Below are 461,373 nucleotides of genomic sequence, written 5' to 3'. Positions count from 1 at the left end.
GTTGCGGGAATGAGGGGCGTCCAGATCGGGCCGGGGGCGACGGCGTTCACGCGGACCCCCTGCGGCCCCAGCTGTTCGGCGAGCGCCTTGACGAATGCCACCTGAGCGGCCTTCGTCATGGCGTAATCGATGAGCCCGGGTGACGGGTTGAAGGCCTGGATGGACGATGTCACGATGATGGACGCGCCCGGCCGCAGATGCGGGATGGCGGCGCGCGCGGTGAACATCAGCCCGTAGAGGTTCGTCCGGAACACCCGATCGAGTTCCTCGGTGGACAGCTCCTCCAGGCCTGCGCGGTCCTTCTGGTACGCGGCGTTGAGGACCAGGACGTCCAGGCCGCCGAAGGCGGCGACGGTGTCATCGACGATGGATGACGCGAAGCTCTCCTCGCGCACGTCACCCGCCAGCGTCAGGCTCCGCCGTCCCTCCGCTTCGACCAGGGATGCCGTGTCCGCAGCATCCTGTTCCTCCACGGGAAGATGCGCGATGGCGACATCCGCGCCCTCCCTGGCGAACGCGATCGCCACGGCGCGTCCGATGCCGGAGTCCCCGCCGGTGATCAGCGCGCGACGATCGGTCAGACGGCCGGAGCCGACGTAGGATTGCTCGCCGTGATCCGGCGCGGGGCGCATCTGGTCGATGAGGCCGGGCTGCTGCTGTTCCTGCTCGGGGAAGCCTTCGGTGGAATACTTCGATCGGGGATCGACGCGTTCGTCTGTCATGAGCTCCACTTTCACTCGGCTGCGGGTGAGAGCGAGCGGGAACCGGCAGAGCCGTCTGCGCGGTCGCCCGCCCGAGGAGAACCTAGACCGCGCGACGGCGCCGGAACCGGGGGTTGACCGTCCGCGGTGGGACGGCTAGCAGCACCGGCGTCGGCCGCCGCGCCGATCAGAGCAGTGCGCGGGCCCGCTCGACGAACCGGAGGTAGGCGCTCAGCGTGTCTTCCGCGGTGATGGCGCGCAGGATGACCTCGTCCGCACCGGTCCGGTAATCATCGAGGCGGCCGCGGTCCGGTTCGCTGCCGGCATCCCACACGGTGCGAGCCGGATCGACCCCCTGGCGCGCGAAATTGGCGGCGTATGCCGGGACGGCCGCGTAGCGCTCTGTCTCGACCTGGAGCCGACCGCGCGCGTCGGGATCCAGGGCGGTCCGCACATACAGCGCCACGTGGGTCAGGGGGGCGAGGGAGCGCGCCTCCGCGGCTTGGGCGCGCGCGGTGGCGGGGGTGAGCCAGCTCAGCAGGACGCCGTCCGAAGCCTCCACCGCGAGCCGCCGCATCTTCGGGCCCAGGGCACCGACGACGACGCGCGCGGAGACGGCGTCGCGCAGCTCGGAGGCGGCCGCTCCCACTCGGGTCAGCGCGCCGCGCGTGATCTGGCCTGAGCCGATCCCGAGCACGAGTCGCTCCTGCGGCAGCGCCCGCGCCTCCGTCTCGGCGACGATGGCGCCGGCGGGGCGCCGGTCGATCGGGAGGATCCCGGTGGCCAGGATCAGCCGCGAGGTGGCGCGTGCGGCTGCCTGCAGAACCGGGAAGGCATCGCCCGCGGGTGTGTCGTTGACCCACAGCCCGGAGAAGCCCGCCTCCTCGACCGCCGGTGCCAGCCGTCCGGCCAGTTCAGGTCCGACGGATGCGGCGACCCCCAGGGAAACGGTGGCGCGTTCGGTCATGACGCCAGCCTACGGACCCCCGGGCCCGCTGACAGGTCCGTGCGTAGGCGTGAGCCGCCTCGCCTACAGTGCGGCCAGCGCGTTCGCAAGGTCCTCGACCAGGTCCTGGACGCTCTCGATCCCCACCGAGAGTCGGACGACGTCCTCGGGTACCGCCAGTTCCGTGCCGCGCACCGACGCGTGGGTCATCTCGTCCGGATAGTTCACGAGCGACTCGACCCCGCCGAGCGACTCCGCGAGCTGGAACAGGCGGGTGGATTCCGCGAACCGCCGGGCCGAGGCGGCATCACCCAGCGCGAGGGAGACGATGCCGCCGAAGCGGGACATCTGCCGTGCGGCCAGTTCGTGCCCGGGGTGCGCGGGCAGGCCCGGGTAGTAGACCCGGGCGACCCGATCGTGCCCGTCCAGGAAGTCGGCCACTGCCGCGGCGTTCTCACTGTGCTTGTGCATGCGGACGCTGAGCGTCTTGATGCCGCGCGTGGTCAGCCACGCGTCCAGAGGGCCCGACACTGCGCCCGCCGCGAACTGGAGGAAGCGCACGCTTTCGGCGATGGCGTCGTCGTCGATCACGACCGCACCGCCGACGACGTCCGAGTGGCCGCCGAGATACTTCGTCGCCGAGTGCACCACGACGTCCGCGCCCAGCCGCAGGGGCTGCTGCAGGGCCGGCGACGCGAAGGTGTTGTCGACCACGACCAGCGCGCCGGCGTCGTGACCCAGCCGCGCGAGTCCGGCGATGTCGGTGATCCGCAGCAGCGGGTTGCTGGGGGTCTCCACCCACAGAACACGTGCCGGTCGCTCCTCGAGGGCCGCGGCGACGGCATCCAGATCGCTCATGTCGACGATCCGCAGACCGATCCCCCAGGGGCCGAGGATGCGTGCGATGAGGCGATAGGTCCCGCCGTAGACGTCATTGCCGAGCAGAACCTCGTCGCCGGGCTTGAGCACGGCGCGCAGCAGGGCGTCCTCGGCGGCGAGCCCGGACGAGAACGACAGGCCGTGTCGGCCTCCCTCGATCGCGGCGAGCTGGGTCTGCAGCGCGGTTCGGGTGGGGTTGCCGCTGCGCCCGTACTCGTACCCCTGACGCAGGCCGCCGATCCCGTCCTGCGCGTAGGTGGTGGAGAAGTGCACGGGCGGGATGACAGCACCTGTGGTCGGATCGAACGCCTGACCGGCGTGCACGGCAAGGCTGTCGAAACCGCGGGTCGAGCTGTCGGTCTGATCGGTCATGGGTTGCTCCTGATGGTGGGGGTGGAATCGTCCGTCGTCGGATACCCGTGGGCATGCATCCAGTCGTCGTCGAAGAGCTTGCTGAGGTATCCGCGGCCGTGATCCGGCAGCAGCACGACCACGACCGCATCCTCGGGCAGGTCCTTGGCGGTGCGGAGGGCCGCGACGACGGCCATCCCGCTCGAACCGCCGACGAGCAGGCCCTCCTCGCGCGCCAGACGCCGGGTCATCGCGAAGGACTCTGCGTCGCTGACGCGGTGGATCTCATCGACGACGCCCGGGTCGTACGCGGCCGGCCAGAAGTCCTCGCCCACGCCCTCGACGTCGTAGGTGTGCACAGGTCCGCCGGAGTAGATGGACCCCTCCGGGTCGGCGCCGACGATGCGCACGGCGCCGCCCGATGCCTCCGTCAGGTAGCGTCCTGCGCCGGTGATCGTCCCCCCGGTGCCGATCCCGGCGACGAAGTGGGTGACCCGGCCATCGGTATCGCGCCAGATCTCCGGGCCGGTCGAGGCGAAGTGGCTGCGCGGACCGTTGGGGTTGGCGTACTGGTTGGGCATGTACGCGCCCGCGGTGTCGGCGACCAGGCGCGCAGAGACGCTGTAGTAGGACCGCGGATCGTCGGGCTCGACCGCGGTCGGGGCGACCACGACCTCGGCGCCGTACGCCCGCAGGACCGCCCGCTTGTCTTCGGCGACCTTGTCCGGAACGACGAAGACGCACCGGTATCCGCGCTGTTGCGCGACCAGCGCCAGGCCCACCCCGGTGTTGCCGCTGGTGGGCTCCACGATCGTCCCGCCGGGGCGCAGCAGGCCGTCGCGTTCGGCGGCGTCGACGATGTCAGCGGCGATCCGGTCCTTGGACGAGCCGCCCGGGTTGAAGTACTCGACCTTGGCCAGGACAGTGGCGCGGATGCCGCCGGTCACGTGGTTGAGGCGGACGAGGGGGGTGTTGCCGACCAGGTCGGTCACGCTCTTGGCGTATCGCACGGTGGTGTCCTGAGGGAGAGGCCGCGCGTCAGAGGCGCGGGGGATCGTCGGGGGTCGTCGAGGTGAGCGCGGAGCGCTCAGCGACAACAACGACAGGTCAGCACGTGTACACAGTAGCCGCTGCGGCCGGGGTCCGCGACGGGAATCCGTCCCGCGGCTGCGTGCACGCCGACCGGATGCCGCGGCTCAGCTCGCGAGCGCGCGGTGCACCGATGCCACCGCACTGGAGCCTTCGCCGACGGCCGCCGCCACGCGTTTCATGGACCCGCGACGCACGTCTCCGGCGGCGAACACCCGCGGCGTGGAGGTCTCGAACGGCAGGGGTTCCCGGCCCAGGTGCTGCCACTGTTGCAGCGTCTGGGCGGCGACGTCGGTGCCGGTGCGGATGAACCCGTCCTGATCGCGGTCCAGCGTCGTCAGCCATGAGGTCGCCGGCTCCGCGCCGATGAAGCAGAACAGTCCGCGGGCATCGACATCGCCGACGGTGTCGATGGTGACCCGCTCGAGGGCCTCCAGCCCGTCCAGTGCGACCACCCGGGATCCGGTGTGGATCTCCACCCGGGGGTCCTCCATGAGGCGTTCGACCAGGTAGGACGACATCCGGGCGCCGAGATCCCGACCGCGCACGACCAGCCGCACCGGACAGCCGTTGGCTGCAAGGTACAGGGCGGCCTGGCCCGCGGAGTTGGCCCCGCCGACCACCACGACCGGTGCTTCGATGACCTGGCGCAGCTCCAGCTGCGTTGCCGCGTAGTAGATCCCGGCCCGCTCGAAATCCGACCAGCGATCCAGCTCCAGGCGCCGGTAGGCGGCACCGGATGTCACGATCGCGCTGCGGGTGCGGATGATTCGGCCGTCGGTGAGGGTGACATCGAGCAGGTCGCCCGCGGGTTCCAGCTTGACGGCCTCGCACGGCGCGTAGACGCGGACGCCGAACTTGAGGGCCTGCAGCGAGGCCTGACCGATCAGGTCACGGCCGCTGACGCCGAAGGGGAAGCCCAGGAAGTTCTCGATGCGGGATGTCGCCGCGGCCTGACCGCCGGGGGCGACAGCATCCAGCAGGACTGTGCTGAGCCCCTCCGAGGCGCCGTAGATGGCGGCGGCCAGCCCGGCAGGACCGCCGCCGACCACCACGAGGTCCACGATCTCGTCACCGTCGGCCTGGTAGCTCAGCCCCAGGCGCTCGGCGACCATCCCGGGTGTCGCGCGCGTGATCGGCTCGCCCTGGATGAACGCGACCGGAAGGTCGTCGGCGGTCATGCTGTGGCCGGCGAGCGATCCCAGCTCACCCGGCTGCAGCTCGATCGCGGAGTGCACCAGATCGAGCCGCTCCGCGAACCTGCGCAGCGCGAGGAAGTCGCGCGAGGACGTCGGGCCGACCAGCTTGAGGGTCAGTGCCGCCGGCCCCTTGCGCAGCGACTCGCGACGCGCCCAGAGAGCGTGCAGGATCAGGTCGCACAGCTCGTCGTCCTCGTTCATGAGCCTGCGCAGGTCGGTCCGGGTGACTCTCCGGACGCGTCCCGGCTCCGTCATCCGCGCCGAGAGGAACGCTCCCTGACCGTTGAGCAGGCCCAGTTCGCCGACGAACGAGCGCGGGCCGGGCGTGGCCACCACGGCTTCCTCGAGCCACCACAGCGAGTCGCGCACGACCTCCATCCGGCCGGATTCGACCAGGATCATGTCGTATCCGCGGTCGCCCGAGCGGAAGAGGTACTCGCCGGCGCCGGCATCCTCGGGTGTCCCGAAATCCAGCAGTCGGTTCCACTGGGCGTCGGTGAGTTCGGGGCGCTGGAGCGGATCCGGGCTGTCGTCGTCTTCCATGGTCACCAGAATGTCTCGGCCGTACCCGCGCTAGCGGGAAGGGGTGGTGGGCTGTGGTTCCTGCTCGGACTGCTCGAGAGCGCGGATGAGGGACTGGGCGTCGTAGGGACCGGTGTGGCGGCGACCGTTGATGAACAGAGTGGGGACCGAGCTGATGCCCATCGCCTCGGCATCCAGCATGTCGTCGCGCACGCGGCCCGTGACTTCGGGGGAGGTGAGGTCGCGCTCGAACTTCGGCATGTCCAGCCCGAGTCGCCGCGCGAGGCGGATGATGTCGGACGGGCGCTGGTTCTCCTGGTCGGCGAACAGCCCCCGCTCGAAATCGAAGAACTTGCCCTGCAGGGATGCCGCTTCAGCCGCCTCCGCCCCGGCCAGGGCGTTCGGATGCACGGACGTGAGCGGAGCGTGGCGCCAGACGTAACGGAGCCGGTCGCCGAGCTGGCCGTGCACCTCCTGGATGGAACCTGAGGCCTTGAGGCAGAAGCCGCACTGGAAATCGCCGTACTCCACGATCGTGTACGGCGCATCCGCGACGCCGAACACGTGGTCGCGCTGCGGGTCGACGGGTCGCAGCAGGGTCTGGCCCGACTGTGTGTCGGGGTGGATGGCGTCGGAGAGGCGGAAGATGAGGGTCGCGATGATGAAGGCGAGCACGGATGCCGCCAGCACGCCCACGCGCGCCTCGTTCTGCGCTGCGTCGTCGTCGATGGCCAGGTCGACGATGAACAGCGAGATGGTGAACCCGATGCCGCACAGTGCCGCTCCGCCCGCGATGCGGTCGAGGGTCAGGCCCGGGCCGAATTCGCCCAGGCGGAGCAGGCGCAGGATGGCGGTGGAGCCGAACACGCCCAGGAACTTGCCCGCCACCAGGCCGATGACGATGCCCCACGTCAGCGGGGAGTTCATCGCGCCGGCGAGGATCTCGGGGCTGAGCAGGACCCCCGCGTTCGCCAGGGCGAACAGGGGGAGGATGACGTACGCGACGTACGGAGCGTACGCGGACTGCAGCCGCTCATTGATGGAGATCGACTCGCGCAGGCTGTTCGCCGCCGCCCGCGCGTACTGGGTGTTGGGCGACTGGCGGAAGGTGCGCGCCAGATCCAGCGCATGCTCCACGTCGCGGCGGTCGGGGCGGTAGACCGGCACCAGAAGGGCGATGGCGACACCGGCCAGGGTGGGGTGCACGCCGGATGCCAGGAAGGCCAGCCACACGATGACGGCCAGGGTCGCGTAGACCGGCCCGCGCCCGCCACGCAGGTACCGCGTGAAGTAGACCCCGGTCAGTCCTGCCGCGGCGATCAGCAGCGGCACCGGGTTGAAGTTCTCGGTGTAGACGAGGGCGATGATGCTCAGGGCGCCGATGTCATCCACCACGGCGAGGGTCAGCAGGAATACCCTCAGCCGGCCGGGAACGCGCGGTCCGATCAGCGCGAGAGCGCCGACGAGGAACGCCGTGTCGGTCGAGATGACGATGCCCCAGGCGCTCTCGTAGCCGGATCCGGCCGCGATGAACAGGAACAGCAGCGCGGGCACCACGAGGCCGGCGACGGCGGCGATGACCGGCACCAGAGCCCGGGACCAGCTGGTCAGCTCGCCGATCGCGAACTCCCGCCGCACCTCGAGTCCCACCGTGAAGAAGAAGATGGCCATGAGGGCGTCGTTCACCATCGCATGCAGCGTGAAATCGAGTTGCAGGTCAGCCACTCCGACGGTCAGGTGCGTCTCCCAGAGCGTCTCGTACGAGCCCGAGGCGACGTTGGCCCAGACCACCGCGGCCACCGTCGCGATCAGGAGCAGCAGCGCTCCGATGCGGGTCTGCCCCAGCGCCCCGACCTTCTCCGCGATCGAGCGCCGAGTGCGCGAGCGCTGCTCGGCGGGTTCGGGATTCGGAGTCGACTGGGTGCGGGTCACGTCGGACATTTGTGTGCATTCTCCTCGGCTGCCACTACTGCGACAAGTCGAATTCGGTGATCCGAATTCCCGCCCTCGGGTCCGTGGCAACTCACGGCCCGCTCCCAGCTTTGCGGGACCAAAACCGCCCCGACGTCTGTTCTTCTCTACGACGCTGCAGCCAGCCGCGTCACACGAGGAGGAAACGTGTCACAGGACTACCGTGCGACTGCGGATGCTCTCAGTCGCCTCACACCCGCTCAGTACCGGGTCACCCAGGACGACGGCACCGAGCCGCCGTTCCGCAACGAGTACTGGAACAACCACGAGGCGGGCATCTACGTGGACGTCGTCTCGGGTCAGCCGCTGTTCTCATCGACGGACAAGTACGACAGCGGCACCGGATGGCCCAGCTTCACGCGTCCGATCGACGCGCACGCCGTCACCGAGAAGGTCGACCGGACGCTGTGGATGAAGCGCACCGAGGTGCGTTCAGCCGGCGCCGACAGCCACCTCGGTCACCTCTTCGACGACGGACCGAGGGATGCCGGGGGCATGCGCTACTGCATGAACTCCGCGGCGCTGCGGTTCGTGCCCGTCGCAGACCTGGACGAGCAGGGCTACGGTGACTACCGGAGGCTCTTCGAGGACACCACCAATCAGGAGAACGCATCATGACCGATTCAGGCACCATCACCCGGACCCCCGGCACCGAGACGGCCGTACTCGCCGGCGGCTGTTTCTGGGGTGTCGAGGACCTCATCCGCAAGCAGCCCGGCGTGCTGGACACGCGCGTGGGCTACACCGGCGGCAGCAACGACCACGCGACGTACCGCAACCATCCCGGTCACGCCGAGGCGGTGGAGATCGTCTTCGACCCCAGCCAGACCTCGTACCGCGACATCCTGGCGTTCTTCTTCCAGATCCACGACCCGTCGACATTGAACCGGCAGGGCAATGACATCGGATCCAGCTATCGCTCGGCCATCTTCCCGCTCACACCCGAGCAGGAGGAGATCGCCCGCGAGACGATCGCCGACGTGGACGCCTCCGGGCTCTGGCCCGCCAAGGCCGTCACCACCATCGAGCCGGCCGGCCCGTTCTGGGAGGCCGAGCCCGAGCACCAGGACTACCTGCAGCGGATCCCGCACGGCTACACGTGCCACTTCGTGCGGCCCGGTTGGGTGCTGCCCAAGCGCGACGCGGCCACGACCGTCTAGTCGCAGTGTGCAAGGCAGGGCCGGAGCATCCGATGCTCCGACCCTGCCGTCGTCGTGGTGCGCCCAGGGCGCATGCGTCGCGCTGCCGGACGCCGTGGACCGGAGCCGAAAACGCATTGCCTTGTCGCCGGAGGCGCACATAGACTCGTGCCGCTGCCTGGCAGCCGCGACTCGGACGAGGCCGTTCGATTCGGGTCGTCACGACCTCAACCCCCGGGAGTGTCATGAACCGTCGCCTCCGCACGCTCGTCACCGGTCTCGTCGCCGCGGTCGCCGTCCCCGCCCTCGTCTTCGGCTCCTCCGCGGCGTGGGCAGACGACCCGATATCGCCACCCACTCTGCCGGACGCGGTCACCGACGACGGATCGACCTCCCCAGGTCCGCGCGGGCTCGCGGACTCGCTGCGCAGGGCCAGCGGAACGGTCCAGGTCAGCGTGCGGCTCGCGGAGCCCGCGATCGCCGAGTCGCTCCCTGAGGGCGCCCTCGCGGAGGGCAATGTGCCGGGCCAGGCCGATCAGCTCGCCCAGAAAGACAAGGTCGCCGCCCAGCAGGACCAGTTCCTCGCCGAAGCGAGCGGCCTCGGCGTCACCGAACTGGGCCGCACCGACCTGGCGGCCAACCTGGTGGTGCTGTCGGTGGACGCGGCCGCGCTCGCGGACATCGCGGCGCTGCCCAACGTGCTGTCGGTCAGGCCGATCCGCACCTATGAGACCCACGCCACCCCGGCGGAGGATGCCCAGTCCGGCAGCCTCGCCCAGGCGATCGACTACGTGCAGGCGCGGCCGCTGCATGAGGCCGGTTTCGACGGAACCGGCGTGAAGGTCGCCGTGCTGGACTCCGGCATCGACTACACGCACGCGAACCTCGGCGGCCCGGGTGATCTGGCGATCACCGACGAGTGCTTCGCAGGCGCGGCGGCCGCCCCGGTCGGCGTATGCGCGACGCTGTTCGGACCGGACGCGCCGAAGGTCAAGGGTGGAATCGACTTCGTCGGCGGGGAGTGGCCGAACGGCCCCGCGGTCACCGACCCGAACCCGATCGACGCGGGTTCGGACGCCGGCCACGGAACGCACGTCGCCGACATCATCGGCGGCCGCAGTGCCGACGGGAGCCACCTGGGCATCGCGCCGGGCACGGATCTCTACGCCGTCAAGGTCTGCTCATCCGTGTCCACCTCGTGCGACGGCGTGGCGATGCTGCTCGGGATGGACTGGTCGCTGGATCCCAATGGCGACGGCGACATCTCGGACGCCGTCGACGTGGTCAACATGTCGCTGGGCTCCTCGTACGGGCAGGAGCAGGATGATTCCACGACGACCGCCGACAACCTGGTGAACGCCGGCGTGGTGGTCGTGGTCTCGGCCGGCAACTCCGCGGACCGGCCGTTCATCGTCGGGTCACCGTCTTCGGCAGCCGGCGTGATCAGTGTCGCGCAGACTGCTCTTCCGGATGATCGGCAGTGGGTGATCAAGCCGGACGCCGGTCCGGCGATCACCAACGCGGTCCTGCAGACCTGGTCGCCGGCGCCGACGTCCGTGGTCACCGGGCCGCTGGCCCGGCCGACCGATGAGGGCGGCGTCGGCTGCTCGGCCGAGGCGTTCGCGTCCTTCCCCGGCGGGGCTGTCGCGCTGGTCCAGCGCGGAGGGTGCAACGTGTCGGACAAGGCGGTGTTCGCTCAGGATGCCGGCGCCAGCGCGGTCATCATCTACAACAACGCCCCCGGCGACCCGCCCAGCTTCAGCTTCGGCAGCGCCGTCCCGGTCGTCGTTCCGACCTTCAGCATCTCGCAGGCGACCGGCCTGCGGCTCATCCAGGACGGCGCCGCGAGCGTGACCATCGACCCGGCGGACGCGGTCGCTCTGACCAACACGATCGTCGGCACCTCCAGCCGTGGCACCACGATCGACGGTCAGCGCGCGAAGCCCGACATCGGGGCGCCAGGCGCGTGGCTGTCGGCCGAGACTGGCACCGCCACTGAGGAGACCAACTTCGGCGGCACCTCCGGCGCGGCACCGGTCGTGTCCGGTGCGGCTGCACTGCTGCTCGACAAGTTCGAGGGTGCGACCCCCGCGGTCATCAAGGCACGTCTGCTCAACGGTGCGGACAACACGAACCGCACTCCCACCGCAGACGGCTTCATCACCACTCCGATCTCGCGGGTCGGTGCCGGCGAGGTCCGAGTTGCGCCCTCCGCCGACGCGGTCGGCGTGCTGGCCACCGCCGGAACGGGCGGCAACGTCGGGCTGGGCATCCCGTCCGTGACGAAGGTGTACAAGACCGACGTCGAGCTCACGCTCACCAACACCTCGGACGAGAATCTCAGGTACGCGTTCGCGGTCAGCTACCGCGACGAGGCGGATCGGGCCACCGGCGCGGTCACCATCCGCACCGCTCCGGAGAACGTGATCGTTCCGAAGGGCAAGACGCAGACGGTCAAGGTGCTGGTCAGCATCGACGCCTCGAAACTGCCGGACTGGCCGTTCGACAGCGTCGGCGCGACTGGCGGGGACGGCTCGCTGCTGAACGGCCCGGAGTTCGACGGCTGGATCACCGCCACCTCCGACGTGGACAGCGTGAAGGTCGGCTGGACCGTGCTGCCGAAGAAGGCCGCCGAGGTGAGCGCGGATTCGACGGTCAAGCTCAAGAAGTCCGGCGACGGTTCGCTCAAGCTGAAGAACAGCTCGCTGGTCGCGGCCGGCGACGTGGAGCTGTTCGCCCTGACCGGCACCAGCCCGGAGTACCCCGACCCCGCTCCGGGGGAGCCCGGTTCGCCCGGCAGCAACGCCGCCGTCATCGACCTGGCCGCGGTCGGTGTGCGCGACGGCGGGGGCGGGACGGTTCAGTTCGCCGTCGCGACCTACGATCGCCGCACCGTCCTGCCGTACCCGGCGGAGTTCGACATCTATGTGGATGCGGACAACGATGGGGCCGACGACTACGTCCTGTACAACGCCGAGGTCGGCGGGTTCGGTGTCACGGGGCAGACGGCCGTCTACGTCGCGGACCTGAACACCGGTGGGTCATCCGCGTACTTCTACGTGGATGGCGGGTTCGACTCGGCGACGCAGATCTTCACTGCGCCGCTGGAGGCGCTCGGCATCGCACCCGGACAGACGTTCGGATACAGCGTCTACGCGTACGACAACTACTTCAGCGGCGCACAGACGGACGCCATCGAGGATCAGACGTACACGTGGGGCGAGGCGAAGTACACCCCGACCGGAACCGTCACCGTCCCGGCGAAGGGGCGGGCCACCGTCGCCGTCCAGGCGACCGGTTCCACGGCGCCTTCCACGCAGACCGGGCTGTTGCTGCTCTACCGCACCGCCGCCGAGAACGACTTCGGCGTCGTGCAGATCACCCCGTAACCCGCGCACGGGCCGGGCGTCGTACGGCGCCCGGCCCGTCCGCTCGCGCATCCGGCGCGCAGGTGCCCGACCTGCGGGCTCCTGCTCAGCCCGCCCGCCTGCGGGCTCATGCTCAGCGCACCGCCTGCGGGCTCCTGCTCAGCTCGCCGGCCCGCCGTCGACCACGTCGTAGCGGTCCGGCTCCGGCGAACGGGCGAAGAGGCGTCCGCTGACCCGCGTCGGGACGACGCGCACCCAGCGGTACTTGAGGGTCGGGATCCACGGTTGCAGCGGCAGCTGGTCGGCGGCATCGATGTCCCGTTGCAGCTCGAGGCGCTCGGCCACTCCCTTCACGACCACGCTTGCCGCTGCAGCGTCGTCGTAGCGGTCCGCCTCCAGCGCAACGCGCGGGTTCGCGGTCAACGCGGCGAGCTTCGACCCCGGCGAGGTCCGGAAATAGAGGGCACCCTCGGACACCACGAAATTCAGCGGGAAGATGTCGACCTCCTCGCCGACGCACAGCGCCAGCCTGCCCACCTGCGCATGCTCGAGCAGGTGCCAGCACTCGTCTTCGGTCATCTCTGTCACGGCTTCGTCTGAGAATTCCGGCATGTGAGTCCTCCGATCGGTCAGGTGGCGCCCGCGCCACACACGTCGCGGGCACTCCAGCCAACCCCACCGGCGGTCCCCGCGCCAGGTGTCCGGTCGCTCACCGGCTGGACTTCAGGGTCCGGGCGGGAAGAGGATGGGCCGATGAGGCCCGTCGTCCTGGAGCTTCCCTTCCGCGGCACGTGGCGGGCCGAGATGAGCCCGGCCCGCAGGGTGCCCAGTCACGGAACGCACCTGTTCGGCGTCACCTACGCGATCGACTTCGTCGCCGTGGATGCGCGCGGCAGGTCCGCGCCGCCCGGGTGGCGGGCGGTGCTGGGCTCCGAGGAGCCGGCGACCTTCCGCGGCTTCGGGCAACCGGTCCTCGCCCCCGCGGCGGGGACGGTCGTCTCCGTCCACGACGGCGAACCCGACCACGTCGGGAGGCGATCGCCGCTGACGCTGCTGCCGTACCTGCTCGGGCAGGCCGCGCGGGTCCGGGCGGGGATCGGGGCGATCGCCGGCAACCACGTGGTCATCGCGCTCGGCCCGGCCGGACCGTTCGTGACCCTCGTGCACCTGAGGCTGGGCAGCCCGCAGGTGGAGGTCGGCGACGTCGTCGCGGTCGGCGACTCGCTCGCGGAATGCGGCAACTCCGGCAACAGCACTCAGCCGTGCGTACACGTGCAGGTCACCGACTCAACGGACTGGAACCGAGCGCGCGGCCTGCCCATCGTGTTCCGGGGCTACCGCAGCCTGACCTCAGGCGAGGTCGTCGGGCACGGCATCCCCGGGGAGTCGGAGATCGTCGAAGCCCTGTGACCGACAGGCGACACCCGGCGCGGACAGCGGGCATGGGCACGCGGAACCGCGCACGCCCGACTAGGCTCGTGGTCATGGGCAGGTTCATTTACGACACGATGGCAAACTCGGTCGACATCGATGATCGGACGCTTGCGCATCTTCGCATCGTGGTGATGAACAAGCTGCGCCGCACCGAGGCTTTCATGTTCGATGTCGAGGTGGGCGACGGCAGCGGCCGGCGCAGCTTCTGGATGCACCCGTCGGTCCCGATTCAGTTCCACTTCTTCGGTAGCCGCAATCCGCGCATCAACCGCGCCTGGATCGAGGACCTGATGCAGGTCGCGAGCGGACCGAACGGGCTGACGATCACGCCGGAGCCGTCGGAGGAATCACTCCCCGAGGAGTGAGCGCGCTCGCGCCGTGGGAGCGGTCAGTTCTTCTCGGGTGCCGCGAGCTCGGAGGTCTGCAGCACGTCGTGGCCAGTGGTCAGACTCGACCCGCCGACCTCGTTGCCGCCGACCGTGAGCTTGTCGATCGACAGCTCCTCGACCTCGACCTTGGCCACCGCCAGCGCGGGATCGCTCGGCTCGATGACCTCGACCGGCCCGGTGTCGAAGTGCTCGGCGATCAGCGTGATGCCGCCCGATGAGTTCGCCGAGCTCGCGAGCTCTTCGATCCATTCCCGACTGAGAGTCGCGGGCTCGGGGTCGTCGAACACGAAGCGCATCGGGATCGACGGGTGCAGCCAGATGGTGCTGCGACCGCGCGGCTGGCCGTCGGGATGCCGCCACGTCACGGTGAAGCTCTCGCTGCGCCGGAGCTTGGTGGCGATGACGACCTTGAGGTGCGCCAGCGCGCGATCCTCGATGTGAATCGGGGTGGCCGATCCGCCGTAGTAAATGGTGCCCACCGAGATACCCTAAGCCCTACGGGGCGCGCCGCGAACTCCACAGGGCGATCCTGTGGCGAATCTCCCTTTCAGAACAGCGCGATTCGGCGTCAGCGGGTCGCCCGCGCCAGGTTCTGCACCATCTCGTCGCGCGTCTGGACCGCCCCATACGCGGGCTGGTCGCGCTCGACGCGCCAGCTTTCCGCGAGCGGGCCGATGCTCACTGCGTCGAACCCGAATTCTCCGTACAGCTCGGCGACGAGGGCGGCCGCATCCGGAAAGTCGCTGGCCGTGGCCAGCGCGCGGCGGCCGGGCGTGCCGGCAGGTGAACCGGTCGTGCGGATGTCGCCCGCGGTGATGTGGTTGAACCCCTTCGCGACCTTCGATTCGGCCAGATGCTCCTGCAGCAGGCCGCTGGAGGTCGCCTTCTTCTCGTCGAGGGCGGCGATACGGCCATCGCGCTCCCAGTAGTAGTTGTTCGTGTCCACCACGATCTTTCCCGCGAGTGGGGCGACCGGAAGGTCCCGGTACGCCGTGAACGGGACGGCGACGATGACGAACTCGCCCTGGGTGGCGGCATCCGTCGCCGTGCCGGCGGTGGCATGATCGCCCAGTTCGGCAACCAAGGGAGCCAGCGATTCGGGCTCCCGGGAGTTGCTGATCACCACGTCATAGCCGCGGTCGATGAGCCCACGAGCCAGCGTCGAGCCGATGTGTCCTGCGCCGATGATGCCCACACGTGTCATGCGGAGAGCAACGCCGCACGATCGGGTTCATTCCCGCGCGGTCATCCCGCTGCTGCGCCGAGGACACCGGGATCGGCGAGCAGGTCGGCGAACGCGGCCTCGGCCGCGCCGATCAGCAGGCGGTTCTCGGCGAGGACCGCGACGCGGATCGCGAGGCCCTCCATGCTCGCCGGCATCGCATGGGCTCCCACCGCGGCGGTGAGCCCGTCCAGGTCGCGCTCGGCGATGGTGGCGAGGAATCCGCCGAGCACCACCACCGACGGGTTCAGGACGTTGACGGCGTTGGCCAGGGCTGTGGCCAGGATGCCGCGTTGACGCGCGAGTTCGGCGATCGCGTCCGGCAGCGTGGTGGCTTCCAGCAGCGCGGCCAGGGTGGGCTCGTCGGCGGACGGGCGGCCGACGACGGCGAGCAGACGTGCGCGGCTCACTTCGTCCTCGAGGGCGCCGTCGCGAGCGCGCCGGTCGCGGTCGGACGCGATCCCGGGTCTGTTCTGGCCGAACTCACCGGCGTAGCCGCCGGCGCCGGCCACCGGCATCCCGTGCACGATCAGCCCGCCGCCGATGCCGCTGGCACCGCCGTTGAGGTAGACGATGTTGTCGATACCGCGTGCCGCGCCGTACAGGTGCTCGGCGATGGCACCGAGGCTCGCGTCGTTGCCCACGACGGTGGGCAGGCCGGTCGCCTCCGCGACCAGGTCGCGGATCGGGGCGTCGGTCCACCCCAGGTGCGGCGCGTTGCGCACGAGCCCGTCGGCGGCGCGGACCAGCCCGGGAACGGCCAGGGCCACCGCCACGATGCGCGCGTCGGCCAGTTCCGCCGCGCGCCAGGCCGAGATGCGCTCGGCGACGAGCGCAGCGGTCTCTTCGGGACCGATCAGGTGGTCCAGATCGATGCGCTCACGGATCGGGATGCCTCGGTCCAGCCCGACCGCGGCGATCGTGAGCGCGTCGACCTCGGGGTTGACCGCGATCGTCAGCACGCGGGGATCGACCGCGACGACGGGGGAGGGGCGCCCGACGCGTCGGGATCTGTCCGGTGCGTGCTCCTGGACCAGCCCCTGCTGCGCGAGCTGCGATACCAGGTCGGCGATGGTCGAGCGGTTCAGCCCGGTCGTCTCGGTCAGCACCGCGCGGGAGAGGGGGCCTTCCAGGTGCACCAGCCGAAGGATGCGCGCGAGGTTGCGTTGGCGCACGCCGTCCGCCGTCTGTTCGCTCACTCGTCCCACTGTAGGAGATCGAATCGTGATCATCTCCACATTTGTTGGCCTTGACCACGAATACGTCACGCCATATATTGAGCGAATCAGATCACTTTCGACCACGACGTCGAAACTTTCGGAAGGTTCAAGGATGAACGTACGCAGCAAGACGCGGCTTGCCGCGGGCCTGGCCGCCGTCGGCCTGGCCGTCGGCACGCTGGCCGGGTGTTCCGCCGGGGGCGGCGGAGACGAGGGCGGGGGCGGCGACGGCGAGCAGATCACGCTCACGTGGTGGCACAACGCCACCAACGGGCCGCTTCCGGACGTGTGGGAGGCGGTGGCCACCGAGTTCGAGGAGGCCAACCCCGGCGTCACGGTGGAGCAGACCGGCTATCAGAACGAGGAGCTGCAGCGCACCCTCATCCCCAACGCATTGGCCGCGGGCGACCCGCCGGACCTGTTCCAGGTGTGGCCGGGCGGCGAGCTGCGCGACCAGGTCGACAACGAGTACCTCATGCCGCTGGATGACCTCATCCCGGAGACCATCGAGAGCGTCGGCGCGACGGCCTACCCGTGGCAGGTGGATGGGGTCACCTACGCCGTCCCGTTCACGTTCGGCATCGAGGGCTTCTGGTACAACAAGGACCAGTTCGAGGAGGCAGGTGTGGAGGTGCCCGAGACCTTCGATGACCTCGTCACCGCCGTCGGCACCCTCCGCGAGGCCGGGTTCACCCCCATCGCGGTCGGCGCCGGAGCGGGCTGGCCGGCGGCGCACTGGTGGTACCAGTTCGCCATGAAGTCCTGCTCGCCGGAGACCCTGGAGGCTGCGGTGAGCGAGTTCGACTTCAGTGACCCGTGCTGGGTCGAAGCGGGCGAGCAGCTCCAGGAGTTCATCGGCATCGAGCCGTTCCAGGAGGGCTACCTCGGCACCGTTCCGCAGGAGGGTGCCGGCAGTTCGGCGGGCATGATCGCCAACGGCCAGGCGGCCATGGAGCTGATGGGCCACTGGAACGTCGGCACCATCGGCGGCCTCGCCCCCAACGAAGAGGTTCCGGAGTTCCTGGGCTGGTTCCCGTTCCCGGCGATCGAGGGTGCGGCGGGCGACCCGTCGGCCGCGCTGGGCGGCGGCGACGGCTTCGGCTGTTCTGCGACCGCTCCGCCGGAGTGCGCCGATCTGCTGGCCTACATCATGAGCGAGGACGTGCAGAAGCGCTTCGCCGAAAGCGGCTCCGGCATCCCGACCGTGCCCGGCGCGATCTCTGCGGTGGAGGACCCGAACCTCAGCCTGGTCGCCGAGGGCCTGGCGGACTCGTCGCTCGTGCAGATCTGGCTCGACACGGCGCTCGGCACGACCGTCGGGAACGCGATGAACGAGGGGATCGTCAACCTCTTCGCCGGCAACGGCACCCCGCAGGACATCGTCACGCGCATGCAGGATGCGGCGGCAACACTGTAATGACCGCCGTCAGCACGCCCGGGTCCGCGGTCTCCGCGGGCCCGGGCCGCGCATCGCGCACGCGTCCCCGTTCGGGGGCGGTGCGCAAGCGCGTCGAGATCACCCTCTTCCTGACCCCCGCGCTGGTGCTGTTCCTGGGGTTCGTCATCCTGCCCGTGGTGCTGGCCGCGGTGTACAGCCTGTTCAACCTGCCGCCGGCGTTCCGCTGGGACCACCTGGCCGACCCGGACCGGTTCGTCGGCCTGGCCAACTACACCCGGGCGCTGAATACCCCGGAGTTCCAGCGCGCGATCGCCAACACCTTCTTCATCCTGTTCATGTCACTGCTGGTGCAGGGTCCGGTCGCGATCGCCGTCGCGCTGATGCTGAACCGGCGGATGAAGGGACGCGGCGTCTTCCGCCTGCTCATCTTCGTGCCGTACGTGCTGGCAGAGGTCATCGCAGGCCTTTCCTGGCGGCTTCTGCTGCAGCCCGGTGGGGGCGTGAACGCCATGCTGGAAGGCCTCGGACTGGGATTCCTCCGCCAGAACTGGCTGGCCGATCCTGCCATCGCGCTGTGGACCATCTTCTTCATCCTGACCTGGAAGTACATCGGCTTCGCCATCCTGCTGATGCTGGCCGGGCTCCAGGGCGTCCCCGAGGAGCTGGCCGAGGCGGCACAGATCGACGGCGCCACGTGGTGGCAGACGCAGCGCTACATCACCCTCCCTCTGCTGGCCCCCACGATCCGCATCTGGGCGTTCCTGTCCATCATCGGCTCGCTTCAGGTGTTCGACATGATCTGGGTCACCGTCGCTCCGGCCGTGCGCCGCATCGCCACCGAGAGCATGGCCACCTACATGGTCCAGCAGGGCCAGTTCGCCGGCCAGCCCGGCTACGGCAGCGCCATCGCCGTCATCCTCTTCGTCATCTCACTCGTCGTCGCGCTGGTCTACCAGCGCTTCGCGCTCCGCCGAGACCTCGCCGGATCCATCACTCGGGGGGTTCACTAGATGTCCGCCACCACCACCGCGCCGGCCGAGACCGAGTCCGGGGAGCAGCCGACGCCGCCCCGCTCGCCGCGTGTGTTCGACCGGGGACAGCCGTTCGTCTATCTCGTGGCGCTCGTGGTCGCCGCCGTTGCCGTCGGTCCCGTCCTGTACGTCTTCATCGGCGGCTTCCGCACCACCGTCGACATCAATGCCAACCCCGCCGGACTGCCGGATCCGTGGGTCTTCGAGAACTGGGCCGCCGTGCTGAGCGCCCCCCGCTTCTGGGGCAACGTCGCCGCGAGCGTCATCCTGGCCACCGCCACCACCGCCGGTGCGGTGGTGGCGGGGCTCATGGCGGCGTTCGTCATCGCCCGCTACAACTTCCGCGGCCGGCAGGGACTGTACACGCTCTTCGCCGCCGGACTGATGTTCCCGCTGACCGTCGCGGCGCTGCCGCTGACGCTGCTGCTGCGCACGCTCGGACTGCACGGGACCTACCTGGGCGTCATCATCCCCGGCATCGCGTTCGCGCTGCCGACGACCATCATCATCCTCGTGCCCTTCCTGCGTGCGATCCCCGAAGAGCTGGAGGAGGCGGCCGTGATCGACGGCGCCTCGCGGCTGGTCTTCTTCTGGCGCATCCTCCTGCCGCTGTCCAAACCCGGCCTGGTCACCGTCGGGGTCCTCGCCTTCGTGGCGAGCTGGAACGGGTATCTGCTGCCGCTGCTGGTGATCAGCACCGGGTCGCTGCCGCAGGAGTGGTGGCCGCTTCCCCTGGGGGTCACCCAGTTCTCCAGCCAGTACTCGCAGAACACCGGCGCGGTGCTGGCCTACACCTCGCTGGCGATGATCCCGGCACTGGTGTTCTTCCTGCTCGCCGAGAAGCGCATCGTCGGCGGACTGACCGGGGCGGTGAAGGGATGACCCTTTCAGACCAGACCGGCCCCCAGGCGGTGCGGGGCTCGGACGCGGTGATGCCGCCCTGGCGTGACGTGACGCGTTCGATCGAAGACCGCGTCGACGCGCTGATGGCCGAGATGACGGTCCGCGAGAAGGTTGCGCAGCTGTACGGGGTCTGGGTCGGCGCATCGGCCGACGGGGAAGATGTCGCGCCGCACCAGCACGAGATGAGCGAGCCCATCGACCTGGACGCGCTGCTGCCGTCCGGCCTCGGCCAGCTCACGCGCCCCTTCGGCACCGCACCGGTGGATCCGGCGCTGGGCGCGCTGTCGCTGATGCGCGCACAGCAGCGGATCGCCGCGGCGAACCGCTTCGGCATCCCCGCGATCGCGCACGAGGAGTGCCTCGCCGGCTTCGCGACCTGGGGAGCGACCGCGTACCCGGTGCCGCTCAGCTGGGGTGCGACCTTCGACCCCGCCCTGATCCAGGAGATCGGCGCGCGGATCGGCGCCGATATGCGCGCGCTGGGGGTGCACCAGGGACTCGCCCCCGTCCTGGACGTCGTGCGCGATGCGCGGTGGGGTCGCGTCGAGGAGACCATCGGCGAGGACCCGTACCTGGTCGGGACGGTCGCCACGGCGTACATCCGCGGACTCGAGTCCGCCGATGTCGTGGCCACGCTCAAGCACTTCGTGGGCTACTCCGCCTCCCGGGCGGGCCGCAACCTCGCGCCCGTCTCAGTCGGTCCGCGAGAACTCGCGGACGTGCTGCTGCCCCCGTTCGAGATGGCCGTGCGCGAAAGCGGCGTGCGCTCGGTGATGAACGCCTACACGGACATCGACGGGGTCGCCACTGCGGCCGACCCGGCGCTGCTGACCCGGCTCCTCCGCGACACGTGGGGCTTCGACGGGACCGTGGTCGCCGACTACTTCGCGATCGGATTCCTCACCCAGCTGCACGGCGTGGCCGAGGACTGGGTGGACGCCGGGCGGCTCGCCCTGACCGCCGGCATCGACGTGGAGCTGCCGACGGTCAAGGCTCTGTCCGAGCCGTTCGTCGCCGCGGTGCAGGAGGGCCGCGTCGACGGCGCGCTCGTGGACCGGGCGTCGCGTCGAGTGCTTCGGCAGAAGGCCGAATTCGGGATGCTCGACCCCGAGTGGAGCGCAGCGCCCGACGCGCTCCTCGGGGTCGAGTCCGACTCGCCCGCCGCCCTGCGCGGACGCGTGGACCTGGACTCCGCCGACAATCGGGCGCTCGCGCGGCGGGTCGCCGAGAGCGCGGTCGTGCTGCTCAGCAACGACGGCACGCTTCCGCTCGCGCCGTCGCGTCGCATCGCCGTCGTCGGACCCACCGCCGAGGACCCGTACGCGGTCCTCGGCTGCTACTCGTTCCCGTCGCACGTGGGCGTGCATCACCCTGAGGTGCCGATCGGCATCGAGCTGTCCACCCTGCGCGAGGCGATCGCGGCGGAGTTCCCCGACGCCGATGTGACGTACGAGCCGGGCACCACCGTGGACGGCGGCGAGACCGACGGGTTCGACGCGGCGGTGGCCGCGGCATCCGTCGCCGACATCGTCGTCCTCGCGCTCGGCGACCGTGCCGGCCTGTTCGGGCGCGGCACCAGCGGCGAGGGATGCGATGCGGAGAGTCTGGCGCTGCCGGGCGCGCAGGGTGCTCTGCTGGAGGCGATCCTCGCCGCCGGAACGCCGACCGTCGTGACGCTGCTGGCCGGCCGGCCCTACGCGCTCGGCACCGGTGTGGAGTCCGCCGCCGCGATCATCCAGACCTTCTTTCCGGGAGAGGAGGGCACCGGTGCGATCGCGGGCGTGCTCAGCGGGCGGGTCAATCCGTCCGGGCGGCTGCCCGTCAGCGTTCCGGCCACCCCCGGCGCACAGCCGTCCACGTACCTTGCGGCCCCCTTGGCCCGCCGCAGCGGGGTGTCGAACATCGACCCCAGCCCGGCGTTCCCGTTCGGCCACGGCATCGGCTACTCGTCGTTCGTCTGGTCGGATGCCGCGGCATCCGCCGACGCCGTCGGAACCGACGGCCGTGTCACGGTCTCGCTCCGGGTCGGCAACGCCGGCGACCGCGACGGCACCGAGGTCGTGCAGCTGTACCTGCGCGACCCTGTGGCCAGCGTCGTGCGTCCCGTGCAGCGGCTGATCGCCTTCGCGCGGCTGGACCTCGCCGCGGGCGCGGCCGCCCGGGTGCGCTTCACCGTGCCCGCCGACCTGGCGAGCTTCACCGGAGTGGACGGGGTGCGCATCGTCGAGCCGGGCGAGATCGTCCTCGGGTTCGGCCGCTCGAGCGGTGACATCGTCCAGGAGCTGTCGGTGCGGCTCAGCGGACCTGTCCGCCCGGTCGATCACACCCGGGCGCTGCACGCCGACGTCGTGGTCGAGGAGCTCTGACGCGGGTCCGTCGGATCAGCCGAGGTGGCGGGCGGTGCTGCCGCGCACCACCAGGTGGGTGGCAAGATCCATGCGCAGCGTCTCCACCTCGGCGCCGTCGGCCAGGCGGAGGACGAGGCGCGTGGCCTCTTCGCCCATGCGCTTCAGAGGCTGATGCACGGTGGTCAGCTGCGGGCTCATCCAGCGGGCCAGCGCGATGTCGTCGTAACCCACCACCGACAGGTCGCCCGGCACGCTGAGCCCGGCCGCGGTCCCCGCGGCGATGACGCCCAGCGCCTGCAGGTCGCTGCCGGCGAAGATCGCCGTCGGGGGGTCGGGCAGGGCCAGCAGGTCCCGCCCATGGGCTTCGCCGCCGCCCGGATGGAAGTCGCCGAAGCGGATCCAGGTCGGATCGATCGGCAGCCCGGCCGCGTTCATCGCCGACCGGTAGCCGTCGACGCGGGCCAGCGAGCACATCATGTCCTCCGGCCCGGTGATCGCCGCGATGCGGCGATGGCCGAGCTCGATCAGGTGGCGCGTGGCCATCAGGCCTCCCGACCAGTTCGCCGAGCCGACCGAGGGGACCTCCGGTGAGGGGTCGCCGGCGGGATCGACGATCACGAACGGGATGCCGCGGGAGCGCAGCTTGTCGCGGTGCGGGGCCGCGATGTCCGAGAACACCAGCACCACGCCGGTCGGGCGGCGTCGCAGGACGCCGTCGATCCACTCCGGCGCCGGCGAGTGCCGATCCCCGCTCACGGTCAGCACCACCGACAGCCCGGCGGCATGGGCGACCTCTTCGACGCCCTCGATGACCTCCATCGACCAGCTGCTCTCCAGCTCGTGGAAGACCAGTTCGAGGATGTCGGTGCGCTGGCTCACCCGGCGCCGCGTGTAGCCGTGGCGGGCGAGGTGCTCCTCCAGACGGGCGCGCGTGCCCGCGGCGACGTCGGCGCGGCCGTTGAGGACTTTCGACATCGTGGCCAGGGACACGCCCGCTTCCGCCGCGATCTCGGCGAGCGTGACGCGCGTCGGAGCTTTCATATCTCGATCCTACGTTCCGCGGGCCGAGAGTTTCGAAGTCGTTCACGCAAGATTCCGTCGATTCACCGCCGATGTCGGTGGACGCGGCATCCGATCTGCGATAGGTTGTCGTACGCAACAATTTCCGCGAAGGAGCGTCATGCCCACCCCCACACCCGCCGACAAATTCTCGTTCGGACTCTGGACAGTCGGTTACAACGGCACCGACCCGTTCGGTGGCCCGACCCGGCCCGCCCTCGATGTCGTCCACGCCGTGGAGAAGCTCACCGAGCTGGGCGCCTACGGCCTCACCTTCCACGACGACGACCTGTTCGCCTTCGGCTCGACCGAGGCCGAACGCCAGAAGCAGATCGACCGCCTCAAGGCTGCACTGGCCGACACCGGCATGATCGTGCCGATGGTGACCACCAACCTCTTCAGCGCCCCCGTGTTCAAGGACGGCGGATTCACCTCCAACGACCGCGACGTGCGGCGTTTCGCGCTGCGCAAGGTCTTCCGCCAGCTCGATCTCGGTGCCGAGCTCGGGGCGAAGACCTTCGTGATGTGGGGCGGCCGCGAGGGCGCCGAGTACGACGCCGCCAAGGACATCCGCCAGGCGCTGGAGCGCTACCGCGAGGCCGTCAATCTGCTCGGGGACTACGTCACCGACAAGGGCTACGACATCCGCTTCGCCATCGAGCCGAAGCCGAACGAGCCCCGCGGCGACATCCTGCTGCCCACGCTGGGTCACGCGATCGCGTTCATCGACTCGCTCGAGCGCCCGGAACTGGTGGGGCTGAACCCCGAGGTCGGGCACGAGCAGATGGCGGGTCTGAACTTCGCCGCCGGCATCGCGCAGGCGCTCTACCACGGCAAGCTCTTCCACATCGACCTGAACGGTCAGCGCGGCATCAAGTACGACCAGGACCTCGTGTTCGGTCACGGCGACCTGCACAATGCGTTCGCGCTCGTCGACCTGCTCGAAAACGGCGGTCCCGGCGGCGTGCCCGCCTACGACGGGCCGCGTCACTTCGACTACAAGCCCAGCCGGACCGAGGACGAGCAGGGGGTATGGGATTCGGCATCCGCCAACATGCGCACCTACCTGCTGCTGAAGGAGCGCGCCGCGGCATTCCGCGCCGACCCGGAGGTGCAGGAGGCGCTCGAGGCCTCGAAGGTCGCCGAGCTGTCGATCCCGACGCTGAACGAGGGCGAGACCTACCAGGACTTCCTCGCCGACCGCTCCGCGTACGAGGACTTCGATCCGTCGGCGTACCTGGGCGGCAAGGGCTTCGGCTTCGTCCGTCTGCAGCAGCTGGCCACCGAGCATCTGCTCGGCGCGCGCGGCTGAGGGCGGTTCACCCGCGTGACAGGATCGGTGTCCCACTCCTGCATGCCCGGCACGGCGTGTCGCATGCACAAGTGGGACACCGTCGAAGGGGAGGGTGAGCGATGACGCTGGTCATGGGGGTCGACTCGTCGACGCAGTCCTGCAAGGTCGTGGTCACGGATGCCGAGACCGGTGCCGTGGTGCGCGCAGGCCGCGGCATGCACCCGAACGGCACCGAGGTGGACCCGGCCGCCTGGTGGAGCGCTCTGGAGTCGGCCATCGGCGCCGCCGGCGGACTCGCCGATGTCGCGGCGTGGGCGATCGGCGGACAGCAGCACGGCATGGTGGCCCTGGATGCCGCGGGACGCGTGATCCGCCCGGCGCTGCTGTGGAACGACACCCGCTCGGCGGCGGCAGCCTCGGATCTGATCGCGCAATTCGGAGCCGAGGCGCTCGCCGAGCGCACCGGACTGGTGCCGGTCGCGTCCTTCACGATCACCAAGCTGCGCTGGCTGCGCGATTCGGAGCCCGAGAACGCCGCACGCGTGGCCGCCGTCGCGCTGCCGCACGACTGGTTGACCTGGCGGCTGCGCGGGTTCGGCCCCGCGGGGGAGTCCCCGCGCGGGCCGGTGCTCGATGAGCTCGTCACCGATCGCTCGGATGCCTCGGGCACGGGCTACTGGAACCCGGCGACCGGCGGCTACGACCGTGAGCTGCTCATCGCGGCACTCGGACATGACGCGATCCTGCCGCGCGTGCTCGGCCCCGCGGAATGGGTGCTCGATGACGCCGGCCGCAGGGTCGGCCCTGGCGCCGGTGACAACGCCGGTGCCGCGCTCGGCCTCGGCGCCGGGCCCGGCGACGTGGTGGTCTCGATCGGCACGAGCGGGACGGTCTTCGCCGTCAGCGACCAGCGCACCGTCGACCCGAGCGGCACGGTCGCGGGATTCGCGGACTGCACAGGCCGGTTCCTGCCGCTGGTCGCGACGCTGAACGCCGCGCGGGTGCTCGACGTGGTCGCCGGCCTCCTGGCCGTCGACCACGCCGAGCTCAGCCGCCTCGCCTTGGCCGCCGAACCGGGCGCGCACGGGCTGCGCCTGGTCCCGTTTTTCGAGGGGGAGCGCACGCCGAATCTTCCGGATGCCACGGCATCCCTCACCGGCATGACCCTCGCGTCGACCACCCGCGAGAACCTCGCTCGGGCCGCGGTCGAGGGGATGCTGGGTGGCCTCGCCGCCGGCTTGTCCGCGCTGCGCGGGCTGGGCGTCCCGCTGGAGCGTGCGCTGCTGGTCGGCGGCGGCGCCCAGTCGGAGGCGGTGCGGACGATCGCTCCGCAGGTGTTCGGCATCCCCGTCGACGTCCCCGCACCGGGCGAGTACGTCGCCCTGGGCGCCGCGCGCCAGGCGGCGCTCGTCGTCCGGGGCTGAGCCGGCGTCCGCAGCCCGGCCAGCTCCTGCCGGCGAGTGGCCCTGCGCGGAGGGTCCTGTCGGCTCGCCTGTCGCAGCGTGCGGGGCGCGCCGGCGTGTTGTGACAGGCGAGTGGCCCTGCGCGGAGGGTCCTGCCGGCTCGCCTGTCGCAAAGTGCAGGGCGCACCGGCGTGTTGTGACAGGGGAGCAGCGGGGGGAGCGGGGCGTCCGGGGACGGCGACGGGGCGGGGGAGCAGGGATTCTCGCGCTCGGCGGGGCTGCCCGACAGAATGGTCCCGTGTCCCCCTCCGCCGACGACCCTGCCGCCGACCATGCGCAACTGGACGCGATCGCCGCGGAGCTGTTCACCCTGCCCCCCGAGGAGTTCACCGCGGCGCGGAACGCGCGCGCCGCGGCATCCGATCGGGCCCTCGCCGCCCGGGTGAAGGCGCTGCGCAAGCCGACCGCGTCGGCGTGGGCCGTCGATCTGCTGGCGCGCGACGGGCAGCTCGGCGAGGCACTGGAGCTGGCCGGTGCGCTACGCGAGGCGCAGGACGACCTGGACGCTGCCGAGCTCGGGCGACTGAGCCGCCAGCGTCGCGCGCTGGTGACGGCGCTGGCCACGCGCGCGGTCGAACTGGCGCGCGATCGGGGCGTCGCGGTCAGCGCCTCGGCCCGCACGGACGTGGAGAAGACTCTCAACGCGGCGGTGATGGATGCCGCGGCCGCCGCGGCCGTCATGACGGGGCGCCTCGTCCGTCCGCTGGAGGCCGGCGGCTTCGAGGCCGTCGACGTATCCGACGCCGTCGGGGGGAGCCTGCCCGGCGTCCCGGATGCTCCCGCTCCCACCCGAGACGACCTCGCCGAGCGCCGGGCGCGCAAGGCCGCCGAGCGCGCCCTGCGCGAGGCCGAGCGTGCATCGGGGGAGGCCGAGCGTGAGCTCGCGCGGGTGGAGGCCAAGCTCGCGAAGGTCCGCGAGCGCGGCGACCTGCTGCGGGAGCGGATCCAGGATCTGCGCACCGAGCTGGCTCGGCTCGAGACGGATGCGGACAAGGCCGACGACGAGGCGGCGCGCTTGGATCAGAAGCGCTCCGACGCCGCGTCCACAGCGCGCGCGGCGGCTCGGCAGGCCGACCGGGCACGTGAGTCGCTGGAATGAGCGCGCGTGCGACGAGCGCCGACCGGAACCCGGAGGCGACGGCGCGCACCGGCCTCGACCGCGCTCGTCGCGGTCGAGGCACGACCCCGCGCCGCGCTGACGGCGGCACCGCCGAGTCGGTACGGTGAAGCGTGGACCAGCTCGAGCCGACCCTTCTCGTCATCCCGCTGCTCGCCGTGCTGGCGCCGCTGTTCGCGCGCAGCCTGAGCAGATGGGTGCGGATCCCGATCGTCGTGTTCGAGCTCGTCCTCGGGATCCTGGTGGGTCCGTCTCTGCTGGGCTGGGCCGTGCCGTCGGACTTCGTGGCAGCGCTGTCCGAATTCGGGTTGGCGATGCTGTTCTTCGTCGCCGGATCCGAGATCGAATTCGCGGCCTTCCGGGGCCGCAGCGGGCGCGCCGCGGCGGGAGGCTGGCTGATCAGCCTCGCCGCCGGCGTCGCACTGACCTGGCTCCTCTTCCCCGGTGAGATCGCCATCGTCATCGGCATCGCCCTGGCCTCCACGGCACTGGGGACCATCCTCCCCATCCTGCGCGACGCCGGTGAGCTGCGCACCCCGTTCGGTCGCGCGATCGGCGCGATCGGCGCAGTGGGCGAATTCGGGCCGCTGATCGCGATCTCGCTGTTCCTGGGCAGCCGCGATCCGGGGATCGAGTCGGTCGTCCTGCTGGTCTTCGGCCTGGTGGCGGGTCTGGCGATCTGGATGGCGTTCCGGATGCCGACAGGCGCGATGCACCGCGCCGTCAACGCGACGCTGCACACGTCCGGTCAGTTCGCGATCCGCGTCGTGTTCCTGATCCTCTCCGCCCTGGTCGCGCTGAGCGTGGTGCTGGATCTGGATCTGCTGCTGGGCGCGTTCGCCGCAGGCATCGTGTGGCGCCTGCTGATGCGCGACGCGAAGGAAAGCGACCGCAGGGCCGTCGAGAGCAAGGTCGAGGCGGTCGCCTTCGGGTTCCTGGTGCCCGTCTTCTTCATCTACACGGGCGTCACCTTCGATCTGGCCTCGCTCATGGAAACCCCCGTGCTGCTGGCGGCCGTGCCGCTCGTGGTCGTCGCGCTGTTCCTGGTGCGCGGGCTTCCGTCGATGCTCGCCGCACCGGCCGGCTCGACGCGGCGCGACCGCTTCGCCGTCGCGTTCCTCGGCGCGACCGGGCTGCCGATCATCGTCGCGGTCACCGGAATCGGTGTGGACGAGGGCATCCTGCCCAGCGCCGCGGCGGCCGTGCTGGTCGGTGCCGGGATGCTGTCGGTGCTGCTGTTCCCGCTCATCGCGATGAGCCTGCGCGGCGAGCGGGCCGTCCCCGCAGCTGCCGAGCTGGAGGACGATCGCGTGTGAGTACGGGCGCGCTCATCCAGGACGCACGGTCCCGTCTGGCCGGTGCGCCGCAGGAAGCCCTCGGTGAGCTCATCTCGCCCCGGCGGCTGTTCGGGGTGGGCAGGTCGGCGCGCATCGTCCGCCGTGGCGCCGCCTGGCACCTCGGGGTGCTGCTGGTCACAGACGACGCGGTGCTGGCCACCGGTGACATTCTGCGCGCACGGCGGGAGGTGCGGCGCGGCTTCACCGCCGAATCGCAGCGCCGCCGTGCCGAACTGGCCGCGGCGGCCGCGCTCGGCGGCATCGCGGAGGGGGAGACCGTGCACATCGGGTGGCAGCTGCTCGATGCCGACGCGGTCGATCGGGGCGAGGCATCCGGTCCGCTCCAGCTGCGCGACGGCACGCCGAGTGTGCGCTGGAGCGCCGCGGGCGGTTTCATGCCGCTGGCTGCATACCTCGACGAGCGGGTCGACCTTCTGCTGCACCCGCCAGGGGGCGCGTAGGTCAGGCCGGGCCGAACGCACCGGCGAAGGCGCGCAGCAGCCGTGTCGGTTCGGTGACGGATGCCGCCAGCACACGGCCGGCGACGGTCTCATAGTCGTTGGCCGGGAAGTAGCCGTCGTCGCGATAGACGGCCATGCGCTCGGTGAACGCCCGGGTGGTGGGCTCCGGGTGGAACTGGGTCGCGTAGAGGCGGTCGCCGACCCGGTACGCCTGAACCGGGGACGCCTTGTTCGTGGCCAGCAGCGTGGCGCCGGGCGGGACCTGCCCCGACCCCTCCTTGTGTGCGGCCAGGGCGGTGAACCGGCGGGCGAGCGATCCCAGCAGCGGATCGCTCTCCCCCTCGACGGTGAGGTCGACGAGGACCGGTCCGGTGTCCTCGCGGTAGGCGCGGGTGACCTCGCCGCCCAGCAACCGCGTCACGATGCCGATGCCGTAGCACGTGAACAGGGCTGCCGGACCTGAGGAATCCATGGTCGCGGCTGCGATGCGCTCCAGATCGGCTTCGAGCCGGCGCTGCACGTCCGTCTTCGAGGACTCCGGATCCGTCACGTTGAACGGACTGCCGCCGACGAAGAACCCGCTGTACCGCTCGAACGTGTCGGCCGGGAGCGGGTCCCGGACCAGGTCGAGCGGGACCAGCTGCGATGCGTCGAGCCGCGCACCCACGCGGAAGGACTCATACTCCGCCGCCGCCGCCCCCTGCTGCGGACGCACGCACACGTACAGAAGCGGCGCCGTCGTCATGGCGTGAGTCTAGACGCGGGTCGGGCCGATGCGGCAAAAGCGCCGTCGCGGTACGCAATCCGGAGCGCACGGCGGCGCGATGTATCAGGAATGCTCCTTTCGCGCTCCCCCCGGAGTGGACACAATGGGCGCTATGACGCACGAGAGCGCCGAAGCCTCGGTCGATTCCGCCGAGCCGACGCGGTGGGAGCGCGCCGCCGCGCTGTTTCTGAGATGGCGCAGCGGTGACACGCGTGCGATGGACGAGCTGGTCCGGCTGATGACCCCGATGCTGTGGCACGTGGTCCGCGCCTATGGGCTGGACCGCGCGCTGGCTGAGGACGTGGTGCAGACGACGTGGCTCACCTTGGTGCGCCGGCACGCATCCATCACCGAGCCCCAGGCCGTTTCGGGATGGCTGACCATGGTCGCCCGTCGTGAGGCGTGGCGGGTCGGCAAGCTTCATCGCCGAGCGGACCCGACCGAGATGGAGAGCCTGGAGCCGCACCTGCCCGCCCGCGAATCCGCCGAGCAGACCGCCGCCACCGACGACGAGTCCCGTCGCCTGTGGCTGAGCGTGGGCCGGCTGAACGAACGGTGCCAGCGCCTGCTGCGCATCGTGGCCTTCGAGGAGCGCCCCGACTACACGCGCATCGCGCAGGACCTGGCGATGCCGATCGGCTCGATCGGACCGACACGGCAGCGGTGCCTTGCGAAGCTTCGCGCCGTTCTGCACAGCGCCGGATGGGAGGAGGATTCCGATGCAGACTGAGGACTTCGCCGCGGATGCCGCACTGTTCGCGCGCATGCGCGCGATGTGGCAGGACGTCGATCCGGTTCCGGCCGACCTGGTCGATCGGATGGTCGCGACCGTGGCGGTCGAGGACCTGTCGCGCGAGTACGCTCTGCTGACGCTCGTGGAGGCATCCCAGCTGGCGGCGGTGCGGGGCGAGGCAGACACCGCGACACTGCAGTTCAGCGACGGCACCACCAGTGTCCTCGTGCACGTCACCGTGGCCGAGGACGGCGCACGGCGCATCGACGGCTGGGTGGATGCCGCGGCCCTGGCGATCCGTCTGCGACAGGGTGAGCGCGAGTGGAGCACCGAGGCCGGGGAGCACGGCCGGTTCGCGTTCGAGAACGTGCCGCCGGGCGTCTGCCGGCTGCGGCTCGTCGTCCGTGCCGCGGATGACGAGCTCCGGGAATTCCAAACCCCCCAGTTCGAAGTGTGACCCAGCGGATGCCGAGGCCGGGCGCCCCGGCATCCCTTCTGTGAAAGGCGTGACGTATGGCTGATGAGCCCCGGATCCGACCATGGCGAGAGCGGGAGGCCGCCGGCGAGCCGCGGGGGCTCGTCCTGGACCCGAAACGCGAGCCGGTTCCCGGGCTGCAGGCCTTCGCCACCGCCTACGTGCCCGGTCACCTGCTGATCTCCGGTGATGCGCAGGAGGCGGGAGAGCTGCTGGCCGAGGCGGGAGCGGAGCTGGGCTGGGAGATCGAGTCCGAGCCGATCCGCCGTCAAGATCAGGCCGGCGGCCGGTTGACGCGCGCTCGCATCGTGCAGGCGCCCAAGGTCGTGCGCGACGACGAGCCGGTCCCTCCGGTCGATGCCTGGCGTCTGCTGCAGCAGGCGCGTCGCAAGGCGATCGAGCAGCAGCGCGCGGCGGAGGGCGGGACCAAGCGACCCCCGTCGCGAGGGCGGTCGCGGGAATCGGGCGAACGGCCACCGTCGGAGGAGCGCGCTCGGATCAAGAAGGAGATCTCCTCGGATGCCTCCAGGGATCTGGAGAGGCGCCGCGAGATCGCCGCCCGCGGCGAGGTGGATGGGGGGGATGACCCGCGGCTGCGTGGGGTGGGGTTGGATCACGTGCTGACCATCGACCCGATCGGGGTCAACCCGCACGGCAGGACCAACCCGCACGGTCGGACGAATCCGCACGGTCGGACCAACCCCCACGGGCAGACGAACCCGGCCGGCATCGACGGATACGCCTATCCGGGCACGGGCGGGCTCGAAGTCGTCACCTATCTGGGCCCCCAGCCCGCCCGCCTGCAGCCGGTCGCGAAGAACGGGCGACGGCCTGTCATCGCGTTCGTCGACACCGGCTGCGGCACGATCGCCGGCTGGCTTCCGGCCGGCGCAGAGACCCCGGATGACATCGTGCGCCGCGCGCTGAAGTGGCCGGACAGCAAAGGCGGGGTGATCGGCATCGACGATCCGGACACCGACCCGGAGGTGTACGGCGACCAGTCCGGCCCGCTGGACGGGTTCCTGGATCCGGCTGCGGGGCACGGCACCTTCGTGGCGGGCATCCTCCGCCAGGTGGCACCGGAAGCGAACCTCATCTCGATCCGAGTCGCCGACAGCAACGGCACCGTGATCGAGAGCGAGCTGATCGATGCCATCGAGGATCTCGCGGAATGGGCCGCGGCGGGAACGAAGTCCGACCCGCACCACATCGACGTGCTGAACCTGTCGCTGGGGTATTACCACGAGACACCTGAGGACGGCCGATTCAGTGTGCGTCTGCACGAAGCACTCTGCCGCCTGCGCGCCCGGGGGTGCGTCGTGGTGTGCTCGGCAGGCAACGACGCGACCGACCGGCCCACCTTTCCGGCCGCGCTGTGGGCGGGAAGCGACGCCGAGCTCAACCTCCGCGAAGCCGGCGGGCTGGCACGCCACCTCGCGGTGGGCGCGCTGAACCCGCAGAACACGTCCGTGGCGCTGTACAGCAACATCGGCGAGTGGGTCACCACGTATGCGCCGGGAACCTCGGTGGTCAGCGTGTTCCCCCACCTGGAGGGGGGCGTGCAGTCCGGTTCGAAGAACGACCGCCTGCAGCGGCGCAGGCAGAGCCTGGACCCGGATGACTACACCGGCGGCTTCGCGATCTGGAGCGGGACCTCGTTCGCGTCCCCGTTCGTCGCCGCCACGATCGCCAGGGAGCTGGGGGAATCGCTGATGGCCGGCGGCAAGCTCGGAACGGGCGCCGCGTCGCCCGTCCAGAAGGCGCTGGTCGAGGTCGACGCGATCGACAAGTCGCGCAAGACCGGGTAGCCCGCGAGCGCCTCCCGATCACCGGCCCGGTCGCGCGCACGCGCGCGGCACGCCATCATGGCTGAGTGGGCCCGACGGCGGGGGATCTGTACGAGCGCGGCGTGCTGCAGGCGAACAGGGGTCGCTATGCGCTTGCACGTCGCACGCTCGCCGGCGCCGCGCAGAAGGCGACCGCCGCGGGCGATGTCGAGCTGGAGGCACGGATCGCCGGCACGTCGGCGTACGTTCTGGCTCGACTGGGCGACGTGGACGCCGGCGAGAAGCTGTGTCTGGACATCCTCGCGCGCGGCGGACTGTCCCCGTCGACCGTCGCGCAGCTCCATGGACAGCTGGGGGCCCTCTCCCTCGAGCGCGGACGGCTGGATGACGCCGCCGACTGGCTGGGCAAGAGCATTCGCGGACTGGCCGATTCCCCGGTGCGTCAGGCCAACATGCGGCTCAACCGTACCCTCGTGGACATGCAGCGGGGCCGCCTCGGCCCGGTCATGGCCGACCTCGAACTGGCCGAGACCGCGTACCGCGACGCCGGGTTGCGCGACGAGGTCAATCTCACCATCCACAATCGCGGATATGCGCTGATGCTGGCCGGCGACCTGGTCGCCGCGCTGCAGACCATGCAGTCGGTGCGGGAACCGCTCGACGGGGAATCCGAGCTGTGGGCGGCCATCAACGAACTCGATCGCGCCGAGGTCCTGCGCGAGGCCGGCCTGGTGACCGAGGCCGAGCGCAGCCTGGAGAGCGTGTCTCAGGCATTCGGACGCCATCGTGCTCCTCGTGAGCGCGCCACCGCCGAATACCATCTGGCCCGATCGCTGCTCAGCCACGATCCGGAGCGGGCGGCCGTGGCCGCATCGGCGGCGGCGCGCCGTTTCGCCGCTCTGGGCAGCACGGGCTGGGCGGTGCGAGCGGAGGCGCTCCTGCTGCGCGCCCGACTCGCCGTCGGGCGCATCGACCGTGCCGGCACCCCGGTGCGGGTGCCCCGCCGCCTGCCCACCCCCACGGTCGTGGCCGAGGTCGTCGGCGAGCTCCGCGCGCAGGGCTTCCACTCCGAGGCGGAGGCGTTGCGTCTCACGGATGCGCTCGCTCGCATCCGACGCGATCAGACTGCGCCGCTTCCCGGCGTGCGCATCGACCGGAGGACCCCGCTGGAGGCGGCGCTGCTGGCATACGAGGTGCGTGCGGCGCGCGCGGCGGCCGCCCGGCAGGAGTCGGACGCGCGCCGCCACGCCGCGCGCGGTCTGGACCTGCTCGATCGAACCCAGCAGGCTGTCGGCAGCCTCGATCTTCAGGTCTCGGCGGCGATGCGCGGTGCCGGGCTGATCACGACCGGGCTGTCCTCCGCGCTCCGCTCCGGGCGGCACGATGTGATCTTCGACTGGGCGGAGCGCGCGCGCCTGCTGAGTCACCCGATCATCCCGGTGCGCCCGCCGCCGGATCCGGGAGTCGCGGCGGACCTTGCGGAGCTGCGCATCCTGCGCAGCGCCTCGCCGGACGGCGAGTGGCCGGCAGGCCCGCGTGCGGCGCTGCTTCGGGACCGTGCGCGGGAACGGCAGTGGTCGCGCACCGGCGCCGGTGAAGCACGCACCCGCGCATCGCTGGCGGAGGTGCGCGAGAGCCTCGCCGACGATGTGCTCCTGTCGTATGTGTTCGACGGCGTGCGCCTGGGGGTGCTCGTCGCCTCGCGCGCGCGCGTGCGGTTCGTCGCGCTGGACTGGCCAGGTGTGCGCTCTGCCCTCAGCGGCCTGCGCGCCGACCTGGACGTGTCGGCCACCGTCACGGCCGGGCCGATGGCCGCGGTGGTCCGCGCCGGGCTGGAAGCGCGGCTGTCCAGCCTGTCGGCACTTCTGGTCGACCCGGTCGTGTCGATGCCGGGTGGCGACAGCCGCATCGTGCTGACCGCGCCGGGCGTTCTGGCCGGAGTGCCGTGGATGATGCTGCCGGGCCTGCGCTCCCGCGTCCTGACCATCGCCCCGTCGGCATCCCGGTGGGTGCGGGACCGCTCTCGTGGGTGGCACGTGCCCTCGTCCGCGGGTTTCGCAGCCGGCCCGCGGGTGGCTCGGGGGGAGGAGGAGGTCACGGCGGCCGCATCCGCCTGGTCGGATCCGCGGCTGCTTCGCGGGGAGCGGGCGGTGGTGGCGGAGGTCGTCGACCTGGCATCCCGCGTGGACGTGCTGCACATCGCCGCGCACGGTCGGCACACCGCCGACAACCCGCTGTTCTCCGGTCTGGAACTGGCGGACGGAACGCTGTTCGGCTACGACATCGACCTCGTGCCGGAGCTGCCCGCCACTGTGGTGCTCTCGGCGTGCGAGGTAGGCCGATCCTCGGTGCTGTGGGGTGAAGAGGCGATCGGGATGACCCGCGTCTGGCTGCACGCGGGAACCCGCTGCGTGATCGCCGCGCCGGTCATCGTCGCGGATGACGTCGCGTGCGAGCTTCTCGGGGCGATGCACGAGGGCCTCGCGGCCGGTGAGCCGCCGAGTGCGGCGCTGGCCGCGGCATCCGAGCGCACCGGGATCATCGCGCCGTTTCAGGCCCACGGGTCGGGTTTCTGAATCTGCGGCGCGACGTTCCACTCCGATGCATCAGGCCACTCCGATGCATCAGGCCACTCCGATCTATCGGGCCACTCCGATGTATCAGGGCGGTGGATGCCGGCTCTTGATGGGTAGAACGGCACACGCAGGGCGATATCGGGGGGCATCGCCTGCTGGGGGCACGAAGACCAGTGGGGCGCGATCGGGACGCGTCGGTCTTGGTCGGCCGTTCTGCGGGGGATGTCGCAGAGACCCAGGTCGGCGACATCCCCCGACTCGGCGTGCCGGTGTGCGGCGTCCCGTCCTCAGCCGCGTGACGAGTTCGGCGTGCGTCCGCGGACGATGCCGATGAAGGCCTCGACCTCGGGGCTGGTGCGGTCGGTGGGCCAGGCCAGCGCGACGGTGGAGGTCGGCCCGTCCCGCAGCGGCCGGTAGGCGGCATCCTTGCGACGGTGCAGACGCGCCAGCGACATGGGCACGATGACGATGCCCACACCCGCGGCGACGGTCGCGATGGCCTGTTCGGTGTCCTCCGGCGCGGCGAAAGCGGCCGGCACGGCCCCGGGCACCACCGTGCCGAGCACATCGTCGCGCGGCACGATCAGGATCTCGCCGGCAAGGTCGGCGAGCTCCAGCTCGTCGACCGCGGTCAGGTGGGAGTCGGCCGACGTGACAACGACCGCGGTCTCCTCGTAGAGCGCGATCACGGACAGCCCGTCGGGCGCGATCGGCAGACGCACCAGCGCGGCATCCAGCCCGCGTTCCAGCAGCGCGGTGCGCTGGCTCGCGACGTCGAGGGGCAGCAGCTGCAGCTCGGTCCGCGGCATCCGCTCGCGCCAGGCGTCGACCCACCCGCCGGCGGTCGCCCCGGGAATCACTCCGAGCACGAACCGGGTCGCGGGGGGCGGCGCCGGTGCAGCGGGGGCGGCAGCGCTGGGCTTGGCGGTCTTTCCCTTCGCGGTCGTGCGAGGTGCGGCAGTCCGATTGAGGCGCGCCGGGCGCGCGGATCCCGTCCGTCGACCCGAACGGCCGCGCGCACCACCACCGCTCTTGGCCATGCGGCAAGCGTAGTCCGGCGGTAGGGTCCTGCCATGATCGCGATCATCGCGACGGTCGTCGCCGCTCTCGCCGCGCTCCTGCACGTGTACATCTTCGTGATGGAGAGCGTGCAGTGGACGCAGCCGCGGGTGTGGCGCCGCTTCCGGGTCGCGGACCAGGCAGCTGCCGAGACGACCAAGCCGATGGCCTACAACCAGGGCTTCTACAACCTGTTCCTGGCGATCGGGGCGATTCTGGGGCTCGTGCTGTTCTGGACGGGCGGCGACGGTTCTGCCCTGCGGGTGGCGGGACTGACCCTGGTGCTGTTCAGCCTCGGGTCGATGCTGGCCGCCTCGCTGGTCCTGCTGACCAGCGGGCGCGCCTACCTGCGGCCGGCCGTGACCCAGGGCACGCTACCGCTGATCGGCGTCGTGCTGTTCCTGTTCGCCTGACCCGTCCGGGCTCGGCCGCGCGTGGGATCAGGCCGCCAGGCGCAGTCCGCGGCGGTCGGTCGCGACGCGCTCGCCGTCTTGGATCGTCTCATCGTCGCCGATGAGGGAGCCGACGGCGACACGGGCGCCGGTGCCGACATGGGTGCGCACGCCGATCTTCGCTCCCGCTCCGATCGCGGCGCCGGAGCCGATGTGCGCGTGCGGCGCGATGTCCGCCTCCGGGCCGATGACCGCATCCTGCTCCACCCAGACGCCCCGGCCCACGTGTGCGCCGGCAGCGATGTGAACCCCCGGTTCGACGTACGCGCCGATCTCCACGATCGCGCTCGGGTGCACCTTCGCGCCGTGCGCGATCAGGCCCCGTCCGTTCGAGTGCTTGCGGTAGCGCAGCATCTCACCACGGTCGTTCTCGATGTCGACGTAATTCTTACCCACGGTCCCCTCCAACGGCGCATTCCTGCCGAGTACAGGGATAACCTGACCCGCCGCGATTTCATTCCCTCGCATCGGCTTGTCCGCACCCACCCGTCGGCAGGGGTTATTCGGTCTCGAGCGGGGATCGGATTCCCCCGTGCGCCCGCGTGCGCGGCGTGCTTCCATGCGGGCCGTGCCCCGCGTGCAGGGCGCTAGGACTCGAAGCCCAGACCCAGCGCGTCCAGGGTTCGCAGCAGCACGTTCCGGCGCCCCTCCTGGTGGTCTGCGCGGTCCAGAGACCACCGCGTCGCGTTGATGCCGATGGCGGCGGCCGGTTCCGGGGGAAACGGCAGTGGGCGCTCGCGCACCATCCGCAGCGACGTCCGCTCGGTCGGGACGCCGTCGAGCAGGTCGAGCATGACCTCGCCGGCGAATCGGGTGGCGGCGACCCCCAGACCGGTGAAGCCGGCGGCGTACGCGACTCTGCCCGCACGCGCGGTGCCGAAGAACGCGCAGAACCGCGAGCAGGTGTCGATCGCGCCCGCCCACCGGTGCGTGAACTGCAGCCCCTCCAGCTGGGGGAACATCGTGAAGAAGTGGCTCGCGAGCGTGCGGAAGGACTCCGCACGCTCCTCGTACGCCGCCTGCACCCTGCCGCCGTAGTGGTACACCGCGTCGTAGCCGCCGAACAGGATCCTCCCGTCGGCGCTCTGACGGAAGTAGTGGAACTGGTTCGCCACGTCGCTGAGGCCCTGCCGCTCGTGCCAGCCGATCGCGGAGCGCTGCGCGGCCGTCAGCGGCTCGGTCATGAGCACGTAGTCGTAGACCGGCACGGTCATCAGCGCATTCCGCTTCAGCAGCGACGGGAAGACGTTCGTGGCCAGCACCGCCCGGCCGGCGGAGATGCGGCCGGTCTCGGTGATCACATCGACACCGCGGGCGGTCGTCTCGAGGCGCCGCACGGGGGAGCGCTCGAAGATCTCGACGCTCCGCTCCTCCGCCGCCCGGGCGAGACCGGCTGCCAGCTTCCCCGGATGCACGAGGGCGTTCGAACGCGTCTCGAACACGGCGCCCAGATAGGTCGGCGACGCCACGGATGCCTGGACCTGGGCGGCGTCCAGCCGCAGGACGCCGCCCTCGCCACGCGCCGCGGCATCCTGAGCCCATTCGTCCAGCCAGGCGAGCTGGTGCGGCTCGGTCGCCACCGAGAGCGCGCCCACCCGCTCCCACTCCGCGTCGATCCCCCACTCGGCCAGATCCGCCCCCATCGCGTCCAGGTTCCGCATCCCGAGTCGGTCGAGCGTGTCGATCTCCTCCGGCCACCGGGCCACGCCGTTGTCCCGACCGTGGGTCAGGCTGGCCTCGCAGAAGCCGCCGTTGCGGCCGGATGCCGCCCATCCCACCGTGCGCGCCTCCACGATCGCGATGCGCGCATCCGGCTCACGGCGTCGGGCCAGCAACGCCGTCCACAGGCCGGTGTATCCGCCGCCGACGATCACGAGGTCCGCGACCCGGTCGCCCGTGAGCGGCGGACGGGCCGGCCGGTCCGGCAGATCGTCGAGCCAGAAGATGCTCCGGCGGGTGGCGGCCAGGCTGCGGTCGAGGACGGATGCGGCCGGTCGCCGTCGCTCGAAGACGGTCGTGCCCACGGCCATCACCTCCTCATCCCTCGGTGATTCCATCCTGTCGGGTCGGGCCGCTGCGATCGAGGGCGGGTGCGAGCCGGACCGCCCTCAGATCTGGCACCGCGGGCACCAGAACACGTTCCGCTCGCTGGTCGGTCTCGCCCCGAGACTCGCCTCCCGGATCACGGCGCCGCAGCGGCGACAGGGCTTGCCGGCGCGGCTGTAGACCCAGAACCGCCGCCCCGGGCGGTCCTCGCCGGTGAAGGTGCGCGCCGCGCGATGCACGTTGGCGCGGATCATCCGGGTGCCCAGATCCAGCAGGGCCGCGGCATCCACCTCGGTGGCCGGCGTGGTCGGCAGGATGCCGCGCAGGAACAGCATCTCGTTGGCGTACACGTTGCCGAATCCTGCGACGTTGCGCTGGTCGAGCACCGCGACGTGGACCGCCCGGGTGTCGGCGGCCAGTCTGCGGGTCGCCTCCGCCGCGTCCCAGTCCGGGCCCAGGGGATCGGGACCCAGATAGTCGACGAGGCTGCCTTCGGCGTCGGTGGGAACCAGGTCGATCTCGGCGAGATCGAACCCCACGGTGTCCCACTGCTGGGTGCCGACGATCGCGCGCGCCTGGAATGCGGGCTTGCGCCACGGCTCACCAGGGCGGTACACGCGCCACTCGCCCTCCATCTTCAGGTGCGAGTGCAGTGTCCATTCGCCGATCCGGTGCAGCAGGTGCTTGCCGCGGGCCACGACGGCGTGCACGGGCATGCCCCGCAGGTCGGCCGTGGCCAGCTGTGGCACCCGCAGGTCGAATCGGGTGACGTCGTTGCCGGCCAGCGCGTCGTGGAGCCGCTGCGCCGCCCGGTGGACGGTGTCGCCCTCAGGCACGCGCGGCCTCGCGCAGCGCGTCACCGGCCGTCGCGCGGCGCAGCGTGAGGCCGCGCGGCGACTCGACGAAGCCGGCATCGCGCAGAGCGCGTCCGACCGGGGTGCCGTAGACGAAAGCGCCGTTGACCTGCTCGATGGTCAGTGTCGCCAGGCGCCGGCCGCGCGCGGTGGCGGCCAGATCGCGGGTCGCGGCTGCGAGCACGGCCTCATCGTCGGTGAACGCGAGCGCCGTCTTGCCTCCACGTTCCAGGTACAGCACCAGCGCGCCGTCCACGATCGCGACCAGCCCGCCCGCCTTGCGGCCCGGGCGGTGCGAGATCCCTTCCAGCGCGGGCCAGGCCAGCGCCGCGCCGTAGGGGTTGGCCGGGTCGGTGGCGGCCAGGGTGACCGCCCGCAGCGGCGGCGGGTCCTGCAGACCCGCGAACTCGCGGAGACGATCGACCGTGGCCGAGGCGGCGAACTGCGCGGCGCCCAGCTTCTCGATGACGTAGCCGCGGCGGCAGTGCCCGGCCTGCTCGAACCCGGCGAGCACGCGGTACGCCTGCGCGAAGCCGCCGGGCAGCCCTTCGGCCTGCACGGAGCCGCGGGTGACCACCCCGTAGCGATCTAGCAAAAGGCTCGCTGCCGCCGTCGCGCGCAGCGTCGGCTCCGGCTCCGGCCCGGGCAGGAGCGACCAGCGACCGCCGATCGCGGGAGGCCGCGGCGGCGTGCTGGTCCGCGGGATCGTCGCGCCCCGATACAGCCGAGCGCGAGGTGCCTTGCGCGCGGTGCGGTGCGCCTGCGACCCCCCGCCGATGAGCATCCGGATGGGGGCGAAGGTGTCGTTGGTGACCCGGCCGGACCACGTCAGGTTCCACAGCGCCTCGACGACCGACTGCTCGTTCTCGGCGCCGGCGAGCTGCCGCAGCTGGGCGGCGAAGTAGGCGCCGCCCGAGGCGAGCGCGTCCACGAGCCGCTCCTCCAGCGACCCGGCGACCAGCTCGTCCTCCGGGGACGGCAGGGTCAGCGCAGCGGTGTCGGCCGGATGCAGGGCGATCCACCCGTCCCGGCCGGGCAGCGCGCCATGCCCGGACCAGATCACCTCACCCGTGGCGGTGAGCTCGTCCAGCATCGCCGGGGCGTAGTCGGCCACCCGGGACGGCAGCACCAGGGACTCCCATGCGCTGGCCGGGATGGGAACGCCGGCCAGCTGCTCGATGACCGCGGCGACCCCATCGATCCCCTCCAGCGGCCGCGCTACGTGCTGCCAGACCGGCAGGAATCGCGCGAAGGCCTCGGGCGAGACCGGTTCGACGGTTCCCCGGATCGCGGCGAGCGAGCGCATCCGCAGCCGTCGCAGCACCTCCGCGTCGCACCACTCGTTCTCGTCTCCGGTCGCGTCCGTCTGCGGCAGGAAGAACCCGCTCGCGATGCGACCCTGGCTCTCCAGCCGCTGCAGGGTGAGCCGCGCGACCGCGACGCCGACCCCGAGTCGGGTGGCCACGGCGCTCGTGGGGAAGGGCCCGTGCGTGCGCGCGAAGCGGGCGACCAGGTCGCCGAGCGGATCGGCGACCGGTTCCAGGAATGCGTTCGGGATGCCGACGGGCAGGGCGGCGCCGAGGGCATCGCGCAGGCGCCCCGCGTCCTCGATGGCCGCCACCCGGGGCACCCCCGCGATCGTCACCGGAATCGCCCGGCGGGTGAGGATCAGCTCGTCCAGATGAGCGGATGCCGCGGTCACCGCATCGGTTCCCGGCTCGGCGCCCTCCAGTCGTGCCGCCACCTCCGCGGCATCAAGCGGGCCCAGCATCCGCAGGAGGTCGGCCACGCCTTCCAGGCCCCGGGCATGGCGGTCCGGATCGAGCCGCTGCGCCTCGCGTTCGAACTGCGCCATGATCTCGGGATCGAGCAGCTCGCGCATCTCGACCTTGCCGAGCAGTTCGCTCAGCAGCGCAGGATCGACCGACAGCGCTGCGGCCCGGCGTTCCGCCAGCGGCGAGTCGCCCTCGTACATGAACGCACCGACATACCCGAAGAGCAGGTCGCGGGCGAACGGCGAGGGCTGGGTCGTCGTCGTCTCGACCAGCCGGATGCTGCGATCGCCGATCCGGCGGGCGATCCGCAGCAGCGCGGGAACGTCGTAGACGTCCTGCAGCACCTCGCGCAGCGTCTCCAGGATGATCGGGAACGTGGGGTAGCGGCGTGCCACCTCGAGCAGTTGCGCCGAGCGCTGGCGCTGCTGCCACAGCGGAGAGCGGCGGTTGGGGTTCATCCGCGGCATCAGCAGAGCGCGCGCCGCGCATTCCCGGAACCGGGACGCGAACATCGCAGAGCCGCCGACCTCGTCGATCACGATCTGCTCGAGCTCATCGGGTTCGAACACGAACAGCTCCGCACCGGGCGGTTCGGCCGCGGCATCCGGAACCCGGGCGATGATGCCGTCGTCGCTGGCCACCGCCGATCCTTCGACCCCGAGGCGTTCGCGGATCCGGGCGTTCACCGCGAGCGCCCACGGCCCGTGCACCTTCATGCCGTACGGGGAATGCAGGATGATCCGCCAGTCGCCCACCTCGTCGCGTCCGCGCTCGACGGTGAGCGACTTGTCGGTCGGGAGGGTGCCGGTGGCTTCGCGCTGCTCGGCGAGGTAGGCGAGCAGGTTCGTGGACGCGTTCTGGTCGAGACCGGCCTCGGTGAGGCGATCGCGCGCCTTGGCGGGAGTGGCCGCGGACACCTCGCGCGAGAACTTTCCGAGCGCCTCCCCGAGTTCAGCCGGACGTCCCAGGCCGTCCCCGTGCCAGAACGGGAGCTTTCCGGGTTGCCCATAGGCCGGCAGCACGTTGACCCGGTCGTGCGTGATCTCCACGATCCGCCAGCTCGTGGTGCCCAGCGTGAACACGTCGTTCACGCGCGACTCGTAGACCATCTCCTCGTCCAGTTCGCCGACCCGCGCGTTCTGCGACTCACCCGCTACGAAGACGCCGAACAGTCCGCGGTCGGGGATGGTGCCGCCGCTGGCGACCGCGATGCGCTGTGCCCCGGGCCGGCCGGTCAGCGTGCCCTGGTCGCGGTCCCACACCAGCCGGGGCCGCAGCTCGGCGAACTCGTCGGACGGGAACCGGCCGGCCAGCAGATCCAGCGTCGCCTCGTACGCCGACCGCGGAAGTGTGCGGAACGGGGCGCTGCGCTTGACCGTCTCGAACCAGCCCTCCACATCGATCGGGCCGAGGGCGGATGCCGCCACCGTCTGCTGCGCGAGGATGTCCAGGGGATTCTGCGGGATCGAGATCGCCTCGATCTGCCCGGCCAGCATCCGCTCGGTCACGATCGCGGTGTGCAGCACGTCACCGCGATGCTTCGGGAAGAGTGCGGCCCGGCTCACCTCGCCGACCTGGTGACCGGCGCGCCCGATGCGCTGCAGACCCGACGCCGCGCTGGGCGGGGCCTCCACCTGGATGACGAGATCGACCGCGCCCATGTCGATGCCCAGCTCCAGGCTGCTGGTCGCCACGACGCAGCGCAGGATGCCGGCCTTCAGCTCCTCCTCCACCTGCGCGCGCTGCTCCTTGGACACCGACCCGTGGTGCGCTTTGGCCAGTACCGGGTCCGCCCCTGAGCTGATGCCGGACTGAGCCATCATCGCGGCCGGGATCGCGGCATCCGGAAGCTCCAGGCCGAGCCGCTCCGTGTAGATCTCGTTCAGTCGCCCGGTCAGCCGTTCCGCGAGCCGGCGCGAGTTGGAGAACACGATGGTGGAGCGGTGCTGCAGGATGCGGTCGACGATCGCCTCCTCGACGTGCGGCCACAGCGAACCGGTCATCTCGGTCGCTTCGGGGCGCGTGCCGGATCCGTCCGAGAACCAGTCCTGGTCGGCCGAACCGTCGGGCGCGGCATCCGGTGTCTCCGCCCCCGGCGGGGGAGGCGGGTTGAGCATGTCGTCCACGGGGACCACGACCGTCAGGTCGAACGTCTTCGTCGCCCGCGGCGCGACGATCTCGACCGGCGCCGAGCCGCCCAGGAAGCGGGCGACCTCGTCGATGGGGCGGACGGTCGCGGACAGGCCGATGCGCTGGGCGGGCGCCGCGGCCGGATCGTCGGCCCGTCGCAGGTCGTCGAGGCGCTCCAGACTGACCGCGAGGTGGGCGCCGCGCTTGGTGGCTGCCACCGCGTGCACCTCGTCGATGATCACGGTGTGCACGCCGCGCAGGGTCTCGCCGGCCTGGCTGGTCAGCATCAGGTACAGCGACTCCGGTGTCGTGATGAGGATGTCCGGGGGTGCGGTGACGAGTTTGCGACGGTCCGATGAGGTGGTATCGCCCGAGCGCACCCCCACCGTCACTGCCGGAACGGTGATTCCGAGGCGCCGCGCCGACTGGCCGATTCCGACCAGCGGCGAGCGGAGGTTGCGCTCCACGTCGACCCCGAGAGCCTTCAGCGGCGAGATGTAGAGAACGCGGGTGGGGGATGCCGGAGGCGGTGCCGCGCGACCCCGGCGTCTGGCGGGCGCGACCGGAGCGGCATCCTTCTCGTGGAAGATCCGGTCGATGGCCCACAAGAACGCCGACAGCGTCTTGCCCGATCCCGTGGGCGCGACCACGAGCGCGTGCTTGCCGTGCGAGATCGCATCCCAGGCACCGAGCTGCGCGGGAGTGGGTGCCGCGAACGCGCCGCGGAACCAGTCCTGCGTGGCAGGACCGAACCGCTCGAGCACGTTGGGCACCTTCCCATCCTCCCTGGTGGAGGCGACATTCGGGCCGTGTCGCCATCGCGCGTGCCGGGAGCCGCGAGAGACGGATCGATCCGCGCCGGGCAGAAGGTTCGGCGCGCTACTGTCACGTAAGCCCACGGATTGGACAGACGATGCGCCGCCCCCTCACCGTCGTCCCGCTGCTGGTGCTCGCCCTGCTCGCGGGCTGCGCGGCGACGCCCGTCCCGCCGCCGACACCGACCTCGACGCCGGCGCCGGTAACCCCGTCGTCACCCGCACCGCAGGCGCTCGTGGTCGCTCCCGGTGAGCGGCCTCCGACCGTGATGGACGGCGACTGCCTGGCGGCCCTCACCCCCGAAGAGCTGTCGCAGACCATCGGCGAACCCGTCACGCGGGTCTTCCGTCGCGACGAGCGCTGGACGCGATCCCTCAATGGAGTGGGCGGGCTCAGCTGCGAGTGGGAGGGCGAAGCGGTCAGGGGCGGCTTCGAGATCCTGCCCAGGGCCGGATTGGGAAGCGCGGAGTTCACGCCCGACCAGGATGAGCTGTACTTCCAGGAGTGCAATCCCGACTGGGTCTGCGCGTGGCAGTGGGAGACGGAGGGGTTGCGGATCGTCGGGTCGTTCCAGGGCCTGCGCGCCATGACCCGAGAGCGAGTGGACTCCCTGGGCGATCAGCTGGGAAGCAAGATCGCCGCGCGCGCGGACGCGTACGGGCAGCCGACGTGGCAGCTGGACCGGAGCCGGTGGTGGAGCGCGCCGGACTGTGCGCAGCTGGCAGCATCGGTCGGCACGCTCCTCGGTGCCGAATTGACCGGAACGTGGCTGGGCCACCATGACACGCCTTCCGCCGGGACAGCGCTCGCCGACACCGCCGTCGCGTATCGGATGTGCCTGCTGGACGATGCCGCGACGGCGGCCAACCGTCTCATCCTGTCCTCGACGGCGGGACTGGGGTGGGACGTTCCGTGGGCGGGTGAAGGGGCGCCGGTGGACACCGGCGCGCACGCCGTGGAGGCCTATGCGCGGCCGGGCGGCGGATACATCGCCGGCACGATGTTCGAACTCACCGATGGCGTGAACGTGCTCTCGGCCGAAGTCGCCGGCGACGCACCGTGGAGCAGCGCGGAGGTCCTCGGCGCACTGGGGTCGCTGGTCGCGAACGGGCTCTGAGCCCCCCGCCGGTGCACGTCGGTACCGTCACCGCTGCTGCGTGATCCGACCGTCGGTGCTCAGTTCGAGGGTCAGATCGATGCCGAGCCGGTCCAGGAACGCGTCGTCGTGGCTGACGATCAGCACCGCACCGCGGTACACCGTGAGCGCCTGGACGAACTGGTCCACGGTGTCCTGGTCGAGGTTGTTCGTCGGCTCGTCCAGCACGAGCAGCTGCGGGGGAGGATCGGCCAGCAGCAAACGGGCGAGGGCGACCCGGAAGCGCTCACCGCCGGACAGGGTGCCCACCTGCCGTTCGACCGCGTCGCCGCGCAGCAGGAAGCGCGCGAGCCGGTTGCGCAGTTCGCGATCCGGCACCGCCGGTGCCGCGGAGCGCACGTTCGCCAGGACGGACGCCGCCTCGTCGAGCGTGTCGACACGCTGCGGCAGGTAGCCGATGCGGTCTGTCTGCGCGGCGGCGCGCTCGCACCCGCCGCCGACCAGACACTCGAGAAGGGTCGTCTTGCCCACGCCGTTCGCGCCGACCAGCGCGACCCGCTCCGGTCCCCGGATGTACCAGGAGCGTTCGCCGTCGCCGATGCTCGCGATGCGTCTGCCGGCCGGAACCCCCGGATCGGGCAGATCGATGCGGACGGCATCGTCGTCGCGGACACGGCGCTCAGCGGTCTCCAACGCAGCGCGCGCCGTCGCCTCCCGCTCCGCCTTCTCGCCGCGCAGCCTGCCGGCCGAGACCTGCGCCTCCCGCTTGCGCGCGTTCATGACGATCTTCGGCAGCCGCTTCTCCGCGGAGGCCTTGCGACCGGTCCGCTCACGCCGCGCGATCGTCGTCTCCGCCTCGATCCGCTCCCGCTTCTCTCGGCGCACGACCTGCACAGCCGCTCGCTCCGCCTGCCGGGCGGCGTCCTGTTCGGCATCCAGCCAGGCACGCCACTGCGAGTACGGCCCGCCGAAAGTCGACAGCGCACTGTCGTACAGCTCCGCGGTGTCGTCCATGAGCTCCAGCAATGACAGGTCGTGGCTGACCACGATCAGCGCGCCCGGCCAGCCGCGGACCATGGCCGCCAGGCGTGCGCGGGCGTCGCGGTCGAGGTTGTTCGTCGGCTCGTCCAGCAGCGTGATCGACGGCGTGCCGAGCCGGATGCCCGCGATCGCGGCGAGCACCGACTCCCCGCCGGAGAGTTCCCCGACGCTGCGGTCGAGCATGTCCGGCTGGAGGCCGGCATCGGCCAGGGCGGCGTGCGCGCGTGATTCGATGTCCCAGTCGTCGCCGACCACGTCGAAGTGACGCTGGTCGACGTCGCCGGACTCGATCGCCCGCAGCGCGGTCAGCGTCGGGGCCACACCCAGAAGCTCGGCGACGGTCCGTCCGACGTCCAGGGTGAGTCGCTGCGGCAGGTACGCGGCGTCCGCCGTCGTCCAGACGTGCCCGGCCGAGGGGGTGAGCTCGCCCGCGATCAGGCGCAGCAGCGTGGACTTGCCGGAGCCGTTGCGGCCGACCAGTCCGGTGCGGCCGGTTCCGAACGCGCCGGAGACGTCGCGAAGCGCCGGCGTGCCGTCCGGCCAGCGGAACGACACGTGGTCCAGGACGATGCTGTGCCGAACGGAGGCGGTGGGGGAGTGCATGGGCATGAAGCCTCCCGGGTTGTCAGGCCTGATCTCTCAGGGATGCGCTGACACCGGTCGCCCGGCCTCGATCGGATCGAAGGGGCGATGCTCGCTGGAGGAAGCCCCAGACGGTGAGCGTCGACGGGTCAGCGCGCGGATGCGGGCGCGGAGGCGTCGATCAGTCTCACCGGAGGTTCCTCACGTCGGGGGCAGGAACGATCATGATACCCGGATGCCGCAGGCGCGGCATCCGGTCGGCGTTCAGGATTGCGGGTCCGGCTCGAGGATCTCGAGTTGCTTGTGCAGGAAGACCCGCACGTCGTCCAATTCCGGCTCCGAGACGCTGTGGGTCAGCCCCTGGTAGACGCGACCGCTGAGGTCGGCGTGCTCAGGCAGCCAGGTCACCGTGTGCTCGACCAGGAACTGCGGGATCACGTCGTCGTGTGTTCCCCGTCCCCAGAAGACGGGCGGGCGTCGCTCGGCGAGCGCCGCATCTCCCGGCAGCTCGCCCGGCGTGGCGTAGCCGCTGAGGTTCACCGCGAACGCGAATCGCTCCGGCTGCAGTCGCAGCGCCTGCAGGGCGACGGCGGCGCCCTGAGAGAAGCCGAGCAGTCCGACGGGGGCGTCGGCGGTGACCGCGTCCACCCAGTCGACCACCAGGGACGCGGCATCGGTCACGTGCCGGGCATCGCGTCCCTCCATGCCCTCGATGGGATACCAGGAATAGCCCGGGGCGGGGAAGGGCGGTGCGAGCGGCGCACGCAGGGCCGCAACGACGAACTGCGGCGGAAGGTGCGGGACCAACCCGAACAGGTCGCGTTCATCGGCGCCGTACCCGTGCAGCAGGACCAGCAGCGGTCGACCGGCTCGCTCCGCAGTCTGGGCGGACCACAGGGCGGCGGAATCGTCGAGGGCGGGGGGCACGGCCATGCGCCTATCATTCCAGTCGGCGCCGCCGTGCGGCACGCACGGGACTGCTGGGGTATACAGGAGACATGGCAGTGCGAACTCCCGATCCCGACCCGGACGACCGCGACGACGCGGGCGGCGCGGACGACCCGCTCCGCGGCCAGGGGTTCGGCGGCGATCCCCGCTCGCTCGGCAACGGGTCGTTCGGATCGCCGACTCCGAGCAGCGCCGCCAACCCGGGCTGGCTGTCCGAGATCGAGCTCGCCGAGGCGCGGCGTCGACTTCCGATCCTCTACGTCGAGGCGATCCCGGTGCGCACCGACGGTCTCGGCGCGGTCACCGAGGTCGGGATCCTGCTGCGCGCCACGCCACTGGGAGAGATGACCCGGACGATCGTCAGCGGGCGCGTCCGCTACGGCGAGACCGTGCGGGACGCGCTGTTCCGGCACCTGGAGAACGATCTGGGGCCGATGGCGTTTCCGCTCCTGCCGCTGCAGCCGGTGCCGTTCACCGTTGCGGAGTACTTCCCGATGCCCGGCATCTCCGCCTTCCACGACGACCGGCAGCACGCGGTGTCGCTGGCGTTCGTCGTTCCGGTCACGGGCACCTGCGAGCCGCGCCAGGATGCGCTCGAGGTGACCTGGATGCCGCCCAGCGAGGCGGCCTCGGACAGCCTGGCCGCCGAGATGGAGGGCGGCCGGGGCACCCTCATCCGGCTCGGTCTGGCCAGCGTCGGCGCGCTGCGCTGACCCGGCATCCTGAGTGTTCACTGTGACCGGGGACGGGATGCCGCGACCGGCGTAGCCTGGGGCGCATGAGCTCCGCAGGCCGTGTCCGGGACCGCCGAGCCCTCGCGTGGACCGGTGTGCTGGCCGTCCCGATCCTGGTGGGTGCCGGCATCCTGGTGCCGATCGCGGCCAGCGGCGCGGTCGACCTGCCGGACAAGAGCGTCCAGGAACTGATCGAGTTCGCCGGTGCGAGCGAGGTCGACATGCTCACCGGCACGATCGAGCAGGCATCCGAGCTCGGGCTTCCCGACCTGGACGCACTGACCGGCGCGTCCGGCGCGGACGACTCCGCAGCTGCCGCGGCCGGTCTCGACGACGTCCTCGGGCTGATCGCCGGAACCCACACGGCGAACGTCTACCTCGACGGGGAACGCGCCCGTCTGCAGGTTCTGGATCGGCTTGCCGAACGCAACGTGTACGTCGACGGTGACGCCGGCATCGCCTGGTACGTCGACAGCGAGTCCCAGACCGCCACGCGCCTGACTCTGCCGTCCGATTCCGACCTCGAGCGGTGGCGCAGCCGGCTGCCGGGCCCGCCGGAGGACGCTGCGGTGCCGACTCCGCAGCGGCTGCTGGAAGAGGCTCTGGCGCGACTCGACGAGAGCACCGAGGTCACCGTCGGAACGGACGCCCGCGTTGCCGGCCGCGACGTGTACGAGCTGATCCTCACCCCGCGCGCCGAGGACACGCTCATCGGGGACATCCGCTTCGCCATCGACGGCCAGAACGGCGCCGCGCTGGCAGCCTCGATCACCGCTCGGGGCTCGGACGAGCCCGCGTTCCAGATCGCCTTCACGCGCGTCGGCTTCGAGGCGCCGGATCCTGCGGCGCTCGCCTTCACCCCGGCCGATGGCATCGCCGTCGTGGATGAGGGGCTCGCGCTGCCCTCGCCCGAGGACTGGGCTGCGCGGCACGGCAGGGGCGACCCGGACGCGCCGACGGTGTACGGCCAGGGCTGGTCGGCCGTGGTCCAGCTGCCGGAGACGGCGGCGGGGGGTGGGCTCAGCTCCGGGCAGCGCGCGCAGCTGGAGGCCGTCACCACTGCAGTGGAGGGCGGACGGGTGCTGCAGACATCGCTGATCAGCGTGCTCATCACCGACGACGGCCGGATGCTGGCCGGGGCTGTTCCCGCATCGCGTCTGGTCGAAGCCGCCCAGACCGGCCGTTGACCCGGTGGCGAGCGCGAACCCCGCCGCCCAGCCGGCGATCGAGACGTCCGGCCTGACCAAGCGGTTCGGAGCGCAGACAGCCGTCGACGCGGTCGATCTGATCGTGCCGCGCGGCGCCGTCTTCGGCTTCCTGGGGCCGAACGGCTCGGGCAAGACCACCACGATCCGCATGCTGCTCGGTCTGCTGCGGGCCACCAGCGGCAACGCGCGTGTGCTGGGCTCGTCGATGCCACGGGCGCTGGATGACGTGCTCCCGCGCGTGGGCGCGCTCGTGGAGGGACCCGCGTTCTCGCCGTTCCTGACCGGTGAGCAGAATCTGCGGCGCTTCGATGCGGCCGACCGGCACTCGTCGCCGCGCACCCGGCCGGCCCGGGTGGCCGCCGCACTGGATCGGGTGGGGCTCTCGCACGCCGCGCGGAAGAAGGCCCACGCCTATTCCCTCGGCATGAAGCAGCGGCTGGGACTGGCCAACGCCCTGCTCATGCCGCGGGAGCTGCTCGTGCTGGACGAGCCCACCAACGGCCTGGACCCGCAGGGGACCCGCGAGGTGCGGGCGCTGATCCGCTCGTTCGCCGCGGAAGGCACCACCGTCTTCGTCTCCAGCCACCTCCTCGCCGAGGTCGAGCAGCTGTGCACGCACGTCGGCGTCATGAGCGCCGGGCGCCTGATCGCGCAGGGCACGCTGGAGGATTTCCGCCGCTCCGGCGGACCCGGCCGCGTGCACGTCCGCACGCCCGACCTGGAGCGAGCGCGCGGCGTGCTCGCCGGCCTCGGAGTGCAGACCGACCCGGCCGGATCGGCATCCGATCGCGAGCGTGTCTCCGGCACGATCCCCGACGGCGTGGAGCCGGAGGAGGTCGTCCGCGCCCTCGTCACGGCGGGCGTGCGCGTGCGGGGCTTCGAGGTCGCCGGTGCGAGCCTCGAGCAGCGTTTCGTGGAACTGACCGGCGAGGGATTCGATGTCCTCCCCTGAGCGGGCCGACGCGGGCGTGCGCGCGGGCGGGGTCGCTGCCCGGCGCCCGGTGGGGGGCACCCTGCAGCTGCTCGGGAACGAGATGGCCACCCAGTTCGGCCGCCGGCGCACGTGGGCGATGCTCGGTGCGCTCGCGCTGATCCCCGTTCTCGTCGCGGTCGCCATCCGTCTGGTGGGCGGCTCCCGACCGGGACGCGGGCCGGCGTTCCTCGATCAGATCGCCGGCAACGGCCTGTTCGTCGGACTTGCTGCGCTGACGGTGGCCATCCCGCTGTTCCTGCCGCTCACCGTCAGCATCGCCGCCGGCGACGCGATCGCCGGTGAGGCCGCTCACGGAACGCTGCGCTACCTCCTGGTCGCGCCGGCCGGGCGGGTGCGGCTGCTGGTCGTGAAGTATCTGTTCGCGGCGGCGTTCTGCGTCGCCGGCACGCTCACGCTCGTCGTCGTCGGCACGCTCGCCGGCTGGCTGCTGTTCCCGGTGGGACCGGTGACGCTGCTGTCCGGCGTGCAGGTCTCGGTCGTGGAGGGCGAGATCCGGCTGCTCGCGATCGCCGCGTACGCGTCCGTGTCGCTGCTCGGGCTGTCCGCGATCGGTCTGTTCTTCTCCACGCTGACCACCGTCCCGGTCGGGGCGATGGCGGCCACGGCGATCCTCGCGGTCACCGCGCAGATCGTCGGGGCGATCCCGCAGCTGGAGGCGCTGCATCCGCTGCTGTTCACCGACCGCTGGCTGGACTTCGCAGATCTGCTGCGCGCGCCGGTGGTGTGGGACTCGTTCGCGGCGAATGCTCTGCTGCAGGCCGGTTACGTGCTGGTCTTCGGTGCGGCCGCGATCGCACGGTTCGTCACCCGGGACGTGCTGTCCTGACGGTTCCCCGGCCTGCCGCGCGGGCGGTGTCGTGGGCCGAGAGGCGACTATCCGGCCAGGCGGGCCAGCTCGGCGACGAACGCGTCGACGTCGGCTTCGTCGGTGTCGAACGAGCACATCCAGCGCACTTCGCGCGTGGCCGCATCCCAGTCGTAGAAGCGGAACGCCTCGCGCAGCCGGTCGGCCACGCCGGCGGGGAGGGTCGCGAACACCCCGTTGGCCTGAGTCGGCTGGGTGAAGGCCACTCCGCGGAGGGAGCCGTCGGCCACCCCGGCCTCGACGGCGGCGCGCAGGCGAGCCGCCATGGCATTCGCGTGGGAGGCGTTGCGCAGCCAGAGGTCGCCCTCCAGCAGCGCGATCAGCTGAGCGGAGACGAACCGCATCTTCGAGGAGAGCTGCATGTTCAGTTTGCGCAGGAAGGTCAGACCGGCGGAGGCCTCGGGATCCAGGACGACGATCGCCTCGCCCAGCATCGCGCCGTTCTTCGTGCCGCCGAAGCTCAGGACGTCCACGCCCACGTCCCGCGTGAAGGCGCGCAACGGCAGGCCCAGCGAGGCTGCCGCGTTCGAGACGCGTGCGCCGTCCATGTGCAGTCGCATCCCCAGCGCGTGGGTGTGATCGGCGATCGCCCGCAGCTCGTCGACGGAGTACACCGTGCCCAGCTCGGTGGACTGGGTGACCGAGACCACCAGCGGCTGCGCGCGGTGCTCGTCGCCCCATCCCCACGCCTCACGGTCGATCAGCTCGGGAGTGAGCTTGCCGTCGTCCGTGGGGACGGTGAGGAGCTTGATGCCGGCGACCCGTTCCGGCGCACCCCCCTCGTCGACGTTGATGTGCGCGGTGGATGCCGCGATGACCGCGCCCCATCGCGGCAGCATCGACTGCAGGCCCACGACGTTCGCGCCGGTGCCGTTGAAGACGGGGAAGGCCTCGACGCCGTCGCCGAAGTGGTGGGTGAAGACCTGTTGCAGCCGCGCGGTGTATTCGTCCTCGCCGTAGGCGATCTGGTGGCCGTCGTTCGCAGCGGCGATGGCCGCGAGCACCTCGGGGTGGATGCCGGAGTAGTTGTCCGAGGCGAAGCCGCGCACGGCGGTGTCATGGAGCGGAGTCACATCCTCAAGCCTACGGCCGCCGTCACGTGCTGCCCCGTCGCGCAGGAAGGTGCTGACGGCGGCGTCGGCGGCATCCTCATGTCCCTCGGCGGACTGGACCAGTGCCTGGACAAGAGGGCTGCACTCGTAGGGGGCGATCGCACCCAGGTGCGGGGCGCGCGAGCGGGGTTCCGGATGTCCGGGGCCCTCGGTATCCTCGCGAAATGACCTCCCCAGGCGACTCGGGCGCGATGGCGGCCCCGGCGAGCGGCACCGCGGAGCAGGGCGGCACCGCGGAGTACCGCGGCACGACGGCGCCGCCCGGGGGCATGCGCACATTCATCCAGGTGCTGGTGAACACGGCGATCGCGAACATCACGACCAGCTTCCTGTGGTTCGCCCTCACGTTCTGGGTCTACATCGAGACGCAGTCGGTGCTGGCCACGGGCATCATCGGCGGCGCGTACATGCTGTTCGTCGCGATCTTCTCCATGGTGTTCGGCACGATCGTCGACCGGTATCGCAAGCATGTCGTGATGGTGCTCTCCAGCCTGGTCACGCTGGCCTCGTTCCTCATCGCCGGCGCGCTCTACCTCGCCCAGCCGGAATCGGCGCTCCTGGACATCGGCGGGCCGTGGTTCTGGCTGTTCTCGGGCATCATCCTGTTCGGCGGAGTGATCGAGAACATGCGCAACATCGCGCTGTCCACCACGGTCACGCTGCTGGTCCCGGTCGAGCGGCACGCCAACGCCAACGGCATGGTCGGCACCGTGCAGGGGATCGCCTTCACGGTCACGAGCGTGTTCAGCGGGTTGGCGATCGGCCTGCTCGGCATGGGCTGGACACTGGTCATCGCGATCGCCTTCACCCTGCTCGCGCTGCTTCACGTCGCTTTCCTGCGGATCCCCGAGGACAAGCCCGCTCGGGAGGGCGAGCGGCAGCCGGTCATGGACGTGCGGGGCAGCATCCGCGCCATCCGCTCTGCACCGGGCCTGTTCGCCCTGATCATCTTCGCCACCTTCAACAACCTCATCGGCGGTGTCTACATGGCGCTGATGGACCCGTACGGACTGACACTGTTCCCCGTCGAGTGGTGGGGCGTGGTGCTCGGGGTCGCCTCGACCGGATTCATCATCGGGGGGATCGTGATCTCCGCGCGGGGGCTCGGCCGCAACCCCATCCGCACGATGCTGCTCGTCGTCCTGGCGATGGGGGTGCTGGGCGCGATCTTCACGATCCGCGAGTGGTGGTGGCTGTACGCCGTGGGCATCTGGGTGTACATGGCGCTGGTGCCGGCGGTCGAGGCATCCGAGCAGACCGTCATCCAGAAGGTCGTGCCGTTCCGGACGCAGGGACGGGTCTTCGGCTTCGCGGCGGCGTTCGAGTCCGCCGCCGCTCCGATCACCGCGTTCCTGATCGCGCCGATCGCGCAGTTCTGGATCATCCCGTACATGAACTCGGATGCCGGCCTGCAGGCGTGGGGGTGGCTCCTCGGCGACGGGGAGGCGCGCGGAATCGCGCTGGTGTTCCTGGTCAGCGGCCTGGTGATGGTCGCCGTCGCGCTGCTCGCGTTCACGACCCGCAGCTACCGCACGCTGTCCAAGGAGTACGAGCGGGCGCCGGACCCGGTCCAGGCCGACCAGGTGTCCTGATCGCTCGATCCGCTCAGCTCTCGTCGGCGAGCGTGACGACGGTGTCGTTGACGGATGCCGCCTCGACACGCCACAGGCCGACCACGTGCTCGGCGAGCGCGTCCTCCCGGCCCTCCAGCACCTTCACCCGGAAGATCACCGCCGCAGCGGACAGGTCGTCACCGGCATCCCGCGCGCCCTTACTGAAGCCCTGTGCGACGGCACGGGTCCAAGCCTCGCTCGCGGCCTTGACGGCGGCGTAGTTCGCCCCGCCCGCCAGCGGCCGGGCCACCGCGGTCGAGGACACGATCGCGAGGCGTCCGGCCGCGGATGCGCGCAGATCCGCGTCGAAGGCGCGGCTCACGTGGCGCAGGGCCGTGAACGAGCGTTCCAGGAACCGGTAGTCCTCGTCGCTCTGGCCGGCCAGTCCGCCGCCGCCGCGCCAGCCCCCGACCAGGTGCACGACACCGTCCACGCGCCCGTCCGTGCGGTGCACCCCTTCGGCCAGCGCTCGGACCGCCGACTCGTCGGTGAGGTCGCAGGCGCGCACCGCGATGCCGGGCACCTCGCCGGCCAGCGCCTCGAGCTTTCCGGGATCCCGCCCCACCGCGACGACCCGGGCGCCGGCCGATGCCAGGGCGCGGGCGCAGACCAGTCCGCTCGTGCTGGTCGCACCCGCGATCAGCACGAGGCGTCCGCTGACATCAGGCATCATCCCCACCTTCCCCGGCGCCGCTACCCGGCGCGCGGAGCCTCCGGGTCATCGGCTCCGCCACGGATTCCGGCCGTGGAGTCGATCACCGGACGCATCTTCTTCTCCAGCGCTTCGAAGAACATCGACAGCGGGAACTCGTCGTCCAGCACCGCGTCCGTGTACGCCTTCGCCGGCCCGGCCAGCACCTCGTCGGGCAGACCGCGCGCCCACCGCGACGCGGGGCTGGGGGTGAGCGTGCCCCGCACCAGCTCATACGCGGCCAGCCAGTGCGCGGTCTTGGGCCGGTCGATCGAACGCCAGTACAGCTCGTCGATCGCGTCCCCGAGCGCCATGACCGCGGCGGGTACTCCGGACCACTCGAACGCGAGCGAGGTGTCGGTCCAGTGCAGGACGCCGCGCTGGTGCAGCCAGGCGAACAGCAGCTGACCGCCCACGGCGTCGTAGTTGCGCACGCGCGTTCCGGTGATCGCGAACCGGAAGATCCGGTCGAAGATCACCGCGTACTGCACCAGCCGCGCGTGCTCGAGCATCTCGGACTCCGCCGGCGACAGCGCCGCACCCGATCCGACGCGTTCGCTCAGACGCTTCTGGATGGCGACGACCTCCCGGAACGCGGTGAGGTCGCAGCGCAGTTCCTCGAGCGAGTACAGGAAGAACGGCATCCGCTGCTTGATCATGAACGGGTCGAAGGGCAGGTCGCCGCGCATGTGGGTGCGGTCGTGGATGATGTCCCACATCACGAACGTCTTCTCGGTCAGCGCCTGATCCTCCAGCATCCGCTCCGCCTCGGCAGGCAGATCGAGCTTGGTGATCCGGGATGCCGCGCGCACGACGCGACGGTAGCGTGCCGCTTCGCGGTCCTGGAAGATCGCGCCCCACGTGAACGTCGGAATCTCGCGCATCGCCACGGTCTCGGGGAACAGCACCGCCGAGTTCGTGTCGTATCCGGGCGTGAAATCCACCAGCCGCAGCGAGACGAACAGCCGGTTGCTGTACTCGGTCTCCAGCTGGGCGATGAACTCGGGCCAGATCACCTCGACGATCATCGCCTCGACGTGACGCCGCGACGAGCCGTTCTGCGTGTACATGGGGAACACGACCAGGTGACGGATGCCGTCCACGCGGTGTTCCTGCGGCTGGAACGCGATGAGCGAATCGTAGAAGTCGGGAACGCCGAAGCCCTCGTCGGCCCAGCGCCGGAAATCCGTCACCGATGCCGTCAGGTACGAGTGGTCGTGCGGGAATCGCGGCGTGAGGTCGACGATCGCGGCGATGATCGCCTCGACGTGGGCGCGGGCGGATGCGTGGTGCGCGGCATCCGGAACACAGCCGTCCCGGGCCTGCAGGGATTGCAGCGCCGTGGCCGACGCCTTCAGGCTCAGCCAGGCGGCCGAGCCCTCCACGTCGCCGGCCAGGTCGCGGTCGTCGGCGACGCGGTGGGCGGGCAGCCGGAAAGGCGCGTCCTCGAGGACCTCGGGTTCGCCGACGACGGCCTGGATCACACCGGTGTGGTGGGTCTGGCTGAGGGACACGGAAACCTCCGATCCGAGGAGAGGCGGAAACATTCCGGCAGATCGCGGGATGTGCCGATATTGTTTCATCCCATGACCGATCCTGTCGACTTGTTGATCCTCGCTGAGGTCTCACGGGACCCGCGGGCGACGCTCGCTCAGTTGTCCGAGCACGTCGGCCTGGGCGTGTCCGCGGTGCAGGCGCGGCTGCGGCGCCTGGAGAGCACCGGTGTCATCGTCGGGTACCGGGCGCTCCTGAACCCCGAGGCGGTCGGCAAATCCCTGTCGGCCTTCATCGAGATCACCCCGCTGGATCCGTCCCAGCCGGACAACGCGCCCGAGATGCTCGAGCACCTCGCCGCGATCGAGGCGTGCCATTCGATCGCGGGCGACGCGGCGTACCTGCTGTTCGTCCGGGTCGCGACGCCCCGGGATCTGGAGACCCTGATCCGCGACATCCGCCTGGCGGCATCGGTGAGCACACGCACGACCGTGGTCCTGCAGACGTTCTACGAGAACCGGCCGATCTCCCTCTAACCGCGAACAGGATGGGCGCCACGAGACGGAGGTCGCCGGACCCCGTCTCGTGACACCCATCCGGATTCGCGGGCAGCGCGGCGCGCGCGGTCAGTCGTGCTGAGGGAAGCCGAGGTTCAGGCCGCCGTGCGACGGGTCCAGCCACCGGCTCGTCACGGCCTTCTCCTGCGTGTAGAAGTCGAACCCGTGCGGGCCGTACGCCTTCGCGTCGCCGAACAGCGACGCCTTCCAGCCGCCGAACGAGTGGTAGGCGACCGGAACGGGGATCGGGACGTTGATGCCGATCATGCCGACGTGCACCTCGCGCTGGAAGCGGCGCGCGGCGCCGCCGTCGTTCGTGAAGATCGCCGTGCCGTTGCCGTACTGGCTGCCGTTGATGATGCCCAGGCCCTCTTCGTAGCCGTCGATGCGCACGACCGACAGCACCGGACCGAAGATCTCGTCCAGGTAGACCGACGAGTCGGTCGGCACGTTGTCGATCAGGGTCGGTCCGAGCCAGAAGCCGTCCGGGTCGCCGTCGGGCTCGACATCGCGCCCGTCCACGACCACCGACGCGCCGTCGGTGGTGGCGACGTCGATGTAGGAGGCGACCTTGTCGCGGTGCACCCCCGTGATCAGCGGTCCCATGTCGCATCCGCGAGTGCCGTCGCCGGTGCGCAGCGTGGCCATCCGCTCGGAGACCTTCGCGACGAACTCGTCGGCGATCGTGTCCACGGCCAGAACCACCGAGATCGCCATGCAGCGTTCACCGGCCGAGCCGAAGCCCGCGTTGACGGCGGCGTCCGCGGCCAGGTCGAGGTCGGCATCCGGCAGGACGAGCATGTGGTTCTTCGCGCCGCCCAGCGCCTGCACGCGCTTGCCGTGCCCGGTAGCGGTCTCGTAGACGTACTTCGCGATCGGCGTGGAGCCGACGAACGAGATCGCGCGCACATCCGGGTGCTCCAGCAGCGCGTCGACGGCCTCCTTGTCGCCGTGCACGACGTTCAGGACGCCGTCGGGCAGCCCTGCTTCCTTCAGCAGCGCGGCCATCCAGTTCGCGGCGCTCGGGTCCTTCTCCGAGGGCTTGAGGATCACGGCGTTGCCCGCGGCCAGGGCGACGGAGAAGAACCACAGCGGCACCATCGCCGGGAAGTTGAACGGGCTGATGATCCCGACGACCCCGATCGGCTGGCGCAGCGTGTAGACGTCGATGCCCGTCGAGACGTTCTCGGAATACGCGCCCTTGGTGAGGTGGCCCAGCCCGCACGCGAACTCCACGACCTCCATGCCGCGCGCGATCTCGCCGAGCGCGTCCGAGAGCACCTTGCCGTGCTCGGACGTGAGGATCTCAGCGAGCTCCTGCTTGCGTGCGTTCAGCAGCTCGCGGAACGCGAACAGCACAGTCTGCCGCTTGGAGATCGAGGCGTCGCGCCACTGCTCCCATGCCGCGGCCGCCGAGGCGACGGCATGGTCGACGTCCGCGGTCGAGGCCAGGCGCACCTCGCGCTGCGCCGTGCCCAACGCGGGGTTGAACACCGGTGCGGTGCGGCTGGAGGCGCCCGTCCACGTCTTTCCGTCGACCCAGTGGTCGAGGATCGTGGTGGCGGACCGCGTCGTCTGCTCGAGCGTCGTGGTGTCGGTCATGGTGTGTTCCTTCTCTTCCTGGCCCGATGGGCCACGGGTGCACGACCAGCGTAGGTCGCGGTCGGTGGTCTCGGTAGTTTCGCCCGCTCCGCGGGCGCGGGTCAGGCGCTCTCGAGGACGGTCAGCGCTTCATCGTAGATGGACATCGCCTGCCCGACCTCGTCGTCGGTCACCACGCACGGCGGCACGACGTGGATGCGGTTCTCGGCCGAGAACGGCAGCAGACCCCGCGACACCAGCTCCTTCTTCAGCCGCCCGATCACGTCGGCCCCGACCGGCTCGCGCGTCGCGCGGTCGGCCACCAGCTCGATCGCCCAGAACACGCCCTCGCCGCGGACCTCGCCGATGAGCGGATGCCGCTCCTGCAGCTGCGCGAGGGCCGGCCCGATCGCGTCCGCACCCACCCGCCGGGCGTTCTCGACGATGCCCTCGTCCTCCATCGCGTCGAGAGCTCCGATGATGGATGCCGCGGCGAGGGGGTGCCCGCTGTAAGTCAGCCCCCCGGGGAAGACCCGTTCATCGAAGGTCGCCGCGATCTCCGCCGAGATCGCGACGCCGCCGACCGGCACATACCCCGAGTTGACGCCCTTCGCGAAGGCGATCAGGTCGGGCACGACGTCGTGGCCCTGGAACGCGAACCACCGGCCGGTGCGCCCGAAGCCGGCCATCACCTCGTCCAGGATCAGCACGATCCCGTACTTGTCGGCGAGGGCGCGCACGCCGGCCAGGTAGCCCGGCGGCGGGATCAGGATGCCCGCGGTGCCGGGCACGGATTCCAGCAGGATGGCGGCGATCCCGGCCGCGCCCTCGGACTGGATCACCCGCTCGAGGTGGTGCAGGGCGCGCACGCTCTCCTGCTCGGGGCTGTCGGACCAGAACTCGCTCCGGTACAGGTACGGCCCGAAGAAGTGGACGTGGCCGCGCGCGTACTCGTTGGGGATGCGACGCCAGTCGCCGGTCGAGACGATCGCCGCCCCGGTGTTGCCGTGGTAGGACCGGTAGGTGGACAGCACCTTGTCGCGACCGGTGTGCAGCCTGGCCATCCGGATCGCGTTCTCGATCGCGTCCGCACCGCCGTTGGTGAAGAAGACCTTCGAGAAGGGCGCACCGGCGCGCGCCAGGATGCGCTGAGCGGCCTGGCCGCGGGTGAGGTTGGCGGTGGCCGGCCCGATCGTGGACAGGACAGCCGCCTGCTCCTGGATGGCCCGGACCACCGCCGGATGCTGGTGCCCGATGTTGACGTTGACCAGCTGGCTGGAGAAGTCCAGGTACCGGTTGCCGGCGTGGTCCCACACGACAGTTCCCTCGCCGCCGGCGATGACCATCGGGTCGAGGGCGGCCTGGGCCGACCAGGAGTGGAAGACGTGCTCGCGGTCAAGACGCTTGGTCGTCTCGTCCAGGTCGGTGGCGGATGTCGTCGTCATCGTCGTGTCCTTCGTTCTACCGGTGATCTTCCCGGTTCCCGCGATGCGGGTCCTCTTCCGGTCTGCGGGTCGGGGGTGCGCCGGCCTGCCGCTAGGCTCCTCGCTCGGCGGGCGGATGGCAACTCGGATGCCGGCCGTCGGGCGCAGCGCACGCGCCCAGCGGCCGGCATCCGGCTTCGGTCGGGCTAGTTGCCGCCCGCCTGCAGCTCGACCTCGATGGGCGTGAAACCTTCGCCGGTCAAGTCGATGCCGCCTTCGGCCTCGAGCTCATCCAGCGCCTTCTGGATGTACTCGTTGCTCCACGCGCTGGCAGGCGGCTCCTTGGTGATCAGGTGCGCGCCGGTCTCGTTGACGGCGGCGAGGGCTCCCTCCACGGTCTGCGTCCACGCGGACTCGTCGATGATGCCGATGCCCTCGGCGGCCGGCCAGATGAGCTTGTTCGTCTCGTTCATCATCCACAGCTCGTGGCTCGGGCCCCAGGCCGAGCCCGAGGCGATCGTGATCGCCGCGGCCTCTTCGGCGTTGTCGCGCGCGTACACCCAGCCCTTGATCACGGCCTTGAGGAACTTCACGGCCGTGTCGGCGTACTCCTGGTCCGATTCGAGCCGTTCGGTGTCGGCCCAGATGGCGTCCTGCAGCATCGCGCCCACGGTGTCCTGGTAGCTGATGACGTTGAAGTCATCCGGCTGGTACAGCTCGCCGGTCTCCGGGTCCTCCGTCTCGAGCAGCTGCGCGTACTCGTTGTAGGTCATCGCCTGCGCCGCGTCGATGTCGTTCTGCAGGAACGCGTTCATGTTGAAGTCCTGCGTGATGATCTCGACGGTGCTCGCGTCCAGTCCCTCCGCTGCCATGGCTGCGAAGATCTCCCACTCGTTGCCGAAGCCCCACGATCCGATCTTCTTGCCCTCGAAGTCGGCCACCGAGTCGATGCCCGAGTCCGCCCAGGACACCTGGAGCGTGCCGGAGCGCTGGAAGATCTGTGCGATGTCGGTGAGGTTGGCGCCGGCCTCGATCGATCCGAGCACCTTCGGCACCCACGCGATGGCGAAGTCGACGTCGCCGTTGGCGAGGGCGTCCTGCGGGACGATGTCGCCGCCGGAGGGGATGATCTCCACCTCGAGGCCCTCGTCCTTGAAGAAGCCCTGGTCGGCGGCGGCGAAGTAGCCGGCGAACTGAGCCTGCGGCAGCCACTGGAGCTGAAGCTTGACCTGGGTGAGCTCTCCGCCGTCGTCGGAGGTCGGCGACGTGCCGCCCCCGCCCGAGCACGCGGTCAGGATGAGTGCGGCCGACAGGGCGAACGCGCCCGCGGTTGCTGCGCGCCTGGTGAGGCCGCGACGTGTGCTGTGTCTCATGTCGTTCCTTTCGGGTTCTCTTGGGAGGTGCTGCGGTGGTGCGGAACCGACCTCGCCGGGCGAGGACGACGGGGCGCGGCATCCCGCGGACGGTGCGTCATCGGACTCCTCCGACGGGGATGCGGCGCAGCACGATGCGCTCGGCGAGCGCGGTTGCCAGGTAGAAGAACAGACCGACCACGATCGCTGCCACCACGTACGCCCAGGCCCGCGCGTACGCGCTGGTGGCCGCCGAGGTGGAGATCGCACTGCCCAGCCCGCCGCGCGGGCCGCCGAAGTACTCCGCGACCAGCGCGGAGATCACCGCGAGCGAGCTGGCGATCCGGACGCCGGTGAGCAGGTACGGCAGCGCGGTCGGGAGGGTGACGGTGCGGAACGCCTGCGCGCCGGTGGCGGCGTAGCTGCGCATCAGGTCGCGGTGCACGGGCCGGGTCTGGCGCAGTCCGCGGAGGGTGTTCAAGAAGACCGGGACGAACGATGCCAGAGCCGCGATGGCCTGCCGACCGAACTGGCTGTCGGCACCGAACATCGAGTTCAGCACTGGTGCGAGCGCCACGATGGGCACCACCGCCAGGGATGCCACGATCGGCGCGGACATCCCGTCGACGGCCCGCCAGCGGGATGCGAGGGCGGCGAGCAGGATCGCCAGGACCGTCCCGACCACCAGGCCGAGCAGCGCGTTCGTCCCGGTGATCAGCGCCGCCTGCCAGATGGCGCCGCCGAACTCGGCGAACTGCTGGGCGATCGCGGCCGGGCTGGGCAGCAGGTAGTCGGAGACCCCGACGACGCTGACCAGGAACTGCCAGGTGACCAATCCGATCAGCCCGACCGTGATGGGGGCGATCACCCGCAGGCGGCGCTCGGTCGCCGTGCTCCAGCCCGCCGGGCTCTGCCGGGTGGGCTGCGGCTGACGCACGGTGGTCATCGCTGCTCCCGGCCGCCGGTGGGCACCGAGGTGCCGTGCAGGGCTTCGCGTACCGCCGTCACCCGGGAGAAGAACGCGGGCGACTCGCGCAACGACTCGTCGCGCGCGGCATCCTTGCCGAATCCGGTCTCGATGATGTGCGTGATCCGGCCGGGACGGGGGGACATCACCACGACACGGTCGGAGAGGAAGACCGCCTCGGGGATGGAGTGCGTCACGAACACGACGGCCGCTCCGGTCTCGGCGGCGATGCGCGACAGTTCGGTCTGCATGTGCTCGCGGGTCATCTCATCCAGCGCCCCGAACGGCTCGTCCATCAGCAGCAGCTTCGGCCGCGCGGCGAGCGATCGCGCGATCGCCACCCGCTGCTGCATGCCGCCGGAGAGCTGGTCGGGATGCCGGTCGGCGAAGTCGGTCAGCCCCACTAGCTCGGCAAGCTCCGCCACGCGGGCCTTGCGCTCCGCGGCGCCGACGCCGTGCAGCTCGAGCGGGAGCGAGATGTTGGCCGCCACCGTCCGCCAGGGCAGCAGGCCGGCCTGCTGGAACGCGATGCCGTAGTCCTGATCCCGGCGTGCCCGGTTCGCGGGCTTGCCGAAGACCTCGATCGTGCCGGCCGTGGGCGGATCGAGGTCGGCGATCAGGCGCAGCAGTGTGGACTTGCCGCATCCGGAGGGGCCGATCAGCGCCACGAACTCGCCGTCCGCGACGGTCAGGTCGATGCCCTGCAGCGCGCTGACGTCGCCGGTCTTGGTGGCGAACGTCTTGGCGACGTCGCGGACGACGACGGAGTCGCTGCCGGGGGCGTCGTTCGAGCCGTGCTGCGCGTGTCCAACGGCCATCAGGTCGCTTCTCCTCGTCGGTAGTCCTTCAACAGCAGTCCGAGCATCGCCACCGCACCGGCCGCGACGAGCCCGAGGGCGATGGAACCGAAGATCGGCCCCCACGCCTTGGACGGGTCTCCGGAGGCCTGGCCGGCGAACTGGATCAGCAGCCGCCCGATCCCGCCCTGCAGGCCGGTGGAGACCTCCGCGACGACCGCGCCGATCACGGCGTTGGCGGCGCCCAGGCGGAGGGCGGGCAGCAGGTAGGGGACGGATGCCGGCAGCCGTAGTCGCAGCAGCGTCTGCCAGTAGCCGGCGGCGTAGGTGCGCATCAGCTCGGTGTGGATGCGGTCGGGTGACTGCAGTCCGCGCAGCGCGCCGACCGCGACCGGGAAGAAGGCCAGGTATGACGCGATCAGCGCGACGGACATCCAGTCCTGCCATTCGATCGGGCCGATCTGCACCCGCGAGCCCCAGCTCTTCACGATCGGCGCGAACGCGATCAGCGGCACGGTCTGGCTGAGGATGATCCACGGCAGCAGGCCCCACTCCACCAGGCGCCAGCGCTGCATGACCAGAGCCAGACCGATGCCCACGACGACCCCGACGACCCAGCCGACCGCCGCGATTCCCAGGGTGGTCAGCGCGGCGATCGCGATGACGCCCCACAGCGGCGGCGAGCCCTCCGCGCGGGTGACCGGCGCGATCAGACGCGCGATCATGTCCCAGATGTGCGGCATGGCCAGATCCGTGGTGCGGGGGAGCACCCGCATGCCGAACAGCACCACGCCATCCGCCGGCCCCAGCAGCTTGTAGAGCTCCCAGACGACGGCGACGAACAGGATCCCGACGGCGCCCCAGCCCCACGCGGACAGCGCGCGCGCTCGACCGGTGCGCGCCGCACGCGCCGGCGTCGGCGGCACCGGCTGTTCGCGGAGGGGCTCGAGGGTCGTGGTCATGTCACTGCTTGGCGATCAGGTGCTCGGACAGAGCCGGGATGACGGTCTCGCCGTAGACGCGGAGCGTCTCCTCCTTGTTGTCGTGCTGCAGGTAGCCCGCGAACTGCGTCACTCCGATCGCTCGCAGCGCCTCGAGCTTGGCGATGTGCTCCTCGGCCGTGCCGAGGATGCAGAAGCGGTCGATGATCTCGTCCGGCACGAAGTCGACGTGGTCGTTGTCCGCCTTGCCGTGGGTGTTGTAGTCGTAGCCGACGCGTCCCTCGATGTAGTCGATCAGCTCGGCCGGCACGCCGCTCTCGTCGGCGTGGTGACCGTACTTGGCGACGATGTCGGCAACGTGGTTGCCGACCATCCCGCCGAACCACCGGCACTGATCGCGCATGTACGGCCGGTCCTGGCCGATGTACATCGGGGCGGCGACGCAGAACGCGATCGAGTCGGGGTCGCGGCCGACATTGGCCGCGGCATCCCGGACCGTCTTGATCATCCATGCCGCGACGTCCAGGTCGGCGAGCTGCAGGATGAAGCCGTCGCCGACCTCGCCGGTCAGGGTGAGGGCGAGCGGGCCGTACGCCGCGACCCACACGTCCAGCGTGGAGCCGTGGCTCCACGGGAACCGCAGCGTCGAGCCGTTGTACTCGACCGCCCGCGAGTTGCCGAGCTCGCGGATCACGTGGATCGATTCGCGCAGCTCGCGCATCGACACCGGCTTGCCGTTGGTGACGCGCACCGCCGAGTCGCCGCGCCCGATGCCGCAGATGGTGCGGTTGCCGTACATCTCGTTCAGGGTGGCGAAGACGGATGCCGTGACCGTCCAGTCGCGCGTGGCGGGATTGGTCACGAACGGTCCGACGGTGACCCGTTTGGTCTCGGCGAGGATCGCCGAGTGGATGACGTACGGCTCCTCCCACAGCAGGTGCGAGTCGAAGGTCCACACGTGGCTGAACCCGTGCGCCTCGGCCAGCTTGGCGAGCTGGATGGTGCGGGCCGCGGGCGGGTTGGTCTGCAGAACGACGCCGAAGTCCATGTCAGTGGTTCCTGTCAGTTGATCAGAGCGTGTCCCACTTGGTGTTGCCTGAGGAGGTCTTAGCCGACCAGAAGTGGGACATGAAAGGGGTGCGGATCAGGTCAGGTACTGGCTGAGACCCCGCTTGAGGAATCGCCCGTCTCCCTTGGCTCCGATGTACTCGTTGCCGTCCACGACGACCTTGCCCCGGGACAGGACGGTGTCGACGTGGCCGTCGATCTCGAACCCCTCCCACGCGGAGTGGTCCATGTTCATGTGGTGGGTCTTGTCCACCCCGATCGAGGTGTGCCCGTTCGGGTCGTAGATCACGATGTCGGCGTCGGCGCCGGGTTGGAGCACACCCTTGCGGCCGTGCAGGCCGAACATGCGCGCCGGCGTGGTCGAGGTCAGCTCCACCCACCGTTCCAAAGTGATCTGGCCGGTCACGACGCCCTGGTACATCAGGTCCATCCGGTGCTCGACGGACCCGATGCCGTTCGGGATCGCGCGGAAGTCGTTCCGCCCGAGCTCCTTCTGGTCCTTCATGCAGAACGGGCAGTGGTCGGTGGAGACCATCTGCAGGTCGTTCGTGCGCAGGGCCTGCCACATGTGATCCTGGTGGCCTTCGGCGCGGGAGCGCAGCGGCGTCGAGCACACCCACTTCGCGCCCTCGAACCGCCCCCACTCCGGGCTGGACGCGCCCAGCTGCTCCTCGAGGGAGAGGTACAGGTACTGCGGGCACGTCTCGCCGAACACGTTCTGTCCGCGATCGCGCGCAGTGGCGATCTGGGCGACGGCCTGCTTGGCGCTCACGTGCACCACGTACAGCGGTGCGCCGGTGAGGTTCGCGATCATGATCGAGCGGTGCGTGGCCTCCTCCTCCATCTGCCACGCGCGGGCGATGCCGTGGAAGTACGGGTCGGTCTTGCCCTCGGCGACCAGCTGCGCGGCGAGCACGTCGATCACCGGTCCGTTCTCGGCGTGCATCATGGTCAGCAGCCCGGTCTCGCGCGAGACCTGCATCGCGCGCAGCACCTGCGCGTCATCCGAATAGAACACGCCCGGGTAGGCCATGAACAGCTTGAAGCTGGTGATGCCCTCGTCGATCAGACCCGGCATCGCGGCGAGGGCGTCCTCGTCCACGCCGCCGATGATCTGGTGGAACCCGTAGTCGATGGCGCAGTTGCCTGCGGCCTTCGCGTGCCACGCGGCCAGGCCGTCCTGGATGCGCTCGCCGTAGCGCTGCACCGCGAAGTCGATGATGCTCGTGGTCCCGCCCCACGCGGCCGCCCGGGTGCCGGTCTCGAACGTGTCGATCGCGGCGGTGCCGCCGAACGGCAGCTCCATGTGCGTGTGCGCGTCGATGCCGCCGGGGATCACGTACTTGCCGGTGGCGTCCAGGACGGTATCCACGGATGCCGCGACATCCGTCCCGAGCAGCTCGGAGCCGGGACGCAGGAGGGCGACGATCGTCTCGCCGTCGATGAGGACGTCGGCCTGGGACCGCCCGGTCGCCGAGACCACGGTCCCGCCGGTGATCAGTGTGGTTCCCACGGTCACGGCTTCGCGATCATCGTGTACGAGTCGGGCCGGCGGTCCCGGTAGAACTGCCAGTCGTCGCGCATCTCCTGGACCATGTTCAGTTCGAGGTCGCGGATGAGGACCTCTTCGGAGGTTCCCGAGCCGCGTTCGCCGATGAAATCGCCGCGCGGGTCGATCGCCTGGCTGGTGCCGTAGAAGTCGACCGCGAGCTCGCCGTACTCGTTGTCCTCGCGTCCCACCCGGTTCGGCTGTAGGACGAAGTAGCCGTTCGCGACGGCCGCGGCCGGTCCCTCCACCTCCCAGAGCCGGTTGGACAGCCCCGGCTTGGTGGCGTTGGGGTTGAAGACCATGTGCGCGCCGTTCAGACCGAGCTCGCGCCAGCCTTCGGGGAAGTGGCGGTCGTAGCAGATGTAGACGCCGACCTTGCCGACCGCGGTGTCGAACACGGGATACCCGAGATTGCCGGGACGGAAGTAGAACTTCTCCCAGAAGCGGTCCAGATGAGGCAGGTGGTGCTTGCGGTACTTGCCGAGGATCGTGCCGTCGGCATCGACGACGACCGCGGTGTTGTAGTACACGCCGGTGATGTCCTCCTCGTAGATCGGGAGGATCATGACCATGTTCAGCTCGGCGGCCAGGGCGGCGAACCGCTGCACGATCGGCCCGTCCGCGGGCTCGGCGTAGCGGTAGTACTTCTTGTCCTCGGTGATCCCGAAGTAGGGCCCGTAGAACAGCTCCTGGAAGCAGATGACCTGCGCCCCCTGGGCTGCGGCCTCCCGCGCGAACTGCTCGTGCTTGTCGAGCATCGACTCCTTGTCGCCCGTCCAGGTGGTCTGGGTGATCGCCGCGCGTACCGTCGTCATGCCGGTCTCCGTCCGTCCGTGACTGATTCACTTCGCACTGATGCCCTCGGGTCCGGTTCGGGTGCCGGTGGGATCTGCCCGCTGTTCGATCTTGGTGCCCGCACATTTCCCGTCGGTTTCAGCCTGTGTCCGGACAGTAAAGCCTGTGGACGATCCCGGCAAGGGTTTTGCGGATACATCTGCAGGCGGATGCCGCGGCACTGCGTCTCCCGTAGCGTGAAACCGTGTTCCGCCCGCTCAAGACATATCAGGTCGTGGTCGATCTCGTCGTCTCAGCGGCGTTTCTGTCCGTCGCGTTGCCGGTGGAGATCGTCTTGGCCCTCGGATCGGGCACCGCGCCGGAGAACGCGGCCGTGCTCGTGTCCGGGGCCGTGGCGATCGGTCTGATCTTCAGCGCAGCCCTCGCCGTCCGTCGCTGGTCGCCGGCCCTCGCCCTCGGGCTGGCGTGGGCGGGCGCGGTGGTGCAGATGTCCCTGGCCCGGCCGCCGTCGGTGGCGGATGTGGCCATCTTCGGCGTCCTGTACGCCACCGCGGCATACGGCACGCAGCGGGTGTACTGGGCCGGTTTCGCGTCGGCGCTGTCCGGTGCCCTGGTCATCACGGTGTATCTGTTCGCGTCCGCCCTGAGTACAGAGGGCCTGTCGGTGCGCACGATCTCGGCGGCGGTCGCGGTGCTGGTCGCCGCCGCTTTCGCGCTGCTGCTGGCCTGGACGGTGGGCGCGCTGGTGCGCATGGCCATCCGTGCCCGCGAGAATCGCGTCGCGCAGGAGCGGGCCGAGGCGGAGGCCGCCGTCGAACAGGAGCGGCTGCAGATCGCGCGCGACATGCACGACGTGGTCGCGCACTCGCTCGCCGTGGTGATCGCCCAGGCCGACGGGGCGCGCTACGCGGCGCCAGCGGATCCTACGGCGGCCACCCAAGCGCTGGGCACCATATCGACGACCGCTCGCGCGGCGCTGGCGGATGTGCGGCTGCTGCTGACCCGGCTGCGGCACAGCGAGACCGGCGGGCCGCAGCCGACCCTCGCCGACCTCGAGGAACTGTATGCCCAGGTCCGGGCGACGGGCGTCACGCTGCGCGTGGAGGTCGATCCCGCACCGGTGGAGCAGCCGTCCGCGGCGGTGCAGCTGGCGGTGTATCGGATCCTGCAGGAAGCCCTGACCAACGGGCTGCGGCACGGCGGCGGGAGCCCGGTGGATGTCACGCTGGGATGGCACCCCGACCATGTCGCCCTCGAGGTGCGCAACCGGCTCAAGACGGGAGAGCGGCCGAAGGAGTCCGGGCACGGGCTGATCGGTATGGGCGAGCGTGCGAGTCTGGTCGGAGGCCGGCTGAACGCCGCCGACCGGGACGGCTGGTTCGTCGTCGAGGCCACCCTGCCGATCCGGGCCGGTGCGGCCCGATGAGGACCGCGTCGATGGGGCGATGCCGAGCGAGGGGAGAGCGATGACGCCGATCACGGTGGTCCTGGTGGATGATCAGGCGCTGTTCCGCGCCGGCATCCGCATGCTGGTGGACTCGCAACCGGACCTGGAGGTGGTCGGCGAAGCGGCCAACGGACGTGAGGCGCTCGCTGTCGTGCGCGCCACCCGGCCGGATGTCGTGCTGATGGATATCCGGATGCCGGTCATGGACGGTCTGGAGGCGACTGCCGAGCTGCTGCGCGACGACTCGTTCGGCGCCGCGGCGCCCCGAGTGGTGATGCTGACCACGTTCGATTTGGATGAGGCCGCGGCGCGCGCGATCCGTCAGGGTGCCAGCGGCTTCCTGCTCAAGGATGCCGACCCCGAGTTCCTCCTCGCCGCGATCCGCACGGTGCACTCCGGATCGGCCGTGATCGCGGCATCCGCCACCCGCGAGCTGTTCGCCCACTTCGCCAGCGCCGCGCCCCGGCCCGTTCCGCAGGCCTACGCCACCCTGACCGACCGGGAGCGCGAGATCTTCGCCCTCGCCGCGCGTGGGCTCTCCAACGCCGAGATCGCCGGCCGCGAGTTCCTGTCCGAGGCCACCGTCAAGACGCACATCAGCCGCATCCTCGCCAAGCTCGCGCTGCGCGACCGCGTGCAGCTGGTCGTCTTCGCCTTCGAGCACGGGCTGGCGTAGCAGTCAGCGCCCCTCCAGCCGTGCTCGGTGCTGCGCGTACCTGCGTCTGCCGATCCACCGCCACGCCAGCCGGGCCGGCGGCGGCATGTGCGTGTGCAGCCACTCGTCGCCGCCGTCGGGCTGCGATGCGAGGATCTCCCCGAGCTGCTGCCAGGTCTGCCCCTTGGGGATCGACCGGCGCCCGTGGTCGGAGAACCACTGCACCTCCGCTTCGGTGATCGTGTGCTCCATCACCGGCACGATGTTCGCCTCCTCGTCGGGGAGGTGCACGGCGATCGCGGCGTTGACCCCCTGGAGCGCGGCCAGCACGGGCTCGGCATCCGCTCTCCCGGCCGATGTCCGCCACGCGGGCAGCGATCCGTCCAGAGCCCTCAGGTGTTCCAGAAGCGCAGCGTGCTGCGCCTTCATCCGCTCCACGTGCACGGCGCACGAGGGTGCGCGCTCATCGAGCGCGTCCCAGAGCCTGGCGTCCTCTCCTTCGTGGTGGGCATGCAGACCCAGCGACAGCGTCTCCAGCTGCGTGGCCACAGCCGCGGCGTGGCCGGTGTCGCCATCGGCGACGAGCCGCACCAGCGCGGGCCCCTCGCCGAAACCGCGCCGGAACATCCGATGGATGTCGATCATCCCGCTCGCATCGCACGTCTTCGGAGCCGGTACGTCGCCGCTGGGCGGCAGGGGGGTCGCGGACATCGCGCCTCCTGTCTCTGTGGTTGTCTCTCGGTGTCGCTGGCGACGATAGACCCGCCGAGCCGACACGCGGAAGACCCCGGGGCGCGTTCGGTTCGGCGGGCGCCCCGGGGCGCGTTCGGTTCGGGTTCGCTTCGCTTCCGGTTGCCTGCCGCCGTACTGAAGTAGCCTCGGCACCATGCCGACGACCGACCCGCTCTCCGCCGACACGACGGACGGCGACCAAGAGGTCCCGGACGTCGTCGAGCGCATCGCACTGCCGGCATCGCCCGACGGCGCGGGTGTGCTCATCGTGATGAACAAGGATGCCGGGACCGCCGTGGTGCGCGCCGACCCGCGGCCCCTGATCGCGGAGCGACTGCCGCGAGCCGTCGTGCGCGAACTCGAGCAGGACGAGACGGTGGCCGACGCTGTGGCGGAGGCGATGGCGGGGCAGGATCCGCCGCGCGTGATCGGCGCGTACGGCGGCGACGGGACCATCGCGCAGACGGCGCACGTCGCGCTCGAGCGGGACCTTCCGGTCCTCGCGCTTCCCGGGGGGACCTTCAACCACTTCGCCCGCGCAGCGGGAATCGACAGCGTCGAGATCGCCATCGATGCGCTGCAGGCCGGTGAGGGCGTGGCGGCGACCGTGGGCGAGCTGGCCGCCGGTGGCCGCACGTCGACCGTTCTGAACGCGGCATCCATCGGCATCTATCCGGACTTCGTCGCCGAGCGCAGCCGCCGGAGGCGACGCCTGGGCAAGTGGGTCGCGGGTGCCGTCGCGATCTGGCGCGAACTGCGGCGCGGCGAGGCGATCGACATCGTCATCGCCGGCAAACGGGCCCGCGTCTGGTCGGTCTTCGCCAGCATCGGACGCAACACCCCCGGGCAGGTCGCGACGATGCAGCGGCGCACGCTGTCGGACGACGTCCTGGACGTGCGGGTGCTGCACGCCCGCGGATCGCGCGTGCAGGCCGTCGCGGCGCTCTCGTTCGGCCGGCGGACGCGGGCCGTGCTGCGTGCGCTGCGCCTGCTGCCACCGGCATCCGACATCGAGCACATCACCGCCACCGAGATCACCGTCTCGGTGCAGGCGCGCGCCGGTTCGGCGACGTTCTACGTGCACGACGGCGAGCTGGAACGGCGCCCCGCCGTCGGTCCCGATGGTCGCTACACGCTGAGCTGCCGGATCCTTCCGCGAGCGCTGCGGGTGTACGCCCCGCGGGAGGTTCCGCCGCCCGAACACGGGTGACCGCACGGGTCATCCCAGCGATGTATGCGGATGCCCCTCCGGGCCGACGCGGTGCCGACCGCCGATTCGTAGCGTGGAGGCATGAACCTCTCCTCGACAGATCTCGGGCTGGCCGCCCGGGTGCAGAACCTCACCAAGACCTTCGGACACGGGGAGAGCGCCGTGCGCGCGCTCGACGACGTCAGCGTCGGCATCCGGCAGGGCGAATTCACGGCGATCATGGGACCCTCCGGCTCCGGCAAGTCCACGCTGATGCACATCATGGCGGGACTGGATGCGGCGACCTCGGGTCGCGCCTGGATCGGCGACACCGACATCACCGCCCTCAACGACCTGGAGCTCACGATCCTGCGGCGGCGACGGGTCGGGTTCGTCTTCCAGGCCTTCAACCTCGTGCCCACCCTCGATGCGGTGAGCAACATCCTTCTGCCGTTCGATCTGGACGGGCGGCGCCCGAGCGCGCCCGAGAAGGCTCGCATCGATGGGCTGATCGAGACGCTCGGTCTCGGTCCGCGGCTCCGGCACCGGCCGCACCAGCTGAGTGGCGGTCAGCAGCAGCGCGTCGCGATCGCCCGGGCGCTGGCCACGGCGCCGGATCTCGTGTTCGCCGACGAGCCGACGGGCAACCTGGACTCGCGCAGCGGCCGTGAGGTGCTCGGCCTGCTCGCCGCGGCCAGCCGTGAGCACGGGCAGTCGATCGCCATGGTCACGCACGACCCGATCGCCGCGGCGCACGCCGACCGCGTCATCTTCCTCGCCGACGGCCGAGTCGTCGCGGACAAGCCGCGCCAGAGCGCCGAGGAGATCTCCGCCTACATGCTGGCCACCGAGCTCGGCGGCGCGGCGGTCGCATCATGACCGCAGTACTGGCGAAAACCGCGAGCGAGCGGATGCCGGCCCCTGCCGGCCCCGGCACGCTCGACTGGCTGCGCGAGCGGGGGATGGGTGCCAGCATCCTGGTCGCCGCCATCTCCAGCGCATTCGGGGTGGTGCTGCTCACCGCCACCGGCTACATCGCGGAACTGCTGCGCGCATCTGCCTTCCTCGAGGAGAGCGAGACACTCGCGATCGTGATCTCGATCCTCAGCGTCCTGCTGATCGGGGTCGCGGTGTACGTCGCCGCGATCGTGACGTCGAACACGTTCGCCACGGTCATCGCGGGGCGCACCCGCCGCATCGCGCTGCTGCGGCTCATCGGCGCCTCGGCCCGGTCGCAGCGCACGGAGGTCGCACGCCAGGGACTGGTCGTCGGAGCCATCGGCGCGCTGCTCGGCCTCGTGGGCGGGACGGCACTGTCCGCCGGCGGCGTCGCGCTCGCGCAGGCTCTGCTCGAGCCCGACGGTGTGCGCTACGACCTGGTGCACGGCGCCCTGCTCATCCCCGCCGCGGTCGTGACCCTGACGACGTGGGCGGGGGCATGGGTCGGTTCGCGGGGCGTGCTGACGGTCACCCCGCTGCAGGCGCTGGGCGGGTCGGTGGAGGAATCGCGGGACCAGATCGCGGCGCGCACCCGCCGCAACGCCGGTGCGATCGTCCTGTTCGTCGCCGGTGGCGCACTCCTGGCCGCCGGCATCCTGCTCGGACTGCTCACACCGCTCGGGGTGGTCGTCGCCTTCGTCGGCGGCATCCTGTCCTTCTCCGGCCTCGCCCTCGGTGCCACCCTGGTCATGCCACCGGTGCTGCGGCTGGTGGGCCGGCTGTTCGGTCCTTCGGCGACCGCCCGGCTGGCGGCGGAGAACGCGCTGCGGAATCCGGAGCGATCCAGCCGGATGGCGATCGGCGTGGTGATCGGAGTCACGCTGGTGACGATGTTCGCGGTCGCGCTGGAGAGCGTGAAAGCGGTCATCGCGGCATCCGCCGGTGGTGCGCTCGATCCGGAGTTCGCCGCCATCATCGACACGTTCTCTGCGGTCATGATGGGGCTGGTCGCGGTCTCCGCGGTGATCGCCGGGGTGGGGCTGGTGAATCTGCTGACCATCGGCATCGTGCAGCGGCGGCGCGAGCTGGGGCTGCTGCGCGCGCTCGGCGTCTCCACAGGCCAGGTGCGCCTGATGGTGCTCCTGGAGGCGGCACACATCACCATCGCCGCCGTCGCCACCGGTCTCGTCCTGGGAACCGCGTACGGCTGGGCGGGCGCGCAGTCGCTGCTCGGATCGGTCGCGATGCCCCCGGCCTGGCAGGCGCCGACGTTCGTCGCCCCGGCGATCCCGTGGGCGCCGGTGGCGATCATCGTGGTCGCGACGGCGGTGCTGACGCTCGTCGCCGCAGTGGTCCCCACCCGCCTGGCCACGCGGGTCGCGCCGGTGGAGGCGCTCGCCGAGTAGCCCGGCTGCCGGGAGTGCGTGTTGGTGCTGCCGAGAGTGCGTGTTGGTGCTGCCGAGAGTGCGTGTTGGTGCTGCCGAGGGTGCGTGTTGCGGCTGCCGAGAGTGCGTGTTGCTCGGCGGGTGCACTCTCGTGGGCGGGGACGTGCACTCTCGCGGTCCGCGACGTGCACTCTCGCGGGGAGGTGCACTCTCGCGGGCGGGGACGTGCACTCTCGGGGGCGGGGACGTGCACTCTTGGGGGAGTGGCGGGCGGGGCGAGCCGCGCCGCGGGCTTCGGAGTCAGCCCGCGTCGCGGGACTCCGGGTCGTGCGCCCAGGTCGGCGCCATCGCCCGGATGCGGGCGGCCCGCCACTGCCACGTCGTCCACAGCACCGGCCACAGGGCCAGGGCGGTCGGCCCGCCGATCACCAGCCGCTCGCGCCACAGCGTCTTGGTCGGGTCTCCGGGCGCCGGCGCGATCGCCATCTGGTGGTCCCATACGTCCAGGCTCGCCAGCGGGCCGCTGAGCGGGATGCCGCTGTCCCGGAAGATCCGCACCGACCCGTTCGCGTCCTCGACGTACCGGTCGCTGACCTGGATGAGCTGCCGGCCCAGCGGCACGACGCCGCCGAACGACAACTGGACGGGCACGTCGCCGCCCGGTTCCCAGACCGTCGGCAGCCCGGCCGGAAGGACCGGATCGAGCTCCATCAGCGGGCCGTAGAGCTCCGCCACCGCGCGCGGGGAGTGCACGGCGCGCCACGCGGCATCCGCATCGCAGTCGATCACGATCTTCAGCAGGATGCGCATCGCCCCAGTCTCGCACCCGCCGCTCTACGCTGGACCGATGCCCCCTTTCGACCAGTCGACGTACCAGGTGCGCCTGGACTGGGGCCTCGAGGGCCTTGCGCGCCTTGCGCCCGCCGACATCGTCGTGGTCGTGGACGTGCTGCGCTTCTCGACCACGGTCATCCGGACCCTCGAGACCGAGGCGGCTTTCCGGCTGGATGCCGCGACCACCGCCACCTCGATCAACGGCGCCGCGGTCGCTGCGGCCGCCGCGCCCAGCGGCGCGGTCGTGCTGCTCGGCGCCCTGCGCAACGCCTCCGCGGTGGCCGCTGCCGTGTACGCGGACCAGCAGCGGCGCGGCGGACGCACGAGCGTCAACATCCTCGCCGCCGGCGAGCGGACCGGACGCGGGGCCGGGTCGACGGTGCGGTTCGCCGTCGAGGATCACCTCGGTGCGGGCGCCGTCATCGACGCGCTCGCAGCCCTTGGCCTGGACCACTCGTCGCCGGAGGCTGCGGTCGCGGGCGAGGCGTTCCACGCGCTCCGGCGCGCGACCCGGCACCTGCTCACCGCGAGCGGTTCCGGCCGTGAACTGACCGGGCGCGGTCGCGGCGACGAGGTGGATGCCGCGGCCGCGGTGGATGCGGCATCCGTCGTTCCGATTCTGCGTGCGGGGGAGTTCCGCGCGGTCTGACGCGATGCCCGCGGCGGGTCAGGCGGGCTCGGCAGCCGAGTGCCCGGCTCCGGCAGGCGACGGCCGGGCGACGCGCAGCCGAATGCCCGGCGACGCGCACGCCGCACGACGCAGCCCGCACGCCGCAGGCCGCGCGACGCAGCCCGCACGCCACGCGCCGCGCGCCGCACGCCGCAGGACGCGCCCTACGAGCGCGGTGTCATCGCAGCCAGGCGGGCGGCGGGACTGATCTCGCGCCGCGTCCAGGAGAAGACGAAGCGCTCGTCGAAGCGCGGTGCGCATTTCGCGCACGACGTCGGCCGCGTCACCCTGCGGTGCCGATAGGCCAGGTGCCCCGAGGGGCAGACTCCGATCCACGGCGCCAGTTCGACCGCCGTCTCGCCGTGGTGGGTGGTGCCCCCGACGTAGCCGAGATCGCGCGCGACGGCCTTCCACTTCGGGCCGTGCCCCGCCGCGGCGCCGGCGAGGGCATGCGCGACCTCGTGCAGCAGCGTCTGGTGATTGGTGTCGTCGTCGTACCGCGCGGCAAGGTAGCGCGACACGCTGATGCGCTGACGCGTGAAGTCGCACAGACCCGCCCGGCGCTTGGCGTTGTCGAACCCGAAGGACCACGAGGGGTCCAGGTGGCGGACGATCAGCGCGTCGGCCCAGACGCGCACACGGGACAGTTCCGACATGGGGGGAAGAGTAGAACGGGCTTACGACACGTGCGGGGAAGCGGGCTCAGCTCGCGACGGACGCGCTGGAACGGCGGCGGTCGGCGGCATCGATCGCGAGCAGGGTCGACTCGAGCTGGTCGTCGGTGGCGCCGGACTCCTGGCGCAGGAACAGCGCGCGCTTGAAGTCCGAGCGGGCGGCCGCGAAGTCGCCGGCGTCGTAGTGGACCTTGCCGCGGTGCTGGTAGGCGAACGCGGCGATCGCGTTCCACTCCTTGCCCTCGGCTTCGTAGGCGCAGGAGGTCAGTTCCTGCTCGGCCGCGGCATACGCGCCACGGAAGTGCAGCACCGACGCGTGCAGGACGCGCGCGCGCAGCAGATCCTTGCGGGTGCCGGCCATGCGCGCCACGCGCACCGACTGCTCCGAGAGCACGAGGGAGTCTTCGAGGCGGTCCAGGACCTTCAGCAGCCAGACCCGTTCCAGCAGCGCGGGAAGGCTCCGCTGCTCGCCGATCTCGTCCAGCCGCTCCTTGCATTCGCGCGGATCGACCCGCTCACGCAGGGTGTCGGGGTCATACCCGTGGATGTAGCTCACTTCGACTCCTCTCCGCGCGACCAGGCTCGCTCCTCCAGTGTGCCCCGGGTCCGCGGACTCGGGCCGGGGGCACGCCGTTGATGACCGCGACACGCCGCGTTCCGGACTCGCGCAGGGCGGCGGCCGAGCCGATCAGCGCTGGAAGACCGAGTCCGCGGGTTTCGGTGACGGCGTGGAATCGGCATCCGTCGCCACGCGCGAGCTGCGCACCAGCTCGTCCAGCTCCGCGCCCTGTGCGACCTTCGCCGGGTGCGGACCGGCCGCCATCAGCCGCGGCAGCCACTGGTCCGGCAGGGGCGAGCGGGATGCCGCGACCACCAGGTTGCCGAAACGCCGGCCCTTCAGCACCTGCACCTCGGCCAGGACCAGCACGTGCGGGAACACCGCCCGCACCGTCGCGATCTGCCGACGCGCGAAGGCCAGTCCGGCGCCGTCGGCGACGTTGACCAGGAGCACTCCCTCGGGGGCGAGCAGCCGCTCGGCGGCGGTGTAGAACTCGACCGTCGTCAAGTGCGCGGGCGTCTGCGCTCCGGCGAACACGTCGGAGATGAGCAGGTCGACGTTGCCCAGCAGGCCGGCGGGCAGGCGGGCGAGCCCCTCGCGAGCGTCCCCGATCCGCACCCGGATCGACGCGCCGCGCGGCAGGGGCAGTTCGCTGCGCACCAGCTCCACCAGCGCCGGCTCCAACTCGAGAACCTGCTGGCGCGATCCAGGCCGGGTCGCCTCGACATACCGCGGCAGAGTCATGGCACCGGCGCCGAGGTGCACGGCCGTGAGCGGCTGCCCCGGCATCCGGAGCTGGTCGATCACCGCCCCCATGCGCGCCACGTACTCGAAGTGCAGGTGCGTCGGGTCGTCCAGGTCGACGTGGGACTGCGGGGTGCCGTCGACGGCCAGCTCCCAGCCGCCGGCGTACGCCGAGCGGACCACGTGCGCGAGGGTGCCGTTCGACAGCCGCACGGACGCGGGAGGTTCCTCGAACCGGGCGCGGGCCATGACCCAACGGTATCCCGCGCACGGCCCGGTGCGCAGGAAAAGCCCGTCCGCGGGGCGAACCCGGCCCCGCCGAGCCGAAACACAATCGAGACCCAGGCGTAATGGCCGCCGGAGTCCCGCCCGGGTAGCGTCGTAGCATCACACCCCTTGCGGGCGAAGCCGCGCGAAATCCCGCGCTCCCGCCGCCCGCAGATTCATGGAAGGTGCACAACAGATGCTCCACAGTTCGAGAAAGCGCTGGATGACCGGCGCCGCGGTCGTCGCCCTGGGCGCGCTGGTGCTCACGGCGTGCGCGAGCGAGCGTGATGGCGGCAGTGCGGACGATTCCTCCGACGTCGACAGCACGTTCGTCTTCGCCGCGTCCAACGACCCGTCCGGCCTGGACCCCGCATTCGCCAGCGACGGCGAGACCTTCCGCGTCTCGCGTCAGATCTTCGAGGGTCTGGTCGGGGTGGAGCCCGGAACCGCCGATCCCGCGCCCCTGCTCGCCGAGAGCTGGGAGCAGTCCGAGGACGGCCTGTCCTACACCTTCACGCTGAAGGAGGGTGTCACGTTCCAGGACGGCACCGACTTCAACGCCGAGGCGGTGTGCACCAACTTCGACCGCTGGTACAACTGGACCGGTCTGGCACAGTCGGAGAGCCTCTCGTACTACTACGGGTCGCTTTTCAAGGGCTTCGCCGACACCCCCGAGACCGCGGTCTACGACTCGTGCTCCGTCGATGACGACGCGCACGCGACCGTCACGCTGACGCAGCCGTTCGCCGGCTTCATCGCGGCGCTGTCGCTGCCGGCCTTCTCGATGCAGAGCCCGACCGCTCTGGCCGAGTTCGACGCCGATGCCGTCGGCGGCACCGAAGAGGCTCCCACCCTGAGCGAATACGCGAACGGCCACCCGGTCGGCACCGGACCGTTCATGTTCGACTCGTGGGAGCCCGGCGAGCAGGTCACCCTCGAGGCCTACCCGGACTACTGGGGCGAGCAGGGTCAGGTGCAGGAGATCATCTTCCGCACCATCGGCGACCCGACCGCCCGCCGTCAGGCCCTCGAAGCCGGCGACATCGACGGCTACGACCTCGTGGCTCCGGCCGACACCGCCGCCCTCGAAGAGGCCGGTTACAACGTGATGCAGCGTGACCCGTTCACGATCCTGTACCTCGGCATGAACCAGGCCGTCCCCGAGCTGGCGAACCCGCTGGTGCGCGAGGCGATCGCGCACGCGATCGACAAGGAGGCCCTGGTCACGCAGGTGCTGCCCGAAGGCACCGAGGTGGCTTCGCAGTTCATCCCGCCGGTGGTCACCGGCTGGAACGAGGATGTCACCACGTACGACTACGACCCCGACCTGGCCAAGCAGCTGCTCGCCCAAGCGGGGTACCCGAACGGCCTGACGCTGATGTTCAACTACCCGACGAACGTGTCGCGGCCGTACATGCCCAACCCGGAGCAGATCTTCACGAACCTGGCCTCGCAGCTGGAGGCGGTCGGGATCACCGTCACCCCGACGGGCAACGAGTGGAACCCGGCGTACCTGGACCGCATCCAGGGTGGCGCGGATCACGGTCTGCACCTGCTGGGCTGGACCGGTGACTACAACGACACGGACAACTTCGTGGGCGTGTTCTTCGGCCAGGCCTCCAACGAATGGGGCTTCGACAACCAGGAGCTGTTCACCGCGCTCACCGAGGCCCGCGGCATCGCGGACATCGACGAGCAGACCGAGCTGTACAAGCAGATCAACGAGATGATCGCCGAGTTCAACCCCGGCATCCCGCTCGCGCACCCGGCGCCTTCGCTGGCGTTCGACCCGCGCGTGACGTCGTACCCGGCCAGCCCGGTCAACGACGAGGTGTTCAACACGATCGAGCTCAGCGAGTAGCAACGATCGAGCGGATGCCGCGGACCGGCCACACAGCCTGCCCGCGGCATCCGCGTCATCCCTTCTCGCCGGGCTTGGTCGCACCGCCTGCACCCGCCCCCTGATCCTCCGGAGTTCCCCTCAGTGCTGCGCGTCATCGGCAAACGTCTTCTGTACCTGATCCCCACGCTCCTGGGTCTGTCGATCCTGCTGTTCCTGTGGGTCCGGTCCCTGCCCGGCGGGCCGGCCGTGGCACTGCTCGGAGAGAAGGCGACGCCGGAGGCGATCGAGCGGATCAACGAGCTGTACGGGTTCAACCGGCCCATCATCGAGCAGTACTTCGTCTGGATCGGCAGGCTGCTGCAGGGCGATTTCGGCGCCTCGATCATGACCAGCCGGCTCGTGCTGGAGGAGTTCGGCCGCCGTTTCCCGGCGACGCTGGAACTGTCCATCGCGGCGCTCATCTTCGCCGTCGGCATCGGCATCCCGCTGGGATACTGGGCCGCCCGCCGTCACGGCAAGGCCACCGACCACGTCGCCGTCGCCTCGAGCCTCATCGGCATCACGATCCCGGTGTTCTTCCTCGCGTTCATCCTCAAGTACGTCTTCGCGGTCCAGCTCGGCTGGCTGCCCTCCGACGGGCGACAGGACCCGCGGATCGATGCGACCCACCCCACCGGCTTCTACGTGCTGGACGGACTGCTGACCGGCGAGTTCGATGCCGCGTGGGATGCCATCCTGCACCTGATCCTGCCGGCGATCGCCCTCGGCACCATCCCGCTGGCGATCATCGTGCGCATCACCCGCGCATCCGTGCTGGAGGTGCAGAATGCCGACTATGTGCGCACCGGCCGCGCCAAGGGCGTCTCGCTGGGCACCATCCGCAACCGCTTCATCCTGCGCAACGCGATGCTCCCGGTCGTCACCACGGTGGGCCTGCAGACCGGTCTGCTGATCTCGGGGGCGGTGCTGACCGAGAAGGTCTTCGCCTATCCCGGCATCGGGCAGTTCATGGCCGACGCCATCTTCGAGCGCGACTACGCCGTCCTGCAGGGATTCATCATCTTCATCGCCATCGGCTACGCGCTGATCAACCTCGCCGTGGATGTCTCCTACGGCTTCATCGACCCGAGAGTGAGGGTCTCATGATCGTTCTGATCGGACAGCTCCCCGGCGACCGCGCGGTCGCCACGGCTGCGGGAGGTGCCCCGTGACCTCTGCGATCCTGCCACCGGCGCCCGCGGGCGGACCGGTCGATGACACCGCCGTCGTCGATCACGAGCTGCTTGCGGCGCAGACCCGCGGAGGATTCTGGCGCGACGTCTGGAACCGGCTGCGACACAACCCGTCCGCCTGGATCGGCGCGGTCATCGTCGGGCTGTTCGTGCTCGTCTCGATCCTCGCGCCGTGGCTCGCGCCCTACCCGCCCAACGCGCTGCCGGGACAGGCCTACATCACCCCGACGCACATCCCCGGCCCCGGCGAGCTGCCGCAGTTCCCGCTCGGCCTGGACCGCTTCGGCGGCGACGTCCTGTCCAAGCTGATCTGGGGTGCACAGGCATCGTTGCTCATCGGTGTCATCTCGACCGCGTTCGGCCTGGCCGGTGGCATGCTCATCGGCCTCATCGCCGGCATGTTCGGCGGCCAAGTCGACAACGTGCTGATGCGATTCATCGACATCCTGCTCTCCGTGCCGAGCCTGCTGCTGGCCGTCTCGATCGCCGCCCTGCTCGGCCAGACGCCGTTCGCGGTGATGATCGCGATCGGAGTCTCGCAGGTGCCGATCTTCGCGCGCCTGCTGCGATCGTCGATGCTGCAGCAGCGCAGCGCGGACTACGTCCTGTCCGCGCAGACGCTCGGCCTGGGCCGCGGCAAGATCACGATGAGCCACGTGCTGCCGAACTCGGTCGGTCCGGTCATCGTGCAGGGCACCCTGAGCCTCGCCACGGCCGTCATCGATGCCGCGGCCCTGTCGTTCCTGGGACTCGGCGGTGGGCGCCCCGAGACGGCGGAGTGGGGTCGGATGCTCACCTACGCGCAGTCCGAGCTGGCGATCGCCCCGTATCTGGCGTTCCTGCCCGGCATCTGCATCATGATCACCGCGCTGGGCTTCACGCTGCTCGGTGAGGCGCTGCGCGAGGCGATGGACCCCCGGACCCGCATGCGCTGAACCGACGCCGAGTGCCGTCGCGACCGGGTGCCGCTGCCCCGGCATCCGGTGCCGTCGCGACCGGGTGCCGCTGCCCCGGCATCCGGTGTTCGCCTGTCACGAACTGCGGCCCCACGCGGCGTGTTGTGACAGGTGAGCGGGGAGGGCGAGAGGGGTGAGGTGCCCGGTCGCGAAGTGCGACCTGGCTCGGCGGTTGGTCGCTGCTCGCCTGTCGCGAAGTGCGGCCGTGCTCGGCGTGTTGTGACAGGTGAGCGGGGGAGGGCGTGAGCGGGGGATGAGGCGAGCGGGGGATGCCGCGGCATCCGTGGCTCAGACGGCGATGTCCAGCTCGTTGCCGGGGATCGACGCGAGCAGCCGGCGTGTATACGCGTCGCGGGGATTGGTGAAGATCTCCTCGGACGTCGCCGCTTCGACCAGCACACCGTCCTTCATGACGCACACGTAGTCGCTGATCAGACGGACCACCGCCAGGTCGTGCGAGATGAACAGGTAGCTCAGGCCGTACTCGCTCTGCAGGTCGCTGAGCAGCCGGAGGATCTGGTCCTGCACGAGCACGTCCAGGGCGGACACGGGCTCATCGCACACGATCAGGTCGGGGGAGAGGGCGAGGGCGCGCGCGATCGCGACGCGCTGACGCTGACCGCCGGACAGCTCGGACGGATACCGGCGCAGCATCGACTGCGGCAGCGCGACGTCGTCGAGGAGCTGCCGGACGCGCGCGGAGCGCTCCTTGGCGGACCCGCGCTTGTAGAAGTCCAACGGCTCCATGATCAGCCGCTCGATGGAGAACATCGGATTCAGTGACGAGTACGGGTCCTGGAAGATCGGCTGCACCCGCTGGCGGAAGGAGTTCAGCTGCTTGCCCTTGAGGCTCGCGACGTCCTGCCCGTCGAAGCGGATGACGCCGCTGGTCGGGTCGACGACCTTCAGCACCATCCGTGCGGTGGTCGTCTTGCCCGATCCGGACTCGCCGACGATCGCCACGGTCTCACCGCGGGGGATCGCGAACGAGACGCCGTCGACCGCCGTGAACTCCTCCTTGCGGCCGCGGATCTTGAACACCTTCGTGAGGTTCTCGACTTCCACGATGTAGTCGGGCGCGGCCGGCTGGGTCCCGCCGGGCGTGCGGTCCGACACCGCAGCGGGCTCGGACACCGCAGCGGGCTCGGACACCGCAGCGGACTCCGACACCGCGATCGGTTCCGCCGGTACGGTCGAATCCGGCGCGGACGCCGCGGCATCCGTCGCCCGGTTCTCCGACGTCGGCTTGCGGAAGGCCTCCGGGCGCAGTCGCACCGCCGCCACCGAGGGCGCGGCGCGGACCAGCGCCTGCGTGTATGGCTCCTGGGGGTCCTCGAGGATCTGCCGGGCAGGACCCTGCTCGACGATCCGGCCCCGGTGCATCACGACCACGCGCGACGCGCGCTCGGCAGCGAGGCCGAGGTCGTGGGTGATCAGCATCAGCGCGGTGCCCAGTTCGCCGGTCATCCGCTCGAGCTGGTCGAGGATCGTCCGCTGCACGGTCACATCCAGCGCGCTGGTGGGCTCGTCGGCGATCAGCAGGCGAGGGTTGCAGGCCAGCCCGATGGCGATCAGGGCTCGCTGGCGCATGCCGCCGGAGAACTCGTGCGGATACTGCTTGGCGCGCTCCGCGGCGTCGGGCAGTCCGGCGGCGGCGAGCGTCTCGACGACCTTGCGGTCGACGTCCCGGCGGGTGGCCAGTCCGTGCGCGAGCAGCGTCTCGGCAACCTGGCTGCCGATCTTGGCGACCGGGTTGAGGTTCGACATCGGATCCTGCGGCACCAGCCCGATGGCCGCGCCGCGGATGCCGCGCATCACGGTCTCCGAGGCGCCGACCAGGTCTTCGCCCTCGAAGAGGATGCTGCCCTTGGTCACCCGGCCGTTGCCGGGCAGCAGGCCGATCACGGCCATCGCGGTCGTGGACTTGCCTGAGCCGGACTCGCCGACGATGGCGAGTGTCTCGCCCGCGGCCAGGTCGAGGTCCACGCCTTCCACGGCGTGGACGGTGCCATCGACCGTCCGGAACTCGACCGCGACATCGCGGACCTGGAGCAGCTGCGTGCCGGCGGCGACGCGCTCGGAGGATCGGGCCATGCGTCCATCCTGCCTGGCGCGGGGGCGCGCCGCACCCGCGGCGGTCGAGCCTTTACGCAGTCGTAACCCGTGCCTCGTGGCCTTTCGGCGCATAACTCCTGCATTCGTCGAGGCGGGCGGCGGTCACGCCGCATACTGGCGCGAGTATGGGCGCGCATCGGGTCAGGATTGCAGGAGTTATGCGCTGCCGCCCGGCGATACCGTGGAGCATGGCCTGGATCGACCTCAACGCGGACCTCGGCGAGACGGTCGCGGGCATTCCGACGGCGGACGACGAGGCGATGTTCGCGGTGATCTCCAGCGCGAGCATCGCATGCGGCGGCCACGCCGGGGATGCCGCGTCCCTGACCGTGGCGGTCGACCGCGCGGCGCGGTTCGGCGTCGCCATCGGCGCACACCCCTCGTACCCGGATCCGGCGAACTTCGGCCGGGTCCCTCTGGCGATGCGGCCCGCCGAGCTGACTTCCGCCGTGGCCGCGCAGCTGGCTGCGCTCGTCGACGCCGGGGCCGACGTCCGCTACGTCAAGCCCCACGGCGCGCTGTACCACGCGGTCACCGCGGACGCCGCGCACGCGGACGCGGTCGTCGTGGCGGTCGCCGACCTCGCCGCCCGGCTCGGCCGGCCGGTCGCGGTGCTGGGGCTCGCCGGGCGGATCGAGCACGCGGCGCGCACCGCGGGGCTGCCCTTCGTCCGCGAAGCTTTCCTGGACCGCGGCTACCGTCCGGACGGCTCCCTGGTCCCGCGCGGGGAGCCCGGGGCGCTGCTGCACGATCCCGCCGAGGTGGCCGCCCGCGCGGTGCGCCTGGTCCGCGAGGGAGTGGTCGAGACACGGGACGGGATGCCGGTGCCCGCCGACGCGGCATCCCTGTGCCTGCATGGCGACTCGCCCGCGGCGGTCGCCATGGCCCGCGCGGTGCGCGCAGCGCTGGATGCCGAGGGCATCGGGGTGCGGGCGCCGTGGTGAATCCGCTGCCCGTGCGAATTCTCCCGATGGGCGAGCACGCCGTGCTGGTCGAGGTCGATTCCCTCGACGCGGCCGTCGCGCTGCGGGCTCGGCTCGAAGCGACGCGACCCCCCGGTGTCGTGGACCTCGTCCCGGCCGCCCGCACGGTGCTGGTGCGTGTCGATCCCGCCCGCCTCCCGCTCGCAGCGGTGCGGTCGTGGGTCGCCGGAGCGACGACGGATGCCGCCGCCGCCGCGACCGCGGATGCACCTCTCGTCGAGCTGGAGGTCGGGTACGACGGCGCGGACCTGGCCGAGACGGCAGAGCTGCTCGGGCTGAGCGCCGACGAACTCGTGCGCGCTCACGCGGCCGCGGAGTGGACGGTCGCCTTCACCGGGTTCGCCCCCGGATTCGGATACCTCATCAGCCCGGACTGGACCTTCGACGTGCCCCGCCTGCCCAGCCCGCGCACGCGCGTGCCGCGTGGTGCGGTCGGCCTGGCCGCGGGTTTCACCGGCGCGTATCCGCGGGACACCCCGGGCGGGTGGCGGCTGATCGGCACCACGTCCGCTGCGCTGTTCGACCCGGATGCCGCCTCGCCGGTGCTGCTGTCACCCGGCACGCGGGTGCGGTTCCGTCCGGTCGCGCCGGGCGGCCGGAGGGCAGCGGCGCCATCAGGCGGCCACACGGCAGCGGCGCCGTCAGGCAGCCGGAGCTCAGCGGCGCCGTCAGGCAGCCACGCGGCAGCGGCGCCGCCGGGCGGCCGGAGGGCAGCGGCGCCATCAGGCGGCCGGGCGGCAGCGGCACCATCAGGCGGCCGGAGGGCAGCGGCGCCATCGGACAGCCGGACGGCAACGGCGCCATCGGACAACGAGACCGCAGCGGCCCCGTCAGGCAGTGCGCGAGCCCCGCGGCCGGGCGCTCCGGGGCTGCAGGTCCTCGAGTCGGGACTGCTGGCCACCGTGCAGGACCTGGGGCGTGCCGGGTCGGCCTCGTGGGGGGTCGCCCGCTCCGGAGCGCTGGACCGCGGCGCGCTGCGCACCGCCAACCGGCTGCTGGGCAACCCCGAGGACGCGGCGGCGGTCGAGGTGACGATGGGCGCTTTCCGTGCGGTCGCGCTGCGCGACCTGTGGTTCGCGGTGACCGGCGCGTGGGGACCGATCCGCCTGGACGGACGCGAGCGGGACCCCTACGAGGCGCACCCGTGGCCCGCGGGAGCGCAGCTGCAGCTGGACTGGTTCGACGCCGGCGCACGCGCGTACCTGGCGGTGCGGGGCGGGATCGACGCCGCACCGGTGCTCGGGTCGCGCGCGAGCGATGTGCTGGCCGGCATCGGGCGGCCTCCGCTGCGGGCCGGCGACGCGCTGCCGGTCGACGCCGAACCGGCGGATGCCATCCCGGTCGCCGTGGTGGCGCCGTGGGGTGCGCCGCACGACGACGAGATCGAGGTCGCTCTGGCTCCGGGTCCGCGCGCGGACTGGTTCGCGGCATCCGCGCTGTCCGTCCTGTACGAGGCGGTCTGGACGGTCACCACCGACGCGGACCGGGTCGGGATGCGCCTGGACGGACCGGCGCTCGCCCGCACCCGCACGGACGAGCTGCCGAGCGAGGGCATGGTGCCTGGTGCGCTGCAGGTGCCGCCCAGCGGACGGCCGACCATCCTGCTCGCCGACGGGCCGGTCACCGGCGGGTATCCGGTCCTCGCGGTGGCGACGGATGCCGCGCTCGACCTGCTCGCGCAAGCGCGGCCCGGCACGCGGGTGCGCTTCCGGCATGCACGGCCGGCCTGAGCCGGACGCCGCCGCGGTCGCAGCCTCGGATCTTCGCAGCGGAATCGGGCCACGAGCGCGCCGGCATCCGAATCCGACGTCAGCTCCCGTGAAGACACGGCTTCGGAACGGACGAGGATGCCGGGGCCGGTGCCCTACCAGTGCGACAGCGCCTCGGTGGCCAGCGCACGCTCGGGCTCCGGGAGGGCGAGGGCGACGGCTTCGGCCATCGTCAGCTGCACGCCCTCGCGTTCGCCGGCGGCCACCGCATCCGGGTCGCTGCGGCGGACGGCATCCAGCGACAGCTCGTGCACGGTGAAGGCCTCCACGTCGAAGACGCCGATCCGGTGACGGATAGCGGCCGCCGCGGCCGACAGGGCACCGGCGCGGCGCGCGTCCCCGTGCGCCGCCGCGATGGCGCAGATGCCCTCCAATCCGTAGGCCACGCCCTCCTCGTGATGCAGCGTGACCGAGTCCACCAGGGTCCGCCGGAACACCTCCTCGGCCTCGGCGACCTGGCCGCCGACCAGCAGCAGTCGTCCGATCTGGTTGCCGGCCACCGAGCGGGTGAACAGATCCCCGCCGGCGTCGGCGACCGCGCTGGCTCGCTGGAAGTGCGTGAGCGCATCCTCGCGTGACCCGCGCAGCCACGCGACCCGGCCCAGCGACACCTGCGTGATCGCCTCGCCCCAGCTGTTGCCCAGGCGGTGCAGCCGCTCCACCGCGTCATCGAGCTCCCGCGACGCGGTCTCGATGTCCGGCTGCGGCAGCTGCACGCGCGCGGTCGCGCGGGCCGCCAGCGCCATCGCCGCGGCATCCTCGTCCCCGCTGTCGGTGAACAGCCGGACGCACTCGGCCAGCCCGGCCACGACCTCCTCGGACGGGCGCTGCCACATCTCGCCCCACAGTGCGAAGAACCAGGCGATCGCGCGCGAGCGGGACCGGATGGGTTGCTCCTTGCCGAGCAGTTCCAGCATCCACACCCGGACGCCCCCGAACAGGCCCATGATCCACCAGTAGATGAGCAGACCCCAGGCGAACTCGGCCGCGTCGTCGAGCCGGTCGGTGTAGACCAGATGCCGGATGGCGGCACGCAGGTTCGCCAGCTCCACGGTCAGGGCCGCCAGCGTGGCCGCTTGACTCGTGCTGCGCAGATCCCCGCCATCCCGACGCACCAGCGCGGTGTAGTAATCGGCATGTGCGGCGCGCATCACGTCCGCCTCGCCGCGCTCCTTGAGCCTGCCCAGGGCGTACTCGCGGACGATGGCCAGCAGCGACAGCACCGGCCGGCCCTGCACCTCGCTCTGCGTGACCAGCGAGCCGTCGATCAGGGCGGTGATCGCGTCGATGGCGTGGCCGTCCCACGAGCGCCCGACGCCGATCGCTTCCACCGCCTCGAGCGAGAAGCGCTCGGCGAACACCCCGAGGTCCTCCAGCAGTGCGCGGTCCTGCGCCGCAAGCAGGCCGACGCTCCAGTCCAGGGTGGCGCGCATCGTCCGGTGCCGGTCCGGCAGATCGCGGACGGCCGCCGTCAGCAGGGGCAGGCTCTGCTTGAGCCGCTCGGCGATGCCGGCGGGGGTGAGTATCCGCAGCTTCGCGGCCGCCAGCTCGATCGCGAGCGGGAGCCCCTCGAGCCGCCGGCAGATGTCCATGACGGCACCGGCGTTGTCCTCCGTGAGCGCGAAGGACGGCTTGGCGGCCTGGGCGCGATCGACGAACAGCTGAACCGCCGTGGACTGCCGCGCGCGCTCCAGGGTGCCCGGGGCGTTCGGGCCGGGCGTGCCCAGCGCGCGCACGTCGTACACCTGCTCGCCCCGGATGCGCAGCACGATGCGGCTGGTCACGAGGAAGCTCGCGGTCGGGGCCACCGTGTACAGCCGCACCAGCACGGGGGCCGCATCGACGATCTGCTCGAAGTTGTCCAGCACGAGCAGCACGTTGCGCTCGGCGAGCGCGCGGGAGATGCGCTCCTCGAGTACCGCTTCTCCGTTGTCCCGGATCCCCAGCGTGTACGCGATGGTGGGCAGCAGCAGGCCCGGCTCCAGGACGTTCTCGAGCCCGACGAAGTACACGCCGTCCGGGAACAGCCCGCGGGCGGCGAGTGCGACCTCGATGGCCAGGCGGCTCTTGCCGATGCCGCCCGGGCCGATCAGGCTGATCACGCGGTCGGTGCCGCGGGAGAGCAGCTCGCGGACCTCGGCGATCTCACGCTCGCGGCCGATCGTCGTGGTGTACGGGGCAGGCACCCGGGCGATCAGCGAGGTCGCGGCATCCGACTCCAGCGGCGCCGCGAGCGCGCGGGACTCGTCGAACCGTTCCGCCAGCAGCGTGGCCAGATCGGCGCTGACCTGGGTGCCGAGCTGTTCCGGGGAGTCGAAGGGGAGGTAGGCGGCGGTGTCGTCGATCTGGATGCGGGTGATGAGGTCGCGCAGACGCGGCTCGCGGCGATCGCTCCTTTTGATGTAGATGAGTTTGGGCATCTGGCGGGGGGCCAGGGTGTATTCGTCTTCGAGTCCGGAGATCTGCTCGTCGGGGGCGATCCAGCCGTAGCTGTCGGCGTAGATGCCGATGAAGACGTCGCTCTGGGCCAGGTAGGAGCGGTAGAGCTCTCGGGGCGGGTGCGGGCGGGCGCCGAGCTCGAACATGACCGGAGCCAGCTGCATGCGTTCGATCGCGGCGCGGACGGCGCGGCGTTCCTCGGCGAGTTCGCGCAGGGTCGAACTCACGAACACCCGGATCCGCTGGTCGGGCGTGCGGATCACGGGCTCTCGAGCCCCAGTCATGACGCCATCATCGCCTGTATTCGGCCGTATGCACCAGAGGGGATGCCGTGCCGATCCTCGGGCTGCGCGGGGCGGAACGGGGTGGGATCCGCGGCATCCGTCCCGCCGGGCACGCGTCCCGTCCGACGCGTGCGTGCCCGCTGTCGTGGTACGGGAAGACCTGCCGATCGGGGAATGCGGGGCCTCAGGTCGCGTTATACCGTACGAGAGCGATCTTTTCAAGAACTCGACTGGACACGGCGTGGCATACCGGGTATAGTTGTTCCTTGCGCTCTTGGATTCCCCCTGCCCTCATATGGTGGTCGGCTGTGCCTGCGTGCCCCCGCTTCTCGAACTCACCTTTCTGAAGCGGAGTGTGGCGCCCAGGTTTCGGGGACAAATGAGCACTCCACCCTGACGACAAGGAAACGAGCCCCGCCCCGGGCCCACGGAGGTAATCCCCTTGGCTGCTGCGCGCAACGCATCTACCACCCCCACCATCAAGAACGGCCGCGGAGCATCCCGCCTCTCGTTCGCCAAGATCACAGACACGCTGACGGTCCCTGACCTTCTCGCGCTGCAGACGGAGTCCTTCGACTGGCTCGTCGGCAACGAGCAGTGGAAGGCGCGCGTGGCCGAGGCCAAGAGCACCGGCCGCACCGACGTGCCTGAGATCAGCGGCCTCGAGGAGATCTTCGAGGAGATCTCGCCGATCGAGGATCTGAGCGAGACCATGCAGCTCTCGTTCACCAACCCGTACCTCGAGCCGGAGAAGTACTCCATCGACGAGTGCAAGGAGCGCGGCAAGACCTACGCCGCCCCGCTGTACGTCGAGGCCGAGTTCATGAACCACCAGACCGGTGAGATCAAGACCCAGACGGTCTTCATGGGCGACTTCCCGCTCCAGACCGGCAAGGGCACGTTCATCATCAACGGCACCGAGCGTGTCGTGGTCTCGCAGCTGGTCCGCTCGCCCGGTGTGTACTTCGACCGGACCCCGGACAAGACCTCCGACAAGGACATCGTCTCGGCGCGCATCATCCCCAGCCGTGGCGCATGGCTCGAGTTCGAGATCGACAAGCGCGACCAGGTCGGCGTGCGCATCGACCGCAAGCGCAAGCAGTCGGTCACCGTGTTCCTCAAGGCGCTGGGTCTGACCAGCGAGGAGATCCTCGAGGAGTTCGCCGGATTCGACTCGATCGAGGAGACCCTCGCGAAGGACACCATCCTCTCCAAGGAGGATGCGCTCCGCGACATCTACCGCAAGCTGCGCCCGGGCGAGCAGGTCGCCGCCGAGGCTGCCCGTGCGCTGCTGGACAACTTCTACTTCAACTCCAAGCGCTACGACCTGGCGAAGGTCGGTCGTTACAAGATCAACCAGAAGCTCGGCCTGGACGCGCCCCTGTCGGACTCGGTCCTGACCGTCGCCGACATCGTCGCGACGATCAAGTACCTCGTCCGCCTGCACCGCGGCGACACGACGTTCAACGGTCTCCGCGGCGGCAAGCCGGCCGAGATCCGCATGGACATCGACGACATCGACAACTTCGGCAACCGTCGCATCCGCGCGGTCGGCGAGCTGATCCAGAACCAGGTCCGCACCGGCCTGTCGCGCATGGAGCGCGTCGTCCGCGAGCGCATGACCACGCAGGACATCGAGGCGATCACGCCGCAGACCCTGATCAACGTGCGCCCCGTCGTCGCCGCGATCAAGGAGTTCTTCGGAACGTCTCAGCTGTCGCAGTTCATGGACCAGAACAACCCGCTCGCGGGTCTGACCCACAAGCGTCGCCTCTCCGCGCTCGGCCCCGGTGGTCTGTCGCGTGAGCGCGCCGGCGTCGAGGTCCGTGACGTCCACCCGTCGCACTACGGTCGCATGTGCCCGATCGAGACCCCGGAAGGCCCGAACATCGGCCTGATCGGATCGCTCGCATCGTTCGCGCGCATCAACTCGTTCGGCTTCATCGAGACGCCGTACCGCAAGGTGGTCGACGGCCGGGTCACCGACCAGATCGACTACCTCACGGCCAGCGTCGAAGAGGACTACATCGTCGCCCAGGCCAACGCGCCTCTGAAGGCGGACGGTCACTTCACGGAGGACCGCGTCCTGGCCCGCAAGAAGGGCGGAGAGGTCGACCTCTTCCACGCGGACGAGATCGGCTACATGGATGTCTCGCCGCGCCAGATGGTGTCGGTCGCGACCTCGCTGATCCCGTTCCTCGAGCACGACGACGCGAACCGCGCCCTCATGGGTGCGAACATGCAGCGCCAGGCCGTTCCGCTCCTGCGTTCCGAGTCGCCCGTGGTGGGCACCGGCATGGAGGGCTTCGCGGCCATCGACGCCGGCGATGTCGTCACCACCGAGAAGGCGGGCGTCGTCCTCGAGGTGTCTGCGGACGTCGTGACCGTGCAGCTGGACGAGGGCGGCACGCAGCAGTACTTCCTGCGCAAGTTCGACCGCTCCAACCAGGGCACCAGCTACAACCAGCGCGTCGTGGTCTCGGCCGGAGAGCGCGTCGAGGCCGGTCAGGTCATCGCGGATGGTCCCGCGACGGAGAACGGCGAGCTCGCGCTCGGCAAGAACCTCCTCGTGGCGTTCATGACCTGGGAGGGTCACAACTTCGAAGACGCGATCATCCTCAGCCAGGACCTGGTCAAGGACGACACCCTCTCCTCGATCCACATCGAGGAGTACGAAGTGGACTCCCGCGACACCAAGCTCGGCAAGGAGGAGATCACCCGTGATCTCCCCAACGTGAGCCCGGATCTGCTGAAGGACCTCGACGAGCGCGGCATCATCCGCATCGGCGCCGAGGTTCGGCCCGGTGACATCCTCGTCGGCAAGGTCACGCCCAAGGGCGAGACCGAGCTCTCGGCCGAGGAGCGCCTGCTGCGCGCGATCTTCAACGAGAAGAGCCGCGAGGTCCGCGACACGTCCCTGAAGGTGCCTCACGGCGAGCAGGGCACGATCATCGCGGTCAAGGAGTTCAACGCCGAGGACGGCGACGACGAGCTCGGCTCCGGCGTCAACCGCCGGGTCGTGGTCTACATCGCCCAGAAGCGCAAGATCACCGAGGGCGACAAGCTCGCCGGACGCCACGGCAACAAGGGTGTCATCGCGAAGATCCTGCCCGTCGAGGACATGCCGTTCCTCGCGGACGGCACGCCGGTCCAGGTCATCCTGAACCCGCTCGGCATCCCCGGTCGAATGAACTTCGGCCAGGTGCTGGAGCTTCACCTCGGCTGGATCGCCCAGCAGGGCTGGAAGGTCGAAGGCAAGCCGACGTGGGCCAAGCACCTGCCGGCGCAGGCCTTCGAAGCCGCGCCCGGCACCAAGGTCGCCACTCCGGTGTTCGACGGTGCCGCCGAGGAGGAGATCGCCGGTCTGCTGGACTCGACGAACCCCACCCGCGACGGCGACCGCCTGATCGATTCGACCGGCAAGACCCTGCTGTTCGACGGTCGTTCGGGTGAGCCGTTCCCGGCGCCGGTCTCGGTCGGCTACATGTACATCCTGAAGCTGCACCACCTCGTTGACGACAAGATCCACGCGCGCTCGACGGGTCCGTACTCGATGATCACCCAGCAGCCGCTGGGTGGAAAGGCGCAGTTCGGCGGACAGCGCTTCGGTGAGATGGAGGTGTGGGCCCTCGAGGCCTACGGTGCGGCATACGCGCTCCAGGAGCTCCTCACGATCAAGTCCGACGACATCCTCGGCCGCGTCAAGGTGTACGAGGCGATCGTCAAGGGCGAGAACATCCAGGAGCCCGGCATCCCCGAGTCGTTCAAGGTGCTCATGAAGGAGATGCAGTCGCTCTGCCTGAACGTCGAGGTCCTCTCGGCCGACGGCACTGCGGTCAACCTCCGCGACACCGACGACGACGCCTTCCGTGCTGCTGAAGAGCTCGGCATCAACATCTCCAGCCGCTTCGAATCCTCGTCCATCGACGAGATCTGATTCCGGCACCGATTTCGATACGGCGGCGCAGCCGCCTACTCAATCACCGAAGTTTTTAAAGCACACAGGAGAACCAGTGCTCGAATCAAACACTTTCGATCAGCTTCGCATCGGCCTAGCCACTGCTGACGACATCCGTCGTTGGTCGTTCGGCGAGGTCAAGAAGCCCGAGACAATCAACTACCGCACGCTCAAGCCCGAGAAGGACGGCCTCTTCGGAGAGCAGATCTTCGGGCCCTCCCGCGACTGGGAGTGCGCGTGCGGAAAGTACAAGCGCGTCCGGTTCAAGGGCATCGTCTGCGAGCGCTGCGGCGTGGAGGTCACCAAGTCCTCCGTCCGTCGTGAGCGCATGGGCCACATCGAGCTCGCCGCTCCGGTCACCCACATCTGGTACTTCAAGGGCGTCCCCTCGCGCCTCGGATACCTGCTGGACATGGCGCCGAAGGACCTCGAGAAGGTCATCTACTTCGCCGCGTACATGGTGATCTCCGTCGATGAGGAGGCGCGTCACCGCGACCTCGCGACGCAGGAGAACAACATCCGTCTCGAGCTGAAGACGCTCGGCGACCGGCGCGACTCGCGCATCGCCACGCGCCTGCACAAGCTGGAGGAGGAGCTGGCAGCCCTGGAGGAAGAGGGCGCCAAGGCAGACCAGAAGAAGAAGGTCAAGGATGCCGCCGAGAAGGACATGGCGGGAATCCGCAAGTCCTTCGATGACCAGATCGTCCGTCTGGAGAAGGTGTGGGAGGACTTCCGCACCCTGTCCGTTGGCGATCTGAAGGGCGAGGACGAGATCTTCCACGAGCTCCAGGACCGCTTCGGTCAGTACTTCGAGGCCCACATGGGCGCCGAGTCGATCAAGCGTCGCCTGGAGGCGTTCGACCTGCAGGCCGAGTCCGAGAACCTGCGCCTGCAGATCTCCGAGGGCAAGGGCCAGCGCAAGATCCGCGCGATCAAGCGTCTCAAGGTCGTCAGCGCGTTCCTGCAGACCGGCATGAGCCCGGCATCGATGGTCCTGGACGTCGTCCCGGTCATCCCGCCGGAGCTGCGTCCGATGGTGCAGCTGGACGGTGGCCGTTTCGCGACCTCCGACCTGAACGACCTGTACCGCCGTGTGATCAACCGCAACAACCGCCTCCGTCGCCTGATCGATCTGGGTGCACCCGAGATCATCGTCAACAACGAGAAGCGGATGCTGCAGGAGGCCGTCGACGCGCTGTTCGACAACGGCCGCCGCGGACGCCCCGTCACCGGTACCGGCAACCGTGCACTGAAGTCCCTGAGCGACATGCTCAAGGGCAAGCAGGGCCGCTTCCGCCAGAACCTGCTCGGAAAGCGTGTCGACTACTCCGGCCGTTCGGTCATCGTCGTCGGTCCGCAGCTCAAGCTGCACCAGTGCGGCCTGCCCAAGCAGATGGCGCTCGAGCTGTTCAAGCCGTTCGTCATCAAGCGCCTGATCGACCTCGGTCACTCGCAGAACATCAAGGCCGCCAAGCGCGCCGTGGAGCGCACGCGCCCCGAGGTGTGGGACGTGCTCGAGGAGATCATCCGCGAGCGCCCCGTGCTGCTGAACCGCGCGCCCACGCTGCACCGTCTCGGCATCCAGGCGTTCGAGCCCCAGCTCGTGGAGGGCAAGGCGATCCAGCTGCACCCGCTCGTGTGTGCCGCGTTCAACGCGGACTTCGACGGCGACCAGATGGCCGTCCACCTGCCGCTCTCGGTCGAGGCCCAGGCCGAGGCCCGCATCCTGATGCTCGCCTCGAACAACATCCTGAAGCCCTCGGACGGTCGTCCGGTGACCCTGCCCTCGCAGGACATGATCATCGGTCTGCACCACCTCACGACGGTCAAGCAGGGCGCGAAGGGCGAAGGCCGCGCGTTCGGCTCGGTCGGCGAGGCCATCCTGGCCAAGGACGAGGGCACGCTGGATCTGCAGGCCAAGGTGCGCATGCGCATCCCCGGTCTGACGTTCCTCGAGGCCGAAGGCGACACGCCGGAGTCCATCGCGGCGTACGAGCGCAACGGGCTCGTGGAGACCTCGCTGGGTCAGGCGATCTTCAACGACACGCTCCCCAAGGGCTACCCGTTCGTGCGCACGCAGGCCGACAAGGGCAAGCTCTCCGAGATCGTGAACAAGCTCGCCGAGGAATACCCCAAGGTCGAGGTCGCCGCGACGCTGGACCGCATCAAGGACGCCGGCTTCTACTGGGCCACCCGTTCGGGCGTGACGGTCGCGCTGAGCGACATCCTCACCCCGCCGGACAAGCCCGCCATCGTGGCACGCCACGAGAAGGCCGCCGCCAAGGTGCAGTCGCAGTACGAGAAGGGTCTGACCACCGACTCGGAGCGTCGCCAGGAGCTCATCAAGATCTGGACCGAGGCGACCGAGGAAGTGCAGACCGCGATGCGGGCGAACTTCCCCGAGGACAACACCATCAACCGCATGGTCTCGTCCGGTGCTCGTGGTAACTGGCTGCAGATCCGCAACATCGCGGGTATGCGTGGCCTGGTGAACAACCCCAAGGGTGAGATCATCCCCCGTCCGATCATCTCCTCGTACCGCGAGGGTCTGTCGGTGGCGGAGTACTTCATCGCGACGCACGGTGCCCGCAAGGGTCTGGCCGACACGGCCCTCCGTACGGCCGACTCGGGATACCTCACCCGTCGTCTCGTGGACGTCTCGCAGGATGTCATCATCCGCGAGGACGACTGCGGCACGTCGAAGGGCCTCGAGCTGCCGATCGCAGCTGCCGGTGCCGACGGCGTCCTCGTCAAGGACCCGAACGTGGAGAACTCCGTGTTCTCCCGGACGCTGGCCTCTGACGCGGTCGACGCGCAGGGCAACGTGCTCGCCGCCGCCGGCGACGACGTGGGCGACGTGCTGCTGAACACGCTGATCGAGGCGGGTGTGGAGACCATCAAGGTGCGCTCCGTGCTCACCTGCGACTCGGCTGTCGGCGTCTGCGCGCAGTGCTACGGCCGTTCGCTCGCGACCGGAAAGCTCGTCGACATCGGAGAGGCCGTCGGCATCATCGCGGCCCAGTCGATCGGTGAGCCCGGAACGCAGCTCACGATGCGCACCTTCCACACGGGTGGTTCGGCCTCGGCTGATGACATCACCCAGGGTCTGCCCCGTGTGCAGGAGCTCTTCGAGGCGCGTACCCCCAAGGGTGCGTCGCCGATCGCCGAGTCGGACGGTCGGATCACGATCGAAGAGAGCGATCGCGCCAAGAAGGTCATCCTGACGCCGGACAACGGCGAGGAGCCGCACGTCTACCCGGTGCTGCGCCGCGCGACGCTGCTGGTCGAGGACGGCCAGCACGTCACGGTCGGTCAGCCGATCCTGGTGGGCACGCTGGACCCCAAGGAGGTCATGCGCGTCATGGGCGCCCGCGAGGTGCAGCGTTACCTCGTCAACGGCGTTCAGGGCGTGTACCGCTCGCAGGGTGTGCCGATCCACGACAAGCACATCGAGGTCATCGTGCGCCAGATGCTGCGCAAGGTCACCGTCGTGGACCACGGCGAGACCACGCTGCTGCCGGGTGAGCTGGTCGACTTCAAGAAGTACCAGAGCATGAACCGTGCCGCCGTGGCCGAGGGCAAGCGCCCCGCGTCCGGTCGCCCGGAGCTCATGGGTATCACGAAGGCGTCGCTTGCGACCGAGTCGTGGCTGTCGGCGGCGTCGTTCCAGGAGACGACGCGCGTGCTGACGCAGGCCGCGATGGAGGGCAAGAGCGACCCGCTCCTGGGCCTCAAGGAGAACGTCATCATCGGAAAGCTCATCCCCGCCGGAACCGGACTTGCGAAGTACCGCAACGTCGTGGTCGAGGCGACGGAGGAGGCGAAGAGCGAGCGGTACCCCAACCGCATCTTCGCGTCGGACGGCGCCTACAGCGACGCCGACCTGAGCTACGTCGACTTCGACAGCTTCTCGACGGACGACTTCACGCCCGGCACCTACAACTAGACACGAGAGGGCTCAATGCTGCGAAGCAGCGTTGAGCCCTCTTCGTGTCTAGATCGAGTAGGCCGCGAAGCGGCCGTATCGAGATCTCACGGAACAGGGCTCAATGCTGCGAAGCGGCGTTGAGCCCTCTCGTGCCTGGATCCACACGGAAGGCCCCGGTTCGCCGGGGCCTTCCGTGCGTCCGGCCGCGATCGCGATGCCGGCGCCGTCGCGCGCCGGAGCGGGGTGGTCGCGCCGCGCCCCATACCGTTGAGGGGGAGGTGGAAGGTGGCGCGCACCGGTGGACGCAATTCGTGGATCGCATGGCCCGCTGGGCTGCTGTGCGCCGCCGTCGTGGTCGCCCTCGCGTGGCTGGCGCACCCCATGCTCCCGGTCGCCGTCACCTGGACGGGGGACATGCTGCGCGCCTCCACATCGCAGCCGGCGGCCGCTCCGGTCTCGGAATCCGTCGCCACCCGCGCCATCGCCGACGCGGACATCGACTGCCGCGCGCTGTACTCCGACCGGCTCTGGGCGGAGCTGACCTGGACTCCGAGTGCACTGCTCTCGCAGAGCACCGCGGCGCCGGCGACGGCGGTGACCGCGCTGACCGACGCGCTGGCGCCCGCGGTGCGGGTGTCCTGCTCGTGGCGCACCGACGACGGCCGCTCGATCGTGTCGACGCTGGCGGGCGTCGGAGCGGATGCTGCGGCGATCGCGCAGCCGGCGCTGCGCGGGCAGGGCTTCGCCTGCACGGACGAGGGGGCGCTGGTCTGCTCGCGCACGAGCGGGGACGTCGTGGAGGAGCACACTCTCCGCGACGGGCTGTGGCTCTCCAGCGTCGAGAACGCGTGGCACCTCGAGGCGTACGGCGCGCGGCTGGCCGCGCACGTCTGGGGCTGACCGGGCGGCGGGAGGAATCTCAGCCGAAGATGCTCGCCACGATCGCCGAGGTGTAGCCGGTGGGTGCGAGGTTCGAGTAGGTCGATTCGATGAGGATCTCGTCACGCCAGAACAGCGTGTGGCCGTCGATGACATCGGAGAAGACCTCGCTCGGCCAGGTCTTCTCGCAGCGAGTCCCCCCGTCGGGCGTGTAGCAGGTGTACCCCTCGTCGTCCGCGAATGTGTTGAGCGTCTCCATGGCCTGACCGCGGGGGGTGGGCCGGATCTGCGTCATCATGTACGTCGTGCCGGCTGACGGGTTCCCCCACACGCAGCTGAGGGTCCCGTCGGCCAGGGTCCCGGTCGGCAAGCCGGCGGCCGGGTCGTTCAGCGCAACGTCGGCCAGCTGGGAGAGGACGTCGGCCGTGAGGATCGCGCGGCAGTCGGTCGGCAGCGCCACCGCGCCCGCTTCGGGTGAGGGCGTCGCGGTCGGCGGCGAGGCGGTGGGCGTGACGTCGGATGCGGACGCATCGGATGCAGCCACGTCCTCCGTCGGCGTCTTGCCGGGCTCGGCGACGCATCCGGACAGCGCGGCGATCAGCACAGCGGATGCTGCGGCCAGCGTCAGCGCCGCACGTCGGGGTCTCATGGGCTCACGATATCGCCAGGTAGTGGGCGCGAGTCGGGCACGCCACGCCCGCAATCTGCCGCCAGGCCCGCAATCGCACGGCACGCCTGCGCGGACGTGCCCGTGCCGCAGGTTACTCTCGCAATGCGGGGACGGGCCCCGCGTGAGGAGTACATCCGATGAGTGACTCGAAGTCGTCCTACGGCGAGCCGGTCGAGGAGCCTCGTGCGGTCGACGATGTCGTCGGCAGCGCCAATGAGGGGATCGCCGACGCGGAGGCCGCCCGTCGCGCCGCGGCTGCTTCGGACGAGTCGCAGACGGATGCCGCGACCGGGTCCGCCGCGCAGTCTGCGCCCGCCACACCGGTCGAGCCCGCACCCTCCGCCTACGACGACGATTCGACGTTCGACAGCGCACTGTACGAAGCGCACGCCGATGACACCGCCACCGACTGGCAGCCGCCGGCCGAGACGGTCGTGGTCGCCGCGAGTGAGCCCGTCGCTCCCGCTGAGGCCTACACGGAGCGCTACGCCGAGCCCGCAGCCGAGCCCAGGACCGAGCGCTACGCCGAGCCGTACGCCGAGACCACGGTCGTGGCACCTGCCGCCACCGGATACGCCACACCGCAGCCGATCTTCGTCCAGGCCCCGGAGGCTCCGCGCCTGCGCGGGAACCGCGGCGCAGCCGGAGCCATCGGACTGCTGGCCGCCCTCGCCTTCGGCGTGCTGTACCTCGCGCTCTGGCTCGGCGTCGGAATGCTGGACGGCGACGTCACTGGCGAGACCCTCGGCTCGACCGCGCTCACGGCCCTGGGCACCTGGGCGCTGTGGGTGCCTGTGGTGGTGTTCTTCCTGGCGTTCTGGCTCCTCGGCGCGATCATCAACCGCGGCCGGTGGGGCGCCTGGGTCATCTTCGGCCTGCTCGTGGGCGCCGCCGCCTACCTCGGACACATTCTCGGCGCGCTGTTCCAGGCGCCGTTCTGGATGCTCACTGCGCGTGAGGGCGCCGCTCTGGTCGAGGAGCAGCTGCTCACGCCGCTGGCCATCGGCGCGTTCATCATCGGGCGCGAACTGACCATCTGGTTCGGCGCGTGGGTGGCGGCACGCGGCGCACGGGTCACCGAGCTCAACGTCGAGGCGCAGCGCGAGTACGAGCGCACGCTCGAGGCGGGGCCCCAGCTGACGCGCGTGTAGTCATGGCAGGGACGCCGGAATCCACGGGCGGCCCGGTCCGCCCCGCCGTCGCCCTCGGGCTGGCGACGGTGACCTTCGTCGCCCTCCTGATCTTCGGCCTGGGGATGGTGAGCCTGGCGCTCAGCGCCGACATCATCGAGGCGCCCGGGCTCGGCCAGGTCCCCGGCATCGTCGCGACCGCGCTGACCACCGGCGCTTTCGCGCTCGTCCTGTGGCTGTCGCTGCGGCGCCGGCGTCCTTCGTACTGGCCCGCGGTGTGGACCGCGCTGGCCTGCTACGCGGTGTACAACGCCACGATGTGGCTCGCGGTGGCGACGGCGGCCGACCTTGCGACTGCCACGGCAGTGGCCGGCCGGATCGCGACGACCGGGTTCGGCGTCGCCATCGCCGCTGCGGCCGCGCTGGCCGCGGCCGGCGGGATCAGTCTCGTCCGCACACGCTCCCAGCGGCCGCGCTGGCCGTGGGAGGACGAGTTCGACGAGTGACGAGCAGGCCCCGGCCGCACGCGCGCACGGGTCGCGTGCGTGCATCCTCGTCGCAGAGACACCGAAAACCCGCTGCGGCGCACTACCGTTGAGTCGTGGAGCGCTCGCTCGAAACCCAGGTCAGCCAGGCAGTGGACGCCTGGCTGCGGTGGCTGCCGCGCTGGGAGCCCGCCACGCACCGCGGGCGCGTGGCGCCGTGCCGTCGCTGCTTCGGGTCGCCGGTGCTGTCGGCCGCAGGGCTCGGCGCCGATGTCCCGCACGGCGTGCAGCACGGCCTGTCCACGCGGATCAAGACCATCGTCGACCACGCGGTGGCCGAGTACACCGCGCTGAACCTGCCGATGCTGCAGGCCGAGCTCGATCACCAGGCGGCGCGCAACCGGGCGCGCAGCTACCGGCCTGCGGAGGGCCTCGAGCCGGAGTACGAAGGGCTGCCGCTGGATCCGGAACCGCAGCCCGGAGCGCCTTTCCTGTTCACGATCTCGGGTCTGGCCGCGGAGGCGGACGCGAGCGTGCCGGCGCTTCCGCCGCTCACCGACGAAGCCAAGGCGGCGCTGCGCCAGGAGGTCGGTCTCGCCGACGACTACGCGAACATGATCGGACGCGAAGTGTGCGCGGTGCTGCTGCACCACCGGCTGCGCATCCAGGCGGCGATCGGACAGTACGTGGAGCCGCAGATCGAGGCGATGCTCGAAGAGCTCACCCGCTCGCTGGATGCCCCGTTCGATCCGAACGACCCGCCGCTGTGAGCGACCGCCCGCGACGGGGTGCACGGTACGATCCGCTCACGGTGATCTCGGTCCGGCCTTGTTAGCATGATCGGGTTCGTACTGCCCTGTCCTCGATGATCGGACGGCGCGCTGCGCCCCGCCGGAACTGAGCGGGCTTACTCCGGGGAGGCTTCGGTGGCCACACGTCTGCCGTCCGCGCCTCCGATACTGCCGGGGCTGGCCTACATCCGGCCGCTGGGATCCGGCGGCTTCGCCGACGTGTTCCTGTACGAGCAGGACATGCCGCGGCGCGATGTCGCGGTCAAGGTGCTGCCCAGCGACGTGCGCGATCCCGACCTGCGGCGCATGTTCAACGCCGAGGCGGATGTCCTCGCGCACCTGTCCGCGCACCCGTCGATCGTCACGGTCTACCAGGCCGGGATCTCCGCGGACGGGCGCCCGTACATCGTCATGGAGTACTGCCCCGGTTCCCTCTCGCAGCGCTACCGCATCGAGCGCATCCCGGTCCCGGAGGTGCTCACGATCGGCGTGAAGATGGCCAGCGCTCTGCAGTCCGCGCACCGGGCAGGGCTGGTGCACCGCGACGTCAAACCCAGCAACATCCTGGTGACCACCTTCGGCGCGCCGGTCCTGGCCGACTTCGGCATCTCGTCCTCGCTCTCGCGTGAGACCGCCGACGAGGTGCTCGCCATGTCGATCCCGTGGAGCGCCCCCGAGGTCATCGCCGAGGAGACCGCCGGCACCGTCGCGAGCGAGGTGTGGAGCCTCGGGGCCACCGTGTACTCGCTGCTGGCCGGCCACAGTCCGTTCGAACGCCGTGAGCGCGGGCAGAACACCAAAGAGCAGCTGCGTCGCCGCATCGCCCGCGCGAGCTACACCGACGTCTCCCGTGCCGACGTGCCGGCATCCCTGCAGGTCGTCCTGGCCCGCGCGATGAGCCGCGATGCGCGTCAGCGGTACGCCTCAGCGCGCGAGTTCGCCGAGGCGCTGCGGTCCGTACAGACCGAGCTGGGCATCTCGCCGACGCAACTCGAGATCGCCACCGAGGCGTGGTCCCCGGCATCCGCCCCCGTCGATTTCTCCGATTCGACGCTGCGCGGCCCCGCACGCAGCCGCATCGACCGCGATGAGCAGCGCAAGACGCGGCCGGGCGCCGGAATGGCCCAGCTCGCGCGAGACGAGGACACCGGCTTCTCCGCACCGGATCGGCCGCGGCGCACGATGCCGTGGGTGGCGGCCGCCGTGGGCGGCGCGGCGCTCGTGGGCGGCGCGATCGTGGCTGCGCTGGTGCTTGCGGGAGTCCTGTGATGAAGCGCCGGACTGCAGCGGGACTCATGGCCGCGGCGGTCGCTCTCGCGCTCGTGGCCGGGGTCAGTGTCGTGTGGCCCGGCCTGGACGCGCGGCAGACCGAGAAGACCGACACCTCGGTCTGGGCGCTGCAGACCGGCGAAGGCCGCAGGTACGCCCGGGTCAACACCAGCGTCGGCGAGCTGGATACGGTGCGCACCGTCAGCAACCCCAGTCAGGTCACCCAGACCGCGGAGGGCGCCTACCTGTTCTCGGACAGCTTCAGCAAGCTGACCAGGATCGATTCCGCGCTGCCCGCGGACCTCGACGAGGACGCGGTGCGGGCCTCGCCGTCCACGCCTCCCGGTACCGTGGACGTCGCGATCGCCGACGACTTCGTCGCCTATCTGACCGACTCGGGCGCCGTCCATGTGGGGAGGCTCTCGACCGGCAGCGCGACGCAGGTCGATCTCCCGGCCGAGGGGGAGAGCGGGCAGCAGTACACCTCGGACGCGATCGCCATCGACACGCGCGGCGTGCTGTTCAGCTATTCGCTGGCCGACGGCACCGTGCTGGAGTACGACACCGTCACCGGGCAGGTCCGGGCGCGGAACGCGCTGGACCCGGACGGCATCGCCTCCCCGGCCATCACGGCCGCGGGCGACGCATGGGTGGTCGTGGACACCAGCGACGGCGAGGTGTGGGTCGACGGGGCCGATGCCGCGGTCCCCGCTCCGGTGGGCAGTTCGGTCGTCCTCGGCCAGCCCGATCCAGCCGGCACCGCCGTCTATCTCGCCGACGACGCGGTGCTGCTGCGCGTCCCGGTGGACGGGTCGGCGATCAGCACCGAGATGGGAGGCGGGGGGAGCGTCCTGGGCACTCCGGCGCGGCCCGTGGTGCACGACGGGGAGGTGTTCGCCGCGTGGCTGCCGCAGACCGGCGCGGGCGCGCTGTGGGGCTCCCGCAGCGGGGACACGGTCCTCGATTACGGTGGCCAGCCGCTGTCCGACTCCCGACGCCCGGCCTTCGTCGCGAGCGACGACGCGATCATCCTCAACGAGACGCGGTCCGGGTGGGTCTGGACGGTCCCCGACGGCGAACTGGTCGCATCCAGTCAGGACTGGACGTTGGACGAGCAGACGGACCCGGATGCCGCGCCCAGCGACGAGCAGCTCGCCATCGTCCTCGATCCGCAACCGCCCGTTGCGGTCCCCGACGCGTTCGGCGTGCGCGCCGGGAGCCTGGCCACCCTCCCCGTGCTGATGAACGACCATGATCCGAACGAGGACGTGCTGAGCATCGAGGCGACCCTGGTCACCGGGCTGGATCCCGGGTTCGGCACGGTGTCGATCACCGACGACTCGCAGCGCCTGACGGTCAGCGTGGCACCGGGGGCGACCGGCACCGCGCAGTTCACCTACGCCGTGTCCGACGGAACCGCCGAGACCGGACTGCTCTCATCGCCCGCCACCGTCGTGCTCACGGTGTCGGACGGGGATGCGGCGCCGCAGTGGTGCGGAGTCGAAAGCTGCCTGGTGCCGTGGCCGACCCCGGAGGTGGCGGTGGGAGGCACGGTCACGGTCCCGGTCCTGCCGGGCTGGGTGGACCCGGACGGGGATCCGCTCCTGCTGCTGTCGGTGGAGAACCGGTCCGGTGTCGGGATGGTCGCCGCCACGCCCGGCGGCGACCTGGTCTACCAGCACAGCGACGCGGGCGGAGTCGGCGAGGAGGTCATCGAACTGGGCGTCACGGTGGCCGACACCACCGGGCAGGCGACCACGATGCCGCTGTCGGTGCGGGTCTCGACGGAACCGGCGCTGACCGTGCAGTCCTTCGCGGTCGTGGACACGATCGACGCGGGCCTCACCGTGGATGTCGCGCCCCACGTGACCGGCACCGCCGGGCAGATCTCGCTGGACTCGGTGCGGGTGCTGGATGACGCCGCAGCGACGGCCACCGTCGTGGGCGGCTCGGCATCCTTCGATTTCACCGCCAGCACCCCCGGTACGTTCCTGGTCGGATTCACCGTCACCGACGGCACGACGCTGGAGACCGGCACAGCGCGGATCACGCTGCTGCCCTCCGACGCGCCCGCTCAGCTGGCGACCTCCCCGGTGGTGGCGTTCGTGCACCCACAGGAGGACGCGACGCTCGATGTGCTCCTTGCGGTGTCCAACCCGACCCGACGGGTGCTGCTGCTCAGCGACGTGGAGGGCCGAGCCGATGACGGCGCCACGCTGTCGGTGGATGCGGTGGGCCAGAACTTTCTGCGCGTATCCGGGTCGACCGCCTCCGGGGCACCCGGCCGGCTCGGCACCGTGACCTACACGGTCAGCGACGGGACCGAGGATCAGGGAGCGCAGGTGACGGGCCAGGCCACCGTGTACCTTCTGCCCCCGGCGCCGGCGCTGGCGCCGATCGCTGTGGATGACACCGTGGTCGTGCGGGCCGGTGCGCAGATCGACATCCCGGTCCTGGAGAATGACATCGCCCCGGCCGGCGGACGCCCCACGCTGGATCCCGCCTCGATCGCCTCGTCCACCCCGCAGGCCCTCGCCTTCTCGAGTGGGGACGTGCTGCGCTACCTCGCTCCGCCCGTGCGGGGCGACTACACGGTCTCCTACCGCGTCTCGGCGACCGGGGCGCCGGGCCTGGCGGACGAGGCCACGGTACGGGTCAGGGTGCTGCCGGACGAGGCCAACCGGGCGCCCCTGCCGAAGACCCTCGAGGGACGGGTCCTCAGCGGTGAATCCACGGTCATCGACTTCGACGACTTCGGGATGGATCCCGACGGCGACGTCGTGAGCCTCGACCGCATCCTCACTCAGCCCGACAGCGGTTCGGCCACGATCTCGGCGGACGGCGAGTCCATCGTCTACGCGAGCGTCCCGGGCGACAGCGGCCAGGTCTCCTTCCGCTATCGCGTCGTGGACGCCTTCGGGGGAACCGGCGAGGGTGTCGTGCGGCTCGGCGTGCTGGACAGCACGGCCAACCCCAGTCCGATCACCTTCACCGACTACGTCCAGGTGCAGGCCGGTGCGACCAGCACCATCCGGGTCAGCCCGCTGGCCAACGACGTCGACCCGACCATGGGCGCGCTCGAGGTGACCGGCGTCCGCCCGGACGTCCCCGCGACGCTTGGCGACGGCGACCCCAACCCGGAGTACGACCGTCTTGCCGAACGGCTCAAGACGGTGGGGGAGTCGACGGTGGTGATCGCGGCAGGCACTCAGCCCGGCACCATGTCGTTCCTCTACGACGTCGAATCCAGCTCCGGAAACACCGGCCGCGGGCTCATCGTCGTGCAGGTCGTGCGCGAGAGCGTGCCGAACTACCCGCGAGTGGATGACACGGTGCTCACCGCCGAGACCCGCGAGGACTTCCGCTCCGGGGTGGACGTGCTCTCCGGCCGGGCCGCCTGGTCCGGCGGGGACGTGGAGGAGCTCACCGTGAGCCTGTGGGGTTCCCCGTCCGATGTGACCGTCGACGGCTGGGAGCTCAGCGGCGCGCTGCCCGAGACCACCCGGGTCATCCCGTTCGCCGTGACCGGCGAGGGTCCGGACGGAGAGGTGACGACATACGCCTTCCTGCGCGTTCCCGGCGACGAGGACCTGTCGCTCGCGCTGCGCGCCAACGCGGCATCCCCCGAGGTGGACGAACTGGGTTCGGTCGCCTTCGACATGGCTGCGCTGGTGGCCGCCCCGCGGGGCAGCGACCTGGAGGTCGGCGGGGACCTGCGCCCCTCGGGTGCGCGAGCGGCGGCCACCTGCACGGTCGAGTCGGGAACCACCGTGCGTTACGACGCGGGCGCCGGGGCGCCGTGGACGGACGCGTGCCGGGTGCCGGTGCGGCTTTCCGGACAGACCGACTGGACATATCTGTCGGTCCCCATCATCGTCCGCCCGCTGGATCCGCAGCCCGAGCTGCGCGCCGGGTCGATGAGCGTCGGCCCGGGCGAGACGGCCACCTTCGACCTGCGCAACATGACCACCTGGCAGCTGCGCGAGGACTGGAGCGGCATCCGGTACGCCGTGGACTACACCGGCTCCACGTTCGAGGTGTCGTTGAGCGGCTCGATCGTCACGGTCGTCGGGGCCGACCGGGCCGTGCCCGGAGCCGAGGAAGCAGCGGTCGTCTCGGTCAGCAGTCACGCCGCGGTGCTCCCGGTCCGGCTCATCCTCCGAGTCGGTGCCGCACCGTCCGCGCTGCCGCAGGGCGGCGCGGTGACCCAGCAGTGCTCGCAGGCCGCCGGCTCGTCCTGCACGATCCCGGTGATCGGCGCCAGCGGCGAGGTGAACCCGCTGCCGCGCACGCCGCTGACGGTCATCGACGCGCGGACCACCGGTGCGTGCGCGGGGATCAGCTTCCGGGTGGCCTCGCCCACCGCGGTGGTGGCCTCGTGGTCGCCCGATGCGCCGGGAACCACCTGCTCCGCGTCGTTCTCGGTGCAGGACGCCCAGGGCCGGCGCACCAACGGCGAGCGCGACGGTCAGATCCTGCTCGATCTGCAGGGATACCCGAAGGCGCCGGCGAGCGTCCGCCAGATCGGATTCTCGGACGGCGCGCTGACGCTGCGGGTCGACCCCGGCGAGGCGCGCCAGGCGTACCCGGGTCTGAACGGCTTCGTGATCCGCTGGAACGGCGCCGAGGTGGCCCAGTGCAGCGCCGACGGCACCTGTCCGTCCATCGCGGCACCCAACGGCGAGCGGCGCGAGTACGAGGCGTATGCACGCAACAGCGTGGGCGCCTCGCGTGCCGGCGTCCGGGTGATCGCGTGGGCCTACGACTCGCCCGTCCCGCCCGGCCGGATCGAGGTGCGGCCGGTGGTCACGAACGGCGACGGGGGCGTGGTCTCCCTGCTGATCGACGGGATCGATCCGGACAAGACCGCGGCGCTGCAGATCACCAGCCCGGCCGGCGAGACCACCCAGGTCTCCATCGGCCGCCGTGACACGAGCGTGCAGATCCGGCAGTACCGTGTCGGCTCGAACACTCTGAGCCCGATCACGGTCACGCCGTATTCGCGGTTCGACGTGCCGCCGGGACTGGGCGGCACGCCCTCCGGCGCGTCCACGACAGCGTGGGGGAATGGGATCGGCGCCCCGACCGGGCCGACCCTGACCCTGAGCTCCACCGCACAGAGCGACGGGACCTCCACCGTGACCGCGCAGGCGGGCGCCGGATCCGGCGGCGACGGGTCCACGCTGCGCTACGGCATCGTCCGCGAGGGGCAGCCGTGCACGGCGACCGCCGACGGCGGGACCGCATCGTTCCCCGGCCTGACCGACGGCGAGGAGTACTCCTTCACGATGTGCGCCGAGTCGTGGTTCGAGGGTGACCGCTACGGACGCGCCACGACCACAGCGACCGCGCGCGCAGAGCAGAGCGGCGCCGCCCCCACCGGCTACACCTTCGCGGTGGATGCCGCCCCCGACGTCTCGGACGGCCGCGCGGTCTGGCTGATCCGCAGCCAGCCCACGTCGGACGAGCGCATCCCCAACCGCAACGTCGTGGAGTTCTCCGGCCTGCCCAGTTCCGCGATCGGCAGCGACCCCGGCATCCAGGTCAGATACGTCCACGAACGATGGGGCACGGCCACACCGTGGGCGCCGGTGACCCCTCGAGCAGGCAGCGCCCCCTACCAGGTGCAGGCGACCTGGAGCCTGCAGACGTGCGTCGGCGGATCGGACCTCGTCGTGACCGGCGACTCGTCCGCGGATGCCGCGGGGGGCAAGGCCGCGATCTCCTTCAGCACCGCGGGACTGCGCTACCTCGACGCACTCGGCGCGGTGCTGCCGCACCCGATCGACACGTGGTCGGTTCCGCTCGGCGCGGTGCGCGTCGAGGGCATCGCGGTCACGGTGGACTGGAGTGCGCAGGGATGGGGTCTGGCACCCGCGACGGCGACGCTGTCGGCATCCTGCGCTCCGAATCTCCCCCTGCCGCCGCTGCCCACGCCCTGATCCATTCGAACCCGTCACCCGCAGAGGACCCCGTCACATGAGCATCACGCAGGAGCAGGCGACCTGGTTCGCGCAGACCTTCACGCAGATCGCCGACAACGTCGAGCGTGCTGTCCTGGGCAAGCGCCGCGTCGTCGAACTGGTCCTGACCGCGATGCTCAGCGACGGGCACGTGCTGCTCGAGGACGTCCCGGGCACCGGCAAGACCTCGCTCGCGCGCGCGATGGCCCAGTCCGTGCAGGGCACCAACACCCGCATCCAGTTCACCCCCGACCTGCTGCCCGGCGACATCACGGGCATCACGGTGTACGACCAGAAATCCGGCACCTTCGAATTCCATGCCGGTCCGGTCTTCGCCAACATCGTCCTGGCGGACGAGATCAACCGGGCGAGCCCGAAGACGCAGTCGGCGCTGCTGGAGGTCATGGAGGAGGGCAAGGTCACGATCGACGGCATCTCGCGGCAGGTCGGCGTGCCGTTCCTGGTGCTGGCCACGCAGAACCCGATCGAACAGGCGGGCACCTACCGGCTGCCCGAGGCGCAGCTGGACCGGTTCATGATGCGCACATCGCTCGGGTACCCCGATCACGCTGCGACCGTCCGCATCCTCGACGGGGCGGCCGTGCCCACCGCGGAGCTGGCGCCGGTCCTGACCCCGCAGGCGCTGGCCGGCATGGCCGACCTCGCCGCGGCGGTGTACGTGGACGCGCTGGTGCTGGATTACATCGCCCGGCTGGTGGACGGCACGCGCGCGGCCGACGAGGTGCGACTGGGCGTCAGCATCCGCGGGGCTCTGGCGCTGACGAAGGCGTCGCGCTCGCGGGCCATTTCACAGGGGCGCACCTACGTCACCCCCGACGACGTGAAGGCGCTCGCCGTCTCCGTCCTCTCGCACCGGCTGATCCTGCAGGCCGAGGCCGAATTCGACGGCGTCACGCAGGAGGCCGTGATCGGCCAGGTCCTGCTCGATGTCGCACCACCCAGTCGCCGCGAGGCCGTATGAGCCTGACCGACCCCCGCGTGACCCGCGCTCCGGCCTCCTCCGGGCCGGCGGCCTTCACCGGCGCGCCGAGCGGGACCACCAGCACACAGCTCACCTCCGCCGCCGGCGGGCGCCGGGTGGTGCGCGTGGTGGTGTGGTGGACGCGGTTCTCCCGCGCAGCCGCGACCGCGCTGCGGACCGCGGCGCAGTGGTCCGGGCGCACCGTGCGACCGGCGGGCGCGCTCCTGGCCGTGGCCGCCACGGCGGGACTGGGCGTCGGGATCCTCTTCGGGTGGGTGGAATGGATGGTCGCCGGAACGATCGGGCTGGTCCTGATCGCGATGGCCGTCCCCTTCCTGTTCGGCGCCCGCGCGTATGACGTCGACCTCGTCCTCGCGCACCAGCGCGTGGTCGCCGGCGACACCGTCACCGGCGAGATCGTGGTGCGCAACGACGGCCCGCGCTCGGCGCTGCCCGGACGCCTCGACATCCCGGTGGGGGCAGGACTGGTCGAGTTCGGCGTTCCTCTGCTGCGGCCCGGTCATGCGGTGTCGCAGCCGCTGCAGATCCCCGCGGTGCGGCGCGGAATCGTCACCGTCGGCCCGGCCACGACCGTCCGCACCGACCCGCTCGGACTGCTGCGGCGCGAGCACGCGTTCCGGGACATCCACGAGCTGTACGTCCACCCCCGCACCACGAGCGTCCCTGCCGCCAGCGCCGGGCTGATCCGCGACCTCGAGGGCAACCCGACGCGGCGTCTGGTGGACGCGGACATCTCCTTCCACGCGATCCGGGAGTACGTGCCCGGGGATTCGCGCCGCCAGATCCACTGGAAATCCACCGCCAAGACCGGGCAGCTCATGGTGCGCCAGTACGAGGAGTCGCGACGCTCGCGGATGGCGGTGGTGCTCTCGGCCGCCGAGGCGGAGTTCGCCGATGCCGACGAATTCGAGCTGGCCGTCAGCTGCGCCGCCTCGCTCGGGCTGCGCGCCGTCCATGACGCGCGCGACGTGGACATCGTCACCGGCACCGAGATCCCGCGCGTGGTCCGCGGGCGGCTGCGCGCGATCCGGCACATCCCGGCAGGGTCGCCGCGCATCCTGCTGGACGGCTTCACCACGGTGGCGATGATCGAGAACACCATGACGATCGCCGAGGTGTGCCGGCTCGCGGCCGAAGCCAACGAGCGGCTCTCCATCGCATTCGTGGTGGTCGGATCCCCGGTGCCGCTCGAGCGCCTGCGCCAGGCGGCGCTGGGCTTCCCGGCCGACACATCGGTGGTGGCGGTGATCTGCGACGAGCGCGCGCATCCGCGGATGCGGTCCCTCTCCGGGCTGACCGTCCTGACGGTGGGGACCCTCAACGACCTGTCCGGGCTCCTGCTGCGGGGGGCCGGATCGTGACCGGCATCGCCACGGCATCCGCGCGACCGGCGCAGAACAGTCCGCACCCCGTGCCGAGGATCGTCGCCGGGTCGCTGTTCGTGGGTGTCGTGGTCGCGCTGGCGGCTGTCGCGGCCTGGCCGATCTACCGCGACGCTCCGTTCCTTCTGCTCGCGGGGGTCGGCGCGACGGTCGGCGCCGGGATCGCCGCTGTCGCGTGGCGATACTCCTGGCGAGGGTGGCCGGTGACCGGCGCCCTCCTGATCGCCCTCTTCGTGCTGGGTGTCCCCCTGGCCGTACCGTCCCGGCTGGGCGATCCGTTGTCCGTGCTGCGCGGGCTCGGCGAGGTGGCCTCCGGCGCGCTGCTCGGGTGGAAGGACCTGGTCACGGTCGATCTGCCGGTCGGCGCCTACCGCAACCTCCTGGTGCCCGCACTGCTGGTATTCCTGGTCGGCACGTGCGTCGCTCTCCTGCTGGCCTGGCAGTCGGGGCGGGTGGCGTACGCCGCTGTTCCGGCGGCGGTTGTCATGATCTCGTTCGGCCTGTTCTTCGGCCGCACGACGGTCAGCGCCCCGCTCCGGCTCGGTCCGCTGACGCTCGTTGCTCCGGTGGAGACGGCGGTCGGTGTGGGCGGGCTGCTGACCTGCCTGCTGTGGTTGGGCTGGCGCAGTCGCGACGAACGGCTCCGGGCGCTGCGCCGTGCCGCGGCATCCAGCGGCGTCCGCATCCCCCGGCGGCCTTCCGCTGCGGACCAGCGGCGGATCGCGCTCGGGGCGGGGATGGTGGCGGTGGCAGTGCTGACCGCGGCGATCGTGGTGCCCTACGCCGCGCGCGGCAGCGAGCGCGAGGTGCTCCGCTCCGGCGTCGGACCGGAGATCGCCATCTCATCCGCGACCAGCCCGCTCGCCGAGTACCGCGCACTGTTCTCCGACGCGCGGGCCCAGGAGGTGCTGTTCACCGTCACCGCCGAGGGTGCACTGCCCGAGCGCGTGCGGCTGGCCACGCTGGACAGCTACGACGGGGAGATCTACCGCAGCGGAGGCTCGGGCCAGGACCGGACCCGTTTCGTGCGCGTCCCCGCCAGCCGCGATGCGGGTGCCGGGCCGGCGGTCGAGGCCGAGGTCGCCATCCAGGCGCTGGACGGAATCTGGATGCCGACCCTCGGCCTGCTGCGGTCCGTGCAGTTCGCCGGGCCGCGGGCGAGCGCCCTGGCCGATCGGTTCTACTACCGTGCCGAGGCCGCGGCCGGCGTGCAGACGGCAGGCGGCGGCCTGGCCGTGGGCGACGCCTACCGGATCAGCGCGGTGGAGCCGGCGACGATCAACCTGACCTCGATCCAGGCGCCCGGCCGGGTCGGCGAGGGGGTCGATGCCCCGCAGAACCTGCGCACCTGGGTGGACCGCCACGTGAGCGGTTCGGACGGGGCGGCCCTGGCCGGGCTGGTGTCGCTGCTGCGCGAACGCGGGTACCTCAGTCACGCCCTCACACCGGGGGTGGAGCCGCCGGTGTGGATGCAGGCGCTGCCCGGGTACACGTTCCAGCCCAGCGCTTCGGGGCACTCGCTCGCCCGTGTCGACACGCTGTTCGAGCGCCTCCTGGAGCGGGAGAGCGACCGGCGGGTGGCGGCATCCGGGAATCTCGTGGCCGCGGTCGGCGACGACGAGCAGTTCGCCACCGCGGTGGCGCTGATCGCCCGCGAACTGGGTTTCCCGTCGCGCGTGGTGGTCGGTGCACGGCTGTCCTCCGCCGATCCGAGCCTGCCCACGTGCGCGGCCGGGGTCTGCCGCGCGCAGGACCTCGCCGCGTGGACCGAGGTGCAGTCCGCCGGCGGAGACTGGGTGCCGGTGGATGTCACACCTCAGTTCGCGCAGTCCCCGAGTCTGGATGTGACCGAACAGCGCAATCCCGAGAACGTCACCGAGGTGCGACCCGACGCCGTCGAGGACGTCGTGCCGCCCGATCCCGTCCACGAGGACTCGGGCGCCGACAACCGCAGCGAGGAGCCTGCGGCCCTGGACCTGGCCTGGCTGTGGCCGGCGACGCGGATAGCCGCGATCGCGCTGCTGCTGCTGGCACTGGTCGTCGGCCCCTTCGTCGTGATCGCCGCGGCCAAGGCGGCTCGCCGCCGGACCCGGCGCACCCAGGGCGATCCGGCGACCCGGATCGCCGGCGGGTGGGAGGAGTACGTCGATGCCGCGGTCGACTCCGGTCGCGACTCGACGGCGGTGCTGACCCGCACCGAGCTGGCCGACGTGTTCCGCACACCCGCCGGAAGCCGACTGGCGGTGGATGCCGATCACGCTGTCTTCTCCGGTGCCGCCACCACCGCGGAGGACGCGGAGGTGTTCTGGCGAACGGTCGAGGAGGAGCGCAGAGCGCTTCTGCGCGGGCGCGGAGTCTGGCGCAGCATCCTCGCGACCGTATCGTTGAGATCGTTCGTCCGTGGTCTGGCGCCCTCCGGTGCCCGGCCGCGCTTCGCAGAGAGGGGAAGCGCGGGGTTTCGCCGCCCGCGCACATCGCCATGACTCCCATCGATGACTCCACCGGCGTCGCCCTCGGGGTGATGACGTTCCTCCTCCTGGTCGTGCTGTACCTGTGGACCGGGCTGGCACTGTCGGCGGTGTTCCGCAAATCCGGCGAGGAGGCCTGGAAGGGCTGGATGCCGATCCTCAACCTCGTGGTGCTGCTTCGGCTCGGCGGGCTCTCCGGCTGGCTGCTGCTGCTCGCGCTGGTCCCGATCGCCGGCTGGCTGCTGCTGTGGGCGCTGCTGATCGTGGCTTGCTTCCGTATCAACGTCGCGTTCGGGCACGGCGCCGGGATGACGGTGCTCGCGGCGCTGCTGCTGCCGCTGTGGGCGTCGATCCTCGGGTTCGGCCCGGACCGGTGGCTGGGGGCGGCGGCGCCCGGGCCGATGCGGGCCGGCGTCCCGGTCTCCTCGGCGGGGCGTGCGGCGCGAGCCTTCGCGACGAACGGAAACGAGTACGGCGCCGATCCCGCGCCGAGCCCCTTCGGTCCAGCGCTGGTGCCGGCCGGCGGCTGGTCGCCGCCCGCGCGGGTGCCACCGACACCCCCGCCCGGCGCGACCGAGTCTTCCGCCCCGGGGCCGCTCCCTGCCCAGGACGCGCCGCCCGCGCGACCTCTGGTGCAGCCGCCGGCACGAACGGAGGCGCCCGCCGCCGAGCCGCCGGTCTTCGAGACCGAGCCGATCCTCGGACGCGGCGGCCCCGGCCCGCACTCGGCGGACGGCGGACGCTGGGGCGGCTTCGACTTCGGCGCGATGAGCGAGCTGACCGACGGTGTCACCGCCGCCGAACCGGCGGCACCGGCGCCGATCTCGGCCGTGCCGCTGCGTTCCGCGGCGGACGGCGCAGAGCCGCCCCCGTCGTCGCCGCCGGTGCCGCCGGTCATGCGGTTGCCCGCGACGCCCGCGGCCTCGGCAGACGAGGAGCCGTGGGCGCCGGCGCGGTCCCCGCTGAGCGACCCCGACACGATCTCGGAGACCTCCGGCGCGGTCTCCGCGGTCGCGGGCGCGCCGGACGCCGGCACTCCCCGGTCAGCGACGGCCGCCGTGTCCGCACAGCACTCGGTCACCGAGACCGCGGGCGACATGGAAGACGGAATGGATGCGATGGACGCCATGGATCATACGATCCTGACCCGCCGTCGGCGCACGGCCTGGTCGCTGATTCCGCCTTCGGGGGCGCCCATCGCCCTGACCGCGGAGGTGATCATCGTCGGCCGCAAGCCGGTCCGCGACGACGGATACCCCACCGCGCAGCTGATCGCGATCGACGACGGCACGGTATCCAAGACCCACGCGCGCCTCGAACTGCGCGCGGACCGCTGGTACATCACCGACCTGGGGTCCACCAACGGCGTCCTGTTCGCCACGTTGATGGGCACCGAAGTCGAGGCCACCCCCGGCGTGGAGACCGAGGCGGGTGAGCGGTTCTACCTCGGCGATGCCGAGGTGCGTCTGCAGCGGAACGAGCGATGACGGACCTGCCGGACGAGGACACCATCCGCGTGCGCCGCCCTGCGGGCGGCGTCCGTCGCCCAGCTCCGGGGGACGCGCGGCAATCCGCGGCGGCTCCGGTCCAGGACGCGGCGGCGCCCGATGCACGCACCGGCGATCCGGTGCCGGGCGCCACCGAGCCCGCCGAGCCCGGCGGCGAGGCGATCCGCCCGCGGCGCCACCGCACGACCTACGTCGACCCCGACGCCGACATCGACCAGACCGACGGCTCGACCATCGTGGCGCGGCGCGAGTCCCGCCGCCGTGCCGCGCGAGAACAGGCGGCGACGCAGCCGCAGGCTCCCGTCCCGCAGCCGGATCCCACACCCGCTGCGTCCGACCCGCCGGTCGCACGCACCCGGACGACCCGACCCGCCCCCGGGATCGTCGCCGCCGACGCCGTCTACGGCGCGCGAGCGGCCGACCCCGTCATCGCGGCGCGCACAACGCCGGCCGGGCATGCCCCGCAGGTCCCCGCAGACGGCGATGCCGCCGCGCGGAGGCACCGCCACCGGGTGCGCCGGACCGCGCTGATCGTGGTGGTCTCGGCATCCGCTGTCGGCCTGGGCGCGGTCGCGTCGCTGATCGTGGTCGCGCTCACGCCCTGAACCTGCGTCCGTTTGACCACCCGCCCATAAAGCGCGTATCATTGGATGGGTGTGCGCTCGTGCGCTCCTTGTGCTGTGCCTCGGCGGGGGACGAGGGAGCCGGTGCCACATCTCAGGGAAATGCCTGCGAACAGGCGGCCCCCACGGCATACCCACCACCCAATCGTGTCAGTCATTCTGCCGCGCCGGTGGGTCCGCGTGAGCCTCGCATGACACGGATCGCAATGATCGGTGGAAGGCGGGGGGAGACCACGACGCTGTCACCGTGCAGCACAACAAGGAGAGAACGTGCCAACCATTCAGCAGTTGGTTCGCAAGGGACGGACGCCCAAGGTCGTAAAGACCAAGGCTCCCGCCCTGAAGTCGAACCCCCAGCAGGCCGGCGTCTGCACCCGCGTGTACACCACCACGCCCAAGAAGCCGAACTCGGCGATGCGCAAGGTCGCCCGTGTCAAGCTCCGCAACGGCACCGAGGTCACCGCCTACATCCCCGGCGAAGGCCACAACCTGCAGGAGCACTCGCTCGTTCTCGTGCGCGGCGGTCGCGTCAAGGACCTGCCCGGTGTCCGCTACAAGATCGTCCGCGGCGCCCTGGACACCCAGGCCGTCAAGAACCGTAAGCAGGCTCGCAGCCGCTACGGCGCGAAGAAGGGTTAAGCACCATGCCTCGCAAGGGACCAGCCCAGAAGCGCCCCGTCGTCAACGACCCGGTATACGGCGCACCCATCGTCAGCCAGCTCGTCAACAAGATCCTCGTTGACGGCAAGAAGTCACTCGCCGAGTCGATCGTCTACACCGCCCTGAAGGGCGTCGAGGACAAGAACGGCCAGGACGCCGTCGCCACGCTCAAGAAGGCGCTGGACAACGTCCGCCCGACCCTCGAGGTCAAGAGCCGCCGCGTCGGTGGCTCCACGTACCAGGTGCCGGTCGAGGTCAAGCCTCACCGCGCCAACACGCTCGCGCTGCGCTGGCTCGTCAGCTACGCCAAGGGTCGTCGTGAGAAGACGATGACCGAGCGTCTCCAGAACGAGATCCTGGACGCCTCGAACGGCCTGGGTGCCGCGGTCAAGCGCCGCGAAGACACCCACAAGATGGCCGAGTCGAACCGCGCCTTCGCGCACTACCGCTGGTAAGCACCAGCTGGAGTCGGGCGAGGCGGAACCCGCCTCGCCCGACACCTCGCGACATTCACACACCACAAGTAAGGAATCACCCGTGGCACAAGACGTGCTCACCGACCTGACGAAGGTCCGCAACATCGGCATCATGGCGCACATCGATGCCGGCAAGACGACGACGACCGAGCGCATCCTGTTCTACACGGGAACCAACCACAAGATCGGCGAGACCCACGACGGCGCCTCGACGACCGACTGGATGGAGCAGGAGCAGGAGCGTGGCATCACGATCACCTCCGCCGCCGTCACCTGCTTCTGGGACAAGAACCAGATCAACATCATCGACACGCCCGGTCACGTCGACTTCACCGTCGAGGTGGAGCGCTCGCTCCGCGTCCTCGACGGCGCCGTCGCCGTCTTCGACGGCAAGGAGGGCGTCGAGCCCCAGTCCGAGACGGTGTGGCGTCAGGCCGACAAGTACGACGTGCCGCGCATCTGCTTCGTCAACAAGATGGACAAGCTGGGCGCCGACTTCTACTTCACGGTCGACACCATCGTCAACAAGCTCAAGGCCCGCCCGCTGGTCATCCAGCTGCCGATCGGCGCTGAGAACGACTTCATCGGCGTCGTGGACCTGGTCGAGATGCGTGCCCTGGTCTGGGCAGGCGACGCCAAGGGCGACGTCACCATGGGTGCCAAGTACGACGTCCGCGAGATCCCGGCCGACATGGCCGAGATCGTCGCCAAGTATCGCGAAGAGCTGCTCGAGACGGTCGCCGAGACCGACGAAGAGCTTCTCGAGAAGCACTTCGGTGGCGAACCGCTCACGGTTCCCGAGATCAAGGCTGCAATCCGCAAGCTGACCGTCAACTCCGAGATCTACCCCGTGCTCTGCGGCTCGGCGTTCAAGAACCGCGGCGTGCAGCCGATGCTCGACGCGGTCGTGGACTACCTCCCGTCGCCGCTGGACGTGCCCGCCATCGAGGCGCACGACCCCAAGAACGAAGAGATCGTCATCGAGCGCCACGCCGACCGCGACGAGCCCTTCACGGCTCTCGCGTTCAAGATCGTGACGCACCCCTTCTTCGGGCGTCTGACCTACATCCGCGTGTACTCCGGTCACCTGGACTCGGGTGGACAGATCGTCAACTCGACGAAGTCCAAGAAGGAGCGCATCGGGAAGATCTTCCAGATGTACGCGAACAAGGAGAACCCGGTCGACTCCGTCACCGCCGGGCACATCTACGCCGTCATCGGTCTGAAGGACACCACCACGGGCGACACGCTCTCCGATTCGCAGCACCAGGTCGTGCTGGAGTCGATGACGTTCCCCGAGCCGGTCATCGAGGTCGCGATCGAGCCCAAGACCAAGGCCGACCAGGAGAAGCTGGGTCTCGCGATCCAGAAGCTCGCGGAGGAGGACCCGACGTTCCGCGTCGAGCAGAACTCCGACACCGGTCAGACCGTCATCAAGGGCATGGGCGAGCTGCACCTGGACATCCTGGTCGACCGCATGAAGCGCGAATTCCGCGTCGAGGCGAACGTCGGCAAGCCCCAGGTCGCATACCGCGAGACGATCAAGAAGGCCGTCGAGCGTCACGACTACACCCACAAGAAGCAGACCGGTGGATCCGGCCAGTTCGCGAAGATCCAGTTCGCGCTCGAGCCGCTCGATCTGGCTGCCGAGGAGACCTACGAGTTCGACAACAAGGTCACCGGTGGGCGCATCCCGCGCGAGTACATCCCCTCGATCAACCAGGGCTTCCAGGACGCCATGAACGTCGGAGTCCTCGCGGGCTACCCGATGGTCGGTGTCAAGGCGATCCTGCTCGACGGCGCGGCGCACGACGTCGACTCGTCCGAGATGGCGTTCAAGATCGCCGGATCGATGGGCTTCAAGGAGGCTGCCCGCAAGGCGCACCCCGTGATCCTCGAGCCCATCATGGGTGTCGAGGTGCGAACCCCCGAGGAGTACATGGGCGACGTCATCGGCGACCTGAACTCGCGTCGCGGTCAGATCCAGTCGATGGAGGACGCTCAGGGCGTCAAGGTCGTCCGCGCTCTGGTGCCGCTGTCCGAGATGTTCGGCTACATCGGTGACCTGCGCTCGAAGACCTCGGGTCGCGCGGTCTACTCGATGGAGTTCGACAGCTACGCCGAGGTCCCCAAGGCCGTCGCCGAAGAGATCGTCCAGAAGAACAAGGGCGAATAGCCCTCAGGATGCCGGGGACGCACGTTCCCGGCATCCGCACCACAACTGCATATCGATCAACGTGTCTCGATTCGCGGCGTCGCCGCTGTAGCGAGATACACAGTTTCACCCCCTACGTCTCTACTAATGTAGGAAGCAATCCCCGTAGAGCACCGGTCGCAAACCAGCGCCCGGACCCTCTACATGACCGTCCTGAGGAGGACCTAGTGGCTAAGGCCAAGTTCGAGCGGACCAAGCCGCACGTGAACATCGGAACGATCGGTCACGTCGACCACGGCAAGACCACGCTCACCGCAGCGATCTCGAAGGTGCTCGCCGACAAGTACCCGTCGGCCACCAACGTGCAGCGTGACTTCGCGTCCATTGACTCTGCTCCCGAGGAGCGTCAGCGCGGCATCACGATCAACATCTCGCACGTCGAGTACGAGACGCCGAAGCGCCACTACGCGCACGTCGACGCCCCGGGTCACGCTGACTACATCAAGAACATGATCACCGGTGCCGCTCAGATGGACGGCGCGATCCTCGTGGTCGCGGCGACCGACGGCCCGATGGCGCAGACCCGCGAGCACGTGCTGCTGGCCAAGCAGGTCGGCGTGCCGTACCTGCTCGTCGCTCTGAACAAGTCCGACATGGTCGATGACGAAGAGATCCTTGAGCTCGTCGAGCTCGAGGTCCGCGAGCTGCTCTCGAGCCAGGACTTCGACGGCGACAACGCCCCCGTGGTCCGCGTTTCGGGTCTGAAGGCCCTCGAGGGTGACCCCGAGTGGACCGAGAAGATCGTCGAGCTCATGGAAGCCGTCGACGCCTCCATCCCCGACCCGGTGCGTGACAAGGACAAGCCGTTCCTGATGCCCATCGAGGACGTCTTCACCATCACCGGCCGTGGCACGGTTGTGACGGGTCGCGCCGAGCGCGGCACGCTCGCGATCAACTCCGAGGTCGAGATCGTGGGTCTGCGCCCGACGCAGAAGACGATCGTCACCGGTATCGAGATGTTCCACAAGCAGCTCGACGAGGCGTGGGCCGGCGAGAACTGTGGTCTGCTTCTTCGTGGCACCAAGCGCGACGATGTCGAGCGCGGCCAGGTCGTCGTCAAGCCCGGTTCGGTCACCCCGCACACCAACTTCGAGGGCACGGCGTACATCCTGTCCAAGGAGGAGGGCGGCCGTCACAACCCGTTCTTCACGAACTACCGCCCGCAGTTCTACTTCCGCACCACCGACGTCACCGGCGTCATCACGCTGCCCGAGGGCACCGAGATGGTCATGCCCGGCGACACCACCGACATGACGGTCGAGCTGATCCAGCCCATCGCCATGGAAGAGGGCCTCGGCTACGCGATCCGTGAGGGTGGCCGCACCGTCGGCGCCGGCACGGTCACGAAGATCCTGAAGTAACCTTCGTCGCACGTCACGAAACCCCCCGGAGCAATCCGGGGGGTTTCGTGCGTCTCCACGGTGGTGCAGACGGAGCGCGAGAGAGCGCGACGGTGACCCCGACTCACGGGACCTAGGGCCCTTCTCGCTGCCCGCACCGCGAAATAGCTTGTGCACAGCGCACGCTGCAGGGTCCGGGGAGGGACCACACCTGCGGACGAACGCACGGTTCGGGCGGTGTCCGGACGTGGACCGTACGTGACGAAGGTGTGGATATGAGCTGCGCACGCGCAAGTGAAGTGACGTCATGACACGGCCGGGCAGGTTTCCCGCCGGGCGCTTGGAGGCAGCCCGGCGGGGATCGTCCGCGGGACTCACCGCGCTGCTGGTCGTGGGGCTGATGTTCTCGGGAACCGCCACCGCCGGTGCCGCACCCCTTCCGCCGGCGGCTGGGGCCACGGCGACCGCCGCGCCGCCCAGCGACGCCGCCGCTGAGCCCGACGCGTCGGCCCCCGACGTGGCGCCGACCACCGATCCGGCCGCACCGCCGACCGATCCCCCCGCACCGCCGGATCCTGCGGTGGACACACCGCAGCCGCAGGATCCGGTTCCGGAACCCACCGCCTCGGTCGATCCCGCCGAGCCGGTCACACCCGAAGCCCCGGTCGATCCCGAGGCGCCCACGGACGACACCGATGCCGCCACTGAGGATCCCGGCATCATCACGCCCTTCGCGAACGTCCAGGACTGCGTGGGCGGAAACGGACCCTGCGGCACCCTGAGCATCACCAGCGTGGTGCAGGGCGGACCGGCGACGCCCAGCGACTGGGCGCTGCGAGCCACCGTCGTCGGTTCCGACGACTGGTACGACTTCGCCAGCGGTCAGTCGCGCCGCGTTCCCAAGCCCGGCACCTACACGCTCGAAGCGACCGGCACGCCCGGAGTCACCGATGACTACACCACGACCGTCAGCTGCGTCCTCAACGACACCAGCGGGGGGACGCGTCTGGAGTTCACCGCCGCAACGGCGCTTCTGCGGTACATCGGCACCACGAACTCCTCCCTGGTGGCCTCGTGCACCTTCACGCACACATATACGGCCCCCGGCACCCTCACCCTGAGCAAGGGCGGCGAGCGCACCGGCCCGCAGAGCGTCGGTCCCCTCGCCGGGGCGACGTTCTCCGTGTACAGCGGCGGCACCGACACGGCGCCCGACACAGCGCCGGCGAACCTCGTCGGCACCTGCGTGACCGAAGCGAGCGGCCAGTGCGATGTCCCGGTGCCCTCCGGCGCGCAGTACTGGGTCATCGAGACGGCCCCGGCGCCGGGGTACCGCATCATCGAGAGCTTCGACGTGGGAACGTCAACCAATGTGTCTGCGCAGCCCTATCGCCTGCGCACGGCCGTGGTCCCCGCGGGCGAGACGGTGAACTACCCGCAGCAGACAGGCGGCAGCACGAACCTCCAGGCGCGCGGCAGCCAGTGGGCGAACGCCGCGATCAACCCGTCGCTGGCGCAGACGTGCGGATTGCGCGTGGGGCTGCTGGTGGACCTGTCCAACTCCCTGGCGAGTTCGCAGCAGGACCTGCGCAATGCGGCCGCCGGGTTCGTCGACGTCCTGGAGGGGACGCCGTCCTCCATCGGCGTATGGACATTCGCGGGCAGCGCGCCGGCGGTCGGTGCCGCGAACACCAACCTGGCCCTCACCCCTGTGTCCACCCCCGCCGGCGCCGCGACCGTGCGCGACAAGGTGACCGCGCTGACGGTGGTCAACACCGGCGGGTGGGAGCAGGGCACGAACTGGGATCAAGGGCTGTGGCAGGTCTCACAGGCCAGCGGCGCTGACACGCTCGACGTACTGCTGGTGCTCACCGACGGCAGCCCGACCTACTACGGTCCTCCCGGAACCGGCAGCGGAGACGCTCCCGCCGGACCCGGCAATCGCACGCGCTTCGTCGAGATGGAGAACGCCGTCTTCTCGGCCAACACGCTCAAGATCGAACGGGGCACGACCGTGGTCGGGGTTGGCATCGGGCCTGCCTCAGCCGGAGAAGTGCAGAATCTTCAGGCGATCTCCGGTCCAACTTCCGGCCAGGACTACTTCCTGGTCGAGGATTATCAGCAACTCCAGGAATTCCTGGTCCAGCGCGCACTCGGCGAATGCGCCGGAACGGTCAACGTCACCAAGCTGGTGATTCCGGCCGAGGGCGAGATCGCCGACGCGGCCCCGTCCGCCGGGTGGAACTTCGACGCGACCACCGACGCACCGGGCGTCACCATCGACCCGGCATCCGCTCAGACGAACGACACCGGCGCGGTCAGCTTCGCTGCCCGGGGGATCGAGGTGGGCGGCACTGCGCCCGTGACCGTCACTGAGACGCTGCAGGAAGGATACGAGCTGGTTCCTCAGGGGGATGCCAACGCCTCGTGTCAGGACAACACCGGCGCCGCGGTGCCGGTCACCGACAGCGGAGCGCTCGGCTTCACGACCACCGCGCAACAGGGCGGTGTCGTCACGTGCACCGTCTACAACCAGGCGCCGGATCCGACGGTCTCGCTGCGTGTGGACAAGCAGTGGATCGTCGACGGCGTGCCCTACGACGACGGGGCGCAGCCGGTGGGCACCGCTGATCTGTTCCTCGACGGGGATCCCAGAAACTTCGGCACCACCTACCCGCAGTACACCGTCGGCGACACCGTCGCGATCACCGAAGAGGTGACCGACCTTCCATCCGGCTGCGCAAACACCTCCACCGGTGCGGGTGAGTACGAGATCACCGCCGATGACCCCAACGTCGTGACCGTCACCAACACCGTCACCTGCGTGAGCACCCTGACCCTGGTCAAGTCGGTCGCCAACGGCGACGCGACTCCCGACGAGTTCACACTCACCGCATCACCGATCGGGGGCACGGGTCTGCCCGGCCCGACCGGTGTCAGCGGGACGTCCGCCCCGGTGACACCCGGCGTGCGGTACCTGCTCACCGAGACCGGCCCCGGCACCTACGTGCAGACCGTCGAGGAGGGCGCAACGCTGATCGAGGGGGCCACCGGCAGCTGGGACTGCGTTGCGGCGGGAAGCGATTACGACGGCAGCGACGGCGGGGTGACACTGTCGCTGGGTCAGCAGGTCACCTGTACGGCGACCAACCAGACGGCCACGATCGCGCTGCTCAAGCAAGTGGTCAACGATGAGGGCGGAACCCTCGACGCCGACGCGTGGGAACTGACCGCCGATCCCGGGCAAACCGAGTTCGGGCTCATCCCGACCACCGTCACGGGGGCGCCGAGTGCGACCACCGCCAACACATTCTCGGTGAGGCCAGATCAGACCTACACCCTCACCGAAGCCGGCGGTGGGCCGGGATACCGCCCGTTCGCGCTCGAACAACTGGTGGACGGCGCGTGGGTGTCGGTGGATCCTGCTGTCAGTGTGCCTGCGTTGGGGACCAGTACGTACCGCTTCGTCAACGTCGACGTGGCACCCCGGTTGACGCTCGTCAAGACGGTGACCAGGGATAACGGCGGCACCGCCGATGCCGGGGAGTGGACCCTCTCGGCGACGAGCCCCGGTGAGCCTGGCCTGTCCGGCGTCACCGGCACTCCCGAGGTGACCGACGTGGCCGTGACCGGCGGCGTCGCATACACGCTCGCCGAGACCGGACCCGGCGGGTACACCTGGGAGTCGCTCACGTGCGACAACGGCGCGAGCGCATCTCCCTCGAGCCCCACACTCACGCTCGCGGTGGGGGAGGTCGTCACGTGCACGTTCGTCAACAACGACGTCGCCCCGACGCTGACCCTGGTCAAGACCGTCACCAACGAGCGGGGCGGCACCGCAGAGCCAACGGACTGGACGCTCTCTGCCACCTCGGCCGTCGGACCGAACCTCTCCGGAGTCACCGGCACGCCCGCCGTCACGGGCGTCGCCGTGACGGCGGGAGCGACCTACACCCTCGCCGAGACGGGCGGACCCTCCGGGTACGACTGGGTCCTGCTGTCCTGCGACAACGGCGCGGACATCTCGCCGGAGAATCCGAGCCTGACCCTGGGCCTGGCTGAGGACGTCACCTGCACCTTCGGCAACACCGATCTGGCCGGCAGTCTGACCATGGTCAAGCAGGTGGTCAACGACGACGGCGGTACCGCCGCTTCCGAGGACTGGGACCAGGGCCTCACGGCCGAGCCGAGCGCCGGCGAGACCCTGGCCTTCGACCACAACGAGACCATCGCGGTGCCCGGGGGCACCTACACGCTCGCCGAGATCGACCAGGTCCCCGGCTACACCGGGACGGACCTCTCCTGCACGACGGACGAGACGTCTCTGGACGAGCCGACGGTGACGGTGCCCAACGGCGAGAACGTCACCTGCACCTTCGTCAACGACGACACCGCCCCCACGCTCACGCTCGTGAAGTCCGTCGTCAATGACGCCGGCGGCGCCGCGGCTCCGACCGACTGGACGCTCTCGGCGACCACTCCCGGAGGCCCGGACCTGTCCGGTGCGACGGGGTCGGATGCCGTCACCTCGGTCACCGTCCCGGCGAACACCGAATACACCCTCAGCGAGGGCGACGGTCCGGCCGGATACGACTGGGAGTCCCTCTCGTGCGACAACGGCTCGGCAGCTTCAGTGGCGGACCCGACGCTCACCCTGGCCCTGGACGAGGATGTCACCTGCACCTTCGTCAACGGCGATGTGCCCGGCACCCTCACCCTGCTCAAGCAGGTCGTCAACGACGCGGGCGGCACGGCCGTGCCGGCAGACTGGAACCAGGCTCTGACCGCCCAGCCCGCCGGCGGCGCGGCGATCCCGTTCGACCACGACGTCTCGCAGCAGGTCTCCGCCGGCGAATACACGCTCGGCGAAACCGGGGGGCCGGAGGGCTACGAGTGGACGGCGCTGTCGTGCAGCACCGGCGACACCACCCTGTCTGTACCCACCGTCACGGTGCCCAACGGCGGCGCGGTGGTCTGCACCTTCACCAACGAGGACGTCGCGCCCACGCTGACCCTGGTCAAGACCGTCGCCAACGCCAGCGGCGGCACCGCGGAGCCGACCGACTGGACCCTGTCCGCGACCACCCCGGGCGGTCCCGACCTCAGCGGCGTCACCGGAACCCCCGCCGTCACCGGGGTGACCGTCCCCGCGGGCGTCGAGTACACGCTCGCCGAATCCGGCGGCCCCGGCGGCTACGAGTGGACCACGCTCACCTGCGACAACGGCGCCACCGTCTCGCCCGACGCGCCCACGCTCACCCTCGAACTCGCCGAGGACGTCACCTGCACGTTCGGCAACACCGACCTGCCCGGCAGCCTCACCCTGGTGAAGGAGGTCGACAACTCGCTGGGTGGCAGCGCCGTGCCCACCGACTGGAACCAGCGCCTCACCGCTCAGCCGCAGACCGGCGACGCCATCGTCTTCGACCACGCGCAGACCCAGGACGTCCCGGCCGGCAGCTACACGCTGGCCGAGGTGGACCAGCTGGCGAACTACGAATGGACGGACCTGTCCTGCAGCACCGGCGAAGCAACGCTCGAGGCGCCCACGGTGACGGTCGCCAACGGTCAAGCCGTCACCTGCACGTTCACCAACGCGTCGATCGCCCCCATCCTGCGGCTCGTGAAGAACGTCGACAATCGGGACGGCGTCGGCACCGCCACCGCGGACCTGTGGACGCTCAATGCTGTGGCGGGTGAGACCGATCCGCGACTGTCCGGAACCGGGACGCGGACGAGTGCGACCAGGGCCGTGCTGTTCGGGCCGGCCGCCGCAGACGTCGACTACACCCTGTCCGAGACCTTCGGTCCGTCCGGCTACACAGCCGGCGACTGGGCCTGCGCGGACACCGCCACCGGCACCACCTACCCGCTCGTCGCGGAGGGCGTGGTCCGGCTCGAGCTCGGCGGCGATGTCACCTGCGAGATCACGAACACGGCGATTCGTGCCGAAGGCACCATCGACAAGCAGGTCTCGGCGGGCTCGCCGGTGCAGAACGCCGACGGCACGTGGAGCATTGCGTACGACATCGTGGTGACGAACAACTCCGACACCTCGACATTCATCTACAGCCTCTCCGACCTTCTGCAGTATGGCGACGGGATCACCCCGACCGCGGCGAGCTGGACGGGCCCGGACGGCACATCCGGTACCTTCACCCTCCCCGCCGGCACTGCCACGTTGGCCACCGGGGCGTCCCTGCCGACATCAGGTGATCCGGCGGCGCCCGCGACGCACACCTACACCGTGACCGTGACGGCCTCCATCGCCGACGGCTCGCAGGACGGCGAGACGTGGCGGTGCGACACCGCACCGGGCGTGCCCACCGCGGGCGGGTTCCTCAACGGCGCGACGCTGTCGGCGACCGATGAGGACGACCAGACCGTGTTCGACTGCGCCGAACCGGCCTTCCCCGCGCTGGTGAAGACCGGTGCGGACCCGGCAACGCAGAACCCCGATGCCTCGTGGAACGTGTCCTACACACTGACCGTGAGCAACCCGGGCACCGTGGCGCTGCAGGCGGCGCTGACCGACACCCTGCCGGACGTGCCCGAGGGCTGGGTGCTCGACGGAGGAGCGTGGACGATCGCGGCCGTCGGGGACGCGCCCGCCCCGACCGCGACCACCGCAGAGCCGGGCGAGACCGCGGACATCTGGACGGGGGCGCTGCAGCCCGCGGCATCCCTGTCATACACCGTGAGCGGGGTGCTGATCCCGACCGTCGAGGCCGTGGCACCCGGTGAGTGCGCGGCGGGCGGCGGCATCATCAATACGGCGGGCGTCACCTCCGGCGACATCGTGGTGGATGCCGAGGGCTGCGTGACGGTGCAGCTCGCCGGCGTCACGGTGGACAAGACAGACGGGTCCGCGCAGCAGCTTCCCGACGGCGACTGGCAGATCGACTACGTCGTGACCGTGACCAACACCAGTGCGACCGTGGCGACCGTGTACACCCTCACCGACGTCCCCGACTTGGGCAGCGGCATCGACCTCGTCTCCGGAACGTGGGTCGGTGCGGCGCCCGTGCCGAACAGTCCTCTGGCGGCAGGCGGCACGGCCGAGTACACCTACCGCATCGTCGCATCCATCGACCCGGAGGCCGGCGATCCGTCGCTGGTGTGCGAGCCCGGCGAAGGCGGCGCCTTCTTCAACACCGTGGAAGTGGTCTTCCCCGGCGGCAGCGACGCCGACGACGGCTGCGCCGAGCCCGGCGGACCCTCGGTGACCAAGACGGCGCAGTCGCCGACCCCGCTCGGCGGCGGTGTCTGGATCGTGTCGTACGAGGTCGCGGTGTCCAACAGTAGCGGTGTCACGGTCGCCTACACCCTGGAGGACCGGCCCCAGCCGTTGCCGACCGGCGTGACGCTGCTGGCGCCGTGGAGCGTGGAAGGCCCCGCGGTGGAACCCGCCGGCGCCGGCACCGGCACTCTCACGGCGGGCTGGGACGGCGCGGAGCAGCCCGAGGCGGCGACCGGCCTGCTGCCCGACGGAGCCACCCACACGTACATCGTCACCGGCCAGGTCAGCGTCGCCGGCGCCGACCCGGACGACCTGATCTGCAGCGACTCGCCCGAAGAGGGCGGTGGCGTGTGGAACCTGGTGCGCGTCGACAACGGGGCGTTCGAGGCGACCGATGAGGAGTGCAGCGAACTGGTCGTGGCGCCGGTGGAGATCGAGAAGTCCGACGGCACGGTGACCGAGCTCGGCGCGGGGCGGTGGCGCATCGAGTACGTGGTGACCGTCACCAACACCGGGCTGGTGCCGACGACCTACACCCTCACGGACGCACCGGAGTTCGACACCGCGTTCACGATCATCGCGCAGGGCTGGGTCGGATCCCCGAACGTCGCCGACGTGGAGATCGGGGCCGGGGCCGTGGACACGTACACCTATCGGGTGGACGCCGCGTCCGCGCAGAGTCCGCTGCCGCCCAGCGCGCTCGTGTGCACCGATGAGGGCGGCGGGTTCTTCAACACGGCGACCGTCACGCACCCGGGCGGCGTCTCGTCCGACACCGGCTGCGCCGTGCCGCCCGTGACACCGCCCCCGGCTCCCGCGCACCGACCCGGGCTGCCGGCCACTGGGGCAGCCCTGCCGACCGAACTGGCCGGGCTCGGTGCCGCGGCGCTGCTGAGCGGGCTGCTGATCCTGCTGGTCAGGCGGCGTCGCTCGCGGGCCTGAGCACGTGGACTTGTGGATGGTGCAAGAGCGCCCGGCCGGGCGGCGACGGAGTGGCACGTGGGTATCGACGACGTGGTGAACCAGGGCAAGAAGTTCCTCGAGGGGAACAAGGACAAGATCGAAGCGGCGCTCAAGTCCGACAAGTCGGAGGAGATCAGCGACAACGCGCTGAACGCCGCGGCGGGCTTCGTCAAGAAGGTCGCCCCGGACAGCGTCGACACGCACGTCGACAGCGTCCGCGAGAACGTCGACAAACCCGTCGGCAACGACACGTAGCGGCTCTGAGGGCCGCGCCGCCGAGGGTGCATGTCCCCGCTGCCGAGGGTGCGTGACCCCGCTGGCGAGGGTGCATGACCGCGCTGGCGAGGGTGCATGACCCCGCTGCCGAGGGTGCGTGTCCCCGCTGGCGAGGGTGCGTGAACCCCAGCCGGGCGTCCATTCCTCCCCAGCCGCCGCGATCCGCAGGCTATGCCGCGATTGCCCCGCGCCGACATCGTTCGGAGACCGTCGCATTCACCCTGGACGGATGGAATCCTTCGACGACGCTCTCGTCAGGTCGACGCAGCGCGACCCCGCGCCCACTCTGGGATTCACGCGGCTGCGCCGCGGCATCCATGTGAACGCCGAGGAATGGGCGGCGCAGCACGTGGACGGCCGCCAGCGGCTGCGCGCGCACGCGGTGGCGGCCAGTGCGCGGCGGCCACCGGTGTACTCGCACCTCACGGCCGCGGCGCTCTGGCACGTCCCCGTCTTCGGCAGCCGCGACACCCGCGCGCACGTCATCGAGCCCGGCGAGAACCCGCCCAAGTCCCGCGGGGACGTCGTGCGTCACAGCATCCCGCTGCCCGACGATGACGTCGTGATGCTCGACGGCCTCCTGGTCACGGTCCTGGACCGCACCGTGTACGACGTCATCCGCACGCTCCCTCCCGAGGGCGGGCTCGCCGCGTTCGATGCGGCGCTGCGTCGCGTCGCCTGGGACGACGCTGCGCACACGATCGATGCGGCTGCGAGCGATGGCTTCCGCGCCCTGGTGTGGCGCCGCATCTTCGCGAATCCCGGAGCGCGCGGCATCCGGCGCGCGCGGCTGCTGGCCGAACTTGCCGACGGACGGGCGCAGCTGCCGGGCGAGAGCGTCAGCCGCTACCGCATGTGGGAGCTCGGGATGCCGGCGCCCGACTTGCAGCGCCAGGTCATGACCGACCTCGGCTGGGCGTACCTCGACTTCGCGTGGCCGCGTCTGCGCCGGTTCGGGGAGTTCGACGGCGCGGTCAAGCTGGTGAACCCGGAGTTCACCCGCGGTCGCACTCCCGCGCAGGTCGTGCGCGACCAGCTTGCGCGACGCGCGGCGATCGAGAACGCGACCGGGTGGACCGGCATGAACTGGGGGATGCCGCAGCTCGACGATTGCGCGGCGTTCCTATCCGCCCTCACCGAACAGGGCTGGCCACGCGGGTACCGTCCGTAGCGGGGAGGTGCACTCTCGCGAGCGGGGGCATGCACTCTCGGCCGGCGGACATGCACCGGCGGTAGCCTGGGCAGGCACTCTCGGCAGCCGCAACAGGCACTCTCGGCAGCCGCAACAGGCACTCTCGGCAGCCGCAACAGGCACTCTCGGCGGCGCGCGGGAGCGCGACACACCGCGCGACACGCCCGAGTTTGCGACACGCCCGGGCTGCACGTAGAATAGTGAGGTTCCACATTCCGGCGGCCGTTCGCGTGCCCCGGATCACTGCCAGGGCAGTGCATAGGCGGCGCACACGCGCAGGGTCCTAGGCCGCAGGCAGCAGAGCAACACTTCCAACACCAGCATCCCGGCAACGGGGCGTGCCTCGCGTGCGCAGCGCCGGTGGGGGAGCCGGGGACGAAAGCCTCCGGTTTGACAGCAGAACAGTGGTGCAGCCTTACCGCGGAAACGCGGTGAGCGAAGTGCCAAGGACGAGGGATGACCCATCCCACGTCCCCGTGCGTCCAATGCGGCCCGGATCCCGGGAACGTAAGACGCGGAAAGAGAGAGAGCAGACAATGGCGGGACAGAAGATCCGCATTCGCCTGAAGTCGTACGACCACGCCGGCCTCGATTCGTCGGCCCGCAAGATCGTCGACACCGTGACCCGTGCTGGCGCGACCGTCGTGGGCCCCGTGCCCCTTCCGACCGAGAAGAACGTCATCGCGGTCATCCGGTCGCCGCACAAGTACAAGGACAGCCGCGAGCACTTCGAGATGCGCACCCACAAGCGTCTGATCGACATCATCGACCCGACGCCCAAGGCCGTCGACTCGCTGATGCGCCTTGACCTGCCGGCTGACGTCAACATCGAGATCAAGCTCTAGGACTCGCCATGGCAGACATCAACTCAAAGATTTCCAAGGGGATGCTGGGCACCAAGCTCGGCATGACCCAGGTGTGGAACGAGAATGGCAAGCTCATTCCCGTCACCGTCATCGAGCTCGCCCCGAACGTGGTCACCCAGGTTCGCACCCCCGAGCGTGACGGCTACAACGCGATCCAGATCGCCTACGGCCAGATCGACCCGCGCAAGGTCAACCAGCCGCAGACCGCCCACTTCGAGGCTGCCGGCGTCACGCCGCGCCGTCACCTGACCGAGGTGCGCACCGCCGACGCCGGCGACTACACGCTCGGCCAGGAGATCACCGCTGACGGCACGTTCGAGGCCGGCCAGCTGGTCGACGTCGTCGGCACCAGCAAGGGCAAAGGCTTCGCCGGTGTCATGAAGCGTCACAACTTCAAGGGCGTCTCGGCATCGCACGGTTCGCACCGCAACCACCGCAAGCCCGGCTCGATCGGCGCATCGTCGACCCCGAGCCGCGTCTTCAAGGGCATGCGCATGGCCGGCCGTATGGGTGGCGAGCGCGTGACCGTCCTGAACCTCACGGTGCACGCCGTCGACGCCGAGAAGGGTCTGCTGCTCGTCAAGGGCGCCGTCCCCGGCGCGCGCGGCCGCATCGTCTACGTCCGCAACGCAGTGAAGGGCTGAGACCATGGCTGACCAGAATCTCGCGCTCGACGTGCGAAGCGCCGACGGCAAGAAGGCCGGCTCGGTCGAGCTGCCCGCCGCGCTCTTCGACGTCAAGACCAACATCCCGCTGATCCACCAGGTCGTCGTCGCACAGCGTGCGGCGGCTCGCCAGGGCACCCACTCGACCAAGCGTCGCGGTGAGGTCTCCGGTGCCGGTCGCAAGCCGTTCAAGCAGAAGGGCACCGGTAACGCCCGTCAGGGCTCGATCCGCGCGCCGCACATGACCGGTGGTGGCGTCGTCCACGGACCCAAGCCGCGCGACTACTCGCAGCGCACCCCCAAGAAGATGATCGCCGCCGCCCTCCTGGGTGCGCTCAGCGATCGTGCCCGCGGGGAGCGTCTGCACGTCATCGAGTCCTTCGGCATCGAGGGCGCGCCCTCGACCAAGGCCGCTGCCGCGTACCTGGCCGACGTCGCGCAGACCAAGCGCGTCCTCGTCGTGATCGACCGCAACGATGAGATCACCGTCAAGAGCGTCCGCAACCTCGCGTACGTCCACGTGCTGCCGGTCGACCAGCTCAACGCCTACGACGTGCTCGTCTCCGACGACATCGTCTTCACCAAGGCTGCCTACGACGCGTTCATCGCGGCGAAGGCTCCCGCGACCGAGGAGGTCTCGGCATGACCGACCTGCAGACGTCCCTGAACAAGGACCCGCGCGACATCATCCTCAAGCCGGTCGTGTCGGAGAAGAGCTACGGGCTCATCGACGAGGGCAAGTACACGTTCCTCGTGGACCCCCGTGCGACCAAGACGGAGATCAAGCTCGCCATCGAGAAGATCTTCGGCGTCAAGGTCGCCGCGGTGAACACGATCAACCGCGTCGGCAAGGTCCGCCGCACCCGCTTCGGCGCCGGCAAGCGCAAGGACACCAAGCGCGCGATCGTCACGCTCAAGTCGGGAACCATCGACATCTTCACGGCAGTCGGCTGACGGTCGGGACGAAGGACACATAACCATGGCAATTCGCAAGTACAAGCCCACGACCCCCGGTCGCCGCGGCTCGTCGGTGGCGGACTTCGCTGAGATCACCCGATCGACGCCCGAGAAGTCCCTCCTCCGCCCGCTGTCCAAGACCGGTGGCCGCAACAACCAGGGCCGCATCACCACCCGCCACATCGGCGGTGGCCACAAGCGCCAGTACCGCGTGATCGACTTCCGTCGCAACGACAAGGACGGCATCGACGCGAAGGTCGCTCACATCGAGTACGACCCGAACCGCACCGCCCGCATCGCGCTGCTGCACTACGCGGACGGCGAGAAGCGGTACATCATCGCGCCGAACAAGCTGTCGCAGGGCGACGTGGTCGAGTCGGGTCCGTCCGCGGACATCAAGCCCGGCAACAACCTGCCGCTGCGCAACATCCCGACCGGTACGGTCATCCACGCCATCGAGCTCCGCCCCGGCGGCGGCGCGAAGATGGCACGCTCGGCCGGCGTCGGAGTGCGTCTGGTCGCCAAGGACGGCCCGTACGCCCAGCTGCGCCTGCCCTCCGGCGAGATCCGCAACGTCGATGCGCGCTGCCGCGCGACCATCGGCGAGGTCGGCAACGCCGAGCAGTCGAACATCAACTGGGGCAAGGCCGGCCGCAACCGCTGGAAGGGCATCCGCCCGACCGTCCGCGGTGTGGCAATGAACCCGGTCGACCACCCGCATGGTGGTGGTGAGGGTAAGACGTCCGGTGGACGTCACCCCGTGACTCCGTGGGGCCAGAAAGAGGGCCGCACACGTCACGCCAACAAGGAAAGCGACAAGTACATCGTCCGTCGTCGCAACGCCGGCAAGAAGCGCAAGTAGGAGTAGAGGAAGATGCCACGCAGTCTTAAGAAGGGCCCCTTCGTCGACGAGCACCTGCTTCGCAAGGTCGTCGTCCAGAACGAAGCGGGAACCAAGAACGTCATCAAGACCTGGTCACGCCGGTCGATGATCGTGCCGGCCATGCTCGGCCACACGATTGCCGTCCACGACGGTCGCAAGCACATCCCTGTGTTCGTGACCGAGACCATGGTCGGCCACAAGCTGGGCGAATTCGCGCCCACCCGCACCTTCCGCGGGCACGAGAAGGACGACAAGAAAGGCCGTCGCCGCTAGGCGACTGAGGAGGTAGAGAAATGGTGGAGTCAATCGCACGTGTGCGACACATCCGCGTGACCCCTCAGAAGGCTCGTCGTGTCGTCGCCCTCATCAAGGGCAAGCAGGCCCAGGAGGCACTTGCCATCCTGAAGTTCGCGCCGCAGAGCGCGAGCGAGCCGATCGCCAAGCTGGTAGCAGCCGCGATCGCGAACGCTCGGGTCAAGGCCGACAAGGATGCCGAATACCTGGACGAGCAGGACCTGTACGTGGCCAACGCGTACGTGGACGAGGGGACGACGCTCAAGCGTTTCCGGCCCCGCGCCCAGGGTCGCGCGTTCCAGATCAAGAAGCGCACGAGCCACATCACGGTCGTGCTCTCTACCCCGGAGGTCGCCGACACGGCTGCTGCTCCGGCTAAGACCAAGAAGGCGAGCAAGTAATGGGCCAGAAGGTAAACCCGTACGGCTTCCGCCTCGGCATCACCACCGACCACGTGTCGCGCTGGTTCTCCGACTCGACGAAGCCTGGACAGCGCTACGCCGACTACGTGGCCGAGGACATCAAGATCCGCAAGCTGCTGCAGTCGAACCTCGATCGGGCCGGCGTCAGCAGCATCGAGATCGAGCGCACGCGTGATCGCGTTCGCGTCGACATCCACACCGCCCGCCCGGGCATCGTGATCGGCCGCCGCGGCGCCGAGGCCGAGCGCATCCGCACCGACCTCGAGAAGCTCACCGGCAAGCAGATCCAGCTGAACATCCTCGAGGTCAAGAACCCCGAGGCTGACGCTCAGCTGGTCGCGCAGGGCATCGCCGAGCAGCTCTCCGCTCGCGTGGCGTTCCGCCGCGCGATGCGCAAGGGCCTGCAGGGTGCTCAGCGTGCCGGTGCCAAGGGTGTCCGCATCCAGGTCTCCGGCCGCCTCGGCGGCGCCGAGATGAGCCGTTCGGAGTTCTACCGCGAGGGTCGTGTGCCCCTGCACACGCTGCGCGCGAACATCGACTACGGCTTCTACGAGGCCAAGACCACCTTCGGCCGCATCGGCGTGAAGGTCTGGATCTACAAGGGCGACCTCACCAACAAGGAACTCGCTCGCGAGCAGGCCAACGCACCCAAGGCGCCCCGTGGTCGGGACGACCGTGGCGGCGACCGTCGGCGTGCCCCGCGCAACGATGCCCCCGTCGCAGAAGGAGCGTCAGCCTGATGCTTATCCCCCGCAAGGTCAAGTTCCGCAAGCAGCACCACCCGGGCCGCTCCGGTCAGGCGACCGGTGGCACCAAGGTGTCCTTCGGTGAGTACGGCATCCAGGCCATCACGCCCGCTTACGTGACCAACCGTCAGATCGAGTCCGCTCGTATCGCCATGACGCGTCACATCAAGCGCGGCGGAAAGGTGTGGATCAACATCTACCCCGACCGTCCGCTCACCAAGAAGCCGGCCGAAACCCGCATGGGTTCCGGTAAGGGTTCGCCCGAGTGGTGGGTCGCGAACGTCAAGCCGGGTCGCGTCCTCTTCGAGGTCGCCGGTGTGAGCGAGGAACTCGCTCGCGAGGCACTGACCCGTGCCATTCACAAGCTGCCCCTGAAGGCACGCATCATCAAGCGCGAGGAGGGCGACGCGTAATGGCGATCGGCACCAAGCAGCTCGCTCCGAGCGAGCTCGACACGTACGAAGACCAGCGCCTCGTCGAGGAGCTGCGCAAGGCCAAGGAAGAGCTGTTCAACCTGCGCTTCCAGTCGGCCACCGGCCAGCTCGACAGCCACGGCCGCATCCGTGCGGTCAAGCGCGACATTGCGCGGCTTTACACCGTCATCCGTGAGCGCGAGCTCGGCATCCGTGCCACTCCCGCTCCCGTGGAGGCGGCGACGAAGGCTAAGAAGACGAAGGCCAAGAAGGCGGACTCCGCCGACGCGGCCGTGAAGGAAGAGGCCGAGTAATGGCTGAGCCCACGAAAACCCCCGCGGCCCCCAAGAAGGCCGCGCCCAAGAAGACCGCTGCCGCGGCAGAGGTCGCGGCGCCCGTGGAGCCTGCCGAAGCGCAGGTCAAGGGTCACGAGTCCTCCGAGCGTGACGTTCGCGACTCCGAAGCCCGTGGCTACCGCAAGGCCCGCCGCGGTTACGTCGTCAGCGACAAGATGGACAAGACGATCGTCGTAGAGGTCGAGGACCGCGTCAAGCACCCGCTCTACGGCAAGATCATCCGTCGCACCTCGAAGGTCAAGGCCCACGACGAGGCGAACGCCGCCGGAATCGGCGACTTGGTCGTCATCAACGAGACCCGTCCGCTGAGCGCCACGAAGCGCTGGCGCCTGGTCGAGATCCTCGAGAAGGCCAAGTAGGCCTCGGCCTGCTTGGAACCCAAGGAGTAACAAGTGATTCAGCAGGAATCCCGCATCAAGGTCGCCGACAACACCGGCGCGAAAGAGCTGCTCACCATCCGTGTGCTCGGCGGCTCGAAGCGCCGCTACGCCGGACTGGGTGACACCATCGTCGCAACGGTCAAGGACGCGATCCCCGGCGGCAACGTCAAGAAGGGCGATGTGGTCAAGGCCGTCATCGTCCGCACCAAGAAGGAAACGCGCCGTCCCGACGGCTCGTACATCAAGTTCGACGAGAACGCCGCCGTCATCCTGAAGAACGACGGGGAGCCCCGCGGCACCCGCATCTTCGGACCGGTCGGCCGCGAACTTCGTGACAAGAAGTTCATGAAGATCGTCTCGCTGGCCCCGGAGGTCATTTAGTCATGGCGAAGATCAAGAAGGGTGACCTGGTTCAGGTCATCACGGGCGCCAAGCCCGAGCGTGGCGGAGACCGCGGCAAGCAGGGCAAGGTCCTCGAGGTCCTGGCCGAGCAGAACCGCATCATCGTCCAGGGCGTGAACTACGTCACCAAGCACACCCGCGTGGGCCAGACCCAGCGCGGGACCAAGACGGGCGGCATCGAGACCTTCGAGGCGCCCATCCACATCTCCAACGTCGCCGTCGTCGACCCCTCGACCAAGAAGCCGACCCGTGTCGGCCACCGTGTCGAGGAGCAGACGAAGGATGGCGTGAAGCGCACCGTCCGGGTGCGCTACGCGAAGAAGTCAGGCAAGGACCTCTGATGAGCACCAACACTGCCGCGCCGGCTGGCAAGATCCAGCCGCGCCTGAAGCAGAAGTACCGCAGCGAGATCGCGCCTTCCCTGCAGAAGGAATTCGGCTACGTCAACGTCAACCAGATCCCCCGGATCGTCAAGGTCGTCGTGAACACCGGTGTCGGCGAGGCAGCTCGCGACAGCAAGGTGATCGATGGCGCCGTCGACGATCTGACCAAGATCACCGGTCAGAAGCCCGTGGTGACCAAGGCCCGCAAGTCCATCGCACAGTTCAAGCTGCGCGAGGGTCAGGCCATCGGCGCTCACGTCACCCTGCGCGGAGACCGCGCCTGGGAGTTCCTGGACCGTCTCGTGTCGCTCGCGCTGCCCCGCATCCGCGACTTCCGCGGCCTGTCGCCGAAGCAGTTCGACGGCACCGGCAACTACACGTTCGGTCTGCAGGAGCAGTCGGTCTTCCACGAGATCGACCAGGACAAGATCGATCGCGTGCGGGGCTTCGACATCACCGTCGTCACCACCGCGAAATCGGATGCCGAGGGTCGCGAGCTTCTGCGCGGACTGGGCTTCCCGTTCCGCACCGAGGACGCACAGGCATAACCCATCCACCTCGAGCTCGACGGCCCCGGTCGTGGAGTAGCCCGCACAGCGGGCGCGTCGAGACACCACAGGTCGGCCGCCGCGTAACGGCGTACGAAACCTGGTGAACGAAGGAAACACACACATGACAATGACAGACCCGGTCGCAGACATGCTGACCCGTCTGCGCAACGCGAACTCGGCGCACCACGACTCCGTGTCGCTGCCGAGCTCCAAGCTCAAGACCCACATCGCGGAGATCCTCAAGCGCGAGGGCTACATCGCCGAGTGGAGCGTCGAAGACGCTCGCGTCGGACAGACCCTCACGCTGACGCTCAAGTACGGCCCGAACCGCGAGCGGTCGATCGCCGGCATCAAGCGCGTCTCCAAGCCCGGCCTGCGTGTCTACGCGCGCTCGACCGAGATCCCCACGGTTCTCGGTGGCCTCGGCGTCGCGATCCTGTCCACCTCCTCCGGTCTTCTCACCGACCGTCAGGCCGAGCAGAAGGGCGTGGGTGGGGAAGTCCTCGCCTACGTGTGGTGATCTGACATGTCGCGTATTGGACGTCTGCCGATCGACATCCCCGCCGAAGTGACCATCACGGTCGACGGTCGGAATGTCGCAGTCAAGGGGCCGAAGGGCGAGCTGGCGCTTGCCGTCGCGTCCCCCATCGAGGTCAAGGTCGAGGAGGGTCAGGTGCTGGTCACCCGTCCCGACGACGAGCGCGAGTCGCGTTCGCTGCACGGCCTGACCCGCACGCTGATCAACAACAACATCATCGGGGTGACCCAGGGCTACACCAAGGGCCTCGAGGTGGTCGGCACCGGTTACCGCGTTGCGCAGAAGGGCGGCTCGATCGAGTTCGCGCTCGGCTTCTCGCACCCCGTGCTCGTGGAACCCCCCGCCGGGATCACGTTCACGGTCGAGGGCAACAACAAGGTCACCGTGAGCGGCATCGACAAGCAGGCCGTCGGCGAGGCGGCTGCGAACATCCGCAAGATCCGCAAGCCTGAGCCCTACAAGGGCAAGGGTGTGCGCTACGCCGGCGAAGTTGTGCGGCGCAAGGCCGGAAAGAGTGGTAAGTAACCATGGCTGTTAAGACGAAGTCCGACGCGCGCGCGCGTCGTCACGCCCGCCTTCGCAAGAAGGTCGTCGGCACCGAGGCGCGCCCGCGCATGGTCGTGACCCGTTCGGCACGCCACGTGTTCGTGCAGGTCGTCGACGATGCCAAGGGTCACACCGTGGCCTCGGCATCCACCCTCGAAGCGGACCTGCGTGCGTTCGATGGTGACAAGACCGCCAAGGCTCGCAAGGTCGGCGAGCTCCTCGCCGAGCGCGCGAAGGCCGCCGGCGTCGAGGATGTCGTGTTCGACCGCGGTGGCAACCGCTACGCGGGCCGTGTCGCGGCGATCGCCGATGGCGCCCGTGAAGGGGGACTGAACCTGTGAGTGATAACAAGGAGACCGAAGTGGCAGTTTCTGCCGATCAGACGGCGCCTGCTGCCGCCGCGACCGACGCACCTGCGGCGGCCGAGGCTGTCGCTGCTGCCCCCGAGCGTGAGCGCGAGCCCCGCCGTGGCGGCCGCGAGCGCAACGCCAACCAGCGTGACCGCGGGTCGCGGGATGCCGACAAGAGCCAGTTCCTGGAGCGCGTCGTCACCATCAACCGCGTCTCGAAGGTCGTCAAGGGCGGTCGTCGGTTCAGCTTCACGGCTCTGGTGGTCGTGGGCGACGGAAACGGCGTCGTCGGCGTCGGCTACGGGAAGGCTCGCGAGGTTCCCCTCGCGATCTCGAAGGGTGTCGAAGAGGCCAAGCGCAACTTCTTCCGCGTTCCCCGCGTCGGCCTGACCATCCCGCACCCCGTCCAGGGTGAGGCTGCCGCCGGTGTGGTGCTGCTGCGTCCCGCCGCGGCCGGTACCGGTGTCATCGCCGGTGGTCCCGTGCGTGCCGTGCTCGAGTGCGCCGGCATCCACGACGTCCTGTCGAAGTCGCTCGGTTCGTCGAACACGATCAACATCGTGCACGCGACCGTCGCGGCCCTGAAGATGCTCGAAGAGCCCCGCGCGGTCGCCGCGCGTCGCGGACTCGAGTTCGACCAGGTCGCCCCCGCCCGTCTCGTCCGCGCGGAGGCAGACGCCGCCGCCGCAGCGAAGGTAGGTGCATGATGGCCGCCCGGCTGAAGGTCACGCAGACAAAGTCCAAGGTGAGCGAGAAGCAGAACCAGCGTGACACGCTGCGCAGCCTCGGTCTGAAGCGGATCGGCGACTCCGTCGTCCGTCCCGACGACGCGCAGACGCGCGGTTACGTCAAGACCGTCGCTCACCTCGTGAAGGTTGAGGAGATCGATTAATGGCTGACAAGGCTGAGAAGAAGGACGCCGTCGAGGCGGAGGCGAAAGCCACCAAGGCGACTGCTCCCAAGAAGGCTGCGGCAGCCAAGGCCGACAAGCCCGCTGCCGAGAAGAAGGCGCCCGCGAAGTCGGCCGCCTCCGACAAGGCGGACACGGCTGAGAAGGCCGCGCCCAAGGCGAAGGCCGCGCCCAAGAGCACGCCGAAGGCGGATGCTGCGGCATCCCGCCCCGGTGTGCTCAAGGTGCACCACCTGCGTCCGGTCCCCGGAGCCAACACCGCCAAGACCCGCGTGGGTCGCGGTGAGGGCTCCAAGGGCAAGACCGCCGGTCGCGGCACCAAGGGCACCAGGGCGCGCAACAGCGTCCGGGTCGGCTTCGAGGGTGGGCAGATGCCCCTCCACATGCGCACTCCCAAGCTGCGCGGGTTCAAGAACCCGTTCCGCGTGGAGTACCAGGTGGTCAACCTCGAGAAGCTGGCCGAGCTCTACCCCTCGGGTGGCGACGTCACCATCAGCGACCTCGTCGCCAAGGGCGCGGTTCGCAAGAACGAGAAGGTCAAGGTGCTCGGCGCCGGCGACATCGACGTGAAGCTGAACGTTTCCGTCGACAAGGTCTCCGGCTCTGCGGAGCAGAAGATCGTCGCGGCGGGCGGATCCGTCAAGTAGTCATACCCGGTGGGGGTCGGAGCGAGCTCCGACCCCCACTGCGTTACCCTGGGAGTTGATGCGCCCTGTCGCGTGTCGGCATCCCCTCTGGAGGCATCCTCTTGTTCAGCGCCATAGCGCGGGTCTTCCGTACACCCGACCTTCGTCGGAAGATCGCATTCACCCTGGCGATCATCGCCATCTATCGCTTCGGCGCGCACATCCCGGCGCCGTTCGTGGACTTCCCGAACGTGCAGTCCTGCCTCCGCCAGAGTGCGGGCACCGAGGGCCTGCTCTCGCTGGTCAACCTGTTCTCGGGTGGCGCGCTGCTGCAGCTGTCGATCTTCGCTCTCGGCGTCATGCCGTACATCACGGCGACGATCATCGTGCAGCTGCTGCGCGTGGTGATCCCGCACTTCGAGACCCTCTACAAGGAGGGCGCGGCCGGTCAGTCCCGTCTGACCCAGTACACGCGCTACCTGACCATCGCCCTGGCGCTGCTGCAGTCCACGACGCTGGTCACGGTCGCCCGCAGCGGGCAGCTGTTCGGCTCCACCGGCGTTCCCGAGTGCGAGCAGCTCCTCACCAACGACGTGTGGTGGGCGCAGCTGCTGATGATCATCACGATGACCGCCGGCACCGGCCTGATCATGTGGTTCGCCGAGCTCGTCACCGAGCGGGGCATCGGCAACGGCATGTCGCTGCTGATCTTCGTCTCGATCGCCGCGGCCTTCCCCGCGTCGATGTGGGGCATCGCCCAGTCGCGCGGCTTCGAGGTGTTCCTGCTCGTCCTGGCCGTCGGCATCCTGGTCGTCGCGCTGGTGGTGTTCGTCGAACAATCCCAGCGCCGCATCCCGGTGCAGTACGCCAAGCGCATGGTGGGCCGGCGCACCTACGGCGGAACGAACACGTACATCCCGATCAAGGTGAACATGGCCGGCGTCGTGCCCGTCATCTTCGCCTCGTCGCTGCTGTACATTCCTGCGCTGATCGCGCAGTTCAACCAGCCGCAGGCGGGCCAGGAGGCCCCCGCGTGGGTGGCGTGGATCGCGCAGTACCTCACCACCGGTGACAGCCCGCTGTACATGCTCGTGTACTTCCTGCTCATCGTCGGCTTCACCTACTTCTACGTCGCGATCACGTTCAACCCGGTCGAGGTCGCCGACAACATGAAGAAGTACGGCGGCTTCATCCCCGGCATCCGTGCCGGTCGTCCGACCGCCGAGTACCTGGACTACGTGCTGACCCGCATCACGCTCCCCGGCTCGCTGTACCTCGGCTTCATCGCCCTGCTGCCCCTGATCGCCCTCGCGGCGGTCGGCGCCAACCAGAACTTCCCGTTCGGCGGCGCCTCGATCCTGATCATCGTCGGCGTGGGCCTGGAGACGGTCAAGCAGATCGACGCCCAGCTGCAGCAGCGCCACTACGAAGGGCTCCTCCGATGACCGCGGCCGGATCGGCTCAGCAGCCCGGAGGCGCACGCCTCCTGATCGTCGGACCCCAGGGCTCCGGCAAGGGGACCCAGGGTGTGCGCATCGCGCAGGCGTTCGGCATCCCGGCCATCTCGACCGGCGACATGTTCCGCGCCGCGATCGCGAGCGGGTCGGAGCTGGGCACGCAGGTCACCGAGATCATCCAGGCGGGAAACCTCGTGCCGGACGAGCTGACCACCGCCGTGGTGCGCGACCGGCTCTCCCAGGCCGACGCGGCGCACGGGTTCCTGTTGGACGGCTACCCGCGCAACATCGGCCAGGTCGGCGACCTGGACGAGTTCCTCGGCGGTCGCGGTGAAGAGCTCGACGCCGTCATCGAGCTCGCCGTGCCCCGCGCGGAGAGCATCGAGCGGCTCACCCTGCGCGCGCAGGAGCAGGGACGCGACGACGACACCGAGCAGGTGATCGCCAACCGCCTGGCCATCTACGAGCGCGAGACCGCACCCATCCTCGAGGTCTACCGCGAGCGGGGCATCGTCGACCGGATCGACGGCGTCGGCTCGCTCGATGAGATCAGCGCCCGGATCATCGCCGCGCTCGAGCAGCGCGGACTGATCCGGACCGCCGCGGCCTGACGTGCGTCTCCCGTGACCCCGTCTCTGCCCGGCCGCCGCTCGATCTACAAATCGACCGCTCAGCTGCAGGCGATGATCGAGCCCGGCCTGATCACCGCGGCCGCGCTGGAGGCCATCCGGGCGCTGGTGGCCCCCGGGGTGACCACGCTGGAACTGGATGCCGCGGCATCCGCGGTCATCACCGCGCGCGGTGCGAAATCCAACTTCCAGATGGTGCGCGGCTATCGGCACACGATCTGCGCGTCGATCAACGAGCAGGTGGTGCACGGCATCCCGTCCGCGCGCGCCCTCGAGCCCGGTGACATCGTCTCGATCGACGCGGGTGCCGAGTACCGGGGCTGGAACGGCGACTCGGCCATCACGTTCGTCGTGCCGGACCCGACACGTCCGGAGCTGGTCGCGGAGCGCGAAGAGCTCTCCCGCGTGACCGAGGGCTCCCTGTGGGCCGGCATCGCCGCGCTGGCCACCGCACGCCACCTCGGCGAGGTCGGCGGCGCGGTGCAGGATTACATCGACGCGTCCGGCCACGGCTACGGCATCCTGCGCGAGTACGTCGGGCACGGGATCGGCCGCAAGATGCATGAGGCGCCGTCCGTGTTCAACTACCGTGTCGCCGACCCCGGCCCCGAGGTGAGACCCGGCCTGGCGGTCGCGATCGAGCCGATGGTCGTCATCGGCGATCAGGCGACCTTCGTCGAGGACGACGACTGGACCGTCTCGACTCTGGACGGCACAGCCGGTTCCCACTGGGAACATAGCGTCGCAGTGCATGATGGAGGCATCTGGGTGCTGACGGCACCCGACGGCGGTGCCGCCGGGCTGGCGCCGTTCGGGGTGACTCCCCGCGAGATCGGATAGGACACGCAAATGGCTGCTCCCGCGCGCAAGATGAACTGGTTCGCAATCGGGGTGACCGCGGTCGTCGTGGTGGTCCTGGTCGTCGTCGCGGTGATCGTCGTCCAGCTGAACAACAGCTCCGCCCCGGATGCCGGCCCCACCGTCACCCCGCAGGCGCCCAGCGTGGACGCCGAGACCGGCGCCATCGCCGTCGGCAGCGGAGAGCAGACGATGGACACCTACATCGACTTCATGTGCCCGGTCTGCAACCAGTTCGAGCAGCTCTACGGTGAGGCGATCCAGGGACTGGTCGCGGACGGCACGATCACCCTCAACATCCACCCGATCTCCATCCTGGACCGCCAGTCGCAGGGCACCCAGTACTCGACGCGGGCGGCGAACGCGATGTACTGCGTCGCGCTGACCCAGCCGGAGCTGTCGGTGCCGTTCATGCAGGCGATGTTCGCGAACCAGCCGGCCGAGGGGACGCCCGGGCTCACCGACGCGCAGATCCTGGAGGTCGCCTCCGGGGTGGGCGCATCCGGGATCGACGCCTGCGTGACCGAGGGCGAGTTCGCGACCTACGTCGCGGCGATGACCGAGAAGACCCCGGTCGCCCCGGGCGCGGCCGGCGTCGGCACGCCCACCATCGCGATCAACGGCGCGGTCATCGCGAACTCGACCCTGCCCGACCCGGCTCAGCTGGGCACGCTGTTCGAGTGAGCCCCGCGGCATCCGGTGCCCCAAGTTGCCGATAGGTCCTTTTATCACGTATGATTGACCCTTGGTGCGTTGCGCCTTCATCGGCGTGTCTCGACACCAAATCCCACCCAAACGCAGACCGACCAGTCTGCCAGGCGTTAGCGAGTGTATGGCGAAGAAAGACGGTGTCATCGAGATCGAGGGCGTGATCTCCGAGGCGCTTCCCAATGCGATGTTCCGCGTTGAGTTGAGCAACGGACACAAGGTGCTCGCCACGATTTCGGGCAAGATGCGGCAGAACTACATCCGCATCATTCCGGAGGACCGCGTGGTCGTGGAGCTCAGCCCCTACGACCTGACCCGCGGCCGTATTGTCTACCGCTACCGCTAGACCGGTCGAGAAGTAACGGCCCGAACGCCGGCGCTCCGCGCCGCGCGCGACGGTACGAAGACAGCGAACAGGAAAAAACATGAAGGTCAATCCCAGCGTCAAGCCCATCTGCGATCACTGCAAGGTGATCCGCCGTCACGGCGTCGTCATGGTCATCTGCAAGTCCAACCCGCGCCACAAGCAGCGCCAGGGTTGAGTCGAGTCGGATCACCGCCGTGAAACGGCGTTGATGCGACTCGGGTCAAGATCCAGTAGCGCGCGCAGCGCGCGTATCGAGATCTCGGCCACAGACACAACTCCATAAAGACTTCTCCTCCGTCTCGCTACGCGGCCGCGCCGCTGCCCGATGACCGGGGGAGGACCACAAGCAGATTCAGAACCTCCTCGGAGGGGACACCTCGGGCTGGAGGCCCGGGCACCGATTCTGCTCCACACCTCCATCACACTCCAGGAGAACCGCATGGCACGTCTTGCCGGCGTTGACATCCCGCGCGACAAGCGCGTGGTGATCGCCCTCACCTACATCTACGGCGTAGGCCCCAACCGCTCGAAGGACATCCTCGCAGCGACCGGGATCAGCCCTGACGTCCGCGTCAAGGACCTCACGGACGAGCAGCTGATCCAGCTGCGCGACCACATCGAGGGCAACTACAAGGTGGAGGGTGACCTCCGTCGCGAGGTCGCCGCCGACATCCGCCGCAAGGTCGAGATCGGCTCGTACCAGGGCATCCGCCACCGTCGCGGCCTGCCCGTCCACGGTCAGCGGACCAAGACCAACGCACGTACCCGCAAGGGCCCCAAGCGCACCGTCGCCGGCAAGAAGAAGGCGCGCTAGGCCGCCGCCTGCGCATCAGGATTCAGGAGAATCGCACATGGCTGCACCTAAGACCGCCGCGCGCAAGCCGCGTCGCAAGGAAAAGAAGAACATCGCACTGGGCCACGCCCACATCAAGTCGACGTTCAACAACACGATCGTCTCGATCACCGACCCGTCCGGCGCTGTCATCAGCTGGGCGTCCTCGGGCGGCGTGGGCTTCAAGGGCTCGCGCAAGTCGACTCCGTATGCCGCTGGCATGGCCGCCGAATCGGCCGCCCGCCAGGCGCAGGAGCACGGCGTCAAGAAGGTCGACGTCTTCGTGAAGGGTCCCGGCTCCGGCCGCGAGACCGCCATCCGTTCGCTTCAGGCCGCCGGCCTCGAGGTGGGTTCGATCAACGATGTGACGCCGCAGGCGCACAACGGCTGCCGCCCGCCCAAGCGCCGCCGCGTCTGAGACCCCTTCGCGCCGCGCGCGGTCTGCTCCACAGCCCCAGACGGTTGTCGAGCAGGCCGCGCAGCGGCCGTATCAGGTCACGGATGCCGCGGCACGTGGTTCACGGCATCCTCGAGAAAAACTCAACACAACTCATCACTGCAAGTGTCAAATAGCGGGCACTTAGCCGAAAGGAACACATAGTGCTTATTGCACAGCGTCCGACACTGACCGAGGAGAAGATCGGGGAGTTCCGCAGCCGGTTCATCATCGAACCCCTGGAACCCGGTTTCGGTTACACGATCGGCAACGCGCTGCGTCGCAGCCTGCTCTCTTCGATCCCCGGCGCAGCTGTCACCAGCATCCGTCTGGACGGCGTCCAGCACGAGTTCAGCACGATCCCCGGCGTGAAGGAAGACGTCACCGAGATCATCCTGAACATCAAGCAGCTCGTCGTCTCGAGCGAGCGCGACGAGCCCATCACCGCGTACCTGCGCAAGACGGGTGCCGGCGAGGTCACTGCCGCTGACATCTCGGCTCCGGCCGGCGTCGAGGTGCACAACCCCGAGCTGGTCATCGCCACCCTGAACGACACGGCGAAGTTCGAGCTCGAGCTGACGATCGAGCGTGGCCGCGGCTACGTCTCGGCCACCCAGAACCGCAACGAGTACGCCGAGTCGGGCCAGATCCCCATCGACTCGATCTACTCGCCCGTGCTCAAGGTCAGCTACCGCGTCGAGGCCACCCGTGCCGGCGAGCGCACCGACTTCGACAAGCTCGTGCTGGACGTCGAGACGAAGAACTCGATGGCACCGCGTGACGCCGTCGCTTCGGCCGGTCGCACCCTGACCGAGCTGTTCGGCCTGGCACGCGAGCTGAACGTCGAGGCCGAGGGCATCGAGATCGGCCCCGCGCCGGTCGAGACCGTCCTGTCCAACGAGCTGTCGATGCCGATCGAGGACCTCGACCTGTCCGTCCGGTCGTACAACTGCCTCAAGCGTGAAGGCATCAACACGGTCAGCGAACTGGTCGCCCTGTCGGAGACGCAGCTGATGAACATCCGCAACTTCGGTCAGAAGTCGGTCGACGAGGTGCGCGACAAGCTCGTCTCGCTCGGTCTGTCGCTGAAGGACTCGGTCCCCGGGTTCGACGGTGCACACTTCTACGGCGGCTACGACGACGAAACCGTCTGAGTCCCGGTTCCCCCGAATTCTGATCCTGGAGTAATGAAGAATGCCTAAGCCCACGAAGGGACCCCGCCTCGGAGGCGGACCCGCACACGAGCGCCTCATGCTGGCGAACCTCGCCGCGGCCCTGTTCACGCACAAGTCGATCAAGACGACCGAGACCAAGGCCAAGCGCCTGCGTCCCCTCGCCGAGCGACTGGTCACGTTCGCCAAGCGCGGCGACCTGCACGCGCGTCGTCGCGTGCTGTCGATCATCGGTGACAAGGAAGTCGTGCACGTCCTGTTCACCGAGATCGCGCCGCTGGTCGCCGACCGTGAGGGTGGCTACACCCGTATCACGAAGGTCGGAAACCGCAAGGGCGACAACGCCCCCATGGCCGTCATCGAGCTCGTCCTCGAGCCGGTGAACCCGAAGCCGAAGAGCGCGAAGAAGGCCGCTGCCGCCGCAGCTGCCGCGCCCGCTGCCGAATCGGCTCCCGCCGACGAGGTCGAGGCTGACGAGACCGTCACCGAGGCCGACGAGGCCGCCGAAGCCGCGGTCGAGATCGCCGCGGACGACGAAGCCGCCGAAGAAGCCGCGGTCACCGCCGAGGCTGCCGAGAAGGCCTAGCACTTCAGCTCTGCCAGCGAGACCCGCGTGCCTGCCGGCACGCGGGTCTCGCTGCGTTGCGGGGGGCGGGTGTGGTTGGCGCCGGCAGGTCGCGGGCGTGGGCGCATAACTCCTGCACTTTGGGTGTCTGTGGGGCGGCGGACGCGGAAGTTCCGGAACGGGCGCCGCGGCGGAGCAGGGGATGCAGGAGCTATGCGCCGCAGCCCGGTGGGGCGGCGCCGCCGGCAGGTCGCGGCCGGCGACGCATAACTCCTGCACTTTGGCTGTCTGAGGGGCGGCGGACGCGGAAGTTCCGGCCCGGCCGCCGCGGCGCAGCGGGGTGTGCAGGAGCTGTGCGCCGCGCAGCCCGGAGGCCCGGTGGCGTGTGCGCCGAACCACGCCTCCCCAGTCCCGCCTGAGCGGGAGTTCACCACAGGTGTCGGCACGGAACCCCCGCGGGACCGCGGCGGACTCCATTCTGCTGCTGTGGAAGCGGCTGCGATGGACGTCCTGCGGACGACGGTGTTCTCTCGCCTGGATCTGCTCCAGCTCGGCTACCGGCCGAAGCAGATCACCCGCGCGGTTCGCGACGGCACGCTGATCAGACTGCGACGCGATCACTACGTCGTCGCCGACGCGAACCGCGCGGTTGCGAGAGCCGTGCGGATCGGGGGACGGCTCACCTGCATCAGCGCCATCGCGCTGGCCGCACCCGAGGTCTTCGTGTTCGCCGCGCACCGCACGCACGTGCAGGTGCCTCGTGCCATGTCCCGATTGCGCATGCCTGACGACAGTCGGACGCGCTGGATGAGGGGGCAGGCGTCGGAAATCCGGCTGCACTGGTCGGACGCCACCGACCCTTCTTCGCCCGCGCACATGGTGTCTCTGCACGATGCCGTGCGCGAGATGGCGCGATGCTTGCCCACGCGCGAAGTCATCGCGACGATCGACAGCCTGCTGCACGTGCAGGTCATGACCATGCCGCAGGTGCGAGAGGCGTTCTCCGGGCTGCCCGCGCGCTGCATCGCCCTTCTGGAACAGGTCGACGGGAGGGCGGAATCCGGTCCAGAGACCTTGCAGCGGCTGATACTCCGGGAGCTGCCGATCTCGTTCGAGCCTCAGGTCTGGATACCCGGCGTAGGGCGCGTGGACTTCGTGGTCGACGGCTTCCTGATCCTCGAGTGCGACAGCAAGGCCCATCACGAGGGATGGGTGAAGCAGCGCGACGACCGGCGGCGGGATCTCGCCGCGGCGGAGCAGGGCTATGTCACACTCCGCGTACTTGCCGAGGACCTGCTGCACCACCCCGACCGCGTCGCATCCGCAATCCGCGGCCTTCTCGCCGCACGATCGGCCTGGTCATACCGCTGAGCCGCCTCCCGTGGCGGGCAGTGTGACCATCGGCGGCGCACAACTCCTGCAGACTCAGCGGCGCGCTGCGCGCCAGGGCTTGCGCGCCTGCGCGGGATGCACACGCGCAGCGACATTTGCAGGAGTTGTGGCCCTCGCGCGCCTCCGGCCGGATCGAAGACGCCCGCGCCGCCGAGTACGCTTGCGGGCGTGAGTGAGCCAGCGACCCGTCGACCCCTGTCCGAGCGGTTGGATGCCGGACCGCCCGCTCTGCCGCAGCATCCGGACGTCGTGTTCCGACCCGCCACCGTCGAGGACATCGATGCGGTGCATGCGGCGGTGGTGGCATCCGATCGGCTGGACCACCCCACGTGGGTGACCCCGCGCGAGGACATCGCCGACATCTTCGAGCTATCGCACGTCGATGTCGCCCGGGACACGCTGCTGGCCATCGCGCCCGACGGCACGGTGGTGGCCATGGGGTGGGCGATGGTGCATCCCACGCAGGATGCCGAGCTGCACGCGTACCTGCAGGGCACGGTGCACCCGGACTGGCGCAGGCGGGGGATCGGCACGCAGCTCATCGGGTGGCTCTACGCGCGGGCGAGCGAGATCCTCGCCAGCACGGGGCCCACTGCGGACGCGGCGATCTTCCAGTACGTCGATGAGGGCAACACGGATGCTGTGACCCTGGGCGAGCGGCTCGGCCTGCGCACCGAGCGGTGGTTCACGTCCATGCAGCGCGACCTGTCGGCGCAGGTCGATGCGCCGGCTGCCGCTGAGGGTATCGAGCTGGTCCCGTACACGGCCGATCGCTCCGCGGATGTGCTCGCGGCTCGCAACGATGCCTTCCGCGACCACTGGGGAAGCCTGCCCAGCACGCCGGAGCGGTGGGAGCAGTTCGTGGGCGGGCCGTTCCTGCGTCCGGACCTGTCCACGCTCGCCCTCGCCGAGGGACAGGTGGTGGCGTTCTGCCTGGCGTCGGTGAACGAGGAGGACTGGGCGGCGCTCGGCGCCCCGAACACCTACATCGACCTCATCGGGGTCGTGCGGGACTACCGGGGCCGCGGGCTGGCGCCGGCGGTGATCGCGCGGACGCTCGAGGCGGCGAAGGCCGCCGGGCTCGAGCAGGCCGTGCTGGACGTGGACACCGCGAGCAAGACCGGCGCGCACCGGCTGTACGAACGCCTCGGCTTCCGGCCGACGCAGCGGCAGGCGGCGCTGGTCCGGCGCTTCTAGCGCGGGGGCCGGGTCTCTCGGGCCGCCGCGGCGCGGACCGCGGGCCGCGCGAGGATCCGGGCTACTCCGGCACCCGCACCTCGCTGTGATGCAGCCGCCGGTATGCGCGCATCTCGACCTGGTACGCGGCATCGGCGCGCGCCTGCTCAGCCTCGGCGACCGCGGTGGCGACGGTGTCGGCGAAGACCCGGGCGCCGGCATCCCCCGGGTGGATCTCGTCCCCGGCGAGCAGGTCGGTGTGACCGGCGATCGCGGCCGACCAGTCCGCGACGAACACGCCGGGGTGGGAGGCGGCGAAGGCGGCGAGGTCCGCGTTGACGCCGGGGATCCAGTCGCGCGGCGCGAACGCGTTCACGAGCACGAGCGTGCGGTCGGGACCGACGATCTGCGCCATCTGCTCCATCGCCTCCGCGTTCAGCGGTCCGTTGGTCCCGAGTGCGACGACCACGTACGAGCGCAGCTGACCACTGTCGGACAGCGCCTGCAGGATGCCGGGACCCGCCCACGTGGACCGCGACACCGCGGCGTCCACGGTGATCCCCGCGAACCGCTCGAGCAGCCCGGCGGCGGAGGCCAGCATCACCGAGTCGCCGACCGCGGTGATCTCGTCGCCGGCGACCGGGGTGGGGGAGGGCGTCGGCAGCACGCGTTGCCCGGAGGTCGCGGCAGGCGGCGCCTGCGGCTGCGCAGGCACAGCGGACGCGGCAGGCGCCGGGTTCACGGCGGCATCGAGCGCCTCGCGACCGGCCTGGACCGCGGACTGCGCGGAGGACACGTCCGGCGCTGCGGCGATCGCGGCGGAGGTCCCGCCGACCAGCAGCACGGTCACCGCGACGCTCGCGATGGCGCGTACGCGCGCTGTGGGCGATCCGAGCAGGCGGGCGCTCCTGCGCGCGAGTGACCCCCGGAACCCGTACCGCCGCACCGGCGTCTCCAGAACGCGGTACGACAGCTCGGCGGTGGCCAGGGTCAGACCGAGCGCGACGCCGCCGATCCATTCCGGGACGCCGGCGTCCGGGCTGGTGCGCTGGATGCCGGCGACCAGCAGCACGAGCAGCGGCCAGTGCCACAGGTAGATGCCGTACGAACGGTCGCCGATCCAGCGCAGCGGCTGCCCGTCGATCACGGGCCCGAAGGTCGAGCCCGGCCACACCCCCGCGACGATGGCGATCCCGCTCAGGATGCTGGCAGCGGCGATCGTGCCCGGAAACGTCACGGCGGTGAACGTCGGAGGCAGCAGCGCGAGGGCGACGAGTCCGGCCAGGGCTACGCTGCCGGTCAGTCCGGTCGCGACCCGCACTCGGCGGGAGCCGGTCGCAGCGGGGGTCGAGTCGGCCTGGCGCGCCCGTGCCAGCATCCGCTGGAGCAGGAACGCCAGCGCGATGCCCAGCAGGACGCCGAACGCGTGTGTGTCGGTGCCGAAGTACGCGCGGGTCACGTCCGTTCCCGAGGACACCACGACCCCCATCCAGACAGCGGATGCCGCGGCCAGGGCCAGCACGGCCGCCGCACGCCCCCACGCCCGGGGCAGCAGCAGGAACAGCGGGAGCAGCAGCGGCCACAGCAGGTAGAACTGCTCCTCGACGGCGAGGGACCAGAAGTTGCGGAACAGCTCGGGCGTCGCGGCCGAGAAGTATCCGGTCCCCTCGGCGATGGAGACCCAGTTGTAGCTGAAGGTCGCCGCGCCCAGCACCTGCTCGCCGAGGCGCACCAGGACATCGCCGCCGACGAGCCAGGCCGCGGTGGCGCACACCGTGACCACGGCCGCCAGCGCCGGAATCAGGCGCCGCGCCCGGCGCTGCCAGAACGCGCGCAATCCGATGCGTCCGGTGGCGGTCTGCTCGCGCAGCAGGAGCGTCGTGATCAGGAAGCCGCTGATCACGAAGAACACATCGACGCCGATGAAGCCGCCCTGCACCACCGACGCGGGGAACAGATGGTAGATGACGACGAGGGTCACCGCGATGGCGCGCATGCCGTCGAGGCCTGCGTATCGGGCGGGGGAGCGAGGGAGGGTGTGCGAGGTCATCAACTTCCAGGGATGGCAGCCCTCAGTCTAAAAGGCGGGTGCGACACCGCCGGGCCGCCGCGCGCTGCGGTCGGCGCGTCCGCGGAGTTGCTGTCCTCGGGCAGGCCGGGGGTTGCCAGAGCCTTCGGCAGGCCGGGGCCTGCGGCGGAGGCGCTGTCCTCCGGCAGCCGGGCGATGCCGGTGCCTTCGGCAGCCGGGCGATGCCGGTGCCTCCGGCAGGCCGGGCGATGCCGGTGCCTTCGGCAGCCGGGCGATGCCGGAGGCACCGGTGGTCAGCTCCGCTCCACTGCGCCCAGCCGGGTCCGGTAAGCTCTGGCCCACGCATCAGCGTTGCGGCGTCCGACTGAAAGGCCCGCATGACCACCGCTGAATCATCCCCCCGGAAGCTGCCCGCCACCCGCCGCGCCCGCGCGCGACTCGTGCTCGCGGTGTACGCCGTCACCCTCGCGCTCATCGCGCTCTGGCCGGTCCCGGTCGACGGCGGCGCCGGTCCGCTGCTGCGCACGATCACCCGGGTGTTCCCGGCTCTGACCTACGCGCGCATCGAGTTCTCCGCGAACATCCTGCTGTTCGTCCCGCTCGGCGTGCTCCTCATGCTCATCCTGCGCCGCCGCTACCTGATCCTCCCGATCGCGATCGTCGTCACCGTCGCGATCGAGTGCGCTCAGGGGCTGCTCCTGGACAAGCGCACGCCGAGCACCCTCGACATCATCGCCAACACCGCCGGTGCGTGCATCGGGATGCTGATCGTGGCGTTCGTGGAATACCGCCGAGCGCTTCCCCCGCGTCGTCCGGCCGCTCGGATGCCGCAACCCGACAGCGCGACGGATGCCTGGGCCACCGTGGGCTTCGTCCCCCCGCACGTCCCGCCGCTGCCGCTCGTGCCCCCGCGGCCTCCGCGGCCGTCGGGGAGCGCGGCGCTCGCCGCATCGCAGCGGGGCCAGGGCGACGGCATCCGGTCGGTCGGGACCGCTAGTGCGTCGGCGGCCGGGGCGTTGGAGTCGGGGGAGGGCGTCGGTGCGACTGCTGCTGCGTCGGAGTCGGCGGGGGGTGTCGGGCCGAGCGCTGGTGCATCGGAGTCGGCGAGGGGTGTCGGGCCGAGCGCTGGTGCCTCGGCGTCGGCGTCGGACGTCGGCACGAGCGCTGCTGCATCGGAGTCGGCGGGGGTCGGCATCCCGTCCGTGGGCATTCCGCCGAAGCCGCCGCTGCCCAGCGACGTCCCGCGATAGCCGGTCGTCGATTCCGGGGCGCTCTCCTCCCCGACTCCGGCCCTCCCTCCCATGCCCACCCTCCCGTTTCGTGTCCCACTGGTTGTTGCTTGGAAGGCCGCTGGGCAACAACTTTCGGGACACGGGTGAGGGGGCACTGCCTTATCGGGACACGGGTGAGGAAGCTCTCCGGCCCCTTTCGGGACACGGGTGAGGGAGCTCTGCCTTATCGGGACACGGGTGCCGGGCTCTGGGGATCGGCGCGGGAAAGAGGGCATGCGCCCCCGCGGAGGTCATGCGTCCCGGGCAGCGCCGCAGGGGGGACCCACCGCGGGCCGCAACTACACTGAGCGGGTGCGCATCCGTCTCGACATCGCCTACGACGGGACGCACTTTCGCGGCTGGGCGCGCCAGCCCGGCCTCCGCACGGTGCAGGGGACGGTCGAGGGCGCGCTGGAGCGCATCCTCGGCGGCACCGCGTCGCTCGTCGTCGCGGGTCGGACCGATGCCGGAGTGCACGCCACGGGACAGGTCGCCCACGTCGACCTCGCCGCGAACCAGGTGGCGCGGCTGCGGCGGAGCCGAGTCGGCGTCGCCGGGGCGGCCGACCGCCATCCCGGGGCGCCCACCGCAGCTCCCAATGCCACCGTCCCCGCTTCCGCGCCCGATCCGACCGCTGCCACCCTGCCGCCCGACCGGACGGTCCCCGCTTCCGCGCCCGATCCGACCGCTGCCACCCCGCCGCCCGATCTGACCGTCCCCGCTTCCGCGCCCGATCCCGGCCTCGCCGCGGCGGCCGCCCGACTCGCGGCGCGCGTGCGCGGCGTCGTCGGGTCGTACTCCGACGTCGCGGTGCATCACTCATCCGTCGCGCCCGAAGGCTTCGACGCCCGTTTCTCGGCGGTGTGGCGGCGCTACTCCTATCGGATCTCCGACACCGTCACCGGCTACGACCCCCTCGAGCGTCACCGCACCACCACCGTGCGGGCGGCGCTGGACGAGCAGGCGATGGATGCCGCGGCGCGATCGCTGATCGGCCTGCACGACTTCGCGGCGTACTGCAAACCCCGCGAGATGGCCACGACCATCAGAACCCTGCTCGAGTTCGACTGGCGACGGGATGCCGAGGGCGTCCTGGTCGCGAACGTGAAAGCGGACGCGTTCTGCCACAGCATGGTCCGCGCGCTCGTCGGCGCGTGTGTGGCGGTGGGTCAGGGCCGGCTGGATGTCGATGACGTGCGGGACATCCGAGACGAAGGCCTGCGCACGAGCGACTTCACCGTGATCGCCGCGCGCGGACTGACCCTCACCGAGGTCGGCTATCCCTCCGATGAACTCCTCGCCCGGCGTGCCGAGCAGACTCGAGCCCGGCGCGACCTCGAGTGAACGCGAGCGTTTGCCCGCCTGTTTCGCAGCGGCAGTGAGCGGGATCCGGTGCGGCGGACGGAGGTGGCCGGCGAGTGCGGCCGTGGCATCCGATCGTCCTCCGAAGCGCGCCGAGCCGGTCGCCCCCGCCCGCCGGCGCGCCCTTCCGGCGTAGGTTGGAGGAAGAGGGGGACAACGTGACCAACAGGATTGTCGTAGGAATCACCGATGCGCCGGTGTCGCGCCGCGCCCTGGACTGGGCCGTGCAGCGGGCGGCCGATCGGCGGCAGACCGTCGAACTCATCTCCGTGGTCGGCGGAGCGGTCGGCGCGGTGGGAGAGCGCGCGGTCATCGAGGAGGCCATGGAAACGAGCCGTCAGCGCCTCGAGGACGAGGTGCGGCGGATCGAGGAGCGCGGCGTCGTCGCGACCGTGCGGGTCGAGCGGGGCAACCCGGTCAAGCGTCTGATCGATGCCGCAGCGGATGCCGCCCTTCTGGTGATCGGCAGCGACTACCGCGGTCCGGACTCCGGGCCCGCGCGCGGTGCCCATGGTGTGCGGATCGTGTCCGGAGCGCGCTGCCCGGTGGTCGTGGTTCCGGATCTGGACGTGTCCGGGCGGTCGGGTGTGCTGGTCGGCGCGGACGGGTCGGATGTGTCGGAGCGGGCGATCGCCTTCGCCGCGGCTGAGGCCGACCGGATGCGCGAGCCGCTCACCGTCGTCACCGTGTGGACGCCGGTCGTCACTCCGCACAACCCGGGCGTGTATCCCGAGGAGTATCTGCGCAACATGCAGTCGCTGGCCGAGGAGGCGCTCGCGCTGTCGGTTGCCGGACTGCGGCAGGACTATCCGGATCTGGAGATCGTCAAGCACGTCGAGGAAGGGTACCCGTCCGAGATCCTGAACCGAATGGCCGGATCCGCGCGACTCGCGGTGCTGGGCTCGCACGGTCGTGGCGCCGTCGCGCGCCTCCTGCTCGGTTCGATCAGCGAAGAGGTGCTGGCTCGGCTGGCGACGATCACGTCGATCGTGCGCTGAGCGGGGCGGAGGTCGAGTCGGCCCCGGCTCCTGCGGCGCGCCGGGACTCGAGGAACCGCAGCAGACTCCGTGCGAGGTCCTGGCTCAGACGGCTCCCGTCGTCGTCGGCGTTGTCGCGGATCGCGGTCGCGGCATCCTCGACGGCGCGCGCCCGATCGACCGCTGCTCGTGCCTCGCGGACGGCGGCGGCGGCATCCGAGTGGACGGCGCGCAGCCGGGTACGTTCGGTCTCATCGATCCGCGGCGGGAGGGTCAGCTCGAGCGCGCGTCCGGCGCGATCACGTTCGATCTCGCTTCGGCGCAGCGCGCGCTCGGCCGCGATCCGCGCCTGACGGGCGATCCGGACCGCCTCGGCGAGGGAGCCCCCGGAGTCGTCGGGGGATGCCGGGCTGGCGGTGCTGGCGGTATCGAGCCGCCGCGGGCGCACGCGCGCGGCGCGCTTCGGGTGCATCATTCTCGTGGTCATGCGGGGTCCCTGTCCTCGGTCCTGTCCCCGTGCAGGAGTGGCCGGGCGCAGGTTTTCGTACATCGCGGGCCCATCCTCGCCGCCGGGGGTGCATGTCCCCGCCCGCGCGAGTGCATGTCCCTGCTGTCGAGAGTGCACGTCCCTGCTGCCGAGAGTGCACGTCCCTGCTGCCGAGAGTGCATCTCGCCGCCCGCGCGAGTGCATGTCGTCGTTGCGGAGGGTGCGTCCCCCTGCTGCCGAGGGTGCGTGTTGGGGGACGCAGAGCGCCTGACCGGGTTGCACACGGAGGCGCACCTGCTGCAGGCGTGCACTCTCGGGGGCCGAAAGCCGCACCGCGAGCGCCGGGGACACGCACTCTCGCGGGCAGCAACGCGCACTCTGGGCAGTGGTGACGTGTACTCTCGCGGGCAGTAACGCGCACTGTGGGCAGTGGTGACGTGCACTCTCACGGGCAGCAACGTGCACCTCGCGGGCGGCGACGCGCACTGGCGGCGGGGCGGGGCCGGCGCCCGGGAACCCGGGCGAGGGCTGGGAAATCGGCATGTCATTGTCAAGGGTGCATGCCCCGGAAAGCGGGGCGTCATAGGCTGGGATCGCTATGAAGGTGATCTCCTACAACTTGCGCAAGCATCGCGCCGCGGGCGAGCTCGCGGCACTCGTCTCCCGTCACAGCGCGGACGTGCTCTGCCTCCAGGAGTGCGACACCACGAGCATGCCCGACACGATCGGCGGGCTCCGCCTGGCCAACGCCACCTCGCGCAACCGCCTCGGCCTGGCCGTCTACTATCGCGAGAACACGTTCCGCCTCGTGGATGTCCGCTCCATGGCTCTGAAGAAGTCCATGCACGACCGCGTGCTCAAGCCCGCTGAAGAGCGGATGCTGGGCGTCCGGCTGCACGACATCGACCAGAACCGCGACGTGATCGTCGGATCCTTCCACGCCGCGCCGCTCACCGCGCTGAACTCACTCCGTCGCCACCAGATCCGCACCGCGCTGACCGAACTGCAGCAGTTGGGCGAAGGCATTCCGGTGCTGATGGTGGGAGACTACAACTATCCGGTGTTCAAGGAGAACCTGGGGCAGAAGATCCGCGAGCACGGGTACGAGCTGAACCTCAGCGACGCGCGCACATACACGCGCTACCGGTTCTTCCGCGGACACTATGACTTCGCAACCTCCGTCGGGTTCACGATCGACCGCGTCCGGACACTGCCGCAGGGCCTCAGCGACCACCTGCCGATCCTGGTGACCGCGCACATCACCAGCCAGTCCGCGGCGAACGCCGCCTGACCCGGACCGCGAACGCCGCCTGACCCGGACGGCGAACGCCGCCTGACCCGGACCGCGGCGCAGCGACCGAACCGGTCGCCGCCCGACGCGAGGTCGCTCAGTCCGCGTTGTTGCGTGAGCGGCGTACCATCGCCGTCACACCGAGGGCGGCGCCGGCGAGCACGAGCGCGCCTCCGCCGATCCACAGACCGGTCAGCGACGCGCTGTCCATGCCGGTGGTGGGCAGTCCGCCGCTGGCGTTGCTGACTGTCGCGGCGGCCGTGCTGCCGGCGGAGGTCGGCGAGACGGCGGCGATGATGTACGTGCCGCTCGCGTTCGAGGGCAGCGTGATCGGCACCGCGGGAAGCGAGCCGATCTCCGTGGACCGCGCGGTACCGCTGGCGGTGCTGATCGCGAACTTGATCATGCCGATCGAGGCTCCCGAGCCGTTCTCACCCGTCACCGTGATCGTGACCGGCTCGTCCGGCGAGAATGTCTCGGCCGCGCACTGGAACCGCAGCGTCTCACCGGCAGAAGCCGTGGCGGGCGAGACGGTGCACGACCCCGACGGAGGGTAGATCGCATTGGCGGATGCCGCGGAGGGCAGTGCCAGGGCAACCAAGGCGGCGAAGGCCGAGGCCGTCAGAAGTGTGCGAACGGGGTGCTTCATGGATCTCTCTCGCGGTGCGGGGGGCGGCATCGAGTGCGGAGGGTCGGCATCAAGACGGAGGCACCGCCAGCAGAAGCTGCGGTGCCAGTCTCTCCAGACTACGGGCCGCCGCAGGTATCGGCAAGCATCGTGGTCGCTGATCGCGCGTCGATCCGGCGGCCGGACCAGCGCAGAGCGCCGAAGCTACCCGACGCCCTCGCCCATGAGCAGCCGCCGGACCACGGCCGCGCTCATCCGCTCCCAGCGGTCGCCGCCGTTCTGGCTGGCCAGGATCGCCGCCTCGCGGCTCATCAGGATCAGCGTATTCAGGTCGTACCCGAGCGTCGAGGTCGCCGCCCATCCCGCACTCGCCGAGGGGTGAACGGGCAGCTGGCCGGGTACTTCGAGCTGACCGACCTGCTCGAGGCACGAACTCAGGAGTGCGCGCACGGTGGCGTCCGGGTGGGGGATCAGCACGAAGGTGCCGGTCGCGTCCGGGCACACGCTGCAGTCGGGCGGAAATGCGGACCGGATCAGCCGGGTGAGGCTTTTCGCACTCTCCAGCTGCGCCACGGTGCCCGCCGCCTGGCGGATTTCAGCGGCGTCGTCCATCCGCAGGTACACGATCGAGCACTGTTCGGCGGTGCGCTGCGCGCTGGCGAGGCGATCGCTCGCCCCGAGCTCGAACGCCTCCCAGTCACACGGTGCGGCGGCCGGGCTGCGCAGGCTTCTCTCTCGCCATGACAGGCCGAGGATGGCCACGAGCGCGGATGCCACGTACAGGAGCAGGCCGATCGATGAGATCGAGCGCACGACGATGAGATCGTCCCCGGTGGTCGGCGGATAGATCAGGCCGGCGACCGCGTTCCCGATCCCCACCACACCGAACGCGACCGAGATCACCATGAGGGGCTGCAGCAGGCGGTTGCCGCGATCGCCGAAGCGCAGCCAATCCACGAACAGCAGGATCGCGAAGGCCGACGCGACCAGGAACACCACGCGGTAGGCGACGCTGAATCCCCCGCCGTCGCCGGTGGCGACGAGTGCGATCGCCGACAGCACGCCGACGACGGGTCCCACCCAGACGAACGGGCGCACCGCCCAATAGGCGCGGAAGCCCGACCACAGCAGTGCCGAGCCCCCCATCAGCGCGCCCAGGCAGATGCGCCGGATGAGCTCGGAGCCGTTGGCCTCGCTTGCGGCCACACCGAAGGTGGCGACCATGGCGAGAGTGAAGGCGCACGACCAGTACAGCGTCGCCTTGCCCGGTCTGCTCAGGAACGCGACGCCGACGGTGAGCAGCGTCGCCAGTGTGGCGAGCGCGGCGTGCGCGAGCTGGAAGGACCACCCCGATGCGGCGTCGATGTCGATCACGCTGTCTCCCCTGCGCCGGCTCGGGACGCGATCGCCGCGGAGGTGGGCAGCCGCACCGTCACGGTCGTGCCGACGCCGGTCTCGCTCTCGATCGAGAGCGTCCCGTTGTGCGAGGTGACGATCTCGTGCGTGATGCCCAGCCCCAGGCCGGTTCCGGTCGCCGTCTCCTTCGCGGCCGGCGCCCGGTAGTACGGGTCGAACAGCTTCGGCAGCTCCTCCGCGGACACCCCGATGCCGGTGTCGGCCACGACGAACTCCGCGGTCGTCCCGTCGCGCCGGGTCCGGATCTGGATGCGTCCGCCCGAGGGCGTGTACTTGATCGCGTTGCTGAGCAGGTTGTCGATCACCTGCCGAAGCCGGAAGGCATCGCCGACGATGAGCAGCGGGTTGGCGACCGGAGTGTCGATCGTGACGTTGTGTGCGCGTGCGGTCGGGCTGAACGAGGCGACGGAGTCGGCGACGATCTCGGACAGGTCGATCTCGTCGTGGGTGTAATTTCCTGTGGTCCGCGAAGAGGTGAGCATGCTCGCCGTCATCTCCACCATCCGATTGCTCGCCCCCAGCATGGTTTCGATGCGCTGTCGCGTCTTGGGGGTCAGGTCATCGCTCTCGAGGGCGAGTTCGGCGTTTCCGATCAGGACGGTCAGCGGATGCTTGAGCTCGTGCGACGCGATCGCCGCCAGCCTCGCGCGCTCGCGTTCGGCATGGGTGATGTCCGTGATGTCGTTGACGACGAGGAGGTGGCTGGGCTCCTCGCGCGCGGAAGCCTGCACTCGCTTGGTGCTGACCGACAGCGCGTGCCATTCGCCCTTCGGGGTGAACAGCCAGACGCGGACGTCGGAGAAGGTCTCACCGCGCGCGGCCCGCGCGAACGGACGGTCCATCGCGGGGATGGGCATCTCGCGAAGGCCGGTGTACTCGACCGACCGCGCCGGAAGACTGGGGTCCAGCGGATCGAGCGCGTACAGCCGGGTGTAGGAGTCGTTCACGGCGAGCACGGCACCGGCCTTGGAGATCCGTGCGATCCCGGTGTCGACGCCGTTCAGGATCTCGCGGGCGCTGCGCTCCTGGTCCTTGCGGCGGTCGGCCGTCGCGTTCAGGCGCCCGGCCTGGCGGATCAGCAGCCGCCGCAGTGAGCGCGTCCGGCGGATCGCCAGGTGGGTGGTGATGCCGATGAAGGTCAGCGACAGCATGACGATGAAGATCGTCAGCGTCGGTCCGGTTCCCCATGGCGCCGTCGCGTCGATCAGCAGGATGGCGCCGATCACGCCGAGCATCGCCCCGATCGTCTCGGCGCGGAAGTTCATCGACACCCACATCACCGGGAACACCCACAGAAAGCTGAATGCCTGTTCGGTGGTGATGCCGATGAATCCGATCGCGAGCGCGTCCAAGAAGGGGACGGTCAGCACAGCGACCTTCGGCAGGCGCGACCAGGGCACGATCAACGTGGCCAGCGTGAACAGGATGATCGCGGTGAGGCCGGCGGTGAACGTCCACACCGCGAACAGCTGCGGCTGCACGGCGAGGACGAGCAGACCGATCACGACGACACTGGCGGCCAGGACCAACTGCGTCATCCAGATCGAGCGCGTGCGGACGTCGGGCGCCCCCATCGGGAGCGCCCGACGTCTACCCCCGGTGGTCACATTCGCGAGTCTATCCGGGGCGGTCCCGGGAGTGGTGGCTGGCATCGCGGAGTCGCACGTGATACCGCATCACGACGTCGGCGAACGCGCGCGCGGGCGGGCGGGCGCAAGGTTGGCTGAAGATCTCGGCATCCCACCTCAATATTTCCGCGAACGCATGAAGATCCGCCCTGCCGATACGGATGCGGGACCGCGGCGCCCTAGTGTCGGTAACGAGCGGCCGAGACGGTCTGCCGGGTCAGTTTCAGCGGGGGAAGTGAGTCCGATCGCCATGATCGAGGTGCAGGCAGCCGAGCGCGAGGCTCCGTCCATGCGGCGCAAGAGGCAATGGGGAACCGAGCGTTCCCAGGCGTCCCTGCCGGCCGTCCACGACCGCCCGTCCAACGCGAAGCTGATCTGGGGCCGTGTCGCGATCTGGGTGACGATCGCCGTCTGGGCGCTCTACGTCCTCACCGTCGTCGTCACGCTCCTGATGGCCGGGGCGTTCGACACGGCGTGGCGCGTCATCGAGGCGGTGTCGTATCTTCTGGTCGTCACGTTCCTGACCTTCTCGGCGCTGATGTATCTGGTCGCCCGCCAGGGCGCCTACCAGCGGTTCCGCGAGCACCGGCGCGCGCCGCGCGCCGAGCTGGACCGGCATTTCTCCAGCCCGCACGAGACCCTGACCGTACTGGTGCCGTCCTATGCCGAAGAGCCCGCGATCGTCCGCAAGACGCTCTGGTCCGCGGCCCTGCAGGAGTACCCCTCGCTGCGTGTCGTGCTGCTGGTCGACGACAACCCCAACCCGAGCGACCCCGCCGACCTCGACCGGCTGAACGAGACCCGCGGGATCGCAGCGGAGATCATGGCGGCGATGGACGCGCCGGCGGAGCGATTCAGCCTCGCCCTGATCGCCTGCGAACACGAGTCGCTGCTCGCCGAGGGTCTGACCGAGCACTCGATGGTGCGCCTGTTCGAGGAGTACCTGTGGGCGGTGGAGTGGCTTCGCGAGATGGCCGCCGCGCAGCCGCGCGAAGACCACGTCGACGACTTCTTCGTCGAGCAGGTGCTGCTCGGCCTGGCCGATGACCTGGAGACGACCGCGACCGCGGTGGGCGCGGCGATCGACGCCTCCGAGATGATCCCGCCCGCCCGCGTGCACGAGCTGTTCCGCCGGTTGGTCTGGATCTTCACCGTCGAGGTCGCCTGGTTCGAGCGCAAGCGATACGTGTCGCTGTCGCACGAGGCGAACAAGGCGATGAACCTGAACTCCTACATCGGCTTGCTCGGCGGGCGCTTCCACGAGGAGCAGACGCCGGACGGGCTGCTGCTGCGCCCCGTCACCGGTGCCCAGCCGGCGGATCTGGACGTGCCGTACTCGGAGTTCGTCCTGACCCTGGATGCCGACTCGGTGCTGCTGCGCGACTACTGCCTGCGCCTCGTGCACTTCCTCGAGCAGCCGCAGAACGCCCGCGTGGCCGTGACGCAGACCCCGTACTCGTCGTTCCGCGAGGCGCCGACGCGCATCGAGCGGCTCGCGGGCGCCACCACCGACGTGCAGCACATCCTGCATCAGGGCATGACCGCGCACAACGCGACCTTCTGGGTCGGCGCGAACGCGGTCATCCGCATGGAAGCGCTCGATGACATCCTCGAGATCGACATGGTCGACGGGTTCGAGGTCCGCCGATACGTGCAGGACCGCACCGTCATCGAGGACACCGAGTCCAGTGTCGATCTCGGTGAGCACGGCTGGACTCTGATCAACTACCCCGAGCGGCTCAGCTACAGCGCCACGCCCCCCGACTTCGGCTCGCTCGTCGTGCAGCGGCGCCGGTGGGCGAACGGCGGCCTGCTCATCCTCCCCAAGCTGTGGAAGCAGATGCGCGAGCGCCGCCAGATGCTCAAGCCGCTGGCGCTGGGCGAGGTCATGCTGCGCGTCAACTACATGGCCTCTATCGCCTGGGCCAGCTTCGGGCTGCTCTTCCTGCTCGCCTATCCGTACGACAGCCGGCTCGTGAGCCCACTGGTGCTGGTGGGTGCGCTGCCGTACTTCCTCGCGATGGCCAGCGACCTGCACTACACCGGTTACAAGCGCACCGACGTGCTGCGCATCTACGGGTTCAACCTGATCATGCTGCCGGTCAACCTGGCCGGCGTCTTCAAGTCGATCCAGCAGGGCCTGACGGGTATGAAGATCCCGTTCGCGCGCACGCCGAAGGTGAAGGAGCGCACCGCGACGCAGCTGCTGTACGTCGTCGCCCCCTACGTGATCGTCGGCTTCTCGGTCCTGGTCGCGTGGCGCAGCTTCCTCGACGGCGCGTGGGGGACGCTGGCGTTCTCGACGATCAACGCGGTGCTGGCCTCCTGGGCGATCCTGGCGTACATCGGCATCCGCAACTCGATCGTGGACGTCTGGATCGGGATCACCGATTGGATGTGGATCGACGCCGACCGCAGTCGCGCGGACGCCTCCGGCGACGACGACGCGGTGCTGGACTGGCGCACCGCACTGCACGAAGGACATGCGGCGCCGGGCGCGACGCCGCCCGGTCGCCAATCAGCCACGCCGAAGAAGACGAAGGTACGGGTATGACGCGGTCAACAGGTCGTCACGCGGGTCAGAGACTGTCGCCGTGGCGCGTCAGCGCAGCGGTGGTCGCGGTGCTGGCCGTCGTGGGCGCCGGCATCGCCGTCCCGATGTTCGCCAACGGACAGGCCAGCGCGGAATCGACGGTGAAGGCCGCGCCGCGCTGGTTCGGCGGCTACTTCGACGTGACGGCGGCACCGGTCTCCGAGATGCCCACCTCGGCAGACGGTGCGCCCTCGAACGTGGTGCTCGCCTTCATCGTGGCCGAGGCCGAGGACTCGTGCGTGCCGTCGTGGGGCACCTACTACGGGCTGGAGGAGGCCGCCACGGCCCTGGACCTGGACCGCCGCGTCGCGCGCATGCGCCAGAAGGACGCCGAGGTGGCGGTGTCCTTCGGGGGCGCATTGAACACCGAGCTCGCCGGCGCATGCCGCACGGTCGACGCCCTGGCCGACGCCTACGAGGCGGTCATCGACCGCTACGACATCGAGATGATCGATCTGGACGTGGAGGGCGAGAACCTGGCCGACACGGTGGCCGGCGTCCGGCGTGCCGAGGCCGTCGCCCAACTGCAGGAGAAGCGCCGCAAGAAGGGCGAGGATCTCATCGTCTGGCTCACGCTGCCCGTCGCCACGCACGGCCTCACCGACGCCGGGCTGGCATCGGTGGACCAGATGCTCACGGCGGGTGTCGAGCTCGGCGGGGTCAACGTCATGACCATGGACTACGGCATCGATCTGGAGGGAGCCTCGATGGCGGATGCCGCGATCTCGGCTCTGAAGGCCACCCACACGCAGCTCAGCGCGCTCTATCGCCGGCATGAGATCAGCCTGCCCCGCGCGGGTGCGTGGTCGGTGCTGGGGGCCACGCCCATGATCGGACAGAACGATGTCGCGGGGGAGGTCTTCACGCTCGACGACGCGGAGGAGCTGAACGACTTCGCCGCCGAGAACTCCCTCGACCGCATGTCGATGTGGTCGGTGAACCGCGACCGCACCTGTGGCGCGAACTACCCGAACACCGAGATCGTCTCGGACTCCTGCAGCGGTGTGGATCAAGACGACCGCACCTTCGCCGCGCTGCTGTCGGCCGGGTTCGACGGGCGCCCGACATCCACCCCGACTCAGACGCAGCGGCCGGCCCCGGTCGTCAAGGACGATCCGGACACCAGCCCGTACCCGGTCTGGTCCAAGAACCTCGCCTACTCCACCGCCGTGCGCGTCGTGTGGCACGGCAACGTCTACGCCGCGAAGTGGTGGACCAGGGGCGGTGCCGAACCGGATGATCCCACCTTGGACGGCACTGCGACCGCGTGGACGCTGGTGGGCCCGGTGCTGCGCGACGACGAGCCGTTCTCGCTGCCCACCGCCGCCCCGGGCACGTACCCGGAGTGGTCCGCGACGGGGATCTACGTCGCCGGGGACCGCGTGCTCTACAAGGGCACGGCGTTCGTCGCGAAGTGGTGGACGCAGGGCGAGGATCCGTCGCTGGGGATCACCGACCACGACCGCTCCCCCTGGGAGCTGGTCGAGGCCGAGGCCGAGACCGAGGTGATTCCGTGACCGGGCCGGGGAGGTCCGATTACGGCGTCAGCCGGTACCCGACGCCGCGCACCGTCTCGATGTAGCGAGGGTCGGCGGCGTTGTCGCCGAGCTTGCGGCGGAGATTGGCCATGTGCGCTTCGACCGCCCGCTTGTCCGCTTCTCCGACGTAGTAGGACGTGGCAGCCTCTTCGCCGCGCAGCACGAGGGTCAGATCGGACTTGCTGCGCACCCGCCGCTTCGATTCGATCAGGGTGACGAGCAGATCGAACTCGGTGCGGGTCAGCTCGACCTCGGCGTCGGCGATGAGCGCGGTGCGGGTGGCGGCGTTCAGTCGGAGGTCGCGGTGGGCGACCCAGAGGTCGGCCTCGCCCGGGAACGAGCTCGTGGCAGGGGACTGCGACAACGGCTCGGGCGTGACCGACTGCGGCGGGTTCAGGTGCGCGTCGGGTGCCGGTGGGCGCAGCGCGGCGCTCTCGATCCGGGGCCGGCGCAGGGCGGCCTCGATCCGCGCGCGCAGTTCGCGCGGCCGGAACGGCTTCACGACGTACTCGTCGGCGCCGGCGCCCAGGCCCAGGACGATGTCGGTCTCTTCGCCCAGGCCGGAGAGCATGATGATGAAGGTGGTGCTGATGCTGCGGATGCGGCGCGCCGTCTCCAGTCCGTCGATTCCGTTCATGTTGATATCGAGCGTCGTCACCGAGGGGTCATGCGTTCGCACCGCCTCGACGCCGTCGATGCCGTTGTCCACGGCGATGGTGCGCAGTCCGGCTGATTCGAAGACCTCGACGACCAGCTCGCGGATCTCGGGATCATCCTCGATGATGACCGCGGTCTGTTGGCGCTCTTCAGTCACAGTGTTCTCGCTTCGAACGGGTCAGTGAGGTGGGCGGGGTCGGCGAGCGGCGCAGGCAACCTGAAAAAGGGGCACCCGCAGCTCGCGAGACGCAGCGACGATGCCCTTCTCGGTAGTCTAGGCATCCCCGCACCGGGCGGCAACGTCTGCGCCCTGCGCCTGCACACGCGGCGTGGAGATCAGCTCGAGGACCGGCGCCCCCGGCTCGGCCGAGCGCACCGTCGCGGTGGCGGTCGCGGTCTGTCCCGGAGCCAGGTCGACGGCGAACCTCAGCACCCGGCGGCCGTCGTGGAACCCGCCGCCGAACCCGCCGTCGCCGGTGATGGTCGACTCGATCAGGTCGAAACCGGTAGGCAGGTACAGGTAGCCGATGGTCCGGGCGATGCCGGGGGGGACCCCGAACCCACCCCCACCGGTGATGTACGCGGGCAGGGAGGTGGCGGCATCCGCGGGCGCGTTGTTGGTGACGGTGACAGCCAGGGTGGCCTCGCCGGTGGCGAGATCACCGCCGGCGATGGTGCACGAGTCCCACGCCAGCTGCGTGTCGGCCGTGACGTAGTAGTCCATCTTCGAGCCGGTGCCGTCGTTGAGGAACATGCCGAAGCGGCTGGCCTCACGGTCGCTGGTGGGCAGGCCGCCGGCGAGGGTGGTGTCGCCGATCAGTCGCTGCTCCTCCTCGTGCGCGCTCCACAGCAGCAGCCGCCGCTCGTCGCCGGCCTGCGCCAGCGCACCGACGAGCGCCGCCGGGTCGGCACTGCCGTGGGCGAGCGCGTCGAAGACGCTCGCCGCGGCGGCCGCGAAGAACGCGTCCTGGTCGGCGGGGCGCGGGTAGCGCTGGTAGACCTCGTTCAGCAGCAGCGGCACCGCGTTGTCCGCGGTGAGCACATCGCCGGTGGGCAGTGTCACCGGCCCGGTGGCGGTCAGCAGGTAGGACAGCGCGACCGGGTCGAGCGAGATCACCCCGTCGACCTGAGTGCCGAACTCGCGCGCCCACATCTCGCGCGCAAGCTGCGCGGTGATCGAGAACTCCGGCACCTGGGTGACGTTCTGGATGAACCGTCCGGGCAGCGCGCCGTAGATCGCGGTCACCTCATCACCCAGGGGCAGGACGGTTTCGGGGTAGCGGGGGAAGTCGCCGGATGAGCCTTGCGCGGCCAGGCTCATGGCACCGCCGTCGGTGTGCACCATCGCCATCGCCCCGACGATTCCGCCGAGCGAGCGCCATTCCGCGTTGTTCTGGAACACCACGAGGTAGTCGCGCGGTCCGTCCGCGCCCAGCATCGGCGGCAGGAGGGTCGCAGCGCGGGTGACCGCGTCGGTGGCGACACGGGTCCGGGCGAACAGATCCGCGACCTCGTCGACGGCCTCGCGCAGCGGTGCGACGAGCGGTGTGCGGTCGATCTCCTCGACGGATGCCGCGGCGCGCGTGAGCCCGTCGTTCGCCGTCTGCGCGGCATCCTGGATCGCCACGAAACTGGACAGGTCCACGGCGCCGCCGGCGGGGCGGAGCGCGTCGACCGAGAACGTGCCGGCGACCTCGGTGAGGGGGGTCAGGGCGTTCTGGGCGACGTCGTCGACGGATGCCGCAACAGTCGAGACCGCGCGCAGCTGCGGTCCGAGCCACGGCAGCCCTTCGGCGACCCGCCACACCGGGTCGGAGGTGAGCGCATGCGCGGCCGCGGTGTCCTCGGCCAGCACCGGGATCTGCGCGGCGGCGGCGGTGGGGTCACCGGCCTGCGCGGTGATCGCGCGGGCGGTGCCCTGCGCGTCGGTGAGGTGGCCGTATGCCAGTGCGCCCCGCACGCCGACCCAGCCCATCATGATCACCGCTGCCACCAGCAGCACGCCGAGCGCGATCGGCACCGCCAGGCGAGCGGCGCGCGGGAGGCGGGGTGTGGGGGAGGCGGTCACCCGATACAGCCTAGGCGGCCCTCGCGGCGCGCCCGCGACGGTCGCTAGCCCGGAGCGTCGAGGGCGGCGGCTGCCGGGACGGCTCGCTCGGCGCGATCGCCTCCCGTGGCGACGGCGCGCTGGGCGGCAGTGCTCGCGGCGTGCTGCAAGACCTCGAGGTCGTAGCCGAAGTCGCTCACCGTCGCCCACCCGACGCTCGCGGACAGGTTCACGGCGAGGTCCTGCGCGATGTCCGCGGCATCCCGCGCCTCGAGCAGTCGCCGGATGAGCTGTCGCACGGTCTCGGTCGGGCGTGCGATCAGGACCACCACCCGATCGTCGGCGAGGGCCGCCACGTCCGCGTCGGCCGGGAAGGATGAGCGCACCCGCTCTTCGAACCACCGCGCGAACTCGCGGAAGGTCGTGGTCCCGGCAGCGGTACGCAGGTCTTCCGCATCGTCCAGACGTGCTTCCACGAGCACCCACTCGCCCTCCCGGGCGCGTTCGGCGCGCTCGAGTCGCTGCGATGCGATGTCGGAGAATCCCGCGGAAGTGAACCAGACGCCGGTCTGGGAATGGATGCTGTCCTCGCGCGCCAGGAAGAGGAGTGTGACGATGGCGCAGACGAGGTAGACGAGCATGCCGAGCAGGTTGGCCTCGCGCAGGATCGCAAGGTCGCCGAGTCCGGGGGCCACGGTGATCGATGCCAGACGCAGGGCGGCGACCACGAGGTAGACCACCGACATGACCAGGAGTGGCACGGTCACCCCGCGCCCCTTCTCGGGTCGACGCAGGAGCTCGGTGATCGTCAGGGCGGCGAACACGGCAGCCGCCGCGTAGGCGATGCAGAACACGGCCGGGTAGCTCGGCTGCCCGGCGCTGATGCCGAGCGCGAGCGTGGAGCAGACGGCGACCAGAACGCCGGTCCACCACCGGGAGCCGACGCCGCGATCGGCGCGCAGCCCCGCCCAGATGAACGCGGGTGCCGACAGCATCATCCCGAACGCGGCGAGCCCGAGCATTTCCGAGCCCAGCTCGGCGGCGATGACGGTGCCGTAGGCGGTGAGCATCGCCGCGATGAAGGCGGTCGACCACAGCGCCGTGGCTTTGCCCGGGCGCGCCAGGAAGCCCAGTCCGACCATCAGCAGTGTGCACAGGGTCGTCAGCGCGACGTGCGTGATGCCGATCACAGCTCCGCCGCCCTGCCCGGCAGCGGGATGCTGATCGCCACCGTCGTCCCTCGGCCCAGGCCGCTCTGCACGGAGATCGTGCCGCTGTGCGCTTCCACGATCTGCCGGGCGATGCCCATGCCGAGGCCGGTGCCGGGGACGCTGCTGGCCCGGGCGGTCGCCGACCGGTGGTAGGGCTCGAACATGGTGTCCACATCCTCCCGGGACATGCCGACGCCGGTGTCGGCGACTTCGATGCGGACCGCGTCCGCGCTGCGGGAGGTGCGCACCAGTACGGTTCCGGATGCCGGCGTGTATTTGACGGCATTGCCGACGACATTGTCGATCGCCTGCCGCAGGCGGAACGCGTCGCCGACAAGCGGCAGGGGGTTCGTGTCCGGTGCGCTCAGCTCGACCCCGCGCGCGGTCGCTGTGGGCCGGAACGAGGTCACGGAGGCTTCGACCACCGCCGCCGCGTCGAACTCCGCATGCGCATCTGCGCGTTCCTGGGCGCCGGGCCGCTTCTGCAGCACCGTCGAGGCCAGTCGCAGGACCCGCTCGCTCGCCGCTTCGATCTCGGCGAGGTTGCGTCTGGCGTCGGCCGGAAGGTCGGTGCGCTCCAGCAGCAGGTCGGTGTGGCCGAGCACCGCGGTGATCGGATTGCGCAGCTCGTGCGAGACGGTCAAGGCGAGACTCTCCCGCTCTCGCTTGGCTTCGAGCAGCGCGGTCATGTCGCGCAGCACGAGCAGGGTGCTGGGGCCCTCGTCGTTCGCGCCGGAGAGGGCGCGCGTGCTGACATCCAGCGCACGCCAGCGTCCCTCCACGTCGAACAGCCACACCCGTTCCTCGTCGATCCCCTCCCCGCGCGCCGCACGCGCGAGCGGTCGCGACTCGGCGTCGAGCGGCTCGCCCCGCAGCGTGGCGTATTCGACCGCTCTGCCCGGCCGAGTGAGGTCGTCGGGGTCGAGGCCGTACAACTCGGCGTAGGCGCGGTTCGCGGCGACCATCTCGCCCTGGTCGCTGATCCGGGCGACCGCGATGTCCAGCCCGTCGAGGGTCTCGGTGGCGCGTTGCCGCTGCATCTCCACCCGCTCCAGCGCAAGTCCCAGACGGGATGCCTGTCGACTCAGCAGGCGGCGGAAGGCCCCGGTCTGCTGCGCGGCGACGTGGAAGGTCATCCCGATGAACGACAGGCACAGCAGCACGATGACCAGGCGCAGAGTGTTGAGCGGACCTCCGGCGGTGGCCACGCTGTCCAGGATCAGCAGCGCGGTCACTGCCGCCAGTGCGCCGATCAGCCATTTCAGCCGGTAGAAGGTCGCGATCCACGCGATCGGGAACACCCAGAGGTAGCCCAGGCGCAGCTCGGAGTTCAGCGCCAACAGGCCGATGCCGACGATGTCCATGAACGGGACCAGCACGACCCATCGCGTGCCGATCCGGGTCCACGGCGTGAAGAGCGCGGCGATCGTGGTGGCGACGATCAGCAGCACCCCCGCCCAGTAGGCGGCGTCGGCGAACATGATCGACGGCACCGCCACGACGACGATGGTGACCAGGACGACGCTGGCGGCGAGGGCGACCTGCCACAGCCAGATCGATCTCGTGCGGGCGTCGGAGCGCGGGAGGCCGGGCGCCCGCACGCTCAGCTCGCCTGCTGCGGGGACTCGGCCGTGGTCCGGTTGCCGACACCGGCCAGACCGCCGGAGCCGGCCTGAGTGCTGCGCGCCCGACGCATGACCGCTTCGATCCGGGCGCGCAGCTCGCGCACCCGGAAGGGCTTGGTGATGTAGTCGTCCGCGCCGGCGGACAGTCCCAGCACCGCATCCGCTTCGTCGGCGAGCGCCGAGGCGATCATCACGAAGGTGTCGCTGTGATCGCGGATGCGCCGCACGGTCTCGAAGCCGTCGATCCCCGGGAGATTGACATCGACCGTCGTGATCATGGGGTGATGCGTGCGCACGGCGAGCACGCCGTCTTCGCCGTTGTCGACGGCCACGACGGTGAATCCGGCCGACTCGAATACTTCGACGAGCAGCGTCTGCACCTGCGGGTCGTCTTCGATGACGACCGCGGTGGCGGGTGTCGCGATCTGGTCAACCACAAGCGTCCTCCGCCAAGTGTTCACTGCCGCGCCCCGGTCCACATGCTGCAGACCGGATGACCCGGAGATCGGCTTGTTCAGCATCATGGCATACAACCGAGGGAGGAGCCGAAGTCAGCGCGCCCCGACGGCGACGCGACCGGTCCGAGGCGTCACACCTGCGCGGGCTCGGTGAGGCGGTAGCCGATCCCGCGCACGGTCTCGATGTAGTTGGGCTGCGTGACCGAGTCGCCCAGCTTGCGACGCAGGTTCGTGATGTGCACCTCGATGGCGCGCTTGTCGAGGTCGGTGACGTACTCCGCGCCGAGGTGGTCGCCTCGGGCGACGCGCGCGAGATCCTCCTTCGAGCGCGGCCGGCGCTCGGATTCCAGCAGCGTCTGCAGCAGATCGAACTCGGTGCGCGTCAGCAGGAGTTCGCGGTCTCCGCGGCAGACCACGCGCGTGCTGGTGTCCAGGGACAGATCGCGGTGGTTCAGGACGTGCGCGAGCAGTTCTGCCGCGCTGACAGACGACGCGGTCTGCTCGCCGCGATCCACCAGGCGAGGCCGGCGCAGCATCGCCTCCACCCGCGCGCGGAATTCCCGCGGCCGGAAGGGCTTGGTGACGTAGTCGTCCGCGCCGATGCTCAGGCCGAGGACGACGTCGGACTCGTCGGTGCTCGCCGTGACGAGCAGGATGAACGTGTCGCTGAGAGCCCGTACCCGTCGGACCGTCTCGAACCCGTCGATTCCGGGCATGCTGACATCGACGGTGGTGACCTGGGGACGGTGCTCCGCCACGAGTGCAACGCCGTCGCCCCCGTTGTCGGTGCCGATGGCGGCGAAACCCGCGGACTCGAACACCTCGAGCAGGAGCTCCCGGACGATGGGATCGTCCTCGATGACGACGGCCGTCTTCGCGGTCCGCGAGTGCAGCATGCCCGCGGCGTCATCGCCGTGCGGGCTCGACGCGGCGGGCGAAGCGCTCATGGCCGTACCCCTCCGCACCTGGATGGACTTTTCCTCAGCGCCAGCCTACGTCCCGATGAGCGGTTCCGACCCTTTTGCCGACGCGCGGATATGATGCGGCACCCCACGGGCGCTGTCCTTCAGCGACCCTCGGCGTCCCGCTGCTCACTCGCGAGCCGGTAGCCGCGCATCGCGAGCGCGCGGCGCACCATCCGCGTGATCCCGTCCTGGATGCTCCAGCGTCCGACCGCGCCGGCGGCGCGGTAGGCGAGGGTGAGGGCGTGCTCCAGCAGACCGGCCCGGTCGCGGCCGGCGATCCGCCGCTGCACCCAGCCGAGCGGACGGCTGTACCCGGGCGGGATCACGATCATCGGAGTCAGCTGCGCCGGGCGGGTTCCCCAGCGTGCCTCCAGGTCGGCGATCGCCGCGCCGCGCAGTGTGCACTCGCGCAGGTAGGACTCCCACCCGCGCTGATGATGGTGCGCCGCCTGCGCATGCTGATCGAAGGATGCCGTCGCCCCGAGTCGCTGCAGGCGCAGGCCGAGATCGAGGTCCTCGTTGTATTCGATGCGCACCGACGGCTTCAGCTCCTCGGCACGCGCGTAGAGACCACGTGGCATGCTCAGGGTGCCGCCCCACAGCGAGCCGAGGATCGTGGCGGAGTCTCCGCTGCGCCACGCGGCGGCCTGCTTCTCGTAGTCGCGCGCGTAGACGAATGTCGGCGCGTCATCGCGTCCGCGACGCGGCGGCACGGCGACCGGCATGTAGCCCATCAGCACGCGGTCGCCGCCGGAGCCGTGGAACTCCCGGTGCCGGGTGACGAAGCCCTCGAGCGGCACCACATCGTCATCGACCGCCAGGACGATCTCGCCGGTGGCGACCCGCAGGCCCGCGATCCGCGCCAGCGCGAGACCGACGTTCTGTGGCAGCTCCGTGACCAGGACCCGTTCGTCTGCTGCGGTCGCGGACAGGTGCTCCACCCACCGCGGGTGCGGTCCGTCCAGCACGACCACGACCTCGTCGGCGCCCTGCTGGAGGTAGGCGCTGACCAGCGCGGGGATCCGCTCCAGGCGCTGATAGGAGGGGATGACGACGGAGATCGTGGGCGCCGCCGGCGGGGCGGTCACGGACGACCGGGGTCGGGCGCGCCGGTCATCAGCTCGAACATCCGCCCCACGGTGGCCTCCACGTCGTGCGCGGCCGGCATGTTCGCGCCGATGAACAGCGAGCCGTTGTACATGATGCCGGCGGCGGCGAGCTGGTCGGTGCCGAGGCTGGCGGGGAAGGGGATCAGCGCGCGGACCTCTCCGCCGCAGAAGTACCGCGGGCGCGAGACCCACGGCAGCAGGGTGCTGTATCCGATCGGATAGCCCTCCACCAGTGCTCCGTCCAACGCGCTCTCGCGCGCGGCGACCTGCTCGTTCACCCGCACGATCGTCTCGGTGAGCGGGGCATCCGCATCGCCGGCGACCTCCATGTCGCGCACGTGATTGCGCACGTTCGGCGCATCCGTGGAGTGGTACGAGACCGGGAAGCGGAGCCGGACGATGCGCTGCGGACCGCGCCACGCGCCGATGATCGCGGCGACCTGCAGGTCGCTCAGGCTGCCGCCCAGCTCGCGGGCTCGGCGACCGACGAGACCGGCATCCATCCGGCGATAGGCGGAGTGGATCGGGGGGAGCAGGCGCGTGCGCGCGGCCTCACCGCCTCTGCCGAAGCGCACCGGCAGCAGGACGCGCGCCGCGACGCGACGCACCCGCCGCAGGAACGGCTTGGACCGGTACGACCGCCAGGCGGCGGCGGCCGACGGCTGGCGCTGCCACCACTGCCGCAGTGCCAGCAGCGGCAGCTCCCACGCCGTCGCGGCACGCACTCCCGACCACGGGTCGACCGGGGCAGGCAGGGGCTGGTCGGCGGTCTTCTGGCAGATCGCCGAGAAGGTCTTCATGCCCGAGAGCCCGTCCAGGCTGGCGTGGTGCATGACGGTGCCGAGGGCGACAGTGCCGTCGCTGAGCTCGGTGACGCGCGTGCGCCAGAGCGGGTGCTTCAGCGACATCAGCCCGTCGTACGCGCCGGACAGCCGGCGCAGGTCGGCGGTCGCCGCGTCGGCGGTGTCCTCGGTGAAGAGCACGTGGCGGGCCAGGTCGAAGTCCTCGTCCGGAACCCAGGCCGGCGGCGTGAGCCCGAGCGCGGAGCGCTGCAGCCGGATGCGGAAGTCGGCGTGACTGGCCATGGTGGCGTCGATGTAGGCGAGGATCTTCGCGCGGTCCAGCGTGCCGTCGTCGCGCCGCAGCGGGGCGCCGTCGATGATGAACAGCCCCGGGACGTGCATGTTCTCGAAGGAGATGTGGTTGGAGACGTAGCCCTCCTCCCAGATCTGCATGAACTCGGCGTGCACCGCGCGGCGCCGGGTGCTCGTCGGCGGGGTGCCGGGTGCGGCGGTGGGCGTGCGAAGCGCGGTCATCGGGTTCCTAGATGGTCAGTCGTTCGATCGCGGGCGGCGTGCGGTCGGCCAGCACGGCGATGTGCGCTTCGAAGGGCGCAGGGGGGATGCCGGCATCCACCTGGACGGTCAGCGTGCGGAAATCCAGCGCCAGGCCCGCGCCGTCGGCTTTGACGATGGCCTCTTTCGCGGTCCAGACCCGTGCGAGGTAGCTGCGCCGCTCGTCATCGGGCAATCCGGCCGCGTACGCGGCCTCGGCGGGGGTGCACATGCGCCGGAGCAGGCTCGCGGAGGTGAACGCGTTGAAGGGCGCCGCTTCGATGTCGGCGCCCACGCACGCGCCCAGGCACGCGGCCACGAGGATCATGCCGCCGCTGTGGGAGATGCTCACGTCCGCCGCCGGAGCGCCGACCGGTCGCGGTTTGGCCCACTGATGAGCCTGGGCCAGGCCGCGCCAGGGGAACAGTCCGTGGTCGCTGACCAGTTCCTCCGCCCAGGCATGGGCGACGCCCGAGACGGAGGCGCGCCGCACCTGGCCGGCGGATCCCAGGCGCCACACCACGTCGGTGTCGCCGATCCGGGTCGTGCCGGAGACGTTCGGCAGGCGCGTGCCGGTGTGCGTCAAGGTGCTCATGCGGGTCTTCTCACGCTGCTGCGACACGAGCGGTGAGCGCGTCGGCGACCTCGCCCAGCGTGCCGAACTCCGCGAAGAAGGTCGGATCGATCGCGATGTCGTACGTGTCCTCGATGTCACCGCAGAGGGTCATCACGTAGATCGAGTCCAGCCCGAGCTCGGCCACGGGCGCCTCGAGGGTGACCTCCGCGGCATCCACCTGGTCGTAGAAGCGGATGCGGTCGATGAGCCACGCGGCCACATCCGACTGCGGTGCCTGGGCGGTCTGGGCGGGAGTGAGGTGTTCTGACATGGGCGTCGGCTCTCCTTGTGTGCGTCGGTATCGGTGTGCGTCGATATCGGTGTGCGTCGATGTCGGTGTGCGTCGGTCTCGGGTCAGCGGGTGGGAACGGGGGATCCGGCGCAGTGACGGATCGGGAGCCCGCCGCTTTCCAGGAGCGTGCGCGTGGGCTTGCGGCGCACCTTGCCGGTGGCGGTGCGGGGCAGGCTGCCCACGGTGGTGAGCGTCACCGAGACCGCCGGTACCGAGAAGTGCGAGGTGACCTTCTCATGGGCCAGGATGCCGAGGCCCTGCAGGGTCTCGCCCGCCTCCGCCATCGTCTCCTCGTCCACTTCGATCACCACGCCGACCCCGGCGCGGGCGCCGTCCAGTTCGAAGGCCGCGGCGATCCCCAGCGACGGCGACAGTGCGGCGACGGCGGCTTCGATGTCCTGGGGGTAGATGTTGCGTCCGCGCAGGATGATGACCTCTTTGAGCCGGCCGGTGACGAACAGCTCGCCGTCCAGAACCGCGGCCAGGTCGCCCGAGCGCAGGTAGTCCCGCTCGTCGCCGGCGAGGCGATGCCCGAAGGTCTCGGCCGTCGCGTCGGGTCGGCGGAAGTATCCGGGCGAGACCGAAGGAGAAGAGATCCACAGCTCGCCGATCGTCCCCTCCGGGGCCGCGCAGAGGGTCTCCGGGTCGACGATGGCCAGATCGGTGCTCGGGATCGCCCGGCCGCAGGAGACGATCTGCACGGTGCGGCCCTCGAGGGCCGGCACCAGGGTGCCGGATTCGAACTGCTCGGCGTCGACCTCGAGGGCGACGAAGGGTTCGCCCGCGGGCTTGACCGAGATCAGCATCGCCTCGGTCATCCCCATCGCGGGGGCGACCGTGGTGGCGGAGAGCCCGGTGGCGGCGAAGCGCTCCAGGAACGCGTTGACCGTGTCGATGCGGACCGGCTCGCTCCCGGACAGCAGCACCTCGAGGCTGGAGAGGTCCAGCTGGGCGATCTGCTCGTCGGTGGCCAGCTGCGTGCACAGGGCGAAGGCGAAGTTACCGGCGAAGCTGACCGTCGCGCGGTGCGTGCTCATCAGCTGCAGCCAGAGCATCGGACGCTTCTGGAACTGTGCGGTCGCGGTGACCACGGACTGCCCGCCGGTGCTGGCCGGTGTGATCACCTGCAGCAGCAGGCCCATCGCGTGGTGCAGCGGAGACCAGCCCACCGCGGTCGACTCGGAGCCCATGCTCAGCGATTCCGCGCACGCGCGCGCCGTGGCCAGCAGGCTGCCGTGCGTGGCGATGACGCCCTTGGGGTCGCCGGTGGAACCGGACGTGAACATCAGGATCGCGGTCGAGTCCGCGGTGACGGCCGGAGCGATCCACGACTGCGGGTCGCCGGCTTCGACGAGCTCCTCGACCGTGAGCACCCGGATGCCGAGCGTGTGGACTTCTTCGCCGAGCAGGTCGACCACGGACTGGTCGGCGACCAGCACGGTGGCGGCCGCCGCCTGCGCGAGGGCGGCGATCCGGGCGGCCAGAGCGGGGCCGGCGACCGGCATGGGTGCGAAGCCGAGCCCGGCGTAGAGGACGCCGTATGCGGCATCCGCCCACAGCAGGCCCGGTTCCAGGGCGATGACGGCGGTGTCGTCCGCTCCGAAACCCTCGGCCGACAGCGCCGCCGCGATGGTGCGAGCCCGTACGTCCAGGTCGCCCCAGCCGCGCACAGCGGAGGACTCCGGCGCGTCGTAGAAGCGGAGTCCGCGTTCGTTGCCGTGCATGTCGGCGGTGGCCTGCAGGCTCTCGACGAGGGTGGTGGGCTGGGGCATGGGAAGGATATCCGTCTCTCTCAGAGCGTGGGGGTGGCGATCGGCTTGAAGCCGCTCGCATGCAATGTCGCGAGGGCGCCCGATTCGAGTTGTGCGCGGGTCGGCTGACGGCGCACTTTGCCGGTGGGGGTGCGGGGGAGGGTGCCCTCGGCGACCACCGCCACGGCCAGTGAGGGGAGCGAGACGCCGGGGACGAGCCGCTGTCGGACCAGTTCGGCCAGGGAGTCCGCCGTCTCTCCCGCCTCGGCGAGCGCTTCGGCGGACGCCTCGAACGCCAACCCGACCGCGGAGGGGTGACCGGCGAGTTCGAAGACGGCGCCGATGCCGACCGCCGGCGAGAGTGCCCGTGCGGCGGCCTCGATGTCCTGCGGATACAGGTTGCGGCCGCGGATGATGAGCATCTCCTTGAGGCGACCGGTGACGTACAGCTCGCCGTCGACGATCGCGGCCAGGTCGCCGGTGCGCATGTAGGACCGGTCATCGCCGGGCAGGGTGCGTCCGAAGGTCTCTGCGGTCGCGTCCGGGCGGCGGAAGTAGCCGGGCGAGACCATGGGCGAGGACACCCAGATCTCCCCTACGACGCCCTCTGCCACAGGCATCAGGGTGTCGGGATCGACGATGACGACGCTGGTGCGGTCGGTCCAGCGCCCGCAGGAGACCCACTCGACGGACCCTGCGCCCGCGGAGGGCACCAGTCGGCCGGATTCGAGTGCGGCGGCGTCGAAACGTCGGATGGTGAGGGCGTCGGTGACGGACTTTCCGGAGATGAGCATCGCCTCGGTCATGCCCATCAGCGGCGCGATCGCGTCCTCGGTGATCCCGGTGGGGCCGAAGCGCTCCACGAAGGCGCGGACGGTCTCGGGCCGCACCGGCTCGCTCGCCGTGAACAGCGTCCTCAGGCTGCGCAGGTCCAGCTCGGCGATCTGCTCGTCGGTGGCCAGCTGCGTGCACAGGGCGAAGGCGAAGTTGCCCGCGGCGCTGCTGGTGCCGCGGTGCTTGCTGATCAGCTGCAGCCAGAAGATCGGGCGGCGCTGGAACAGTTCCGTCGCGCAGGCGACGGCCTTCGCGCCGTTGATCGCGGGGAACAGCGCCTGCGTGGCCAGCCCCATGATGTGGTGCATGGGCGCCCAGCCGACCAAGGTCGCGTCCCGGTCCAGCCCGAACAGAGGCACGCACGCGCGTGAGGTCTCCACGACGCCGCGGTGGGTGGTGATGACCCCCTTGGGGTCTCCGGTCGAGCCCGAGGTGAACAGCAGGTAGGCGATCGTGTCGCCGTCGATCGGCGGCGGCGTCCAGGCGTCCGGGTCGCCCTCGCCGAGGAGTTCCTCGAGCACGAGCACCGGCATCCCGAACTGGGCGATGTCATCACCCAAACGGTCGCGAACGGCCGCGTCGACCAGCAACAGGGATGCTTCGGCCGCTGCCGAGATGCGCGCCAGGGTGGGGACCAGACCGGCGGCGACGGCAGGGCCGGAGACGGGGGCCGGGACGAACGCGAGGCCGGCGTACATCGCGCCGAATGCGGTGTCCGCCACGGTGAGCGCGTCGCTGACGCCGAGGACGACGGTGTCGCCGATCCCGTGCCCGCGCTGCACCAGAGCGTGCCCGAGGCGGCGCGCCCGCTCATCCAGGTCGGCGTAGCCGCGGTAGGAGGTCGTTTCCGGCGTGCTGTAGTACAGGATGCCGTGCTCGTTGCCGAGGTCGCGCGCGCTGATGCGCAGCCCGTCGACGGCGGTGGTGGGGACGGTGTTCATCGGTGTGCTCCTTCGGCGTGCAGATGGTGGGTGCCAGGGTGCGGGTCGTGCGGATCTGGAGCGAAGCCGAACAGGGTGGTCTTGGCGGCGGGGTAGCCGGCGCGCCAGTCTCGTCGCGAACGCCACACCCCGGTCCACATGCCCTCGCGACGGCGCAGCAGTCCGGGCAGCGCTCGCAGGGCGGTGCCCGCCTGCAGGAGCGCGATGCCGACCCGGGCAGCGGCGGGGTGCCACGTGGTGCGCAGCACGGTGGCCTTGCCGGCCATCACCATGCTCATCTTGCGTCCGCTGGAGGCGGTCGACCCGCCGACCGCGTGGATGATCGCCGCGTCCGGGACGATGACCGGGCGCAGTCCCTCGGCGCGCGCGCGGGCCGAGAAATCGGCGTCCTCGCCGTAGAGGAAGAAGCGCTCGTCCATGCCGCCGAGCCGTTTCCAGTTCGCCAGAGAGATCAGCAGCAGGCACCCGGTGATGACGGGCACCTCGCGGACCGTGTCACGCTCCCAGCGTCCCAGCGATTCCGGATCGAACAGCACCGAGCGGCGCAGCAGCGTGCTCAGGCCGGTGGCGAAGCAGGTCAGCGACCACAGCGACATCGCTCCCCAGCAGGAGCTGGGATCGGTCGTCCCGTCGGGCCGCAGCGTGCGGCCGCCGTAGAGGCCGTGCTCGGGATGCGCGGTCGCGAACGCGAGCAGCGCGTCGATGGCGCCGGGCAGGACGACCACGTCGGGGTTCAGCAGCAGCACCCAGGGGGACTGCGCACTGCGGGCGCCGAGGTTGACCCCGGCGGCGAAGCCGAGGTTCGCACCGGCGTCGATCACGGTGATCTCCGGGAACTGCTCGCGCAGCGTCTCGGCGCTGCCGTCCGAAGAGCCGTTGTCCACGAGGATGACCTGCACGCGCGCCTCGGTCGTGGCCAGCAGGGAGCGGACGGACTCGGCGGTGTCGGCGGGCGTGTTGTAGTTCACGATGACCGTGGAGAGGTCGTAGGCGTGGGTCACGTCAGGCACCCGCCGTTTCGGGCGCGATGCCGCCGCGCCAGCCGATGCGTCTGGCCGGGACCCCGCCGACGATCGCTCCGGCCTCCACGTCCTTGGTGACCACGGCGCCGGCCGCGACGACCGCGCCGTCGCCGATGGTCACGCCGGCCAGGACGACGGTGTTCGCGCCCAGCCACACGTCGCGGCCGATGGTGATGTCCGCTTCGATCTTGGGCTGGTCCATGATGAATTCGCCGGGCGCGGTGCCGTAGTTGGATGCGGTGATCGTGACGTGCGGGGCGAGCAGGCATTTCTCGCCGAAGGTGATGCGGCCGGTGGAATTGCCGGCCCAGACGATGCTGTGCTCGCCGATGTGGGTGCCGGCGCCGATCGTGATGCGCTCGCCGTTTCGGAACGACACGTTCGGGGCGAAGCTCACGTTCGCGCCCCGCGTGAGCCGCCGGACCGGCTGGACGTGCGAGTACGAGGCGAAGTGCAGCAGCCGGAACGCCTGCGCGTAGGTGCGGGGGTCCACGAGTGAGCGCACGATCCCCTGAAGCTTGCCGCTCATCCGGTGGCCCGTTCCGTCGTGGCGCCGTCGGAAGCGTCCTGCGCCGCCGGCACGCTCTGCGGTGGGGTGAGGTCCGCGAAGACCCGGCCCTGCAGCGGGATGCGGCGTGCCTCGATCAGTCCGCGCGCGACGGCCCGGAGGTAGCGGCTCTGCCCGCGGCGCGTGCGCGCGCTGCCGAAGCGGCGCACGTACCGGCTGAGGCCGCGGCGGAGCACCAGCCCGGTCAGCGTCGCGCCGGCGGTGCGGTGCGTGCGCAGCCACTTGGCGCACATGGCGCCGATGCCCAGACCGTAGCTGTCGTTCAGGCGCAGGTAATCCTCGTCTGAGCGGGTGTAGACGTGGGTGACGACGGCGTCCGGCACGCGCACGACCTCGAACCCGGCGTGCAGCACACGGCACAACGCGTCCATGTCCTCGGCGCCGCCGAACCGCCGCCCCGCGCCCAGGAGCGGATCGAAGCCGCCCAGGCCCTGCAGCGTCTCGCGGCGGAAGGCCATCAGCGCGCCGTGTCCGGCGTCCAATCCGTCCCGCGTGCGCCGCAGGGTCTGCGGCGGCACGCCCACCGGCGCACGCCCGCGGGCCGTGGCATCGCGCAGGGTGCCGGTCGTGGCGCCGACCGCCGCCGAGGCGAAAGGCGCCAGCAGGGGTGCGAGGAATCCCGGCTCGACGATGCAGTCATCGTCGGTGAAGACGACGCAGTCGCTGAGGCTGGAGGCCAGGGCGAGGTTGCGCGCGATCGACAGCCCCGGGACGTCGGATCTGACGTAGTCGACGTTCGCGCTGCGCGCCACGCGCGAGGTGTCGGGGGAGCGGGAGCCGGAGTCCACCACCAGGATGCGGGTGTCGGTGGGCAGCGCCGCCTGAAGCGCCGTCAGCGCGGCGGTCAGCAGGTCAGGCCGGTCCCGCGTGCACACCGCAACGGTCGCGGTGGCCGGTGCAGCCGGGGCATGCGAAACGTCGCCCCGTGCTTCTGCGCCCGTTTCCAGGCATGCGTCAGTCACCGTCACTTCCCCCTCCCCATTGCCCCGCAGATCGCGATCTCCCAGTAGATCGCCCTGCGGCGGGTGTGCTCGGCTCCCCCAGAATTGCCAATTGCCGTCGCTCATGCAAGTCTGGGGCACGATCCGGGACATGCTGTTCACGTCCGTTCACACGGACGAAACATGTCAATGGAAGTGTTGGGTGGCGGCCCGCCATTGCGTCGCACCGGTGACGGCGCGCGGGGTGCGCTCTGTCCCGAGAAATAGCTGGGGGAGAGTGCTGTATGGAGAAGCCGAAGTATTTGGAGCGCCTGCTGCGGCAGAAGGTTCTGCTGATCGTCGGGTTCGTGGTGGCGATCATCGCCGGACTCCTCGCGGGGTTGACGATTCACGACGGCGCCATCACGACGCGCGTGCAGAAGACCTATACCGCGTCGTCGACCGTGCTGCTGGCCTCGCCGCAGCCGAACTTCTTCCAGGTCGAGATCCCGGGGACCGCGCAGGCGCTGCCGCAGCCGAACGCGGACGGGACCACTCCGACGCAGGAGCTGATCGTCGAGGACGCCACTCCGCTGGACCTTGCCGACTCGGCCATCATCCTGGCGTACATCGCCTCGTCCGACGAGGTCGCCCAGGCGGTGGCGGACCGCGTCGGCGATTTCGAGGACGGCGATGGGATCACCGCGGCGCGCCGCACGACCCAGCCGGCCGGCGATGAGCGATTCGGCGGACGCCTCTCGCTGCCCCTGATCGACATCGTGGGCACCTCCACCTCGGCCGCCCGCGCGGAGCTCATCGCCAACGAGGCCACCGAGGTCTTCGCCGATCTGATCCGCGCACAGCAGCGCGAGTGGGGCGTCTCCGAGGAGATCCGCCTGACGCTGGACGTGCTCAACGCTCCGGTCGCCGACTCCGGCGAGGGCAGCAACCCGGCCATCCCGGTGATCGTGGTCGCCGTCGGCGTGATGATCTTCTTCATCGCCCTCGCGCTGATCGTCGAGGCCGTCCGCGACCGCCGCCGCCGCCGCGAGGTCGCCGGCGACGACCGAACCGATGGCGAGGACGAGGACGACGCCCCCGACGACCTGGACGAGTCCACCGCCGATGCCCAGACGCGCGACGACGAGGCCGTGCCGGTGATGTCCGGCGCTGCCGGCACAGACGAGGCCACAGCGGAGGCCGGTGCGTCGGATGCGCCCCAGCCCATGCGCCGCCGGATGCGGACGGAGGGGATCGCCGTCGTCACCGACCCGAACGCTCCCGAGCACGGCACCGACTCCGGATCGCCCCAGCCCACGCACGCGTAGGCCTCCCATGGTCGATGTGAAGACCGCAGAGCCACCTCGGGGCACGGCGCCGACCCGCACCGTGCGGGCGTCCCGCCTGCCGCGCGCGCCCTTGTCGATCGTGATCGCCGTGGTCGCGGGGGTCGTGGTGCTGCTGGCGGTGCTGTTCCTCGAGCCGTTGCTCGTCGGCGGCGTGCTGCTGGTGGCCGGAGGCCTGTACGTCTTCCGCCGCGTCGTCTTCAACTGGACGACCATGCTGTTCGTGCTGACCGCGGTCATCCTGTTCGTCCCGATCCGCCGCTACGCGCTGCCGATCCAGGTCGGATTCGCCCTGGAGCCGTATCGCGTGGTGATCGCCGCACTGCTGATCGCGCTCGCGGTGACCGTGTTCCTGCGCGGCACCCGCGACTGGAAGCCGGTGGTATGGGGCTGGCCGATCGCGATCGCGTTGTGGACGGCGTTCGCGTCGCTGATGGTCAACGCGGTGACCCTGACCGAGACCGGGTTGATCGGGGGTGGTTTCGCCAACGTCTTCCAGCTGGCGTTCCTGCTGTCCACGATCGTGCTGGTGCGCCAGATGCTCTCCACCGAGCAGATCACGATGATCCTGCTCAATGTGATCGTCCTGGGCGGCGCGGTCGTCGGGTTCTTCGCGTTCTTCGAGCGGCTGACCCGGCGCAACATCTTCCTGGAGCTGAACACGTTCCTGCCGCTGATCCTGCTGCGCGACGAGGGCGAGTCCCTGCGCGCCGGCGGGGCGCGCGCGTATGCGTCGTCCCAGCATCCGATCGCCCTGGCGGTGCTGTTCTGCATGATCATCCCGCTGGCGATCTACCTGATGAAGTTCAGCCCGTGGCCGCGGTTCGCGTTCACGCGCAAGCTGTTCTACGCGGCCGCGATCGGCGTCATGATCCTCGGGATGCTGTCGGCGGTGTCGCGCACGGGCGTGGTCACCCTGGGCGCGATGTACCTGTTCATCCTGCTGGTGCGTCCGAAGTTGGCGGGTCTGCTCGCCCTGATCGCGGTGCCCATGGTGGTGCTGGTCGCCATGGTGCTGCCGGCGCTGTTCGAATCGATGGTGCTGTCGCTGCTGGACGTACAGGGGCTGATCGCCTCGCAGATGGCCGCGGTGGGACTGCCCGGTCAGGGCCGGCTGGCGGACCTGCCGCAGGCGTTCGCCGAGTTCAGCTACTCGCCCCTGGCCGGCACCGGCCTGGGCAGCCGCGTGGTGGTCGGCGATGACGCCAACGCCGACATCCTGGACAACCAGTGGCTGGGTTCGCTGCTGGAATCCGGCGTGCTGGGGGTTCTCGGGCTGGTCGTGCTGCTGGTGTGGCCGATCTTCGTGCTCACCCGCTTCGCGTTCCGCCGCGGCGTGCCGGCCTCCCGTGCCTACCTGGCGCTGGCGATCGCCACCTCCGCGGTCGGGTACGCCACGGCCATGTTCTTCTACGACGCGTTCGCCTTCATGCAGACGCTCCTGATGCTCAGCGTGCTGCTCGGCATCGGGGCGTGGGCGATGACCGACGGCGCCGACAGGTGGCCGGAACCGGAATCCGATCCGGTGACGGCAGAACGCGACGCACCCGCGGCGGTGGCAACCCGATGACCCAGCTGACGGTGGTGATTCCCGCACACAACGAAGAGGCCCTGATCGCCGCAACGCTGCGTCGGCTGCTGGATGCCGCGGACGCGCTCGACGTGATCGTCGTCGCCAACGGCTGCACGGATCGCACCGCTCAGCGCGCCCGCGAGGTCGGCGGTCCGATCCGGGTGCTGGAGATCCCCGAAGCGTCCAAGATCGCCGCCCTCAACGCCGCACACGACCTGATCCGGGTCTATCCGGTCGTCTACGTCGACGCCGACGTCTCAGTGACCGGCTCGGATCTGCTTTCCCTGGCGGACGGGCTGCACGCGCAGAACGCGCTGGTGGCGGCTCCGCGGATGACCGTGCAGCCGTCGTCCTCCTGGTGGGTGCGGCAGCACTACGCGGTCTGGGAGCTGACCGACTACCGCGCCACCGGACACATCGGCTCGGGCATCTACATGCTCAGCAGTGACGGCCGCGCCCGGTTCGCGGATTTTCCGCCGGTGATCGCCGACGACCTGTTCGTGCAGCGCCTGTTCACCCCGCCGGAGCGGTACACGCCCGACGACGTCTTCTTCTCCGTGGCGAGCCCCGGCTCGCTCTCGGCGCTGGTCAAGCGCAACACGCGCATCGCCGCCGGCAACAAGCAGCTCGCCCTGCATTATCCCGAGATGGCGCCGCCGGTCGCCCGCGTCGGTGCGCGCACGCTCGCCCGTCGCGTCTGGCGACGCCCGCAGCTCTGGCTGGGTTTCGCGGGATACACCGCGGTGCACACCATCACGCGCCGGCGCGCCGCGCGGCTGCTGCGCGCCGAGCGCGAGATCGCCTGGAATCGCGACGAGACCTCACGGCAGGCGATGCCATGAGTCACCCGAACCTCGCGCAGAAGGCCGCGCGCGGCGTCATGGTGACGATGGGCGGCCTGTGGGGCCGCGCGCTGCTGCAGATGGGCTCCACCATCATCCTGGCGCGGCTGCTCACCCCCGCCGACTTCGGCCTGATCGCCATGGTGGGCGCGGTGATGGGCATCGCCGAGCTGGTCCGCGACTTCGGCATGACCGGCGCCATCATCCAGGCCAAGGACCTCAGCGAGCGGGTGTGGCAGAGCCTGCTGTGGCTGTCGGCGTTCATCGGCATCCTGCTCTCGATCGTCGTGGCGCTGTGCGCACCGCTGATCGCCCTGCTGTTCAACGAACCCCGGCTGGTGGCCGTGACGCTGCTGATGGCGCCCGGCGTGTTCTTGAGCGGCCTGGTGATGCCGCTGCAGGCACGCGCGACCAAGGACCTGCGCTTCGGCACCCTGGCCACGCTGGATGTGTCCACCATGGCCCTCGGCGTCGTGGCCGGGGTGGTCACGGCGCTCCTGGGCTGGGGCTACTGGTCGCTGGTCGCGATGGCCGGCGCCCAGTTCGTGGTGCGCCTGGTCGTGCTCTGGTCGATCGTGCGACCCCGCTTCGGTCCGCCGCGGATCGTGCGCGAGACCTGGTCTCTGGTGGGCACCGGCGGCAGCATCTTCGGCGCGGAGCTGCTCGGCTATGCGGAGAAGAACCTCGACAACGTGATCATCGGCGCCCAGCTGGGCCCGGCGGCCCTCGGCCAGTACTCCCGCGCGTACGCGCTGTTCCTGCTGCCCCTGCAGCAGATGAACGGACCGCTGGGCCGGGTCGCGCTGCCGGTGCTCAGTGCGCTCCGCGATCAGGGGGAGCGGTACCGCCGCTACATCCGCAGCGCGGCGCTCGTGGTGGGCTACCTGACGCTGCCCACCTACGCCGTCGCCGCCGGAATCGCCCAGCCGCTGGTGCTGCTGCTGCTGGGGCCGAACTGGTCGATCGCGGCCACGCTGTTCAGCCTGCTGGCCATCGCCGGGTTCGGTCAGGCGATCGGTCGCCTGCGCACGTGGCTGTACATCTCGCTCGGCCGTTCGCACCGGCAGTTCGCGTACGACCTGGTGGCGCGGCCCATCATCATCGCCGGCTATTTCTTCGGCATCTGGTGGGGCGGCATCAACGGTCTCGTCATCACCTACGGCGCCCTGACCCTGCTGCTGCTCGTCCCCGGATTCGCGTGGGCCATCCACGGCACCTTCGTGAAGGGCCACGACATCTACGGACCGCTGCTGCGCCCCGCGCTGATGGCCATCCTGGCCTTCAGCGGGTCGTACTTCATCTCGCGCCTGGTGCCGACCGGTCTGGCGATCCTGGAGATCCTGGTCGGCGGCGTGGCGGCCCTGTGCCTGATCGCGCCGCTGTTGCTGTTCCGCGGATATCGCCGCGACATCGCTCAGCTGATGGACTTCGTCAAGCGGATGCGCGGCCCCAAGGCCGCCGCCGCCGAAGCGGGCATCGACGGCGCGGACGGGACGCCGCTGACCGCACCGCCGGAGCCGGAGACCTTCGCGGAGGCGGCGATGGATGAGGGGTTCGTGCGCGAGGAGCACGCCGCCGTTGCGGAGGCACCGGCGCCGGCCGCAGAGCCGACGGCGCCGGCTGTGCCGATGACGCGTCGCGAACGGCGCAACGCGCAGCGCTGACCGCTATCGCCGACGCGGCCTACCAGGCCCAGATGCTCCGCAGCGTGTCGATCTCGTAGTCGGGGATCGACTGGCGCGCCATGATCTCGTCCCGGTTCCAGTCCCGCGAATCGCCGTCCACGTCCCACGAGCCGGAGTCGCGCGGCTGCTGTTCGGAGACCGGGTTGTAGCTCAGCGTCGAGCTGTGCACCTGCGTGAAGCCCATCCGGCCGATGGCGCCGACCACGACGCAGTCGGTGAGCCGGACGTCCTGGCAGCCGCCGGCGAACGCGTTCGGGTCGCCCTCGTAGTCGCCGCTGCGGAGGGGAAACACGCGCCAGGGCAGCTGACCGCCGAGGATCATGCAGTGCTGGTAGTCGGCCAGGACGAGTCGGGTATGCAGCAGCTCCGCCGCGTTGGATGACCCGTAGTCGACGCAGTCGACGCTCAGGAACGGGCCGAACGGGCCGGTCCCGGTTCCCTCCAGCTGGATCGTGTCGCAGTGCGCGTCGCTGCCGTCGGGTTTGACCGACGGACCGAACACGCACCCATGACGGGTGAAGTTCGTCATCTCGAACGCCTCGGTGGGGCGGATGCCGGCGGTGTCATCGGCGCTCTGGCGGAATCCGAGGACCAGCTCGTACAGAGCGATGTCGCGGGCACCGCGGGTGATGTTCATCCCGTCGAACCGGCTCCAGCCGAGCTGCAGACCGACGCAGCGGGTCATCGTGACGGTCCCCGCGCTCTGGAACCCGAAGAACGACAGCCGCGCGCACTGGTCGAAGCGGATGCCGCCCGCCGCTGTGGTGACGCTGCCGAAGCCCTCGAGCGGGCAGATCAGCACGTTCCGTGCCCAGCCGGCGTTGCCCACCCCGGCCAGCACCGGGCGCGCGGAGGAGCCCGCCCCGCCACCGGGAAGCGTGCCCGGCTTGACCCGGATGATCACGCCCGCCGCGACCGTCGGCGCGTCCAGCGCCTCGACCTTGCGGGCGATGTCGATCCAGTCGCACTCGGCGACCAGTTCGAGGGCCGCGGTGTCGCCCAGCCACGGCAGATCCTCCGGGTAGTGGGTGCCGTTGGGGCCGTAGGACCGGGTCGTGGCCGGTCGCCGCGATGCGCTGGGAACCGGCGCCGGTGTGGGGGCGGCGGTGTGCGAGGGCGTCGGCCTGGGTGCCGGGAGCGCGCTGCACGATGCCAGCACACCCGCCGTCGCCAGGATCAGGGATCCACGAAACAGCGAGCGCCTATTTATGTCGGGCGGCATGCAGCTCCGTGGGTGACCTGAGCGAGAACGGGGGAGAGGGGATGATCCGAACGGTGCGGCGGCTCGCGCTCAGAATGTCCTCATAACCGAGCGTATCGGGCGTTCGGACGGTCGCCAGTCCGCGCCGCTCCAATTCGCGGGCCAGCTGCACCTGATGGTCATCGACGTGCTCGCCATGGGCGGACATGCGCGGGATCAGAATGGGGTGCTTGCCCGCGCGCAGCGCGGTCAGGGCCGAGCCGACGCCCGCGTGGCTGATCACGACTTCGGCGTCCGCGCTGGCGCGGCTGAGCTCCTCGTACGGAACGCTGGTGCGCCCCTCGATGGACCACGCCGCCGGGTCCAGATCACCAGTCTGGTACAGCACCTCGTCGAAGCTGCCGAGCAGCGGGACGACGGCATCCAGCATCCGGGTGAACGGGTAACCCTCCTGAGTGCCGACCGAGATGACCGCGCTGCGGGGCGCGGCCGATCGGGTCAGATCGGGCCCGGGCTCGAAGTCGTCGAAGACCGAGCCGCGGTACTCCCACCGTTCATCGGCCCACCCCGGGTACTGCGTGTAGGTGTGCACGTTCGGGAACCGGGCGAGGATCTTGCCGGTCATCGACGGTCCGTCCGCGCGGGTGGCGCTTTCGATGTAGTGCGCCGTGGCACCGCGTGCGGCGGCCCCCGGCAGGAAGGCGACCGCCGGGCTGGAGCCCGTGCTGATCGCCTCGGTGAAGGTCCTCTCCTTCAGCACGCGACGGGCGAGCACGACCAGCTTCGCGAAGTTCTTCAGATCCCGCGGTCCGGTGAACGGCGCGTAGATCACCTCACGGCCGCTCAGCAGCGACTCGCTGAGCCCGTTGCGGAACGTGACCCAGACCTGTCGTTCCGGCGCGTACCCCATCCGTTCCACGAAGCTCGCCAGTTGCCGCAGGTGTCCCCCACCTGAGCACACCAGTAGAACGTCCCCCTGTGACGTCATTCCATCCCCCATATTCATGCAGCGCCCCGCTCGGTGCGGGCCGCTACCCCCCGGTCAGCAGTGTGAGTATCTCCTTGTGACGCGACGACCAGGCATTCTCGGTGACGAATGCCCGTCGTTCCGTCTCGGCCAGCGTTCCCTGCGCCAGTGCCGAGTCGATCACGTCGATGAAATCTGAGACCGTATCGGTCAGGTGCACCCGCTCGCCGAAGCCGCGCACGGGGCGCAGATCGGTCGCCAGGACCGGCTTGCCGGCCGCGAGGTACTCGTACACCTTGAGCGGGCTCATCGCCTCGGTCAGCGGTGTGCGACGGTGCGCGAGAAGTGTCAGCTCGCTGTTGCGCAGGACCCCGATCACCTCGCGGCGGCCGACCTCCCCGCGGATGTGCACGTTCGGCAGCCCTTTCAGGCTCGCGATGTAGCTCGGGCTGGGCGCCGGTCCGATCAGCACGATGTGCAGATCGGGGCGTGCGCGCGCGAGCAGCGTGAGCCCGGCGATGTCCAGTCGCGAGTCGAGCGTGCCGACGTACACCGCGCGTGGGCCGGGGATGCGCGCGAACCACGCCGGCGCGGACGGCACCGGACCGGACCACTCGCGCGGTTCGATGCCGTTGGGCACCACCGCGTGCGGGCCGCGCGGGCCGATCCGGTCGATGATCTCCTGCGAGACGGCGGCGACGGCGCGGCCGCTCTCGGCGATGCGCCGGTAGGCCTCCTGGTAGGCCGGCCAGTACCGGCGACGACCCGGAGAGCTCAGCCAGTCGTCGCGGGCGTAGTACAGCGCACCGCCGGTCCACTCGAGCCGGCTGAAGCCGGCGACCAGAGGATTGGCGGTGACGAAGGACGGCTCCACCAGGGCGGCTGCCGCCGCGGCACGAAGGACCGCGCGCTCGTAGCCGAGGTACACGTCCGCGATCTCGTCGATCTGGGTCGGGTCTGCGCGCGCCGTCCGCAGCGGACTGACGTGGCGCACCTTCTCGGTCTCGCGGGCCCGGTGGCGGAAATCGATGACCGAGCGACCCCAGTTGGTCAGCCACGACCGGTACGGGTCTGCGATCAGCAGCCGGCGCACCTCGGGGCTGTCGATGAGGGTGGACACCAGCCGGTCCGGTGGCCGCATCATGCCGCGCTTGCGGGCGTCGGCGTAGGACTCGTACGAGAACGTGAAGACGAAGTCCTGGCCCGGCGGCGTCGATCCGGGGGAGCTCACGGGGCTCGGGGCGGTCGCGGTCATGGCAGCTCCCGGAGAACTCGAGCGGGCACACCCGCGACCACGGTGCGGTCGGGGACGTCTTCGCGCACGACGCTGTTCGCGCCGATCACGCTGCCGCGGCCGATCGTGACGCCGGGCAGGACGACGCAGTTCTGGCCCAGCCACGCGCCGCGGCGGATCAGCACCGGAGCCACGCGGTCGATCGGCTGGTCGCGGATGTGCGCGTCCGGATCGTCGAATCCGTGCGAGTGATCGGAGATGTAGCAGCCCCGGGCGATGGCGACCCCCTCCTCGATCTCCACGCGCGAGACGGCGGAGATGGACGTGGTGTTCATCCGCACCCGGTCGTGCAGCACGATGTTGGGCCCCGGCGCGTGCTGGGCGGGCACGATCAGCCACGACCCCGCGCCGATCAGGACCCGATCGCCGACGCTGATGTGCTCGGCGCCGCTGAGGCGGGTGGGCAGCAGGATGCGCGAGTTCTTGCCGAACGCCGCGAAGCCGGGCGCGGCGAGCTTGCTGAAGGCCAGGTCGCGCGTCCGCTGCGCGAGCAGGAGCAGATCGAGGGTGTTCACGCGGTCACCCCGCTCCGGACGCGGGGGGCGTCGGCGACGCGCTGGAAGGCTTCGACGGCCGGGTCGAACGCCGCGCCGGACAGTGCGGCCTGCGTCAGCAGCGCCAGCCGGGCGACGTAGTCCCGCTCGCTCAGTCCGCGATCGGCGGCGGTGGATCCGGCGGCGGCGCCGGCCGGGCCGGCCAGGCGCCGGCGGATCGCCGCGGCGAAGGCTGCGGCATCGCCGACCGGGACGAGGTCCGCGTCCGCGCCGGTGACGTACTCGTCGATGCCGCCGGCGTCGCTCACGACGATCGGGATGCCGGCCGAGATGGCTTCGATGGCCACCGTGCAGCCGGACGCGTGGCTGTTCGGCAGCAGCGGCAGAGCCACCACGGTCGAGGTCGCGTACGCGGCGAGGACCTCGGGCTGCGTGGCGGAGCGGACGTGGACGTGCGCCGGCCACTGGCGCGCGTGCACGTCCTCGGACAGCGAGATCAGATCGAACTCGGCCTCGGGGACCAGTTCGGTGACCGCGGCGAGCAGGTCCCAGTCACGGTGCCGGTCGTTGCCGACCACGAGGATCCGTGGCGTGCCGGCGGGCGCGGCGCCGGGGTTCGGCGAGGCGAAGTGGGTGCCGAACGGCACCCGGACCACGGTGCGCCCGGGGACCGCCTCGCGAGAGGCGTCGCGGTTCACTCGGCTGAGCACGACCTCGACCGCATGGCGCTTGACCAGTCGGTGGAAGAACGCCGCTCGCACGCGCGAGACGTTCGGCCACAGGTCCCACAGCCACACCGACTGCGCGATGCTGACGGCCCGGTAGCGGCGCGGTGACAGGGTCTTCAGCAGCGCGACGGCGAGGTGCTCGCGCTCGGTGTGCGTCCACACCGCATCGGCGCGCCGGATCACGCGGCGGTTCCGCCACACGTGCACGAAATCGAATCCCAGGAAGTGTCGCACCGACATCCGCCACCATCGCGCAATTTGGTTTTCCGGTCGGTCGTCGGACCATTCCACGGTGAACCATTGCTCGGCGAGGTGATACGCATAGGGCGTTTCGTCCACGACGTCACCGCGTGCATGTCTTTCGGCCCAGTGCTGCGGATTCAGTCCGAATCGCACGATGATAGCCACACGCTGATCGGTGCCCATGCGCTTCCCCCAGGTTGCGACGCTAACAGCCCTATGTGTCGAGAGTGTGTCTCGCCCGTTAGGGTCAGTTTTCGGTCGGTGCGGGCACCCCCCAAGGCGCCCGCACCAACCTACTCGATTACTTCGTGCCCGTTGCCCGTCGACGCGCAGCCTGCAGAGCCATGGCTCCCAGGGCGATCATCAGGGCACCGCCGCCGAGCCACAGCGGCACGAGGCTGCTGTCCAGGCCGGTCACCGGCAGCGACCCTGCCGGGTTCGGTGCCGGCGGCTGCGTCGGCGCGGGTGTCACGGCCGCCGTGGCGACGTTGGCGATCTCCAGAACGACGGATGCCTCGGTCAGCACGATCGGCTCCAGGACGGGCGCCGCACCCCACGTGACGCCGGCCACTGCGGGCGGAGTCAGTTCGGTCAGGGTGATCTCATCGCCCACGGCCAGCGCGGGGCTGGAGACGGGGGTGCCGTCGGCCAGGAGCACCAGCGGCTCAGCGGCGGGTGTGCCGTTGACCGTGTACGCCACCTGGAAGGCGGTGTCGGCGGGCACGAGTGCCGCGCCGGTGCCGGTGATCACCTTGCGCGCCTGGAACGTCGCCGCGGCGGGGGCCGCAGCCTGACCGTTCGTGAAGACGACCTCGACGCGGTCGGTGGGTGTGATCGCCGGGATGGTCAGCGCCGCGGAGGTGCCGGTTCCGGTGTCCGTGGTGCTGTCGGCGTGGATGACCGTGTAGGTCGCGTCCACCAGCGAGTACCCGGCCTGCGGCGCCTCGGTCAGGGTGAGCGAGGCGGAGGCGGTGCGGTCATCGAACACGACCACCCAGTTCGCCTCGCCCGGAGCGTTCTGGCCCGAGCCGGTCGCCTGCGGCGAGTCGCCCTCGAGGGTGGTGGTGCCGGCCGTGACGTCGGCGACGTCCGCGGAGAAGCTCCAGCCGTCGGCCGGTGTCGGGTTCTGCCCGGCGGCGTCGACGACCAGCTTGTCCAGGGTCACCGCAACGCGGCAGACCAGCGGGTTGACGGCGTTGCGCAGGTCCTCGGTGAGGGTGTCCCACCCGCCCTGGAAGTAGTCGCTTCCGGCGTTCGGACCCGAGATCGCCGCGAGGTTGCGGTAGACCTCTCCGGCGGTGCCGTTGCCGATGCCCATGACCAGGATCCGCGTTCCCTCGGCCTTGACGGCGTTGGCCGAGAAGACGGCCTGCTCGAGCGCGGCGATCGTGACGGCGGAGCCGGAGACTTCCTGGCCGCCGGTGCCGGCGGCGTTGCTGACGTAGTTCGGCGCACCGTCGGTCAGGACCAGCAGGGCGTCGTAGGTGGTCGGCGCGTCCGCGATGGTGCGCAGCGCGAGGTCCCAGTTGGTCTGCTGGGTCGGGCCGGTTACGGGCTGCGTGAACGCCGCGACATCCGCGACCGCGGCCGCGACATCCGCCGGGTCATCCAGCGAGTACGGGCCGCTGGCGCGACCGGCGACCGGCGAGGAGGAGCCGAACGTGGACAGGCTCAGCTCGACCGGCGTGCCGGCCAGCTCTGCGAGGAGCTCGTTGAACGCGTTCCGGTAGGCGGCACGCTGCGTGGCGTCCACCGAGCCGGAGATGTCCATCTGCACCGCGAGCGACAGACCGTCGTTCGTGCAGCTGGGCGCCAGGGTCGGGTTGACCAGCGACGCGGCGACCACTCCGGAGTTCAGGAGCTGGCCCTCGCCCTGGGTCGGGAAGGCGATGGTGGTGTCGGCGGTCATCGCCGGGGTGAGGCCGGCGTAGTGGCGCAGCTGGTTCGGCTCCGACGAGGTGCCGGTCATGAACGAGTCGATCGGGTTCGCCGAATCGCCCGCGCTGGTCATGACGACGAAGAACCGGTCGCCTTCGTTCGCTCCGCCCGGGCCGGTCTCGGGCACCGTGATCGTGCAGCTTCCGGCTCCCGCCGGAACGACACAGGTCAGGCCGGTGGCCGCGCCGGGCGCGTCGCCGGCGGGGGAGTACAGCTCGAAGGTGACGCCTTCGAGGTACTCGGTGTTGTCCAGGTCGGCGATCGGCGCGCGCTGGTACGCGATGCGCGCCTCCACCACGATGTCCGTCGTGGTCGCCGTGGCCAAAGGCTCGATGTCACCGGTCACGTCGGCGGTGGCCATGCTCGGCACGGCGATGATCGCCGACGCTGCCAGCACGGATGCGCCGATTATCCCCGCGGCGCGCCCCCACATTCCCCGATTGCCTGTCTTGTTGGTCCGATTGCGCATGTATTGTCCCGTCCTGATTCGGTCGCCCGGGAATGCACGCATCCCCGGTTCTCACTCCCAGGGATCCACAAAGGAAACTGTCTTACCCCAAAGTCGTTTCGATCCTGACATGTCGATATCCGATTGGACAAAACGGCGAATCCGGTGGGCGCGTCGTCCTTTTGAAGATGGCTACGCTTGAGGCCATGGCGGTCATCTCACAGCATCCGCGTCGTCCCCGCCGTCATCTGCTGCTGGCCGGGCTGGCGAGCATGACCGTGCTGATCGGGGGCTGCGCGAGTGCTCCGGCACCGCCCTCGACGCCGGCGCCGTCGGCTACCGCGGAGGCACCCGTGATCGACACGTCCACGCTGCGCACGATCATCGACTCGCCGCGCGAACAGCCGGCTCTGGTCGTCGGCGAACTCGTCGACGAGACCGATGGGGTCACCTCGCACGCGGTGACGTACGACAGCGGCGGGCTGACCATCTCCGGCATCCTGCGCACCCCCGACGGTGAGGGTCCGTTCCCGGCCGTGGTCGTGGTGCACGGCAGCGTGGATCCGGAGCTGTACCAGAGCGGCAGCGACCTGGAGGCCGAGCAGCGGGCGCTGATCGAGAGCGGCTACGTCGTCCTGGCGACCGACCTGCGCGGGTACGCCGAGTCCGACCCGGCCGACCCGGCCAGCCTCTCGTTCGACCACGGCTTCGGCTGGCCCACCGTGCTGGACTGGGGGATGGCGCTGGATGTCGTCAACGCCCTCGCGGTGCTGCGGTCGGGACAGCTCGACCAGGTCGATCCGGAGCGGATCGGGCTGCTCGGTCACAGCCTCGGCGGGCTGCTGGCGGTGGATGCCGCGGTGATCGCACCCGGTTCGTCGGATCTGGTCGTGGCGCTGTCGGCGGCCACGACGTCGTTCGGGGATGTCATCGAGCAGTACGCCGAGCGGGACAGCGAGATCCTCGAAGAGGTCACCGAGTCCGTCGGGATGCCCTCCGAGAACCCCGAGTACTGGGCCGACGTCGCCGCGCGCACGTTCTTCGACCGCGCCACCGAGCCGCTGCTGCTGATCCACGGCGAGGACGACGACGTCGCCCCCGCACAGTGGTCCGAAGACACCGCCGCCGCGTGGCGCGAGGCCGGCGGGGAGGCCGAGGTCGTCATCCTCGAGGGCGCCGACCACGCGCTGAAGCCGCGGCGCGACGAGTCGGTTCAGCTCACGATCGCCGCGTTCGACGCCGTGATCGGCTCGGCGCGCTGAGCGCCGGGCTCACCAGCTCCAGATCCCGGCCAGGGTCGCGTCCTCGTAGTCGGGGACGTGCTGCTGCGCCATGATCGCCGCCGCGTTCCAGCCGGCGATGCCGGTGTCCACCGTCCAGGTGCCCGACACCGTGGGCTGCTGCGAGGCCTGCGGCGCGTAGCTGAGCGTCGTGCGCTCGATCCGGGTGAAGTCGGTGGAGCCCACCGCGCCGGCCACGACGCTGTCGTACAGGCGCACGTCGGCGCACCAGCCCGAGAAGGCATTGGGCCGTCCGGCGTAGTCGCCGGCCTGCAACGGGTAGACCTGCCAGGGCAGCACATCACCCAGGATCAGGCAGTGCCGGAACTCGGCGAGGCTGAGCCGCTGGTGCATCATCACGACCGCGTTCGATGACCCGTAGTCGACGCAGTCCACGCTGGTGAAGGACCCGAACGTGCCGGTGCCGGTCCCTTCGAGCTGGATGGTGTCGCAGTGCGCGCTGCTGCCGGCCGGCTTGACCGACGGCCCGAATACGCAGCCGTAGCGGGAGATGTTCGTCATCGGGTAGGTCTCGGTGGGACGCACGCCCGAGGTGTCCTCGGGGTTGCGGCGGAATCCGAGCACCACTTCGTAGAGTGCGATGTTCGCCCCGCCGCGGGTGAGGTTCATGCCCGACCAGCGGCTCCAGCCCATCTGCATGTCGCCGCAGAGCGTCATGCAGATCTGTCCCTGGCTCTGCAGCCCGAAGAACGACAGGCGCGCGCACTGGTCGATGCGGATGCCCTTGTCGGCGACGGTGACGCTGCCGAATCCCTCGAGCGGGCAGATCAGCACGTTGCGCGTCCACGACATCGAACCGACGCCGGACAGCACGGCCTTGGCGGACGAGCCAGAGCCGTTGCCGGGCAGGATGCCGGGGCGCACGCGGATCGCGACGCCCTGCGCCACGCGTGCGGGGGTGAGGCTCTTGATCGCGTTCGCGATGGAGGTCCAGTCGCAGTTGACGACCAGTTCGTGCGCTGCGGTTTCGCCCACCCACGGCAGGTCGGTGGGGTAGTGGGTGCCGTTCGGCCCGTACGAGGTGATGCTGCTTGGTCGCGCCGCGCCGACGCGCGGGCTCGCGGTCGTCGTCACCGCGTACGCGGCCGGAGTGGTCACGAGCGACGCGAGGCCGATCGAGGCGAGGGCGACGGAACCGGCGAGCACGGACCGTCGATCGATGGGTTGGGTCATGGGGGGCTCCGGGGGGAAGGACAGCGTTGGCAGGAGGTGTGACTCGTTGTCAACGTAGCGGACCGCTGCGGCAGGCGCAGAGCCGAACGCGACGGCTCGAACCCGACGACGGCGATCAGCAGCGGCCGGTGACTCGAGCGGCGCCTGGCGAAAAGCGGCTCCCCGAACCGCGCCCTGGGGGGAGCACGGTCGAGGGGTCGGGGAGCCTGGGTCCGCCGGTCCGTGCTGCTCGAAGTGCGGGGGCGCTGCTGCGGCGAGGGGCGGGCTTGATTCCAGCGTAGAAGTCCGCGCCCGACGCGACCGTACTCACCGGGCGTTGTTCGCACACTCGTAACACTGGGCCCGCGTCCGACACAATCGCGAAACATGACCGCGAACCGGCGGGAACCCCGTCGAGGGCGGAGCAGTGGCTAGGGTCGGCCCATCCCGTAGTACGTCCAGCCGGCGGCGCGCCACGCTGCCGAGTCCAGGCAGTTGCGCCCGTCGACGATGATGCGACCTTCGACCAGCGTCGCGGCGTGCTCGGGGGCGAGCTGCCGGCGGTACTCGTCCCACTCGGTGACGACGATGACGGCATCCGCACCGCGCAGGGCCTCGTCGCGGTCCTCGATGTACGACAGCTGCGGGTGCACGCGCTGGGCGTTGGGGATCGCGGCCGGGTCGGTGACCGTCACCGATGCTCCGAGCCCCCGCAGCTGGACGGCGACGTCGAGGGCGGGGGAGTCGCGGATGTCGTCGCTGTGCGGCTTGAAGGCCGCGCCGAGCACGGTGATCTTCTTCTCGAACACCGACCCGCCCAGGGCTTCGACGACGAGCTGAACGGCGCGATCGCGGCGGCGCAGGTTGATCGCATCGATCTCGCGCAGGAAGCTGATCGATTCTCCGCGGCCAAGCTCCTCTGCGCGCGCCGCGAAGGCGCGGATGTCCTTCGGCAGGCAGCCGCCGCCGAAGCCGATGCCGGCGCCGAGGAAGCGCCGGCCGATGCGGGCGTCGTGCCCGATCGCGTCGGCGAGCTGCGTCACGTCGGCTCCGGTGACCTCGGCGATCTCGGCCATCGCGTTGATGAACGAGATTTTGGTGGCCAGGAACGCGTTCGCGGCGACCTTCACGAGCTCTGCGGTGGCGTAGTCGGTGACGATGAAAGGCGTCTGCTTGGCGATCGCGGGGTGGTACACCTCGCGCAGGATGCCGGCTGCCCGGTCACCGTCTTCGGTGGGCACGCCGGAGCTCGTGCTGGGGACACCCGCCACCAGCCGGTCGGGGTCGATGGTGTCCTGCACGGCCCAGCCCTCGCGGAGGAACTCCGGGTTCCACACCAGGGTCGCACCGGTCGGGTGCACGCGTTCGGCCAGGTCGGCGGCCGTGCCGACCGGCACGGTCGACTTGCCCGCGACGATGTCACCGGGCCGCAGGTAGGGGATCAGCGCATCGAAGGCGCGGTTCACATACGAGAGGTCGGCCGCGTGGCTGTCCTTCTGCTGAGGTGTGCCGACGCCGACGAAGTGCACGTCGGCGCCGTGCGCTTCGGCCATGTCGGTCGTGAACCGCAGGCGGCCGGACGCGATGCCTTCGGTGAGGATCTCCGCCAGACCGGGTTCGAAGAAGGGAGCCTCACCGCGGGACAGGGTGGCGACCTTCTGCTCGTCGACGTCGATGCCGACGACCTCGTGACCGATCGATGCCATGGCAGCGGCGTGAACCGCGCCGAGGTAACCGCATCCGATAACGGACAGGCGCATGGAAACTCCTCGATGTGCTGGGGGGATGCCGGCGACCATTGGCGGCGATGATTCGATCTCTTCTTACCAGGCGGATGTTTCCGAAAGCGTCCTGGCCGGAATTCCCATCCTCTCAGTCTTTCTGCCGATCCCGTCATGCCCCGGGCGCGTGGCCACAATGGGGGAATGACGTTCCTGCCAGAGGCTTTGTACACCGAGATCGAGCATTCGATGCCGATCGCCTGCGTCGACTTCGTTCTCGTCCCACCAACACGTAAAGCAGGTGCAGAACAGCAGGTGGGGCTGATCCTGCGGCATTCACCGTACGGCGAGGTGTGGTGTCACCTCGGGGGTCGCATCCAGCGCGGCGAGACCCTTGCCGACGCGCTGAGGCGCCACGCTCGAGAAACCCTGCAGATCGACATCGTTCTGCCGCTCGAGCCGCAGCCCGTCGACGTGTTCCAGTGGTTTCCGGCCGACATCGCGCCCGCTGACGGCACACCGTATGGTGACGATGCCCGCAAGCATGCGATCGGACTGTCATTCATCGTCGAGCACGAGGGAGCGGCCACACCTCAGGGCGAGGCGCTGGACTTCGCCTACTTCCCGCTGGACGACCCTCCCGAGCCTCTGTGGCCGGGCTGCGGTCGCCTGCTCAGGCGCCTGTTCAGTGCAGGACAGTAGTGAGGGAACGCCGACGATCCCGCGTGACGTGAGTCACGGCCACTGGCGTCGCAACAATCATCGATTGAGGGGCAGCGACTCCCATAGCCCCCAGAGCCTGGGCTTCTGCGGCCTCGTGCTCAATCGAGCAGAAGGTGTGCAGACCCCGCCAGAAGGCTAGATGCGCGGGCAATTCTCGCGCGCATTCTTCGCACTGGACGACCGCTTTCCCCCAGAAAACACGGTCGACAAACTGTAAAATTCGGTTCCCCATGATGCTCCCCAGCAAGGCGGCCGTGCCTCTGCACGCTGCCGCATGGGATGTACGTTATCACCAGTTCTTGTCCCCCGAAAGGGGGACAAGAACTGGTGTGGGGAAAGTCGAGGGTGTGTCAGCCTCGGCCGTTACTCGCGCAAGGCTCCGACGTGATCTCGATACCAGCCGACGGTGCGTTCGAGTCCCTCTTGCAGACCGATCTTCGACCGCCAGCCCGCTTCCGCCAGCTTCGACACGTCGAGCAGCTTCTGCGGCGTCCCGTCCGGCTTGGAGGTGTCCCATTCCGTCTCACCGGAGAACCCGACGACGCCGGCGATGGTCTCGGCGATCTCTCGAATCGTGACGTCCGAACCGGTACCGACGTTGACCTGCTCAGGTCCGTCGTAGTGCTCCAGCAGGTGCAGGACCGCGTCGGCCATGTCATCGGAGTGCAAGAACTCACGGCGAGGCGTGCCCGTGCCCCAGTTCGTCACAACCTCAGCGCCGGCGGAGGCTGCTTCGTCATAGCGGCGGATCAGGGCAGGAAGGACATGCGACCCCTGCGGCGAGAAGTTGTCGTTCGGGCCGTAGAGGTTCGTCGGCATTGCCGAGATCCAGGGGAGTCCGTACTGCCGCCGCACAGCCTGCGTCTGCAGGATGCCGGCGATCTTCGCGATCGCGTAGGCATCGTTGGTGGGCTCCAGGTGCCCGGTGAGCAACGAGTCTTCGCGAATGGGCTGCTCAGCGAACTTCGGATAGATGCACGACGACCCGAGAAACGCGACCCGCTCAACATCGTTGGCGAGGGCCGCGTCCAGCACGTTCACCTGGATGCGCATATTGTCGCTGAGGAAGTCCACCGGATACGTCGAGTTCGCGAGTATGCCACCCACCTTCGCTGCAGCGAGAACCACGTATTTCGGCTTGATCTCGGACATGTACGCGAAGACCGCATCGCGGTCCTTGAGGTCGAGCTCGGCCGACGACTTGCCAACGATCTTCTCGAACCCGGATGCCTCGAGCTTGCGGACGATCGCGGATCCGACGAGGCCTCGGTGCCCGGCGACGTAGAACGTCGCGCCACGATCCAGTTCGCTCGGCGTGTACTCGACACCATCGACGGCTGTCATGCCGTCGCCATCTTCCACGAGTCCAGGTTGACGGCATCGATCCACGGCGTGCCGGCGTGGCCGATGGCCTCCAGGTCCGCGTCCACCATGAGCTTCGCCAGCTGACGGCCGTCGACGGTCGCCTTCCAGCCGAGTTCTTCATGCGCCTTGCTGGGGTCGCCGATCAGGGCATCAACCTCGGTCGGTCGCAGGTAGCGCTCGTCGAATCGGACGTGCTTCTCCCAGTCGAGCCCAGCGTGGCTGAAGGAAATCTCGAGGAACTCCCGCACCGTGATGCCGACGCCAGTGGCGAGCACGTAGTCGTCCGGGGTGTCGACCTGCAGCATCCGCCACATGCCTTCGACGTATTCGGCCGCGTAGCCCCAATCGCGAACCGAGTCGAGGTTTCCCATGTACACGTAGTCCTGCGTGCCCGCCTTGATCGCAGCGACAGCGCGCGTGATCTTGCGCGTCACAAACGTCTCGCCGCGTCGGGGCGACTCATGGTTGAACAGGATGCCGTTCACCGCGAACATGTCGTATGCCTCGCGGTAGTTCTTGGTGATCCAGTAGCTGTAGAGCTTCGCGGCAGCGTAAGGCGAGCGGGGGTAGAAGGGTGTCGTCTCGCTCTGCGGCGGCGGGGTGGCGCCGTACAGCTCGGACGATGACGCCTGGTAGAAGCGGGGCTGAACACCCGACATACGCACGGCCTCGAGAAGCCGAATGGTCCCGGTGCCCGTGGTGTCCGCCGTGTGTTCTGGCTCGTCGAACGAGACACGCACGTGCGACTGCGCGGCGAGGTTGTAGACCTCGTCGGGATTGATCTCGGCGAGGAGGGTCACGAGACGCGCGCCATCACTCAGATCGCCGTAGTGAAGGAATAGCTTGGCGTTCGGATCATGCGGGTCTACGTACAGGTGGTCGATGCGAGAGGTATTGAAGGTCGACGCACGACGGATGAGCCCGTGCACCTCGTATCCCTTCGACAACAGAAGTTCTGCAAGGTAAGACCCGTCTTGCCCAGTGATGCCGGTGATGAGTGCGCGCTTGGCCAAGGCCTGCTCCTTCATATGGTGCTAGTTGTATCCAGTGTGGGGGGGACACTGTTCGTGACGCCGTCATCCGGGGAGACGAGCTGAGCCAACATTTCCGTGAAGCGGTCGATCGCCGACTCTTCATCGAGCACGGTCTTTCTGTACTGTCGTCCATTCTGCCCGAGAGTGGCTGCACGGCTCGGATCGGCCGCGAGCGCCAGCACCGCATTGAGTAGGGACTCGGGGTCCCCGGCACGGACGACGACCCCGGCGCCTGCGTTGTGAATCTCTTCGGCGGTGATCCCCGCCAGGTCTGTGGCTGCAACAACTGGTCGGCCGGCGGAGAAGTAAGACGTGAGTTTGCTGGGGACGGCCATCTCAGAGATGCCGGGCAACTCATTGACGAGCAGGCTGTCAGCGCTCGCTAGTGCGGCTGCGAAATCAGCGTCATTCAGTGGGGCTGTGAATTCCAGGGTCTTGAGGCCGGATCCCAGCGTCTTCAGGTGGTCGAGTTGCGCACCATGGCCGAGCAGGACGAACCGGACGGGCAAACCGCGTTCGGAGGCGATGCGGGCGGCCCGAACGACGTTCTCCAGGCCCTGCTTGACACCCATATTTCCGGCATGGAGCACGATGGTCTCATCCGGAGCCCAGCCGAACTTCCTTCTTGAGGCCGCCACATCCACCTCCGGGCTGGGTGGTAGGTGTGTCCAGTTACGAATCACCTCGATCCGCTCCGGGCGGACGCCGAAGTCATCGGCAACCCTTGTGGCGAAGCGGTCGTGGATCACCACGATCCGGTCAGCGCTTCGAAGAAGTCGGCCTTCCATCGCTCTCATGACGCGCACGGCGAAGCCGTTCGTCTCGCCCGTCTCCGTCATGCCCAGCGTGTAAAGATCCTGCACCCACACGATGAGCGGTTTTGTGCGGTGGGTAAGCCGTACGTGCACGGTGCAGATCAAGGAGGAGATCAGCCCGGGCGAGACGACGACAAGTGCATCGGCGTGACCCCATCGACGCAGGGACGCTCGTGCTCCGAAGCTGATTTCGGAGAGAACGCGCCGCAGACCCTTCGGAAGAGCGGGAACGTAGTGCCTCAGCCGCGTAACGGCGACCCCATCGATTTGTTCGCTCCGTGACCAATCCCCGTAACCTGGCATGACCTTCCACGCGGGATAATGGGGGTGAGTCGTCAAAACACGGGTATCGAAACCTCGGCGAGCTAGTCCGCGAGCCATCGACCCGGTGTACGGAGCGATGCCAGTCCTCTCAGGGGGATAGTTCAGCCCGAGGACCAGAACACGTGGGGGCGACGCCATGCTTCAAGGATAGTCGAGTCGCGATTTCGCTCGTGTTACTGGAAAGGGAAAGCAAATGACCGCAATTCCGGTGATCGACCTCTCGAAGGCCCCTGGCGAGCGAGCGAGCTGGGATCGGCCGATCTGGGTTGTGTACCTCTGGGCAGTTTGCGAGTTGCTGTTCGTGACGAACGCATGGCAGATCAGTTCGTCGCTCCGCATCAGGGTGCTGCGCGCGTTCGGCGCAGAAATCGGCGAGGGAGTCGTATTCCGACCGCGTACTCGCGTCAAGTTCCCTTGGAAACTGCACATCGGCGCGCGATCGTGGATCGGCGAGGGCGTGTGGTTCCATAATCAGGACCACATTTACGTCGCCAACGACGTCGTCATCTCGCAGGAGACGTTCTTGACCACCGGGAGCCACGCCCACCGCAAAGACATGGCGCTGATTACCTCCCCGGTCTATGTCGACGACGGTGCGTGGATTACGTCCCGGTGCGTGGTGCTGGGGGGCACCCGAGTCGGACGAGCCGCTCTTATAAAACCACTGAGTCTGCTCGAAGGCAACGAGATCCCCGAAGGCGAAATTTGGGGAGGAAATCCCATTATGTTCGTTTCTATGAGATTTACGAAGGCGAGAACTCCTTGATCCGCATCAGGAATATTTCGGTGATCATCCTCGCCAAGAACGAGGAGGCCGGACTGGGTAATACGCTCGGACAACTCTCTGCCTTCGAAGACGTCATTGTCGTTGATTCGCAAAGCGAAGACAATACGGTGGAGATCGCTGAGCGCCACGGCGCGCGCACAGTTGACTTCGCGTGGGATGGGAAGTACCCCAAGAAGAAGCAATGGAGCCTCCAGAACGCGGGGGCCGTAAACGAATGGGTTCTACTGCTCGACGCGGACGAATTCCCCTCGCTTTCGCTCGTGCGCGAGCTAGCTATCCTGGACGACCATCTTGCCGAGAGCAACCACGGCGCCTATGACATCAATTTGCTGTACCGGTTCGCCGGCAGGTATCTGCGCTTCGGCCACGTCGTAACAAAGCGTTCGCTTCTCCACGTTGATCGGGCGCACTTCCCCGTTGTTGATGATCTAAGCGCTCCCGGCATCCGCGAAGTAGAAGGGCACTATCAGCCGGAGACGTCATGGTCGATTGGCAGGCTGCGAAGCCGGATCGTCCATGACGATCGGGACCCAGTTTCGAGTTGGTTTGCTCGTCACAATCGGTATTCCGATTGGGAGGCTCATCTGCGTACCAACTCCACACTTCGCGAGCACGTCGCCAGCAAGCGCACCTCGAAGGGCCGACTGTTCGACGTGTTACCTTTTAAGCCACTGCTATTTTTCGCATACGCGTACATTCTTCGCGCCGGCTTTCTGGACGGTCGTGCGGGATTCGACTATGCGGTCGCCCTCGCCGCGTACTATTGGCAAATCGGTGTGAAGACTCGCGAGCGGTTGCGCGCATGACAGCCGTCGTCCAGTTCAACAACACTCTTTCGGCTCTTGACGGGGGCCCGGCTCGGCATGCCCTTGAGGTGAATTTCGCACTGAATGCCATCGGTGTCCCGACGCGACTCATCACTATTCATGGATCCGAGCACAGCCTTCTGGAACACTACGTGTCTCGTGTTGACTACCCTGCTCTCGATCCCCGGACGCTCACTCTGCGGGGACGGCGGGCGCGTGCACACACCTACCGCGCTATCCGTGACGCATTTCAGGCGAGGTCCTGGATTATTCACGGATACTTCCTCGGGTGGGTGCCCCTGGTTGCGGTGCTTGGTCTGCTATCAGGGAAACAGATCTTGATTATGCCGCACGGAGCTCTTACCAAGTACGATCGTCAGCGACACAGGCTCAAGAAACTTGCCTTCGGGGTCGTGGTTGGTTGGTGGCTTAATCGCTCCGTTGATTTTGTCGTCGCAACCGGCCAAGAGGCGCAGGAACTCTCAGCGCTTGCACGGACGGATCGACTCTTCGTGGTGGGAGCGGGCGCGGGAGAACCCCCAGAGGCACCCGCATCGAGGGGGCCTCACCTACCGCTTCGCCTCCTTTCGGTCTCTCGGATCGCACCCAAGAAGCGGATTGACTTGTCAATACGTGCGCTTGCCGAACTTCTGGCTCGCGGTGTGGAGGCTCAGCTGTCCATTGCCGGCGTCGGCACGGACGCTGCAACGGATGAGCTACGCATGTTGAGCAAGAGCTTGCAGGCGGAGCATGCGGTGCGCTTCGTGGGTCAAGTCGAGGGTGCCAGAAAGGAAGCGCTGTTCAGGGATAACGATGTATTCCTATTGTTGAGCGAAGACGAGAACTTCGGGATTGGCGTCGCTGAGGCTCTGGCGCGTGGTCTACCGGTCATCACTACGGACGCAGTTGCGTCGGTAGTGTCGATGCCAGCATCCGCGGGGCGTCGTCTGACCGACGTAGCGCCGGAGCATGTCGCGGACGAGATATTGGACGTCGTGCAAGACTACGTGGCCGCCCGTACGAGCGCCGTGGAGTACGCCAGTCAACAGTTTTCGTGGCGATCGGTCGCTGCTCGATGGGCGCGCGTAATGAGCGTCGATGCGTCTGGGTCCGCGGCGTAGTCCTCGATTTACAGCCGGTCCGAATCGCGTTGCATTAGAACCACGGCTGGGCCCGAATTTCCGCGGGGCGAGTCGCGGTGTCAAGTTGACCTGCGGAGTTCACGGCCTAGGCCGTCAGTTTACGAATGACACGAGCGGGCGCCCCAACGGCGAGGCAGTTCGGCGGGATATCACTGAGGACAACGGACCCGGCACCGACGATACAATTGTCGCCAATTGTGACGCCAGCGCTAATGGTTACGCTAGAAGCGATCCAGACATTTCTTCCAATGGTGATTGGTGCTGTGACCTCGGAGTTGCGGAATAGCAGGCCCGACCGCACAGCATCCACAGCGTGCGACTGCGACGCGAGTGAGCAATGTGCCGCAATCAACGAGTCGGCGCCGATGGCGATACCACCACCGGCCCAAATATGAACGAAATCACCGATCGCGACATCGTCTCCGACAACGAGACCTTGCGGGCCACGAACGACGGCGCTCGGTGAAACACGTGCGCGGCGGCCGACATCCGCACCTTGGGCGATGAGTTTCCACCGCGCGAATGCGTGGCGCACACGGTCCATCCGACGTATGACAACGCGCGCCGCTCGAACTGCGGATTTCATATTCGCACACCCTTCGATGTCACATGCCTCTTAACTGGGACTTCCGGCGCACTATCCGACAACCGTAGGTAGTCCGCTGGATCAGTTCGTTGCAGCGGGTGAGCCCAACTAATCCCGAGCGCAGCCGCTGCAAGGATGTTGAAGGGTGACACCTCCGGCGAATTGAACACAATTGTGCAGACCACAATCGGCGGGATTAGCGTCAGCGTGATCTCCGGATGCAGTCGCTTCACCGCCGTAAACAGACAAGCAACGAGCATCACGACACCCAAGACTCCGAACCCAAGCGTGACCATAACGACGCCAGAGTCCGACACCGCGTTTCCGCCAACGGAGTCCTTGCCAGCGAGGACAACAGCGGCGTTGGTTCCGGTCCCCGGGCCTTTACCGAATAGCCACAGGAAGGGGTCGTTTAGCCGCGATAGCGACTGCGTCCACGCAGCGAATCGTCCCTCGCCCTCGATCTCCCGCCCGCTTATAGAACTTGATGAGGCGAAACTGAGGACTACTGCTGCGGCGGCTGCGATGGCGGGGACTGCAAGGGCTCTAAACCGCCACCTCGCAATCAGAAGGCCGGTGAGGGCGAGGAAAGCTCCCAGAATGGCGTTGCGTGATCCGGATACGACACAGAGGAAGAGGGCTGCCACCATCCACAGGGGCCGGAGGCGTGAGCGTGACACAGCGACGACTAGAAGTATCCCGAGCGCGGCCATTCCAAGATTATTCGCCGAACTGTATGTGCCCCAGGGGCGCGAACCGAGCCAGGTCGTGCCGAGGGTAGCGGGCCCAAAAAGTGCCTGGCTCAGAGCGATTCCGATCTGGATGAGAAGAAAGGGCACGAGCAGTGCGATGAGCCACCTCGTGAATACGCTTCGCTGAGGTCGCCCCATCCAGGCTATAAGCGGAACAAGAGAGGCTATATATATAAATCGGATCCCTAAGAGCGCGTACGAGTCAGGGAGACTAGGGTCGAGGAGAACTCGGCCAATCTGTAGCCCTGTGTACACCCACACGAGCGCAAGCCATGACGGAATGCGCACAGGTAGCCCGCGACGGCGTCGGAAACTAGCGGAACGCACCCAAAGCGTCATTATAAGAATGATGGTGAGTGCCTCGCGAATGAACTGCCAATACGTTGCCAACCCTGCTGCGGATGAAAGCGTACTCAGGGATTGGCCAGCCGCCAACGCGGATGTCGCACCCTCGTTCGAGACGAGACCTGTATAGACGACGATGGCAACGACTACAGCTGAGAACCGGGGCATCGAGGCTGCGTCGAGGCCTGACGTGGTGGACACCATACCTAACTGGTCAGACCGCCTGGTGCGGACGCGTGCCGCGTCCTGCGCTTTGATTCCTTTCATCGCTTATACGGCTCCCCGTTTCATCCACCGACCCGCTATGAGAAGCGAGGGAACGGTAATCGCGAACAGGACCGCAGCAACGCTAGCTAGCACGGGACCGGCTGCGGACAGTGCGGGCACGAAGAGTACGCTGAGCGCCAACTTTAAGAGCACTGCGATCGCGAATAGAAGTGACAACGCTCGAAACCCCTTCGGGCTGGTTAAATACATGCCGGCCGGGAGTTGCAGTGACTGCGCGACAATCAGCAAAGCGAACGAAGAAGCGAGCAGAGTCAGGTCGCCGAGCGCGCCGGCGGATACCACCACCGCGTACAGCGGGGCGACAGCAACGAGTGAAACGCCCAGGACGACGCCCACCCCACCCAGTAGGAGGACGTGCCGCGGGAACCGACTACTCAAGTCGGCGGCCCCCTCGCTGGCTGAGTACTTGGACCAGAGTGGCAGCGCTATGGCGTTGGCCACGCTGACTGCGGGTCCGTAGAGTTGCGCTAAGACTGAATACTGAGCCAGCGCGGCCGGGGTGCTGAACCACGCGAGTAGGAGACGGTCGGACTGAAAGATGAGCGGCGACGCGACCAATACCGCGAAGGCCGGCACCGAGTACTTCGCGATGCTTAGCCGGTCTTCTTGGGCTATATAACCTTTGTAGCGGGGAGCGAGTAGGTTCAGGCCTGTCGTACGCATCGCCACGATCAGCGTCGCGACCGCTGCTACCATGCTACCGAGCGGCACCGCTATCGCTAGATAGAAGGCTGGGCCGTCGAGGGCGACTGCGGAAAAGCAGACCATGGTCGCGATAATCGGGCCCAGCAGTTGGCAGTAGATCGCCAGATGTGAGCGATTTATGCCTATCAACACCCGGTAGCCGATACCCGCGCGCACCGAAACCGCAAAAAACACCAGTGAAACCGAAGCGGCTGTCGTGATATATGTAGGTAGCTGCGGGTCAGCGAATATTATCGGCCAAAGGTCGAAGATCCAGGTGACGACTGCGAGGATGACGATCACTATCGACACGCCAGTTAGGGCTCGCACGACTCTGGCGATTAAGCCCTGAACACGCGCAGACTCGAATCCCAATCGGGCAATTTCCGTGGTAACCGCCGTGCCTATTCCGAGATCGGAGAAGGCTAGTAGCGCTGCGAGCGACGCGACGAGGGCTATATAGCCGTAGGACTCGGTACCGAGATAGCTGATAATGAGACGGGTGCTGTAAGTCACCAGGACTAACGAGAGCAATAGGGTCAAGACCCTCGAGCCGCCGCTGCGAGCAAAGTCCCTCACAGCCGGCGACCTGGCTTCCAACCACCGCTTCCGCGGCATGCGCAGGTCATTCTTCGCCGCGCAATGCCCGGCTTGGGCGTACACCGTTCGCGGAAAGCTGCCTCCAATGCTCCACGAAGTCTTGCGCACTGTACCGCTGGCCGACCACTCTGGCCGGACTCCCCACGACGATGCTGTTGGGCGGCACGTCCGAGATGACAATCGCTCCCGCCCCCACAATTGAGCTGTCACCCACCATGACGCCGCTGAGAATGATGGCCCCGTACCCGACCCACACATCGGAGCCAATGTGAGTCGCGAGACTAAGGTCTTCCGGGTGCTCATGCACTCGGCGGGCATATCGGATAGATGTCCCTATCTCCGACATATCATGGTCCCGCCGGCCGACAATGGCGGCACCATTCGCGATGAGGACATGATCGCCAATCGTGCCATCGACTTCGATCCGAACTCCGCTGCCCACGGAGACGTCGTTGCCAATGCTCAAACGCCTGGGTGCCCACAGCCATGAACCGTTGCCGATCGTCAGACGTTCGCCGAAAGCAACACCGTGTCCAATGCGTTCACCGCGACGACGCCTCGCATTGAGCGCGGAGTAGACTAAGCGCGCTCGGCGGAGGATCGCGTTAGTTCGATCGCGCATCAACTGAATCCCCGGTCCTCAGTGGTCGTATGATCTTCGCGGGATTGCCCGCAGCGACTACACCCTCGGGTATTATCCCCGATACGATGCTTCCCGCACCGATGACTGACCCACGGCCGATGTGTGAGCCCTTCAGGATGATGGACCGTGCGCCGATGAATACATCGTCTTCGACAATCACAGAATCGGCGATGGTGGGGACCGGCGCCGGAGCAGATCGACGAGGCAACATATCCAGCGGATGAAAGTCCGTGTCAACAATCATTACTCCCGAGCCGATGAGCACCCGTGCGCCGATTGACACCCGAGAAGCGGCGCAGATTACAGCGCCGCTAAGCCCGGTGTTCTCCCCGATAGTGATTGCCGCACCCTCAACCAGCGTGCGCAGGATTACAGGTTGGGAGACTCCGAGCGCGGTTGAAGAAGCGCGAGACGCAAGCACCACATTGTCGCCCAGGGAGATGTTCGTTTCACCGACGAGCGTACAGATCGGCGCACCATGCAATCGGACGTTGCGGCCCAGAGTGACCCCCCGTCGGCGCAGGTTGCGGAGCGTGAAAGCTTCCGTGATGCGGTAAAGCGCCCGCCGCCCAAGTCTTAGCATCACGCGGCCCTTCGGAGGAGGATTGCCCCGACTGCCCGCGCGTAGGTCGCCACGAAGTAGATCGGCGCCATGACGCCTCCATGTCGCCGGTTGAACAACCAATGAGACCGTGGCGGGTAGCCTTTCCGCCCAAGCAACATAGAAAAGCGCGCCGCCCTGCTTACCGTTCGGTCGCGCCAAGTCCCTTCCGCACCGTTGCGTTCACAACTTCCAATAGTGCCCGGGAGTAGGTAGCAAGGGATGCCACGTGCCCTAGCCCGAAGCCCATAATCGATATCCCCATAGGCGTGTTCGTACCTGGATTCCACAGGACCGAGCGCTTCGTAAACGGCGCGGGGAATACACACGAAATTGCCGTTGAAGGCGTCGATCCTCACTAGCCCGTCGGTCGGCAAGACGGGGGCCAAGCTGCCCGGTCTTGATGTGCGGAGCCTCGCTCCCGAATATGTGATCGCCCCGCCCCCCCGCGCCGTCGTAGCGCCGACAATAATCGCGCCGTCCGAAGTCTCCGTCATCGCGGCGACAGCCCGGCTCACAGAGTCTCTATCAAGCTCCACATCGTCGTTGAGCCAGAGCACCGCGTCCGGTGCATCCTGCGTCGCGGTAACGTGCGCGAGGGCCATTCCACGCGCCCAGAACTGGTCGCCGCTACCTTCGATCACGTGCACGAAATCCGCGAACTCGGCTCTCACCGCGGCGGCCGTGCCGTCAGAACTCCCATCGTCAAAGAGCACCACGCGAAGATCGAAAAGATCACCCATGCCATTTTGGAGCGCCAGCGAACGTAGGCAGAGGAGAGTTCCCTCCCGACGGTTGAAGACCGTAAGCATGGCTGTGACGGAACGCAAGAAATCCTCTTTCGGTACGAGTTGAACGCTTTGCTTCAGTGGCAGGCGAGCACGTGCGCGAGACCGCGGCAAAGAGGCGGCGAATCGCGCGCTGGGTGCGCGGTGAAGACTGCCGCCGGGAAGTATGGTTCGCTCAATCTTCGACGCTCATCCGCATGACCCGTCAATGTGCCGTGTCTCCAGGTAGCAGGGCCGCTTTTCCCGTCTTCAGGAGAATCACGATGTCGCCGAGCAGTGACCAATTCTCGACGTATGAAAGGTCGAGTCTAACCGACTCTTCCCAGGACAGGCTCGAGCGACCGCTGACCTGCCAAAGGCCTGTGATGCCAGGCTTCGCAAGGAAGCGACGGTGAACGTGGTCCGCATACTGAGCGACTTCGGTAGGCAGTGAGGGCCGCGGCCCCACCAGGGACATCGTACCTCCTATAACGTTAAACAACTGAGGCAGTTCGTCGAGACTGTACCTCCGCATGAACTGTCCTATGCGGGTGACGCGAGGGTCATTCTTCATCTTGAATAACACCTCGTTCCCGGAATCGCGGTTTTGTGGAATCAATTGCTCCAGGAGTTGCTCGGCGTTCGGCACCATTGATCTGAATTTGAGCATTCGAAATTCATGTCCGCCCAGCCCCACGCGAGTCTGTCGGAAAAGGATCGGGCCCGGTCCAGAAAGACGGACGCTGATCGCTAGGAACGCAAGTACGGGACTAATGACGACAACGCCCAGCGTGGCGGCAGCCAAATCGACGGTGCGTTTCACGAACCGCTGGCCGTTTGAGAAGCGTGGCGTCTCCACGTGGATCAGCGGTAACCCGGATACAGGTCTTGTGTGGATGCGCGGCCCGGCAATATCGGTGATGCTCGGAGCCAACACGAGATGCTGTCGACCGGCTTCCAGGCTCCATGAGATCTGCTTGACCTTATTCGGCGGCAGATCGTCGGTGCTTGTAACTGCCACGGTATCTGCGCCTGTGGCAGCGATCGCGCGTTCGATCGCGTTGACGTTACCCATGATCGGCACGTCGGTGCCAGCGATCGTCTCGGCGACCTTGCCCGACGGAACGCACGCGCCGACTACGCGGTACCCGGCGCTGGACGAGCGTTGCAACTCGCGAGCGATTTGTGCAACTGACTCCCGCGAGCCGACCAAAAGCACTCTTGCGGAGTATTCGCCTGCTGATCGCTTGGCGTTGAGCCACTGGCGCCAGAGCCAGCGCTCGAGCACAAGGACAAATATCCCGAGGGGCAGGGCGATTAGCAAGTAGCCGCGCGCAACATCGACTCTGGCAAGGAAAGCGAGAATCGCAATTAATCCAAAAAGCGCAACGCTCGCATGAATGACTCGGATGTACTCGGTCGCACCAGTCCCGATGACGCGGTAACTGCGCGAATCAATTAGGCTCAGAGACCACATCCACGCCAGGACAAGAACAGCTGAAAACAGCCAATATGAGACCTCGCTCAGGCGGCTGTCCGCGCGAATCGCAACCTGGGCGCTGCCGGCCCCGAACCACACCAGCTGGGTTCCATACACCGCCCACACCAGCACGAGCAGATCGCTGACTCGCAGTCGCCCCGCGTAGCGTTCCCGCCAACGTGGGTGGTGTTTCCGACGTTGAAGGAAGCCACTGGGTATTCTGAGGCGCGACCCCACGGAGGGAACGCCGGCGACCTGTTGGTCGGGTTCCGGCGGCGACGTTGTCGCGTCGATGTGCAGACTCGACGTCAAAGGTATGCTCCCGTAGTTAAGTCTCCCACCGACGAGACTAACAGCCGCGCGTAACGACCATGTTTCGTCAGGCAGACAGTTGTGTCGCGCTTGTGCCGTCGGCCGGGGTGTCGTCTTTGAGACGCATTATGCGCTGAGGTGGACATCGGATGGGCTCGCGTGCCAGTCGTTTGCGGCGAGTCTCATTTCACTGCGAAGAGACGATCTCGCGACCATATCAACGTGCCGCGCGGATCAGATGCAATCGCAACAGGCTGGGCCGGGTCGGCCTCGGGGGCACAACCAGCTGAAACGGGCTGGCGGGGGTCGGCGGCGATGAACCGGGTAACAGCGATCCCGAGGCAGTTGCCGTCGATGTGAGCTACCAGCACATCTCCACCTGCGACCGCAAGACTCACGGCTCCGGGACTTGGTAGTCGCGTCCATATCCCATCGACCCAAAGCTGCGCCTCGTTAGTGCAGATGAGACCCACGACTTCGCCAATTGCACGCAAACCGTACGGTTCGGCGCATGGGGCTTCAAGGTCCGAAGACCCGATGTGGATAAGAGCGGGGTCAACTGGATCGATGTAATGCGATCCTCCCAACGCATCCGGGTAGGCCTCCCAGAACTGACCGTTCGTAAAGCTCCGCATGGCCTGCGTTTCACATAGCGGCCCAACCGCCGCGACGGCGGCTACCGCGTCAACCGTAATCCCCTCTAGGGAAGCAATTTGAGAGATCCCGGTATACAAAGGGGTCACGTTTACCCAGTTTTCTCCGCCGTCGCTCGAGCGCTCCACATGCGGACTCGCACCGCCGCATGCCCCGGCAGTTGCTCGCCAAAGACTCCCAGAAACGCTAGAAAGGTAGCGCTCCTGGTCCCTCTCGGCGGCGAGTGTCGGCGTGGGAGTTGGCGTCGGAGTCGGCCTTTGCACCCCGAGGGCAAAAGTGGGGGTAGTCGCGGGCGGACCCTGCGGCACGGAGGGGTTCGCGTGGAGCAGGGCCATGACCGCGAGGACGCAAACCCCAGAGGCGAGCGCTGACAGCGAGGCGACACTTACCAGCCGCGATCCGCGCCTTGGGGCGGGCGGATTGGTCATTAGTGGGCTCCTACGCCGGAGGGGCTGAACCGTGGGGGAGTGACTCCGGACGCGTCGCCGCCCGTGGGTCGTTCTGGGGTGGGAGCAAGTTAGAAGGACCGGCAAACGGTTCGGGGCCGCTCCGGCGCTCCCCTGGACGACGGTTAGCGCGACGTTTTTTTGGACCGCGCGGGCCGTTCTCCCGACCGGCGGTGTACCCGTACCCGTAGCCCGCCCCGTATGTGTAGTAGGCGTCTGGGCCTCGGGTGGGGACCATCGACAGCACCACGCCGGCAATCTTCGCGCCAACCGTTTCGAGTGCATCGACTGCGCCCGACAACTGGTGCTTGCTCGTGCGGCCGGCTGACACTACAACAATCGCGCCGCTAGTCGCTTTCCCAAGGATCGCGCCATCGGTCACGGGCAGAAGCGGTGGCGCGTCGCACAGAACGACGTCGAAGTCGCGTTCGAGTACTTCCAGCAGGGTATGCATCTGCTTCGATCCAAGCAGTTCGCTCGGATTGGGAGGGATTTTGCCTGCAGGTAGCACGTAAAGCGTGCGCCCACCCCAGGGCAGCATGACGTCTCCAATGCGGGCGCGACCAATGAGCACGTCCGTCAGTCCGACGCCGCCCTCGATCCCCAGGTACTCGGCGACCTTCGGTTTGCGCAAGTCAGTGTCGAGCAGCGCGACACGCTTGCCGGCGTCAGCAAGGGCGATGGCAAGGTTGATGGTGGTAGTCGACTTGCCCTCGCTCGGAACGCTCGAGGTGATCACGAAGCTTGAGCGGCCACCCATATCGAGGAACTGGAGGTTCGTGCGTAGGGCGCGGAACGACTCGGCCCGAGGGCTCAGCGGGTCGACGTGCACGATGAGCGGACGTTCTTTGGCCTTGGGATCAAATGCGATCGCGCCGATCAGGGGCCGGTCGGTTACCGCTTCCACGTCGCGCGGGGTGCGGATGCGCGTGTCGAGCATGGATCGAAGGACCGCCACTCCGACGCCGAGAGCCAGTCCCACCAATGCGCCCACAGCCAAATTGAGCGGGACGTTCGGGCTCGACGGTGCGAGCGCCGGAAGCGCGTCCTTCACGCGCGTCAGCCGCACGGGACTGGTCTCCGTTCCGTTCGGCGTCTCGATCGACTCGACCGCGCTGGTGAGGCTCGCGCCAAGGGAGTTGGCGATGTCTGCGGCGGCGACTGGGTCATCGTCGGTAACCGTAATGGTGATGAGCGTCGTATTGACCGGGCTCGACGCGGTCACGTTCCTTGCAAGCTGGCCCGCGGTGACCCCGAGGCCGAGCTGCGCAATCACTGGGTTCATCACGATCGGTGTTGCGACCAGGTTCGCGTACGTCGTCACACGGGACTGGGTGAAGCTCTGGCCTTGCTGCAGTTCACCGATGGTGCCACCGGCCTGCGTCGAGACGAATACGGTGCTCGACGCCTCGTACTGTGGTGTCCTAGTCAGTGACCAACCGGCAGCAACTCCCACTCCAAGGAGTGTCGCGACCACGATGATGAGCCAGTTCTTGCGCAGGATGCGGATGTAGTCGGTGAGCTCCATGGTGCCTCTCGGTCGCGCTGAGTGGGGGAACGCGAGTTGCGTTCATCCTGCCACAGCGGCAGCAGAGGACTTTGTTCGTGGCGCAAGCCAAAACCCAGCGCGCGTGGCGCCCGGGGCGTTACGCCAGCACCACTCGCAGTACGCGAACGACTTCGTCAATTGCCGAATCCAGTTCATTGGCAGAGCGCTCGTAAACGTCCATGCGCCTCTTATACGGGTCGATCACGTCGTCGTCGGCCGGATCGACTGGTGGCGGGAGCATTCCGCGCTGGGATGCGACCGCTGCCGCCGCTGCGCGAACCCTGGCTGCCGGTTCCGAGCCGACCGTATCAGCGGCCGCACGCAGTTCGTCGTCCGCCACTGTGGTGGCGAGCCGGGCGAACTCACGGACTGTGAACGTGCTGCGCAGTCGCGAGGGGGCCAATTCGGCGACAAGGCGCCGGTGTTCGCGCGTCATCGTGAGAATGAGGTCTGGGGATTCGAGCATTGCCTCAGTCAAGTATCGGGAACGGTGAGCCGCCGAGTCCATCGCAGGGATTCCGAGCCGGCGGGCCATCTCGACTGCTTCTGGCGTCATTGAGACTGCACGGAGGCCGCTAGTGCCCGCACTGTGAACCTTGCCCTCGAGCGGGGCGAGGCGCGCGCGCAGAAGCTGTTCGGCGAGGGGTGAACGGGCGATATTGCCCGTGCAGACCGTGAGAATGTCGAACACGAAGAGGCCTCCGCAAGGCGAGGTAACGTGGGCGCGTGCCCGACCACTCTATCGACGTAACAACGCCTGATCACGCGAACAGCGCGGCCACGCGGGGCGCAGGGCCGATGCTTGATCGAGCCGTGCGACGTGAGGCATCGCACAGGCTCCCGCACCCGCGCGCCGACTGGCGGCTAGGCGGCCGCACGGTAAGCCGGTGGCGCGAATGGCTGCTGGCGACGGCGCTTTTTTCTTTGGGTGTTGCGATTCTGGCCGGGACGTTGCTGTCGTGGTTATGGCCGACACCTGAGGGTGCGGCATCCGCTACTGCCGTTCTTTGGATGGGGATGCTCGTACCTGTGGTCTGGGCTCTTAGTCGGTCGCGGCCGGCCGGCTTGCTGCGCTTCCGCCTGCTCGACTTGCTGTACGGCGTCGCGTTGGCCGGAGCGCTGCGAGTCATTCAGGGATGGCTTGAAGTAGCAGCCGGAGGATCCGGTGCTCTGCCGGCCTATCCGCTGGTGAACGGTGAGCTGTCGGGTATCTGGTGGTTCACCGATGTGGTCTCGGTCATCACGATCGCACCAGTCGTCGAGGAGTTCTACTTTCGCGCGGTGATACTCGTCGCCCTGTACACCGTGCTGCGGCGCCCTTTCGGGCAGGTTGCTGCGGGTCTGGTTGCGGTCGTCATCAGTACGGGTCTGTTCGTTCTGCTGCACGGGTTAGCGGGCGGAGAATCGACCGATCAGGTCGTGTCGCTTGCACTACTTGGCCTGGCCTGCGGCATGCTCGTTGTGTTGACCGGGCGAATCTGGGGTGCCGTTCTGGCGCACGTCGGCTTCAATTTGACTTTTGTTGTCATTTCTTTGGCGGGCGCGTTCCTGGTGTAGATCTGCGGAATATTCACGATATGTTCATGGCATGTCCCCCGAATGGGGGACAATGGCGCATAATTTGTTACCTCGCTGAAACGAATTCGACTCGTCAGAAGTCCTGAGGTATTGCTAAGGTTTCCCAAGACATAGGAATCCCATAGAGGGTTCCGCCAGCCGTCCAGTCGCGAAACCATTCCCCCGGGGGTTCTCCACATGCTCAAAAAAGTCTTCACTGCGGCTGCTGTCGCAGGTCTTCTCGTCCTCGGCGGCGCTTCTGCCGCTACCGCCTACTCGGGCTCCGAGGAGCCGGCTGTTGTCGTCGCCGACTCCACGATTACCGTAGGCCAACCGATCACGGTCACCGTGACGAACCTCGGCGACGACATCGACAGCGTGTACTTCACTGCCAACGGCGGCGCTCTCTCTTCGATCGTGCTCGCGGCCGTCGGACCCGTCATCAAGCCGGTCACCAACGGCAGTGCTTCGGTCACGTTCACGGCATCCGAGCCGGGCAACTACACCGTCTTCGCACGTGACGCCGATGGATTCGAACTCGGCTCGGTCGCTATCAGCGTTTCCGCGGTCGGTAGCGGCGCCGGCGGTGGCACTGGTGGCACCGGTGGCGGAACAGGTGGTTCGGGTGGCCTTCCGGCTACGGGTAACGAGCTGCCGGCTGCAGCCCTGTGGCTCGGTGTTGGCGCCATCGGTATCGGTGGCATCGCCATCGCAGCTGGCGTCGCACGTCGTCGCGCGCACACCAGCAACTGATACTTCAGCACCTAACGAAGGCCCCGGGCGCAAGTCTGGGGCCTTCGCTGTGGGTTTTCGAGCTGAGAGGTAGATGGGCATGGCGATAAGCGCGGGAGCGCCAGCGGAGCACGCCGGTTCGTCGGAACCAGGGGGTGCGTCCATTCGGGCGTATTCGCGGCCCGGCCTTGCTCTTATGTTTGCCGGGTTGGGGTTCGTCGGAACTCTTCTGCTGCTCACCGTCTATCTCAACCTCCGTGCGCGATGGGTCGCGCTCCCCGAATGGCTACTCTCGGTCCTCGATCTCGTCCTCATCAACCTGCCGCTGGCAATCGCGGTGATAGGTGGGGGTATCGCGGCGTCGAGGGTCGGGATAGCTCGTGCCACCGGCATCCGGTCGTGGCGGTGGATAGACCTGGCGTACGGCCTGGGAGTCGGGCTCGTCATACGCGCGATCGTCGAGCTGGTTGCGCCGACCACGGGGACATTGGGCGGGCCCTTCGGCCAGCCCACGCTGGCCACGACCGTTGTGGTCGTCGTCGGCGCAGTGCTGATCTCACCGTTCGCCGAGGAATGGTTCTTCCGAGGGCTGGTGCTGCGGGCGCTGGTCGACGGGTTATCGCAGGGCCGCGCATCGCAAATCGTCGGCGGCGCCGGGGTAGCTTCGGTGATCGCGATCGTGGTCTCGACCTTCGCGTTCGCGTCATTGCATTTCGTGCCTTGGGGCTCGAATATCGCGGTGTCGCTGGCGATCGGAACCTTCGGCGTCGGCCTCGGGTGCGGGATCCTGAACGCGATCACTGGGCGGCTCGGCGCCGCACTGATCGCACATGCCTCATTCAACGCCGTTGGAGTTGTGTTGCTGCTCGGGTAGTGCGCACGACTCCGCGACAGCGGCTTTGTCACTCGGCGATGATGGACAGCGATGCGCCGGCCAATGACTGCAGTTCCGGCGAAACGATAAGGGAGAATGTCAGGCCCCAGGGCTTGCGCTTCCGGTCTGCCAATTGCGGCGCTGCGCCGAGCCTCGCTGACGCACCCACGCGTCTCAACTGGCGTAGCTGGGCAAGCCTTTGGCTTGGCCCACTCATGCCCGGCCTGACTCCGGACGGGAGGAGCCAAGCGCACGTCGTCCGTTCCCGCTGCAGGGCGCCTGTGTCGAAACCGGCATCTTCAGTCCCGCGGCGCCCGTGGCATTAGTGACGGAACCCACTTGTCCGCAATCCAAGCGACACCGACAGTTATCACGAGCGCGGGAACATACCACCACGTGGCCATAGCGCCCGTCTGAACCATCAACGGGAAGTGCACGACATACAGACCGTACGAGACCCCCGCGATAGCTGCGGCCGGCCGCGCAACGCGATAGCTCAGCGCCGCTAACCCGTGTCTCACGGGCGTGAGCAATAGAAGGAACAGCGCGAACACCACGACGCAGTGGCGCAGTATGAGGAACGGGAAGTACCCGAGGCCCGCGAATCCGTAGGCGACAACACCCACCCCAGTGGTGACAACCAGTGAGCCGATACCCACTAGTTCGGGAGCAGCGTCTTTGATCGTGAGTCGTCCATCTAGGTAAAGATGTGCTGCCATGCCGCCGACCCACCACACAACGAAGTACGCCAGGACGAGCGACAAGTGATTCGGCCAGACTAGGAATGTCCCATACGCGACCACAGCTACGACGGGGACGAGAAGTCGGGTCGCGCTCCGTGAGCGCCGCCAAAGGATCATTACTAGAGGAAATATGAGGTAGAAGAACACCTCGTACGACAGAGACCACAGAGGGTCGTTCCCAAGGTACGGGTCACTGATCACACCGGGCTTCAAGAAGGCGATGTCTTGAACGGATACCAAGGTCCCGACGAGGCTTTGCCATGTGAACTCCGCCTCAATCAATCCTGTTGCCCATAGCGCAGTCGATACGAGCATGGCGAAAAGCATCGGCGGATAGATGCGCCGTAAGCGTCGCAGATAATATCCACCCGGCCGCATTACGCGTTCGTGCTCGTTCGCGAAGATGACAAATCCGGACAGCAGGAAGAACACCAGAACCGCTTCCTGCCCAAACGAGAACAGGACGGCGAGCGGACCCGCCGTCGTGTGATGCAGTACTACGTATACAGCGGCAGCCGCGCGAGCAACGTCCAGGCCAGCCCGAACGCGCGGGTTCAGATGTCGCGCGCTCGGAACAGTGTCTTCGGTGCTGGTGGTAGCGGCCATGCCGAGCATCCTCGCACGAGCATGTGTCGGACTTGTAACCACCCACCAGCCTTGTGTACACAACCGTGCTTAGATACGAGCGCAGTCGCCTGTTTCGCCCGACGCGTTTATCAAGCAGCGTTTATGCGCCGGCACCGCCGCCGAGCTGGCCCATTTGCGTTTCCTCGTTGAGGCTTCTGCGGGGGCTCAAGTATGCGCTCTCCTGACGATTGGGATCTTCGGCGTGGGCGCGGGCCGCGCCACCGTGGTCTAAATCATTTGGCGGCTGGGTGTCGCTCTGATTTCACAAACGGCTTTACACACCATCGGACTCGTAACGTCTGCTGGCGTAAAGCGCAGCCTTTTCCACTGAGGACTTGCGGGCTCGTTAGGCGTCAGCGCGGCACGTTGATCAGGCTGAACACCGCGATGATCACCAGCACGGCGAGGGTCACGACTAATCCCCACACGGGCATGCCGCCCACCTCGCGCTGCCACCATCTCGGCGTGATGTCGCGCGATCCTCGGCGGCGTCGGCTGTTCATTGGCTCTCCCAGCAATCGCGAACTCGAACACCGCCTCAGAGCGGATATCGGCGAGCATAATCGTGTGCGCCGAACACAAATGACCAGCCGCGACCGTGCAAAGTATCGGATCGCCCGGGGACGCACGCCGCGTTTCCCTGTAGGTCCCCACCGCGCACCCGTAGAAACCCCCGATGAGAGCGGTCGCATTGTGGTCCTAGGGTGAGTGCCAGCCCGAACTCGCGCAGGACACCGCTGCCCCACGGCGGTACGCCGATCACCGGTGACGGTCAGGTGCCGTCGGAACTCGCTCAGCCCCCCAAGCAAGCGTGCCGACGGCGCCGCCGCCGCGCCGTCGGTTGCGTGCCGTATCGAACTCCGCCAGCGATGACAAGGCCCCCGGTCGTGTCCGCGGCGCCCCGTAGGGTCGTTCATGCCCGGGTCCGAACCATGCACGATGCTGTCCTCCAAGGCGGCGGATGCGAGGAGCGGTCGGGTAGGTGCCGTCGGACGCTGTCTCCAACACCATCGGCGCGTCCGCCGGCACCGGCAACTCTTATAGGTCGGGCTGCGCTGCGCCCGGGTCTGCGGCGGTTCCGCCACAGCATCGGTCCCTGGCGAGGCCTTCGCCGGCTGGTCACGTAATTCGGCGGATTGCTCGCGCACCCGCCACTGTTCAGGTCGCCTGACACTATGCTCCGAGCATGTCCAGCACACCTCGTGAGCTCGACCTCGCCGCGCAGCCATCGTGGGGTCGGCGTCTGGCCGGCATCGAAGGCATCCGCGGCATCGCAGCTCTGCTCGTCGTGGCACATCACACCACCCGTTATCTCACCGACGGACGAAGCGCAGTGGGTGGCGTCTTCAGCCTCACCGAGATGGCGCAGCATGGGCTCACGGTCTTCTTCGTGCTGTCCGGCTTTTTGCTGTACCGGCCGTTCGTGTACTCGCTCATCGCGGGGCGGCGCGCCCCCACCATCGGCGGCTATCTGCGGAACCGGATGCTGCGCATCCTGCCCGCGTACATCGTGATCTTCTTGCTCGCCAACTTCGTTCTGCAGACTCTGCTGACCGAGAACGCGCTAACCGCCACCCTCAACGGCAACCCGCCTCCGGTCGGGATGATCACCGACCCGTGGACGTTCGTCGCCAATCTCTCGCTGCTGCAGAGCTTCTTTCCCGGCACGATCATGACCGGAATCGGCCCGGCCTGGTCGCTCGGCGCGGAACTGCTGTTCTATCTGCTGCTGCCGGCGCTGTTCGGGCTGGGCAGCTTTCTGGTCGCCAGGGGATGGAAGCCGGTGCAGGCGGCGCTGGCCCCCGTCTGGTTGATGGTGATCGTCGGAGTGGTCACGTCGGTGATCGTCCTGGTCCTGGTGGCCGGACAGCCACCGACCGCACAGCTGGAAGCCCTGTGGGGATCGACCTGGCTCGCGGTCCTGGACCGCAGCGTCCTCGCCCAGGCCGAGCTCTTCGGATTCGGAATGGGCATCGCCGCCCTCGTCGTCTGGCTGGAACAGCGCGGAGTCGTGCGCACCCGCTCGTGGATGCGATACGGCGGGCTCGCGCTCGGGCTCGTGTTTGCATTCGTCGGTGCCCGATACGGCGGACCCATAGCGACCACCCTCGTCGGCGTGAGTGCAGCGGCGGTCGTGTTCGTCGTCCTGCCCGGCCGAGCGGACCACACGGCAAACGCCGCGGCACGGGTTCTGGAGTGGTTGCCTCTCCGGTACCTGGGACTCATCTCTTACAGCGTGTATCTGTGGCACGAACCGGTCGCGTGGTGGGTTCGCGCGCACGTGCCGCACGACAGTACCTCTGTGTCGGGCTGGGCGATGAGCCTGGCGATGGTGACGGCGATCTCGGTCGCGCTCGCTTCGCTCACGTACTTCTTCGTCGAACGCCCGGCGATGCGGCGCAAGTCGCGGACGGACCGCACCACTCCGCGACCGGCTGGACCGGGGGAGGGCGTGCCCGCCGCGCGGTGAGGGCAGCATCCGCTCGGTGAGGGCAGCATCCGCCGCTCGGTGAGGGCAGCTAGAACGAATCCCGCGAGCGGGACTCGGTGGGCACGACGTGACGCTGGGGTGCCGAGAAGAGCCAGTTGAGCGGTGGCCAGACGCGGATCAGCCACGCCACTGCGGTGCTGACGAGCAGTCCCACTACCGTGCCGGCCAGCAGGGCGACCCACCCGTTGCCCGTTGCGGCGCCGATCGCGACCCCGAGGCTGGTCGGCCACCAATGCACGATGTAGAAGACGAGACTGTCACGACCGACGAACCGCAGCGGCCGCAGCACACCGGCGCTGCCGATCCGCCGCGCGGCCAGGATGGCCAAGCCGATGCCCGCGGCGGCGAACGGCGCTGAGATCGCCGTATAGCGCAACCCGATGCCGACGACGACAGCCGCCACCGTGCCGACCGACACCGCCGCGCAGACCCAGAGGACCCACCGCCGCGACAAGACCCGATTCAGCGTTCCCGGATGCTGCGACATCCAGACGCCGAGAAGGAAGAACACCAGCAGAAAGAGGAACCGCCGCACGCTGAACTCAGGCACGAGGGCGGCCGCAACCAGAGCTGCCGCGGCGATCCACAGCGGTGAGATGCGGGTGATCGCCAGCGCGATCACATAGAAGAGGAACAGGTCGTAGAGGAACCAGAGGTGCTCGAGCGGGTCGTACAGCACCCGGAGTGGTTCCCACGCCGTCACCGGGGCGGGGGTGGCGCCCCCGACGAGACCATCGCGGATGCCCCACAGGTAGAGCAGCACGAGCGCGATGGCGGACCAGACGAGGTAGGGATACAGCACGCGTCGGGCCTTGCCGCCGAGGTACACCTTCCAGCCGCGTGCCAGGGACGGCGCGACCAGCAGGCCCGACAGGAACACCATCAGCGGCATTCGGATCGGCGCGAAGACCTGATTCAGAGCCCACGCGATCTCGGGCGACCCGGTCGGCACGGAGCTCGCGAACAGGATCGCGTGGTTGAACACGACGAGCACGATCGAGGTGCCCCGAAGCACGTCCATCCACTCGATGCGGGATGCCGGGGCGTCTGTCATTGCGTAAGCATGCCAGTCGCGTGTTACGGATGATCGCCGATTTTCGGGTGGGGCTGTGTGTGGGGGCTGTGCCGGGGTGGGCGCTGTTTGAACGGGTGGGTGCGCGGGTGGTGGGCGCTGGCTGTGGGACGGGGGTGGGCGCTGGCTGCGGGGCGCGTGGGCGGGGGATACGCCGCGGTCGTGCGGTGGTTGCGCGGCGTGTGCGCGGTCGATGCGCGGCCATTCCTCCACAGCATCGCGAGCGGTGTTGTTGTTCACAACAGGGTGCGACCTATCTCGGAATGTCGGGGGCCGATGTCACCATGGACTATGGGTTTTTTATCCGAGCTTCAGGGTCACCTCGACTCGCTTCGTGCGCAGTTCGGGCAGGACTTCGAGCTCGGGGAGCTGTCCGGGTTGCTGCGTCGCGCGGACAGCCAGCAGGCGCTGTCGTTCGTGGCGACGGCCGCTGCGCTGAACAACGGAGTGGAGAACCTGATGGCGGTCGGCGCCGGAGTCCTCGCCGAACGGTCGACCCGCGACCTCGGTCACTCCGGTGTCGCGGCGGTGCACGGGCACAGCACTCCAGTTGCGTTGATCCAGTCGATCACCGGTGGCACGAAGGCGGATGCCGCACGCGCAGTGCGCGTCGGCCAGGCGCTGCTGGAGGGCGAGCCGACGGTGGCGCCGGCATCCGATGCGGCCGAGACGGCGCCTCGCTCGCTGACGGCGGGTGGGCCGTGGCATCAGCCGCTGCGCGCGGCGATGCTGAGCGGACGGATCACACCGGCGCAGCACGACGCGATTCGCCGCGGGCTGGGGGAGCCGCCGCTCGAGACCGCCGGCGCCTCCGATGACGTGGTGCGCGAGGTGTGGTCGTGCGCCGCCGAGCAACTGCTGACCGAAATCGACGGGATGCCGGTGGAAGAGCTGCTGCGCCGCGCTCGCCAGGTGCGGGACGCGCTGGATCCGGTCGGCGCGGAGGAGCGCTTCGCGCGTCGGTACGAGGACCGGTCGATCCGCAGGTGGACCGACCAGGACGGTGTGCACCGGGCGAGCATCATCTTCGAGGACGAAGGGTGGGCCTGGGTCGATGCGATCTGGGATTCCGCACTGCGACCGCGGCGGGGTGGTCCGCGGTTCGTGGATTCGGATGCCGCGGCAGCCGCCGACGCTCTGATGAAGGATCCGCGGACGGACGAACAGCTCGCGTACGACCTGATGCTGGACCTGTGGAAGGCCGGAGCGCTCGCGTCGGCGAGCGATGTGTTCGGCGCGCGGCAGCCCGGGGTGCGCATGGTTGTGATCAAGGACGCGATCGGACCCCGCGATGCCTTCGGTCGGATGGTTGCGACCGGGCACTTCGAGGATCGGGGCGACGCGGTTCCCGGGTCGGTCATCGACCGGGCGCTGTGCGATGTCGGCGCGCAGGAGATCATCTTCGACCGGCAGGGGAATCCGCTGAAGCTCGGTCGCGAACAGCGCCTGTACTCGGCGCGGCAGCGGATCGCGCTGGCGGTTCGCGACGGCGGATGCATGTTCCCCGGATGCTGCGTCCCGGCCTCGTACTGCGAAGCGCACCATTGCGATCACTGGCAGGAGCATGAGGGTCGAACGGACGTGGACCGCGGCATCCTGCTGTGTCGGTTCCACCACATGCTGCTTCACAACAACGGATGGCGGATCACGCGCGCGGATCTCGGAGCTTTCGTTCTGCATCCACCGCCCGGGCGGGGTGATCCGATCGCGCTCAAGACGAAGTCGCCGATCGCGTGGGCGTGGGATCCGCCGCCGACCGAGAGGCGAGGCTGGCGGGCGGCGTGAGTCGGGGGATAGCACGAGCGCGGTGTGCGCGGGACGGTGCCGGCGGCGCCCGGCGTGCACGGGGGCTCGTGGAGCGCGGCGAGCGCGGGACAGGTGGCGCCCGGGCACCGCGTGCGTGCCCGGGCGGGGCAGATTGACAGCGAGCGAGGCGCGACACCCCAGAAGCCTCGCCTCGCTCGCTGGCCCAGTGACCGTCACCCGAAGCTCCATACGGAAGCAGCGTCGGCCCGGACCGTTGTCCGGGCTCGACGAAAGCACCGCCGGAGCCTCGCTCGATGTGCACGGTCAGATCTCCGCGGATACCGGTCAACCCACCGCCGGTCCGCGATCAACAGATGGCGGGACATCCGCCCGGGCGGGGACAGCAAACCCACCGACAACGACAACCCCCGGACCACCGCGCGCAACCCCAGCCGAGCGCGACCACAGAACGGTCATCGATTCCCCCAAACTTCCGACGCACCCCCGCGCGTCGGAACCCCCGCAGCGACCCCAGTACCGCCATCGAACACAGCGTGAACCTCGCGCGGACCCGAGTCAAGGGACCAAAGGCCCATCGGGTGTTCGGCCGCGGCATCCCGACGGCGAAGGCCAGGCAGAAGGCAGCTCAGGACAGGTTCGCGAAAGCCCAGCCGTCCAGCTCGGCCTCACGTTCGGCGTCGTCCCGCAGCGCAACCGACACACGCACCAACGACACGGCGATCGCCGACGCGACCAGCAATCCGAGCACGGCGGGTATCACGATCGGGCTCAACCCACCTATCTGGCGAAAACCACTCGAATCCATCATCGGTGCCTGGATCTCTCGTCATCCGCGGACGCAGCGGCAACCGCGTCATCGCGGGCCGTGCTGCGAGACTAGTCCAGCACCCCGACTTTCGGCAGCAGCACCGCTCCGCTTTTCGCAGCGTGTTTGGCCCCGGCATCCCGATGCCGTAGAATCGACCCTTGGTGCCTGTGCCCTGCTGGCCTCGCACCGCGAACGTGAGCCCTCCACTGGTGCGTTTGGTCCGGCATCCCGAACCAAACCCCCCGGAGCGGGATTCACGAACATCTCCGTTCGAATCAAGAAAGCAGCACTATTGTGACGCGCACGTACACCCCCAAGGCTGGCGAAGCTCAGCGTGAGTGGCTGGTCATCGACGCCACCGACGTCGTTCTCGGCCGGCTGGCAAGCCACGCGGCAGTTCTCCTCCGCGGCAAGCACAAGGCGACCTTCGCCCCCCACATGGACATGGGCGACTTCGTCATCATCATCAACGCCGACAAGGTCGCGCTGACGGGCCAGAAGCTCCAGAAGAAGAAGGCCTACCGCCACTCCGGTTACCCGGGCGGCCTGAAGTCGGTCACGTACGAAGAGCTCCTCGCGAAGAACCCCGAGCGGGCCGTCGAGAAGGCCGTCCGCGGCATGCTCCCGAAGAACAGCCTGGGTGCGCAGCAGCTCTCCAAGCTCAAGGTCTACCGCGGCGCCGAGCACCCCCACGGTGCACAGCAGCCCAAGACCTTCATCCTCGACCAGGTCGCCCAGTAAGCGCCTCCCAGACTGACTAAGGACACACTCGTGGCGAATCTCGAAGAATCCAACGAAAGCAACTTCTCGACCGAGACCCCGGCCGACCAGACCGTCGAGACCGTTGAGCGCCCTGTGCTCAGCGTTCCCGGCGCCGCGGTCGGTCGTCGCAAGCAGGCCATCGCCCGCGTGCGACTGATCCCCGGCTCGGGCACCATCACCGTCAACGGCCGCAAGTTCGAGGACTACTTCCCGAACAAGCTGCACCAGCAGCTGATCACGGACCCGTTCACGGTGCTCAACCTCACCGGCGCGTACGACGTCATCGCACGCATCTCGGGTGGTGGCGACTCGGGCCAGGCCGGCGCACTGCGCCTCGGCATCGCCCGTTCGCTCAACCAGATCGACGAGGAGAACAACCGCCCGACCCTGAAGAAGGCCGGCTTCCTCTCGCGTGACGCCCGCGTCATCGAGCGCAAGAAGGCCGGTCTCAAGAAGGCCCGCAAGGCTCCTCAGTACTCGAAGCGCTGATCGGTTCTCCGCTCCGCATGCCGCTCTTTGGCACGGACGGGGTGCGGGGGCTGGCCAACGGCCCCCTCACCGCCGATCTCGCATTGACCCTGGCCCAGGCGACTGCTGTCGTCCTGGGCCAGGGGCGTACCGCCGAGGCCCGGAGGGCCGCCGGCAAACGCCTGACCGCGGTCGTCGCACGCGACCCCCGCGTCTCGGGTGAATTCCTCTCCGCCGCTGTCGCGGCCGGCCTGGCCTCGTCCGGTGTCGACGTCCTCGACGCGGGCGTGCTGCCCACCCCGGCCACCGCCTATCTGATCGCCGACATCGACGCCGACTTCGGCGTGATGGTCTCGGCATCCCACAACCCCGCCCCGGACAACGGCATCAAGATCTTCGCCAGCGGCGGTGTCAAGCTCCCCGACGTGGTCGAGCGACGCATCGAAGCGGCCATGTCGGCACCGAAGCTGCAGCCCACCGGCGCAGGGGTCGGACGCATCCGCCGGTTCGCGGATGCCGAGGACCGCTACGTCGTCCATCTGCTCGCGTCCCTGCCGCACCGCTTGGACGGCCTGCACGTCGTGCTGGACTGCGCGCACGGCGCGGCATCCGGAGTCTCACCCGAGACCTTCCGCGACGCCGGCGCCCGCGTCACCGTTATCGGCGCCGACCCGGACGGCATGAACATCAACGACGGTGTCGGCTCCACGCACCTGGATTCGCTCGCCGCGCACGTGGTGCGCGTGGGCGCCGACGTCGGCATCGCGCACGACGGGGACGCCGACCGGTGCCTGGCCGTGGACGCGCGCGGACGCATCATCGACGGCGACCAGATCATGGCGATCCTCGCCGTCGCGATGAAGAACCGCGGACACCTGGTGAAGGACACCCTCGTCGCGACCGTGATGAGCAACCTCGGCCTGCACCGCGCGATGGCCGACCATGGCATCACCGTCGTGCAGACCGGTGTCGGCGACCGCTACGTGCTCGAGGCGATGGACGCGGGCGGATACTCCCTCGGCGGCGAGCAGTCCGGCCACGTGATCATGAGCGAGTACGCCACCACCGGCGACGGGCTGCTCACGGGCCTGCACCTGATGGCCGAGATGGCCCGCTCGGGCAAGACCCTCGCCGAGCTCGCGTCGGTCATGACGGTGTACCCGCAGGTGCTCGTGAACGTGCGCGGCGTGGATCGCACGCTCGCCGCGACCGACTCGGGCGTGGCGGATGCCGTGGCCCTGGTCGCCGCGGAACTCGGCGACTCCGGACGCGTGCTGCTGCGCCCCTCGGGCACCGAGGAGATGGTGCGCGTGATGGTGGAGGCCGCCTCGGCCGAGGTCGCGTCCGAGTACGCGGAGCAGCTTGCCGACGTGGTGCGCGAGCGGCTCGCGCTGTAGCTGCTGCTTGCGTTGTCTTCTTGCCCCGTTGTCGCCGAGCGCACGGGTTAGCGCCGAGTGCACGGGTCGCGCGCGCGGACACGTCGTGCGCTCGACGCGAAGTCGTGCGCTCGCGGGCGGGTCGGGCGCTCGCGGCTCCGGGTTTAGCGCTTGGACGCCGCGTCCCGCCGCCGCGCTGTTCGCCGAGCGCACGGGTTAGCGCCGAGTGCACGGGTTCTGCGCGCGGACACGTCGTGCGCTCGACGCGAAGTCGTGCGCTCGCGAGCCGCGTCGTGCACTCTCGCGAGCCGCGTCGTGCACTCTCGCGAGCCGCGTCGTGCACTCTCGGGCCAGGTCTTTCACCCGCGGCAACGTCAGGGCTCGGATGCCGCGTCCCGCCGACGCAGCATCTCCATCCCGACGTACAGGGCCACGTAGCCTACGAATGCGATGCCCACGAGCGCGAGAAAACCCGGGGTCGCGGGACGGTCCCAGTGCAGCGCGTCGCGGCCCGCGAACAGCGAGCATCCGATCGCGATCAGGCTCACGATCTGCGCCTGGAAGACGATCCGAAACGAACTCCACCGGGTATCGCGCAGGAACCACAGCGACACCACACCCGGCAGCGACAGCACCGCCCCGAGCACCCGTGCGGTCAGCGGGGTCACATCCCACGCCCACAGCGGGATCACGATGTTCGGGACCAGGAACAGCACCGCGCCGGTCATCAGCGACGCGAGGCCGACGACGACCATGATGCCGCGCACCACGATCGGCACCCGCGCATCGGATGCCTCGGGTTCCCCGTCGTCGCGGCCGCGCTGCAGCCACCACAGCCACGCGGTCAGGAACGGCGTCGTCAGGTACAGCACGAACCAGGTGTAGAACGACACGTTCTGCGAGAACCGGTCCAGGTGCAGCAGCGTCGCGACCAGCAGAGCGCTCGTGAAGACGATCACCGGCGGATACGCGACCACGACCCGATGCCACCGCCGCGTCCGCACGATCCGGGCGAAGACCCAGATGCCCCCGACGTACGCGGAGGCCAGCAGATACGCGCTCAGCGGCGGGGCGATCGGCCACGCGAACAGCTCGCCAGTGCGGTCCGGGAACACGGACAGCAGGATGACCGCGACGATCAGGAACGGCAGCAGGAGCAGGGCGATGATCCGCGTGATCCGCAGCACCCGGTCATCGCGCACCCGGGCGGGGCGGACGGGCTCAGCGTCGGTCTGTGACACGGGCGACGACCTCCGAGACGGGCAGGGACGCGCCCTCTTGCATTGCGGCATCCAGAACCGGTCCCTCACCGGACTCGCGGAGCGCGTCGACGAGCGGACCGTAGAAGGCCAGGCCGCCCGGGTTGACCAGGCCGGTGTGCCGGCGCAGGCGCTGCGCGGCGCCGACCAGGAGTCCGGTATGCTCGGCGTTGCGCTGCGCGGCGCGGACCGCCGCGAGCCCCTCGAGCCCGTAGGTGATGCCTTCGTCGTGGCGCATCGCCATCGAGGTGTCCAGGGCCTCGGCGAAATCGCTCTCGGCGCCGTCCAGGTCGCCGCGGAGGAACCTCGGCCAGGCGCGGTGATGCTGCGCGATGACCACCCCCAGCGTCTCGCCCGCCGACGAGGCCAACGCGAGGCTCTCGTCGAATCGCTGCGCTGCGGCAGCGACATCCTGCGACGCCATGTCGATCCGGCCGAGCGTGACCAGGATCATCGCCTGCCCCCAGCGGTCGCCGGCACCCCGGAACCCGGCCAGTCCCTTTTCCAGGGCGGCGCGACCGGACGCGAGGTCCGGGCCGGTCGGGGCGGACAGATACGCCAGGCCGATCGAGACCTGCGTCAGGGCCGCGCTCTCGGGCTCCCCGCACTTCTCGAACAGCTCCGCCGCGCGCCGCAGCCCGGGCAGCACATCGACGTCGGGATCCTGCCAGTACGTCACCGCGCGGGTGAAGTACAGCGCGATCGCCTCGGTGCGGGTGCTCAGCTCGATCCCGTCGCGGTCGGCACGCTCGAGCAGCTCGGCCATCCAGTCGTGGACGACTCCGAGGAGTCCCGCGATCCACACGTACAGGTACAGCGACCAGGCGAAATCGGCGGCGTCATCCAGGCGCGCGGTGTCCAGCAGGTGACGCACGATCGCCGCGAGGTTCTCGCGCTCGGCATCCAATTCGCGGATCACCGCCACCTGCTCGGCGGTGCGCATGCGCGCCGCCGCGTCGTGGGCGACGGCAATGTAGTGGGCCACCCAGCGATCCTGCGCCGCCGCGACGGCATCGGCCGCCTCGGGCGCCTGCGCGCGCTCGCGTGCGAAGGCGCGGACCAGCGCCAGCATCCCGAACACCTGCACGCCGTCGCGTTCGTGCTGCCAGAGCAGGCTGGTGTCCACCAGCGCTTCCATCGCCGCGACCGCGCCGTCCCCGAGGACGTCCGCGGCCGCGGCGAAGGTGAACGGGCCGGAGAACACCGAGAGCGACTCGAAGGCCGCGATCGCCTCTGCATCCAGCAGCCGGACGCTCCACTCGATCGTGCTGCGCACGGTCTGCTGCCGCTCGGGCAGGTCGCGGGCGCCGCCGACCAGCAGGCTGAGCGCGGAATCCAGCCGCTTGAGGATCTCCCGCGGGGGCATCGTCCGGGTGCGCGCCGCGGCCAGTTCGATCGCGAGCGGCACTCCGTCCAGCGCCCGGACGATCCCCGCGACGGCCGGCGCCTGGTCCGGAGTGAGGCGGAAGGTGGGGCTGATCGCGGTGGCCCGCTCGATGAACAGGGCGACGGCGCTGGCGTCCGCGGCATCCGTGGATGACGCATCCGGGTCGGGAAGGCCCAGCGGGCCGAGCTCGAAGGTCCGCTCAGCCCGCACCCGCAGCGGGGAGCGGCTGGTCACCAGCAGCTGCAGGCGCGGCAGCTGGGTGATCAGGCGGACCAGGTCGCCGGTGGCGTCGAGCAGGTGCTCCATGTTGTCAACGACCAGCAGCATGTCGCGGCCGGCCAGGGCGGTGACGAGCTTGGTCTCGACGCGCTCCTCGCCGGTCTCGCGCACGCCGGCGGCCCGCGCGATCATGCTCAGCACGCGGTCGGGAGAGATGACCGTCTCGAGCATCGTGAAGGCGACCTCGCGGCCGCTCGCCGCAACCGCGCCGGCGACCTCGATGGCCAGGCGGGACTTGCCGATCCCGCCCGGGCCGACGATGGTCACCATGCGCACGCCGGGGGAGTCCAGCAGCTCGAGCAGCCGCTGCTGCTCGGCGGCGCGACCGACCAGCTTGGTGAACGGGGCCGGGATGCCGCGGCCGGACTCCACCTGCACGGCCGCCGGTGCGGCCCGCGACGCGTCAAAGCGGTCCGCGAGCAGGGTGGCCAGGTCGGCGACGATCAGCTGCGCGAGCTCGGCGGGCGTGTCGAAGCTGCGGTAGGAACTGGTGTCGTCGCTGCGGATGCGATCGAGCAGCTCGGCCAGCTTCGGGTCGCGGTCGGGCGCGGGGCTCTTGATGTAGATCAGGTGGGGCAGGTCGCCGGAGAGCAGGTACTCGTCCTCGAGCCCGGAGATCTGCTCGTCGGGCGAGGTCCACCCGTAGCTCTGCCAGTAGAGGCCGATGAAGATGTCGCTCTGCGCGAGGTAGGCGCGGTACAGGGACCGGGGCGGGTGCGGCCGCGCGCCCAGTTCGAACATGACCGGGGCCAGGTGAAGTGACTCGATCGCGGCACGCGCGGCTTCGCGCTCGGGCTCGAGTTCTCGGAGAGTGGAGCTGAGGAACACCCGGATGCGCTGGTCGGGAGTGCGGATCGACGCCGCAGGAGCGTCCATACCTGAAGTGTGGCGCAGGTGGGTCCGTTGCGCCAGAGTTCAGCACGGGTGGGGCGTGGTGGGGCGTGGGTGGGCGGCGTGTGGGGGCGGGTGGCGGCGGATGCCGCCGGTTGGGGGCGCCGGCGTGGTGGCGGGGTGGGCAGCGGGTGCCGCGGGTTGGGGCGCCGGGTCAGGCGGCCGGGGCGCTCCAGGACAGGGACTCGATGTACCGCAGCAGCACGCCCTCGCGCAGTGCCCACGGCGAGACCTCGAGCTCCTCGACGTCGAGCGCGGTCATCGCGGTGTGCAGCACGACCGCCGCGGCGACGATCTGGAAGGTGCGATCCGGAGTGATCCCCGGCAGCTCCTGCCGCGCGAGCGCGGGGATGCGCGCCAGCCGCGGAATCCAGGCGCCGAGCGCGGCGCGAGGCAACAGCATCCGCTCGATGCTGGACCAGCCGGGAACCGGACGGCCCGCGAGTTTCGCCAGGGAGCGGATCGCCTTCGACGAGCCGACGAACCGGTCGGGGCGCGGCTGCGCGCGGAACGTGTCGAGCACCGGCGCCAGGGTCTGCGCCGCGTGCGCCCGCAGCCGCTCGACCGCGGCTTCGCCGGGCGGGTCGTCGGGTAGGAACTGCACGGTCATGCGGCCTGCGCCGAGCGGGACGGATGCCGCGGCGTCGGGCAGCTCCTCGGATCCGGCCGCGATCTCGAGCGAGCCGCCGCCGATGTCCAGGAGCAGGATCTGTCCGGCCGCCCAGCCCATCCAGCGCCGGACGGCGAGGTAGGTGAACCGCGCCTCGGTCTCGCCGGCCAGCACCTGCAGCGGCTGGCCCAGCGCCGCCTCGATGCGGGCGATGACAGCGGCGCCGTTCTCGGCCTCGCGGACCGCGGAGGTCGCCGTGGCGAGCAGCTCGTCGACCCGCTCGGTCGCCGCGACCGCGCGGGCTTCGCGCACCGCCTGCTCGAGGGCGACGATGCCCTCCTCGGTGATCGATCCGTCCGGGGCGAGGTAGCGCATCAGCCGCAGGATCGTGCGTTGGCTCGTCGTCGCGAGCGGACGCCCTCCCGGTCGCACGTCGGCAACGAGCAGGTGGACGGTGTTCGAGCCGATATCGAGGACTCCGAGGCGCACGGGGGAAAGCGTAGCGTGGCGCGGCGCCCGCCCCGCGCGGCCTCCGCCCCGCGGACTCCGCCCCTGCTGCCGAGGGTGCACGTTGCCGCTGTCGAGAGTGGGTGGCATGGCTGTCGAGAGTGGGTGGCATGGCTGCCGAGAGTGCACGTTGCCTCTGCCAAGGGTGCTCGTTGCCGCACCGAAGGCCGTGCCGATATTCGAATCTCGTCACCCGCGCAAGAAGCGCCCGCAGTGGCGGCGTGCATCCCCGCCGACAGGGATGCGCACTCTCGCGAGCGGGGACGTGCACTCTCGCCAGCCGGGACTTGCACTCTCGCGGGCAGGGGCGGGCGAGCGAGGGGGCGGGGCGCGGTATGGATACGATGTTCGGGATGCCCGCCGACGACACCACCCCCGCACCGACCGCCTCCGTGTCGGGCTCTGCGGCGACGGACGGATTCTCGCTGTACCGCGAGATCGACCGCGGGGACTGGTCGCGACTGGCCTCGGGCACGCCGCAGCCGCTGACCGAGACCGAGATCGTGCAGATCCGCGGCATCGGCGACATGCTGGACCTGGCCGAAGTGCGCGAGGTGTACCTGCCGCTCAGCCGGCTGCTGAGCCTGTACGCCAACGCGACCAAGCGGCTCGGCGCCGACACGAGCACGTTCCTCGGCGAGCCCGACACGACCACGCCGTTCGTCGTGGCCGTGGCCGGATCCGTCGCGGTCGGAAAGTCCACCATCGCCCGACTGCTGCGCGAGCTGATGAGCCGCTGGCCCGGCACGCCGCGGGTCGAGCTGGTCACCACCGACGGGTTCCTGTATCCCAACGCCGAGCTCGAGCGCCGCGGGCTGATGGCGCGCAAGGGCTTCCCCGAGTCCTACGACCGCCGCGCCCTCGTCAGCTTCCTCACCGACGTCAAGAGCGGGGCGCCCGAAGCGCGCGCGCCGTTCTACTCGCACATGCGGTACGACATCGTCCCCGACGCCCACGTCACCGTGCGGCGCCCCGACGTCGTGATCGTGGAGGGGCTCAACGTGCTGCAGCCCTCACCCTCCCCGAGCGACATCGCGGTCAGCGAGCTGTTCGACTTCTCCATCTACGTGGATGCCGAGACCGACCACATCGCCTCCTGGTTCGTGGACCGGTTCCTGGCGCTGCGCCGCAGCGCGTTCGCGAACCCCAGTTCGTTCTTCAACGTCTTCTCGCACCTGTCCGACGGCGAGGCCGTGCAGACCGCGATGGGGTTCTGGAACGACATCAACCTGCCGAACCTCGAGGAGAACGTGCTGCCCACCAAGCACCAGGCGACGCTGGTGCTGGAGAAGGGCGCGACGCACACGGTCGAGCGGGTCCTGCTGCGCAAGCTGTAGCCGGTCACCCGACTCACACCTCCGGACGCAGGATGCCGTCGGTCTCGATGTAGCGTTCGCCGGTGTCCGGGCACACCCACGCGCCGGCCTCGGCCCGAAGCGGCTTGCCCGCACGGCCCACCCAGCCGATGCGGCGGGCCGGCACACCGACGACCAGCGCGTACTCCGGCACGTCCTTGGTCACCACCGCACCGGCCGCGACCAGCGCCCAGGCTCCGACCCGCACCGGCGCGACGCACACCGCGCGCGCGCCGATGGAGGCGCCGTCACCGATCAGCACGCCGACCGGGTGCCAGTCGCCCTCGGTCTTGACCGTGAGATCCAGGTTCGCCGCCCGCGGGAACTCATCGTTGGTGAGCACCGCGGCCGGGCCGATGAACACCCCGTCGCCGAGCACGGCCGGCTCGTACACCAGCGAATAGTTCTGCAGCTTGCAGGAATCGCCGATCCGGACTCCGGGTCCGACGTAGGCGCCGCGACCGAGGTTGCAGTCCGCGCCGAGCACGGCGTCCTCGCGCACCTGGGCCAGGTGCCACACGCGTGTCCCCGGGCCGAGCGACGCGGAATCGGCGACGTCGGCGGAGGCCGCGACGAAGGGGGTGCGGGGGTCGGTCATCGGCATCCCTTCGGAAAGTGCGGTCCAGGCATTGCTTCGCCATGACCGCATAACGTTATACTGCACGCGGGGATATCGGCGACTGCGCTTTCTGGGGATCGCGCGCACCGTCGTCGGTAGAAGACACCTGCTGGGGCAGGTGGCCCGGGGAACTGTCACACAGTGCCGCGGGCAGTCTGGGGAAAAATGGGGATTGGGGAATCCGTCGTCCTGAAAGGGACGGCGCAGCCGACGGCAGCCGGCGCTTTCGCGCGTGCGTGCTCTGCCGCCGCCGACCCGATCCTCGGCGTGACCGCGACCGGCCTCACCAGCCGGCGTTTCGTCGCGCATCTGGGGAGATGACTGGGGAGTCGGGGACATCGTGGACCACAGGATGAACATCGCTGTTGTGGGGGCCGGATACTGGGGGCCGAACCTCGCGCGCAATTTCCGCGGCAATGCGGCGTGGAACCTGGCCGGGATCTGCGACCTGGACATCGAGCGGGCGCGCTCGGTCGCGGAGTCGGTGGGCGGCGCCCCGGTCACCGCGCGTCTGGGCGACGTGCTGAACGATCCGCTGATCGATGCGGTCGCCATCGCCACACCCGCGCGCACGCATCACGCGATCGTGATGGCGGCGCTGGAGGCCGGCAAGCACGTGATCGTCGAGAAGCCGCTCGCCGACAGCCGCACCGCCGGACTGGAGATGGTGGAACGCGCCAGCGAGCTGCGCCTGGTCCTGATGGCCGACCACACCTACTGCTACACCCCCGCGGTGCTGAAGATCCGCGACCTGATCGCCGAAGGATTCCTCGGCGAGGTGCTGTTCGTGGACAGCGTGCGCATCAACCTCGGCCTGATCCAGCCCGACGTCGACGTGTTCTGGGACCTCGCGCCGCACGACCTGTCGATCATGGACTTCGTGCTGCCCGGCGGCCTGGACGTGACCAGCGTGTCCGCGCACGGCGCCGACCCGCTGCGCACCGGCAAATCGTGCGTGGGCTATCTGGCGATGCCGCTGAGCGGAGGCGCGATGGCGCACGTGCACGTCAACTGGCTCAGCCCGACCAAGATCCGGCAGATGGTGATCGGCGGCACCAAGCGCACACTGGTGTGGGACGACCTCAACCCGCAGCAGCGGGTCAGCGTCTATGACCGCGGCGTGGACATCGCCGAGGTCTCCAAAGCCACCGCGGTCGACGCGCGCGCCGCGAACATCTCGTACCGCCTCGGCGACACCTGGGCGCCGGCCCTGAGCGAGGGCGAGGCGCTGGCCGGTGTGGTCGCCGAGTTCGCCGCGGCCATCCGCGAAGGACGCACCGCGCGCACCAGCGGCGGCGCCGGCCTGCGCGTGCTGTCGGTGCTCGAGGCCGCCACCGGCAGCCTCGAAGCGAGCGGCGCGCCGCAGTCGATGGCCGCGGCATCCATGAAGCTGGAGGTGGCGCGATGACCACTCTGGAGGGCGCGGACATCCTCGTCACCGGCGGCGCCGGGACGGTGGGATCGACGCTGGTCGACCAGCTGCTGGCGGCCGGGGTCGCGCACGTCGACGTGCTGGACAACCTGGTGCGCGGCCGGATCGGCAACCTGGAGGACGCGCTCGCGTCCGGGCGGGTGAGCCTTGTCGAGGGCGACATCCGCGACGCGCAGCTGGTGGATGAGCTCACCGCGGGCAAGGACCTCGTCTACCACCAGGCGGCGATCCGCATCACGCAGTGCGCGGAGGAGCCCAGGCTCGCCCTCGAGGTGCTGGTCGACGGGACCTTCAACGTCGTCGAGTCCGCGGCGCGGCACCGCGCGAAGCTGATCGCGGCCTCGAGCGCCTCGGTGTTCGGCCTCGCCGAGGAGTTCCCGACCTCGGAGCGGCACCACCACCACAACAACGACACCCTGTACGGCGCGGCGAAGTCCTTCAACGAGGGACTGATCCGCAGCTTCCGGGCCATGCACGGCCTGGACTACGTCATCCTGCGGTACTTCAACGTGTACGGTCCGCGCATGGACGTGCACGGCCTGTACACCGAAGTGCTCGTGCGCTGGATGGAGCGCATCGCCGACGGCAAGCCGCCGCTGATCTTCGGCGACGGCCGGCAGACGATGGACTTCATCTGCGTTCCGGACATCGCCCGGGCCAACGTGCTCGCGGCGCAGAGCGACACCGTTGACGGCGACTACAACATCGCGAGCGGCACCGAAACCAGCTTGCTGGACCTTGCGGAGGCACTGCTGCGCGTGATGGGGTCCGAGCTCGGAATCGAGCACGGACCCGAACGCGCCGTCAACGGTGTCCCCCGCCGGCTCGCCGATACCCGCGCCGCCGCGCGCGATCTCGGATTCGAGGCCACGATCGGAATCGACGAGGGACTGCGGATGCTGGTGGAGTGGTGGACGCCGCTGCGCGAGCAGATCGCGGCCGGCCGACTGGTGCGCGCGTGAGCGACCGCATCAGCGTCATGGTCCCGTGGCTGGGCCAGGAAGAGACGGATGCCGTCGCCGACGCGATCGCCAGCGGATGGGTCGCGCAGGGACCGCGGGTGCTGCGGTTCGAGCAGGAGTTCGCCGCGGCGATGCACGCGCCCTACGCGGTGGCCACGACCAGCTGCACGACCGCTCTGCACCTCGCGCTGCTGGTCGCCGGCATCGGAGCGGGCGACGAGGTGATCGTGCCGTCGTTCTCGTTCATCGCCACCACCAACGCCGTCCGCTACGTCGGCGCGAACCCGGTGTTCGCGGACGTGGATCCCACCACCGGCAACCTCACCGGCGCCACCGTGGCGGACGTCCTCACCTCGGCCACCCGCGCTGTCATCGCCGTCGACCAGGGCGGCGTGCCGGTGGACCTGGATGAGATCCGTGCGGTGGCCGACCCGGAGGGGATCGTCGTGGTGGAGGATGCCGCGTGCGGTGCGGGATCCGTCTACAAGGGCCGCCCGGTGGGGGCGGGGGCGGACATCGCGGCATGGTCGTTCCACCCCCGCAAGCTCCTGACCACCGGCGAGGGCGGGATGATCACCACCTCGCGGGAGGACTGGGCGCTGCGCGCACGGCACCTGCGAGAGCACGCGATGAGCGTCTCGGCCTCCGACCGGCACCGCTCGGTGCTGCCGGCCGCCGAGGAGTACAGCGAGATGGGCTTCAACTTCCGGATGACCGACCTGCAGGCCGCGGTGGGCATCGTGCAGCTGAGCCGCCTGCCCGAGATCGTGGCGCGCCGCCGCGAGATCGCGCAGACCTACCAGCGTGCGATCGCCGAGATCCCCGGGCTGCGCGCGGTCACCGACCCGCCCTACGGCACCGGCAACTACCAGTCCTTCTGGGTCGAGGTGCTCGAGGGGTACCCGAGCGACCGGGACGGGCTGCTGGAGGCGCTCGCCGACGCGGACATCTCCGCCCGGCGCGGCATCATGGCCTCGCACCGCCAGCCGCCGTACCGCGGCCTCACCCCGCCGCAGGGGCTCCCGGTCACCGACCGCCTGACCGATCGCACCCTGATCCTGCCGGTGTATCACTCCCTGTCGGCCGCCGACCAGGACCGGGTGATCGCGGTGCTGCGCGCAGCGGGGAGCGCGGACGGTGAGTGAGGGAGTGCTGCTGGTGGGGGCGAGCGGGCTGGCGCGCGAGGTCCTGGCCGCCGGGATCGTCGGGGTCACCGGCATCCTGGACGACAACCTCGAGTTGCAGGGCACCGAGATCGCCGGCGTCCCGGTGATCGGACTGACCGGCGATGCGACGCGGCGGGACGAGATGCTGCTGGTGTGCATCGGGCCGAGCGTGAGCCGCCGCACGGTGGTGCGCCGGCTGCGGAAGTTCGGGGTGCCCGAGCAGCGCTTCGCCACCTATGTGGCGCGCTCGGCGCGGATCGGCGCCAGCAGCGCCGTCGGGGCCGGCAGCATCGTGCTGGACGGCGCGGTGGTCACCGCCGATGCGGTCCTCGGGCGCCATGTCGTCGTGATGCCCAACTGCACGATCGCGCACGACAACGTCGTGGAGGACTTCGCGACCCTCGCCGCGGGCGTCGCACTCGGCGGATCCGTGTGCATCCGCGAAGCGGCCTACCTGGGGATGAACGCGTCCATCCGCCAGGGCGTGCAGATCGGCGCCGCCGCGACGGTCGGCATGGGCGCCGCCGTGCTGGAGGACGTCCCGTCCGATCAGATCTGGGCCGGCGTGCCGGCCCGCCGGCTGGAGGAGGCGCGATGACCGGCGTCCCGTTCCTGGATCTGGCCGCGCAGCAGGCCGAGATCGTCGACGAGGTGTTGCCGGTGTGGCGCGCGCAGCTCGAGTCCGCCGGCTTCATCGGCGGGGCCGAAGTGGACGCCTTCGAGCGGGAGTTCGCGGACTACGTCGGCGTGACGCACGTCGTCGGTGTCTCCAACGGCACCGACGCGCTCGAGCTCGCCTACCGCGCGGCCGGCGTGGGGCCGGGCGACGAGGTGATCATGCCCGCCAACACGTTCATCGCCACCGCCGAGGCGGCATCCCGCATCGGCGCCGTGCCGGTCTTCGTCGACGTCGACGACGAGCACCTCCTGATGGATCCCGACGCCGTCGAGGCCGCGATCACGGCACGCACCCGTGCGATCGTCCCCGTGCACCTGTTCGGGCAGACCGCACCGATGGATCTTCTGCTGCCGATCGCGCAGGGCCACGACCTGGTGCTGATCGAGGACGCCGCCCAGTCGCAGGGTGCGTCGTGCGCGGCCGGCCGCGCCGGCGCACTGTCGCGCGTGGCGGCGACCAGCTTCTACCCCGGCAAGAACCTCGGTGCGGCCGGCGACGCGGGCGCTGTCCTGACCGATGACCCCGACGTCGCGGCGCTCGTGCGCACCCTCGCCGGCCACGGCAGTGCGACCAAATACGTGCACACCCATGTGGGGGTCAACGCGCGCCTGGATGCCGTGCAGGCGGCGGTGCTGCGCGCGAAGCTGCGCCGGCTGGAGGGGTGGAACCAGGCCCGCCGGGTCGCTGCCGAACGGTACGCGCAGCTGCTGCGGGACAGCGAGGTGCGGATTCCCGCGGTCCGGCCGGGGAACACGGACGTCTGGCACCTGTACGTGGTGCGCGTGGAGGACCGCGACCGCGTCGTGGCGGAGCTGGGCGCGGCGGGCATCGGCACCGGCATCCACTATCCGACCCCGGTGCCCCTGACCGACGCGTATGCGCCGCTCGGCCACCGCCGCGGGCAGTTCCCGGTCGCGGAGGCTGCGGCGGGCCGCATCCTGTCGCTGCCGATGTTCCCGCACCTGACCGGGGCGCAGCAGGAGCGGGTCGCGGACGCGCTGGTGCGCGCCGTGGCCCGGGAGCTGGTGTGACCATGCGCGTGTATCGCCCGATGCCGATGCGACGACGCCCCACCGTGACCGTCGTCATCCCGCACTTCAACTACGGCCAGTACCTGCCGACCGCGGTGGGCTCCGCCCTCGACCAGCGCGGCCTGGACGTCGAGGTCATCATCGTCGATGACCGGTCCACCGACGGCAGCACGGAAGCGGCACGCCGCATCGCGTCCGCCGACGAGCGCGTCACGCTGGTGGAGCACGAGCAGAACATGCGGCACATCCGCACCTACAACGACGGGCTCTCGCGAGCCTCCGGGGACTACGTCGTCCTCCTCTCGGCCGACGACGCACTCACCCCGAACTCGCTGACCCGGTCGGTGGCGCTGATGGAGGCGCACCCGCGGGTCGGGCTCGTCTACGGCGGGGTGGAGTGGTTCCACGGAGAGCTCCCCGCCGCCCGCGGCGGTCGCGGATGGTGGCAGGTGTGGGGCGGTGACGAGTGGACCGCGCGGCTCGTGCGCCGCGGACGCAATGCGGTGGTCAACCCCGAAGCGGTGCTGCGCCGCTCGGTGTACGAGGCCACCGGCGGCTATAACCCGGACTTCCCGCACTCCGCGGACATGTACATGTGGCTGCAGGCCGCGGCCGTCAGCGACGTCGGGTTCGTGGCCGGGCCGCGCCAGGCGTACTACCGCGATCACGGCCAGAACATGCACTCCACCGAACACGGCGGGCTGCTGGATGACATGGCGCAGGTCCTCGGCGTGTACGAGCGGTTCTTCGCCCACGACGGCGCGGTGATCCGGCGCGCGCCCGGTCTGATCCGCACGGCGAAGCGGTCGGTGGCCCGCGAAGCCCTGCTGCGGGGGGCGCTGCTGACCGCGGACGGGGCCCCCACCGAGGTGCTGGTGCAGATGCAGGACTTCGCCCGCGCGACCGCCCCCGAGATCGTCCGGTCTGCGGTGTGGCGGTGGGCGGAACTGACCGCGCAGGACGGTGCGCCGGCCCGCCTGGTCGGCTCCGTGGAGAATCTGCGGTGGAAGATCCGCTCCCGTCGGCACCTCGAAGTCGGTCTCTGAGGCCACGACGATGGGCATCCGATGAGCGTGAACGGCGCGTCGCTGCGTGCGCAGGCGACACGCGGAGCGGCCTGGAGCGGGGTGAGCACGATCGTGCTCCGCCTCGGCGGTCTCGTCGTCGGCATCATCCTCGCCCGGCTGCTCAGCCCCGAGGAGTTCGGCGTCTACGCGGTCGCGCTCACCGTGCAGGCGATCCTGATCACGGTGGCCGATCTGGGTCTGTCGGCCGATCTCATCCGCACCGATGACCCGGAGCGCATCGCGCCGACCGTCGCCACGCTGGGCCTCACCAGCGGTGCTGTCATGACCGCGATCACGCTGGCCTCCAGCGGCGTGATCGCCGAGCTCCTCGGCTCGCCTGCGGCGGCCCCGACCATCGCGGTGCTGTCCATCACGCTCGTCCTGGCCGGGGCGACCGTGGTGCCCTACGCGATGCTGCAGCGCCGATTCCAGCAGCGCGAGCTCTTCTACGTCGGGGTGGCCGACTTCGTCGTCTCCACGACGGTGACCCTCGCCCTGGTCGCGATCGGTCTGGGGCCGTTGGGCCTTGCGATCGGACGGGTCGCGGCCCAGTGCGTGTCCACGCTCATGCAGTTCCTCCTCGCGCGCGTCGTGCCGCGGTTCGGCGTGAACCGGTCGGTCGTGGGGCCCGTGCTCGCGTTCGGCCTGCCGATCGCCGCGGCGAATCTGCTGTCCTGGGCGCTGCTGAACGTCGACAACATCGTGCTGGCGCGGGTGGCCGGGGTGACCGCCCTGGGCTACTACGTGCTCGCGTTCAACATCTCCAGCTGGCCGATGAGCGCGCTGTCGCAGGTGGTGCGATCCATCTCCCTGCCGTACTTCTCGCGCACGGGCAGCGGAAGCGAAGGTCTCTCGTCCGTCGTGGCGGTCGCCTGGGCGGGAGCTCTGCCCGCCGGCGCCGTCCTGGCCGCGCTGAGCGCGCCGCTGATCGAGGTCGTCTACGGCCCGAAGTGGCTTCCGGCCGCGCCCGTCCTGGCCGCCCTCGGGCTGTACGGAAGTCTCCGCGTCGTGTTCGACATCTTCGCGGGCTTCCTCTACGCCCGGGGTCTGTCCCGCCCGGTGCTGTGGGTGCAGATCGTGTGGCTGGTCGTCCTGGTGGTGGGCATGATCTTCGCGACGCGGGCCTTCGGGATCATCGGCGCCGGCTGGGTGCACGTGGTCGTGGCCGTCGTGGTGATCCTGCCCGCCTACGCGATCGCGCTGCGAGCAGCCGGGGTGCGATTCACCACGGTCCTGCGCGCGGCATGGTGGCCGACCGTCGCCGCCGTCCCGGCGGTCGGTGTCGCGATCGCGGCCCGCGTGTTCCTGAGCGACCCGGTGTTCGCCGTCCTGGTCGGCGGCCTCGGCGCGGTCGTGGTGTACCTGCTGGTGGGCTGGCCGTGGCTGCGCGCCCACGCACGCGCGATCCGCGGCCAGCGCCGCACGGAGGTGGCAGATGCTTCGTGAGACCGCCGCGACCGCGGCCCCGGCGGTGTGGGAGGACTACGCCGAGACGCACGCGCTGTCCGGGCGTGCGCTGCGCGTGCTGGCGCGCGCGACCCCGGCCCAGCCGAGACCGCTCCTGCGGGTGCGCGCACCCCGGCTCACCCCGCGGGAGCGGCCGCTGGTCTCGGTCGTGATCCCGTGCTACAACTACGCCGGGTATCTGCCGGATGCCGTCGGCAGCGCGGTCGCGCAGCAGGCGGTCGATGTCGAGGTGATCATCGTCGACGACGTCTCCACCGACGACAGCGTCCACGTCGCCCGCCGTCTCGCGGCGACGCACCCGAACGTGCGGGTCCTGGTCCGGCCGGAGAACGGCGGGCATGTCCGCGCCTTCAACGCCGGCTGCGAGGTCGCGTCCGGCGACTACGTCGTGAAGCTGGATGCCGATGACCTGCTCGCCGCCGGGGCCCTGGCCCGTGCCACCGCCCTGTTCGAGGCGCATCCCCGCGTCGGTCTGGTCTACGGCCACCCGCGGCACTTCGCCGGCGCGCACCCGCCTGCCACGCGCCTGCACGAGGTGGGGTGGACGATCTGGTCGGGCCGGGACTGGCTGGCCGAGCGCTGCCGGCTCGGGGTGAGTGCGATCACCAACCCGGAGATGGTCCTGCGCTCCGCGGTGCTGGCGGAGGTGGGTCCGATGAACCCGGCGCTGCCGTACGCGCCGGACATGGAGATCGCGATGCGCGTCGCGGCGGTCAGCGACGTCGGATGGGTCGGCGGCGCCGACCAGGCGCTGCACCGGGAGCACGACGCGAGCATGAGCGCGAACGACGGTTCCGGCACGCTGGTGGACCTGGTCGCCCGGGCGGGCGCCTTCGCCAGCGTGTTCGAGCGGGTCGGGGCGCGCATCCCGCAGGCGGCGAGCCTCCGGGACCGGGCCCGCCGCGCTCTGGCCGAGGATGCGCTGCGGTTCGCGTCGGCGGCGGTGGACCGCGGTCACCCGCGCGCCGAGTACGCGGCGCTCCTGGATTTCGCCGCCGACGTGTGGCCGCCCTCGAGCGAGTGGGCACGCTTCCGGCGCATCCAGCGCGGAGCCCGGGCGGCGCGCCCCGCGGCCCTGGCCCGCCGCGCAGCCCGCCGCATCCGTCAGCGGCTGTACTACGCCCGCTGGGTGGTGTCCGGTGTGTGAGCCGATCGGCATCCGTGCCTCCGAGAGCCGCGGGCCATGCGCAGGGTGACCGCGGTGCTCGCCCGAGCGGGCCGCGCCCGCGACGTCGGTGTCCGCGGCGTCGCGCAGCGGATCGCGTGGCGCGTCTACCGGGCCACCGGCGCGGCGGACCTGTTCTTCCAGATCGCGGACGAGGACATCCTGGGCAGCGTCCCCGAGGACCTGGCGGTTCCGGCCACCCGGCCGCACCGCGGGCGGCCGTTGACGATCGGGTGGGTCTCGACGGCACCGGCGCCGGGCTCCGGCGGACACACGACGCTGTTCCGGATGGTGGAGGCGCTGGAAGCCCGCGGTCACCGGTGCGTCCTGTACTTCTACGACCGTCACGGTCTGGACGCTGCCGCCCTGGACGCTGTCGTGCGCGAGCACTGGCCGACGGTGCGCGCGGAGGTCCGAGACGTCCGCGCCGGCATCCGCGCCCTGGATGCCGTGGTCGCGTCGGGGTGGGAGTCCGCCCACCTGATCGTCGCGTACGGGCAAACTCCGATGCGCCGGCTGTACTTCATCCAGGACTACGAGCCGCACTTCTACGGGCACGGCGCCGAGTACGAGTTCGCGGCGATGACCTACCGGCTTCCGTTCCGGCTCATCGCGCTGGGCGAGATGCTGGAGGGAATGATCCGCCAGCACACCGGGCTGGCCACGGACGTCGTCCCGTTCGGCTGCGATTCGGCGGCCTACCGGCCGCCGACGCCGCAGCCGCACCGCCGCGGGGTCGTGTTCTACTCCCGCCCCGACTACGCACGTCGCGGCTACCAGCTCGCCCGGGTGGCACTGACCCGGTTCCACCGGCTGCACCCGGACCAGCCGATCCACGTCTACGGGGCGCCGCCTCGGGGGCTGCAGGTGCCGCACTCGTTCCACGGCCGCCTCACCACCGGCGAACTGAACGAGCTGTACGGTCGCACGGTCACAGGGCTGGCGATGTCGTTCACGAACATCACGCTGGTGGCCGAGGAGATGCTCGCCGCCGGCAACATCCCGGTCGTCAACGACATGCCCCTCGCGCACCTCGTGCTGCCCAACCCGCACGTGCGGTGGGCCGAGCCCACCGCCGACGGTCTCGCGGCGGCGCTCAGCGCGGCCGTCACCGCCGCCGACATCGACGCGAACGCCGCCGCCGCTGCCGCGTCGGTGATCGGGCGATCGTGGCAGCCCACCCGTGACGCGGTCACCCGCATCATCGAGGACGAGGTGTACGGACAGTGACCGCGATCCGCACGAACGTCCACCACCTGCTCGCGCGGGCCGCCGAGGCGAGCCCGGACGCGCCGGCTCTCACGTACAAGGGCGAGACCGTCACCTACGCCGACACGTGGCGGGCGGTCGCCTCGGTCGCCGCGCATCTGCGCGAACTGGGCCTGGTGCGCGAGGACCGCGTCGCGGTGTACCTGGAGAAGCGGATCGAGACCGTCGTGGCACTGTTCGCGGCATCCGCCGCCGGCGGGGTGTTCGTCCCCGTCAACCACGTGCTCAAATCCGCCCAGGTCGGCCACATTCTGGGCGACAGCGGAGCGCGGGTCCTGGTCACCTCGGCGGATCGTCTCGGTGCGCTCGCCGACGTGCTGCCGCACACCGCGGTCGAGCATCTGATCGTCGTCGGTGACGTCGTCGAGCCCGCGATCGACGCGGCGGTGCACCCCTGGCGCACCGCCGTCGCCCAGGAACTGATCGAGCCGGCTGTCCTCGACATCGACCCCGCCGCGATCCTGTACACCTCGGGCAGCACCGGCAGACCGAAGGGGGTCGTGCTCAGCCACCGCAACCTGCTGGCCGGGGCGGAGAGCGTGAGCACGTACCTTCAGAACACGCCGGACGACGTGATCCTGAGCGCGCTGCCGCTCAGCTTCGACGCCGGGCTGAGCCAGGTCACCACGGCGTTCTCGGTCGGCGCGCACGTCGTCCTGATGAACTACCTCGTCCCGCGCGATGTGCCCAAGCTCTGCGCACGGCATGGCGTGACCGGGATCACCGCGGTTCCCCCGCTCTGGCTGCAGATCGCGGAGGTTCCCTGGCCGGAGGCGGCCGCCGAACGCCTCCGCTACTTCGCCAACACCGGGGGACGGATGCCGCGCGCCACGCTGGACCGGCTCCGCGACACGTTCCCGCAGGCCGCGCCGTACCTGATGTACGGCCTGACCGAGGCGTTCCGCTCCACCTACCTGGATCCGGCCGAAGTGGATCGGCGGCCCGACTCGATCGGCAAGGCCATCCCGAACGCCGAGGTCCTGGTGCTCCGGCCCGACGGCACGCGCTGCGGTCCGGGCGAGCCGGGGGAGCTGGTGCACCGCGGAGCGCTGGTGACCCTGGGCTACTGGAACGACCCGGTGCGCACCGCCGAGCGGTTCCGCCCCGTGCACCATCCCGATCAGGAGTGGCGCGCACCCGAGATGGCGGTGTGGTCGGGGGACACGGTCGTGGCGGACGAGGACGGCTTCCTCTACTTCGTCGGACGCGCCGACGACATGATCAAGACCTCGGGCTACCGGGTCAGCCCGACCGAGGTCGAGGAAGCGGCCTACAGCACCGGTCTCGTCCGGGACGCCGTCGCCGTCGGGGTACCCGATCCGGCGCTGGGACAGCGTGTCGTCCTGATCGCCACGCCCACCCAGCCCGAGCTGGATATCCCGGCCCTGACCGCCGCCCTGCGCCGGCTCCTGCCCTTCTACATGGTCCCCTCGCAGATCGACGCGCGCATCGAACTGCCCCGCTCGCCCAACGGCAAGTTCGACCGCGCCCTCCTGAAGGCCGAGGTGCCCGCATGAGCCCGCACGACCACGTCGCCGCGTTCGGGGCGATCGACGGACAGCTGAAGGTGGGCGGGATGCCGCTCAGCCGGCTGGCCGGTCGCGTCGGGTCCACGCCGTTCTTCGCCTACGACCGCGGCCTGCTCGACGCGCGGGTGGAGGCCCTGCGCGCGGCGCTTCCGGCGCGCATCGAGCTGAGCTATGCGATGAAGGCGAACCCGATGCCCGCGGTCGTGCAGCACCTCGCCCGGCGGGTGGACCGGATCGACGTGGCCTCCGGCCTGGAGATGCAGGTGGCGCTGGACACCACGATCCGTCCGGACCGCGTCAGCTTCGCCGGGCCGGGAAAGACGCCCGCCGAGATCCGTCAGGCCGTCGCTGCCGGCATCCTCATCGAGATCGAGTCCAGGACCGAGCTGGGTCGGGTCATCGCCGCCGGCGACGAGCTGGGCCTGACCCCGGACATCGCCATCCGGGTCAACCCCGACTTCGCGGTGAAGGGCTCGGGGATGCGGATGGGCGGCGGACCGCAGCAGTTCGGCATCGACGCCGAAGAGGTGCCCGCGTTGCTGCGCGACCTGTCCGGCGCCGGGGTCGACGTGCTCGGCTTCCACGTCTTCGCGGGCTCGCAGAACCTGCACGCCGCGATCATCGCGGAGGCCCAGCGCCGGACGGTCGAGCTCGTCAGCACGCTCGCCGACCACCTCGACTGCCCCGTCCGCTACCTCAACCTCGGCGGAGGTTTCGGCATCCCGTACACCGAGAAGGACCAGCCGCTGGATCTGGACGCGGTCGCGGCGGCCCTGCACGAGCTGATCGACGGTCCGGTCGCCGAGCGGTTCCCCGAGGCGAACCCGGTGATCGAACTGGGTCGTTATCTCGTCGGGGAATGCGGCGTCTACGTCACCCGCGTGCTGGACCGGAAAATCTCCCGCGGCAAGACGTACCTGGTCGTGGACGGCGGGATGCACCATCAGCTGGCCGCCTCGGGGAATTTCGGCCAGGCGATCCGGCGGAACTACCCGGTCGTGGTCGGCAACCGCGTCGAGGCCGATTCCGGCGATGCGGTCACCGTCGTGGGGTGCCTGTGCACGCCGCTGGATCTGCTCGGCGATGACATCCCGCTGCCGCCGGCGGCGATCGACGACCTCATCGTGATCTTCCAGGCGGGCGCCTACGGGCTCACCGCCAGTCCCACCGCATTCTTGGGGCACGCCGCCCCCGCCGAAGTGCTCGTCTGACACCGAAGGAGACCGACATGACCGACACCCTGGATGCCGTCCGCACCGTCCTCGTCGACGCGCTCGAGCTGCCGCAGGACCCGGGCGAGCTCACGCCGGACACGGCGCTGTTCGGCGCTCTTCCCGAGCTGGATTCATTCGGCGTCGTCGCCCTCGTCGCGGCGATCGAGGAGCGCTTCGACATCACGATCGACGATGACGAGTTCGGTGCGGAGCTGTTCGACACCGTCGGCTCGCTGACCCGGTTCGTCGAGGCGAAGCTGGCGCCGGCCGTGCGATGAGCTCCGCCGCCCTGCCCGGGTTCATCGCCACCACCCGGCGCCCGCTTCCCCCACCCCCGGCCGGGATGACCCGGGTCCTCTGCGGCCCGGCAGCGCTGGATCACTGGGGACTGCGGGCGGCGCCGGACCCGCACCCCGTGCTGGCCGTCTCGCGGGTGGTGCGACGGGCCGGGGGACGCGTGAGCGAGGGCGACGTCGCCGAGCTGATGCGGGTCGATCCGCACGCACTCAGCCGGCTGCTGCCGCCATTCGGCGCGGTCGGGGCGGACCGGAGCGGTGTGACGATGGTCGCGGACTCGCTGGGATTCCAGCATCTGTTCCACTCGGAGACCGGGCGCGCCGGAGCCGGAGTGCTCTCCAGTTCCGCGCTGCGCGCGGGCGGGGCCGCGTCCGCGCCGCTGGATCGGACCGCTGTGGGCGTCCAGTCCCTGCTCGGCTGGCAGCTGGGCCAGCGCACGCTCTTCGAGGGCATCCGCAAGCTGGACGCCGGCGCGATCGCCCGGCTCGGACCCGATGGGGTGGTGGTCACCTCGTCGCGTGCGCCCGCGGCATCCCCGATCGAGCTGGACGACGCCGTGCACGAGGCGGCCGCGCTTCTGCGACGATCCCTCGATGCGCTGCTGGATGACCACCCCGACGCGGTGCTCCAGCTCACCGGCGGCATGGACTCACGGCTGCTGCTCAGCGCCATTCCGCAGCGTCGGCGGCGCGGGCTGCGAGCCATGACGCTGGAGGTGCCGGGGACCGGCGATGTCGCGCTGGCCCGCGCGATCTCGGCGCGCTACGGCATCCGCCACTCCGTGCACGGGCTGGCCGATGTGGCCGCGGTCAGTCCGGACCAGGCGTGGGAGCTGTGCCGTGCCGACGCCGTCCGCCTCGACGGCATGGCCGACCCGGTCGCGCTGGCCGCGCAGCGGATCGCCGAGCGCGACTTCGACCAGGGTGTGCGCATCTCGGGTCTGGGCGGCGAGATCGCCCGCGGGTTCTACTACCTCGGGCCGGTGCGGGAGCGGACCTACACCAGGAAGGATGCCGAGCAGCTGGCGTCCTGGCGGATGTTCGTGAACGAAGCGGTCGAACCCGGCCTGCTCACGGACGATTTCAGCACGTGGGCGCGGGAGGCCGCGAACCGGGCCGTGTACGAGGCGCTCAGGGCCGGCGGGGACGAGTGGTTCCGGGCGGCCGACGAGCTGTATGTCGCGCATCGCATGCAACGGTGGGCGGGCGCCACCGATGTGGCCGTGTCCGATCAGCGCGTGGTGATCAACCCCATGCTCGACCCGGGCTTCCTGGATATCGCGGCGCGGCTACGCCCCCAGGACAAGGCGGGCGCGCGCTTCCTCGGCGCGCTGCAGATGGAACTGGATCCTGAGCTCGGCGCGATGCCCCTGGACGGCAGGCCGCCGCCATCGGCGTACGCGCACCCCGCACGGTGGCAGCCGGTGCTGGACGCCGTGCGCACCGGCCGCAAGGCGGCACGCAAGGCGCTGCAGCGGGTGCGGCGCGGCAACCGCCCCCCTGCGGGCGGATCGATCATGACGGCGAAGGTGGTCGCACACTGGAGGGAGCATCCGGGGGTGCTCGATCCCGTCCGCGACATGGACTTCGTGCGCGCCGAGTGGGTCGAGGGCGTGCTCGCGGGACGCGTGGAACCGCGTCCGAGCTCGGTGGCGCTCGTGACGAACCTGGTCGTCGTCAGCTCGCCGGACCGGGGGTAGCGGACCCGACGGCGCGCGTGGCGATGTCTTCGTAGAGCTGGTTCATCCGCTCCAGGCGGTGCGCCCACAGGTGGGTGCGCGCAACGCGTTCGCGCGCCGCGTCCCCCATGCGGCGCCGCAGCTCGGGCTCGTCGACCAGCGTGCGGATCGCGCCGGCGACATCGGCGGCCAGCTGCGCGGGGGAGTCCGCGTCGAGCCGGAACGCGCAGGCGTCGTCGACGTTCGCGCCGGGCCCGCCGCGGCGGCAGACGACGAGGGGAAGCCCGTAGGCCATCGCCTCCAGACTCACATTGCCTCCGGGTTCGCGGTAGCTGGGGAAGACGAAGACGTCGGCGCGCTCGTAAAACCCATCCACCGCCTCGCGGGGCACCTTGCCGTGGAACCTCACCCTGGCACTGACGCCGAGCCGCACCGCCAGGGCTTCGCAGGCCGCGCGGTCGTCGCCGTCCCCGAGCACGTCCAGGACCACATCCAGGTCGCGGGTCAGGCCGAGGGCCGTGATCGCATCGCGCAGACCCTTGGTGCGCACGATCCGGCCGACGTAGAGGAGCCGGACCGACCCTTCGTGCGCGGAACGGTCCACCGGCGGAGGGACGGTGTGGACCGCAGTCTCGCTCATGATCTCGAACCGGCGCAGGGTCAGCCCGCTCAGGAAGTCCTGGACATACGGCGCCACGCCGATCACGCACGCGGCCGACTCGTACGTCCGCCGAAGCAGCGGATCACGCCGGATGCGCCACGCGTCCAGGGCGCGCAGTCGCTGCCACCAGGGGGTCGTTCCCTCGTCCTCGGCGAATGCCGGGGGCGAGCCCAGGCTGCCGCCCACCGGCCCGATGAGGAGCGGAATCCCCGAACCCGCCGCGGGCGACGGGTAGCGCATCGCGACCGGTACGGCCTGATGGGCGATATCGAAGCGCTCGCCGTCGGCCAGCCGCCGGCGGAGCCATCGGCGAGCACGGAGATAGAACGGGACGTAGCCGGGCTGCATCAGGCTGTTCAGTCGCTCGAATCGGCCGACCCCGGGTGGCTCCTGCCACTCGATCACCCGAACGTCGGGCAGTTGCACCGCTGAGGGCGTGTGGCCCCGCTTATAGGTCGTCAGCAGGGTCAGATCGTGTTCGTCGGACAGCATCTGCGCCCACTGGAAGGCGACCCACGCTTCTCCGACGTCCTCGCCGTCGCAGGCCGGTGCGATCATCAGGACCTTCATCGTGGCCGCCCCTCTCGATGGGTTCACTTGGGGAGCAGGGCGTCACTCGCCCCGAGCAGCGGCGGCCGCTCGGCGGGTTTCAGCAGCGCCCGCAGCGTCGGCCAGGACTTGGCATGACCCAGCAGTGCGCGGCGCAGTTCGGTCGCGACGGTCAACCAGAAATAGACCGTCGCGCGGACCGTGCCCGTTCGCCGACGGTACAGTCGCACGCGATTGAGGATCTTCATGGTGTGCGTCGTCGCGCTCTCCCCGGAGCCGCCGCCGACGTGCATGGCGCCGGCCGCCGGGGTGAACACCGTCGCCCATCCGGCGTCCTTGGCGCGGAGGCTGAAGTCGGTCTCCTCGGAGTACAGGAAGTACGACTCGTCCATTCCGCCCAGCGTCGCGTAGCGGCCGCTGTCCACCAGCAGGATCGCGCCCACCGCCCACTCCACCTCGTGCTCGGTCTGGTACTGCTCGGGATCTTCGATGCGCTCGGTGAAGACCGGCCAGCCGGTGAAGCTCAGCCCGCCGACGCGCCCCATGGTGGGACCGCGTCGCAGCGTCGGGGACAGGCTGCCGTCCTGCTCGCGAACCCGCGGCGCCACGACGGCGACTTCCGGTCGGCGGAGCACGTCGTACATGACCGGCACCGAATCCGCATCCAGCACGGCGTCGGGGTTGAGGATCAGGATCGCCGCAGCATCCGGGGAGTGGCGCACCGCCCGGTTCATGCCCGCGGCGTACCCGTCGTTGCGGGAGAGGACGACCGTGCAGTCCGCACGGGTCTGCAGGATCTCCCGCGTACCGTCGGTGGACCCGTTGTCCACGACCACGACCGAGTAGGACAGATCGCCCATCGCCGCGGGGATGCTGTCGAGCAGGTCGGCGATGTGGCGTTCGCTGTTGTACGTCACGACGACGGCAGCGACGTCCACGGACGCGTCGGTCATCTCAGCAGCGCTCCCAGGCTCGCATCGGCATCCTCTATCCGCCGCAGCGCACCGGCCAGCCCCAGGATCAGGAACAGGGTGCCCATCGTCATCGGGAACGCGAAGGCGTCGAACATGAACAGGCATGAGAACCCGGCGCAGATCGCCGCGGCCAGCGCCAGCGCGAGGTCGCGCGAGGATTCCGCCCGCAGTCTGGCGCGGAGCCGGAACAGCGTCACCGCGGCGGTGACCCCCAGCGCGAGGAATGCCAGCGTGCCGATGATGCCGATCGTCACAAGAAGAAGGAGGTACTGGTTGTCGAAGATGCGGTACTTGGGCAGCAGTGTGCCCAGGCCGCGTCCGAACCAGGGGTCGCGGGCGATGAAGTCGCCGGCGAAGGCGAAGCCGTCGGTGCGCGAGGTGATGCTGGGGTCATCGCCGGCCCCGCTGAAGAGGCCGACGATCGAGCCGACGAAGTTGGGTGTGAGCACCACCATCGCCAGCACACCGGCCGCTGTCACGGCCACCACCCGTCGTCGTCGTTCCGGTGCCCACCCGATCAGGCAGACGAGCAGGGCGATGGCCGCCCCGAGGTAGGCCGAGCGGGAGGACGTGAGGGGAATGACCGCGGCGACCGCAGCAGCGGGGAGCCACCGCACGAGCAGCGGGCGATGCGTGTGCGAGAAGCCGACGTGAAGCGCGATCGGAAGGATCATCGACAGGATGACGCCGTACTCGATGGGATGGGTGGCCGTGCCCGGCGGCCGCGGATAGCCGCCTCGCGCGCCGAGGGTGTACGACGGTCCGCTGACGAGGCCGGGCACCGACAGCTGATCGACCCACAGCTGGCGCGTGGCGATCTGGATCAGGCCGAGCGCCGCCAGAAGCCCGCCGCACACCGCGAACCGCCAGATCAGGGTGTCGAGCCTGCTTCTCTGGTGGATGCCGTCGTGGGTGAGCAGCAGCGTGCCCGACCACGACGCCAGGGCGAGCAGTCCGACATCGGCAGGACTCACCTCGTCCGCGCTGATGGGCCGCGTCATGGCGAGCACGTACGTGACCCCCACGCAGAACAGCAGGATGCCGAGGGCGATCCGGATGGGCTGCGGCTCGGTGACCGCCCGGCGGGCGGCGCCGACGAAGGTGAGCAGCCAGAGCAGCAGACTGCCCAGGCCGAACAGCAGCGAGGGAGCCCCCGCGCTTCCGAGCGGTCCGACGATCAGCCGGGTGGGCAGGAACAGCAGCAGCACCAGATACAGCGTCAGCCATCCGACCGAGTCGGTCGTGGGCCTGGTCTGCGGGAGGCGCAGCAGAAGTCCGGTCACCTATCCCGTCCCGCCCGGACCTCCCGCGGGCCAGGGACCGAGCCCTCGGGTTCCTCGATCGACGGGGGAGGCGTCGTCGGCCCCGCCCCGTGTGCGGCCTCTGCGGGGACGGAATGGGGGGCTCTCGGCGTCGGCGTCGGCGCCGGCGGCGGCAACGGATGCGGCGGGAGCCGTCCGGCGCATCCGGCGTCGCAGCAGAAGACCGTCCAGCGCGAACGCGGCGAAGCCCGTCACGACCACGCCCAGGACGATGGCGGCGATGACGTTGCGAACCGTCGCGGATGTCTCCGCCGTCGCCTCACTGTCCTGGGCCAGCTCCATCGAGGTGATCACCGACGAGGCAGGCGCCTGCACCTCGACCTGCAGCCGAGCCAGCTCCTCGGGGATGCGGGTCAGCAGGAACTCCAGCGTCGAGAGGGTCCCCTCCGCCGATCGGTCGGTCACGTCCACCGAGATGACCGGCCCGCGGACGGACTCATCCAGCAGGACCTCGTACTCGGCGGTTCCGGACCGCTCCTGGACCTCGGTGTGTGCGGACTCGCTGGCGAAGTAGGCCACGACGATGCTGGCCGGCTGCTCCAGGCCGCTGAGCGCGAGGAAGGGGTTGCCGCCGTCACCGACCGCGTTCGCGCCGGGAAGCAGGAGGACCAGCGCTCGGGCGTTGTACTCCGGGGGGGTGACGGCGTAGGCGCTCACGGCGAGGCCGACGGTCAGGGCCAGCCCGAGCAGCACGACGTACCACCGGCGCGCCAGCGCCTTGACGACATCGGCTATCACGGGCTTCCTCCCCCCACGAGCATTCCCGGAAGGCCACGGACATGGTTAGTCTAATCGGGGGGAGCTATGACTTTCTGGGGGCTTTTGCGAGCAGTTCTCAGGTACTGGCCCATCGTTGTGGCGGGTGCGGTCTGCACGGCCGCGGCGGGCCTGGCGATTCTGAGCGACGAAGGCGTGTACTCCACGCGCACCGAGATCGTGTTCCTGGCGCCGACGAGCCCGTCGAATCCGAACGCCCTCCGCACCCAGTCCGAGGACGTCATCGACATGGCGGGCGTCGTGGCCAAGCGGCTCACCGGCCCGGGCGAGGTGCCGAAGTTCGCGGCACCGGATGTCACGCTCGTGGGCCTCGGTGTCCGCGACGGCTGGTCGCTGCGCCTCCCGGACACGGGCGGCCAGTGGAGTTCGAATTTCGCCACGCAGCGACTCGTCCTGGACATCGTCGGGCCCACGGCCGAAGCGGTCCGAGAGCGCCAGGATGAGCTCCTGGACCGCGTGCAGGGCGAATTGTCCGCGTTGCAGAGCGAGCGAGGCGTCGCGGACGTCAACCGGATCACCGCGCTGGCTGCCCCGGAGACGACCGTGATCACCCACGTCGGAGGCAGTCGTCCGCGCGCCCTCGCAATGACCCTGGCGCTGGGCGTCGGCGCCATCCTGACCGGAGTCCTGGTGCTGGAGCGCCGCCGCCTGCGCCGGGAATTCGAACAAGGGTCGCTGCTGCGCCACGGAGAGGCAGCCGCGCCTGCTCGATCCGATCGGCAGCGGGTCCGGCGCTGACGGGTGGTGTCCGCGGCGCAGCGGACACCACCCGTCAACGGTCAGTTCGCCGGGGCGACCACCGTGCCGTCGTCGAACAGGTTGTTCGTCCAGACCGCGCCCGGCGCGTTGATGTCGAAGGACGTGATCGGTCCCCAGTATCCGCAGACATACCCGCGGCCGCCCGCACCCATCTGCGTGCCGCGCTGCCACACATTGTTGGTGAACCGGATGTCACGGGTCTGACCGGAGTAGGGCTTGCCCGCCGTGGAGCCGCCGTAGGTGCAGTAGCCGCCCGAACCCGCGATGATCAGGTTGTTGTCGATCCGGTTGTTCTGCACCGGATCGAAATCCGGATAGCCCGTGATGGCGGCGGAGCAGCCGGCATCCGGGGCGAAGTCCGGTGCGTCGCACGCGATGGTGTTGTGGATCAGGTTGCTGTTCGTGTTGACGCGGATGCCGGATTCGTGGTTGACGCCGGTCGTGTCGTGCAGCTGGCCGTGGACGTACGAGTCCTGCACCGTGCAGTCGGCGTAGCAGTTGATCGAACGCGTCCCACCGGTCACCTCGACCCGCAGAGCGGTGAAGAAGGCGTCGCCGATCCCCGTTCCGACGTAGTCGCCTGCGAACACCTCGCTGTCGGTGATCGTGAACGAGCCGGCGCCGGCGGTGTAGTCGGCGTAGACGGTCCCGTTGATCCTCGAGTTCTTGATCACCACGTCCTTCGCGAGGATCCGCAGCGAGCAGTTCACCTGCTTGCCGTCGATGACGTACCCCGCGGTCTGGATGGCGCACGGACCGGTGTAGTCCGTCAGGGCCACGCCGGACGGGACGCCCGTGGTGTCAGAATTCGGAAAGGTGCGACCGAGTGCGACGAACCCGCCTGAGCTGGGTGGTTCCGGGGTGGCGGTCGGCGTCGGCGCAGGCGTCGGCGTGGCCGTCGGCGTCGGCGTCGGCCGGGGCGTCACGGTCGGTGTCGGCGTCGCCGTGGGCTCCTCGCTCGGTTCCGCGGTCGGCTCGGACGTCACGGTGGGGGCGGGCGTCGCAGCCGGTGCCCCGGGTGCGTAGACGACGTCGACGAGGTAGTTCGAGCCCTGCCACGCCGAGGTGGGCACCGTGCTGGTGTCGCCGTAGCGGTAGACGCCGGCGTTCGCGGTCAGGCTGAAGCCGTTCTGGGATCTGGCCGAGCTCAGGTCGCGTTCGATCGAGGGGTACCCGCCGTTCGGCGCCTGATATGACACCACGTACGTGCGGTCACCGGTCAAGCCGACGGGGTTCGTCAGCGGGATGGTTCGCCAGCCGGGGGTGGTGGTGGCTGGAAAGTCGACGGTCGCCAGCACGCTTCCCCCCTCCGTCCACAGTGTGGCCGTGGTGACGTTGCGCGCACCGCTGCTCTGGTAGTACTGCACGGCCGTGACGGTCCCGGAGGTGTCCGGCGAGAACCGGACACCCAGTTCCACCGCGGCCCGGTCGCGGTCGACGTCCGTCGTCGGTGTCAGGTCGTCGGCGAAGATGCCGGTCGTGGTCGGTGCGGCGAGGGCGGGAGCGATGGCCGCGCCGGTGAGGGCGATCGCCAGAGTCGCGGCCACCGCCAGGCCCCGCTTCAGTCGCAGCTGCAGCGGGGCATGGGGGGAGAGAGCTTTGTGAGACATATCAATCCAAGGGGGTTTCGCTGGGGGAGCGTTGAATGGGATTCAGGTTGAATCGGGTTCCTTGGGAGTATTGCCCAGGACATGTGCATTTGAGCCGGGTATGAGAGAAGCCTCACGGAGTTTTTCGGCGGCGAGTAGGATTTCGGCCATCCCGGCTGCGCGGTCCCGACGCCGCGGAGACCCGTCAGGGAAGGCGCCCGGAATGGCTCGAGATACCCGCCCGTCCCTTGCTCTGGTGCTGGTGTCGCTCGCGGTGTATGCGGCTCTGGCCGCCGCGATTCTGGTCGCGCCGTTCTCGGTCACCGGGGGGCTGGACGCCTTCTCCGCGTGGGTGCGCCGCGATCTGCAGATCGCCTGGTTCGGGTCCGGGTGGTTCGAGTTCGCCGCCAACGTCGTCCTGTTCGTTCCGCTCGGTCTGCTGCTGACGCTGCTGTTCGCCCATCCCTGGCGCGGCGTGATGCTGGCGCTCGGAGTGTCGGCGGCTGCCGAGCTGGCACAGTTCCTGATCCCGTCCCGCGAGCCCAGCCTGCGCGATGTGCTGGCGAACGTCGGCGGGGCGGCACTCGGGGCGGGGCTCGCCTCGCTCGTGCTGCGGCGGGCCGCGGCATCCGCCGGGAGCGCCGTTCCCGAAGAGACGACGATCTGATGGAGGGCGCGCGGGCGGACGACGCCGGAACGGACAAGGCGTCACTCGAGCTGCGGCCGATCCTCGATGCGGATGCCGAGACCGTCGCCGCGTTCCTGCACGAGCACCTGAACACTCGCGTGCCCCACGTGGCATGGCGCGCCCTGTTGTCGCCCCCGTGGCGTGCGGCGGCGCCGAACAGCGGCTTCCAGCTGAGGGCCGGCGCACAGATCGTCGGCGTCTACGCGGCGGTGTATTCCGAACGCGACATAGACCGGGCGACGGTGCGGTTCTGCAATCTCGCGGCGTTCTGCGTGCGGGACGAGTACCGCGCCCACAGCCTGCGGCTGCTGCGGGCGCTGCTCGCGCAGAAGGACGACGTGTTCACCGATTTCTCGCCGAGCGGCAACGTCGTCGCCCTCAATGAGCGGCTCGGTTTCGTGCGGCTCGACACGTCGACCCGGCTGAGCGTCAACCTGCCGGCGATGCCCGGTCGCGGCATCCGGGTCTCCGGCGATCCGGCCGTCCTCCAGGCGACCCTCGCCGGGGTGGATGCCGTGGCCTACCGCGATCATCGGAACGCCGCAGCGGCGCGTCACCTCGTGGTGACCGCGCCGGGCGGATACGCCTATCTCGTCTTCCGCCGGGACCGCCGCAAGCGGCTGCCGCTGTTCGCGACGCCGCTGTACGTCGGCGGCAGCCGCGCGCTGCTGCGCGCGGCGTGGCCGCGGGTGGCGTCGCATCTGCTGCTGCGGCACGGTCTGGCCGCGACACTGGCCGAGCCGAGGATCCTGGGCTTCGCGCCGCGGCTGGGCACCGCCCTGGCCGCGCCGCGGGCGAAGATGTTCCGCGGCAGGACCATCCCGCCCGAGCGCATCGACTATCTGTACAGCGAGCTCACGCTGCTGGAATGGTGACGCACGCCCAGGGCTACCGCTGCCTCTTGATCGCGCTCTTGAGCAGCTGCCCGGCTGCGGTCAGGCCGGGGCGGCCCAGGATGAGCTCGCGCATCGACTCGCGCGTGTCCTCGGCGGTCACGCTGTAGCGGGCCTGGAACCACGAGTTCGGGCGGGCGGGGAACCGGTCGCTGCTGTACACGCGGGCGTAGCCGCTGAGCTGCAACCGGTTGATGACCGTGCGGTCGTACTGGCCCAGGGGCAGCGCGGCCTCATCGACGGGGCCGCGGCTGGCGTCGGCGAGCTCGGCGCGCGCGTCGACCAGCTCCCGTGCTGCGACCTGGTCCGACATGCCCCGCCAGGAGATGTGCGACCAGCCGTGGCTGCCGATCTGCATGCCCGCGGTGCGCAGCAGCCGCAGATCGCCCGGCGACAGGCTCGCCGGATCCTCCAGCCGGCCGGCGAGCGCGAAGAACGTCCCGGTCAGGCCACGGTCCTCCATCGCCGGAAGCGCCACCGCGGCATCCGAGATGTTGCCGTCGTCGAAGCTGATGCCCACGTTCGGATGCGTCGCGATCTCATCGAGCATCCGCAGGAAGTGGGTCTCGCGCACCCAGTACCGGGCTTCGCCCTCTTCGCGCTCGCGGATGCAGACTCCGACGCCGTGGAAGCAGATGTTCGTGATCACGGACTCATTCCGTCGGCCGGGACAGGAGCCCGCCGACGCGTGCTGGTGTCCTGCCCCCAGCCCGCACCAGCGCTCTGGGTCCGCCGGGCGCGCCGTGCGGCGAGCATCGTGATCGAGAAGTACGCCAGTGCGCCCGGCCAGAGCCGAGGCTGCGGCAGTGCGACGCGCAGCCACGCCCAGCGGTCGGTGGGGCGCACCTCGAGCGGGATCTGCCCGGTCGCCGCGGCCGCGCGCATCTCGGCGTTGCCGCGGCGCACCCGCACGAGGCGGTTCATCAGATCGCGGGTCTTGTACGGCGCCTCGACGACCACCGACACCTCACTCACCTCCGCCTTCTCTGTCCGGTCGAACTGCGAATCCAGGAACAGGTCGTCCGCCACCAGGGCCGGGAACGCACCGAACCGGGACCGACCGGCCTCGGAGACCACGATCAGCCCGCGCCCGAACAGGCCGTCGCGGAAGGCGGGCAGACGCTCGTTGATGGAGAAGTAGGCCCGTACCGGCCACGGGCGGCCCGCGGTGTTCATGCGCCGTCGCGGAACGACGGCCAACGCGCGGGGCGTCCGTTCCAGCGCGGTCACGAGCGTGGTGATCGCGTCCTGCGGCGGGACGATGTCGGCGTCCAGGTAGACGCGGGGGTAGGAGGAGGCCACCGCATCGCCCGCGTTCAGCGCGTCGGCCTTGCCGGGCGTGGGACGGTCGATCACCGTGACGCCGTAGCTGCCCGCGACCTCCGCGGTGCGGTCCCGGCAGCCGTTGGCGACGACGATGATCTGATCGCCGTGCACGTCCTGGCGGAGCAGGGCGGAGAGGCAGGCGCCGATGACGCGCTCCTCGTTGTGCGCGGCGATGACGAACGTCGGTCGGACGGCGGTCGGCGCCGCGACGGGCGCCGCGGTCACGCGTGCGCCGGACATGGGTCAGAACCCGCCTTCGGCCCGAGCCAGCGCCGCCACGCGAGCCACCGCCGGGACGGGCGCCGGAGTCAGCACGGGTGCGGCTGCGGAGACGGGCGCCGGAGTCGGCACGGGTGCCGCCCGCTCGGCATCCCGAGCCAGAAGGTAGGCGTCGAAGACCTGTGCGTCGTCCAGGTCCACATAGCGGCGGCCCTGCGCGTCGAAGAGCCGGTCCGAGATCGTCTCGGGCACGGCGGGCGTCTCCAGATGGTGCCCGGTGATCCGGTCGTAGACGGCGACATAGGCCTCGGCCTGGGGGCGCCAGTCCATCAGCTCTGTGGCGCGGTGCCGGGCGGCGCGTCCCAGACGGGCGCGCAGGCCGGGGTCATCGATCAGCCGTTCCACCTGATCGGCGAACGCGGACACATCGCCGGAGGCGGCGTACAGCACGGTGTCGGCGCCGGAGACCTGCGTCTCGACCAGGTCGAACGCGACCGACGGCAGGGCGTAGGCCATGTACTCCATGGTCTTGTTCATCGTCGACACGTCGTTCAACGGCGTCTTCAGGTCGGGGCACAGCCCGATGTCGCCGCGGCTGAGGTACTCCGCCATCTGCACCCGGTCGACGCGACCGGTGAAGGTCACGTGATCGTGCAGCAGAAGCGCCTTCGCCTCGGCTTTGAGCTCGTCGAGGCAGTCCCCGAAGCCCAGGAGCGTCGCGGTCACGTTGTTGCGTCCGCGACGGTGCACCAGCTCGTCGACCACGTGCAGTGCCTGGTCGACGCCGTCCTGCGGGCCCATGATCCCGACGTAGACCAGGTTGATGCCGTCCGCCGGCCTCGGGCTGTCCGGATAGATCGGACGCATCTGCTGCGTATCCGGTCCGCTGCGCACCACGGTCACCTCGGACGCGGCGCGACCGCCCCGGCTGACCGCGATCGCCTTGTACGACTCGTTCGTCGAGATGATGTGATCGGCGGCGCGGAACGAGCGTCGCTCGAGCCACACCAGTGCCCGGTACTCCAGCCTCTTCAGCCGCCCGGTGGGTTCTCCGAAGCGCGAGCGGAACAGCTCGGGGTTCAGGTCGTGGTGGTCGAAGACGAACCGGACGCCGGCCATCCGCCACAGCAGCGCCAGGAGCCAGTACGTGTCCGGCGGGTTGCACGCCTGGATCACGTCGAACCGCCCTCCGCGGCGGACCTGCAGGCTCAGCCACGCGGTGCGCAGCCAGCTGTAGGCGAACTCCCACGCGAAGCCCCCCAGCCCCTTGGCCTCGGGCGCGGGGGCGTACTTGTAGATGTCCACGCCCTCGAGGTGCTCGCGAGCGGCGTCGCCGGGACCCTTGGGGCAGATCACGCTGACCCGGTACCCGCGGGTGACCAGAGCCTGACACTCCAGCCACACCCTCCGGTCCAGTGGTACCGGCAGGTTCTGGACGATGATCAGGATGTGCGGGCGCCTCTTCGCGGACCCGCTTCTGGTGCTCTGGAACATGCTCATCCTTCTGTGTCGGAGTTCGGACGGAGGCAGAGGTGTACGGATACCGAGGGATCCACGACCGCGGCAGCCGGCGCCTGAACGCGCAAGCGGGCGGGCCGGCCGGGGATCGGGGGTTCGCAGCCGTGGATCCGGTCTCGGTGTCGGGGGGAGACTGTGCCCGGCGCAGCGGCCGGTGTCAGAGGGGCGATGAGTGCGGTCATGGATCAGTACGCACCCTGAGGGCGGATCATCACCCGGGCGGTGCGCCAGATGATCATGAGGTCCGTCATGAGCGACCAGTTCTCGACGTAGTGCAGGTCGAGGCGGACGCTCTGCTCCCAGGACAGGTCACTGCGCCCGCTCACCTGCCACAGGCCCGTGATCCCCGGTTTGATGTACAGCCGCCGGAAGACGGCCCCGTCGTAGCCGCCCACCTCGCTCGGCAGAGGCGGGCGCGGGCCGACGACGCTCATGTCGCCGCGCAGCACGTTCCAGAACTGCGGCAGCTCGTCCAGCGAGAGCCGTCGCAGCACAGCGCCGACGCGCGTGACCCGCGGATCGCTGCGCAGCTTGAACAGCGGGCCGGCGCCCTCGTTCTGCGCCAGCAGGGCGGGCAGCTCCTGCTCGGCCGATGCGCGCATCGTCCGGAACTTGAGCATGTCGAACTCCTGACCGTTCAGGCCGACGCGGCGCTGGCGGAAGAACACACCGCCCGGAGAATCGAGCATCACCAGCAGGGCGATCACCGGCGTGACCAGCGCGATCGGCACCAGCGCGACGACGGCGACCAGCAGGTCAAGCGCGCGTTTGTACGCGTGCCGGGCCCCCTCGAACGACGGGATCCGCACCTGGACGAGGGGCAGCCCCTCCACCTGACGGAACGAGATCCGCGGCCCGGCGACATCGGTCAGCCTGCTGCACAGCACCAGGTCCGCAGCGGTCCCCTCCAGCTGCCAGCTCAGTTGGCGGGTGTACTCGGCATCCTCCAGCTGGCTCGCGACGATGATCGTGTCGGCGCCCATCTCGCGCGCCGCTTCGGCGACGGTGGCCGGCGTCGCCACCACCGGGTATGTCCCGGCCGGAACGGCCACGGCGGAGCCGGCGGGCGCGTCATCCAGCGCGGCTCCCACGACCTGGTAGGCGCGCTGGTTGTCCCGCTCGAGCGTGCTGATGACGTGCTCGATGTCGGCGCGGCGGCCGACCACGATGGCCCGGGAGACGTGGTTGCCGCCGCGTCGCTGGGCGATCAGCCAGCGCCGCCAGCCGCGGCGGGTGATCAGCAGGATGAGCAGACCCACCGGCAGCGCCAGGATGAGCTGATCGCGCAACCCGTCCCACTGCAGCACGATGAACGCGATCGCGAGGAATCCGAATGCCAGACCGGTGGCGTGGGCGACCAGTTTGTACTCGGTGCTGCCGGCCCCGATGACCCGCGGCGACCTCGTCTGGAACGCCCACAGCATCACCGTCCACGCCACCGCAGCGGTGAACGGGAGCCGGAAGATCACCCACGGATCCGCCGCGAGCGCCGGCGCGCCGGCGGCGAGCAGGTGCAGGAGCGAAGCGCTCGCGGTGACGATCACGATGACCGCGGTATCGGTTGCGACCAGGCGCCGCCGGTAGCGGCGCTGCTCGCGGCGCCGGCGTTCCAGCGCCGGCGTGATCCGCCGGGCGGCGGCTCCGGCCGCGAGCGCGCTGCTGCGGGCGGCATCGGACTCGATGCGGTCGGTCGGCGCCTGCGGCCGGACCGGCAGCTCGGGGACGGGCGCGACCCACGGCGCGGCGCCGACCTCGACGGTGGTCATCCGCGCGTCCCGGATCGGAGCGCGCGAGCGAAGTGGCGACGCACCCGTGCATCGTCGAAACTGCGCATCCGCGCACCTCCAACGGTGCGCGGGTACGCCAATAGACGTCTCCCCATGACGTACTTCCCCAGTGTTCCCCAGTTGCGGGCCCCATACCCGCGTGCGCATCGAAGAGAAGGCCTCGTCCCCGACCCCAGATCGGGAGGTCCTGCACTGCCGACCCCTCGGCAGTGCACTCTCGGCATCTTGCGATGACGGATGTGCGGTTCGAAGCCTAACCCCAAGACCGGTCATCTGTCCCGACTTTTTTCCGGCCACCGGCGTGTCGGGCGTCGTTCCGCGGTTGACGGGGGGTGGCCGTGGCCGCATCTGCGATGGGCATGACCGGCGAAGGGCCGGGGTAACGGGGGTGACGGTGCCGGTCGCCGGTCCTCCCGGTCGGCGTTCGGCGAGCCGGGGCGAAGCGGCGGCAGCGGTGCTGGTGCCCACGCTCACTCGGTCGCCCGTGCAGAGCCAGAGCCCGGACAGCACCCGACCCTGTGCCTAAGGCCCATTCGGGTGGCCCACGCACAGGGTCAGGGTTCGCGAGGTTCCCCCCAGATCGCCCGCGAAAGCTCGGCAGAAAGAGCCCACATCGTGCTTCCCCCATAGGCGACAGCCTGCCTGCGCGCATCACACTACACCGGAATCCTTGTCCACCAAATGGGGGACAGGAAATTCTTTCCGGGATGTGCACGGAGGTACCGGAATTGTTCGCGGGACGCGCCGCAAAAAAGGGGCGTGCGGCCCCCGCTCATCCCGATACACTCGGACCGCCTCCGTTCATGCTTCCCCGACTGTCCCCAGCAGTACCGCGGTTCGCTCCCCAGCGATGCCGCTTCGGGTTGGCCATCCGGGGGAAGTGGGCCTCCTCGCGCTTCCGTTCCTCACGGACCGGCCGAGGAGGCCCGCGCTTTGCGTCCAGGGGTGGCCGCGGCATCCCGTGTCCTGGGCCGCCGCTCAGGATGTGCGCGCCGCGCGACCGTAGGATTGGGCGCATGTGTGGAATCGTCGGATACGTAGGCCCTCGCGACAGCCAGGCCATCCTTCTCGCCGGGCTGGCGCGGCTCGAGTACCGGGGCTACGACTCCGCCGGGGTCGCGGTCATCGACGGCGACGGCGGGCTCGGGATGCGCAAGCGCGCCGGCAAGCTCAAGGTGCTGCGCGACGACCTCGTCGACCACCCCCTCGCCGACGGGACCACCGGCATCGGGCACACCCGGTGGGCGACCCACGGCGGCCCCACCGACACCAACGCGCACCCGCACCTGGCCGATGACGACAAGCTCGCCGTCATCCACAACGGCATCATCGAGAACTTCTCCGAGATCAAGGCGGAGCTGGTCGCGGAAGGCTACGTCTTCCGCAGCGAGACCGACACCGAGGCCGCCGCGGTGCTCCTCGGCCGGGAGTACCAGAAGGCCGGCGGTGACCTCGTCGCCGCGTTCCGTGCCGTCGTCAGCCGGCTCGAGGGCGCGTTCACACTGTTGGCCATGCACGAAGACCACCCCGGCCTGGTCGTCGGTGCGCGGCGCAACTCGCCGCTGGTGATCGGCCTGGGCGAGGGCGAGAACTTCCTCGGTTCCGACGTGGCCGCGTTCGTCGAGCACACCCGCAACGCCCTCGCGATCGGCCAGGACCAGATCGTCGCGATCACTCCCGACGGCGTCTCGGTCACCGACTTCTTCGGCAACGCCGTCGAGGTGGAGCCGTTCGAGGTGCTGTGGGATGCCGCGGCCGCGGACAAGGGCGGCTGGACGAGCTTCATGGCCAAGGAGATCAGCGAAGAGCCGGAGGCCGTGCTCAAGACGGTCCTCGGACGCACCCGCGGCGGCCAGGTGGTCATCCCGGAGCTGGACGGTATGGACGATCTGTTCGCCGGCATCCAGCGCATCATCATCGTCGCGTGCGGGACCGCCGCGTACGCCGGTGCGGTGGGCAAGTACGCGATCGAGCAGTGGGCGCGCGTCCCCGTGGACGTGGAGCTCGCGCACGAGTTCCGCTACCGCGATCCCGTGATCGGCCCGGACACCCTGGTGGTCTCGATCAGCCAGTCCGGCGAGACCATGGACACGCTGATGGCCGTCAAGTACGCCCGCGAGCACGGCGCCAAGACCCTGTCGATCTGCAACACGCAGGGCGCCACCATCCCCCGCGAATCCGACGCGATCGTCTACACGCACGCCGGACCCGAGGTCGCCGTCGCGTCGACCAAGGCCTTCGTCGCGCAGATCACCGCGCTCTACCTGTTCGGGCTGCACCTGGGCCGCGTCCGCGGCACCGTGGACGCCGAGGCCGCCGCGGTCTTCGTGGACGAGCTGGAGGCGATCCCGGACAAGATCCGTCGCATCCTCACCGAAGAGCAGGAGCGCATCGAGCAGCTCGCGCACTGGATGGCCGACACCCGCTCGGTGCTGTTCCTCGGCCGCCACGTCGGGTACCCGATCGCCATGGAGGGTGCGCTCAAGCTCAAGGAGCTGGCCTACATCCACGCCGAGGGCTTCGCCGCCGGCGAGCTCAAGCACGGCCCGATCGCGCTGATCGAGGCCGGTCAGCCGGTGTTCGTCATCGTGCCCTCGCCGCGGGAGTCCGCCGAGCTGCACAAGAAGGTCGTCTCGAACATCGAGGAGATCCGTGCGCGCGGCGCGCGAGTGATCGCGATCGCCGAAGAGGGCGATGCCGCGGTGCTGCCGCACGCCGACGAGGTGCTGCGCATCCCACTGGCCGGCCCCCTCTTCGAGCCGCTGCTGGCGGTCGTGCCGCTGCACATCTTCGCGATGGGGCTGGCCACGGCGAAGGGCCTGGACGTGGACCAGCCCCGCAACCTCGCCAAGTCGGTCACGGTCGAGTAGGGCTTCGCCGGCCGGGCGGTTGCGCGGTCGGCGGTCGGTTGCGCGGCGGCTGCGGTCGGTTGCGTGCGGCTGCGTGCGGTTGCGTGCGGGTGCGTGCGGACGATGGCGGGGGTGAGCGGTTCCAGCGCCCGCGGTCCCCGGGGCGGCGCGGGGTTGCCGCGGCAGCCGTGGGTTCAGGTGTGCAGTCTGCGTGGCAATCGGGCGCTCTTGCGTGGTCCGTCCCCGGCATGACGGGAACTTCGGTCGCGCAAAGCGCGTAACTCCTGCAATCCTGGGGACCCTTCGGTTGCGTGGGTGGCGACTGCGGCCATTCGCGCCGGCGGCGACACCAATGTGCAGGAGTTGTGCGCCGCGTCGGGTCGGGATCAGGGACGGGTCGGGAGCGTCCGCGGGCGAGCAGCGGGCGGGACGTCCGCTTCGGCGGGATACAGTGGCGGGGTGCTGAAGAGAGGGCGACCGTGATCGTCGGAATCGGCGTCGACCTGGTCGACATCGCCCGCTTCGAGCGGACGGTGGAGCGCACGCCGCGTCTGCTGGACCGCCTCTTCTCGCCCGCGGAGCAGACGCGCGCACCCCGCTCCCTCGCCGCCCGCTACGCAGCCAAGGAAGCGCTGATCAAGGCCCTCGGGGGCTCTGACGGCGTGCACTGGACCGAGATCGAGATCACGCCGGAGGCCTCCGGGCGGCCGTGGTTCACCCTGACCGGCTCGACCGCGGCCGTCATCGCCGCGCGCGGCATCACGGGGCTGCACCTGTCCATGTCGCATGACGCCGGGTTCGCGACCGCGTTCGTCATCGCCGAGGCGTCGGGGGATGCCGCGCACCCGATCGCCGTGAACCCGCCCGCATCCGCGGCGCACTCTGCTCCTCGCGACGCGGAGGCGCCGGCGTGACCCGGCTGCCGGCGGGCGTGCTGCGCGAGGCGACCATCGACGTCGGGGCGATCACGGCGAACGTCCGGCACCTGCGGGCGCTCACCGACTCGGAGATCATCGCCGTCGTCAAAGCCGACGGCTACGGCCACGGCGCCGTGCGTTCCGCCGTCGCCGCGCTCGAGGGAGGCGCGAGCCGCCTGGGCGTCGCCGACATCGGCGAAGCGCTCGCCCTCCGCCGCGCCGGCATCACGGCGCCGATCCTCGCGTGGCTGCATGCCCCCGGCACCTCCTTCGTCGAGGCGGCGTCGGCCGGGATCGAGCTCGGCATCTCGAACGTCGATCAATTGCTGCAGGCCGCGGCCGCGGCATCCGCCGATCGTGCCGTGGGGGTGCACCTCAAGCTGGAGACCGGGCTGGCCCGCAACGGCGTCGCGCCCGAGGACCAGCGGGTCGTCTTCGCCGAAGCGGCGCGGCTGGAGCGCATCGGCAAACTGCGGGTGATCGGACTGTTCAGCCACCTCTCGAACACGTCGGCCGAGGACGACCGGGCCGCACTGCGGGTGTTCCACGAGGGCGTGGGGATCGCGGCATCCGCCGGACTCGCCCCGCCGCTGCACCATATCGCCGCCACGCACGCGGCGATCGCGCTGCCCGAGGCGCGGCTGGGCTGCGTGCGCATCGGAATCGGGCTCTACGGGCTTTCGCCGTTCGCGGATCGCTCCTCGGCCGAGCTGGGCCTGCGGCCGGCGATGACCCTGCGCGCCGCGGTCGCGGCGGTGCGGCGCGTGCCCGCCGGACACGGGGTCTCCTACGGGTACGCCTACCGCACCGACCGCGAGACGACCCTCGCGCTCGTGCCGCTCGGCTATGCGGACGGCGTCCCGCGGCAGGCATCGGGGGCCGGGCCGGTCTTGATCGGCGGCCGCCGCCACCGGGTGGCCGGACGCATCGCGATGGACCAGTTCGTCGTCGACGTCGGCGACGCCGAGGTGGCCGTCGGCGACGAGGCGGTGCTGTTCGGCGACCCCACGCTGGGCGCACCGGCCGCAGACGAATGGGCCGATGCCGCGGGCACGATCAACTACGAGATCGTCACGCGCATCGGACCGCGCGTCGGCCGGCGACAGGTGTCGGCATGAGCGGGCTGGATCCGCTCGTGGGGCGCTACGAGATCGGCAGCCCGGACGACATGGAGGCGTTCGGCGAACGCATCGGGGGGATGCTGCGCCCCGGGGATCTGGTGGTCCTGACCGGCGCGCTCGGGGCGGGAAAGACCACCCTGACGCGCGGCATCGCGGCCGGGCTCGGCGTGCGTGGACCGGTGCAGAGCCCGACCTTCGTGATCGCGCGGACGCATCCGTCGCTGGTCGGCGGTGCGCCGCTCGTGCACGTCGACGCGTACCGGCTCGGCTCGGCGCTCGAGCTGGACGACCTCGACATCGACGTGGACAGGTCGGTCGTGATCGTCGAGTGGGGCAGTGGCATGGTCGACGGACTGCGCGACCAGTGGTGGGAGGTCGAACTCGAGCGGCAGCTCGGCGGACTCGGCGCCGAGACGATGTGCGGCGACCCGTCGCGCGCCGCGCAGGAGCTGGACGCCGACGCGCCGCGCATCCTCACGGTCTCGCGTCGGCCGTAGGCGTTCCCGGTCGATCGAGCACGCCGGCGCGCGTGCGAGCCCGACGGCGCGCGTGCGAGCCCGCCAGCAGCCGCGACGCCGTCGGAGGCCCCCGCACCGGTCGCCGACTACCCTGGAATGGTGATCCTCGCCATCGACACCTCGGTCGGCACCGCTGTGGCGGTGGCCGAAGACGACGGGGTGGTGCTCGCCGAGTCCGCGAGCGAGAACCCCCTCGGTCACGCCGAGGTGATCGGCGGGATGCTGCACTCGACGCTGGCCGCGGCATCCGTCGCACCCGAGTCCTCCGCCGAAGCCCTCACACACGTCGCCGCGGGAATGGGCCCGGGGCCGTTCACCGGCCTGCGGGTCGGGATCGCGGCAGCACGCGCGTTCGCGCTGGGCCGCGGCATCCCGGTGGTGCCGGTGGTCAGCCACGACGCCGTCGCGCTGGAGGTCTACCTGTCCGGCGCGCTGAGCGGCACCGAGATCGCCCGATTCGCCGTCGTGACCGATGCGCGCCGCCGCGAGTTCGCGTTCACCGTGTACGACGGGATAGACCCGGACGGACTCCCGGTGCGCGCCGCCGAGCCGGCCCTGATCCCGCGAGAGGAGCTCGACGCGCGGCTGGCCGAGCTGGGCGCGCAGCGGCGTGACGCCGCCGCGGTCTCCGCCGCGATGCTCGCGATCGTCGCCGGCCGGGCCGTGGCAGCGGGTCGCGTCTCGGACCGCACCGAGCCGCTGTACCTGCGCTCGCCCGACGTGACGATGCCGCACGGACCCAAGCGGGTGACGGCATGACTCGGCGCGCCGCGACGGCGGACGACCTCGGGGCGATCATGGCTCTCGAGCGCGCATCGTTCCCGACCGACGCGTGGTCGGAGGCGATGATGCGCGAGGAACTCGCCTCGCCGCACGGCTGGTACGTCGTGGTGGAGGAGGCGGGCCGCATCATCGGATACGGCGGACTGCGCGCCGTGCGCGGCGGCACGGATGCGGACATCCAGACGATCGCGCTGGCCGAAGGATTCCGCGGTCAGGGGCGCGGGCGGGCGCTGCTGACCGCCCTGCTGGACGAGGCGGTGCGTCGCGGCGTGCGGGACGTGTTCCTGGAGGTCCGCGCGGACAACCCCGTCGCACAGTCGCTGTACGCCTCGGAGGGCTTCGCCGAGGTGGGGCGCCGGCCGCGGTACTACCAGCCCGACGATGTGGACGCCATCGTGATGCGGCTGGATCTGCGCGGCTGGAGTGCCCGGCCGACCCGATCCGGCGCCGGTGCGCCGGACGCGCGGCGCATAACTCCTGCAAAAACGTCCGAGACCGATCCGACACCCGCGGAATCCCGCGCGTCCGCCGCCGGCACCGCCGCGGATGTGAGGAGTTATGCGCCGGGATCCCCGGAGACCGACGCGGGAGCGTGCACATGAACCGCGCCGAGCCCCTGGTTCTGGGCATCGAGACCAGCTGCGACGAGACCGGGATCGGAATCGTCCGCGGCCGCACCCTGCTGAGCAACACGATCGCCTCCAGCATGGACGAGCACGCGCGCTACGGCGGCGTCGTGCCCGAAGTCGCGGCGCGTGCGCACCTCGAGGCGCTCACGCCCTCGATCGAGGCGGCGCTCGCCGAAGCCGGGGTGTCGCTCGCGGACCTCGACGCGATCGCCGTGACCTCCGGCCCGGGGCTGGCCGGCGCCCTCATGGTCGGCATCGGCGCCGCGAAGGCGCTCGCCGTCTCGCTCGGCACACCGCTGTACGCCGTCAACCACCTGGTCGGGCACATCGCCGCCGACATCCTCGACGCCGAAGCCCCGCCACTGGAATACCCCACGGTCGCGCTTCTGGTCAGCGGCGGACACACCTCGCTCCTGCTCGTGCGCGACCTCACCTCGGACGTCGAGCTGCTCGGCGAGACGCTGGACGATGCCGCCGGCGAGGCCTTCGACAAGGTCGCGCGCCTGCTCGGGCTGCCCTACCCCGGCGGCCCCGAGATCGATCGGGCTGCGGCATCGGGCGACCCGCGCGCCATCGCGTTCCCCCGTGGACTGTCGCGGGCGAGCGATGTGGCCAAGCACCGCTACGACTTCTCCTTCTCGGGGCTGAAGACCGCCGTCGCCCGCTGGACCGAGCAGCGCGCCCTTCGGCAGGCTCAGGAACCCGAAGCCGATTGGTCGGTCCCGATCGCGGACGTCGCGGCATCCTTTCGTGAGGCCGTCGTGGACGTGCTGGTCACCAAGGCGCTCGCCGCCTGCGCCGACCACGGCGTTCCGCGCCTGCTCCTCGGCGGCGGCGTGATCGCCAACCGCCGCCTGCGCGAGGTCGCCATCGAGCGAGCGGATGCCGCGGGCGTCGCCCTGCGCATCCCACCCCTGTCGCTGTGCACGGACAACGGTGCGATGATCGCGGCCCTGGCATCGGAGCTGATCATGGCCGGCAACGAGCCCTCCGCCTGGGGATTCGGCGCGGACTCCACCCTGCCGGTCACCGAGATCCAGGTCGCGGAGGAGGCGGCGTGAGCGACGCAGGGGACGAGAAGGCTTCGGATGCCGCGCCCGCGCGCGCGGAGGACTCCGGCGCGGGCGCTGCCGATGCCGAACAGAGCATCGCGCACGGACCGCCGGCGGTGCCGTCGCTGCGGCGCGCAGGACGCGAGCAGACGGCGCGTGCGCAGGACGGTTCCCCCGCTTCCCCCGCCCCTGGCACACCGGCTGCGCCGGTCACGCAGGCTGCACCGGTCACGCAGGCTGCACCGGTGACGCCGGCTGCACCGGTCACGCAGGCTGCACCGGTGACGCCGGCTGCACCGGTGACGCCGGCCGCACCTGGCATGCCGGCTCCGCCGGTGGCACCCGGCGCCGCACGGCCAGGCCCGGACGCGACCTCGCCCGCGATCCTCCGTCCGGCAGCGCCCCCCGCACCCCAGCCCGCGGCACCTCGGGCGGCCGTCGAGCCCCCGTCACCCGACGTCGCGCCTGTGCAGGCGGAGTCGGCGCTGCCTGGAATGCACCGCGGCGGGTTCGAGCGGTGGCCTACCGCGCCGGTCGGTGTCACGCCGATCGTGACCGCCCCGGACCTGGACGCTCCGGTGCTGTGGGCCGAGGCCGAGCCGGCCGTCCCCTCCCGCGGGATGGCCGGGTGGGCGCTGGGGATTGCGATCGTGGCATTCGTCGTGTCGATGTTCGTGGGCTGGGGCATCCCGCTCGGCGTGGCGGCGATCGTGACGGCGATCATCGCCCTGCGGCGACCGATCGAGAGCCGGGCAGTCGGGGTGTGGGCGCTCGTGCTCGGTCTGGTCTCGCTGCTCTACAGCGCGGGCTGGCTGCTTTTCGCCGCGACGCGCATGGGCATGTTCGGCTGACGGCGATCCGCCCTGGCTAGTCGAGCACCCGGTCTGCGAGGATCGCGATCCGCTTGGACCCGACACGGGTGAGGATCAGGGTCGCCGACTCGTCCCCGCGGAGCTTCAGCTGCTTGCGGTAAGCCGCCGGATCGATGTCCACGCCCCGCTTCTTGATCTCGAGCCGGCCGATGCCGCGATCGCGCAGCGCGCGCGAGAGCGCCCGCACCTCGGTCGGCAGCACCTCGCGCACCCGGAAGCTGGCGACGAACGGACTGGTCAGCGCCGCATCCGAGGTCAGGTACGCGATCTGATCCGACAGCATCCCCGCGTCCAGTGCCCGCGCGACGTCGCCGATCAGACGTGCGCGGATCACCGAGCCGTCCGGCTCGTGCACGAACGCGCCGAGGGGCCGGACGGGTTCGTCCGCGGCATCCGTGGCGGAGGTCAACTCCCAGGCGTCGTCGCCGCGCAGCACGAGCGCAGCTCGGCGCACGCCCTCGCGCGCCAGGCGCCCGGACCACAGGACCAGCTCGACCGTCGATCCGTCCGCGCTGACCCACTGCGCCTCGACGTTGTCGGGGATCATCCCGCGGTCCAGCCCGGGCCCCAGTTTGATCCCGGTGGGGATGCGCTGCGCCAGCTCGAACGCCCAGTCCAGCGGGGGGGAGTAATCCTCGGGGCGCACGCGCGCGGTCTCGGAGTGTCCCGAGGTGCGGCGGGCCGGATCCAGCCACACCCCGACGGGGTTCTCGGATGCCGCGACGGTCGGCGCGAGCGACTCGGCTGTGCCGTGGCGGACCGTGACGGCATCCCCGAACGGAGCGAGGTTGTACGCGGCGATCGCGGCGGTCACCTCGTCGGCTTCGACCGCGTCCACGCGCAGTCCGAGCGCGGCGAACCCGAGGGCGTCGCCGCCGATCCCGCAGCCCAGATCGGCCACGGTGGTGATCCCGGCGGCGCGGAACCGGCCCGCGTGGCCGGCCGCGACCGCGAGACGCGTGGCCTGCTCCAGGCCCGCCCGGGTGAACAGCATCCGATCGGCGAAGTCGCCGAACTTGGCGCGAGCCCGCACGCGCAGCCGTGCCTGGCCGACGACCGCGGAGACCAGTTCGGGGGAGTGTCCCGCCTTGCGCAGCCGCGTCACGGTGCGGGCCACGTCTTCGGTCGAATCGACGGCGTCGGTGGAATCCAGCAGCCGCAGCCCTTCGGGGGTGAGCAGGGCGGTCAACTCGGTCAGGTCCACCCATCCAGCCTACGGTCGCGCGCACTCGCGACCCGGCGTCCGGTCCCCACGCGGCCGGGGGTGCGGATCCCGGTACCCCTACTCGAGCACCCACCCCCCGGCCGAATCCCCCAGGGGGGTGGGTAGCAGGCGCGGGGGGCATCCCCGATGTGGGGGGCAGCCGGAGAGCCCAAACTCTAACTAATACGCCGCCGGGCAATCTTTCGAACAAAGGAAAAAATCATGGCTGCTGACGACAACGTCAACGTTCTGGGTATCCAGACCAACGTCGACGACTCGCTCGAGGTCAACGACAACGTCGTGGACTCGAACAACACCGACGACAACTCGAACAACTCGACGAACTCGGCCACGCTGCTCTCGAACAACCAGGACAACGACAACCTGCTGTCGGGCAACACGGACAACTCGGACAACTCCGACAACTCGGACAACTCCGACAACTCGGACAACTCCGACAACTCCACGACGGACAACTCGGACAACTCCGACAACTCGGACAACTCCGACAACTCGGACAACTCCGACAACTCGGACAACTCCGACAACTCGGACAACTCCACCGACAACTCGGTGAACGGCATCGCCAACAACTCCGACAACTCGGAGAGCTACACCAACTCGTTCAACACCCAGATCCTCAACGACAACTCGGTCTCGGCTGGCATCCGCCAGTACAACACCGGCTTCGGTGACTTCAACCTGGGTGGCCTGGGCGGCGCGGCCGGCGGTGGCGACTTCGCTCTGGCGCTCGACAACCGCAGCACGATCGTGGACCAGTCGGTCAACCAGAACATCGACACCGGTGGTGGAAGCGTCTTCCAGGGCTTCGAGAACGAGGCACAGACGGCATCGGGCGACCAGGCCGTTGCTGCCGGCGACGACGCCACGGTCGACAACTCGGTGGTCAACGTCGAGATCGGCGACATCTGGGCCGGCAACGAGTGGAACACCACCACGATCAGCGACTCCTTCCAGGACAACTCGGTCAACACCGACGCCTCCACGAACACGCTGATCAACGACTCGTTCAACGACTTCTCGGACAACTACGACGTCGACGTCGCGGTCGAGGACGCGTTCAACGACGAGTGGAGCTCCGACGTGGACGTCGACACCGAGGTCTCGTGGGAGAACAGCGGCAACTTCTTCAGCCCCGGCGGCGCCAACGACGGCAGCGGCGTCATCGATCTCTAAACCGAATCGGGACGAAGTAACCGACACACACTGACTTGCCCGGCCACCCTCTCGGGGGTGGCCGGGCAAGCGGCGTTTTCACCGCATGACTCACATATCGAGCAATTCCCCTCGACCGGACTGAATACCGCTCGATGGCGTAGCGTTGTACGGTACGGGGGACGACCAACGGGGGCTGGTTTTGGCAGAGAGCAAAGAAGTTCAGCGCGCGGCCGATAAGGGGAATGTGGCAGCGCCGCCGCAGAAGAACTCGGCTGGTCAGAAGGGCGCGCCCGTGCAGCAGAACGCCGCCCCCGTGGCGCAGCCGGCGCAGACCACCAAGGCCGAAGCACTGGTCCGGGTCATCGGAAACGTCGGTCGGCTGGCCGCGTCCTCAGGACGGGAGGACCTCGCCGCCCGGCTGGAGCAGACGCAGGAGCGGCTGCGCGACCCGAATGTGCGCGTCATCGTCGTCGGCGAGTTCAAGAAGGGCAAGAGCAAGCTCATCAACGCGCTCGTCAACGCACCCGCGTGCCCGGTCGATGACGATGTGGCCACGAGCGTGCCGACGTCGGTCGGATACGCCGAGACGGCCTCTGCGGCGATCCTGATCCATCACGAGTCCGACGGTCCCGGCGTCATCCAGCGCCAGGAGATCGCGCTCGAGGATCTGGGTGATCTCGTCTCGGAGAAGGGCAACCCGGGCAACGAGCGCCAGATCGTGTCGGCCGAAGTGCTGCTGCCCCGCGAGATCCTCAAAGGCGGTCTGCGGATCGTCGACTCACCCGGCGTCGGGGGACTGGACTCGTCGAACTCGCTGACCACTCTGGCCGCCCTCTCGTCGGCGCACGCCGTGCTGCTCGTCTCGGATGCCTCGCAGGAGTACACCGAGCCCGAGATCCAGTTCCTCAAGCACGCGATGCGCGTGTCCCCGAACGTCGCGGCCGTGCTGGCCAAGACCGACCTCTACCCGGACTGGCGGCAGATCGAGCGCCTCGACCGCTCGCACCTGGGCGAGGTCGGCGAGGTGCCGATGTTCACGGTCTCCAGCGACCTTCGGATGATGGCGGCGGAGCTGCAGGATCGCGAACTCAACGACGAGTCCGGGTTCCCGGCGCTCGTCGCGCACCTGCGCCGGGAGGTGCTGGAGCGCGCCGAGGTCATCCACGAGCGTGCCGCCGTGCACGACCTGGCCTCGGTCGTCGATCAGCTGACGATGTCGCTGCGCTCCGAACTGAACGCGCTGGAGCATCCCGAGGACACCCCCCGGATGATCGCGCAGCTGGAGGATGCGAAGGCGCGGGCCGACGAGTTCCGCGGCCGCTCCTCCCGGTGGCAGGTCACCCTGAGCGACGGCGTGGCCGACCTCATCTCCGATATGGAGCACGACCTGCGTGACCGTCTGCGCAAGGTGCAGCGCGAGGCGGAGAAATCCATCGACGAGGGCGATCCTGGCCCGATCTGGGACCAGATCACCGAGTGGCTCGACCAGCGCGTCGCGGCCGCCATCTCGGAGACGTTCGTGTGGACCGACGAGCGCTCGCGGTGGCTGTCCGAAGAGGTCGCCGAGCTGTTCGCGGAGGGCGGCAACGAGCTGCCCCTCATCGAGGTCGGCAACACCGAGGGTGTCCTGGACCCGGTCGAAGGCATCGCGAAGCTGAACGCCGGCCAGATGGGCGCGGGCGAGAAGATCTACATCGGTGTCCGCGGCTCGTACGGTGGTGTGCTGATGGTGGGCCTGGCCACCGGACTGATCGGCCTGAGCCTGATCAACCCGCTCTCGCTGCTCGCCGGCATCCTGGTGGGGCGTCGCGCGTACCGCGAGGACATGGGCTCGCGGCTCTCGCGCCGGCAGTTCGAGGCGAAGAACCTGGTCCGTCGGTACATCGACGAGGTCACCTTCCAGGTCAGCAAGCAGCTGAAGGACCGGCTCCGCCTGGTGCAGCGTTCCGCGCGCGACCACTTCGGCGGCATCGCGGACGAGTTCCACCGCTCGCTGTCGGAGTCGGTGCTCGCCGCCAAGCAGGCTGCCGGCACGTTCGCCGCGGACACGGACCAGCGGATGACGCAGCTGCGGACTCAGATCAAGCAGCTCGAGACGCTGCGCTCCGAGATCCCCGTGCTGCCGCCGGTGCGCAGGGAGGCAATCAGCCGGTGAGCAGAACGGTGCGCGACGACGCGAGCGATCTCATCGCGTCCGCTTTCGCTGTCTACCAGGACGATCCCGCGGCGACCAAGGTCCTGCAGGACCTGGACCGACGCCTGCGGGAGCCGTTGCGGCTGGCCCTGGCCGGCATGGTCAAGGCCGGCAAGTCGACCCTGCTGAACGCGATGCTGGGCGAGCAGATCGCGCCGACTGACGCCGGCGAGTGCACCCGGGTCGTCACCTGGTACCGGTACTCCGCGACGCCGTACGTGACCCTGCATCCTCGCGAAGGTGAGCCGCGCCGCATGCCGGTCAAGCGCGAGCGCGGCAAGCTGGTGCTGACGCTGGACGGCATCCCTCCCGAGGACGTCAAGTTCATCGACGTGGGCTGGCCCTCCTCGGGGCTGCAGTCGGTGATCCTCATCGATACGCCCGGCATCGCCTCGCTCTCGCAGGAGACCTCGGCGCGCTCCACCACCTTTCTGACACCCGACGAGTCTCCCTCGTCGGCGGACGCGATCGTGTACCTGCTCCGCCACCTGCACGCGTCGGACGTCAAGTTCCTGGAGGCCTTTCGCGACACCGCCGCGGGCGTCTCGCAGACGGTCAACGCGGTGGGCGTGCTGTCACGGGCGGACGAGGTCGGTTCGGGTCGCATCGACTCGCTCCTGTCGGCGAGCCGCGTCGCCCGGCGGTACGAGCGAGACGGCGACCTGGGCTCGCTGGCGCTGGGCGTGACGCCGGTGGCGGGGCTGCTCGCGGAGGGCGCGCGCACCCTGCGTGAGAAGGAGTTCGCAGCGTTCCGCGAGCTCGCGCGGCTGGACAAGGCCTCCCGCGATCGCCTGCTCGTCTCCGCCGATCGCTTCGTGCGCCCCACCGACGTGACCACCGTCAGCCAGGACGCGCGCCGTGACCTGCTCGGACGCTTCGGGATCTTCGGCGTCCGACTGGCGACGACCCTGGTCCGCGGCGGCGCGTCGGATTCGTCGCAGCTGGCCGAACGGCTGATCCAGCAGAGCGGGCTGAACGAACTGAACCAGGTCGTGCGCAACCAGTTCCGCACCCGGGCGGACGCACTCAAGGTGCGGGGCGTCCTGGACGGGCTGGACAAGCTCGTCCACGACCACCCGCGCGCGGAGACCGGGGACTTGGTGGCCGGCATCGAGCGCATCTACGCCACCGCGCACACCCTGCGTGAGCTCTCGCTGCTGGCGAGGATGCGCGCTTCCGGCCTGCCGCTCTCGAAGGAGAACACGGTACTGGCGGAGCGGCTCGTCGGAGGCAAGGGGACGCCGATCACCTCGCGGCTCGCCGCTGAGGAGGGTGCCGGCCCGAGTGCGCTGCGTCAGCTGATCGATGACCAGCTGATCCACTGGCGCACCCTGGCGCAGTCTCCGCTCACCGAGCGCGCCACCACCGAGGTGTGCCGCGTCGTGATCCGCAGCCTGGAGGAGATGGCCTCAGAGCTCGGGACTGCCGGCTTCTCCGAGGGGACCGCGGCGGACGTCGACGCCACGGGCGGACCAGGCGAGGGCGGGGGGCATCGTGCTGATGAGGAGTCCGAGCAGCGCCAGACCGAGCTGGATGACCAGGAGCTGACGGAGGAACTCGCCGTCGCTCCCGCCGGCGACAAGCTCCAGCGATAGCAGCACGACGATCGCCTGCAGCAGCACGGTTCCCATCTGCCACCACCGCACGTTGGGCCGTCGCCCCATGAACGAGACCATCAGCGTGATCTGGATGAGCAGGATCGCCAGCATGGTGCCGAAGATCGACCAGAAGATGATGTCGGCGGCGGTCGTGTAGATCTCGTCGCTGCGACCCTCGGTCACGCTGCGCACCACGTCACCGATCAGCGGCAGCTGCTTCTCGCGGATGATGAAGAAGTAGACGACCGCGAATCCGCCGACGGCGAAGCTCAGGATCCAGAACAGCTGAGCGAAGCGCACGGATGCCGGCGGGGTGACTTTCGCGACCACGGGCGGAGCGTTCGGGCTGGACAACGGCGGTCGTGCGGGTGCTTCGCGACGCGGCGATTCCGGGCGTCCCTGCGGAGCCGGCCCACGCGAATCCGCGCGCCCCTGGACAGCGGGGACGCGCGGATTCGGAAGTGATTTCTGCTCGTCAGACACGGGCTGAGCTTACAGCGTCTCCTCAGTGGCGAACTCGACGTCCACGTCGGTGTCCACTGCTGTCTCGGTGTAATCGTTGAACGAGTCCTCGACGTCGACGCTCACGTCCGTGTTCGTCGAGTCGTCGTTGAAGGACTCGTCCGCATCCATGTCGACCGAGTCGTCGGTCTCGGTCGAGTCGTCGTTGAACGAACCGTCGATGTCGACGTCGGTGGTCTCGTTGCCGATCGACACGTCGCCGACCGCCACGTCGGTGTCGGAGTTGTCCACCAGCGCGTCGTCGCCGGCGGCGACGGCCTGGTCGCCCGATGCGACGATGGCTTCGTTGTCGAAGATCTGCGTGACGTCGCCGCCCTCGGTCCAGATGTTCTGGTTGACCGACTGGTCCACGATGGTGGCCCGGTTGTCGATCGTCACGAAGTTGTTCGTGATGGTCTTGATCTCGTTGACGACATCGCTCGGGTACGGCTTCGGCGGGGCGGGCGTCGGGCGGGGGTCGACCTCGGGGCGGTCGATGACCACGGGGGCAACGGCCCGCACGTCGTCCGCGCACACGTCGCTCAGGCCGTTGCTCGCCAGCATCCCCGTGGGGTTCGCGTCGAATTCTTCCACCGCCGACGGGTCACGAAGCAGGCTCAGAATGAATTCGATCAACGCGTCTGCGATGGTCGCAACTGGTGTACTCATGACTCGACTCCTATATGTCCGATAAAGCTATTCATATTGTTCTGGAAATTACCTTTCGCGGCATCGGGGGTTCCCCCGATGCGATGGGGGTTCAGTACGGGGTTCATGGGTTCAGCCCAGTGGTGCGCTCCCCGGTTCCCTCACCTTGATCGACGACCACGCGCAGTTTCGCGATGAGATCAGACCGGGACGTCGCCCCGAGGCGGCGTCGGATGTGGGCGATGTGGTGTTCGGCCGTGCGCGGCGAGATGAAGATCGTCTCCCCGATCTCGGCGTACGTCTTGCCCTGCAGCACGAGCCGCGCGACGTCGCGCTCGCGCTCGCTCAGCGTGAATCCCGAGGGGCCGGCCGGTGTCCCCGGCGTGGATTCCTCGTCCGCGCGCGGGGCCTTGCGCGTGACCTCCTGAGGGTGCAGTTCGCGTGCGCACGAGAGCAGCCGCGCAGAGATCCGCCGGTCGGTGGTGCGGTTCGCGCCGTGTCCGGCCAGCCGCGCGCCGTCCCAGCCCAGCCCCGCCGAGGCCAGGCCGTGAGCGGCGGCCTCGACGGCATCGGCATCCACGGATCCCGCCAAGGTCGCCGTCCACACGCGGCCGGCCTGCGCCATCACGGCAGCGACCGGACTGTGGGCGGTCGCCGACACGAGGGCGCGCGCGTGCGGTTCGAGCGCGTCGGGCAGATTGAGCAGGATGCCGTGCTGGATCCCCGCCCAGTGCAGATGTGTGGACCACACCGGGGGAGAGCCCAGCTGTTCGACGATGCCGAGCCCGCGCACGAAATGCGGCCGCAGCCGCTCCGGGTCATCCACGCGGGCAGCGGCGGTGACCAGCTCGGCCAGGGGCAGCAGCGAGTACAGATCGACCTCGGTGTGCAGGATGCTGTCGCGGGCCGCGCTCCAGGCGGCCTCCAGCGCTGCGGAGTCCTCGTAGCGCCGGGCGATCGCGACGCGGATCGCCTGGGCCAGCAGCGTGTCGCGGGTCGAACGCGTCGAGGACGTCTCCAGGGCATGCGTCAGCGCATCCCGCGCCTCAGCCGGCCGGGCCTTCTGGACGGCGATCCAGGAGCGCCACAGCAGCAGACGCACCCGTGCCCATTCGCCGCCCTGATCGCCCTGGATCGCGTTCTCGATGACGTCGTGCGCGACGTCCAGGTCGCCGACGTTCATCGCCACGATCGCGGCGATGACGGCGGGCAGTTCGGGGATCGGAGCGGACGTGGCCGCCGAGGTGTACATCTCGGACGCGCGCACCAGATCGGCGATCGCGGACTCCGTGCCGTCGTTGGTCATCGACGTGCGCAGGCCGCGATCCAGCAGCTCCAGCGCGACGCGGAGGGTGGAGGGCAGCCCGGAGGCCTGTGCGGATTCGGCAGCCTCCGGCATCCGCCCCGCGCCGAAGGCGGCGATCGTTGCGCGCGCCCTGGACTCGCCGCTCTGCGGGGGCAGCGAACGGTAGACGGTGTCGCTCATGCGCATCATTCCGCGCATGGACCAGATGGCCGCGGAGGTGTCGGCGACGCGGTCGCTGTCCGGGATGGTCCCGGTCGTGGGCACGCCGTCCAGGAGCGAGGCGGCCAGGTCGGGGTTGCCGGACGCCCACGCGGCCTGCGCCTGCCGGCCGATGAGCCCGGTCGGATTCAGGCCGCAGTCCAGTGCACCCGCATACAGCTCGAACGCGCGGCGCGGGTCGCCGTCCAGCGCCCGATCGGCATGCTCCACCAGGGCCGCGCCGATGGCCGGATCCTGGATGCCGCCGACCCAGCTGCGGTAGCTCGAATCTCCCGCCGCCGCGGACAGGGCAAGGCCGTCGGCGACGTTCGCGCTCAGGTCGATCAGCCGAGTGACCGGAATGATGGAGCGCACGGCCGCCCGCACCAGCGGCACCGGCTGGCCGTTGCGCATCAGCAGACCCTCGGCATACCCCTGTGCGATGATGTCGTCCCGCTCGGCCAGCAGACGGTCGTGACCGGCCGGCGAGACGCACAGCGCTTCGATCTCGAGCCGCAGCTCGACCGGGATCGTGTCCAGCCGGTAGGCGATCCGATCCTCCACGGCCCGTTTGACCGCACGGTGGCCGCTGTCGTCGGCGCAGTCGCGCGCATCGTGCAGCGCGAGCGCCTCGGAGACGAGCCAGGACACGCCGCCGGTGAACCTCAGGATGTCGTCGACGCAGGAACCCGCGATGACCTGATCCGCGGCGCGGAGATACGTCAGCACATCGGAGCGCGAGACGTGACCCAGCACGATCGCGGGTCGGCTGCGCTCCAGGCTCCGGGAGATGCTGGTCAGGGCGTCCGCCCGCGGCCAAGGACGGCTCGCGACGACCAACGCCGCTTCGGGATCCGCGGAGCGCTCCAGGATGGCGGCGACCTGCGCGGAATCGAGCAGGTGGAGGTCATCGACCAGCAGCACGTGCGCCGAGGGCACGCGGGCCACGTCCACCGCATCGCCGAACAGGACCGGATCGGCGTTCTGGTCGGCCAGGAGTCGGTGCAGTTCGCGCAGCATCGTCGACTTGCCCGATCCGGCGTTGCCCACCACGAACGCCCGCGCGGGGCTGTCGCCCGCCGAGGCGATCGACTCCATCACCGGACGTGCTTGTCGCTCCCAGATGAACAGGGCCTCGGCATCCGACAGCACATTCTCATCAGACTGAACGGTTGACATCGTCAGGTTCAGGTGATGATGTCGGGACTCGGGCTACCAGTGGGGGCTGGGGTTTCGGGCGGCGCCGGTTCCGGATCAGGAGCCGTCGTCGGTTCCACCACCGGGTCAGCTTCGACCGGCGGATCGACCGGCGGATCGACCGGCGGATCTACCGGTGGATCAACCGGCGGGTCCGTGGGGTCGGTCGGCGGGTCCGTGGGGTCGGTCGGCGGGTCGGACGGGTCCGTGGGCGGGTTGGACGGGTCGGTCGGCGGGTTGGACGGGTCCGTGGGCGGGTTGGACGGGTCCGTCGGATTTTCGTTGTTCGCCGGCGGGTTGGACGGGTCGTTGTTCGCCGGCGGGTTGGACGGGTTGTTCGCCGGCGGGTTGGAACTCGAGCTCGGCGGAGTGGTCGGCTTGGCCGTGGTCTGCGTGGCGGGCGGGGCCACCGGCGTGGCGCTGCGACGCGGATTCGGGTTCGCTCCGGTGGACCGCCGGGGCGCGTCGTCGTTGATCACCGGTGCCGCTTCGACGACCGGTGCGCCCGGCACGACCGGCTCGGCGATCGCCGGCGTCGTGGGGGCGGCGGTGGATGTCGTCGGGGACGGCGAGCGGTCGGCGGTGCCGGAGCCCGCGGTCATCGTGCTCGCGAAGACGATCGCCGCCGCGATGGTCAGGGCAGCACCGCCCAGAACGAACGGCGAGGACTTGCGTGCCTTGCTCACCGGCGAGACGAAGTTGGGTGCGCCGTCCACGACCGCTGTGTCCGCCTCGAGCAGGGCGAGTTCGGATCCGGCCGCGCTGTCGCCGATCAGCGCCAGCGCAGTGCCACCGGCCAAGGCGAGGTGCTTGTCGTTGAGGCGGATCAGTGCCGTGCGGGCGGCACCCAGGGCGATGGCCGCCTTCGGGTCCGCGTCGATCGCGATCGGCCGGTCGAACCGCTCGGACAGACGCTGCGCGACGAACGGGATGCGGGACGAGCCGCCGATCAGGAGGATCGACTCGAGCGCTTCCGGCTCGAGACTGGCGCCCTCGAGCGCGTCGTCCAGCGCGTCCATCGTCTTGTCCAGCGACCCGCTGATCATGTCCTCGAACTCGGACCGCGTGAGTCGCACGCTGGTGTGCGTCGGGGGGACGACGACCGGGACGGTGGCCTCGGAGTCGAAGGAGAGGGCTTCTTTGGCGTCCACGGATTCGCGGCGCAGCTGGGACAGCGAGAGGCGGATGGCGGGGTCGGTCATATCGAGCGACCCGACATCCAGACCCGCGGCGGTCACGACGTGGCGCATCACGGCGTCGTCGAAGTCCACGCCGCCGAGGTTGTCGATGCCGACCGGCTCGCCCACGAGGGCGAAGGAGCCGTCGATCTCCTTGCGGAGGATGACGGAGTCGAATGTGCCGCCGCCGAGGTCGTAGACCGCGAGGGTCTCGCCCATCTCCAGCGCGCGGGATGCCTCGTAGTGCCGCGCTGCGGCCTCGGGCTCGGTGATCAGCTCGACCTCGCCGACGCCCTCGCGGTGCAGGGCGGAGCGGATCAGCTCGATGCGGTGGCCGCCCCACGCGGTGGGGTGCGTGAGCGACACGGCTTCGGGCCGCCGTCCCTCGCGCTCGGTGACCAGCGCGACGATCGAGGCGACCGTCTTGGCATACAGCTGCTCGGCCGGCAGTGATCGGTCGCCGACGACGATCGGAACCTCGTCGCCGATGCTGCGCTTGAACTCGCGGATCAGCCGGTCGGGCTGGGTGACTCCGCGCCGCTCGGCGGCATCGCCGAAGGACAGTTCCCCGCCGTCTCCGACGAATACGACCGTGGCGACACTGTCGCTCTTGCGGCCCAGCGCGAACGGCGCCGTGACGATGCTTCCGTCTGCCGCGACGCGTGCGGTAGCTGCTGCTATCCGACTCGTCCCCACATCGACGGCCAGAAAATATGACACCTCTGTCATGTCTCGTTCCCCCAAGAACTAGACGTGCGACTTCCCCCAGTTATGTCTACCATCGCTGAGGCTTCTGTGCGAGAGCCGTCGGCGTCGGCATCCGAACTGCCACGGATCGTTCCCCACTTCCTTCTTCGGAAGTGAGGAGCACAATTCGCGACCACTGATACGAGGGCCGATGAACTCTCGGACGGTGCCCGCTAACCCCCTGAGATTTGGAGCACCACCCCCCAGCATGGCACAGAAAGGTGCTTCTGCGCACACTTCCCGCATAACCGTGTTACGCCGGAATTGGCACTCACGTTGCATGAGTGCCAGTGCTTGCCTAGACTGAGATTTAGCACTCTCACCTCGAGGGTGCTAACCAGTCTTGAGTTTCAAGGAAAGCAGAGGTACACCCGTGTCGGTTTCCATCAAGCCGCTCGAGGATCGCATCGTCATCCGCCAGGTCGAGGCCGAGCAGACCACGGCGAGCGGTCTGGTCATCCCGGACACCGCTAAGGAAAAGCCCCAGGAGGGCGAGGTCGTAGCGGTCGGACCCGGTCGCATCGACGACAACGGCAACCGCGTTCCGCTGGACGTCGCCGTGGGCGACGTCGTGCTCTACAGCAAGTACGGCGGCACCGAGGTCAAGTTCGGTGCAGACGAGTTCCTCGTTCTGTCGGCGCGCGACGTCCTCGCGGTCGTCGTCCGCTAACACCCGCAGTTCGCGAAAGGTCCGGAAGCCTCGGCATCCGGACCTTTCGCATGCCCGCGCTCGCCCGCCGGGGCGCACAACTCCTGCGTTCTGCGCGCTACGCCGCCGGGATCGCACCGACCACCGTGGGCCTGATCCTCCTTGTGCAGGAGTTGTGCGCCGCCAGTGCCGGCGTCGACGTGCGCTCCGTGCGCGCCACGGCCCGGGTGGTGGCCCGCTCGCGGCCATCCGCAGCCGGGTGCGCACCCGTACGCTGGGTGAGTGACCCGTGACCTCTCTTCCGCGCCCGACGCGGCATCCGGTTCACCCGAGCCGGCCCGGCCCGCTACCGGAGCGGCTGCAGCACCGGTGGATGCCGCGCGCGAGCGTTCGCTCGGCGGCATCTACGCCTTCTCGGCCTATCTGCTGTGGGGGTTCCTGCCCCTGTACTTCCTGCTGCTCCTTCCGACCGGACCGTGGGAGCTGGTCGCCTGGCGCATCGTGCTCTCGCTCGGGTTCTGCGCGCTCCTGCTGACCGTCGTGCGCGGGTGGCGCAGACTCGCGGCCATCGTGCGACAGCCGCGGTTGCTGCTGTGGACCGCGCTGGCCGGTGTGCTCATCTACGTCAACTGGCAGGTCTTCATCCTCGCCGCGCTGACCGGGCACGTCATCGAGACGAGCCTCGGCTACTTCATCAACCCGATCGTCACGGTCGTGCTGGGCGTGCTGGTGCTGCGCGAGCGACTGCGCCCCACGCAGTGGATCGCCCTCGCGCTGGCCGCGGTGGCGGTGGGCGTGATCGTCGTCGGCTACGGCGCCTTCCCCTGGGTGGCACTGACCCTGGCATTCTCGTTCGGCCTCTACGGCCTGGTCAAGAAGCGCCTCGGCCCCGCCGTCGACGCCGTCAGCGGGCTGACGCTCGAGACGCTCTGGCTGGCACCGGTGGGGATCGCGATCCTTCTCGTCGTCAGCACCACGACGGGACTGACGATGGGCGCTGCCGGCCCGTGGCACGCGGTGCTGCTGTGCCTGGTGGGCGTGGTCACCGCCGTCCCGCTGCTGCTGTTCGCCGCCGGCGCGCGGCGGGTGCCGCTGACCGTGATCGGACTGCTGCAGTTCGTCGCCCCGATCCTGCAGTTCATCACCGGCGCGTGGCTGCTGGGCGAGCCGATGCCGCTGGAGCGCTGGATCGGGTTCGGCCTGGTCTGGTTCGCGCTGATCGTGCTGACCGTGGACTCGCTGGTGTTCGCGCGTCGCGCGCGCGTCGTCTCGGACGTCGGCGCGCTGACCTGACGCGGGCCTGGCGGCCGGCCCCGACGCGGTTACCGCACCAACCGCGCGATCGCGGCCGTCGCCTCGGAGATCTTGGCGTCCGCCTCGTCGCCTCCGAGGCGTGCGGCATCCACGACGCAGTGCCGCAGATGGTCATCGAGCAGGCCGATCGCGACGGCCTCCAGCGCGCTGGTCAGCGCGCTGATCTGGGTCAGGATGTCGATGCAGTACTTCTCGTCCTCGACCATCTTGTGGATGCCGCGGGCCTGACCCTCGATGCGGCGCATGCGGTTGAGGTACTTCTCTTTGTCGGTGATGTACCCGTGCTGGGTGTGGACGTCGGTCATGACAGCTCCTTGGCGTGGGAATCCATAACGGTCGGCAGCGCGCGCGAGCCGACCGGAACGTTCGGCGGTGCGTCCTTCGACAGGCTCCGGAAGCGGCGCAGGCGCAGACTGTTGCCGACGACGAAGACGCTCGAGAACGCCATCGCCGCTCCCGCGATCATCGGATTGAGCAGCCCCATCGCCGCCAGGGGAATGGCCGCGACGTTGTAGGCGAAGGCCCAGAACAGGTTGCCGCGGATGGTGCCGAACGTGCGGCGCGACAGCCGGATAGCGTCGGCGGCGCTGCGCAGATCCCCGCGGACCAGGGTGATGTCGGATGCTTCGATGGCGGCATCCGTGCCCGTGCCCATGGCCAGACCCAGGTCGGCCTGCGCGAGTGCGGCGGCGTCGTTGACACCGTCGCCGACCATCGCGACGACTCGGCCCTCGGCCTGCAGCTCGCGCACGACCGAGACCTTCTGGTCCGGCAGAACGCCCGCGATGACGCGCTCGATGCCCACCTCATCCGCGATGCGGCGGGCGACGGTCTCGTTGTCCCCGGTCAGCAGCACCGGCCGCAGCCCGAGCCGCCGGAACTGCGCGACGGCTTCGCGGCTGGTGGCCTTGACGCGGTCCGCCACGACGAGCACCCCGCGGCCGTGGCCGTCCCACGCCACGAACACGGCGGAGGACCCCTCCGCCTCGGCCCGGTCCTTGTCCGCGACGAGCGCGGCGTCCGGGTGGATGGCCCACTCCGCGAGCAGGGATTGGCGACCCACCACGACCGCATGTCCGTCGACGACGCCCGAGACGCCCACTCCCGCGGTGGCCTGGAACGACTCCACGGTGGGCAGCTCGCCGGCCTCGCGGGCAGCGGCCAGGGCGATCGCCCGGCCGATCGGGTGCTCAGAGGAATCCTCCAGCGCGCCGGCCAGTCGCAGCAGCTCGGTGCGGTCGGTCCCCGGCGCCGTGATCACAGCGACCAGCGCCATGCGCCCGGTGGTGACGGTGCCGGTCTTGTCGAGCAGGATCGTGTCGACCATCCGGGTGGATTCGAGCACCTCCGGTCCCTTGATCAGGATGCCGAGCTGAGCGCCCCGGCCGGTGCCGACCAGGAGCGCGGTGGGTGTGGCCAACCCGAGCGCGCACGGGCAGGCGATGATCAGGACCGCCACAGCGGCGGTCACCGCGGCGGCGACCGGGTTGCCCAGCAGCAGCCAGGTGACAAGGGTGCCGAGGGAGATGACCAGGACGATCGGCACGAACACGCCGGAGATGCGGTCGGCGAGGCGCTGCACGTCGGCCTTGCCGGACTGGGCCTCTTCGACCAGCCGTGCCATCTGCGCCAGCTGAGTGTCATCCCCGACCCGGGTCGCCCGCACGTGCAGGCGCCCGCCCGCGTTGACGGTGGCGCCCACGACGGCATCACCGGCACCCACCTCGACCGGCACAGATTCGCCGGTGACCATCGAGGCGTCCACAGCCGATGTCCCCGAGACGACCACGCCGTCCGTGGCGATCTTCTCGCCCGGTCGCACCACGAACTCGTCGCCGACGCGCAGCGCGGAGATCGGGATCCGGCCTTCGACACCGTCGCGGATGACCGCGACGTCCTTCGCGCCCAGCTCGAGCAGCGCACGCAGGGCGGCGCCGGCGCGGCGCTTGGAGCGCAGTTCGAAGTACCGGCCGGCGAGGACGAACATCGTCACTCCGGCGGCGACTTCGAGATAGATGTTGCCGGCGCCGTCGGTGCGCTGCACGGTCCACTCGAAGGCCTCCATCATGCCGGGCATGCCGGCATCGCCGAGGAACAGCGCGTACAGCGACCACAGGAATGCCGCCGAGACACCGATCGAGATCAGCGTGTCCATCGTGGCGGCGCCGTGACGCAGGTTGATCCACGCGGCCCGGTGGAAGGGCCACGCGGCCCAGACGACGACCGGGGCAGCCAGCGCCAGCGAGAGCCACTGCCAGTAGGTGAACTGCAGCGCGGGGATCATCGACAGCGCGATCACCGGCACGGACAGCACGATCGCGCCGATCAGCCGCTGCCGGAGCGAGGTCAGCTCGCGGTCTTCGGGCGGGGCTTGCGCGGGTGCCTGCGGGCGGGGGAGCGCCGCGGTGTACCCGGTCTTCTCGACTTCGGCGATCAGCACGGCGGGATCCACGCCGGCGGCGGTCGAGACGACCGCCTTCTCCGTGGCGTAGTTGACGCTGGCGGTGACGCCCTCGAGCCGGTTCAGCTTCTTCTCGATGCGGTTCGCGCATGACGCGCAGGTCATCCCGCCGATCTCGAGCTCGACGCGCGAGCGGGGGAGCGCGGGTGTGCCGCCGTCCTCGGCGGCCAGAGCGGCATCCATCAGATGCGGGTGGCCTCGTAGCCCGCCTCGTCGACGGCGGCCAGTACGGCGGTATCGTCGAGCGCGCCGGTCGAGACGATGACGAGGCGGCCGTCGGCCGCGCTCACCTCGATCTGCTCCACGCCCTCGAGCTTGCCGACCTCGCCGCGCACCGCCGACTCGCAGTGCCCGCAGCTCATGCCGGTCACCTGGTACTCGTTCGTCATTCCCATGGCTCGTGCCCTTCGCTCGTCGATACCCCTAGGGGGTAGTTCCCGCTACGCGCAACCTTATACCTCACCCCGGTATTCCAGCCCGCGAGACTGCATAGGCATCACGAGACCGGGGTCACCCACCTCAGTCTCGTGGCGCCTATGCAGTCTCGCGGGGTTTTGAGGGTGGTGAGACGCGGCAGTTGCGTTACAGATCGTTAACGAACGGCAACATTGGCGAGACACGTCCGCGGTTAGGTTTAGGGGAACTGGATCGGCGCCCGAGTCGGATCCGCGTTCAACCACAGCAAGGAGCAACATGAGCGTCTTTTCCCGAGGCACTGCCTCCCGCTCGCGCGTGCGGACGGTGATCGGCGGGATCGCCATCGCCGGCGCCAGCGCCCTCGTCCTCGCCGGCTGTGCCGGTGGTGGCGGCACCGCCGAGACTTCGGAGCCCGCTGCGCCGACAGAGGACCTCACACTCAAGATCGGGACGATCCTGCCCCAGACCGGCAGCCTCTCCTTCCTCGGCCCGCCCGAGGAGGCCGGGGTCGGCCTCGCCGCGCAGGAAGTCAACGACTACGCCGACACCACGGGTCTCACGATCGACGACATCGTGTGGGGCGACTCGGGTGACACCGACAACAAGGCCTACGCGACCACGATCCAGACCCTCATCTCGGAGGGCGTCACGGCCGCCATCGGCGCCGCATCGTCGGGTGTGACGAAGCTGTTCCTCGACGACGCCGTCGCCGCGGGCATCATCACCTTCTCGCCGGCCAACACTTCGCTGGACTTCACGGCGTGGGACGACAACGGCCTGTACTGGCGCACCGCCCCCTCGGACACGCTGCAGGGCGAGGTGCTCGGCAACCTGCTGGCCGAGGACGGCCACAGCAACGTCGCGGTCCTGTACCAGAACGACTCCTACGGCACCGGCCTGAACGAGGTCTTCCAGGAGGTCTTCACCGGCACCGGCGGCACGATCGTCGAGGAGCAGTCCTACAACACGGGTGACACGACCTTCGACGCGCAGATCAGCGCGCTGCTGGCATCCAACCCGGATGCGATCCTGCTGATCACGTTCGATGAGATCTTCACGATCGGCCCGGCACTGCTGGCAGCGGGCTACCCCGCCGACCAGCTGTACCTCGTCGACGGAAACCTCAAGCAGTTCGGCGCGGACGCCAAGTGGCCCGCTGCCGCCAGCATGGAAGGCGCCAAGGGCACCACGCCCGCCGGCCCGATCGAGGCTGACGAGCAGTTCCAGACCGCCGTCAGCGACTGGTGGGTCGCCGAGGGCAACGAGAAACTGACCGACTTCTCGTACGCCAACGAGTCGTACGACGCGGTCATCCTCCTGGCACTGGCTGCGCTGTCGGCAGGCTCCACGGAGCCCGCCGAGGTCGCCGGCAAGCTGCAGGAAGTCTCGGGCGGCACCGGAGACGGTGAGAAGTGCACCACGTACGCGGAGTGCGCCGACATCATCCTCGGTGGTGGCGTCGCGGACTACGACGGCAAGTCCGGTCCGATCACGTTCGATGAGAATGGCGACCCGACCGAGGCCACCGTCGGCATCTTCGAGTTCGGTGCCGACAACATGTTCGAGCGCATCGGCTGATCCAGCCGCACGCAGCGAGGGCTCCGGAGCGATCCGGGGCCCTTCGCGTTTGTCGACCCGGTCCACCGGCGGACATGGAAAAGCCAGAAGCGGATGCCGTGGCATCCGCTTCTGGCTTGCGTACGGCGCTAGACCCCGTCGGAGCCGAGCGTGCCCAGGTACAGGCCGATGACCTTCGGATCGTTCAGCAGGTCGCGGCCGGTGCCTTCGTAGGCGTCGCGACCCTGGTCCAGGACGTAGCCGCGGTCGCAGATCTGCAGGCAGCGGCGGGCGTTCTGCTCCACCATGATGGTGGTCACGCCGGCGTTGTTGATGTCGGAGACGCGGATGAACGCGTCATCCTGCCGCACCGGCGACAGACCCGCCGACGGCTCGTCCAGGAGCAGGACGGCCGGGTCCATCATCAGCGCGCGGGACATCGCGACCATCTGCCGCTCCCCGCCGGAGAGCGACCCGGCACGCTGCTTGAGACGCTTGCCGAGCTCGGCGAAGATCCCGGTCACGAACTCCAGGCGCTCGTTGTACGTGCGCGGCGCCTGGAAGAGGCCCATCTGCAGGTTCTCCTCGATCGTCAGCGAGGGGAAGACGTTGTTCGTCTGCGGCACGAAGCCGACGCCGCGCTGGACGAGCCGGTCGGACTTGAGACCGATGACGCTCTCGCCGTTGACGGTGATCGTTCCCTCGCGGACCTTCACCATCCCGAAGATGGCCTTCAGCAGCGTCGACTTGCCGGCGCCGTTGGGGCCGATGATGCCGATCAGCTCGCCCTTGCGGGCGTACAGATTCGCGCCGTTGAGGATGTTCACGCCGGGCAGGTAGCCGGCGACCACGTCCTTCAGCTCGACGACCATCCGGTCGGTCTTGCCCTCGGCGTGCGCCGAGGCTCCGGTGGATCCGGTGCTCGTGGATGCCATCATCGGTGCTCTCCTTCGGCGTCGGCGATCGCGGCCTCTTCCGCTTCTTTGATCTCGTCGAGCAGCTCTGCGCCCGAAGCGCCGAGCTCGCCCGCGACACGGCCGGTCACCACGCCGAGGTCGACGTCCTGGTGGCTGCCCAGGTACGCGTCGATCACGGCCTGGTCGTGCATGACCGTTTCCGGCGGGCCCTCGGCCACGATGCGGCCCTCCGCCATCACGATCACCCAGTCGGCGATGTGACGGACCATGTGCATGTCGTGCTCGACGAACAGCACGGTCATGCCGAGGTCCTTCAGGTCGAGGATGTGATCCAGCAGCGACTCGGTCAGCGCCGGGTTGACACCGGCCATCGGCTCGTCGAGCATCACCAGCGTCGGGTCGCTCATCAGTGCCCGCGCCATCTCGAGCAGCTTGCGCTGCCCGCCGGACAGGCTCGCCGCATAGTCCTCGGCCTTCGCGTCGAGCTTGAAGCGCTCCAGCAGGCCGCGCGCCTTCTCTTCGATCGCGTCGTCCTGCTTGCGCCAGATCGCAGGGATCAGGCTGGAGAACAGGCCCTCGCCCTTCTGCCCGGTGGCGCCGAGCTTCATGTTCTCCAGCACGGTCAGCAGCGAGAGCGCCTTGGTCAGCTGGAACGTGCGGACCTGGCCCATCCGGGCGACCTTGAACGACGGGATGCCGGACAGGTTCTTGCCGTCGAAGCTCCACGTGCCCGTGTTCGGCTTGTCGAATCCGCACAGCAGGTTGAACAGCGTGGTCTTGCCCGCGCCGTTGGGCCCGATCAGCGCGGTGATGACGCCACGCGGCACCTCGACGTGCTCCACATCGACGGCCAGCAGGCCGCCGAAGCGTCGGGTCACGTTGTCGGCGATCAGGATGGGGTCGACCTTCGCGACGCCCGGGACGTTCTCGCCCTTGGCCAGACCGCCCGACTTGGGGCGACGGATGCTGCCGGTCGGCGTCACCTCGACCGCCTCACCGCCGCCGGTGGCCGCCGTGCCGTCACCTGGCGCACCGTTGGTCGTGCCGTTGTCTGCCATGCCGTTATCTGCCGAGCCGTTATTTGACAAAGGTCAGCTCCCTCTTGTTGCCGAGGATGCCCTGTGGACGGAAGATCACGATCAGCATCAGGGCGACGCCGACCAGGATGAAGCGCAGCGTCCCGGCCTGCACCGACGACAACGGCAGGATGCCGGAGTTGGCCAGGGCGGGCAGCACGTTGCCGAGGAATCCCATGATCACCCAGAAGATCACAGCTCCCAGCACCGGCCCGAACACCGTCGCGGCGCCGCCGAGGAGCAGGATCGTCCAGATGAAGAACGTGATCGAGGTGGTGTAGGTCGCCGGGACCACCGCCGAGGGGAGCGCGAAGACCACGCCGCCGAGCGCGCCGAACACGCCACCGATGATCAGGGCCTGCATCTTGTAGGCGAACACGTTCTTGCCGAGCGAGCGCACCGCGTCCTCGTCCTCGCGGATGCCCTTCAGGACGCGGCCCCACGGGCTGCGCATGATCGCCCAGACGATGTAGACGGCGATCGCCAGCAGCAGGGCCCCGAACACGCGCACCCAGAGCTGAGCTTCGGTCCACTGCCACGGGCCGAAGCCGTACGTGCCGGGCGGGAACGGGTTGGCCCCGCGGAAGCCGGCGTGATAGCCGCTGAGTCCGTCGGCGGAGTTGGTCCACTCGTCGAAGAGCTGCGTGGTCAGGAAGAGCCTGACGATCTCGGCCGCCGCGATCGTCACGATGGCCAGATAGTCCGCGCGCAGTCGCAGCGTCGGTATGCCCAGGATGAAGGCGAACGCGACCGCTGCCAGACAGCCGACCAGGATGCCGGCCCACCAGGGCAGGCCGAAGCTCAGAATCGAGATCGCGTAGCCGTAGGCGCCGAGCGCCATGAAGCCGGCCATGCCGAAGTTCAGCAGACCGCCGTAACCGAACTGCACTGCCAGTCCGACTGCCGCGAGGGCGTAGGCAATGGTCTCCGGGCTGAACACCCAGTAGGCCGTGTTGTTGAAGATCTGTCCCCAGTCCATGTCGCCCCCTAACCGAGTCTCTCTTTGCGACCCAGGATGCCCTGAGGTCGGACGAGCAGGATGATGATCAGCACCGCAAGGGCACCCACGTACTTCATGTCGGGCGGTATCCACAGGGTGGAGATCTCCACCAGGATGCCGACGATGATCGCGCCCAGGAGTGCCCCGAACGCCGTGCCGAGACCACCCAGAGTGACGGCGGCGAACACGAGCAGCAGCACCTGCGTGCCCATGTCCCACTTGATCCCGGGTCGGAAGTACGCCCACAGCACGCCCGCGATCGCGGCGAGCGCGGCCGAGAGGATCCACACGATCCGGATGACGCGGTCGACGTTGATCCCGGATGCCGCGGCCAGGCCGGGGTTGTCCGAGATCGCCCGCGTCGCCTTGCCGATGCGCGTGCGCAGCAGCCAGAACGCCACCGCCGCGAGCAGCACGATGCTGATGCCCATCGAGATCACATCGAGCAGGGACAGTGAGATCGGGCCGAGTGTGATGTCGCGCGCTCCGCCGGCACCGGGCAGCTGGTAGGTGCTGCCGCCGATGAAGAACTGGAACAGGTAGCGTCCGGCCAGCGACAGACCGATGCTGACGATCATCACCTGCACCAGGCCGAGACCCTTGCGCCGCAGAGGCTGCCAGAGCCCGGCATCCAGGGTCCAGCCGAGCACGCCGCCGAGCAGGATCACCACCGGGATCACGATCCACATCGGCCAGGCCAGCCAGACGCCGAACACGAGCGCGATGACCGCGCCGAAGGTGATCATCTCCGCGTGCGCGAAGTTCGTCAGACCGGTGGTGCCGAAGATGAGCGAGACGCCGATGGCGGCCAAGGCGAGCAGCAGCCCGAAGTTCAGGCCGTTCATCAGCCGGTCCAGCACCTGGTCCAGGAAGCTGGTCTGCGTGCGCTCGCCGGGGCTCAGGAAGATGTTGACGATCGCGGAGCCGGTCAGGCCGAACTCGACGTCCCGCGGATTGTTCTCGACGATGACCCCGTCCGGGAGCGTCGACTCGTCCACTTCGAGGGAGTACGTGTCCTTCTCGGGGACGTACAGGCGCCAGCGTCCGTCTGCGCCGGTGAGCGTCTCGGCGTCGAAGCCGTTGCCCTCTACCGACACGCGGACATCCGCGAGCGGCTCGTCCTTGTTCGTGATCGTGCCGGCGAAGTAGAACGACGTCTGCTCCTGGTCACCGCCGGGTTCGTCGGGTGCGTCGGCGCGAGCCGCGCCCGGCGTCTGCAATACGAGCAGTGTGGCTGCGAGCAGCGTGCCGATGGCGATGATGAGCCATTTCAGCGAACGCCCCGCGAGCGTAGTCGTGGAACCCACGTAACCTCCAGTCCGGCTGCCACACGGCTCGACGCTACGGGTCGCATCAGCCGTGACGACGACGGTACGAGCGTAATGTGTCGGTCTTGTTTCACCTACAACACGCTGTGGACAAGTATTCGGAGCGCGGGGCGTCCGTCACCGCGGCCGCGCGTATAGCCCGGAAGCCGCGGGGGAACAAATCGGCCCCGCCGACGCTTTAGAATCTGAAGAGGAGCACCCCTCCCGCAATCTGGCCGTCGACGTCCCATTTCGCGCCGAGCGGCGCAGGAAGAGCAGCGCATGCAGCAGCCCGACCCCTTCGGTTTCGTGGGATTGACCTACGACGACGTCCTGCTTCTGCCCGGGCACACCGATGTCATCCCCAGCGAGGCGGATACCTCCTCGCGCGTCACCCGCCGCATCACGGTCGCGACCCCGCTGGTCTCCAGCGCGATGGACACGGTCACCGAAGCGCGGATGGCGATCGCCATCGCTCGTGAGGGCGGGCTCGGCATCCTGCACCGCAACCTGTCCATCGAAGAGCAGGCGTCCCAGGTCGACCGCGTCAAGCGCAGCGAGTCGGGGATGATCTCGAACCCGATCACCACCACCCCGGACGCCACCGTCGACGAGGTCGAGGCGCTGTGCGCCCAGTTCCGCATCTCGGGGCTTCCGGTGGTGAACGAGGCCGGCCGGCTGGTGGGTATCGTCACCAACCGCGACATGCGGTTCGTGTCCGGCTTCGAGCGCAGCACGACCCTGGTCAAGGACGTCATGACCAGCGAGGGCCTGGTCACCGCGCCGGTCGGGATCGGCGCGAACGACGTGATCGCGATCTTCGCCAAGCACCGCGTCGAGAAGCTGCCGCTGATCGACGAGGACGGCAAGCTGGCCGGACTGATCACGGTGAAGGACTTCGACAAGAGCGAGAAGTACCCCCTCGCCACCAAGGACGAGCACGGCCGGCTCCGCGTCGGCGCCGCCATCGGCTTCTTCGGGGACGCCTGGGAGCGCGCCGAGGCGCTGCGCGATGCCGGGGTCGACGTCCTGGTCGTGGACACCGCCAACGGGCAGTCCGCCGGCGTGATCGACATCGTCCGTCGCCTCAAGGCCGACCCGTCCTTCGAGCACATCGACGTCGTCGGCGGCAACGTCGCGACGCGCGAGGGCGCGCAGGCGCTCATCGACGCCGGCGTGGACGCGGTCAAGGTCGGTGTCGGACCGGGCTCGATCTGCACCACGCGCATCGTCGCGGGTGTCGGCGTGCCGCAGGTCACGGCCGTGTACGAGGCCTCGCTCGCCGCGCGCGAAGCCGGCATCCCCGTGATCGCCGACGGCGGCCTGCAGTACTCCGGCGACATCGCCAAGGCGCTGGTCGCCGGTGCGGACACCGTCATGCTCGGTTCGCTGCTGGCCGGCACCGACGAGTCCCCGGGCGAGATCGTCTTCCAGGGCGGCAAGCAGTTCAAGCAGTACCGCGGCATGGGCTCGCTCGGCGCGCTGCAGACGCGCGGCAAGAAGACCTCGTATTCGAAGGACCGCTACTTCCAGGCCGACGTGCCCAGCGACGACAAGCTGATCCCCGAGGGGATCGAGGGTCAGGTCGCCTACCGCGGACCGGTCGGGGCCGTCGCCTACCAGCTCGTCGGGGGCCTGCGGCAGTCGATGTTCTACGTCGGCGCGCGCACGATCGAAGAGCTGAAGATGAAGGGCAAGTTCGTCCGCATCACGGCCGCGGGGCTGAAGGAGTCCCACCCGCACGACGTGCAGATCGTGGTCGAGGCGCCCAACTACAGCAGGCGGTAGCGCGCTGCCGGCAGCCGCTGCGGGTCAGGTCGCCGCTGAGGACCGGAGCGGCCCGAACCGCCGTCGGTTGCGGCCTTGCCCGCGCGGACGAACGCGCGGTCAGGGCAGCCGGAACGCCGGGTCGGCCTGCGCGGCCGGATCGACCGCGAGGTCGGCGAGGGTCTCGCCGATGCCGGTCGCGAACTTGAACCCGTGCCCGGAGAAGCCCGCGCCCACCACCAGCGAACCGCGCCGGTCCAGGACGAAGCGGCCGCCCTCCGTCGAGGTGTAGGTGCAGCTGATGAAGGATGCCGCGTCCGCGTCGAGTCCCGGCATCCACTCCCGCACGTACGCGCGCAGCGCGTCCTCGTGCGTGGGCGTGAACGGACGGATGTCGGGGTCGACCACGGCGCCGACCCGGTGGAACCCGACCTTGACGCCCTCGCCCGGGGTGGGCATGCCGTACACGTCGCCGGGGACGCCCACGAGGTGGTTGAAGGACGGCCAGGCGGCGGGCGCGGCGACCTCCGCGAAGTGGGCGGGACTCTCCTCGGTGACCGTGAGCGGCGGCAGCGCGATCAGTCCGGCCAGCAGCGGCGCGCTCCACGCGCCGACCGTGACGACCGCGACCGGTGCCGTGAGTTCGGCGTCGTCGCGGACGCGCACCGTGACCTCGTCCGGGCGCGGCTCGATCGCGGTGACCTCGGCCCCGTAGCGCACCTCGCCGCCGAGCGCGACGATCCGCCGCTCCAGTTCCCGCAGTGCGGCGGAGGCGCGGACGACGCCGGCGTCGGGCGAGTGCAGCACGGTCTGCTCGAAGCGCATGCCCGGCCACCGTCGTGCCGCCTCGGTGCCGCTGAGGAGCTCGGCCGGGATGCCGCGGTCGTGCAGGGCAGCCTCGGTGGCGATCAGCTCCGCGGGACGCCCGTGGCTGACCAGGCCGTGCAGGCGAAGCAGCGGCTCACCGCCGGGGGTGCCCAGGTCGGCCCACCCGCCTCGTGCCCGTTCGAGCAGGTCCAGGTAGGCCGGCTCCGCGTAGGCGTTGTTGTAGTTGCGGGTCGCGCCGTGGGACGCGCCGCGCAGGTGCCCGCGCTCGAAGCGCTCCAGCACCAGCGGGCGGTGTCCGCGGCGGGTCAGCGCCCAGGCGGTGGCGAGTCCCATCACGCCGCCGCCGAGGATCAGATGCGAAAAGCGGTCAGGCATGGGCGGGCTCCTCATCGGCGGGCGCGGAACGGACCGTCCGAGCGGGCGCGGCCCGCGCTGCCCTCCGCGTGGCGGCGACGTGCGCGAGCGCGGCGCGGGCCGCGGCATCCGCCTCGCGCAGGACCGGCGAATTCGTCCCCGGGACCGGCGCGATGAGCGTGTACACGCGGGCATCCTCGTGCGGCACGCCGATCGAGTGCAGCCCGGCCAGGACCGTGCCGTCGGCCCCGACCAGGGCGCCATCGGCGGCGCGGATGTCGACGGCATCCGAGGCGGACCCGTCGGCGTGCCGCCACGGGCGCGCCAGTCCGCGCGAGCGCAGCGCCCCCAGCAGCGGGTCGGCGGTGCGCTGCACGGTCTGCGGCGGCAGCCACGCCTCCACCAGCGCGGACACCCGCACGGCCGGATGCCGGTCACCGGAGACGGTCACCGCATCCTCGCCGGCGTCCACGCGCATCCCGGGGCCGAGGAAGGCGACGACGCCGGCGCGGTGCAGCGCCAGCAGCTGCCGCGGTCGCACCAGCGGGGGTCCGCTGCCGAACGACGCGGCCGTCGCGAGGAACCGCCGGTACGCGGCATACGAGTCCGGGGTGAGCCCGCCGAACGCGACGAGGTCGATCAGCGCACTGCGCGCGGCCTGGTAGGAGTGCAGCGCGGCCTTCAGCGGGCTGTCCAGGCCTGCGACGGCCTCGACCGCGTCGCGGGCGACCACCTCGGCGATCACCGCGTCGATGTCGTCCTCCGGATCGGCGGCGCGCAGCGGCTCGCCCGCCGCAGCGAGGTCGATGCGGTCGGCGGGGTCCGGAACGTGCGCGGCGACCAGCGCGTCGATCTCCTCGCCCGACGCGATTGCGGAGAGGAGAGCGGCGGCATCCGATACCGCCTGCGGCCGGACGCGGGCGAGGGTCTGGTACCCGTCCACCAGCGCGTCGCGCTCGATCAGCGGCAGCACGTCGACGGTGAAATCGACCGGTCGGCGCGCGATGAGCGCGGGCAGCGCGCCGCGCAGCACTCGCTGGGCGGGAAAGCCGGGGACGCCGCCGAACAGCGGCTTGGCGCGGTAGGGCACCCCGCGCCCGGACCCGGCCAGGATGCGCGGCTCGCGCCCGCTGGGCAGGTACTGCAGCGTTCCGTCCGCCTGCTCCGCGAAGGACCCGCCCCGACCCTCGGTGAGCAGACTCACCGTGTCGAAGAAGCCCATTCCCAGGCCCCGCACGGCGATCGTCTCGCCCGCGCCGATGGCGGAGAGGTCCTGGTCGATCGGGTTGTCGGGCGGGACGATCAGCGGATGCCGCGGCCCATCGTCGCGGGCCAGCCATCCGGTCGCCAGGATCACGGCGTCGACCACGCCACGGGGCCCGGCATCGGTGCGGATGCGGAATCCGCTGCCGGTCGGCACCAGGTCGATGACCCGCTCCGCGGTGACCGCCACCTCGATGGTCGGGGGCGCGGCCTGCGCGATGGCCGCGAAGCACCAGCGCAGGTAGTGGCCGTACAGCAGTCGGCTGGGGCTGGTGCCGGCGACCGTGCGGGCCGCCTCCGCGCGCACGACCTCGGGCAGGTCGGCCAGCCCGGGCTCGCCGCTGACCTGTTCGCACCAGTGCGCGAGAGTCGGTCCCGGGCGGACCGGGCCGGCGCACCGGACGGTCTCGTCGCAGAACACGGTGGACTGCGACGCGACGGTGTTCATGATCAGCTCGGGGCGCTGCCCCGCCCGCCAGATCCGTCCTGATCCCGGCGGGTGCGGGTCGAAGACCTCGATCCGCAGCGGCGCATCCAGGAGCTCCGGCGCGCTGGCCAGGAGCCGCTCCACCAGCACCGTGCCGCGGACGCTGGCTCCGATCACGGCGATGCGCGCGCCCGACACTGCCATTTCGCGCCCTCCGGTCCGGTCGTCCTGCTCGATCATCCCAGTCGGTCCCGGGCACTGCGAATTCGCCGCCCTTTCAGGGCTACTGTGACGCACTGTGTCGCCGGATTCGAGCGCGGACGGACGCCTCCGTAACGTCATACTGCTCCGCACCGCCCGAGGTAGCCGAGCCCGAGCCTTCCAGGAGTCCTCATGCGCTTGTCCCGCCCTGCCGTCGCGATCGCCGGCGTTGCCGCGCTCGCCCTCGCCCTCTCGGCCTGCGCGTCCGGCGCGGGAAGCGCCGACACCTCCGGTTCCGTCGCCGAGCCTGTCCGCTTCGGCGTCGCGTTGCCGCAGACCGGCGACCAGGCGCAGTACGGCGAGTACTTCGAGCAGGGCTTCGAGCTGGCCCTCGCGCAGATCAACGACGCCGGCGGCGTCGACGGCCGCGACGTCGAGCTCGTCTACGAAGACACCCAGGCCGACCCCGCCCAGGCGGCCTCGGTCGCGCAGAAGTTCGTCGACGACGCGTCCATCCTCTCCGTGCTCGGCGACTTCGGCACGCCCGCCACCGCCGCGGGCAGCCCGATCTACCAGGCCGCCGGACTGGCGCAGTTTGCCTTCTCCGCGTCCGCGTCCACGGTCACCGACCCGGGCGACTACATCTTCGCGACCTGGGTGTCCCAGGAGTACGAGGCGCCGCGTCTGGCCGAGTTCGCCGCCGAGCAGGGCGACAAGGCCGCCGTGTTCTACCACGACACCGACTGGGGCCTGAACACGCACGGGTTCTTCGCCGAAGGTGCCGAGGACGCCGGTCTGGAGGAGGTCTACGCCACCGGCTACAACCCGGAGAGCACAGACTTCCGCCCGCTGCTGCTGGCCGCGCAGGCCGCCGACCCCGAGGTCATCGTCCTGATCTCCTATGCGGCCGACGGCGCCCTGATCACCGCTCAGGCGCGCGAGCTGGGCATCGATGTGCCGATCGTGGGCATCAGCTCGATCTACAACCAGCAGTTCGTCGAACTGGCCGCCGACGCGGCCGAAGGCGTTCAGACGCTGAGCTACTTCACGCCCGCCAACCCGGACGAGAAGGTGCAGGCCTTCATCGCCGACTTCGCCGCCGAGTATGACGTCGAAACGCCCCCCGATTACGCCATCCGCGCGTACGACGCCCTCTCCGTGGTCGTCCAGGCCGCCGAGCAGGCGGCAACGGCGGGCGAGCTGACCCGGGAGAGCCTGCGCGATGCGCTGGCCGAGGGCAGCGACTTCGACACGATCCTGTACGGGCCGATCACCTTCGCCGATAACCGCCGCGTCGTGGATGCCGACCAGTACGCCCTCGTCATCCGCGACGGCGCGTTCGAACTGCGCGACTGACCCTGCGCATGCCGGTGCGCGGAAGCCGCAGCGCAACCCGCACCGGCGTGCTGGGATAATCGACTCGAATGGACATCCTTCTCGCCGGCATCGTCGGGGGCTCGACGTACGCCTTGCTGGCCGTCGGGGTCTCGCTGATCTTCGGCGTCTCCAACATCGTCAACTTCGCACAGGGATCGGTCTTCGCCGCCGGCGGCATGCTGGGCTGGTTCTTCGCCGAAGTGCTCGGCTGGCAGCTGTGGGCCGTGCTGCTGGGCGTGATCGTCTTCACCAGCCTGCTCGGCTTCGTGATCTACCTGATCGCGGTCCGGCCGCTGCGCGCCGCGCCGGGGATCGCCGTGCTGCTGGCGACCTTCGCAGCCGGCATCATCATCGACAACACCTCGCAGCGCGTGTTCGGCGCCGAGACCCGGCGTTTTCCGCCGCTGCTGGAGCGCAGCAACCTCGAGCTGTTCGGCTTCCGCTTCGGCACGATCGCGATCGTCATCATCGGCGTCGCCGTCGTGTGCGTCACGGTGCTGGCCATCGTGCTGGCCAAGACCCGGGTGGGCCGCGCCATCCGGGCGACATCGCAGGATGCCGAGGCCGCCGCGCAGATGGGCATCCCCGTCGCGCGCATCCAGGCGGTCTCCTTCGTGGTCGCCTCCGCCCTGGGCGGGGTCGCGGGCGTGCTCGTGGGCATGTACTTCTCGAACGTGTCGCCGTCGATGGGATTCACCGCCGGCATCCAGGCGTTCGCGGCCGCCACGATCGGCGGGCTCGGCTCGCTGCCCGGCGCGATCGTGGGAGGCCTCGTGCTCGGGGTGGCCGAGGCGTTCGGCGTCGCCCTGTGGGGCGATTCGGTGCGCCAGCTGATCACCTTCGGCGCGCTCATCCTGGTGCTGTGGATCAGGCCGAACGGCATCCTGGGGCGACGCTCCACGACCGCGAGCGAGCCCATGACCGGCACGTTCTTCGGTGCCGGCAAGCCGGTGCGACTGAACCGGTGGGTCGCCGTCGGACTGATCGCCGCCGGCGCGCTGGTTCCGCTGATCGCGGGGGACTACCTGCTTCGCACCGGGGCACTGGTGTGGATCTACGCCCTGTTCGCCCTCTCGGTCACTCTGGCCGGCGGCTTCGCCGGCCAGATCGTGCTGGGTCAGGCTGGGGCGCTCGCGATCGGCGCGTACACGTCGGCGCTGCTGGTGACCCAGGCGGGCTGGGACTTCTGGGCCAGCTTCGTGGCCGCCGGGCTGGTCGCGGCCATCTTCAGCGTCGTGATCACCGCTCCCACCTGGCGTCTGCGCGGGCACTACGTGTCCATGGCCACGCTGGCCACCGGGGCGTTCATCGCGGCGCTGGCGCTGAACCTCGGGGGCATCACCAACGGCGCCCGCGGCATCTTCGGCATCCCTCGCCCCACCGTGTTCGGCCTGTCGGTGAACTCCGCCACCGGGATGTACCTGCTGACGTTCGCGATCCTGGTCCTGGCACTCCTGGTGGTGTCCGGACTCGGCTCGTCGCACCTGGGCCGCACGTGGGCCGCGGTGCGCGAGGACGAGATCGCGGCTGCGGCCAGCGGCATCCACCCCGCCGCATACAAGTCCCTCGCCTTCGGGCTGGGCTCGGTCCTGGCCGGCTTCGCCGGTGCCCTGTACGCCGCGCAGGTGACGTTCATCGAGCCGTCCCAGTTCGGCATCTCCCTGTCCGTGCTCGCGGTGACCATCGCGATCCTGGGCGGTCTGCGCGCGCCGATGGGCGCCATCGTCGGCGCGGTCATCCTGGTCGGCATCCCCGAGCTGTTCCGGCCGCTCGCCGATTGGCGCCTGCTGTTCTACGGCGTCGTGCTGCTGCTGCTGATCCTGCTGCGACCGCAGGGGATCTGGGCGCGGTCCGACCGGGTCCTCGGGCGGCGACGCCGGCGGGCGAGCGTGGAATCGGAGGTCGTGTCATGACGGATGCCGCGGTTCTGGACGTGTCCGGTCTGTCCAAACGGTTCGGCGGGCTGACCGTCGTCGACGACGTGTCCTTCCAGTTGCGCGCCGGCGAGGTGCTCTCCATCGTGGGCCCGAACGGCAGCGGCAAGACCACGACACTCAACATGATCTGCGGCACCCTGCCCGCCGACGCCGGCACGGTGGTGCTGGACGGCGAGCGGATCTCCGGGCGCAAGGCGTACCGGATCGCGGAGAAGGGACTGACCCGGACGTTCCAGAACGGCCGGGTGATCGGCAACCTCACGATCGCCGAGAACGTGCTGGTCGGACTCGAGCCCGTGCAGCGCGTGGGGCGTCCGCTGCCGCGTCTGCGACACATCCCGGGGATCCGCTGGATCCCGCTGCTGGCCGAGACCTTCGGTGCCCTGTTCCCGTCGCGGGCGCGGCGACGGCAGGACGCGGCCGATCATGCCCACGTCGTGGCGGAGCTGGACCGGTTCGGCACGCGGCTCGCGCCGCGCGTCGACGACTACGCGTATTCGCTGTCCTATGCGAACCGGCGCAGGACCGAGATCGCGCGCGCCCTGGTCTCCGGTCCCCGCGTGCTGGTCCTGGACGAGCCGACTGCCGGGATGAACCAGACCGAGACCGGCGAGGTGCTGCAGCAGCTGCAGGAGCTGAAGCGGCAGGGTCAGACGGTGCTGCTGGTCGAGCACAAGCTGGATCTTGTGTTCCGGCTCAGCGACCGCGTCCTCGTCCTGGACGAGGGGCGCGTCATCGCGCACGGCACGCCCGAGCAGGTCCGCCGCGACCCCCGCGTGATTGAGGCGTATCTGGGCAAAGCCTTCGCCGAGGCGGTGCAGGAATGACCGAGCCACTGCTGGAATTCCGCGACGTGAGCGTCGACTACGGCGCAAGCCCGGCACTGGTCGATGTGTCACTCACCCTCGACGCCGGCGAGGTCGTGTCCCTGCTCGGCGGCAACGCGTCGGGCAAGTCGACCACGATGAAGACGGCCCTCGGACTGGTGCGACCGGTGCGCGGCACCGTGCACTTCGCCGACGAGGACATCACCCGCTGGAGCACCCCCCGCCGCATCGCCGCCGGGCTGGCCTCGGTTCCCGAAGCGCGGCGCGTGTTCGGTGCGATGACCGTGGAGGACAACCTGCTCACCGGGGCCTACGTCCGCCCGGGCCGGGCCAAGAGCCGCACGCTCGCCGAGGTGTACGCGTTCTTCCCGCGCCTGGCCGAACGGCGCCGGCAGGCCGCGGGCACGATGTCCGGGGGCGAGCAGCAGATGCTCGCGTTCGGACGCGCCCTGATGAGCCGACCGCGCCTGATCTGCATGGACGAGCCCACCATGGGGCTCGCGCCGATCGTGGTCGAGCGGGTGCTGGAATTCATCGGCTCGATGCGCACGGACTGGGGGGTGAGCGTGTTCATGGTCGAGCAGAACGCCGAATTGGCCCTGCAGGTCGCCGACCGCGGCTACGTCCTGCGCACCGGACACATCGCCATCGCCGGGTCCGCGCAGACCCTGCTCGCCCACCCGGGGGTCCGCGAGGCCTACCTCGGCCGCGCTCTCGAGGACGACGATCCGCTGCGCCTGGCCGAATCGATCACGGATGCCGCGGCATCCGGAACACACCCGGAAGGACGCCCCGCACCGTGACCGATGTCATCCGCGAGATCGCCGAGACCGACTCCGACGCCCCCCGCGCGCACCGTCCCGCCGTGCGCGAAGCGGCGCAGGCCGCCTACGATGCGCTGTTCGAGGTCGAGCTCGCCGACCCGGTGCCCGGCGTCGACGCCGACCTGCGGCACCTCATCGCCGCGCGCGCCGCATGGGTGGACCGAGACGCGGCCGCCACCGAGTGGTACCTCGCTCGCACCGCCCACCCCGAGGCCGCCGCGCTGGCCACCGACGGCCCGGACGGCGCAGCGGGTGTGCGCGCTCCCCGTCGGATCCGCGCCGCCCTGCGCCACGTCGACCTGCTCGTCGCTCGTCCCGCCGCATCCACCCGAGACGACCTGACCGCGCTGACGGCGGCCGGCTGGAGCGCCGCCGAGGTGATCGTGATCAGCCAGATCGTCGGATTCGTCAGCTACCAGGTGCGCGTCGCGCACGCCCTGCGCGTGCAGGAGGAGCTGGCGCTCGCGGAGGAGGACGCATGAGCACCCGCTTCACCATCGCCGAGCGCGCCTGGCACGCGTGGATCACTCCGGTCGGGCCGGACACCGGGACACCCGCGCAGATCGAGGCGTACGAATCCAGCGTGTGGCCGGACTCGCCGTACTTCCGGCTGCTCGCCTGGCACCCCGCTGCCCTGTCCACCCGCACCGACCTGGACCGCGCCATCTTCCTCGGCCGCCCGGGCCTTGCGCGCGGTGAACGCGAGCTCGCCGCGACCGTCGCCTCGCGCTACAACGGCTGCGAGCTGTGCGCGAGCGTGCACGCGCGCTTCACCGCCACCTTCACCACGCGCGAAGCCGACGTGATCCGCCTCCTCGAGGAGGGCGTCGACACCGAGCTGGACGAGCGCTGGCGCGCCATCGCGGACGCCGCCACGGCGCTGACCGCCTCGCCGCCCCGCTTCGCCGCGCACCACGTCGTCCGTCTCCGCGAGGTCGGGCTCTCGCCCGCGGACATCCAGGACGTCGTGGAGGCCGCCGCGTTCTTCGCCTGGGCGAACCGGCTCATGATGAGCCTCGGCGAGCCCGCGGCGCCGGATGCGTCGGACCAAGAGGCGATCGCCAACCAGCGGGCCGCGGACCGGAGCGCCGCGCAGGAGCGCGCCCGCGCGAGCGCCGCGCCGGCCGCGTGAACTCCGCTCCCGCCGGCCGAGCGTCGGCCGCTCCCGCCTTCGGCGCGAGCCCGCTCCCGCCGTGGGACGCGACGACGCAGGCAAGCGCGGGGTGGCGGTGCCGCGGCATACGTTCCCCTACGCTGGGCGAATGATCCGGACGCGACGGCACCCGGCGGCGACGCAGTCCACGGCTCGCCTGGAGGCGTTCACGGACGGCGTCTTCGCGATCGCCGCGACCTTGCTGGTGCTGGATCTGACCACCCACCCGTTCGGCAAGGTCGCCACCGACGCCCAGATGTGGGCCGAGCTGGGCGGCATGTGGGAGCTGTTCCTGAACTTCGGGCTCAGTTTCGCGCTGCTGTGCCTGCTGTGGACCACGCACGTGCAGCAGTTCGAGCACATCGCCCGCGTGGATGCCAGGCTGATCTGGCTCAACAACGCGCGGTTGCTGTTCATCGTGCTGGTCCCGTTCGCCACCAGCCTGACCACCGACTACTCCGAGTTCCTGGCCGGGCGTCTGCTCATGCCGGTCACCTTCTTCCTCGCGATCGTGTGCGGATGGCTGCAGTGGACGTGGGCGGTGCGCAATCGCGCCGTGATGCTTCCGGACATGTCGGAGGAGGATGTGCGGGCAGCCGCGCGGGCTGCGCTGAGCGCCGTTCTGATCTCGGGCGGGGTCGTCGTCCTGGCGCCGTGGGTGGGTTCGATCGCGTTCCTGCTGTTCGTCCTGGATGGTCCGCTGACCAGGGCGCTGCGCAGCCGCTGAGAACTCCCTCGCGCCGGATGCCGCTCCCGGCGTACCGTGGACGGCATGTGCCGCAACATCCACACCCTTCACAACTTCGAGCCGGCGGCGACCTCCGAAGAGGTGCACGCGGCCGCGCTGCAGTACGTCCGCAAGATCGCGGGCACGACCAAGCCGTCCAAGGCCAACCAGGAGGCCTTCGACCGCGCCGTGCACGAGATCGCGCACGTCACCGCGCACCTGCTCGAGGACCTCGTCGCGGTCGCCCCGCCCAAGAACCGCGAGGAGGAGGCCGCCAAGGCCCGCGCGCGGGCCGTCGCCTCCGGACGGTATTCGGCCGCGTAGCGGGCGCCCCCTTCGCGCGCTTCCTCCCTTCCGGCGCTCCGCGCTGCCCCCCTTCCGGCGCTCCGCGCTGTCCCCCTTCCGGCTCGCCTGTCACGTTCTGCTCCTCGGGTCGGCGTGTTGTGACAGGTGAGCGGAGGGGGGTTTCGGTTCGCCTGTCACGTTCTGCTCCTCGGGTCGGCGTGTTGTGACAGGGGAGCGGAGAGGGGTTCCGGTTCGCCTGTCGCGTTCTGCCGCGCGGGTCGGCGTGTTGTGACAGGGGAGCCGAGGGTCGTGCAGAGAGGGAGGGATGCCGCGGTCGGCGCGGCAGGAACCGCCGTGGCCACCGCGGCCCGAACCGGCCCGGGTAGGCTGATCGTGTGAGCATGGAGATCGAGATCGGTCGCGCGAAGCGCGCGCGTCGCGCCTATACGTTCGACGACATCGCGGTCGTTCCGTCCCGCCGCACCCGCAACCCGGAGGACGTCTCCACCGCGTGGTCGATCGACGCGTTCCAATTCGACATCCCGGTCCTCGGTGCTCCGATGGACTCGGTCGTCAGCCCGGCCACCGCCATCATGCTCGGCCAGCTCGGCGGCCTGGGCGTACTGGATCTCGAGGGCCTGTGGACCCGCTACGACGACCCGGAGCCGTACCTCGCCGAGATCGCCGCGCTCGACGCCGGCGACGCCACGCAGCGGATGCAGGAGCTGTACTCCGAGCCGATCAAGCCCGAGCTGGTGCGCGATCGCCTCGCCGAGATCCGCGCGGGCGGCGTCACCGTAGCCGGCGCCCTGACTCCGCAGCGCACCCAGCAGCTGTACGAGACGGTCGTCGCGGCCGGCGTCGACCTGTTCGTGATCCGCGGCACGACCGTCTCGGCGGAGCACGTCTCCAGCGTCGAGACGCCCCTGAACCTGAAGAAGTTCATCTACGACCTGGACGTGCCGGTCATCGTCGGCGGTGCCTCGACCTACACCGCCGCCCTGCACCTGATGCGCACCGGCGCCGCGGGCGTGCTCGTCGGCTTCGGCGGAGGAGCGGCATCCACCACCCGCGCCACCCTCGGCATCCACGCGCCGATGGCCACCGCCGTCTCGGACGTGGCCGGGGCGCGACGCGACTACCTCGACGAGTCCGGCGGCCGCTACGTGCACGTCATCGCCGACGGCGGCGTGGGCACCTCGGGCGACATCGTCAAGGCGCTCGCCATGGGCGCGGATGCCGTCATGCTCGGCGTCGCGCTCTCGCGGGCCACCGATGCCCCCGGCCGCGGCTACCACTGGGGCGCCGAGGCGGTGCACTCGAAGCTGCCGCGCGGACGCCGTGTCCGCGTCGAGCAGGTCACCACGCTGGAGTCGGTGCTGTACGGTCCCGCGCCGGTGGCCGACGGCACCGCGAACCTGATCGGCGCGCTGCGCAAGTCGATGGCCACGACGGGATACTCCGACCTCAAGGAGTTCCAGCGGGTCGAGGTCGTCGTCGCCCCGTACAGCGCGGGATGACCAGCCCCGACCTGCCCGAGGTCTTTCCGCCGACGCTGCGCGAAGTCCTGCTGCGGCCGCAATGGATCGCGCTGCTGGCCCTGTGCCTGGTCGTGGCCGGTGTGTTCGCGTGGCTCGGGCAGTGGCAGCTCGGCCGCGCCGTCGACATGGATCCGACCCCGCCCGGCGCGACCGAGGAGGTGCGGCCGATCGCCGAGGTGGTGGAGCCGGGACAGTACCTGTCCGAGCCCCTCGTCGGCCAGCGTGTGACCGTTACCGGCACCTGGGTCCCGGACGACTTCATCATCGTCGCCTCCCGCTTCAACGACGGCGCCGAGGGGTACTGGGTCACCGGTCAGTTCCGGGTGGCCGGCGACGCCGCGGCGCCGGTATCGGTCGCGGTGGCGATCGGCTGGGCTCCCACGCTGGCCGAGGCGGAGGCCGCCGTGGAGGTGCTGAATCGGGATGCCGCGGCGCAGGACGCCGCCGAGACCCCACTCGCCATCACCGGCCGCCTCATCTCCGACGAGGGGACCGCGCTGCCGCCGAGCGGCGCCGACCCGTTCACGCTGACCCGGATGTCGCCCGCCGCGCTGCTGTCGCGGTGGCACGACGCGGACGGCCTCAGCGTCTACCGGCAGTACGTGGCGGCCGAAGTGCCTCAGGGGCCGCTCGAGGCGATCTCCTCTCCCGCTCCGGAAGAGGGTTCGGACGTGAACTGGCTGAACATCTTCTACGCCGCCGAGTGGGCCGTCTTCGCCGGCTTCGCGTTCTACCTCTGGTACCGGCTGGCCCGCGACGCCTGGGAGAAGGAGTTGGAAGACCTGGAGGATGCTGCGGCTGCGGCATCCGGTCCCGACGGACCCCCAGAATCCCGCGGGTAGACTGGGGATCATGCCCCGCGCCCCCAAACTCGCAACGTTTCCTGCGATCCGCGGAGCCCTGAAGTTCTACGAGATCTGCGCCATCATCACCGGTGTCGGCCTGCTCCTGCTGGTCGCCGAGATGATCCTGAAGTACACGCCGCTGCACCTCGAGCTCTTTGCCGGGGGCTCCGGAGGATTCCTCTGGCTCGCGCCGGTGATCGCCGGGCCGACGTGCGAGTGGTGGTCGCTGTTCGCGCCGATGACCAACGACTGCGAGATGATCTCGGCCGGCGACGGGTTCAACATCTCGCTGTTCATCCTCGTCGCGCACGGCTGGTTCTACGTCGTGTACCTCTTCTCCAGCTTCCGCATCTGGAGCCTGATGCGGTGGCCGTTCCCGCGCTTCATCACGCTCGCACTGGGCGGGGTCATACCCGCCCTGTCCTTCTTCATGGAGGCGCGCGTCGCGCGCGAGGTGAACGACTACCTCACCGCCCGAGAGGCCGCCGAAGCAGCACCCCCCACTCCCGTCACCGCAGCGGAAGGCTCCCGTTGACCCAGCAGACCCAGACTCCCGACCTGCCCGCGACGGAGACCGAGCAGCGGCCCGTCCTGGTCGTCGACTTCGGCGCGCAGTACGCCCAGCTGATCGCCCGCCGCGTCCGCGAGGCCGGCGTGTACAGCGAGATCGTGCCGCACACCGCCACCGCGGCCGAGATCGCCGCGAAGAACCCGGTCGGGCTCATCCTCTCCGGCGGACCGTCCTCGGTGTACGAGCCGGGCGCTCCGTCGCTGGATTCGGGGGTGTTCGACCTCGGCGTGCCCACGCTCGGCATCTGCTACGGATTCCAGGTGATGGCCCAGGCCCTCGGCGGCGAGGTCGCCAACACCGGACTGCGCGAATACGGGGCGACGGATGCCGCGCTCTCCGGCGACGGCGGCGTACTGCTGTCGGGGCAGCCGTCCGCGCAGAACGTGTGGATGAGCCACGGCGACCAGGTCTCCAAAGCCCCGGAGGGCTTCGACGTGCTCGCCTCGACCGCAGCGACCCCGGTCGCCGCGTTCGGCAGCGACGAACGGCGCATGTACGGCGTGCAGTGGCACCCCGAGGTCAAGCACACCGACCACGGGCAGCGGGTCATCGAGAATTTCCTGCACAAGGCGGCCGGGCTCGCCGCCGACTGGAACAGCGGCAACGTCATCGCCGAGCAGGTCGCGCGCATCCGTGAGCAGATCGGCACCGGCCGTGTGATCTGCGGTCTGTCCGGCGGCGTCGATTCCGCCGTCGCGGCGGCGCTCGTGCACGAAGCCGTCGGCGACCAGTTGGTGTGCATCTTCGTCGACCACGGCCTGCTGCGAAAGAATGAGCGCGAGCAGGTCGAGCAGGACTACGTCGCCTCCACCGGCGTCCGCCTGGTGACCGTCGACGCCCGCGAGCAGTTCCTGAACGCGCTGGCCGGCGTGAGCGATCCCGAGCAGAAGCGCAAGATCATCGGCCGTGAGTTCATCCGCTCGTTCGAGGCGGCCGAGAAGACGCTGCTGGCCGAGGCGGCCGCCGACGGCGAGCCGATCCGCTTCCTGGTGCAGGGGACCCTCTACCCGGACGTCGTGGAATCCGGCGGCGGGTCCGGCACCGCGAACATCAAGTCCCACCACAACGTGGGCGGGCTGCCCGAGGACCTCCAGTTCGAGCTCGTCGAGCCGCTCCGGGCGCTGTTCAAGGACGAGGTCCGCGCGATCGGACGCGAACTGGGCCTGCCCGAGGTGATCGTCGGCCGCCAGCCGTTTCCGGGCCCCGGCCTCGGCATCCGCATCGTGGGTGAGGTCACCGCTGACCGCCTCGAGATTCTGCGTGACGCCGACGCGATCGCCCGCGAAGAGCTGACCCGTGCCGGACTGGACTCGCAGATCTGGCAGTGCCCGGTCGTGCTGCTGGCCGACGTGCGCTCCGTCGGCGTGCAGGGCGACGGACGCACCTACGGTCACCCGATCGTGCTGCGCCCGGTCTCGTCCGAGGACGCGATGACCGCGGACTGGACCCGGCTGCCGTACGACGTGCTGGCCCGCATCTCCAACCGCATCACCAATGAGGTTCGCGACGTCAACCGGGTCGTGCTCGATGTCACGAGCAAGCCCCCGGGGACGATCGAGTGGGAGTAGACACGGCCGGAGCGCGCTGAACCGGAATCCGCCGGACGCCATGCCGATTCGACGCGGGGCCTCCCGGTGAACTCACGCCGCACACGGGCCGCCATACCGGGCAGGATGGGGACCGTGACCGAGTCGACTGAATCCGAGCTGCCCGAGTCCGTGCCGCCGAAGACCGAGTTCCCGGATGCCGAGTACCTCATCCTCTCCAGTCGGCTGATCCCCGACCGGGACGGCGGCTATGCGCTGGCCGCGCTGGCGCGCGCGCGGCAGATGGCCGCGGCGGGCGTGCACGGCGGGCTCGGTCCGCTGCTGCTGACACTGGACCCCGGAACTCCCGCCGAGCACGCGCAGCACCGCGCCGCCTTCGCCGGCCGCGACCTGGTCGTGGACCCGCGCCGCATGCGGAACCTGTTCGACGAGGCCGCCGACCCGCGCGGGGGAGCGGCACCGTGGCTGCGCCGCGCGGCGCACCCGGGCGAACCCGACCCGGCCCTGACGTATTACCAGGTCACCGATGCCGCGGGCCGACCGGTCGTGGGGCTTCCGGTGATCGACGGCGACCCGGACTGGCACGTCGCCACGGCGCCGGTCGCGGTATACGACGGGCGGGGCGGGGTCGTCGGCGTCGTCGACGGGTTCGGTGCCCTCTACCGGGCGTGGCTGGATTCCGTCGTGACGGAGCTGCGCGCCGGTCGCGCGGATCGCCCCGTCGTGGTGCTGTGCGAGTCACGCCAGCTCGGGGAGCTGCTGGCCGGCTGGGAGGATCCCGCGCTGCGGCTCGTCCACGCGATCCACACGATCCATCTGGAGCCCCCGTTCACCCCGGACGCGCCGCTGAACGAGCTGTGGTCCCGGTGGTTCGGGCTCGCGGAGCGCTTCGACGCGGTGCTGTGGCCGACGGCGGCGCAGCGCGACGACGTGGAGGACCGGTTCGGCACCTCGCCCGTGCACGTCGTGGTGCCCAACGCGGTCCCGCCCGCGGCATCCGTCGCTCCGCTCGCCGATCGTGTGCCCGGCCGCATCCTGATGCTCAATCGCCTGGCCCCCGGCAAGCGGATCGATGCCGCCATCCGCGCGCTCGCGGCCGTGCGCCGCGCCCTCCCCGATGCGACGCTGGACATCTATGGAGACGGGCCGGAGCGCGATCGGCTGCAGCAGCTGATCGACGAGCTGGGCCTGGACGCCCACGTCGTGCTGCGCGGCCTCACCGACGACCCGGGGCGCGCGCTGGACGAGGCGTCCGTGTTCCTGTCGACATCCGCGTTCGAGGGTCAGGGGCTCTCGATCGCCGAAGCTCTCGTGCACGGCTGCCCGGTCGTCGCGTTCGACGTGCGGTACGGCCCGCGCGATCTGCTCGCCCAGGGCGGCGGGATGCTGGTTCCCGACGGAGACGAGGACGCTCTGGCAGCCGCGCTGGTCGAGGTCCTCACGAACGTGGAGCTGCGTGCGCGCCTGACCGCCGAGGCCGTCGCGGCGGGCCGCACCGTCCATCCCGCGCATGCGATGGCTGCACTCGCCCAGGCCGTGCAGGACGTGCTGGCCCGCCCGTCACGGCGGGTCGGCGGCTGAGCCGGCGTCGCCGTCTCCCCCCCGGTTCAGTGGTCGTACATGTGCGACCACCCCCCCGTTCAGTGGTCGTATATGTACGGCCACCCCCCCGTTCGGTGGTCGTACATGTACGCGCACAGAGAGGTTTGACGTACATCCAGGGCAAGTGAACATTTGACGTACATTCAGGGCAAGTGAACAGGGGCGGATGCCGAGACCGGGGCGCGGGGAACGAGCGGACGACGCAGAGGCGACCCGGGCCCGCCGCCCCGCTGAGGGCGGATCCGCCGGAGGCGGAAACCGCCGCACGGGCGGCGGTGGCGGCGCACGCTGGTGCCATGGCAGATGACGCAAAGATCCCGCAGTTCGGAGCCGAGGCTCGGCGCGAGCTGTTCCAGCAGCGCGTGCTCGTCCTGGACGGCCCGCTCGACGATGACAACGGCACGCTGATCGCGACACAGCTGCTGGCGCTGGCAGCCGAGGACGCGGCATCCGATATCGCCCTGTGGATCCACTCCCCGGGCGGGTCGGTGCCCTCGATGCTGGCGATCCGCGACGTGATGCGCCTGATCCCCAACGACGTCGCGACCCTCGCCCTGGGCCTGGCGTGCAGCGCCGGGCAGTTCCTGCTCTCGGCCGGAACGAAGGGAAAGCGCCGCGCGCTCGCGCACGCGCGGATTCTGATGCATCAGGGCTCGGCCGGCATCGGCGGCTCCGCGGGCGAGGTCGAAGTGCAGGCCGATGACCTGCGGCACATGCGCGACACCGTCCTGGGGCTGATCGCCGAGGACACCGGCCAGCCCGTCCCGCGCATCTTCGAGGACTCGCTGCACGACCGCTGGTACACCGCCGCGCAGGCGCAGGAGTACGGCTTCATCGACGGAGTGGTCACGCACTTCGCGCAGGTCGTCCCGCAACGGCGGCGACCCGCCGGGCTCGGCGTGGGCGCGGCGGAGGTGGCGGCATGAGCGGGTACGCGATCCCGAACGTGGTGTCCCAGCATCCGCGCGGTGACCGCATCATGGATGTGTACTCGCACCTGCTCACCGAGCGGGTCGTGTATCTCGGAACCGCGATCGACGCGGGGGTCGCCAACGCGCTCATCGCGCAGCTGCTGCATCTGGATGCCGATAACCCGGACCGCGACATCCAGCTGTACATCAACTCCGAAGGCGGCGACCCCAGCGCGATGCTCGCCGTCTACGACACGATGCAGCACGTGCGGCCCGACATCGCCACGACCTGCGTCGGACAGGCGATCGGCGTCGGCGCGGTCATGCTGGCTGCCGGGACGACGGGCAAGCGCCCGTCCTGCCGCACGCGCGCGTGGTTCTGCATCAGCCCACGGGCCAGGGCCGCGGCGCGATCCCGGACCTGATCCTGCAGGCCGACGAGCTGGTGCGCGTGCGCGGCGAGGTCGAGCAGATCCTCGCGCGTCACTCCGGGCAGGCCCCCGCGAAGCTGCGCGCGGACACCGACCGTGACCGGGTGTTCACGGCGCAGGACGCGGTCGCCTACGGGCTGGCCGACCGCGTGCTGGACCGGCGGTAGCCCCCGCCGCGCGGGGGGTGCGACGTGGGTGCGGTTCCCCTGTCGCAACCTGCGCGGTCCCTCGGCGTGTTGTGACAGGGGAGCTGAGAGACGGATCAGCCCGACAGTCGCGTCCGAGCGCGCGGGCGCATAACTCCTGCATTTTCGGCACGCCGACCGCGACGCCGGCAGCTTTCCGCGGGTCAGGCGGGAACCGCCGCCGCGAAATGAAGGAGTTATGCGCTGATGCCGGCGGGCGGGGGCGATGGCGCGGGCCCCGGTCGGCGCCGACGTGGGCGCGGCCCGCCTGTCGCAACCTGCGCGGTCCCTCGGCGCACGGCGCGGGGTGAGGGCTCGCCTGTCGCAAACGGCGCGTTCGCCCGGCGTGTTGTGACAGGGGAGCGGGGGGCACGGGGGAGCGGTTCGACGGCCGAGTCTTCGGGCGCGGGCGCGCAACTCCTGCAATTCCGCGCCCGCCACCGCGACTTCGGCGCTCGTTCCGCGGGGTCAGCGGGAAGCGCCGCCGCGAACTGAAGGAGTTATGCGCTACTGCGGCGCGCGCAGTCGCGCACGGCCACCTCGAGCATCAGTCCTCGCGGGGCACCGGCCACTCCTTGCCCGCCCATGGGTCGTAGTCGGCGATCAGCGGCTCCTGCGCCGGCCGCTCGGCCTCGGGGACATGCTGCAGGTTGATCCGCACGCGGTACCACAGCGAACTGGACCCGCGCATGCCGTCCACCAGGGTGTCGGCCGGGTGCAGTCGGTCCACGACATCCGGATGCCGCGCACTCCACTGATCGAGCGCTGCGAGCGCCTCCGGTTTGGTCTTGGTGCGCGCGACCTCGATCAGCGGCATCGTCGACGCGCGCCGACCCGAGCCGTCGGCACCGCGCGGCGGCTTCTCGGCCGGGCCGAGCTCCTCGGCCAGGGCCAGCAGCCGGTCCAGCGAACCCGCTGCAGCGTCGATCCCGGCGTGCGGGTCGCCGATCTGCGCGAAGCGCTCGGGCACGGTCAGGGCGGTGAACTCCTCGGGCCGGCGGACGCGCACCTCGTCCCAGTCCAGCGGCGTGGATACGCGTGCGTCCGGCAGCGGCCGGATCGAGTACGCGGACGCGACGGTGCGATCCTTCGCGTTCTGGTTGAAGTCCACGAACACGCTCTCGCCCCGCTCCTCCTTCCACCACCGCGCCGTCGCAAGTCCCGGCGCGCGGTTCTCGACCTCGCGGGCCAGGGTCTCGGCCGCCAGCCGCACGTCACGGAAATCCCACTCCGGTGCGATCCGCACCAGGATGTGCAGCCCGCGCGAGCCGGACGTCTTCGGCCATCCGACGAGCCCGCAGTCGTCCAGGACCTCGCGCGCGACCATGGCGACATCGACGATCTGCGACCAGTCCACGCCGGGCATCGGATCCAGGTCGACGCGCAGCTCGTCGGGATGGTCCAGGTCCTCGGCGCGGACCGGGTGCGGGTTCAGATCCAGGCAGCCGAGGTTGACCACCCAGGCCAGGCCCGCGGCATCCCGGATCACCGCCTCCTCCGCCGACGTTCCCCTGGCGTAGTGCAGGGTGGCGGTGTCGATGAAGTCCGGGTGGTTCTCCGGCACGCGCTTCTGGAAGAACGCCTCCTGGTCGATGCCTTTGACGAACCGCTTCAGCACCATCGGACGGCCGCCGGCGCCGCGCAGCGCTCCCGGCGCCACCGACAGGTAGTACTGCACGACATCGAGCTTGGTCAGCCCTGGCTGCGGGAACACCACCTTGTCGGGGCTGGAGATGCGCACCTCCCGGCCGTCGACGTCGATCATCTGCTCTTTGCGCGCGGGGCTCACCAGGCCCACGCTAGCGACGGGTGGATGCCGCGGCCAGGCCTTGACGGGGGCAGACCTGTTCGCACCGAACCCGCTGCGGGTCAGGCCACCAGCACCAGCGCGGTGCGCACGCCGGCAGCCGCGTGGCCGGGCGCGCGGTCGCGGAGTTCGTCGACGACCGCGGCAGTGAGCTCCACCAGGGTGACTTCGAGGGCTCCGGCGACGGCGGCGATCATCTCGCTCGAGGGCTCCTTGAGCCCGCGCTCCATCTCGGACAGGTACTGCGGCGAGACACCCGCGCGCTCGGCGGTGTCCGCGAGCCGCTCGCCCCGGTCGTGACGGATCCGTCGCAGCTGCTCGCCGAGCGCGTCGCGCCACAGCGGCTCGGGCTCGCGCGGGAGGCGCTTCGTCGGCATCCGGATGATCTCGGCCATGGGCTCACGATAGGACCTCGTGGATGCCGTGACCGAGCGGTTCCGCTCTGAGCAGAACCACCCGCGGCCGGGTCAGAGCAGCAGCAGACCGCGGGCCGTGAGCCACAGGGCGAAGACCACGGACGCCGCAGCCGAGATCGACAGGACGACGCGGTGGAACAGGCTTCCCTCGCGGCGCATCCACGCCAGCACGAGCAGCACGATCAGCAGCACCGCGGCGCAGATCGCCGTGAACGGCAGCAGCAGCAGCGGCCAGGCCCCGGCCGGCAGCCCGAACGCGAGGAGGATCGGCTCGGTGTTCGCCATCACGAGCGCGAGCCCGGCGACGTAGAGGAGATTCAGGCCGGCGGATGCCGCGGCCGCCAGCACCGTCCCGCCGGGGGCGTCGCCGCGCCGGCGGCGCAGCCAGAGCAGCCCGTACACCGCGGCGTAGATCAGCGTCGCGGCCAAGACGAGCACCGATGCGACCCCGACGCCGATCGTGATCGGGTCGCGGTCATGGATGACGTCCGATTCCAAGCGGTAGAGGGCCGATGTGGCGTGGATGTCGGTGGCGGTGAGGAAGTCCGGAGCGGTCATGTCCGCGATGCAGGTGGAGTCCGGTTCGACGGTCGGATCGTCCAGGAACCGCCCCGCGATCGTCGCGGCGCAGTCATCGACCCGGTTCGCCCACACGGCGCCGTGGCCCATGCCGGGGAACTCGTAGAGATAGTGCGCGGAAAGGGTGCTCGCTGCCGCTTCGCTCCACGCGCGCGGGGTGTGCGGGTCGTACGCCCCGTTGGTCAGGAGGGTGGGAATGCCGCTGACGACCGGGTCCGTCTCGATCGCGGACGCGGCCGGGACCGCCCACACTGCGCAGTCCTCGCGGAAGCCGTCGAACGGGGCGAAGTGCGACAGGATCGGGTCCGCTTCGCGTGCTGCCAGGATCGCCGCGTCGTCGTTGAACGGCGCTTCCTCGGCGCAGTCGATCGACAGCTGCAGGCCCTCGGTGATCCGGCCGCGCGCGTCGATGCTCCGCTGGGCGAGCGGGGCCGCCGCGTCGGTGTCGCCGTGTGCCAGCCGGTCGATGAGGAACGGGAGGATGCGCACGACCTCCACGTTCTGGAACGCGTCGAACACGTCCCTGACGAGATCCGTGTCGTCTACGGTAAGGCGTGCCGGCGACCGGTCCTCGGGGCTCTTGACGGTCACGGTGAGGGGTGACTTCTCGGCGCGGTCCAGCACGGTGGCCAGCGACGCCTCGAGATCGGGATACAGCCTGGCGCAGTCCGCGTCGGCCGCGCAGTCGGCGGCGAGCGTGTCGAGGGCGGTGCGGAAGCCGGCGGGCATCTGCTCGTACTCGCGCACCTGCGGCGGGACGACTCCGTCCAGGATCACCGCACGCAGGCCCTGTGGCCGGTCGCGCATCACGGTCAGCGCGATCCGCGTGCCGTAGGACAGGCCGTACAGGTTCCACTCGTCGTATCCGAGGGCGCTGCGCAGGTCGGTCAGGTCGGCAGCGCTTTCCGCGCTGGTGTACGCCGCGAGATTTCGTCCCTCCTCGATCAGACGGTCATGGCACTTCTGCAGCTGTGCCAGGCGGACCGTGGCCTCTTTCTCGCCGCTCAGCACGACGCCGTCCCTCACGAAGTGGGAGGTGTCCAGCTCGGGACAGTCCAGGGTGGGTTCGGCCAGCGCGTCGCCGCGCTGCTCGATGACGATGATGTCCCGGTTCTGCGACGCCCAGTCCGCGTGATCGAGGAAATACGACAGCGAGTCGAGGCTGCCCGCTCCGGGCCCGCCCGTGGTGGGGAAGACGAGGGGGTCCTCCTCCGGATCATCGGATCTGCTGGCGATCACGGCGACCGGCAGCTGCACGGTCTTGGCCGGGTCGCTCCCCGGTGCGCGGCTCTCCGGCACGGTCAGCACGCCGCACGTGACGCGACGTTGGTCCTGCACCGGAACGTCGACCGGGCATCCGGTCTCCTCCAGCTCATCGGCGATCAGACTCGACGGACGGAGGGGCGGATCGCTCGCTGCGGCCGGCGTCGGCAGTCCGCCGGTGAGAAGGACGCTGCCGGCAACGAGCGCTGCGCCGAGAAGGGCGAGTGGATGCCGGCGTCTGTGGGCACGCGAGGCGGACGCATCCGCTGCCGGAGGGGCGGGCGCGTCGGACGTCGACGGGGCGGCGAGCGCGCGCGGCGCGATCATATGGTCACGATAGCGGCGATCTCAGGCAGCCGAGAGCGAAGCGCCGGTGCGGCGTGGCGCGCAACGAACGAGGGCCGCCCTTCCGGACGGCCCTCGTCGCGCTACTCGATCTAGACACGCAGCCGTGTCAACGCGCTGCGCGCATGACCCGGCTCGTGTCTAATTCGAGCCGCGGAGGATCGCGATGATGCGCAGGATCTCGACGTACAGCCAGACGACCGTCACCATGATGCCGAAGCCGCCGAGCCATCCGAACTTGCGCGGAGCGCCGTTGCGGACACCCTGCTGGATCGAGTCGAAGTCGAGCACGAGAGAGTACGCGGCCATGATGACGACGAAGACACCGATGAGGACGCCCCACGGGATGCCGAAGAGGAAGCTCGGCTCGCTGCGCAGGCCGAACGCGCTGTCGGTGGCGCCGAAGAACATGAGGCCCAGGTTGACCAGCGAGAACACGAGGTAGCCGACCATCGCGATGAGGAAGATCTTGGTTGCCTTCTTCGACGCGCGGATCTTGCCGCTCGCGAAGAGGGCCAGCGTCACGCCGACGACGGCGAGGGTAGCGATGGTCGCCTGCAGGACGATGCCCGGAAAGATGAACTCGAAGAACGCGGAGATGCCGCCGACGAACAGTCCTTCCAGGGCTGCGTAAGCCATGATCAGTCCCGGACGGATCTTCTTCCGCGAGGTGAAGATGACCACCATCGACAGCACGAAACCGCCCAGCGCGCCGATCAGCCACGGTGCGATGGAGGGGCTCGGGTTGGCGGCGGTCACTCCGGCCATGGTCCAGACCCAGCCGACGACGGCTGTGACGACGAGGATCCCGAAGAGACCCAGGGTCTTCATCACGGTGTCCTCGACGGTCATCCGGTCCGTCTCGATGGCGCCGGCTGGCGGGGCGGCGTACATGCCCTCCAGGTGCGCCTGCGCGGCGGCATCGGTGCCGGCGCGCTGCGCGGTGGCGAACTGCGTCTGCCCGCCCAGGGTCGCGGCCTGCGCGCCGCCCGGGTAGCTGTTCACAGCCTTGGAATCCTGGAAGGCCGGATTGTTGAACGCGGGGTTGTTGAGGGCCACTGCTCTCACACTCCAAGTCACGAGGTTGTCTCAGCACGGTGCTGTACCACTACGTTATCGGATGACCGCACCAGGACGCCGGTGCTGCGCTGTGAGAGGACTATGAGCAGTGCTCCCCGCGCCCGCGCTCGGAGCCCGCGGGTAGCCTGAATCGGTGCCTCGGACCCATCCACTCGTCATCGGCCATCGCGGAGCGCCCGGCTACCGGCCGGAGCATTCCCGAGCGTCGTACGATCTTGCGCTGGCGATGGGCGTGGATGCGGTGGAGCCGGACGTGGTCGTCTCCAAGGACGGCGTCCTGGTCGTGCGGCACGAGAACGAGATCTCCGGCACCACCGACGTCGCCGACCGGCCTGAGTTCGCCGACCGGCGCACGACCAAGGCGGTGGACGGCGTCGAGGTGACCGGATGGTTCACCGAGGACTTCACGTGGGACGAGATTGCGACGCTGCGCTGCCGGGAGAGGCTGCCACAGCTGCGGCCCGCCAGCGCGGCCTTCGATGACCAGCAGCCGCTTCTTCGACTGCGCGACGTTCTGGATCTGGTGCGCGCCGCGTCGCTGGAGCACCGGCGCGAGATCGGCGTGGTCCTGGAGATCAAGCACGCGACCTACTTCGACGCTTTGGGCTGGAGCGTCGCCGCGCTGGTCGAGGCGGAACTCGCCGACGCGGGCTGGGCCCAGGGCGAGCTGCCGCTCACCATCGAGGCCTTCGAATCCACGGTGCTGCGCCAGGTGAGGGAACGCGGCATCCGGGCCTCGTACATCTATCTGCTCGAGGCCACGGGGCGTCCCTTCGATCTCGTCGCCGTTCTGGGCAAGGCCGCACCCACCTACAAGCAGACCGCGCGACCGACCGGTCTGGACGGCCTGGCCGGCGAGATGGACGGGATCAGCGTGGACAAACGGATGATCCTCGCATCCGGCAAGCTCGGGCGCGCGACTGGGCCCTCCTCTCTCGTCGCCGACGCGCACACGCGCGGCCTGCGAGTCTTCACCTGGACATGCCGGCCGGAGAATGCGTTCCTGGCGGCGCACTATCGGGGGCGCGGTGGTCCGGCGGCATTCGGAGATTACGAGGGGGAGTGGGCGGTGCTGCGGGATGCCGGCGTCGACGGCGTGTTCGTCGATCACGCCGACCTCGGTGTGGAGTTCTTCCGGCGCTGAGCCGTACCGACCCGCCGGTCGGTCACTTCGGGTGGTCGTAGGTGCCGAACAGGCCCTTGCCGAACCGGACCACCGCGTCATACGCCTCGGCATACGTCGCGGGAGCCTTGCTGCCGGGATTGAAGCGGGCCAGCAGCAGTCCGGTCAGCCCCTGGGCGGGGGAGGTGAGCGGCCGGTCCTTGTGCTTCTTCGCCGCGGCGGCCGCGTCGTCCTCCTCGGGATTGCGCCCCGCGTACAGCGCCTGCGGCTGCGGCCACGTGTAGGGCTGGCGCGGCTCGGTGAGGTTGACGGAGTTGAAGATCGGGTTCGCGCTCTGATCCCGCAGCGTCAGCGGTGCCAGGCCGTGCTGGCGGCAGAGCGTGTTGATGACCGAGCCGTGGTGCATCTCGTCGTGGATCACGGTGTTCGCCGCGGTGTACGCGCTCACCACGATCGCCGGTACCCGCACGCCCAATCGGTCGAATGTGAACCCCATCTCGCCCGGCCCCGACCGGTCCGGCGGGGTGGCGGCAGGCGGGGGCACATGGTCGTAGGTGCCGCCGTGCTCGTCGAAGGTGATCACGAGAGCGGTGTTCATCGCGTTCGAGCCCTGCGCCGACGCGCTCGTGCGGATCGCGTCGTAGACGTCCTGCACGAGCCGGTCGCCCGCGCGCACGTCGGAGAGGGCGCTGTTGTAGACGGGGACCTTCTGGCCGTCGACATCGACGGTGTCTTCGTGCACCTTCGCGCCCCACGGCGGGTGCATGTCGTTGTGGTTGAACACCATGCGCGGCTCGATGAAGCTGTACGCGGGCAGGTCGCCGTTCTTCGCATCCTCGGCGAACTGGCCCATCTCGCGGAAATTGGTCTTCCAGTAGGGCTGCAGCACGGGCGAGTGCAGCAGCCCGGTGAGCGAGACCAGCTGCGAGCCGTCGTAGTAGATGCGCCAGGGGATGCCAGCATCCTCGAGCCGGTTGAAGATCGTCGGAGCCGCCGGACCGTTGATCCACTTGTAGTAGCCGTCGCCACCCTGATTGGTGACATAGCCGTTGGACGTGGACGCGTGGAAGAACAGACGGTTGCAGAACGTCTGCGACGGCACGGCCGCATGCCAGGCGTCGTAGACGGCGAACTCGCGGGCGAGGGTGGACAGCACCGGCATCATGGCGGGGCTGAACGATCCCATCGCCACGCGGTGCTCCTCAGCCGTGGGCGCCCGGCCCTTGTCGCGCGAGAAGTTGATCGCGAAATCCTGGACGAAGCCGGACATGTCGGCAGTGGCCGCCACCGGCGGCGTGTTGAACGGTGGCATCAGGCCGTGAGTGCGGATGTCCTCGTTGGTCTGCGGGTCGACGACCCCGAACAGCTGCGTGTTCACGTGCGGATAGGTCTCGCCGGGGTCGGGCTGAGGGGACTGCATGACCGTGTCGGTAGAGCCCTCGTAGACATATGCCGGAACCGCTTCGCCGTCGGGCCCGATATTCGAGTAGCTCCCCTGGGCCAGCCCGTCGAATTCGTCCGAGGACTTCTCATCGGCGGTGTACAGCCATCCGAGCATGTTGTCGAAACTGCGGTTCTCGAACATGACGACCACGACATGGTCGAAGCCAGGCGTCGTGCGCGTGGGCAGCGGGGCGAACTCCGGGGGATGCGCGGTCGCCGCCGCCGTGATCGCGGCTCCGGCGGACCCGCCGATCGCGATGCCGGCCGCGCCGATGCCGGCGCGCCGCAGGAAGTCCCGTCGTGCCGAGTCGCGCGGTCGGTCGGCGCGTCCGTGATCCTGCGTGCTTGCGTTCACAACCATCCCCCTGCGCGCAATCCGGCCGTCAGTCTATCCACGTCGGTGCGGGCGGAGTGTGTCGGCCCAGTAGGGTCGTCCCATGGTTCCCGAGGTGCGATTCGATCGGAACGCTCGGTACGGAGCGGCCCTCGTCGGCGTGCTCTTCGCCGGATTCCTGAACATCGCCACGGACTTCAGCGCGTTCATCCAGGCGGCGAACTACGCCGGGGTCCTGGGCACCGACGTGCCGGCCGTGGACTTCGCGGAGTTCGTCCTGATCATCGGCATCTACCTGGCCGCATTCATACTCATGCCGGCATCCGGCGCTCGACGGCTGGGTGCGGTCACCCTCGCCTGCGTCGTGCTGCTGCTGTGGGCGACCATCGGGATCGAGCGCGGAGTCGGCAACATCGACCATCCCGTCGCGTTCTGGACCTTCGTCGTCAATCAGGGTCTGATCACGCTGGTGGTCGCCCTGGGCGGATGGCTGCTCGTCCGGGGGCGGCATCCCCTGGCGTTTCTCGTGCTGCTCCTGGCACTGATCCCCCCGCTGGTCAGCGTCCTGCTGGTGCAGGCATCCGCGACGACGGGTGCGTACATCCTCGTCAGCGAGGGCACGGTGATCGTCTTGGGGATCGGCGGAGCGTGGCTGGCCGCTCTCATCGACCGCCTCGTGCGGGGCCGGTCCCAGCCCAGCGTCGAGGACTCCGTGGACGAGGGGCGGGAACTCTCCAGCCAGCGAGGGTGATGCCTCCGCCGGCGCGGAGCATCAGAGGTCGTTGTCCCCACCGGTGTCCGCGTCGGTGCTGACCTGTCCCACCCCGGTGTTCGCCTCGCGCGCGAACCCTTCCGCGCTGCCGCTCCACGTCCACTCCGCGACGGCAGGGATGTCCTCACCGTGCTCACGGGTGTACAGGCGCGCCTCGACCCGCGCGTCCTGCATCCGCTGGCGCAGCCCCGCATACCGCCCGGCCAGGCCCGGAACGCGGTCCAGAACGTCGATCACCAGGCGATAGCGGTCGATGTCGTTGAGCATCACCATGTCGAAGGGCGTGGTCGTCGTGCCCTCCTCCTTATAGCCGCGCACGTGCAGGTGAGGGTGGCCGGCGCGACGGTAGGTGAGTCGGTGGATCAGCCATGGATAGCCGTGGTAGGCGAAGATCACCGGCCGATCCGTCGTGAAGATCGCGTCGTACTCCCGGTCCGGCAGCCCGTGCGGGTGCTCGCCCTCACTGACCAGCCGCATCAGGTCGACGACGTTGACGACCCTCACCTTCAGATCCGGAATCTCGGACCGGAGCAGGGATGCCGCGGCCAGCGTCTCGAGTGTGGGCACGTCGCCGGCGCAGGCGAGCACGACATCCGGCTCCGCGCCGGCGGTCTCGGTCCCCGCCCACTCGAAGATCCCGAGTCCCCGGGTCATGTGCGCGATCGCCTGGTCCATGCTCAGCCAGTTGAAGGTGGGCTGCTTCCCGGCGACGACGACGTTCACATAGTCGGTGCTGCGCAGGCAGTGGTCGTACGTGGACAGCAGCGTGTTGGCGTCGAAGGGCAGGTAGACGCGCACCACGTCCGGCTTCTTGTTCACGACGTGGTCGATGAACCCGGGGTCCTGGTGCGAGAGCCCGTTGTGGTCCTGCCGCCACACGTGCGAGGACAGCAGATAGTTCAACGAGGCGATCGGACGCCGCCACGGGATCTCCTTGCTCACCTTCAACCACTTGGCATGCTGGTTGAGCATCGAGTCGACGATGTGCACGAACGCCTCGTACGTGTTGAACAGTCCGTGCCGTCCGGTCAGTAGGTAGCCCTCCAGCCAGCCCTGGCACTGATGCTCGCTGAGCATCTCCATGACCCTGCCGCTCCGGGCCAGGTGCTCGTCCTGCGGCAGCAGCTGCGCATTCCACTGCTTGTCCGTCACCGCGTACACGGCGCCCAGGCGATTGGATGCCGTCTCGTCCGGGCCGAAGATGCGGAAGTTGTCCGGATTGCGGCGGATGACCTCGGCGAGCCACTGTCCGAGCACGCGCGTGGCCTCATTCACGGTGCCCCCGGGAGCGGGCACGTCCACGGCGAAGGCCCGGAAGTCCGGCAGCACGAGATCGCGCTTGAGCACTCCGCCGTTGGCGGCCGGATTCGCGCTCATCCGCAGCGTCCCCTCCGGCGCCAGCGCCGTGGCCAGGGGCACCACTGCTCCGGAATCGTCGAAGAGCTCATCCGGCCGGTACGAGCGCAGCCAGTCCTCCAGGACCTTCAGGTGCGCGGCGGTGTCGCGTGCATTGGCGAGCGGAACCTGGTGCGAACGCCAGCTGTCCTCGGCCGGCAGGCCGTCGATCTCGCGCGGGCAGGTCCACCCCTTCGGAGTGCGCAGGATGATCATGGGCCACGCCGGTCGGCCCGGCAGCGTCCCGGCCTCCGCCGCCGCCTTGATCGCCGCGATCTCGTTCAGAACGGTGTCGAGCGTCTCGGCGAACCGGCGGTGGACGGCCGCCGGGTCTTCGCCGTCGAAGCCGCCGGATACCAGATGCGGCGTGTGACCGTAGCCGCGCATCAGGGCGAGCAGCTCGTCCTCGGGGATGCGGGCGAGCACCGTCGGATTCGCGATCTTGTAGCCGTTGAGGTGCAGGATCGGCAGCACGACGCCGTCCCCGAGCGGGTCCAGGAACTTGTTCGAGTGCCAGCTGGTGGCCAGCGGCCCGGTCTCGGCCTCACCGTCCCCGACGACCGCGGCGACCAGCAGGTCGGGATTGTCGAAGGCGGCACCGTACGCGTGCGAGAGCGCGTAGCCGAGCTCGCCGCCCTCATGGATCGACCCGGGCGTCTCCGGGGCCGCGTGGCTGGGGATCCCGCCCGGGAACGAGAACTGCCGGAACAGCGCCCGCACACCCGATTCATTCCGCCCGACCTGCGGGTACAGCTCGGAATAGGTGCCGTCGAGGTATGCGTTGGCCACCATCCCGGGACCGCCGTGTCCGGGACCGGTGATGTAGATGGTGTTCAGCCCCCGGCTGCGGATCGCCCGGTTCAGGTGGGCGTAGAGGAAGTTGAGCCCGGGGGTGGTGCCCCAGTGCCCGAGCAGTCGGGGCTTGATGTGCTCCGGCGCGAGCGGTTCGCGCAGCAGCGGATTATCCAGCAGGTAGATCTGCCCCACAGACAGGTAGTTCGCCGTCCGCCACCACGCGTCGATCTGCGCGAGAGCGTCTTCGGTGAGCCCCTCCGGTTCCCGGTGCGGAAATGCCTCGGTTGCCTGATCCTCGGTGCTCGGCGTCTGCGTCATCGCGTCCTCATCTCCTCGCTTGGCATCATCCTGGCAGGGTGGTCCGCCGCGGGGGAGGGGTGATGCTGCGCCGCTTCGTTACTGCGGATCGGGTGAAGGGTGGCCTGTCGTCCGCGGCGGTGATCCCACCGAGGTGCCCGATGTCGTGGTCCGTGACCGGCGGCTGTCAAGCCCCTGTCTGCGGTCTGCGGCCTTCACGTAAAGTCGCGACGCCGCATCGAGGTGCATGGGTTCATCCGGATCCGAGTCCGCTGCGAACCGAGGTGGCTGTAGCGGCGCGGAGGAGGGAGCGATCATGGCGGATTCCACCCGGACAGCGGTGAAGGGAGCACGCCCGACCACGCTCCCGCCTCGGCAAGCCGCGCTGCTCAGGGCCACGCGCACTGAGCAGAAGGGCAACATCGTCGTCAAGTGGATCACTTCCACGGACCACAAGACGATCGGGTACATGTACCTGATCGCGTCGGTGCTGTTCTTCATGCTGGGCGGCGTGATGGCGCTGATCATCCGCGCCGAGCTGTTCGAGCCGGGCATGCAGATCGTGCCGACCAAGGAGCAGTACAACCAGCTGTTCACGATGCACGGCACGATCATGCTGCTGATGTTCGCGACCCCGCTCTTCTTCGGCTTCGCCAATGCGATCATGCCGCTGCAGATCGGCGCGCCGGATGTGGCGTTCCCGCGTCTGAACGCGTTCTCGTTCTGGCTGTTCCTGTTCGGCTCGATCATCGCCGTGTCCGGGTTCCTCACCCCGCAGGGGGCGGCATCCTTCGGCTGGACCGCATATCAACCGCTCGCGAATGCCACGTTCACCCCCGGTGTCGGCGGCAATCTCTGGATGCTCGGCCTGGGCATGAGCGGTTTCGGCACGATCCTGGGTGCGGTGAACTTCATCACCACGATCATCACGATGCGCGCGCCCGGGATGACGATGTGGCGGATGCCGATCTTCACCTGGAACACGCTGGTCACCAGCATCCTGATCCTCCTCGCCTTCCCCGTCCTGGCGGCGGCGATCCTGGCGGCCGCGGCCGACCGGGTCCTGGGAGCGCACATCTACGACCCGGCGAACGGTGGTGTGCTGCTGTGGCAGCACCTGTTCTGGTTCTTCGGCCACCCCGAGGTGTACATCATCGCGCTGCCGTTCTTCGGCATCGTCTCGGAGATCTTCCCGGTCTTCAGCCGCAAGCCGATCTTCGGATACAAGACCCTCGTCTACGCCACCATCGCGATCGCGGCGCTGTCCGTCGCGGTGTGGGCGCACCACATGTACGTCACCGGTGCCGTCCTGCTGCCGTTCTTCGCGCTGATGACGATGCTGATCGCGGTGCCCACCGGGGTGAAGATCTTCAACTGGATCGGCACGATGTGGCGCGGCTCGGTCACCTTCGAAACGCCGATGCTGTTCTCGCTGGGCTTCCTGGTCTCGTTCGTCTTCGGTGGTCTGACCGGTGTGATCCTGGCCTCCCCGCCGCTGGATTTCCACATCTCGGACACCTACTTCGTCGTCGCGCACTTCCACTACGTCGTGTTCGGCACCGTGGTGTTCGCGATGTTCGCCGGGTTCTACTTCTGGTGGCCGAAGTTCACGGGCAAGATGCTGAACGAACGCATCGGCTACGTGCACTTCTGGATGCTGTTCATCGGCTTCCACATGACCTTCCTGATCCAGCACTGGCTGGGCGTGGACGGCATGCCGCGCCGCTACGCGGACTACTCGGAACAGGACAATTTCACCTGGCTGAATCAGCTCTCCACGGTCGGGGCGATGATCCTGGGTGCGTCGATGATCCCGTTCCTGTTCAACGTGTGGATCACTGCGCGCAAGGCGCCCAAGGTGACCGTGAACGACCCGTGGGGGTATGGCGCGTCGCTGGAGTGGGCGACCTCGTGCCCGCCGCCGCGGCACAACTTCACCTCGATCCCGCGGATCCGCAGCGAGCGCCCCGCGTTCGATGCCAACCACCCCGAAGCCGGAATACCTGTCGGCGTCGGACCCGCGAAGGACGCCCCATCCACGCCGGTCGTGGACGCCGGTGATGACCAGACGAAATGATGCTCCTGAACAGCTCGGCCGCCTCCTCGCAGGACGCCCGGCCGGAGGACGGGACCGGTCCGGTCAGGGGCAAGGCCAATCCCGCAGCTCGGTCGTGAGCTGCGCGAGGTAGGCGGGAGGGCACGCCTGGGCGAACCCGAGCCAGAGTTCGACCGCGTGGATCGGCGTCCAAGCCCGCACGGACGGCAGGTCGGGCGGCGTACGCCGCGACCATGACATCCAAGGACCGCGCGTCCTTCCGCCCCAGCCGCCCAGGCTGCGCGCGAGAGCTCGCGGATCGGGTCTCCGAGGTGAGCGGCCTCCCAGTCGACGATGGCTGTGATGGTGCCGTTCACGGCGAGCAGGTTCCCGTCCGTCCAGTCGCCGTGGCAGAACACCCTGCCCGCCGCAGGCGCAACGGCGAGCGGAAGCGGGGGGCCGCCGGCATCCCGATACGGGCGGATGATCAGCTCGTCGTCCGGCGCGGGCGGCAGTCCGGCGGGCGGCCGCAGCGCATGCAGTCGACGCATCAGCGCAGCCGAGGCCCGGAGGCGGTCGCGTCGCGTGTCCGCATCGCCCGTGTCCAGGCGATTCCCGGGCATGTGCGTCATCAGGATGGAACCGGGCCGCACCTCGACGACCTGGGGAACCGGAAGGCCGGTGCCGGCGAGGGCGCGCAGGGCGAGCACTTCGGTGTCATGGCGTTCCACATCCGCCAGGCGCTTCTGGACGAGGGTCCTGCCCTCCCGCTGCACCAGCCGTACGTGGCCCGCCGCTCCCTGCCGCACGCGGCCATCCTGCCAGCCGCTCCCTGCCGCACGCGGCCATCCTGCCAGCCGCTCCCTGCCGCACGCGGCCATCCTGCCAGCCGCACCCGCGCGGCGTCTGCGGGCGTGCGACCGTGAACGCTGCGGCGACGGCGGTACACCCGTCGTGAGAGCGGGATGGCGGTCACCCAGCAGCCGCGTCAACAGCGTGAATCCGACGGCGGTGATGACGTCGATGTCGGCGTGGTACTGGGGTCGTCCTGAGATCGAAGGGCCTTTCCTGGAGGCGATGCCCTGCACCGCTGGGCGACCGAGGACGATATCGCCGCCGCCATCGTCTTCCTGCTCAACGACGGGGCCGCCATGATCTCGGGCGTCGCGCTGCCGATCGACGGCGGCTACTCCAGTCGCTGATCACCGCACATCGGATTCGGGTCGGCCGAAGAGCACGAGTGTGCTCCTCGGCCGACTCCGGTCACATCGGGTGGATGCGATCACCAGGCTCCGAAATAGCCGTTGCCGAAGCAGCCTGCCCAGCGATGGCGCTGGCCGGCGCTCGAGACGTCGTCGACCTTCCAGACCTCGCCGTTGAGAGTGAGCACGTAGGCGGTGTCGCGCGCGAAGGCGACCGACGTGGGCAGATCGAGTCCGTCGGCGACGACGGAGAACGTGCCGTCGTGGTTGACCTTCAGCAGCTCTCCGCTGTCCGGCAGTGCCGGCGACCCTTCCGGCACCACGCCGGGGGAGTCGCCCTGGGACACCGCGTAGAGGCCGCAGGCACCGAGTGCGACATCGGTAATGAGGCTGTAGCCGGATGCCACATCCCGAGGCTCCGGGTTCCAAAGCCCGAATGCGACGACCTTTCCGGTCGACGGATCGTGCGGCACCGGACCGGCCTCGGCCATGAACACCAACGGTCCCAGCGCGGTGATTCCGGTGGGCACGATGTTGGCGAACTGCTCGACCGTGGTGATCTCCCCGGACATCGACACCTTGACGACCCGGTTGTGGTGGCCATCGGTGACGAGGAATCCGCCCCAGATGGGCTGCATCGCGTATTGGACTCCACGCGCGAGGAAGAAGTCGATGTCCGGTGGTGGCGGGTTCTGCTTGGACCATTCGCCGATGTCCGCGATCACGGTGAAGCTGTCGGCGTCGTCGACCCGGTAGATGCCGTCGACGTCGTTGGTCGTGTCGCCGGGGACGTCATCACCGACCGTGGTGACGAGGACGTAGGCCGTGCGGCCGACGAATGCGATGTCGATCGCACCGCCGAGCGGAAGCACCGTGATGGGCAGACCGGTCGCGTACGCGGTCTTCTCGCCGGTGCGCACATCGACGCGTGTTATCTGGCCGGCCTTGCCTTCGGCGACGTAAAGCGCTCCGTCTGGGCCGATGGTGCTGCCGATGGTGCCCTGCATCCCCGATGCGATGAGCGACACGACGGGGCCGCCGCCTGTCCTCTCCTCGTCGGACTGCGTGGTCGCGCTCGCCACCGTGGGGGCGAACAGCATTGAGACTGCCAGAGCTGCGACCGCGGTACCCGCGCGCAGCGTCCTCCTCGTCGTCATGAGTGTTCCTCCGGTCGACCTTTCGCGTCGGTCGCTCGGCGGGCGTCACTCGTCGTGCGACCGGCTGGGGTGGCCGCCATGACCTCCCGGAACACCGTTGCGTGCCCCATCGTCATCGCAGCTGCCAATAGGCTCCTCCAGCCTTTCCCCGTGGTCAAGACCACCACCGACGACCGCGTTCGGGCTGAACCACGGCGCTGGCCCGCAAGACGGTCCGAGAGCTCCTCGGCGTCCAGACGCAAGGCGGGCTTGCACCGCTGAGGAACCTCGCCACCGACGATCTGCGCGCCCGGGCAGGGAGTGCGAGCCATCCTGCGCACTCGCACGTAACCACCACCGCCGGCGGCCTGAAACCCGGATTCCGGGCGAGACGTCCCGGGTGACGTACCCGCGTCCCGCCGCATCGCCCCGACCGACCGCCGCAGGCCGGGACGGCTACGCGGTTGCCGTTGCGGTGTTGCGAGCTGCGAGCTGCGCGAAGGCGTCTGTGAGTTCCCGCGGGTGGAGGACCTCGATGTCGGTGTCGAAGCGGTTGAGGGTCGCGGCGAGGGCGACCCATGACCAGGAGCCGGCTTCCAGGGTGCACCGGTCGGGCCCCAGATCCTCGACGATGCCGTCGCCGGCGAACGGGAGCACGTCACCGGCAGGTCGGTGGAGGATGACCTTTCCCGTGCACGGCCACCGTTCGGCGCCGCTGGAGCCGGTGAAGCGGGCCGAGACGTATCCGCCGACATCACCCCCGGGCACCTCGCGGGGGACGAAACGAGGCCCGGTCGGGGTGCGCGGCGCGATCCGGTCGGCGCGGAAGAGGCGCCAATCATCGCGGTCGAGGTCCCAGGCGACCAGATACCAGCGGCCGTGCGAGGTCACCAGGTGATGCGGCTCGACCCGTCGCGGCGGTGCCGAGGAGTCAGCGGTGCGGTGGCTGGCGTAGTCGAAGCGCAGCACCTCGTGAGCACGCGCGGCGGTCGAGACGGCGACGAGGACCTCCGGCGATACCGGGTCGGACGCCGCGTCGCCCGGGCGACGCGGGATGGCCGTGAAATCCAGCGCATTCAGACGGTGCCGGAGCCGTGATGGCATCACCTGCCGCACGGTGGTCAGCGCCCGGAGGGCTGCTTCTTCGATCCCGGCCCCGGTCACTGTCCCAGCCTGCAGGGCGACCGCGAGTGCGATGGCCTGGTCGTCGTCGAACAGCAGCGGCGGCAGCTCGCTGCCGGCGTCGAGCCGGTAACCGCCGTCCGGCCCCATCGTGGCCTGGATGCGGTACCCCATCTCCCGCAGCCGGTCCACGTCGCGGCGCACCGTGCGAGGGCTGACCTCCAGGCGCGCGGCGAGGAGCGACCCCGGCCAGTCGCGCCGGGTCTGCAGCAGCGAGAGGAGGCTGAGCAATCGGGAGGTGGCCGTCATCCCTCGATCGTAGTTTCTGTATAGGACAGTAGCTGACCTATACAGCTGTGAGGCTGGTTGCTGCCGGGAGAACTCGGCCATGTCTCACGAGGAGCAGACATGAGCATCACGACCACCACCCACCTGAACTTCCGCGGCGACGCCCGCGCGGCGCTCGAGTTCTACCGGTCCGTCTTCGGCGGCGAGGCCACGATCGCCACCTACGGCGACTTCGGCATGCCCCAGGAACGTCCCGGCGCCGAGAAGGTCGTCTTCGGCCAGATCGAGACCGCTGACGGCTTCCGGATCATGGCCTACGACATCCCCGGCCGATCAGAGGGCTCGGCCGCGGCGGCCGGCTCCACCCGTCGTGAGAACGGCACCACCATCACGGACCAGCCCTTTTTCGTCTCGGTGCGCGGAGAGACCCTCGACGAGGTCGGGCGATATTGGGCCGCGCTCTCGGTCGGCGCCTCCATCGTCGAGCCGCTCGCGGCGTCCGCATGGAGTCCGGGCTTCGGCATGCTCCGCGACAGGTTCGGCGTGACCTGGATCCTCGACGTCGCCGCCCCGCGGTAGACGGGCTCCGTTCGGCTGCAAATCACCACGACGGCGCCGAAGACCGCGAACCAGTTGTTTCCGCGCGACTCCGGTGCCGCGACGGTGGAGCGGGCGGGCAGCCTCCGGGGTCTTCGAGGCTGCCCGCCCGGGTCGTGGTGAGCGATCAGGTGCGGTCGGTGCGATCCGGACGGATCGCACCGTCGTCGTAGTCGATCTCTTCCTTGCGCACCTGCTCGGTGACCGTCTGCTCCTCCGTCACTGTCGCCTTATCGAGACGGACGCGTTCGACCGGTACGGTCTCCTTCGCGACGACGGGGCGCTCCTCGGTCAGGACCACCTCGTGCTCCTCCTCGCTGATGTCCGGACCCCTCGTCGCGTCGCCGACATTCGCTTCGGTAATCGGCTCACGCTCGATACGCACCTCTTCGCGCGTGACCGGCACGGTGACGGTTTCGTTCTCGGTGACCACGTACTTGCGCAGGCGCGCCCGGCCGGTCTCCACCTTCTCGGTGCCGACGCGCAGCCGCTCCTCGGAACGCGTCATCGCGTCATCGGTGGTGGGGCCGGAGGTGTCGTAGCCGACGGTGGTGTCGGCTGCGGCCTCTTGGTCGTGACCGACGGTCGTGCCGACAGCACCGGTGGAGCCGTTCCCGTAGTAGGCGTAGAGCTCATCCTCCTGAGAGTGCTCGAGAGAGCCATCAGCGTCGATGCGCGGAGCGTCCTTCACGAAGTCTTTCGTATAGGGCACGCGAAGCTCCGCGCCGGCCTGGTCCGCCTCGTCGACGGGAACGAACGTCGCTGACATCCCGAACAACCCGGTACGAACCGATACCCAGGATGGGGCGCCCGTTTCCGTGTCCACATAGACCTGACCGACGGTGCCGATCTTGTGACCGTCCGAGCCGATCACATCGCTGCCGATGAGGCTGTTTAGCGTGTGTGCGTTGATCATTGTTCTCCTGCTTCCTTCGTTGTCGTGTGGCGAGGGATGAAACGGCTGTCTGCATTGGCGGTGACGCGCCGGCTAGCGGGTGTTGCGTACGGCCACGACCTCGTCCCGGCCGTCACGATTGACCACGGTGCGCACGCCGAGCATGCCTCCTAGGGCGGCGATCACGGCGCCGAGGAGCAGGCCGGCGAATCCCCACCATGCGCCCGCTTGGGCGGTGTCCGCGGCATCCTCGGCTGTCTGCTGCGCGTCCTCGAGTGCCTCATCGGCTTGATCCTGCGCCTCCTCCTCATCGACGTTGCCCTGAATGTCCTCCGCGACCTGGGTCACGTCGGTTCCGGACAGCGCTTGCGTAGCGGAGCTGACCACTCCCCCAACGGCGCCAAGCAGGCTGGCGCTGAGCCACACCGTCAACGCGAGAGCGACCACGAGCGAGGTGGCCCACGTCAGGAATCCATGCAGCAGTCCGCTTCGGACGGCAAGCGCGCCGGCGACGTAACCTGCTGCGGCGAGGGCCAGAGCGAGCGCGACAACACTCCAGATGCCCGCCCCGACGCCGGAGCCACCAAGGCCGATTCCTGCGGTCACTAGTGAGAGCAGCACGGTCACGGCCAGAAATGTCACCACGCCGGCGAAGATCGACCCCCACGACACGTTCGCCGGGCGTCCGCGACGTTCGGTGCCGATCAGCGACTCCTTCGTCGCGTCGTTGTCTGTCGTCACAGCGTGCGCCGCCGCACCGTCGACATGATTGGAACTGTTGCGGGCCATGATTGCCTCCTCGATAGGACGTGATGCGAACCAACACGGTCGTTGCTTACACCGTAAGCATGACTAGCGTGAGCGTAACGGCAGGGATGAACCGGCACGGTGGGACTTGTGTCAGGCAGGAGAGTGGAGTATGACGCCGTCCGCGAGCAAGAAGTCGGCGGGCAGCTCGACGCGCCGACTCAGTCGTGACCTGATCGTCCAGGCGGCCCTGGATCAGATCGACCGCTCGGGGGCGCACGGTTTGTCGATGCGGTCTTTGGGGCAGGACTTGGGCGTGGAAGCCATGTCCCTGTATCGGCACGTGCAGGGCAAGGAGGATCTGCTGGAAGGCGTCGTCGCGCTGCTGATGGGAGACCTGACGTCGAGGCTGGACGACGAGCTAGCGGAGCACTGGCAGGGCTTCCTGCAAACCGTCGCCCATGAGGTGCGACGCATCGCAATCGAACACCCGAAGGCGTTCCCCCTCGTTGCCACACGCCATCCGGCAGCACCTTGGCTACGACCCCCGCTGCGCAGCATCGAGGTCGTCAACACCTTCCTCAGTGCGCTCATCAGCCACGGATTCACTGACGCGCAGGCAGTGGACGCGTACCGATCGTTCAGCAGTTTTCTGCTCGGTCATCTACTCCTGGAGTCCGCGACGCGAGGCGCTGAAACCGGTCCCGTTGAGGAGCCCCTCGACGAAGGCGGCGCGACCATACCCGAGGGTGATGGGCAGGTCCCCTTGGACACCGCGCCAGAGGTCCGACGCCTGCGAGCCCTGCTCAGCAAAGACCGCAGCGACGAAGAGTTCGAGGTTTCGCTCGAAGCTCTCCTGGACCGCCTCGAACGAGAGATATCGCAGTAGTACGCGCAAGCAGCATGACGTCTCCGCCGGGATCGACCGCGGGCGCCACCAGGACCGCGACCGGTTGCCGGGCAACAAAGGTGGGCTGGGAACGCAGGTTCGGCTCACGGGCCTTCCGTCGGGGTGGTGGCTGCAGCAGCCGGTTACGATCACGCCCGCAGAAACCGCACCCGAATCCGCGATGTCGCCGAACAGATCGTCGCCCGACAAGTGCAGATCTGAGGTCGACTCAGTCTTGGCGGTGATCCTCGGTTTCGGAGCGACGAACGGCGGGAGGGTTGGTGTCTTGGCCGACAGGGGGGCCGGCGATGGTGAGGTTGTCGATCGCGAGGTCGTCGATCCGCACCTTGCCCACGGACAACGACTCCGTTTCCGCTTCGTGATCGGGGTCACCGTCGGTGTCGAAGTGCTCCGCTGTCAGCGTGATACCGCCCGAGGAGTTCGCTGAGCTGGCCAGCTCCTGAACCCACTGCGGATTCAAGGTCGTCGGTTCCGGGTCATCGAACACGAAGCGCAGCGGGATGGACGGCTGCAACCAGATCGTCGACCGCCCGCGCGGCTGATCCGCAGGGTGCACCCACGACAGCGTGAAGCTCTCCTGACGACGCAGCTTCGTCGCCACAACGACTTTCAGGTGCGCGAGAGCGCGGTCCTCAACCGTGATGGCGGTAGCCGATCCGCCGTAGTAAAGGGTGCCCACACCGGACACGATAGGCCGGACCCGACGTTTTGGCCACAGAGGTTCGGCGTACGTCAATCCGCTCGTCCCGGAGTCTCCCGGCTTTGCGGTGGACGCTCCTCCTGCAGGCGTCACCTGCCGCCGGGGTAGCGAGCGACCAGCCGAGACCGCTGGTCGCTGCCGACGATGCACGTCAAAGGAGGCTGGAACGATGAGCCCGTGCGCGGCGAACGTCGGCCAGCGTGGCGGTCCAGGTCGGGGGAGGTGCGCGCCTCCGTCGTCCTAACGACGAGGTGGTCGTCCTAGCGACGTGGTGATCGGACGGATGGAGACGGCCAGGTCGATCATGCGGATCCTCCTTCGGCGCAACAGACCGATAAGACAGAGGTACGCGTGGGCTCGGGAACTGGGTCGGGGCTTGACCTGGCCGCACCTCGTGGCAGGCGAAAACCGGAACTTCCCCGACGAGCTCAACCTGCGGCGACCGCGGCTAGAGCCAGCATGACGACGGCGGTCGTGCCATGACTCCACCAATGCCGATTTGGGGTGCAGCGCCATGGCGTTGTCAAGGCCGTCCTGCGCGTTCCCGTCGCTCGGTGAGGCTGTGCGGGTGAAACACATCGCTTTTGCTGACACGACGCTGTTCGTCGACGACGAGACGTCGGATGCGCTTGTCACGGAGGAGGATCGACCAGCTTCGCCGTGGACCCACGGCTCAGCCGGAGACAGCCGACGAAGTCGACCTCGCACCGCGGACGACTACTGACCCTGCGGGTCGCGGAACTCGCCTATGGCTTCGTAGACACGTGCGTGCGAGAGTGCCTGTCCCTAGTCAAGGACAGGGTATTGGCCGTCGTTGCACATTCCCCCCGTCACCGGCTGACCCGGGTCATCCAACGTTGCGGGGGTGAATGTGACTATGCCGTCTCCGCCATATCTGTTGCCGATCAACGAGAACAGGTGTTCGTTCTGGTTCACTGGCAGGACAACCGGATTGCTCATGTCGTTTCATGATGAGACCTTCCGATCGAGGCGACGGTGGCCCTCCATGAGTGCCCGGTGGCGACATTCTATATGCAGCATGAGCACAACCCGGAGCACATCGAGTGGACGCGACGGCGGGAGTCGAACCCGCAACGCCACCGGGTATGAACCAGGGCCCGGGTCCACCCGGATCGCCGCGATGGCCCCACGTTATCGACGCCCGCGCGGCCGCGGTGTGGATGCGACGGAACGTTTCCCTTTACGACGCAGCGTGACGGGGCGGGGCGGTCCTCAGCGCCCGCACTCACCCGCAAGCTCCCACCGCTCCGGTGCACGCACCCGCCGACCCCGTGTCTCAGCCGGAGCGGGGCGGAGGTGCGGCGTCCAGCGCCCGCAGCATGCGCCCGAGCGTCTCGCGCAGCTCGGAGCGGGCCGGCTCGGCGAGATCGGTGGTGTACTCGACTCCGGCGGGGATCCACGCCATGCCGTACATCGTCTCGCGGAAGTCCTGACCGCCGACCGGCCACCGGGTGCGATCGCCACCTTCCGCGGTGGCGCCCTGGCTCCACTGGCCGAAGGCCTCGCGCATCGCCTGGATCGGCAGATCCATCACAAGCTCCGTCTCGACGGCGGTGCGCACCCACGAGCGGGCGACCAGGATGAACTCCTCGATCTGCTCGGGGGTCAGTTCCCGCGTAGGGAACAGCACGCGCGTGTGGGCGATGTCGCTCACGCGGTCCACGCGGAAAGTCCGCCAGTCCTCGCGCTCCACGTCCCAGCACAGCAGATACCAGTGCCGGTCTGCGGGGGCCAGCGTGTGCGGTTCCACCCGGCGGTGCGAGACCTCCCCGGATGCCGCGGTGTAGGTGAAGCGCACCCGTTCGTGATCGCGGCAGGCCAGCGCGAGCTCGCCCAGCACCTCCGTGGAGACGGCTTCGCCGGTGCGGATTCCGGCCGGCTGGACGGCATCCGCCAGGGCCGTGACACGTCTGCGCAGCGGGGCAGGCAGCACCTGCTCCAGCTTCGCCAGGGCGGTGAGTGTGGTCTCCGGCCCGCCGACCAGGCGCTGCGCGGCGGCCACCCGCAGCCCGATCGCCATGGCTACCGCCTCCTCGTCGTTCAGGAGCAGCGGCGGCACGGCGCTGCCCGCCTCGAGGCGGTAGCCGCCCGCGACGCCCGGTGTGGACTCGATGCGGTAGCCCAGTTCGCGGAGGCGCTCGACGTCGCGCCGGACCGTGCGCTCGGTGACGCCCATGCGCTGGGCGAGTTCTGCCCCGGGCCAGTGGCGGTGCGTCTGCAGCAGGTTCAGCAGGGTGAGCGCTCGGGTGGTCGTGTCGGACATGCGACAAGATTGCCCGATATCGCGGACCGGATGTGTCCTGGATCGGTCTTACCGTCGCTCCATGACGAAGGAACCGATCATCCAAGCGCAGGGCCTGACCAAGCGCTTCGCAGTGAAGAAGAAGACCGTCGACGCCGTGACCGACCTGACCTTCCGTGTCGATCGCGGTGAACTCGTCGCCTTTCTCGGGCCCAACGGCGCCGGCAAGTCCACGAGTCTGCGCATGCTCACCACCCTGATCCCGCCGACGTCGGGAACCGCGCGCGTCGTGGGACACGACATCCTGCGCCGCCCCGCCGAGGTGCGCGCGCGCATCGGCTACGTGGGTCAGCTCACCAGCGGCAGCTTCTCGCAGCGAGTGCGCGACGAGCTGCTCAGCCAGGGGGCGTTCTACGGCATGACCCGCTCGGCGTCGGCCAGACGTGCCGAGGAGCTCATCCACTCCCTCGATCTGGGCAGCTTCGCCACTCGCTCCGTGCAGCAGCTCAGCGGCGGTCAGAAGCGACGCCTGGACATCGCCCTCGGACTTATGCACGCGCCACCCCTGCTGTTCCTCGACGAACCCTCCACCGGGCTCGATCCGCAGAGTCGGGCGAACCTCTGGCAGCACATCCTGGACCTGCGCGCCCAGCACGGCACGACGGTGTTCCTCACGACGCACTACCTCGAGGAGGCGGACCGCTACGCGGAGCGGGTGATGGTCATGGACAGGGGACGCGTCATCGCCGACGACACGGCGACCGCCCTGAAGGCGAACCTGGCCGGGGACCTGCTGACCTTCGGCTTCGGTTCCCCGGCGGAGGCGGACCGTGCCGCCGGGATCGTGCAGGGACTGACCGAGCGCGATGTTCGCCGAGACGGCGAGGCAACCATCGTGCTCACCGCCCCCGCCGGCGACAGGCTCCTTCCTTCCGCCGTGCGGGCGCTGGATGCCGCGGGCATCGGCGTCATCAGCGCGACGGGTGTCCCACCGACCCTCGACGACGTGTTCCTCGCCCTCACCGGCAGGACGCTGCGCGAGGCGGGGGAGGGCGAGCCGACGGACGAGGACGCCGATGCGGTGGAGCACGCAGACCTGGAGGCGTCGCACAGCGCGAGCGCCGTCTCATCCGTTTCGACAGGAGCACAGCGATGACCATCCGGGTCCCGCAGGACCACCCCCGCACCGACACCGCCGTCCGGGCGAACGTCGCGCGGGATACCTGGCACGTCCTGACCCGGGAACTGAAGCCGGTCGCCCGGGATCCGTTCACGCTCATCTTCAGCCTCGTGCAGCCGCTCGTGTTCCTCGGCTTGTTCGCGCCGCTGCTGGTCGGCTCGTCCGGCGAGCCGGTCGGCGCCACCCTGCAGTGGTTCGTCCCGGGCGTGCTCGTGATGATCGTGCTGTTCGGCACCGGCGCGACCGGATCGAACCTGCAGTACGAGATGATGACCGGCTCGCACGAGCGCACGCTGGTGGCGCCCTTGGCGCGGGCGTCCCTGCTCGTGGGTCGCGCGCTCAAAGAGATCGCGCCCATCGTGATCCAGTCGCTGATCATCGTCTTGATCGCCTGGCCCTTCGGGTTCGCGATCAATGTGCCCGGCATGCTCATCGGGCTCGCGCTGCTGGCCGTGTTCGGAGTCGGTCTCGGCGCGCTTTCGTACACCCTCGCGTTGAAGACCAAGGACCGCGAGTGGCTGTTCTGGGGCGTGCAGCAGACTCTGATCTTCCCGCTGCTGATCCTGTCCGGAATGCTGCTCCCGCTCGAGGACGCGCCGCCCTGGATGCGCGCGGTCGCCACGGTGAATCCGGTGAACTGGGTGGTCCAGGCCGAGCGGGCACTGTTCGCCGGCGACCTCGGGGACATCACCGTCCTGTGGGGCTGGGTCGCCGCGGTCGCGCTCGCGGCGCTCGGCCTGTGGGCCGGGATCCGAGCGATCCGCAGGAGCAGCTAGCCGCCGCATCGCGCGCAGCTACCGGGTCGGCGGCGACGCGCCGACCCGCTAGCGTAAAACCATGACGATCACGGGGCGACGCAGCATCCTCGCCGTCGTCACGTTCGTCCTGCTGGTGGCGCTCGGTGCCGGGATCGGGATCCTCGTGACGGACGTGGTCGGCGTTCCCGGGGACCTTCCGGTGACCGTCGTCGAGCGCGACCCCGCGATGGCCTGGATCGCGCGCGGCCTGCTCCTGCTCTCGGCGCTGTGGATCGTCATCGGGGCGGTCGCCTCGCGGACCTCGCTCGTCCGCCGCCCCGGAGCCGCCGCGGCGCGGGCGTCGTGGCTGGGTGCCACCCGTCCCTGGCGTGCCCGCGAGTCCACCCTGGGGATGCTGCCGCTGGACCGCTGGCTCCTGCTGATCGTCCCCGCGGCGCTGCTGATCGCCACCCGCGCCGTGCAGTCGTCGTTCCGCTGGGGGACGCATGTGACGCTGGTGCTGGCCGCATGGATCGGGTTCGTCGTCGTCCTTCGCCTGGTCATCGGCCGCCGCTCGCCGTGGCCGGTGATCGCGGCGGTCGGCGGGGTGGTCGTGCTCCGCTGCATCGTGACGCTCGTGGCCCTGTCCGTGGACGGGCCGGGTGGACACTGGGTGGCGTACTGGACCGATTCGCCGCGGAGCACCGTCTACATCGCCATCGCGTTCGCACTGTTCGTCTGGTCGTTCATCGCCGCCGGGTGGGCCCTGGCCGGTCAGATCGGGCGCCGCCGGGCGACCGGGACCATTCTCGCCGGCATCGGCGCGGCCGTGTTCCTCGCCGCCGTCGTCGTGGCGAGCACCGGTGCGCAGGCCATGCTCACCGCGTGGAACGACGAGCTGCGGCTGCTGCCTTCGGGCGTGGCGCGCATCCTGGGCATCACCGTCTACTCCGAGATCCCGGCCGCCGCCGTGTGGTGGGCGGTCGGTGCGGGGCTGCTCGTGACGGTCGTGGGTGTGGTCCTGGCGCTGCCCTACCGCCGGCGCGACCGGGACGCACCCGCGTCGCCGGAGGCGTCCGTGGGTCTGACCAACTAGCCGCGCGAGCTCAGCGTCTGGTCGAAGGCTCCGCTCCGGGTGGAGACGATGTCCTTGCCCAGCGGCATGAGCGAGATCGGCACCATCTTGAAATCGGCGATGCCGAGGGGGATGCCGATGATCGTGATGCACAGTGCGATGCCCGACACGATGTGCGCGAGCGCGAGCCACCAGCCTGCGAAGATCACCCAGATCACATTCCCGAGGAACGATCCGACGCCGGCGCTCGGTTTGGCCACGATCGTGCGGCCGAACGGCCACAGGGCGTAGTTGGCGGTGCGGAACGAGGCGATCGCCCAGGGGATCGTGATGATCGGGATGCACAGGAGCACGCCGGCCAGGACGTAGCCGAGGAACAGCCAGAAGCCCGCCAGGATCAGCCAGATGATGTTCAGAAGCGTGCGCACTCATCCATCCTGTCAGCGTCGCCCGTTGCGCGAACCTGCGCGCGACGAAGGACCGCCACGCGGCCGCCGACGAGCAGGAGCACGCCCAGCACCAGCAGCGAAACGCCGACCACAGTCCCGGGGGTGACGCTCGTCGGCGACAGCGCCAGAATCCAGTCACGGATGGCGCCGCGCCGCATCGGGTCGGTGAGGGTCCACAGCATCACGACCGCGATCGCGGCGAAAAACGTGCCCCACACGATGCCCGCCCACCGGATGCGCGGGCGCGCGAGCGGTGTGGCTTCGGCAGGCGGCGCCGGCTCGGGGAGGAAGGCGGGGTCGGCGTAAGGGCTCGGGGGAGTCAGGTCGCTGGTCATGGCAGGTCCGTTCAGTGCTCGTTGATGGTCACGTAGACGGCGCCGCCGCGCTGATCCAGCACGACCGATTGCGGTGTGCCGGACCCGGCGTCCTCGCGGGTGTCGATGCGCTCGCGGACGGAGCGTTCCCCCGCGGCATCCGATTTCCCCCGCCAGGTGCCCTGATCGAGGTACTCGCCCGTGTCCGCGTCCACACGAGCCCACTCGACGTCGGCTGCGCCGGTGACGCGAAGGTCCAGGAGCACGTCCTGTCCGACCCAGATGTCGGTGCTGCCGCCGCGCTTGTCGACCACGATCGGGACGGGAGCCTCACCGGTCGGCGCGATGTCGATGTTCAGGTGACCCCACATCTGCGTGAAGCGGGTGATGTCGGTGTCGATGTTGTTGACGTAGGCGCCTCCGAACAGGATCCCGCGCGTGAGGTTGCCCGCGCCGGTGATGGTCGCGGCGATCAGCACAGCGACCGCGACGAAGGCGAGGAAGCCGCTGCGGCGGCGCATCGCTCCCGCGACGATCATCGCGACGCCGACCAGGAGGGCCGCTGCCAGGAGTCCGCACGCGACCGAGGTCCCAGTCTCGCCGGGCTCGAGCGAAGCATGCCAGAGCGCGGTGACGGCTCCCGCGACCAGAGCGGCACCGATGACGAGCACGACGAAGCCGAAGCTCGTCCGGGGGTTGCGCGCGCGGCGGATCCGGCGGCGTTCGGCCGCCTCGGCAGCGAACGCGGCGCCGGCCGCGGCGCGCTCGACGCGGGCCTGATCGCGTGCTGCGCGTTCGGCATCGTGCTGCTGTCGGCGCCACGCGTCGTCCTGCGCCCTCCACGCCTCATGCTGGGTGCGCCAGGCGGCGAGCTCGTCCCCGGTCGCGTCGGCGGACGGCGGCAGGGGAGCTGTTCCGGCCGGAGCAGGCGGCGCGAAGCCGACCACTCCGGCCGGGTCCGCCGCCGGCTCGAGAGGACCCGAATCCTCCATCGGCGCGGCGGGGGAGCCGGGGGTCGGCGGAGCCGCAGAAGCCATTCTCGGATCCGCCGCAGATGACACCCCGGACATCGGGGCACGGCGCGATGACGCGCGTGCGATGAGGAAGACGACGCCGCCCAGCAGCGCGATGAAGACGAGCGTGGACAGGACGCCCCACGGCGTCAGGTCGAACCAGGCGCCGGGCAGCACGAAGCCGAACGGGAGTGCTGCGGCGAAGAACCACGGCACCACCGGAAAGAGCCCGACCAGGAGCATCAGGCCGATCCCGACCATCGCCGGATCGAAACGCCGCTGCAGCAGTTCACGCAGGTGGATACGGCCGAGGACATCGGGCAGGAGCGCCCACGCGGCAGCGTAGACGAGGAAGACCGGCAGCCCGAACAGGGCGGCGATGACGAATACGCCGCGCACGATGACCGGGTCGATGCCCAGTCGCGCCGCGATCCCGGCGCAGACGCCGCCGATCCAGCCGTCGGCACGGGCGAGGCCGAGTCCGCTCACCCAAGAGAAGAAACGGTCCCCTGCGCCCGAACGTCCGCCCGGAGCAGGCGGCGGGGGTCCAGGGTCGGCGAGGGGCGCGGCAACCGGCGCAGCGGAAGAATCGGTCATGCATCGATCCTCGGATGCCGCGCCCCACGGCCGCCATGGGGTGATCCCCTGAGCGGACCCTGATCTTCGCGTCCGGGGAGGGGGACCCGCGCCCGGGGATGATTGGATGGCGGCATGTCCTCGGTGCGCGCGACCGCCTCGCGCCCGGCGCTGCGCCGGCCGCGAGAGTGCGCCGTGTCCGGTACGTCCGCCGGTCTTGCGGCGCACCTCGGCTGGTCCGCGCCGGCTGTCCGCGCGATCTTCGTGCTCCTCACGCTGCTGTGGGGAGCGGGAGCCCTGCTGTACGCGTGGATCTGGGTGCTCACTCCGTGGGACGAGGGGGATGCCGCGCCGTCGCGGAGCGTTCCGGTCGCGTGGATCCTCACCGCCCTTTCCGGGCTGGGGCTGATCGGCACCCTCGCCGTCCTGGCCGGTCACCTCTCCGGCGGCGTTTCGATGTCGTCGGCGCGGGGCTGGTTCGCATGGGTCGCCGTCACTGCGGTGCTCGCCGTCGCCGGGGGACTCTGGGCGACCTTCGCCGATCGCGCGGACCCCGCGCGCGGTCCCCGTCATGAGCTGGCGGTGCGGGTTGTGGTGACGGGGATCCTGGTCGCCCTCGTCATGATGCAGGCATCGATCATGCAGCAGACCGGCCTGGCATCGTTCCTGCTCGCCGTCGCGATCCTCGGGGGCGTGGCGATCGTCTACTCCTCGACGCTCATCGCGAAGTGGCGGGAGCTGTCCGGTGAGCGGGTGCGCCGCATCCGCGAGGAGCAGCGCGCCGAGATGGCCGCTCACCTGCACGACTCGGTGCTGCAGACCCTCGCGCTGATCCAGAACCGTTCCGGGGCTTCGAGCGAGGTCGCCCGGCTCGCCCGCGCCCAGGAGCGCGAGCTGCGGTCGTGGCTGTACGACGGCGACAGCCCGGCCGACAGCGACCTGCCCACCGATCTGCGCGACTACGCGGCCGCGCTCGAACTGGACTATCCCGTGCGCATCGAGGTCGTCTCGGCCGGCCTGTCCACGGAGCGGGCCAGCGGCGACGTCGCCGCTGCGGCCCGTGAGGCGATGCTGAACGCGGCGCGCCACGCCGGCGGCGAGGTCTCGGTCTACATCGAGGGCTCCGCGTCAGGCGTGGACGTGTACGTGCGCGATCGCGGGCCGGGCTTCTCGCTCGCCGCGGTGCCCGGCGACCGGCTCGGCGTGCGCGAGTCCATCATCGGCCGGCTCCGCCGCACCGGCGGTTCGGCGACCGTGAAGCCGGGCGCGGGCGGCGTGGGCACCGAGGTGCATCTGCATTCCGTCCATGAGGAGGCCCGACGTGGGTGAACCGCTGCGCGTCGTGATCGTCGACGACCATTCCATCTTCCGCTCAGGCCTGCGCGCCGACCTCGACCCGTCCGTCGAAGTGGTCGGCGAGGCGGCGGACGTCGCGACCGCGGTGCAGGCGATCGCGGAGCTGCAGCCCGACGTCGTGCTGCTCGACGTGCACCTTCCCGGTGCGGCCGACGCCGGCATCCCCGATGCCAGCGGCGGCGAGGCGGTGCTGCGACGTGCGGCGCCGCTCGCGCCGCAGACGCGCTTCATCGCGCTCAGCGTCTCGGATGCCGCCGAAGACGTCGTACGCGTGATCCGCGCCGGCGCCCGCGGCTACATCACGAAGGGCTCTTCGGGCATCGAGGTGAGTCGGGCGGTGCACGCCGTCGCGGGTGGCGACGCGGTCTTCTCCCCGCGCCTGGCCGGCTTCGTGCTGGATGCCTTCGGCGCCGTCGCCGGCGAGACGGCCGCCCCCGACGACGAGCTGGACCGGCTCTCCTCGCGCGAACAGGAGGTCATGCGCCTAATCGCCCGCGGCTACGCCTACAAAGAGGTCGCTTCCGAGCTGTTCATCTCCACCAAGACCGTCGAGACGCACGTTTCGGCCGTGCTGCGCAAGCTGCAGCTGTCCTCGCGGTACGAGCTGACGGCGTGGGCGTCGGAGCGTCGGCTGCTGTAGCGCTCGCGGTCTGGAGAGCCTCCGGTGCGGCAAGCCGGAGCGGTCGCGCGCCGAGGCTCCGCGACCGCTCCGGGACCGGGGGATCTCGGCCGGTGTCGCCTCGGCGAACTAGACTTGGTGGGACATGACCGACGCCACCTCCACCGCGCCCGGCGCGGCATCCGCTCCCATGATCATCGTCGGCGGCGAACGCGGCCCGCAGGCGGGCGCTGCTCAGGCCGGTGCCCGTCCCGACGAGGACCTGCTGGTCGGTTTGAACGCGCCGCAGCGCGAAGCGGTCATCTACCGCGGTCCCGCTCTGCTGATTATCGCCGGTGCCGGCTCGGGCAAGACCAGTGTGCTCACGCGCCGGGTCGCGAGCCTGCTGCGCACCAAAGAGGCATGGCCGAGCCAGATCCTCGCGATCACCTTCACGAACAAGGCCGCGGGCGAGATGCGGGAGCGCGTCGCTCAGCTGGTCGGCGACCGCGCCCAGGGGATGTGGATCTCCACGTTCCACTCCGCCTGCGTGCGGATCCTTCGTCGTGAAGCCGAACAGTTCGGGTTCACCAAATCGTTCACCATCTACGACTCCGGCGATTCGCGGGCTCTGATCAAACGGCTCGTCAAGGAACACGAAGCGGATGCTTTCGGACTGACCCCCGCCGGCACGCAGAGTCGCATCTCCAAGCTCAAGAACGAGCTGTCGGATGCCGAGTCCTACGCGCGCTCGGCGAACATGAGCGATCCGGCCGAACGCAAGTTCGTCGACGTCTTCTCCGACTATCAGCGCGCGCTGCAGCGTGCCAACGCGTTCGACTTCGACGATCTGATCGGCCAGACGGTGTATCTGTTCCGGGCCTTCCCGCACGTCGCGGACACCTACCGGCGCCGCTTCCGGCACATCCTCGTCGACGAGTACCAGGACACCAACCACGCGCAGTACGCGCTGATCCACGAGCTGACCCGCCCGATCGGCTCCGACGCGCCGCCCGTCGCCGCCGCCGGCGGCATGATGATCTTCGAACCGGACCCGGCGCAGGACCCCGACCGGGCACCGGCATCCCTCACCGTCGTGGGCGACTCCGACCAGTCCATCTACGCGTTCCGCGGCGCGGACATCCGCAACATCAGCGAATTCGAGCGCGACTACCCGGGTGCCAAGGTCGTGCTGCTCGAGCAGAACTACCGGTCCACGCAGAACATCCTGACCGCTGCGAACGCGGTCATCGGCAACAACTTCGACCGCAAGGACAAGAAGCTGTGGACCGACGTCGGAGCCGGCGAGAAGATCGTCGGCTTCACCGGCTACTCGCAGCACGACGAGGCGCAGTTCGTCGCCGACGAGATCGAGGCACTCCGCCGCGGCGGCATCGACTACTCGCAGATCGCCGTGTTCTACCGGACGAACTCGCAGAGCCGGGCGCTGGAGGAGATCTTCATCCGCTCCGCCGTGCCGTACAAGATCATGGGCGGCACCAAGTTCTACGAGCGCGCCGAGATCAAGGACGCGCTGGCCTATCTGGTCGCGGTCTCCAACCCGGCCGACGAGATGGCGCTGCGTCGCATCATCAACCGCCCACGGCGGGGGATCGGCGATGTGACGGTGGAGGCGATCTCGCGGTACGCCGCGAACGAGCAGATCACCTTCCGCGATGCCCTGGCGAACTCGTCGGCACTGGGCGTCGGTCCCAAGATCCAGGCCGCGATCGCACACCTGGACGCCGTGTTGGCCGAGGCGACGGCCCTGATGCTCCCCGCATCCGGTGAGCTCGCGCCACCCACGGCGGTCGCCGATGGACTGCAGCTGCTGCTGGCCAAGACCGGATACACCGATGCCCTGCGCGCGAGCCGGGACCCGCAGGACGAGGCGCGGGTCGAGAACCTCGACGAGCTGGTGGCCGTTGCGCGCGAATTCGCGCGCAACAACCCCGAGGGGACGGTGATCGACTTCCTCGCGGAGGTGCAGCTCGTCTCTGATGCGGACGACCTCGAGGATGCCTCGGGCTCGGTGTCGCTCATGACGATGCACACCGCGAAGGGGCTCGAGTACGACGCCGTGTTCGTGACCGGCGTCGAAGAGGACCTCATCCCGCACCGCATCTCGGCGGGCGAGCCGGGTGGACCGCAGGAGGAGCGTCGGCTCTTCTACGTCGGCATCACCCGTGCCCGCAAGCGCCTCTACCTCTCCCTGGCCATGACGCGGGCGCAGTTCGGCGAGATCTCGGTGGCGATGCCGAGCCGGTTCCTGCAGGAGATCCCCACCGAGCTGATCGACTGGCGCCAGTCGCCCGGCGATGTGAACTCGCGGGGCGGCATGCAGTCACGCGCCCTGAATGCGCGGCGCCCCGGTGGCTCCAGCAGCACGGGAAAGCGCTACGGCGACGATCTCGTGCCCAAGTCGACCTCGATCGAGCGCTTCGCCAACCGCATCCCGGCCAAGGTGCGCGACAACGGAGACATGCAGCTCGCCTCGGGCGACCGCATCAAGCACGACGACTTCGGCGAAGGACGCGTGGATGCCGTGACAGGTGAGGGCGCCAAGCGCGTCGCGCACGTGCGCTTCGATACCGCCGGCCCGAAGAAGCTGCTGATCAAGATCGCACCCATCGAGAAGATCCAGTAGCCGAGTCCGGCGACCGCACGAGGCTCGCGGAGGGCATTCCCCGCGCGTACCGTCGGCGATTGCCGCGTCCGCGCCGTCGGTGCGGCTACGCTCCACACATGGCTCTGTTCTCAAAGCGGACGAACTCAGACGGCAGCGACGGCGACGCGGCGGTGGCCGGCGACACGGCGGCCCAGCAGCCGTCGGACGATGCGGGGACGGATGCCGCGGCATCCGTCGGCATCTCGGTCTCCTCGTACCGAGGGATGGGCGCGACGCCCGCAACCGCACCCTCCGCGGGGACAGCTCCCGCGGCGGAGTCGGTTCCCGGCATCAAGGACAACGTGGTGCTGCGCGAAGCGCTCGCCGGGCTGCCGGAGTCGCCGTCGGTCTCGGAGATCCTCGACGTCGCCCGGCAGCTGCTGCAGGGGCACCTCTTCCTGCGGGTCAAGGGCGATGCCCGCGAGCTGCTGGCGGCCGGAAAGGACCTGCCGGTGGCGGTGGTGACCCTCAACGGCAAGCAGTTCGTGCTCGTGTACAGCAGCGGGACCGCCCTGCGCGCGAGCATTCAGGCCGACAGCGAACTGGGCACGTCCGCGATGGGCCAGCCGGTGCGCTCGGTCATCCGCTACGTGCTCGGCGGCACCTACGCCGGAATCGTCGTGGACCACGCATCCGCGCCGGCACGCGCGGTGATTCCGAGGGAACTGCTCGAGAAGCTCGTCGAGCAGGGCGATCCGACGTTCGAGCTCAAGACGCTGCTCGCCGGCGAGCGCACCTCCGCGACCGCGTCGGCGCTCGTGGACGCCCTGACGCGCGCGAAGTTCTGGGTCGCGGTGAACCAGTCCGCCGGCGGGCCGGTCGGTGTCGCGGAAGCGCGCACCGTGGACGGCGACCGGCTGGTCGAGTTGTACTCGCATCCCCTCGAGGTCGCATCGCGGCAGCGCGGCGACCGGGCTGCGCCGATGACGGCCGCTCAACTGGCGGCCGCCCTGCGGGCCGACGAGGATCTGGCGGGTGTGATCGTTGACCCGGGCGGACCGTGGATGCGTCTGTCGCGCGCCCAGCTCGCGCCGATCCTCGATCTGCCGGCCTGACCGCCGGCACGCATCGATTTCTGCGGCCGTGCCGCACCCTTGACGTCCGTCGTGCCCGGCGGTATGGTACTCAACCAATCGGTTGATCAAGAGAACAGTTGAATACAATGCCGGATGCTTCGCTCGACAGGGCGTTCGCCGCCCTCTCCGACCCCGTGCGCCGCTCGATCGTGGCGCGACTGAGTCGCGGGCCGGCGACGCTCGGCGAGTTGGCCGAGCCCTTCGCGATCACGCCCCAGGCGGTCTCGAAGCACATCAGCGTCCTCGAGGACGCCGGACTTGTCTGGCGGACGCGGGAGGCGCAGCGTCGTCCGGTGCATCTGGATGCCGCAGCCCTCGCGCGGCTGACCTCCTGGATCGACCGGTACCGGCTGGAGGCCGAGACCGCCTACCGGCGTCTGGACGCGGTTCTGGCGGCATCCGCTAGCGACACCACCCACACGAACAAGGAGAAGGAATCATGAGCAATCCCGTCATCATCGATGCGACTCCCGGTCAGTCGTACGCCGACATCACCCGCGAGTTCGAGGCTCCGGTGGCGGCCGTGTTCCGCGCGCACGCCGACCAGGAGCTCTACAAGAACTGGGTCGGGCCGCGCGGTTACCAGACGGACATCACGGAATGGGACTTCCGCACCGGTGGCGGCTACCGATTCCAGCAGCGCGGCGAGGAAGGCACCTTCGGGTTCCGCGGCGTGTTCCACACGGTGCGTGAGAACGAGCTGATCATCCAGACGTTCGAGTACGAGGGCGCACCGGACGAGGTGAGCATCGATGTGCTCCGCTTCGAGGACCTGCCCGGCGGTCGGTCGCGCATCGTCGACCACAGCGTGTTCGGCAGCGTCGAGGCGCTCGAGATGATGATGAAGCAGGGCATGGAAGTCGGCGTGCGCGAAGGCTACGAGCGACTCGACGAGCTGCTTGTCGCGGACCGATGAGCGGGCCGGGGAGCGGCCGGGGTGGCGCGCAGCTCGGCGAAGGTCGTCACATCGGCGACGATGTCACTGGACGGGTTCGTCGCGAACGAGGACAACGATCCGGGTGCGCTGTTCGACTGGTACGCGGCGGGTGAGGTCGAGATGATCAACGCCGGCGCGCTGCCGCCGTTCCACCTCACCGGCGAAAGCGCGGGCTACTGGAGCGACCGCGCGGGCGTTCGGCGGAGCCCGGTCAAAACCCGGGGAGATATCGCCGCGACGGGGCAGGTCGGACCCGGCCTGCCGCAGTTCTGCCCCGCGGTTTGACGCACGCCGGACCGCTCGCCCGGCGCCGTCGCGCCGGAGCGGACCGCCCCCTAGGGTCGGGGTATGGCCACGGAGAGAATTGTTCTGACGGTGCCGGGACCGGACGGGGATCGCGAGGTGGGGCTTTCCAGCCCCAACCGGCTGCTCTGGCCGCAGGCCGGCATCACCAAGCACGAACTCGCCGAGTACGTGATCGCCGTCGCGCAGCCGTTCCTGTCCGCGAACGGGAACCGGCCGGTCTCGCTCGAGCGCTATCCGGACTCGATCGAGGGGGAGTCGTTCTTCTCGAAGAACCCGCCCAAGGGCGCCCCGGATTTCGTGCAGTCCGTGATGGTGACCTACAACAGCGGGCGACAGCATCCGCAGCTCGTTCTGACCGAAGCCGCCGCCATCGTGTGGGCCGTCCAGATGAACACCATCGTGTTCCACCCCTGGGCGTCGCTGGCCGGGGATACCGATAACCCGGTCGAGCTGCGCATCGACCTGGATCCGCAGCCGGGGACGGACTTCTCGGATGCCGTGCCCGCCGCGCACGCGCTGCGCGAGGTGCTGCGCGAGGCCGGGCTGGAGGCGTGGGTCAAGACCAGCGGCAACCGCGGCATCCACGTGTTCTGCCCGATCGAGCCCACGCACGAGTTCCTGGACGTGCGTCATGCGGTGATCGCCGCCGCCCGCGAGCTGGAGCGACGCATGCCCGAGAAGGTCACCACCAACTGGTGGAAGGAGGAGCGCGGCGAGCGGATCTTCGTCGACTTCAACCAGGCCAACCGGGACCGCACCATGGCGGGCGCCTACAGTCCGCGCGCGCTGCCCACCGCGACCGTGGCGACCCCGGTGACGTGGGACGAATTGGACGACGTGGACCCTGCCGCGTTCACGATCCGCAGCGTGCCCGAGCGGCTGGCGACCGTCGGCGATCCCTGGGCGGGCCTGCTCGAGCGCCCGGGACGCATCGACACGCTGCTGGAGTGGTGGCAGCGCGACCTCGACGCGGGCCTGGGCGAACTGGCGTTCCCGCCCGACTTTCCGAAGATGCCCGGCGAGCCCCCGCGGGTGCAGCCCAGCCGGGCCAAGAAGCCCGAGGCCTGACGCACGTCGGTCGTGCGGTATCGGGGTCCGGCGCCGGATTCGGATGCCGCGGTGGCGTCTATCCGACTCCGGTGCGAGTGTCCGATTCCGGTGCCGCTGGGATCAGCGCGCGTCGACCTTCAGGACCCGCGCCGTCGTGGTGGCCGTCCAGATCACCCCGTCGTCCCAGACCAGCTCGAAGAACTGGTCGGTGCCCAGATCGATGTGGTCGATCACCTTGTTGGTCTCCGGATCGATCTTCGCGATGCCGTCCGCGTCCGACGCCCAGACGAAGCCCCCGCCTGCGGTGATGCCGACCCCGGTGCCGACGCCCGGGATCTCGGTGACCTCGGCCGAATCCGGGTCGATGCGCATCACGCTGCCGGCCTGCTCGTTGGTGACCCACACGTCCTCGTCGGTCGCCGCGAACGTATGCGTCCCTCCGGCTGTCGGGAGCACGCTGGAGGTGCCGGCGGCCAGGTCCATGCGCACGACCACCCCGTGGCTGCAGGCCAGCCACGCGAACCCGAAGTCGATCAGCAGGTCCTTCGGATCGGCGCACAGCTCGGGGTCGATCGCGGCGGCCTGCTGGAGCTCACCGGTTGTGGAGTCCACCTTCACCAGCGTGCCGTCCAGGCCGTACAGCCAGGCGAATCCCTCGCCGAGCGCGAGGGTGCCGGCGCGGGGGACGCGCAGCAGCTCAGCGCCCGAGAGCGGGTCGATCTTCGCCAGCCGGCCGCAGCACGACACCCAGAGCCCCTCGGCGCCGGCCTCCACCGCCGAGCCGTCCGGCACGATCGGGGTCGCCTCGCCGCTGGACTTCTCGACACGGACGATGCCGCCCACGGGGGAGCCGACTTCGACCCACAGATGATCGTCCGTCTCCGACATCTCCCCGCCGGGGCCACCCACGTCGAACACCTCCAGGATCGCGGACGACGGCGACTGCGAGCTGGGCGGGGACTCGTCCGGGAGCGCACCGGTGCAGGCCGCCGAGGCGAACGCCGACAGGACCGCGATCGGCGCCAGCAGCGCGCGCAGCCACCGCCGCCCGGCGGGGGACACGGTGCAGCCGCGGCAGGGTGGGGTTCGCCGTGCGGTCAGCACCGACACTCACCTCCTGACACCCCATCGGCGGCGGTGCCCGCGGGTCCTGGCGAGCGTCTCCTCAGACATCACAGCGGCGTTGGCGCCTACGGTACGTCCACGGATGCCGCATCACAAGCGGTGCCCGGCGGACGGCCCGGTCACTCCAGGACGGCCCCCACGTCGTACGCCGATACCGACTCCAGCTGCTCGAACGTGCATGAGCGCGGGTCACGGTCAGGACGCCACCGGTCGAACTGCACGGTGTGCCGGAAGCGCCGCCCCTCCAGCTGGTCGTAGCGCACCTCCAGCACCCGCTCCGGCCGCAGCCGGACGAAGGACGAATCGCGGCCGGCGGCCGAGAACCGTGACTTCTCGCCTTCGCCGGTGAGCGCCTCGCCGTCCGCATCCGTCTCCACCAGCGGCGCCAGTTCGTCGATCAGCTCGAGCCGGCGCTGGTTGCTCCAGGCCGAGACCGCGCCGACGTTGTGCAGCTGCCCTTCGTCCGTGTACAGCCCGACCAGCAGCGATCCGACGCCCTCTCCGGACTTGTGGACGCGGTACCCCAGCGCGACGACATCCGCGCTCCGCGCGTGCTTGATCTTGAACATCGTCCGCTTGTTGGGCGCGTACGGCTGGGCGAGCGGCTTCGCGACCACGCCGTCGAGCCCGGCGCCCTCGAACTCGCTGAGCCAGCGACGGGCGGTCGCGGCATCCGTTGTCGTGCGCGTCACATGGATCGGGTGCGGCAAACCCGTCAGAAGCTCCACCAGCTCCGCGCGGCGGGTCTGGAACGGGGCGGACTGCAGGTCGCGGTCTCCCCGTGCCAGCAGATCGAACGCGATGAACATCGCCGGTGTGGTCTCGGCGAGCATCTGGACGCGGGATGCCGCGGGGTGGATGCGCTGGGTCAGCGACTCCCAGTCCAGCCGCTGGGCACCGGCCGGTCCCTTCGGCACCACCACCTCGCCGTCGATCAGGCAGGGCTCGGGAAGCAGGCGAGCGAACGCCTCCACCAGTTCCGGAAAGTACCGGGTCAGGGGCTTGGCGCCGCGGGAGCCGATCTCCACGGTCTCCCCGTCCCAGGAGACCAACCCGCGGAAGCCGTCCCACTTCGGCTCGTAGCTCAGGCCGCCCGCAACAGTGTCCTGATCAGGAACCTCCGGGACGGATTTGGCGAGCATCGGCGCGGGAATCTCGTACGGCATGGGTCCATCCTGGCCCTCGCGCCGGACGCGGTCGAGGAACCTGTCGCCGCGCGGCGTCGATCCGGCCGGCAGGAGGCGGCTACGCCTCGATCGAATGCTTCGGGCGGGCCCAGCGCGCCGGAAGATCCGGTCCGTCCCACACCTGGATGACGCCCCAGACGGCGGCGGCGATCGGAACGGCCAGCACGGCCCCCACGATCCCACCGAGCACCGTGCCCACGGTCAACGCGACCAGGATGACGAACGCGTGCAGCTTCATGGACCGGCCCATCAGCACCGGCTGCAGGAAGTTGCCCTCGAGCTGGTTGACGAGCACCACGACGCCGAGGACGAACAGCGCGTTGACCCACCCGTTCGACACGAGTGCCACCAGGGCGGCGAGGATGCCGGCCACCGTCGCGCCGACGATCGGGATGAATGCGAGCAGGAAGACCAGGACGGCCAGCGGGATGGCCAGCGGCACCTGCAGGACCAGCAGACCGATCAGGATGCCGATGGCGTCCACGGCGGCGACGGTCGCGGTGCCGCGCACATAGGAGCCCAGCACGCCCACGGTCTTGTCGCCGATCCGGCGTGCGCGCAGGTAGTTCTCGCCGCGGAACGGCCGCAGCAGGAACTCCCACATCTGCGGGCCGTCCTTGAGGAAGAAGAACAGGATCGTCACGAGCAGGACGAACCCGGTGACGAAGTTCGCGACGGCGCCGACGCCCGCCAGGGCGCCCGACCCGAACTGCGCGCTGGTGACGAAATCGGTGAGGGCGTTGACCCACTCGTCGATCTGGTCCGGCTGCACGAAATCGAAGGGGAGGGTCTGCACCCAGGAGACCAGCTTCTGGAAGCCGTCCTCGGCCTGCGCGTACAGTTCGTCCCACTGATCGCGCACGGCCCAGACGATGAGCCAGCTCAGCAGGCCGAGGATGACGACGATCGCGAGCATCGTGATGACGGTGGCCAGCACGGAGGGGACGCCGCGCTGCCGCATCCAGTGCATCACCGGGTTGAACGCGCACGCGAGGATCAGGGCGATGACGAGCGGGATGGTCACGAGCGTGAGCTGACCGATCGCGAAGACGATCCCGCCGGCCACCGCGACCACGACGATGATCTGGATCGCCCGGATGCCGAGCTTGCCGAACCCGTCCGCCCACAGGCTCCACGGTGCTCTGGTCGCCTTCAGCTCGACGTCGCGCGACTCGAAGCGGACGGTCGTGGGGTCGTTCCGGAACAGTCCCATGATTCGAGGTTAACCCCGCGCCCGCGCGGTTCGGGGGTCTTGCGCCGGCGCGTGCGGTGTGCGATCGGCGGCGGTCAGGCGCGGTGTCGCGTTCCCGCACCCGCGCGCCGGCGTGCGACACGACGCGCGGGTGCAGGTCAGTCCTGCATCGCCGTCAGGGTCACCAGCGCCGTCACGATGGCCCCGTGCTTGAGGTCCAGCGGCTCGACCCGGTGGCGCGTGTCTGCCGCGGTGAGCAGCAGCCGGCTGTCGGCGGACTCGTCGTTGTAGCCGCCGATGAGGCGGACGGCGGGGATGCCCGCGGCGAGGAAGTTCGCGTGGTCGGAGTTGGTCGTATGGGCGTACACCGGGTGCACGGGGGTGCCGCCGATCTGGCTGGCGCGGCGCAGCAGGCCGAGGATCAGCGGATCGCCGGCGGTCAGCCCGAACAGGCGCGGGAAGCCGACGGGGGTGTCGACGTTCACGTTGCAGCGGATCCGGCGCCGACCGGCCTCGTTCAGCGATGCGACGTACTCGGCGGAGCCCGTCAGGGCCCACTCCTCGAAGGTGAACAGCGCCAGCAGCAGCCCGCGCTCGCTGTCGGCAGCTCGCGGGCCCAGTCGGCGCGCGACCTCCAGGACGGTCGCCAGCCCGGCGCCGTTGTCCATCGCGCTTTCGGCCAGTCCGTGGCCGTCGATGTGCGCGCTGAGCACCACGACCTCGTCCGTGCGGCCGGGGAAGCGCACGAAGATGTTCCGCCCGGTCCACTCTCCGGCGACCGCGTGGTTGACCAGGTGCACCTCGACCGGACCGAACGCCAGCGAGGTGGAAAGCTCCAGGGTCGCGTCGCGGCTGAGGCCGAACGCGGGGATCTCGCCGGACTCGCCCGTGCCGCCGGACCCGCTCACCGCGCCCGCGCCGGGCTGGTTGTTGCCGATGAGGAACGCCGTCGCCCCGTACTCGCGAGCCAGCGCGAGCTTCACGCTGCGGTGCACGTGGTTGGTCGAGAAGGGGAACTCGTGACGCACGAGCACCGCGTGACCGGGGATGAGCTCGCGTGCACCTTCGAAGTCGGCCGGTGTTCCGCGGCCGAGGTCGATGACGGGGACGGTGGCATCGACCGGCGCGCAGTTCAGCAGCGGGTAGCTCTCCAACTCCCGCCCGGTCGCGCTCACGCGCACCGTGTGGCCCTCGCTGCGCAGACCCGACACCGTGAAGGTCTGCTCGGCGTACTCGCCGCCCAGCTCGCGCGCGCGGCTCTCCAGGTACTGCTGCGCCGCGGCCTCGCTCGCGGTGCCGGCCACCCGGCCACCCGTGTCGCAGATGGCGGCGAGGTCGGCGGGGAGATCCCGGCTCAGCCAGATGTCTCCGATGATGTCGCGGATGTCGGTCATGTTCTCTCCTGTCACAGGACGCTGTCGAGGAAGGCCTTCGTCCGCGGGTGCTGCGGCGCTGCCATGATCTGCTTCGGATCGCCTTCTTCGACGACCACGCCGCTGTCCATGAAGACCAGGTGATCGCCGACCTCGCGCGCGAAGCCCATCTCGTGGGTGACGACGATCATCGTCGTCTCGTCGGTGGCGAGGGCACGCATCACACCCAGCACCTCGCCGACCATCTCGGGGTCCAGCGCGCTCGTGGGCTCATCGAACAGGAGGAGCTTGGGGCGCATCGCCAGGGCGCGCGCGATCGCCACGCGCTGCTGCTGGCCTCCGGACAGCTGCTTGGGATAGGCGTCGCGCTTCTCCGCGAGGCCGACGCGCTCGAGCAGCGCGCGGGCGTGGCTGACGGCTGCGGAGCGCTTCTCCTTCCGCACGCCGATGGGCGCCTCGATGATGTTCTCCAGGACGCTCATGTGCGGGAACAGGTTGAACGACTGGAACACCATGCCGATCTGCTCGCGCTGAGCGCGCACGACGCGCTCGGGCGCCTCGTGCAGGCGACCGCCGCGCACGACGGAGCCGATGGGGTCCCCGTCGATGGCGATGAGACCTTCGTCGATCGTCTCGAGGCGATTGATGCAGCGCAGGAACGTGCTCTTGCCCGATCCGCTGGGACCGATCACGCAGACGACCTGCCCACGGTCCATCTCGAGCGAGACGCCCTTGAGCACCTCGAGGCCGCCGAAGCTCTTGCGCACGTCGCGCACGCTGAGAAAGCTCATCGCTGTTCTCCCGTCTGGGTTGCCGACGTCGCACGACGGCGGAACCGGATGCCGGTGAGCCGCTGCAGCGAACCGGCGCCGGATGCGCGGCTGCTGCCGCGCGCGTAGAAGCGCTCCAGGAGCTGCTGGCCGACCATCAGGATCGAGGTGACGATCAGGTACCAGATGGTCGCGACCATCAACAGCGGGATGGTCTCGAACGTGCGGCTGTAGACGACCTGCACGGAGTAGAGGAGCTCGGGCAGAGCGATCACCGACACGAGCGAGGTCGACTTCAGCAGGGAGAGCACTTCGTTGCCGGTGGGCGGGATGATGAAGCGCATGGCCTGCGGGAGCACGATGCGGCGCATCGCCCGAGAGCCGCTCATGCCCAGGGCGCGAGATGCTTCGAGCTGGCCGTGGTCGACGGAGAGCAGGCCGCCGCGGATGATCTCCGCCATGTAGGCCGCCTCGTTCAGCGCCAGCGCGGCGACGGCGACGACGTACGGGGTGACGATCTGGTTGACGCTGCCTTCGAAGAACGTCGGTCCGAAGGGGATGCCGATCGAGATCGACGGGTAGAGCGCCGAGATGTTGTAGAGGAGGACCAGCTGCACCAGGAGAGGCGTGCCGCGGAAGAACCAGACGTAGACTCCCGCAACCGCGTTCAGGACGCGGCTGCTCGAGATGCGCATCAGCGCGATCACCAGGCCGATGACGATGCCGATGACCATGGAGACGACGGTGAGCTCGATCGTCTTCCACAATCCGTTCAGCACGGAGGTGGAGAAGAAGTAGGTTGCGACGACGTCCCATTCGAACCGGGGGTTCGTCACGATCGAGTGGAGGACCATGGCCGCGAGGGCGATGACGACGGCGGTCGCGACCCACATCAGTGGCCGAGGGCGGCCGATGATGCGGTAGTCGGTGACGCCGTCGAGCGCGGGCGGCTGGGCCGCCCGCGCGTCGAGGTGTGTCATTCCATGGCCTCGTTGTTCGTCCCGGCCATCGGGACGGCGAGCTGCTCCAGGCCGTAGCCGGCGAGGATCTCCTGGTACGTGCTGGCATCGATGAAGGACTGGAACGCCGCCTGGACCACCGGGAGCAGATCGCTGTCCTTGGGGAACGCCATGCCCGACAGGCCTCCGCGGAACGGCGCGCCGCTCAGCGTCAGGCGCTGGTCGTCCGTCTGGGCGATGTAGCCGGCCTGGGCGGCCGCGGTGCCGTAGGCAGCGATCCGGCCGCTCGTCAGCGCGAGGACGCCCTCGTTGTTGGTCTTGAACGCCATGATCTCGATGGGGTCGGCGCACTGGGCGTTCTGCTCGGTGAGCGTGATCTCCTCGACCGAGCCCGCCGCGACACCGATCGCGAGGCCGCAGGCGGTATCGGGCGTCAGATCCTGCGGGGCATCGGCGTTGTCGCGGGCGACGATGAACTGCGAACCGCCGCGCAGGAAGTCGACGAAGTCGACCTGCTCCTGTCGCTCGGCCGTGTCGAGCATGGGGGCGACCGAGAAGTCGTAACGCTCGGCGGACAGGCCCGGGATGAGGTTCGCGAACACGACCTGACGCAGTTCGACGTCGAGGCCGAGGGCGTCGCCGAAGGCGAACGCCAGTTCGGGGGCGACGCCGACCATCGTGACGCCGTCTTCGGCGTAGGAGCCGAACGGTTCGCCGATCGTGGCATCCGTCGCGATGACGAGCTTGCCTGCTTCGGTGACGGACGCAGGAAGCTGCGCGACCAGCTCCTCGACGGGCTCGCCGGAGGCGGTGTGGTAGTTCACGTCGGCGGTGTTGGCCGGGCTCGCCGGTGCGATGCCGGCGTCGGACGAGCCGCCGCACGCGGTGAGGGCGACGGTCGCCGCGGTCAGGATGCCGACGGCCAGGAGGGGACGCAGAGACTTCATTCGGGTGCTTTCTGGAGGGGATGTGCCGGCCGCGTCAGAAACGGCCGACGATGGTGACGTGCTCGCGCATGCGGCGAGCAGCTTCGTCGGAATCGCCGGCGTCGATCGCCGCAAGGATGGCGCGGTGACCGGTCAGCGAAGTAGCGCGTCCTGTGGGACTCGCATGGGAGATGCGACGGAAGTCGCTGACCCATTCCGACGTCGCACGGCTGAGCGCGACGATGAGATGGTTGTGCGTTGCCGCGGCGATGGCCTCGTGGAAGCGCTGGTCGCGCTCGAGGGACTCCTCCGTGGATACGGCTTCAGCCTCGAAGTCGCAGTGGCCGGCCAGCAGCAGCAGGTCGCTGCCGGTCCGGCGTCCCGCGGCGAGGCCGGCGATCTGGGGCTCGAAGGTCGTGCGGAAGTCGATGACCTCCGTGGCGTCCCGCTCGGATTCGGACATGTCGCGCAGCAGGGAGACGGCGGTGTCTGATGCGCTCAGGAGCACGGTGCCCGACCCCTGTCGTCTCCGGACGACCCCCTTGAGCGTCAGCTCGTGGATGGCTTCGCGGACGGTCGTGCGCGAGACGCCGAGCTGCGTCGCCAGGTCGCGCTCGGGCGGCAGGGCAGCGCCCGCGCCGACCTCGCCGCTCTCGATGAGCTCCAGGATTCGTGCGGCGATGGCGCTCGAGGTCGCGATGCGCGGCACCCCGCCGAGCGAGGCCCATCCGTTGGTTGACACGCGATGTACAGTAACAGAATTGGTCCGACCACCCCACCACTTGCTCGGCCCGCCCGAATCGAGAGTGAGCCCTGCATGGATGTGATGAGCCCTCTGGGACTCGGCATTCTCGCGATCGCCGCCGCCTGTGCAGGCATCATCAACACCGTCGTCGGGTCGGGGACCCTGATCACCTTCCCCACGCTTCTGGCGCTGGGCGTCCCGCCGGTCATCGCCAACATGACCAACACGGTGGGCCTGGCGATCGGGAACATCGGCGGCGTCATCGGCTACCGCCGCGAACTCGCCGGGCAGCTACGCACGGTGATGCCCCTGGCTGCGGTGACCGCGGTCGGCGCCGTCGTCGGGGCGCTCGCGCTCCTCGCGCTGCCGGCCGGCGTGTTCTCCGTCGTCGCGCCGGTGCTGGTCCTGATCGGGTGCCTGCTCGTCGGCATCCAGCCCCTCCTGCGCCGCAGCGGCGAGCGCGACCGGGCACCGGCGCCGGGGTGGCTGCGCTTCCCGCTGACCGCGGTGACGGGTGTGTACGGCGGCTACTTCGGGGCGGCGCAGGGCGTGCTGATCGTCGGCTGCCTGGAGCTGACCATGACGGAGCACATTCAGCGCATCAACGCGATCAAGAACGTACTCCAGACTCTCGCCGGCGGTGTGGCGACGGTGGTCTTCCTCTTCACCGCCACCCTGCCGTGGGTCGCCGTGGTGACGATCGCCGTCGGCTCGCTCGGCGGCGCCTTGATCGGGGCGTCGATCGGCCGCCGCCTGCCGGCCTGGCTGCTGCGTGTCCTCATCATCGTGATCGGCGTCGTCGCGGTGATCTTCCTCGTCTGGTGAGCGCTCGATCGGGCGCAGCGACGTCGCCCGTGCTGCACTCGCCGTCGCCCGTGGACCTCGAGCGTCCGCGTATCTCGAGCGGTCGTGTCGGAAGCGCCTCCTATCCTGACGGGCGTGCCCCACCGACGCGGCGCAGAAGGGTGCGATCGATGGCAACGAAGCTCGGCAACATCACCTTCTACGCGGATGACCCGCCGGAACTCGCCCGGTTCTGGGCCGGAGTGTTCGGCTACCGCGCGCTCACGTGGAAGGAACCGCTCAAGAGCGAGCTGCTCGCGTCGGGGCTGACCGACGCAGATCTGGCCAGCCGCGCGGTCGTGGAGGATCCCGACGGCATCGGGCCGCGTCTGTTCTTCCACCATGCCTCCGAGCCGAAGTCCGGGCGCAACCGGCTCCACCTCGACATCAGTGCCACGCCGGGGCGCAGGCCGACCGCAGAGGAACTCGAGGCCGAGAAGGATCGTCTTCTCGGGCTCGGCGCCTCGGTCGTGCGGCTCATCGACCAGAGCTGGGGGCCGTGGCCCGAGCACTACTACCAGATGCGTGATCCGGAGGGCAACGAGTTCTGCCTGCAGTGAGCGCTCAGCCGGTGAGCTGCGCGCCGATCGTCGAGCGCACGGATGCCGGCACCGGCGTCGGCCGCCGGGTCCGCGGTCAGGCGAACGCGCCCACCCCCGTGATGTCGCGGCCGATGAGCAGGGCCTGCACCGACTCGGTGCCCTCGTACGTGTGGATCGCCTCGATATCGGCCATGTGCTGCATGACGCGGTTCTCCAGAAGGATGCCGTTGCCGCCGAGCAGGTCGCGGGCGATCGCCGCGACCCGGCGCGCGGCGCTGGTGTTGTGGTACTTCGCCAGCGACGCCTGGGTGGGCCGCAGCCGCCCGACCGTTTCCAGATCGGCCATGCGACGACAGAACAGCTGCATCGCCGTCAACTCGTCGAGCATCTGGGTGAGGCGCTCCTGGATCATCTGGAAGCGGACGAGGGGCTTGCCGAACTGGACCCGCTGCTGCGCGTACGACAGTGCGGCCTCATAGCAGGCGGTGGCATGTCCGAGGGCCGACCACGCGACACCCGAGCGGGTCGAGTACAGCACCGTCGAGGCATCCTTGAAGGAGTGCGTACCGGGCAGCACCGAATCCAGCGGGACCCGCAGGTCGGTCATCGTGATGTGCGCCTGGTGGATCGCCCGCAGGGACGCCTTGCCCAGGATCGGCCGGCCGTCGTATCCCGGCGTGTCCTGCGCGACGAGGAAGGCCCGCACCTTTCCGTCGTGGTCGGGGTCGGACGAGTCGGCCACGCGCGCCCAGACGACCGTGACCCCGCCGGAAGAGCCGTTGCCGATCCACTTCTTCGCACCGTTGAGAATCCACGAATCGCCGTCCCGCCGCGCCTCGGTCTCGAGCGAGACGGAATCGGATCCGTGGTCCGGCTCGGTCAGGGCGAATGCGGCGAGCACCTCTCCGCGGGCGATCGGCTCGAGCCAGTGCGACTTCTGCGTGTCACTGCCGAAGAGCGCGAGCGAGCGCAGCGCGAGCCCGCCCTGCACGGCGAGGATCGTGCCCAGGGAGCCGTCGCCGCGCGAGATCTCCATGTTCACCAGACCGGCCGCCAGCGGGGAGGAATGGCTGAGGCCTTCGTGCACGAGCCCGTCGGTGAACAGGTCGAGCTCGCCCATCCGCCGCGCCAGGTCGAGGTCGTACTCGCCGCGATCCCACAGCCCGTCCATTCGGGGAAGCACCTCCTCGACGAAAGCCCGGGCGCGGTCCCACACCGCACGGTCGGCGGCGGGGACGTCGTCGAAGACCGCGTAGTAGTCGGTGTCGAGCCGGTCCGAGACGTCGTAGCCGGCGGTGCGCTCACCGGGGCGGGGAGTGTGGCTCATGCGAACAGGATACCGGTACTCAGTACCGCGAGGAATGAGACCCGATCCCAGGCGGGGGGACGTGCACTCTCGGGGGCGGGACGTGCACTCTCGCGAGTGGGGAGGTGCACTCTCGGGAGTGGGGAGGTGCACTCTCGGGAGTGGGGAGGTGCACTCTCGGGAGTGGGGAGGTGCACTCTCGGGAGCGGGGAGCAGGAGGGGGCGGGGTGGGCGCGGCTCAGCGCGGGGACTCCAGGCGGCCGCGCAGCCGCCTCGTCAGCTCGGCGGGCGGCATCCGCCGGGGGAACACCGCCACCACGACGTCGTCAGGCGCAGAGCCGGATCCGTCCGGGTGCACCCCGTAGCGCCGGCGCACGTCATCCAGCGCGTTGCGCAGCACGCCGACACGCACGCGCGCGCCCCTGAGCAGCTGCCGCAGCACGTGATTGTGCACCGCCGCCACCAGAGCGGAGAAGCCCACCGCATCGAGCGGGTCCAGCCCGGGAATCGCTGCGCGCAGGTAGTCGTCGAAAAGGCGCTCGTATCGGAAGACCGTGACGATCTCGCGCTCGCGGAGCGCAGGAACCTGGCGCACCACCGTGTAGCGGCGGCGCGCCACGGCGGGCTCCGCGGCGAAATGGCGGAACACCCGCTCGGAGGCCTGGCAGACCGCGGCCCACGGGTCGTCGTGTCCTTCGCCCAGCCACTCGCGCAGTTCGTCCAGGAGGACTTCATGGTCGGCGAAGACCACGTCCTCCTTGCCGCCGAACTGCCGGAAGAACGTGCTGCGCGACACGCCTGCGGCGCGCGCGATCTGCTCGACGGAGGTCGCTTCGAATCCCTGGCGTTCGAACAGTTCCAACGCCGCCGCCACGACCGGCGTCCGCGCGGCCGACGGTGACGGAGTCTCGCTCATGTCGACCGAGCCTAGACCCCGCACTCCGCGGCGTGCGGCAGCCGCCGATCGGCTCAGGCGGTCGGGCGGCCGCGGTGTCAAGCCGGTAGACGACGACGCGGCGGGGGAGTTCACTGGGCCGATGACGTCCCTGTGGAAGGCCGACGGCGCCGTCGTCGCCGGAACACCGTTCGAGATCGGCCGGGAGCACGACGTGGTGGTCGTCGGCGCCGGGATCACCGGGCTGGCCACGGCGTTGATGCTCGCACGCGAGGGGCTGGATGTCGCGGTGCTGGAAGCGCGCGAGGTCGGCAATCTCGCGACCGGCGCCAACACCGGGAAGCTGTCGTTGCTGCAGGGGACGGTGCTCTCCACGATGCGCCGCCATCACCCGGCCGGGCTCGTCCGCGCCTACGTGGACGCCAACCGCGATGGCGCGGAGTGGCTCACCGGCTTCGCCGACGAGGCGGGCGTGTCGTACACCAGGCGCACCGCCTATTCCTACGCCCAGTCCGGTGACGGAACGGAATGCGTCGAGGCGGAGCTCGCAGCCGCGCACGAGGCGGGCCTGGACGTACGTCGCGTGCTGGCGGATGGGACCAGCCCGTTCCCGATGGTGGACGCCGTCGCGCTGGACGATCAGGTCGCGATCGACCCGCAGCAGGTCGCGCTGGCACTCGCCCGCGCGTTCGTCGGCGCCGGAGGCACCCTGCATACCGGCATCCGGGTCACACAGGTGCACGTCCTGCCGCGAGCGGTCGTGGAGACGACCGCCGGGTTCACCACCGCCGGTCAGGTCGTGCTGGCCACCGCTGCCCCGATCATGGAGCGGGGCTTCTACTTCGCCAAGACCCGCGGGCTGCGCTCCTACTGCGTCGCGTTCGACGTGGACGGTGAGATGCCCGAGGGCCTGTACCTCTCGGTGGACGGCCCGACCCGGTCGATCCGCTCCGTGACGGCGGAGGACGGTCCGGGTCAGCTCGCCCGGCTGATCGTGGGCGGCAACGGGCACCCGGTCGGCAGGGCCGAGTCCGAACGCGGTCATGTCGAGGACCTGATCCAGTGGACGCGCCGGCACGTCCCGGGTGCGCAGCCGCGGATGTCGTGGTCCGCGCAGGACTACCAGTCCCACGACCTGATGCCCTTCGTCGGAGCGATGCCCCGCGGACTCGGGCGTGTGCGGTTCGCGACCGGATTCGGCAAGTGGGGCCTGTCCAACGGGCCGGCCGCGGCGCTTCGGCTCACCGCCGAGATCACGCGCGTGCCGTGGCGTGAACGACCCGAGTGGATGACGACCATCGCCCGCAGGATGACCGTGCCCGCCGACCTCGGCCGCGGCGGCGTGGAGAACCTGCGCATCGGTTGGGAGGCCGCGTCGGGCTGGGTCGGCGCCCAGCGAACGCCCGTCCCGGTCGCCAAGCCGGCGGAGGGACAGGGCGTCGTGGCCAACCGCGGCGGCCACCCCGTGGCGGTGTCCACCGTCGACGGCACGACCCGTGCCGTCAGTGCGGTGTGCACCCACCTCGGCGGGGTGCTTTCCTGGAACGACCAGGAGTGCAGTTGGGACTGCCCCCTGCACGCATCCCGCTTCGCGCCGGACGGCACGCGGATAGAGGGCCCCGCCACCAAGGACCTTCCGCGCCTGGGCCGGTCGGGACCTTCCACCACGCGGTAGTACGCTTGTGGATTGGTCGATCTCTCTCGACATCAAGACGCTTTCGCGTCATCTCCCCTTTCATCCCAGCGGAGGCTTGCACTGTGGATCTGTACGAGTACCAGGCACGTGACCTTTTCGAGAAGTACGGCGTGCCGGTGCTCGCCGGCATCGTCGCAGACACCCCGGAGCAGGCGAAGGCGGCAGCCGAGAAGATCGGCGGCCTCGTCGTGGTCAAGGCGCAGGTGAAGACCGGCGGCCGCGGCAAGGCCGGTGGCGTGAAGGTCGCCAAGACCCCGGACGACGCGTTCGAGGCCGCCAAGGCGATCCTCGGCCTGGACATCAAGGGCCACGTCGTCAAGCGCGTCATGGTCGCGGCCGGCGCCCGGATCGACAAGGAGTACTACTTCTCGGTGCTGCTGGATCGCGCCAACCGCGCGTACCTGTCGCTGGCCAGCGTCGAGGGCGGCATGGAGATCGAGGAGCTCGCGGTCGAGCGCCCCGAAGCCCTGGCCCGCGTGGAGGTCAACCCGCTGACCGGCATCGACAAGCAGAAGGCGGTCGAGATCGCCGAGGCGGCCGGCTTCGCCCCCGAGCTGGTCGACAAGGTCAGCGACGTGTTCGTTCAGCTGTATTCGGTCTACAAGGGCGAGGACGCGACGCTGGTCGAGGTCAACCCGCTGGTGCTGACCGAGGAGGGCGACGTCATCGCCCTGGACGGCAAGGTCACCCTCGATGAGAACGCCGACTTCCGTCACGCCGGGCACGCGCTGCTCGAAGACAAGGATGCTGCCGACCCCCTCGAGGCGAAGGCCAAGGAGAACGACCTGAACTACGTCAAGCTCGACGGGCAGGTCGGCGTGATCGGCAATGGCGCGGGCCTGGTGATGTCAACGCTGGATGTCGTCGCCTATGCGGGCGAGAACCACGGCGGCGTGAAGCCGGCGAACTTCCTGGACATCGGCGGCGGCGCCTCGGCCGAGGTCATGGCCGCGGGCCTGGACGTCATCCTGGGCGACCCGCAGGTCAAGAGCGTCTTCGTGAACGTCTTCGGCGGCATCACGTCCTGCGACGCCGTCGCGAAGGGCATCGTCGGCGCGCTGGCCGAGCTGGGGGCGACGGCGACCAAGCCGCTGGTCGTCCGCCTCGACGGCAACAAGGTGGAGGAGGGCCGCGCGATCCTGCGCGATGCCAACCACCCCCTCGTCACCCTGGCGGACACCATGGACGAAGGCGCCGACAAGGCCGCCGAGCTGGCCAACGCCTGATCGCCCGCGAGAAAACAAGGATTCAAGAGATATGTCGATCTTCCTCAACAAGGACTCCAAGGTCATCGTCCAGGGCATCACCGGCGGCGAAGGCACCAAGCACACGGCACTCATGCTGAAGGCCGGCACTCAGGTCGTCGGCGGCGTGAACGCCCGCAAGGCCGGCACCACAGTGCTGCACCACGACGCGGACGGCAACCCGGTCGAGCTGCCGGTCTTCGCCACGGTGGCCGAGGCCATCGAGAAGACCGGTGCCGACGTGTCGATCGCGTTCGTGCCCCCCGCGTTCACGAAGAACGCGATGGTCGAGGCCATCGACGCCGACATCCCGCTGCTGGTCGTCATCACCGAGGGCGTCCCCGTCGGCGACACCGCCGAGGCCTGGGCGTACGCGCAGTCCAAGGGCAACACCACCCGCATCATCGGGCCGAACTGCCCCGGCATCATCACGCCGGGCGAGTCGCTGGTCGGCATCACGCCGGCCAACATCGCAGGGAAGGGCCCGATCGGACTCGTCTCGAAATCCGGCACCCTGACCTACCAGATGATGTACGAGCTGCGCGAGATCGGCTTCTCCACCGCGATCGGCATCGGTGGCGACCCGGTCATCGGCACGACGCACATCGACGCGCTCGCGGCGTTCGAAGCCGACCCCGAGACCAAGGCGATCGTCATGATCGGCGAGATCGGCGGCGACGCCGAAGAGCGGGCGGCGGACTACATCAAGGCCAACGTCACCAAGCCGGTCGTCGGCTACGTCGCCGGCTTCACCGCCCCCGAGGGCAAGACGATGGGCCACGCCGGCGCCATCGTCTCCGGCTCCGCGGGCACGGCGCAGGCCAAGAAGGAGGCCCTCGAGGCCGCCGGGGTCAAGGTCGGCAAGACGCCGTCCGAGACCGCGGACCTGATGCGGGAGATCATCGGTTCGCTCTAGCGGACAGCGCGGAAGGGGGACGGATGCCGCGGCATCCGTCCCCCTTCCGCATTCCCGCTGCACTGCCCGTGTCGCCGCCGGATACGGTGGACAGATGCCACTCACCGGACAGTACAAGCCCAGCACATCGGAATGGGCGCGCAACCAGGCCGAACGCTACGAGGCCTCCAACGGGGCCGAGGCGAACCTCCTGCGCGGGGTGCCGATCATCGTCCTGACGACCGTCGGAGCCAAGTCGGGAGGACTGCGCAAGACCGCTCTGATGCGCGTCGAGCACGACGGGCGGTACGCGGTGGTCGCCTCCAAGGGCGGCGATCCGGACGAGCCTAAATGGGCCGGCAACATGCGCGCGAACCCGCACGTGGAACTGCAGGACGGCGCGGTCAAGCGCGACTACCGGGCGCGAGAGCTGTCCGGGCCCGAGCGGACCGAGTGGTGGGGGTACGCCACCGCGGTCTGGCCGGCGTACGACGACTACCAGAAGCGCACGGACCGGCAGATCGCCGTCTTCGTGCTCGAGCCGATCGCGCCCTGACGGCGATGCCCCCGGCGGGGGTCAACCCGCCCGGGGGCATCTGCACAAGTCCGTGCGAAGCGGTCAGCCCGCCAGCAGCATCTCCACCGGTCCGCGCGCGAAGTACAGCGCGAAGCCTGCGGCGACGACCCACAGCAGAGGGCTGATCTCGCGCGCCTTTCCGGCGAGGGAGCGGACCAGCACCCACGAGATGAAGCCGGCGCCGATGCCGTTGGCGATCGAGTACGTCAGCGGCATCACGGTGACGCTGAGGAACACCGGCAGCAGGATCGAGAAGTCCGAGAAGTCGATGTCCTTGATCTGCGCCATCATCATCGCCCCGACGATCACCAGTGCCGCCGCGGCGACCTCGGTGGGGACGATGGATGCCAGCGGAGTGAAGAACATGGCGACCAGGAACAGCAGGCCGGTCACCACGTTCGCGAACCCGGTGCGTGCGCCCTCGCCGATGCCGGCTCCGGACTCGATGAACACGGTGTTGGAAGAACTGGACGTCAGGCCGCCGGCGACCGCCCCGATGCCCTCCACGATCAGCGCGGACTTGATCCGCGGGAAGTCGCCCTTGGCGTCGGCCAGGCGGGCCTCCTTGGACAGGCCGGTCATCGTGCCCATCGCGTCGAAGAAGTTGGTGAAGACGAGGGTGAACACCAGCATCAGCGCGGCGAGGACCCCGATGCGCTCGAACGAGCCGAAGGACACCTGACCGAGCAGCGACAGGTCAGGGACGCTGACCAGCGACGCGGGAAGCTCGGGGACCGAAAGACCCCAGCCGCCCGGGTTCATCGTGCCGTCGTCCGCGAAGCGCGGTCCGAGGTTCCAGATGGCCTCGACGATCACCGCGACGACACTGCCGGTGACCAGTCCGATCAGGATGCCGCCCTTGACCTTGCGGGCGACCAGGATGCCGGTGAGCAGGAGGGTGAAGACGAAGATGAGCGTCGGAACCGTGCCGATCGAGCCTTCCACGCCGAGGCCGACCGGAGGGGAGGATGCACCGGTCGCGGTGACGAAGCCGGCATCGACGAATCCGATGAACGCGATGAACAGGCCGATGCCGACGGTGATCGCGATCTTCAGCTGCATGGGGACCGCGTTGAAGATCATGCGCCGCAGGCCGGTGGCGGCCAGCAGCACGATGATGAGCCCGTTGATGACGACCAGGCCCATCGCCTCGGCCCATGTCACCTGCCCGACGACCGACACGGCGAGGAAGGAGTTGATGCCCAACCCGGCCGCGAACGCGAACGGCAGGCGGGTGACCAGCCCGAAGAGGACCGTCATGACACCGGCGGTGAGCGCGGTCGCGGCGGCCACCTGGGTGAAGCCGAGGGTGTCGCCGGCGACGTCCGTGCCGCTGGAGAGGATGATCGGGTTCAGGATCACGATGTAGGCCATCGTCACGAACGTGACCAGGCCGCCGCGGATCTCGGCGGAGAGCGTGGAGCCGCGTTTGCTGATCTCGAAGAAGCGATCGAAGGCGTTGCGGGGCGTGCGCGTCTCGACCGCCTCGGTGCTCTCGGGCGGGGACGTGGGTACTGTGCTCATGAATGACCTCCGACGAAGACGCTATCGGAATGGATGCCGCTCCTCTGACCGCCGGTTCAGCGCGGGGTCCGCGGGCCGGCCGGAGGTGCCGCCGATGTCGAGGTGAGCGAGGCGTGCGTGTGCGCCGGGATCGCCGCGCCTGTCGAACTAGGGTCGATGACGCATGCATCGCCTGATCGTCCTTCTTCTCGCCGCCGTCGACGCCGCCATCGCGGCGGCGGTCGGTATCGCGGCGACCCTTGCCCCGCTCACCGTGCTGTGGGTGCTGGGCATGGGCGGGACGGCGGAGTGGGGGACGCTCTGGCCGGCCGGCGCCGCCGTCTGGCAGCTGGGGCATCTCGTTCCCCTGCACGTCACGCTGCCCGGCGATTACCTGGCGGTGGCCGGAATCGATCCGACGGCAGCATCCTTCGTCCTCTCGCTGGCCCCGCTCGCGTTGGCCGTGTTCACCGCGATCTTCGCGGCACGCTCGGGCGTGCGCGCCTCCCAGGCGGACGCGTGGGTGACCGGCGTGATCACCGGCGCTGTCGTGTTCACCGCGCTGGCCGGGGTGATCGCCCTGACCTCGGGCACCGCGATCGCGGACGTCGAGCTGTGGCAGGCGATCCTGATGCCTGCCCTGGTGTACGCCGTGCCGCTGTGCGCGGGAGCCGTCGTGACCGAATGGCGCGAGGCCGGCAGCGGGGTGATCGCCCGGGTGCGCGACCGCGTCGAGGCCGCGCCGCACGGGTGGGCGGATGTCGTCGGTCTCACCGCGCGCGGCACCGCCGTGGTGCTCGCCGGGTTGATCGGGCTGGGCGCGCTCGCTTTCGCCGTCGCGCTGCTGCTGCGCGGCGGCGAGGTGATCGCGCTGTTCGAAGCGGCTCACGTGGACACGCTCGGCGCCGTGATCGTCACGCTCACGGAGCTGGCCTACCTGCCCACGCTCGTGATCTGGGGCATGTCCTTCGTCGCGGGGCCGGGTTTCGCGGTGGGCGTGGACACGGCGGTCTCGCCGGCCGGAACCCAGCTCGGCGTGATCCCCGGCATCCCCGTGCTGGGTGCGCTCCCCGAATCGACCACACCGTGGCTGCTGCTGCTCGCGCTCCTTCCGATCGGGCTCGGGGCGCTGTCCGGCTGGATCGTGCGCTCGCGCCTGGCCGCACCGACCCTGGCAGAGCCGGCCGCGGCGGGGCGGGATGCCGCATCCGACGTCACCCGCAGCCCGGCGCTGAGCGCACTGCTGGCGGGTTCGGATGCGCACCGCTCCTTCGCGGCATCCCCGTCTCCGGAGGTCAGCGGGCCGGCGGGTGGCGCCTCGGACGACGCAGCGGACGACCCGATCGGCGCGCGCCTGGTGATCGCCCTCGGCATCGCTGTGCTGTCCGGTGCTGGAGCGGCGCTGCTCTGCCTGCTGGCCTCCGGCTCGATCGGCCCGGCGCGCCTGGCCGAGGTGGGGCCGCAGCCGGGTCCGGTGGCTCTGGCCGTGGGCGCAGAGGTGCTGGTGGGAGCGGCCATCCTGCTGCTGTCGCCGCGTCGCCGCAGCAGGGCGGGCCGCAGCGACCGGGACCGGGACGGTGCAGAGCCCGCGGCGAAGCCTGCGGGGGAGCCTGCGGGGGAGCCCGCATCCGAGGCGTTCGCATGGTCACCCTCGAGCGCACCGACCGAGCCGGTGGAGTTGCCGGGCGCTTGGACACCCGTCGCCCACGGGATACGGTCCGCCTTCGACGACGCTGCACGGGAGCCGGACGCCGCACCGGAGCCGGAGCCGGAGCGCGAGCCTGCTCCCGCGACCGGGTCCGACGACCCGGACGATACCCCGACCGTCGATCTGGGGCCCCGCAGGCCGAAGCCACTGCCGCCGATAGACTAGGCGCGTGCTCACGGTCGCCGTCCTCATTTCGGGCGCGGGATCCAATCTTCGGGCCCTGCTCGATGAGGCGGCTGAAGCGGATTTCCCCGCGCGCGTCGTCGTCGTCGGAGCGGACCGCGAGGCAGCGGGGTTCGCGCATGCCGAGGAGTACGGCATCCCCACGATGCTCGTGCCGTGGCGCCAGTTCGACTCGCGCGAGGAGTGGGGTGCCGAGCTGGGCCGCCAGCTGGAGGTGTGGAGCCCCGACCTGGTCGTGCTGAGCGGGCTGATGCGGCTGCTGCCTGCGTCTCTCGTCGAGGCGTGGAGCCCGCGGATCATCAACACGCACCCGGCCTATCTCCCCGAGTTCCCCGGTCCCCACGGTGTGCGCGACGCGCTGGCCGCCGGTGTGGCCCAGACCGGTGCGAGCGTCATCATCGTCGACAACGGTGTCGACAGCGGTCCGATCCTCGCGCAGGAGCGGGTCCCCGTCTTCCCCGGGGACGACGAGCACTCCCTGCACGAACGCATCAAGCCCGTCGAGCGCCGGCTGCTGATCGACGTCATCCGCCGCATCGCGACGGGCGACCTCGATCTGGCCGCCGCCCGTTGACCCCCATCCCCTGATCCCCACCCGAGGAGCACCCATGGCCGGCCCCAGCCACGACCCGTCCCTGTACCGCGACCGCGACCTCGTTCCGGTTCGCCGGGCGCTCGTCTCGGTCAGCGACAAGACCCACCTGCTGACGCTGGCGGAGGCGCTGGCCGGCGCCGGGATCGAGATCGTCTCGACCGGCTCCACCGCGGCCACCATCCGCGGTGCCGGCTACCCGGTGACCGACGTCGCCGCGGTCACCGGCTTTCCGGAGTCGCTGGACGGCCGCGTCAAGACCCTGCACCCGGGCGTGCACGCCGGGCTCCTGGCGGACCTGCGTCTCGAGGATCACGAGCGCCAGCTGGACGAACTCGGCATCGCGGCCTTCGAGCTGGTCGTGGTGAACCTGTACCCGTTCGTGGAGACCGTCGCCTCCGGCGCCGAAGGCGACGCGGTCGTCGAGCAGATCGACATCGGCGGACCGGCCATGGTGCGCGCCTCGGCGAAGAACTACGCCAACGTCGCCATCGTCGTCTCGCCCGAGTCCTACCCCGGCGTCATCGAGGCGATCGCCGCCGGCGGCACCAGCCTGGCCCAGCGCCGCGCCCTCGCCGCGCGCGCCTTCGCGCACACCGCCGCCTACGACCGCGCCGTCGCCCAGTGGTTCGCCGAGGAGACGCTCTCCGACGCGGACCTGCCTCAGCACCTCACGATCAAGGCCGAGCGGTTGGAGACGCTGCGGTACGGCGAGAACTCGCACCAGCGTGCCGCGATCTACTCGCGGGTCGGCGGCCATGGCATCGCCCAGGCCACCCAGCTGCAGGGCAAGGGCATGTCGTACAACAACTACATCGACGCGGATGCCGCGCTGCGGGCCGCGTTCGACATGGTGCTGCCGGCCGTGGCGATCATCAAGCACGCCAACCCCTGCGGGATCGCGGTCAGCGCGCCCAACGCGCTGGATGCCATCGCCAGCGCGCACCTGCGCGCACACGAGTGCGACCCCGTCTCCGCGTTCGGCGGGGTGATCGCGGCGAACCGGCGCGTGACGCTGAAGATGGCCGAGAACATGAGGGACATCTTCACCGAGGTCATCGTGGCCCCGGACTTCGAGCCCGAGGCGCTGGAGGTCTTCGCGCTGAAGAAGAACCTCCGCGTGCTGCGTCTGCCGGTCGACTGGCAGCAGGAGCGGATGGATGTCCGGCTCGTCTCCGGCGGTCTGCTGCTGCAGGACGCCGACCGCTTCCCCGACGACATCGAGTCGGTCGCCAAGGACTGGCAGCTCGTCTCGGGCGAGCGCCCGAGCGAGGAGGAGATGACCAACTTCATCTTCGCCTGGAAGGCCTGCCGCGCGGTCAAGTCCAACGCCATCGTGCTCGCGAAGGGCTCGGCGACGGTCGGCATCGGAATGGGCCAGGTCAACCGCGTCGACTCCTGCCGACTCGCCGTCGAGCGGGCCGGCGCACGCGCGGCCGGCTCGGTCGCGGCATCCGATGCGTTCTTCCCGTTCGCCGACGGACCTGCGGTCCTCATCGACGCCGGAATCGGCGGAATCGTCCAGCCGGGAGGATCTGTGCGCGACGACGAGGTGATCGACGCCGCCCGGGAAGCCGGGATCCCCATGTTCTTCACCGGCGAGCGCCACTTCTTCCACTGACGCCCGCAATCCCACCCGCACCGCCCGCCCGCGAGACCGGATAGGCACCACGAGACCGAGGCGAGGCCCCCGGTCTCGTGGCATCCCTCCGCTCTCGCGGTCAATGGGGGGCGGGGCGGCCGTACTCCTCGAGCCAGCGCAGCCACACCTCGCTGAGCGTCGGATACGACGGGACCGCGTGCCAGAGCCGTTCGATCGGCACCTCGCCGACGATCGCCACGGTCGCGGAGTGCAGCAGCTCGGCGACGTTCGCGCCGGCGAAGGTGGCCCCGATCAGCACGCCGCGGTCCTCGTCGACGATGGCACGCGCCATCCCCTGGTAGGCGTCCGCATAGGTGCTCGCCCCCGCGATCCAGGACAGGTCGTAGTCGAGCACGCGGATGCGCCGTCCGGCCGCACGGGCGGCCGCCTCGGTGAGCCCGACCGAGGCGACCTCGGGGTCGGTGAAGGTGACCTGCGGGATGTGGTCGTGATCGGCGGTGGCCACGTGTGCGCCCCACGGGGCGTCGGCCACGGGGTGACCCTTCGCGCGGGCCGCGATCACGTCACCGGCGGCACGCGCCTGGTACTTGCCCTGGTGGGTCAGCAGCGCGCGATGGTTCACGTCGCCCACCGCGTACAGCCAGTCGGTGCCCTTCACCAGCAGCGTGTCATCGACGCTCAGCCACGCGCCCGGCGAGAAGCCGATGCTCTCCAGGCCGAGATCCGTGGTGCGCGGCGTGCGCCCGACGGCGACGAGCACCTGCTCGGCGACGACACGTCCGCCGTCGGACAGTGCCAGCACGGCGTTGCGGTCGGTGCGGTGCGCCGCGGTGACCTCGACGCCGGTGCGGAGGGAGACGCCCAGCCGGGCGAGCGAGGCGGCGACCAGGTCGCCGGCGAACGGCTCCATGCTCGACAGCAGCCGCGACCGGACGATCAGGGTCACCGTGGTGCCGAAGCCGGCGTACGCCGTCGCCATCTCCGCGCCCACCACCCCGCCCCCGAGGATGGCCAGCGACGCGGGGATCGTCTGTGCGCTGGTGGCATCGCGGCTGGTCCACGGTTCGATCTCGCGCAGACCCGGGATGTCCGGCAGCAGGGGTGCCGATCCGGTGGCGACGGCGACGGCGTGGCGGGCGACCAGGTCGGTCACGGTGCCGTCTGCGGCGGTCACCCGGACGCGTTTGACGCCGGTGAACTCGGCGTGACCGCGCAGGAGATCGATGCCGGCGCCGTCCAGCCAGCTCACCTGCGACGCGTCATCCCAGTCGTGGGTGATGCGGTTGCGGCGCCGCAGCACACCCGCGACGTCCACCTCGCCGGTGACCGCCTGCTTCGCCCCGTCGACATCCCGCGCGGCGCGCAGCGCCGCCGCACTGCGCAGCAGCGCCTTGGAGGGCATGCATGCCCAGTAGGAGCATTCGCCGCCGACCAGTTCCGCCTCGACGATGACGGTCGACATACCGCCCTGGACCGCGCGATCGGCGACGTTCTCGCCCACCGCGCCCGCCCCGATCACGATGACGTCGTACTCACGCGCGCTCATCTGCTCACGCTAGCGCCCCAGGCCCGGACCGGGTCGGGATCCGTTCCGAGCACAGACGTCAGGGCCGCACCGCCGTGTCCGATTTCCGCCAGTCCGGGGCCGCGGAGCGTGGCATTGTGGAACACGTGACCAGTCCCATGACCACCGCCGCCGGGCGGATGCGGCCCCTGTCGTTCGATGAGCGGTACGGCGCGATCCAGTCGCGGGACCCCCGCTTCGACGGGCAGTTCGTGACGGCCGTGCGCTCGACCGGCATCTACTGCCGACCGAGCTGCCCCGCCCGCACGCCCAAGCCGGCCAACGTCTCCTTCTTCGCCACCAGCGCGGCCGCGCACGAAGCCGGCTATCGGGCGTGCAAGCGCTGCCTGCCCGAGGCGGCACCGGGGTCCCCGGAATGGGATCTGCGCGGGGACACCACCGCCCGCGCCATGCGGCTGATCGCGGACGGCGTGATCGAGCGCGAGGGCGTCCCCGGCCTGGCCGACCGCCTCGGGTATTCGCCGCGCCACCTCACCCGCCTGCTGACCGCCGAGCTCGGTGCCGGACCGCTCGCTCTGAGCCGGGCACATCGCGCGCACACCGCGCGGATGCTGCTGGTGGGCACCGACCTGCCCGTCGCCGATGTCGCCTTCTCCGCCGGGTTCACCAGTGTCCGGCAGTTCAACGAGACGGTGCGCGAGGTGTTCGGGATGCCGCCGCTGGAGCTGCGGGCGCGCCGCCGTCGCGGCAGCGGCGCGGAATCACTCGACGGTGTCATCGACCTCGTCCTGCCGCACCGTGGCCCGTTCGACGCGGCGGGTCTGTTCGCGTGGATGAGCGCGCGAGCCGTGAGCGGAGTAGAGACGGCGACCCCCGCCTCGTTCGCGCGGACGCTGCGGCTGCCCGGGGGGCCTGCGTGGTTCGAGCTGCGCGTCGACTCCGCGGGGCGCGTGCGCCTGCGGGCACGCCTGACCCAGCCGGGTGATCTGTCGACGCTGGTCACGCGCGCCCGCCGCCTGTTCGACCTGGACGCGGACCCGATCGCGATCGACGCGGCGTTGTCGCGGCATCCCGAACTCACCCCGCTCGTCGCGCGCGTACCCGGCATCCGTGTGCCCGGCTCCGCCGACCCGCACGAGATGCTCATCCGAGCGATGGTCGGCCAGCAGATCACGGTGTCGGCGGCGCGGACCGCGCTGACCGCGCTGGCCGACGCCCTCGGGGAGCCGGTGGCCATCGGCGGCAGCGGGGGAGAGGCGCGCCTGTTCCCCACGATGGCCGCGATCGCCGAGCACGGGCACGAGGTCCTGCGCGGGCCGGCCGCACGCATCCGCGCGCTGGTCGGCGCTGCCGCCGCCCTCGCCGACGGCTCCCTCCAGCTCGGACCGGGCGATGCGGCCGCCGACCAGCGTGCGGCCCTGCTCGCCCTGCCCGGCGTGGGACCGTGGACGGCTGACTACGTCCGGATGCGCGTCCTCGGCGACACCGATGTGTTCCTGCCCGGCGACGTCGCGGTGCGCACCGGCGCAGCCGCGGTCGGGCTGCCGGCCGATGCCCGCGCCCTGCAGGCGTGGGCCGCGCGGACGGCCCCGTGGCGCAGCTACTTCACCGCGCACCTGTGGCGCGCCGTCCCGCCCCGGGTGGCGCGCCGCCGCGGCGCCACCCCCGGCGCAGATCCGGCGGAGACGTCGGATGCGCGCCGCCCCGGGCCGGGGACGCCGGATCCCGCCCACCCGCATACACCCGGACGACCGCTGCCGAGCACCGAGGAGGACGCGACATGACCGCCAGCATCCAGACCATCGACACCCCGGACGGGGCGTTCACGCTCGTCGCCGACGGAAGGGGCCGCGTCCTGGCCTCGGGCTGGACCGCCGATCCGGCCGCGACGCTCGCCCGGATCCATCCCCGCCTGCGACCGGACACCGTGCGCGAGGCGGAGACGGATGCTGCGGCATCCGCTCTGGCGTACTACGCCGGCGATCTGACGGCGATCGACGGCGTCCCGGTCGCCCAGGAGGGCACCGTGATGCAGGCGGCGGGATGGCGGGCGCTGCGGGCCATTCCACCGGGGCGCCCGCTGTCGTATGCGGAGTTCGCCGTCGCGCTCGGGCAGCCCAGCGCCGTGCGGGCCGCGGCATCCATCTGCGCCCGCAACGCGCCCGCGCTGTTCGTGCCGTGCCACCGCGTGCTGCGCTCGGACGGGTCGCTCGGCGGGTTCGCGTGGGGCCTGGATGTGAAGCGGGGGCTGCTGGCCCGCGAAGCCGCCGCCCGACCCCGGCCGGTCGGTGGTGTCCCACTTGTGCATGCGACACGCCGGGCGGGGGATGCCGAAGTGGGACACGGATGACAGGAGCGGGGCGGTTGTGTCGGGCGAGGCGCGGGGATAGGCTGGAGGGCTGTCGCCGCGCCCTCGCGCGTCAGCCGAAGGAGGATGTCATGAACACGATCGCCATCGCCGTCACGCCGATCGCTGCCATCGTCCTCCGCGACCCGAACGGAACCGCCGGGCTCCTCGGCTGACCGCTCTCGGGACTGAACCGAGCACGCACAGGCCGCGCCACCGCGCGTTCCGTTCGACAGGCGTCAGCGCTGTCGCCGCTGTTCCGGGCGCCCTCTTGCCAACCCCTTCTCCACTTCGTGCGACTCCCACAAGGATCATGACCTCCACCCCCTCACCACACGACGGCCGCCTCTCCACCCCGAGGGCGCTGCTGCGTCTGCTCCCGTTCGCCAAGCCCGTGCTGGGCAGGCTCAGCCTCGGCGCGCTCAGCGCGTTGATCGCGAGCCTGCTCGCGCTGAGCATCCCGCTCGTGCTGGAGGTGATCGTGCGCGGGCCGATCGCGTCCGGCGACGCCGGCCAGATCGCATGGGGGGCGGCCGCGATCCTGGTGCTCGGACTGCTCGAGGCGGTCATGGTCTGGTTGCGCCGCTGGTTCGTCCTCGGTCCGGCCACGAAAGTCGAGTACGACCTGCGCCGGGGCTTCTACGCGCGCCTGCAGCGACTCCCGGTGTCCTTCCACGATCGCTGGCAGTCGGGTCAGCTGCTCAGCCGCATGATGCAGGACATCAGCATGCTGCGCCGCTGGATGGCGTTCGGCCTGCTCCTGCTGGTGGTCAACGTGCTGACGATCCTGGTGGGCACGGTGCTGCTGTTCCGGTGGCACTGGCTGCTCGGCACGATCTTCCTGGTCTGCTCACTGCCGCTGTGGTACACCGGCTACCGCTTCGAGAAGACCTACGGCACACTCGCGCGGCAGAGTCAGGATCAGGCCGGCGACCTGGCCACCTCGGTCGAGGAGAGCGTGCACGGCATCCGCGTCCTGAAGGCCTTCGGACGCGGCAAGCACGCGCTGCAGAAGTTCGCCAAGCAGGCCGAGACCCTCCGCCAGACCGAGCTGAACAAGGCCCGTGCGGTCGGGATCATCTGGTTCTGGCTGGTCCTGCTGCCCGACCTCGCCTTCGCGCTGTGCCTCGGCGCGGGAATCTACCTCGTCCAGCTGGGCCAGTTCACCCTGCCCGAGCTGATCGCGTTCTTCGCGATGGCGACCGTGCTGCGGTGGCCCATGGAGTCCATCGGATTCCTGTTCTCGTTCACGCTGGACGCGCGCACCGCCACCGACCGGATCTTCGAGGTCCTGGACGAGCAGAACACCATCACCGACCCGGCGACGCCGCTCACGATCGCGCACCCGCGCGGGGAGCTCGCCTTCGAAGGCGTGCATTTCCGGTATCAGGATGCCGCGGCATCCGAACGGGATCTCATCGACGGCATCGACCTCGTGCTGCAGCCCGGAGAGACGATGGCACTGGTCGGGCTGACCGGTTCGGGCAAGACGACGCTGACCACGCTGCCGTCCCGCCTGTACGACGTGACCGGCGGCCGGGTCACCCTCGACGGTGTGGACGTGCGCGATCTCACTCTGCGTGAGCTGCGCCGGCATGTGGGCATGGCGTTCGAGGACGCGACGCTGTTCTCGCAGACGGTGCGGGACAACGTGCTGCTCGGCCGGGAGGATCTGACCCCCGGCAGTGCGGAGGCGGAGGCCGTGCTGCGCGAGGCGCTCGCGGTCGCCCAGGCGGGCTTCGTGGACGACCTTCCGTTCGGCGTGGACACCGTCATCGGCGAGGAGGGACTGAGCCTGTCCGGTGGGCAGCGACAGCGCCTGGCGCTTGCGCGCGCGGTCGCCGCGCGTCCGGCCGTCCTCGTGCTCGATGACCCGCTCTCGGCCCTGGACGTGGACACCGAGGCGCTGGTCGAGGACGCGCTGCGCGAGGTGCTGCACAGCACCACGGCGCTCGTCGTCGCGCACCGTCCCTCGACGGTCATGCTCGCCGACCGCGTCGCCCTGCTGGAGTCCGGCCGCATCACCGCCGTCGGCCGCCACAGCGACCTGCTGCGCGAGAGCGAGCACTACCGGCACGTCATCTCCAGCCTGGAGAACGAACAAGCGCGTACCCGCGAAACGGAGGTGAACCTGTGAGCACGGCAACAGTCGAAGGAACCAGCGGCGAAGACCGCTCGGACTACACGCGCGAAGAGAGCCGCACGATCCGGCGCCGCTCGCTGCGCCTCCTGGGCTCGCTCGTCTCGCCGCTGAAATGGCAGCTGGTGCTGGCCGCGGCCGTGCTGATCGTCTCCACGGCGCTGCGGGTGGCCGGTCCGGCACTGATCGCATACGGTCTGAACACGGCGCTGCCGGCGGTCATCGACCGGATGGATTGGATGCCGACCATCGGCGTGGTGGTCGTGTATCTGATCACCGCGCTGGGCGGCGCCGGCCTGATCGGATGGTACGTCGTCGTGACGGCGCGCCTCACGCAGGCGATCATGTTCGATCTGCGCAAGCGCATCTTCCTGCACACCCAGCGGCTGAGCCTGGAATTCCACGAGTCGTACACGTCGGGACGCATCATCTCGCGGCAGACCAGCGACCTGGACACCATCCGGGAATTGCTGGACGGCGGCCTGAACGAGCTGGTCTCCGGCATCCTCTACGGCGGCTTCACGCTGATCGCGCTCCTGCTGCTGGACTGGCAGTCGGGCGTGATCCTCATCGTCATGGGGCTGCCGCTGTTCCTGCTGATGCGGTGGTTCTACATGCGCTCGCAGCGGGTCTACCGGGAGTCGCGCGTGATCAGCGCCAAGGTCATCGTGAAGTTCGTCGAGACGATGACCGGCATCCGTGCGGTCAAGGCGTTCCGCAAGGAGGCGCGAAACGACGACGAGTTCGGCGAGCTGGCCAGCGACTACCGCGACGTCAACATGGCCTCGATCCGCCTCTTCGGCACCTTCGAGCCCGGGCTGATGGCGGTTGCGTCGGTCTCGCTGGCGCTCGTGGTGTTCTGGGGCGGCGTGCGCATCGAGCCGGGCGTGTACGAGATCGGCACGCTCATCGCGGCTGTGCTGTACGTGCGCAACTTCTTCGCTCCGCTGCAGGAGGTCGCCTTCTTCCTGAACTCCTACCAGTCCGCGACGGCGGCGCTGGAGAAGGTGTCGGGTGTCCTGGAGGAGGAACCCACCGTTCCCGATCCGGTCCAGCCGGTCGATCTGTGGGAGGCGCGCGGGCACATCCACTTCGACCGCGTGCGCTTCGGCTACGGCGGCGGGAAGACGATCCTGCCGGATTTCACCCTCGACATCCCGGCGGGTCAGACCGTCGCGCTGGTCGGCACGACCGGTGCCGGCAAGTCGACCCTCGCCAAGCTCGTCTCGCGCTTCTACGACCCGACCCGCGGCCGCGTGACCCTGGACGGCATCGACCTGCGTCAGCTGCATCCGAAGGACCTGCGCCGCGCCATCGTCATGGTGACGCAGGAGGCGTACCTGTTCAGCGGGACGGTCGCCGACAACATCGCATTCGGCAAGCCCGACGCGACCATGGACGAGATCCGTGCAGCCGCGCGTGCGGTCGGAGCCGAGGCGTTCATCGAGGCTCTCCCGGACGGCTACGACACGGACGTCAACAAGCGCGGCGGACGCGTGTCGGCCGGTCAGCGTCAGCTCATCTCGTTCGCGCGGGCGTTCCTGGCCAACCCCGCCGTGCTGATCCTCGACGAAGCGACCGCGTCGCTGGACATGCCCTCGGAGCGTCAGATCCAGGACGCGTTGCAGACGCTCCTGGCCGACCGGACCGCGATCATCATCGCGCACCGTCTGTCGACCGTGGCGATCGCCGATCGCGTGCTGGTCATGGAGAACGGCGAGATCATCGAGGACGACACCCCGGCGACCCTGATCGCGGGCGCCGGCAAGTTCTCGCAGCTGCACGCCGCATGGCGGGAGTCGCTGGTCTGACCACGCCGTCGGGGTTTTCCGGGACGGAATCCGCTGGCGCGTTTTTCGCGTCTGACCAGGAAATGCTTTTCGCCGGGAAGTGGGCTATGGTCTCGGGGAACACGCCAGCTCACCGAAGGGAAGCGAGTCCAGATGGCCAACAAGCCCCCCAGCGCGACGAACAAGAAGGCTCCGCAGCAGACTCTCAAGGAGAAGCGCGCCGCCAAGCGCGAGAAGTCCCAGGAGACGAACGTCTTCAAGCCCCGCAAGGGCGCGTAATCCTCGATGCTACGGGGCGGCTCGCCGGACTTCGGTCCAGCGGGCCGCCCGTCCGTCTGTCCGGCGCCGGCGCGGCGCAGGTGCTGCGCGGCCGCAGCGGCGCGGCCGCAGCGGCGCGCGGAAGAGGAGATCCGCACCCGATTCGGACGCCCCGCGCGTCCCCGCCCGGAATCCGCTGCCGGCATCCGAATCCGGGAAGCGGCAAAGCGGGTCACCTGCGGTGCGCGCCGGCCGCGACGGCCCGGGCGACTGCCCGCTCGACGGCCGGCCACTCGTGAATGACCTGCGCGTAGGTGAACCGCAGGACCGTATAGCCCCGCAGCACCAGCTCCCGATCATGGGCGACGTCCCTGCCGCGATCGGCGGCCGACGAGTGGAACGCGAATCCATCGATCTGCACCACCAGTCGCTCCCCGATGAGCACGTCCACCCGTCTGCCCGCCAGCACGATCTGCTGCCGGATCGGAATCCCCCACGGCCTCAGACGCACCACGAACAGCGTCTCGAGCCCGGAATCGGAAAGCCCTGTGACCGCCGCCGCGCACTCCCGCGCGGCCCTGGCGGTCCACTGCACCCGCTGCAGGCTCTCTGCCGACAGCCGCTCGATCCTCGCCGCTGACTCCCAGACGGCGAGGGCAGGTTCCCTCGGCAGGCATCGCGCGATGTGGTTCAGCGCGTCCTCGACCGACTCGACCAGGACTCGCGGCGAGGTCGGCACGATCGGCCGGTCCCAATGCGCAGTCACATCCGCGGGCGGCGCCGCGGCATGCGCGGTCAGGCGGAGATGGATGCCGCCGTCGACGCCGTCCGGTATCCACCACCCGCGCACGCGGGCCGCGGATACGCACGCGAGCACTCCGGTGCACCGTGCGGCGACGGTCAGCGCCGTCGACGCGACGGACGTGGCGACCCAGTACCGTCGCACGCGTGTCAGCACGCCGCCGGCGATCGCGGCCCGCAGGGCCGTCGCGGTCACGCCGCGCTCGAGCAGGTCACTGCGATGAACGATGCCGCCACGGTCCGTCACCCACTGCGCGATGTCCACAGCGCCAGAATGCCCGCTGGGGGGATGCCGCGGCCGGCGGACGAGTGAGGCGTGCAGTGTCGAGCCAGAGGTGGAGCGGGGGAGGAGGCGACGCGCCGGGGGCGGCGCGGCTGCACGCGGCCGCGCGGCCGCGGCTGCGCGCGATATAGGAGATCCGCACCAGAATCGGACGCCCCGCAGGTCCCCGCCCGAATCCGCTGCCGGCATCCGAATCCGAGAACCGAGTTCGAGCCCCGCGCGAACCCGGGCAGCGTTTTAGAGGCGGACCTCGGCGATGACCTCGCCGTACTCCGTCTCGCCGACGGGCGTGAAGCCGACGCGTTCGAAGAACGCCTGCGGCCCGCCCTCGCCGGCCTCATAGATCACGTTGACGCGATCCATGCCGCGGGCTCGCGCCTCTTCGAGCAGCTTCTGCACCGCGAACCGCCCGACGCCTCGACCCTGGTCGTCGGCATCCACGTTGATCCGCCAGAGGACGGACTTGAAGTGCTCCTCGGGAGCCTCCGGGTCGAAATTGGCGCTCACGAAGCCGACGACCTCATTGGCGTCGAGCACCACTCGCTGCCACGACGTCTGCGGGTTGATCACGGTCGCGGCGATCCCGTAGCTCACCGGAGCCAGATACTGCTCCTGGCCTGGCTTGAGGGACATGTTGTTGACCGCCACGATCGTCGCGGCGGACAGTTCGACCAGTCTCAGCTCAGCCATAGCCACAGGCTAGCCGCAAGCAGGGCATCGGGGCATGTCGGGGGCGTGAGGTTAACCTGGATTTCATATCCCGAGATATCTCGATGTCGAGATACTTTGCCCTTGCGTTAGGCTGGAATGACCACCCGAACGGAGACAACCAGGTGACCGACTCGACCATCTTCTACACCCACACCGACGAGGCTCCGGCGCTTGCCACCGCCTCGTTCCTGCCGATCGTGAAGGCTGTCACCAGCCAGGCGGGGGTCGATGTCGAGACGAGGGACATCTCCCTCGCGGGGCGGGTGCTGGCCGCGTTCCCCCAGCAGCTCACGCCGGAGCAGCAGGTCGGTGACGCGCTCGCCGAGTTGGGCGGCCTGGCAACGCTGCCCGAGGCCAACATCATCAAGCTCCCCAACATCTCGGCGTCGATCCCCCAGCTGAAGGCCGCGATCGCGGAGCTGCAGAGCCAGGGCTTCGATATCCCGGACTATCCGGATGAGCCGCAGACGCTCGAGGAGAAGGATGTCCGGGCGCGCTACGACCGCATCAAAGGATCGGCCGTCAACCCGGTGTTGCGCGAGGGCAACAGCGACCGGCGCGCCCCGCTGTCGGTGAAGAACTATGCGCGCAAGCACCCGCACCGCAACAAGCCGTTCGCGGCGGGCTCCAAGACGCGCGTGGTGACGATGGGCCACGACGACTTCAAGTCCAACGAGCAGTCCGTCGTGATCTCCGCCGACGATGTCCTCACGATCCAGCACGTCGCCGAAGACGGCACTGTCACCCCGCTCAAGACCGGCCTGAAGGTGCTGCCCGGCGAGATCATCGACGCGACCTTCCTGTCCGCAGCGGCGCTGGATTCCTTCCTGGCCGACACGCTGGCCGCCGCGAAGGCGGATGACGTGCTGTACTCCGTCCACCTCAAGGCCACGATGATGAAGGTCAGCGATCCGATCATCTTCGGCCACGTCGTGCGCGCCTACTTCGCGGATGTGTTCGCACGGTACGGCGATGCCATCGCCGAGGCCGGCCTGACCGCGAACGACGGCCTCGCCGCCATCCTCGCGGGACTGCCGTCCGTGGCGGGCGGAGACGAGATCGCCGCGGCCATCGCCGCCGATCTGGCACGCGGTCCTCGACTGTCGTACACCAACTCCGACAAGGGCATCACGAACCTGCACGTCCCCTCGGACGTCATCGTGGATGCCTCGATGCCTGCCCTGATCCGCAACGGCGGCAAGCTCTGGGGCGCCGACGGGGGAGAGGCGGACACCCTCGCAGTGATCCCGGATTCGTCGTACGCGAGCGTCTACCAGACCACGATCGAGGACGTCATCGCCCGGGGTCCGCTGGATCCGGCGACGATCGGATCGGTGCCGAACGTCGGCCTCATGGCGCAGGCGGCCGAGGAATACGGCAGCCACGACAAGACGTTCGAGATCGCCGCTCCGGGCGTCGTGCAGGTGCTGGACGGCGCCGGAGACGTGCTCATCGAGCAGGCGGTGCAGCCGGGCGACATCTGGCGCGCGACGCAGACCAAGGACGTCGCGATCCGCGACTGGGTCAAACTCGCCGTCACCCGCGCCCGGGCCACCGGCGCGCCCGCCGTGTTCTGGCTGGACGAGACGCGGTCGCACGACGCCGCATTGATCGCCAAGGTGAACACGTACCTGGCCGACCACGACACCGACGGGCTGACGATCGAGATCCTCGCGCCGGCGGCCGCGACCCAGTACTCCCTGGACCGCCTGCGGGAGGGCCTGGACACGATCTCGGTCACCGGCAACGTGCTGCGCGATTACCTCACCGATCTGTTCCCGATCCTCGAGGTCGGCACGAGCGCCAAGATGCTCTCGATCGTGCCGCTGCTGGCCGGCGGTGGGCTGTTCGAGACCGGCGCGGGAGGATCCGCGCCGAAGCACGTGCAGCAGCTGCTGGAGGAGAACTACCTGCGCTGGGACTCGCTGGGCGAGTTCTTCGCGCTCGCCGCCTCGCTCGAGCACCTGGCGACGTTCACCGGGAACGTCAAAGCCCAGGTGCTGGCCGACACGCTGGATGCCGCGACGGGCGCATTCCTGGAGAACGACAAGTCTCCGGGGCGCGCGCTCGGCACCATCGACAACCGGGGCAGCCACTTCTACCTCGCGCTGTACTGGGCTCAGCAGCTCGCGCAGCAGCAGGCGGATCCGGAGCTGTCAGCCCTCTTCGCACCCGTCGCCGAGGCGCTGGCCGCCAATGAGGAGCAGATCGTCGCCGAGCTCCTCGCCGTGCAGGGATCGCCCGTCGACATCGGCGGCTACTACCGGCCGGACGCGCAGCTGGTCGAAGCCGTCATGCGCCCGTCCAAGACGCTGAACACGATCGTCGACTCGATCGGCTGACGGTCGTCCTGACGAAGGGGCGGATGCCGCGGCATCCGCCCCTTCGTCATGCCGGGTGGTCCGCGCCGCGCACCCGGTCATCGAGTGGTGCGGACGGCGGCCCGGTCATCGAGTAGCACGCAGTGCGTATCGAGATGCGGCTCAATAGTGAACGGAGACCTCGGTGCCCATCGGCGCCCAGCCGAAGACGTACTGGGCAGCGCTGACCGGCATGTTGACGCAGCCGTGGCTCATCACGTTGCCGAAGTTGCTGTGCCAGTACGCACCGTGCAGCGCCTCATCGCCGTTGTAGTACATGACCCACGGCACGTTGCGGGTGCAGTAGGCATCCGGGTTCTGCGAGTTCGGGTTGTAGCAGAGCTCGCCCATGTCCTGCGACGTGAGCTTGGAGCTTATGCGGAAGTGCCCGGTGTCGGTGTCGTTGCCCGGCAGGCCCGAGGAGATCGCCCACGACTGGACGACGTTGCCGTTTTCGAACAGGTAGGTGCGCTGCTCGCTGAGATTGACCTCGATGCGCCGGGCCAGCGTGGTGATCACGGGAGCCACCTCGGTGACCGGCAGCGTGAAGGCCGCGTTGCCCGACGTCAGCTGCGTGGCGAAATCCGAGGCCACCGTCGAGGTGTCGCCGAGCTCGCGACCCGGGATGCCCGCGGCGTCCTCGCGCAGGACTTCGCCGCGGGAGTCTGTGATCACGACGCCGTTCTGAGCGGGGCGGTTCACCAGGGGCGCAAGGCCGTCGACGACGGGCTGGATCGCGGCCGGATCGGCCGAGATCGCGAACGTTCCCCGGGTGGTCGGCTCCACGGTGATCCAGGATGCCGCGACCGCGCGATCGATCGGCACCGTGCGCTCTGCACCGACGTAGAAGCCGACGCTGTCGAGCATGGAGTTGAGCGTGTTCACGGTCGCCGCGGCGACGAACGTGGGACGCTCCGCCTCGACCGGCGCCGCCTCGGCATCGAGTTCGACGACCGTCTGACCGGCGGCGAACGCCTCGGCCAGCGTCGTGCGGACCGCGTCCACGTCGATACCGGTGCCCAGTTCGGACGGCACCGTCACATAGCTTGCCGATGCCGCGTCGAAGGCGATCGTGGCATCGACCGGATCGGTGTAGAGGTCGGGCGCAGCGGCCCGGAGTGCGGCTGTCGCGGCATCCGCGTCGAGCCGGACCGGCGCGTCGACGGGCGTCGAGAACCAGGTCGTCGGGTTCCACATCGGGTTCTGTGCGAAGGCGGCGTCGGCCAGAGCGCGCGCGTCCACCGATGCGCCGAGTTCGGCGCCGGTGATCTCGGCGTCTCCGCCCGCGCCGGTCAGCACGATCGTTGTCTGCGCCAGACGTCCCTCGATCGCATCCGCAGCAGCGCCCGGAGTGAGCCAGCCGACGGGCACCCCGGCCACCGATGTGCCGGGCGCGATCAGAACCAGCGAGGTGGCGACCAGCCCCACCACGGCGATGCCGGCAGGGATGCCGATCCACAGGCCGCGCCGGCGTTTGCGCGGCGCCGGATCGGCCGGTGCCCACGCGTAGTTGGGTGCATCACCGTCGCCGTCCGCGGAGATGACTTCCGTCGCGGCGCCGTCGTGCGGTGCCCCCTCGGCGCCGGGCCTGGTGGCCAGATCGGTCATGCCATCACCCCCCGGCTGCGAACACGTCATCCCATCGTACGTGACGACCGATGACCTGAGCGCAACGGATGTATCACGGATTCACTGTGGAGGCGGCGTGGATCGCCGGTGTCAGGACTGACAGATCTCCTGAAAATCATTGCTGGTCTCCTGGAACTTCGTGCCCAGCCCGGCCAGGTCCTCGATCTTGGAGGCGTCGCCCTGGACGACGGCCTCCATGACGTCGCCGGCGTCGGCGAACATCTGCTGCAGCCTCGGCAGGAAGGCCGCGACATCGTCGTTGGTGATCTCACCGGCCGCCTCGGTGATGCGCTGGGCCGCGCCCCGCATGGACTCCACGACGCTCCCGGGATCGTTCGCCGCCGCATTCTCGAACTCACTCGTCGCCGCCTCGATGCTCTCCTGGATGAGGGCGCAGGCGTCCGCGGTGGATTGGCCCTCGTCGCCAGGGGCGTCGGTGCTCTGAAAACCACCCGCAGACGGTCCGGCCGGGGAGCACGCGGTGATACCGAGCGCGACGACCACGGCGAGCGTTCCGGCTGCCAGTCGGTGGTGGATCATGGTGGCCTCCCGGGTTCCAGCCTAAGCGAGCGAGCCCAGCCGGCGGCGTGATCGCCCGTGCGTCGAGGCCCGCAGCCGGACCGAATGTAACGGTTTTGTAAACACGCCGTTCAAATGGATCCCCGAGTCTTGCGCCCCAGCTGGTTCGTAAGCTCTACTAACAAACATGCCACACGAAGCCCAGCCCGGCGCCCCTGCCCTCGTCTCGCCGTCCGTGACAGAGGGTGGGCGCACGTTCCGCCCCGGCCGAGCGCTGCGGCAGGGAAGGAAGGTCCTGCCTGAGCACGCCCGCGGCCACAACCGTTCCCTCCTGCTGCAGACACTCTTCCACCAGGGCGCGATGAGCCGTGCCGACCTCTCTCGCGAGACCGGCCTGACGCGCGTGACGATCTCCGACCTCATCTCCGACCTCATCTCGGACGGCTTCGTCGCCGAAATGGGCGTCCGCGAAGCATCCGGTCCGGGCAAACCGGCCATCCTGGTCGACCTCGACCGCGCCGGCCACCGCATCGTGGGCATCGACCTGTCCGGCAGCGAGGTCTTCACCGGCGCTGTCCTGACCCTTGACGGCGACATCGTGGCGCGTCGGGAAGTGCGGGCCGTGACCGACGGCGACGTGGTCGGCACGGTCGTCCGACTGGCGAAGGACCTGGTCGGCGACGCGCATGCGCCGGTCTTGGGCATCGGGGTGGGCACGCCGGGAATCGTGAACGAGGAGGGCGTCATCCTCACCGCACCCAACCTGCGCTGGGCGGGCTTCGATCTGAAGAACGCATTGCAGGATGCCGTCGGACTGCCCGTACTGGTGGCCAACGATGCGAACGCGGCCGTTCTGGCGGAGTACACCTTCGGCGGAGCGGGGGACGACGTCCTGCTGGTCAAGGTGGGCCGCGGCGTGGGCTCCGGGCTGCTGGCCTCGGGTCAGCCGATGCGCGGTGCGCACTCCGCTGCCGGTGAGATCGGACACGTGACCATCGGCACCGATGGGGGACCGGTGTGCGCGTGCGGCAAGGTGGGGTGCCTCGAGGCCTGGCTCGCCGTCCCCGCGCTGTCCGCGCGACTGGCCGAGGCGGAGGATGACCTCGCGCGCGTCGGCATTCTGCGCGATGCGGGCGAGCGGCTCGGAATCGCGCTGGCACCGATCGTCGGTGTGCTGGACGTGTCCGAGATCGTCCTGTCCGGCCCCGCTGAACTGCTCGACGGCCCACTGGCCGAAGCGACCGCCGACACACTCCGCGCCCGCACGCTCGCCGAGTTCCACGACGGGGTGCGAGTCCGGATGACGGAGCAGGGGCAGGACATCGTCCTGCGCGGCGCCGCCGTCATGGTCCTGTCCGGGCAGCTCGGGGTGTCATAGCACCGTCCGCCCCGGTCCGAACCGCAGGCCTGCACCATCCGGATGGGTCACCCGGCCCACCCAACACCGAGAGAAGAAGACGAAGGAACACACCATGAACAAGAAGCTCGGAGCCCTCGGGCTCCTCGGCGCGGCCGCCGTCGTGCTCGCGGGCTGCGCGGGAGGTTCGGGCACGTCGCCGTCGGATTCGGCGGATGCCGAAATCCGGGTCTGGCTCGTCGGCGCGGACACGCCGCAGGTAGCGCGGGACTACCTCACCGAGACGTTCGAGGAGGAGAACCCCGGATCGACCCTGGTCATCGAAGAGCAGACGTGGGAGGGACTCGTCGACCGCCTCACCACGAGCCTGTCCAGCTCGGACAGCCCCGACCTCGTCGAATTCGGCAACACGCAGGCGCCGGCCTTCACCTCGGTCGGCGCGCTGCTGGACATCTCTGACGAATTCGACGCGCTGGGAGGCGACGACCTGCTTCCCGGCTTCGTGGAAGCCGGTTCCTTCGACGGCAAGTTCTACGCCCCGCCGCTGTACTCGGGCGCACGGGTCGTCTTCGCCGATCCTGCCTTCGTCGCCGCGGCCCCGGCGAACCTCGAGGATTTCGTGGCGCAGGCCAAGGACCTCGCCGCGACGAACCCGGGCAAGTCGGGCTTCGCCTTCGCCGGGCAGGACTGGTACAACGCGCTCCCGTTCATCTGGGAGAACGGAGGCGAGATCGCCGTCGCGGACGGCGACACCTGGGACGCGCAGCTGAGCTCCGACGAGTCCGTCGCCGGGCTGCTGCAGGTGCAGGACCTCATGACCACTGCCTCGCTGGCGCCCAAGGACGGCGACAACGCCGAGCCGTGGACCCCCTACTGCGAAGGCCAGTCGATCCAGTTCTCCGCCCCCAACTGGGCGTTCGGTCTGGCCAGCGAGTGCGAGACGGCAACCCCGCCCGCAGCGCCCATGGTCTATGCACTGCCCGGCATGGACGGGGGCGCCGCCCAGGTGTTCGCCGGCGGTTCCAACATCGGCATCTCGGCGAAATCCGCGCACCCGGACCTGGCCAAGAAGGCACTGGCGATCATCCTCAGCGAGGAGTTCCAGACGATCTACGGCGAGAACGGGCTGATTCCGGCCAGAAAGTCGCTGGCCTCCACCCTGGGGGACACCCCGCAGGCGCAGGCCTTCACGGAAGCCGCCGGGAATGCCAAGCTGACCCCGGCGTCGCCCAACTGGGCGGAGGTCGAGGCCTCGCGCGTCCTGGAGGACTTCTTCGTGAAGATCGCGCAGGGCGGTGACGTCCCGGCCTTGGCCGCCGACGTGGACACGAAGATCGAAGACATCCTCAACGGCTGAACGACTCAGGAGCGCCCGCACCGCAACCGGGCGGGCGCTCCACCAGCCGGCGGCTGTGCAGGTCGACCGCCGGGCCGCCGACGGCCGGTCCGATCCCGGTCGCCACCGCCGGCCACCCGGACCCGCCCCCTCACAAGAAAGAGCTGACATGTCCAGCGTCCGCGACGATCTCGGCCCCGCGGTGAGCGCGGTCGAGGGTGAGCGGATCCTGGCGCCCCAGCCTGCCCGGGCACCCGGAGCCAAGCGAGCCCGCCGGGCGGGCGGATTCACCCCGTACGCGCTGCTGGTGCCCTCCCTGGTCGTCCTGGCTGCGATCACCGGCTGGCCGCTGATCCAGCTGCTCATCATGTCGTTCCAGGAATTCGGCCGCGCGCAGATCTTCGGGGCGGCGCCGGAGTTCGTCGGTCTGGGCAACTACGCCGACGTGCTGACCGATCCGGAGTTCTGGCAGGTCCTGGCCCGGTCGGTCCTCCTCGCGGCCGTATGCGTGATCGTGACGATGATCCTCGGAATCCTGGTCGCACTGCTCATGAAGCGACTCGGCGCGGCGCTGCGCACGATGGTCTCGGTCGGGCTGTTGCTGGCCTGGGCGATGCCGCCGCTGTCGGCGACGATCGTGTGGGGCTGGATCTTCGACACGCAGTACGGCGTCCTCAACAACGTCCTGAGCCAATGGTTCGGACTGCCGTTCGCAGGACACTCGTGGCTCATCGAACCGCTCAGCTTCTTCTTCGTCGCGACGATCATCATCGTCTGGGGCGCGGTGCCGTTCGTCGCCTTCACCGTCTACGCCGGGCTGACGCAGGTCCCCGACGAGGTGCTCGAGGCCGCCCAGCTGGACGGCACCGGGGCGTTCACACGCTTCCGATTCGTCGTCGTCCCGTTCATCCGCCCGATTCTCGCAATCGTCACGATCCTTCAGGTCATCTGGGACCTGCGCGTGTTCACCCAGATCTATGCGCTGCAGTCGATCGGCGGCCTCGCCGAGCAGACGAACACGCTGGGCGTGTACATCTACCGGGTCTCGCTCGGATCCGGCGATTTCGGGGCCGGTGGCGCGATCTCGGTCATCGTCGTCCTGATGCTCGCTGTCGTGTCCGTCTTCTACGTCCGCCGAACCGTCAAGGAGGACGCACTGTGACCGCCCTCGCCCGCACCCAGCCGGCCGCGCCCGCGGCATCCACGACCCGTCGGGGCGGCCGCTCGCGGCGCCGGATCGGTTCGGTGCTGGCCGGAGCAGCCGGCATCGTGGTCTTCTTCGCCTCGGTGTTCCCGGTGTACTGGATGGTCAACACGTCCTTCCAGCCCAACGCGCAGGTGCGGGGCACGCAGCTGCACTTCTGGCCAGACAACGGCACAGTCGAGAACTACGTGGGCGTCATCTTCCACAACGAACGGGCACCGTTCCTGCCGGCGCTGCTGAACTCGCTGCAGGTCACGCTGCTCACGGTCGCCGTCGCGCTGGTCTTCGCCTTCCTCGCCGCCCTGGCCGTCACGCGATTCCGGTTCCGGTCCCGCGCCGCGTTCATCATCACGATCCTGCTCGTGCAGATGATCCCCGCAGAGGCCATGATCATCTCCACCTTCCGGCTGATCGACGGCTGGGCGCTGCTGAACACCGTGGTGGGTCTGTCCGCGGTGTACATCGCCACCGTCCTGCCGTTCACGATCTGGACGCTCCGCGGCTTCGTCAACGGCGTCCCGGTCGAACTGGAGGAGGCCGCGATGATCGACGGACTCAGCCGTGCGCAGGCGTTCTGGCGCATCACCTTCCCGCTGCTGGCGCCGGGGCTGGTCGCGACGGGCGTGTTCGGCTTCATCCAGGCGTGGAACGAATTCGTGTTCGCCCTGGTGCTGAACCCCCGGCCGGAATCCATGACACTGCCGGTGTGGCTGCGCACCTTCCTGGACCCGAATGGGGGGACGAACTGGGCCGAGCTGATGGCCGGGTCCACGCTGGTCGCGATCCCGGTCGTGATCTTCTTCCTGATCGTGCAAGGCCGGATGACCAGCGGGCTGGTCGCGGGGGCGGTCAAGGGCTGATGAGCGTGTCGCAGAGCGCCGGCCCCGGAACGGGGGACGGCCGATGAGGATCGGGCTGGACATCGGCGGGACCAAGACCGATGCCGTCGCCGTCGATGCGACGGGCGCGATCGTCAGCCGCCTGCGGCTGCCGACGGGATGGGGACCGGATGCCGTGATCCGGACTCTGCTGCACGCCGTGCGCACCCTCGCCGCGGAAACCGCCGCGAGCGGGCCGATCGAGTCGGTGGGAATCGGCATCCCGGGGCAGGTCGAGCCGGGAACCACGCGGGTGGTCCACGCCGTCAACCTGGGCGTCCAGGAGCTGGACCTGGTCGCGGCCGTCGGGCGGCAGCTCGGGGTGCCGGTGCGCGTCGAGAACGACGTGAAGGCGGCCGCGTTCGGCGCGCACGCCCTGCACACGAGCCGGAGGGGGTCCGCGGCCGGCTCGCCGGGGTCGATGGCGTACCTCAATCTGGGCACCGGGGTCGCCGCAGGCATCGTCGCCGACGGGGAACTGTGGCGGGGAGGACGGGGAACGGCCGGAGAGGTCGGGCACATCTCGATAGACCCGCGCGGGCCGCTGTGCCGCTGCGGCCAGCGCGGCTGCATCGAGGCGCTGGCCGGCGGCGGTGCCATCGCAAAACGGTGGGGACGACCGGCGGTGCTTCCGGTCCGCGACGTCTTCGACGCCGCCGAGGCCGGCGACCCGGTCGCACAGCAGTTGCGGGCGGGACTCGCGTGCGGTGTCGCTGCGGCCGTTCGGGTCCTGGTCCTCACTGCGGATGTGGACCTGGTCGTGATCGGCGGAGGCGTCTCGGGGCTGGGTGGGCGGCTTCTCGCGGATGTGGCGGGGGAACTGGCGGCCAGCGCCGAGGCGTCGCCGTTCATGCGCTCGCTGCGGCTCGAGCAGCGGATCGAGCTGCTGCCCACCGGCTCGCCGGCTGCGGCTCTGGGCGCCGCCCTGGTTGGGGCGCCGCGCGGCTCGCGGGAGGGGAGACAGGCGTATGGCTGAGGTCGTGATCGTTCCGGATGCCGCCACCGCGGGCGGCATCGTCGCCGAGGAGATCGCCCGGCTGATCCGGCGGGACCCGCACACCGTGCTCGGGCTCGCGACCGGGTCGACGCCGCTCGTGGTCTACGGGGCGCTGCCCTCCCGGCTCGCCGGGGTGGACGTGTCCCGGGTCCGCGGGTTCGCCCTGGACGAATACGTCGGACTGGCCCCGGATCACCCGCAGAGCTACCGGTCGGTCCTGCTTCGGGAGGTGGTCCGGCCGCTGGGGCTGGACGCTGCGCACGTGCGGGTGCCGGACGGCGCGGGCGAGGGCATCGCGCACGCCGGAGAGGATTACGAGCGTGCGCTCGTGGACGCCGGGGGTGTCGACCTGCAACTGCTCGGAATCGGCACGGACGGCCATATCGGCTTCAACGAACCCGGTTCCTCGTTCGCCTCGCTCACCCGGGTCAAGACCCTCACCCGACAGACGCGGGAAGACAACGCGCGCTTCTTCGACTCGATCCACGACGTTCCGCGCCACTGCATCACGCAGGGTCTCGGCACGATCCTGCGCGCCCGGCATCTGGTGCTGCTGGCGTTCGGTGAAGGCAAGGCCGCCGCCGTCGCGGGCGCCGTCGAGGGTCCGATCACGGCGTCGCTGCCCGGTTCGGCGATCCAGCTGCACCCGCACGCCACCGTCGTGGTGGACGATGCGGCGGCATCGCACCTGCGCTTCGCGGACTACTACCGGTATGCCTTCGCGAACAAGCCCGCCTGGCAAGGGCTCTAGGGCAGGAGAAGGTCAGCGGCAGCGACCGCCGGCCGAGGCCGTCAGCCCCAGGCGAGGGCGAGCAGGTGATCCAGACTCAGCGGGGCCAGTTCCATCGCCGCGACGTCGCCCGGTGTGATCCACCGCAGTTCGGCGATCTCAGCCCGCGCCGACAGCTCGGCCGGCTCGGCCGTCGTGCGGAATGCCGCGGCGACGACCCGGTGTCCGGGCTCGTTGGCGGCGTCGGCCTCGAACGTCCCGAGCGGTTCCAGGTCGTCGGGGGCCACCACCAGCCCGACCTCCTCGTGCAGCTCCCGCGAGAGCGCCTCGGCGGCGCTCTCGCCGTGTTCGGGCTTGCCGCCGGGCTGCATGAAGACCGAGGTCCCCTGCTTGCGCACGACCAGCACCCGCCCGGCGGCATCCGTGATCACGGCGGCGCTGACGAAGATGAGCGGAGCCGTCACGGCGCGAACACCTTCCCGGGATTCAAAATGCCGAGCGGGTCGAATGCGCGTGTGATCCGACGCTGCAAATCCCACTGGTCCGCGCCCAGCTCATCGGCCAGCCATCGGCTCTTGAGCACACCCACGCCGTGCTCGCCGGTCAGCGTGCCACCCAGGCGGAGAGCGGCGCGGAACAGGTCGTCCGCGGCATCCCAGATGAACGCCGGCACCTCGACGATGCCGGCGGCATCGGGCTGCGCCGCGAACACGAAGTTCGGGTGCAGGTTTCCGTCCCCCGCGTGCGCGACGGTCGGGATGGCGACACCGTGCTCCCGCTCCACGCGGGCGATCTCGTCGAACATCGCCGGCAGCGCGCTGCGGGGGACCGAGATGTCCTCGATCAGGGCGGTGCCGAGCGTCTCCATGGCGGGGTGCATCGAGCGACGGATCGTGAGCAGACGCTCGCCCTCCTCCCGGTCGCGCGAGACGATCACCGTTCCGCCGGCCGCCCGCAGCACCGCGGCGATCGCGTCGCACTCGGCGACGGCCGCAGGCCCATCGGTCTGGATGGTCAGCTGAGCGGCGCCGGGCGTCGGCGGATCCAACCGGAGCAGGGCGTGGACCGCCGCGAGGGACGCGGCATCCATCAGTTCCATGATCGCCGGCTGAACACCGGAGGCGGTCACCGCGGCAGACGCTTCGGCCGCTGCCCGGACACTCCCGAAGGTCGCGGCGAGCGTGCACACCTCACCGGGAACGAGCCGGCGCAGCTTCAGCGTCGCGCCGACGACGACCCCGAGGGTGCCTTCGGATCCGATGACGAGCGAGGTCAGATCCAGGCCGGTCACACCCTTGACGGTGCGATGGCCGAGCTTCAGCAGCCGCCCGTCGGCCAGCACCAGATCCACGCCGAGCACGGCATCGCGGACCACGCCGTATTTCGCGCACAGCAGCCCGCCCGCGCCGGTGGCGATGTTCCCGCCGACGGTCGAGATCGCGCGGCTGGCCGGGTCCGGCGCCCACCACAGGCCGTGCTCGGCGAGGACGGCGTTCAGGTCGGCGTTCAGGATGCCCGGCTCGACGACCGCGAGCAGGTCGTCCGGGCGTACCTCGAGGATGCGGTCCATGCCGCGCAGGGACAGTGCGATCTCACCGGCACCCGCATTCGCGGCGCCGGCCAGCCCGGTTCCGGCGCCGCGCGGGACGACCGGCGTGCGGGTCGCGGTCGCGATCCGCAGGGTCGCCTGTACGTCGGCGACCGAGTGCGCGTGCACGACCGCGAGCGGGGCTCCGGATGCCGCGTGGCCGGACTTGTCGGCGCGTGCCCCTTCCCGTGCCGCCTCCGACGTGTCGACCCGGTCACCGAGAGCCGCGCGCAGCAGACCGACGACGTCGGGCTCGGCGCTCACGCGAGTCGTCGCCGCCCGGCCAGGACGCCGGCGGTCACCGCGACCACGCCGAAGACCAGCCCGACCCACGTCAGGCCCAGACTCCACCAGGCCAGCGTCGCGGACACGTAGACCAGGAGCTCGACCACGGCGCGGACGAACGGGTGCACCTCGAACACCGCGCGGGGGGAGACGAACAGCGCCCAGGTCAGGATGGCCAGCACGGGCGCGCCGATTCCGATGACGATGTTCCACGGGAACTGCCATGCGGCGAAGCCCCAGATCGCGAGGCTGATGAAGGCGAACAGCTCGCAGAGGAGCGCCAGCACGTCGATCGCGGAGAGGGGGGCGCGAGTGCCTGGCTCGCGGGGAGCGGCCGGCCGCACGCGGGGACTGTCGGACATGCGTCCATTCTACGGCGGGCCGTGCACCGCCCCGCGGGCTCCTCAGTCCCGGATGCCGCCCGTCCACACCGCGACCGTCTCGAGCGCTCGCGAGAGCAGGACCGCATCGGCCGTCATGCCGGCGCGCAGCGATCCGAGGTGGTGGGCGCGGCCGACGGCCCGCGCGGGCACTGCGGTGAGGGCCGCCACCGCCTCGGCCAGCGGAACCCCGGCGGCCACGGCGCAGCGCAGCGCGGCATCCTGCGTCAACGTCGAACCGGCGATCGCTCCGCCGCCGGAGAGCCGGGCGATGCCGCCCGCGACGTCGACTCCGAGCGATCCAAGCGTGTAGCGTCCATCGCCGCTGCCCGCGGCCGCCATCGCATCGGTGACCAGCGCGACCCGCCCGGGGGCGAGGGCGAAGGCGATGCGCACCAGCGCGGGGTGCAGATGCACACCGTCTGCGATCACCTCGAGCGTCACCCTGGGGTCGGCTGCCGCGGCGGCGACCGGACCCGGATCACGGTGATGCAGGGGCGGCATCGCGTTGAAAGCGTGGGTGAGGATCGTCGCACCGGCGTCGAACGCCGCGCGCGCCAGATCGAAGTCCGCGCCGGTGTGTCCGACGGCCGCTACCGCGCCAGCGTCGACCACCATCCGGATCGCATCGAGTGCGCCGGGCAGGTCGGGGGCGATGGTCACCTGCCGGATCGTGCCCCGGCCCGCCGACAGCAGGCCCGTCACGGTGTCCGCATCCGGCGGGCGCAGCAGCGTGCCCTCGTGGGCGCCCCGGTATCCGGCGGACAGGAAGGGGCCCTCGAGGTGCGAGCCGAGGATGTCCGCATCCGTCTGCATCAGGTCCGCGACCATCGCCGCCCGCCGCTGCAACGTCTCGGGCGGGGCGGTCACCAGCGAGATCACCGCGCGGGTGGTGCCGTGCGCGCGGTGCAGCGCTCGCGCGGCCCGGATGCCGTCCGGCCCGTCGTCGTAGGACTCGCCGGCGCCGCCGTGGCCGTGGATGTCGATGAAACCCGGGGTCAGCGTCGCGCCGGCTCCCGCGGCGCGCTCCCCGTCGCAGACGACATCGCCCGGCTCGGCGAAGCTGCGCCATTCGTCGCCGGCGCCGCGGGCGATCACCCGGTCCGCCTCGAAGCGCACCCATCCGGACTCCACGATGCGCCCGGCATCCACCAGCCGGACGGAGTGGATGAGCGTGCTCAATCGGTGCTCCACGGGATCTCGCCGGAGGGATGGAAGCGGATGCCCAGGCTCGTCCACAGCGGTCCGAGCGTGCCCACGCGCGATCGGAACGACTCCCACGTGCGTAGCTCGCCGTTCTGTGCGGACCAGGCCACCTCGGCCGCAGCGGCGATCCGCGGGAAGGCCATCCGATCGATGTCCTCCAGCGTCCGGATCGTCTCGGTCCACATCGGCGCCTCCACGCCGACGATGTCGTCCTCGCCCACGCCGGCGATGATCGAGGTCGGCTCCCACGAATAGGCGCGCTCGACGCTGGTCGGGCCGTTTGCCCAGATGAGCCCCAGCGGGCTGGCCGGGTCGTCCTTCATGTCCAGGTACACGGCATCGGCGGGGGAGAGGATGACACCGGCGGCATCGCGGGCGAAGGCGCGCGCCGCGTCGGCCATCCCGTCGGCGGGGGTCGTGAACCCCCAGTACTGGCCGACGGTGCTCGGGTCGATGCCGCCCGCCGCACCGGCCTCGTGCCAGGTCACCGGAATCTTGCCCAGATCCGCGACGATGCCGGTGGCGCGTGCCATGAACAGCCCGAAGTCACCCGGATCGGTGCGCAGTGCCTCGTCTCCGCCGATGTGCAGATACGGCCCGGGGGTCATCGCGGCCAGCTCTCCCACCACGTCGGCGACGAAGTCGTAGGTGGCCTCGTCGCGGATCTTCAGCGATGAGAATCCGACGTCCGTGCCGGTGTAGGGGACCGCTGCCGGCGGCGGCGCGTCCTCGTGGCCGGGGGGATGGTCCGGGTCGGGCGGCTCGACCAGGTCCGGGTAGGCCAGCCCGACGGCGTGCGTGTGACCGGGCAGGTCGACCTCAGGGACCACGATCATGTGCCGGGATGCCGCGTACCGAACGATCTCGCGGTAGTCCGCCGTCGAATAGAAGCCGCCGACGTCGCCGCCCACCGCAGTCCCGGCGGCGAACTCGGTCAGCCTCGGCCGCGAGTCCAAGTGGATGCGCCAGCCCTGATCGTCGGTGAGATGCAGGTGCAGCGCGTTGAATTTCAGCGCGGCGGCCCGATCGATGTACGCCTTGACGGTCTCGACGCCGAAGAAGTGCCGCGCCACATCGAGCATGACTCCGCGATACCCGAAGCGGGGCCGGTCGGCGATCCGCACGGCCGGCACGGCGAAGCCGGAGCGGTCCCGGACGATCAGCTGCCCCAGCGTCTGCACGCCGTAGAACAGTCCGGCCGCGTCCGCGCCGGTGACCATGACGGATGCCGCCTCCGCGGTGAGCCGATACGACTCGGCGGGCGCGCCGGGCTCGATGCGCAGCTCGACGGCGGGGCCGCTCGCGCGGGGCGTGGAGGCACTGTCGGGAGCCGGGGGTGCACTCTCCGGAGCGGAGGAGGCACTCTCGGGAGCGGAGGCTGCACTCTCGGCAGCGGAGGGGGTGGGCGCGTCCACGGTGACGCCGGTGCGGGCCGTGAGGATCGCGGTGAGAGCGGCGGCGGCATCCGCGTCCCCGAGGATCCGGACTCGGCCGTCGATGCGGAACGGCGCAGCGGTGGCATCCGCCGCGATCGAGAGCGGTGCGGGGACGACGCCGAACGAGGGGGCGGGTGCTGACACGGTGGCTCCATTCTGGGCGGCGGCCGGGCACCCCGCCACCGGCGCACGCACCGGTGTGACCGGCACCGTGCACCCTGTCCGACGGGCGGGCTGTAAAGACTCCTAACAAACCGGGTCTCCAGCGTACCGGCGGTGCCCCGCAACCGCACGGACCGGCATCCGTTATGCTCGAAATGTCGCGACTGGCGTTGAGGTGGGTAACCACCAGGGAGCGACCGACACGGCACTCGACCGTACGCCTGGGTCGATGCGTATTTCGATACGTCCGCCTCGCGGACTACTCAATAACCGCTTTCCGAACGGAAACCGGACGCGCCGCAGTCAAGGAGACGCCATGACCGACCATTACTTCAACGCGCCGCTGGCCGAGGTCGACCCGGAGATCGCGCAGGTGCTCGAGCGCGAGCTGGAGCGGCAGCGCGGGTACCTGGAGATGATCGCCTCCGAGAACTTCGTGCCGGTCTCGGTGCTGCAGTCCCAGGGGTCGGTGCTGACCAACAAGTACGCCGAGGGCTACCCCGGCCGCCGCTATTACGGCGGCTGTGAAGAGGTCGACGTCGCGGAGGAGCTCGCCATCGAGCGCGCGAAGTCCCTCTTCGGAGCGGCATTCGCCAACGTCCAGCCGCACTCCGGTGCCACCGCGAACGCGGCCGTGCTGCATGCGATCGCCCGCCCCGGCGACACTCTGCTGGGGCTGTCCCTGGACCAGGGCGGCCACCTCACCCACGGCATGAAGATCAACTTCTCCGGCCGCCTGTTCAACATCGTCGCGTACGGCGTGGACCCGGAGACGTCGCTCGTCGACATGGACGAGGTGCGCCGCCTGGCGATCGAGTTCCGTCCGAAGGTCATCATCGCGGGCTGGTCGGCGTACCCCCGACAGCTGGACTTCGCCCGTTTCCGCGAGATCGCCGACGAGGTCGGCGCGCTGCTGTGGGTGGACATGGCGCACTTCGCCGGTCTGGTCGCCGCCGGGCTGCACCCCAGCCCGGTGCCGCACGCTCACGTGGTCTCCTCGACCGTGCACAAGACGATCGGCGGCCCGCGGTCCGGCTTCATCCTGACCAATGACGCCGAGATCGCCAAGAAGATCAACACGGCCGTGTTCCCCGGCCAGCAGGGCGGGCCGCTGATGCACATCATCGCGGCCAAGGCGACGGCGTTCAAGCTCGCCGCCACCCCCGAGTTCAAAGAGCGCCAGGAGCGGGTCCTGCGGGGCGCCCGGATGCTCGCCGAGCGGCTGTCCCAACAGGACGTGAAGGATGCCGGCATCGCGGTCCGCTCGGGCGGCACCGACGTGCACCTCGTGCTGGTGGACCTGCGCGACGCCCAGATCGACGGCAAGCAGGCCGAAGACCTGCTGCACGAGATCCACATCACGGTCAACCGGAACGCCGTGCCCAACGACCCGCGCCCGCCGATGATCACTTCGGGCCTGCGCATCGGCACGCCGGCCCTGGCCACGCGCGGATTCGGGGACGCGGAGTTCGCCGAGGTGGCGGACATCATCGCCTCCGCGCTGCTGCCCGACGCCGACGTGTCGGCGCTGCGTGCGCGCGTCGCGAGGCTGACCGCGCAGTTCCCGCTGTACCCGGGACTCGTCCAGTAGATCGCCTGCGCGTTTGCCCCGGGCGCATACCTACGGGCATAGTGATACGACAAGCTTTGCGAGCCTCGCTCGCGCAACTCCGGAGGCGACAACCATGACCGCACAGAAACTGGACGGGGTCGCCACTGCGGCGGCCATCAAGGATGAGCTGCGCGCACGCGTGGCGGCCCTGGCCGAACGGGGGATCGTCCCCGGCATCGCCACGGTGCTGGTCGGAGCGGATCCCGGCTCGCAGCTGTACGTGGGCATGAAGCACCGCCAGTCCGAGGCGATCGGCATGAACTCGATCCAGGTCGAGCTGCCCGCGGATGCTACGCAGGAGCAGGTCGAAGCGGCCATCGACGCGCTCAACGCCGACCCCGCCTGCCACGGCTTCATCGTGCAGCTCCCGCTGCCCAAGCACATCGACACCGACGCGATCCTGGAGCGGATCGACCCGGACAAGGACGCCGACGGACTGCACCCGACGAACCTGGGGCGGCTCGTGCTCAATGTCAACAGCCCGATCACCTCGCCGCTGCCGTGCACGCCGCGGGGTGTCATCGAACTCCTGGTGCGCAACGGGTACGACCTGACGGGCAAGCACGTGGTCGTCGTGGGCCGCGGCGTCACCATCGGGCGCTCGATCGGCCTGCTGCTGACCCGCCGCGAGTTCAATGCCACCGTCACGCTGACCCACACCGGCACCGTCGATGCCGGCCAGTACCTGCGCCAGGCCGACGTGATCGTCGCCGCGGCAGGAGTCAAGCACCTCATCACCGCGGCCGATGTCAAGCCCGGCGCAGCCGTGCTGGATGTTGGCGTCACGCGCGAGCAGGACCCCGAGACGGGCAAGGCCAAGGTGCACGGCGACGTGCACCCCGACGTCGCAGAGGTCGCGGGCTTCCTCTCGCCCAACCCCGGCGGAGTCGGTCCGATGACCGTCGCGCTCCTGCTGATGAACGTGGTCGAGGCTGCGGAGCGCAGCGCCGCCTGACCCGGCGGCTCGCGGTCACCGACGCGCTTGGGCGGCGGCCAGGGCAGCGCGCGCGCCGCTGGTCGGGGCGATGGCGACCAGCCCGCGGTACAGCTTCACGAGCGTTTCGGCATCCAGAACGCCGGTGCGCGCCCGGTCGCAGTGCACCGCCTGGATCGCCGCCTCCAGCTGGAAGCGACCGAGTGGGTCGCCCAGCGCCGTCGCCCGGCGCAGCAGCGATCTGCCCTCCGCGATCAGTTCCGCGTCCCACTCGCCGGGGTCCTGCTCGTCCAGCGGCGGCCACGGCCGGGCCGCGCGTGCCGGGGCGCGCGACTGGGCGAAGGTCAGCAGCGCGGCCAGACCCCACGCCTCGGGCTCGGTCTGCAGCAGGCTCGCCAGCAGGACGGCGAGCCAGCGTGCCTCGTCGGCGATCGAGTCCCGTATGTCTCGCGCGTCCGTCACCGGTGGCTCGAGCCAGTCGATCGCGTAGGCGCCGTACACGGCCTCCAGCACTGCGCTGAGGCGATCGGGCATGTCGCCGCGGGACGGGACGACGAACGGGATGCCGGCGTCCCGGATCCGCCGCTTGGCCCGCACCAGCCGCTGCGCCATGGTGGCCGGCTCGACGGCGAAGGCGCGCCCGATCTGCGCGGCGTCGAACCCCAGGGCCGCCTGCAGCATGAGCGGCGTGCGGATGCCGGGATCCACCGCCGGATGGGCGCACGCGAAGAGCAGCTCGAGCCTCTTGTCGGGAATGCGCTCGCGGTCCGCGAGCACCGCGCCGGCATCCCGATCGTCCGTGCCGAGCATGCCCTCCAGCAGCGGCGCGCTGGTGCGCGCAGCGGATGAGCGCAGCAGATCGCGCAGACGGTTGCGGGCCACGATGACCAGCCACCCTTCGGGGTTGTCCGGGATGCCGCGGTCCGGCCACGAGCGGAGCGCCTTCTCGAACGCGTCCGACAGGGCGTCCTCCGCGAGTGCGACATCGCGGGTGGCGACGGCGATCACCGCCAGGATGCGGCCGTACGAATCGCGTGCGATGCGCTCCGCGGCAGCGCCGGCGGCACCCGCGCCGCCCTCCTCCGCGGGGTGGCCGGCGGTCATCGGTAGTCGAACGGCGTCCAGGCTCCGTCCACGAACCTGGTGCCCGAGGGGCGGATCTCCACGGCGCCCCAGTTCACCGACGGAGCCTTGCCGGCCCATCCGATCGCCTGGTCCAGGTCGTCCACCTCGATCACGAACGTCCCGCCGAGCTGCTCCTTCGTGTCGGCGTACGGTCCGTCCTGCACGCGCAGCGGGTCGCCGCCGCGCACCGTGGTGGTCCCCGACGACGGCTGCAGGACCTCCGCCGAGCGCAGCACGCCGGCTGCATCCAACGCCTTCGCGTAGTCGTCGAACTCGCGCATCCCCTCGGCCAGGGCGTCGGGTCCGAGATCCGCCGCGCTCATCTCGGGGTAGTGCAGCAGGAGTGTGTACCGCATGCGTTCGGTCCTTCCTCTATCGGGCTGTCATGTATCGACCATCCGATCGGCCGTGACACCCCTATGACGATCCAGGGGAGCCGCGATCGACAGCGCCGATCAGTCCGTGCCCAGTTCGTCCAGCATCCGGCGCTGCTCCTCGGTCAATCCGTCCTGCAGCTCGCGTCGGGCCGCGGCGTTGTCGCGCGACGGGATCGCGGCGGAGGACGGGGGGATGCCGGCGTCCCGCCCTCCGGTGGCCCGGTCGTAGAGCGCACCGGCGGATCTTTCCACCCGGTCATCGATGGTGTCGTAGATCGCCCAGCCGACCAGGAGGATCACCGGCGGCAGGATGTACCCCCACAGCCATCCGCCGACGCTCACTGCGGAGAGCACGACGGTGAGGATCCACACGATGAGCGCCACGACGAAGACCACTGCGCCCTGCACGAGCTTCTCGCCCACGCGCGTGCGCCGACCCGCGGACCTTGCGACCATGCCCCGGAACGCCCGATGGATCAGCGGTTTGACCCAGATGGTCAGCGCCGTGAGGATGACGCCGGCCCACAGGGCGGACCAGCCCACGCGCGCCGGGGTGAGCCAGCCGATCACGAGCAGGACGACCACGTTGAACACCAGGAGGGAGAGGAAGCGCACGACCCATTTCTTCATGCCTGATACGTTGCCACGCGCCACCGAGGCGCGCCACCGCGGCGCCTCAGCGCATGCGGACGAGCTGGGTGAGGTCGTCGTTGGGCAGCTCGTCCACGATCGCCATCACCTCCAGGTCCACCAGGTCGGCTCGCCCGGACACGACGGTCAGGAACGCAGAGTCCGCGGCGTCACGGCCGGTGGCGATGCGCACCAGAGTCGAGCGCGGTGCGAGCGTGGTCGCATCCACCACGTGCCAGCCGTCGTTGACCCACGCTTCGGCCACCGCGTGGAAGTCCATGGGGAACAGTCCGGGCGCGTACACCGACACCACGCGCGCGGGCACGTTCAGGGCGCGCAGCAGGGCCACGGTGAGGTGGGCGTAGTCCCGGCACACCCCCTGCCGCGCCAGCAGCGTCTGCGTCGCCCCATCGGTGGGCAGACTCGAACCGGTCACGTAGACCAGGTGCGTGCCCACCCAGGACGAGACGGACGAGAGCAGCTCGGCCGGATCGGTGATGCCGCCGAACTCGGCGTACGCGGTGGGCCCCAGGGTGTCCGATTCGGCGTACCGGCTGGGTCGGCGATAGGTGATCAGGTCGGTCGGGCTCGCCACCGTCGAGGACGCGTCACCCTGGATGGAGGCGTCGTACGAGGCCACCAGGCGGCCGACGGGGCTGTTCACCCTGTGCAGGCGGGTGCCGTGCGCATCCGGGAGGGACTCGTACGTCAGCGGGACGCCGTCGACGCTGAACGCGATGTGCTCGGTGACGGGGGTGTGGTGTCCGCTCACGGCCATCGAGAAGACCAGCTCGGCCGGCTCGGTCACGTCCAGTTCGATGCGGCTGACGACGTCTCTCTTCATCGGTCCAGAGTGCCATGTCCGCGTGTCGCCTGGGTTACGCGGGCAGTGCCTGTCGACATTCCGGGGAGGATGCGGTACTTTGCTCTCTAAACCGATCAACTAAACCGGTTTAGATCATCGAAGGCAGCGTAGCCGCATGGGTGAATCGCAGGGGGACCGGGCACGACGCCCGACCATCGCCGACGTCGCGCAGCGCGCGGGCGTCAGCAAGGGGCTCGTCTCGTTCGCCCTCAACGATCGCCCGGGGGTGAACGTCGCCACGCGTGAGCGGATCCTCGCGATCGCCGCGGAGCTGGGCTGGGCGCCCGATCTGCGCGCGCGCTCCCTGAGCACAAACCGCTCGTTCGCCCTCGGACTCGTCCTGCAGCGCGACACCGCCATCGTCGCGGGGGATCCCTTCTTCCCCGCCTTCATCGCGGGCGTGGAGCGCGAGCTCTCGACGGCGGGGCAGGCACTGGTCCTGGCGTCGGTGCCCTCGACCCGTCGCGAAGCGGACACCTACCGCAAGCTCGCATCCGAACGGCGCGTCGACGGCGTCTTCCTCGCCGACCTGCGCGGTGGCGACGAACGGCTGGAGCTCGTGCAGTCCCTGGGACTGGCGGCTGTCACGCTGGGGCATCCCGATGTCCCATCGCCGTTCCCCGCCGTGTCGGTGGACGACATCGACGGGGTGATCGCCACCGTGGCGCACCTCGTCGAGCTCGGCCACCGGTCGATCGCGCACGTTGCCGGCTCCCCCGAGATGCTGCACGCGCGCCGCAGGCGCACGGCATTCGAGCGCGCCTGCGAGGACCGTGGCGTGGCGCACCGGGTCGTGGACACCGACTTCAGTGCGCGGCAGGGGGGTGAGGCCACCCGTGCTCTGCTCGCGGACGCCGCGCGCCGCCCCACCGCGATCTGCTATTCGAACGACGTGATGGCAATGGCGGGGATCGCCGTCGCGCAGCGCGCGGGCCTGTCCGTCCCGGGCGACCTGTCCATCGCCGGCTTCGACGACAGCGAGCTCGCCCGGCACGTGTACCCCTCGCTCACCTCTGTCGCGACGGACGCCGTCGAGTGGGGGGCGGCCGCGGCGCGCACGCTCCTGGCCGCGATCGCCGGCGACGCGATCGACGACTCCGAACTCGCCCCCGCGCGTCTCGTCGTGCGCGAGTCCACCGGTGCGGCACCCGCACCACCGCGCGACATGCCCAGGTGACCGGGCGGCTCAGGACGCGACGGACGTCGCGTCTGGATGGAAAGGAAGAACGATGCGAAGAAGCATGACGATCGCGGCATTCGCCGCCGCCGGGGCTCTCACCCTCACCGCGTGCGGCGGTGGCGGCGGGGGAGGCGGCGACGCCCTGGACGCCCGGGGCGACATCACCATCTGGTACTCGAACAACGAAGCCGAGATCCAGTGGGGCAAGCAGATGGTCGAGGCGTGGAACGCCGAGCACCCGGATGAGCAGATCAAGGCGCAGGAGATTCCGGCGGGCGACAGCAGCGAGGCCGTCATCAGTGCCGCGATCACGGCCGGGAACGCGCCCTGCCTGATCTTCAACACCTCGCCGGCCGCCGTCCCCCAGTTCGAGAAGGCCGGCGGGCTGGTATCGCTGTCCAGCTTCGAGGACGGCGACGACTACATCAACGCGCGCAGCGGCGACAACGCGGCGCAGTACGCCTCCGCGGACGGCGAGTTCTATCAGATGCCGTGGAAGTCGAACCCGGTCGTGATCTTCTACAACAAGGCCATGTTCACCGCGGCGGGTCTGGACCCCGAGGCGCCTGCCCTGGCCACGTACGACGAGTTCCTCGACGCCGCGCGCACGCTGACCGCGTCCGGGGCGGCTCCGTACGCGATCTACCCCTCACCGGCGAGCCAGTTCTTCCAGTCCTGGTTCGACTTCTACCCCCTGTACGGGGCGGAGACGGGGGGAGCGCTTCTGGTCGAGGACGGCGAAGCGACCTTCGACTCCGACGCCGGCCAGGCCGTTTCGGAATTCTGGGCGACCATGTACGAGGAAGGGCTCGCCGGGCAGGAGGAGTTCAACGGCGACTCGTTCGTCGCCGGCAACTCCGCCATGACGATCGCCGGTCCCTGGGCGATCGACTACTTCGGCGACGACGTCGACTGGGGAACCGTGCCCGTGCCGACGTCCTCCGGAACGCCGGCCGAGGAGACCTACACGTTCAGCGATGCCAAGAACGTCGGCCTGTTCTCGGCCTGCGAGGCCAAGGGCACCGCGTGGGACGTGCTCAAGTTCGCCACGAGCGAGGAACAGGATGGACAGCTCCTCGAGCTGACCGGTCAGATGCCGCTTCGTGAGGACCTCACCGGCGCCTATCCCGACTTCTTCGCCGCCAACCCCGCCTACGAGGTGTTCGGCGACCAGGCCGGCCGCGTCGTCGAGGTGCCGAACGTCGCCAACTCGATCGAGGTGTGGCAGACCTTCCGGGACGCGTACTCCCAGGCGGTCATCTTCGGTGAGGGAGAGATCCCGTCGTTCCTCACCGACACGGCGGCCGAGGTCGACGCCCTGGTCGCCCAGGGCTGACGGTCGGACGGGCTCGATCATGTCCTCCGCCGTCGCGGAGCCGAAGACGGAGTCGGCCGGGTCCGGCGCGCAGCATGCGCGTTCGGCCCGGCGCCGGCGCCGCATCCTCGGCCAGAATCCGCTCGGGATCCTGCTCAGCGCTCCCTACCTGGTCTTCATCGGCGTCGTCTTCGCCTTCCCGCTGATCTTCGCGGTATGGATGTCGTTCCACGACTATTTCTTCGCTGCGCCGGGCGCCGATGTCGAACGCGAGTTCGTCGGCTTCGACAACTTCATCGCCGTGGCCACCGATCCGGCCGTGTGGCGCTCCTTCCTGAACGTCGGGGTCTTCCTGATCATCAACGTGCCGCTGACCGTCGTGCTCTCGCTGCTGCTGGCCACCGCGCTGAACCGGGTGGTGCGTGCGCGCCTGTTCCTGCGCGTCAGCTTCTACGTGCCCTATGTGACGGCATCCGTCGCGGTCGTCGGGGTGTGGCTGTTCATGTTCAGCGGCGGCGGGCTGGTCAACCAGGTGCTCGGGCCGCTGGCTCCTGATCCGTCCTGGCTGATCAACCCGTTCCTGGCCATGCCGACCATCGCCTTCTTCGTCACCTGGAAGCAGCTGGGATTCTTCATCCTGCTGTACCTGGCGGCCCTCCAGGCGGTGCCGAAGGAGCTGTACGAGTCGGCCGCCACTGACGGTGCGGGAGCGGTGCGCACGTTCTTCTCCGTCACAGTGCCGGGGGTCCGGTCGGCGACGCTGCTGGTGCTGCTGCTGGCGACGATCACCGGCGCCAACCTGTTCACCGAGCCGTACCTGCTCACCAACGGCGGCGGACCGAACGGCGCATCCACGTCCCCGGTGCTGCTGATGTACCAGAAGGGTCTGGAGCAGGGCAATCCGGATGTGGCGGCCGCCATCGGCGTGATCCTCGTCGTGCTGGTGCTCGCCCTGGCCCTGATCGAGCGCAAGCTCGTCGGAGATGAGGAGTCATGACCACCGGCACACGCGCAGACGCGCGCACCAAGGGCACACGCGCAGATCCGGGAGCCCACGTCGCGCCGAGCCGCGGCGGTCATCCCGGTCGCGGCGGGGCGATCGCACGCTGGGTCGTGCTGGCCCTCGGGGCGCTGCTGTTCCTGTTCCCCTTCTACTACATGATCATCGGCTCGCTGCAGACCAAGCCCGACCCGACTCCGGCGGGCGCCTTCCCGAATCCGGCGAACATCACACTGCAGAACTACGTCGAGATCAACGAGCGCATCAGTCTGCTGTCCGGCCTGGTCAACTCCGGCATCTTCACCGGCGGAGTGATCCTGTGCACGGTCGTGTTCGGGGTCCTGGTCGGCTATGCCCTCTCCGTGCTGCACTGGCGCGGCCGCGGGGTGACCTTCTCGATAGCGCTGCTGGTCCAGATCGTCCCCTTCCAGCTGCTGATGATCCCGCTCTACGTGCTGATCGCTCGGGATTACGGACTGGCCGACACGCACCTGGGCATGATCCTGCCGTTCGCCATCAACTCCGCGGCGGTGCTGATCTTCCGGCAGTACTTCATGCAGGTGCCGCGCGCGCTGTTCGATGCTGCCCGCATCGACGGGGCGAGCGAGATGCGCGTGCTGTGGAGCGTCGCCCTGCCACTGGTGCGACCGGCGCTGCTGACCGTGGTGCTGCTCACGTTCATCGGGCCGTGGAACGAGTTCCTCTGGCCGTTCCTGATCACGAAGGACCCGTCGCTGCAACCGTTGGCCGTATCGCTGGCGAACTACATCACCACGGTGGCCGCCTCGGCATCCAACCCGTTCGGTGCGATCCTGGCCGGCGCTGTGGTGCTGGCCATCCCCGCGGTCGTGCTGTTCGTGATCTTCCAACGTCAATTCCAGAGCTCGGACATCGGGTCGGGCGTGAAGGGCTGACATGACCACCGCAGACCTGCCCACCGTGCCCTACCGGCTGACGCGGATCGGCGTGATCATGAGCCCGCGGGAGGACGATCCCCTCGAGCAGGAGGGGGTCCTCAACCCCGCGTCAGGGCGCGGTGCGGACGGGGAGCTCTACCTTCTGCCGCGCATGGTCGCGGCGGGCAACGTCTCGCGGGTCGGTCTCGCGCGCGTCGTGACCGAGGGCGGCGTGCCGGTCGGCGTCGAGCGCGAGGGCGTCGTGCTGGAGCCGGACCGCTCCTGGGAACGGGGCGTCGGCAATTCCGGCGTCGAGGATCCGCGGGTCACGTGGATCGACGAGCTGCGTCTGCACGTGATGACCTACGTCGCGTACGGACCGCTGGGTCCGCGCACCGCGCTGGCCGTCTCCGAGGACCTGCGCGAGTGGCGTCGGCTGGGCCCGGTGCTGTTCGCGTACGACGATGCCCTCGACATCGATCTGAACCTGTTCCACAACAAGGACACCGTGTTCTTCCCGGAGGCCGTGACCGCGCCGGACGGGACGCGCAGCTTCGCGGTGCTGCACCGGCCGATGTGGGATCTGGGTGAGACCAGGCCAGGGCAGGGTGTGATGGTGCCGGCCGGCGTGACCGATGAGCGACAGTCGATCTGGATCAGCTACGTTCCGGTCGAGGCAGTGCGCGCGGACCTGGCCGCGCTCACCATGTGGGGGCAGCACCGGTTCCTGGCCGGACCCGTGTTCGACTTCGAGGCCACCAAGATCGGGGGAGGTCCGCCCCCGCTGCGGGTCCCGGAGGGCTGGCTGCTGCTGCACCACGGCGTGACGGGGCGGATCGAGAACGCGTTCGCCCCGCAGCAGAATGTGCACTACGCGGCCGGGGCGATGCTGCTGGACGCGGATGACCCGTCCGTCGTGATCGCCCGGACGCCGGAGCCGCTGCTGTCCGCCGAAACCGACGACGAACGCGGCGGCACCGTCCCGAACGTGGTCTTCCCGACCGCGGTCGAGGAGATCGAGGGGGTCCGCTACGTCTTCTACGGCATGGCGGATTCGAAGATCGGCGTCGCGCGACTGGACCACACCTGACGACCGGCCCCCGAGGTCAGTACGACGTGCGCTCGCCGGTGCCGTCGTCGGAGATGAACCGGGCGGCGAGGCCCTCGGAACCACGGGCCAGCAGCGACACATCGGCACCGACCAGGACGAACGACGCGCCCGCGGAGAGGTAGCGGTCGGCTACCATCGGGTCGAACGCGTTCACCCCGACCGGCTTGCCCGCGCCGCGGACGACCTCGAAGGTGCGCAGAACGGCCGCCTCCACGTCCGGATGGCTCTGCTGGCCGAGCGCGCCCATCGACGCGGCGAGGTCGGACGGTCCCACGAAGACACCGTCCACGCCCTCCACCGCGGCGATCTGAGCCGCGGCATCCACACCTGCGGAATTCTCGATCTGCACGAACAGGGACACGTGCTCGTGGGCGTTCTGCAGGTAGGCGTCCACGCGGTTCCATCGGGCGGACCGGGCCAGCGCGGATCCGACGCCGCGCGAGCCGAGCGGCGGGTAGCGCACCGCCTCGACGGCGGCCCGTGCCTCAGCCGCGGAGGACACCATCGGCACGAGGATGTTCTGCGCGCCTAGATCCAGCACCTGCTTGATGGTGACGAGATCGTTCGTGGGCACCCGGACCAGCGGTGTCGACGGATACGCCGACACCGCGTACAGCTGGGCGAGCGTGGATTCCAGGCCGTTGGGGGAGTGCTCCATGTCGATCAGCAGCCAGTCCAGACCCGCGCCGGCGCAGATCTCGGCGACCAGGGGCGATCCGGAGCAGACCCACATTCCGGCGAGCGGGCGGGATGCCGCGGCCAGGCGCTCGCGGAAGGTGGCGGCTAGCTGAAGCGGCATGTGATGGTTCCCATCGGTCCGTAGTCGCACAGCACCGTGTCGCCCCGCGAGACCCACAGGGGCCGGGTGAACGATCCGGCGAGGAGGATCTCGCCGGCCTCCAGGCGGGTGCCGTGCTGGTGGAGCTTGTTCGCGAGCCAGGCCACACCCGTGGCGGGGTGGTTGAGCACCCCTGCGGCGACGCCGGTCTCTTCGATCGTCTCGTTGCGGTACAGCAGGGCCGAGACCCAGCGCAGGTCGATCTGATCGGGGCGCATCGGGATGCCGCCGAGGACCATGCCGCCGTACGCGGCGTTGTCGGAGATCGTGTCCACGATGGTGCGCCCCTCCAGCTCGATGTGCGAATTGAGCACCTCGAGGGCGGGGGTGACGTACTCGGTGGCGCGCAGGACGTCGATCAGCGTGCAGCGCGGTCCCTCCAGCGGTTCGCGCAGCACGAACGCGAGCTCCACTTCGATCCGCACGTTCGAGAAGTCATCGAACGGGATCGTCGCCCCGTTGTCCCACACCGTGTCGTCGAACATCACCCCGTAGTCGGGCTCGCTGATGCCGGTCGCCTGCTGCATCGCCTTCGAGGTCAGGCCGATCTTGCGGCCGACCAGCCGCCGGCCCGCGGCGAGGTTCGTGTCGCGCCAGACGCCCTGGATCGCGTAGGAGTCCTCGATCGTCGCGTCCGGGTAGCGGGCGGTGATCCGCGGGATCACGCTGCGGGTGCGGCCCGCCTCGGCCAGCTCCTCGGCGATCGCCGCGATCGTCGTGTCATCCAGCATCCGTCATCCTCCGTCGCGCTGTGGGTGTGGCAGTCGGTGCCCCCGCCCATGTCCCACTATTCACTGTCTGGGGGCTCCAGAAGCTGTCTAATCGGGACACGGGCTGGCTGGGGCGGGGCGGGGCGGGGCGGTCAGAGCTGATTGCCCAGCTTGTACTCGCCCTGCTTCCAGCTCGGCAGCTCCTCCGGCGCGTCGGACGGACGCGTGTATGAGAAGCCGTCCGCGCCGATCGTGACGGCCATCTCGCTGGCGTCGGTGCGCGCGAGGACCGGCTGCGGATTGCCGTCCAGGTCCAGCACGAGTGAGGCCTCGGTGTACCAGGACGGCACCACCGGGGTGCCCCACCAGTCGCGGCGCTGGTTGTCGTGGACGTCCCACGTGACGACCGGATTGTCCGGGTCGCCGGTGTAGTAGTCCTGGGTGTAGATCTCCACGCGGTGCCCGTCCGGGTCGCGCAGGTACAGGTAGAACGCGTTGGAGACCCCGTGGCGGCCGGGTCCCCGCTCGATCCGATCGGACATGCGCAGCGCGCCGAGCGTGTCGCAGATCGCCAGGATGTTGTGCTTCTCGTGCGTCGCGAAGGCGACGTGGTGCATGCGGGGCCCGTCGCCGCCGGTCATGGCCGTGTCGTGCACGGTCGGCTTGCGGCGCATCCACGCGGCATAGACGATGCCCGCGTCGTCCTGGATGTCCTCGGTCACGCGGAACCCGAGGCTCTGCATGAAGTTCACGGCGCGAGGGACGTCCGGGGTCACCTGGTTGAAGTGGTCCAGGCGCACCAACTCCCCGGGGGTGTGCAGGTCGTAGCGCCACGACAGGCGTTCGACGTGCTGGGTGTCGTAGAAGAACTCGTACGGGAAGCCCAGCGGGTCCTCGACGCGCACCGAGTCGCCGATGCCCTTCGTGAAGCCGTCGGCGCGACGCTCGACACGGCAGCCGAGCTCCTCGTAGAACGCCACCGCCCGATCGAGATCCGCCGGGGTGCGAACGCGGTACGAGAAGGCGGCGACGGCCGCGATCGGTCCCTGGCGCAGGACCAGGTTGTGGTGGATGAACTCCTCCGTGGAGCGCAGGTAGACCGACTCGGAGTCCTCCTCCGTCACGTGCAGGCCGAGCACATCGACGTAGAACGCGCGAGAGAGCCCGAGGTCGGTGACGACGAGCTCCATGTATGCGCAGCGCAGGATGTCCGGCGCGGGCGACGCCGGTGTCGGGATGGGGTCGTCGGTGTGGATCGGGGCTTCCTGCGAGACGAAGAAGCCGGAGGAGGTGAGGGTCTTGTCAGTGGTCATCAGAGCGTCCTTGCCTGGGTGTCGGTCGACGCGATCAGCGCGGGTCGGGATCGTCGAGGTCGTTCGCGTCGTGGTGCTCCGCCTTGCCGAAGGTCGGGTTGTGCGCCGCGCCGAGGGTGATGTGCACGGCCTGCTGGTCGGTGTAGAAGTCGATCGAGCGGTAACCGCCCTCATGCCCCAGACCAGACGCCTTGACCCCGCCGAACGGGGTGCGCAGGTCGCGCACGTTGTTCGAGTTCAGCCACACCATTCCCGCTTCCACCGACTGTGCGAAGTTGTGCGCGCGCTTCAGGTCGCTGGTCCAGACGTAGGCGGCCAGGCCGTACTTGGTGCTGTTGGCCAGAGCGAGGGCTTCCTCGTCGGTGTCGAAGGGGGTGATCGCCACGACCGGTCCGAAGATCTCCTCCTGGAAGATGCGCGCATCCGCCGGGACGTCTGCGAACACGGTGGGTGCGACGAAGTTGCCGGTCTCGAAGCCCTCCGGCCGGCCGCCGCCCGCGACCAGGCGTCCCTCGGACTTGCCCAGCTCGACGTAGCCCATCACCTTGTCGTAGTGCTCCGGGTGCACGAGCGCGCCGACTTCGGTCTTCGGATCGTGCGGGTACCCGACGATCACTCGGGACGCCTGAGCCGCGTAACGCTCGACGAACTCGTCGTAGACCTCGCGCTGGACCAGGATGCGGCTGCCGGCGGTGCAGCGCTCGCCGTTGAGCGAGAAGACTCCGAAGATCGTGGCGTCCACGGCGGCTTCGAGGTCGGCGTCGGCGAACACGATCGCCGGCGACTTGCCGCCGAGCTCCATCGACAGTCCCTTCAGGAACGGTGCGGCGTTGCCGAAGATCAGCTGGCCGGTGCTGCTCTCTCCGGTGAACGAGATGAGCGGGACATCGGGATGCTTGACCAGTGCGTCTCCGGCATCCTCGCCGAGGCCGTTCACCAGGTTGAACACGCCCTGGGGCAGTCCCGCCTCTTCGAAGATGCCGGCCCACAGCGAAGCGGACAGCGGGGTGAACTCGGCCGGCTTCAGCACGACCGTGTTGCCGGTGGCCAGCGCCGGGCCGAGCTTCCAGGACTCGAGCATGAAGGGCGTGTTCCAGGGCGTGATCAGGCCGGCCACGCCGATCGGCTTGCGGTTGACGTAGTTGAGCTGACGGCCGGGGACTTTGAAGGCGTCATCGGTCTGGGCCACGATCAGGTCGGCGAAGAAGCGGAAGTTCTCCGCCGCGCGGCGGGCCTGGCCGAGTGCCTGCGTGATCGGCAGCCCAGAGTCGAACGACTCCAGCTCTGCCAGGCGGGCGTCGCGGGATTCGACGATGTCCGCGACCCGGTGCAGGACGCGCGAACGGTCGCGGGGCAGCATCCGGGGCCAGGGACCCTCGGTGAACGCGCGCCGGGCGGCGGCGACGGCGCGGTCGATGTCCGCCTTCTTGCCCGCGGCCGCCTGCAGGTAGGTCTGGTTGGTGACCGGGTCGAGGACGTCGAAGGTGTCCCCGTCGGCACTGTCGACGAACTGCCCGTCGATGTAGTGCTGGATGCGGGTGGGCAGGTCGGCCGGGACGCGGTGGGCCTGGACGCTGGTGGCGGTGTCGGTCATGGATTACCTCGCAGTGGTCTCAGAAGGCGGGGAGGCCGAGGGCCTCATCGGGATGTTCGTGGATCAGGTACGCGTCGAGGGTGGCGGAGCGGTGACGCCGCGCCACCATCTCGATGTCGCCCAGCGGGGCGTCGGCCTCGATGAGCTGCAGGATCTTCTCGTGCTCGCGCACCGACTCGGCGGCCCGGCCGGGCACGAAGCTGAACGTGGAATCGCGCAGGTGCCCGAGCCGAGCCCATTCCGCGTTGACCAGCTCGAGGATCCTCGGGTTCGCGCACTGCGCGAACAGGATGGAGTGGAACTCCTGGTTCAGCGCCGTGAACGATCGCGGGTCGAAGTGGTCCAGCACCTCGACCATGAGCTCGTTGACCGCGCGGGCGCGGCTGATCTCGTCGGCGGTCAGGCTGCGCGCCGCCAGCGCGGTGGCGGTGCCCTCCAGAATGCTCAGCGCCTGCATGCTGTAGCGATACGCCGTGTCATCGACCATCGACACGTGCGCGCCGACGTTGCGCTCGAACGTGACCAGCCCCTCCGCCTCCAGCTGGCGGATCGCCTCGCGGACGGGCACGACGCTCATGCCGAGTTCGCCCGCGATCGAGCCCAGCACGAGCCGGTACCCCGGGGTGAAGTCCTGGTTCGCGATGCGGCCCTTGATCCAGTGGTACGCCCGCTGGGACTTGCTCTGGTCGCTCGGTGCCACCGTCATGATCTCGTCTGACGCCATGCGTCGTACCTCCCTCGCCACTCGGGGTTCATCGGGAACAGGCCGTCCACCGGATGCCCAGCCGCGACCTGGTCGGCCACCCACGCGTCTTCGTCCTCCTGGGCGAGCGCGGCATCGGCGATTTCTGCGGCGATCTCGGGCGGCAGGACGATCACACCGTCCGTGTCGCCGACCAGGATGTCGCCGGGCTGCACCGTGGTGCCACCGCACGCGATGGTCACGTCGTAGTCCCACGGCACGTGCTTGCGCCCGAGCACGGCCGGGTGCGCGCCGGAGCTGAACACCGGGATGCCGATCGCCGCGACCGCGTCGAAGTCGCGGATGCCGCCGTCGGTGACGATGCCCGCGGCGCCGCGAGCCTTCGCGCGCAGCGCCAGGATGTCGCCGAGGGTGCCCGATCCGGTCTCGCCGCGCGCTTCGATCACGATGATCTCGCCTTCGTCGACCGCGTCGAACACGCGCTTCTGCGCGTTGTACCCGCCCCCGTGCGAGACGAACAGGTCTTCGCGTCCCGGCACGAACCGCAGGGTCTTGGCGGTGCCGACGATCTTGGTGCCGGGGTGCATCGGGCGGACCCCGTCGATCGTGACGTTGTTCAGGCCGCGCTTGCGCAGCTGACCGGACAAGCCCGCCACCGGCACGCGCAGCAGCTTCTCGCGCAGCTCGGGCGACAGCGGCGCGCGCGCTGCAGGGACGGCGGCGGGGTCCCCGCCCGCGGACGCGGGCGGTGCGGAGTCCGCCGTCTCGTCCGCGTCAGGCAGCCCGGCCGCCGCACGGGATCCCCACGCCTCGGCGCGCTGCGTGTCATCCACTGCGGGGAGCGAGCCCAGCGTCTGGTCGAAGGGGATCGTGCCCTGCGTGACCGCCGTGACCAGCCGGCCCGAGGTCAGTCCGGTGCCCGGGGCGTCCACCTCGACCTCGACCACGTCGCCGGGAACGACGACCGATGAGCCGGCCGGCGTCCCGGTGAGGATCACGTCGCCGGTCTCGAGGGTGAAGTGCTGGGACAGGTCGGCGACCAGCTGCGCGAGCGGGAACAGCAGGCCCGCGGTGGTGTCCTCCTGCGCCAGCACGCCGTTGACCCACGTCCGCAGCCGCAGCGCGGCAGGGTCGACGGCGCGGGCATCGATCAGGACCGGTCCGATCGGGGTGTAGCCGTCACCGCCCTTGGAGCGCACGTTCGATCCCTTGTCGTTCGCGCGCAGGTCGTACAGGCCGAAGTCGTCCGCGGCGGTCACCGCGTCGACGTGGTTCCAGGCGTCTGCCAGGGGCACCCGGCGGGCCGGAGCGCCGATCACCAGGGCGATCTCCCCCTCGAATGCCAGCAGCTCGGTGCCGGCGGGGCGCTCGATGGTGTCACCGGATGCCGCGACCGAACTGGACGGCTTGAAGAAGTACGAGGGTGCCGCAGGGCGGCGGCCGCGCTGGTCGGCGCGTGAGGCATAGCTGAGGTGGATCGCGATGATCTTGCCCGGGCGATCCGGCAACGGCCCGAAGCGGCCGGTGCCGGCATCCGTCGAATTGCTCATGAGCTCCCTCGCCCTTGCGTTGTATCTGAAATCGTATATTATCTGGAGGAGCCCGGCAAGCGCCACCCCCGCCTTGCCGAACGTACAGGGCTGGAAATGACATTGGAGTCACAATGAGCGCAGCATCGTCGCCCGGGTTCACCCCCACCGGCACCATCGCCAGCACCGTCGACCGGCGGCGCGTCGTCTTCGCGACCGTCGTGGGCACCACGGTGGAGTGGTACGACTTCTTCATCTACGCCACGGCCGTCGGGCTGGTCTTCGGACAGCTGTTCTTCGCGCCGCTCGGCGCCAACAGCGCGATCATCGCCTTCGCCACCGTGGGTGTGAGCTTCCTGTTCCGCCCGCTCGGTGCCTTCCTCGCCGGTCATTTCGGCGACAAGTACGGTCGCAAGGTCGTGCTGATGTGGACGCTCATCCTGATGGGTGCCGCCACCGCACTGATCGGCGTCCTGCCCACCTACGAGGCCATCGGCGTCGCCGCGCCGATCCTGCTGGTCCTGCTGCGCATCCTGCAGGGGATCTCCGCCGGCGGCGAATGGGGCGGCGCCGTGCTGATGGCCGTGGAGCACGCTCCCAAGCAGCGCCGCGGGCTGTTCGGCGCATCGCCGCAGATCGGCGTGCCGCTCGGGCTGCTGCTCGCATCCGGTGTGATGGCGCTGATGACGATCATCGCCCCGGGCGACGCGTTCCTGCAGTGGGGGTGGCGCATCCCGTTCCTGCTGAGCGTCGTGCTCATCCTCGTCGGCTACTACGTGCGTCGCCGTGTCGAAGAGAGCCCGGTGTTCACCGAGCTCGCCGAGCGCAAAGAGAAGGCGCGGATGCCGATCGTGCAGCTCTTCCGAAAGCACACGCTCCTGGTCGTCATCGCCGCGCTCGTCTTCGCGGGCAACAACGCGGTGGGCTACATGACCACGGGCGGCTACATCCAGGGCTATGCCACCAACCCCGACGGTCCGATCGGGCTCGAGCGCGGTCCGGTGCTGTGGGCGGTCACCGGCTCTGCGGTGACCTGGCTGCTGTCGACCTTCTTCGCCGGATGGGTCTCGGACCGCATCGGCCGGCGGACCACCTACCTCATCGGCTGGATCCTGCAGGGGATCGGTGTGTTCACCCTGTTCCCGCTGGTGAACACCGGCAACGTCGGCCTGCTGTTCCTGGGCCTTGCCATCCTCACGATCGGGCTGGGCTTCACGTACGGCCCGCAGGCGGCGCTGTACGCGGAGCTGTTCCCCGCATCCATCCGCTTCTCGGGCGTATCGATCTCATACGCGATCGGGGCCATCCTCGGCGGGGCATTCGCCCCGACCATCGCGCAGGCGCTGGTGCAGGCGACCGGCTCGACGATGGCCGTCACCTGGTACCTCGCCGGGATGACGGTGATCGGGCTGCTCGCGACGCTGCTGCTGCGCGACCGTTCCGGCATCCCGCTCGGCCCCGATCACGAGGACGAGCAGTCCGTGAGCCCGATCTACGGGCTCGCGAAGGCCTGACCGGGACCGGCCCGCGACACTCAACGGCGTCGCGCCGTATGCTCGGATCGCGGATCCCGGTCGCATCCGGCGGTGCGAACCGGAAGGGATGAGATGGACGAGGATCCCGGCAGGCGGCGTGGACGATTCGCCGGGCACCCGCTGTGGTGGTGGACGACCGCCGCCCTGACCGCCGTCGCGGTCGTCGGGGCCGTCGTCCTGCTGAGCCTTCCGGTCTGACGCGCGGTCCACGAGTCCGGGGCGGACGACGGAAGGCCGCCACCCGTGCGGATGGCGGCCTCCTGCGGGAACGTCCGCTAGCCGTTGAAGCTCTCGATGCACGAGGTCACCGGGTCGACGGACAGCGCCGGGTCGTCGTACTCGGCCTCGTACTTCTTGATCAGCGCCTTGTAGTCGTCCAGGACACCCTCCGCGTTGCTGAGCCCCGCAGCGGTCGCGTTGCGGACCCAGAGCTCGTCGTTGGTGTAGGTCTGGCCGTCCACCAGCGCACCGAGCTCCTTGAAGTCGGCGACGGCGTCCTCGTCCCACGCGGTCAGGCTCTGCACGTTCGGGATGCTCGAGATCATCTCGCACTGCTCATCGGTGCCGACGAAGTGCGTTCCGTCCGCGCTGTCGTAGCCGTTCTTCCAGACCTCGATCTCGGCGCCGGAGTTCAGCTCGTCGGCGACCTCTTCGAGCGTCGCCTTGATGTCGTCCGGGAACTCGTCGTAGTAGTCCTTGGCCCAGTACATCGCGAACTCGGAGTACACGCCCAGCCCCGGGTCGACCCAGTACTTCAGCACCTCGCCGAGCTTCCAGGCCACGACGAAGTCCATCGCGCCCGCCGCCGCGCTGACCAGACCTGTCGAGAACGAGTTGTACGCTTCGTCGGCGGTCACCTGCGTGGGAATGACGCCGGCGGCGGCGAGGTTCGGAGCCGCGATGGTGCCGGCGGTGCGCATCGTGAGTCCCTTCAGATCGTCCGGACCTTCCAGCGGCACATTCGATCCGACCAGCAGGTTGCCCACCGACCACGTCGAGACCGAGTACAGGTTCTTGGCATCCAGGAACGCCTTCACGTCCTCGTTCGTCGCGGTCAGCTCCGCCATCGCCGCAGTGATCGCGGCCGAGTTCGTCGGACCGAAGGTGATCTCCGGGAGCGAGTTGGTCACGAAGATGGACGGCTGGTAGTTGGGCACTGTGACCAGCAGCTGGGCGCTGCCGTCCTCGAGGCAGGCGTACTGGTCGGCCTGCGCGCAGATCTCGTTCGCGGTGGTGCGGTTGAACGTGATCGCACCGTCGGTGCGTTCCTCGACCTGGTCCATGTACCACTCCTGCCCGGGTCGCAGAACCGACTGATCGGCGGCGACGGAGGTGATGGTGACCTCCCATTGACCCTCCGAATAGCCGCCGCCGGTCTCCTCCCCGGAGCCGCCCGACGGCGTACCGCTGCTGCAGCCCGCGAGAACGGCCGCCGCCGTCACTGCGACCGCGACGCCGGTCAGCAGTCGTCGTTGATTTGGTGAAAACATCGGTGTTCTCCTTGGTGTGTTGTGTAGGTGTGATCGGGACGGTGAGCCGGTATCAGCTCCTTGGAGCGCTCGTGGCGCGACGTGCGGGCGCGGTCATGGTGCAGGGATCGTGGGGATCTCGGCCGGTATGCCGTTGAGTGCCGCATTCACGGCGTCGGATACGAATGAGGGCAGCCACAGGCTCAGCTCCGGCCACAGGTAGAGGATCACCAGGACGACGAGATCGACCACGATGAACGGCAGGATGCCGACGAAGACGGTGCCGCTGCGGACTCTGGCCACCCCCGCGGCGACGAACGAGTTGATCCCGACGGGCGGCATGACCATGCCGATCTCCATCAGCTTGATGATGAGGATGCCCAGCCAGATGCTCATCAGAAGCTCGGCAGCGGCCTGCGTGGGCGCGTTGGGGAAGAAGCTCGTCGCCAGAGCCATGCCGATCGGATGGATGATCGGAACGCTCAGCAGCAGCAGCGACATCTCCTCCAGGAACATCCCGAGCGGGATGAGGCAGATCAGGAGAATGGCCATCAGGATGTGCGGGTCCAGGTCCCACTCGCCGACGGCCTGCTTGATCCCGTTGGTGACGCCCGCGTGGACGAAGAACCTCGAGAAGATCACCGACCCGAAGATGATGAAGAAGACCATCGACGTGGTCGCAGCGGTATCCAGCAGAGAATCGCGGATCTGGATGCTCAAGCCCTTCGGCCCGAGCTTGCGCCGTTCGATGATGAGGATGATCACCGAGACGACCGCACCGAACGCGGCCGACTCGGTCGGTGTGAACAGGCCGGAGAAGATGCCGCCGATGATCACGGTCGCCAGCACCACCACGTAGACGACACCGCGCCACGGGAGGTTGCGCCAGTTCTTCGTCTTCGCGCTCAGCCCGATGCTCATCGTGAGCGTTCCGGTGTCTGTGCGTCGGGTGTTGCCCTCGACGGCGGCCCGTGCCCTGGTCTCCTGCTGCAGCGATTCGAACGAGGCGATGAAGTTGAGATCCTCGGGCTTGCGGAGCTTCTCCACGCCGACCCGGCGAGACCCGATCGCCATGATGTAGACCACGTAGCCCAGGAAGGAGATGGCGACCGGGATGAGACCGGCCACCAGCATGGGGGCCACGGAGGTGTTCGTGATCACCGCGTAGATGACGATGAAGGTGCTCGGGGGGATGAGGATGCCCACCGTGCCGGCGACCGCCACCATGCCGGTGGCCAGCCCGGCGGGATAGCCGTGTCGGCGCATCTCGGGGACCGCGAGCTTCGACATGGTCGCGACCTTCGCGATCGACGATCCGGACACCGCCGAGAACCCGGCCGCGGCGATCACCGTCGCCACGCCGAGGCCGCCCGGCAGGTTGCGGGTGAAGTAGGCGGCGATCTCGAGGGCGTACTCCGCGATCCGCGCCCGGACGGCGAACAGGCCGACCAGCATGAACATCGGGATGATCGTCAGCGTGAAGCTGTAGGAGTTCTGGAACGTCTCGTTGACCATCACCGAGACCGCCACGGTGGGCGTCTTGACCATCATCAGGCCGAGCGCCCCGGAGATTCCGAGTGCGAAGCCGATGGGCACCCGGATCGCCAAGAGCAGGAACATCAAGGCGAGGGTGATCCAGATCGCCAAAGTCGAGTCGATCATCGGCGCTCGTCCCCTTCCGCTTCGGGTGACCGGGCGCCGTCGAACGAGAGCTCGTGCTCGGCGAGACTCGCTGCTCGCAGCGCCTCTCGGTCGGTGAGCACACCCGGGGCGCTCACCGGCGCGTCATCGAACTGCATGACATCGTCGTAGGGCCGTCGACCTCGGAGCGCCCGCAGCAGGTTCAGGAGCACGACCAGCAGGAACGGCACCAGCGCGGCCGCGAACACCCAGCGCCAAGGCCACAGGGGAGTCAGACCGACGCCGTTGATGACCGTCTCGGGCACCGGCCAGGTCCGCCCGATGGCCCGCTCCACGGATGCCCACAGCAGCCACACGAGGTAGCCGCTGGCCAGCGCCCAGATGACGATGTCGAGGATGTGGTTCGCCTTCGGGCCGAGTCGCTCCGTGACGACCTGGACGGAGACCTGCTCGCCGCGGACCGTCGTCCATGCCATCCCCGCGAAGGTGGCCGTCACCAGCAGACCGCTGACCGTGTTCGTCACGTCGAACGGCTGACCGAACCACCTGGCGACCACCGACGAGACGAACGCGGCGACGATTCCCAGCGTCGCGAGCGTCGCGATGATGGCCGATACCGCAGCGGTCCACACCACCACGTTCTCCACGACGGGGATGGGGTCGTCCTTCAGTCCTGGTGCACTCATCGTCGAGCCCTCCTAGTCGCTCGGTGTCGACCCGAAGCTTCAAGGAGCATGACGCTACCGCACCGGCGCAGCGGTCGCGACGGATTCCTCGGGACACGAATCAACGTTTCAGCCACGCCGTCGCGGCCTCCTTGAACCGGCGGGACGAGACGGCGCTGGTGTGCGAGCGGGCCGGCAGCGAGACGTACTCCGCGCCGATGGCGCGGGCGAGCGCATCGCCGCCGGCGGCGATCGTGTCGCGTTCGCCGTTGACGATGCACGTCGGCGTGGCGGGTGCCGCTCCGTGCCGGAGCGGCGGCAGCGCGTCCGCGCGGATGCCTTCGACGACGTCCATCAGGCGGGACAGATCGTTGCCGGGGACCAGCGCGGCCATCCGCATCAGCGCGGCGGTCGGCGGGTGGGTGATCGCCGTGCCCCGGAAAGTGGCGGTTCGCGCGGCATCCAGGTCGAAATCGGTCAAGGGCGAATCGGATGCGAAGCCGCCGAGCACGAGGGGCCCGATCCGCCGCGGGTGGGCGATGGCGAGGTCCCAGCCGAGCCGTGCCCCGAACGAGTAGCCGAGGTATCCGACCCGATCCAGGTGCAGTGCCTCCAGCACGGCGACGAGGTCGGCGAGGAAGAGCTCGTGGCGGTAGTGTTCCGCGCCCGGCGGCCGACCGCTGTTGCCGTGACCGCGCAGATCGACGACGATCCCGCGCAGTCCGGCCTCGTGCAGGGCGGTGTCCCACCCGGCTCGTCGCCAATTCTGTGCACCATTCGACGCGAATCCATGCACCAGAAGAACAGGCCGGCCGTCCGCGGAGCCCACGTCATCCCACGAGATGGGCACCCCGCCGGACTGGACCGTCGGCATCAGTCCTCGTCATCGGGTGGACGCAGCGCCACCCGCCGGACCGGTGTCTCGTCCGCGGCCGGGATCGTGCCCACGATGCCGGCCGTCTCGTCGGCGACCTCGAAGGTGATGAGGGGGTCGCCGACCCGAACAGACTCGCCCTCCTGCGAGCCCAGTCGCGCGACCACACCCGAGACGGGTGAGGGGAGTTCGACCGCGGATTTGGTGGTCTCCACCTCGACCAGCACGTCGTTGCGCTCGACCAGGTCCCCGACCCGCACATGCCACTCCAGGATGACAGCATCCTCGAGCCCCTCACCGAGGTCGGGCAGGGGGAAGGACAGTTCAGCCACGGCGGTACTCCAGCACTCGTTGCATCCCGAGCAGGATGCGATGGACACTCGGGATCTGCTCGTCCTCGAGGGCGCCGGAGGGGGTCGGGACGTCGTAACCGGTCACGCGCTGCACCGGCGCGCGAAGCCTGTCGAAGAGCCGCTCGGTGATCCGCGCCGAGACCTCGGCTCCCAGCCCCGCGGTCCGCGCCGCTTCGTGTACGACCACCGCGCGCCGGGTGCGGCCGACCGACTCGGCGATCGTGGCGGTGTCGATGGGGGAGAGCCACCGCAGGTCGACCACTTCGGTCTCGACGCCGTCCTCGGCCGCGATGTCGGCCGCGCGCAGTGCCCGATCGACCATCGCCCCCCAGCTCAGGATGCTCAGGTGCGTGCCCGGGCGGACGATCCTCGCCCCCCGGACGCCTCCGGATCTCGCCAGGTCCACCTCGCTCTTCTGCCAGTAGCGCGACTTCGGCTCGAGGAAGATCACCGGGTCGGGATCCTGGATCGACGCGCGCAGCAGGTGATAGGCCTCGTGCGCGTTCGAGGGGCTGACCACTTTCAGGCCGGCCACGTGCGCCCAGAAGGCCTCCGTGCTCTCCCCGTGCAGCTCCGGAGCGCGGATGCCGCCGTAGCTGGGAACGCGCAGGGTGATCGGCATCGGAAGCCGGCCGCGACTGCGATACCGGTATCGCGCGACCTGGGAGACGATCTGGTCGAAGGCGGGGTATGCGAAGCCGTCGAACTGGACCTCCGGAACAGGGCGGAATCCAGCGATCGCCAGGCCGACGGCGGTGCCCAGAATCGCCGACTCCGCCAGCGGTGTGTCAAAGACCCGTACCGCTCCGAATCGCGCCTGCAATCCGTCGGTGACGCGGAAGACTCCACCCAGAACGCCCACATCCTCGCCGAAGACGAGCATCCGGGGGTCGGCTTCCAGCTCGTCGGCCAGAGCGCGATTCAGCGCCTGCTGCACGGAGAGGGTCTGCGTGGTCCTGCTCGTCCCGTCCGAGTCGGCACGCATCGTGGCGGTCATGCGCGAGCGTCCTGGGCCCAGGCGTCGCGCTGCTCGACCAGGTCGTCGGTGAGCTCCGCGTACACGTTCTCGAACAGCGTCTCGCCCCCACGGGGTGGAAGGGTGGTCAGGTAGCTGCGGATGCCCTCCAGCCAGACGGCGGCTTCGGAGTCCACCTCGGCGACGAACGACTCGTCGATGATGTCTCGCTCCAGCGCGCTGCGCCGGTAGCGGATGACCGGGTCCTCCCCGGCATCCCGGCGTTCGTCCTCGAGGGTGCGGTACCGCCCGGGATCATCCGATGTCGCGTGCGGTCCGCGTCGGTAGATGCGGGATTCGATCAGCGTCGGCCCCTCACCGCGTCGCGCGCGCTCCACCGCGTCCATCACCGCGGCGCGGACCGCCAGCAGGTCGTTGCCGTCGATGGCCACGCCCGGGAAGCCGTACCCGGCGGCGCGGGCCGCGATGGAGCCCCCGGCCACCTGCTCGGCCAGCGGCACCGAAATCGCCCACTGGTTGTTGCTGACCAGGAACACCACGGGAAGCTTCCACACCCCCGCGAAATTCATCGCCTCGTGCGTGTCGCCCTGGCTGGTGCCGCCGTCGCCGATGCAGGCGAGGGCGACTCCGTCGCGCCCGTCGATCTTCTGCCCGAGCGCCCAACCGACCGCATGCGGTCCGTTCGAGCCGACGACGGACTGGATGGGGGTGAAGCGCGACGCGACGGGATCGAAGGATCCGCCGTTCCAGTCGCCGTTGTGGTTTCCGAGGTAGCCGAGGATGTCGACCCCCATCGCGAGGGCGAGCCCCAGTTCCCGGTACATCGGAAAGACGAAGTCCCGGGTTCGATCCAGCGCTGCGGCGGCTCCGACCTGCGTCGCTTCGTGGCCGATCGACGGCGGGAAGCCGGGAATGATCCCCTGCCGATGCCAGCGGACGAGCTCGACGTCCAGCGCACGGGCGCGTATCACGCAGGTGTACAGCTCGCGTTCTTGCTCGCGGGTCGGTTCAGGCACGGCGGCACCTCATTCCGTGGACGATAAGCCGATCGAAGGACCGATATCTGTCGCACCGGAGAGCCGGATTCCGTGCCTCTTTTTCAGGCACAGGCGGCGCCGATGCCGCCTGACAACGGTCAGCATAGCGTGCGGTTCAGTCCGGTGCGCCGGGGATCCACCTCGTCAGCGCCGACGGGTGCTGGGCGAACTCGCTCTCGGACGCGGTGGTGAACACCTCCCGCGTGTAGGGGAACAGGCCGGAGCGGAAGTCCACGCTCTCCAGGAGCTCGGCGATGTTGCGCTGCACCTCGACCAGGCCGCCGAGCGGCATCCCGCCCGCCTCGTAGTCGTGCGCGAGCGCCTTGGTCAGGCCCTGCCGCAGTGTGGCGCCGTCGGCGAGACCGCCGTACAGGATGGCCTGTGCGGATGCCGGATCCAGCCCGAGTCGTTCGATGAGCCAAGCGGTCTCGGCAGCGGCGACGAAGTTGATCGAGACGAGGAAGTTGTTGATGAGCTTGAGGGCGAGCCCGCGACCGGGGCCGCCGAGATGGGCCACGCGCTGCGTGTAGGCCTCGGCGATCGGGCGCAGCTGGTCGACGCCCGCGGCGTCGCCGCCCACCGCGCAGACCAGGGTGCCCGCCGCGGCGCCCATCGGTCCACCCGAGACGGGCGCGTCCAGGTAGTACGCGCCGCGCTCCGCGAATGCCGCGGCGACCCGCTCGGCCAGCAGCGGTGAATACGTGCCGTGATCGGCGAAGAGCTGTCCCGGTCGCGCGTGGCGGAGCAGCCCGCCGAGATAGACCTCCTCGATCGCCGTGCCGTCCAGCAGACACCCCAGGACCACATCCTGGTCGGCCACGTCTGCGAGCTCGTCAGCACGCGTGGCCCCCGCCTCGAGCAGCGGCTCCAGCGCCGCCGGGGAGCGCCCCCAGATCTTCACGTCATGGCCGGCGGAGAGCAGATTGCGCACGATCGGCGCACCCATCGCTCCGACGCCGGTGAAGCCGATCCTCGTCATCACCGGGCCTCCCGCTCGCGGAGATCCTCGTCCACGAGGAAATCGAAGTCGCAGCCCTCGTCGGGCTGGAGCGCATGCTCGGCGTACAAACGGCCCCAGCCACGCCGCGGCGGTGCGATGCCCACCGTCACCGGCCGGCGCGCGGCCAGTTCGCCGGGCGGCACCAGCAGGTCCAGCCGGCCGGCGTGCGTGTCCAGTTCGATCTCATCGCCATCGCGCACGTACGCCAACGGGCCGCCGACCGCGGCTTCGGGAGAGACGTGCAGGACGACGCTGCCGCTGGAGGTGCCGCTCATCCGGGCGTCCGTCACGCGCAGCATGTCGGCGACGCCGAGCCGGACGAGTTTGGCGGGGATGGGCACGTGCCCCACCTCCGGCATGCCGGGGCCGCCCTGGACGCCCACGCCGCGGAGCACGAGCACGGAGTCCGCGTCGACGTCCAGGTCTTCGCGGTCGATCTTGGACCACATGTCCGCGACACCGTCGAACACGATCGCCCTTCCGCGGTGACGACGTTTGCCGGTAGCGGCGCCGGCCAACTTCATGACGGCGCCGTTCGGCGCGAGTGACCCGCGCAACACGCATATTCCGCCGTCCGGAGTGAGGGGTTCAGCCGGATCGGCGATCGGGCCGTCGCCGATCCGGGGCGCGACCCCGTCGAACACGTCACCCCAGCTGCGCCCGTCCGCGGTGAGCTCCTGCTCGTGCAGCAGGTGGCGTATGCCCGCAGCGACAGCCGGGACCCCGCCCGCGGCGTCCAGCTCGCTGAGCAGCGCGCGTCCGTTCGGCTTGACGTCCGTGATGAAGGGCGTCGAGCTGGACCATTCCCGGAGCCGTTCCTGTCCGATCCGCAGGCCCGCCCGACCGGCGATCGCTTCGAGATGGATGAGCGCGTTCGTCGATCCGCCGAGGGCGCAGGTCACCCGCACCGCGTTCTCGAGGGACGCCATGGTGATCCGCGCTCGAGGTGCGATGCCCCCCGAGACGACCTGCACGATCAGCCGGCCGCTGGCCTCGGCGATCGACTGACGCTCGGGCGCCGCGGCGGGCGCGAGGGCGGAACCGGGCAGTGCGAAGCCGAGCAGCTCGCCGATCGCGGCCATGGTCGTCGCGGTGCCCATGACGTTGCAGGTGCCGGGGCCGGCGTGGATGACTCCCTCGAATTCCGCCCAGTCCTCGTCGCTGAGCTCGCCCACCCGACGTCGGTCGATGATGTCCCATTGCGCCTCGACGGTCGTCGGTGCGCCCTTCCAGCAGGCGACCGGCCGTGGCCCGCCCGTGACCAGCACCGCCGGCGTGCCCGCGCTGATCGCGCCCATCAGCACCGCCGGAACCGTCTTGTCGCACCCGCCCAGAAGCACGACGCCGTCGATCGGCGACGCCAGGACCGTCTCTTCGACGTCGATCGCGAGGAGGTTGCGCAGGTACATCGAGGAGGGCCGGCTGAACGGCTCGCTCACCGAGATCGTCGGGAATTCCAGTGCCAGCCCCCCGGCGACCTCGACGCCGCGCTTGACAGCGGCGGCGAGCTCCCGGAAACCCGAATTGCACGGATTCAGCTCGCTCCAGCTCGTGCAGATCCCGATGATGGGATGCCGGCGCACCTGCTCGGCGCTGTACCCCTCGGCGCGCAGGAACGCGCGATGCACCATGCCGTCCGCGCCCGGATCCCCGAAGATCCGCCCATCGAGCCGATGTATGTGTTCCTGGGACATCCTTGTTCCCTTCGCGCCGTCGGCAGAGCCCCGCTCCGTCGGATCAGGCTCCTTTGGAATCGCCGTCGATGGACAACGCCTGGCCGCTGATCGACCGCCCCGCATCGGAGGTCAGGAATGCGATCAGGCCCGCGATCTCGTCTGCGGTGACGAAACGCTTCAGGGACTGGTTCGCCAGCGCGGCATCCCGCTCCTGCGCGAGCGACCGCCCGCTGCGCTCGGCCCGTCCGGCCAGCACCTGCTGCATGCGCTCGCCGGCGACCGCACCGGGCAGCACGGCGTTGACCGTGACATCGAACTCACCCAGCTCCAGTGCGAGCGTCTTGGCGAAACCGATCAGGCCCCACTTGCTCGTCGCGTATGCGAGCCGCTGCGGGTACCCGACCCGCCCGGCCAGCGATGACATCACCACGATCGCGCCGCAGCGGGATTCGATGAGGGCGGGCACGGCGGCCTGGGTGACCCAGAACGTGCCGTCCAGATTCACCTGCATGACGCGACGCCAGTCGGATTCGGAGATGTCCTGGATCGGCGCCGTGGGACCGCCGATGCCGACGTTGTCGACCAGGACGTCCAGTCCTCCCATCTCCGCGACCGCTTCTGCCACGAACGCGCGCGCCGCCGTGCGGTCCGCGATGTCGCACCGCCGCATGGTCACGCCGGGAATGTCGCGGTCGGCGGCTTCGCCGACATCGCACCCCCAGACGATGTCCCCTCGACGCACGAGTGCGTCCACGACGGAACGGCCGATGCCGCTTCCGGCACCGGTCACGATCGCGCGCCGCGGCGTTTCCTGCATGAGATCTCCCACGTTATAGTCCGCGGCCCGGGGTCAGAATCGCCCGGGGATCCAGGGCGGCTTTGATCCTGCGCTGCGTGTCCAATGCGACCGGGTCCAGCTGCCAGGTCATCTCCTCATACTTCACCGATCCGACACCGTGCTCTCCGGTCACCACGCCCCCCACCGACAGGGCCAGCCGGGTGATCGCGTGCACCACCGCCTTCGCGGCGGCGTATCCGTCCGGGGTGTCCTCCGCCTCGACCGTCGGGTGGAGGTTTCCGTCGCCCGCATGCGCGACGGTCGCGATTGCGCGGTCATGGCGGCGCGCGATCTCCTGGATGCCGGCGAGGACCGCGGCCAACGCTCCCAGGGGGATCGCGACGTCGCATCCCATCCGCAGCCCGTGCGCGGTCAGGGCAGGATGGGCGAGCCGCCGTGCGTCGAGGAGCTCCTCGCCCTCTGCGATCGAGGCGTCCGTCGCTCCCTCACTCAGGCACAGCGCCACCATGCTCTCGGCGGCCGCGCGGGCGGACGGGCCGACGGTCTGCCCCACCAGGAGGGCGGAGACGCCGTCGGTGCGCAGGTCACCCGCGCGGTACGCCTCGATCATCCGGACGCTGCTCGCGTCCAGCAGTTCCAGCACCTCGGGCACCAGCGGCCCGCGGGAGATCGCGCCGACGGCGTCGGCGGCTGCGGTGAGCGAGGCGAAGGACGCGCGGAACGAACAGGACGTGCCCCGCGGCACGGGGGCGAGGAAGACGGTGGCCTCGGTGATCACGCCGAGCGTTCCCTCCGAGCCGACGAACAGGCTCGTCAGATCCAGCCCGGTGACGTTCTTGCGGGTGCGGGAACCCGTCCGCAGCGCTCTGCCGTCGGCGAGCACGACCTGCAGAGCGGCGACCGACTCGCGGGTGACCCCGTGGGCCAGCGCACGCAGCCCGCCGGCGTTGGTGGCGATGTTCCCCCCCACGGTGCAGTGCCGGGCGCTGGCCGGATCGGGGGCGAAGAACAGTCCGTGGGCGCGAGCCGCCGCGTCGAGGTCGGCGGTGATCACTCCCGGTTCGACGACGGCGATACGGTCGACCGGATCGATGGAGAGGATGCGGTTCATCGCCGCGGTCGACACGACGATCCCGCCCGGGTAGGCGACGGCGCCGCCGGCCGTTCCCGTCCCGCTCCCGCGGACGGACACGGGCACCCGCGCGTGATGCGCCCAGCGCAGTGTGGTCACGATGTCGGCGGTGTCGGCCGCCTCCACCACGGCCGCCGCCGGTCCTTCGGGCCGCGCGACCGACGCGTCCCGGGCGTACGGCGCGATCTGGTCCGGGTGCAGCAGGAGACGGCCGTGCAGCATCCGTCCCAGTTCGGCGCGCACGCGGGTGCGCCGGTCCGAGAGATCGTCGGGAATCGGCGGCCCGTCCACACCGGATGTCATCGGTGCGGCGGCGTCTCGGTCTCGTAGTCCAGGACGAGGGTGCCCTGAGTCGCCCGGTAGTAGCGCTCGAACGCACCCGTATCGGCGGGGTGCGGGTACAGGACGACCAGCTTGTGCATCTCGGGCCTTTCCACAGGTGACATCTCCATGGTGGCCCGGCCGGACCGGAAAGCCGCGGACCCGCGGGCCGGCCTGCGCAGGGGAGGCACAGCTGTGCGCCGATGGACAAGTCCGCAGTGGGACCGGTGGCACACACTGAGCGGAGGAGGTCGGTGCCTGCGCGGCAGTGTCGCGCCGTCGCGGCCCGCAGCACGCACGAATCGGGAGTACGCAGCGATGGTGGATGACAAGACTCTTCAGGTGGGCTTCGTGGGTCTCGGGATGATGGGCACACCCATGTCACGCAATCTCGCGCGCGCCGGGGTCGGCCTCCGCGTCTACGACGCGGACGCCGACCGCACCCGGACCGTGGCATCCGAGCTCGGTGTCGCCGGGGTCGTGGACCCGGCGGAGCTGGCCGCGTGCGACGTGATCGTCACCATGCTCCCCACCAGCGCGATCGTGCGGTCCGTGTTCCTGGACGGCGACGGTGCACTGCGGATCCCGCTGCGCCAGGGGACCGTGGTGGTCGACATGAGCTCATCCGACCCCACCGAGACCGTGGCGACCGGGCGTGCGCTTGCCGCCTTCGGTGTCCGCCTGGTCGATGCCCCGGTCTCCGGAGGTGTGCCCCGGGCGGCCGACGGGACGTTGGCGATCATGATGGGCGCCGACGACGAGGATGCCGCGGCCCTGGCCGAACGGGTGGTGGAGCCGATGAGCCGGTCTGTGTACCGCACCGGCGGGCTGGGCACGGGCGACGCGATGAAGGCGCTGAACAACTTCGTGGCCGGCGCCGCGTTCGCCGCCACGTCGGAGGCACTGATCGCGGGACGGCAGTTCGGCCTGGACCCGCAGCTGATGATCGACATCCTCAACGATTCGACGGGCCAGAGCTTCTCATCGACGCACGTCTTCGGGCCGCACGTCGTCGCTGAGAAGTACGCCAGCGGCTTCTCCCTGCCCCTGATCACGAAGGACATCCGCATCGCGCGCGACCTGCAGCGCGGCATGGGGCGCGATGCGCCGGTGTGCGAGGCGGTAGCGTCGAGCTTCGAGGACGCGCTGGACGCCCTCGGGGGCGTGGACCACACCGCGGCATACCGCTTCTGGAGCGGCGAGACGCGCTGACCCTGCGCGTTCGCACCCTCGGACGCACGCAGATCGGACGCACGCAGATCGGAGGGGACGATGGATGCACCGACGCCCGGACTGGAACCGGCATTCGACGTGGACGCGACATTGGGTCCGCTGCAGGATCACGGCATGACCCGTGCCGGGCACCGCCGGGTCATCCCGATCGCCGGCGGTACCGTGCGCGGACTCTTCGACGCCGAGATACTTCCTGGCGGCGCCGACTGGCAGGTCGTGCGGCCCGACGGATCCGTCGACATCGACACCCGCTACACCGCCCGGACTCCGCAGGGCGAGTTCGTGCATCTGCGCACGTCGGGGGTGCGCAGCGGCGACCCGGCCGTCCTGGAGGCGCTCCTGCGAGGGGATGCCGTCGACCCGAGTCGCTACTACTTCCGGGTGGCGGTGTACCTGGAGACCTCGGCGCCGCGCCTGCTCCACCTGCAGAGCGCGATCTTCGTCGCCTCGGCGATCCGCGCAGCCGACGCGGTCCGGTACCGCGCCTACCGCGTCACGTAGCGCCTGCGGGCGGAGAGCGCCAGGTCAGCGCACGCTCCGTCATCCCGAGCTGCGCACTCCGAATCGACTCTGATGCCCCTCCGCGGGAGTGCGGAGACGGGAATCCACCCGGGCCATCCCGCCGGTCACCTCACCCGTCGAGGCGGCACCCAGCAACGCGAGGGTCCGGCGCAGCCCGGACTCGAGGATCCTCAGCGCCTGGTCGACGCCCGCTTCGCCGCCGGCGGCCAGTCCGTACAGATACGCCCGGCCGATCAGGGCGGCATCCGCGCCGAGGGCGAGCGCTGCGGCGACGTGCGCGCCGGAACGGATGCCGCCGTCCACCGCGACGAACATGTCCGGTCCGACGGCCGCACGGATCGCCGGCAGCGCTTCAGCCGGTGCGATCGCGCCTTCCAGCTGACGCCCGCCGTGGTTGGAGACCACCAGTCCGTCCATCCCGTGCTCGCGCAGCGCCACGGCGTCGGCGGGGGACAGCACCCCCTTCACCACGATGGGGCCCTCCCACAGGCTCCGCAGCCATTCCAGGTCGCGGAAGGTCACGGCCGGATCCAGCAGTGCGTTGGTCTGGGCGACGAAATCCCCGCGCGGTCCACCGCCGGTCGCGAAGCCGATCGGCTCCGAGGTGAGGACCCGCCAGACCCAGCGCGGGTGGCGCGCGAACCCGATCGCGGTGCGCAGGGGCACGCTCGGCGGGAACTGCAATCCGGCGCGGACGTCCCGCAGCCGCTCTCCCGCGACCGGCACATCCACGGTGAGCATGAGCACCCGGAAGCCCGCCCGGCGGGCCCGCTCGATGATCGTCCGTGCGGCGCCCCGGTCGCGCCAGAGGTACAGCTGGAACCAGCGGTCCAGCGCGGGCGCCGCCTGCGCGAAGGCCTCGGGCGAGGTCGAGGCCATGGTGGACAGCGCCGCCGGGATGCCATGGGCCGCGGCGACCCGCGCGACCGCCGCCTCGCCTTCCGGGTGGAACACGCGGGTCAGACCGATGGGTCCGAGGATGACGGGTGCGGCGGCGGGACGTCCGAGCATGTCCGTCGTGGTGTCCACGACGCTGACGTCGCGGAGGACGCGCGAGACCAGTCGCACCCGGTCGAAGGCGTCGCGGTTGCGAACGGAGGCGACCTCGTTGCCGGCGGCGCCGTCCAGATAGTCGAAGACCGGTCCGGGCAGCCGCCGGCGCGCCCGCTCGCGCAGGTCGGCGATGTCCGCCGCGGATCGGACGGACCGGCGCGGGGGACCCTCGCCCAGCCGCACCATCCGCGCCACCTCGCGGATCGACGGCACCGCACGGCGGGGGCTCATCGCCGCCCTCCCGCCGCCATGCGCAGCGCATCGGTGAAGGACTCCAGCACGGGCACGGGCAGCTTCGCATGCCGGGCTCGTTCCAGCACGGCGCCGGGGATGGACTCGATCTCGGCGGGGCGGCCCGCGATGACGTCCTGCAGCATGGAGGCACGGTGGTCTGCGTGCGCGACGAGTGCATGATCGATCGCCGCGTGGATCCTCGCACCGTCGGCGGAGACGCCCTGCGCGTGGGCCACGGCGAGCACCTCGTCCACGAGGCGGGTGATCACTCGGCGGCCGGGCGGGTTGTCCATCCCGGCGTTGCTCAGGCCGGTCAGGGCGGCCGGTACGTTCAGGGCGGTGTTGAACGCCAGCTTCTCCCAGATCGCCGCGTCGATGTCGGCGGGGAGCCGGACATCGAAGCCGGCGGATGCCAGGACCTCGGCGACCTCCCCGGCCCACGCCTCCCCGCCGGCGGCGAACGCGCCCACGTCGAGATGGCCCTTCCCGAGCGAGCGGACACCTGTCGTGCCCTCGGCATCCGCAGGCAGGGAAGCCACCCCCTTGATGATCCGATCGGCGGGAAAGGCCTCGGCGATGATCTCCGGGTTGCCCAGCCCGTTCTGCAGAGTGAGCACGCCGGCGCCCGCGCCTGCCATGCCGGCGATCGACGCCACGGCGGAGCGGGTGTGCATGCCCTTGGTGAAGATGACGTACAGCTGCGCGGTGCCGCTCAGCTCGTGGGCAGGCGAGACCCGCACGGCGACCTCGCGCACTCCGGCGTCGTCTTCGAGGCGGACGCCTCGGTCGCCCAGATCGCGCAGCAGTCCGGCATCCACATCGACGAGCGTCACGTCGATCCCCGCCTCGGCCAGCCGCGCGGCGAACAGGCGGCCCATCGCCCCGGCGCCCAGGATCGCGACGGACCTCACGCCGTCACCTGCGATGGGCTGTGCGCGCCGCCGGCGTCACTGTGCGACATCGGGCGTGCCGTAGATGTGGAACTCCGGCGGGATGGGCGCGCCCCACCCCGGCTTCGTGGCCCACTCCTCGGCCGTCCACACGTAGGGCTCACGGTCGGGGGCGAAGACGAGATACCCCCCGTTGGCGACCTCGATGCGGTTGCCCCCGGGCTCGCGCGTATAGAGGTAGAAACCCTGGATGGCGGTGTGCCGGGACGGGCCGGCCTCGATGTAGATGCGGGCGTCGGCGAAGATCTCCGCGGCGCGCAGCACCTCCTCGCGGGTGTCGACCAGGTAGGCGAAGTGATGGAGCCTCCCGGAGCCGCTGGTGCGCTCCTGCGTGTAGATCAGCTCGTGACCCTGGATCGTGGCGCTCATCCAGGCGCCCGCCTCCGCCCCGTCGGGCAGTTCGATGATCTCGAAGGTTCGCAGACCGAAGCCCCGCTCCCAGAACTCGCGGTTGGCGCGGACGTCCCGGGCCAGCAGATTGAGATGGTCGACATGCCGCACGTTCGCGCCGCGGCCGACGTACGCCTGGAAGTTCACCGGGATCACGGGACGTTTGCCCTCGGGCGCGTCGTAGCCTTCGGTGTTGAAGTACAGCCGGAATGCGTGGCCGTCCGGATCGCGGAACTCGTACTCGCGTCCTGCGTTCAGATCCTGGTCGACCCAGGCGCCCGGGTGGCCGTTCGCCTCGAGCCAGGCGACGCGGCGGTCCAGCGCCGCCGCGCTCGCCGTCCGCCACGAGGCGTATTCCAGGCCGGCGTGCTCGGCGGGTGTGATCTTCAGACTCCACCGTTCATAGTCGCCGAACGAGCGCAGGTAGTGCGACCCGTTGTGGTGGGCCACCTCGTCCATGCCCAGCAGATCGACGAAGTAGGCCAGCGTCTCGTCGGGTTTCGGTGTCAGCAGCGCATGGTGGCCGAGATGGGCGAGTTCGTGACGGGATGAATCGGACACGCGGGCTCCTTCAGGACGGGCTCGAAGCCGGCGCGCCGGGCGCCAGCGCGGGGTCGCGGAACACCGGGGTGATGATGCGCTCCGCAATCCGCCACCCCTGCGCAGTCCGGCGGTAGAGGTCGGCGAAATCCGCGACCATGAACAGGGCGACCCCGGGACCGGGCGGGTCGTCGTTGCTGGCGAAGGTGTGCCAGCTGGAGCGGCCGCGCACCTGGTCGTCCGCCACGGATTCCAGCAGGAGGTTGCCCAGTCCGTGGCGCGTCGTGCGGGTGGCCGTCCTGGCGCGGAACGAGGCGATGGTGGACTCCACGTCGTGGAATTCCCTGCCGACGCTGACGTAGTGCACGTCCGGGGTCAGGATGCTGCGCAGCGCCTCGAAATCGTGCAGATCCAGCGCCCACGCGAAGCGCGCGTTCAGATCCCCGATCGCGCCCCTCGCCTCCGCGCTGAGCGCCGTCATCGCTTGAGGACCGGGTTGGACAGGGTGCCGATCCCCTCGATCGACACCTCGATGAGTCCGCCCAGACGCGCCAGATCCACGTTCTGCACCGCGCCGCCGCGGGCGGACCGCTTCAGCGCCGTCCCCATCGCGATCACGTCGCCGACCTCCAGCGTCAGGTACTGCGAGGCGAAGGAGATCACCTCGGACACGCTGAACCGCAGATTCGCCGTGTTGTCGTCGGTGACGAGCGTGCCCTCGTGCGAGCAGGTGATCCGGAGCGCGTGCGGATCCGGGATCTCATCGCGCGTCGTGACCCACGGTCCGAGCGGACCGAAGGTATCGGACCCCTTGTAGCGGGCGGGATAACTCACCCAGCTGTCCACATAACGGATGCCGTCGGGGCTGTCCGGGTCGGGATGGATCGCCCGGTAGTGGAAGGTGTCCGCGTCCCGCATGGTCGGCGAGGTCAGGTCGTTGATGATCGTGTAGCCGAAGACGTGCGTCAGGGCGTCCCCCGCTGCGATGTCCGTCCCGCCTCGCCCGATGATCACCGCCAGCTCGGGTTCGGGATGCACCCGCCCGTAGGCGTCCTTGATCACGATGGGGCGGTTGTGCCCCACCAGCGAGGACGACGGCTTGACGAACATCGCCGGGGTGGACGGGCCGCGCATGATCCGGTCCGGGTTGGCGCTGTTGTTGAGGGCGACGCACAGCACCTTTCCCGGTCGCCGCACCGGGGGCAGCCACGTCAGGGATGCCGCCGACCGGCGCTCACCGGATTCCAACGCCGCCGCCGCGCCGGCCCGCCACTCCGATTCCGGTGCCCCCAGCATCGTGTCCAGGTCTGGATACGGCATCGCCACCGCCTCGTCCGGCGCGGATTGCACGACGACTGCTGATCCCTCGCCGTCCTCGATCGTCCCGAATCTCATCGCGCGGTCAGACGGTGATGACCTTGGTGCCGGCCACGGCCTTCAGCCCGTGCACGCCGAACTCCAGACCGTACCCGGAGCCCTTGGTGCCGCCGAAGGGCACCAGGGGGTTGATCGTGCCGTGCTGGTTGATCCAGACGGTGCCGCTCTCGATGCGCTCCGCGATGGCCCGGGCCTGCTCCGGATCGCCCCACACGGACGCGCCCAGGGCCTGGTCGGATGCGTTCGCCAGCGCGATCACCGCGTCGAGGTCGGTGTAGCGCACGATCGGCAGAACCGGTCCGAACTGCTCCTCCGCGACCAGCCGCGCCCCGTCGTCGATGTCCGCCACGACCGTCGCCCGGTAGAAGTGCGCGCCGAGCTCGGGTGCGGCCTCCCCGCCGGTGACGATGCGCGCCCCGCGATCGCGCGCGTCGGCGACGAGTTCGGAGACGATGTCGAACTGCTGGCGGGTGGACAGCGGTCCCAACGCGCTGCCCTCGTCCATGCCGTGGCCCAGCGGTGTCGCCTCGGCCAGGCGCGCCAGCTCGGTGACGACCTCCTCGTAGAGCGAGTCGTGCACGTAGAGCCGCTTGAGAGCGGCACAGGTCTGACCGGAGTTGATGAACGCCCCCCAGAACAGCTTCTCGCCGAGCGCTTTGACATCGGCTCCGGGCAGCACGATGCCGGCATCGTTGCCGCCGAGCTCCAGAGTCAGACGGGCGAGGTTCTGGGAGGAGCTCTTGACGATCTCCCGCCCGGTCTTGGTCGACCCGGTGAACATGATCTTGTCGATCCCGGGGTGGGCGGCGATGGCCGCGCCCACTTCGCGGTCGCCCGGGGCGACGATCAGCACGCCAGGGGGGAGATGACGGTTCATCAGCTCCGCCACCGCCATCACGCTGAGCGGGGTGTACTCGCTCGGCTTGGCGACGACGGTGTTGCCCATCCGCAGCGAGGGAGCGATCTGCCAGATCGCGATCAGGGCCGGCCAGTTCCAGGGGCTGATGGCACCGACGACGCCCAGCGGCACATAGTGCAGCTCCGATCTGGTGCCCTCGGCCTCGAAGAGGACCTCGGGTTCCAGAGACAGGTCGGCGGCGCCCCGGATCCAGGCGGAGCAGCCGGCCGCTTCGAAGCGGGCGCCGAGTCCGTTGAGAGGTTTGCCCTGCTCTTTCGCGATGATCTGGGCCAGTTCCTCGGCATGCGCGTCGATCTCATCGGCCGCCGCGTGCAGGAGCTCGCTGCGCCGGGCGTGCCCGAGTGCGGCCCACGCGGGCTGGGCCGCTCGCGCCGTCGCGACCGCGTCGTCCAGGTCGGCCGGCGTCGTTGCCGGGACGTAGCCGATCGGCTCACCGGTCGCCGCATCCGGGACGGCTCGCCCGTCCTCGGGTGCCACCGAGATGGCCTCCAGAAGATCCGATGTCTGCGTGGTCATGGTCGTCCTTTCGTGCGTGGCGGTCGGCGGGCGGGTCGTGCCGTGCCGATCGTGCGGGTGATGGGACCGGGTTCCGGCCGGCGCCGCGTCAGCGGCTCAGCTCTCCGCCCTCGTGCTGGCAGGACTGCGTGCGGCACGCGTCGCATCGGCCTCGCCGTCCAGCGCGTCCCCGATGCCGCGCGCCTCGAACACCTCGCGGAGGACGCGCACGCCGAGCACCCCGGCCGGGATGCCGCAGTACAACAGCCCCTGCAGGACGATCTCGCGGAGCTCGATCGGCGAGACGCCGTTCTCCAGGGCGCCTTCGGCGTGCACGCGCAGTTCGTGCTCTCTCCCGTTGGCCAGCAGCATCGCGAAGGTGACCTCGCTGCGGGCTGCCAGCGAGAGGCCGGGCCGCTGCCAGACGTCCCCGAACGTCGTCCGGGTCACGAAGTCCTCGAGCTTGTCGTTGAGATCCGTGGTGGTGTCCACGCGCGCCTCGGCACCCTGGGTGCCGAACATCGCGCGGCGCTGCTGCATGCCGATGTCGTACAGTTCGTCGCGGATGACCACAGTGTCGCCTCCTGGGTAGTTCAGGTCGTCGCGTCCACAGCAACGGAACCGTCGGTTCAGTCGAGTCTCGTGGGCGCCCGGCGGACCCTCTGGTCGCACGGCGCACGCGACTGCCGCATCCGCGCAGGATCGGCTCAGTCTCCGAACCGGGACGTGCGCAGGTCGCGAGGCGTGATGCCGTAGGTGGCGCGGAACACCTTGCTGAAATGGCTGGCGTCGGGGAAGCCCCACCGCTGCGCGATCTCGAGGATGGACAGCGACGCCTGGGCGGGGTCGCTCAGCGCCAGACGGCAGTTCTCGAGCCGTCGGGCGCGGATGTACCCCGAGACGGTGAGGTTCTCCGCGCGGAAGAGGTACTGCAGCTGGCGGACGGACATGAAGTGGCTCTTGGCCACCTCCACCGCGTTCAGGTCGGGCTGGTGCAGGTGCGCGTCGATGTACAGCTTCAGGCGGCGCATCTCGACCTGCCGGGTCTGACCCCAGTGGTCTTGGTCCTCCGAGAGCTGCGCGTACACCAGCGCCGTGAGCAGGTCCAGCGAACTGTGCAGGATGCGCATCCCGGCCACCCCGTCCAGGGTGTCGAGATTCGCCGACAGATGCCGCATGAACGGCGAGATCATCGCGCCCACCCCCGAGTCGCCGGACAGGCGCACTGCGGTGATGCGGCGGATCAGGCTGTCCGGCACGTCGAAGGAGTCCTGCGGGAAGGCCATCACGAGGCAGTGCACGTCCTCGCTGAACTCCAGCGTGTAGGGCCGGCTGGTGTCGTAGATCGCGAGATCGCCGGGCCGCAGCACGCTCTGGCGTCCGTCCTGTGCGACCAGACCCGATCCCTTCACCTGAAGCGTGATCTTGTAGTGATTCGGGTCGTCCGGGGAGATCAGAGCGGGGGTGCGCAGCACGCGATGCGCGCTGGCGGAGATCTCGCTCAGGCAGGTGCCGTCCACGACACGCCATCGGATGCTGCCGGTGAAGTTCGGGCCGCCGATCACGTGCAGCGGCACGAAACGGCTCCCTGCCACCTCTCGCCACTCGCCGATCGATTGGGCGGTCGCCGTCTCGACGCCGGTCTGAAAGGTCGTGGAAGCGTGGATCAAGGTGTCCTCCCGCACGGGTGAAGGCTCCCTTGACGTCCCCGGGCAGGCTCGCCGATGAGCCTTCGCGTTGGAGCATAAGCCGCGCCACCCGATCACGCCAGCCCTGAGCGAAGAACGCTCGCGGCCGATTCGCGCGAGCGAGCACCGTTCCAGTAGACAAGCGACATGGACTCCGATGAGCCACCCCGGTCGCGGTCGCTGGACGTGCGGACGTGGTCGCGCAGGCGGCGGTTCGGGCTGCTCGCTCTGCTGGGCGTGCTCGTGGCCGGTGGGCCGCTCGGCACCGATATGTACACGCCGGGGCTGCCGCAGGTCATCGACGACCTCGGCACGCAGACCGCGCTCGTCCAGCTCACGCTGATGGCGTACAACGTGGGGCTCGGAGGCGGGCAGTTCGCCTGGGGCCCGATCAGCGACCGGATCGGCCGGCGCGTACCGGTGATCCTCGGCGCCGCCGGCTTTGCCTTCACCGCGCTGCTGTGCTCCTTGGCGCCGAACATCGGCGTCCTCCTGGTCGGCCGCGTCCTGATGGGCTTCGCCGGGGCTGCCGGCATCGTCGTGGGCCGGGCGATCGCCCGCGACCTCTACAGCGGCGCCGAGCTGACCCGGGTGTTCGGGCTCCTCGCCGTCGTCTTCGGGATCGCGCCCGTGCTCGGACCTCTCGTCGGCGGGCTGGTGCTCAGCGTCGGGGACTGGCGCTCGACGTTCCTGCTCCTCATGACGATCGGCATCCTGCTCGCCATCGCGAGTGCGGTCGGAATCCCCGAGACGCTGCGCCCCGAGCTGCGGGTGCGGGGCGCGTCGGAGGAACGACGAGAGGCGTGGCTTGCCCCGCTGCGCAACCGGCAGTTCGTCACCAGCGTCCTGATCCTGGTCGGCGCGGCGACCTCGATGATCCTGTATCTCAGCGCGGTGCCCATCGTGCTCCAGCGCGAGCGCGGACTCGATGTGCTCGGCTTCTCGGTGCTGTACGCGATCAACGCTCTCGCTGTCATCATCGGCGCCCAAGTGGGGCCATGGCTGACCCGCTACCTCGGCGGCATCCGGGTTCTCGTCCTGGCCCTGGTGGTCAACCTCTGCGCGGCCGTGGGGGTGGCGCTCAGTTCGGCCATGGACAGTCCGCTCTGGCTGCTGGATGCCTGCATGTGGCTGACGGTCTTCGCCGGCGGGATCTGCATGCCGCTGGCCATCGCGCTGGCCCTGCAGCCGTTCGCGAAGGGCGCCGGCACTGCCGCCGCCATCGCCGGCGGCGCCCAGCTCGCGCTCGGCTCGGTCGTTCCGGCCATCGTGGTCAGCGTCGTGGCCACCTCAGGGGTGGTGCTCGGCATCGCTCAGGCCGCGGTGACGGTCGTGACCCTCGGCCTGGTCGCGCTCGCGGCGATCTCCGCTCCCCGAGGAGGGGGCGGGCCCGATCTCGGGGACGCCGAGCCGGACTTCACTGAGCCGGTGTAGCCGGGCCGGCAGCGAGGAATTCGCGGAGCGTCTCCAGGCGGGCGGTCCGCGGCGCACCGGGCGGCCGTGCAAGACCGACGACGGTCGGCGGGAGCGCGTCGCCCAGCTCCACGATCCTCACCCGGTGTCCGTCATAGGTCATCTCCGAAGCGGGGCGCTGGAACAGCACGGCGTAGCCCAGACCGCGTCCCACCAGGCAGCGCGCCAGCTCGAAGCTCGTCGTGGTGTGCGCGGGCCGAGGGGTCAGCGACAGCGCGGCGAAGATCTGCTCGGTGTTGTGTCGCGTGGGGTGCACGTCCAGGACGATGAGCGGATCGGCGGCCAGCTCGGCCAGCCGGATCGATGTGCGGCCGGCGAGCGGATGATCGGCGGCGATGACCACGTGCGGCCGGTACTCGTCGATGGGGTCGAAGCCCAGCTGCGGGGAGACGTCGACGCTGTACAGGAGCGCCACATCGACACGTCCCTGCAGGAGCCGTTCGTGCAGTTCGACCGCGGACGCCTCGACGAACGAGAGGTCCAGTCCGGGATGGTCGTGGCCGAACGCCTGCATCACTCCGGGCAGGTAGAACGGCGAGAGCGTCGAGAAGCATCCGATCGTGAACGAGCCGGTCAGGCTTCGACCCGCCTGCCAGGCGTCGGCTGCCAGGGCCTCGGCACCCACCAGGACGTGGCGGGCCCGGGAGAGCACCCGCGATCCGGCCGGTGTCACGAGCACCCCTCTGCCCTTGCGACGGACCAGAAGCTGCACGCCCAGTCGGCGTTCCAGATCGTCCAGCGCCAGCGCGATCGCCGACGCGCTGACTTGGCACCGCGTTGCGGCGGCAGCCAGGGAGCCCTCACTGGCGGCCGCGTCCAGGTACTCCAGTTGTCTGAGCGTGAACGGCACTGATCGCAAACGAGTTCTCCTTGGGTGTCAGGTCTCAAACTCATGTTTTACAAGGGAGAGCCGCCCGTCAAGACTTTGTTTCACCGGCGCCGCGGCGCCGAGACTTTTCATGGAGGAATCGTCATGCCCGAGAATCTCGAAGAAGCCATCGCCGAAGCCGGCGGCCCCGTCCCGCTCCTGTGGGAGTCAGAAGCCCCGCCCGCGGTCGTCCCGAGGGTCGTCCAGGAGTTCCGCAACTGGCGGGATGAGCAGCTGGCGTGGCGGCGCACCGCGGTGCTGTTCGACCAGTCGCACCACATGGCGGATCTGAACATCAAGGGTCCGGACGCGCTGAAGCTGATCCGCGACACCGCGGTCAACAGCGTGGAGAACTTCCCCGTCGACATGGCGAAGCAGTATGTCGCGGTCAGCCCGTCCGGGCACGTCATCGGCGATAACATCCTGTTCCATCTCGAGGAGGACGAGTACCAGGCCGTCGGCATCCCGCCCTCGATCAACTGGCTGCACTATCACGCGGTCACCGGCGGCTACGACGTCGAGATCTGGCGCGACGACAACTCGCTCTACCGTTCGGGCGACCCGGTGCTCTACCGCTACCAGGTGCAGGGACCGGGCGCGCTGGAGATCATCCGCGAGGCGACCGGGCAGGAGCCGCCCAAGCTGCGCTTCTTCCGGATGACGCGCTTCACGATCGGCGGCAAGGAAGTCAGGGCGCTGCGCCACGGCATGGCGGGGGAGCCCGGCTACGAGCTGTGGGGACCGTGGGCGGATTCCGAGGCGGTGCACACCGCCCTCCTCGAAGCGGGGGCCAAGCACGACATGGTGCAGGTCGGCGGGCGCGCCTATCACACCAATGCCCTGGAATCCGGCTGGCTGCCGAGGCCCCTCCCCGCGATCTACAGCGATGAGCGTCTGGCCGATTACCGTCGGTGGCTCAGCGGCACGGCGTACGAGACCACGGCGCCGCTGGGTGGCAGCTTCCACTCCGAGGACATCGAGGACTACTACTTCACCCCCTACGACCTGGACTACGGCCGGATCGTCGCGTTCGACCACGACTTCATCGGGCGCGAAGCGCTCGAGCGGATGGCGTCGGACGGAACGGCGGACAAGCGCCGCAAAGTGACACTGGTGTGGAACGGAGACGACAGCGCTGCCGCCTACGGATCCATGTTCCATCCCGGCCCGGGTGCGAAGTTCATCAACCTGCCGATGTCGCTGTACGACACGTTCCACGCCGACCGGGTCGAGACGGCCGACGGGCGGATGGTGGGCATCTCCACCTGGACGGGCTACTCGGCCAACGAGCGCGCCATCCTCTCGCTGGCGGTGGTGGATGCCGACGTCGCCGAGCCCGGCACCGAGCTGGTCGTGGTGTGGGGCGAGGACCGGCCCACCCGCAAGGTGCAGGTCGAAGAGCACGTGCAGGTGAGGATCCGCGTTACCGTCCAGCCCGCCCCGCTGACGGAGTTCGCGCGCACCGCCTACCGCTCGGACACCGTCTCGGCCTGACCCGATCCGGCTCGTGCACCGGCGCCGCCATCGGGCGTGCGCCGGTGCACTCGGGCGTGCACGGTGGCGGCGCTCGGCGATCGTCTCTCGCCGGCCATGGCGCACGACGCGATCAGGAGTTCACGCGGATGATCTCCTGCTGGTACGGAGCGATCACCGATCCGGAGATGCGCAGGTCCAGCAGCAGGAAAGGACGATCGGATGCCGGTACCCGTGCCCAGTCGGCCAGCCCCTCCAGGTCCGCCAGTGTGCGCACCACGATGCCTCGCGCGCCGAAGCCCCGGGCGACCTCGGCGAAATCGACCTGGGGGATGAGCATCGGCTCCTTCGCCAGCCCCTTCAGCCCGTACAGGTTCACTTCGGCGCCGTAGGCGGCGTCGTTCCAGACCACGGCCAGGCCCCTGCCCGCGGCGACGCGCACCGCAGACTCCAGGTCGGCGAGTGCCATCAGCCCGCCACCGTCCCCGGTGCTCAGCACGATCGTCGCGGCGGGCTGAGCCCGGGCCGCGCCGGGCACGCTGGCGAATCCCATGCCGATGGATTGGAACGCCGTGCCGACCATCATCATGCGGTCCGGCGCTGCGACCGGCCAGTACATGTTCGCCCACCCGATGAAATGACCGCCGTCGGAGACGACGACGCGGTCGCGCAGCGCCGCGGTGCTCTCCAGGATCCGGCCGATCCGTCCCGCGGCCGAGCGGGGATCCAGCGCACCGTCCGGCGCGGTGTCCTCGCCCGGTTCGTAGACCCGCAGCGCCGGGATGTCCACGCTCTCGCGCCACCCGCTGGGGGCGGCGCCCATGTCCGCGAGTTCTGCGGCGACGGCGCGGGCGACGACGGCGGCATCGCCGCGGAGATAGCCGCCCACGCGCTGGTGGGTCGCGGCCGGCGCGAGGTCGACCTGGAAGATGCGCGTCCGCGTTCCGAACAGCGAGCCGAACCGCATCGTGAACTGGTTCAGTGAGGCGCCGAAAACGACGGCGACGTCGGCGTCGGTGATGAGGTCCATCGCCGCCTCCGCGCCGAAGCCGCCGGCGACGCCGAGGTCGAACTGGGAGCTCGGGAAGATCCCCCGACCCAGCGCGGTGGAGGCGGTGACGGCTCCGGTGGCGTCCGCCAGTTCCCCCAGCGCCGGCCCGGCACCGGCGATCCAGGCCCCGCGGCCGGCGAGCAGGAACGGCCGCTGCGCTCCGGCCAACGCTGCCGCGACGTCGCGGATCGTCTGCTCGGCGAAGGGACCCGTCGGCGTCACCGGCGGGGGGAGTCTCGGCTCCGGGGCTGCCGGCACCGGTCCCGCATCGAGGGTGGCGACGTCGTAGGGGATCGCCAGCACGGTCGGCACCCGGTAAGTGAAGGCGTGCTCGATCGCGATGACGGTCGTGGCGGCGGCATCGGTTCGTCCCACCGTGTACGTGCGCGCCCCGACGGCGGAGGCCAGCGCGATCTGGTCGACGTCCCAGGGCCGGGGGCCGGAGGTCGGTTCGTCACCGACGACCAGCACGAGGGGCACGTGCGCCTGCACCGCTTCGGCCAGCGCGGTGAGGGTGTTCGTGAAGCCGGCGCCGTACGTCGCGGTCGCCGCAGCCAGCCCGCCGCCGGCGCGGTGATAGGCGTCGGCGGAGGTGACCGCGCCGGCCTCGTGCCGCACCGCCGTGTAGCCGACATCGGTGGAGCGCTGCAGCGCGTCCAGGAAATAGGCGTTGCCGTTGCCCATGACGCCGAAGACGTGGTCGATATGGCGGGCGAGGGTGGCGGCGACGTGCGCGGAGACGGTGGGCATGCGAGAGCTCCAGAGACAGGGACGGACGATGAGTTCCGTATGTGTCTCGCGGGCGGCAAGCGGTTGCCGCGGCTACGTGCCCCTTTTTCGAGCACCGGCGGGTGGGAAGGCGCCGCCGGACGGTTCGAGTATAGGCGGGAGCGTGCGGCGCGGCTCGTGGCGTGGCAGGCCGCGGCCGCGTGCCAAGCTGAAGGCATGAAGACGACCCAGCTGCGCAGGTACACGCTCGTCCCCGGGGAATACGAGGCGTTCGTCGCCTGGTGGCATGAGTGGATGCCGAAGGTGCGCGGGGGCGCGGGCTTCACGATCGAGTTCGCGTACGGTCTGCCCGAGTCAGAGGAGTTCGTCTGGGCCGTCAGCGCCGAGGGGGATCGGGCCGCGTTCCTGGCTCGCGAGAGCCGGTACATGGCCTCGGACGCGCGCGCGGAAGCCTTCGCCGGTGTGCCGCAGCGGGTCGCCGCGCAGACCGTTCAGATCGTCGAGGAGATGGCGCCGCAGCGCTCGGCTGCCTGACCCGGTTCGGCGCTCCGGGTTTCGTGAGCGCGCCGGCTCAACTGCCGAGCGCGTCCTGGATCACCCTTGCTGAGCGGCGCAGCCGCGCGGCGATCTCCGACGGCTCGTGCGCGCTGGCGACATAGACCACCGCGATGGCGGCGGGCGGCCGGCCCCGCAGCGCGAGCGGGACGGACACCGACCGCAGCGTCGGGATCACCTCGTCGTGGCTGGTCGCGTAACCGCGGCCCGCGGCATCCCGCACCTCCTGGCGGAGCCCTTCGGTCACCTCGCCGGGCCACTGCTCGGGAGGCAGTGCCGAAAGGATGGCCTTTCCGGGGGCACCGGCGGTGACCGGATGCCGCGACCCGGGCCGCTGCGCGACCGACGCCGTCGCGTGCCGAGGCTCGACGCTTGCGAGCGTGATGCACTCGTCCTGGTCGAGCACGGCGATGAAGCACGTGGTGCCCAGTTCGTTCGCCACCGCCGTCAGCTCCGGGAGCGCCTCGGCCTGCAGATCGTGGGCGACGCCCGAGGCCAGGGCGGCCATGCGTGCACCGAGCTCGATCCGGCCGGTGCCGTCGCGCGTGACGAGGCCGTGGTCCTCGAGAGTGCGCACCAGCCGATACGCGACCGAACGGTGCACCCCCAGCCGTCGTGCCGTCTCGTCGATCGACAGCGGCTGGCGCGCGCCCGCGAGGATCTCGAGGATGCGGATGCCGCGGCTCAGCGTCTGGGACGCCGGGGCGGTCGCGTTCTCCGTCATCAGGGCTCCTCTTGCGGACTCAGCGGGCGACCGTATACGATCTGTTCAGAAGTAGAACGGCGCGTTCGAATATAGAACAACCGGCCGCCTTTTCGCAACCACGTCATCACTGACCTCGACATCGCCGTCCGAGGAGGACATGTCATGCAGTTCCACCACCACGGGTACGTGTCCGGCGACCCGCGCAAGAAGCCGGCAGCCGGTACCGGAATCGACCGTCCGGACGAGCTGCCCGACGAGATCGACGTGCTCGTCGTCGGCGGCGGTCCGGCCGGCATGCTGCTGATGGCCCAGCTCGGTCAGTTCCCGACCGTCGTCACGCGCCTGATCGAGCGCCGCCCCGGCCGACTCGAGATCGGCCAGGCGGACGGCATCCAGGCGCGCAGCGTCGAGACTTTTCAGGCGTTCGGCTTCGCCGAGCAGATCATCCAGGAGGCCTACCACCTCACCGTGATGAACTTCTGGACCCCGGACAAGGCCGACCCGACCAAGATCGTCCGCACGCAGCGCACCGTCGACGATGCACAGGGGATCAGCGAGTTCCCGCACCTCATCGTCAATCAGGCCCGCGTGCTGGACTACTTCGCGGAGGTGGCTGCCGACTCGCCCGCCCGCCTCACCCCCGACTACGGCGTGGAGTTCGTCGCCCTCGAGGTCGCCGACCAGGGCGACTACCCGGTCTCGGTGACCGTGCAGTACAGCGACGGACCACGCGCCGGCCAGCAGCGGGTGGTGCACGCCAAGTACGTCGTCGGCTGCGACGGTGCGCGCAGCCGGGTGCGTGATGCGATCGGGTGCACGTATGTCGGCCAGGTGGCCAAGCACGCCTGGGGCGTGATGGACGTCCTCGCCGTCACGGACTTCCCCGATATCCGCTCCAAGTGCGCCATCCAGTCGCAGGCGGGCAGCATTCTGCACATCCCGCGCGAGGGCGGATTCCTGTTCCGCATGTACGTCGACCTCGGCGAGGTTCCGGAGGGCGACAACGGCGCGGTGCGCCGGACATCGCTGGAGACGATCATCGCGAAGGCCAACGCCATCCTGAACCCGTACACCCTGGACGTGAAGGATGTCGCCTGGCACAGCGTGTACGAGGTGGGGCACCGGGTCACCGACCGCTTCGACGACGTGGCGGCCGGCAGCGACCGTGAGCCGCACGTGTTCATCGCCGGGGACGCGTGCCACACGCACAGCGCGAAGGCGGGACAGGGCATGAACGTCTCGATGCAGGACGGTTTCAACCTCGGCTGGAAGCTGGGGCAGGTGCTGGAGGGTCGTAGCCCCGCGTCCGTGCTGAGCACCTACTCGGCCGAACGTCAGGTGATCGCCCAGAACCTCATCGACTTCGACAAGGAATGGTCGACGCTGATGGCCAAGAAGCCGGAGGAGTTCGACAGCCCCGAAGAGCTCGGAGACTTCTATGTCCGCACCGCCGAGTTCCCGGCCGGGTTCATGACCCAGTACCCGCCGTCGCTGCTGATCGGCGAGGCGACCCATCAGCACCTGGCCGAGGGCTTTCCCATCGGAAAGCGATTCCGCTCCGCGCCGGTCGTCCGTGTGGCCGATGCGGTTCCGATCCACCTCGGTCACCACGCCCGCGCCGACGGGCGGTGGCGCATCTACGCGTTCGCCCCGCGGGCGCCCAGCGGGCAGAGCTCCGCCCTGGCGGACTGGGCGACGTGGCTGGCCGACTCGCCGGAGTCGCCGCTGGCTCGGTTCACCCCGGTCGGGGCAGATCGCGACAGCGTCTTCGACGTCAAGGTCATCTACCAGCAGCCGCATGAGCAGGTCGCGCTCGAGACGGTGCCCGACGTGTTCCTGCCCCGGGTGGGTCCGTTCCAGCTCATCGACTACGAGAAGGTCTATGCCACCGACCCCGCGGAGGAGATCTTCGACCTGCGCAGCATCGACCGCAGCGAGGGCGCGGTCGTCGTGGTCCGCCCCGATCAGTACGTGGCCCACGTGCTGCCGCTGACGGCCACCGACGAGCTGACCGAGTTCTTCGCGCGCTTCCTGCTGCCGCAGACCGCTCCCGCACTCGCACTCTGACCGTCCCGGACGGACATTCGCACGTCGCTGAATGTACACCGCGTACATCGCCTCACGCCACGCAGCCCACCAGACTGGCGAGGAGCCAACGAACAGGGACGCCGACGCACGTGCTGCGGCATCCCCAGAGAACGAGGAGTCCCCGTGACCGACAACCGCGAGACCGAGCTGCTGGAGCGTGTGCCGGACGGCCTGTTCATCGCAGGCCAGTGGCGCCCGGCCACGGATGAGAAGCGCCTGCGGGTCTTCGACCCGGCCACCGGCGAGGTCGTCAAGCAGATCGCGGATGCCTCGCCGGCAGACGGCATGGCCGCCCTGGACGCCGCGGTCGAGGCGTTTCCGGCGTGGGCGGCCACGCCGCTGCGCGAGCGCGCCGAGCTGCTGCGTCGCGCGTTCGATCTGCTGCAGGAGCGCACGGAGGACTTCGCGCTGCTGATGACGATCGAGATGGGCAAGCCGCTGGCCGAGGCACGCGGAGAGGTCGCGTACGGCGGCGAGTTCCTGCGCTGGTTCAGCGAGGAGACCGCCCGGATCCAGGGTCGGTACGGCGCGAACCCCGAAGGCACCGGCCGGATGATCGTCTCGCAGCACCCGGTGGGGCCGTGCTACCTGATCACGCCGTGGAACTTCCCGCTCGCGATGGCCACCCGCAAGATCGCCCCCGCGCTGGCGGCCGGCTGCACGGTGGTGATCAAGCCCGCCGCGCTGACCCCGCTGACGACGCTGTACTTCGTGAAGACCCTCGAAGACGCCGGGCTCCCGGCCGGCGTGGTCAACGTGATCACGACCACGCAGACGGGCGCGGTGTCCGAACCGATCATCCGCGATCCGAGGCTGCGCAAACTGTCGTTCACCGGCTCCACCCCGGTGGGCCAGGAGCTGCTCAAACAGGCCGCCGACGGCATCCTGCGCACATCCATGGAGCTCGGCGGGAACGCCCCGTTCGTGGTCTTCGACGACGCCGACCTGGACAAGGCGGTCGATGGGGCCATCGCGGCGAAGTTCCGCAACATCGGGCAGGCGTGCACGGCTGCGAACCGGTTCATCGTGCACCGCTCGGTCGCGGAGGAGTTCGCCCGCCGGGTCACCGAGCGGGTGCAGGGGTTCACGATCGGCCGCGGCACCGAGGAGGGCGTCACCATCGGCCCGCTGATCGATGACCGCGCGGTCGCCAAGGCCGAGCAGCTGGTCGGCGATGCCGTCCAGCGCGGCGCGCAGATCCGCACCGGCGGCAGTGCGATCGACGGACCGGGCACCTTCTACGAACCCACCGTCGTCACCGACGTCCAGCCGGGCAGCGACATCCTCCGCGAGGAGATCTTCGGGCCGGTGCTGGCGATCGTGCCGTTCGACACCGAGGACGACGCGGTGCGGCTGGCCAACGACACCGAGTACGGGCTGGTCTCCTACGTCTTCACCGAGAACCTCGCCCGCGGGCAGCGCATGATCGATCGGCTGGAGACCGGGATGATGGGCCTGAACGTGGGCGTCGTCTCTAACGCAGCCGCACCGTTCGGGGGCTGGAAGATGTCCGGCCTCGGGCGTGAGGGCGGCGCCGAAGGCATCCACGAGTACCTGCAGACCAAGTACACGCTGACGGCCAACCCGTATTGACCGAAACCGGGCGAATCCCGCGCCCGGCGGACGCCTGCTGTCCGCCGGGCGCGGCAGAATGCAAGCGTGAACAGGTCCCGGCTCATCGAGCGGCGGCTGCGCTCGCACCGGCTCACCGCGCCCGCCCCGAGCATCGCCGCCGCCGCGGAGCACATGCTCGCCACGCAGGCCCAGGAGTTCTGGGGCGGCCGATGGGCTCTCGCGGCGCGGACGAGGGGAGCCCTCACCGTCCGTGACGCGGATGCCGCGTTCGACCGCGGTCAGATCGTGCGGTCGTGGACGATGCGCGGCACGATCCACGCCATTCCCGCACGGGATCTCGCCTGGGTGCTGTCGGTGACGGGGGAGCGCCAGCATCGCGCCGCCGCGGCCACCCATCGTGCGGAGGGGATCGACGCCGACGAGCTCGCCAAGGCCGAACGTGTCGCTCTCGACGCACTGCGCGGCGGCAACCGCCTCACCCGCAAGGAGCTCTTCGCCGTCCTGGAGGGCGCCGGCATCAGCACCGCCGCGCAGCGGGGGTACCACCTGCTCGTCGCACTCTCGCTGCGCGCCCTCATCTGCCAGGGGCCGGTCGTACCCCGCGCGGGCGGGCCGACGCGCGAGCAGTACGTGGTCCGCACCGACGAATGGGTCCGGGATGCCGCGTCCCCGGCCGATCCGCCCGCCGAACTGTTCGCCCGCTTCATCGGCTCGCACGGCCCGGCCGGTGCACGGGATTTCGCCTGGTGGTCGGGTCTGCCGCTGGGGGCGGCGCGGGCGGCGGCGGATGCGGCATCCGAGCGCCTGTCCATCGTCTCGGGCGACACCGAGCCCATGTACGTGGCCGCCGGCCCGCCGCCGCGGCGCAGCTCCGCGGTTCACGACGTGTTGGCGCTGCCGCCGTTTGAGGAGTACTACCTCTCCTACGCGGACCGGACTGTGCCGTGTGCGCCGGAGTTCCTCTCCCGGATCGGCCCCAGCATGAACGGCATCGTGCGGCCGATCCTGCTCGTGCGCGGGCGCATCGTCGGAGTGTGGACGCACTCGGTGGCCGTCGGCCGGCACGCGGACGCGCCGTTGCCCGAGCTGTTCGCGCCGGCTGCGGCATCCGAGGCCGAGGTGGCCGCCGCACTGGATCGGTACCGGGCCTTCATCACGGCCTGATCCGCTGACTGCCGCGTCGGGCCGGTGCGTGCGGCAGGCCGCCCGCACCGGGACTGATCTCAGCCCTGCGCGTGCCGGTCAAGGAACGCGTAGACCTCGTTGTCGTCCACGCCCGGAAACGCGCCCCGCGGCAGCGGCGAGAACATCTGCATGTGCACGCGAGCACTCGGCCAGGCCTTGCCCTGCCAGCGCTCGGCGACATCGGCTGCGGGCCGGCGGCAGCACGACTCGTCCGGACAGGTCGAGGTCGCCCGCTTCTGCGTCTCGCGGCCCCGGAACCACCTCGCGTCATCGAAGGGCACCCCCACCGTGATGGAGAAGTCCCCGTCGGCGGTCGAGCCGGTCTGGGACGAGCACCAGAACGTACCCGCCGGAGTGTCCGTGTACTGATAGTGCTCGGTCGTGCGATTGTGCTCGGAGAACGCCGCACGCGCCGACCACTTGCGGCAGACGATCTGCCCTTCCACCGACCCCGTCACATCGTGGGGAAGCGGCAGGCCGTCATTCTCGTAGACGCGCGAGATCGCACCCGACCCGTCGACCCGGAGGAAATGCAGCGGGATGCCGAGATGCCGGGTGAGCAGGTTGGTCAGGCGCATCCCGGCGGCTTCGTGGGTCACACCGAATGCATCGCGGAAGTCCTCGACCGCGAGATTGCGGTCCTTCTTGGCCTGGGCGAGGAAGGCGACCGAGGCCGTCTCGGGCATCAGCGCGCACGCGGCGAAATAGTTGATCTCCAGCCGCTGCTCCAGGAAATCGGCGTAGTCGGTGGGGCGCTGATGCCCCAGAAGCCGATGCGCCATGGCCTGCAGCGCCATCGAGCGCAGTCCGTGCCCGCCGGGGATGGAGGCGGGCGGCAGATAGATGCGGCCGTGCTCGAGATCGGTGACCGAGCGCGCCGAGTGCGGGAGGTCGTTGACGTAGAGCAGTTCGAAGCCGAGCTGCTCGGCCATGATGCTGACCGTGCGGTGGGTGAGGGCTCCGGACACATGCCCTGCGGCCTTGAGCTGCTTCTCGGCAAGCTGCTCGATCTCGGGCAGGTAGTTGTCTCCCTCGCGCATGCGCAGCCGCAGTTCGGTGTTCGCCCGGCGCGCCTCCTCCGGAGTGGCGATCGCCTCGCGCTCGCGACGCTGCAGCTCGCGGTGCAGACCCAGGATGGATTCGATCGTCTCATCCGGGATGCCCTTGGTCACCTTGACGGCCGGAATCCCCAGCTGCCGGAAGATCGAGCTGGACTGCGCGCGGGCCAACTCGATCTCCAGCGCTGCCCGCCGGTTCGGCGGCTCCGTGGAGAGCAGGTCAGTCACCTCGACGCCGGTCGCCGTCGCGATCGCCTGCAGAAGCGACAGCTTCGGCTCCCGCTTGCCGTTCTCGATCAGGCTCAGCTGGCTGCCGGCCACCCCGACCAGTTCGCCCAGTTCGTCCAGCGTCAAGCCGCGTGACACGCGCTGGTGGCGGATGCGGTGACCCAGCGTGGACAGTTCCAGAGAGGTCGGGGGCATTCTTTGATGATACTGAAAGAATGCGCTTTCTTGATTCCCAAAGGGGCTGAAAATCCTAGGGATCCCTTGCATAGTGGAGGAAGAACACCGATCTGACGATCGAAGAGGAGCAACCATGGCACTTGCCGACATCTTCACCCGCCCCGCACCGCGCACGACTCGCGGGTCCGCCCCGGAGCGCACGGAGTTCGGCAAGCGGCCGGCGATCGACGGCGCCGGCATGGCGGACCTCATCGCCTGGGTCGATCGGATCGCCGCGCTCACCCAGCCCGACAGCATCCACTGGGTCGACGGCTCGCGCGCCGAGAACGACGCGCTGCTGCGCGAGATGGTCGACGAGGGCAAGATCATCAAGCTGAACCCGGAATGGCGGCCGGGCTCGTACCTGGCGCGCTCGCACCCGAGCGATGTCGCCCGCACGGAGGGCCGTACGTACATCGCCTCCGAGCGCGAACAGGACGCCGGCCCCACCAACAACTGGATCCAGCCCGCCGAGATCCGCTCCACACTGCAGGACATCTTCGCCGGCAGCATGCGCGGACGCACCATGTACGTCGTGCCGTTCTCGATGGGCCCCGTCGGCGGACCGCTGTCGCACATCGGCGTGCAGGTCACCGACAGCCCCTACGCCGTGACCTCCATCGGCATCATGACCCGCGTCGGCACCGACGTCCTGCGCCAGATCGCGGACGGCGCGCACTGGGTCAAGACGGTCCACTCGGTCGGGGCGCCGCTTGCGCCCGGCGAGCAGGACGTGGCGTGGCCGTGCAACGACGAGAAGTACATCGTGCACTTCCCGGAGACGCTCGAGGTGTGGTCGTACGGGTCGGGATACGGCGGCAACGCGATCCTGGCCAAGAAGTGCTTCGCCCTGCGCATCGCGTCCGTGATCGGCCGCGACGAGGGATGGCTCGCCGAGCACATGCTCCTGATCCGGGTGATCGATCCGGCCGGGCGCGCCTACCATGTCGCGGCGGCATTCCCCTCGGCGTGCGGAAAGACCAACCTCGCGATGCTGCGCCCGACCATTCCGGGATGGCGGGTGGAGACTCTCGGCGACGACATCGCGTGGCTGCGCCCCGGCGAGGACGGACGCCTGTGGGCGATCAACCCGGAGTCCGGCTTCTTCGGTGTGGCTCCCGGCACCGGCGAGTCCACCAACGTCACCGCGGTCGAGACGCTGTGGGGCAACACGATCTTCACCAACGTCGCGCTGCGTCCCGACGGCGACGTGTGGTGGGAAGGACTCACGGACGAGCCGCCCGCACAGCTGATCGACTGGGAGGGCAACGCGTGGACCCCGGATTCGGGCCGCCCCGCGGCGCACCCGAACTCGCGGTTCACCGTGGGCGCCGGGCAGTGCCCGCAGATCGCCGAGGACTGGGAGGCGCCCGAAGGCGTTCCGCTGGATGCGATCCTGTTCGGCGGACGTCGCGCCACCAACGTTCCGCTGGTGGTCGAGGCGACCGACTGGACGCACGGTGTGTTCATGGGCTCGAACATCTCCTCGGAGCGCACCGCCGCCGCCGAGGGCACCGTCGGGGAGTTGCGCCGCGACCCGTTCGCGATGTTGCCGTTCTGCGGCTACAACATGGCCGACTACTTCGGACACTGGCTGAAGGTCGGTCAGAAGCTCCGGTTCGACCGCGCGCCGCGCATCTTCCAGGTGAACTGGTTCCGCAAGGGCTCGGACGGGCGCTTCCTGTGGCCCGGGTTCGGCGACAACGCGCGGGTGATCGACTGGATCATCCGCCGCATCGACGGTTCGGTGCCCGCCGTGGACAGTCCGATCGGGCGGCTGCCGCGCACCGAGGACCTGAATCTCGATGGCATCGACGTGCCCCAGGAGGATCTCGACGCGCTGTTCGCGATCGACCCGGCCTCGTGGCTGCGCGAGGCCGACCTGACCGAGGAGTTCTACGGCACCTTCGGCGGGCGCATCCCCGCGCCGCTGCAGGCGGAGCTGTCCGCTCTGCGGTACCGCCTCCAGCGCGCCTGATCCGCGGTCGCCGCGCGACCCGCCCTGCCCTGCCCCTTCCCGGCTGCCCGCCCCCGCTGCCCTCCCTGCTCGCCCCCGCTGCCCTCTCTGCTCGCCTGGCGCGATCTGCGAGTGGCCTCGGCGTGTTGTGACAGGGGAGCGGGGGATGCCGGGGGTTCGCGCCCGCGCGGGGCGGCTAGACCAGCAGCTGGTGCTTGGCCAGGTCCCGATACAGCGGCGTCGAGACCACGAGCTCCGAGTGCGTGCCCTGCCCGATGACCTGGCCGTGGTCCAGAACCAGGATCAGGTCGCTGTCTACCACGGTGGAGAGCCGGTGCGCGATCACGATCAGCGTCCGGCCGGTCGCGACCGCGTCGATGGCGTCGCGCATCCGCTGCTCGTTGACGCCGTCGAGCGAGGACGTCGACTCATCCAGGAGCAGGATCGGCGGAGCGGCCAGGAGCGCCCGCGCGATCGCCAGACGCTGGCGCTCGCCGCCGGAGAGCATCACGCCGCCCTCGCCGACCGGCGCCTGCAGGCCCAGGGGGTTTCGTTCCAGCACCTCGGTGAGGTTCACGGCGTGCAGCACCCGCTCGCACGCGGCATCGGAGGCGTCCGGCGAGCCGAGCCGCAGGTTGTCGGCGATCGTGCCGGCGAGGGTCGGGGCATCCTGCTCGACGTATCCGAACTGCGCGCGCAGCTCGGCGCGTGCCAGGGACCGGATGTCGCGACCGTCCAACTCGATCGCGCCGCCGGTCGGGTCGTAGAACCGCTCGATCAGCGAGAGGACCGTGCTCTTGCCCGCCCCGCTCGGACCGACCAGGGCGACGCGCGCACCCCGGGGCACCTCGAAGGTCACGCCGCGCAGCACATCGCGGTCCTGCTGGTCGGTCCCATCCGAGGGGGCCCGCTCCAGATGCACCTGCTCCAGCACGGCGCGCGCCTCCGCCGTGGCCGCCTCCCGGGCGGCGACGACGGCGTCGGGATAGCGGAACCGGACATCCCGGAACGCGATGGCCGGCGATGCGGCGACCCTCGCCGTCTCGAGTGCAGGATCGGCCACGTGGGCTGACCCGAGGGTGGCGGCCAGCGCGGCATCCCCCTCTTCCTCGGTGGGCAGGTCGAGCACCTCCTGGATCCGCCCGAGCGCCCCCAGGGCCTGGTTGACCGAGGTGATCGCCCCGAACGTGGACCCCAGCGGAGCGATGAGCAGGAACAGGAAGATGATGAAGGTCACCAGGCTGGCGACGCTGATCGCGCCCGAGGCGACGCGGAAACCGCCCACCCCGAGCACGGCCAGCAGCGAGACCTGCAGCGCGATGCCGGCGACCGGCACCACCAGCGCCGAGACCTTCGCGATGCGCACCCCCACCGCGTAGGCGTCCGTTGCGAGGGCGGACACCGCCGTGACCTCGCGCTCAGTCGCGCCCGCCGCGCGCACGGTGCGGATCGAGCCGACGGCGCGCTCGACGCCGGAGGCGAGTTCGCCGACCTTGGCCTGCTGCTCGGTGGATGCCGTGCGGATCCTGCCGCTGAGCAGCACCACCACCACCACCGAGACGCCGATGACCACCACGATCAGCAGCAGCAGGATGGGGTCGATGATCGCCATCGCCACCAGTGCGCCGACGAAGATGAGCGAGTTGCCCACCGCGTCGGCCAGCCCCTGCGTCAGCACGGCGTACAGCAGCGTCGTGTCCGTGCCGACGCGCGAGACGAGGTCGCCGGTGCGGCGCGCGTCGAACTCGCTGATCGGCAGGTGCAGGATGCGCGAGATGAGCTTGCGGCGACTGGAGTACACCACGGCGGTGCCCGTCCGCTGCAGCAGGTAGTGCTGGTACCCGGAGATCACCGATGACGCGACCACGAGCGCGATCAGCGTCCACACCAGGGCGCCGAGGCTCTCCTCCTGTTGCACGCGTTCGATGACCTGCCCGACCAGCACCGGCTGGGCGAGGGTCGCGAGGGCACCCAGCACGCTGAGCACGGCGACCAGCACGAGCACGCTCTTGTGCTCGAAGATGAACGGCAGGAGCTGGCGGAAGCTCGCCCGCGGACCCGCGGGAACCTTGCGCCCGCGCCGACGTGCGGTCGCCGCCGGCTCGTGCGCAGGAGGGGCCGGGACCGGCTCGGCATCGGACGGCGTGGGGTCCACGGCCGTGCGTTCTACGGACACAGTTGCACCTCTGGTTCCTTCGGGGGTCACGTACGACCGTACTTCTTGTGGACGGCCTGGCGGCTCACGCCGAGGGCGGCCGCGATCGCCTGCCAGGAGTAGCCGAGGTTCCGCGCTCGTCGGACCTGGACCTCCTCGGCGCGAGCGATCTCGCGACGCACAGCGGCGAGCCGGTGCAACTCCGCGATGGGCGCACCCTCGGGCACCGACCCGATCAGAGTCCGGATGTCGTTGCCATTCATGCGCTTCGTCCTTCGGATTCCGGATGCCGCGGCCACGGCATCCGCGTCAACAATAGTTGACGCATGCGGACATGTCAATAGATGTTGACACCCGCCGTGGTGCGCCGCAGGGACAGACGAGCGTGCCCCGTCCGACGGATCGGACGGGGCACGCTCGGGCGCGGAAAGCGGCGTGGCAGGCGGTCAGCCGTCCTGTGCCGCGAGCTCTCCGGCGGCGTCTTGCTTCAGCCGGGCCATGTCGATCTTGCCGTGCGGGCTGCGCTCCAGGCTCGGGCGCACCAGGATCCGACGCGGCTTCTTGTAGCCGGCGAGCAGCGGTTCCACGTGTGCGCGCAGGTCCGCCTCCGTCACGACGGCTCCGTCGGTCGGCACCACGATCGCCGTCAGCGCTTCACCGAATCGTGCGTCCGGAAGTCCGAAGACGATGGCGTCGGCGACGGACGGGTGGGCCAGCAGCGCATCCTCCACCTCCACCGGATACACCTTCTCGCCGCCGGTGTTGACCACCGAGCTGCCACGTCCGAGCAGCTCCACGCAGCCGTCGTCGAGAACCTCGACCCAGTCGCCGGGCATCACATGACGAACGCCGCGGATCTCCGGGAAGGTCGCGCGGGACTTCTCCTCATCGCCGAAGTAGCCCTTGGGCAGCGTTCCCCGGAATGCCAGGACGCCGCGGGCGCCGACCGTGTCCTGCACTTCGCGCAGCTGTTCGTCGAGCACGACCGCACCCGGGAGCATCCGCAGGCGGCCCGGAAGATCCTCCGACCGTGCGGTGACGCTGACGGCGAAGGGGCCGCCCTCGGTCGAGGCGAGCAGGTCGATGATCGAGATGTCGCCGAGCCGGTGCAACCGTTCCTTCGTCGCGTCGCTGAAGCGCATCCCGGAGCTGATGACCGAATCCACATCGCCCAGTCGCGTCACACCGGCCCGCTCCGCCGCCTCCACAAGGGGGAGCGCGACCGCGTCGCCGGCGACGATCACCCGGGTGGCGCCCTTGTCCACCGCGAGGCGGACCGCCTCATCGGCGTCCAGTCGAGGCGAGGCGTGGATGATCACGGTCCCACCCAGCACCAGCGTGTTCATCGAGGTGAACAGGGCGGTGCCGTGCATGAACGGCGCCAGCGGAAGTGTCGCGACCCTGGGCGTTGTCGGATCCGCCGCCACCCGCACGACATCGGCCATCGTGTCGGGCGCCGCCAGCCCGGAGGAGGCGTAGATGGAGTACAGCTGCACCTCGAGGATGTCCTGCGTGCCCCACACCACCGCGCGCGGCCGGCCCGTCGTCCCGCCGGTGTAGAGGCGCAGCTCCCCACCCTCGGGCGGCGTCGGCGGCAGCTGCCCGGCCCCGGCGACGATCTCGGAGTACACCAGCGCGCCCTCGAGTCGAGGGCCACCGTCATCGACCTGGATCAGCAACGGCGTGCTCGCCGCATCGGCGACCGCCGCCGCGGCGACCTCGGTGAGCGAGGTCGGGAACAGCAGCGCCGCGGCCTGCGAGTCCTGCAGCAGCTCGGCGACCTCCGTGGCGCGGTAGCGGTAGTTGATCGGCACCGGAGCGATGCCGGTCGCGAAGCAGGCGAACAGCGCGACGAGGTACTCCGGACGGTTGTACATCAGGATCGCGACCGCGTCGCCGGGGCGTATCCCGGCGTCCTGGAGGCGCGTCGCGAACGCGCCGGCATCCCTGGCGAAATCGCGATACGACATGGTGGTCTCGCGGGTGGCGATCGCCGGTCGATCCGGCAGCTCGGCCGCCACGGCCTGCCACACGTCGCTGTAGTGACCTTTCATCGGCGGCCTCAGTCCCGTGACGGTGGACCGGACGGCTGCGCGAGCGCCGCCAGCTCGGAACGCCAGGCGGCGTCGATGCCGGCCGCACTCCAGCCTCCGTCGGAATCGACCGTCCGCAGCGAGCTCGGGTGCGAGTAGAGGGTGATCCGGTCGCCGCCGATGCCGATGGCCTGCCCGGTCACATCTGCGGACAGCTCGGATGCCAGCCACACGATCAGCGGCGCGACGTCCTCGGGGGAGCCCAGGGCGTGGTCGCGGCGGAACTCCGTGGGGATCGGCCGGCCGGCCACGAAGTCCTCGTACACCGCCGTGTAGGCCGGGATCGTCGCGGTCATCGGCGACAGGGCGGTGGGGATGACCGCGTTGGCCGTGATGCCGGCACGCCCGAGTTCGAGCGACCAGGTGCGTGCCATGGCGACCAGCCCTGCCTTGACGGCCGCGTAGTTGGTCTGGCCGAAGCTGCCGTACTGGCCGGCGGGCGACCCGATGAGGATGATCCGCCCGCCCTCGGCCTGTGCGCGCATCGCGATCGCGGCGGCGCGACCGCACGTGAACGTGCCGCGCAGGTGGGTGTCCACGACGGCGTCGAAGTCATCATCGCCCATCTTCCACAGCACGCGGTCGCGGAGCACCCCCGCGTTGGCGACGAGGATGTCCAGCCGCCCGAAGTTGGTCAGTGCGGCATCCACCAGGGCGTCTGCGGTCGAGGCGGGCCCGACCGGGGCGACGACCGCGACGGCACGTCCGCCCGCGTCGGTGATCGCCGTCACCGTCTCGGCGGCCGTGGTCGGGTCGACATCGTTGACCACGACGGCGGCGCCGGCCGCGGCCAGCGCTTCGGCGTAGGCGCGACCGAGGCTCCGGCCGCTTCCGGTGACGATCGCGACGCGACCGTCCAGGCGGATGTCGTCGGGAGTGTTCTGGCTCATCGGTAGTACCTCAGCACGAATTCGGCCACGCAGGCGGGTTTGACGGAATTCTCGATCTCGAAGGTGACGGGTACTTCGATCTGCCAGCCGCCGGCGACCTCGGTGACCTCGGAGACCACTCCGTGCACGCGGATGCGGGATCCGACCGGAACCGGCGCGGGGAAGCGGACCTTGTTCAGCCCGTAGTTGATGCCCATTCCGGCGCCGGTGACCTCGAACACCTCGGCCATGAGCGGCACCACGAGGCTCAAGGTGAGCAGACCGTGTGCGATCCGGGTGCCGAACGGCGTGGATGCGGCGAACTCGGCGTCCAGGTGGATGGGGTTGTGATCCCCGGACACCCGGGCGAACAGATCGACCTCGTCCTGAGTGATCTCTCGCCACGACGACGGCCCGAAGGCCGTGCCCCGCAGAGTCGCGAGATCCTCAATGGCGGTCGAGAGTGCGACGGCCTCCTGCATGGGCATTCTCCTTCGAACACGTCGATCCACGGGCACGGCCGCGCCCCTGTTTATGTCAGGTTACCTGAAACTGCCCCACTTGTCACTTCGCCTGCGTTAGCCTGAACCGCACCTGGGAGAGGAAGAGCATGGATCGGCAGGGGAATCTCATCTACGTGATCAAGCAGCTCGACCTCGCGCTGCGGCCGCGCTTCTACGAGGCGTGTGCGAGCGCGGGGATGACGGCGGCTCAGTACACGGCGATGACCGTGCTCGCCCGGCGTCCCGGCATCACCAGCTCCGAGCTGGCGCGCCGCTCGTTCGTGCGCGCTCAGACGATGGCGGCGACGGTGGACCCCCTGCTGGAAGCGGGTCTGGTGCGCAGGGAGCACGACCCCCAGCACGGCCGGCGGATCCTGCTGTATCTCACCGAAAGTGGAGCCGATGCGGTCGCCGGGCTCGCGCCTCAGGTGGACGAGCTCGAGGAACTGCTGGTGTCGGACCTGTCCGAGCAGGAGCGCGTGCAGTTCGCCGACTACCTGCGCCGGTGCCGCAACGCGCTGGGTCAGGCCGGGCATCGCGTGCCGCCCCCTGTCACGACCTGATCGGCCGAACGTGCCACGCGGGCGGTCGCGCAGAACGTCCGACGCGGGCGTTAGGGTGGTGCGGTGCCAGCGCCCGTCATCGCCGCGTCCGAGCTCGTCAAGTCCTACAAGCTGAAGGGCAAGCCCGACTTCCTCGCGGTGGACGGGCTCTCGTTCGAGGTCGCAGCGGGGGAGTCGTTCGGGCTGCTCGGACCCAACGGAGCCGGCAAGTCCACCACGATGAAGATGATCGGGGCCGTCTCCACCCGCACCAGCGGCCGGCTGAGCATCCTCGGCCTGGACCCGGACCAGTACGGTCCCGAGATCCGCTCGCGCCTGGGGGTGGTGCCGCAGCAGGACAACCTGGACGCGGAGCTGAACGCGCGCGAGAACCTGTACATCTATGGACGCTACTTCGGCCTGCCCGGTGCCGTGTGCGCCCAGAAGGCCGATGAGCTGCTCGCCTTCGCGGCCCTGGAGGACAAGGCCAAGAGCAAGGTGGATCAGCTCTCCGGGGGGATGAAGCGGCGTCTCACGATCGCTCGCGGCCTGATCAACGACCCCCGCATCCTGCTGCTTGACGAGCCCACCACGGGCCTTGACCCGCAGGCGCGGCACGTGCTGTGGGACCGTCTGTT

Annotated in this window: 399 protein-coding genes, 1 tRNA gene, 4 pseudogenes and 1 riboswitch (2 of these 405 cut by a window edge); of the genes and pseudogenes, 217 read left to right on the top strand and 187 right to left on the bottom strand. The window is 69.8% G+C overall.

Annotation, left to right across the window (positions count from 1 at the left end; all coding sequences use genetic code 11):
* The 6 genes from QNO12_RS14830 to nhaA form a co-directional block, all read right to left on the bottom strand.
* Positions 1-722: the 5' portion of an SDR family oxidoreductase gene (locus QNO12_RS14830; RefSeq protein ID WP_257501387.1), read on the bottom strand. Its footprint begins 163 nt before the window's first position; only the first 722 of its 885 coding nucleotides appear in the window; it begins with the start codon at positions 720-722; its stop codon lies beyond the left edge, outside the window.
* A gap of 166 nt (positions 723-888) precedes the next feature.
* Positions 889-1,668 (bottom strand): LLM class flavin-dependent oxidoreductase, encoded by a 780-nt coding sequence (locus QNO12_RS14825; protein ID WP_257501388.1) that lies wholly within the window; start codon positions 1,666-1,668, stop codon positions 889-891.
* A gap of 63 nt (positions 1,669-1,731) precedes the next feature.
* The gene (locus tag QNO12_RS14820) at positions 1,732-2,898 is read right to left on the bottom strand and encodes a cystathionine gamma-synthase (RefSeq protein ID WP_257501389.1); all 1,167 of its coding nucleotides are present in this window, start codon (positions 2,896-2,898) and stop codon (positions 1,732-1,734) included.
* On the bottom strand, positions 2,895-3,887 hold the full coding sequence (locus tag QNO12_RS14815) for a pyridoxal-phosphate dependent enzyme (protein WP_257501390.1): 993 nt from the start codon (positions 3,885-3,887) through the stop codon (positions 2,895-2,897). Before QNO12_RS14815 ends, QNO12_RS14820 begins: the two co-directional genes overlap by 4 nt.
* A gap of 186 nt (positions 3,888-4,073) precedes the next feature.
* Positions 4,074-5,708 carry an FAD-dependent oxidoreductase gene (locus tag QNO12_RS14810; RefSeq protein ID WP_257501391.1) on the bottom strand — a complete coding sequence of 545 codons (1,635 nt, stop codon included), beginning with the start codon at positions 5,706-5,708 and terminating at the stop codon, positions 4,074-4,076.
* 30 nt (positions 5,709-5,738) lie between these two features.
* Positions 5,739-7,628, bottom strand: a complete 1,890-nt coding sequence (gene nhaA, locus QNO12_RS14805; protein WP_257501392.1) for a Na+/H+ antiporter NhaA — start codon at positions 7,626-7,628, stop codon at positions 5,739-5,741.
* Between the two features lie 177 nt (positions 7,629-7,805).
* Between nhaA and msrB the strand changes: the two genes are divergently transcribed.
* From msrB to QNO12_RS14790, 3 genes are all read left to right on the top strand, one after another.
* On the top strand, positions 7,806-8,276 hold the full coding sequence (gene msrB, locus QNO12_RS14800) for a peptide-methionine (R)-S-oxide reductase MsrB (RefSeq protein ID WP_257501393.1): 471 nt from the start codon (positions 7,806-7,808) through the stop codon (positions 8,274-8,276).
* Positions 8,273-8,818, top strand: coding sequence for a peptide-methionine (S)-S-oxide reductase MsrA (msrA, locus tag QNO12_RS14795; protein WP_257501394.1), 546 nt, complete (start codon positions 8,273-8,275; stop codon positions 8,816-8,818). The genes msrB and msrA overlap by 4 nt, the downstream gene beginning before the upstream one ends.
* 224 nt (positions 8,819-9,042) lie before the next feature.
* Positions 9,043-12,186: a DUF8811 domain-containing protein gene (locus QNO12_RS14790; protein WP_257501395.1), complete on the top strand. Its 3,144-nt coding sequence runs from the start codon at positions 9,043-9,045 to the stop codon at positions 12,184-12,186.
* Between the two features lie 138 nt (positions 12,187-12,324).
* On the opposite strand, the gene QNO12_RS14785 is transcribed toward QNO12_RS14790, so the two are convergent.
* Positions 12,325-12,777, bottom strand: a complete 453-nt coding sequence (locus tag QNO12_RS14785; RefSeq protein WP_257501396.1) for a pyridoxamine 5'-phosphate oxidase family protein — start codon at positions 12,775-12,777, stop codon at positions 12,325-12,327.
* Between the two features lie 141 nt (positions 12,778-12,918).
* On the opposite strand from QNO12_RS14785, the gene QNO12_RS14780 reads away from it, so the two are divergent.
* Complete coding sequence (locus tag QNO12_RS14780; protein WP_257501397.1) at positions 12,919-13,575, top strand: M23 family metallopeptidase; 657 nt, start codon at positions 12,919-12,921, stop codon at positions 13,573-13,575.
* 74 nt (positions 13,576-13,649) lie between these two features.
* Positions 13,650-13,964, top strand: coding sequence for a DUF7882 family protein (locus tag QNO12_RS14775; protein WP_257501474.1), 315 nt, complete (start codon positions 13,650-13,652; stop codon positions 13,962-13,964).
* 200 nt (positions 13,965-14,164) lie between these two features.
* Here the strand turns inward: QNO12_RS14775 and QNO12_RS14770 are convergent.
* From QNO12_RS14770 to QNO12_RS14760, 3 genes and pseudogenes are all read right to left on the bottom strand, one after another.
* A pseudogene (locus QNO12_RS14770) lies at positions 14,165-14,467 on the bottom strand (DUF7882 family protein); the annotation flags it as partial.
* A gap of 89 nt (positions 14,468-14,556) precedes the next feature.
* Positions 14,557-15,192 (bottom strand): NADPH-dependent F420 reductase, encoded by a 636-nt coding sequence (locus QNO12_RS14765; RefSeq protein ID WP_257501398.1) that lies wholly within the window; start codon positions 15,190-15,192, stop codon positions 14,557-14,559.
* A 41-nt stretch (positions 15,193-15,233) separates the two neighbouring features.
* The gene (locus tag QNO12_RS14760; RefSeq protein WP_306820540.1) at positions 15,234-16,442 is read right to left on the bottom strand and encodes an ROK family transcriptional regulator; all 1,209 of its coding nucleotides are present in this window, start codon (positions 16,440-16,442) and stop codon (positions 15,234-15,236) included.
* Positions 16,443-16,542: 100 nt separating this feature from the next.
* On the opposite strand from QNO12_RS14760, the gene QNO12_RS14755 reads away from it, so the two are divergent.
* The 4 genes from QNO12_RS14755 to QNO12_RS14740 are packed head-to-tail and all read left to right on the top strand — an operon-like array spanning position 16,543 to position 22,129.
* Positions 16,543-17,847: an ABC transporter substrate-binding protein gene (locus QNO12_RS14755; protein WP_257501399.1), complete on the top strand. Its 1,305-nt coding sequence runs from the start codon at positions 16,543-16,545 to the stop codon at positions 17,845-17,847.
* Positions 17,847-18,839 (top strand): carbohydrate ABC transporter permease, encoded by a 993-nt coding sequence (locus QNO12_RS14750; RefSeq protein WP_257501400.1) that lies wholly within the window; start codon positions 17,847-17,849, stop codon positions 18,837-18,839. Before QNO12_RS14755 ends, QNO12_RS14750 begins: the two co-directional genes overlap by 1 nt.
* Positions 18,840-19,742: a carbohydrate ABC transporter permease gene (locus QNO12_RS14745; RefSeq protein ID WP_257501401.1), complete on the top strand. Its 903-nt coding sequence runs from the start codon at positions 18,840-18,842 to the stop codon at positions 19,740-19,742. It begins immediately after the preceding gene.
* A complete protein-coding gene (locus tag QNO12_RS14740; RefSeq protein WP_257501402.1) occupies positions 19,739-22,129 on the top strand; it encodes a beta-xylosidase/alpha-l-arabinosidase in 2,391 nt (796 codons plus the stop codon). Before QNO12_RS14745 ends, QNO12_RS14740 begins: the two co-directional genes overlap by 4 nt.
* A 15-nt stretch (positions 22,130-22,144) precedes the next feature.
* Here the strand turns inward: QNO12_RS14740 and QNO12_RS14735 are convergent, their stop codons facing one another.
* Complete coding sequence (locus QNO12_RS14735) at positions 22,145-23,152, bottom strand: LacI family DNA-binding transcriptional regulator (protein WP_257501403.1); 1,008 nt, start codon at positions 23,150-23,152, stop codon at positions 22,145-22,147.
* A 139-nt stretch (positions 23,153-23,291) separates the two neighbouring features.
* On the opposite strand from QNO12_RS14735, the gene xylA reads away from it, so the two are divergent.
* The 5 genes from xylA (at position 23,292) to QNO12_RS14710 (ending at position 28,842) form a co-directional block, all read left to right on the top strand.
* Positions 23,292-24,482 carry a xylose isomerase gene (gene xylA / locus QNO12_RS14730; RefSeq protein WP_257501404.1) on the top strand — a complete coding sequence of 397 codons (1,191 nt, stop codon included), beginning with the start codon at positions 23,292-23,294 and terminating at the stop codon, positions 24,480-24,482.
* Positions 24,483-24,583: 101 nt separating this feature from the next.
* Complete coding sequence (gene xylB, locus QNO12_RS14725; RefSeq protein WP_257501405.1) at positions 24,584-25,888, top strand: xylulokinase; 1,305 nt, start codon at positions 24,584-24,586, stop codon at positions 25,886-25,888.
* Positions 25,889-26,165: 277 nt separating this feature from the next.
* Positions 26,166-27,026 (top strand): transposase, encoded by an 861-nt coding sequence (locus QNO12_RS14720; RefSeq protein WP_257501406.1) that lies wholly within the window; start codon positions 26,166-26,168, stop codon positions 27,024-27,026.
* A gap of 131 nt (positions 27,027-27,157) precedes the next feature.
* A complete protein-coding gene (locus tag QNO12_RS14715) occupies positions 27,158-28,360 on the top strand; it encodes a cation:proton antiporter (protein ID WP_257501407.1) in 1,203 nt (400 codons plus the stop codon).
* On the top strand, positions 28,357-28,842 hold the full coding sequence (locus tag QNO12_RS14710; RefSeq protein WP_257501408.1) for a glutaminase: 486 nt from the start codon (positions 28,357-28,359) through the stop codon (positions 28,840-28,842). The genes QNO12_RS14715 and QNO12_RS14710 overlap by 4 nt, the downstream gene beginning before the upstream one ends.
* A gap of 1 nt (position 28,843) precedes the next feature.
* Here the strand turns inward: QNO12_RS14710 and QNO12_RS14705 are convergent, their stop codons facing one another.
* The gene (locus QNO12_RS14705) at positions 28,844-29,587 is read right to left on the bottom strand and encodes a glutamine amidotransferase-related protein (protein WP_257501409.1); all 744 of its coding nucleotides are present in this window, start codon (positions 29,585-29,587) and stop codon (positions 28,844-28,846) included.
* 133 nt (positions 29,588-29,720) lie between these two features.
* On the opposite strand from QNO12_RS14705, the gene QNO12_RS14700 reads away from it, so the two are divergent.
* The 4 genes from QNO12_RS14700 to QNO12_RS14685 all read left to right on the top strand — a co-directional run bounded on the left by QNO12_RS14700 (position 29,721) and on the right by QNO12_RS14685 (position 35,179).
* A complete protein-coding gene (locus tag QNO12_RS14700; RefSeq protein WP_257501410.1) occupies positions 29,721-30,338 on the top strand; it encodes an RNA polymerase sigma factor in 618 nt (205 codons plus the stop codon).
* The gene (locus QNO12_RS14695; protein WP_257501411.1) at positions 30,328-30,798 is read left to right on the top strand and encodes a hypothetical protein; all 471 of its coding nucleotides are present in this window, start codon (positions 30,328-30,330) and stop codon (positions 30,796-30,798) included. Before QNO12_RS14700 ends, QNO12_RS14695 begins: the two co-directional genes overlap by 11 nt.
* A 56-nt stretch (positions 30,799-30,854) precedes the next feature.
* On the top strand, positions 30,855-32,624 hold the full coding sequence (locus QNO12_RS14690; protein ID WP_257501412.1) for a S8 family peptidase: 1,770 nt from the start codon (positions 30,855-30,857) through the stop codon (positions 32,622-32,624).
* Positions 32,625-32,689: 65 nt separating this feature from the next.
* Positions 32,690-35,179: a CHAT domain-containing protein gene (locus QNO12_RS14685; RefSeq protein WP_257501413.1), complete on the top strand. Its 2,490-nt coding sequence runs from the start codon at positions 32,690-32,692 to the stop codon at positions 35,177-35,179.
* A 287-nt stretch (positions 35,180-35,466) separates the two neighbouring features.
* Here the strand turns inward: QNO12_RS14685 and QNO12_RS14680 are convergent, their stop codons facing one another.
* On the bottom strand, positions 35,467-36,219 hold the full coding sequence (locus QNO12_RS14680) for a LysR family substrate-binding domain-containing protein (RefSeq protein ID WP_257501414.1): 753 nt from the start codon (positions 36,217-36,219) through the stop codon (positions 35,467-35,469).
* A 33-nt stretch (positions 36,220-36,252) separates the two neighbouring features.
* Here QNO12_RS14680 and QNO12_RS14675 point away from each other — a divergent pair, with 33 nt between their 5' ends.
* Entirely contained in the window at positions 36,253-36,651 is a 399-nt protein-coding gene (locus QNO12_RS14675; RefSeq protein ID WP_257501415.1) for a DUF1304 domain-containing protein, read from the top strand.
* Positions 36,652-36,678: 27 nt separating this feature from the next.
* Here the strand turns inward: QNO12_RS14675 and QNO12_RS14670 are convergent, their stop codons facing one another.
* From QNO12_RS14670 to QNO12_RS14655, 4 genes are all read right to left on the bottom strand, one after another.
* Positions 36,679-37,086: a transferase gene (locus QNO12_RS14670; RefSeq protein WP_257501416.1), complete on the bottom strand. Its 408-nt coding sequence runs from the start codon at positions 37,084-37,086 to the stop codon at positions 36,679-36,681.
* Positions 37,087-37,277: 191 nt separating this feature from the next.
* The gene (locus QNO12_RS14665; protein ID WP_257501476.1) at positions 37,278-38,714 is read right to left on the bottom strand and encodes an NAD(P)/FAD-dependent oxidoreductase; all 1,437 of its coding nucleotides are present in this window, start codon (positions 38,712-38,714) and stop codon (positions 37,278-37,280) included.
* Between the two features lie 84 nt (positions 38,715-38,798).
* The gene (locus QNO12_RS14660) at positions 38,799-39,572 is read right to left on the bottom strand and encodes a DNA-formamidopyrimidine glycosylase family protein (protein ID WP_257501417.1); all 774 of its coding nucleotides are present in this window, start codon (positions 39,570-39,572) and stop codon (positions 38,799-38,801) included.
* Complete coding sequence (locus QNO12_RS14655) at positions 39,565-44,268, bottom strand: ATP-dependent helicase (protein ID WP_257501418.1); 4,704 nt, start codon at positions 44,266-44,268, stop codon at positions 39,565-39,567. Before QNO12_RS14655 ends, QNO12_RS14660 begins: the two co-directional genes overlap by 8 nt.
* 140 nt (positions 44,269-44,408) lie before the next feature.
* On the opposite strand from QNO12_RS14655, the gene QNO12_RS14650 reads away from it, so the two are divergent.
* A complete protein-coding gene (locus tag QNO12_RS14650) occupies positions 44,409-45,428 on the top strand; it encodes a hypothetical protein (RefSeq protein ID WP_257501419.1) in 1,020 nt (339 codons plus the stop codon).
* A gap of 27 nt (positions 45,429-45,455) precedes the next feature.
* On the opposite strand, the gene QNO12_RS14645 is transcribed toward QNO12_RS14650, so the two are convergent.
* Together QNO12_RS14645 and QNO12_RS14640 are read right to left on the bottom strand one after the other, a co-directional pair.
* Positions 45,456-47,057, bottom strand: coding sequence for an ABC-F family ATP-binding cassette domain-containing protein (locus QNO12_RS14645; protein WP_374761010.1), 1,602 nt, complete (start codon positions 47,055-47,057; stop codon positions 45,456-45,458).
* A 237-nt stretch (positions 47,058-47,294) separates the two neighbouring features.
* Positions 47,295-47,963: an alpha/beta hydrolase gene (locus QNO12_RS14640; protein ID WP_257501421.1), complete on the bottom strand. Its 669-nt coding sequence runs from the start codon at positions 47,961-47,963 to the stop codon at positions 47,295-47,297.
* Positions 47,964-48,028: 65 nt separating this feature from the next.
* On the opposite strand from QNO12_RS14640, the gene QNO12_RS14635 reads away from it, so the two are divergent.
* From QNO12_RS14635 to QNO12_RS14620, 4 genes are all read left to right on the top strand, one after another.
* Positions 48,029-48,691 carry an NUDIX hydrolase family protein gene (locus QNO12_RS14635; protein ID WP_257501422.1) on the top strand — a complete coding sequence of 221 codons (663 nt, stop codon included), beginning with the start codon at positions 48,029-48,031 and terminating at the stop codon, positions 48,689-48,691.
* A gap of 65 nt (positions 48,692-48,756) precedes the next feature.
* Positions 48,757-49,899, top strand: coding sequence for a LolA family protein (locus tag QNO12_RS14630; protein ID WP_257501423.1), 1,143 nt, complete (start codon positions 48,757-48,759; stop codon positions 49,897-49,899).
* A 4-nt stretch (positions 49,900-49,903) separates the two neighbouring features.
* Positions 49,904-50,872 (top strand): ABC transporter ATP-binding protein, encoded by a 969-nt coding sequence (locus tag QNO12_RS14625; protein WP_257501424.1) that lies wholly within the window; start codon positions 49,904-49,906, stop codon positions 50,870-50,872.
* Complete coding sequence (locus QNO12_RS14620; RefSeq protein ID WP_257501425.1) at positions 50,859-51,740, top strand: ABC transporter permease; 882 nt, start codon at positions 50,859-50,861, stop codon at positions 51,738-51,740. The genes QNO12_RS14625 and QNO12_RS14620 overlap by 14 nt, the downstream gene beginning before the upstream one ends.
* A 47-nt stretch (positions 51,741-51,787) precedes the next feature.
* Here the strand turns inward: QNO12_RS14620 and QNO12_RS14615 are convergent, their stop codons facing one another.
* On the bottom strand, positions 51,788-52,852 hold the full coding sequence (locus QNO12_RS14615; protein WP_257501426.1) for a threonine aldolase family protein: 1,065 nt from the start codon (positions 52,850-52,852) through the stop codon (positions 51,788-51,790).
* A 308-nt stretch (positions 52,853-53,160) separates the two neighbouring features.
* Here QNO12_RS14615 and QNO12_RS14610 point away from each other — a divergent pair, with 308 nt between their 5' ends.
* Positions 53,161-54,483, top strand: coding sequence for an MFS transporter (locus QNO12_RS14610; RefSeq protein ID WP_257501477.1), 1,323 nt, complete (start codon positions 53,161-53,163; stop codon positions 54,481-54,483).
* A gap of 13 nt (positions 54,484-54,496) precedes the next feature.
* On the opposite strand, the gene QNO12_RS14605 is transcribed toward QNO12_RS14610, so the two are convergent.
* Together QNO12_RS14605 and QNO12_RS14600 are read right to left on the bottom strand one after the other, a co-directional pair.
* Positions 54,497-55,174, bottom strand: coding sequence for an SDR family NAD(P)-dependent oxidoreductase (locus QNO12_RS14605; protein WP_257501427.1), 678 nt, complete (start codon positions 55,172-55,174; stop codon positions 54,497-54,499).
* Between the two features lie 23 nt (positions 55,175-55,197).
* Positions 55,198-56,709 carry a DUF6421 family protein gene (locus tag QNO12_RS14600; RefSeq protein ID WP_374761011.1) on the bottom strand — a complete coding sequence of 504 codons (1,512 nt, stop codon included), beginning with the start codon at positions 56,707-56,709 and terminating at the stop codon, positions 55,198-55,200.
* 72 nt (positions 56,710-56,781) lie between these two features.
* Between QNO12_RS14600 and QNO12_RS14595 the strand changes: the two genes are divergently transcribed.
* Positions 56,782-57,225 (top strand): Lrp/AsnC family transcriptional regulator, encoded by a 444-nt coding sequence (locus tag QNO12_RS14595; RefSeq protein WP_257501428.1) that lies wholly within the window; start codon positions 56,782-56,784, stop codon positions 57,223-57,225.
* 90 nt (positions 57,226-57,315) lie between these two features.
* Here the strand turns inward: QNO12_RS14595 and QNO12_RS14590 are convergent, their stop codons facing one another.
* The 9 genes from QNO12_RS14590 to QNO12_RS14550 form a co-directional block, all read right to left on the bottom strand.
* Positions 57,316-58,848 carry a CoA-acylating methylmalonate-semialdehyde dehydrogenase gene (locus QNO12_RS14590; RefSeq protein WP_257501429.1) on the bottom strand — a complete coding sequence of 511 codons (1,533 nt, stop codon included), beginning with the start codon at positions 58,846-58,848 and terminating at the stop codon, positions 57,316-57,318.
* 101 nt (positions 58,849-58,949) lie between these two features.
* Positions 58,950-60,272 carry an aspartate aminotransferase family protein gene (locus tag QNO12_RS14585; protein WP_257501430.1) on the bottom strand — a complete coding sequence of 441 codons (1,323 nt, stop codon included), beginning with the start codon at positions 60,270-60,272 and terminating at the stop codon, positions 58,950-58,952.
* Between the two features lie 185 nt (positions 60,273-60,457).
* Positions 60,458-61,624, bottom strand: coding sequence for an ABC transporter substrate-binding protein (locus QNO12_RS14580; RefSeq protein WP_257501431.1), 1,167 nt, complete (start codon positions 61,622-61,624; stop codon positions 60,458-60,460).
* A gap of 97 nt (positions 61,625-61,721) precedes the next feature.
* Entirely contained in the window at positions 61,722-62,549 is an 828-nt protein-coding gene (locus tag QNO12_RS14575; RefSeq protein WP_257501432.1) for an ABC transporter permease, read from the bottom strand.
* Entirely contained in the window at positions 62,546-63,388 is an 843-nt protein-coding gene (locus tag QNO12_RS14570) for an ABC transporter ATP-binding protein (RefSeq protein ID WP_257501433.1), read from the bottom strand. Before QNO12_RS14570 ends, QNO12_RS14575 begins: the two co-directional genes overlap by 4 nt.
* Entirely contained in the window at positions 63,388-64,329 is a 942-nt protein-coding gene (locus QNO12_RS14565) for an ABC transporter permease (RefSeq protein WP_257501434.1), read from the bottom strand. Before QNO12_RS14565 ends, QNO12_RS14570 begins: the two co-directional genes overlap by 1 nt.
* Before the next feature lies 1 nt (position 64,330).
* Complete coding sequence (locus QNO12_RS14560) at positions 64,331-65,356, bottom strand: TIGR03842 family LLM class F420-dependent oxidoreductase (RefSeq protein ID WP_257501435.1); 1,026 nt, start codon at positions 65,354-65,356, stop codon at positions 64,331-64,333.
* A gap of 96 nt (positions 65,357-65,452) precedes the next feature.
* A complete protein-coding gene (gene hydA, locus QNO12_RS14555; protein WP_257501479.1) occupies positions 65,453-66,889 on the bottom strand; it encodes a dihydropyrimidinase in 1,437 nt (478 codons plus the stop codon).
* 2 nt (positions 66,890-66,891) lie between these two features.
* The gene (locus QNO12_RS14550) at positions 66,892-67,740 is read right to left on the bottom strand and encodes a nitrilase-related carbon-nitrogen hydrolase (protein ID WP_257501436.1); all 849 of its coding nucleotides are present in this window, start codon (positions 67,738-67,740) and stop codon (positions 66,892-66,894) included.
* Positions 67,741-67,964: 224 nt separating this feature from the next.
* On the opposite strand from QNO12_RS14550, the gene QNO12_RS14545 reads away from it, so the two are divergent.
* Positions 67,965-69,146 carry a sensor histidine kinase gene (locus QNO12_RS14545; protein WP_257501437.1) on the top strand — a complete coding sequence of 394 codons (1,182 nt, stop codon included), beginning with the start codon at positions 67,965-67,967 and terminating at the stop codon, positions 69,144-69,146.
* 40 nt (positions 69,147-69,186) lie between these two features.
* On the top strand, positions 69,187-69,843 hold the full coding sequence (locus QNO12_RS14540) for a response regulator (RefSeq protein WP_257501438.1): 657 nt from the start codon (positions 69,187-69,189) through the stop codon (positions 69,841-69,843).
* Positions 69,844-69,846: 3 nt separating this feature from the next.
* On the opposite strand, the gene QNO12_RS14535 is transcribed toward QNO12_RS14540, so the two are convergent.
* Complete coding sequence (locus tag QNO12_RS14535; protein WP_257501439.1) at positions 69,847-70,533, bottom strand: hemerythrin domain-containing protein; 687 nt, start codon at positions 70,531-70,533, stop codon at positions 69,847-69,849.
* A gap of 175 nt (positions 70,534-70,708) precedes the next feature.
* Between QNO12_RS14535 and QNO12_RS14530 the strand changes: the two genes are divergently transcribed.
* The 3 genes from QNO12_RS14530 to QNO12_RS14520 all read left to right on the top strand — a co-directional run bounded on the left by QNO12_RS14530 (position 70,709) and on the right by QNO12_RS14520 (position 74,088).
* Positions 70,709-71,764, top strand: coding sequence for a diacylglycerol/lipid kinase family protein (locus QNO12_RS14530; RefSeq protein WP_257501440.1), 1,056 nt, complete (start codon positions 70,709-70,711; stop codon positions 71,762-71,764).
* An 81-nt stretch (positions 71,765-71,845) separates the two neighbouring features.
* Positions 71,846-72,622, top strand: coding sequence for an ABC transporter ATP-binding protein (locus tag QNO12_RS14525; RefSeq protein WP_257501441.1), 777 nt, complete (start codon positions 71,846-71,848; stop codon positions 72,620-72,622).
* The gene (locus tag QNO12_RS14520; RefSeq protein ID WP_374113570.1) at positions 72,619-74,088 is read left to right on the top strand and encodes an ABC transporter permease; all 1,470 of its coding nucleotides are present in this window, start codon (positions 72,619-72,621) and stop codon (positions 74,086-74,088) included. Before QNO12_RS14525 ends, QNO12_RS14520 begins: the two co-directional genes overlap by 4 nt.
* 279 nt (positions 74,089-74,367) lie before the next feature.
* Here QNO12_RS14520 and QNO12_RS14515 read toward each other — a convergent pair whose 3' ends face one another.
* Positions 74,368-74,877, bottom strand: a complete 510-nt coding sequence (locus tag QNO12_RS14515; RefSeq protein WP_257501442.1) for a hypothetical protein — start codon at positions 74,875-74,877, stop codon at positions 74,368-74,370.
* A 37-nt stretch (positions 74,878-74,914) separates the two neighbouring features.
* Between QNO12_RS14515 and QNO12_RS14510 the strand changes: the two genes are divergently transcribed.
* Positions 74,915-75,550 (top strand): 2-phosphosulfolactate phosphatase, encoded by a 636-nt coding sequence (locus QNO12_RS14510; protein WP_257501443.1) that lies wholly within the window; start codon positions 74,915-74,917, stop codon positions 75,548-75,550.
* Positions 75,551-75,735: 185 nt separating this feature from the next.
* Here the strand turns inward: QNO12_RS14510 and QNO12_RS14505 are convergent, their stop codons facing one another.
* The 3 genes from QNO12_RS14505 to QNO12_RS14495 all read right to left on the bottom strand — a co-directional run bounded on the left by QNO12_RS14505 (position 75,736) and on the right by QNO12_RS14495 (position 77,797).
* Complete coding sequence (locus tag QNO12_RS14505; RefSeq protein ID WP_257501444.1) at positions 75,736-76,227, bottom strand: SprT-like domain-containing protein; 492 nt, start codon at positions 76,225-76,227, stop codon at positions 75,736-75,738.
* 46 nt (positions 76,228-76,273) lie between these two features.
* Positions 76,274-76,801, bottom strand: coding sequence for a hypothetical protein (locus tag QNO12_RS14500; RefSeq protein ID WP_257501445.1), 528 nt, complete (start codon positions 76,799-76,801; stop codon positions 76,274-76,276).
* Between the two features lie 132 nt (positions 76,802-76,933).
* Positions 76,934-77,797 carry a spermidine synthase gene (locus QNO12_RS14495; protein WP_257501446.1) on the bottom strand — a complete coding sequence of 288 codons (864 nt, stop codon included), beginning with the start codon at positions 77,795-77,797 and terminating at the stop codon, positions 76,934-76,936.
* 241 nt (positions 77,798-78,038) lie between these two features.
* Here QNO12_RS14495 and QNO12_RS14490 point away from each other — a divergent pair, with 241 nt between their 5' ends.
* From QNO12_RS14490 to QNO12_RS14480, 3 genes are all read left to right on the top strand, one after another.
* Positions 78,039-79,676, top strand: a complete 1,638-nt coding sequence (locus QNO12_RS14490) for an ABC transporter substrate-binding protein (RefSeq protein WP_257501447.1) — start codon at positions 78,039-78,041, stop codon at positions 79,674-79,676.
* Between the two features lie 123 nt (positions 79,677-79,799).
* Positions 79,800-80,804: an ABC transporter permease gene (locus QNO12_RS14485; RefSeq protein WP_257501448.1), complete on the top strand. Its 1,005-nt coding sequence runs from the start codon at positions 79,800-79,802 to the stop codon at positions 80,802-80,804.
* Between the two features lie 61 nt (positions 80,805-80,865).
* Positions 80,866-81,825, top strand: a complete 960-nt coding sequence (locus QNO12_RS14480; RefSeq protein WP_502883267.1) for an ABC transporter permease — start codon at positions 80,866-80,868, stop codon at positions 81,823-81,825.
* Positions 81,826-82,134: 309 nt separating this feature from the next.
* On the opposite strand, the gene QNO12_RS14475 is transcribed toward QNO12_RS14480, so the two are convergent.
* Entirely contained in the window at positions 82,135-83,940 is a 1,806-nt protein-coding gene (locus QNO12_RS14475) for a dipeptide ABC transporter ATP-binding protein (RefSeq protein ID WP_257501449.1), read from the bottom strand.
* A 209-nt stretch (positions 83,941-84,149) separates the two neighbouring features.
* On the opposite strand from QNO12_RS14475, the gene QNO12_RS14470 reads away from it, so the two are divergent.
* Both QNO12_RS14470 and QNO12_RS14465 read left to right on the top strand, forming a co-directional pair.
* Positions 84,150-84,905: a 5-oxoprolinase subunit PxpA gene (locus QNO12_RS14470; RefSeq protein ID WP_257501450.1), complete on the top strand. Its 756-nt coding sequence runs from the start codon at positions 84,150-84,152 to the stop codon at positions 84,903-84,905.
* Positions 84,906-84,916: 11 nt separating this feature from the next.
* Positions 84,917-86,674 carry a 5-oxoprolinase subunit B/C family protein gene (locus QNO12_RS14465; RefSeq protein WP_285178059.1) on the top strand — a complete coding sequence of 586 codons (1,758 nt, stop codon included), beginning with the start codon at positions 84,917-84,919 and terminating at the stop codon, positions 86,672-86,674.
* A gap of 134 nt (positions 86,675-86,808) precedes the next feature.
* On the opposite strand, the gene QNO12_RS14460 is transcribed toward QNO12_RS14465, so the two are convergent.
* Positions 86,809-89,436: a DUF4062 domain-containing protein gene (locus QNO12_RS14460; RefSeq protein ID WP_257501452.1), complete on the bottom strand. Its 2,628-nt coding sequence runs from the start codon at positions 89,434-89,436 to the stop codon at positions 86,809-86,811.
* A 442-nt stretch (positions 89,437-89,878) separates the two neighbouring features.
* Here QNO12_RS14460 and rpoB point away from each other — a divergent pair, with 442 nt between their 5' ends.
* From rpoB to QNO12_RS14445, 3 genes are all read left to right on the top strand, one after another.
* Positions 89,879-93,373, top strand: a complete 3,495-nt coding sequence (gene rpoB, locus QNO12_RS14455) for a DNA-directed RNA polymerase subunit beta (RefSeq protein ID WP_257501453.1) — start codon at positions 89,879-89,881, stop codon at positions 93,371-93,373.
* Between the two features lie 76 nt (positions 93,374-93,449).
* Complete coding sequence (locus QNO12_RS14450; RefSeq protein WP_257501454.1) at positions 93,450-97,340, top strand: DNA-directed RNA polymerase subunit beta'; 3,891 nt, start codon at positions 93,450-93,452, stop codon at positions 97,338-97,340.
* 267 nt (positions 97,341-97,607) lie between these two features.
* Positions 97,608-98,222 (top strand): hypothetical protein, encoded by a 615-nt coding sequence (locus QNO12_RS14445; protein ID WP_257501455.1) that lies wholly within the window; start codon positions 97,608-97,610, stop codon positions 98,220-98,222.
* 19 nt (positions 98,223-98,241) lie between these two features.
* Here the strand turns inward: QNO12_RS14445 and QNO12_RS14440 are convergent, their stop codons facing one another.
* Entirely contained in the window at positions 98,242-98,850 is a 609-nt protein-coding gene (locus QNO12_RS14440) for a hypothetical protein (RefSeq protein ID WP_257501456.1), read from the bottom strand.
* A 158-nt stretch (positions 98,851-99,008) separates the two neighbouring features.
* Between QNO12_RS14440 and QNO12_RS14435 the strand changes: the two genes are divergently transcribed.
* From QNO12_RS14435 to QNO12_RS14195, 49 genes are all read left to right on the top strand, one after another.
* On the top strand, positions 99,009-100,022 hold the full coding sequence (locus QNO12_RS14435) for an ABC transporter (protein ID WP_257501457.1): 1,014 nt from the start codon (positions 99,009-99,011) through the stop codon (positions 100,020-100,022).
* 2 nt (positions 100,023-100,024) lie between these two features.
* Positions 100,025-100,507 carry a DUF6121 family protein gene (locus QNO12_RS14430; protein WP_257501458.1) on the top strand — a complete coding sequence of 161 codons (483 nt, stop codon included), beginning with the start codon at positions 100,025-100,027 and terminating at the stop codon, positions 100,505-100,507.
* Between the two features lie 95 nt (positions 100,508-100,602).
* Positions 100,603-101,256, top strand: a complete 654-nt coding sequence (locus tag QNO12_RS14425) for a spermidine/putrescine ABC transporter substrate-binding protein (protein WP_257501459.1) — start codon at positions 100,603-100,605, stop codon at positions 101,254-101,256.
* A gap of 156 nt (positions 101,257-101,412) precedes the next feature.
* Positions 101,413-102,546 carry a serine/threonine-protein kinase gene (locus tag QNO12_RS14420; RefSeq protein ID WP_257501460.1) on the top strand — a complete coding sequence of 378 codons (1,134 nt, stop codon included), beginning with the start codon at positions 101,413-101,415 and terminating at the stop codon, positions 102,544-102,546.
* Positions 102,546-108,488 (top strand): Ig-like domain-containing protein, encoded by a 5,943-nt coding sequence (locus QNO12_RS14415; protein ID WP_257501461.1) that lies wholly within the window; start codon positions 102,546-102,548, stop codon positions 108,486-108,488. Before QNO12_RS14420 ends, QNO12_RS14415 begins: the two co-directional genes overlap by 1 nt.
* A 37-nt stretch (positions 108,489-108,525) precedes the next feature.
* On the top strand, positions 108,526-109,491 hold the full coding sequence (locus tag QNO12_RS14410; RefSeq protein WP_257501462.1) for an AAA family ATPase: 966 nt from the start codon (positions 108,526-108,528) through the stop codon (positions 109,489-109,491).
* Positions 109,488-110,873, top strand: a complete 1,386-nt coding sequence (locus QNO12_RS14405; RefSeq protein WP_257501463.1) for a DUF58 domain-containing protein — start codon at positions 109,488-109,490, stop codon at positions 110,871-110,873. Before QNO12_RS14410 ends, QNO12_RS14405 begins: the two co-directional genes overlap by 4 nt.
* Positions 110,870-113,377, top strand: a complete 2,508-nt coding sequence (locus tag QNO12_RS14400; RefSeq protein WP_257501464.1) for a transglutaminase-like domain-containing protein — start codon at positions 110,870-110,872, stop codon at positions 113,375-113,377. The genes QNO12_RS14405 and QNO12_RS14400 overlap by 4 nt, the downstream gene beginning before the upstream one ends.
* Positions 113,374-114,849, top strand: a complete 1,476-nt coding sequence (locus tag QNO12_RS14395; RefSeq protein ID WP_257501465.1) for an FHA domain-containing protein — start codon at positions 113,374-113,376, stop codon at positions 114,847-114,849. The genes QNO12_RS14400 and QNO12_RS14395 overlap by 4 nt, the downstream gene beginning before the upstream one ends.
* A complete protein-coding gene (locus QNO12_RS14390; protein WP_257501466.1) occupies positions 114,846-115,475 on the top strand; it encodes a hypothetical protein in 630 nt (209 codons plus the stop codon). Before QNO12_RS14395 ends, QNO12_RS14390 begins: the two co-directional genes overlap by 4 nt.
* A 288-nt stretch (positions 115,476-115,763) precedes the next feature.
* Positions 115,764-116,132 carry a 30S ribosomal protein S12 gene (rpsL, locus tag QNO12_RS14385; RefSeq protein WP_257501467.1) on the top strand — a complete coding sequence of 123 codons (369 nt, stop codon included), beginning with the start codon at positions 115,764-115,766 and terminating at the stop codon, positions 116,130-116,132.
* Between the two features lie 5 nt (positions 116,133-116,137).
* Complete coding sequence (gene rpsG / locus QNO12_RS14380; RefSeq protein ID WP_257501468.1) at positions 116,138-116,608, top strand: 30S ribosomal protein S7; 471 nt, start codon at positions 116,138-116,140, stop codon at positions 116,606-116,608.
* 82 nt (positions 116,609-116,690) lie between these two features.
* Complete coding sequence (gene fusA, locus QNO12_RS14375; RefSeq protein WP_257501482.1) at positions 116,691-118,805, top strand: elongation factor G; 2,115 nt, start codon at positions 116,691-116,693, stop codon at positions 118,803-118,805.
* Positions 118,806-119,011: 206 nt separating this feature from the next.
* Positions 119,012-120,205, top strand: coding sequence for an elongation factor Tu (gene tuf / locus QNO12_RS14370; RefSeq protein ID WP_257501483.1), 1,194 nt, complete (start codon positions 119,012-119,014; stop codon positions 120,203-120,205).
* Between the two features lie 286 nt (positions 120,206-120,491).
* Positions 120,492-128,366 (top strand): prealbumin-like fold domain-containing protein, encoded by a 7,875-nt coding sequence (locus tag QNO12_RS14365; RefSeq protein WP_257501484.1) that lies wholly within the window; start codon positions 120,492-120,494, stop codon positions 128,364-128,366.
* Positions 128,367-128,423: 57 nt separating this feature from the next.
* Positions 128,424-128,642 (top strand): Rv0909 family putative TA system antitoxin, encoded by a 219-nt coding sequence (locus QNO12_RS14360; protein WP_257501485.1) that lies wholly within the window; start codon positions 128,424-128,426, stop codon positions 128,640-128,642.
* Between the two features lie 250 nt (positions 128,643-128,892).
* Complete coding sequence (locus tag QNO12_RS14355; RefSeq protein WP_257501486.1) at positions 128,893-129,834, top strand: hypothetical protein; 942 nt, start codon at positions 128,893-128,895, stop codon at positions 129,832-129,834.
* Between the two features lie 557 nt (positions 129,835-130,391).
* On the top strand, positions 130,392-130,700 hold the full coding sequence (gene rpsJ, locus QNO12_RS14350) for a 30S ribosomal protein S10 (RefSeq protein ID WP_116648288.1): 309 nt from the start codon (positions 130,392-130,394) through the stop codon (positions 130,698-130,700).
* A gap of 8 nt (positions 130,701-130,708) precedes the next feature.
* Positions 130,709-131,365: a 50S ribosomal protein L3 gene (gene rplC / locus QNO12_RS14345; protein ID WP_257501487.1), complete on the top strand. Its 657-nt coding sequence runs from the start codon at positions 130,709-130,711 to the stop codon at positions 131,363-131,365.
* Between the two features lie 4 nt (positions 131,366-131,369).
* Positions 131,370-132,032 carry a 50S ribosomal protein L4 gene (gene rplD / locus QNO12_RS14340; protein ID WP_257501488.1) on the top strand — a complete coding sequence of 221 codons (663 nt, stop codon included), beginning with the start codon at positions 131,370-131,372 and terminating at the stop codon, positions 132,030-132,032.
* Positions 132,029-132,340 (top strand): 50S ribosomal protein L23, encoded by a 312-nt coding sequence (rplW, locus tag QNO12_RS14335; protein ID WP_257501489.1) that lies wholly within the window; start codon positions 132,029-132,031, stop codon positions 132,338-132,340. Before rplD ends, rplW begins: the two co-directional genes overlap by 4 nt.
* Before the next feature lie 25 nt (positions 132,341-132,365).
* The gene (rplB, locus tag QNO12_RS14330; protein WP_257501490.1) at positions 132,366-133,205 is read left to right on the top strand and encodes a 50S ribosomal protein L2; all 840 of its coding nucleotides are present in this window, start codon (positions 132,366-132,368) and stop codon (positions 133,203-133,205) included.
* Between the two features lie 12 nt (positions 133,206-133,217).
* Positions 133,218-133,499, top strand: coding sequence for a 30S ribosomal protein S19 (gene rpsS, locus QNO12_RS14325; RefSeq protein WP_257501491.1), 282 nt, complete (start codon positions 133,218-133,220; stop codon positions 133,497-133,499).
* Positions 133,500-133,519: 20 nt separating this feature from the next.
* A complete protein-coding gene (gene rplV / locus QNO12_RS14320; protein ID WP_257501492.1) occupies positions 133,520-133,921 on the top strand; it encodes a 50S ribosomal protein L22 in 402 nt (133 codons plus the stop codon).
* Positions 133,921-134,682, top strand: a complete 762-nt coding sequence (gene rpsC / locus QNO12_RS14315; protein WP_257501493.1) for a 30S ribosomal protein S3 — start codon at positions 133,921-133,923, stop codon at positions 134,680-134,682. The genes rplV and rpsC overlap by 1 nt, the downstream gene beginning before the upstream one ends.
* Positions 134,682-135,101 (top strand): 50S ribosomal protein L16, encoded by a 420-nt coding sequence (gene rplP, locus QNO12_RS14310; protein WP_257501494.1) that lies wholly within the window; start codon positions 134,682-134,684, stop codon positions 135,099-135,101. The genes rpsC and rplP overlap by 1 nt, the downstream gene beginning before the upstream one ends.
* Positions 135,101-135,415, top strand: coding sequence for a 50S ribosomal protein L29 (gene rpmC, locus QNO12_RS14305; protein ID WP_257501495.1), 315 nt, complete (start codon positions 135,101-135,103; stop codon positions 135,413-135,415). Before rplP ends, rpmC begins: the two co-directional genes overlap by 1 nt.
* Positions 135,416-135,498: 83 nt before the next feature.
* Positions 135,499-135,816 (top strand): 30S ribosomal protein S17, encoded by a 318-nt coding sequence (rpsQ, locus tag QNO12_RS14300; RefSeq protein WP_257501503.1) that lies wholly within the window; start codon positions 135,499-135,501, stop codon positions 135,814-135,816.
* A 33-nt stretch (positions 135,817-135,849) separates the two neighbouring features.
* On the top strand, positions 135,850-136,218 hold the full coding sequence (rplN, locus tag QNO12_RS14295) for a 50S ribosomal protein L14 (protein ID WP_257501496.1): 369 nt from the start codon (positions 135,850-135,852) through the stop codon (positions 136,216-136,218).
* A 2-nt stretch (positions 136,219-136,220) separates the two neighbouring features.
* Positions 136,221-136,580 (top strand): 50S ribosomal protein L24, encoded by a 360-nt coding sequence (gene rplX, locus QNO12_RS14290; protein WP_257501497.1) that lies wholly within the window; start codon positions 136,221-136,223, stop codon positions 136,578-136,580.
* A complete protein-coding gene (gene rplE / locus QNO12_RS14285) occupies positions 136,580-137,170 on the top strand; it encodes a 50S ribosomal protein L5 (RefSeq protein WP_257501498.1) in 591 nt (196 codons plus the stop codon). Before rplX ends, rplE begins: the two co-directional genes overlap by 1 nt.
* A gap of 124 nt (positions 137,171-137,294) precedes the next feature.
* Entirely contained in the window at positions 137,295-137,693 is a 399-nt protein-coding gene (gene rpsH / locus QNO12_RS14280) for a 30S ribosomal protein S8 (protein WP_257501499.1), read from the top strand.
* Positions 137,694-137,699: 6 nt separating this feature from the next.
* Positions 137,700-138,236, top strand: coding sequence for a 50S ribosomal protein L6 (gene rplF / locus QNO12_RS14275; RefSeq protein ID WP_257501500.1), 537 nt, complete (start codon positions 137,700-137,702; stop codon positions 138,234-138,236).
* A gap of 2 nt (positions 138,237-138,238) precedes the next feature.
* The gene (gene rplR / locus QNO12_RS14270) at positions 138,239-138,598 is read left to right on the top strand and encodes a 50S ribosomal protein L18 (RefSeq protein WP_257501501.1); all 360 of its coding nucleotides are present in this window, start codon (positions 138,239-138,241) and stop codon (positions 138,596-138,598) included.
* Positions 138,595-139,314 carry a 30S ribosomal protein S5 gene (gene rpsE / locus QNO12_RS14265; RefSeq protein WP_374113573.1) on the top strand — a complete coding sequence of 240 codons (720 nt, stop codon included), beginning with the start codon at positions 138,595-138,597 and terminating at the stop codon, positions 139,312-139,314. Before rplR ends, rpsE begins: the two co-directional genes overlap by 4 nt.
* Positions 139,314-139,499, top strand: coding sequence for a 50S ribosomal protein L30 (rpmD, locus tag QNO12_RS14260; RefSeq protein ID WP_039402995.1), 186 nt, complete (start codon positions 139,314-139,316; stop codon positions 139,497-139,499). The genes rpsE and rpmD overlap by 1 nt, the downstream gene beginning before the upstream one ends.
* A complete protein-coding gene (gene rplO / locus QNO12_RS14255) occupies positions 139,499-140,164 on the top strand; it encodes a 50S ribosomal protein L15 (protein ID WP_257501502.1) in 666 nt (221 codons plus the stop codon). The genes rpmD and rplO overlap by 1 nt, the downstream gene beginning before the upstream one ends.
* Before the next feature lie 101 nt (positions 140,165-140,265).
* On the top strand, positions 140,266-141,588 hold the full coding sequence (secY, locus tag QNO12_RS14250; RefSeq protein WP_257501505.1) for a preprotein translocase subunit SecY: 1,323 nt from the start codon (positions 140,266-140,268) through the stop codon (positions 141,586-141,588).
* On the top strand, positions 141,585-142,211 hold the full coding sequence (locus QNO12_RS14245) for an adenylate kinase (RefSeq protein ID WP_257501506.1): 627 nt from the start codon (positions 141,585-141,587) through the stop codon (positions 142,209-142,211). Before secY ends, QNO12_RS14245 begins: the two co-directional genes overlap by 4 nt.
* Positions 142,212-142,235: 24 nt before the next feature.
* The gene (gene map, locus QNO12_RS14240; protein WP_257501673.1) at positions 142,236-143,069 is read left to right on the top strand and encodes a type I methionyl aminopeptidase; all 834 of its coding nucleotides are present in this window, start codon (positions 142,236-142,238) and stop codon (positions 143,067-143,069) included.
* A gap of 9 nt (positions 143,070-143,078) precedes the next feature.
* A complete protein-coding gene (locus QNO12_RS14235) occupies positions 143,079-143,771 on the top strand; it encodes a DsbA family protein (protein WP_257501507.1) in 693 nt (230 codons plus the stop codon).
* Positions 143,772-143,919: 148 nt separating this feature from the next.
* A complete protein-coding gene (infA, locus tag QNO12_RS14230) occupies positions 143,920-144,141 on the top strand; it encodes a translation initiation factor IF-1 (RefSeq protein ID WP_017201569.1) in 222 nt (73 codons plus the stop codon).
* 79 nt (positions 144,142-144,220) lie between these two features.
* Entirely contained in the window at positions 144,221-144,337 is a 117-nt protein-coding gene (rpmJ, locus tag QNO12_RS14225; RefSeq protein ID WP_056224002.1) for a 50S ribosomal protein L36, read from the top strand.
* Positions 144,338-144,601: 264 nt separating this feature from the next.
* Positions 144,602-144,976 (top strand): 30S ribosomal protein S13, encoded by a 375-nt coding sequence (gene rpsM / locus QNO12_RS14220; RefSeq protein WP_257501508.1) that lies wholly within the window; start codon positions 144,602-144,604, stop codon positions 144,974-144,976.
* Between the two features lie 37 nt (positions 144,977-145,013).
* Positions 145,014-145,412 (top strand): 30S ribosomal protein S11, encoded by a 399-nt coding sequence (gene rpsK, locus QNO12_RS14215; protein WP_257501509.1) that lies wholly within the window; start codon positions 145,014-145,016, stop codon positions 145,410-145,412.
* Between the two features lie 182 nt (positions 145,413-145,594).
* Entirely contained in the window at positions 145,595-146,584 is a 990-nt protein-coding gene (locus tag QNO12_RS14210; RefSeq protein WP_257501510.1) for a DNA-directed RNA polymerase subunit alpha, read from the top strand.
* Positions 146,585-146,624: 40 nt separating this feature from the next.
* A complete protein-coding gene (rplQ, locus tag QNO12_RS14205; RefSeq protein ID WP_257501511.1) occupies positions 146,625-147,188 on the top strand; it encodes a 50S ribosomal protein L17 in 564 nt (187 codons plus the stop codon).
* 465 nt (positions 147,189-147,653) lie between these two features.
* The gene (locus QNO12_RS14200) at positions 147,654-148,538 is read left to right on the top strand and encodes an endonuclease domain-containing protein (RefSeq protein WP_257501512.1); all 885 of its coding nucleotides are present in this window, start codon (positions 147,654-147,656) and stop codon (positions 148,536-148,538) included.
* Positions 148,539-148,727: 189 nt separating this feature from the next.
* Positions 148,728-149,756 (top strand): GNAT family N-acetyltransferase, encoded by a 1,029-nt coding sequence (locus QNO12_RS14195; protein ID WP_257501513.1) that lies wholly within the window; start codon positions 148,728-148,730, stop codon positions 149,754-149,756.
* A 61-nt stretch (positions 149,757-149,817) separates the two neighbouring features.
* On the opposite strand, the gene QNO12_RS14190 is transcribed toward QNO12_RS14195, so the two are convergent.
* Entirely contained in the window at positions 149,818-151,785 is a 1,968-nt protein-coding gene (locus QNO12_RS14190; RefSeq protein WP_257501514.1) for an acyltransferase family protein, read from the bottom strand.
* 356 nt (positions 151,786-152,141) lie between these two features.
* Here QNO12_RS14190 and QNO12_RS14185 point away from each other — a divergent pair, with 356 nt between their 5' ends.
* From QNO12_RS14185 to QNO12_RS14175, 3 genes are all read left to right on the top strand, one after another.
* On the top strand, positions 152,142-153,014 hold the full coding sequence (locus tag QNO12_RS14185; RefSeq protein WP_257501515.1) for a VanZ family protein: 873 nt from the start codon (positions 152,142-152,144) through the stop codon (positions 153,012-153,014).
* A 333-nt stretch (positions 153,015-153,347) separates the two neighbouring features.
* A complete protein-coding gene (locus QNO12_RS14180) occupies positions 153,348-154,379 on the top strand; it encodes a tRNA pseudouridine synthase A (protein ID WP_257501516.1) in 1,032 nt (343 codons plus the stop codon).
* 176 nt (positions 154,380-154,555) lie between these two features.
* Complete coding sequence (locus tag QNO12_RS14175; RefSeq protein ID WP_257501517.1) at positions 154,556-155,395, top strand: universal stress protein; 840 nt, start codon at positions 154,556-154,558, stop codon at positions 155,393-155,395.
* Here QNO12_RS14175 and QNO12_RS14170 read toward each other — a convergent pair.
* Positions 155,376-155,861: a hypothetical protein gene (locus tag QNO12_RS14170; RefSeq protein WP_257501518.1), complete on the bottom strand. Its 486-nt coding sequence runs from the start codon at positions 155,859-155,861 to the stop codon at positions 155,376-155,378. The genes QNO12_RS14175 and QNO12_RS14170 overlap by 20 nt on opposite strands.
* 598 nt (positions 155,862-156,459) lie before the next feature.
* Between QNO12_RS14170 and QNO12_RS14165 the strand changes: the two genes are divergently transcribed.
* A complete protein-coding gene (locus tag QNO12_RS14165; RefSeq protein ID WP_257501519.1) occupies positions 156,460-157,152 on the top strand; it encodes an endonuclease/exonuclease/phosphatase family protein in 693 nt (230 codons plus the stop codon).
* 97 nt (positions 157,153-157,249) lie between these two features.
* Here QNO12_RS14165 and QNO12_RS14160 read toward each other — a convergent pair whose 3' ends face one another.
* From QNO12_RS14160 to QNO12_RS14150, 3 genes are all read right to left on the bottom strand, one after another.
* Positions 157,250-157,801: a cell wall protein gene (locus QNO12_RS14160; protein WP_257501520.1), complete on the bottom strand. Its 552-nt coding sequence runs from the start codon at positions 157,799-157,801 to the stop codon at positions 157,250-157,252.
* A gap of 183 nt (positions 157,802-157,984) precedes the next feature.
* A complete protein-coding gene (locus tag QNO12_RS14155) occupies positions 157,985-159,154 on the bottom strand; it encodes a hypothetical protein (protein WP_257501521.1) in 1,170 nt (389 codons plus the stop codon).
* The gene (locus QNO12_RS14150) at positions 159,151-160,803 is read right to left on the bottom strand and encodes a sensor histidine kinase (protein WP_257501522.1); all 1,653 of its coding nucleotides are present in this window, start codon (positions 160,801-160,803) and stop codon (positions 159,151-159,153) included. Before QNO12_RS14150 ends, QNO12_RS14155 begins: the two co-directional genes overlap by 4 nt.
* A gap of 310 nt (positions 160,804-161,113) precedes the next feature.
* Here QNO12_RS14150 and QNO12_RS14145 point away from each other — a divergent pair, with 310 nt between their 5' ends.
* The gene (locus QNO12_RS14145; protein WP_257501674.1) at positions 161,114-163,378 is read left to right on the top strand and encodes a glycosyltransferase family 2 protein; all 2,265 of its coding nucleotides are present in this window, start codon (positions 161,114-161,116) and stop codon (positions 163,376-163,378) included.
* Positions 163,375-164,934, top strand: coding sequence for a chitinase (locus tag QNO12_RS14140; protein WP_257501523.1), 1,560 nt, complete (start codon positions 163,375-163,377; stop codon positions 164,932-164,934). Before QNO12_RS14145 ends, QNO12_RS14140 begins: the two co-directional genes overlap by 4 nt.
* A gap of 19 nt (positions 164,935-164,953) precedes the next feature.
* Here QNO12_RS14140 and QNO12_RS14135 read toward each other — a convergent pair whose 3' ends face one another.
* The 15 genes from QNO12_RS14135 to QNO12_RS14065 all read right to left on the bottom strand — a co-directional run bounded on the left by QNO12_RS14135 (position 164,954) and on the right by QNO12_RS14065 (position 181,353).
* Positions 164,954-165,769: a response regulator transcription factor gene (locus tag QNO12_RS14135; RefSeq protein WP_257501524.1), complete on the bottom strand. Its 816-nt coding sequence runs from the start codon at positions 165,767-165,769 to the stop codon at positions 164,954-164,956.
* Between the two features lie 117 nt (positions 165,770-165,886).
* The gene (locus QNO12_RS14130; protein ID WP_257501525.1) at positions 165,887-167,680 is read right to left on the bottom strand and encodes a DUF4012 domain-containing protein; all 1,794 of its coding nucleotides are present in this window, start codon (positions 167,678-167,680) and stop codon (positions 165,887-165,889) included.
* A 44-nt stretch (positions 167,681-167,724) separates the two neighbouring features.
* Complete coding sequence (locus QNO12_RS14125; protein WP_257501526.1) at positions 167,725-168,849, bottom strand: nucleotidyl cyclase domain-containing protein; 1,125 nt, start codon at positions 168,847-168,849, stop codon at positions 167,725-167,727.
* Positions 168,846-170,471: a sensor histidine kinase gene (locus QNO12_RS14120; protein WP_257501527.1), complete on the bottom strand. Its 1,626-nt coding sequence runs from the start codon at positions 170,469-170,471 to the stop codon at positions 168,846-168,848. Before QNO12_RS14120 ends, QNO12_RS14125 begins: the two co-directional genes overlap by 4 nt.
* A gap of 2 nt (positions 170,472-170,473) precedes the next feature.
* On the bottom strand, positions 170,474-170,932 hold the full coding sequence (locus QNO12_RS14115; protein ID WP_308495354.1) for a response regulator transcription factor: 459 nt from the start codon (positions 170,930-170,932) through the stop codon (positions 170,474-170,476).
* Between the two features lie 152 nt (positions 170,933-171,084).
* A complete protein-coding gene (locus QNO12_RS14110; RefSeq protein ID WP_257501528.1) occupies positions 171,085-171,900 on the bottom strand; it encodes a response regulator transcription factor in 816 nt (271 codons plus the stop codon).
* Between the two features lie 119 nt (positions 171,901-172,019).
* Entirely contained in the window at positions 172,020-173,006 is a 987-nt protein-coding gene (locus QNO12_RS14105; RefSeq protein ID WP_257501529.1) for a glycosyltransferase family 2 protein, read from the bottom strand.
* Positions 173,003-174,343 carry a wax ester/triacylglycerol synthase domain-containing protein gene (locus QNO12_RS14100; protein WP_257501530.1) on the bottom strand — a complete coding sequence of 447 codons (1,341 nt, stop codon included), beginning with the start codon at positions 174,341-174,343 and terminating at the stop codon, positions 173,003-173,005. Before QNO12_RS14100 ends, QNO12_RS14105 begins: the two co-directional genes overlap by 4 nt.
* Positions 174,344-174,350: 7 nt before the next feature.
* Complete coding sequence (locus QNO12_RS14095) at positions 174,351-174,956, bottom strand: 4'-phosphopantetheinyl transferase family protein (protein WP_257501531.1); 606 nt, start codon at positions 174,954-174,956, stop codon at positions 174,351-174,353.
* A 10-nt stretch (positions 174,957-174,966) separates the two neighbouring features.
* Positions 174,967-175,248: an acyl carrier protein gene (locus QNO12_RS14090; RefSeq protein WP_257501532.1), complete on the bottom strand. Its 282-nt coding sequence runs from the start codon at positions 175,246-175,248 to the stop codon at positions 174,967-174,969.
* A gap of 83 nt (positions 175,249-175,331) precedes the next feature.
* On the bottom strand, positions 175,332-177,041 hold the full coding sequence (locus tag QNO12_RS14085; RefSeq protein ID WP_257501533.1) for an AMP-binding protein: 1,710 nt from the start codon (positions 177,039-177,041) through the stop codon (positions 175,332-175,334).
* 20 nt (positions 177,042-177,061) lie between these two features.
* Complete coding sequence (locus QNO12_RS14080) at positions 177,062-178,795, bottom strand: AMP-binding protein (RefSeq protein WP_257501534.1); 1,734 nt, start codon at positions 178,793-178,795, stop codon at positions 177,062-177,064.
* The gene (locus QNO12_RS14075; protein WP_257501535.1) at positions 178,792-179,805 is read right to left on the bottom strand and encodes a glycosyltransferase family 2 protein; all 1,014 of its coding nucleotides are present in this window, start codon (positions 179,803-179,805) and stop codon (positions 178,792-178,794) included. Before QNO12_RS14075 ends, QNO12_RS14080 begins: the two co-directional genes overlap by 4 nt.
* The gene (locus QNO12_RS14070; RefSeq protein ID WP_285178044.1) at positions 179,798-180,346 is read right to left on the bottom strand and encodes an acyltransferase; all 549 of its coding nucleotides are present in this window, start codon (positions 180,344-180,346) and stop codon (positions 179,798-179,800) included. The genes QNO12_RS14075 and QNO12_RS14070 overlap by 8 nt, the downstream gene beginning before the upstream one ends.
* Positions 180,343-181,353, bottom strand: coding sequence for a glycosyltransferase family 2 protein (locus QNO12_RS14065; RefSeq protein WP_257501536.1), 1,011 nt, complete (start codon positions 181,351-181,353; stop codon positions 180,343-180,345). Before QNO12_RS14065 ends, QNO12_RS14070 begins: the two co-directional genes overlap by 4 nt.
* Before the next feature lie 257 nt (positions 181,354-181,610).
* Between QNO12_RS14065 and QNO12_RS14060 the strand changes: the two genes are divergently transcribed.
* Genes QNO12_RS14060 through QNO12_RS14045 form a run of 4 tightly spaced genes read left to right on the top strand, consistent with a single transcriptional unit; the run spans position 181,611 to position 186,730 of the window.
* Positions 181,611-182,633: a GumC domain-containing protein gene (locus QNO12_RS14060; RefSeq protein ID WP_257501537.1), complete on the top strand. Its 1,023-nt coding sequence runs from the start codon at positions 181,611-181,613 to the stop codon at positions 182,631-182,633.
* 7 nt (positions 182,634-182,640) lie between these two features.
* On the top strand, positions 182,641-184,221 hold the full coding sequence (locus tag QNO12_RS14055; RefSeq protein WP_257501538.1) for an O-antigen ligase family protein: 1,581 nt from the start codon (positions 182,641-182,643) through the stop codon (positions 184,219-184,221).
* Positions 184,218-185,066: a glycosyltransferase gene (locus QNO12_RS14050; RefSeq protein ID WP_257501539.1), complete on the top strand. Its 849-nt coding sequence runs from the start codon at positions 184,218-184,220 to the stop codon at positions 185,064-185,066. The genes QNO12_RS14055 and QNO12_RS14050 overlap by 4 nt, the downstream gene beginning before the upstream one ends.
* Positions 185,063-186,730: a lipopolysaccharide biosynthesis protein gene (locus tag QNO12_RS14045; protein WP_257501540.1), complete on the top strand. Its 1,668-nt coding sequence runs from the start codon at positions 185,063-185,065 to the stop codon at positions 186,728-186,730. Before QNO12_RS14050 ends, QNO12_RS14045 begins: the two co-directional genes overlap by 4 nt.
* Positions 186,731-186,749: 19 nt before the next feature.
* On the opposite strand, the gene QNO12_RS14040 is transcribed toward QNO12_RS14045, so the two are convergent.
* The 6 genes from QNO12_RS14040 to QNO12_RS14015 form a co-directional block, all read right to left on the bottom strand.
* Positions 186,750-187,973, bottom strand: coding sequence for a hypothetical protein (locus QNO12_RS14040; RefSeq protein WP_257501541.1), 1,224 nt, complete (start codon positions 187,971-187,973; stop codon positions 186,750-186,752).
* Complete coding sequence (locus tag QNO12_RS14035) at positions 187,954-188,940, bottom strand: glycosyltransferase (protein ID WP_257501542.1); 987 nt, start codon at positions 188,938-188,940, stop codon at positions 187,954-187,956. The genes QNO12_RS14040 and QNO12_RS14035 overlap by 20 nt, the downstream gene beginning before the upstream one ends.
* A 43-nt stretch (positions 188,941-188,983) precedes the next feature.
* Complete coding sequence (locus QNO12_RS14030; RefSeq protein ID WP_257501543.1) at positions 188,984-190,174, bottom strand: glycosyltransferase; 1,191 nt, start codon at positions 190,172-190,174, stop codon at positions 188,984-188,986.
* Positions 190,171-190,728, bottom strand: coding sequence for an acyltransferase (locus tag QNO12_RS14025; protein WP_257501544.1), 558 nt, complete (start codon positions 190,726-190,728; stop codon positions 190,171-190,173). The genes QNO12_RS14030 and QNO12_RS14025 overlap by 4 nt, the downstream gene beginning before the upstream one ends.
* A complete protein-coding gene (locus QNO12_RS14020; protein WP_285178042.1) occupies positions 190,725-191,774 on the bottom strand; it encodes a glycosyltransferase in 1,050 nt (349 codons plus the stop codon). The genes QNO12_RS14025 and QNO12_RS14020 overlap by 4 nt, the downstream gene beginning before the upstream one ends.
* 205 nt (positions 191,775-191,979) lie before the next feature.
* Positions 191,980-194,085 carry a DUF5979 domain-containing protein gene (locus QNO12_RS14015; RefSeq protein ID WP_257501546.1) on the bottom strand — a complete coding sequence of 702 codons (2,106 nt, stop codon included), beginning with the start codon at positions 194,083-194,085 and terminating at the stop codon, positions 191,980-191,982.
* Between the two features lie 185 nt (positions 194,086-194,270).
* On the opposite strand from QNO12_RS14015, the gene QNO12_RS14010 reads away from it, so the two are divergent.
* A complete protein-coding gene (locus QNO12_RS14010) occupies positions 194,271-195,326 on the top strand; it encodes an alpha/beta hydrolase family protein (RefSeq protein ID WP_257501547.1) in 1,056 nt (351 codons plus the stop codon).
* A gap of 9 nt (positions 195,327-195,335) precedes the next feature.
* Here the strand turns inward: QNO12_RS14010 and QNO12_RS14005 are convergent, their stop codons facing one another.
* Both QNO12_RS14005 and QNO12_RS14000 read right to left on the bottom strand, forming a co-directional pair.
* A complete protein-coding gene (locus QNO12_RS14005) occupies positions 195,336-196,538 on the bottom strand; it encodes a hypothetical protein (protein WP_257501548.1) in 1,203 nt (400 codons plus the stop codon).
* A 410-nt stretch (positions 196,539-196,948) separates the two neighbouring features.
* The gene (locus tag QNO12_RS14000) at positions 196,949-198,277 is read right to left on the bottom strand and encodes a UDP-glucose dehydrogenase family protein (protein ID WP_257501549.1); all 1,329 of its coding nucleotides are present in this window, start codon (positions 198,275-198,277) and stop codon (positions 196,949-196,951) included.
* Positions 198,278-198,463: 186 nt separating this feature from the next.
* Here QNO12_RS14000 and QNO12_RS13995 point away from each other — a divergent pair, with 186 nt between their 5' ends.
* The gene (locus QNO12_RS13995; RefSeq protein ID WP_285178041.1) at positions 198,464-198,940 is read left to right on the top strand and encodes a DUF4916 domain-containing protein; all 477 of its coding nucleotides are present in this window, start codon (positions 198,464-198,466) and stop codon (positions 198,938-198,940) included.
* Positions 198,941-199,324: 384 nt separating this feature from the next.
* Here QNO12_RS13995 and QNO12_RS13990 read toward each other — a convergent pair whose 3' ends face one another.
* From QNO12_RS13990 to QNO12_RS13980, 3 genes are read right to left on the bottom strand one after another with little or no spacing between them, the layout of a single operon-like run.
* Positions 199,325-200,305: a GDP-L-fucose synthase family protein gene (locus QNO12_RS13990; protein ID WP_257501551.1), complete on the bottom strand. Its 981-nt coding sequence runs from the start codon at positions 200,303-200,305 to the stop codon at positions 199,325-199,327.
* The gene (gmd, locus tag QNO12_RS13985) at positions 200,302-201,339 is read right to left on the bottom strand and encodes a GDP-mannose 4,6-dehydratase (protein WP_257501552.1); all 1,038 of its coding nucleotides are present in this window, start codon (positions 201,337-201,339) and stop codon (positions 200,302-200,304) included. The genes QNO12_RS13990 and gmd overlap by 4 nt, the downstream gene beginning before the upstream one ends.
* Positions 201,340-201,350: 11 nt before the next feature.
* Positions 201,351-202,637 carry a glycosyltransferase family 4 protein gene (locus tag QNO12_RS13980; RefSeq protein ID WP_257501553.1) on the bottom strand — a complete coding sequence of 429 codons (1,287 nt, stop codon included), beginning with the start codon at positions 202,635-202,637 and terminating at the stop codon, positions 201,351-201,353.
* Positions 202,638-202,692: 55 nt separating this feature from the next.
* Between QNO12_RS13980 and QNO12_RS13975 the strand changes: the two genes are divergently transcribed.
* The 3 genes from QNO12_RS13975 to QNO12_RS13965 are packed head-to-tail and all read left to right on the top strand — an operon-like array spanning position 202,693 to position 205,213.
* Positions 202,693-203,265, top strand: a complete 573-nt coding sequence (locus QNO12_RS13975; protein ID WP_257501554.1) for an LbetaH domain-containing protein — start codon at positions 202,693-202,695, stop codon at positions 203,263-203,265.
* A complete protein-coding gene (locus QNO12_RS13970) occupies positions 203,262-204,092 on the top strand; it encodes a glycosyltransferase family 2 protein (protein ID WP_285178038.1) in 831 nt (276 codons plus the stop codon). Before QNO12_RS13975 ends, QNO12_RS13970 begins: the two co-directional genes overlap by 4 nt.
* Positions 204,089-205,213: a glycosyltransferase gene (locus QNO12_RS13965; protein WP_257501556.1), complete on the top strand. Its 1,125-nt coding sequence runs from the start codon at positions 204,089-204,091 to the stop codon at positions 205,211-205,213. Before QNO12_RS13970 ends, QNO12_RS13965 begins: the two co-directional genes overlap by 4 nt.
* Before the next feature lie 106 nt (positions 205,214-205,319).
* Here the strand turns inward: QNO12_RS13965 and QNO12_RS13960 are convergent, their stop codons facing one another.
* The 9 genes from QNO12_RS13960 to QNO12_RS13925 form a co-directional block, all read right to left on the bottom strand.
* Complete coding sequence (locus tag QNO12_RS13960) at positions 205,320-205,820, bottom strand: acyltransferase (protein ID WP_257501557.1); 501 nt, start codon at positions 205,818-205,820, stop codon at positions 205,320-205,322.
* Positions 205,817-206,533: a hypothetical protein gene (locus tag QNO12_RS13955; RefSeq protein WP_257501558.1), complete on the bottom strand. Its 717-nt coding sequence runs from the start codon at positions 206,531-206,533 to the stop codon at positions 205,817-205,819. Before QNO12_RS13955 ends, QNO12_RS13960 begins: the two co-directional genes overlap by 4 nt.
* Positions 206,534-207,187: 654 nt before the next feature.
* Positions 207,188-208,507, bottom strand: a complete 1,320-nt coding sequence (locus QNO12_RS13950) for a lipopolysaccharide biosynthesis protein (protein ID WP_257501559.1) — start codon at positions 208,505-208,507, stop codon at positions 207,188-207,190.
* Positions 208,508-208,514: 7 nt separating this feature from the next.
* On the bottom strand, positions 208,515-209,111 hold the full coding sequence (locus QNO12_RS13945; protein ID WP_285178037.1) for an acyltransferase: 597 nt from the start codon (positions 209,109-209,111) through the stop codon (positions 208,515-208,517).
* A complete protein-coding gene (locus QNO12_RS17070; protein ID WP_350338526.1) occupies positions 209,095-209,343 on the bottom strand; it encodes an acyltransferase in 249 nt (82 codons plus the stop codon). Before QNO12_RS17070 ends, QNO12_RS13945 begins: the two co-directional genes overlap by 17 nt.
* 371 nt (positions 209,344-209,714) lie before the next feature.
* On the bottom strand, positions 209,715-210,545 hold the full coding sequence (locus tag QNO12_RS13940; protein WP_257501560.1) for a glycosyltransferase family 2 protein: 831 nt from the start codon (positions 210,543-210,545) through the stop codon (positions 209,715-209,717).
* A 181-nt stretch (positions 210,546-210,726) separates the two neighbouring features.
* A complete protein-coding gene (locus QNO12_RS13935; RefSeq protein ID WP_257501675.1) occupies positions 210,727-212,217 on the bottom strand; it encodes a sugar transferase in 1,491 nt (496 codons plus the stop codon).
* Between the two features lie 1,167 nt (positions 212,218-213,384).
* The gene (locus QNO12_RS13930; protein ID WP_257501561.1) at positions 213,385-214,920 is read right to left on the bottom strand and encodes a tyrosine-protein kinase domain-containing protein; all 1,536 of its coding nucleotides are present in this window, start codon (positions 214,918-214,920) and stop codon (positions 213,385-213,387) included.
* A gap of 118 nt (positions 214,921-215,038) precedes the next feature.
* Positions 215,039-215,632 carry an arsenate reductase/protein-tyrosine-phosphatase family protein gene (locus QNO12_RS13925; RefSeq protein WP_257501562.1) on the bottom strand — a complete coding sequence of 198 codons (594 nt, stop codon included), beginning with the start codon at positions 215,630-215,632 and terminating at the stop codon, positions 215,039-215,041.
* 35 nt (positions 215,633-215,667) lie between these two features.
* Between QNO12_RS13925 and QNO12_RS13920 the strand changes: the two genes are divergently transcribed.
* The 3 genes from QNO12_RS13920 (at position 215,668) to QNO12_RS13910 (ending at position 218,104) form a co-directional block, all read left to right on the top strand.
* A complete protein-coding gene (locus QNO12_RS13920) occupies positions 215,668-216,498 on the top strand; it encodes a CPBP family intramembrane glutamic endopeptidase (protein ID WP_257501563.1) in 831 nt (276 codons plus the stop codon).
* Between the two features lie 198 nt (positions 216,499-216,696).
* A complete protein-coding gene (locus QNO12_RS13915; protein ID WP_257501564.1) occupies positions 216,697-217,251 on the top strand; it encodes a hypothetical protein in 555 nt (184 codons plus the stop codon).
* Between the two features lie 187 nt (positions 217,252-217,438).
* The gene (locus tag QNO12_RS13910) at positions 217,439-218,104 is read left to right on the top strand and encodes a CPBP family intramembrane glutamic endopeptidase (protein ID WP_257501565.1); all 666 of its coding nucleotides are present in this window, start codon (positions 217,439-217,441) and stop codon (positions 218,102-218,104) included.
* A 299-nt stretch (positions 218,105-218,403) separates the two neighbouring features.
* Here QNO12_RS13910 and QNO12_RS13905 read toward each other — a convergent pair whose 3' ends face one another.
* Positions 218,404-219,453 (bottom strand): acyltransferase family protein, encoded by a 1,050-nt coding sequence (locus QNO12_RS13905; RefSeq protein ID WP_257501566.1) that lies wholly within the window; start codon positions 219,451-219,453, stop codon positions 218,404-218,406.
* A gap of 374 nt (positions 219,454-219,827) precedes the next feature.
* Positions 219,828-219,977: a hypothetical protein gene (locus QNO12_RS13900; RefSeq protein ID WP_257501567.1), complete on the bottom strand. Its 150-nt coding sequence runs from the start codon at positions 219,975-219,977 to the stop codon at positions 219,828-219,830.
* A 683-nt stretch (positions 219,978-220,660) separates the two neighbouring features.
* On the opposite strand from QNO12_RS13900, the gene QNO12_RS13895 reads away from it, so the two are divergent.
* Positions 220,661-221,944, top strand: a complete 1,284-nt coding sequence (locus tag QNO12_RS13895) for an acyltransferase family protein (protein WP_257501568.1) — start codon at positions 220,661-220,663, stop codon at positions 221,942-221,944.
* Positions 221,945-221,993: 49 nt separating this feature from the next.
* On the opposite strand, the gene QNO12_RS13890 is transcribed toward QNO12_RS13895, so the two are convergent.
* On the bottom strand, positions 221,994-223,019 hold the full coding sequence (locus tag QNO12_RS13890; RefSeq protein WP_257501569.1) for an acyltransferase family protein: 1,026 nt from the start codon (positions 223,017-223,019) through the stop codon (positions 221,994-221,996).
* 309 nt (positions 223,020-223,328) lie between these two features.
* On the opposite strand from QNO12_RS13890, the gene QNO12_RS13885 reads away from it, so the two are divergent.
* Positions 223,329-224,822 carry an HNH endonuclease signature motif containing protein gene (locus QNO12_RS13885; RefSeq protein WP_257501570.1) on the top strand — a complete coding sequence of 498 codons (1,494 nt, stop codon included), beginning with the start codon at positions 223,329-223,331 and terminating at the stop codon, positions 224,820-224,822.
* Between the two features lie 607 nt (positions 224,823-225,429).
* Here QNO12_RS13885 and QNO12_RS13880 read toward each other — a convergent pair.
* Positions 225,430-225,576: a hypothetical protein gene (locus QNO12_RS13880; protein ID WP_257501571.1), complete on the bottom strand. Its 147-nt coding sequence runs from the start codon at positions 225,574-225,576 to the stop codon at positions 225,430-225,432.
* 330 nt (positions 225,577-225,906) lie between these two features.
* On the opposite strand from QNO12_RS13880, the gene rplM reads away from it, so the two are divergent.
* Genes rplM through glmM form a run of 3 tightly spaced genes read left to right on the top strand, consistent with a single transcriptional unit; the run spans position 225,907 to position 228,239 of the window.
* A complete protein-coding gene (rplM, locus tag QNO12_RS13875) occupies positions 225,907-226,353 on the top strand; it encodes a 50S ribosomal protein L13 (RefSeq protein ID WP_257501572.1) in 447 nt (148 codons plus the stop codon).
* A 30-nt stretch (positions 226,354-226,383) separates the two neighbouring features.
* On the top strand, positions 226,384-226,863 hold the full coding sequence (gene rpsI / locus QNO12_RS13870; protein WP_285178036.1) for a 30S ribosomal protein S9: 480 nt from the start codon (positions 226,384-226,386) through the stop codon (positions 226,861-226,863).
* Between the two features lie 17 nt (positions 226,864-226,880).
* Entirely contained in the window at positions 226,881-228,239 is a 1,359-nt protein-coding gene (gene glmM, locus QNO12_RS13865) for a phosphoglucosamine mutase (RefSeq protein WP_257501573.1), read from the top strand.
* Positions 228,240-228,592: 353 nt separating this feature from the next.
* On the opposite strand, the gene QNO12_RS13860 is transcribed toward glmM, so the two are convergent.
* The 3 genes from QNO12_RS13860 to QNO12_RS13850 form a co-directional block, all read right to left on the bottom strand.
* On the bottom strand, positions 228,593-229,459 hold the full coding sequence (locus tag QNO12_RS13860; protein ID WP_257501574.1) for a hypothetical protein: 867 nt from the start codon (positions 229,457-229,459) through the stop codon (positions 228,593-228,595).
* On the bottom strand, positions 229,440-232,019 hold the full coding sequence (locus QNO12_RS13855; protein WP_257501575.1) for a DUF4062 domain-containing protein: 2,580 nt from the start codon (positions 232,017-232,019) through the stop codon (positions 229,440-229,442). Before QNO12_RS13855 ends, QNO12_RS13860 begins: the two co-directional genes overlap by 20 nt.
* Before the next feature lie 169 nt (positions 232,020-232,188).
* A complete protein-coding gene (locus QNO12_RS13850) occupies positions 232,189-233,133 on the bottom strand; it encodes a Ppx/GppA phosphatase family protein (protein ID WP_257501576.1) in 945 nt (314 codons plus the stop codon).
* A gap of 362 nt (positions 233,134-233,495) precedes the next feature.
* Here QNO12_RS13850 and coaA point away from each other — a divergent pair, with 362 nt between their 5' ends.
* A complete protein-coding gene (gene coaA / locus QNO12_RS13845; protein ID WP_374761014.1) occupies positions 233,496-234,488 on the top strand; it encodes a type I pantothenate kinase in 993 nt (330 codons plus the stop codon).
* A 13-nt stretch (positions 234,489-234,501) separates the two neighbouring features.
* Here the strand turns inward: coaA and QNO12_RS13840 are convergent, their stop codons facing one another.
* Positions 234,502-235,104, bottom strand: a complete 603-nt coding sequence (locus QNO12_RS13840; RefSeq protein ID WP_257501578.1) for an acyltransferase — start codon at positions 235,102-235,104, stop codon at positions 234,502-234,504.
* A gap of 373 nt (positions 235,105-235,477) precedes the next feature.
* On the opposite strand from QNO12_RS13840, the gene QNO12_RS13835 reads away from it, so the two are divergent.
* Genes QNO12_RS13835 through QNO12_RS13775 form a run of 13 tightly spaced genes read left to right on the top strand, consistent with a single transcriptional unit; the run spans position 235,478 to position 250,102 of the window.
* On the top strand, positions 235,478-236,533 hold the full coding sequence (locus QNO12_RS13835; RefSeq protein ID WP_257501579.1) for a Gfo/Idh/MocA family protein: 1,056 nt from the start codon (positions 235,478-235,480) through the stop codon (positions 236,531-236,533).
* Positions 236,530-237,519 carry an NAD-dependent epimerase/dehydratase family protein gene (locus tag QNO12_RS13830; RefSeq protein ID WP_257501580.1) on the top strand — a complete coding sequence of 330 codons (990 nt, stop codon included), beginning with the start codon at positions 236,530-236,532 and terminating at the stop codon, positions 237,517-237,519. The genes QNO12_RS13835 and QNO12_RS13830 overlap by 4 nt, the downstream gene beginning before the upstream one ends.
* Positions 237,520-237,536: 17 nt before the next feature.
* Entirely contained in the window at positions 237,537-238,664 is a 1,128-nt protein-coding gene (locus tag QNO12_RS13825; RefSeq protein WP_257501677.1) for a DegT/DnrJ/EryC1/StrS family aminotransferase, read from the top strand.
* Entirely contained in the window at positions 238,657-239,283 is a 627-nt protein-coding gene (locus QNO12_RS13820) for a NeuD/PglB/VioB family sugar acetyltransferase (RefSeq protein ID WP_257501581.1), read from the top strand. The genes QNO12_RS13825 and QNO12_RS13820 overlap by 8 nt, the downstream gene beginning before the upstream one ends.
* On the top strand, positions 239,280-240,395 hold the full coding sequence (locus QNO12_RS13815) for a DegT/DnrJ/EryC1/StrS family aminotransferase (RefSeq protein ID WP_257501582.1): 1,116 nt from the start codon (positions 239,280-239,282) through the stop codon (positions 240,393-240,395). The genes QNO12_RS13820 and QNO12_RS13815 overlap by 4 nt, the downstream gene beginning before the upstream one ends.
* 2 nt (positions 240,396-240,397) lie before the next feature.
* On the top strand, positions 240,398-241,441 hold the full coding sequence (locus tag QNO12_RS13810) for a glycosyltransferase family 2 protein (protein WP_257501678.1): 1,044 nt from the start codon (positions 240,398-240,400) through the stop codon (positions 241,439-241,441).
* Between the two features lie 21 nt (positions 241,442-241,462).
* The gene (locus QNO12_RS13805) at positions 241,463-242,908 is read left to right on the top strand and encodes a lipopolysaccharide biosynthesis protein (protein WP_257501583.1); all 1,446 of its coding nucleotides are present in this window, start codon (positions 241,463-241,465) and stop codon (positions 242,906-242,908) included.
* Complete coding sequence (locus tag QNO12_RS13800; protein ID WP_257501584.1) at positions 242,898-244,076, top strand: glycosyltransferase family 2 protein; 1,179 nt, start codon at positions 242,898-242,900, stop codon at positions 244,074-244,076. Before QNO12_RS13805 ends, QNO12_RS13800 begins: the two co-directional genes overlap by 11 nt.
* Before the next feature lie 36 nt (positions 244,077-244,112).
* Entirely contained in the window at positions 244,113-245,324 is a 1,212-nt protein-coding gene (locus QNO12_RS13795) for a rhamnosyltransferase WsaF family glycosyltransferase (RefSeq protein WP_257501585.1), read from the top strand.
* Positions 245,321-246,880 carry an acyl-CoA ligase (AMP-forming), exosortase A system-associated gene (locus tag QNO12_RS13790; RefSeq protein WP_257501586.1) on the top strand — a complete coding sequence of 520 codons (1,560 nt, stop codon included), beginning with the start codon at positions 245,321-245,323 and terminating at the stop codon, positions 246,878-246,880. Before QNO12_RS13795 ends, QNO12_RS13790 begins: the two co-directional genes overlap by 4 nt.
* Positions 246,877-248,103: a pyridoxal-dependent decarboxylase, exosortase A system-associated gene (locus QNO12_RS13785; protein ID WP_257501587.1), complete on the top strand. Its 1,227-nt coding sequence runs from the start codon at positions 246,877-246,879 to the stop codon at positions 248,101-248,103. The genes QNO12_RS13790 and QNO12_RS13785 overlap by 4 nt, the downstream gene beginning before the upstream one ends.
* A gap of 17 nt (positions 248,104-248,120) precedes the next feature.
* Positions 248,121-248,384 (top strand): acyl carrier protein, encoded by a 264-nt coding sequence (locus QNO12_RS13780; protein WP_257501588.1) that lies wholly within the window; start codon positions 248,121-248,123, stop codon positions 248,382-248,384.
* Positions 248,381-250,102, top strand: coding sequence for an asparagine synthetase B family protein (locus tag QNO12_RS13775; protein ID WP_257501589.1), 1,722 nt, complete (start codon positions 248,381-248,383; stop codon positions 250,100-250,102). Before QNO12_RS13780 ends, QNO12_RS13775 begins: the two co-directional genes overlap by 4 nt.
* On the opposite strand, the gene QNO12_RS13770 is transcribed toward QNO12_RS13775, so the two are convergent.
* From QNO12_RS13770 to QNO12_RS13755, 4 genes are read right to left on the bottom strand one after another with little or no spacing between them, the layout of a single operon-like run.
* Positions 250,080-251,312: a glycosyltransferase family 4 protein gene (locus QNO12_RS13770; RefSeq protein ID WP_257501590.1), complete on the bottom strand. Its 1,233-nt coding sequence runs from the start codon at positions 251,310-251,312 to the stop codon at positions 250,080-250,082. The two genes, QNO12_RS13775 and QNO12_RS13770, sit on opposite strands and share 23 nt — an antisense overlap.
* 23 nt (positions 251,313-251,335) lie before the next feature.
* Positions 251,336-252,244 carry a glycosyltransferase family 2 protein gene (locus QNO12_RS13765; RefSeq protein WP_257501591.1) on the bottom strand — a complete coding sequence of 303 codons (909 nt, stop codon included), beginning with the start codon at positions 252,242-252,244 and terminating at the stop codon, positions 251,336-251,338.
* A complete protein-coding gene (locus tag QNO12_RS13760; protein ID WP_257501592.1) occupies positions 252,241-253,548 on the bottom strand; it encodes an O-antigen ligase family protein in 1,308 nt (435 codons plus the stop codon). The genes QNO12_RS13765 and QNO12_RS13760 overlap by 4 nt, the downstream gene beginning before the upstream one ends.
* On the bottom strand, positions 253,549-254,325 hold the full coding sequence (locus QNO12_RS13755; RefSeq protein ID WP_257501593.1) for a hypothetical protein: 777 nt from the start codon (positions 254,323-254,325) through the stop codon (positions 253,549-253,551).
* A 66-nt stretch (positions 254,326-254,391) separates the two neighbouring features.
* Between QNO12_RS13755 and QNO12_RS13750 the strand changes: the two genes are divergently transcribed.
* Entirely contained in the window at positions 254,392-255,102 is a 711-nt protein-coding gene (locus QNO12_RS13750; RefSeq protein ID WP_257501594.1) for a hypothetical protein, read from the top strand.
* Positions 255,103-255,143: 41 nt separating this feature from the next.
* Here the strand turns inward: QNO12_RS13750 and QNO12_RS13745 are convergent, their stop codons facing one another.
* Positions 255,144-256,733, bottom strand: coding sequence for a DUF4082 domain-containing protein (locus QNO12_RS13745; protein ID WP_257501595.1), 1,590 nt, complete (start codon positions 256,731-256,733; stop codon positions 255,144-255,146).
* A gap of 202 nt (positions 256,734-256,935) precedes the next feature.
* Between QNO12_RS13745 and QNO12_RS13740 the strand changes: the two genes are divergently transcribed.
* Both QNO12_RS13740 and QNO12_RS13735 read left to right on the top strand, forming a co-directional pair.
* On the top strand, positions 256,936-257,379 hold the full coding sequence (locus tag QNO12_RS13740; RefSeq protein ID WP_257501596.1) for a VanZ family protein: 444 nt from the start codon (positions 256,936-256,938) through the stop codon (positions 257,377-257,379).
* Positions 257,379-258,275, top strand: a complete 897-nt coding sequence (locus tag QNO12_RS13735) for a hypothetical protein (RefSeq protein ID WP_257501597.1) — start codon at positions 257,379-257,381, stop codon at positions 258,273-258,275. The genes QNO12_RS13740 and QNO12_RS13735 overlap by 1 nt, the downstream gene beginning before the upstream one ends.
* Before the next feature lie 13 nt (positions 258,276-258,288).
* Here QNO12_RS13735 and QNO12_RS13730 read toward each other — a convergent pair whose 3' ends face one another.
* From QNO12_RS13730 to QNO12_RS13715, 4 genes are all read right to left on the bottom strand, one after another.
* Positions 258,289-258,942, bottom strand: a complete 654-nt coding sequence (locus QNO12_RS13730) for a polysaccharide deacetylase family protein (RefSeq protein ID WP_257501598.1) — start codon at positions 258,940-258,942, stop codon at positions 258,289-258,291.
* Positions 258,939-259,859: a glycosyltransferase family 2 protein gene (locus QNO12_RS13725; protein WP_257501599.1), complete on the bottom strand. Its 921-nt coding sequence runs from the start codon at positions 259,857-259,859 to the stop codon at positions 258,939-258,941. The genes QNO12_RS13730 and QNO12_RS13725 overlap by 4 nt, the downstream gene beginning before the upstream one ends.
* 3 nt (positions 259,860-259,862) lie before the next feature.
* Positions 259,863-261,332, bottom strand: coding sequence for a glycosyltransferase family 4 protein (locus tag QNO12_RS13720; protein WP_257501600.1), 1,470 nt, complete (start codon positions 261,330-261,332; stop codon positions 259,863-259,865).
* A 209-nt stretch (positions 261,333-261,541) separates the two neighbouring features.
* Positions 261,542-263,122, bottom strand: coding sequence for a sugar transferase (locus QNO12_RS13715; RefSeq protein ID WP_257501601.1), 1,581 nt, complete (start codon positions 263,120-263,122; stop codon positions 261,542-261,544).
* A gap of 1,037 nt (positions 263,123-264,159) precedes the next feature.
* Between QNO12_RS13715 and glmS the strand changes: the two genes are divergently transcribed.
* The 8 genes from glmS (at position 264,160) to QNO12_RS13675 (ending at position 271,863) form a co-directional block, all read left to right on the top strand.
* Positions 264,160-266,013, top strand: coding sequence for a glutamine--fructose-6-phosphate transaminase (isomerizing) (gene glmS, locus QNO12_RS13710; RefSeq protein ID WP_257501602.1), 1,854 nt, complete (start codon positions 264,160-264,162; stop codon positions 266,011-266,013).
* A 458-nt stretch (positions 266,014-266,471) separates the two neighbouring features.
* Positions 266,472-266,906 (top strand): holo-ACP synthase, encoded by a 435-nt coding sequence (locus QNO12_RS13705; protein ID WP_257501603.1) that lies wholly within the window; start codon positions 266,472-266,474, stop codon positions 266,904-266,906.
* The gene (alr, locus tag QNO12_RS13700) at positions 266,903-268,027 is read left to right on the top strand and encodes an alanine racemase (protein WP_257501604.1); all 1,125 of its coding nucleotides are present in this window, start codon (positions 266,903-266,905) and stop codon (positions 268,025-268,027) included. The genes QNO12_RS13705 and alr overlap by 4 nt, the downstream gene beginning before the upstream one ends.
* Positions 268,024-268,527, top strand: coding sequence for a tRNA (adenosine(37)-N6)-threonylcarbamoyltransferase complex ATPase subunit type 1 TsaE (tsaE, locus tag QNO12_RS13695; RefSeq protein WP_257501605.1), 504 nt, complete (start codon positions 268,024-268,026; stop codon positions 268,525-268,527). The genes alr and tsaE overlap by 4 nt, the downstream gene beginning before the upstream one ends.
* 120 nt (positions 268,528-268,647) lie before the next feature.
* Positions 268,648-269,307: a tRNA (adenosine(37)-N6)-threonylcarbamoyltransferase complex dimerization subunit type 1 TsaB gene (gene tsaB / locus QNO12_RS13690; protein ID WP_257501606.1), complete on the top strand. Its 660-nt coding sequence runs from the start codon at positions 268,648-268,650 to the stop codon at positions 269,305-269,307.
* Positions 269,304-269,933, top strand: a complete 630-nt coding sequence (gene rimI / locus QNO12_RS13685; RefSeq protein WP_257501607.1) for a ribosomal protein S18-alanine N-acetyltransferase — start codon at positions 269,304-269,306, stop codon at positions 269,931-269,933. The genes tsaB and rimI overlap by 4 nt, the downstream gene beginning before the upstream one ends.
* A complete protein-coding gene (gene tsaD, locus QNO12_RS13680; RefSeq protein ID WP_257501608.1) occupies positions 269,930-271,021 on the top strand; it encodes a tRNA (adenosine(37)-N6)-threonylcarbamoyltransferase complex transferase subunit TsaD in 1,092 nt (363 codons plus the stop codon). Before rimI ends, tsaD begins: the two co-directional genes overlap by 4 nt.
* Positions 271,018-271,863 carry a hypothetical protein gene (locus QNO12_RS13675; protein WP_257501609.1) on the top strand — a complete coding sequence of 282 codons (846 nt, stop codon included), beginning with the start codon at positions 271,018-271,020 and terminating at the stop codon, positions 271,861-271,863. The genes tsaD and QNO12_RS13675 overlap by 4 nt, the downstream gene beginning before the upstream one ends.
* 16 nt (positions 271,864-271,879) lie before the next feature.
* Here the strand turns inward: QNO12_RS13675 and QNO12_RS13670 are convergent, their stop codons facing one another.
* Positions 271,880-273,088 carry a THUMP-like domain-containing protein gene (locus QNO12_RS13670; RefSeq protein ID WP_257501610.1) on the bottom strand — a complete coding sequence of 403 codons (1,209 nt, stop codon included), beginning with the start codon at positions 273,086-273,088 and terminating at the stop codon, positions 271,880-271,882.
* 222 nt (positions 273,089-273,310) lie between these two features.
* Here QNO12_RS13670 and QNO12_RS13665 point away from each other — a divergent pair, with 222 nt between their 5' ends.
* From QNO12_RS13665 to QNO12_RS13655, 3 genes are all read left to right on the top strand, one after another.
* The gene (locus QNO12_RS13665) at positions 273,311-274,285 is read left to right on the top strand and encodes a hypothetical protein (protein ID WP_257501611.1); all 975 of its coding nucleotides are present in this window, start codon (positions 273,311-273,313) and stop codon (positions 274,283-274,285) included.
* 226 nt (positions 274,286-274,511) lie between these two features.
* Positions 274,512-276,422 carry a dynamin family protein gene (locus tag QNO12_RS13660; protein WP_308495355.1) on the top strand — a complete coding sequence of 637 codons (1,911 nt, stop codon included), beginning with the start codon at positions 274,512-274,514 and terminating at the stop codon, positions 276,420-276,422.
* Positions 276,419-278,056, top strand: a complete 1,638-nt coding sequence (locus tag QNO12_RS13655; protein ID WP_257501612.1) for a dynamin family protein — start codon at positions 276,419-276,421, stop codon at positions 278,054-278,056. Before QNO12_RS13660 ends, QNO12_RS13655 begins: the two co-directional genes overlap by 4 nt.
* A gap of 495 nt (positions 278,057-278,551) precedes the next feature.
* Here the strand turns inward: QNO12_RS13655 and QNO12_RS13650 are convergent, their stop codons facing one another.
* From QNO12_RS13650 to QNO12_RS13640, 3 genes are all read right to left on the bottom strand, one after another.
* Complete coding sequence (locus QNO12_RS13650) at positions 278,552-279,229, bottom strand: IniB N-terminal domain-containing protein (protein WP_257501613.1); 678 nt, start codon at positions 279,227-279,229, stop codon at positions 278,552-278,554.
* Between the two features lie 103 nt (positions 279,230-279,332).
* Positions 279,333-281,891, bottom strand: a complete 2,559-nt coding sequence (locus QNO12_RS13645) for a helix-turn-helix transcriptional regulator (RefSeq protein WP_257501614.1) — start codon at positions 281,889-281,891, stop codon at positions 279,333-279,335.
* Positions 281,892-281,899: 8 nt separating this feature from the next.
* Positions 281,900-283,816, bottom strand: a complete 1,917-nt coding sequence (locus QNO12_RS13640; protein WP_257501615.1) for an Hsp70 family protein — start codon at positions 283,814-283,816, stop codon at positions 281,900-281,902.
* Between the two features lie 391 nt (positions 283,817-284,207).
* Here QNO12_RS13640 and groES point away from each other — a divergent pair, with 391 nt between their 5' ends.
* A complete protein-coding gene (groES, locus tag QNO12_RS13635) occupies positions 284,208-284,504 on the top strand; it encodes a co-chaperone GroES (RefSeq protein WP_257501616.1) in 297 nt (98 codons plus the stop codon).
* A gap of 348 nt (positions 284,505-284,852) precedes the next feature.
* Positions 284,853-285,776, top strand: coding sequence for an EamA family transporter RarD (gene rarD / locus QNO12_RS13630; RefSeq protein ID WP_257501680.1), 924 nt, complete (start codon positions 284,853-284,855; stop codon positions 285,774-285,776).
* 29 nt (positions 285,777-285,805) lie between these two features.
* Here the strand turns inward: rarD and QNO12_RS13625 are convergent, their stop codons facing one another.
* The 3 genes from QNO12_RS13625 to QNO12_RS13615 are packed head-to-tail and all read right to left on the bottom strand — an operon-like array spanning position 285,806 to position 288,653.
* The gene (locus QNO12_RS13625; RefSeq protein WP_257501617.1) at positions 285,806-286,102 is read right to left on the bottom strand and encodes a metal-sensitive transcriptional regulator; all 297 of its coding nucleotides are present in this window, start codon (positions 286,100-286,102) and stop codon (positions 285,806-285,808) included.
* Positions 286,099-288,441 carry a heavy metal translocating P-type ATPase gene (locus tag QNO12_RS13620; RefSeq protein ID WP_257501618.1) on the bottom strand — a complete coding sequence of 781 codons (2,343 nt, stop codon included), beginning with the start codon at positions 288,439-288,441 and terminating at the stop codon, positions 286,099-286,101. The genes QNO12_RS13625 and QNO12_RS13620 overlap by 4 nt, the downstream gene beginning before the upstream one ends.
* Complete coding sequence (locus tag QNO12_RS13615) at positions 288,441-288,653, bottom strand: heavy-metal-associated domain-containing protein (protein WP_257501619.1); 213 nt, start codon at positions 288,651-288,653, stop codon at positions 288,441-288,443. The genes QNO12_RS13620 and QNO12_RS13615 overlap by 1 nt, the downstream gene beginning before the upstream one ends.
* A 298-nt stretch (positions 288,654-288,951) precedes the next feature.
* On the opposite strand from QNO12_RS13615, the gene QNO12_RS13610 reads away from it, so the two are divergent.
* Positions 288,952-290,253 (top strand): ABC transporter substrate-binding protein, encoded by a 1,302-nt coding sequence (locus QNO12_RS13610; protein WP_257501620.1) that lies wholly within the window; start codon positions 288,952-288,954, stop codon positions 290,251-290,253.
* Between the two features lie 128 nt (positions 290,254-290,381).
* On the opposite strand, the gene QNO12_RS13605 is transcribed toward QNO12_RS13610, so the two are convergent.
* The 4 genes from QNO12_RS13605 to QNO12_RS13590 form a co-directional block, all read right to left on the bottom strand.
* On the bottom strand, positions 290,382-291,104 hold the full coding sequence (locus QNO12_RS13605; protein WP_257501681.1) for an ABC transporter ATP-binding protein: 723 nt from the start codon (positions 291,102-291,104) through the stop codon (positions 290,382-290,384).
* 62 nt (positions 291,105-291,166) lie between these two features.
* The gene (locus tag QNO12_RS13600; RefSeq protein ID WP_257501621.1) at positions 291,167-292,207 is read right to left on the bottom strand and encodes an ABC transporter ATP-binding protein; all 1,041 of its coding nucleotides are present in this window, start codon (positions 292,205-292,207) and stop codon (positions 291,167-291,169) included.
* A 19-nt stretch (positions 292,208-292,226) separates the two neighbouring features.
* Positions 292,227-293,204 (bottom strand): branched-chain amino acid ABC transporter permease, encoded by a 978-nt coding sequence (locus QNO12_RS13595; protein ID WP_257501622.1) that lies wholly within the window; start codon positions 293,202-293,204, stop codon positions 292,227-292,229.
* An 8-nt stretch (positions 293,205-293,212) separates the two neighbouring features.
* A complete protein-coding gene (locus tag QNO12_RS13590; RefSeq protein ID WP_257501623.1) occupies positions 293,213-294,532 on the bottom strand; it encodes a branched-chain amino acid ABC transporter permease in 1,320 nt (439 codons plus the stop codon).
* A 282-nt stretch (positions 294,533-294,814) separates the two neighbouring features.
* Here QNO12_RS13590 and guaB point away from each other — a divergent pair, with 282 nt between their 5' ends.
* Positions 294,815-296,320 carry an IMP dehydrogenase gene (guaB, locus tag QNO12_RS13585; RefSeq protein ID WP_257501624.1) on the top strand — a complete coding sequence of 502 codons (1,506 nt, stop codon included), beginning with the start codon at positions 294,815-294,817 and terminating at the stop codon, positions 296,318-296,320.
* A 99-nt stretch (positions 296,321-296,419) separates the two neighbouring features.
* Here the strand turns inward: guaB and QNO12_RS13580 are convergent, their stop codons facing one another.
* Together QNO12_RS13580 and QNO12_RS13575 are read right to left on the bottom strand one after the other, a co-directional pair.
* Complete coding sequence (locus QNO12_RS13580) at positions 296,420-297,502, bottom strand: FAD-dependent oxidoreductase (protein WP_257501625.1); 1,083 nt, start codon at positions 297,500-297,502, stop codon at positions 296,420-296,422.
* Positions 297,495-299,375, bottom strand: coding sequence for an FAD/NAD(P)-binding protein (locus QNO12_RS13575; protein ID WP_257501626.1), 1,881 nt, complete (start codon positions 299,373-299,375; stop codon positions 297,495-297,497). The genes QNO12_RS13580 and QNO12_RS13575 overlap by 8 nt, the downstream gene beginning before the upstream one ends.
* 189 nt (positions 299,376-299,564) lie before the next feature.
* Here QNO12_RS13575 and QNO12_RS13570 point away from each other — a divergent pair, with 189 nt between their 5' ends.
* The 15 genes and pseudogenes from QNO12_RS13570 to QNO12_RS13500 all read left to right on the top strand — a co-directional run bounded on the left by QNO12_RS13570 (position 299,565) and on the right by QNO12_RS13500 (position 314,117).
* Positions 299,565-300,728, top strand: coding sequence for an ABC transporter substrate-binding protein (locus tag QNO12_RS13570; RefSeq protein ID WP_257501627.1), 1,164 nt, complete (start codon positions 299,565-299,567; stop codon positions 300,726-300,728).
* A gap of 68 nt (positions 300,729-300,796) precedes the next feature.
* On the top strand, positions 300,797-302,662 hold the full coding sequence (locus QNO12_RS13565) for an ABC transporter permease (protein WP_257501628.1): 1,866 nt from the start codon (positions 300,797-300,799) through the stop codon (positions 302,660-302,662).
* A complete protein-coding gene (locus tag QNO12_RS13560; RefSeq protein ID WP_257501629.1) occupies positions 302,659-303,513 on the top strand; it encodes an ABC transporter ATP-binding protein in 855 nt (284 codons plus the stop codon). The genes QNO12_RS13565 and QNO12_RS13560 overlap by 4 nt, the downstream gene beginning before the upstream one ends.
* Complete coding sequence (locus QNO12_RS13555) at positions 303,510-304,316, top strand: ABC transporter ATP-binding protein (RefSeq protein ID WP_257501630.1); 807 nt, start codon at positions 303,510-303,512, stop codon at positions 304,314-304,316. Before QNO12_RS13560 ends, QNO12_RS13555 begins: the two co-directional genes overlap by 4 nt.
* On the top strand, positions 304,313-304,819 hold the full coding sequence (locus QNO12_RS13550; RefSeq protein ID WP_257501631.1) for a carboxymuconolactone decarboxylase family protein: 507 nt from the start codon (positions 304,313-304,315) through the stop codon (positions 304,817-304,819). Before QNO12_RS13555 ends, QNO12_RS13550 begins: the two co-directional genes overlap by 4 nt.
* Positions 304,816-305,469: a peroxidase-related enzyme gene (locus QNO12_RS13545; RefSeq protein WP_257501632.1), complete on the top strand. Its 654-nt coding sequence runs from the start codon at positions 304,816-304,818 to the stop codon at positions 305,467-305,469. Before QNO12_RS13550 ends, QNO12_RS13545 begins: the two co-directional genes overlap by 4 nt.
* 130 nt (positions 305,470-305,599) lie before the next feature.
* Positions 305,600-306,217, top strand: coding sequence for a TMEM175 family protein (locus QNO12_RS13540; protein ID WP_257501633.1), 618 nt, complete (start codon positions 305,600-305,602; stop codon positions 306,215-306,217).
* Positions 306,218-306,262: 45 nt separating this feature from the next.
* Positions 306,263-306,541 (top strand): DUF2277 domain-containing protein, encoded by a 279-nt coding sequence (locus QNO12_RS13535; protein WP_257501634.1) that lies wholly within the window; start codon positions 306,263-306,265, stop codon positions 306,539-306,541.
* A 362-nt stretch (positions 306,542-306,903) separates the two neighbouring features.
* Positions 306,904-308,022, top strand: a complete 1,119-nt coding sequence (locus tag QNO12_RS13530; protein ID WP_257501682.1) for a GuaB3 family IMP dehydrogenase-related protein — start codon at positions 306,904-306,906, stop codon at positions 308,020-308,022.
* Positions 308,019-308,885: an SURF1 family protein gene (locus tag QNO12_RS13525; RefSeq protein WP_257501635.1), complete on the top strand. Its 867-nt coding sequence runs from the start codon at positions 308,019-308,021 to the stop codon at positions 308,883-308,885. Before QNO12_RS13530 ends, QNO12_RS13525 begins: the two co-directional genes overlap by 4 nt.
* A 10-nt stretch (positions 308,886-308,895) precedes the next feature.
* Entirely contained in the window at positions 308,896-309,423 is a 528-nt protein-coding gene (locus QNO12_RS13520; protein WP_257501636.1) for a DUF3817 domain-containing protein, read from the top strand.
* Positions 309,420-311,027 carry a glutamine-hydrolyzing GMP synthase gene (guaA, locus tag QNO12_RS13515; protein ID WP_285178020.1) on the top strand — a complete coding sequence of 536 codons (1,608 nt, stop codon included), beginning with the start codon at positions 309,420-309,422 and terminating at the stop codon, positions 311,025-311,027. The genes QNO12_RS13520 and guaA overlap by 4 nt, the downstream gene beginning before the upstream one ends.
* Before the next feature lie 114 nt (positions 311,028-311,141).
* Positions 311,142-312,587, top strand: a complete 1,446-nt coding sequence (locus QNO12_RS13510) for a glycosyltransferase (RefSeq protein WP_257501637.1) — start codon at positions 311,142-311,144, stop codon at positions 312,585-312,587.
* Between the two features lie 317 nt (positions 312,588-312,904).
* Positions 312,905-313,534, top strand: coding sequence for a ClpP family protease (locus QNO12_RS13505; RefSeq protein ID WP_257501638.1), 630 nt, complete (start codon positions 312,905-312,907; stop codon positions 313,532-313,534).
* Positions 313,535-313,593: 59 nt separating this feature from the next.
* Positions 313,594-314,117: pseudogene (locus QNO12_RS13500) on the top strand (ClpP family protease).
* Positions 314,118-314,682: 565 nt separating this feature from the next.
* On the opposite strand, the gene ligD (QNO12_RS13495) reads toward QNO12_RS13500, so the two are convergent.
* The 4 genes from ligD (QNO12_RS13495) to QNO12_RS13480 all read right to left on the bottom strand — a co-directional run bounded on the left by ligD (QNO12_RS13495) (position 314,683) and on the right by QNO12_RS13480 (position 319,604).
* Entirely contained in the window at positions 314,683-315,900 is a 1,218-nt protein-coding gene (ligD, locus tag QNO12_RS13495) for a non-homologous end-joining DNA ligase (protein WP_306820591.1), read from the bottom strand.
* Positions 315,901-316,004: 104 nt separating this feature from the next.
* A complete protein-coding gene (locus QNO12_RS13490; RefSeq protein ID WP_257501640.1) occupies positions 316,005-316,337 on the bottom strand; it encodes a helix-turn-helix domain-containing protein in 333 nt (110 codons plus the stop codon).
* 72 nt (positions 316,338-316,409) lie between these two features.
* Positions 316,410-318,527, bottom strand: coding sequence for an alpha/beta hydrolase (locus QNO12_RS13485; protein WP_257501641.1), 2,118 nt, complete (start codon positions 318,525-318,527; stop codon positions 316,410-316,412).
* Positions 318,528-318,686: 159 nt separating this feature from the next.
* Positions 318,687-319,604, bottom strand: coding sequence for a Bax inhibitor-1/YccA family protein (locus QNO12_RS13480; protein ID WP_257501684.1), 918 nt, complete (start codon positions 319,602-319,604; stop codon positions 318,687-318,689).
* Positions 319,605-319,758: 154 nt separating this feature from the next.
* Between QNO12_RS13480 and QNO12_RS13475 the strand changes: the two genes are divergently transcribed.
* Complete coding sequence (locus QNO12_RS13475; protein WP_257501642.1) at positions 319,759-320,769, top strand: glycerophosphodiester phosphodiesterase family protein; 1,011 nt, start codon at positions 319,759-319,761, stop codon at positions 320,767-320,769.
* Positions 320,770-320,791: 22 nt separating this feature from the next.
* On the opposite strand, the gene QNO12_RS13470 is transcribed toward QNO12_RS13475, so the two are convergent.
* The gene (locus QNO12_RS13470; protein WP_374761013.1) at positions 320,792-322,552 is read right to left on the bottom strand and encodes an alkaline phosphatase family protein; all 1,761 of its coding nucleotides are present in this window, start codon (positions 322,550-322,552) and stop codon (positions 320,792-320,794) included.
* A gap of 76 nt (positions 322,553-322,628) precedes the next feature.
* Between QNO12_RS13470 and QNO12_RS13465 the strand changes: the two genes are divergently transcribed.
* Positions 322,629-323,276: a hypothetical protein gene (locus QNO12_RS13465; RefSeq protein ID WP_257501644.1), complete on the top strand. Its 648-nt coding sequence runs from the start codon at positions 322,629-322,631 to the stop codon at positions 323,274-323,276.
* A 21-nt stretch (positions 323,277-323,297) separates the two neighbouring features.
* Here QNO12_RS13465 and QNO12_RS13460 read toward each other — a convergent pair whose 3' ends face one another.
* Complete coding sequence (locus QNO12_RS13460) at positions 323,298-325,805, bottom strand: phosphoketolase family protein (RefSeq protein WP_257501645.1); 2,508 nt, start codon at positions 325,803-325,805, stop codon at positions 323,298-323,300.
* Between the two features lie 295 nt (positions 325,806-326,100).
* Between QNO12_RS13460 and ctaD the strand changes: the two genes are divergently transcribed.
* On the top strand, positions 326,101-327,861 hold the full coding sequence (ctaD, locus tag QNO12_RS13455; RefSeq protein WP_257501646.1) for an aa3-type cytochrome oxidase subunit I: 1,761 nt from the start codon (positions 326,101-326,103) through the stop codon (positions 327,859-327,861).
* Between the two features lie 245 nt (positions 327,862-328,106).
* On the opposite strand, the pseudogene QNO12_RS17065 reads toward ctaD, so the two are convergent.
* Positions 328,107-328,700 (bottom strand): annotated as a pseudogene (locus QNO12_RS17065) (phosphotransferase family protein); the annotation flags it as partial.
* Positions 328,701-328,901: 201 nt separating this feature from the next.
* On the opposite strand from QNO12_RS17065, the gene QNO12_RS17060 reads away from it, so the two are divergent.
* Entirely contained in the window at positions 328,902-329,021 is a 120-nt protein-coding gene (locus QNO12_RS17060; protein ID WP_350338525.1) for an SDR family oxidoreductase, read from the top strand.
* A gap of 80 nt (positions 329,022-329,101) precedes the next feature.
* Here QNO12_RS17060 and QNO12_RS13450 read toward each other — a convergent pair whose 3' ends face one another.
* Positions 329,102-330,178: a ScyD/ScyE family protein gene (locus QNO12_RS13450; protein ID WP_257501647.1), complete on the bottom strand. Its 1,077-nt coding sequence runs from the start codon at positions 330,176-330,178 to the stop codon at positions 329,102-329,104.
* A 435-nt stretch (positions 330,179-330,613) separates the two neighbouring features.
* Positions 330,614-331,588 carry a helix-turn-helix transcriptional regulator gene (locus QNO12_RS13445; protein WP_257501648.1) on the bottom strand — a complete coding sequence of 325 codons (975 nt, stop codon included), beginning with the start codon at positions 331,586-331,588 and terminating at the stop codon, positions 330,614-330,616.
* 99 nt (positions 331,589-331,687) lie between these two features.
* Here QNO12_RS13445 and QNO12_RS13440 point away from each other — a divergent pair, with 99 nt between their 5' ends.
* Positions 331,688-332,146 carry a VOC family protein gene (locus QNO12_RS13440; RefSeq protein ID WP_257501649.1) on the top strand — a complete coding sequence of 153 codons (459 nt, stop codon included), beginning with the start codon at positions 331,688-331,690 and terminating at the stop codon, positions 332,144-332,146.
* A 145-nt stretch (positions 332,147-332,291) separates the two neighbouring features.
* Here QNO12_RS13440 and QNO12_RS13435 read toward each other — a convergent pair whose 3' ends face one another.
* Complete coding sequence (locus tag QNO12_RS13435; protein WP_257501650.1) at positions 332,292-333,080, bottom strand: DUF2382 domain-containing protein; 789 nt, start codon at positions 333,078-333,080, stop codon at positions 332,292-332,294.
* 72 nt (positions 333,081-333,152) lie between these two features.
* Positions 333,153-333,848 (bottom strand): hypothetical protein, encoded by a 696-nt coding sequence (locus QNO12_RS13430; protein WP_257501651.1) that lies wholly within the window; start codon positions 333,846-333,848, stop codon positions 333,153-333,155.
* A gap of 130 nt (positions 333,849-333,978) precedes the next feature.
* On the opposite strand from QNO12_RS13430, the gene QNO12_RS13425 reads away from it, so the two are divergent.
* Positions 333,979-334,695 carry a TetR/AcrR family transcriptional regulator C-terminal domain-containing protein gene (locus tag QNO12_RS13425; protein ID WP_257501652.1) on the top strand — a complete coding sequence of 239 codons (717 nt, stop codon included), beginning with the start codon at positions 333,979-333,981 and terminating at the stop codon, positions 334,693-334,695.
* A 382-nt stretch (positions 334,696-335,077) separates the two neighbouring features.
* On the opposite strand, the pseudogene QNO12_RS13420 reads toward QNO12_RS13425, so the two are convergent.
* The 4 genes and pseudogenes from QNO12_RS13420 to QNO12_RS13410 all read right to left on the bottom strand — a co-directional run.
* A pseudogene (locus QNO12_RS13420) lies at positions 335,078-335,395 on the bottom strand (DUF7882 family protein); the annotation flags it as partial.
* An 807-nt stretch (positions 335,396-336,202) separates the two neighbouring features.
* A complete protein-coding gene (locus QNO12_RS17055; protein ID WP_350338519.1) occupies positions 336,203-336,376 on the bottom strand; it encodes a tail fiber protein in 174 nt (57 codons plus the stop codon).
* 105 nt (positions 336,377-336,481) lie between these two features.
* Positions 336,482-336,557: transfer RNA gene (locus QNO12_RS13415), tRNA-Met, on the bottom strand.
* 156 nt (positions 336,558-336,713) lie between these two features.
* Positions 336,714-337,700: a helix-turn-helix transcriptional regulator gene (locus QNO12_RS13410; RefSeq protein WP_257501653.1), complete on the bottom strand. Its 987-nt coding sequence runs from the start codon at positions 337,698-337,700 to the stop codon at positions 336,714-336,716.
* Between the two features lie 61 nt (positions 337,701-337,761).
* On the opposite strand from QNO12_RS13410, the gene QNO12_RS13405 reads away from it, so the two are divergent.
* The 3 genes from QNO12_RS13405 to QNO12_RS13395 all read left to right on the top strand — a co-directional run bounded on the left by QNO12_RS13405 (position 337,762) and on the right by QNO12_RS13395 (position 340,692).
* The gene (locus QNO12_RS13405) at positions 337,762-338,835 is read left to right on the top strand and encodes an ATP-binding cassette domain-containing protein (protein WP_257501654.1); all 1,074 of its coding nucleotides are present in this window, start codon (positions 337,762-337,764) and stop codon (positions 338,833-338,835) included.
* Complete coding sequence (locus QNO12_RS13400) at positions 338,832-339,635, top strand: ABC transporter permease (protein WP_257501655.1); 804 nt, start codon at positions 338,832-338,834, stop codon at positions 339,633-339,635. The genes QNO12_RS13405 and QNO12_RS13400 overlap by 4 nt, the downstream gene beginning before the upstream one ends.
* A gap of 61 nt (positions 339,636-339,696) precedes the next feature.
* Positions 339,697-340,692: a hypothetical protein gene (locus tag QNO12_RS13395; protein WP_257501656.1), complete on the top strand. Its 996-nt coding sequence runs from the start codon at positions 339,697-339,699 to the stop codon at positions 340,690-340,692.
* On the opposite strand, the gene QNO12_RS13390 is transcribed toward QNO12_RS13395, so the two are convergent.
* The 3 genes from QNO12_RS13390 to QNO12_RS13380 are packed head-to-tail and all read right to left on the bottom strand — an operon-like array spanning position 340,689 to position 343,044.
* Positions 340,689-341,099, bottom strand: coding sequence for a YccF domain-containing protein (locus QNO12_RS13390; RefSeq protein ID WP_257501657.1), 411 nt, complete (start codon positions 341,097-341,099; stop codon positions 340,689-340,691). The genes QNO12_RS13395 and QNO12_RS13390 overlap by 4 nt on opposite strands.
* Positions 341,084-341,455 carry a hypothetical protein gene (locus QNO12_RS13385; RefSeq protein ID WP_257501658.1) on the bottom strand — a complete coding sequence of 124 codons (372 nt, stop codon included), beginning with the start codon at positions 341,453-341,455 and terminating at the stop codon, positions 341,084-341,086. The genes QNO12_RS13390 and QNO12_RS13385 overlap by 16 nt, the downstream gene beginning before the upstream one ends.
* A gap of 11 nt (positions 341,456-341,466) precedes the next feature.
* Positions 341,467-343,044: a PspC domain-containing protein gene (locus tag QNO12_RS13380; protein ID WP_257501659.1), complete on the bottom strand. Its 1,578-nt coding sequence runs from the start codon at positions 343,042-343,044 to the stop codon at positions 341,467-341,469.
* A 114-nt stretch (positions 343,045-343,158) separates the two neighbouring features.
* On the opposite strand from QNO12_RS13380, the gene QNO12_RS13375 reads away from it, so the two are divergent.
* From QNO12_RS13375 to ligD (QNO12_RS13340), 8 genes are all read left to right on the top strand, one after another.
* Positions 343,159-344,352: an ATP-binding protein gene (locus tag QNO12_RS13375; RefSeq protein WP_257501660.1), complete on the top strand. Its 1,194-nt coding sequence runs from the start codon at positions 343,159-343,161 to the stop codon at positions 344,350-344,352.
* Positions 344,345-345,019 (top strand): LuxR C-terminal-related transcriptional regulator, encoded by a 675-nt coding sequence (locus QNO12_RS13370; RefSeq protein ID WP_257524044.1) that lies wholly within the window; start codon positions 344,345-344,347, stop codon positions 345,017-345,019. Before QNO12_RS13375 ends, QNO12_RS13370 begins: the two co-directional genes overlap by 8 nt.
* 169 nt (positions 345,020-345,188) lie before the next feature.
* Positions 345,189-347,624 (top strand): ATP-dependent helicase, encoded by a 2,436-nt coding sequence (locus QNO12_RS13365; protein ID WP_257501685.1) that lies wholly within the window; start codon positions 345,189-345,191, stop codon positions 347,622-347,624.
* Between the two features lie 98 nt (positions 347,625-347,722).
* Positions 347,723-348,700, top strand: a complete 978-nt coding sequence (locus tag QNO12_RS13360; protein ID WP_257501662.1) for an SseB family protein — start codon at positions 347,723-347,725, stop codon at positions 348,698-348,700.
* 107 nt (positions 348,701-348,807) lie between these two features.
* The gene (locus tag QNO12_RS13355) at positions 348,808-349,164 is read left to right on the top strand and encodes an ArsR/SmtB family transcription factor (protein ID WP_257501663.1); all 357 of its coding nucleotides are present in this window, start codon (positions 348,808-348,810) and stop codon (positions 349,162-349,164) included.
* On the top strand, positions 349,161-349,637 hold the full coding sequence (locus QNO12_RS13350; protein WP_257501664.1) for an SRPBCC family protein: 477 nt from the start codon (positions 349,161-349,163) through the stop codon (positions 349,635-349,637). The genes QNO12_RS13355 and QNO12_RS13350 overlap by 4 nt, the downstream gene beginning before the upstream one ends.
* A 21-nt stretch (positions 349,638-349,658) precedes the next feature.
* On the top strand, positions 349,659-349,943 hold the full coding sequence (locus QNO12_RS13345; protein WP_257501665.1) for a hypothetical protein: 285 nt from the start codon (positions 349,659-349,661) through the stop codon (positions 349,941-349,943).
* A gap of 63 nt (positions 349,944-350,006) precedes the next feature.
* Positions 350,007-351,032, top strand: coding sequence for a non-homologous end-joining DNA ligase (ligD, locus tag QNO12_RS13340; RefSeq protein WP_257501666.1), 1,026 nt, complete (start codon positions 350,007-350,009; stop codon positions 351,030-351,032).
* Positions 351,033-351,134: 102 nt separating this feature from the next.
* On the opposite strand, the gene QNO12_RS13335 is transcribed toward ligD (QNO12_RS13340), so the two are convergent.
* The 8 genes from QNO12_RS13335 to QNO12_RS13300 all read right to left on the bottom strand — a co-directional run bounded on the left by QNO12_RS13335 (position 351,135) and on the right by QNO12_RS13300 (position 359,288).
* Positions 351,135-352,076, bottom strand: coding sequence for an NHL repeat-containing protein (locus QNO12_RS13335; protein ID WP_257501667.1), 942 nt, complete (start codon positions 352,074-352,076; stop codon positions 351,135-351,137).
* A 182-nt stretch (positions 352,077-352,258) separates the two neighbouring features.
* Complete coding sequence (locus QNO12_RS13330; protein ID WP_257501668.1) at positions 352,259-353,305, bottom strand: ATP-dependent DNA ligase; 1,047 nt, start codon at positions 353,303-353,305, stop codon at positions 352,259-352,261.
* A 79-nt stretch (positions 353,306-353,384) separates the two neighbouring features.
* Positions 353,385-354,539 carry an AI-2E family transporter gene (locus QNO12_RS13325; RefSeq protein ID WP_257501669.1) on the bottom strand — a complete coding sequence of 385 codons (1,155 nt, stop codon included), beginning with the start codon at positions 354,537-354,539 and terminating at the stop codon, positions 353,385-353,387.
* A gap of 137 nt (positions 354,540-354,676) precedes the next feature.
* Positions 354,677-355,912: a M28 family peptidase gene (locus tag QNO12_RS13320; RefSeq protein ID WP_257501670.1), complete on the bottom strand. Its 1,236-nt coding sequence runs from the start codon at positions 355,910-355,912 to the stop codon at positions 354,677-354,679.
* 11 nt (positions 355,913-355,923) lie between these two features.
* On the bottom strand, positions 355,924-356,682 hold the full coding sequence (locus QNO12_RS13315) for an amino acid ABC transporter ATP-binding protein (RefSeq protein ID WP_257501671.1): 759 nt from the start codon (positions 356,680-356,682) through the stop codon (positions 355,924-355,926).
* Positions 356,679-357,641, bottom strand: a complete 963-nt coding sequence (locus tag QNO12_RS13310) for an amino acid ABC transporter permease (RefSeq protein WP_285178010.1) — start codon at positions 357,639-357,641, stop codon at positions 356,679-356,681. Before QNO12_RS13310 ends, QNO12_RS13315 begins: the two co-directional genes overlap by 4 nt.
* Positions 357,638-358,567, bottom strand: coding sequence for a transporter substrate-binding domain-containing protein (locus QNO12_RS13305; RefSeq protein WP_257503176.1), 930 nt, complete (start codon positions 358,565-358,567; stop codon positions 357,638-357,640). Before QNO12_RS13305 ends, QNO12_RS13310 begins: the two co-directional genes overlap by 4 nt.
* Positions 358,568-358,601: 34 nt before the next feature.
* Positions 358,602-359,288, bottom strand: coding sequence for a FadR/GntR family transcriptional regulator (locus QNO12_RS13300; protein WP_257503175.1), 687 nt, complete (start codon positions 359,286-359,288; stop codon positions 358,602-358,604).
* Between the two features lie 84 nt (positions 359,289-359,372).
* Here QNO12_RS13300 and QNO12_RS13295 point away from each other — a divergent pair, with 84 nt between their 5' ends.
* Both QNO12_RS13295 and QNO12_RS13290 read left to right on the top strand, forming a co-directional pair.
* Positions 359,373-360,116: a sulfite exporter TauE/SafE family protein gene (locus QNO12_RS13295; RefSeq protein WP_257503174.1), complete on the top strand. Its 744-nt coding sequence runs from the start codon at positions 359,373-359,375 to the stop codon at positions 360,114-360,116.
* 149 nt (positions 360,117-360,265) lie between these two features.
* Positions 360,266-360,694 (top strand): VOC family protein, encoded by a 429-nt coding sequence (locus tag QNO12_RS13290; RefSeq protein WP_257503173.1) that lies wholly within the window; start codon positions 360,266-360,268, stop codon positions 360,692-360,694.
* A gap of 76 nt (positions 360,695-360,770) precedes the next feature.
* Here QNO12_RS13290 and QNO12_RS13285 read toward each other — a convergent pair whose 3' ends face one another.
* Together QNO12_RS13285 and QNO12_RS13280 are read right to left on the bottom strand one after the other, a co-directional pair.
* Positions 360,771-362,003 carry an acyl-CoA dehydrogenase family protein gene (locus QNO12_RS13285; protein WP_257503172.1) on the bottom strand — a complete coding sequence of 411 codons (1,233 nt, stop codon included), beginning with the start codon at positions 362,001-362,003 and terminating at the stop codon, positions 360,771-360,773.
* 217 nt (positions 362,004-362,220) lie between these two features.
* Complete coding sequence (locus QNO12_RS13280; protein ID WP_257503171.1) at positions 362,221-362,898, bottom strand: TetR/AcrR family transcriptional regulator; 678 nt, start codon at positions 362,896-362,898, stop codon at positions 362,221-362,223.
* A gap of 121 nt (positions 362,899-363,019) precedes the next feature.
* Between QNO12_RS13280 and QNO12_RS13275 the strand changes: the two genes are divergently transcribed.
* The 4 genes from QNO12_RS13275 to QNO12_RS13260 all read left to right on the top strand — a co-directional run bounded on the left by QNO12_RS13275 (position 363,020) and on the right by QNO12_RS13260 (position 367,268).
* Positions 363,020-364,552 carry an FAD-dependent oxidoreductase gene (locus tag QNO12_RS13275; protein ID WP_257503170.1) on the top strand — a complete coding sequence of 511 codons (1,533 nt, stop codon included), beginning with the start codon at positions 363,020-363,022 and terminating at the stop codon, positions 364,550-364,552.
* Positions 364,553-364,635: 83 nt separating this feature from the next.
* Positions 364,636-365,799: an ADP-forming succinate--CoA ligase subunit beta gene (gene sucC, locus QNO12_RS13270; protein ID WP_257503169.1), complete on the top strand. Its 1,164-nt coding sequence runs from the start codon at positions 364,636-364,638 to the stop codon at positions 365,797-365,799.
* A gap of 31 nt (positions 365,800-365,830) precedes the next feature.
* On the top strand, positions 365,831-366,733 hold the full coding sequence (gene sucD / locus QNO12_RS13265; RefSeq protein WP_257503168.1) for a succinate--CoA ligase subunit alpha: 903 nt from the start codon (positions 365,831-365,833) through the stop codon (positions 366,731-366,733).
* Between the two features lie 94 nt (positions 366,734-366,827).
* Entirely contained in the window at positions 366,828-367,268 is a 441-nt protein-coding gene (locus QNO12_RS13260) for a nitroreductase family deazaflavin-dependent oxidoreductase (RefSeq protein ID WP_257503167.1), read from the top strand.
* Positions 367,269-367,331: 63 nt separating this feature from the next.
* Here QNO12_RS13260 and QNO12_RS13255 read toward each other — a convergent pair whose 3' ends face one another.
* Positions 367,332-368,813, bottom strand: coding sequence for an NCS2 family permease (locus tag QNO12_RS13255; protein WP_257503166.1), 1,482 nt, complete (start codon positions 368,811-368,813; stop codon positions 367,332-367,334).
* A 163-nt stretch (positions 368,814-368,976) separates the two neighbouring features.
* On the opposite strand from QNO12_RS13255, the gene QNO12_RS13250 reads away from it, so the two are divergent.
* Genes QNO12_RS13250 through purH form a run of 3 tightly spaced genes read left to right on the top strand, consistent with a single transcriptional unit; the run spans position 368,977 to position 372,896 of the window.
* Positions 368,977-370,665 carry a cell division protein PerM gene (locus tag QNO12_RS13250; protein WP_257503165.1) on the top strand — a complete coding sequence of 563 codons (1,689 nt, stop codon included), beginning with the start codon at positions 368,977-368,979 and terminating at the stop codon, positions 370,663-370,665.
* 4 nt (positions 370,666-370,669) lie between these two features.
* Positions 370,670-371,257, top strand: a complete 588-nt coding sequence (gene purN / locus QNO12_RS13245) for a phosphoribosylglycinamide formyltransferase (RefSeq protein ID WP_257503164.1) — start codon at positions 370,670-370,672, stop codon at positions 371,255-371,257.
* Positions 371,258-371,291: 34 nt separating this feature from the next.
* Positions 371,292-372,896, top strand: coding sequence for a bifunctional phosphoribosylaminoimidazolecarboxamide formyltransferase/IMP cyclohydrolase (gene purH / locus QNO12_RS13240; protein ID WP_257503163.1), 1,605 nt, complete (start codon positions 371,292-371,294; stop codon positions 372,894-372,896).
* 100 nt (positions 372,897-372,996) lie between these two features.
* Here the strand turns inward: purH and QNO12_RS13235 are convergent, their stop codons facing one another.
* Positions 372,997-374,424, bottom strand: coding sequence for a dihydrolipoyl dehydrogenase family protein (locus QNO12_RS13235; RefSeq protein WP_257503162.1), 1,428 nt, complete (start codon positions 374,422-374,424; stop codon positions 372,997-372,999).
* Between the two features lie 158 nt (positions 374,425-374,582).
* On the opposite strand from QNO12_RS13235, the gene QNO12_RS13230 reads away from it, so the two are divergent.
* From QNO12_RS13230 to QNO12_RS13210, 5 genes are all read left to right on the top strand, one after another.
* Positions 374,583-376,187 (top strand): DNA-3-methyladenine glycosylase 2 family protein, encoded by a 1,605-nt coding sequence (locus QNO12_RS13230; protein WP_374761040.1) that lies wholly within the window; start codon positions 374,583-374,585, stop codon positions 376,185-376,187.
* Positions 376,184-376,753, top strand: a complete 570-nt coding sequence (locus tag QNO12_RS13225) for a methylated-DNA--[protein]-cysteine S-methyltransferase (protein WP_257503161.1) — start codon at positions 376,184-376,186, stop codon at positions 376,751-376,753. The genes QNO12_RS13230 and QNO12_RS13225 overlap by 4 nt, the downstream gene beginning before the upstream one ends.
* A gap of 310 nt (positions 376,754-377,063) precedes the next feature.
* Positions 377,064-378,887 (top strand): ABC transporter ATP-binding protein, encoded by a 1,824-nt coding sequence (locus tag QNO12_RS13220; protein ID WP_257503160.1) that lies wholly within the window; start codon positions 377,064-377,066, stop codon positions 378,885-378,887.
* The gene (locus QNO12_RS13215; protein ID WP_257503159.1) at positions 378,884-380,701 is read left to right on the top strand and encodes an ABC transporter ATP-binding protein; all 1,818 of its coding nucleotides are present in this window, start codon (positions 378,884-378,886) and stop codon (positions 380,699-380,701) included. Before QNO12_RS13220 ends, QNO12_RS13215 begins: the two co-directional genes overlap by 4 nt.
* A gap of 132 nt (positions 380,702-380,833) precedes the next feature.
* Positions 380,834-380,959, top strand: coding sequence for a hypothetical protein (locus QNO12_RS13210; RefSeq protein ID WP_257503158.1), 126 nt, complete (start codon positions 380,834-380,836; stop codon positions 380,957-380,959).
* Positions 380,960-381,170: 211 nt separating this feature from the next.
* Here the strand turns inward: QNO12_RS13210 and QNO12_RS13205 are convergent, their stop codons facing one another.
* Complete coding sequence (locus QNO12_RS13205; protein ID WP_257503157.1) at positions 381,171-382,004, bottom strand: endonuclease domain-containing protein; 834 nt, start codon at positions 382,002-382,004, stop codon at positions 381,171-381,173.
* Between the two features lie 255 nt (positions 382,005-382,259).
* Positions 382,260-382,712 carry a GNAT family N-acetyltransferase gene (locus QNO12_RS13200; RefSeq protein WP_257503156.1) on the bottom strand — a complete coding sequence of 151 codons (453 nt, stop codon included), beginning with the start codon at positions 382,710-382,712 and terminating at the stop codon, positions 382,260-382,262.
* Between the two features lie 143 nt (positions 382,713-382,855).
* Between QNO12_RS13200 and QNO12_RS13195 the strand changes: the two genes are divergently transcribed.
* Positions 382,856-385,075, top strand: a complete 2,220-nt coding sequence (locus QNO12_RS13195; protein ID WP_257503155.1) for an NADP-dependent isocitrate dehydrogenase — start codon at positions 382,856-382,858, stop codon at positions 385,073-385,075.
* Positions 385,076-385,216: 141 nt separating this feature from the next.
* Here the strand turns inward: QNO12_RS13195 and QNO12_RS13190 are convergent, their stop codons facing one another.
* Together QNO12_RS13190 and QNO12_RS13185 are read right to left on the bottom strand one after the other, a co-directional pair.
* Positions 385,217-386,701, bottom strand: coding sequence for a L,D-transpeptidase family protein (locus QNO12_RS13190; RefSeq protein WP_257503154.1), 1,485 nt, complete (start codon positions 386,699-386,701; stop codon positions 385,217-385,219).
* Between the two features lie 111 nt (positions 386,702-386,812).
* Complete coding sequence (locus QNO12_RS13185) at positions 386,813-387,262, bottom strand: hypothetical protein (RefSeq protein WP_257503153.1); 450 nt, start codon at positions 387,260-387,262, stop codon at positions 386,813-386,815.
* Positions 387,263-387,428: 166 nt separating this feature from the next.
* Between QNO12_RS13185 and QNO12_RS13180 the strand changes: the two genes are divergently transcribed.
* The 6 genes from QNO12_RS13180 to QNO12_RS13155 all read left to right on the top strand — a co-directional run bounded on the left by QNO12_RS13180 (position 387,429) and on the right by QNO12_RS13155 (position 393,764).
* On the top strand, positions 387,429-388,619 hold the full coding sequence (locus QNO12_RS13180) for an ROK family transcriptional regulator (RefSeq protein WP_257503152.1): 1,191 nt from the start codon (positions 387,429-387,431) through the stop codon (positions 388,617-388,619).
* 94 nt (positions 388,620-388,713) lie between these two features.
* Positions 388,714-389,955: an extracellular solute-binding protein gene (locus QNO12_RS13175; RefSeq protein WP_257503151.1), complete on the top strand. Its 1,242-nt coding sequence runs from the start codon at positions 388,714-388,716 to the stop codon at positions 389,953-389,955.
* A 148-nt stretch (positions 389,956-390,103) separates the two neighbouring features.
* The gene (locus QNO12_RS13170) at positions 390,104-391,096 is read left to right on the top strand and encodes a carbohydrate ABC transporter permease (protein ID WP_257503150.1); all 993 of its coding nucleotides are present in this window, start codon (positions 390,104-390,106) and stop codon (positions 391,094-391,096) included.
* A complete protein-coding gene (locus QNO12_RS13165; RefSeq protein ID WP_257503149.1) occupies positions 391,093-391,998 on the top strand; it encodes a carbohydrate ABC transporter permease in 906 nt (301 codons plus the stop codon). The genes QNO12_RS13170 and QNO12_RS13165 overlap by 4 nt, the downstream gene beginning before the upstream one ends.
* A gap of 43 nt (positions 391,999-392,041) precedes the next feature.
* Positions 392,042-392,992, top strand: coding sequence for an ROK family protein (locus QNO12_RS13160; RefSeq protein WP_257503148.1), 951 nt, complete (start codon positions 392,042-392,044; stop codon positions 392,990-392,992).
* On the top strand, positions 392,985-393,764 hold the full coding sequence (locus QNO12_RS13155) for a glucosamine-6-phosphate deaminase (RefSeq protein WP_257503147.1): 780 nt from the start codon (positions 392,985-392,987) through the stop codon (positions 393,762-393,764). Before QNO12_RS13160 ends, QNO12_RS13155 begins: the two co-directional genes overlap by 8 nt.
* 41 nt (positions 393,765-393,805) lie before the next feature.
* On the opposite strand, the gene QNO12_RS13150 is transcribed toward QNO12_RS13155, so the two are convergent.
* The 5 genes from QNO12_RS13150 to QNO12_RS13130 are packed head-to-tail and all read right to left on the bottom strand — an operon-like array spanning position 393,806 to position 398,782.
* The gene (locus QNO12_RS13150; protein ID WP_257503146.1) at positions 393,806-394,207 is read right to left on the bottom strand and encodes an NUDIX hydrolase; all 402 of its coding nucleotides are present in this window, start codon (positions 394,205-394,207) and stop codon (positions 393,806-393,808) included.
* Complete coding sequence (locus tag QNO12_RS13145; RefSeq protein ID WP_257503145.1) at positions 394,204-395,595, bottom strand: FAD-binding oxidoreductase; 1,392 nt, start codon at positions 395,593-395,595, stop codon at positions 394,204-394,206. The genes QNO12_RS13150 and QNO12_RS13145 overlap by 4 nt, the downstream gene beginning before the upstream one ends.
* Positions 395,592-395,978, bottom strand: a complete 387-nt coding sequence (locus QNO12_RS13140) for a YrdB family protein (protein WP_257503144.1) — start codon at positions 395,976-395,978, stop codon at positions 395,592-395,594. Before QNO12_RS13140 ends, QNO12_RS13145 begins: the two co-directional genes overlap by 4 nt.
* 42 nt (positions 395,979-396,020) lie before the next feature.
* Positions 396,021-397,178: an N-acetylglucosamine-6-phosphate deacetylase gene (locus tag QNO12_RS13135; protein ID WP_257503143.1), complete on the bottom strand. Its 1,158-nt coding sequence runs from the start codon at positions 397,176-397,178 to the stop codon at positions 396,021-396,023.
* Complete coding sequence (locus tag QNO12_RS13130; protein WP_257503142.1) at positions 397,175-398,782, bottom strand: beta-N-acetylhexosaminidase; 1,608 nt, start codon at positions 398,780-398,782, stop codon at positions 397,175-397,177. Before QNO12_RS13130 ends, QNO12_RS13135 begins: the two co-directional genes overlap by 4 nt.
* A 168-nt stretch (positions 398,783-398,950) precedes the next feature.
* Positions 398,951-399,034, top strand: a riboswitch (ZMP/ZTP riboswitch).
* A gap of 82 nt (positions 399,035-399,116) precedes the next feature.
* Between QNO12_RS13130 and glyA the strand changes: the two genes are divergently transcribed.
* Positions 399,117-400,391, top strand: a complete 1,275-nt coding sequence (gene glyA / locus QNO12_RS13125) for a serine hydroxymethyltransferase (protein WP_257503141.1) — start codon at positions 399,117-399,119, stop codon at positions 400,389-400,391.
* A 94-nt stretch (positions 400,392-400,485) separates the two neighbouring features.
* Entirely contained in the window at positions 400,486-401,367 is an 882-nt protein-coding gene (locus QNO12_RS13120; protein WP_257503140.1) for a bifunctional methylenetetrahydrofolate dehydrogenase/methenyltetrahydrofolate cyclohydrolase, read from the top strand.
* A gap of 15 nt (positions 401,368-401,382) precedes the next feature.
* Here QNO12_RS13120 and QNO12_RS13115 read toward each other — a convergent pair whose 3' ends face one another.
* The 4 genes from QNO12_RS13115 to QNO12_RS13100 all read right to left on the bottom strand — a co-directional run bounded on the left by QNO12_RS13115 (position 401,383) and on the right by QNO12_RS13100 (position 404,322).
* Positions 401,383-402,450: an RNA polymerase sigma factor gene (locus QNO12_RS13115; RefSeq protein WP_257503139.1), complete on the bottom strand. Its 1,068-nt coding sequence runs from the start codon at positions 402,448-402,450 to the stop codon at positions 401,383-401,385.
* Entirely contained in the window at positions 402,447-402,827 is a 381-nt protein-coding gene (locus QNO12_RS13110) for a YciI family protein (RefSeq protein WP_257503138.1), read from the bottom strand. The genes QNO12_RS13115 and QNO12_RS13110 overlap by 4 nt, the downstream gene beginning before the upstream one ends.
* A 99-nt stretch (positions 402,828-402,926) precedes the next feature.
* Positions 402,927-403,478: a hypothetical protein gene (locus tag QNO12_RS13105; protein ID WP_257503137.1), complete on the bottom strand. Its 552-nt coding sequence runs from the start codon at positions 403,476-403,478 to the stop codon at positions 402,927-402,929.
* A gap of 46 nt (positions 403,479-403,524) precedes the next feature.
* A complete protein-coding gene (locus tag QNO12_RS13100) occupies positions 403,525-404,322 on the bottom strand; it encodes a transglutaminase-like domain-containing protein (RefSeq protein ID WP_257503136.1) in 798 nt (265 codons plus the stop codon).
* 136 nt (positions 404,323-404,458) lie between these two features.
* Here QNO12_RS13100 and QNO12_RS13095 point away from each other — a divergent pair, with 136 nt between their 5' ends.
* From QNO12_RS13095 to QNO12_RS13075, 5 genes are read left to right on the top strand one after another with little or no spacing between them, the layout of a single operon-like run.
* Positions 404,459-405,520: a LacI family DNA-binding transcriptional regulator gene (locus QNO12_RS13095; RefSeq protein WP_257503135.1), complete on the top strand. Its 1,062-nt coding sequence runs from the start codon at positions 404,459-404,461 to the stop codon at positions 405,518-405,520.
* Positions 405,521-405,572: 52 nt separating this feature from the next.
* Entirely contained in the window at positions 405,573-406,859 is a 1,287-nt protein-coding gene (locus QNO12_RS13090; RefSeq protein WP_257503134.1) for an extracellular solute-binding protein, read from the top strand.
* Positions 406,860-406,878: 19 nt separating this feature from the next.
* Positions 406,879-407,835: a carbohydrate ABC transporter permease gene (locus tag QNO12_RS13085; protein WP_257503133.1), complete on the top strand. Its 957-nt coding sequence runs from the start codon at positions 406,879-406,881 to the stop codon at positions 407,833-407,835.
* Positions 407,832-408,752 (top strand): carbohydrate ABC transporter permease, encoded by a 921-nt coding sequence (locus tag QNO12_RS13080; protein ID WP_374761039.1) that lies wholly within the window; start codon positions 407,832-407,834, stop codon positions 408,750-408,752. The genes QNO12_RS13085 and QNO12_RS13080 overlap by 4 nt, the downstream gene beginning before the upstream one ends.
* A 1-nt stretch (position 408,753) precedes the next feature.
* Entirely contained in the window at positions 408,754-409,824 is a 1,071-nt protein-coding gene (locus QNO12_RS13075) for a glycoside hydrolase family 130 protein (RefSeq protein WP_257503132.1), read from the top strand.
* Positions 409,825-409,840: 16 nt separating this feature from the next.
* On the opposite strand, the gene QNO12_RS13070 is transcribed toward QNO12_RS13075, so the two are convergent.
* From QNO12_RS13070 to QNO12_RS13045, 6 genes are all read right to left on the bottom strand, one after another.
* Positions 409,841-410,644, bottom strand: a complete 804-nt coding sequence (locus QNO12_RS13070; RefSeq protein WP_257503131.1) for an HpcH/HpaI aldolase family protein — start codon at positions 410,642-410,644, stop codon at positions 409,841-409,843.
* Complete coding sequence (gene hpaH, locus QNO12_RS13065) at positions 410,629-411,414, bottom strand: 2-oxo-hept-4-ene-1,7-dioate hydratase (protein ID WP_257503130.1); 786 nt, start codon at positions 411,412-411,414, stop codon at positions 410,629-410,631. The genes QNO12_RS13070 and hpaH overlap by 16 nt, the downstream gene beginning before the upstream one ends.
* A 131-nt stretch (positions 411,415-411,545) precedes the next feature.
* Positions 411,546-412,706: a 3,4-dihydroxyphenylacetate 2,3-dioxygenase gene (gene hpaD / locus QNO12_RS13060; protein ID WP_257503129.1), complete on the bottom strand. Its 1,161-nt coding sequence runs from the start codon at positions 412,704-412,706 to the stop codon at positions 411,546-411,548.
* A 34-nt stretch (positions 412,707-412,740) separates the two neighbouring features.
* A complete protein-coding gene (hpaE, locus tag QNO12_RS13055; RefSeq protein ID WP_257503128.1) occupies positions 412,741-414,300 on the bottom strand; it encodes a 5-carboxymethyl-2-hydroxymuconate semialdehyde dehydrogenase in 1,560 nt (519 codons plus the stop codon).
* A 19-nt stretch (positions 414,301-414,319) separates the two neighbouring features.
* Positions 414,320-415,024 (bottom strand): GntR family transcriptional regulator, encoded by a 705-nt coding sequence (locus QNO12_RS13050; protein WP_257503127.1) that lies wholly within the window; start codon positions 415,022-415,024, stop codon positions 414,320-414,322.
* On the bottom strand, positions 415,003-416,553 hold the full coding sequence (locus QNO12_RS13045) for a fumarylacetoacetate hydrolase family protein (protein ID WP_257503126.1): 1,551 nt from the start codon (positions 416,551-416,553) through the stop codon (positions 415,003-415,005). Before QNO12_RS13045 ends, QNO12_RS13050 begins: the two co-directional genes overlap by 22 nt.
* A 113-nt stretch (positions 416,554-416,666) precedes the next feature.
* Between QNO12_RS13045 and QNO12_RS13040 the strand changes: the two genes are divergently transcribed.
* Positions 416,667-418,046, top strand: coding sequence for an MFS transporter (locus QNO12_RS13040; RefSeq protein ID WP_257503125.1), 1,380 nt, complete (start codon positions 416,667-416,669; stop codon positions 418,044-418,046).
* Between the two features lie 93 nt (positions 418,047-418,139).
* On the top strand, positions 418,140-418,265 hold the full coding sequence (locus QNO12_RS13035) for a hypothetical protein (RefSeq protein WP_257503124.1): 126 nt from the start codon (positions 418,140-418,142) through the stop codon (positions 418,263-418,265).
* Positions 418,266-418,342: 77 nt separating this feature from the next.
* Here the strand turns inward: QNO12_RS13035 and dctP are convergent, their stop codons facing one another.
* The 12 genes from dctP to QNO12_RS12975 all read right to left on the bottom strand — a co-directional run bounded on the left by dctP (position 418,343) and on the right by QNO12_RS12975 (position 430,126).
* Positions 418,343-419,557 carry a TRAP transporter substrate-binding protein DctP gene (dctP, locus tag QNO12_RS13030; RefSeq protein ID WP_257503123.1) on the bottom strand — a complete coding sequence of 405 codons (1,215 nt, stop codon included), beginning with the start codon at positions 419,555-419,557 and terminating at the stop codon, positions 418,343-418,345.
* Between the two features lie 93 nt (positions 419,558-419,650).
* Positions 419,651-421,198 (bottom strand): TRAP transporter large permease, encoded by a 1,548-nt coding sequence (locus QNO12_RS13025; protein ID WP_257503122.1) that lies wholly within the window; start codon positions 421,196-421,198, stop codon positions 419,651-419,653.
* Complete coding sequence (locus QNO12_RS13020; protein WP_257503121.1) at positions 421,195-421,863, bottom strand: TRAP transporter small permease; 669 nt, start codon at positions 421,861-421,863, stop codon at positions 421,195-421,197. The genes QNO12_RS13025 and QNO12_RS13020 overlap by 4 nt, the downstream gene beginning before the upstream one ends.
* Before the next feature lie 100 nt (positions 421,864-421,963).
* Positions 421,964-422,716, bottom strand: coding sequence for an alpha/beta fold hydrolase (locus tag QNO12_RS13015; protein WP_257503120.1), 753 nt, complete (start codon positions 422,714-422,716; stop codon positions 421,964-421,966).
* On the bottom strand, positions 422,716-423,048 hold the full coding sequence (locus QNO12_RS13010) for a biotin/lipoyl-containing protein (RefSeq protein WP_257503119.1): 333 nt from the start codon (positions 423,046-423,048) through the stop codon (positions 422,716-422,718). Before QNO12_RS13010 ends, QNO12_RS13015 begins: the two co-directional genes overlap by 1 nt.
* On the bottom strand, positions 423,041-424,066 hold the full coding sequence (locus QNO12_RS13005; RefSeq protein WP_257503118.1) for an alpha-ketoacid dehydrogenase subunit beta: 1,026 nt from the start codon (positions 424,064-424,066) through the stop codon (positions 423,041-423,043). Before QNO12_RS13005 ends, QNO12_RS13010 begins: the two co-directional genes overlap by 8 nt.
* Positions 424,063-425,061, bottom strand: a complete 999-nt coding sequence (locus QNO12_RS13000; protein WP_257503117.1) for a thiamine pyrophosphate-dependent enzyme — start codon at positions 425,059-425,061, stop codon at positions 424,063-424,065. Before QNO12_RS13000 ends, QNO12_RS13005 begins: the two co-directional genes overlap by 4 nt.
* Before the next feature lie 136 nt (positions 425,062-425,197).
* Positions 425,198-426,061, bottom strand: a complete 864-nt coding sequence (locus tag QNO12_RS12995) for an NAD(P)-dependent oxidoreductase (protein WP_257503116.1) — start codon at positions 426,059-426,061, stop codon at positions 425,198-425,200.
* Complete coding sequence (locus tag QNO12_RS12990) at positions 426,061-427,776, bottom strand: dihydroxy-acid dehydratase (protein ID WP_257503115.1); 1,716 nt, start codon at positions 427,774-427,776, stop codon at positions 426,061-426,063. The genes QNO12_RS12995 and QNO12_RS12990 overlap by 1 nt, the downstream gene beginning before the upstream one ends.
* Positions 427,777-427,819: 43 nt before the next feature.
* The gene (locus tag QNO12_RS12985) at positions 427,820-428,575 is read right to left on the bottom strand and encodes an SDR family oxidoreductase (protein WP_257503114.1); all 756 of its coding nucleotides are present in this window, start codon (positions 428,573-428,575) and stop codon (positions 427,820-427,822) included.
* A gap of 13 nt (positions 428,576-428,588) precedes the next feature.
* The gene (locus QNO12_RS12980; RefSeq protein ID WP_257503113.1) at positions 428,589-429,992 is read right to left on the bottom strand and encodes an FAD-binding oxidoreductase; all 1,404 of its coding nucleotides are present in this window, start codon (positions 429,990-429,992) and stop codon (positions 428,589-428,591) included.
* Complete coding sequence (locus QNO12_RS12975) at positions 429,989-430,126, bottom strand: EthD domain-containing protein (RefSeq protein ID WP_257503112.1); 138 nt, start codon at positions 430,124-430,126, stop codon at positions 429,989-429,991. Before QNO12_RS12975 ends, QNO12_RS12980 begins: the two co-directional genes overlap by 4 nt.
* 205 nt (positions 430,127-430,331) lie before the next feature.
* On the opposite strand from QNO12_RS12975, the gene QNO12_RS12970 reads away from it, so the two are divergent.
* Together QNO12_RS12970 and QNO12_RS12965 are read left to right on the top strand one after the other, a co-directional pair.
* Positions 430,332-431,222: an NAD(P)-dependent oxidoreductase gene (locus QNO12_RS12970; RefSeq protein ID WP_257503111.1), complete on the top strand. Its 891-nt coding sequence runs from the start codon at positions 430,332-430,334 to the stop codon at positions 431,220-431,222.
* 60 nt (positions 431,223-431,282) lie between these two features.
* Positions 431,283-431,744: a DUF3237 domain-containing protein gene (locus QNO12_RS12965; protein ID WP_257503110.1), complete on the top strand. Its 462-nt coding sequence runs from the start codon at positions 431,283-431,285 to the stop codon at positions 431,742-431,744.
* A gap of 39 nt (positions 431,745-431,783) precedes the next feature.
* Here QNO12_RS12965 and QNO12_RS12960 read toward each other — a convergent pair whose 3' ends face one another.
* The 8 genes from QNO12_RS12960 to QNO12_RS12925 form a co-directional block, all read right to left on the bottom strand.
* Positions 431,784-433,049 carry an alpha-hydroxy acid oxidase gene (locus QNO12_RS12960; protein ID WP_257503109.1) on the bottom strand — a complete coding sequence of 422 codons (1,266 nt, stop codon included), beginning with the start codon at positions 433,047-433,049 and terminating at the stop codon, positions 431,784-431,786.
* Entirely contained in the window at positions 433,046-433,963 is a 918-nt protein-coding gene (locus QNO12_RS12955) for a ketopantoate reductase family protein (protein ID WP_257503108.1), read from the bottom strand. Before QNO12_RS12955 ends, QNO12_RS12960 begins: the two co-directional genes overlap by 4 nt.
* Positions 433,964-433,999: 36 nt before the next feature.
* Positions 434,000-434,953, bottom strand: a complete 954-nt coding sequence (locus tag QNO12_RS12950) for a VOC family protein (protein WP_257503107.1) — start codon at positions 434,951-434,953, stop codon at positions 434,000-434,002.
* 10 nt (positions 434,954-434,963) lie between these two features.
* Positions 434,964-435,413, bottom strand: coding sequence for a nuclear transport factor 2 family protein (locus tag QNO12_RS12945; RefSeq protein ID WP_257503106.1), 450 nt, complete (start codon positions 435,411-435,413; stop codon positions 434,964-434,966).
* Entirely contained in the window at positions 435,410-436,327 is a 918-nt protein-coding gene (locus tag QNO12_RS12940; RefSeq protein WP_257503105.1) for a fumarylacetoacetate hydrolase family protein, read from the bottom strand. The genes QNO12_RS12945 and QNO12_RS12940 overlap by 4 nt, the downstream gene beginning before the upstream one ends.
* Before the next feature lie 7 nt (positions 436,328-436,334).
* The gene (locus QNO12_RS12935) at positions 436,335-437,744 is read right to left on the bottom strand and encodes an aldehyde dehydrogenase family protein (RefSeq protein WP_257503104.1); all 1,410 of its coding nucleotides are present in this window, start codon (positions 437,742-437,744) and stop codon (positions 436,335-436,337) included.
* Between the two features lie 96 nt (positions 437,745-437,840).
* The gene (locus tag QNO12_RS12930; protein WP_257503103.1) at positions 437,841-438,296 is read right to left on the bottom strand and encodes a carboxymuconolactone decarboxylase family protein; all 456 of its coding nucleotides are present in this window, start codon (positions 438,294-438,296) and stop codon (positions 437,841-437,843) included.
* Positions 438,297-438,430: 134 nt separating this feature from the next.
* Positions 438,431-439,408, bottom strand: coding sequence for an AraC-like ligand-binding domain-containing protein (locus QNO12_RS12925; protein ID WP_257503102.1), 978 nt, complete (start codon positions 439,406-439,408; stop codon positions 438,431-438,433).
* 150 nt (positions 439,409-439,558) lie between these two features.
* Here QNO12_RS12925 and QNO12_RS12920 point away from each other — a divergent pair, with 150 nt between their 5' ends.
* Complete coding sequence (locus tag QNO12_RS12920; protein WP_257503101.1) at positions 439,559-440,845, top strand: multidrug effflux MFS transporter; 1,287 nt, start codon at positions 439,559-439,561, stop codon at positions 440,843-440,845.
* Here QNO12_RS12920 and QNO12_RS12915 read toward each other — a convergent pair.
* Positions 440,829-441,734, bottom strand: coding sequence for a LysR family transcriptional regulator (locus QNO12_RS12915; protein ID WP_257503245.1), 906 nt, complete (start codon positions 441,732-441,734; stop codon positions 440,829-440,831). The two genes, QNO12_RS12920 and QNO12_RS12915, sit on opposite strands and share 17 nt — an antisense overlap.
* Positions 441,735-441,857: 123 nt before the next feature.
* Between QNO12_RS12915 and QNO12_RS12910 the strand changes: the two genes are divergently transcribed.
* Positions 441,858-443,246, top strand: a complete 1,389-nt coding sequence (locus QNO12_RS12910; protein WP_502883266.1) for an aminomethyl transferase family protein — start codon at positions 441,858-441,860, stop codon at positions 443,244-443,246.
* Between the two features lie 112 nt (positions 443,247-443,358).
* Here the strand turns inward: QNO12_RS12910 and QNO12_RS12905 are convergent, their stop codons facing one another.
* Complete coding sequence (locus tag QNO12_RS12905; protein ID WP_257503099.1) at positions 443,359-445,026, bottom strand: thiamine pyrophosphate-binding protein; 1,668 nt, start codon at positions 445,024-445,026, stop codon at positions 443,359-443,361.
* A gap of 195 nt (positions 445,027-445,221) precedes the next feature.
* Here QNO12_RS12905 and QNO12_RS12900 point away from each other — a divergent pair, with 195 nt between their 5' ends.
* Complete coding sequence (locus tag QNO12_RS12900; protein WP_257503098.1) at positions 445,222-445,539, top strand: hypothetical protein; 318 nt, start codon at positions 445,222-445,224, stop codon at positions 445,537-445,539.
* Between the two features lie 37 nt (positions 445,540-445,576).
* Here the strand turns inward: QNO12_RS12900 and QNO12_RS12895 are convergent, their stop codons facing one another.
* Positions 445,577-446,284, bottom strand: coding sequence for an IclR family transcriptional regulator (locus QNO12_RS12895; RefSeq protein WP_257503097.1), 708 nt, complete (start codon positions 446,282-446,284; stop codon positions 445,577-445,579).
* A 144-nt stretch (positions 446,285-446,428) separates the two neighbouring features.
* Here QNO12_RS12895 and QNO12_RS12890 point away from each other — a divergent pair, with 144 nt between their 5' ends.
* From QNO12_RS12890 to QNO12_RS12880, 3 genes are all read left to right on the top strand, one after another.
* Positions 446,429-448,333 carry an FAD-binding monooxygenase gene (locus tag QNO12_RS12890; RefSeq protein ID WP_257503096.1) on the top strand — a complete coding sequence of 635 codons (1,905 nt, stop codon included), beginning with the start codon at positions 446,429-446,431 and terminating at the stop codon, positions 448,331-448,333.
* A gap of 144 nt (positions 448,334-448,477) precedes the next feature.
* Positions 448,478-449,947 carry an NAD-dependent succinate-semialdehyde dehydrogenase gene (locus QNO12_RS12885; protein ID WP_257503095.1) on the top strand — a complete coding sequence of 490 codons (1,470 nt, stop codon included), beginning with the start codon at positions 448,478-448,480 and terminating at the stop codon, positions 449,945-449,947.
* A 66-nt stretch (positions 449,948-450,013) separates the two neighbouring features.
* On the top strand, positions 450,014-451,093 hold the full coding sequence (locus QNO12_RS12880; RefSeq protein WP_257503094.1) for a winged helix DNA-binding domain-containing protein: 1,080 nt from the start codon (positions 450,014-450,016) through the stop codon (positions 451,091-451,093).
* A gap of 59 nt (positions 451,094-451,152) precedes the next feature.
* On the opposite strand, the gene QNO12_RS12875 is transcribed toward QNO12_RS12880, so the two are convergent.
* On the bottom strand, positions 451,153-452,595 hold the full coding sequence (locus QNO12_RS12875; protein WP_257503093.1) for a helix-turn-helix transcriptional regulator: 1,443 nt from the start codon (positions 452,593-452,595) through the stop codon (positions 451,153-451,155).
* Positions 452,596-452,710: 115 nt separating this feature from the next.
* Here QNO12_RS12875 and QNO12_RS12870 point away from each other — a divergent pair, with 115 nt between their 5' ends.
* A complete protein-coding gene (locus tag QNO12_RS12870; RefSeq protein WP_257503092.1) occupies positions 452,711-454,594 on the top strand; it encodes a phosphoenolpyruvate carboxykinase (GTP) in 1,884 nt (627 codons plus the stop codon).
* 175 nt (positions 454,595-454,769) lie between these two features.
* Here QNO12_RS12870 and QNO12_RS12865 read toward each other — a convergent pair whose 3' ends face one another.
* The 5 genes from QNO12_RS12865 to QNO12_RS12845 form a co-directional block, all read right to left on the bottom strand.
* Positions 454,770-456,728 (bottom strand): ABC transporter ATP-binding protein, encoded by a 1,959-nt coding sequence (locus QNO12_RS12865; protein WP_257503244.1) that lies wholly within the window; start codon positions 456,726-456,728, stop codon positions 454,770-454,772.
* Positions 456,729-456,775: 47 nt separating this feature from the next.
* Positions 456,776-456,991: an AsnC family protein gene (locus QNO12_RS12860; protein ID WP_257503091.1), complete on the bottom strand. Its 216-nt coding sequence runs from the start codon at positions 456,989-456,991 to the stop codon at positions 456,776-456,778.
* A gap of 183 nt (positions 456,992-457,174) precedes the next feature.
* Complete coding sequence (locus tag QNO12_RS12855) at positions 457,175-458,782, bottom strand: AMP-binding protein (protein WP_257503090.1); 1,608 nt, start codon at positions 458,780-458,782, stop codon at positions 457,175-457,177.
* Positions 458,783-458,790: 8 nt separating this feature from the next.
* Positions 458,791-459,711, bottom strand: a complete 921-nt coding sequence (locus tag QNO12_RS12850; protein ID WP_257503089.1) for an SDR family oxidoreductase — start codon at positions 459,709-459,711, stop codon at positions 458,791-458,793.
* A complete protein-coding gene (locus QNO12_RS12845) occupies positions 459,708-460,172 on the bottom strand; it encodes a MaoC family dehydratase (protein WP_257503088.1) in 465 nt (154 codons plus the stop codon). The genes QNO12_RS12850 and QNO12_RS12845 overlap by 4 nt, the downstream gene beginning before the upstream one ends.
* Positions 460,173-460,300: 128 nt before the next feature.
* Between QNO12_RS12845 and QNO12_RS12840 the strand changes: the two genes are divergently transcribed.
* Both QNO12_RS12840 and QNO12_RS12835 read left to right on the top strand, forming a co-directional pair.
* Complete coding sequence (locus QNO12_RS12840; RefSeq protein WP_257503087.1) at positions 460,301-460,756, top strand: MarR family winged helix-turn-helix transcriptional regulator; 456 nt, start codon at positions 460,301-460,303, stop codon at positions 460,754-460,756.
* Between the two features lie 63 nt (positions 460,757-460,819).
* On the top strand, positions 460,820-461,373 hold the 5' portion of the coding sequence (locus tag QNO12_RS12835) for an ABC transporter ATP-binding protein (RefSeq protein ID WP_257503086.1). Its footprint extends 388 nt past the window's final position; only the first 554 of its 942 coding nucleotides appear in the window; its start codon is at positions 460,820-460,822; its stop codon lies off the right edge, out of view.

The organism is Microbacterium sp. zg-B185 (genome assembly GCF_030246885.1).
In the GTDB taxonomy this organism is placed as follows: domain Bacteria; phylum Actinomycetota; class Actinomycetes; order Actinomycetales; family Microbacteriaceae; genus Microbacterium.
The sequence above is the reverse complement of the archived record's forward strand: the minus strand, read 5'-3'. Positions and strand labels throughout refer to the sequence as shown.

What these genes read in the sequence shown, in the direction of transcription:
- QNO12_RS13545 (WP_257501632.1), top strand. Translation starts at nt 304,816, where the DNA reads ATGAGCACCCGCTTCACCATCGCCGAGCGCGCCTGGCACGCGTGGATC.
- rpsM (WP_257501508.1), top strand. Translation starts at nt 144,602, where the DNA reads ATGGCACGTCTTGCCGGCGTTGACATCCCGCGCGACAAGCGCGTGGTG.
- QNO12_RS13360 (WP_257501662.1), top strand. Translation starts at nt 347,723, where the DNA reads ATGGCTCTGTTCTCAAAGCGGACGAACTCAGACGGCAGCGACGGCGAC.
- QNO12_RS13440 (WP_257501649.1), top strand. Translation starts at nt 331,688, where the DNA reads ATGAGCATCACGACCACCACCCACCTGAACTTCCGCGGCGACGCCCGC.
- QNO12_RS13025 (WP_257503122.1), bottom strand. Translation starts at nt 421,198, where the DNA reads ATGATCGACTCGACTTTGGCGATCTGGATCACCCTCGCCTTGATGTTC.
- QNO12_RS13320 (WP_257501670.1), bottom strand. Translation starts at nt 355,912, where the DNA reads ATGACCGACATCCGCGACATCATCGGAGACATCTGGCTGAGCCGGGAT.
- QNO12_RS12875 (WP_257503093.1), bottom strand. Translation starts at nt 452,595, where the DNA reads ATGCCCCCGACCTCTCTGGAACTGTCCACGCTGGGTCACCGCATCCGC.
- QNO12_RS13040 (WP_257503125.1), top strand. Translation starts at nt 416,667, where the DNA reads ATGAGCGCAGCATCGTCGCCCGGGTTCACCCCCACCGGCACCATCGCC.
- rpmJ (WP_056224002.1), top strand. Translation starts at nt 144,221, where the DNA reads ATGAAGGTCAATCCCAGCGTCAAGCCCATCTGCGATCACTGCAAGGTG.
- rpmC (WP_257501495.1), top strand. Translation starts at nt 135,101, where the DNA reads ATGGCGATCGGCACCAAGCAGCTCGCTCCGAGCGAGCTCGACACGTAC.
- QNO12_RS12920 (WP_257503101.1), top strand. Translation starts at nt 439,559, where the DNA reads ATGGACTCCGATGAGCCACCCCGGTCGCGGTCGCTGGACGTGCGGACG.
- ligD (WP_257501666.1), top strand. Translation starts at nt 350,007, where the DNA reads ATGGCCACGGAGAGAATTGTTCTGACGGTGCCGGGACCGGACGGGGAT.
- rpsC (WP_257501493.1), top strand. Translation starts at nt 133,921, where the DNA reads ATGGGCCAGAAGGTAAACCCGTACGGCTTCCGCCTCGGCATCACCACC.
- rplQ (WP_257501511.1), top strand. Translation starts at nt 146,625, where the DNA reads ATGCCTAAGCCCACGAAGGGACCCCGCCTCGGAGGCGGACCCGCACAC.
- purH (WP_257503163.1), top strand. Translation starts at nt 371,292, where the DNA reads ATGGCCGGCCCCAGCCACGACCCGTCCCTGTACCGCGACCGCGACCTC.
- rplX (WP_257501497.1), top strand. Translation starts at nt 136,221, where the DNA reads ATGGCGAAGATCAAGAAGGGTGACCTGGTTCAGGTCATCACGGGCGCC.
- QNO12_RS14705 (WP_257501409.1), bottom strand. Translation starts at nt 29,587, where the DNA reads ATGACGACGGCGCCGCTTCTGTACGTGTGCGTGCGTCCGCAGCAGGGG.
- QNO12_RS13525 (WP_257501635.1), top strand. Translation starts at nt 308,019, where the DNA reads ATGACCAGCCCCGACCTGCCCGAGGTCTTTCCGCCGACGCTGCGCGAA.
- QNO12_RS14525 (WP_257501441.1), top strand. Translation starts at nt 71,846, where the DNA reads ATGAACCTCTCCTCGACAGATCTCGGGCTGGCCGCCCGGGTGCAGAAC.
- QNO12_RS14460 (WP_257501452.1), bottom strand. Translation starts at nt 89,436, where the DNA reads ATGACTGGGGCTCGAGAGCCCGTGATCCGCACGCCCGACCAGCGGATC.
- msrA (WP_257501394.1), top strand. Translation starts at nt 8,273, where the DNA reads ATGACCGATTCAGGCACCATCACCCGGACCCCCGGCACCGAGACGGCC.
- QNO12_RS13095 (WP_257503135.1), top strand. Translation starts at nt 404,459, where the DNA reads ATGGGTGAATCGCAGGGGGACCGGGCACGACGCCCGACCATCGCCGAC.
- QNO12_RS13110 (WP_257503138.1), bottom strand. Translation starts at nt 402,827, where the DNA reads ATGCGGTACACACTCCTGCTGCACTACCCCGAGATGAGCGCGGCGGAT.
- QNO12_RS14010 (WP_257501547.1), top strand. Translation starts at nt 194,271, where the DNA reads ATGGCGGTCATCTCACAGCATCCGCGTCGTCCCCGCCGTCATCTGCTG.
- QNO12_RS14790 (WP_257501395.1), top strand. Translation starts at nt 9,043, where the DNA reads ATGAACCGTCGCCTCCGCACGCTCGTCACCGGTCTCGTCGCCGCGGTC.
- QNO12_RS13190 (WP_257503154.1), bottom strand. Translation starts at nt 386,701, where the DNA reads ATGACCGATCTGGCCACCAGGCCCGGCGCCGAGGGGGCACCGCACGAC.
- rimI (WP_257501607.1), top strand. Translation starts at nt 269,304, where the DNA reads ATGACTCGGCGCGCCGCGACGGCGGACGACCTCGGGGCGATCATGGCT.
- QNO12_RS14580 (WP_257501431.1), bottom strand. Translation starts at nt 61,624, where the DNA reads ATGAGACACAGCACACGTCGCGGCCTCACCAGGCGCGCAGCAACCGCG.
- QNO12_RS14030 (WP_257501543.1), bottom strand. Translation starts at nt 190,174, where the DNA reads ATGACCGCGACCGCCCCGAGCCCCGTGAGCTCCCCCGGATCGACGCCG.
- QNO12_RS14785 (WP_257501396.1), bottom strand. Translation starts at nt 12,777, where the DNA reads ATGCCGGAATTCTCAGACGAAGCCGTGACAGAGATGACCGAAGACGAG.
- QNO12_RS14765 (WP_257501398.1), bottom strand. Translation starts at nt 15,192, where the DNA reads ATGACACGTGTGGGCATCATCGGCGCAGGACACATCGGCTCGACGCTG.
- QNO12_RS13375 (WP_257501660.1), top strand. Translation starts at nt 343,159, where the DNA reads ATGTCCTCGGTGCGCGCGACCGCCTCGCGCCCGGCGCTGCGCCGGCCG.
- QNO12_RS13435 (WP_257501650.1), bottom strand. Translation starts at nt 333,080, where the DNA reads ATGATCAACGCACACACGCTAAACAGCCTCATCGGCAGCGATGTGATC.
- QNO12_RS13955 (WP_257501558.1), bottom strand. Translation starts at nt 206,533, where the DNA reads ATGGCCGCGCTCGGGATACTTCTAGTCGTCGCTGTGTCACGCTCACGC.
- QNO12_RS13075 (WP_257503132.1), top strand. Translation starts at nt 408,754, where the DNA reads ATGACCACCGCAGACCTGCCCACCGTGCCCTACCGGCTGACGCGGATC.
- QNO12_RS14540 (WP_257501438.1), top strand. Translation starts at nt 69,187, where the DNA reads ATGACGCCGATCACGGTGGTCCTGGTGGATGATCAGGCGCTGTTCCGC.
- QNO12_RS13405 (WP_257501654.1), top strand. Translation starts at nt 337,762, where the DNA reads ATGACGAAGGAACCGATCATCCAAGCGCAGGGCCTGACCAAGCGCTTC.
- QNO12_RS14170 (WP_257501518.1), bottom strand. Translation starts at nt 155,861, where the DNA reads ATGACCACGAGAATGATGCACCCGAAGCGCGCCGCGCGCGTGCGCCCG.
- QNO12_RS14470 (WP_257501450.1), top strand. Translation starts at nt 84,150, where the DNA reads ATGGCCTGGATCGACCTCAACGCGGACCTCGGCGAGACGGTCGCGGGC.
- glmM (WP_257501573.1), top strand. Translation starts at nt 226,881, where the DNA reads ATGCCGCTCTTTGGCACGGACGGGGTGCGGGGGCTGGCCAACGGCCCC.
- QNO12_RS13210 (WP_257503158.1), top strand. Translation starts at nt 380,834, where the DNA reads ATGGCCAACAAGCCCCCCAGCGCGACGAACAAGAAGGCTCCGCAGCAG.
- QNO12_RS13555 (WP_257501630.1), top strand. Translation starts at nt 303,510, where the DNA reads ATGACCGAGCCACTGCTGGAATTCCGCGACGTGAGCGTCGACTACGGC.
- QNO12_RS14070 (WP_285178044.1), bottom strand. Translation starts at nt 180,346, where the DNA reads ATGAGCGGCAAGCTTCAGGGGATCGTGCGCTCACTCGTGGACCCCCGC.
- QNO12_RS14060 (WP_257501537.1), top strand. Translation starts at nt 181,611, where the DNA reads ATGGAGAAGCCGAAGTATTTGGAGCGCCTGCTGCGGCAGAAGGTTCTG.
- QNO12_RS14740 (WP_257501402.1), top strand. Translation starts at nt 19,739, where the DNA reads ATGACCCTTTCAGACCAGACCGGCCCCCAGGCGGTGCGGGGCTCGGAC.
- QNO12_RS13020 (WP_257503121.1), bottom strand. Translation starts at nt 421,863, where the DNA reads ATGAGTGCACCAGGACTGAAGGACGACCCCATCCCCGTCGTGGAGAAC.
- QNO12_RS13950 (WP_257501559.1), bottom strand. Translation starts at nt 208,507, where the DNA reads ATGCCGCGGAAGCGGTGGTTGGAAGCCAGGTCGCCGGCTGTGAGGGAC.
- ligD (WP_306820591.1), bottom strand. Translation starts at nt 315,900, where the DNA reads ATGATCGACGTCGACGGCCGGGAGGTGCGCATCTCCAGCCCCGACAAG.
- QNO12_RS14530 (WP_257501440.1), top strand. Translation starts at nt 70,709, where the DNA reads ATGCCGACGACCGACCCGCTCTCCGCCGACACGACGGACGGCGACCAA.
- QNO12_RS13990 (WP_257501551.1), bottom strand. Translation starts at nt 200,305, where the DNA reads ATGACAGCCGTCGATGGTGTCGAGTACACGCCGAGCGAACTGGATCGT.
- QNO12_RS14005 (WP_257501548.1), bottom strand. Translation starts at nt 196,538, where the DNA reads ATGACCCAACCCATCGATCGACGGTCCGTGCTCGCCGGTTCCGTCGCC.
- QNO12_RS14000 (WP_257501549.1), bottom strand. Translation starts at nt 198,277, where the DNA reads ATGCGCCTGTCCGTTATCGGATGCGGTTACCTCGGCGCGGTTCACGCC.
- QNO12_RS13285 (WP_257503172.1), bottom strand. Translation starts at nt 362,003, where the DNA reads ATGAGCCACACTCCCCGCCCCGGTGAGCGCACCGCCGGCTACGACGTC.
- QNO12_RS12945 (WP_257503106.1), bottom strand. Translation starts at nt 435,413, where the DNA reads ATGACGGCGCTCAGCGCGGAGGCGAGGGGCGCGATCGGGGATCTGAAC.
- QNO12_RS13575 (WP_257501626.1), bottom strand. Translation starts at nt 299,375, where the DNA reads ATGGCAGTGTCGGGCGCGCGCATCGCCGTGATCGGAGCCAGCGTCCGC.
- QNO12_RS13430 (WP_257501651.1), bottom strand. Translation starts at nt 333,848, where the DNA reads ATGGCCCGCAACAGTTCCAATCATGTCGACGGTGCGGCGGCGCACGCT.
- rplD (WP_257501488.1), top strand. Translation starts at nt 131,370, where the DNA reads ATGGCTGACCAGAATCTCGCGCTCGACGTGCGAAGCGCCGACGGCAAG.
- QNO12_RS13260 (WP_257503167.1), top strand. Translation starts at nt 366,828, where the DNA reads ATGCCACTCACCGGACAGTACAAGCCCAGCACATCGGAATGGGCGCGC.
- QNO12_RS17070 (WP_350338526.1), bottom strand. Translation starts at nt 209,343, where the DNA reads ATGTTGCCTCGTCGATCTGCTCCGGCGCCGGTCCCCACCATCGCCGAT.
- QNO12_RS13385 (WP_257501658.1), bottom strand. Translation starts at nt 341,455, where the DNA reads ATGACCAGCGACCTGACTCCCCCGAGCCCTTACGCCGACCCCGCCTTC.
- QNO12_RS13235 (WP_257503162.1), bottom strand. Translation starts at nt 374,424, where the DNA reads ATGAGCGCGCGTGAGTACGACGTCATCGTGATCGGGGCGGGCGCGGTG.
- QNO12_RS13115 (WP_257503139.1), bottom strand. Translation starts at nt 402,450, where the DNA reads ATGACCGCCGGCCACCCCGCGGAGGAGGGCGGCGCGGGTGCCGCCGGC.
- QNO12_RS14415 (WP_257501461.1), top strand. Translation starts at nt 102,546, where the DNA reads ATGAAGCGCCGGACTGCAGCGGGACTCATGGCCGCGGCGGTCGCTCTC.
- QNO12_RS13140 (WP_257503144.1), bottom strand. Translation starts at nt 395,978, where the DNA reads ATGTCCGACAGTCCCCGCGTGCGGCCGGCCGCTCCCCGCGAGCCAGGC.
- QNO12_RS13745 (WP_257501595.1), bottom strand. Translation starts at nt 256,733, where the DNA reads ATGTCTCACAAAGCTCTCTCCCCCCATGCCCCGCTGCAGCTGCGACTG.
- QNO12_RS14165 (WP_257501519.1), top strand. Translation starts at nt 156,460, where the DNA reads ATGAAGGTGATCTCCTACAACTTGCGCAAGCATCGCGCCGCGGGCGAG.
- QNO12_RS13715 (WP_257501601.1), bottom strand. Translation starts at nt 263,122, where the DNA reads ATGACCACCGTCGAGGTCGGCGCCGCGCCGTGGGTCGCGCCCGTCCCC.
- QNO12_RS13740 (WP_257501596.1), top strand. Translation starts at nt 256,936, where the DNA reads ATGGCTCGAGATACCCGCCCGTCCCTTGCTCTGGTGCTGGTGTCGCTC.
- QNO12_RS13600 (WP_257501621.1), bottom strand. Translation starts at nt 292,207, where the DNA reads ATGGCAGACAACGGCACGACCAACGGTGCGCCAGGTGACGGCACGGCG.
- QNO12_RS13965 (WP_257501556.1), top strand. Translation starts at nt 204,089, where the DNA reads ATGACAGCCGTCGTCCAGTTCAACAACACTCTTTCGGCTCTTGACGGG.
- QNO12_RS14760 (WP_306820540.1), bottom strand. Translation starts at nt 16,442, where the DNA reads ATGATCACGATTCGATCTCCTACAGTGGGACGAGTGAGCGAACAGACG.
- nhaA (WP_257501392.1), bottom strand. Translation starts at nt 7,628, where the DNA reads ATGTCCGACGTGACCCGCACCCAGTCGACTCCGAATCCCGAACCCGCC.
- QNO12_RS13015 (WP_257503120.1), bottom strand. Translation starts at nt 422,716, where the DNA reads ATGCCGACGGTCCAGTCCGGCGGGGTGCCCATCTCGTGGGATGACGTG.
- QNO12_RS13410 (WP_257501653.1), bottom strand. Translation starts at nt 337,700, where the DNA reads ATGTCCGACACGACCACCCGAGCGCTCACCCTGCTGAACCTGCTGCAG.
- QNO12_RS13895 (WP_257501568.1), top strand. Translation starts at nt 220,661, where the DNA reads ATGTCCAGCACACCTCGTGAGCTCGACCTCGCCGCGCAGCCATCGTGG.
- QNO12_RS14735 (WP_257501403.1), bottom strand. Translation starts at nt 23,152, where the DNA reads ATGAAAGCTCCGACGCGCGTCACGCTCGCCGAGATCGCGGCGGAAGCG.
- rpsK (WP_257501509.1), top strand. Translation starts at nt 145,014, where the DNA reads ATGGCTGCACCTAAGACCGCCGCGCGCAAGCCGCGTCGCAAGGAAAAG.
- QNO12_RS12940 (WP_257503105.1), bottom strand. Translation starts at nt 436,327, where the DNA reads ATGAGATTCGGGACGATCGAGGACGGCGAGGGATCAGCAGTCGTCGTG.
- QNO12_RS13255 (WP_257503166.1), bottom strand. Translation starts at nt 368,813, where the DNA reads ATGAGCACAGTACCCACGTCCCCGCCCGAGAGCACCGAGGCGGTCGAG.
- QNO12_RS13085 (WP_257503133.1), top strand. Translation starts at nt 406,879, where the DNA reads ATGTCCTCCGCCGTCGCGGAGCCGAAGACGGAGTCGGCCGGGTCCGGC.
- QNO12_RS13505 (WP_257501638.1), top strand. Translation starts at nt 312,905, where the DNA reads ATGGCAGATGACGCAAAGATCCCGCAGTTCGGAGCCGAGGCTCGGCGC.
- QNO12_RS14610 (WP_257501477.1), top strand. Translation starts at nt 53,161, where the DNA reads ATGCGCACATTCATCCAGGTGCTGGTGAACACGGCGATCGCGAACATC.
- QNO12_RS12960 (WP_257503109.1), bottom strand. Translation starts at nt 433,049, where the DNA reads ATGAGCCCCCGCCGTGCGGTGCCGTCGATCCGCGAGGTGGCGCGGATG.
- QNO12_RS12965 (WP_257503110.1), top strand. Translation starts at nt 431,283, where the DNA reads ATGGATGCACCGACGCCCGGACTGGAACCGGCATTCGACGTGGACGCG.
- QNO12_RS13380 (WP_257501659.1), bottom strand. Translation starts at nt 343,044, where the DNA reads ATGACCGATTCTTCCGCTGCGCCGGTTGCCGCGCCCCTCGCCGACCCT.
- QNO12_RS13905 (WP_257501566.1), bottom strand. Translation starts at nt 219,453, where the DNA reads ATGGCCGCTACCACCAGCACCGAAGACACTGTTCCGAGCGCGCGACAT.
- QNO12_RS13120 (WP_257503140.1), top strand. Translation starts at nt 400,486, where the DNA reads ATGACCGCACAGAAACTGGACGGGGTCGCCACTGCGGCGGCCATCAAG.
- QNO12_RS14780 (WP_257501397.1), top strand. Translation starts at nt 12,919, where the DNA reads ATGAGGCCCGTCGTCCTGGAGCTTCCCTTCCGCGGCACGTGGCGGGCC.
- QNO12_RS14515 (WP_257501442.1), bottom strand. Translation starts at nt 74,877, where the DNA reads ATGCGCATCCTGCTGAAGATCGTGATCGACTGCGATGCGGATGCCGCG.
- QNO12_RS12890 (WP_257503096.1), top strand. Translation starts at nt 446,429, where the DNA reads ATGCAGTTCCACCACCACGGGTACGTGTCCGGCGACCCGCGCAAGAAG.
- glmS (WP_257501602.1), top strand. Translation starts at nt 264,160, where the DNA reads ATGTGTGGAATCGTCGGATACGTAGGCCCTCGCGACAGCCAGGCCATC.
- QNO12_RS13395 (WP_257501656.1), top strand. Translation starts at nt 339,697, where the DNA reads ATGACGATCACGGGGCGACGCAGCATCCTCGCCGTCGTCACGTTCGTC.
- QNO12_RS12855 (WP_257503090.1), bottom strand. Translation starts at nt 458,782, where the DNA reads ATGAAAGGTCACTACAGCGACGTGTGGCAGGCCGTGGCGGCCGAGCTG.
- dctP (WP_257503123.1), bottom strand. Translation starts at nt 419,557, where the DNA reads ATGTTTTCACCAAATCAACGACGACTGCTGACCGGCGTCGCGGTCGCA.
- QNO12_RS13070 (WP_257503131.1), bottom strand. Translation starts at nt 410,644, where the DNA reads ATGCCGCTTCAGCTAGCCGCCACCTTCCGCGAGCGCCTGGCCGCGGCA.
- QNO12_RS14390 (WP_257501466.1), top strand. Translation starts at nt 114,846, where the DNA reads ATGACGGACCTGCCGGACGAGGACACCATCCGCGTGCGCCGCCCTGCG.
- QNO12_RS13735 (WP_257501597.1), top strand. Translation starts at nt 257,379, where the DNA reads ATGGAGGGCGCGCGGGCGGACGACGCCGGAACGGACAAGGCGTCACTC.
- QNO12_RS14825 (WP_257501388.1), bottom strand. Translation starts at nt 1,668, where the DNA reads ATGACCGAACGCGCCACCGTTTCCCTGGGGGTCGCCGCATCCGTCGGA.
- QNO12_RS13105 (WP_257503137.1), bottom strand. Translation starts at nt 403,478, where the DNA reads ATGAAGAAATGGGTCGTGCGCTTCCTCTCCCTCCTGGTGTTCAACGTG.
- QNO12_RS12995 (WP_257503116.1), bottom strand. Translation starts at nt 426,061, where the DNA reads ATGACGAGGATCGGCTTCACCGGCGTCGGAGCGATGGGTGCGCCGATC.
- QNO12_RS14745 (WP_257501401.1), top strand. Translation starts at nt 18,840, where the DNA reads ATGTCCGCCACCACCACCGCGCCGGCCGAGACCGAGTCCGGGGAGCAG.
- QNO12_RS13470 (WP_374761013.1), bottom strand. Translation starts at nt 322,552, where the DNA reads ATGGTTGTGAACGCAAGCACGCAGGATCACGGACGCGCCGACCGACCG.
- QNO12_RS14640 (WP_257501421.1), bottom strand. Translation starts at nt 47,963, where the DNA reads ATGGCCGTGCCCCCCGCCCTCGACGATTCCGCCGCCCTGTGGTCCGCC.
- QNO12_RS12910 (WP_502883266.1), top strand. Translation starts at nt 441,858, where the DNA reads ATGCCCGAGAATCTCGAAGAAGCCATCGCCGAAGCCGGCGGCCCCGTC.
- rpsH (WP_257501499.1), top strand. Translation starts at nt 137,295, where the DNA reads ATGACAATGACAGACCCGGTCGCAGACATGCTGACCCGTCTGCGCAAC.
- QNO12_RS13305 (WP_257503176.1), bottom strand. Translation starts at nt 358,567, where the DNA reads ATGAAGTCTCTGCGTCCCCTCCTGGCCGTCGGCATCCTGACCGCGGCG.
- rpsG (WP_257501468.1), top strand. Translation starts at nt 116,138, where the DNA reads ATGCCTCGCAAGGGACCAGCCCAGAAGCGCCCCGTCGTCAACGACCCG.
- QNO12_RS13090 (WP_257503134.1), top strand. Translation starts at nt 405,573, where the DNA reads ATGCGAAGAAGCATGACGATCGCGGCATTCGCCGCCGCCGGGGCTCTC.
- QNO12_RS14365 (WP_257501484.1), top strand. Translation starts at nt 120,492, where the DNA reads ATGACACGGCCGGGCAGGTTTCCCGCCGGGCGCTTGGAGGCAGCCCGG.
- QNO12_RS14595 (WP_257501428.1), top strand. Translation starts at nt 56,782, where the DNA reads ATGACCGATCCTGTCGACTTGTTGATCCTCGCTGAGGTCTCACGGGAC.
- QNO12_RS13250 (WP_257503165.1), top strand. Translation starts at nt 368,977, where the DNA reads ATGCATCGCCTGATCGTCCTTCTTCTCGCCGCCGTCGACGCCGCCATC.
- QNO12_RS12870 (WP_257503092.1), top strand. Translation starts at nt 452,711, where the DNA reads ATGGCACTTGCCGACATCTTCACCCGCCCCGCACCGCGCACGACTCGC.
- QNO12_RS13350 (WP_257501664.1), top strand. Translation starts at nt 349,161, where the DNA reads ATGAGCAATCCCGTCATCATCGATGCGACTCCCGGTCAGTCGTACGCC.
- QNO12_RS13450 (WP_257501647.1), bottom strand. Translation starts at nt 330,178, where the DNA reads ATGACGACGAGGAGGACGCTGCGCGCGGGTACCGCGGTCGCAGCTCTG.
- QNO12_RS13465 (WP_257501644.1), top strand. Translation starts at nt 322,629, where the DNA reads ATGGTTCCCGAGGTGCGATTCGATCGGAACGCTCGGTACGGAGCGGCC.
- rplB (WP_257501490.1), top strand. Translation starts at nt 132,366, where the DNA reads ATGGCAATTCGCAAGTACAAGCCCACGACCCCCGGTCGCCGCGGCTCG.
- QNO12_RS13520 (WP_257501636.1), top strand. Translation starts at nt 308,896, where the DNA reads ATGCCCCGCGCCCCCAAACTCGCAACGTTTCCTGCGATCCGCGGAGCC.
- QNO12_RS13160 (WP_257503148.1), top strand. Translation starts at nt 392,042, where the DNA reads ATGAGGATCGGGCTGGACATCGGCGGGACCAAGACCGATGCCGTCGCC.
- QNO12_RS13940 (WP_257501560.1), bottom strand. Translation starts at nt 210,545, where the DNA reads ATGCTTACGGTCTTCAACCGTCGGGAGGGAACTCTCCTCTGCCTACGT.
- QNO12_RS13310 (WP_285178010.1), bottom strand. Translation starts at nt 357,641, where the DNA reads ATGACACACCTCGACGCGCGGGCGGCCCAGCCGCCCGCGCTCGACGGC.
- QNO12_RS13775 (WP_257501589.1), top strand. Translation starts at nt 248,381, where the DNA reads ATGAGCTCCGCCGCCCTGCCCGGGTTCATCGCCACCACCCGGCGCCCG.
- QNO12_RS13855 (WP_257501575.1), bottom strand. Translation starts at nt 232,019, where the DNA reads ATGGACGCTCCTGCGGCGTCGATCCGCACTCCCGACCAGCGCATCCGG.
- QNO12_RS12895 (WP_257503097.1), bottom strand. Translation starts at nt 446,284, where the DNA reads ATGACGGAGAACGCGACCGCCCCGGCGTCCCAGACGCTGAGCCGCGGC.
- QNO12_RS13445 (WP_257501648.1), bottom strand. Translation starts at nt 331,588, where the DNA reads ATGACGGCCACCTCCCGATTGCTCAGCCTCCTCTCGCTGCTGCAGACC.
- QNO12_RS14575 (WP_257501432.1), bottom strand. Translation starts at nt 62,549, where the DNA reads ATGACCACCGTGCGTCAGCCGCAGCCCACCCGGCAGAGCCCGGCGGGC.
- QNO12_RS14435 (WP_257501457.1), top strand. Translation starts at nt 99,009, where the DNA reads ATGAGTGACTCGAAGTCGTCCTACGGCGAGCCGGTCGAGGAGCCTCGT.
- QNO12_RS13560 (WP_257501629.1), top strand. Translation starts at nt 302,659, where the DNA reads ATGACGGATGCCGCGGTTCTGGACGTGTCCGGTCTGTCCAAACGGTTC.
- QNO12_RS13185 (WP_257503153.1), bottom strand. Translation starts at nt 387,262, where the DNA reads ATGATCCACCACCGACTGGCAGCCGGAACGCTCGCCGTGGTCGTCGCG.
- QNO12_RS14775 (WP_257501474.1), top strand. Translation starts at nt 13,650, where the DNA reads ATGGGCAGGTTCATTTACGACACGATGGCAAACTCGGTCGACATCGAT.
- QNO12_RS13890 (WP_257501569.1), bottom strand. Translation starts at nt 223,019, where the DNA reads ATGACAGACGCCCCGGCATCCCGCATCGAGTGGATGGACGTGCTTCGG.
- QNO12_RS14680 (WP_257501414.1), bottom strand. Translation starts at nt 36,219, where the DNA reads ATGGCCAAGAGCGGTGGTGGTGCGCGCGGCCGTTCGGGTCGACGGACG.
- QNO12_RS13960 (WP_257501557.1), bottom strand. Translation starts at nt 205,820, where the DNA reads ATGAAATCCGCAGTTCGAGCGGCGCGCGTTGTCATACGTCGGATGGAC.
- QNO12_RS13725 (WP_257501599.1), bottom strand. Translation starts at nt 259,859, where the DNA reads ATGTCCGGCGCACGCGTGACCGCGGCGCCCGTCGCGGCGCCGACCGCC.
- QNO12_RS13765 (WP_257501591.1), bottom strand. Translation starts at nt 252,244, where the DNA reads ATGACCGACGCGTCCGTGGACGTCGCTGCCGTCGTCGTGACGTACAAC.
- QNO12_RS13885 (WP_257501570.1), top strand. Translation starts at nt 223,329, where the DNA reads ATGGGTTTTTTATCCGAGCTTCAGGGTCACCTCGACTCGCTTCGTGCG.
- QNO12_RS14490 (WP_257501447.1), top strand. Translation starts at nt 78,039, where the DNA reads ATGACCGGCGCCGCGGTCGTCGCCCTGGGCGCGCTGGTGCTCACGGCG.
- QNO12_RS14035 (WP_257501542.1), bottom strand. Translation starts at nt 188,940, where the DNA reads ATGACGTCACAGGGGGACGTTCTACTGGTGTGCTCAGGTGGGGGACAC.
- QNO12_RS14620 (WP_257501425.1), top strand. Translation starts at nt 50,859, where the DNA reads ATGTCCTCCCCTGAGCGGGCCGACGCGGGCGTGCGCGCGGGCGGGGTC.
- tsaE (WP_257501605.1), top strand. Translation starts at nt 268,024, where the DNA reads ATGAGCGGGCTGGATCCGCTCGTGGGGCGCTACGAGATCGGCAGCCCG.
- QNO12_RS13805 (WP_257501583.1), top strand. Translation starts at nt 241,463, where the DNA reads ATGAGCGTGAACGGCGCGTCGCTGCGTGCGCAGGCGACACGCGGAGCG.
- QNO12_RS13625 (WP_257501617.1), bottom strand. Translation starts at nt 286,102, where the DNA reads ATGACCGACGTCCACACCCAGCACGGGTACATCACCGACAAAGAGAAG.
- QNO12_RS12845 (WP_257503088.1), bottom strand. Translation starts at nt 460,172, where the DNA reads ATGCAGGAGGCCGTCGCACTCTCGACCGCCATTGAGGATCTCGCGACT.
- QNO12_RS13230 (WP_374761040.1), top strand. Translation starts at nt 374,583, where the DNA reads ATGCGGCCCCTGTCGTTCGATGAGCGGTACGGCGCGATCCAGTCGCGG.
- QNO12_RS14755 (WP_257501399.1), top strand. Translation starts at nt 16,543, where the DNA reads ATGAACGTACGCAGCAAGACGCGGCTTGCCGCGGGCCTGGCCGCCGTC.
- QNO12_RS13220 (WP_257503160.1), top strand. Translation starts at nt 377,064, where the DNA reads ATGACCTCCACCCCCTCACCACACGACGGCCGCCTCTCCACCCCGAGG.
- guaB (WP_257501624.1), top strand. Translation starts at nt 294,815, where the DNA reads ATGCAGCAGCCCGACCCCTTCGGTTTCGTGGGATTGACCTACGACGAC.
- rplV (WP_257501492.1), top strand. Translation starts at nt 133,520, where the DNA reads ATGGTGGAGTCAATCGCACGTGTGCGACACATCCGCGTGACCCCTCAG.
- QNO12_RS13810 (WP_257501678.1), top strand. Translation starts at nt 240,398, where the DNA reads ATGCGCGTGTATCGCCCGATGCCGATGCGACGACGCCCCACCGTGACC.
- QNO12_RS13770 (WP_257501590.1), bottom strand. Translation starts at nt 251,312, where the DNA reads ATGAAGGTCCTGATGATCGCACCGGCCTGCGACGGCGAGGACGTCGGA.
- QNO12_RS13595 (WP_257501622.1), bottom strand. Translation starts at nt 293,204, where the DNA reads ATGGACTGGGGACAGATCTTCAACAACACGGCCTACTGGGTGTTCAGC.
- rplW (WP_257501489.1), top strand. Translation starts at nt 132,029, where the DNA reads ATGACCGACCTGCAGACGTCCCTGAACAAGGACCCGCGCGACATCATC.
- QNO12_RS13795 (WP_257501585.1), top strand. Translation starts at nt 244,113, where the DNA reads ATGCGCAGGGTGACCGCGGTGCTCGCCCGAGCGGGCCGCGCCCGCGAC.
- QNO12_RS13665 (WP_257501611.1), top strand. Translation starts at nt 273,311, where the DNA reads ATGGCTGCTGACGACAACGTCAACGTTCTGGGTATCCAGACCAACGTC.
- QNO12_RS14160 (WP_257501520.1), bottom strand. Translation starts at nt 157,801, where the DNA reads ATGAAGCACCCCGTTCGCACACTTCTGACGGCCTCGGCCTTCGCCGCC.
- QNO12_RS13225 (WP_257503161.1), top strand. Translation starts at nt 376,184, where the DNA reads ATGACCGCCAGCATCCAGACCATCGACACCCCGGACGGGGCGTTCACG.
- hpaH (WP_257503130.1), bottom strand. Translation starts at nt 411,414, where the DNA reads ATGCTGGATGACACGACGATCGCGGCGATCGCCGAGGAGCTGGCCGAG.
- rpmD (WP_039402995.1), top strand. Translation starts at nt 139,314, where the DNA reads ATGGCCGCCCGGCTGAAGGTCACGCAGACAAAGTCCAAGGTGAGCGAG.
- QNO12_RS13980 (WP_257501553.1), bottom strand. Translation starts at nt 202,637, where the DNA reads ATGGCGTCGCCCCCACGTGTTCTGGTCCTCGGGCTGAACTATCCCCCT.
- QNO12_RS13535 (WP_257501634.1), top strand. Translation starts at nt 306,263, where the DNA reads ATGTGCCGCAACATCCACACCCTTCACAACTTCGAGCCGGCGGCGACC.
- QNO12_RS13200 (WP_257503156.1), bottom strand. Translation starts at nt 382,712, where the DNA reads ATGGCTGAGCTGAGACTGGTCGAACTGTCCGCCGCGACGATCGTGGCG.
- rplO (WP_257501502.1), top strand. Translation starts at nt 139,499, where the DNA reads ATGGCTGACAAGGCTGAGAAGAAGGACGCCGTCGAGGCGGAGGCGAAA.
- sucD (WP_257503168.1), top strand. Translation starts at nt 365,831, where the DNA reads ATGTCGATCTTCCTCAACAAGGACTCCAAGGTCATCGTCCAGGGCATC.
- QNO12_RS14245 (WP_257501506.1), top strand. Translation starts at nt 141,585, where the DNA reads ATGACCGCGGCCGGATCGGCTCAGCAGCCCGGAGGCGCACGCCTCCTG.
- QNO12_RS13170 (WP_257503150.1), top strand. Translation starts at nt 390,104, where the DNA reads ATGTCCAGCGTCCGCGACGATCTCGGCCCCGCGGTGAGCGCGGTCGAG.
- QNO12_RS13100 (WP_257503136.1), bottom strand. Translation starts at nt 404,322, where the DNA reads ATGAAGAGAGACGTCGTCAGCCGCATCGAACTGGACGTGACCGAGCCG.
- QNO12_RS13610 (WP_257501620.1), top strand. Translation starts at nt 288,952, where the DNA reads ATGAGCGTCTTTTCCCGAGGCACTGCCTCCCGCTCGCGCGTGCGGACG.
- QNO12_RS13280 (WP_257503171.1), bottom strand. Translation starts at nt 362,898, where the DNA reads ATGAGCGAGACTCCGTCACCGTCGGCCGCGCGGACGCCGGTCGTGGCG.
- QNO12_RS13180 (WP_257503152.1), top strand. Translation starts at nt 387,429, where the DNA reads ATGCCACACGAAGCCCAGCCCGGCGCCCCTGCCCTCGTCTCGCCGTCC.
- QNO12_RS13930 (WP_257501561.1), bottom strand. Translation starts at nt 214,920, where the DNA reads ATGGAGCTCACCGACTACATCCGCATCCTGCGCAAGAACTGGCTCATC.
- QNO12_RS14045 (WP_257501540.1), top strand. Translation starts at nt 185,063, where the DNA reads ATGAGTCACCCGAACCTCGCGCAGAAGGCCGCGCGCGGCGTCATGGTG.
- QNO12_RS14495 (WP_257501446.1), bottom strand. Translation starts at nt 77,797, where the DNA reads ATGGCCCGCGCCCGGTTCGAGGAACCTCCCGCGTCCGTGCGGCTGTCG.
- QNO12_RS14650 (WP_257501419.1), top strand. Translation starts at nt 44,409, where the DNA reads ATGCGCCGCCCCCTCACCGTCGTCCCGCTGCTGGTGCTCGCCCTGCTC.
- QNO12_RS13800 (WP_257501584.1), top strand. Translation starts at nt 242,898, where the DNA reads ATGCTTCGTGAGACCGCCGCGACCGCGGCCCCGGCGGTGTGGGAGGAC.
- QNO12_RS13460 (WP_257501645.1), bottom strand. Translation starts at nt 325,805, where the DNA reads ATGACGCAGACGCCGAGCACCGAGGATCAGGCAACCGAGGCATTTCCG.
- QNO12_RS12840 (WP_257503087.1), top strand. Translation starts at nt 460,301, where the DNA reads ATGGATCGGCAGGGGAATCTCATCTACGTGATCAAGCAGCTCGACCTC.
- xylA (WP_257501404.1), top strand. Translation starts at nt 23,292, where the DNA reads ATGCCCACCCCCACACCCGCCGACAAATTCTCGTTCGGACTCTGGACA.
- QNO12_RS13290 (WP_257503173.1), top strand. Translation starts at nt 360,266, where the DNA reads ATGGCAACGAAGCTCGGCAACATCACCTTCTACGCGGATGACCCGCCG.
- QNO12_RS12900 (WP_257503098.1), top strand. Translation starts at nt 445,222, where the DNA reads ATGAAGACGACCCAGCTGCGCAGGTACACGCTCGTCCCCGGGGAATAC.
- QNO12_RS13900 (WP_257501567.1), bottom strand. Translation starts at nt 219,977, where the DNA reads ATGAACAGCCGACGCCGCCGAGGATCGCGCGACATCACGCCGAGATGG.
- QNO12_RS14405 (WP_257501463.1), top strand. Translation starts at nt 109,488, where the DNA reads ATGAGCCTGACCGACCCCCGCGTGACCCGCGCTCCGGCCTCCTCCGGG.
- QNO12_RS14750 (WP_257501400.1), top strand. Translation starts at nt 17,847, where the DNA reads ATGACCGCCGTCAGCACGCCCGGGTCCGCGGTCTCCGCGGGCCCGGGC.
- QNO12_RS13540 (WP_257501633.1), top strand. Translation starts at nt 305,600, where the DNA reads ATGATCCGGACGCGACGGCACCCGGCGGCGACGCAGTCCACGGCTCGC.
- QNO12_RS14560 (WP_257501435.1), bottom strand. Translation starts at nt 65,356, where the DNA reads ATGGACTTCGGCGTCGTTCTGCAGACCAACCCGCCCGCGGCCCGCACC.
- QNO12_RS13365 (WP_257501685.1), top strand. Translation starts at nt 345,189, where the DNA reads ATGATCATCGTCGGCGGCGAACGCGGCCCGCAGGCGGGCGCTGCTCAG.
- QNO12_RS13080 (WP_374761039.1), top strand. Translation starts at nt 407,832, where the DNA reads ATGACCACCGGCACACGCGCAGACGCGCGCACCAAGGGCACACGCGCA.
- QNO12_RS14395 (WP_257501465.1), top strand. Translation starts at nt 113,374, where the DNA reads ATGACTCCCATCGATGACTCCACCGGCGTCGCCCTCGGGGTGATGACG.
- QNO12_RS14565 (WP_257501434.1), bottom strand. Translation starts at nt 64,329, where the DNA reads ATGACCACGACCCTCGAGCCCCTCCGCGAACAGCCGGTGCCGCCGACG.
- QNO12_RS14015 (WP_257501546.1), bottom strand. Translation starts at nt 194,085, where the DNA reads ATGCGCAATCGGACCAACAAGACAGGCAATCGGGGAATGTGGGGGCGC.
- QNO12_RS14570 (WP_257501433.1), bottom strand. Translation starts at nt 63,388, where the DNA reads ATGGCCGTTGGACACGCGCAGCACGGCTCGAACGACGCCCCCGGCAGC.
- QNO12_RS14695 (WP_257501411.1), top strand. Translation starts at nt 30,328, where the DNA reads ATGCAGACTGAGGACTTCGCCGCGGATGCCGCACTGTTCGCGCGCATG.
- xylB (WP_257501405.1), top strand. Translation starts at nt 24,584, where the DNA reads ATGACGCTGGTCATGGGGGTCGACTCGTCGACGCAGTCCTGCAAGGTC.
- QNO12_RS13570 (WP_257501627.1), top strand. Translation starts at nt 299,565, where the DNA reads ATGCGCTTGTCCCGCCCTGCCGTCGCGATCGCCGGCGTTGCCGCGCTC.
- QNO12_RS13825 (WP_257501677.1), top strand. Translation starts at nt 237,537, where the DNA reads ATGGTCCCGTGGCTGGGCCAGGAAGAGACGGATGCCGTCGCCGACGCG.
- QNO12_RS12980 (WP_257503113.1), bottom strand. Translation starts at nt 429,992, where the DNA reads ATGACATCCGGTGTGGACGGGCCGCCGATTCCCGACGATCTCTCGGAC.
- QNO12_RS14080 (WP_257501534.1), bottom strand. Translation starts at nt 178,795, where the DNA reads ATGAACACCGTCCCCACCACCGCCGTCGACGGGCTGCGCATCAGCGCG.
- QNO12_RS14050 (WP_257501539.1), top strand. Translation starts at nt 184,218, where the DNA reads ATGACCCAGCTGACGGTGGTGATTCCCGCACACAACGAAGAGGCCCTG.
- QNO12_RS13400 (WP_257501655.1), top strand. Translation starts at nt 338,832, where the DNA reads ATGACCATCCGGGTCCCGCAGGACCACCCCCGCACCGACACCGCCGTC.
- QNO12_RS12990 (WP_257503115.1), bottom strand. Translation starts at nt 427,776, where the DNA reads ATGTCCCAGGAACACATACATCGGCTCGATGGGCGGATCTTCGGGGAT.
- QNO12_RS13650 (WP_257501613.1), bottom strand. Translation starts at nt 279,229, where the DNA reads ATGAGTACACCAGTTGCGACCATCGCAGACGCGTTGATCGAATTCATT.
- QNO12_RS14475 (WP_257501449.1), bottom strand. Translation starts at nt 83,940, where the DNA reads ATGGCCCGATCCTCCGAGCGCGTCGCCGCCGGCACGCAGCTGCTCCAG.
- QNO12_RS12935 (WP_257503104.1), bottom strand. Translation starts at nt 437,744, where the DNA reads ATGACCACGCAGACATCGGATCTTCTGGAGGCCATCTCGGTGGCACCC.
- QNO12_RS13615 (WP_257501619.1), bottom strand. Translation starts at nt 288,653, where the DNA reads ATGGGAATGACGAACGAGTACCAGGTGACCGGCATGAGCTGCGGGCAC.
- QNO12_RS13840 (WP_257501578.1), bottom strand. Translation starts at nt 235,104, where the DNA reads ATGACCGACCCCCGCACCCCCTTCGTCGCGGCCTCCGCCGACGTCGCC.
- QNO12_RS13815 (WP_257501582.1), top strand. Translation starts at nt 239,280, where the DNA reads ATGACCGGCGTCCCGTTCCTGGATCTGGCCGCGCAGCAGGCCGAGATC.
- QNO12_RS12985 (WP_257503114.1), bottom strand. Translation starts at nt 428,575, where the DNA reads ATGCAGGAAACGCCGCGGCGCGCGATCGTGACCGGTGCCGGAAGCGGC.
- QNO12_RS14690 (WP_257501412.1), top strand. Translation starts at nt 30,855, where the DNA reads ATGGCTGATGAGCCCCGGATCCGACCATGGCGAGAGCGGGAGGCCGCC.
- QNO12_RS12860 (WP_257503091.1), bottom strand. Translation starts at nt 456,991, where the DNA reads ATGAATGGCAACGACATCCGGACTCTGATCGGGTCGGTGCCCGAGGGT.
- QNO12_RS13275 (WP_257503170.1), top strand. Translation starts at nt 363,020, where the DNA reads ATGACGTCCCTGTGGAAGGCCGACGGCGCCGTCGTCGCCGGAACACCG.
- rplE (WP_257501498.1), top strand. Translation starts at nt 136,580, where the DNA reads ATGAGCACCAACACTGCCGCGCCGGCTGGCAAGATCCAGCCGCGCCTG.
- QNO12_RS14535 (WP_257501439.1), bottom strand. Translation starts at nt 70,533, where the DNA reads ATGTCCGCGACCCCCCTGCCGCCCAGCGGCGACGTACCGGCTCCGAAG.
- rpsS (WP_257501491.1), top strand. Translation starts at nt 133,218, where the DNA reads ATGCCACGCAGTCTTAAGAAGGGCCCCTTCGTCGACGAGCACCTGCTT.
- QNO12_RS14635 (WP_257501422.1), top strand. Translation starts at nt 48,029, where the DNA reads ATGGCAGTGCGAACTCCCGATCCCGACCCGGACGACCGCGACGACGCG.
- QNO12_RS14040 (WP_257501541.1), bottom strand. Translation starts at nt 187,973, where the DNA reads ATGCCGCCCGACATAAATAGGCGCTCGCTGTTTCGTGGATCCCTGATC.
- QNO12_RS14590 (WP_257501429.1), bottom strand. Translation starts at nt 58,848, where the DNA reads ATGACCGACACCACGACGCTCGAGCAGACGACGCGGTCCGCCACCACG.
- QNO12_RS14410 (WP_257501462.1), top strand. Translation starts at nt 108,526, where the DNA reads ATGAGCATCACGCAGGAGCAGGCGACCTGGTTCGCGCAGACCTTCACG.
- QNO12_RS13035 (WP_257503124.1), top strand. Translation starts at nt 418,140, where the DNA reads ATGGACGAGGATCCCGGCAGGCGGCGTGGACGATTCGCCGGGCACCCG.
- QNO12_RS14355 (WP_257501486.1), top strand. Translation starts at nt 128,893, where the DNA reads ATGGAATCCTTCGACGACGCTCTCGTCAGGTCGACGCAGCGCGACCCC.
- QNO12_RS14100 (WP_257501530.1), bottom strand. Translation starts at nt 174,343, where the DNA reads ATGACCGCGCTTCGCACGCCCACCGCCGCACCCGGCACCCCGCCGACG.
- QNO12_RS13425 (WP_257501652.1), top strand. Translation starts at nt 333,979, where the DNA reads ATGACGCCGTCCGCGAGCAAGAAGTCGGCGGGCAGCTCGACGCGCCGA.
- QNO12_RS12905 (WP_257503099.1), bottom strand. Translation starts at nt 445,026, where the DNA reads ATGCCCACCGTCTCCGCGCACGTCGCCGCCACCCTCGCCCGCCATATC.
- QNO12_RS14810 (WP_257501391.1), bottom strand. Translation starts at nt 5,708, where the DNA reads ATGGAAGACGACGACAGCCCGGATCCGCTCCAGCGCCCCGAACTCACC.
- coaA (WP_374761014.1), top strand. Translation starts at nt 233,496, where the DNA reads ATGTTCGGGATGCCCGCCGACGACACCACCCCCGCACCGACCGCCTCC.
- QNO12_RS13045 (WP_257503126.1), bottom strand. Translation starts at nt 416,553, where the DNA reads ATGAGCAATTCGACGGATGCCGGCACCGGCCGCTTCGGGCCGTTGCCG.
- QNO12_RS13490 (WP_257501640.1), bottom strand. Translation starts at nt 316,337, where the DNA reads ATGGCCGAGATCATCCGGATGCCGACGAAGCGCCTCCCGCGCGAGCCC.
- QNO12_RS14605 (WP_257501427.1), bottom strand. Translation starts at nt 55,174, where the DNA reads ATGCCTGATGTCAGCGGACGCCTCGTGCTGATCGCGGGTGCGACCAGC.
- QNO12_RS14630 (WP_257501423.1), top strand. Translation starts at nt 48,757, where the DNA reads ATGAGCTCCGCAGGCCGTGTCCGGGACCGCCGAGCCCTCGCGTGGACC.
- QNO12_RS14440 (WP_257501456.1), bottom strand. Translation starts at nt 98,850, where the DNA reads ATGAGACCCCGACGTGCGGCGCTGACGCTGGCCGCAGCATCCGCTGTG.
- rpsJ (WP_116648288.1), top strand. Translation starts at nt 130,392, where the DNA reads ATGGCGGGACAGAAGATCCGCATTCGCCTGAAGTCGTACGACCACGCC.
- QNO12_RS13355 (WP_257501663.1), top strand. Translation starts at nt 348,808, where the DNA reads ATGCCGGATGCTTCGCTCGACAGGGCGTTCGCCGCCCTCTCCGACCCC.
- QNO12_RS14145 (WP_257501674.1), top strand. Translation starts at nt 161,114, where the DNA reads ATGCGGCGCAAGAGGCAATGGGGAACCGAGCGTTCCCAGGCGTCCCTG.
- QNO12_RS12850 (WP_257503089.1), bottom strand. Translation starts at nt 459,711, where the DNA reads ATGAGCCAGAACACTCCCGACGACATCCGCCTGGACGGTCGCGTCGCG.
- QNO12_RS13975 (WP_257501554.1), top strand. Translation starts at nt 202,693, where the DNA reads ATGACCGCAATTCCGGTGATCGACCTCTCGAAGGCCCCTGGCGAGCGA.
- QNO12_RS14430 (WP_257501458.1), top strand. Translation starts at nt 100,025, where the DNA reads ATGGCAGGGACGCCGGAATCCACGGGCGGCCCGGTCCGCCCCGCCGTC.
- QNO12_RS14140 (WP_257501523.1), top strand. Translation starts at nt 163,375, where the DNA reads ATGACGCGGTCAACAGGTCGTCACGCGGGTCAGAGACTGTCGCCGTGG.
- QNO12_RS13620 (WP_257501618.1), bottom strand. Translation starts at nt 288,441, where the DNA reads ATGGATGCCGCTCTGGCCGCCGAGGACGGCGGCACACCCGCGCTCCCC.
- QNO12_RS13645 (WP_257501614.1), bottom strand. Translation starts at nt 281,891, where the DNA reads ATGTCAACCGTTCAGTCTGATGAGAATGTGCTGTCGGATGCCGAGGCC.
- rplP (WP_257501494.1), top strand. Translation starts at nt 134,682, where the DNA reads ATGCTTATCCCCCGCAAGGTCAAGTTCCGCAAGCAGCACCACCCGGGC.
- QNO12_RS14520 (WP_374113570.1), top strand. Translation starts at nt 72,619, where the DNA reads ATGACCGCAGTACTGGCGAAAACCGCGAGCGAGCGGATGCCGGCCCCT.
- QNO12_RS13830 (WP_257501580.1), top strand. Translation starts at nt 236,530, where the DNA reads ATGACCACTCTGGAGGGCGCGGACATCCTCGTCACCGGCGGCGCCGGG.
- QNO12_RS14700 (WP_257501410.1), top strand. Translation starts at nt 29,721, where the DNA reads ATGACGCACGAGAGCGCCGAAGCCTCGGTCGATTCCGCCGAGCCGACG.
- QNO12_RS13325 (WP_257501669.1), bottom strand. Translation starts at nt 354,539, where the DNA reads ATGGGACTGTTCCGGAACGACCCCACGACCGTCCGCTTCGAGTCGCGC.
- QNO12_RS14505 (WP_257501444.1), bottom strand. Translation starts at nt 76,227, where the DNA reads ATGTCGGAACTGTCCCGTGTGCGCGTCTGGGCCGACGCGCTGATCGTC.
- QNO12_RS14055 (WP_257501538.1), top strand. Translation starts at nt 182,641, where the DNA reads ATGGTCGATGTGAAGACCGCAGAGCCACCTCGGGGCACGGCGCCGACC.
- QNO12_RS14095 (WP_257501531.1), bottom strand. Translation starts at nt 174,956, where the DNA reads ATGAGCACCTTGACGCACACCGGCACGCGCCTGCCGAACGTCTCCGGC.
- QNO12_RS13605 (WP_257501681.1), bottom strand. Translation starts at nt 291,104, where the DNA reads ATGGTCGTCGAGCTGAAGGACGTGGTCGCCGGCTACCTGCCCGGCGTG.
- hpaD (WP_257503129.1), bottom strand. Translation starts at nt 412,706, where the DNA reads ATGACCACTGACAAGACCCTCACCTCCTCCGGCTTCTTCGTCTCGCAG.
- rplF (WP_257501500.1), top strand. Translation starts at nt 137,700, where the DNA reads ATGTCGCGTATTGGACGTCTGCCGATCGACATCCCCGCCGAAGTGACC.
- QNO12_RS13005 (WP_257503118.1), bottom strand. Translation starts at nt 424,066, where the DNA reads ATGACCGCCACGATGCGTGCCGACTCGGACGGGACGAGCAGGACCACG.
- QNO12_RS14585 (WP_257501430.1), bottom strand. Translation starts at nt 60,272, where the DNA reads ATGACGACGACATCCGCCACCGACCTGGACGAGACGACCAAGCGTCTT.
- QNO12_RS13720 (WP_257501600.1), bottom strand. Translation starts at nt 261,332, where the DNA reads ATGTTCCAGAGCACCAGAAGCGGGTCCGCGAAGAGGCGCCCGCACATC.
- QNO12_RS13050 (WP_257503127.1), bottom strand. Translation starts at nt 415,024, where the DNA reads ATGGCGTCAGACGAGATCATGACGGTGGCACCGAGCGACCAGAGCAAG.
- QNO12_RS13640 (WP_257501615.1), bottom strand. Translation starts at nt 283,816, where the DNA reads ATGACAGAGGTGTCATATTTTCTGGCCGTCGATGTGGGGACGAGTCGG.
- QNO12_RS13175 (WP_257503151.1), top strand. Translation starts at nt 388,714, where the DNA reads ATGAACAAGAAGCTCGGAGCCCTCGGGCTCCTCGGCGCGGCCGCCGTC.
- QNO12_RS14090 (WP_257501532.1), bottom strand. Translation starts at nt 175,248, where the DNA reads ATGTCAGAACACCTCACTCCCGCCCAGACCGCCCAGGCACCGCAGTCG.
- QNO12_RS14235 (WP_257501507.1), top strand. Translation starts at nt 143,079, where the DNA reads ATGGCTGCTCCCGCGCGCAAGATGAACTGGTTCGCAATCGGGGTGACC.
- QNO12_RS14510 (WP_257501443.1), top strand. Translation starts at nt 74,915, where the DNA reads ATGCCCCCTTTCGACCAGTCGACGTACCAGGTGCGCCTGGACTGGGGC.
- QNO12_RS13835 (WP_257501579.1), top strand. Translation starts at nt 235,478, where the DNA reads ATGAACATCGCTGTTGTGGGGGCCGGATACTGGGGGCCGAACCTCGCG.
- QNO12_RS13155 (WP_257503147.1), top strand. Translation starts at nt 392,985, where the DNA reads ATGGCTGAGGTCGTGATCGTTCCGGATGCCGCCACCGCGGGCGGCATC.
- QNO12_RS13750 (WP_257501594.1), top strand. Translation starts at nt 254,392, where the DNA reads ATGACTTTCTGGGGGCTTTTGCGAGCAGTTCTCAGGTACTGGCCCATC.
- QNO12_RS14820 (WP_257501389.1), bottom strand. Translation starts at nt 2,898, where the DNA reads ATGACCGATCAGACCGACAGCTCGACCCGCGGTTTCGACAGCCTTGCC.
- QNO12_RS14645 (WP_374761010.1), bottom strand. Translation starts at nt 47,057, where the DNA reads ATGCCCATGCACTCCCCCACCGCCTCCGTTCGGCACAGCATCGTCCTG.
- QNO12_RS14550 (WP_257501436.1), bottom strand. Translation starts at nt 67,740, where the DNA reads ATGACGACGGTACGCGCGGCGATCACCCAGACCACCTGGACGGGCGAC.
- QNO12_RS14110 (WP_257501528.1), bottom strand. Translation starts at nt 171,900, where the DNA reads ATGAGCGCTTCGCCCGCCGCGTCGAGCCCGCACGGCGATGACGCCGCG.
- ctaD (WP_257501646.1), top strand. Translation starts at nt 326,101, where the DNA reads ATGGCGGATTCCACCCGGACAGCGGTGAAGGGAGCACGCCCGACCACG.
- QNO12_RS14185 (WP_257501515.1), top strand. Translation starts at nt 152,142, where the DNA reads ATGACCACCGCTGAATCATCCCCCCGGAAGCTGCCCGCCACCCGCCGC.
- QNO12_RS13580 (WP_257501625.1), bottom strand. Translation starts at nt 297,502, where the DNA reads ATGCCTGACCGCTTTTCGCATCTGATCCTCGGCGGCGGCGTGATGGGA.
- QNO12_RS13785 (WP_257501587.1), top strand. Translation starts at nt 246,877, where the DNA reads ATGAGCCCGCACGACCACGTCGCCGCGTTCGGGGCGATCGACGGACAG.
- QNO12_RS13915 (WP_257501564.1), top strand. Translation starts at nt 216,697, where the DNA reads ATGCTCAAAAAAGTCTTCACTGCGGCTGCTGTCGCAGGTCTTCTCGTC.
- QNO12_RS13530 (WP_257501682.1), top strand. Translation starts at nt 306,904, where the DNA reads ATGGAGATCGAGATCGGTCGCGCGAAGCGCGCGCGTCGCGCCTATACG.
- rplC (WP_257501487.1), top strand. Translation starts at nt 130,709, where the DNA reads ATGGCAGACATCAACTCAAAGATTTCCAAGGGGATGCTGGGCACCAAG.
- infA (WP_017201569.1), top strand. Translation starts at nt 143,920, where the DNA reads ATGGCGAAGAAAGACGGTGTCATCGAGATCGAGGGCGTGATCTCCGAG.
- glyA (WP_257503141.1), top strand. Translation starts at nt 399,117, where the DNA reads ATGACCGACCATTACTTCAACGCGCCGCTGGCCGAGGTCGACCCGGAG.
- tsaD (WP_257501608.1), top strand. Translation starts at nt 269,930, where the DNA reads ATGAACCGCGCCGAGCCCCTGGTTCTGGGCATCGAGACCAGCTGCGAC.
- QNO12_RS13315 (WP_257501671.1), bottom strand. Translation starts at nt 356,682, where the DNA reads ATGAGCTTTCTCAGCGTGCGCGACGTGCGCAAGAGCTTCGGCGGCCTC.
- QNO12_RS13945 (WP_285178037.1), bottom strand. Translation starts at nt 209,111, where the DNA reads ATGCGCGATCGAACTAACGCGATCCTCCGCCGAGCGCGCTTAGTCTAC.
- QNO12_RS14675 (WP_257501415.1), top strand. Translation starts at nt 36,253, where the DNA reads ATGATCGCGATCATCGCGACGGTCGTCGCCGCTCTCGCCGCGCTCCTG.
- rplR (WP_257501501.1), top strand. Translation starts at nt 138,239, where the DNA reads ATGGCTGTTAAGACGAAGTCCGACGCGCGCGCGCGTCGTCACGCCCGC.
- QNO12_RS13295 (WP_257503174.1), top strand. Translation starts at nt 359,373, where the DNA reads ATGAGCCCTCTGGGACTCGGCATTCTCGCGATCGCCGCCGCCTGTGCA.
- QNO12_RS13780 (WP_257501588.1), top strand. Translation starts at nt 248,121, where the DNA reads ATGACCGACACCCTGGATGCCGTCCGCACCGTCCTCGTCGACGCGCTC.
- QNO12_RS13330 (WP_257501668.1), bottom strand. Translation starts at nt 353,305, where the DNA reads ATGCCGTACGAGATTCCCGCGCCGATGCTCGCCAAATCCGTCCCGGAG.
- QNO12_RS14085 (WP_257501533.1), bottom strand. Translation starts at nt 177,041, where the DNA reads ATGCCCCAGCCCACCACCCTCGTCGAGAGCCTGCAGGCCACCGCCGAC.
- QNO12_RS14190 (WP_257501514.1), bottom strand. Translation starts at nt 151,785, where the DNA reads ATGACCTCGCACACCCTCCCTCGCTCCCCCGCCCGATACGCAGGCCTC.
- QNO12_RS13485 (WP_257501641.1), bottom strand. Translation starts at nt 318,527, where the DNA reads ATGATCGCGCCGCGCGCGCTCGCCGCCCCGTCGACGTCCGACGCGCCC.
- QNO12_RS17055 (WP_350338519.1), bottom strand. Translation starts at nt 336,376, where the DNA reads ATGAGCAATCCGGTTGTCCTGCCAGTGAACCAGAACGAACACCTGTTC.
- QNO12_RS13565 (WP_257501628.1), top strand. Translation starts at nt 300,797, where the DNA reads ATGGACATCCTTCTCGCCGGCATCGTCGGGGGCTCGACGTACGCCTTG.
- hpaE (WP_257503128.1), bottom strand. Translation starts at nt 414,300, where the DNA reads ATGACCGACACCGCCACCAGCGTCCAGGCCCACCGCGTCCCGGCCGAC.